Consider the following 450,110-nt stretch of genomic DNA (forward strand, 5'->3'; position numbering starts at 1 on the left):
CCCACATTGGCCTGACCCTCCCTCCTTGCCCCTATAACTTAATAACGCAACGGGCCCGCAAGGGGGGAGATTGGCCGGCAGGCCAGAGGGGGGTGTGAAGGATCGCCAGCCTACGGAATGACGGAAGGCCGTTCAATCCTTCGACTGTTGGATCAGCCCATAGAGATTGGTGCAGCGGGCGCCGGAGCGGCAATAGGCGAAGACCGGGCCGTCGAGTTCGTCGAGCGCTTCGGCCTGATCCCCGACATTCTCGGCCGTAATCTGGCCGCTGATGACGGGGATGTAGCGGAAGGCAAGCCCTGCGGCTTCGACCGCTGCCTTGACGGTGTCGGCAGAAGGCTGGCCGGGCTGTTCGTCATCGGGCCGGTTGCAGATGACGCTCTTGAAGCCGGCTTCCTTGATGGCGGCGACGTCCTCAGGCTGGATCTGGCCCGAAACCGAATAGTCCTCGCTGATTTCGCGGTATTCCATGGCAGCATCCTCGCAAACTGGTCAGGCGGCAGTCTTGCCACTCCCCGACATGGGCGGCAATCCATACCGAAGGAATTCTCTGCCAAATAGACACTGCGTGCCGGAAAATCCAACCGGGCCGATGCGGCCCGGCTGGACAATCCTTCATACTCAGCTGCCGAGAATGGCGCCTTTGATCTGACGGATGTTGTTGTGCATCATGTCGATATAGGTCGCAGCCGGGCCGTCGGGCTGCGACAGCGCATCCGAATAGAGCGTGCCGCCGACCTTGATGCCGGTTTCGCTGGCGATCTGTTCGATCAGGCGCGGGTTGGTGATGTTCTCGACGAAGATCGCAGCCGCCTTGTCCTGCTTCACCTGATTGACCAGTTTGGCGACGTCTGCGGCGGATGGCTCGGAGTCGGTCGAGATGCCTTGCGGGGCGAGGAAGGTCAGGCCATACGCGTGTTCGAAATAGCCGAAGGCGTCATGCGAGGTGATGACGACGCGCTTGCTCTCCGGGATCGAGGCAATCGCAGTTTTCACTTCACCTTCGACCGCGTCGAGCTTCCTCGTGTAGGCGGCGGCATTGGTCTGGTAGCTGACGCAGCCGTCCGCATCCGCCGCGCAGAAAGCCTCGGCGATGTTCTTCACGTAGATCCTGGCGTTGGCGATCGACTGGAAGGCGTGCGGATCGGTGACCGTCTTGCCGCCGCCGGTGCCGGCACCTTCGGCCGCGTCGGCGTCGGCGAATTCAGGCTTGAAATCGATCGGCGTCACGCCCTTGGTCAAGGTAATGATAGACGCCTTGGTGGCGCTGGCATCGACCAGCCGCTGCAGGAAACCTTCGAAATGCAGGCCGTTGACCAGCACGATGTCGGCCTTGGCCATGGCCACAGCATCGGCCGGGCTCGGCTCGTAGACATGGGCGTCGCCATCCGGCCCGACAATGGTGGTGACGTCGATGCGGTCGCCGCCGACATTTTTGGCGAAATCGGCAATGACGGTGAAGCTGGCGACCACTTTCAGCGGTGCCGCCAAGGCCGACGATGCGCCAAAGGCGGTTAATGTTATAACGCTCATAGCCAAGGCGGCATGGATCGATTTCAGCATAGACGGGTCTCCTTCTAGGGGCGGGGATCAGGCCGTTCTGTGACGGTGATGGATGATGCGCGCGCGCAGAATGCCGCGCGTGCCAAACAGGATCGAGGCGAAATAGACGACGCCGGCCGACAGGATGATGGCCGGGCCGGACGGCAGCGACGCGTGATAGGACAAAAGCAGCCCGGCGACGCAGGACGCGAAGCCGATCAGCACCGCCAGCACGCACATCGGCTCGACGCGAACTGTCCAGAAGCGGGCGGCTGCGGCCGGCAGCATCATCAGCCCAACCGACAGAAGCGTGCCGAGTGCCTGGAAGCCGCCGACAAGGTTGAGCACGACAAGGCCGAGGAAGATGAAATGCACCGGACTGCCGAGCCGGCTGACCGAGCGCAGGAACAGCGGGTCGAGGCATTCGGCGACCAGCGCCCGCCAGAAGATCGCGAGGCTGACCAGCGTCACCGCGACGATGCCGCCGATCAGCGTCAGGGCCTCATCGTTGAGCGCCAGCACGGTGCCGAACAGCACGTGCATGAGATCGACGCTGGAACCGCGGATCGACACCATCAGCACGCCGATGGCGAGCGAAATCAGATAGAACGCCGCCATCGAGGCGTCCTCGCGCTGGATGGTGAAGCGCGAGACGGCGCCGGCGCCGAGCGCGACGATGACGCCGGCGATCAGGCCGCCGATGGTCATCGGCAGGATCTCCAGTCCATAGAACAGGAAGCCGGCGGCTGCACCGGGCAGGATGGCGTGCGCCATCGCGTCGCCCGACAGGCTCATGCGTCGCAGCATCAGGAAGACGCCGATAGGGCAGGCGCCGAGCGACAGCATCAGCGAACCGATCAAAGCCCGCTGCATGAAGCCGAAATCGGCGAAGGGCGCGATGACAAGACCGTAAAGCATGTCCATCAGGCAGCCCTCGGTCCGACGCCGTGTTGATGGTCATGGTGATCGTGGCCATGGTGATCGTGACCATGAGCGTCCTCGCCCGGCTCGCACCAGGGTGCATTTTCTTCCCAGGCTTCGTGGAAGCGGCGGGCGCGCAACAGGTTATCAGGCTTCAGCGTTTCCCTGGTTTCGCCCCAGGCGATCGGCTGGCGGGCGAGAAGCAGCGTTTCGGGGAAATTCTGCCGCACCAGGTCCAGATCGTGCACGACAACCATGATGGTGCGTTCCTCGCCATGCCAGTGCTTGATCAGGGCAATGAGGTCGCCGACCGTCTTGGCGTCGACAGCATTGAAGGGTTCGTCGAGCAGGATGAGGTCGGCGTCCTGCAGCAGGACACGCGCAAACAGCGTGCGCTGCAACTGGCCGCCCGACAGCGTGTCGATCGGCCGCTTCTCGAAACCGCCGAGGCCAACCGCCATCAGCGCCTTGCTGACGTCTTCGCGATCTTCCTTGGTGTAGCGGCCAAGCAGGCCGCGCCGTGGCCACAGGCCGAGCGAAACCAGATCCACCACCCGTGCCGGAAAGGAGCGGTCGAGCTCCGATTGCTGCGGCAGATAGGCGGCACGTACACCGGGCGCGCGGATAACCTCGCCGGCCATCGGCTTCAGGACGCCGACAATGCCTTTCATCAGCGTCGATTTGCCGGAGCCATTGGCGCCGACCACAGCGGTCAGCGAGCCCTTGCGGATGGTGCCGTCGAGATGATGGATCGCCGGATGGCTGCCGTAGCCAAGCGTCAGGTCGCGGAATGTCAGGCAGGTATTTGTCATTCTGCGATCCGTAGGCGGCGAAATCCGGCTGCTGGCAGCGGCCGACTGGATATGTGATGTTATTACATTAGTCAACAAGCCAATCCGGCGGAATTGCGGCCGCAGGGTCAACTTGCCGTGTTTGCACATCCATATGCCATTGGCCCAAGGGGATTCGACCTGACGATCTTGCCCGAAGCCGGTCGCGACTCTAAAGAAGCGCAACCGCCACAGGAAGGAACCATCCAATGAGCATTCGTCGCATCGATGTTGGCCCGCGCATGAGCCAGATCGTCATCCATGGCAATACCGTCTATCTGGCTGGTCAGGTTGGCCAGCCAACCGGCAACGTCGCTTCGCAGACCAGGGACATCCTGGCGGCCATCGACGAACTGCTGGCCAAGGCCGGTTCCGACAAGACCAAGATACTGCAGGCGATCATCTGGCTGGCCGACATGAGCACCTTTGCCGAGATGAACGCGGAGTGGGACAAGTGGGTGCCGCAGGGCAACACGCCAGCCCGCGCCACCGGCGAAGCAAAGCTCGCCACCCCGGATTATCTGGTCGAGATTATTATTACCGCGGCGATTTGATCGGCGGCCTTCTACCTCCCCCTTGTGGGGAGGTCGGACCGAAGGTCCGGGTGGGGGTCGGCGCCGCTGCCCTCCGCTATGGCTCCGGGCGTTCGGCGTTCGAAAAGCCAAATCGTTGGCTTTTCGCCAGCCTGCGGCTGGACACGCCTCACCCCTGCGACGGCCTGAACCTTGCCACCAGCGTGTGGCTCTCGGCTGCGTAGGTAAAGCGTACATGGGTGACCGGATGTTCGGCGCTCCATGTCCGTCGCTCTACCACCAGGCATGGCGCGCCGGCTTCGATGTCGAGTGCGGCCGCTATATGCCTGTCGGCGGCGACAGCGCGAATCCGGTGCTCGGCTTCGCTCCACGGCACGCGGCCGATCAGCCATGGCCCTGGCGCTATGGCCAGGAATTCCTCATCGGCTGCTTCAGGCACGGCGGTGAGGTTGATCAGCCGCTGCTCATGCGCGAACGGCCGCTCGCCGGCGAAATGCCCGCATTCTAGCGCCAGAACCGGTCCGGCCAAGCCCAATTCCAGCGAGGCGCGGTCCCCGGCGCTGCTGCGCCTTTTGTGTCGCATCACGCGCTCGTAGCGATAGGGCAGACCGAGCGCTTCGACCTCGATGCGGATATCGTGGATTTCCAGCACCGCCGCTTGCGACTGCGGCCGGCGCACAAAGCTGCCTGAGCGGCGGCGGCGTTCGATCAGCCCGGCCTTGGCAAGCTGTGACAGCGCCTTGTTCACCGTCATGCGCGAGCAATTGTATTGCACGCTCAATTCGTGCTCGAACGGGATGCGATGGCCGGGCGCCCAGGCCCCGGACGTGATCTTCTCGCTAATGTCGGTCAGGATGCGCTGGTGCAGCGAGCCGCCACCTTCCGCTACCACTGTGTCGGCCATGCTCATGCCGAAAGCGCCGTCATCACGCTGCGAAACCGCCCGGCGATGGCCTCTCGCTTCACATGCCTGCCGCCGCTAACCTGTTTGAGCCCATGCACCCAGACGCAGTCGACCTTGCCGCCATTGGCGAAGATCCAGGCGTCGAGAATTGCGTCGCCGGTCTTGCCGGCCAGCGAGGGATTTTTGGGATCGAGCGAGACGAGATCGGCCGAGGCGCCGGCGGCGATCGCGGAAGCACCGGCGCCAAGCGCGACGCTGCCACCGTCGAGTGCGGCGTCGAACAGCGCGCGGCCAGTCGAGCCGCCGGCGACCGCCAGCACATTACGGGCGCGGCGGGCGAGGCGCTGCGAATATTCGAGCTGGCGCAACTCGTCCGGGAGGCCGATGAGCACGTTGGAATCGGAGCCGACCCCGAAGCGGCCGCCATGGTCTCTGAACAGTGGCGCTGCAAAAGTGCCGTCGCCGAGATTGGCCTCGGTGATCGGGCAAAGGCCGGCGATGGCGCCACTCCTGGCCATGGCAACGGTTTCAGCATCGGTCATGTGCGTGGCGTGGATCAGGCACCAGCGCTTGTCGACCTTGGCATGCCCAAGCAGAAATTCGACCGGCCGCGCGCCCGACCAGGCAAGGCAATCCTCGACCTCTTTCACCTGCTCGGCAATGTGGATGTGGATAGGCCCATCCGGTGCTATGGCAGTCACCTCAATCAGTTCTTCCGGTGTCGCGGCGCGCAAACTGTGCGGAGCGACGCCGACGACAGCCTGATTCAGTGCACGAACCGATTCGCGGCATTTCTCAACAAGCCGCGAGAACCGATTCACATCGTTGATGAATCGCCGCTGGCCTTCGTTTGGCACGGCACCGCCGAAAGACGAGTGCGCATAAAACACCGGCAACAGCGTCAGGCCGATGCCCGTCTCGCCGGCCGCGGCCGCAATGCGTTCGGCCATCTCGGCGAGGTTGGCATAGGGTTTTCCATCGCGGTCGTGATGCAGATAGTGAAATTCGCCGACGCGGGAAAAACCGGCCTCCAGCAACTCGACATAGAGCTGCGCTGCAACCGCCTCGACCTGATTGGGCGTCATCGACAGGGCGAAGCGGTACATCACCTCTCGCCAGCTCCAGAAACTGTCGGCGGAGGGGCCGCGAAGCTCGGCAAGGCCGGCCATGCCGCGCTGGAAGGCGTGGCTGTGCAAATTGGGCATGCCGGGCAACAGGATCGCGTGGCGTTCGTCGTCGGCTGTCGCAGCGGCACCAGGCTGAACGGCTGTAATGCGCCCCTCGGCCAGGGTGATCCGCACATTATCGCGCCAGCCATTGGGAAGGAGCGCCTGTTCCGCAAAGATCGCTGCCACTTTTCTCTCCGGTTCTCTGTCTCTCATGCGATGATGGCACTTGCAGTGCGTTTCGATATGTATATACATAATCGTCATCGATTGAAACGGAAAAGATGATGGCTGGACAGAGCAAAAGCCGGGCAGGGGATCTTCGTCTGTGGCGCAATGCGCGGCTCGCGACCATGGCCGCAGGGTCTGCCGGACTTGGCATCGTCGAACACGGCGCGGTCGCTTCGCGTGACGGCCGCATTGTCTATGCCGGCCCCGAGTCGGAGCTGCCCCCAACACTTGCCCAGGGCGTCGAGACGATCGATTGCGAGGGCCGCTGGATCACACCCGGCCTGATCGACTGCCACACCCATCTGGTCCATGCCGGCAACCGCGCCAACGAATTCGAGATGCGGCTGGCCGGCTCCACCTATGAAGAGGTCGCCCGGGCCGGCGGCGGCATTGTCTCCTCGGTCAAGTCGCTGCGCGCCGCCAGCGAAGACGAACTGGTCACTCAATCGCTGCCGCGCCTCGATGCGCTGATCGCCGAAGGCGTGACCACCGTCGAGATCAAGTCCGGCTATGGCCTCGACCTCGAAAACGAGAAGAAGTCGCTGCGTGCCGCCCGCCAACTGGGCGAGCAACGGCCGGTGACGATCCGCACGACCTTCCTCGGCGCTCACGCGCTGCCGCCGGAAGCCAAGGGCGACAAGGACGCTTTTATCGATCTGGTCGCCAATGAGATTCTTCCTTCGGTTGCCGCCGAGGGGCTGGCCGATGCCGTCGACGGTTTCTGCGAGGGCATCGCCTTTTCGCCGGAACAGATGGCGCGCGTCTTCGATGCGGCCAAAGCGGCCGGCCTGCCGGTCAAGCTCCATGCCGACCAGCTGTCCAACCTGCATGGCGCCGAACTCGCCGCCCGCTACGGCGCTCTGTCGGCCGACCATCTCGAATACACCGATGATGCAGGTGCAGCGGCGATGGCCAAGGCCGGAACCGTGGCGACGATCCTGCCCGGCGCCTACTATTTCATCCGCGAAACCAAGAAGCCGCCGATCAGCCTGTTTCGCCAGCACGGCGTCAAGATGGCTGTCGCCACCGACAACAACCCCGGCACCTCGCCGCTGACCTCGCTGCTTCTGACCATGAACATGGCCGCGACCCTGTTCGGCCTGACCGTCGATGAATGTCTTGCCGGCGTCACCCGCGAGGCGGCCCGCGCGCTTGGTTTGCTGGAAGAAACCGGCACGCTTGAGGTCGGAAAGTCCGCCGACCTGGCGATCTGGGACATCGAGCGCCCCGCCGAACTCGTCTACCGCATGGGCTTCAACCCGCTGCATGCCCGCATTTGGAGAGGACAATGACCGAACTGACCCTGAAGCCCGGCAATGCGACGCTGGCGGACTGGCGCGCCATCTATCGTGGCGCCGTGCCCAAGCTGGACAACGCCTGCCGGCCAAAGATCAAGGCGAGCGCCGAGGCCGTCGCCAGGATCGTCGCCAAGGGCGAACCGGTCTATGGCATCAACACCGGTTTTGGCAAACTGGCCAGCGTCCGCATCCCGGCCGAGGATCTCGAGACCTTGCAGCGCAACATCGTTCTGTCGCACGCCGCCGGCGTCGGCGAGCCGATGCCTGTTGCTGTCTGCAGGCTGATGATGGCGCTGAAACTCGCCAGCCTGGCGCAGGGCGCGTCCGGCGTGAGGCCGCAAACCATCGAATTGCTGGAAGCAATGCTGGCCAACGACGTCATCCCGGTGGTGCCGGCGCAGGGTTCGGTCGGCGCCTCCGGGGACCTTGCCCCGCTGTCGCACATGACCGCGGTGATGATCGGCGTCGGCGAATGTTTTACCCCGCATGGCCGTTTCCCGGCCAAGGTCGCCTTCGTCTCACATGGACTGGAGCCGGTGACACTGGGCGCCAAGGAAGGCCTGGCGCTGCTCAACGGCACCCAGTTTTCGACCGCCTATGCGCTGGCCGCCTTGTTCGAGGCCGAAGTGCTCTATCAATCGGCGCTGGTCGCTGGTGCCCTATCGACCGACGCGGCAAAAGGTTCTGACGCCCCCTTCGATCCGCGCATCCATGTGCTGAGAAAGCATCCCGGCCAGATCGAGACGGCCGACGCCCTGCGCAATCTGATGGCCGGCAGCGCCATCCGTGAATCGCATCGGGTTGGCGACGAACGCGTGCAGGATCCCTATTGCCTGCGCTGCCAGCCGCAGGTCATGGGCGCCGCACTCACCGTGCTGCGCCAGGCGGCCGACACGCTGGGCACCGAAGCCAATGGCGTCACCGACAATCCGCTGATCTTCGCCGAGGATGACACCGCGCTTTCCGGCGGCAATTTTCACGCCGAACCGGTGGCCTTCGCCGCCGACATGATCGCGCTCGCGGTCTGCGAGATCGGCTCGCTGTCGGAACGCCGCATTGCCATGCTTGTCGATCCGGCACTTTCGGGCATGCCGGCCTTCCTGACGCCGAAGCCCGGTCTGAACTCCGGCTTCATGATCCCGCAGGTGACGGCGGCGGCTCTCGTCTCGGAAAACAAGCAGAAAGCCTATCCGGCCAGCGTCGATTCGATTCCCACATCGGCCAACCAGGAAGACCATGTTTCGATGGCCGCGCACGGTGCGCGCCGGCTGATCGGCATGGTCGAGAACGCCACCGCGGTGATCGGCATCGAATTGCTGGCTGCGGCGCAAGGCTGCGACTTCCATGCCCCGTTGGCGTCGAGCGATGCCCTTGAGGCAGTGCGCAAGCTGGTCCGGGCCGAAGTGCCGCATCTCGACAATGACCGGCATTTCCACCCCGATATGGAAAAAGCCATCGCCATGGTGCGCAGCGGTGCGGCCATCGAGGCCGCCGGCGGCGTGGCTCTGCCGTCGATTTCCGGAGCGATGTGATGGCAAGCGCGCCCTGGCTGACGGTTACGCCCGGCACAGCCCCGTTGCTGGTGTCGCTACCGCACACCGGCATCGACCTGGCCGGCCTTGAGAATCGGCTGGTCTCGCCCTGGCTCGGCCGCCGCGATTGCGATTGGTGGATCGACAATCTCTATGACTTTGCCGCCGGCCTCGGGGCGACGGTGGTGCACACCGCGATCTCGCGCACCGTCATCGACGTCAACCGCGATCCCTCCGGCGCCTCGCTTTACCCCGGCCAGGCGACGACCGGCCTTTGCCCGACCGAGACTTTCGATGGCGATCCGCTCTATCGCGAGGGCGAAGAACCGGGGCCGTCGGAGATCGACGAGCGTCGCGAGAAATTCTTCGTGCCCTACCATGCCGCCCTGCAGGTCGAGATCGACCGGTTGCGTGGCTTGCACGAAAAGATCGTCCTCTATGACTGCCACTCGATCCGTTCAGTGCTGCCGCGCCTGTTTGAAGGCACGCTGCCGGTTTTCAACCTCGGCACCAATGACGGCAGGAGCGCCGATCCGACGCTGCAGGCGATGGTCGGCCAGATCATGGCCGAAACCGGTGAAACCTCTGTCATCAACGGCCGCTTCAAAGGCGGCTGGATTACACGCCATTTCGGCCAGCCGCAACAAGGCGTGCATGCGCTGCAGATGGAACTTTCCAATCGCGGCTATATGCGCGAGCCCGATGGCAAGGGTACGCCGGACAACTGGCCAGTGCCTTACGATGCCGAGTTTGCCGCACCGATCCGCGCCACGCTGCGGAAAATCCTCGAGACCGCGACATCCTGGGCGCGTGTCTGACATTAGGTCCTTTTATGGAGTGACGCCATGAACAATCCTCGCCACAACATCCGCGAAGTCCGCAGCCCGCGCGGCACCGAAATCAGCGCGCGCTCCTGGCTGACGGAAGCGCCGCTGCGCATGCTGATGAACAATCTCGATCCGGACGTTGCAGAAAATCCCAACGAGCTGGTCGTCTATGGCGGCCTCGGCCGGGCGGCGCGCACCTGGAACGACTTTGACCGCATCGTCGCCTCATTGAGGACGCTGGCCGATGACGAGACTTTGCTGGTGCAGTCAGGCAAGCCGGTCGGCGTCTTCCGCACCCACCCGGACGCGCCGCGTGTGCTGATCGCAAACTCAAATCTGGTGCCGCACTGGGCGAATTGGGAAAAATTCAACGAGCTCGATAAGAAGGGCTTGATGATGTACGGCCAGATGACGGCCGGCTCGTGGATCTACATCGGCACGCAAGGCATCGTGCAGGGCACCTACGAGACCTTCGTCGAGGCCGGCCGCCAGCACTATGGCGGCAATCTCCGGGGAAAATGGATCCTGACCGGCGGTCTCGGCGGCATGGGTGGCGCCCAGCCGCTCGCCGCCGTCATGGCCGGCGCCTGCTGCCTGGCGATCGAATGCAATCCGGACTCGATCGATTTCCGCCTGCGCACCCGCTACGTCGACGAGCGCGCCGACACGCTCGACGAGGCGCTGGAAAAGATCGAACGCTGGACCAAGGCCGGCGAGGCGAAGTCGGTCGGCCTGCTTGGCAATACGGCCGACATCGTGCCGGAGATGTTCAGGCGTGGCATTCGCCCCGATATGGTCACCGACCAGACCTCGGCGCATGATCCCATCAACGGCTACCTGCCGAAGGGCTGGACGATGGCCGAGTGGCGCGAGAAGCGCGTCAGCGACCCCAAGGAAGTCGAGAAGGCAGCCCGCGCCTCCATGCGCGAACATGTCGAGGCGATGGTGGCGTTCTGGAACGCCGGCGTGCCGACGCTCGACTATGGCAACAACATCCGCCAGGTGGCCAAGGAGGAGGGGTTCGAGAACGCTTTCGCCTTCCCCGGTTTCGTGCCGGCCTATATCCGTCCGCTGTTCTGCCGCGGCATCGGCCCCTTTCGATGGGCGGCCCTGTCGGGCGATCCGGAGGATATCTACAAGACCGACGCCAAGGTGCGCGAACTGACGCCCGGCAACACCCATCTGCACAACTGGCTCGACATGGCGCGTGAGCGCATTGCCTTCCAGGGTCTGCCAGCGCGCATCTGCTGGGTTGGCCTCGGCGACCGGCATCGGCTCGGGCTCGCCTTCAACGAAATGGTGGCCAGGGGCGAGTTGAAGGCGCCTGTCGTCATCGGTCGCGATCACCTCGATTCCGGCTCGGTCGCTTCGCCGAACCGCGAAACGGAATCGATGAAGGACGGCTCGGACGCGGTATCCGACTGGCCGCTGCTCAACGCATTGCTCAACACGGCGTCCGGCGCCACCTGGGTGTCGCTGCACCATGGCGGCGGCGTCGGCATGGGTTTCTCGCAGCACGCCGGCATGGTGATCGTCGCCGACGGCACGCGCGAAGCGGCCAGGCGCCTGGAGCGGGTGCTTTGGAACGACCCGGCGACCGGTGTCATGCGCCACGCCGATGCCGGCTACGAGATCGCCGTCGAATGCGCCAAGGAGCACCAGCTCAATTTGCCCGGCATTCTCGGCTGATTGGCTGAGCCGATGCGCATCCTGCGGGCAGCCGAATACCGGTCGATGCCGTGGAAGAACGGCGGCGGCGTGACGACGGAAATCGCCGTCTCGCCCACTGGTGCCGGGCTCGACGATTTCGACTGGCGCGTGTCGATGGCGCGCGTCGAATTGAGCGGTCCTTTCTCGCAATTTGCCGGGATCGATCGCACCCTTGCCGTGCTCGAAGGCGAGGGCATCGTCCTCGAGATCGCCGGCCACCCGCCGACATCCATAAACAGGACGACTGCCCTGTTTTCTTTCCCTGCCGACGTGCAGACCTCGGCCGCGCTGATCGGCGGACCGATCACTGATCTCAATGTCATGACCCGCCGAAGCCGGATGACGCATTCGGTCGAACGCCTGGTGATTTCGGCCCCCGTGGAAATCCGGACTGAAGCCGGCACAACGCTCATCCTGTGCTTGAACGGCGACGTCAGCGTGCCCGCCGCTGAACCGGTTCGCCTCGGACCGCTCGATACGCTGCGGTCCGGTCCGGTCAGCACCGGCCTGCTTGTCCAGCCCGCCCATGAGGCAACGCTGTTCGTGATCCGGATCTGCGCCGTCGCCGGCAACGATTAACGCTTGTTTCCAAACATGATCGCGGTACCGGCGAAATATAGCGTAAGCTGCTGGCGGCATCACGAAAAAGCCTGAATCCTCTCCGCCGATCTGGCTTGGTGGGAAGTAGGGTGCTTGTCTTTGAGTCTTGCTGAGAGATAACGCCCTGTCGCGGTGCGGAAACAAACTTTCGGCAAGTGGGGTTTATGCAACCAATTGCATTTGAACCGGTTTTAGGGCCATTGCCGTGGCGGTGACGCCGCTCAGTGCCCGCTTACGGAATTTTCAATGAATATTCAGACGAATCCTGCCCAAATCGAGAAGACAAGCGCAAGCTTCCCGGCCATTACCGAAGAGCCGATCCGTTCCAATTACCTGCCCGAAGAGCGCCTTCGGCTGCTTGGCGAAAGCCTGGCAAAAGGCGACCTCACGGACCTGTTCGGCCTGACGCCCTTTGATTTTCAGGCCCGTATCCGGGACAGCGCCAAGAAGATTTTGGAAGTTTACCGGTCGACCAATGCTGCGCAGGCGAGGGGCGAGACGATCACGCCGGCGGCACAATGGCTGCTCGACAACAATTACCTGGTCGAAGAGACCATTTTCCAGGTCAAGCGCGACCTGCCGCGCCGGTTCTATCGTCAGTTGCCGACGCTGAAACTGCCTGACAACGGCACTGTGCCGCGCGCGCTGGCGCTGGCCTGGACCTATGTGGCGCATTCGGACAGTTCCGTTTCGGCGACGATGTTCAAGTCCATCGTCCAGGGTTTCCAGTCGGTCGAGCCGCTGAAGATCGGCGAACTCTGGGCGCTGCCTTCGCTGTTGCGCTTCGTCCTGATCGAAAATCTCCGCCGGCTGGCCGTCAGGGTCAATCGCACCCGCCAGATGCGCCAGATCGCCAACGATGTGGCCGACAAGGTCCTGGCCACCGACGACAGCGCCGACCGGCAGTCGATCCTGTCCAACTTCAGCGCCCACGCGCAGGACACCACCTTCGCCACCCAGCTGCTCTATCGCTTGCGCGATGGATCGCAGAATGCCGGCAAGGCTCTGGAATGGCTGGAAGGCGAGCTCGAAAAGACCGGCTCCGATGCCGAGGAAATCATCATTTCCGAACATCACACGCTGTCCAGCGGCAATGTGACGACGGGCAACATCATCCGCGGCCTGCGCCTCATCAACGACGTCGACTGGACGGTGTGGTTCGAAGGCGTCAGCCGCATCGACACCGTGCTGCGCGAGCGCACCGATTTCGCCGCGCTCGACTTCTTCTCGCGCGATCAGTACCGGACCGCGATCGAGGAATTGGCGCGCCGCTCGAACCTTTCGGAATATCGCGTTGCCGAGATGGCCATCGAGTTGGCCGGCCACGCCGCCAGCGATGGTGACGGCGACGCCGTTTTAACCGGGTCCGCCCACACCGATGTCGGCTTCTTTCTCGTCGGCCCACGCCGGCTGGAGCTGGAGAAGGCGATCGGCTATCGGCCCACCATCAGCCAGACAGTCAAGCGTGCCTTCCGCAAGACCGGCTGGCTCGGCATCGTCGTGCCCGTGTTTGCGCTGACGGCGCTGCTTCTCGTTCTGTCCGGCAACGCGCTTGCCAATCTTGGCCTGTCGGTGCCCTCGATCGTCCTCATGCTGGCGCTTTTTGCCGTGCCGGCCAGCGAGGGCGCGCTCGCCTTCTTCAACACGGTCGTATCGCTGTTCCTGAAACCGACGCGCCTCGTCGGCTACGATTACCGGCACGGCGTGCCGCCCGAGGCGCGCACGTTGGTGGTGGTGCCGTCGCTGATCGGCTCGCGCGACGATGTCGAGGAAAACATCCGCAACATCGAGGTGCATCATCTCGCCAACACGGCCGATGAAATCCATTTCGCGCTGCTGTCGGACTGGCCAGACTCGAAGACCGAGATCGATGCGGCGGACACCGAAATCCTCGAATTCGCCCGTGCCGAGATCGCTCGTCTCAACGCCCGCTATCCCTCCGAAGGCGCGCCGCGTTTCTACATCCTGCACCGGCGCCGGCTCTTCAACGCGGCGCAAGGAGCCTGGATGGGCTGGGAGCGCAAGCGCGGCAAGCTGCACGAGCTCGATCTTCTGCTGCGCGGCGACAGCGACACCACGTTCCTGCCGCTCGACGTGCCGCTGCCGGAGAACGTCGTCCATGTGATGACGCTCGATGCCGACACGCGCACCACCCGTGACGCGGTCGCCACCCTCGTGGGCAAGCTCTGCCACCCGCTCAACCGGCCGCATTTCGATGCCAGCAAGCGCGTCGTCACCGCCGGCTACGCGATCCTGCAGCCGCGCATCACCGCGTCGCTGACATCAGGCGACGATGCGTCGTTCTTCCAGCGGGTGTTTTCGGCAAATCGCGGCCTCGACCCTTATGTCTTTGCCGTGTCCGATCTCTATCAGGACGTCTTCGGCGACGGGTCCTTCACCGGCAAGGGCCTCTATCATGTCGACGCCTTCGAGGCCGCGCTGCAGGGCCGCATCGAGGAAAACACCATCCTCAGCCACGATCTGCTGGAAGGCGCGCTGGCGCGCGCGGCGCTGGTCACCGACGTCGAACTGGTCGAGGACTATCCGACCCGATACTCGGTCGACGCCTCGCGCCACCATCGCTGGGCGCGCGGCGACTGGCAGCTGCTCGGCTTCATGCTCGATCCGCGCTCCGGCGTGCCGGCGCTGTCGCGCTGGAAGATGATCGACAATCTGCGCCGCTCGCTGACGCCGATCTTCTGGGTGATGGCGGCGATCGCCGGCTGGACGCTGCTGCCCTTCACGCAGGCCGCGCAATGGCAGGCCCTGCTGATCCTCAGCCTGTTCATGGCGCCGACATTCGACATCGTCAACGCCATCCTGCCCAAGAGCGGCGACCAGACGCCGCGCGGTCATTTCTCGGCCTTGGCACGCGACGTCGCCTTCGGCACCGCCATGGTGGCGCTGAAGATCGTGCTGATGGCGCACAACGCCTGGATGATGGGCGATGCCATCGTGCGCACGCTCTACCGGCTGTTTGTCAGCCGCCAGAACCTTTTGGAATGGCGCACCGCCTCGCAGGCGCACAAGGCGGGCGACAACGATGTCGGTTCCTATTACGGCATGATGTATGGCGCCGTGATCATCGGCTTCGTCGGCCTTGCCATTCCGGTGCTGGCCGATTCGACCGGCGCCTTCGTGGCCTTCTTCTTCGCCCTGTTCTGGATTGGCTCGCCGGCCATCGCCAGCTGGATCAGCCGTTCGGCTGAAACCGAGGATCGGCTGCGCATATCGCAGGCCGACATCCACACGCTGCGCACGGTGGCGCGGCGCACGTGGCACTATTTCGAAAGCTTCGTGACGGCAGAACACCACCATCTGCCGCCCGATAATTTCCAGGAAAGCCCGGCGCCGGTGGTGGCGCCACGCACCTCGCCGACCAATATCGGCGTCTACCTGCTGTCCGTCGTCTCCGCCCGCGACTTCGGCTGGATCAGCCTGTCCGACGCCATCACCCGCATCGACGCCACCATGGCGACGATCGAGGGCATGCCGCGTGAGCGCGGTCACCTCTTCAACTGGTACGACACGACGACACTGAAGCCGCTCTATCCGCTTTACATCTCGGCTGTCGACAGCGGCAATCTCGCTGGCCATCTGGTGGCGGTGGCGGCGGCCTGCGCCGAATGGGCCGAAGCGCCCTCCGTCCATCTCCAGGGCGATTTCGAAGGCATTCTCGACACGGTCACCATCCTCAGCGAAAGCCTCGATGATTTGCCCGACGACCGCCGTCAGTTGCGCCCGCTGCGCCAGCGTCTCGCGGACCGTCTCGACGGCATGCGGCGCGCTGTCGACACCATCAAGGCGCAGCCCGAAATGGCGTCGATCCGCACCATCAACCTGGCTGTGCTGGCCGGCGAGATCCGCAAATTGGCCACCGCCATCCATACCGAGGCTGTGTCGCCCCAGAGCGACGTCATCGTCGACTGGGCGGCAAGGCTGGAAGCCACCTGCGAAGCGCACGTCCATGACGCGCACAGCGACGACAATGCCGTCGAGGCGCTGCGTGCCAAGCTGCTCACCTTGCGCGAGCGCACGCGCCGCTACGCCTTCGAGATGGATTTCTCCTTCCTGATGCGGCCGGAGCGCAAGCTGTTGTCGATCGGTTACCGGGTCGAGGAGCACCAGCTCGACGAAAGCTGCTACGACCTTCTGGCTTCCGAAGCGCGGCTGACCAGCCTGTTCGCCATCGCCAAGGGCGACCTGCCGACCGAGCACTGGTTCCGGCTTGGCCGGCCGATCGTCGAAATCGGTTTCCAGGGCGCCCTGATGTCCTGGTCCGGCTCGATGTTCGAATACCTGATGCCGCCGCTGGTGATGAAGGAGCCGCAGGGCTCGATCCTCAACCAGACCAGCAAGCTGATCATCAAGCGCCAGATCCAGTATGGCCGCCAGAAGAACGTGCCGTGGGGCATTTCGGAGGCCGCCTACAATGCGCGCGACCGCGAACTGACCTACCAATACACAAATTTCGGCGTTCCAGGTCTCGGGCTGAAGCGCGGCCTTGGCCAGAACACGGTGATCGCGCCTTACGCCACCATACTGGCGGCCCAGTTCAATCCGCGTGAAGCCGTGCTGAATCTCGCCCGATTGCGGGAGATCGGGGCGCTCGGCCGCCACGGTTACTACGATGCCGTCGACTTCACGCCGCAGCGCGTGCCGGAAGGCACGGATCATGTCGTCGTCCAGAACTACATGGCCCACCATTCGGGCATGTCGATCGCGGCGGTTGCCGACGCCATCTTCGAAGGTCGCATGCGCGACCGCTTCCACAGCGATCCGGTCATCGAATCGGCTGAACTCTTGCTGCAGGAGAGGGCGCCGCGCGACATCCCGACCGCGACCGTCAGGACCGAGGCCGACGAACGCTCCAAGGACGAGACCGAAGTCGACAGCCCCGACACCCGCATCGTGCTCAATCCGCTGCAGTCGCTGCGGTCGACCAACGTCATGTCAAACGGCCGCTATTCGGTGATGGTCACCGCGACCGGCTCGGGCTACAGCCGCTGGGGCGATCTCTCCGTCACACGCTGGCAGCCGGATCCGACCGAGGACCGGCTCGGCTCCTACATCTTCCTGCGTGACGCAGGCTCAGGTGACTGGTGGTCGGCTACAGCCGAACCGAAGCGCGCCGCCGAGGAAAAGGCGCAGACCTTGTTCTCCGACGACAAGGCGAGCTTCGTCAAATCGGTGGGCACGTTGCGCTCCGAGGTCGAATGCATCGTCATCTCGGAAGGCAATGGCGAGGGCCGTCGGGTCACGCTCTACAATGACGGTCCGTCCGACCGTCACATCGAAGTGACCTCCTTTGCCGAACTGGTGCTCGGCCTGGAGGCGTCCGACAACGCGCATCCGGCCTTCTCGAAGATGTTCGTGGAAACCGAAATCTCTGCGAACAACGCGGCGATCTTCGCCACGCGGCGCAAGCGCGAGACCAGCGAGCCCGATATCGCCATGGTGCATTTCGTCACCGATCCGTCCGGATCGGCGCGCGATGCCGAGGCCGAGACCGACAGGCGCGCCTTCATCGGCCGTGGCCGTACCATCGTCGATGCGGCCGCTTTCGACCCGGGCGCCAGGCTGGGCGGCCATTCAGGCTTTACGCTCGATCCCGTCGCGTCGCTGCGCCGCCAGGTGCGCGTGCCGGCCAACAAGAAGATATCGCTGACCTTCTGGACCGTCGTCGGCGCTGGCCGCACCGAGCTGGACGAAGCCATCGCCCGCCTCGACCATCCGGAGAGCTTTGCCCGCCAGGCCATGCTTGCCTGGACGCGCAGCCAGGTGCAGACCCGCCATATGGGCCTCAGCCTGACCGATGCCGCCAACGTGCAGAAGCTGGCGCGCTACCTGATCTATCCGGATCCGTTCCTGCGTCTTCCCGCAGAATCCATCGCCTCCGGGCTGGGCAAGCAGTCGAGCCTGTGGCCGACAAGCATTTCCGGCGATTTCCCGATCTTCCTGGTCAGGATCGGCGACGTCGCCGATCTTGAAATCGTTGCCCAGGCGCTGCGTTTCCAGGAATATATGCGCACCCGCGGCATGATGATCGACTTCGTCGTCGTCAACGAGCAGGCGTCCTCCTATGTCCAGGACCTGCAACGGGCGGTCGAGACGCTGTGCGAAAACAGCCGCCTGCGCGGCAAGGAGCTCGGACCGCGCCAGCACATTTTCGCGGTGCGCCGCGACCTCATGGACGAGACCACCTACAAGACGCTGCTCGCTGTCGCCCGGGTGGTCCTGCACACGCGCAATGGCACCATCTTCGACCAGATCGAGCGCGCCGAGGCGGCGGCTCTGCAGGCGCGGGACGCTCTGGCAGCATTGCCGATTCCGCGTGAATTGCCGTCGCCGACACCCACGACGCATGCTCCTGCCTCGCAGGCGGTGGCAAATGTCAGCGCCGATGGCAGCGGGCTCAGCCAGTGGAACGGCTTTGGCGGTTTCGACGGCGACGGGCGGCACTATGTCGTGCGCCTGGCCGGCCGGCGCACGACGCCGCAGCCGTGGATCAACGTCGTCTCCAACGCCTCGTTCGGCTTCCATACCTCGGCCGAGGGCGCCGCCTTCACCTGGAGCCGAAACAGCCGCGACTACCAGTTGACGCCGTGGTCGAATGATCCGGTCTCGAACCGGCCGGGCGAGGGCTTCTATATCTACGATCAGGCGAGCGGCAAGGCATTCTCGCCGCTCGCCGCCATGGTGCGCGATCCCTCGATGACCTACGAGGCCTGGCATGGCCAGGGTTTCTCGACCTTCCGCTCGAAGCGCGGACCATTGTCGATGGATCTCACCCATGTCGTCGATCCGGTCGATCCGCTGAAGATCTCACGGCTGCGCATCCAGAATTCCGGCTCGGTGCCGGCGCGGCTGCGTGTCTATGCCTATGCCGAATGGGTGCTCGGCGGGCACCGGTCGCGCACGGCGGCAACCATCGTCCCGTCGCGGGATGCCGCCAGCGGCGCGCTGCTGGCACAAAACCCCTACGGGCTGGATTTCGGCGAGCGCGTTGCTTTCCTCGCGGCCGACGGTGGCGTCCATTCGGTGACAACAGACCGATCGGAGTTCCTGGGCCGGCATGGTTCCAGCGAGCTACCCCAGGCGGTGCTGAGTGGTGCGGCGCTGTCTGGCCGTGTCGAGGCCGGTGACGATCCGTGCGCGGCGATTGCCCGCGATGTCGAGATTCCGGCAGGCGGCGACGTGACGCTGCTCTGGCTGCTCGGCGACGCCGAGTCCGCCGAGGAGGCGAGCGCGCTGGTGCAGGAGCACCGGGTCAAGGATTTCGACCAGCGGCTGGCCGACAATGAGCGCGAATGGCGCGGCTTCCTCGACACCATCCAGGTCGAGACGCCAGACAAGGCGCTCGACGCAATGGTCAATCACTGGCTGCCCTATCAGAGCCTGGCCTGCCGCATCCGTGCCCGCTCCGCCTTCTATCAGGCCAGCGGTGCCTTCGGCTTCCGCGACCAGTTGCAGGATACGCTGGCGCTGCTGGCGCATGACCCGCAACTGGCGCGCGACCAAATCCTCAACGCGGCGCGGCGGCAGTTCCCCGAAGGCGACGTGCAGCACTGGTGGCTGCCGCGCACGGGTGCTGGCGTGCGTACGTTGATCTCCGACGACGTGGTCTGGCTTGCCCACGCCACGGCGCGCTATTTGCTGGTCACCGGCGATGCCACCATCCTGAAGGAGCAATTGGCCTTCATCGATGGACAGCCGCTGGGCGAGGGCGAGCACGATGCCTTCTTCACCCCGGAAATCTCGAAGAAGACAGCGTCGCTCTACGACCATTGCGCGCGTGCGCTCGATCTCGCCATCAAGCGCAGCAGCCCCGCGGGCCTGCCGCTGATCCTCGGCGGCGACTGGAACGACGGCATGAACCGCGTTGGCGAGCAGGGCAAGGGCGAGAGCGTCTGGCTCGGCTGGTTCCTGCTGAAGACGCTGGGCGACTTCGCCCCTGTCGCCAAGGCCGAGGGCGACGCCAAGCGAGCACAGGCCTGGGCAAAGCATGCCGATGTTCTGAAGCGGGCGCTTGAGAGCACCGCATGGGACGGCGAATGGTACCGGCGCGGCAGTTTCGACGACGGCACCCCTTTGGGGTCTCGCAACTCGCAGGAGTGCAAGATCGACTCGATCGCCCAGTCCTGGAGCGTGCTTTCGGGAGAGGGCGATCCGGCACGGTCGACGACCGCGATGGAGCAAGCAACGAAGCTGCTCGTCGACGACAAGCTGAAGATCGTCAAGCTGTTCACGCCGCCCTTCTCGAAGACGGAGAAGGACCCGGGTTACATCAAGAGCTATCCGCCCGGTGTGCGCGAGAATGGCGGCCAGTACACCCATGCCGCCACATGGTTCGTCATCGCGCTTGCCGAGATGGGACAGGTCGACGAGGCCTATCGCTGTTTCTCGATGCTGAACCCCGTCAACCATGCGACCGACGAGGCCACGGCCGAGCACTATCGTGTCGAGCCCTATGTCGTGGCGGCCGATATCTATGCCGGCGACGACAATGCCGGCAACGGCAAGGGCGGCCGTGGGGGCTGGACCTGGTACACCGGCTCTGCCGGCTGGCTCTACAGGGCTGCGGTCGAGGGCATTCTGGGCATCGAACGGCGCGGCAAACGTGTCCAGTTCAAGCCGAAGCTGCCGAGCCACTGGAATGGGTACTCGGCAAATCTCAAAATGCTGGGAGCGGAACTCAGGGTTCGCGTCATCCGCGACAATAAGGCCAAGGCCGTGTCGCTGGAGGTGAATGGGACAAAGACCAAGGTTTCGGCAGTCGAACTGAAGGACGGCGAAGTTGCCGAGGTGGTCATCCGGATCCCGGCTTAATGCAATGTTGCTCAAAAACTATGCGCTCGGGCCTGGGATCCGGGGCGCGACTTTTGCCGCCACGGCGGGATGAGAGGCCGTCCCGCCTGGCGTTGCCGCCTGCCGATTGAAGGACATGCCACCGAGGAGTGCATGAAATCAAAGGCTTGAGGCGTCCGACAGGGGCGCCACGAGCAGTGAGAGTTTGGCCTCCCTTCACCTGGAAGGGCGCCCTGCAGCTTTGTTTCGCTCTATACTTCGCAAAAGGCGATTTCGGCCTTAGTCATCCGCCCGACATTGTTGCTGATTAAAATTGTGGCAGCACGTGCCAACTGCCATGATTTCGCCGCATGCCTGACATTTTACCTGTCTTCTCAAACCGTTAGGTGATCACGGCAGATTTCGGAACGTCGCCATCTTTTGTTCGCTCTAAGGGAACTGAAGGGGTACACGGCCATTGTTTTGCGACGTATCAACCGGTACGAATAAAATGATGCAGTGCACAATAAACAGCGTGGCGGAGTAACTGGGGTGACCCTTCTGCAAATCTACTGGCGAGCTCTCGGTTATCTGGCCGCGGACAGGAAACGCGTTGCGTTGATCTGTTCGGCCAACGTGGCTCTCGCCATCGTAGCGCTTCTCGAGCCAATTATGTTCGGTCGCGTCATCGGCGCCATCTCCGAGCGTGGCTCTGTCTTCACCACGCTGGTCATGTGGGCCGGTCTCGGCGCCTTCAACATCGTTGCTTTCGTCATGGTGGCGCGCGGCGCTGACCGCTTCGCCCATGCTCGGCGCAGCGAAGTGCTGTGCCAGTCCTTCGAGCGTGTGATCACCATGCCGCTCGCCTGGCACCATCAGCACGGCACCTCCAATGCGCTGCACACGATGCTGCGCGCCGTCGAAACCCTGTTCAGCCTTTGGCTCGAATTCATGCGCCAGCATCTGTCCACGGCTGTCGCCCTCGTGCTGCTGGTTCCGACCGCGATCAGCATGGACCTGCGCATGTCGCTGGTGCTGCTTGGCCTCGGGCTGCTTTATGTCGGCATCGGCCGGATGGTCATGCGCCGCACCAAGGCGGGCCAGGCTGCGGTCGAGCGTCACTACCACAAGGTGTTCGCGCATGTGACCGACTCGGTCAGCAACGTTGCGGTGCTGCAGAGCTACAATCGCCTCGGCCACGAGGCCGATACGCTGCGCCGCTACGTCAAGAACCTGCTCGACGCGCAGAACCCCGTGCTCGACTGGTGGGCGCTGGCCAATGCCTTGCACCGTCTGTCATCGGCAATCTCGATGCTGATCGTGTTGTCGATCGGCTCCTATCTCGTCACTCATGGTCAGTTGGGTGTCGGCGACGTCATTGCCTTCACCGGTTTTGCCACGATGCTTATCGCTCGCCTCGACCAGATGTCGGCTTTCGCGAACCAGATTTCGGAGGCCCGTGCCAAACTTGAGGATTTCTACCACCTCGAGGACTCCGCGGCTGATGCCGCCGAGCCGGACGGCTTGCGCGATCTTGCCAACGTCACCGGCCATGTCCGCTTCGAGAATGTCGGCTTTGAGTTCGCCAATTCCGGCCAAGGCATCGACGACGTGTCCTTCGAGGTGCAGGCGGGCCAGACCGTCGCCATCGTAGGCCCGACGGGCGCCGGCAAGACCACGCTCATCAACCTGCTGCAGCGTGTCTTCTCGCCGTCCCATGGCCGTATCCTGATCGACGGCATCGACACCCGCACCGTGACCCGCAAGTCGGTGCGCCATTCGATCGCCACCGTATTCCAGGATGCCGGCCTGCTCAACCGCTCGATCGAGGACAACATCCGTGTTGGCCGCGCCGATGCAAGCAATGACGAGATCCATGCCGCCGCCAATGCGGCTGCCGCACAGGACTTCATCCTGTCCAAGAGCAATGGCTACGACACGGTGGTTGGCGAACGTGGCGGCCAGCTGTCGGGCGGCGAACGTCAGCGCATCGCCATTGCCCGCGCCGTGTTGAAGGACGCACCGATCCTGGTGCTCGACGAGGCGACCAGCGCGCTCGACGTCGAGACCGAGGACCGCGTCAAGGAAGCGATCGACGAGTTGCGCCGCGACCGCACGACCTTCATCATCGCCCACCGCCTGACCACCGTTCGCGACGCCGATCTGGTCGTGTTCATGGACAAGGGCAGGGTGGTCGAGATGGGCGGCTTCACCGAGCTGTCGCTGCGCAATGGCCGCTTTGCCAGCCTGTTGCGCGCCGGCGGCCTGCTCAACGACGAGGAAGTCCGCCGCCTCAGCCGCACCGTACAGCAACAGCAGGAAGCAGCCGCCTGAGCTTCTTTCTCCGACCTCCCCTTGTGGGAGGTCGGACCATAGGTCCAGGTGAGAGTACAGGCACGGCCGCCCCAATTGCGTCTGCGACACCACGCTCGATTGCCCCGAACGCCGCGGCGGTTTATGTAGAAACGCATGAGCGACACGACTTCACGCCTGACCGGCTGGATGGATCTCGCCAACCCGACGCGCTTCGTCGGGCTGGCGGACAAGGTCGTGCCGTGGCTGGCCACGATCGCCACACTCATCCTCGCCGTCGGGCTCTATATGAGCTTCGCCGCGCCTGAGGATTTCCAGCAGGGCATAACCGTCCGCATCATGTACATCCACGTGCCTTTCGCCTGGCTGGCCATGATGTGCTACACGCTGATGGCGGTCTCGGCGCTGGGCACGCTTGTCTGGCGGCACCCGCTGGCAGATGTCGCGCTGAAATCCGCAGCCCCCATCGGCGCCGTCTTCACCGCGCTGGCGCTGATCACCGGTTCGATCTGGGGTAAGCCGATGTGGGGCACCTGGTGGGTCTGGGATGCGCGTCTGACCTCGGTCTTCGTGCTGTTCCTGATGTATCTCGGCATCATCGCGCTGACCCGCGCACTCGACGACGCAAGCCGCGCCGCCTGGGCCGCCGCCATCATCACGCTGGTCGGCTTCATCAACATCCCGATCATCAAATTCTCGGTCGACTGGTGGAACACGCTGCATCAGCCGGCCTCGGTGTTCCGCATGGGCGGCTCGACCATCGATCCCAGCCTGCTATGGCCGCTACTGGTGATGGCGCTCGGCTTCACCGTGCTGTTCTTCGCGCTGCACCTGATGGCGATGCGCACCGAAATCCGCCGCCGCCGGGTGATTGCCACGCGCAGGGTTGCGGCACGGCAGGCCGAGCGGTCCGCCAACTGACGCGCGTCGACTGTAATTTTCGCTTTCGCCAACGTCTATCTCTGAGCAGTGAGTGGGGCGCTGAAGCTGCTGATCTCCCCACTTGAGGGGGAGATGGCCGGCAGGCCAGAGGGGGCGCTGTCCCGCCGGCGTGCTGAAGATACTGCGGCGTTTCGCTGGCCTTGACGATGACCCTCACCCCATCCTTCCCCGCGCCGCCACGGGCAACGTTTCCAGCACCGTGTCGCCGTCGACCAGATTGACCTCGTTGAACAGGTTTGTGACGACGCAGCAATGGTCGGGCACGACACGCACGCGCTCGCCGATGCGCAGCTTGCCGTCGCCCGAAAGCGTGACGGTGCCGTGCTCCTCGCTCAGGCCCGTCACCCGCGCTCCCGACACGCCGAGCAACTCGCCAAAATCGGCGAGACCCAGCGTATCGCTGGACAGCGCCTTGCTCCCGGCATCGAGGATAGCGCGCGTCGCTGTGGGATGGCTGACCACCGTCGACAGCACCGTTAGCGCGCAGTCGTCGAGGCCGCCGACGCCTTTGGCGACCTGATAGCGGTCGAGATAGATGTAGGTGCCTGGACGATACTCCGTGACAACAGATGTATCGCTGGAGCGCCACATATCCGGCGTGCCGCCGCTGGAGATGCGTTCGCAGGCGAGGCCCGACGCGGCAAGTGCCTGCTTGGCCTCGGTGAGCCAGGCTTCGGCCTCCGCTGCCCGCCCGGCGGCCGGGTAGGTCATCAGTCCGCCGAAGGCGAGGCCGCCGGCTCTGTCGATCTGTCTTGCCAGCGCGACCGCTTCATCAGCCGACTGCACGCCGCAGCGGCCCATGCCGGTGTCGCATTCAACCAGCACCTGCAAGCGATGACCGGCATCGGTGAAGGTGGTTGCCAGCCCTTCGAGCGTCTCCATGCTGTCCGCTGTCACCGACAGGGTGACGCGCCCGTGCAGCCCCAGAAGCCGCTCCAGCTTGGCGCGCCCAAGGATGTTGTAGGGAAGAAAAATATCGGTCAGCCCGGCATCCGCCATCACCTCGGCCTCGCCAATCTTCTGGCAGGTGATGCCGACGGCGCCGGCCGCCACCTGCTTCTTCGCCCAGTAGGGCAATTTGTGCGTCTTGATATGCGGCCTGAGCTTCAGCCCGTTCTTGTCGGCATGCGCCTGGGCGCGGGCAATGTTGGCTTCCGCGCGCGTGGTGTCGATCAGGATGGATGGCGTATCGAGATCGTGAACGGTCGGCATCATCTTTCACCCCATGAGGAATCCGCGGGTTTTATGGCCCTGAAAATCCGTGATGTCACGCGGCCAGCGAAGCGGATTTGTGGTCCATGCGCCTAAGCGCAACGCCGGACAGGCGGCGAGATGGATCGACACCGCATCGACGTTCGGCTATGCGATTTGCCAGACAAATCGATACGAAGGGATCATGATCATGAAGCGCTCCGCCATCAACGACATCATCCGCGAAGCCGACGCTTTCATCCGCTCGTTCGGCTACATCATGCCGCCCTTCGCCTATTGGTCGCCGCAGGAGGCGAAGGCGCGTCAGGTCGACTCGTCGGCCGTATTCACCTCGCGGCTTGGCTGGGACATCACCGATTACGGGCAAGAGAAATTCAGGGAACTCGGCCTGTTCCTGTTCACCGTTCGCAACGGCCGCTACGAGGACATGAAGAAGGGCATGGGCATGCTCTATGCCGAAAAGATCATGATCTCGCGCAAGGACCAGCTGTCGCCGATGCACCGCCACAACATCAAGGCCGAGGACATCATCAACCGTGGCGGCGGCAAGCTGGTGCTGGAACTGTTCATGCATGACCGCGACGGCGGCATCGATCCCAAGGCCGAGGTCTCGGTGCCGGTCGACGGAACCATCCACAGGCTGCCTGCGGGTGGGCTCCTGAAGCTCGACCCGGGCCAGAGCGTCACGCTGCTGCCCGGCGTCTGGCATGCCTTCTGGGCCGAGGGCAAGGACGTGCTGATCGGCGAGGTCTCGACCGTCAATGACGATCTCACCGACAATGTGTTTCGCGAACCGATCGGCCGTTTTTCCAACATCGACGAAGACGTTGCCCCGATCCACCTGCTGGTGTCCGACTATGAGAAGTGGCTGGGGTAGGGGGCGCCGCCCCATGCCTTCGGTGACGCCAGCCCCACGATCGAAAGCGGGTTAGCCGGTAGCGCCTACCTACTGCGATCCTTGTTCGACCGATCCTGCCGCTTCGTCCTTGAAGACGACCTTTGTGCCTTTTTGCACTTCGGAGGCGAGGTCTTCGGCATCCCAGTTGGTCAGCCTGATGCAACCATGCGAGAAGGTCTTTCCGATCTTGCCTGGGTCCGGCGCCCCGTGAATGCCATAACTATCGATGGACAAATCGATCCAGACCGATCCCACCGGATTGTTTGGTCCGGCAGCGATCGTGAAGGGGCGCTTGGTCTTCACCCCCTTGAAGGCAAACTCTGGATCGTAGTGATAGGTTGGGTGGCGCACCACGCGTTTGACCTCTGCCTCGCCACTCGGCGCGGGCTTCTCCTGGCTCCCGATCGAGGCGGGGTACGTCGCAAGCACTTTGCCGGAAGGGTCGAGCACGCGAACCTGGCGAGCGCTCTTGTCGACCTCGACGTTCCCAATGTCTTGCGGCGGATCACCTCGGGCGACAGCTGGCACCAGCAGCTTTTGCCCCGCCTTTCTGAAGCCGATGCCGGGATTGAGCCGTTCAAGCAGCTGCTCGCTGATGTGGAAGCGCTCCGCCATCTTTTCCAAGGCATTGTGATAGGCGAGCCGGGGCAGGCGGGCCATCCTCTCCATGCGCGCCGGAATTCGCCTGGTGAACGGTCCACGCACATCCTTGCGCGTCAACTCGTAGGTCTCAAGCGCGGGGCGCGAGGATGTCGCGACCAGCTTGTCCCATGTCTCGCGGGTAAGCTTGCCGTCGGCAGGCAATCCGTTGGCCGCTTGAAACGCACTGACTGCCCGGGTGAAGTTCTCTGCTTGGCGGCCGTCGATCAGGCCTGGCGAGAAGCGTGCACGATCCAGGAGGATTTGCGCCTTCAGCACGGTCACACTGACGCCTTTCGCTTCGCTGCCGTCAAATTGGGCGTTGTTGACGGTGGCCGCGTCCAGTTTTGCCGCCGCCGTTGCATCGCATGCCATGACGAGCATGGCGGCCGCGGCAAGAACGAGCCTGATCATGGAGGTCACACTCCTGTATGAGCACCTGCTTCTATGACGTCGCACGGCCGATCTGGTTCCATTTCCCTGCATCTGAGTCCGGCTGCCGAGTGCCGATGCGCCGCAGCGAACCCGGACCAGGAGCACCCGGCGGTGGCGCGGGTGCATTGTTGATAAGGGTCCGCCATCATCAAGATGGATGGCGACTCTCGTCAGCGCCTGTGTTGGCAATGGGCCAAGGTCCCATTGAGCGCCTGTTTTCATAGGCTCAGTGACCGAGGAGAGCCAGGATGACATTTCCTGCCCAGAAGGACAGAAGACCGGCTCAACCAGCCGAGGATGAGCGCCAGGCACGGCTGGAGAAAACAGCCAGGCTCAAGCAGCTTCGGTCCTATGCTTCCTGGCTTTCGTCTGACCCAAACGCCCAGCTTCACGATGAGATAGACTGCTCCGTGCTGATCGACGAAGGCGTGGAACGACGCGGCATGGAGCCTTGGCTGATCGGCAGGTGACACGACCGGGCGGCGAGGTTTCCACCGCCAACGACGATCGGCCGACAATTTGTTTGGCGAGCCGATCGGCCGCAACAGTGGCGACAGGCTGACTTCGCGTCAGTGACAGCAGCCTTGCTGCGCGCTCGTCCTGCACAGGCAGGACGAGGTGATCGGCACATCCGCCTTGGCCATCGCCGCGGCAAGGCTTGTCTGCAATATCGGCAATTCATCAGTCTCGCCGCGCCGTTTCAGGCATTCTACCAGCCCGTGCAGTGCCCAGACATTGTTCGGATGTTGGGCGCAGCGCTGCACCGTGCCGCTCAGGCCCAGGTCGTCGCGATAGACCTGTTCTGCTTCTTGCGCGTTGCTCTGGTCGAGAAGCAGCGCCGCCAGCGCATGGCGCGGCGGGTGCATCCAGGCCCACGGTTCGGTGTAGGACAAATTGTCGTCAAGCTCGACCGCCTGCCGCAAATGGCCATAGGCCTCGTCATGCCGGCCCTGGTGGTACGCCAGCTCGCCGTCGAGCAGAGCGACACCGACAGCCAGCGAAGCCTGCGCCGGGTTGCTGAGGAAGCGCCGCTCGGGCGCAATACCTTTCAGATGCCGATGGAACTCTTCGCGCTCGCGCTCGGCCTCAGCAAATTGCCCAAGCGTCGCATGCGCGACGCCCTTGGCGTAGTGCTGCATGGCCGCCGTCAGCACATAGAGGCCGGGCTCCGCGGTTACAGGCTCGTCGATGATCTCCTGCCAGCGGCCGAAGCGCACTTGCACATGCGATTTCATCGCATGGTAGCCTTCCACCGTCTGCGTGAGCTTGGGCCGGCCCTGGATGGCGACCACCTCGCGCGTGACCAGGCTGCGCACTCTGTCGGCGGCCCACAGTGCAGGCCGGTACTGGCCCGACAACATGCAGGTAAACATCATCAGGTGCAGATCGTGGCAGCAGCCCAGCAAATAGTAGGTCGGCTCGTCCGCATAGGCCAGATAGAGGTCGTTGGCGCGCACCGCCTTTTCGCTGGCACGTTTGGCTTTCTCATACTCGCCGCACAGCACATAGATGTGCCCCGGCATGTGGTTCATATGTCCGGCATCGGGGCACATCTCGCCGAGCAGATCCGCCGAGCGCATGCCGCGCTCCGGCATGGTGGACATTTCCAGGAGATGAATGTGCAGGTGGACGATCGCCGGATGTTGTGCCGCGCCGGCTTCATCGGCAAGCCGGATCGACCGCTCGCAGACATCGAGCGCCTCGACGACATCGGAATTCGGAGCCGGCGCGCCGGTCTTGAGGTTCCACAGCCGCCGCACCGTGCGCATCATCAGCGCTTCGACCAGCAGTGCCATCACATCATGGTCGTCGGGAAAGTCGCTGTACACAAGCCGCATCGCGGCGGCATAGGCGTCACCCCACCGTTCGAATTCCTCGGGGCTCACCCGGTGCGGCTTCTGGAAGCGGGCGGCCAACGCCTCGATCAGCCGCTTCTCGATTTCGTTGGCGGCAACCGCATTGGCCCGCGCAAGCTGGACATGCTCGAAGCAGCGCTTGGCCGCGCTGCCGGCCTCGGCCTCGCCATGCTCCTTCCAGGTCAGATTGTAGAAAGGTCCGGCGGCATAGGCGATGCCCCAATGAACCATCGGACAGTCAGGATCCGTCTCCAGCGCCTTCTGAAAACACTTGATGCCTTCCTCATGGTTGAAGCCGTAGCACCAGTTGAGGCCGATATCGAACCAACGCTGGGTTTCTGCCGAGCGAGTGGAGATGGGGCGGCGGTAGGTGCCGAGGTCGAAGCGGTCCATGTCTTCCATTCAAGTTTGGGCTGTTGTTCTAGATATTGCCACCACTGCTAGCTGGTCCTTAAGCGGCGCTTCATTTTTGCCAGCCGGCTAGCTCTGGCAGGTCGTCGAGCCAACTTTTTTCCGTCATCAAGACATCGCCGGGCTGCGGGTCAGTGGCGTTTTGAATGAGCCAGTCCATCCACTTCCGATAGGCAGCCGGGTCCAACTGAGGCGGCAACACCTTGGCCTTGGCCAGCATGCGTTTGCGGAAACTCACCTGCCTGCGGAGTTTGGTCGTCGTGAATTTGATGGCCTTGCCCTGGTATTCGACCGTCCAGCGCTCATCGCCATGGCTGGTCAGCCTGTCGATGGCGAAACCGACGTCCACCGGCCTATCCCGCCACGGAAGCTCGATGGCATTCTTCCTCAGATCGAGTGCCCATCGCCTGTAGTCGGTTCCGGCACGCTGGGGCGGCAGCACCCCAGCCTGTTCGAGTATCTTCCTGCGGAAGGTCGGCTGCTTCTTGAGCTGGCCTGTCGTCAGCTCGACGCGATGCCCACGGAATTCGACATGCCATCGGATCCTCCCATTGCCGAAATACTTCACCAGCCTGTCGATGACGAACTCGTCATCGGAGAGCGTCAAGCAGCCCTCCTTGATGCTTTCGAAAATGTACTGGCTGTCAGTGAGCATGACGCGGCATTGTGCTGGAACCTTCATGAAGCTTAGCGAGTAGCACGCGCCGGCGGCAACGATCTTTTTCGCTCCGGGAATCTCGACCGGCTCAATTGCGGGCAACTGCGGGTAGCGCCCGTAAAAGCCCGGTACTGTGCGTAACTGACATAGCGATGCAGATGAAAACGATGCCAAATTGGCGTGCTAAATCATCGGTTTGCTTGTGGGATTTTGGCTGGGGAACCTGGATTCGAACCAGGACTAACGGAGTCAGAGTCCGTGGGTCTACCGTTAACCTATTCCCCAGCAGGCGCGGTCATGAACCGTGCGGGCCGAGCGGGCAAGCCGCTGTGAGCGCTGCCTTGTAGCCGCCAGCGGAAAATAGTCAAGCCTGCTCTGTGGTTCAATGGCAGGTTTCGTCAGGTGATTTCAGACACCACTCTTCAGATGCCGGCGCGCGGCCCCCAGTCCAATCCCGCGCCTCAAGGCTCCGTCCGGCTGAACTGCGAGCGTTCGAAGAACAGCACCACCCCCAGGCCCAGAATCAGCGGGATGATCAGGTAGAACAGCCGGAACACCAGCAGCGCCGCCAGCACGCCGACCGGATCCATGTCCGACAGGCCGGCGAGAAACACCACCTCGAACACGCCGAGCCCGCCCGGCGCATGCGAGATCTGTGCGATCGAGAAGGAGACGAGGAAGACGCCGAGAATGACGAAATAACCGGGATTGTGGGCTGCTGGCAGGGCAAAGAAGATGATCGCGGCGGCGGCCAGCAGTTCGATCGGGCCGATCAGCAACTGCCGGGCGACGATCGGCAGCGCCGGATAGTGGAGCTGAAAGCTGGCGATCTTCAGCGGGCGCAGATGCAGCCAGCTGCCGAAGACATAGGCGGCGACGAGCAGCAGCATCGCGATACCGGCCGCTTCCGACAGGCCATGATGAGCGATGCCGGAAAACCGGTCGAGTACCTCTGGCTCGAACACCAGAACGAGGCCAGAGGCGAGAATCGTCGATAGCACGAAGGTGATCCAGCAGATCGCCACCAGCACGCCGACATCCTGACCGGTCAGGCCTCTGGTGCCGTAGGCGCGATAGCGGATGACGGCGCCGGAAAACACCGAACCGCCAATGTTGTGCGACAGCGCATAGGTCGTGAAGGAGCACAGCGTGACGAACAGCCACGACACGCGCTTGCCGATATGCAGGAGCGCGATGTGGTCGTAGCCGGCAAGCGAGGCATAGGCGATGACCGAACACAGCGCGGCAAGGACCCAACCCCGGGTCGGAATGGCCGTGATACCGTCCCAGACGTCGTCGAGTGAAACGCCGCGCAGTTCGTGCCAGAGCAGCAGCAGCGAGAAGATCACGGCGGCGATGCCGACAACCGGCCAGAAATAGCGTCTCCAGTTCATTGCCTGCCAATTCATTGCCTGACTGCCATGCGTTGCGGGTCCGCTTCCTTTTCCGTGGCTGGTGGGAGGCCGGCTTGCCGGATTCTTCCGCTCATTTCAGAAATGCCTCATCGAAGCCGGCTATTCAACCGCGAACCCTTGTCGCAGCGGCGGCCGGCAAGATTTGTCCGTCGTGAGCGGCCGAAAGAGATGCCGGCAGGCGTAGCGCCGGCATCTGCGGCGTGCGGGTTCATTACGCGGCCGCACCGGAACGGCGGTTTGCGGCCTGCCGGCAAAATTCGGCACGCGGCTCTTGGTGATCGGGCGCGGCGCTGTTAGTCTGGCGGCAACTTAAAACACTGAAGCGCCTGCTGCGTCCATCATAGGTTCGCGCGGCGCCGGAAGGAACGACAGTGGAAGACCACGACACCGGCGCCGGCGCGCCGGAGGTGGGCGTGTCCAGCGCTTCCCAGGGGTCGGCTGGCCCGGGGAACGCAAGCTGGCAGCAACGCCGCCCGACGGAGCTCCGCTCCGCGGACGGGCAGGCGGGCGACGCACCCCACAAAGGCAAGCCCAAGAAGCGGCGCAAGCGAAGGCGCGGGCGCAAGGTTTTTGCGCGCGACGAAGCACGTCCCACGGAGAATCGATCGCCGGCGCCGGGCAAAACCGGTGTCCCGGCGGCGGAGTCCCACAGACCGGCGGAATCGATGGCCTCGCCCGCCGCTGTAGTGCCACGGCCGGAACAGAGCGCCCGTCGGCCGCCGGTCCAGGAGCTTCCGGTGTTTGCGGCTCTTGACCTCGGCACCAACAATTGCCGGCTGCTGGTCGCCGTGCCGACGCGGCATGGCCAGTTCCGCGTCATCGACGCTTTTTCTCGCATCGTCCGGCTGGGCGAGGGGCTCACCGCCAATGGCCGGCTCGGCCAGCCGGCGATGGACCGCGCGGTCGAGGCGCTGAAAATCTGCGGCGACAAATTGCGCAACCGCAAAATCAGGAAAGCCCGGCTGATCGCCACCGAGGCCTGCCGCACGGCCGAAAACGGCGTCGAGTTCATCGACCGTGTCGAACGCGAGGCCGGCCTGAAGCTTGAGATCATCGACCGCCAGACCGAGGCGCGGCTGGCGGTGTCCGGCTGCGGCTCGCTGGTCGAGCGGGACACCCAAGGCGTCGTCCTGTTCGATATTGGCGGTGGTTCGTCGGAAATCGCGCTCATCGATCTCGCTGGCCGCCGTTCGCCAAGGCTGGCCAATCATATCGTGTCGTGGACGTCGCTGCCGGTCGGCGTCGTCTCGCTGGCCGAGCGCTTTGGCGGTCGCACGGTGACGCGCGAGATCTTTGCCGCCATGGTCGACGACGTTGCCGGCCGGCTGGCCAGCTTCGACGGTCGCGATCGGCTGAGCCATCTCAAGGCCAGTCCGAATTTCCATCTGCTGGGTACGTCAGGCACTGTGACGACGCTGGCCGGTGTCCACCTTGAGCTCGAGCGCTATGATCGCCGCCGTGTCGACGGGCTGTGGATGGACCGCGACAGCGTCGATCGCATGGTCGAAAGACTGGTTGGCTGGGATTTCCAGCAGCGCTGCGCCAACCCTTGCATCGGTGCCGATCGCGCCGATCTGGTGCTGGCCGGCTGTGCTATCCTCGAAGCGATCCGCGCCGTGTGGCCGTCCGAGCGGCTGCGAGTCGCCGATCGTGGCCTGCGCGAAGGTATTTTGAGCGAACTGATGGCCGATGATGGCGTCTGGCGCAACGATGGGCGTGGCAGAGCGTGAGCCCGAACCGAAGAAATAAGCAATGACGAAGAAACCGGAAAAACCAGGGTCCGCCAGCATTCGTGTGCTGAAGACGCGGATCAAGAAGAAGAGCGGGCTGAAGGAATCGTCGCGCCGCTGGCTGCAGCGCCACATCAACGATCCCTATGTCCAGCGCTCCAAGGCTGACGGCTATCGCTCGCGCGCGGCCTACAAGCTGATCGAGATCGACGACAAGCATCATCTGCTGAAACCCGGCATGAAGGTGATCGATCTTGGTGCGGCCCCCGGCGGCTGGTGCCAGGTTGCGGCCGCGCGGACGAAATCGACGGCCGACAAGCCGCATGTCATCGGTATCGATTATCTCGAAATGGACGCCGTGCCCGGCGCGCCGGTGCTGTTGATGGATTTCCTCGATCCGCTGGCGCCGCAAAAGCTGGCCGAGGCGTTGGGCGGGGATCCCGATATCGTGCTGTCCGACATGGCGGCACCGACCACCGGCCACAAGCGGACCGACCATATCCGCACCATGCATCTGTGCGAGGTGGCAGCCGATTTCGCGCTGTCGGTGCTGAAGCCGGGCGGGCATTTCCTTGCCAAGACCTTCCAGGGCGGCGCCGAAAACGAACTGCTCTCCATGCTCAAGAAGAACTTCCGCTCCGTGCATCACGTCAAGCCGCCGGCGTCGCGGGATGAATCGGTCGAGCTCTATTTGCTGGCCAAGGATTTTAAAGGGCGAGAGGCCGGTCCGCCAGGCGGATCGGAACGTCCAGTGGACGTTCCGAAGGACTCGAGCGCCCGGAGCCATAGCGAGGGGCCGGAGGACGACGAAACGTAAAGCCAGCCGCATCAATTGCCGGGCGGGCTCACCGTTTCCAGCGTCTTGGGTGTTGTCAGCCGGCCGTGACCGGAGATGGCGTTGCCGGCATCGGGCGCCAGCCGGACGAAGGATAGCGATGCCGCCGCCGACACCGCTGCAACGATGAAGAAGGCAATGTGGAAGTCGTCCAGCGACAGCGGGCCGCCATGGATTGACGTCGATACTTCCAGGATTCCGCCGGCCAGCGCCACGCCGAGCGCGACCGACAACTGCTGGAAGACCGCGGTAATCGGCGTCGCCTTGCTGGTGTCTTCAGCCGAAACCTCGGCATAGGCGAGCGCATTGACGCCAGTGAAGAACATCGAGCGGATGAAGCCGCCGACGAGCAGCATGGCCAGCATCAAGAGATAGGGTGTGTCGGGTGTGAACAGGCCGTTGATGGCGATCGAGGCCGCGGCGACCAGTGAACCGACAACCAGAACGCGGCGGAAGCCAGCGACGCGGAAGATCAGCGCGGTGACGAATTTCATGCCGATGGCGCCGATTGCAGAGACGAAGGTGATCATGCCGGACTGGAACGGCGTCAGCCCAAAGCCGATCTGGAACATCAGCGGCAGCAGGAACGGCACAGCACCAATGCCGATGCGGAACAGCCCGCCACCAAGCACCGAGGAGCGGAACACCTGGTTGTGGAACAATTCGAGCGCCAGCAGCGGGTTTTTGGCGTGGCGCGCATGCAGCAGATAGAGCGCGCCCGATACGAGGCCGACCGCCACGGTGAGGACACCGACGATTGGCGGCAGATAGGGCAAGCTGACCACCGACAGGCCGAACACCACGCCGGATGCCGCCAGCCCGCTCAGCACGAAGCCGATGAAATCAAGTGGTGGGGTCTGCGCGGGTTCGGTCTCCGGCAGGAAACGCGTCGCCAGCCAGATGCCGATCAGCCCGATCGGCACATTGATCAGGAAAATCCAATGCCAGGTGAAGTAGGTGGTGATGAAGCCGCCGACCGGCGGGCCCACCAACGGTCCGACCAGCGCCGGAACGGTCAGCCAGGACATCGCCGCGACGAGTTCGCTTTTCGGTGTCGCGCGCACCAGCACCAGCCGCCCGACCGGCGTCATCATGGCGCCGCCGATGCCTTGCAGGAAGCGCGACACCACGAAAGCCGGCAGCGAACCGGAGAGGGCGCAAGCGATCGACCCGACGATGAAGACCGCGATCGCGGCGCGAAAGATATTCTTGGCGCCGAAACGGTCTGCCATCCAGCCGCTGATCGGAATGAAGATCGCCAGCGATACCAGATAGGCGGTCAGCGCCAGCTTGAGCGCGATCGGGCTGGTGTGGATGTCGACGGCGATCGCCGGCAGCGATGTCGCGATGACGGTCGAATCCATGTTTTCCATGAAAAGGGCGACCGCCAGTATAAGCGGAATGGTGCGGTTCAAGGAACGCGTCCAGACTTGAATGTTGCGTTGCCGGTTGCATGTCGGCCTTGAGGCGGGCGGTTACCATGCCTTCGCCGGCATGTCGCATTAATTTGCTGTCACTTTTGTGCGACCGGCAACCACAGGTCGCATCCTTCGCCGAAAAGTCACCTTTCCGGGAGCGTGAAATCATCGGCTTTTCATCGGCGCTCGGACGTGGTACCAGCCAGCGCCAATCCTGAAAGGGAAGAAACGAGTCGGCGCTGTCCATTCCGGTCCAGCGCTTTTTTGTATTCCCCCACCGCGTTTATATCGAGGGACTGGCCATGGCAAAAATCATCGAAACGTCTACCGGCGCATTGGCGCTGACCTTTGACGACGTGCTGCTGCAGCCCGGCCATTCCGAGGTCATGCCCGGCGAGACCGATGTCCGCACCCGCATCGCCGGTGACATCGACCTCAACGTGCCGATCCTCTCTGCGGCGATGGACACCGTCACCGAGGCGCGGCTCGCCATCGCCATGGCCCAAGCCGGCGGCATTGGCGTCATCCACCGTAATTTCTCGCCGGCCGAACAGGCCGAGCAGGTGCGGCAGGTCAAGAAATTCGAATCCGGCATGGTGGTCAATCCCGTCACCATCGGCCCCGACGCGACGCTCGCCGACGCGCTTGGCCTGATGCGCAGCTATTCGATCTCGGGCATTCCGGTGGTGGAGAACGGCGGCAGCGGCGGCCACAAGATCGGACGGCTGGTCGGTATCCTGACCAATCGCGACGTGCGCTTTGCGTCCGATCCGGCGCAGAAGGTCCATGAGCTGATGACCCGTGACAACCTGATCACAGTCAAGGAGAACGTCGACCAGGACGAGGCCAAGCGGCTTCTGCATCAGCACCGCATCGAAAAGCTGGTGGTCGTCGACAGGCAGGGCAATTGCGTCGGATTGATCACCGTCAAGGACATCGAGAAGTCGCAGCTCAACCCGCACGCCAGCAAGGACTCGCAGGGCCGCTTGCGTGCCGCCGCCGCCACCAGCGTTGGCGATGACGGTTTCGAGCGCGCCGAACGCCTCATCGATGCCGGCGTCGACCTTCTGGTGATCGACACCGCGCATGGCCACTCGCAGCGCGTGCTCGACGCTGTCACGCGGGCGAAAAAACTATCCAACTCGGTCCGCATCCTGGCCGGCAACGTCGCCACCGCCGCGGGCACGCAGGCGCTGATCGACGCCGGGGCGGACGCCGTCAAGGTCGGCATCGGTCCGGGTTCCATCTGCACCACCCGCATCGTTGCCGGCGTCGGCGTGCCGCAGCTTTCCGCCATCATGTCGGCTGTCGAGACGGCGCACAAATCCGGCGTCTCGGTGATCGCCGATGGCGGCATCAAATATTCCGGCGATCTTGCCAAGGCGCTGGCCGCCGGCGCCAGTGCCGCCATGATCGGCTCGCTGCTGGCTGGAACCGACGAAAGCCCTGGCGAGGTCTATCTGCACCAGGGCCGCTCCTTCAAGGCCTATCGGGGCATGGGCTCGGTTGGCGCCATGGCGCGCGGCTCCGCCGATCGCTACTTCCAGGCCGAGGTGCGCGACACGCTGAAACTGGTCCCTGAAGGCATCGAGGGGCAGGTTCCCTACAAAGGACCTGTGTCCGGAGTGTTGCACCAGCTTGCAGGCGGGCTGAAAGCCGCTATGGGTTATGTTGGTGGCCGTGATCTTGCCGATTTCCGCGAGCGCGCCACTTTTGTGCGCATATCCAATGCCGGACTTCGTGAAAGCCACGCCCATGACGTCACGATTACCCGCGAAAGCCCGAATTATCCCGGCGGAGCCTGACCAGTACGGGCTCGGGCGGAACCTGACGGCAACGATCCTGCGGCTATCGCGCCACGCAGGCGCGCTCTGTTTCCTGTCAGGGGTGGTTTTCATCGCCATGACGGCTCTGGAATTCTTCTATTTCCGCCAGTTGAGCGGCGGCTTGCCGTCACTCGACATGCGCATTTTAGGGTTTACGCCGGACGAAGGCATGGCCTGGCTGACGGCGCTCGGCCGGCGCGGCGGCGAGATCATTCTCGTCTGGCATTATCTGACCTTCGATCTGTTGTTCCCGGCGCTGCTGTCGGTCACGCTGGTCAGCCTCATCCTGGCCACCGGCCGGCGATTGAAGGCTTTCCGCGTGCTGCCGGCGCAGCTGCAGTCGATTTTCGCGTTGGTCCTGGTGCTTCCCTACACGCTTGCACATTACGTTCAGAACTTTGCGGTGGCGCGGCTTCTGTCCGATTTCCTGTCGGCCAACCCGGACTCGCTGTCTTTCGCCTCGGCGCTCACCGTCACCAAATTCGCGCTTTTCGCCATACCGGTGATCGTCATTGCCGCCTTCTGGCTGGCGGGCCAGAAACGCCAGGCCTGATGCCGCGCGGAAAGCACAGCCGGGTAGGGGACACTTCGTGAACCAGACCACGATCTTCTGGCCTGTTCTGGCGCATGTGCTGCTGATCTACATCGTCTACTGCGTGCTGGGCCGCCGCAGATACGGCGCAGTCAGGTCAGGCGAGGCGAAACCCGGCCAGTTCAAGGTGCGTTCGAGCGAGCCGGCCTCCAGCGTCACCGTTGCCGCCAATCTCACCAACCAGTTCGAATTGCCGGTGCTGTTCTATGTGCTGTGCCTGACGCTGCACCTGACCAACGGCGTCAACTATCTGACCTTGGCGCTGATGTGGATTTTCGTCGCGTCGCGCTATTTCCATGCCTGGGTTCACCTGACCAGCAACAATCTGCTGCTGCGCAGCCGGTCCTTCTTCGTCAGTGCGGTGATTCTCCTGCTGGGATGGATCTGGTTCGCGCTGCACCTGCTCGGCGTGGTTTGAGCAGACAGTTCTCCCTTCTCCCAGCTTGCGGGAGAAGGAAAGAATGCTCGTCTACAGATCGAACACCGCAATCTTGCGCTTGTCGAACTTGATGCCGATCTCGCCGCGCACCAGCTTGAGCGCGGCCTCGCCGAACACCGCGCGCCGCCAACCCTGCAGGGCCGGTACGTCGGCCTCCTCGCCCTCGGCGGCGATACGGTCGATGTCGTCGCTGGAGGCCAGCACCTTCGAGGCGACGCCTTCCTTTTCGGCGACGATCCGCAGCAGCACCTTCAACAGTTCCGCCGCGGCGCTCGAGCCCTCGGGCGGCTGGAAACTCTTTGGCAATTTCGGCATCTGCTCCTTGGGCAAGGCAAGTGCGGTGTTGACCGCGCCGAGCAGCGCCGTCGCCGTCGACGAGCGCTCCCAGCCCTTCGGTGTCGTGCGCAGCTTGCCAAGGGCTGCCGTGTCGCGCGGCGCCTGCTGCGCCACCTCGTAGATCGCGTCGTCCTTGAGCACGCGGCCGCGCGGGACATCGCGTTCGCGCGCCTCGCGCTCACGCCACGCCGCAACGCCCTGCACGATCGCCAATTCCTGCGGTTTGCGCAGCCGCATCTTCAGCCGCTTCCAGGCGTCCTCGGGATGCGGATCATAGGTTTCGCGTGAGGTCAGCACCTCCATCTCCTCGTTGAGCCAATGGGCGCGGTTTTCCCGCTCCAATTCGGCGCTGAGGTGCTGATAGACCTCGATGAGATGCGTGACGTCGGCCAGCGCGTAGTCGAGTTGCTTGTCGGAAAGCGGCCGGTGGCGCCAGTCGGTGAAGCGCGACGACTTGTCGAGCCGCGCGCCGGTAATGCGCTGCACGAGCTGATCGTAGGAAACACTGTCACCGAAGCCGCAGACCATCGCCGCCACTTGCGTGTCGAACACCGGATGCGGAACCAGATCGCCGAGGTGGACGATGATTTCGATGTCCTGCCGCGCGGCGTGGAAGACTTTGACCACCGCTTCATTGGCCATCAGCCTGAAGAACGGCTTCAAGTCGATATCGGGCGACAGAGGATCGATGAGCGCCGTCACGCCGGGTGCGGCCATCTGGATCAGGCACAGGATCGGCCAAAAGGTCGTTTCCCGAATGAATTCGGTGTCGACGGTGACGAAATCCGACTTTTCGAAAGCGGCGAGAACGGTCTCGAGTTCTTTCTGGGTGGTGATGACGTTCATCAAATCGCTTTTGACAGGAGTAAGGTCTTCCTAGATTTCAGCCGCCGGGGCTTTCGTCAAGCTTTGGCACCGCCATCATCAGGTTCCCGGACCATCGGAATCGTCGTTTCTCCTGGCCAGCCGCGCGAAAACCGTCGAAGTGCGCAGGAGCGCGGTGAAGCGGCCGCGCCTGCCTGCAGGCACGCCAGACCGGGCCTGCATGCGGTAAAGGATGACGGCGATGAAGATCGCATAGACCACCGCGCTGAATACAAACAGGGCGCCCGGTCCGAAATACTGCATTGCCGTCGAGGCGGCAAACGGGCCGCCAATCGCGCCGAAGGAATAGAACAGCATCAGCGCCGCGTTGATCAGCACGAACTCGCCCGTGTCGGCGCGGTCGTTGGAATGCGCCGCCGACAGCGAATAGAGCGGCATGGCGAAACAGCCGAAGATGAAGATGAAGATGAAGTTGAGCGCCGGATTGCTGCCGGCGATGAACACCAGCGCCAGCGCCGAGAACATCGCGCAGCACGTCGTCATCAGCAGCACCCGGCGCCGGTCCCAGCGGTCGGAGAGGTAACCCAGCGGATACTGGATGATGGCGCCGCCGAAAATGCCGACGCTGACGAAGGTGACGACATCGGCGACCGACATGCCGATCTGCTCGGCATAGACCGGCGACAGGGTGCGAAAGGCGCTGTTGGTGACGCCGACGGCGATGCAGCCGAAGCAGCCCAGCGGCGAAATCCGCCAGACGCGCGCCAGGTCGAGCTTGACCTCTTCGGGTGGCGCCGGGTTGGAGCGGTCGCCGAGCGACACCGGCACCAGTGACAAGGTGATCATCATCGACATGATGGCGAAGATGGCGAAACCGCCGGCGCCGAAGACCGGGATCAGGAACTGGGCTGATGTCACCGAACCGATGTCGACCATCCGGTAGATCGCCAGCACGCGTGCCCGGTCGTGATTGCCGACGCCGGAATTCAGCCAGCTTTCGACGATGGTGAACAGCCCGGCGAAGCAGAAGCCGCCGGCAAGGCGCACCGCGCACCACATCACCGGATCGATGACCAGCACCAGAAGCAAGGTGCCGACCGAGGCGATTGCCGCCAGCGCCGAAAACGCCCTGATATGGCCGACCGCCTTCATGATGCGGGTGATGGCCAGGCAGCCGAGCAGGAAGCCGGCGAAGTAGAAGGTGCCCATCAGGCCGATGTCGGAAGCCGAAAACCCTTCCTGCGCGCCGCGCAGCGCGATCAGCGTGCTCTGCAGCCCATTGCCGCCGAGCAAAATGCCGGCGGCGAGAAGGAGCGGGATCATCGGGCGGATGGAGGACATGAAGAGGCGATCACGTGTCGGTGATCCCTTCTTGAACCATCACCCTGGCCAACGCCAGCAGCAATTCCCTGCGCCAACAGGGATGATCGCTGTATTCGCCTGGATTCGTTTCCGCGTTTTGCTTGGTCAGCGCTCAAGGCTGCCGGCGACGTGACTGCCGATCGTCGGGCCACAGGCTGAGCCGCTCGGCTGCTCCCGTTGCGATGCCTATTCCTGCGAGGACTGCCACCAGCCCGACAATCAGGTTTGCGCTTACCTGTTCGCCCAGGAAGACAACACCAAAGATCGATGCCGTCACCGGATTAACCGCAACGGAGACGGCAACCAGTGTCGGCGACGCGCGCTCGAGCGCGAATGCCCAGAGGAAGAAAATGAAGGCGCCGCAAATTATGGCCAGATATGCGCTCGCGATCCACTGAGGTGCGCTGAGAGTGGCAAGTCGCGCGAAGCCTCCGTTCGAAACCACCAGGACCGATAGGCAGACCGCGCCCACGCCCATGCCAAACGCCACGAACGGGATCGGCGCGGTGCGGGATAGAAATGGTCTCGACCAGACGTTGTAGAGCGCCATGCAGAAAGCGGCCGCGACCATGAGAAGATCTCCGCGCCAGGCATCTGGGGGAGCAGTCGTCAGGCTCGTGCCGAGCGCTACGGCCACCCCTGCCATTGCGATCAGGACACCGACGATCTTGCGGATGGTCGGCGGCTCGATCCTCAGAACTGCCGCGGCAAGCATTGTGAGCAGAGGCAGTGTCGAAAGCGCAAGCGCACCTCGCGCGGCCGTTGTGTAGACAAGGGCTCCATTGAAGAGCACCGGAAACAGCCCGAAGAACAGAAGACCCAATGCACCAGTGCCGAGCCAGTCGCTCTTCGGCGGCCACCTGTCTCGTCGCCAGAGAGCTACGGCGGCCAAAACCAGAAAGCCGCCGCCGAACCGGACCGCACCGATAACGAGAGGATCGAGCGTGCCCGCGAGATATCGCGTTGCGCCAACGGCGGTGCCCCCAAAAGCGCTGGAGAGAATCGCGGCGAGCACTCCTGTGATTTCCATGGTTCCTGACCTTGCCAACTCTGAACCACGGATATCGGGCAGGCGGGCCATAAGGAATCGAATAAGCTCAATGAGTTTGATAACATTCCACTATGAGCATCCCGAATCTCGATCCGGACCTTCTGCGGGCCTTCGTCGTCGTTGCCGAGCGCCTCTCGTTTACGCGAGCCGCCGAGCAGCTCAATAGAACGCAGGCGGCCGTCAGCTTGCAGGTGAAACGTCTTGAGGAGCGCATCGAGACCATCTTGTCCCGGCGCTCGACAGCCCGCGTTGAACTCACCGCCGCCGGGGAGGGCTTTCTGATCGATGCCCGCCGCATACTTGCTCTCAATGAGCAGGCGATTGCGCGTGTTTCCGGTCAGCAGGTGGCCGGACAGGTTCGCATCGGGGTCATGGAAGATTATGGCACCAAGATCCTGCCGCGCCTCCTTTCTGGCATCGCCGAGCGATTTCCGTTGGTGCAGGTCGAAATGGAGATCGGTCTCACCGCCCGGCTCCTGAAACGGCTTGGGTCGTCGTTCGACGCCGTCATCGCCATGCACCCGGAAGGCACAACCGAGGGGGATCTGATATGCCGCGAAAGGGCGATTTGGGCAGCGGCGGCGACCCAAGCCGTCGAGGAACTCGATCCGCTGCCCGTCGCTCTGTCGAGCCCCGATTGCCTGTTTCGCTCCTGGGCCATTGAGGCGCTCGACAAGGCAGGGCGGCCATGGCGTTTGGCCTATGTCAGTCCAAGCCTTTCAGCCACGGAGGCAATCGTCGAGCAGGGCCTTGCGATCACCGTGGTCAAAGGCAGCATGCTGGCGCCCGGCCTGCGCGGCATCCATCCCGGCCGATATCTGCCGCCGCTGCCCGGAGCGGAGATCCGCCTTCATCGGGCCGAAACGTCTTCCGCCAGCGCCGTGCTGGTAATCGATCACCTTGCTCATCGCCTCCTTCTATCGGCGCTGGGCTCATAGGGCTATCCGAACTCGGAAGCAGTCGGTCAATCCCGGCTGGAATTTTGCATTTTCCGCGATGCGGCATGGATGACGAACGCTTCAATATCTTCCTTTGAGTAGCCGAGAAGCGTGCCTTCAAGTCTCGCCAGATCGTTCGATGTGAACGCGTCGAAGGCTTCTCCGCTGCGGCACATCCGGGACATCAGTAGGCTGAGCTTGCAGCGCCATTCCTCCGTCGGCAGGCAGTAGCAGCGTTCTTCCACGGACGTTTTGGGGTCAACCCTGGGAAAACTTAAGGATGCGGCCTTCCTCGACAAACGGCCCGAAATCCGCGTCACCGATATCTTCGGCGCTCATGTTCGGCTCGGCCGCGAATGCAGCCATTGGCTTGTCGCCTCGAAGCATCAATTCCAACTCGCGGCCATTGTGTGGTCCGATCCCCTTTGGGCGAGCACGTTCAGGCACAAATCATCTCCAAATCGTGTGATGGCCGTATGGTCGCAAGTAACACTGCCAGCGGCAATGCCCGACGGTCGGCCCTGGCGCGAACTCTGAAGGTCGGACCAAGAGGCAATCGAGTGTCCGCTTGCCTTGACAAATCCGGCCTCCCATGCGCTTTTCGCGCAAATTTCAGGCCGGGCGGTGATGCTTCGGCCCCAGCACCCCGGACTTTACCAATGACAATGCACCGTTACCGCAGCCATACCTGTGCCCAGTTGAGGAAGAGCGACGTCGGCTCGACCGTTCGCCTGTCGGGCTGGGTGCATCGCGTGCGCGATCATGGCGGCCTGCTCTTCATCGACCTGCGCGACAATTATGGCCTGACCCAGATCGTCGCCGATCCGGATTCGCCTGCCTTCAAGGTCGCCGAAACCGTGCGCGGCGAGTGGGTCATTCGGGTCGACGGCGAGGTCAAGGCGCGCTTGCCCGAGACCACCAACGCCAATTTGCCGACCGGCGAGATCGAGATATTCGCCCGCGAGATCGAGGTGCTGTCGGCGGCCAAGGAATTGCCCCTGCCGGTGTTCGGCGAGCCCGACTATCCCGAGGATATCAGGCTGAAATACCGTTTTCTCGACCTGCGCCGCGAGACGCTGCACAAGAACATCATTGCGCGGACAAAAATCATCGCCGAAATGCGCAAGCGCATGGGCGATGTCGGCTTCACCGAATTCTCGACGCCGATCCTGACTGCCTCGTCGCCGGAAGGCGCGCGCGACTTCCTGGTGCCGTCGCGCATCCATCCCGGCACCTTCTACGCGCTGCCGCAGGCGCCGCAGCAATATAAGCAGCTGATCATGGTGTCGGGTTTCGACCGCTATTTCCAGATCGCGCCCTGCTTCCGCGACGAGGACCCGCGCGCCGATCGTCTGCCCGGCGAATTCTACCAACTCGACCTCGAAATGAGCTTCGTCGAGCAGGACGACGTGCTGTCGACCATGGAACCTGTCATGCGCGGGGTCTTCGAGACCTTCGCCAACGGCAAGCCGGTGACGCAGAAATTCCAGCGCATTCCCTATGATGTCGCCATGCGCAAATACGGTTCCGACAAGCCGGACCTGCGCAACCCGATCGAGATGCAGGCCGTTTCCGACCATTTTCGCGATTCCGGCTTCAAGGTGTTCGCCAACATCCTGGCCAACGACCCGAAGGCCGAAGTGTGGGGCATTCCCGCCAAGACCGGCGGCAGCCGCGCCTTCTGCGACCGCATGAATTCCTGGGCGCAGGGCGAGGGCCAGCCGGGGCTGGGCTATATCTTCTGGCGCAAGGAGGGCGACAAGCTCGAAGGCGCCGGCCCGCTCGCCAAGAACATCGGCGAGGAGCGCACCGAGGCGATCCGCCTTCAGCTCGGCCTTGCCGATGGCGACGCCGCCTTCTTCGTTGCAGGCGACCCGAAGAAGTTCGTCTCCTTTGCGGGGGCTGCGCGCACCCGTGCCGGCGAGGAGCTGAACCTGGTCGATCGCGAGCGTTTCGAACTGTGCTGGATCGTCGACTTCCCGTTCTTCGAGTGGAACGAGGAAGAAAAGAAGATCGACTTCGCCCACAACCCGTTCTCAATGCCGCAAGGCGGCATCGATGCGCTGAATGGCGAGGACCTGCTCGGCATCAAGGCGTTCCAGTACGACATGGTCTGCAACGGGTTCGAGATCGCCAGCGGCGGTATCCGCAACCATCTGCCCGAAACCATGGTCAAGGCGTTCGAGACGGTCGGGCTGGATCGCGCCACGGTCGAGGAGCGCTTCGGCGGCCTCTATCGTGCCTTCCAGTATGGCGCGCCGCCGCATGGCGGCATGGCCGCCGGTGTCGACCGCGTCGTCATGCTGCTGCTCGGCGCCAAGAACCTGCGTGAGATCACCATGTTCCCGATGAACCAGCAGGCCTACGATCTGTTGATGAACGCACCGTCGGAAGCGAGCCCGCAGCAGCTTCGCGAGCTGGCGCTGCGCGTTGCCGTGCCCAAGAAGGACGCCTGATCGCGCTTCGGGCGATGCCTTAAAGAACCGCCCGAACCGATTCTTTCGATTCGCTAATCCCGACAAAAAAAGCCCGGCATGCCGGGCTTTTCGCATACTGAGATCGCTTCGATCAGTCTTCGTTGGCCTTGACGGTGACGCCGAGCGTCTTCGGCAGGTCGAGCGGGTTGGACATGGCGCCCGCCATGATCAGTGCGAACGGCACGGATGCCGGCGGCTCGGCCGAGATTTCGAGGCTCTTCGGATCGTCGAGGAATTTGCTGACCGCGGCCGTAACCTGCGCCGTCAGTTCTGGGTTGTTGAGCTGCGCCATGCCGAACGGCACTATCGCCTTGGCCTGGTTGGCGATGTCCTTGCCGGACATGCCTTGCTGCTTGCCGACATAGTCCAGCACCTTGTTGGTCAGCGAATCGTCGTCGAAGCGGATCGAGGCGCTGTTGAACGAAAGCTGCTGCAACAGGCCGAGCATGGCCATGCCTTGCGCCGAATTGTCGGCCCCTTCAGGCTGTGCCGCCATCTTCTTCTGCATTTCCTGCAGCGACTTGATAAATTCCAGCGTGTAGCCGCCGAGATTGAAGGTCATGCCGAGCGTGCCGGCATTCTCGACCGAGATGTCGTATTTCGACAGTTCCATCTTGCCGTCCGTGGGCTGCCAGGTGCCGGCCATTTCGAGATTGCCCGCGATGTTCTGGTAGCCGAGCGCGTTGATGACTTCCTTGGACTTGGGATCGTCCACCAGCGTCAGGTCGGCGTTGAATTTCTCCGTGGTGGCGGTGAATTCCATTGCCTTGCCGTCCGCCGGCGGCGTGATTTCGATGGCAAGCCCGTCCATCGAGAAGGCGGTCTTGTCGGCGACCTTGACGGTCATGTTCGAGAGTTCGGCGGACTTGTACATCATCAGCGAGCCGAGCGGGCCGGTGGCGCCGTCGGCCGGAACTGTCATGTCATGGATGACGAAGGGGCTGAGGTCGAGGGTGACGCCGTCCTTGCTGTGTGTGAAGGCAGCCGTCGATACGGTGGCGATGTCATAGCCGCCATTTGCCTCGGTCACACCTTCGAGTTTGACGTCCCCGATGGGAACTGCTTCCTTCTCCGCCGCCGGTTTGATGGCAACGCCCTGCAGCACCATGCTGGTGTTGTCGCCGGTCACGCCGGTCCAGGTGATGTCGACACCTTGTGCGACAAGCGCGGCCTTCAGCCGGTCGGCCACTGCCGTATCCTGTGCGAGGGCCGCATTCAGCGGCAGCGTGAGCAAGAAGGTCGAAAGGGCTAATTTCCTAAGAGTTGAGCGTTTGATTGTCATCGCAAGGTCCCTGAGAGTGTCCTGAAATTGTTTTTTCAATTATTTGCGCCATCACCATTCCGTGACGAACTGGACCGGAAAAAGGCGTGTCCCGGCACAATGGTCAAAAATCGCGGTGAAAGGCAAACCTGATCCCGCCGTCTTTGCGCAAACCGGTGAATTTGTCATGAAGAGCCGATAGCCGGATATCGTCACGCTTGGCCATAGAACCCGCATGTAACAGCCTGATGTTGGCCGACATCCCCCGCGGTGCGGTTTCATGTTGCAGAAGGGCCGGTATCTCTGTCGGGCTCTTGCCGCGAATCACCCGCTCGGCTAGTCCGAGCCCATGGGAAAAAGGCTTTTGCCGCCTGAAAATGGCGGTGGCGATCATATCGAGCCGGTCGATCTGAAGAAGGCGCTGGAAGAGCGCTATCTCGCCTATGCGCTGTCGACCATCATGCACCGGGCGCTGCCCGACGTGCGCGACGGACTGAAGCCGGTCCATCGCCGCATCATGCACGCCATGCGCCTGCTGCGGCTCAACCCCGACCAGGGCTTTGCCAAATGCGCCCGCATCGTGGGCGAGGTGATGGGCAAGTTCCACCCGCATGGCGACCAGTCGATCTATGACGCGCTGGTGCGGTTGGCGCAGGATTTTTCGATGCGCTATCCCCTGGTCGACGGGCAGGGCAATTTCGGCAACATCGACGGTGATAACGCCGCCGCCATGCGCTACACCGAAGCGCGCATGACCGATGTGGCGACCGAACTGTTGTCCGGCATCACCGAGGATGCCGTCGATTATCGGCCGACCTACAATGAAGAAGACGAGGAGCCGGTGGTTTTGCCCGGCGCCTTTCCGAATCTGCTGGCCAACGGCTCGTCCGGCATCGCGGTGGGCATGGCGACATCGATCCCGCCCCACAACGCCGCGGAGCTTTGCGATGCCGCACTTCACCTGATCGAAAACCGGGACGCGCCGGTGGCGAAGCTGATGGACTTTGTCCAGGGGCCGGATTTCCCGACCGGCGGCATCATCGTCGACAGCCGCGCCTCGATCCTCGAAGCCTACGAAACCGGCCGCGGTGGCTTTCGCGTGCGCTCGAAGTGGTTCCAGGAGGACCAGGGCAGGGGTACCTGGAGCATCGTCGTCACCGAAATTCCCTATGGCGTGCAGAAGGCGCGGCTGATCGAGAAGATCGCCGAGCTGCTGATGGCGCGCAAGCTGCCGCTGCTCGAGGACATCAGGGACGAAAGCGCCGAGGACATCCGCGTCGTGCTGGTGCCGAAGAGCCGTTCGGTCGACCCCGGCATCCTGATGGAATCGCTGTTCAAGCTCACCGAACTCGAAAGCCGCTTCCCGCTCAACATGAATGTGCTGTCGCGCGGTAAGGTGCCCAATGTGCTGTCGCTGAAGGGCGTGCTGCAGGAATGGCTCGAGCATCGCCGCGACGTTTTGGTCCGCCGCTCGAAACACCGCCTCGGTGAGATCGAACGGCGCCTGGAAATCCTTGCCGGTTACCTGATCGCCTACCTCAACATCGACGAGGTGATCAGGATCATCCGCGAGGAGGATGAGCCAAAGCAGGTCATGATGGCCCGTTGGTCGCTCACCGACACCCAGGCCGAAGCCATCCTCAACATGCGGCTGCGCGCTTTGCGCAAGCTGGAAGAATTCGAGATCCGCAAGGAATTCGACGGACTGAGCGCCGAGAAGAAGCAGATCGAGGCACTGCTTGCTTCGAACGAGAAGCAGTGGGCGACGATCAAATGGGAAGTCACCAACATCCGCGACAAGTTCGGTCCGGAGACCGAACTCGGCAAGCGCCGCACCCAGTTCGCCGACGCGCCCGAGCATGATCTGACCGACATCGCACATGCCATGATCGAGCGCGAGCCGGTCACCGTCGTCGTCTCGGAAAAGGGCTGGCTGCGGGCGATGAAGGGGCATCTGGCCGATCTCTCGACGCTGACCTTCAAGGAGGGCGACAGCCTCAAGCTCGCCTTCCATGCCCAGACCACCGACAAGGTGCTGGTCTTCACCACCGGCGGCAAATTCTACACCATCGGCGCCGACCGGCTGCCTGGCGGGCGCGGCCATGGCGAGCCGATCCGCATCATCGTCGACATGGACAATGACCAGGACATCGTCACCGCCTTCGTTCACGACCCAAAGCGCAAGCTGCTGCTGGCCTCGCACGACGCCAACGGTTTCATCGTGCCGGAGGAGGAAGTCGTCGCCAACACCCGCAAGGGCAAGCAGGTGATGAACGTCAAGGCGCCAGACGAAGCCAAGCGCTGCATTCCGGTTACGGGTGATCACCTCGCCATCGTCGGCGAGAATCGCAAGATGCTGGTGTTCGCGCTCTCCGAGATTCCGGAAATGGGCCGCGGCAAGGGCGTGCGGCTGCAGAAATACAAGGACGGCGGCCTTCTCGACCTCAAGCCGTTCACGCTGGAGACCGGCCTATCCTGGCAGGATTCGGCCGACCGCACTTTCATCCGATCGCGTGAGGAACTGACTGAGTGGATCGGCGCTCGCGCCTCAGCCGGACGCATGGTGCCGAAGGGATTCCCGAGGACGGGGAAATTTGGGTAGCGGCAGTTTTCAGGTTTGAAAATCTCAGGCGCTAGCAATCCTTCACACCCCCCTCTGTCCTGCCGGACATCTCCCCCGCAAGGGGGGAGATCGGAAGCTTCGCCCTTTCTGCCCGCTTTCCAATGTTGGCGATTTGCGAAAGCCGACATGACAGCCAATCTCCCTCCTTGCGGGGGAGATGTCCGGCAGGACAGAGGGGGGTGCTGGCCCGCGGCGACGCCAATGGCGCGCGCAACTCCATCACCATTTGGACTATCGTCACGATTGCTGCACTATATCAGTGCATAAGCGGGAAGGGTGTTTGAGAGAGGCAGGCGTTTGAAGGGATCCAGAATCCAGAAACCGGAACGGCAGCAGCGCCTGTTCGGCCTGTCGACGCCGCTCAGGTCCGCCGTCATCCCGCCGCTGTCGGCGGCGCGCTGGCTGCTGGTGCTGATCGTCGCCGCCGGCGTTTATTTCTTCCACGGCTTCCTGTTTCCGGTGCTGGCGGCGCTCGTCATCGCTTTCGCCAGCTGGCCGCTTTACCGCCGCCTGCTTGTCGCGGTCAGTGGCAACCGCACCATCGCCGCGACCTTAGCCATCCTCTTCATCCTCGCCTTCCTGGTGATCCCGATCGCGCTCGCCGGCACCTATGCGATCAACGAGGTCCGCGAATGGGTCGCCTGGGCGATCGAGACCAACCGTCATGGCGCGGTGACACCGCACTGGATCGCCACGCTGCCTGTCGTGGGCGAGTGGCTGAACCAGCAGTGGACGACCAATTTCGGCCATCCGGGCGGCATTGGTGAACTGATCCAGCTGGTCAGCGGCGCCAATATCGGCAGCATCTATCGCGGTGTGCTGGCGGCCGGCGGCAGCGCTTTCGGCCTGCTGTTGACGCTTTTGTTCATGATGATCGCGCTGTTCTTCGCCTATCGCGACGGCGAGCATTTTGCCGGCCAGGTCGACCGTCTCGGCGAGCGCATCCTGCCGACCAGATGGGAGCGGATCTCGCGCGTCGTGCCGGCAACGATCTCGTCGACGGTGACCGGCATGACGGTCATCGCCATCGGCGAAGGCCTGGTGCTGGGCATTGCCTACTGGCTGGCCGGCGTGCCGTCACCGGTAACACTCGGCGCCCTGACCGGCGTCATGGCGCTGATCCCCGGCGGTGCACCGCTGTCCTTCACGCTGGTCTCGATCTACCTCGCCGCCAGCGGGTCGCCGATGGCCGGGCTGGCGCTGTTCATCTGGGGCGCGGTCGAGCTGTTCATCGTCGACAAGACATTGCGCCCGAAGCTCGTCGGCGGGCCGATAAAACTGCCCTTCCTGCCGACTTTTTTCGGCCTGATCGGCGGCGTCAAGACCATGGGGTTTCTCGGCCTGTTCATCGGCCCGGTGCTGATGGCGCTGCTGGTCGCGATCTGGCGCGAATGGCTGCGCGAGGTCGAACTGGCCGACGACATCATCCCCGGCTCGCCAGCCGAAATCGAAGCCGGTCCGCAAATCGAGGCCCTGCCGGAACCTGACGTGGCGAAGAAGGCCAGCGCCTGATTTCAACACACCTCAGACCGGATGTTGCACCGCAAGGTCGCCACGCCGCTTGCGTCCCTCGTGAAGTTGCCACAGCGAATGGGCGACCAGCGTGACGATCAGGATCCCGCCGCCGATCAGGCTGTTGCGCGTCGGTGTTTCGGCAAAGATCATCCACACCCAGACTGGCGCCAGCACGGTTTCAAGCAGGTAGAACATCGCCACTTCAGGGCCCGAAATGTATTTCGGCCCGGTGGCAAGGCAGAAGAACGCTATCGGCATGATGACGGCGCCGTTGAGGATGATCCACCATGGCGCCTCCACCTGAAAGCCGGTCTTGGAGACCATGAACGCCGCCAGCCCTAAAGGCAGGACGACGCCGATCAGTGAGGTAAAGCCCATGTCCTTGCCGCTGGCGCGCGAGATGGTGATGGCGCAGGCGATCAGGAAGGCCGAACACAATGCCATCAGGTCGCCGAACAGATGTCCGGTGCCGACGGAATCGCCGACGATGATGACGACGCCGACAATCATCATGGCCAATGCCGCAAGGGTCAGCGGCCGCGGCCGCTCCTTCAGGAACACCCATGAAAGCAGCGCGGCGAACATGGTTGTGAAGGCCAGGATGAACACCAGGTTGGCGGTCGAGGTGTTGTAGACGCCTGTGATGAACGCAATCGCGCCGAGCCCGTAGATCGCGGCAACGATCAGGCCCGACCAGCCAGGTATCAGCTGCGGCGCATTCTTGCTGAACGAGCGCCAGATGGTCCACATGATCAGTGCCGCGGCCAAGGTGCAGCCGGTGCGCAGCAGCAAGATTGTCCACGCCTCGCCGTGGGCGAGCCGGATCAGCGGGATATCCACGGTCAGCGTCAGCCCGCCAAATGCGGTGAGCAGAAGTCCTTTGGTGTGAGTATCGTGAGATGACATGCAGCGACTTTCACAATGAATTCGGGAGAGGATGGCGGACCGGCGCAATCTCACGCTCTCCGCCAACCAGCGGAAAGACCAGCATCGTCTCGATTGAAAATGTTTAAGCCCGGACTTGGGAAAGACTAATCAGCGCGCGACCGCTTCGTTGGTGTAGCGCTCCCAGCCCTTCGGGCCGAGATGCTCCTGCGGCATGAAGCGCATCTTATAATTCATCTTGCGCGAGCCGTTGACCCAGTAGCCGAGATAGACATGGGGCAGGCCCATCGCCCTGGCGCGGGCGATGTGGTCGAGGATCATGAACGTGCCGAGCGACCGTTCCTCGAAATCGGGATTGAAGTAGGAATAGACCATCGACAGGCCGTCGGCCATCTTGTCGGTGAGCGCCACCGCGATCAGCTCGCCCTGTCCCTTGCCGGTGATGAACGTATCGGGTCCACGCCGCCGATACTCGATCACCTTGGTGTCGACATGGGTATCCTCGACCATCATCGCATAGTCGAGCACCGTCATGTCGGACATGCCGCCACGGCGGTGGCGGGCGTCGAGATAGCTGCGGAACAGGGAATATTGTTCGGTCGAAGGCTCGGCATTGTGCATGTGGCCGACGAGGTCGGAATTGTGCTGCAGCACGCGCTTCATGTTGCGGCTGGCGACGAATTCCTGGGCGAGGATGCGTACCGAAACACAGGCGCGGCAGGTCTCGCAGGCCGGCCTGTAAGCGATATTCTGCGAGCGCCGGAAGCCGCCTTGCGTCAAGAGGTCGTTCATCTCCGCCGCCTTGTCGCCAACCAGGTGCGTGAACACCTTGCGCTCGAACTGGCCGTCGAGATAGGGGCACGGCGATGGCGCGGTCAGGAAGAACTGCGGCGACTGGGTCGGATGCTGCGTCATCGAGCCTTGGAAACACTCCTTCGAATCGCTCTACCTTTGGCGCGGACGGCGAAAAATTCAACAGGATTGTGTGGGCGTGGTCGACTCGACGCCTTCACATTTGTGCTCAATCAGTTGCGACTGCTCTTCAGAGGGCCGTTTCAGCGGTCGGTGCGGCTGACGACCGTGCCAAGCAAAAGATCGTGCAAGGTGCGCTTGCGGTCGGAAAACAGCGTCACCAGCAGGACGAGCGGCGACAGGATGACATTGCCGGCCCAGAACAGCACCGAATGGACGACCGCGGTGAGGCCGTCGATCGGCCTGCCGTCGAGCCGGTCAAGGCGGATGCCCATCATCTTCATGCCCGTGGTGGCCTGGTCGGTGCTGCCCAGCGTGTTCCAGATGTAGAGGATGGCGACGGCCGGTACCAGGATGCCGAACAGCATCCAGCCAAGCCCGAGGGTCAAAAGCCCGAGGAAGAACACCAGAATGGCAAACGGAATGGTAAGCAGCGCGACGATGACATAGTCGATTACGAAAGCCAGAATGCGCTTCGTGCGCACACCGTCATAGGCCCTGACATCGTCGAGCCTGCTGGTGATGATTTCGCCGTCGAGAACGCGCGCGTTCATGTCATTTCCTCGTAACAAGGTCCGACATAGGGTGCGGACCGCTCAGCCATGAAATGGTGAAGGCCCGTGGCGGAATCAAGATCGGGCTTCTTGCGGTGCACTGGCTTCGATCGCGTCGGGTGCAATCTGAACCGGTTGAATTTGCGGCGCGGATAGCATTAGCTTGCTGCGGCGCAGCAAAAGCGCACATGGCAGGGGACGGGGCAATATGGACTACGACATGCTGGTCATCGGCAGCGGCCCTTCCGGTCGCCGGGCCGCGGTGCAGTCGGCCAAGCTCGGCAAGTCGGTGCTGGTGGTCGACCGCGGCCGGCGTCTGGGCGGTGTCTCGGTGCATACCGGCACCATCCCATCGAAAACGCTGCGCGAAACGGTGCTCAATCTTTCCGGCTGGCGTGAGCGCGGCTTCTACGGGCGCGGCTACCGGGTCAAGCAGGATATCTCGGTCGGCGATCTGGTCGAGCGCCTGCACAAGACGCTCGACCATGAGGTCGAGGTGCTGCAGCACCAGTTCATGCGCAACACGGTCAAGAGCGCCCGGGCTGCGGTGAAATTCCTTGGCCCCAACAAGGTCAGCCTGACCACCGACACCGGCGATTACAGCGAGGTCGGTTTTGCCAATGCGCTGATCGCGGTCGGCACCAGGCCGCACCGGCCGCGCGATGTGCCTTTCGACAAGACCCGCGTCTTCGACAGCGACGAGATGCTGGAGCTTGATCGCTTGCCGCGCACGCTGACCGTGATCGGCGCCGGCGTCATCGGTGTCGAATATGCGACGATCTTTTCCGCGCTCGACGTGCCGGTAACCTTGGTCGAGCCGCGCAACTCCATCCTCGATTTCGTCGACCGCGAGATCGTCGACGATTTCATCCACCAGATGCGCGATCGCGGCATGACCATCCGGCTGGGCAGCGCGGTGAAGGAAATCCGCTCCAAGCCGGACGCCGCCGAAGTCGAACTGGCCGATGGCCGCACTATCCGTTCCGAGGTCGTGCTCTACGCCGCCGGTCGCACCGGCAATGTCGGCAGCCTGGGCCTCGATGTGGTCGGTATCGACGCCGATTCCAGGGGCCGTATCAAGGTCGATCCGCATACGTTCCAGACCAGAGTGCCGAACATCTACGCCGCCGGCGACGTCATCGGCTTTCCGAGCCTGGCCTCGACGTCGATGGAGCAGGGCAGGGTGGCCGCCTGCCATGCCTTCGGCGTGCCTTTGCCGCCGCCACCGGAAACATTCCCCTATGGCATCTATGCGGTGCCGGAAATCTCGACGGTTGGCCAGTCCGAGGAACAGGTGCGTGAAAGCGGTGCGGCCTATGAGGTCGGCGTAGCGCGCTTTCGCGAAACCTCGCGCGGCCACATCATGGGCGTCAACACCGGTTTCCTGAAGCTGCTCTTTTCGATCGAAACGCGCCGTCTGCTCGGCGCGCACATCATCGGCGAGGGCGCCACCGAGCTCATCCACATCGGCCAGGCGGTGATCAATCTCGGCGGCACCGTCGACTTCTTCGTCAACAACACCTTCAACTATCCGACGCTCGCCGAAGCCTACAAGATCGCCGGACTGGATGCCTGGAACAGGATGGGACGAGGGTAGGCAGACTGGTCATGCTGGTGAGTCCGTCAGCCTGCCTGCGCCGCCGATCCCGGCAGCCATTGCCTGACGATTGCCGCGTCAGCGCTGCCGAATTCATGACCTGATGGGACAATCCGGGCGTCGATCTCGGCGCCATGCTGGCTGAGCAATGTCACCAGAGCAGGGGCGAAGGGCGAATAGGTGAGATCCGCGGCGCCGGCGATCATCAGCACCCGCACCTTTGACAGATCCGTCGCCGGCACGTCATCGAGCACCGGCATCGGCCGCAGCAGCGCGGCGCGCTCGACAAGGCCCGGATGCAGCAGCATCAGGCTCGAAACCAGATTGGCACCGTTCGAATAGCCGAGGAAAATTGTGCGCGAGAGGTCGAGATGGTGATGTGTGGCCGCGTCGGCGACGAAGCCCGCAAAGGCATCGGTCTCGGTGCGGATGCTGTGCTGTTCGAAGCGCGTCGGCGTGATGCGCCCGAACCAGCGGAAACCATCCTCCTGGACAATGCGGCCACGCACCGTGATCAGCTTGGCCCGCGGTGCGATCTCCCGCGCCAGCGGCACCAATGTCGTCTCGTCGACACCCGATCCATGCAGCAGGAAGAGACATTCGCCGGTTGAATCCGCCGGGCTGTAAAGCCGGTAGCTGAAGGCGAGATCACGCCGCAGCGCACCATCTTGTGAGGTCTCTTCGATCATCGCGCATCCTCTTGATTATATGAGGTTTCGCTCAATTTGCCGGCTTCAAAACGCAATATTTTCAAGCTCCGCGAAAGTTGATTGAACCGGGCGCATTACAGTCCGTTTCTCCGCCGATAACATTCCTTCGGGAGGAATCGAAGCGGTGCGCCGGGGGTCGCATTGCGCGGTATGAACAACCAGCTTTGAGGCCTTTTTGTCGATGACCACCCAGATTTCCCCGGACCGCGATGCGCGTGTCCCGGATCGCACTGAGCGCGACACGCGCATAGACGTGCTCCGTGCTCTCGCTTTGCTGACCATCTATGTCGACCATGTGCCAGGTACCGCCTTCGAGTATCTGACCTACAAGAATTTCGGCTTTTCCGATGCGGCGGAAGTCTTCGTACTGATCTCCGGCATCTCGGTCGCACTTGCCTATGGCAGGAAATTCCAACCTGGAAACCGGCTGCTGGCAACGTTGAAGATGTGGCGCCGCGCCGGTGTCCTCTATGCCGCCCACATCGTCACCACCATGGTGGTGATGGCCATCTTCTGCGCGGCGGCAGTGTTCGTCAGGCGGCCGGAGCTTCTGACGATGATCAACATCGAGCCGTTGATCAAGAATACGCCGCAGGTGCTGATCGGCATCGTGACGCTCGGCCACCAACTCGGCTACAACAACATCCTGCCGGTCTATGCGGTGCTGCTCTTGCTGACGCCGATCTTCCTGCTCTTCGTCAGCTATCGGCCGGTCTTGGCACTGGTCGCATCCGGCGCGCTGTGGCTGGTCGCGGGGATTTACCAGATTGCTCCGCCCAATTATCCCGAGCCAGGCTTCTGGTTTCTCAACCCGCTGTCATGGCAGTTCCTTTTCAACATCGGCCTTGCTGGCACGCTGCATGTGCGTCGCGGTGGCACCATTCCGGTCAATCGCTGGCTGGTTGGCGCGGCCCTGGCTTATACCGTTGTGGCGCTGGTCTGGGTGCACAGCCCGCTCTGGGGGCAGGTCTCCTGGTTTGGCCTGCCTGCGGTGCTGACCGGCTTCGATAAGACGTTCCTGTCGCTGCCGAGGCTTATTCATATATTGGCGGTGAGTTACCTGATCGTGGCATTCCCGGCCATCTCGAACCTGTTTCGCACCGGGCGCGATCATCCGCTTGCCATATTGGGCAAACGATCGCTGCCGGTTTTCATTGCCAGCACGGTGCTCGCGATGGCGGCGCAGGTGCTGAAGCTGATCAATCCGGGCGGATTTGCCTATGACAGCCTGTTGATATCGGCCGGCATCGTCATGCAGTTCGCGCTTGCCTACTATCTCGAATGGCTTTCGGGCCTTGGCTGGTCCGCCAAAAGCAGGCCGGCTCACGCCGCACCGCCCGTCCATGCTGCATCCTTCGCGATGCCGACCATGGCGACAAGAATGGGCCGTTGAGCTTAGGCGGGCGAGGGGCCGGATGAAGCTCGCACCACGAGTTGGACCGGCAGCGATTGCCGGCTGAACGAGCCATCATTTTCAAGGATCGCCTTGACGGCAAGACGGCCCATCTCGGCGATCGGCTGGACGATCGTGGTCAGCGGCGGACTGGAAACCGCTCCTTCCGGAACACCGTCGAAGCCGACGATCGAAACGTCGCCGGGTACCGTGATGCCACGCTGCCGCAGCCAGTCCAATGCATGCAAGGCCATCCTGTCTGACATAGCCAGGATGGCGGTCGGGGTCTCGGCGCCGGCGAAAATATGATCGAGGCCGGCCCACACGCTTTCCTCGTCATTGACGGTTTCGTAGATCGGCACACGCTCGACGTCGATGTCGACGCGTGAGAGTTCCGCGAAATAGCCACGCAGACGGTCGCGCGTCCCGGAATAGAGGGCCTTCTCCATCTGCTCCCTTGTGGTGGGGCCGAAGCCGGAGTCCGCGACGGGCAGGGCAAGCACGGCAAAGCGGCGATGTCCGAGTTCGGTCAGGTGGCGGGCCGCCAGGCCAGCCCCGGCGATGTTGTCGACGCCGATCGCTGCAACGGCGTCGTCGTCGTCCGAATCGAGATCGAGCGCGACAAAGGGGAGTTTGCGTTCACGCGCCAGTTCGACCAGCCTTGAACCGCCATCGACGCAAAAGACGATGAAACCGTCGACCAGCGCACTCTGTATGTTCCAGGCAAGCTGTTCGTTGTTGGCTGCGGAGACCAGCGAAATCCCCGCACCGGTCGCGTCGCAAGCCTGCGAGATGCTGGCCATCATCACCCGGGCAAAGGGGTCGTCGAAGAAATAGGACAGCGGCTCGGCGGTCGCGACACCGATGGCATTGACCTTGCCGGCGCGCAGCAGCCGGCCCTTGGGATCCGGTCCGCCATATCCCATGGCCTCGGCTGCCGCCTTGACCCGCTCGCGGACCTCCTCGCGCACGATCTCCGGACGGGCGAACACGTTGGACGCGGTGCCGTGCGACACGCCGGCCGCCTTGGCGATGTCCGCCAGCCGGACCGGTCTTGTCTTTGCAGAGATAAATGGCGCCATCTTCGTCTCCTGAATTCCTCCCATCTAACACTTTCGTTGGATCGGTTCAAATTTTGACTTGATCGCAGCCTCGCCAAGGCGTATATTTGAATCGATCCAAGTGAGCGATGGTTCTCTGAGTTGGATCGATTCAACATATTCAGGGGAGTTGTGCCATGCATCCCGTCAATTTTCTGTTCGAAGACATTTACCGCAACGACTGGAGCATCTCGTCGAACACCACGACGCAGAAGCGCCGCGGCAATGCCAGCCCATGGGTTCGCGAGTTGCGGTTCCTTGTGGGGCGCAAGCGGAGCTGAGCGGGGTCGGTTTTCGCGCCTGTCGATTGGATCGATTCAAGAATCTAAAGGACGCACATCATGCATCCCGTCAGCTATCTGTTCGAAGACATCTACCGCAACTATTGGGGCATCGCGCCGGCTTCCAAAAGGCCGCAAGAGCGCTGGTCGGCCAAGCTGCGGCGACGCAATCGCGAATTGCTCATCAAGCCCGAGCGTCGGCAAGACTAGCAGCCACGCTTTGACGTTTGATGCCGGCGGGCGCGCCGAGGCGTCAGGGACGCACGCGCACCAGCGCCGAGGCAGCGATCGCCAGCCAGCCGGCAATGAGTAGCGTGCCGCCGATCGGCGCCGACAGCGGGAACAGCCGCGACCCGATGAAATCGCGCGCCAGCAGGTCGCCGCAGAACAGCAGAAGCCCAACCAGCAGGATCAGGCTGCCGATGCGCAGCATCCGGTTCGCGCCAAGCAATCCGGCGGCGAGGAAGACCGGCGCATGCATCAGCAGGAAGGATGCGGCGGTGCCGACGAAGGCGCCGCCCAGATGCGCTGCCGCGGCCGACAGCGCCACGCCGGCGGCGGCGCACCGGCCGCCGGCCNAGATGCGCTGCCGCGGCCGACAGCGCCACGCCGGCGGCGCCGCACAGGCCGCCGGCCAGGGCGAGGATACGGCCGCTGCTATCGGAAGGTCGTTCGGCCGTGCTCATGTCCATGGCTCCGTGATATCAGGGGGATGCCCAATCCCGTCAGGACTTGCCGGCTTTGGCGAGCATGTCCTGCTCGCGGCGCGACTGTGCGAGCCAGTTATACACCGCGCCCCCCGCCATCAAGACGGATGTGCCCAGAAACACCGAGCGCATGCCGAAATGACCACCGGCAAAGCCGCCCAGCAGGGGGCCGGCGACCTGCCCGACATACTGGGCGGAAATCGACAACCCGAGCACATTGCCGCCGACCCCATCGGGAACATTGTGGCGGATCACGCTGGTGATGCAAGGCAAGAGCCCGCCCAGCGCCAGGCCCATCAGGAAACGCAGGCCGACGAGTTGCCAGCTTTGCGTGACGAAGGCCTGCGGGATCAGCAGCAGCGCCGAGACGGCAAGCGCGCCGATGATGACGTTCCAGTGGCCGACGCGGTCGGCGAGCTTGCCGAGGCGCGAGGCCGACAGGATGGCGCCAAGGGCCGCCGCCGACATGACGACGCCCGATATCAGCGTCACGCGGCTTTGGTCCGCAATCAACTGCTGCACATAGACGGTGATGATCGGCTCGATCGACATGGTGGCGAAGCTCAACAGCATGCCGGTCGCCAGCATGGCGACGACAGGCCGCTTGTCGGGGATTTGTGACCAGCCGCCTTTCCGCTTCTGCGTCGCTGCGGCGTCCGCTGTTTTCGGCCGGGGATTCTCCTTGATCAGAAACGTGGTTGCCAGGAACGCCAGGAAGATGACGCCGCCGGAGAGGAGAAAGGTGGCGCGGATGCCGATCAGCGGCGGCAGGGCGCCGCCAACCAGCGGACCGACCAGAGCCCCACCCGTGATACCGGCCGACAGCAGGCCCAGCGCCCAGCCGGAACGCTCCTTGGGTGTTTGCATGGCGACGAGGATGGTCGATCCCGAGGAATAGCCGCCGGCAAACCCAATCAGCAGCCGCAGCAGCACCAGCTGCCAGACCGTCTGCACCATGCCGGTCAGCGACATGCATATGGCCATGCCGAAGCTGGCGCGAACCAGCATCACCTTGCGGCCGTAGCGGTCGCCGAGACGTCCCCAGAGCGGCGCCACCAGCGCCGCCGCGAAGAACGTCGCGCCATAGGCAATCCCCGACCATTGCACGATCGCCGCGTGGCCCTCGGCGCCGAGCTGCTCGATATAGAGCGGCAGGAATGGCAAAAGCAGCGTCATGGCGACAAGCGTCGAAAACGATCCGGCAAAGCACACGAACAGATTGCGCCGCCAGTGAATGTTGTAGGTGCTGTCGGTTGCCGGGGGCGTGCTCTGCTGCTGCATGTCATATGTCCTGTCCCAGCAACTCTTTATCGATGGTTGCTGCGGATACCAAATTGGGATACCAAGATGGTGCCCCTGATGGACGCAAGCTTGACCGCTGTCAATGCGACCGTCTCAAACGTGATCGGAAAAGGCGGCCGGCAAGACGATCGCCAGCAACGATCAAAAAATGGAAAACGACAATGTCGCAGATGCAGAGCGTCGAGAAACAGCTTCGGCAAATGATCCTGGGCCTCGAGATCGGTCCCGGCGAGAAGCTGACCGAGCGCTGGATCGAGAGCCGCTTCGGCGCGTCGCGAACCCCGGTCAGGGCAGCACTGCTGCGGCTTGAGACCGAGGGCCTGGTCGGCAGGGACGGACGTGGCTGGACGGTGTCGCCGATCAATCTGGCTGAACTCGAGCAGATCGCCGTCTACAGGGATGCGGTCGAGGTTGCGGCGCTTCGCCTGACATGCAGCCTGGCGGACCGGAGCGCCGTCGATGTCATCGAGGCGATGCTCGAGTCCTGCGACAACGACACGCCGCGCGAGGAATGGCATCGCGTCGGCATGGATTTTCACATCGAACTGGCGCGTCTGTCGGGCAATGAATTCCTGTTTAGGGCGGTGCGCGATGCCATGACGCGCCTGTCGCGGGCGCGCTGGCTGGAGGTTCGCGACGAAGCGGCCCTTGCCCGCGCCTGGGCTGAACATCGCGCCATTCTGGCGGCCACGCGCCTTGGCGACGCCGATGAAGCCGCGCGCCTGCTCTCGGTCCACATCGTCGGCAGCCGCGACCGGCTGGTGACGTCGCTCGCCAACGATCGGCGCGGTCTTCGCGCCAGAGGCTTTGCCGTCGTTGCTGCTTAAGAGTGGATGAAGGGGCGCAAAGCGGCATCTGGACGTATGCGCACTTTCGCCTCGCTTCGCAGACGCCGATGGCGTAAGGAGCGGCCATGGAAAACAACCGATTTGAAACACCTGTGACTGTGAAGTCAGTCGCGGCGGGAAGCACTCAGCTCTTGCGCACGGCGCGTGAGGCTTCCGACTACCTCCTCAACAGCTGGCCCGGCAAGCGCAGCCCCAAGCATCGCGCGGCCCTGCAGGCCTGCCATGACGCACTCGCCGGCGACAAGCCGGCAATGAACGCCAGGCGCGCCTTCATCGCGGCAGCACGCGAAGTGGACGTGTTCGTCAGCGACAAGGCGCCGGCCTGACACAAGGCGACATCCGGGGCGGCAATCCGAATTGAGGCGCGGCCCGCATCTGCGGGCCGTTTGCCGTCACTTTGCCGTTTCGGTTTCGGCTTCAGTCTCGTCTTCGGGCTTCGAACGTTCCCTCGCTGCAACCTTGGCTGCCAGCTTCTCGGCCTTCTTGGCCGCCTTCTGGCGGTCGCGTTCCTTGCGTTCCTGATCGTAATTTGGTGGTCGCGCCATATCGGCTCCTTTTCACTGCCTCGCGGCTCTGGTCCTGCCTAGGAGCATTAGCCGTCAAACACAACAGCTGAAGCGATAGTGCGTCGATGATGGCCAGGCTTGCAAGATGCGCGTTGCAATGAAGGGGCCAGGCTCATCATTGCGGCGGCCGATACCTATCGCCGTCGATTTGCCGATCAGATGCCGCTTCGGTCAATCACCAGATCGGCGGCGCCAAACCGGTCCTTTGCCGTCAATTGCTGGTGCCAGTAGGGATAGAGCAAGGGCGGCCGGCTCACCACGTCGAGGCGCTCGCGCTCCTCGCCGGAAAGCACCAGGCTTGCCGCCGCGATGTTGTCCCGGAACTGCGTTTCCGTCCTGCCGCCGATCACCAGCGAACTGACGGCCGCCCGGCCAAGCAGCCAGGCCAGCGCCACCTGCGCTGCCGACACGCCGCGCTGCGCGCCGATCTCGACAAGCACATCGACGATCCGCCACAGCCGGTCCTCGTCGCGGATCGGCGGTTCCGACCAGCCTGCAAGCTGGCGGGCGGTGGGGCTGTCGCGGCGGTATTTGCCGGACAGCAATCCGCCGGCAAGCGGGCTCCAGACCAGAACGCCCAATCCCTGGTCGACGGAAATCGGCAGCAGTTCGTACTCCGCTTCGCGCGCTTCCAGCGTGTAGTGGATCTGCTGCGAAACGAAGCGCGGCTGATGATGGCTGTCGCTGACGCCGAGCGCCTTCATCACCTGCCAGCCGGAATAGTTGGAGCAGCCGACATAGCGGATCTTGCCCTGGGCAACCAGCGTATCGAGCGCGGCGATGGTTTCCTCCAGCGGTGTCACGCCATCCCATTCGTGCAGGAAATAGATGTCGATGACGTCTGTCCTGAGCCGCTTCAAGCTCTTCTCGCATTCGCGGATCAGGTGATGGCGCGACAGGCCTTCATCGTTCGGACCTTTGCCGATCCGCATCCGTGCCTTGGAGGCGATCAGCACGTCGCCCTTGCGCTTGCCGCCGAGCGCTTCGCCGATGATTTCTTCGGAAATGCCGTTCGAATAGACGTTGGCAGTGTCGATGACATTGATGCCGGCGTCGATGCAGAGATCGATCATCCGGCGCGCCTCGTCGAGGTCGGTCTTGCCGACAGCCGAAAATGCGCCGGCGCCGCCGAAAGTCATGGTGCCCATGGTCAGCGTCGATACTTTCAGGCCGGAACGGCCGAGAGTGCGGTATTCCATGTCGGTCCTCGCGATTGCATTGAGAAGGGGTTGGGAAGGGCGCCCGAATGTGGCTGCTATTTGTAGGACAATTTGCGCGGTATGTCTCCATGCCAGGGCGGCGGATCGATCATGCCTCGCGGGTTTTTGCAGTGATGGCGATCAGGTCAGGCTGCAATAAAACCGTCATTGCGGGCCTATATTGAAGTCGGCTCAGGCGTTGCCGTTCCGGGCTGTAAGCCGGGAGTTTGGGGCGCCGATCGACAGAGCTTGCAAGTGGAGCAGCCGATAATGACCGAGCTAAAACAGAATTCTGCGGCCAGGGATTGGCTTGAAGCCGAACTCGCCGACACGCTCGACGAAGACTATGAGCTCGAAATGTCGGAGCCGGCGCTGTCGATGGAGATCGCCAAGATCTACAAGAATTCGCATCCGCCTTCGATCGATCGCATGCAATATTTTCGCGACCTGATCAGCCTGCAGTCCGAATTGATCAAGCTGCAGTCCTGGGTCGCCTACCACAAGAAGAAGCTGGTGGTGATCTTCGAGGGACGCGACTCGGCCGGCAAGGGCGGCGTCATCAAGCGCATCACCCAGCGGCTCAATCCGCGCATCTGCCGTGTCGTGGCACTGCCGGCGCCGACCGAGCGCGAAAAGTCGCAATGGTATTTCCAGCGCTATGTCCCGCATCTGCCGGCCGGCGGCGAGATCGTGCTGTTCGACCGCTCATGGTACAACCGCTCGGGCGTCGAGCGGGTGATGGGCTTTGCCCAGCCCGATCAGGTCGAAGAATTCTTTCACGACGTGCCGGAGTTCGAGCGCATGCTGGTCCGCTCGGGCATCACCGTGGTCAAATACTGGTTCTCGATCACCGACGAGGAACAGCAGATGCGCTTCCTGATGCGCATCCATGATCCGATGAAGCAGTGGAAACTGTCGCCGATGGACCTGCAGTCGCGCGTGCGCTGGGAGCAATACACCAAGGCCAAGGAAGAGACCTTCGCCCGCACCAACATCCCGGAAGCGCCCTGGTTCATCGTCGAGGGCAACGACAAGAAGCGCGCGCGGCTGAACTGCATCGACCATCTGCTCAAGCAATTGCCCTACGAGGAGGTGCCGCACGAGGAGATCACGCTGCCGGAGCGCGTCTTCAACCCCGAATACGAACGCCAAGTGCTGCCGCGCGAGCTTTACGTGTCGGAGAAGTATTGAGATAGACGAAGCTGCGATCTCCCCCCCGAGGGGGGGGAGATTGGCTCTCCACCTACGCCCGCTTGATGATGACGTGCGTGGCGAGCGGCGTCGCCACCTGCTCGTTGCAGACATAACCGAGCTTGAGCATGTCCAGGCCGGTAAAAAGGTTCTCGCCCGTGCCCAGCAGCACCGGCGCGATCGCCAGATGCATCTCGTCGATCAGTTTTTCCTGCAGATATTGCCGGATGGTGGCGACGCCGCCGCCGACCCGCACGTCCTTGCCGCCAGCGGCAGCCTTAGCCTGTTCAAGAGCTGAATGGATACCGTCAGTGACGAAGTGGAAAGTGGTGCCGCCCTCCATCGTGATCGGTTCCCGCTTGTGATGGGTGAGCACGAAAACCGGCACATGATAGGGCGGGTTGTCGCCCCACCAGCCCTTCCAGCTGTCGTCAGGCCACTCGCCGCGGATCGGTCCGAACATGTTTCGGCCGAGGATCCAGGCGCCGACATTTTCGAAGCTGCGCGCCGCGAACGCCTCGTTGACGTCGGTGGTGCCGCCATCTTGTCCGAGAACCATCTCACGGAAGGTGCGGGTGTCGACAAACCACTTGTGCAAGGATTCCCCACCGACGCCGAGAGGATTTTGCAGATCCTGATCGGGACCGGCGCCATAGCCGTCGAGCGACAGGGTGAAAGCGTTGACGCGAAGTTTGGACATGCGAGCCTCCTCGATAACCAGTTGTATTTTGCAAGCAGTTGTTTTGTATCAAACTGATTGTGAATTGCAAGCGGTATTTCAAGCGCGAACGAAGCCCAGGCTAGGGGTCAAGCGACCCCCGCTATGGATTCCCCGGCCAGGAGCCGGAAATTGGTAGGGATGTCGAAGCGGATTCGCCGACATTGGTTGCCGCGACCGGTCATCGTCGGAAGAGAAATTACCCCTTGAGCAGCTCCGCCACCTCGGGCGCGAAATAGGTCAAAATGCCGTCGCAGCCGGCGCGCTTGAAGGCGAGCAGCGATTCCAGCATTGCCTTCTCGCCGTCGATCCAGCCATTGGCGCCTGCCGCCTTGATCATCGAATATTCGCCCGACACCTGGTAGGCGAAGGTCGGCATCTGGAACTCGTCTTTCAGCCGCCGGATGATGTCGAGATAGGGCAGGCCGGGCTTGACCATCAGCATGTCGGCGCCCTCGGCAATGTCCTGTTCGGCCTCTCTCACCGCTTCGTCGGAATTGGCATGGTCGATGTAATAGGTCTTCTTGTCGCCCTTGAGCAGGCCGGCGGTGCCCACCGCCTCGCGATAGGGGCCGTAGAAGGCCGAAGCGAATTTGGTCGCATAGGACATGATCGCCACATCCTGGAAACCATTGGCGTCAAGCGCGTCCCGGATGGCGCCGATGCGGCCGTCCATCATGTCGGACGGCGCGATGATGTCGGCACCGGCGGCCGCCTGGATGACAGCAGCGGCGGTCACCTGTTCCACTGTCTCGTCGTTGACGATGATGCCGTCGCGCAGGATGCCGTCATGGCCGTGGCTGGTGAACGGGTCGAGCGCTGCGTCGGTGATGATGCCGATCTCCGGCACCGCATCCTTGATCGCACGGGTGGCGCGGTTGATGACATTGTTGGGATCGAGGATGTGCGAGCCGGTCTGGTCGCGCAGCGAGATGTCGACATTGGGGAAGGTGGCGAGTGCCGGAATGCCGAGTTTTGCCGCGCGCTCGGCCTCCTTGACGGCGAGATCGATCGACAGGCGGAAGACGCCGGGCATGGCGGCGATCGGCTCGCGGACACCCTTGCCCTCGACGACGAAGATCGGCCAGATCAGGTCGTCGACCGTGAGCCGGTTCTCCTGCACGAGACGGCGCGACCAGTCGGCCTTGCGCATGCGGCGCAGACGGCGGCTGCCGGTGATCTCGTCGACGCCGCGCGCGCCGGCGGGCTTTGCGGGGGTGAATTTGTTCATCGCCAATACTCTCGTTCGGGCAGGCTTTTACCACGAGCTCCCGTTGCTGACCAATGCGGCACGATTGTGCCAGCGACGCGGTCGAGGTCTATTCGGGTTGCCCATTGCCTGACAGAATCTGTGCTGCGCCCCTGATGGCGACACGGAAAGCTTCGTCGAAGCCGACACCGCGCACCTGCCAGATGTAGGTCTTGCCGGCCATGGCCAGCCGCCAGTCGGCGATCCAGCCCAGTTCCTTGTCGCTCCAGACAAGGTTGCCGGAAAGCGCCTGGTCGGCACCGGCCTTTTTCGCGATGCTGTCGAGCTTGGTCATCTCGGCGTTGCGAAGTGTCTGATCGTCCAGCCCGGCCTGCGACAGCAGTGCTGCCGTTGGAAAACTCACCTGCATGGCCAGTGGCGCGGCGGCATTGCTGAAGGATTCGCGCATCAGCATGCCGCGCTCGTCATTGGCATCGAGCGCGGCATGCCTTGGGCCGCGTTCGGTCACCAAAAACACCGCCAGCCGTGGCCGCTCGGTCAGCCACGGCCTGCTGTCGAGCGAAGCCAGCACCGGGTCGATGTCAGCCGGCTTGTACTGGCAATAAAGATTATGAGGCCGATCGTACGTGCCCTGATCGTCATGGTTGGGAATGCCTTCCATGCGGTCGCGGTAGCGAAAGCCAGCGACGAAGCTGCCGGCCTTATCACGCAATACCGTCATTTCAGGTTTCGCCGGCAGGCGCTGATCACCGGAAATCCGCACCAGAACCGCGTCGAGACAGCGCTTGAAGCCGGACTGGCGGTTCTTCTCGTACTTGCCGTTGACGATGGTCTGCGAACTGTAGAGGTCTTCCAAAGTCCCCGCCATGACAGGGTGAACAGCCAAGCAGATGCTCAGCCCAATTGCCACCGGCGCAAAGCGTGAAAATCGAGTCATAACCAATCGTCCCGTTCGAAGACCCGCCAGAGCTGCGCTGCAATGAACTCTATCCAGTTTTTCAGTATTGCAGCTCGATTTTTAGTACCGGCTCCTGGTCCGGGCCAGAGCTTGCACCGGTGTGCTCGCCATTGACGCACCCATGCGCCACGCTTTAGCACTTCAGTCCCGGCGGCCGGGGGAGGGATTCTTCACGATGGATTTTGGCGGAGGCGACGAGATCCGCTTCGAACATCTGGGCCGGGCCGGCGTCGTCACCTTGACGCGGCCGCAGGCGCTCAATGCCTTGACGCACCGCATGATCGGGGCGCTCGACGCTGCCCTTTCCGCCTGGGAGACCGACCAGGGCGTCGATGTCGTCGTCGTCAGGGCCGAGGGCAGGGCCTTTTCGGCCGGCGGCGATATCCTGCATGTCTATGAGACAGGCCGGGCGGGAAAACCGCCGGTCGAGTTCTTCGCCGACGAATATCGCCTCAACGCCCGCATAAACAGTTATAGGAAACCTTATGTGGCCCTGATCGACGGCATCGTCATGGGCGGTGGTGTCGGAATCTCCTTCCATGGCTCGCACCGGGTGATGACCGAGAATGCCCAATTTGCCATGCCGGAGGTCGGCATCGGCTTTTTTCCGGATGTTGGCGCCAGCCACCTGCTGCCTGATCTCGGCGGCTCCTTCGGCATGTATCTGGCGCTGACCGGCAATCGCATCCGCTATGGCGATGCGCTGTGGTCGGGGCTGGCCACCCATACCATCAAGGCCGAGGACCAGGCTGGCTTCCTCGACCGCCTGGCGCTGACCGGCGATCCGGAATCGGTGCTGCGCGGCTTCTTCGTGCAGGCAAGGCGAGAAACCGACAGGCCGACGCTGGAGGCGATTGTTCGCCATTTTTCGCAACCGTCCCTGAACCGCGTCATCGACAGCCTCGAGCGTGCGGCCGCCGCCGACGAGTTCGCGGCAAAGACACTGGCGACGATCCGCACCCGCTCGCCGACCAGCCTGCGCGTCGCCTGGCGGCAGATCAGCGCCGGACTGACGCTGTCCATGGAAACCTGCATGAAAATGGAGTTCCGCATCCTCAACCGGATGCTCGCCGGCCATGATTTCTACGAAGGTATCCGCGCCGCCATCATCGACAAGGGCTCGAAGCCGCAATGGCGGCCGGCAAGCCTCGCTGCGGTTAGCGAAGCGGATGTCGACGCCTATTTCGCCCCGCTCGGCGAACGGGAACTCTTGATATGAGCGAGGTGACCTCGAGGCGCGTCGTGCTGCAGCCCTCCGGGGTGGAGGTGATCTTCGCCTGGTTCCAGCGCGTCATATCGGGCTACTGCCTGCTGTTCGGCATTCTCTACTGGATCAGGCTGATCGGCTTTTATCCGGGCACACTGTGGCGTTTCGACCTGATGCCCGTGCACTGGCAGGTCGCGGCGGTGGTGCTCGCCGTGTTCTTCCCCTTTGCCGCTGCCGGCCTGTGGATGCTGGCGTCCTGGGGCCCGGTGATCTGGTTCATTTGCGCGGTGACCGAGACGGTCATGTATGCCGGCTTTCCCGAGCTATTCGGCCATCGCTTGCTGATTGTCGTCTCGCATGCGGCGGTGGCGGTGCTCTACATTGTCTTCCGCGTCGTCATCTACCTGCAGAAGCGCCCGGTCCGCCACTAAGCCCTTGAGCACATTGGCGGCCCGGCTGTCGCCTCGAATGAGCCCCGCAATCGTTGCCGAAATCTTTAGGTTAATTATCCTTGCTCGGGTGACCGTTCGTTAAGCCTCTTGCGAAACCTCTTACCGGTAAGCTCTTGTTAGCCCTAGCGTTTAAGTCGAATTTTATGAGTATTCGATAGTGTCGCGATCAAGGTGAAAAACAAAAAATCACCAGGGCGACAAACGAGAGGCAAAGACAATGATCAATTCGCGTCCGGCGGCGAAGACCGCCAACGTATCCGACGATCGCCGCGAGGCTATCCGTTCCCTGTACATGGAATCGCTGCAGCTTGTTGAGCGGCTGCACCGCCGCCTGCTTGATGTGATCAAGGACGAATTCGACCGCAACGGCCGTTCCGACATCAATGCCATCCAGGCGCTGCTGCTGTTCAATATCGGCAATTCCGAGCTGACCGCCGGCGAGCTGCGCTCGCGTGGCTACTATCTCGGCTCGAACGTCTCCTATAATCTGAAGAAGCTGGTCGATCTCGGCTTCATCAACCACCAGCGCTCGCGCATCGACCGCCGTTCGGTCCGTGTCTCGCTGACGCCGAAGGGCAACGAGGTGGCGGAGGTCGTTGCCGGCCTCTACGAGCGTCATGTCGGCTCGATCGAACAGGTCGGCGGCATCAACACCGACGAGTTCAAGCAGATGAACCGCGCTTTGCAGCGGCTCGACCGCTTCTGGAACGACACCATCGCCTACCGGATGTAAGGCGTCGCATCGGATCCGGCCCGCGCCACAGAAGCGCGGCCGAAATATCGACCTTCAGTCAGGGCCGGTGCCGAGAGGCATCGGCCTTTTCTTTTCCTGATCCCAAAGCCCAAATATCCGGCCAGGTTTGCTTTCGCTGCAGCAGTGCCTAATGTCACGGCCTGGAGGGGCGCGTTATGGGTGAGGGAAAACGCACGAAGATTTGCTCGGTTGCCGCAGTGCTTTTGTTGGTCTCGCAAACGGCTTTTGCCGAGGAATGGTGGAAGGATTCTTTCGCTGGGGAAGGCAGCGAGCCCTGTGACAACAATGACTCGATAGTGACGTTTACCGACAAAGCAATGGAAATGTGGGAGGTCCGCTGCACGTTGGACAAGGTTCAGAAGATCAACCGCCTGGATGTCGTCATCCTGGATATGACGTGTACGGACGGCGAGAGCACAGACAAGAGGCGGGAGCTGCTGCTCAAACTCGAGGACAACAAAGTCCTGCGCTACCCCCAGCATGAGGTGTTGCAACGATGTTCGGAATTGAAGGCGAAGCTAGGTCCGGGCCCAAAGGTTGAAACCTCACACTGAGGGATCGTGAGGATAGGCAGCGCGTCTCGTGGAGCGGCCGAACCGCCGTCTGCTTGACGCGATCAAGGATGCCGATCGATACCGAAAAAGCACGGGCCTTTCATTTCGCTGCGGCGCCCGATGCAAATCGCGGGCCAAGGCCACGTTGCCGCCATATTCCAATGGAACCGAGAGTGGCAGTGATGCTGGTGTGAAGACCATGCGTTCACCCGCAATCTGTATCGCGCCTGGGCGCTGTCACACCAAGGTGATACGGAGCATGGTTGGCTAATTGTTAAGATTGCCAATTTTACAGTGCGGGCGAGATCGCCCGGTGATCAACGCAGCAAGTGATCGAACTGCTACAAATGTCTGGAACGTCCATGAGAACCAGCCGTCGTTTTTTCCTCTCCGGAGCCTCCGCGCTCGCAGCAGCGGTGGTCGCCGGCGGCGCCAATGCGCAAGATGTGATCGGTGATATCCTGAAATCCTCGGCGCGCGGCAATTGGGACGACCAGTTCGACGCCCGCGCCAGCGAGGGCGGCAAGGTGGCCTCGACGCTGCCGATCTTCAGCCCGCAGACCGTCGCCTTCACGGAACAGGCGGTCGGGCAATACCAGAACATTGTCGGGCAGGGTGGCTGGGTCGAGGTTCCCGCGACCAAGAAGCTGCAGCTTGGCGTCGATGATCCCGATGTGGTGCCGTTGCGCAAGCGGCTGATGGTTTCCGGCGACCTGTCGCAGAGCGCCGGCATTTCGACGGCTTTCGATTCTTATGTCGACTCGGCGGTCAAGCGCTTCCAGCTGCGCCACGGTCTGCCTGCCGATGGTGCGCTCGGCAAATACACCTATGCGGCGATGAACGTTTCGGCGCAGATCCGGCTCGGCCAGCTGCAGACCAATCTGCAACGGCTGCGCGAGAAGGCCGGCACGCTGGGCAGCCGCTACGTGCTGGTCGACATTCCGGCAGCGCAGGTCGAAGCGGTCGAGAACGATCGCGTCGTGCTTCGCCACACCGCGATCGTCGGCAAGATCGACCGGCAGACGCCGATCGTCAATTCCAAGATCAATGAGATCATCGTCAATCCATACTGGAACGCGCCCGTCTCGATCGTGCGCAAGGACATCATTCCGCTGATGCGGAAAAATCCCGATTATCTCAAGAACAGCCACATCCGCCTGTTCGCGCCCGATGGCAGCGAAGTCGATCCGATGAATGTGGACTGGTCGACCGACGACGCCGCCAAGTACCGTTTCCGCCAGGATCCCGGCTCGGAAAACGCCATGGCCTCGGTGAAGATCAATTTCCCGAGCCCTGACGGCGTCTACATGCACGACACGCCGCAGCAGAGCCTGTTCGGCAAGATGCTGCGTTTCGATTCCTCGGGCTGCGTGCGCGTGCAGAATGTGCGCGACCTCGTCACCTGGATCCTGCGCGACACGCCCGGCTGGGATCGCCAGCATTTCGAGGCGGCGATCAAGACCGGTGAAAACACGCCGATCCAGGTCACCAATCCGGTGCCGGTCCACTTCCTCTATCTCTCGGCTTGGTCGACCGGTCCGGGCGTGGTGCAGTTCCGCGACGACGTCTACGCGCTTGATGGCAACAACGAACTGCAGATCACGTCTGCGCTGTAAGCATTTGATTCTTATCTAAAAAGGCCGCCTCTCAGGGCGGCCTTTTTATTGATTGGGTGCCGCGGCGTTTTTCACGGGACGGGCGGCTGGACGGATCGGCCGGCTTTGCGCGCATGGTCGGCGGAAAGCCTGGAACCGGACCATGGAAGTCGCCGTCTTCATTCTGGTCGTGCTCGTCTTCGTGGCGCTTTCCGGCGCTCTGGTTCGCCTGGTGCGGGTACCGTTGCCGGTGCTGCAGATTGCGATCGGTGCCGCGCTCGCCTGGCCGGTGCGCGGCATCCATGTCGAGATCAATCCGGAACTGTTTCTGCTGGTGTTCATTCCGCCGCTGCTGTTCGGCGATGCCTATGGCGCGCCGAAGCGTGAATTGATGGCGCTGCGCAGACCGATCCTCGATCTTGCCATAGGGCTCGTCTTCTTCACCATCGTCGGCTTCGGCTACGCCTNTGGCGCTGCGCAGACCGATCCTCGATCTTGCCATAGGGCTCGTCTTCTTCACCATCGTCGGCTTCGGCTACGCCTTGCACTGGCTGGTGCCGAGCATCCCGCTGGTCGTCGCTTTCGCGCTCGCCGCGGTGCTGTCGCCGACCGACGCGGTGGCCGTGTCCTCGATCGTCGACAGAAATGTCGTCCCGGCGCGGCTGATGCACATTCTGGAAGGCGAGTCGCTGCTCAACGATGCGTCGGGGCTGGTCATGTTCCGCTTTGCCGTCGCGGCGGTGCTGACCGGCAGCTTTTCCCTTGCCGCGGCTTCGCTCAGTTTTCTCTATGCCGTGGCGATCGGCATCCTGATCGGCGTGGCGGCGCTGTTCGTTGCCGCCAAGCTGCTGCAACTGCTCAACCGGATCGGCGGCGTGCCGGCCGAGGCGCAGGTGCTGGTGATGGTCCTGCTGCCCTTCATCGCCTATCTCGGCGCCGAGCATGTCGGAGCTTCCGGCATCCTGGCGGCGGTCACCGCCGGCCTGCTCACCGGCGGCTCCGGCGTGTTTCGCTTCCTCGGTGTCTCGGCGCGCATGCAGACGATGTCGCTGTGGACGACGCTTTCCTTCGTTTTCAACGGCGCTCTCTTCATCGTGCTCGGCCTGCAGCTTCCCGACATCATCCGCCATGTGCCGCCGGAACTCATGAGCCTGCACCCGATCATCCAGCCGATCGCGACCGTCATCGCGCTGACGCTGTGCCTGATCGCGTTGCGCTTCCTGTGGATCTGGGTGGGCGATATCGCGGCCGGCATCGCCGCGCGTCTGGGCAAGCGCAAGGTGGAGCCGTTCGGGTTGCGCGTGCGGCTTGCCGGTTCGGTGGCCGGCGTGCGCGGCGCCATTACGCTGGCCGGCATATTGTCGCTGCCGCTCGCCATGCCGGACGGCTCGCCTTTTCCGGCGCGCGACCTGGTCATTTTCCTGGCCGCTGGCGTCATCATCTGTTCGCTGGTCTTCGCCAGCCTCGCTCTGCCGACGATCGCCAGGGGGCTGGTCGAACCGGGCGAGGATGCCGGCGCAGCCGAGGAGCGCCTGGCGCGTGTCGGCGCCGCCAAGGCGGCAATCGCACGCATCGAGAGCATCGCTGGAGTTGGTGACGATGAGGGAGGCGAGGTGCCCGGCGCCAGGCTTGCCGCCGCCGACAGCATCGTCGCCGGCTACCGGCGCCGCATCGCCGCCTCGGACGAAGCCGATGAGGCCCGCGCTGAGGCGCGCGAAGCCGGAAGGCTGGAACTCGAGCTGAGATTTGCGGGCATCGAAGCCGAGCGCGAGGCCGTACGCGCCATGTTTCGCCGGGGCGAGATCAACGACCACACGTCGCAGGCGCTGTTTACCGAGATCACGCTCACCGAGGCCTTGCTGAGAGGCCGCAAGGCGAGGAAATAGCGACCTGAAGGCTTCGCTGGCGCAATCCGGCCAGCAAATTTCGCGCCGCAAACGTGGCGGGGCGAAAACAACTGTGTTAATGGCCCGGCAAATGCAAGTCGCCCAAAAGTGTGCAGCGGTTTTGGGACAACGACTTGCATAAATCGAAAATTGCCCCCGAACCCCGAGGATTTCAGGCCATGGCAACAGCAGCGGCAGTGTCGAACAAATTCGAATCCTTCTTCGAAACCACGCTGGCCGATGCCGATCCGGAGATTTTCGGCGCCATCCGCAACGAACTCGGTCGCCAGCGTCACGAGATCGAGCTGATCGCCTCGGAAAACATTGTTTCCCGCGCGGTGCTTGAGGCGCAGGGCTCGATCATGACCAACAAATATGCCGAGGGCTACCCGGGCAAGCGCTACTATGGCGGCTGCCAGTTCGTCGACGTGGCCGAGGAACTGGCCATCGAGCGCGCCAAGAAGCTGTTCGGCTGCAACTTCGCCAACGTCCAGCCGAATTCCGGCAGCCAGATGAACCAGGCCGTCTTCCTGGCGCTGTTGCAGCCCGGCGACACTTTCATGGGCCTCGACCTCAATTCCGGCGGCCATCTGACCCATGGTTCGCCGGTCAACATGAGCGGCAAATGGTTCAAGGTCGTCTCCTATGGCGTGCGCCAGGACGACCATCTGCTCGATATGGACGCCATCGAGAAGACAGCGCACGAGACCAAGCCGAAGCTGATCCTGGCCGGCGGCACCGCCTATTCCCGCGTTTGGGACTGGAAGCGCTTTCGCGAGATCGCCGATGCGGTCGGCGCCTATCTGATGGTCGACATGGCCCACATCGCCGGCCTCGTCGCCGGCGGCGTGCACCCGTCGCCGCTGCCGCATGCCCATGTCGTGACGACCACGACGCATAAATCGCTGCGCGGCCCGCGCGGCGGCATGATCCTGTGCAATGACGAGGACATCGCCAAGAAGATGAATTCGGCGGTGTTCCCAGGCCTGCAGGGCGGCCCGCTGATGCATGTCATCGCCGCCAAGGCTGTCGCTTTCGGCGAAGCGCTGAAGCCAGGCTTCAAGGTCTATGCCGAGAGCGTTGCCGCCAACGCCAAGGCGTTGGCCTCCAGCCTCAAGGAGACTGGTCTCGACATCGTCTCCGGCGGCACCGACAACCATCTCATGCTGGTCGACCTCAGGCCCAAGAACGCCACCGGCAAGCGCGCCGAGGCGGCGCTGGGCCGCGCCAACATCACCTGCAACAAGAACGGCATTCCGTTCGACCCGGAAAAGCCGTTCGTCACCTCGGGCGTGCGTCTCGGCACCCCGGCCGGCACCACGCGCGGCTTCGGCCAGGCCGAATTCCGCGAGATCGGCAAGCTGATCGCCGAAGTGCTGGACGGTCTCAAGGTTGCGAATTCCGACGAGGGCAATGCCGCTGTCGAAGCAGCGGTCAAGGCCAAGGTCGTGGCGCTGACCGATCGTTTCCCGCTCTATCCCTATCTGGGCTGACGCGATAGGAAGTCTTACGGCCTGCTGCAACGACAAGCGTCGTTGCAGCAGGCCGGGGCGGCCGGCAGGAGCCTTGATGATGCGACCATTTCGTTTCGCCGACCTTGGCGCCGTTGGCGCTCTGGCCGCTTTGATCGCCGTGCCTTTCCCCGGCATCGCCTTGGCGCAAACCGCCTCTGCTCAACCCGCGCCCGCGCAACCCGCACCTCAGGCCGAGCCGGCGGCGCCCGCCCAGCCGGCACCCAAGCTCGAAACTTTCGGCAGATGGTCGACCCTGGTCGACGAGGTCGACACCGGTGAGGATCTGCGCAAGACCTGCGCTGCCTCGACCGCCTTTATCGGCGCGGGCGGCGTGCCCGGTACCTTGACGCTCGTCATCACGAACGGCGATGCACTGCCGCCGGATGCCTACCCGTCCGTAACGATCGCCGTCGACAACAAGGATCTGCCGGCCGGCAAGTCCGTCGCCGCCACCTTCGGCGACGACAAGGGCCGTGTTGCCGCAAAACTCCATTCTGATGGCGCCGTAAACGGCCGGCTCAGCTGGACCGTGGACAACCAGGCCAAGACCAGCCTGGCGCTCCTGCGCGCCATGCGGCGGGCATCGGTGCTTGACGTCTCCTTCGGCGACGCGCCGGTTGGAAGCATATCCATGGACGGCTTCACCAAGGCCTATCGAAGTCTCGGCACATCATGCGGATTTCCGACCGCCGACGTCGCTCCCTGAAGACATCGGTACGCTGTGCGGCCGCCTGGCGAGGCTGGCAATCCTGCTTGCGCCTCGCTATCTCTGTGCGATGAAGGGCGATTGTTGGCGACACTTTGCCATCGCTGCAAAAACCTCTAAGCCTTTCGCTTCACCAGATTCGCCAACCAAAGGCTTCTCCATGCGCTGTCCCTATTGCCAGTCAGAAGATACGCAGGTGAAGGATTCGCGCCCCGCCGAGGATGGCGCGGCGATCCGCAGGCGGCGCGTCTGCCCCGATTGCGGCGGTCGCTTCACCACCTTCGAGCGCGTGCAGTTGCGCGACCTCGTCGTGGTCAAGAAATCGGGCCGCAAAGTACCCTTCGACCGCGACAAGCTGCTGCGTTCGGTGGAGATCGCCGTGCGCAAACGCAATGTCGATCCCGAGCGCATCGACCGCGCGGTGACCGGCATCGTGCGCCAGCTCGAAAGTTCCGGCGAGACTGAGGTTGCTTCGGGAGAAGTCGGCCGGCTGGTCATGGAAGCGCTGAAATCGCTCGACGATGTCGCCTATGTGCGTTTCGCCTCGGTCTACCGCAATTTTCGCGAGGCCAAGGATTTCCACGAACTGCTGGGCGAGCTCAAGGGCGACGAAATCAAGGGTGAAGAGGAAGCCAGCTGAGCATGACTGCAAGCGAACAGGCCGCCCTTGATCGCCGCTTCATGGCGGCGGCACTCAGACTGTCGCGAAAAAATGCCGGGCGCACCGCGACCAACCCCTCCGTCGGCACGCTGATCGTACGCGATGACGGCAATGGCCCGATGATCGTCGGCACCGGCGTCACCGCTGTCGGCGGCCGCCCGCATGCCGAGACCGAGGCCTTGGCCGAGGCCGGCGACCTCGCGCGCGGCGCCACCGCTTACGTCACGCTGGAGCCTTGCGCCCATCACGGCCGCACGCCGCCTTGCGCCAATGCGCTGGTCAATGCCGGTGTCGCACGCGTCGTCGGTGCGGCCAGCGATCCCGATTCGCGCGTATCCGGCAAGGGTTACGCGATCCTGCGTGCCGCCGGTGTCGAGGTGGTCGAGAAGGTGTTGGCCGAGCAAGCCGCCGAGCAGATGGCCGGCTATTTGATCCGATCATTGAGAAAACGCCCGGAAGTGATTCTCAAGCTTGCGCTTTCCAGCGACGGCAAGATCGGCAGGGAAGGCGGTGGGCAGGTGTCGATCACCGGAGATATCGCGCGCCGCGAAGTGTATCTGATGCGGGCCGAGGCGGATGGCATACTGGTTGGTATCGGGACGGCCCTTGAGGATGATCCGGCCCTGACGGTGCGTTTGCCGGGGCTGGAGAACCGTTCGCCTGCCCGCATCGTGCTCGACCGCCAGATCCGGTTGCCGGAGGCCTCGAAGCTGGTTTCGGGCGTCGACCGGGTGCCGCTCTATGTCGCCGCTTGCCTGGAGGCCGATCCGCTGCGGCGGGCAGCACTCGAACGCGCAGGCGTGCGCTTCATCGGCACTGAAACACATGAGGGCGGCATCGCTCTGCCGGAACTGCTCGAGGATCTGGCCGCGCTCGGCATGGGCAGCGTGCTGGTCGAGGGCGGCGCCAAGGTGGCGAGCGCCTTCCTGGCCGATGGGTTGGTCGACCGCGTTGTGCTGTTCCAGGGGCCGGAAGCGATCGGCGACGACGGCATTGCATCGCCGATCGACGCCGACCATATCCCGGCAGGATTTCGCAAACTGCGCGACATGCGTTTCGGCGAAGACAGCTACGCCGAGTGGATAAGAGACCTCTAGGGATCAACACCAATGTTTACCGGAATTGTCACCGATGTCGGCACTGTCGCTTCCGTCGAGCCGCTCAGGGAAGGGGTGGGGCTGCGCATCGACACCGCCTATGATCCGCAGACCATCGCCATCGGCGCCTCGATCTCCTGCGGCGGTGTTTGCCTGACAGTCACTGCCTTGCCCGACAGCGGCTCGAACGCGCGCTGGTTCGAGGTCGAGGCTTGGGAAGAGGCGCTGAGGCTGACGACGGCCTCGGGCTGGAAATCCGGCACCAAGGTCAATCTGGAGCGGGCGCTGAAGATCGGCGACGAACTCGGCGGCCACATCGTTTCGGGCCATGTCGACGGCATGGCCGAAATCGTCGAGCGCAAGGATGAGGGCGACGCCGTGCGCTTCACGCTGGAGGCGCCGCGCGACCTGGCGAAGTTCATCGCGCCCAAGGGCTCCGTCGCGCTCGACGGCACCTCGCTCACCGTCAACAAGGTCGAAGGCACGCGCTTCGACGTGCTTTTGATCCACCATTCGCTGACCGTGACCACCTGGGGCGAGCGCAAGGTCGGCGACCGCGTCAACCTCGAGATCGACACCATGGCCCGCTATGCGGCGCGGCTGGTGGAGGCGACGAAAGAGGGGCTTTGATGACCAAGGACAGGGTGAATTCCACGCAGGAAGACAAGTTGATGCGTGAGGTGCAGGCCGATGTGAACACCGAAGAGCACTCGCAACTCGATCTGTCCGTCAACGACAGCAGAGTCTTCGTTGAAGCCTTGATCAATCCTCGATCGGTGAACGATCGTCTGCGCGATACCGTGCGTGGCTACCGTCACAATACAGGCGTATGAGCACTGGAAACCAATAAGTTCTGCGGACCTTCGGCAACGTGGACAATCTTCCGCTTGCGATGAACCCGGCTTCGGCCTAAGTCACCGGCAACTCCCCGGAGACTTTTATGGCTGGTACATCCCAACACGGCAAAGCCTTCATTCGTCCGAAGGCGAAGGCGCATCTGCTTATTGTCGAAGCGCGCTTTCACGACGACCTTGCCGACGCGCTGCTCGATGGCGCGACAAGCGCGCTCGATGAAGCGGGCGCGACTTATGATGTCGTCACCGTCCCAGGTTCGCTCGAAATCCCCGCGGTGATCACCTTTGCACTGGACGGCGCGACGGAAGGCGGCACACATTATGATGGCTTTGTCGCGCTCGGCACCGTCGTCCGCGGAGACACCTATCATTTCGACATTGTCGCCAATGAATCCAGCCGCGCGCTCATGGATTTGAGCGTGCAGGACTCTGTCTGCATAGGCAATGGCATCCTCACCACCGAGAATGACGCCCAGGCCTGGACTCGCGCCAAGCGCTCGGAAGGCGACAAGGGCGGCTTTGCCGCGCGTGCGGCGCTGACCATGATTGCCCTCAAGGAACAACTGGGAGCGCGATCGTGAGCGAACCCGCTTCGCCCGGCCAGCCCTCGGTGCGCCACGCCAACAAACGCGGCGCTGCCCGTCTGGCCGCCGTGCAGGCGCTCTATCAGATGGATGTCGCCGGCAGTGGCGTCTTCGAGATCACCGCCGAATACGAGGCCTTTCGTCTCGGCAAGGAAGTCGACGGCGCGCTCTACCGCGAGGCCGATGCGCAATGGTTCCGCGCTATTCTGGCGGGTGTCGTCGAGAACCAGAAGACCATCGATCCGATCATCCGCCAGGCGCTGACCGAGGACTGGCCATTGTCGCGGCTCGATTCGACGCTGCGCGCCATCCTGCGCGCCGGCGTCTACGAGCTGATGAAGCGCGAGGATGTCCCCGTCGCCGTCATCGTCTCCGAATATGTCGACATCGCTAAGGCCTTCTACGAGGAAGATGAGCCGAAGCTGGTCAATGCCGTGCTCGACCGTGTGTCTCGCCGGGTGCGTGGCGAGGGGCGCGGCAAGGACGCATCATGACGGCCATCGCCCTCGATGCCAGTCAGGAGGCGCGACGCACGGCGCTGATCCTGGCCGCCTCGCAGGCGATCATCGGCTCGGCGGCCCCCATCGCCATCTCCGTGGGCGCGCTGGCCGGGCAATATCTGCTCGGTCCCGACAAATCATTGGCGACAGCGCCGGTCACCGGCTTCAACATCGGCGTGGCGCTCGGCGCGCTGCCTGCAGCGGCCATCATCCGCAGCATGGGCCAGCGCGGCGGCTTCATGACCGGAACGATCGTCACGGCGCTTGGCGGCCTCGTCGCCACGCTTGCGCTTTTTCAAAGCAGCTTCTGGCTGTTTGCCTTTGGCTTGCTCACGATCGGTGTCGGCGGCGCCTTCGTCCAGCAGTTCCGCTTCGCCGCTGCCGACAACGCACCGCCGGAATTCAAGGCGCGCGCCATCTCCTTCGTGCTGGCCGGCGGCGTCGTCACCGCCATCCTCGGGCCGCAGATCGTCATCTTCACCCGCGAATTGCTTGCGCCGGTCATGTTTGCCGGTTCGTTCGTCTCCATCCTGCCGCTGGCCGCCGTCGGCGCCATCGTCCTGTCGTTCCTGCGGCTGCCGGCGAAAGCATCCGGCAAGGTGGAGATCGCCGACAGCGACGCCAGGCCACTGGCTGAGATCGTCACGCAGCCGCGTTTCGTCGCCGCGCTTTTCTGCGCGGTCGGCAGCTATGCGCTGATGAGCTTCGTCATGACGGGCGCACCGCTGGCCATGGTCGGTTGCGGCCTGTCGGAGAACGACGCGACGCTCGGCATCTCCTGGCACGTCATGGCGATGTTCGCGCCAAGCTTCTTCACCGGCTCGCTGATCCATCGCTTCGGCGCCGAACGCATCGTGGCCACCGGCCTGATCCTGCTCATCGGCTGCGCCATTGTCGCTCTGTCGGGCCTGGCGCTGTGGCAGTTCTGGACGTCGCTGATCCTGCTAGGCCTTGGCTGGAACTTCGGCTTCATTGGCGCGACCGCGATGGTGGCCGCCACCTACCGGCCGTCGGAAAAGGGCAAGGTGCAAGGCTTCCACGACTTCGTCCTGTTCGGCTCCGTCGCCTGCGCCTCGCTGATGTCGGGCATGGTCTACAACGCCTGGGGCTGGGAGATGCTGAACTGGATAGTCTTTCCGGTCACCGTCCTGTGCTTCGTGGCGCTCGGCGCGCTCAAGCTGACGAGCTTGCGCAAAGCCGAAGCCTGATCCATCCGCCGTTTCACCTGACACGGCGCTGTCAGCACGATGTCGGTCGAATTTACCGCTCCGGAACAAAAATATTGCGTCTGTACCTATTGTTATGAAACCGTGTGCCCCGACTGGCCGTTGAAGCCATGCTCATATGCGGTCACCGCGTTTCGGTTCATAGCAAGGGGTTTCACAATGTTTTCAGTCAAGTTTCTGGCCGGCGCGGCATTGGCGCTCGGCATCACGGTGGCTTCCGCCAATGGCCAGGTGGTTGTCTCTTCCAAGATCGACACAGAGGGGGGCGTGCTCGGCAACATCATCCAGCTCGTGCTCAACGCCAACAACATCAAGACATCGGACCGTATCCAGCTCGGTGGTACGCCGGTGGTGCGCAAGGCGATCACCGCCGGCGAGATCGACATCTATCCCGAATATACCGGCAACGCCNGTGGTACGCCGGTGGTGCGCAAGGCGATCACCGCCGGCGAGATCGACATCTATCCCGAATATACCGGCAACGCCGCTTTCTTCTTCGAAAAGGCCGACGACCCGGTCTGGAAAGACGCCGCCAAGGCCTATGAAACGGCCAAGAAGCTCGACTACGACGCCAACAAGATCGTCTGGCTGTCGCCGTCGCCCGCAAACAACACCTGGGCGATCGCGCTGCGCAAGGAAGTCGCCGAGACCAACAAACTCGCCACGCTCACCGACTTCGGCAAATATGTCGCGGGCGGCGGTCAGGTGGTGCTGGCGGCTTCCGCCGAGTTCGTCAATTCGGCGGCTGCGCTGCCGGCTTTCCAGACCACCTATGGCTTCACGCTGAAGCCGGACCAACTGATCACCCTTTCGGGCGGCGACACGGCAGCAACCATCGCAGCGGCCGCCAACCAGACCAACGGCGCCAATGCGGCCATGGTCTACGGCACCGATGGCGGCATCGCACCGTCCGGACTCGTCGTGCTCGACGACGACAAAGGCGTGCAGCCGGTCTACCAGCCGGCGCCGATCATCCGCGAAGCGGTGCTGAAGGAACATCCCGAGATCGAGACGCTGCTGAAGCCGGTCTTCGCCAAGCTCGACCTCGTCACGCTGCAGGAACTGAACGGTCGCGTGCAGGTCGGCGGCGAGCCGGTCAAGGGCGTCGCCGAGGACTTTTTGAAGAAGAACGGGTTTTTGAAGTAGTCAGTGACACCGGTGCAAGGCACCCCCCTCTGGAAGCTGCTGATCTCCCCCCTTGCGGGGGAGATGTCCGGCAGGACAGAGGGGGGTGCTGTCCCGCCGANTCACACCCCCCTCTGGCCTGCCGGCCATCTCCCCCGCAAGGGGGGAGATCGGATATCGCGTCGGTTTTCGCCAATCCCCAAAGAAAGCTGCGCGATGTGGCAAATCGCCCCTCATGAGGGGCAACCATGACTCCCCGCTTCGACAAGCTCGGCGTGGTCATCGCCGCGATATCAGCCTACGCGGCTTTTGCCGCGCCCTTTGCCACGTTCCGTGCCAACCGCATCGTCCCCGGCCAGGCGCGCTCGATTCTCGAGGCGCTGCCGGCAACGACCGGGACGCTGCTGCTCGCCATCATTGTCGCCGCAGCACTCATCGCGCTGTTCAAGACACCACTTGTGCTGCGCCTTGCCGCCAGCGTGATGGCGCTTGCCGCGCTCGCGCTGCTGATCGGTGTCGCCGGAACATTTCTCACGCCGGCGGGCAACACCTTCGCCAGAGTTTCGCCAGCCTCCGGTTTCTGGATTCTGATCTTTGCCTTCACGCTTTTGCTCGCCGACGTGCTGACAAGGCTGAACCTGTCGCCATTGGCGCGGGTTGGCGTGCTTGTGGTCGCGGCTTTGGCGATCGGGCTGCTGTTGATTTCGGGAAGCTGGGACAATCTGTCGATCCTGAAGGAATATTTCAACCGCGCCGACAGTTTCTGGGCGGAGGGCTCCAAGCATGTGACGCTGGCGCTCGGTTCGCTGGCCGCCGCGGTGATCGTCGGCCTGCCGCTCGGCATCCTGTGCCATCGCGTCGAAAATCTGCGGGCCGGGGTTCTCAACGTGCTCAACATCATCCAGACCATTCCCTCGATCGCGCTGTTCGGCCTGCTGATCGCGCCGCTCGGCTGGGTTGCCGCGCATGTGCCGGGGGCTGCCGCGCTCGGTATTCGCGGCATCGGCACCGCTCCCGCCTTCGTCGCGTTGTTCCTTTACTCGCTGCTACCGGTGGTGGCCAACACGGTGGTCGGTCTCGCCGGCGTGCCGCGCGCGGCCAACGACGCGGCGCGCGGCATGGGCATGACCGACAGGCAGCGCCTGTTCGGCATCGAGTTTCCGCTGGCTTTTCCTGTCATCCTCACCGGCATCCGTATCGTTTTGGTGCAGAACATCGGCCTCGCCACCATTGCCGCGCTGATCGGCGGCGGCGGTTTCGGCGTGTTCGTCTTCCAGGGTGTGGGTCAGACGGCAATGGACCTTGTGCTGCTCGGCGCCGTGCCGACGGTCGCGCTCGCCTTTGCCGCCGCCATCATCCTCGATGCGGTGATCGAAATGACCGCCACCAAGCGCAGGGTTGAAACGGCATGATCGAGATCGAAGGCATCACTAAGCGCTATGACGCGACGACCGTGGTCGATGACGTGTCGATGGTCATCGAGCCGCGCACCATCGCCGTCATTGTCGGCACGTCCGGTTCCGGCAAGACGACGCTGCTGCGCATGATCAACCGGCTGGTCGAGCCGACCTCGGGCATCATCAAGCTCGACGGCGCCGACAATCGTTCGCTGCCCGGTTACGAGCTGCGCCGCAGCATCGGCTACGCCATCCAGGGCCACGGCCTGTTTCCACATCGCACGGTGGCACAGAACATTGCCACCGTGCCGGTGCTGCTTGGCTGGGACAAGGACCGTATCAAGGCCCGGGTCGACGAGCTGATGACGCTCTATCAGCTCGATCCCGAAGCCTTCGGGCCGCGCTATCCGCACGAACTGTCCGGCGGCCAGCAGCAGCGCGTCGGCGTTGCCCGCGCACTCGCCGCCGAGCCCAACGTGCTGTTGATGGACGAACCGTTCGGCGCCCTTGACCCGATCATCCGCACCAAGGCGCAGGAGGATCTGCTGGCGATCCAGAAGCGCTTCGGCACCACCATCATTCTCGTCACCCACGACATGGAAGAGGCCGTGCATATGGGCGACAAGATCGCGGTCATGGATGCCGGCAAGCTGGTGCAATACGCCAAGCCAGCCGAGATCCTGGCAAAGCCGGCAAGCGCCTTCGTCGAGACCCTGGTTGGCGCCAGCGAGAGGCCGTTCCGGTTGCTGTCGCTCGGCCGGGTCCGCGATGCCGTGGAGAAGGGCTCCGCCGAAGGCGAGGCGATCCCCGGCGATGCCAGCCAGCGCGACGCGCTGGCCGAATTGCTGTGGTCGGGCCGGCCGGCGCTGCCGGTCTCAGGCACCGACGGCAAGCCGCTTGGCCGCGTGACCATCGACGGGCTGGTGAAGCGCGCGGCGAGGCCGGCATGAAGGCCTGGCTTCCATCGCTGCTCAGGCTAGCCTTGGTGGTGCTGCTCGTTGCCTTCGTCACCAATCCGGGCTGGTTCGAGCCGCTGCTGAAGCCGCTGACCGAAAACAATGCGCCGGTGATCTACAATCAGGGCAGCCTGCTGACACTGACATTGCTGCATTTGCGCACGGTTCTGATCGCCACCGTGGCCGCAACCATCGTCGCGGTGGCGCTTGCCATCCTGGTCACCAGGCCGGCCGGCGCCGAATTCCTGCCGCTATCGCGCAGCCTGGTCAACATCGGCCAGACCTTTCCGCCGGTGGCGGTGCTGGCGCTTGCGGTGCCGGCCGTCGGCTTCGGCGAGAAGCCGACGCTGATCGCCCTGTTTCTCTACGGCCTGTTGCCGATCTTCGAAAATGCGCTGACCGGCCTGACGACGCTGCCGGCCAATGTCGTCGAAGCGGCGCGCGGCGCCGGCATGACCGGTTGGCAAAGGCTCACCAAGGTCGAGCTGCCGCTCAGCGCCCCGATCATTCTCGGCGGCATCAGGCTGTCGGTGGTGATCAGTCTTGCCACCGCGACCATCGGTTCGACCGTGGCAGCCAAAACGCTGGGCGAAGTGATCATCGCCGGGCTGTTGTCCAACAATCTCGCCTTCATCCTGCAGGGCGGCCTGATCGTGGCAGCGCTTGCCGTGCTGATCTATGACGGTCTGTCGGCGATCGAGCGCTACACGGCGCGCCGCATGGGCCGGGAAGCCGAGTAGGGGCGTCCTGCGTCAAGAGGCCAATTTCAATCGATCTAATAGGAGGGTGCTGACGGCAGCCGCCGCCTGGCCCCAACCATTTAGGCGAAAGCCGGGCAAAAACCGAACAATATCTTGACGTTCGCAGCCCTGTTTCGCATACACCGATGCGAAGAGGCGGATTGCGTGCGCGGAATCCGGTCTTTGTCTCAACGGCCCAGGGAGGGGTTCTTTTGGGCCATCAATCGAGGAAAATCCGGCAATGACAATTATTTCCGCCGTCATCGCCTGCGGCCTGCTTTCAATCCTTTACGCCATCTGGGCGACACGTTCGGTCCTTGCGGCCGATCAGGGCAATGCACGCATGCAGGAAATCTCCGCGGCTATCCGCGAGGGCGCACAGGCCTATCTGGCGCGTCAGTACACCACCATCGCCATCGTTGGCGTCGTCGTCCTCGTGCTCGCCTGGTGGCTGCTGTCCATCACCGCCGCGATCGGCTTCCTGATCGGTGCAGTGCTTTCAGGCGCCGCCGGCTTCATCGGCATGCATGTCTCCGTTCGCGCGAATGTTCGTACGGCGCAGGCCGCATCGAACAGCCTCGCTGCCGGCCTCGACATCGCGTTCAAATCGGGCGCCATCACCGGCATGCTGGTTGCTGGCCTGGCCTTGCTCGGCGTTTCGATCTACTACCTCATCCTGACCCACTTCATGGGCCTCCAGCCCAATGATCGCATCGTCATCGACTCGCTGGTCTCGCTCGGCTTCGGCGCATCGCTGATCTCGATCTTCGCCCGTCTCGGCGGCGGCATCTTCACCAAGGGCGCCGACGTCGGCGGCGATCTCGTCGGCAAGGTCGAAGCCGGTATTCCCGAAGACGATCCGCGCAACCCGGCCACCATCGCCGACAATGTCGGCGACAATGTCGGCGACTGCGCCGGCATGGCCGCTGACCTGTTCGAAACCTATGCGGTGACCGTTGTCGCCACCATGGTTCTGGCTGCCATCTTCTTTGGCGGTACCGCCGTTCTGGGTGCAGCCATGCTTTATCCGCTCGCTATCTGCGGCGCCTGCATCCTGACCTCGATCGTCGGCACCTTCTTCGTCAAGCTCGGTTCCAACGGCTCGATCATGGGCGCACTCTACAAGGGCCTGATCGTCACCGGCCTGCTGTCCATCGTCGGCCTCGGCGTCGCCACCCATGTCACCCTCGGCTGGGGCGAGATCGGCACCGTCGCCGGCATGGTCATCACCGGCAAGAACCTGTTCATATGCGGCCTGGTCGGCCTCGTGGTGACCGGTCTCATCGTGGTCATTACCGAATACTACACCGGCACCAACAAGCGCCCGGTCAACTCTATCGCCCAGGCGTCGGTCACCGGTCACGGCACCAACGTCATCCAGGGCCTTGCGGTCTCGCTGGAATCGACGGCGCTGCCCGCGATCGTCATCGTCGGCGGCATCATCTCGACCTATCAGCTTGCCGGCCTCTTCGGCACGGCGATCGCGGTCACGACGATGCTCGGTCTTGCCGGCATCATCGTTGCGCTCGACGCCTTCGGCCCGGTCACCGACAATGCCGGCGGCATTGCCGAAATGGCCGGCCTGCCCAAGGAAGTGCGCCAGTCCACCGACGCGCTCGACGCGGTCGGCAACACCACCAAGGCGGTGACCAAGGGCTATGCCATCGGTTCGGCCGGTCTCGGCGCACTGGTGCTGTTTGCCGCCTACTCGAACGACCTGAAGTTCTTTGCCGCCAATGGCGACAAATATCCCTACTTCCAGGGCATTGGCGAGATCTCCTTCGATCTCTCCAACCCCTACGTCGTCGCTGGCCTGATCTTCGGCGGGCTGATCCCGTATCTGTTCGGCGGCATCGCCATGACGGCCGTCGGCCGCGCGGCGGGCGCCATCGTCGAGGAAGTACGCAAGCAGTTCCGCGAGGATCCGGGCATCATGGCCGGCACCTCGAAGCCGAACTACGCACGCGCGGTCGACCTGCTGACCAAGGCGGCAATCAGGGAAATGATCATCCCGTCGCTGCTGCCGGTGCTGGCGCCGCTCGTCGTCTATTTCGGCGTGCTGCTGATCTCGGGCTCGAAGGCGTCCGCCTTTGCCGCCCTTGGTGCCTCGCTGCTCGGCGTCATCGTCAACGGCCTGTTCGTCGCCATCTCGATGACCTCTGGCGGCGGTGCCTGGGACAACGCCAAGAAGTCCTTCGAAGACGGCTTTGTCGACAAGGACGGCGTCAAGCATCTCAAGGGTTCCGAGGCGCACAAGGCTTCGGTGACCGGCGACACGGTCGGCGATCCCTACAAGGACACCGCTGGCCCGGCCGTCAACCCGGCGATCAAGATCACCAACATCGTCGCGCTCTTGCTGCTGGCCGTGCTCGCGCACGGCTGATCAAAAGCATCCACTCGAAAACAGAACCCGCGGGAGCGATCCCGCGGGTTTTTTGTTGAAGCGATGACAACGTCGACCCTTCAGCGCTTCGCTTCGCCTGGGTCCTCCAGTGCGTGGTGTGCAAGCATCTCATCCAGGCTCGGCTCGCGTTACCTTGGCCACGGCCACACCGGTGACCGATCCCCATAACAAAAACCCGCAGGATCGCTCCCGCGGGTTTTTGGTCGCCTGAGATGATGAGGCTTCCGGAATGAAAGCCGAAAGGAATTAGACGCCGCCGCCCGGAATGCTGGGTGCCAGCTTGCTGGCACCGTTGATGATCTGGCTGAGGAAGTTCTGGTCCTTGCCGCCGGTCGGTGTGGTGCGCGAGATGAAGTCGAACATCTTGCCGTCCTTCATCCCGTAATTGGCGATCTGGGTGACGCGGCCATCGGCGCCGAAATAGACCGCCAGCACATGCTGGTCAATCAGCCGTGGCTTGTCGAAGGCGACGTAGCGCTTGCGCGTCTGCGAAATGTAATAGAAGGCCTCGTTGTCGAAGGTCGCGGTCGTCGACGGCGTGCCGAGCGCCAGAAGCACCTGCTCGCGGCTCGAACCGACCGGCACCAGGTCGATTGCCTGCTGGTCTATGACGTAACCTTGCGTCAGCGTCTCACTTGGGCTGAGGTCGCCGATCATCTTGGAGGTGTGGCAGGCGGACAGTGCCGAAACGATCATCAGCAGCGAGATCGCGCCGGCGGGCCTGGACGAGAAGGTCGACTTGAAATTCAGCGCGCGCAACAACAACTCCATTAGCTGGCCGCAACTTGCGCTGGGCCGCGAAACCGGTAAACCAGCTTGCTTGCCGATGCAACAAGCCCACTTCAACAAACGGTCCCCAGGAGACCATCCCCAATGTTCCAGCGCTTTTTTGGCCGCGAACGCTACGCCAACCGCGCTATCACCGAGGCGCTTTACGCACAAATCGTGGCGGCGGCGCGGCAGACCGTGTTTTATTCCCACTGGAATGTGCCAGACACGCCGCTTGGCCGTTTCGAGATGCTGTCGCTGCACATGTTCCTGTTCCAGCACAGGTTGCGCGGGGAGGGCGGTGCGGCGCAAGAGGTCGCCCAGGTGCTGATCGACGAGTTCTTCCTCGACGTCGACCATTCGTTGCGGGAATTGGGCATTGGCGACGTGGGCGTGCCCAAACGCATGAAAAAGCTGGCAAAGATGTTTTATGGCCGAACCGCTGCCTATGACGATGCCCTGAAAAGAAACGACCATGAAGGGCTGACCGCGGCTCTTGCCCGCAATGTCCGGCCCGACGCGGGCGCCTGGCTGGAAGCATCGCTGCTGGCCAACTATGTTACCGACGCGCGCAGTCATCTGGCCGCGCAGACATCCGAATCGATTGTCTCCGGCACGCTGACCTTTCCCGCCGCCAAGGAGGTTGAACAATGAAGCATGTTGACCCGCAAAGCCCGGTCTCCTTCCGGGCAAACGTTACGCGCCTGCCGCAGAAGGGCCTGCCGCTGGTTATCGAGGCCGATGCCGCGCAGCGTGCGGCACTGGCCGAGGAGCACGGGCTGATTTCGGTCGAATCCTATCGCGCCGAGCTTCTGGTCGCGTCGTGGAAGCGCAATGGCGTGAAGATAAGCGGTCGCGTCGAAGCCGACATCACCCAGGCCTGCATCGTCACGCTCGAGCCTGTCGAGGCGCATATCGACGAACCGGTCGAAGCGCTGCTGCTGCCCGAGGATTCCAAGCTTGGACGGCAGGGTTTCGATGGTGGCGGCGAGATCCTGCTCGACGCGGAAGGCCCTGACAGTCCAGAGACATTTTCCGGTGACACGATCGATGTCGGGGCAATCGCCGAACAGTATTTCGGGCTCGCCATCGACCCCTATCCGCGCAAGCAGGGCGCATCGCTCAACACCGGCAGCGAGAACGAACCGGCGGAGAATGAATTTCAGCAAAAACTGCGATCCTTGCTGGGAAAATCCTGAAAAGCTCGCCCGCGACGGAAAAGTCGGTTGTGCGGCAGCCCAAAACCGTTATTTTCGCCGAACCTTCGCGGTCGCTAAAGCGACCTGCCGCCTAACCGTGAGATAAATACCGCGTGATCAGGATTTCCATCGATGCCATGGGCGGCGATCACGGACCAGCCGTGGTCATTCCAGCGCTCATGACGGTCGCGACCCGTCGTCCCGACATCCGCTTCGTCATCTTCGGGCGTGAGGAGGTCGTGCGCCCGGAGCTTGCCAAATTTCCCAAGCTCGCCGAGATCAGTGAATTCTTCCATTGCGAAATTGCGGTCAGGATGGACGACAAGCCGAGCCAGGCGCTGCGCCACGGCCGCTGGAAGTCATCAATGTGGAAGGCCGTCGAAGCGGTCAAGGCCGGCACGGCCGACGCCTGCATTTCCGCCGGCAACACCGGCGCGCTGATGGCGATGTCGAAATTTTGCCTGCGCACCATGGCCACCATCGATCGCCCGGCGATCGCAGCCCTTTGGCCGACATTGCGCGGCGAAAGCGTGGTGCTGGACGTCGGCGCGACCATTGGGGCCGATGCGCAACAGCTCATTGATTTTGCCATTCTCGGCACCGGCATGGCGCGCTCGGTCTTCGGCATAGCCCGGCCCAGCGTCGGCCTGCTCAATGTCGGCGTCGAGGAGATCAAGGGCCAGGAAGAGGTCAAGGAGGCCGGGCGCATGCTGCGCGAAGCCAACATGGCCTCGATGAACTATCACGGTTTCGTCGAGGGTGACGATATCGGCAAGGGCGTGGTCGACGTCGTCGTCACCGAAGGCTTTGCCGGCAACATCGCGCTGAAGACGGCGGAAGGCACGGTGCGCCAGATCGGTGGCTATCTGCGCGCCGCGATGAGCCGGACTCTGATGGCCAGGATCGGCTATATCTTCGCCAAGGGCGCCTTCGATCGCCTGCGCGAAAAGATGGATGTCGGCCGCTCCAATGGCGGCGTTTTCCTGGGGCTGAGCGGCATCGTCGTCAAAAGCCATGGCGGTGCTGATTCTGACGGGTTCGCCGCCGCGATCGAACTCGGCTATGACATGGTCCGCAACAACCTACTCGACCGCATCGAGGCCGATCTGGACCTGTTTCATGCGCGCAACCCGCGTGCCCTGTCAGCTAGGAAATCCGACGTCGTCACCGACGCAAAGGAATAGGAAAGAACTTTGATCAGATCAGTCGTGCGCGGCACGGGCGCCGCGCTGCCCCGCCGAATCATGAAGAATGCCGATTTCGAAGGCATGGTCGAGACCTCTGACGAGTGGATCGCCCAGCGTACCGGTATTCGCCAGCGACATATCGCTGGTGACGACGAGACCACGGCTTCGCTCGGGGAAGCAGCGGCACGTGCCGCACTTGCCAATGCGGGCCTCACGCCCGCCGACATCGATCTGATCGTGCTGGCGACCTCGACGCCAAACAACACATTCCCGGCCACCGCCGTCGAGATCCAGAACCGGCTCGGCATGCATCACGGCTTTGCCTTCGACCTGCAGGCGGTCTGTTCGGGCTTCGTCTATGCCGTGACCACCGCCGATCTCTACATCCGCGGCGGCCTGGCCAAGCGTGTCCTGGTGATCGGTTCGGAAACATTCTCGCGCATCCTCGACTGGAGCGACCGCTCGACCTGTGTGCTGTTCGGCGACGGCGCCGGCGCCATGATTCTGGAAGCAGGCGAGGGGGCGGGCACGATCGCCGACCATGGCGTTCTGGCGGCCAGCCTGCGCTCCGATGGCACGCACAAGGACAAGCTTTTCGTCGACGGCGGGCCGTCGACCACGGGTACGGTTGGCCATCTCCGGATGGAGGGTCGCGAAGTCTTCAAGCATGCGGTCGGCATGATCACCGACGTCATCGAGGCGACGTTCGCGCAAGCCGGTATCTCGGCCGATGATCTCGACTGGTTCGTGCCCCACCAGGCCAATAAACGAATTATTGACGCTTCCGCCAAGAAGCTCGGGATAGCTGAGCAAAAGGTGGTGGTTACGGTCGATTTGCACGGTAACACCTCGGCTGCTTCCGTGCCGTTGGCGCTGTCGGTGGCCGTCGCCGACGGCCGCATCAAGAAGGGCGATCTCGTCCTCCTGGAAGCGATGGGTGGCGGCTTCACCTGGGGCGCTGTCCTGGTTCGCTGGTAAGTGCCGAACGGTCCAGTTTCGGTCCTTGACCTTGACGGATCAATTACTTAGGCTCTGCCGTTGTTGTGCCGAATTTCATGTTTTGAGCTGATGGGACGGTCGCATGGGGGGAAAGACACTTACGCGCGCCGACCTTGCCGAGGCAGTTTACCGGAAGGTCGGCCTGTCGCGCACTGAATCGGCCGAGCTCGTCGAAGCGGTGCTGGATGAAATCTGCGAAGCCATCGTGCGCGGCGAAACGGTGAAGCTGTCGTCCTTCGCGACATTCCACGTCCGCTCCAAGAACGAACGCATCGGCCGCAATCCCAAGACCGGCGAGGAAGTGCCGATCCTGCCGCGTCGGGTGATGACCTTCAAGTCGTCGAATGTGCTGAAGAGCCGTATCTTGCGCTCCCATCAGAGCGGCAAGGCCAAAAGCAGCAAGTAGTCCATTGCGCGGTTGAAAACTGCCGCCGCCATGACGCCGGGCTTGAATATTGCTTCATAAACCGCTGAAATAAGCCCCGATTCGGCAGGTAGGCCGGATCATCGTCCAGCGTGAGGATTCGCCCATGGACAAGAGCCCCGACGCCTTTCGTACCATCAGCGAGGTCGCCGAAGATCTCGATCTGCCGCAGCATGTGCTGCGTTTCTGGGAAACGCGTTTCAACCAGATCAAGCCGATGAAGCGCGGCGGCGGCCGTCGTTACTACCGGCCGCAGGATGTCGAACTGATCAAGGGCATTCGCCACATGCTCTACGACCAGGGCTACACCATCAAGGGCGTGCAGAAGCTGTTGCGCGAGAACGGCAACCATTTCCTGGTTGCCATCGGCAATGGCGACATGGCCGCCGTCGAGGCGATCTCACAGCGAAGGCAGGCTGACCAAGTGCCGCTGACGCCGGCGGCCCAGCCGCGTGGCATGGACGACGAACTGGTCGGCCAGCCGCGGGTGAAGCCCAGCCGCCGCTTTTTCGGCCTGGGCAAGAGCGACGAGGACGGTCCGGTGCAGCCGGATGCATCGAAACTCTCGCGCGACAACAGGGCCTTGCTACAGGAGGCGCTGTTCGACCTCCTGGAATGCAAGCGCCTGCTTGACCAGGTGCGCTGACCGCAGCCCGACGCGACATCGATAGTTCGAAAACCGGAACCCGTCTTCGGGTGAGGCGTTACGCTTCCTTCTGCAAGTGAAGGAAACATACCATGGCATCATTTTCGACCCTCTCGGACATCGATCTCGACAGGCAGGTCGCGGTTCTCAGCAAGGAACTGGCCAGCTTGAAGAGGGCTGTGGCGAAGCGAGGCGGCGCCTACTACGAGGACGGTCGCGATGCCGCGCTCGACACCTATTCCGATCTTGCCGGGCGCCTGCGCGACGCCATGCCGGCAATCCGCAAACAGGGCAGGGTGATCGAGAGGTCGGCCCGCGACCATCCGGCGGCTGCCGCGGCGGTTGGCCTTGTGGTGCTCGGTCTTGTCGCCAGTCTGCTGTTCAGCCGGCGCTGAATTCTAAAACCCAAATCCCACAGATACGAGCAAGAAGAAGTGACGGCTCGCCCTAAGGTGGTCCGTCATTTTCCTTGCGATCGGCCATGTCTGTTGTCGCTCCGGCATCTGGCGAGGAGCGTGTCGGCATAGAGGCGCCCAGCACCTCTGTGTCGCCGGCGCAGGAATGCGGATTGGTCAAGCCGCCAGGGCCGCCCGATTTCGCCGGTGAACGCCGGATTGGTGGTGGTGCCATAGCCAGCGCCGGGATAGACGACGATCTCACCGGCGTCGCGCATTGGATTTGCGTGAATTGTCGATCCGCGATCGAGCCTCGCGGGGCGGAGTAGCCGGCCTTGGACAGGAAGCCAAGGCCGGTCTTCTCGGTGGCGGTCTGCGGAGCTTAGGCCTTGTTTCCGATCACATGGTGGTGGTGGCGGTGATGATGGTGGTGGCGGACATGGTGGCGATGATGATGGTGGTGACGATGATGCTTTGCCATCGGGGCCGCATCCGCACTCGTCGCACCGATGACGGGCACCGTGAAAGCCAATGCAACTGCGAGCCCGAGGGCCGAGAGGAGGGACTTCTTCATGGATCGTTTCCTTTTGTTTCGCGGGCGCATATGGATCGGGCGATAGCCCTGCCGCCGCGAATGGAATTACGCGCCTGAATTTTTTCGTCAGTATTTCCCGATTGTAGAATTTTGTTTCTGTACTGTTTCTGCCCAATTCAGCCTCCCGCCACCATGCACGGCAAGATCGAGAGGCGGCCATTAGCCGCCTGTTCCACTACATCGGCGGCACGACGCCGTTGTTTCCGACCACGATGCGGCTGGCGCTCAGCGCGCCGTCACTGCCCCGCTCAGCGGTGACGAAGACCGTCGCACCCGGCTTGAGGTCGGTCGGCGTCGCCGGCGCGAAGGTCACGACGGGCGTGGTGTCGGGGATCGAAATCTTCTTGGTCTGGCCATTGTCATAGGTCAGCGTGACCGATCGCCCGCTTATATCGGTAACGTCGGCGACTGTGCCGTTGGTCATCCGGCTGTTTGGCTGCAGGTCCCAGGGACGGTCGCCCTCGCCGGTGCCTTTCAGCGCGGCCGGAAAGACCACGACCTCCAGGGCGCCGCTGCCGCCATCCGCTTTCGAAACGGAGGCAATGCCGAGGAAATCGCCCTGCTTGATGTCCTTTGCCGAGGTGTTGGCGACGCCCGAGATCTTCCAGCCAGCCTTGAGCTTGATCGCGTCGGTACCGCCCTGGCGGGTTTTCACGGTGAGCAGCGTGGGCTCAAAACTGACCACCGTGCCGCGCACACGCAGCGCGTCTGCGGCTTGGGCGGCGTCGGCGCCGGTGAGGGAAAGGCTGGAAATCGTGCCGAGCACGACCATGAATGTCTTCAAGTTCATTGCAAAAATCCTTCCGGGAATGAGCTGGCTGGAACCGGATGGTTTCACGCCAGCGACCCGGAGATAACGAACGAGCGCGGCGAAACTGCCGGCAAAAGGCCGATCCGACCTTCAAAACAACTTGATCGCGACGTGTACGCGAGAGGGCCGCGCCAGGCGCCTGGTTCACGATCCCGTGACGGCCCTTTTGGCTCTTGGCAAATCGCCGGCGAGAGGGCATCTTCCCGACCGTCTCAGGCAACACTCCTCATTTGATCAAACTCTTTCAGTCATGGAGTTGCCAATGCCCCATAATGCGAAAAGCGAACCCCTCTCCGAACCGGCAACCAACGGGAGCGGGCCAGATTACAACACCCTCAGAGCGATGCGGGAGACCCGCGGTTACAGCGTGGAAGAGCTCTCCCTGACATGCGGCCTGGCGGTGGACGAAATTGAAGATATCGAAAGCGGCAGAGTGACCGACCCGTCGAAGCTGCGTCGTATTGTGTCCGCGCTTCACCTCCCCCAGGAGGCTCTGATCACCCCGGCTGCGCCGACGCCGGCGGCGCAAGGTCGATCGCTGGCGTAGATCCGCACCACGCATTCCAGAGAACCCGCCAAGGCCCTTGGCGGGTTTCTTTGTACCTGCCGCAGCGCTTTGCTTCAGCCTGGCACTTGCCGATCTGTCCATCGCACGTGCTTATGCGTGCTGCGGCCCTGGCTGCTGGACCGTAATCCGCCGTCCATAACGTTTTTGAACCGTCGGTTTTTCGATATGAGCCTGGAATCCGTTCGTGCCTTCTTCGCCACCCATGCGCCCGACATCCATGTCACCGTCACGCAGGCGAGTTCGGCGACGGTGGCCCTGGCGGCCGAGGCGCATGACGTGCTGCCGGCACAGATCGCCAAGACGATCTGCCTGCGAGTCGGCGACCGCACCATGCTGGTGGTGACCAGCGGCATCGCCAGGCTGGACAACCGCAAGTTCAAGGACCAGTTCGGCGGCAAGCCGCGCATGCTCGACGCCGCGGAAGTTGTCGAAGCGACCAGCCACCCGGTGGGCGGTGTCTGCCCGTTCGGCTTGCCGGCACCGCTGCCGGTCTATTGCGACGTATCGCTGCGCGAATTCGACGAAGTCGTGCCTGCCGCCGGCGCCACCAATGCGGCGGTGCGGATTCCGCCGCAGCGCATGGTCGAGCTGATTGGGGCTGGTTGGGTTGATGTGTGCCAAGGGTAGCGCCAAGCCGAAGCTCAAGCGGCAGAGCACATGGTTGCCCTGATCCAAGATTTGGCCGGGCTGACCGGGGCATCTGGAGGGGCGGACTTCGGGGACAAGTCCTTGTTCTAAATTGGTCGGAGTGGCCGGATTCGAACCGACGACCCCTTGACCCCCAGTCAAGTGCGCTACCGGGCTGCGCTACACTCCGGACCGCGGAAAGCCATATATATTCAATGGTTGGCGTGCAAGCGCTAAAACGGCGCAGGAGAACAGAAGCCGATCATTGCTGTTCAATACCGTCACAACCGGACAAGAAGTCCCACGAATGTTCGCGAGGCGTTCCGACGCTGCCCATCGCTATTAGCAGGCCGTCGAAACGCTGATCTGTGTCGTCATGTGTCATCGATAACTTTCGAATCCAGAAGTCCCAGGTTGTTCAGCCTCCACCGCATGGAGGACTTGGACACGTTGTAAACCTTGGCCGCCTCTGACACGAACTTATACCAGCCAATATCACGCTTAATGGTGGCTTCGGGGATCAAGATGTTTGCCGCGAAGCTATTGGCCTGACGTTCGTGTACGTCGTCGATTGCACCGTTGTAGAGATTGCTATCGCGCACCGTCCGATATTTGGTGTCGTCATTGACGCCGGCCCCAAGCATCCCTCGGTGGAGAACATAATGCCCGAGTTCGTGAGCTATCGTGAAACGTTGACGGCTATTTGTCTCTCCCGCGGCAGACGAGATTTCGTACCTGCCGTTGGGCAGACGCTTGATTTGGCCCGAAATGCCAAACGGCAGGTCCGCATTCATTTTGAGGCTGACATCCAGTTCCCGGATCGCATCTTCGACGCGGACGGGGACGTCGCCAAGGTATTTATCAAGAACTTCGAGTGCGTTTGGCATCGTACGAATCCAAAATATTGCCTTCCACATCGCCCGCATCTGTAACGTCCGTAAGCCCGAGCCGATCCATTTCGGCCTGAATGGCTGCCAGAGTCTGAGGGTCTTTCAGAACCCCCTTGATGACCGCAAAAGCGTCCTTGCGGATATGCTCATCCACCGACCGCGGCACTTCGCGGACAGCCACATCCCTTGCGGCTTGCTTGGCAGCCCGCTGGACCGAAAAATAGGCTGCGAATCCGATCACAACTAAAGCGACACCGAGTATCGAGAGCGATATCCCGAGAAGCTCCAAAACGCCGACATCGTAAGCGATTTTCAATGCATCAGGATTGGCGATCGCGTCATCAAGCCGATCAGGCGGTATAGTGACGGTGATCAACGACCAATCCGACACTTCGCCCCCGACTCATGTGGTGTCACTTACGTGCATTATCCACAGTTGTGCACAAATGGAAATAGAGGCTTGACGTTTCCATCGTTAGGATCTTCCGAATAATCTCGCCAGTGCTGACGACGACCTCAAAAGTTTCGGCAGCCTTCCAATCTACCATCATCCAGCCCCGGCTGCCTGACGCCATCCATTAGGCGCCCGGTCTACTTGGTTCTTCACGTCACGACGACGGAAGGTGTAGCCAGGGATATTTTCCAAGTGGAATATTGGGCCATAAGGCGAATACCGATAAACGAACCCAACTTGGTCAGTAATCCCATTGACGCTCGTGTAGGTGATTTCCCCGTAAAGATACAAACGGAAGGGAGCCCGCCCTTCTATGTGAATGTCGGACAAGAAAAGCTCATTCAGGATTTTGTTTGTGATAGGACCGCCGCGATCAATAGCTACTGGAGTGAGCGTATCGTCGGCTCCGAGAACTCGTTCAACATAGTTGATTTCTCCGGGATGGTAATGCGGAGTTGCCGGCAAGTTGCAAAGCCGGAGGCTCGCCCGAATCTCGTTTATAATGGCAGGGGTGCGTCCGAAATTTTTGACTGAGTAAGCGGCCTCCGGGATGGGTCGTTGATTGTCGGGCAAGTCGACCCATTCATGTGTTATCGGGACCAGCGGTTCGGTGCCGGTGATGAACAAATGCGGGCGCTCAACGCCAAGCAACGTCTCTTCGGCAATTTCGCTGGATCGAATCGAAGCGTTGGTAGCCTTGCGAGTTTCGTTCAATGTTTGTGTGACCAAGACGATAGCCAATACACTCGCGCCGACGCTGCCAAGCGCAGCGAAGGCTGCGATCCATTGTGCGTACGTATCCTTAGGCGAAGTGTAGATGTCCCAGAGGTCGGTCGCTTCGACTGGCTGATTGTTCCCGCCGGTAGCCTGTTCGGAATTTTGCTGTTGTGCATTGGTGTTGGATGGATTGCGAAACTCTGGAACCGTCCAGGCGACGAACAAAAGCGCAACCCCAAGGCCGATGACTAGGCCAAGTGCAACGTTTGTGAATCTATTGTGCTGAGACACTGAAGTAAAACGCCGCCGTGCATTTGCCCCTAGAGAGCTTATTGCGCACGTTTAGCTCATACTCGTCAACATCAATAAAGAGAGTTAGAGATCCGGTGTGACAGGCCAGTGAAAACCGCAAGGTCACCAACGCTAGGTTCGACTCTCGCACAGGTCGAATTGGTGGCAAAGCGGTCAAAATTGAAATCAGCCTGACGCTAGTTGCGCGACAGCCGCTGGTGCCTGTATTCCAGCGCGATGGCGCCCCAGATCAGGCCGAGCAGCAGATAGACGTGGCGCCAGTGGTCGATGTCGATGAAGGTGCCGAGCCCGATATTGCCGATAAAGGCGACATAGGCGCACAGGAGATAGGGCTGCCACGGCCGGTCGCGCAGCAGGATGCGGAAGCCGGCTGCCATCGTCCATAAGACGAGCGCCAGGAACGACACGAAGCCGAGCCAGCCATAATCCATCAGCATCTTCAGCCAGATGTCGTGGGTGTCTTCACCGAAGATCGTGCCGAAGACCAGCGGGCCGATGCCGAACGGATGCTCCATCGCCATCTGGAAGCCGATGCCGTAGCGGGCGAAGCGGCCGAGGCGGGCGGTGTCGTAGCTCTGTTCGAGATGGGCGCGGTTGGAGAACATCTCCGACACGCCGGGCAGCTGCAGGATGACGATCATGGCGACGACCAGCAGCGCTAATGCTGCAATCGTCATCACCACCACGCGCAGCCGGAACTTGCCGCTGGCGCTCTGCAGGAACAGGCAGCCGGTGAGCAGGACGGCCGAAACGGCGAACATGCCCCAGGCACCGCGCGAGAAGGAAAAGAAGATGCCGGCGGTGATGATCAGCAGTGGTACCGCCAGCAGCGGCATGCGTGTCACCGGTCCGGTCAAAAGCAGATAGAGCAGATAGATGCCGGGCAGCACCAGGAAGGGGCCGAACACGTTCGGGTCCTGGAAGGCGCCGGCGGCGCGGTCGTATTTGGTGAACATCTCCGCGCCCGGAAAGGCATGGAAGTAGCCTGCAATGCCAAGCAGCGAGGTGGCCATGGCCGAAACCACATAGGCAATGAAGATCAATCGGTAGAGGCCCGGCTGTACGGCGGTGATCGATGCGAAGAACACCGCGCTGAAGGCGAGAAACAGCGACACGGCGAGGTAGAGCGGCGTGTTGGCAAGGTCCGCCATCTGCGTCATGGAGATCATGCCGCCGATGTTCATCGTCACGAGCAGCACCAGCAGCGGCGTGGCCGCGCGGGAAATCCTCAAGCCGAAAAGCGCCCAGATGGCGATCAGCCCGGCCATGTAGAGCTCATAGGGCGCCGGCTCGCTGATGACGAAGCCGGACAGCAGAATGCCGAGGAAGACCGCGCCCGAGGAAATCAGCGCGACCAGCTTGGCGTTGACCACCGCGCGCGGCAGATCATGGCTGATCGCGCTCAATAGGCGTTTTCCGTGTTCAAGAGCCGGAGCGGCGTCAGGAACAGGATCCGCAAATCGAACAGCAGCGACCAGTTCTCGATGTAGTAGAGGTCATACTCCGTCCGCATGCGGATCTTTTCGTTGGTGTCCATCTCGCCGCGCCAGCCATTGATCTGCGCCCAGCCGGTGACGCCGGGCTTGACCTTGTGGCGGGCGAAATAGCCGTCGACCACTTCGTTGTAGAGCAAATTATGCGACTGCGCGGCGATGGCGTGCGGACGCGGGCCGACCAGCGACAGCGAACCCAGCAGCGAGTTGAAGAACTGCGGCAGCTCGTCGATCGAGGTCTTGCGGATGAAGCGGCCGACACGGGTGACGCGCGGGTCGTTCTTGGTCACCGTCTGCTTGGCGGTCGGATCGGCCTTGTCCGTATACATCGAACGGAACTTGTAGACCTCGATGATCTCATTGTTGAAACCGTGCCGCTTCTGATGGAACAGCACCGGCCCCTTGCTGTCGAGCTTGATGGCGATGGCGGTCGCCAGCATCACCGGCGAGAACACGACGATGCCGATCAGGCTGAAGACGATGTCGAAGGCGCGCTTGGCGACCGAATCCCAGTCGTTGATCGGCTTGTCGAAGATGTCGAGCATCGGCACCGCGCCGATGTAGGAATAGGCGCGCGGGCGAAATTGCAGCGCGTTGGAATGCGCCGAAAGCCGGATGTCGACCGGCAGCACCCAAAGCTTCTTCAGCAGCTGCAGAACGCGCGATTCGGCGGTCAGCGGCAGCGATACGATCAGCATGTCGATACGGGCGATGCGGGCGAACTCGATCAGTTCCGAAATGGTGCCGAGCTTGGGGTAGCCGGCAACGATGGGCGGCGAGCGCTTGTCGCCGCGATCGTCGAAGATGCCGCAGATGCGGATATCGTTGTAGGGCTGCTTTTCGACCGAGCGGATCAGGATTTCCGCCGCCTTGCCGCCGCCGACGATGACGGCGCGCCGCTCCATGCGGCCATCGCGCGCCCAGGCCCGGATCAGCTTCGACATCACCAGCCTGAGGCCGAAGATGAGAACGAAGCCGACGACGAACCAACTGCCGAACAATAGGCGCGAATAGTCCTGCGACATCTTCATGACGAATGCCGTCAGCGCCATCAGGGCGAAAGTGCCGGCCCAGACGAGCAGCACGCGGCCGAAATTGGCGATGGGCCGCATCAGGGCGACGATCTGGTAGCAGTCGGTGACGTCGAGCAGCACCACGGCAAGGAACGAGCCCGCTGCGATCGTCACCGGATATTGCCAGGCGAGATAGTTGAAGAACCCGACATAGTGGAAATAGACGGCGAGTCCGGACAGGAACAGCAAGCCGAATTCGACCATGCGCAGGACACCGCTGACCATGATCGGCGACATCGTATCGCGCCTGTACTGCGAGGCGACCTGGCGGGCGACATCGTTCATGCCGCTTGGCGTGTCGCCGTCGGCCGGGCCGTCGAATTTACGCACCGCCTCTGCTGAAAAGCGGCGCGCGGGGTCGATCTCGTTCATGAGGGCTTTCCGCAAGCTTCCCCCCGGTCATAGCAAAAGAGAGCTAAGAAACCCTTGAAACAACGCACGGCTTTGGAACGGCTTGGTCCTGCGCCTACCTGTCGAGTGCGGCGAAATAGGCCTTCTCGATGTCGGCGGCCATCACATCGGCGCCGAAGCGTGCCTTGAGGTTGGCGCCATCGGGCATCAGGTCGCGATAGGCGGCCGGGTCGGCCAGCGCCTGGCTCATCCTGTCGGCGAGCTCGATCGCGTCAGGTCGGATCAGGGCAGGGGAACCGGTGTCGAATATCTCCGGAATGCCGCCGACCGCGGTTGCGATCATCGGTTTTCCCGCGGCAAGCGTTTCCAGGACGATATAGGGCATGGCTTCGGCGCGCGAGGGAACGATGATAAGCGCGGCAAGGGCAAAGGCCTCCCTGGCCGGCATCGGCGGTAGGAACCGGACATGGCGCTCGAGCCCGAGGCGTTTCACTTGCCCGTGGTAACGCGGAAGGTCGTCGCCATCGCCAACCATCACCGCGGTCAGCGCGCGGCCGAACCGTGGGCCGGCAAGGGCCAATGCGTCGAGGAAGATGTCCGGTCCCTTCAGGTCGCGCATCATGCCGATATAAAGCAGGTCGGCTGCGTCCGGCGCGGTGATCACCGGCTCGAATTCAGTGGCGCGCAGGCCGTTATAGACGAGGGTGTTGGGAATGGGCGGTTCGCCGACCTTGTGGCGATAGGTCCGCCGCTCATAGTCCGAGACAAACAGCAGAGAGTCGGTGAAGCGAGCCATGAAGCGCTCGAGCGCGAAGAACAGCTTTCCGATGACCGTGTTCTCGTCATAGTGGAGCGAGCCGCCATGCGGCGAATAAAGGCGGGCTACGCGAGACCTTGATACCCGCAACAATGAGCCGAACAGACGGGCATAGGCGCCACCCTTGGCGCCGTGCCCGTGCAGTACGTCCGGCCGCAATTCCTTGATGATCCTGTACGTGCGCCAAGCCGAGGCAAGGTCTCCGGGACCGACGTGGCGCTGCATCGGCGTGCGATGAATGCCGAGCGCCAGCATGTCCTTCATCTGCTCGAACAAATGTTCCTCGAACGCGCCGCCTGTCGTCGAATCGCAGACGATGCCAACGGAATGCCCGGCGGCGACCTGCGCCTCGGCCAGGTCGCGCACATGCCGGAAAATTCCTCCGACGGGTGAGCGAAAGCAATGGACGATCCTGAGCCTGTCCGCCACTTGATATCTGTCAGAACAGACGTTCGCGGACGTAGACCGTATCGCCGGGCAGCAGCGGGTCGGAGGTGACCACGCGGCCGGTCATCACCTTGCCGTTGATGTCGCGGGTGATGTCGACGCTTTCCTGGTTGGCGCGCGGCGTGAAGCCGCCGGCAATGGCGATCGCCTTCTGCACCGTCAGGCCGGGAACATAGGAATATTGGCCGGCGGCACCCACTTCGCCCATGACGAAGATCGGGCGGTAGCGGTCGATCTCGACCGAAACGTCGGGATCGCGCAGATAGCCTTGCCGCAATTTGTCGGCAATCTCCTTTTCCATTTGCTGCGCGGTGTGGCCGCGCGCTGGTACGGCGCCGACAAGCGGGAAGGAGAGATAGCCGGATTGATCGACGCTGTAGGTGTTGGTCAGCCCGTCCTGCTCGAACACGGTCACGCGGACGCGGTCGCCGGCGCCAAGACGGTAGGGCTGATCGAGCACCTCATGGAAGGCGGCCGGCGTCGGCCGGTAGCTGGAACAGCCAGCCAGCATCGATACGGCAAGCAGCGCGCGAAACAGGGAAGCAGTGCTTTTCATGGCCGGACAGGTACCTTCGACTGGTCGCTGCAACGTCGCAGCAACTCTAGGGATCGAGGTCCGTTATCATCCTGTTAGGGTTAATGGCCGGTAAAGGGAGCGGCCGACACGTGGCGCATCGGCAAGAGTTTTTGTGATTTTTGGCGGTTTTGTTTGTCACCCGCCAGTAAACCCTAACGGAAACTTACCGCGATCTTAACGGCTGAGTTACCATAGTTGTTTACGGTGCGTGCTGACCCAGTATCGGAGTAGGGATGCATGTCCGTTCAGTCCGCGGCCGCAGATGTCGATGTCGATCTCAGGCAGCTCTTCGCCAGCCTGGCGAGGAACTGGCTGCGTATAGTCCTCGTCGTCCTGTTGGCAACCGGGCTGGCCTTCGCTTTCGCCTCGCTGGCAACCCGGCACTACAAGGCCGAGACGCAGGTGGAGATCGCGCCGCGCGAATCCATCTACACGCGGCCGGCCAGCAACAACAACGACACCGACAAGCCTATTCTCGACGAACAGGGCGTCGCCACCCAGGTCCAGATCATTTCCTCCAACGAAATCCTCAAGCAGGTCTCGCAAAAGCTCGGTCTGGAAAAACTGCCCGAGTTCAATGAAGCGCTCGACATGTCGGCGCTGAGCCGCGCTCTGGTCCTGGTCGGCCTGAAAAGCGACCCGATGGAAATTCCGACGGAAGAGCGCGTGCTCAAGAAAATGCACGAGAAGCTCAACGTCTATGGCGTCGAGAAGACCCGCATCATTGCCATCGAGTTCTCATCGGAAGATCCCAAGCTCGCGGCCGCCACACCAGACGCGATCGCCGCCGCCTATATAGCGGGGCAAGGGGCGGCCAAGCTCGAATCGAACAGCGCCGCGGCGGACTTCCTGGCGCCGGAAATCGCCGACCTGCAGCGGCAGGTCAAGGATGCCGAGGCGAAGGTCGCCGCTTATCGCGCCCAGTCCGATCTTCTGATGGGTGGCAACAATTCGGTGCTGGCCACCCAGCAGCTTTCAGAACTGTCGAGCGAACTGTCGAAAGTGCGCGCCAACCGCGCCGCTGCGGAAGCGACCGCCGACGGTGTGCGCAGGGCGCTGCAGAATGGCGGTTCGCTGGATGCCGTGCCGGAGGTTCTGTCATCGGACCTGATCCAACGCTTGCGTGAGCGACAGGTCGAATTGCGCTCCAACATCGCCGATCTGTCGACGACACTGCTTGGCAATCATCCGCGCATTCGCGCGCTGAAATCGCAACTGTCCGATCTCGACGCGCAGATCCGCAGCGAGGCCCAGAAGATCATGAAAGGCCTGTTGATGCAGGCCGAGACCGCAAAGGCCCGCGAGAACCAGCTTGTCGCAGACGTCAACACGTTGAAGGCCGCTTCGGCGCAGGCCGGCGAACAGCAGGTCGATCTCGACGCACTGCAGCGCGACGCGACCGCCAAGCGACAGCAACTCGAGCTCTACCTGACCAACTACCGCGAAGCGGCATCGCGCCAGGATCGCAACTATCTGCCGGTCGACGCCCGGATCGCCTCGAAGGCTTCTGTTCCCTCCGAGGCCTATTTCCCGAAGGTCGGGCCGATCGTCGGCGCGGCTTTCGCCGCATCGCTGCTGATCATGGCCATCGTGACGCTTCTGCGGGAGCTGTTTTCAGGCCGCGCGATGCGGCCGGCGAGCGGTTCCCGTTTCGAACGGATCGATGAGGTCGCAATGCCCCGTGTGGCGCAGGCGCCGGTCGCCAAGCCATTTCTCCGCCAGGAGCCTGCCGTTTTGCAGGACCCCGTCGTTCGCCAGGAGCTGCCTGAACCTGCGGATGAAGCAGATGCGGAGCCCTATGCCGCCGCGATGCCGGCCATGGCCGAGGCGCCGGATGTGGTCGCAATGCCCGCAACTGCGGCGACAGAGCAAACGGCTGTCGAGCCCGAACCGGCGCGTTCCACCTTGGGCGAGATCGATATCGAGAAAGCTGCCGAAAAGCTGATCTCCAGCGGTGCGGCGCGCGCCATATTCGTCTCGCCGGAAGGCGACGAGGCGGCTGCATCCGCGATCCTGGTGGCGCGCGAGGTCGCCGACGCCGGGCTGCGCGTGCTGTTGCTGGACCTCACCGCGTCGGGGGCCGCCTCGCGGCCGATGCTGGACAGCGGCCTTTTCCCGGGCATCACCAACCTGCTCGCTTCGGAAGCGCAGTTCAGCGACGTCATCCACGCCGATCTCTACTCGGACTGTCACGTCATTCCCGTCGGAACCGCCGATCCGGTTCGTGCCATGCGTGCCGCCGACCGGCTGCCGATCATCATGCAGTCGCTGACGACAGCCTACGACCTGGTCGTGGTCGAGTGCGGACCGGCCGACGCGCAAGGCATCGGCCGCCTGACCGGCGATGCCACCGAGGTCTTTCTCTCCATGCTGGAGGCCGACGATGAGGTGACGCAGGCTGCGGTCAAGCTGATCGAGAACGGCTACCCCGACCTGACGCTGGTGACGCCGCTCGGCCACGAACCGCCCGGCAATCCGGTGCCGGGACGGCGCACTGCCGCTGCCTGAGGGAGCCGCGGATCGCTTGGCGGAACCGTTCTGCGGTTCGCCCGATCTATCCCAGTTCAAGCGTCGTTACGCCGAACACCCTTTGCAGGTCCAGTTCCGGGGCAGGACCTTTGTACATGCGCGTGGTGGTGAAGGTCGGCGCAAAGCCGGCCGCATCGAGCGCAGTTATGAAGCCGGTGTTATCGGCGGGGACGTCGATGTGCAGCTCGCCGCCCTCACAGGCACCGGCCAGTCCCTCCAGGAGTTGCAAAGCGGTTTCCATGTCGTCGGCAAACAGCGGGCCGATCTTGAAGCCGGATCGACAGCGGCGCGCCACACCAAAGCCGGTGACGCCGCGCGAACCGATCGCCGCCAGTCCATGATGCGGTTCCTGCAGCCATCCCTGCAGGAAGGCCCATCGTGACGCCGGAAAACAATGGGAGTCATAGGCGACGATGTCGGACAGGAGCTGCTTTGTAATCATCCGCAGCCCATCGTCCCTGACCGCCGGGCCTGCCTTGCGCCCGGTGAAGCGGATGGTCTCGTAGGCCGGTGCGAAGCCCTTGCGCCGGTAATTGGCCTGCTGCTCGGCGACGCCGTCAAGGCCGACGGTCCGGCCAACGAGCCTTTTCATGCCGGCGTCCCACACCGTCTTGCCGTAGCCCATGCCGCGCATGTCAGGCCGGGAGATGTAGAGGCCGATGAAACCGAATTCGCTTCCATAGGCCACGGCCGAAATTGCCGCAGCCATGTCGTCGCCGACAAAGGCGCCGATGAAGCCTTCGGGGTCCGCCGCCTGGAGCATCGCCGGGTCTTCAAGACCTGGGTTCCAGCCTTCCGCGGCCGCCCAGTCGACGAGAAGCCCCAGTTCCTGCAGGGACAGTGTGCGGATGATCGGCTTCATGGCGTCAGCTATCTTCTTCCGAGGGCGCTGCCTGACCGGCGGCTTTGCGGCGCAGCACCTTGGTCAGCTTCCAGATCATCGGGCTGTTCTTGACGAAGGCTTTCAGCCGCGCGCCTTGCCGAAGCGTCAGCGCCAGCATGCGGCCCTTCACGGTCAACGGGACCAGCACTTCGAAATGCCGCGTTTCGATATCGCACCACAGCCGCTTGTAAGGCTCATCTCCGACCGAAAAGTCATAGACCTCGAAACCAGTCTCGCAGGCTTCCTGGATGTTGTCGAAGAACAGGAAGTCGCCGGGGCTGGCGTGCCCGAGATCGTCCTCGGCGATCGCTCCGAATTCGCAGATCAGGCGTTTGCCCGAGCGGCTTGAACCGGTGATGGCGCGCAGCTTGCCGGCAACCGCGAGTCCGTGCAGCACGAACGAAGGCTTGTCCTCGGCAAGCGCCTGCATGAACAGCGCGCGGAAGAAGCCGCGTACCTGCGCGTCGCCAAAAACATTGGCGATGCCCATCTTGCGGAAGCGGAGCTCCTTCATCTCGAAGAAGGCGTCGAGCAGCGTGTCCACCTCGTCGGGGGTGCGGGCCTCAATGCGCCGATAGCTGCCTACGGCCTCGAATTTCCGGATCTGCGACCGGTGCTTCTTGCGTTTGCGTTTGCCGCTGGCGCGGGAAAGCAGCGCATCGAAGCCGCCGGCGAGATCGACGGCTAGCGACAGATTGGGGCTGGAAAAATGGTCGAGCGATGCGAGCGGATTGGCGACGCCGTCGAGATCGGGCAGCAACCGCTCGAGCGCGACCAGATCGATGTCCGGGCGTGCCTTGGCGATGGCCGCCAGTACCGATCGGAGGGCCGGTATATCCGCCTTGGCCAGCCAGTTCGGGTCCGCGGCGACGAAGTTGCCGTTGGCGTGGCGCCCACCCATGAAGCGGGCGATCCGGAACAGCCCCTTGGAGGCAACCTCCAGCGCCAGCGAAAAAACCGGTTTGCCCTCGACACTCAGCGTCGCGACAAGCAGGTCCGGTCGTGTCTCGGCCGCCCAATTCTGGACCCAGGCAGCACTCTGCGCCGGCCCAAACAAAGCCGAGCGGCAGAACTCGGCATAGGCCGCGAGTCCGTCCGTGGACGCCACTGAAATCGACAGGTCGGCATGGTCCCGTGGCAAGGCCCGCGACGATGCCTCGGTCGCCGCAAGCCGATTGCCGTCAAATGACGCAGTTGCGTCAACCATACCTCAATCCTTAGGGCGTATTGATCGCGATTTGGGGGTTCGCATAGGCGCATTCCGTGCTTGGATCAGCCTAGGCGCAAAAGGTGAATGAATGATCGACGGCGGGGAGGCAATCCGGAAACTGGCGCTGAACGTCGCCCGCTATACCGGCCTTGCACCGCTGGCCAAGCCGTTCATCGGCGGCATTGGCGCCATCCTGATGCTGCACCGTGTTACCGCGACGCCGGAAAAGCCGGACAGCGTCAACCGGCATCTGAATATCGCGCCCGGCTTCCTTGACGCCATGATCGCCGACATGAAGGCGCATGGCTATGCCTTCGTCTCCATGGACGAAGCGGTGGAGTGCATCAAGGTGGGCGGCAAAGGCGGTCAGTTTGCCACGATCACCGCCGACGATGCCTATCGCGACAACATGGTCGAGGCGCTGCCGGTGCTCGAGAAGCACGGCGCGCCGATCACCATCTATGTCGCGCCCGGGCTGATCAACGGCACAGCCGACCTGTGGTGGGACGTTGTCGAGGACATCGTCAACGCGCGCGATACCCTCACTCTGACGCGGCCGAACGGTCCCCTGACGATCGATTGCTCGACCCCCGCGAAGAAATTGCAGGCCAATGCACGCCTGCACGCCTATCTCACCTCGGAAGTCCGCGAGGAGGACCTGCAGGCCGTGTTGCGTGACCTGGCTCGCGCAAACGGCATCGACGCCGACGGCCCACGCTTGCGCACATTGATGAGCTGGGATGAAATCCGTCGCATCGCCGCGCATCCGCTGGTGACGATCGGCGCCCATACGATCAACCACAGCAACCTGAAGCGGCTCTCCGAAGCCGATGCCCGGCACGAGGTTGGCGCCGTGCGCGCCATGTTGCAGGCCGAACTGGGCGAAATGCCCCGCCATTTCGCTTATCCCTATGGCTATGCCAGCGCCGTCGGCTGCCGCGAAGTGGGCTTTGCCCGCGACGCCGGCTATACCTCCGCCGTGACGACGCGCCACGGCGTGCTGCGCGCCGAGCATGCCGGGTTCCTGCACGCCTTGCCGCGCATCTCCGTCAACGGCCGCTACCAGAGCCTCGCCCACATCCGCACCATGCTGTCGGGCGTGACGACGCCGCTCGCCAACGCCGGCAAGATGGTCGTCACCATCTGACGCTGGCGTTTTCGCCTAGCGCTTGGCTCTCGGCTCCAGCATCAGCCACTTGATGATGCCCATCGCCGGCAGCACCCAGAGCAGGCCGCTGAGCAAGAAAAAAAGGAAATGCACCCACGGACCCGACTCCGACAGCCGGGCGACCGCGAAGATCGATGCGACCAGCGCATAGACGATGACCAGCGCCACCAGCAGAAACATTCCGATCAGCTTTTTCAGACGCAGGGGCATGGTTGGTCTCCTGATCGAGCATGCCGGAATTTGCACAGGCGGCTTGGCAGGCTCAAGGGGTATTGGCCTCGCATATGCCTTGAGGCGAGACTGTGCAACCGGTGAGACGCGGCGCGACGGCGTGCCGCGCCGTATGGTCTTGCCAGCACGGGTGCGATGGTCCACCAATCCGCCAAATCAACCTGCCGGGACAAGATCATGGCTGCCATATCAGCTGCCGCGCCATACGTCGCCCGCGACCGCGACCTGCATAACCGGGCGCTGCTGCGCGGCTGGCTCTATGTGGTGCTTCTGGTGCTGTTTGCGCTGGTGCTGGTCGGCGGCGCCACCAGGCTCACCGATTCCGGCCTGTCGATTACGCAGTGGAAGCCGATCCATGGCGTGATCCCGCCGCTCAACGACGCCGAGTGGCAAGAGGAATTCCAGCTCTATCAGCAGATCCCGCAATATGCCGAGCTCAACAAGGGCATGAGCATCGAGGCCTTCAAGTCGATCTTCTGGTGGGAATGGGCGCACCGCATCCTGGCGCGCAGCGTCGGTCTGGTCTTTGCGTTGCCGCTGCTGGTTTTCTGGGCGACGCGCCGCATCGAGCGCGGCCTGGGCCCGAAACTCGTGGGCATTCTCCTGCTTGGCGGCCTGCAGGGCGCCATCGGCTGGTGGATGGTGGCTTCAGGACTGGTCGACCGTGTGTCCGTGAGCCAGTACCGGCTGGCGACCCACCTGACGCTTGCCGCGCTGATCTTCACCGCCACCATGGTGGTCGCGCGAGGGTTGGCGCCGCATTCCGAGCCTGCCGCCGATAGGTCGACGCAGAGGCTGGCCGGCTTCATCGTGCTGCTGGCGCTGATCCAGATCTATCTCGGCGGCCTGGTCGCCGGGCTCGACGCCGGCCTCAGCTACAACACCTGGCCGCTGATGGATGGCAAGATCATCCCGGGCGATCTGCTGATCCTCGAGCCGGCATGGCGCAACTTCTTCGAGAGCCCGAAGACGGTGCAGTTCGTCCATCGGCTTGGCGCTTACACGGTATTCGTCGTGGCGTTGTGGCACATGATCGCCACGCGCCGGCGGCTGCCTGAAACAACGCATGCGCGCCGCGCGACGCTGCTGTTCTTGGCTGTGCTGGTGCAGGCCTCGATCGGCATCGGCACGCTGCTGATGCATGTGCCGCTGCATATGGCGCTGACCCATCAGGGATTTGCGCTCATCGTCCTGGGGTTTGCAGCCGCCCATTGGCGCGGCACCAAGGGCGCCTATCCCTTGCCGCACGAAATCGCACGCAGGGCCTGACCTCGAACCGATCGGCCAACTACATCCAGAATTCGTTTGTAGATGTCGTCTTCTCGCCATCGAATTCCGCCTGCCGCAACGCCGCGGCGGACGGCGCGGACTGGTCCTGAGCGGCTTTGGCTACCTTGTCGGCGGCCTTGAGCGCATCGAGCCTGGCCTGGGCCACGGCGATATCCTGCTGCACCTGGGCAGCCTTTACCTGATCCGTGATCGCCTTGGCCTGGTCTTCCAGGTCCTGGATCTGCTTTTCGAGCGCGGCCTCCTGGGCTGCATTGCTCGAGGAACTCGACGAGGAATACTGGGCTGCCTGGGAGGAACCCGAAATCGCGCTGACCATGACAAATCCCGAAGTGGAGCCGAGGCCAGTCAGTAGCCCATCGCTGTGAACAAGCGATTACCGCGCCGCAGCCCGCGATCAGAAGCTTGCCCGCACCGCCCGGATCGCCTCGGCGATCGACAATTCGCGGCTCTCCTCGACCTCATTGTCGTCCTCATGATGCCAGGCAGCCGACAGGCAACCATAGGCGATGGCATGATCAAGGACGGCTGGTGGCGTCTGGCCCAGTGTTTTGGCGAAGATCTCGGCCATATGCGCGATCCGCTCCGGATCGAGGCAAAGCTCGTCCCGGTCGAGCGGGTTGTAGAACATGTTCGCGGCGTCGAAGCCGGGGTCGCCGAGAACGCCCTTCGGATCGATCGCCAGCCAGCCGCGCGGCCCGTGCAGGATGTTTTCGTGATGCAGGTCGCCGTGCAGGGGCCTGATATCGTGCGGATTGGCCAGCAGTCGATCGGCGATGATGGCGGCCTCGACATAGAGGCTGTCATGGCCCGAATCGCGGTCGATTGTCGCCTTCTTGAACAGGCTTGAAAACCGTTCCCGGAGCGGCTGAAGCTCGGGCGGGAAGGGGTCTTTCCCCTGTGAAAATAGTTTCGCCATCACCTCGGCCGCGATTTCGGTGGCGGCGTTGTCGCCCTGTTGGTCGAGCACCTGCTCCAACAAGGTCTCACCGGCATATTCGAGCAGCATGCTGTGGCCGTCGCGGCCGAGCAGGCGCACCGCGCCTTCGCCGCGTCGCCAGGCGAGATAATGCTCGCCGCGCAACTCGTCGGCGACGTCGTCGAAAGGCTTGAGCGCCTTGACGATCGCCGGCGAGCCGTCTGCGCGCAAAACCTGATGCGGCTCGAAAAGGTCTCGGCAATGAGTTCGGGTGCGCTGACTTTCCAGCGCGCCGGAAAGGCGGGCGTGTCCATCAGAGGCCGAGCATCAGATCCATGTTCTGCACGGCGGCGCCCGAGGCACCCTTGCCGAGATTGTCGTAGACCGCCAGCAGCAGGGCCTGCGCCCGTTTGTCATTGGCGAAGACATAGACCTTCATCCGGTTGGTGCCGTTGTAGACCTCGGGATCGATCTCCGGCATGCGCTCCGAATGCGCATAGGGCGCCACCTCGACCACGCCGCCCTTGATAGCGGCGAAATGGTCGGCAATCGCCGCATGCAGTTCCGCACCGGTCGGCACATGGTCGAGGCCGCCAAGCTGCAACGGCACGACGGTGATCATGCCTTGCGCGAAATTGCCGACCGCCGGCTGCATGATCGGATCATGCGACAGCCTGGCATAGGCCCTCAATTCCGGCACGTGCTTGTGCTGAAGGGTGAGGCCGTAGGGCAGGAATTCCGAGGCGTCCTCGCCCTTGGCGACATAGTCCTCAATCATCGGCCGTCCGCCGCCCGAATAGCCCGAAATGCCGTTGACGGTGATCGGGAAATCCGCCGGCAGCAGGCCTGATGTGACCAGCGGCCGCAGCGTGGCGATCGGTCCCTGCGGCCAGCAGCCTGGATTGGCGACGCGTTTTGCCGAGGCGATCGCCTTTGCCTGGTCCTTGTCCATCTCGGCGAAACCATACGCCCAGCCTTCCGCCACGCGATGCGCGGTCGACGCATCGATGACTTTGGTGGTGTCGTTGGCGATCAGCGAGACGCTTTCCTTCGCCGCGTCGTCGGGCAGGCACAGGATCGCGACATCGGCGGCGTTGAGGAACTCGGCGCGTGCCGCCGTTTCCTTGCGGCGTTCGGTCGGGATGGAAATGATCTCCAGATCACTGCGCTCGGTAAGCAGCGCCCTGATCTGCAGGCCTGTGGTGCCGTGTTCGCCGTCGATGAAGATTTTCGGTTTCATGGGTTGATCAAATTCCTTGGTATTTCAACACTATATGCCCTGACCTTGAATCACTGCGGCACCATTGTGGTTGCCGTTGTTCAACTCTTCAAGCCGGGCCTTTCGCTCAGCCAGCAGGCCGAGATATTGCATGGCCACCATCGAGCCGGCGATCGCCGTTATATCGGCGTGATCATAGGCCGGCGCAACCTCTACGACATCGGCGCCGACAATATCGATCTGGTTGAGCTGGCGCAGCGTTGACAGGATTTTCGCCGAGGACGGTCCGCCGGCGACCGGCGTGCCGGTTCCCGGCGCATAGGCCGGATCGAGGCAGTCGATGTCGAAGGTGAGATAGGTCTTCTTGCCGCCGGTGCGGTCAACGATGGCGTAGGCGATATCGGACGCCCGCATCTCCTCGATTTCATGGCCATGGAGGATCTTGATGCCGAACGTGTCGGGCGCATGAGTTCGGATGCCGATCTGGATCGAGCGGTCGGGATCGATGATGCCTTCCTTGACGGCACGGCCTACGAAGGATCCGTGATCGATGCGCTTGCCGTCGTCCGGCCAGGTGTCCTGATGGGCGTCGAACTGCACCAAGGCGAGCGGACCATGGATGGCGGCATGCGCCTTGAGCAGCGGCCAGGTGACGAAATGATCGCCGCCGAGCGTCAGCAGGAAGGCGCCCGACTTCAGGATCTTGGCCGCTTCACGTTCGATCGTGCCGGGTGTCTTCTGATGATTGCCCGAATCGAGCAGGCAATCGCCATAGTCGACGACCGCCAGATGCTCGAACAGATCGCGTGAAAACGGATATTGCGGGTCGTTGTCGAGGATCGCCGAGGCACGGCGGATGGCCTGCGGCCCGAAGCGGGCGCCCGGCCGGTTGGTGACGGCGGCATCGAAGGGAATACCCCATACCACAGCATCCGCGCCCTTCACGTCCTTGGTGTATTTGCGCCGCATGAACGACAGCGCGCCGGAATAGGTCGGCTCGAACGCGGCGCCCGTTTTGGAACGGGCGGTGAAGGCGTTGTCGATGTTGTTGTTCGCCATTACGGATCCTCGTTTTTCATCGGGTTGCAACAACTACAGAACCGGCACGGAAGATGCCAGTCACAGCTTGGCGAGACGGAATGGCGCTGCCCGAGTGCCACGGCAAGACAGGATTGTATCATCATGACGCAGACCGCGTTTCTCAACCCCACCCGTGCCGCGGCGTCGACCCACACCGGCACGGTCGCCGGTGAACGCTTCCTGGTGCTCGATTCGTGGCGTGGCATCTGCGCGCTTCTGGTGGCGCTGTTTCACTTTCCGACCGCTTCGACGATTTCGCAAAGCGCCTTCATCGGTTCGTCCTACCTGTTCGTCGATTTCTTCTTCGTCCTTTCCGGCTTCGTCATCGCCAGCAGCTACGGCGATCGGCTGAACCAGCCGGAACAGGTCGCGCGCTTCGCCCTGGTCCGTTTCGGCCGCATCTACCCGCTGCACCTGCTCATGCTTGCCGCCTTTGCCGGCTTCGAGCTGCTGCGGCTGATGCTGCCGCAACTGCATGGAACCGGGGCTGCTCCCTTCACCGGCGGCTTCGATCTCAAGAGTTTGCTTGCCAATCTTCTCCTGCTCCAGGGTGTCGGCTTCGAGGATCAGCTGACCTGGAATGCGCCGAGCTGGAGCATTTCGGCCGAGTTCTTCGCCTATCTCTTGTTTGCCGGCGTGGTCTTCGTCGCCGGCGCGCGCGCCTGGATATGGTTCGTTGCCGCCGCCGTCACCGCACCGCTGTTCCTGCTCGGCTTCTCGACCCATCATATGGATGTGTCCTTCGATTTCGGCTTCATCCGCTGCCTGTATGGCTTCTCGCTCGGCGCCTTGCTGGCCTGGTTTCAGCATGATTCCATTGCAGGGGCGCGACAGGTCCTCGCCAGGAGTGGCCCGCGGATGGCCTGGACCCTTGCCGAGATCGTCATGGTGGCGGTCATCGTGCTTTTCGTCTCGCTGGCGGGCGACAATGATTTTGGCATCGCGGCCCCCCTGGTGTTCGCGCTGGCGCTGTTTCTGTTCGCCCATGAAGGCGGCTGGATCAGCGCCTTGCTGAGAGCCCCGTTCATGCTGACCCTCGGCGCGCTGTCCTACTCGATCTACATGGTCCACGTCTTCGTTCAGGCGCGCATGATCAACGTCGCCGGGCTCGTCGAGCGCAAGCTCGGCCTCGGCCTGATCGGCGACTTCACGCTGCGCGGCCAGCCTGCCACCGGCTTCGGTGCCGGCTGGATGGGAGCGGTGGCAATCGCCGTCATGCTCGCCGCCACCATTGCCGCCTCCTGGATCACTTGGCGCCTCATTGAGATGCCGGCCATGGCGTGGTTCCGCAGGCTCTCAAAACGCATCTGACGCGCACTCCCCGCGAACAACCGCTAGCCGGCTTCGTTCACCTGGATGTCACGAGGGTCGCCTATCCCGATTTCGATCCGGCAAGGAGCGATTCTCGATGCGGACCATCTGGCTGAGCCTTCTGTTTTCCTCGGCACTTGCGGCCTTTTCTGGCCAGTCATTGGCCGGCGAGACCCGCGCCAGGCAGATTCTTGACCGCTTCGAGCACGCCAACCAGTGGCGCGACCACGTCATGGTGGTCGCGCATCGCGCCGGCAGCATGCAGGCGGGCAAGACGCTCTACGCGGAAAATTCGATTGCCGCCGTGGAGGGGGCGATCGCGATGGGCGCAGAAATCGTCGAGGTCGATATCAGGCGCTCGAAGGACGGTGAGTTCGTCGTCATGCATGACAGCTGGCTCGACCGCACCACGACCTGCAAGGGCGAGGTGGTCAAATACACACTGGCCGAACTGAAGACCTGCAGGCTGGTGATCGAGGGCACCGGCGCCGTCACCAATGAGACGGTTTCGACGCTGCGCGAGATGCTCATGGCAACCAGGGACAGGATCCTCATCAACCTCGACAACAAGCTCGACGTCGGCGACCTCTCGGGCATGATCGCGGTGGCTCGCGATCTCGGCTTGGCCGAGCAGGTCATCGTCAAGGAGAATTTGTGGAACCAGGCCAGGATCACCACGGTTAAGGCCGCCATGGCCGCTATCGGCGGCGGCTTCCAGTTCATGCCGATCATCGCCGATGATGCGGTGCGTGATGCCGGCTTCGCCCGGACGGTCGACCATGCCTTTTCGCCGCGCGCGATCGAGCTCATCAACTGGCGGGCAGGCGCCGACACGCTGACCGAAGCCGGCGGGCCGCTGTTCAGCACGCGCATGCGCGCGGCCGCGGTCAGGGGCAACTGGCACATCTGGGCCGACACCTACGCCATCGCCAACAAACCGGGCGGCTTCCTGGCGGGCGGCCGCGGTGACGAACTGGCCATACAGGCCAGCCTGCCGCGCGAAGCCTGGGGTTTCTGGGCCGATCGCGGCGCCACCATCATCCAGACCGACGAGCCGAAGGCGGCCATCGGCTGGCTGGCGGCGAATGGTTTTCGCGTGCCCTATGCGGACGAGGCGCGGCCCGTTGAGCCGGCGAATACGGCCAGTATCAATTAGCAATCCGATGCTGGCGCAGTCACCCCACCTTGGGAACGCCGGCGCCATCACCCCACCCGGCGCTGCGCGCCGACCTCCCCATCGAGGGGAGGTAGGAGGTCGCGGCTATTTTCGATCCGCCGGGGGCCTGCACGACCAGGTAGTAGTCTGGATGTAAAGCGCGGCGCCCCACCTCCCCTTGATGGGGAGGTCGGCGCGAAGCGGGCGGGGTTACTGCCGAGCCCTAAAAAGGCCGTCCGAAGACGGCCTTAGCTTCCATAGCTGCATGCAGGTCCTGCGCCTCAAGCCGCCGTCGCCATCCCATCCAACTCTCCCAGCACATCATCTGAAAGTACCAGTTCGGCAGCCGCGAGGTTCTCCCTGAGATGCCCGACCGACGATGTACCGGGGATCAACAGGATGTTGGGCGCGCGGCGCAGCAGCCAGGCGAGCGCAACCTGCATTGGCGTGGCGCCGAGGCGCGTTGCGACGTCCGACAGGGTGGAGGATTGCAGCGGGTTGAAGCCGCCGAGCGGGAAGAACGGCACATAGGCAATGCCGTCGCGGGCAAGATCGTCGATCAGGGCGTCGTCGCCGCGATGCGCAAGATTGTACTGGTTCTGCACGCAGACGATCTCGGCGATCCCGCGTCCTTGCGCGATCTGGGCCGGCGTCACGTTGCTCAATCCTATGTGCCTGACCAGGCCCTGTTGTTGAAGCTCGGCCAGCACGGTGAGCGGCGCTTCGATCGATCCCTCGGCTGGACCATGGGTATCGAACATGATGCGTAGGTTGACGACGTCGAGCACATCGAGCCCGAGATTGCTGAGATTGTCATGCACCGCCTGGGTCAGCGCTTCGGCAGAAAAGGCCGGCAACCACGATCCATCCGCGCCGCGCCGGGCGCCGGTCTTGGTGACGATGACGAGATCGTCAGGGTAGGGCGCCAGCGCTTCGCGGATCAAAAGGTTGGTGACGTGCGGGCCATAGAAGTCGCTGGTGTCGATATGGTCGATCCCCTGCGCAATCGCCTCGCGCAGCACGGCCAATGCCGCGTCATGGTCCCTAGGCGGTCCGAAAACGCCGGGACCGGCGAGCTGCATGGCGCCGTAGCCGAGCCGCTTCACGGTATGACTGCCGAGCTTAAAGGTGCCGGATTGTTGGATGTTGGACATGATTGATCTCCTTTGAGGAGGCAGAGATAGGCGCTGCCCAACCTCGTGATAATCCGGTACAATCCACACAGGCCGTGCGGAATGGCGAACAATGATGGACCTCAGCGATCTGAACGCCTTCGTGGCGGTGGCGCGCGCCGGCGGTTTTCGCGATGGCGCGCGTGCGAGCGGCGGCAGCGCCTCCGGGTTGAGTGAGGCGGTGCGTCGCCTGGAAGTGCAGCTTGGCGTCAGGTTGTTCAATCGCACGACGCGCAGCGTTGTTCCCACCGAGGCGGGCCTCAGCCTGCTGGAGCGGCTCGGCCCGGCGCTGTCGGAGGTGGAGGCGGCGCTGGACGTGGTGAACGGCTTTCGCGACAGGCCGGCGGGCTCGCTGCGTCTCAATGTGCCGGTCAGCGCCGCGCGGTTGATCTTGCCCGATATCGTGCCGGGTTTCCTCGCCGCCTATCCCGGCATCCGGCTGGAGGTGATCGCCGATGAGAACTTCGTCGATGTGCTGGCGGCCGGGTGCGACGCCGGCATCCGCTATGACGAGCGGCTGGAGCAGGACATGATCGCGGTGCCGATCGGACCGCGCGTGCAGCGCTTCGCCACCGCCGCCAGCCCTGCCTATCTTGCTCGCCATGGGCGACCGCAACACCCGAGCGATCTGCTTGGCCACTCTTGCGTGCGCGGGCGCTTTGCCAGCGGTGCGATGCTGCCCTGGGAGTTCGAGCGCGACGGTGAGGTGGTGCGGGTCGATCCGACAGGGCCGCTGATCGTGCGCATCGGCGGCGCGACCGATCTTGCCGTCGATACGGCCATCGCGGGCACAGGCATCATCGGCCTCTTCGAGGGCTGGCTTCGCCCTTACTTCGAAAGCGGCGCGCTTGAGCCCATTCTCGAACCGTGGTGGCCGAGTTTTCCCGGACCGTTCCTCTATTATCCCGGCCGGCGCCTGGTTCCGGCCCCGCTGCGGGCGTTCATCGACTATATCAAGGGCGGCAAGGCCTGACCTGTTTTGTGACGGCGCCATCACCCCACCGGCACTACGCGCCGACCTGCCCGTCGAGGGGAGGTCGCGCCGCAGGCGCGGATGGGGTGACTGCCGAGCCGCAAACAAAAAGGCCGCCCGGAGGCGGCCTTTCGATGGTCTGAAGCTGCGGAGCGTTTAGCGCTTCGAGAACTGGAACGAACGACGGGCCTTCGCCTTGCCGTACTTCTTGCGCTCGACGACGCGGCTGTCGCGGGTCAGGAAGCCGCCCTTCTTGAGCACGGCGCGCAGCGTCGGCTCGTAGTAGGTCAGCGCCTTGGAGATACCGTGACGCACGGCGCCAGCCTGGCCGGAGAGACCGCCGCCGACAACTGTCGCGACGATGTCGTACTGCCCGGCGCGGTTGGAGGCGATGATCGGCTGGTTGAGGATCATCTGCAGGACCGGACGCGCGAAATAGGTCGCGAATTCCTTGTCGTTGACGATGATCTTGCCGGAACCCGGCTTCACCCAGACGCGCGCAATGGCGTTCTTGCGCTTGCCGGTGGCATAGGCGCGGCCCGACTTGTCGAGCTTCTGGACGTGGACGGGGGCCGCCGGCTGGGTATTGGTGTTGCCGGTGGCGGCGCCCAGTTCTGCGAGCGAGGAAAGCTCAGCCATCTTATGCGACCTTCTTGTTCTTGGCGTTCAGCTTGGCCACGTCGAGCACGACGGGCTGCTGGGCGACATGCGGATGCTCGGCACCTGCATAGACGCGCAGGTTCTTCATCTGGCGACGGCCGAGCGGGCCACGCGGGACCATGCGCTCAACGGCCTTCTCGACGACACGCTCGGGGAAACGACCCTCGAGCAGCTGGCGCGCGGTGCGCTCCTTGATGCCGCCTGGGTGGCCGGTGTGCCAGTAATAGACCTTGTCGGTGAACTTCTTGCCGGTGAACACCACCTTGTCGGCATTGATGACGATGACGTTGTCGCCGTCGTCGACATGCGGGGTGAAGGTCGGCTTGTGCTTGCCGCGAAGATGATTGGCGATGACGGTGGCCAGACGACCGACGACGAGACCTTCGGCGTCGATCAGGATCCACTTCTTCACCACATCCGCAGGCTTCTGCGAAAAGGTTGTCATGTTTTCTGCTCTCGGTTCTGACCTTCACGAGGGAAGGCGTTTCTTGTTGCTTGGATTGTCGGAAGGACGCTGCCCGCCGCCAATAACAAAACGGCGGCCTTTGCGGGCCGCTGCTTCGTGATGGGCTTATAGGCGAGGGTGTTTGTGGCGTCAAGGTGCACGAAACGGTGGATAGCAGGTAAAGTACTGCAAAAACAATAGTTTAGTTAAAAGGTATTATTTTACCACATCGCCATTTCGCTTTGGCGGGATCGAATAGGTGCCGGTGGCGTGCGCCACAGTGTGCCGGTCCGGGCCGGCGACGATGTCGATGTCGAACACCATCAGGCTCTTTCCGAGCTTCAGGATGCGGCAATGGCCATCGATCGGTCCGGCCTCGGCCTTGCGCACGAAATTGATGTCGAGGTTGACGGTAACGGAAAGCGCATCCGGCCCGGCATGGCTGAGCACGCAGACGTAGCCGCCAATGTCGGCCAGCGTGAACAGCGAAGGGCCGGATACGGTGCCGCCCGGACGCAAGTGCCGCTCGCCGGCGTTGAGCCGCACGGTGCAGCCGCCGGGGAACACGTCGATCGCCTCGAAATATTTGAACTGCTCATTGAGCTGCGGATAGACGGTCTCCAGCAGCGCATTGACTTGTTGCGCGGTCAGCACCGGCTTCAAATTGGTTTGGGCGGGCATGTCGGTCTCTCGTTTTTGGCCTACCTGTATGGGCGCGGCGCGGCATTTCTGACAATCTTCGTCCCCTGGTGCAAGCGATCGGTGTTGGACGAAACCTGATCCGGTATTAGATACTCTGGCAGCCCCAGCGGAATCGCGGAGACCTTATCCATGGCCGAAATCCTTGCCATCAAGCCTGCCGCCGTTGAGGGTCCGGTTGTTGCACGACTGGACAAGGGCGTGCTGCGCCTCACACTCGCCAATCCGCCCGCCAACGCCCTGTCGCTGGCGGTGATGGCGGCGCTGACGGCCGAACTCGAGCGCGCCAAGGCCGATAAGGCGGCTCGCGTGATCGTTTTGTCGGCATCCGGCAAGGTGTTCTGCGCCGGCCATGATCTCAAGGAAATGACGGCGCGCCGCACTGACGCCGATCATGGCAAGGCCTTCTTCGCGGAGACGTTTGCCGCTTGTGCGACGCTGATGCAGGCCATCGTGCGCCATCCCTTGCCTGTCATCGCCGAAGTCGACGGCCTGGCCACCGCCGCCGGGCTGCAGCTGGTCGCCAGCTGCGACCTGGCGATCGCTTCGCATGAGGCGACTTTCTGCACGCCGGGCGTCAACATCGGCCTGTTCTGCTCGACGCCGATGGTGGCGCTGTCGCGCAATGTCTCGCGCAAGCATGCGATGGAGATGCTGCTGACCGGCGAGACGATCGATGCGGCGACCGCCAAGGAATTCGGCCTGGTCAACCGTGTCGTGCCGCGCGAATATCTGAATCAGATTGTCACCAAATACGCGCAAACCATTGCTTCCAAATCATCTTTGGTTGTCAAGACCGGCAAGGAGGCTTTTTACGCGCAGGCCGAAATGGGGCTGGCGGACGCCTATGCCTATACGGGCCGGATCATGGTTGAGAACATGCTGGCACGCGACGCGGAGGAGGGCATCGGTGCCTTCATCGGCAAGCGCAAGCCGGAATGGAAGGACGAGTAAGGAGAACGTCATGGAACCGCGCATCTCCATCATCACCATTGCTACCGACGATCTCGACCGTGCGGTGCGCTTCTACGAGGCGATGGGCTTGAAGCGGCATGCCGGTATCACCGACGGTGTCGCCTTCTTCCAGATGGGCGGCGTCATTCTTGGCCTGTTCCCACGTGCCAGCGCAGAAGAGGATTCCGGCATTGCCTTCGCCGCGGCGCCATCGGCGGTCTACCTCGCCTACAACACCCGCTCCGACGCCGAAGTCGACGACGTGCTCGCCAGGGCGCAAAAAGCCGGCGGCCGCATCGTCAAGCCGGCCGGCCGGGCCTTTTGGGGCGGCTGGTACGGCTACTTCGCCGACGCCGACGGGCATGTCTGGGAAGTGGCGCACAATCCGGCCTTTCCGATCGCGGAAGACGGCACGATTTCGCTCCCCGGCTGATGGCCCATCGCAAGCAGCTGACGCGGCTCAAAGCTCCCTACCTCAAGCGTATCCTGCTTGATCCCGCGCGGGTCGAGGATTGGGAAAAATATCCCTGGAACCTGCCGCTGTTTCGCGGCCATGAGTTCGAGCTCGAATTCACCACGCCGATCACCATCATTGTCGGCGAGAACGGCACCGGCAAATCGACGCTGCTCGAGGCGATCGGCGCGTTGGCCGGCTATGATGAGGTCGGCGGCGGCAAGGGCTATCGGCCGGTGGACCATTCCAGCGCCATCGACAAGAGTGGTGCTGCATTGGCCAACACATTCCGCGGTCACTGGCTGCCGAAAGTCACCGCCGGCTGGTTCTTTCGTGCCGAATCCTTCTACTCCGTGGCCCGCTATCTCGATCAGGCAGCGCTGGAGTCTGGCGGGGCGCCGCCGGACTTCCTGTCCTGGTCGCATGGCGAGGGCTTTATCCGATTTTTCGAGGAGCGCTGCCGCAGGCAAGGCATCTACATCCTCGATGAACCCGAGAGCGCACTGTCCCCGACGCGCCAGATCGAACTGCTCAAGATGCTGCGGCGCATGGACCAGTCGGGCACCGCGCAAGTGATCATGGCGACGCATTCGCCGCTGCTGATGGCCTGTCCCGGCGCGCGGCTGTTCCGCATCAGCCGGTTCGGGCTGGAACCCGCCGACTTTCGCGACACGGACCACTTCCGCATGCTGCGCGATTTTAGCAATGACCCGGATGGCTTTCTCGACGAGGCGTTGTATGAGGACGAGGCATGATCCACGATAGTTACGACAACACCTACATCGCCGGCATCCTCAATTCGGTGAAGACCGTCGCCATGGTCGGCGCGTCCGCCAATGATGTGCGGCCAAGCTATTTCGTGCTGAAATATCTGCTGGCCAAGGGCTTTTCGGTGTTCCCGATCAATCCCGGCCAGGCCGGCAAGGAGATACTCGGTCGGATGACCTATGCCAGGCTCGCCGATATTCCGGAGCCGGTCGACATGGTCGACATTTTTCGCGCGCCGGCGGCAGTGCCCGGCATCGTCGACGAGGTGTTGCGGCTCGATCCCCTGCCGAAAGTCATCTGGATGCAGCTTGGCGTGCGCCATGACGAGGCAGCCGCGCGCGCCGAGGCCGCGGGCATCAAGGTGGTGATGAACCGCTGCCCCAAAATCGAATATGGCAAGCTGTCCGGCGAGATCGGCTGGACCGGCGTCAATTCCGGCGTGCTGTCGTCGAAGAAGCCGCTGATGCGCTCTGGCTTCCAGAGTTTTGGCGTCCGCCAGAAATAGGCGAGGGGCGAAAGCGCAAAATTATTCCGGCAAACGCCGTATTTTCCTGCCGCTTGATAGAAGGTCCTGCACGGAAGGGTATTTTCTTCTTTGCATTCGAGGCCGGGCTTCGCCAAGAATGCCCGGCGAATTTCAGAAGGTTTTTCAGGGAGGTTTTCAGTGACCCGCACGCCAGGTTTCAACACGCTCGCCGTCCATGCCGGCGCCAAGCCCGACCCGGCGACCGGCGCTCGCGCCACGCCGATCTACCAGACGACCTCCTTCGTCTTCGACGATGCCGACCATGCCGCCTCACTGTTCGGACTGAAGGCTTTCGGCAACATCTATACCCGCATCATGAACCCCACCCAGGCGGTGCTGGAAGAGCGCATGGCGGCCCTCGAAGGCGGCACGGCGGCTCTTGCGGTCGCCTCCGGCCATGCCGCGCAGGTGATCGTGTTCCACAATCTGATGCAGCCTGGCGACAATTTTGTTGCCGCCAACAAGCTCTATGGCGGTTCGATCAACCAGTTCGGCCATGCCTTCAAGAATTACGGCTGGGAGGTGCGCTGGGCCGACACCAACGACATCTCGACCTTCGAAAGCCAGATCGACGACAGGACCAAGGCTCTCTTCATCGAGAGCCTGGCCAATCCGGGCGGCACCTTCGTCGATATCGAGAAGATCGGCGACATCGCACGCAAGCACGGCCTGCCGTTGATCGTCGACAACACGCTGGCCTCGCCCTACCTGATCCGGCCGATCGAGCATGGTGCCGACATCGTCGTCCATTCGCTGACCAAATTCATCGGCGGTCACGGCAATTCGATCGGCGGCGCCATCGTCGATGGCGGCACCTTCGATTGGTCGAAGTCGGGCAAATATCCGATGCTGTCGGAACCGCGCCCCGAATATGGCGGCCTCGTCCTGCACGAAACCTTCGGCAATTTCGCTTTCGCCATTGCCGCGCGTGTGCTCGGCCTGCGCGATCTCGGCCCGGCGATCTCGCCGTTCAATGCCTTCCTCATCCTGACCGGCCTGGAAACCTTGCCGCTGCGCATGCAGCGCCACTGCGACAACGCCGTGACGGTTGCTGCCTGGCTGTCCAACCACCCCAAGGTTGCCTCGGTGAACTATCCCGGCCTGCCCAGCGACAAGAACAACGCCCTGCAGAAGAAATACTCACCACTTGGCGCCGGCGCCGTGTTCACCTTCGCTCTCAAGGGCGGCTATGACGCCGGCGTCAAATTCGTCGAGGCGCTCGAACTGTTCTCGCACCTGGCCAATGTCGGCGACACCAAGTCGCTGGTCATCCACCCGGCCTCGACCACGCACCGCCAGCTTTCCGACGAGCAGAAGGTCAAGGCCGGCGCAGGACCGGACACGGTGCGGCTTTCGATCGGCATCGAGGACGTCAACGACATCGTCGCCGACCTCGAACAGGCGCTTGCCAAGGTCTGATCTTTTTTACCCTCCTCCTTGTGGGGAGGGTCGGCGCGCAGCGCCGGGGTGGGGGTGAGCCGACGCGAAGCCGGCTCTTTCATGGAGGCAAGTTCTTGTCCGCGCATTACCTGACAATAGCGACTGACGCCGTCGAGCCTGAATCTGGCGCGCCGGCGCCGGACCGGCTGATCTCGGGCGATCCCAAATTCCGCACCTGGAATGTCGAGGAGCGCGACGGCGGCCTCTACGCCGGCATCTGGGAATCGACCCCGGGCAAATGGCGCATCGTCTATGACGAGTGGGAGTTTTGCCACATCCTGTCCGGCGTTTCGGTGATCGCGGAGGACGGTGGGCAAGCGCGCACCGTTCGGGCCGGCGACAGCTTCGTGCTGAGGCCCGGCTTCAAAGGCAGCTGGGAAGTGCTTGAAACGACTCGCAAGGAATATGTGATCAAGCTGTAGACCATGATCCCGAAAAGTGGAGGCCGGTTTTCGGGTAAAGATCATGGTCGAACAACAACAGATGTGCGGATCAAACGATGCGATCGATATCGCTGTCCGAGAATCCGTATCGCGCCATCATCTGTCGGTGCCAGTCGCTGCCCACCAATTCATCGAGGCAAGCATCGATGCGCCGGAGCAGGGCTGAATTGCCTTTGGCGATCGCGAAGGCACCGGCCGACGGCTGCTTTTCAATCGAGGGAACCTCGACAAGTCCAAGCCGCATTTCGGGCCGCCGGGTCAGATAGCCTCGATGCGCCATGGCGACGCTGGCATCGGCGTGCACGACGCCGTTGGCCACTGCGTCCGCCGCATCCGCCTGCGTTGCAAACATCCTGATCTGCCCAGGCGCAATTCCGTTGTGCAGCGCCGTAAGGTGCTGAACCTGATCGTTTATGACACCAATCAACGCTGTTCCGTCCTCGGCAATGGATTGGTAGCCGCGAAAGCCGCACGGATTGTCCACCGCGACCAGCAACCCGTCCTGCAACGCCCATATCGGCCGTGTGAAGTCGACAAGCTGCCTGCGCTCTTCGGAGAAGAACAGGCCGGTCGTCATGGTCCAACGGCCCTCGACCAACCCAGGCAGCAGCTCAGCGAATTCGGTTTCGATCGGCTTAAAGCTCGCCAATCCGAGCATGTCACCGAGCCTGCGCGCAAGCTCGACGTCACAGCCTGAGACCTCGCCCGGTGCGCCGGTGAAGCAGAATGGCGGCTCTTCCAGGAAGGCGAATTTCAACTCGGTCATGTCAGGCAAAGCGTCGCCGTCCTATTTTGCCGGAAACTGGCTGAGGCAGCCCCAGGTTCGCGATCGTCAAAAGCCGACGGCGAGCGTTTCCAGCCCATGGAAGTGGTAAGTGTCGCGGAAGCTTGGGCTTTCGGCAAGATGCAGCTTCGGATGCCGTTCGAACAAGGTTTTCAGCGACACCTGCAATTCGAGCCGGGCGAGCGGCGCGCCGATGCAGAAATGGATACCGGCGCCGAAGGAGACGTTCTTCTGGTCGGCACGGTCGGGCCGGAAAGCGAGGGGATCGGCGAAGGCGCGCGGGTCATGATTGGCCATGCCAAGCAGCAGCCCGATCGTCTGCCCCGGCTGCACGACGATGCCGGGCGAGACTTCGATCTCCTGATAGGCGTAGCGCGTGAACATGTGCAGCGGCGCGTCGAACCGCAGGCATTCCTCGACCGTTGCCGCGGTCGTCTCGGGCGAGCCGAAGAAGCGGCTGACATCGCCCCCTTGCGCAAGGATCGAGCGGACGGCATTGCCGGTCTGGTGCACGGTCGCTTCATGGCCGGCATTGAGCAGCAGGATCGCCGAGGACACCATCTCGTCCTCCGACAGCTTTTGGCCATCCTCCTGCGCCGAGATCAGCAGCGACAAAAGGTCGTCGCCGGGATTCCTGCGTCGTTCGGTGACGTAGCCACGGAGGAAATCCGCAAATTCGCGCGCGGCGCGGTTGGCCGTCTCTTCGATTTCGCGGGTGCGGCCATGCATATACATGGCAACCATCTGGTGCGACCAGTCGAGCAGTTGCGGCCCCATTTCGACCGGCACGCCGAGCATTTCGGCAATGATGGTGATCGGCAAGGGCGCCGCGAAAGCAGGCAACAGGTCGACCGTCTTGCCTGGTTCGAAACGGTCGATCAGGTCGTTGGCCAAGGCCTCGACACGCGGCCGCAGCCTTTCGACCTGGCGCGAGACGAAGGCGCGGTTGACCAGTGTTCTCAGACGCGTGTGCACCGGCGGCTCCAGTTCCAGCATCGAATTGGCTTCGAGCCTGTCGAAGGCCCTGAGATGGCTGCGGTCCTGTCCAATGCCGCGGCTGTCTGGAATGCCGGCCGGGTTCTGGCGGCCGAAGCGGCGGTCGCGCAGCAGCCGGTTGACGTCGTCGAAGCCGCCAAAGCACCAGAAGCCGAATTCTTCCCAGAAGAATGCATTCGATACGCCATGCAGGAAAGCATAGGCATCATAAGGGTTTTGAAAAAAGGCCGGCTCGTGCGGGTCGAGCCGCAGGCGTCGAGTGGCTGGATCAAAGACCAGGGCGGGTGGCGTCAATTTGCTCATGCCAGACCAATAGCGCGGCTTGCCAGCCTGGTTCCAGACCGTATGTTGGCGCCCGCAATCGAATACGTTGAGCCAGCCGACCGGCTGCGGAAAGTCTGATTTGATGAATGTGATCGTTGTCGGCGCGGGCATTGCCGGTCTCTCCACGGCGTGGTCGCTGGTCAAGGCCGGCCACAGCGTTTCGATCGTCGAGCAAGGGCCGATCCCAAACCCGATGGCCGCGTCGGGCGACCATCATCGCATCATCCGCCGCGCTTACCGCGCGGGGACCGGCTATGGCCGGCTGATCACCGAAGCCTACCAGGCCTGGGACGAGATGTGGGCCATCTCGGCGAAAGCCATCTTGATGCGCGCGGATTTGTCTGCGTTTCGCGCGAACCGGGCGACGAGGCCGAGGAATATCGCGAGGGCCTGGAAGAAGGCAATTTTCCGTTCGAATTGCTGGAGCCCGATGCAGCAGTGAAACGCTGGCCGTTTCTCGAAGCCGGCTCGTTTCGCTACGCCTATTTCTCGACCGAAGGCGGCGCCCTGCATTGCCGCAAGATAGCCTCCGGCATGGCAAACTGGCTGCGCGCCAACGGCGCCAATGTCTACGAAAACAGCAAGGTCATCGAAGTCGACGCCGAAGCCGGCCACATCGTGCTCGAAAGCGGCGAGACGATGCAGGCCGACCGTATCGTTGTCGCCGCCGGCGCCTGGGTGCTGAAACTGTTTCCGGAACTGGACGGCGAGCTGAAGACCTATCGAACCGCACTCGCCTATGTCGAACCGCCGGCCGACCTCAAGGCCGCCTGGCGGGTGGCACCGGTTGTCCTCGATGTCGGCGGCGCGATCGACGGCTATGTGATCCCGCCCTCCGGCGGCGCCGGCATGAAATTCGGGTCCGGGCTGCACAGGGTGCCGACCAGCGACGCCGATTGGAACCGTCAGCCGGTGGCGGGCGAGGGCGAGGCGATCCGCAACCTGTTTTCGCCGCCGATCGCGCGCATCGAGGAATACAGGGTGACCGAGGTGGTCACCTGCGCCTACACCTTCACCGAAGATGAGAAGTTCTTCGCTCACGAGCGAGGAAAATGCCTGATCGTCTCGGCCTGCTCCGGCCATGGCTACAAATTCGGCGCTGCGGTCGGCCGGCGCGTTGCGGCCGCGGTGGGCGACGGCGACATCGCCGGCCTGAAGACATGGCTGCGGGCGGAAGTGGCCTGAACGCCGCCAGGTTGAAGACTCACTCAGCGATTGATTTCGTCTGCGGCGGCAATGACTTCGGACACAATCGCCTGCACGTCATCTGGGGTCGTTCGGTGATTGACGAAACACGCGCGCAGCGCGAAATGGCCGTTGATCGTCGCATTCGACAGATACACCCGGCCGCGCGCGATCACGCGGCGCAGGATCGCTTCATTGTTCTTTGAGCGGTGGCGGAAACAGACTGCGCTTAGCGATACGGGTGCAAGCTGTTCCAACTCCGGCTGCGACGCGATTGCCTGCGCCAACATCTGGGCATGGTTGAGATCGCGGGCGATGGCTTCGCGATAGGCACGGCGTCCGTGATACTGCAGCGACATCCAGAGCTTCAGCGCACGGAAGCGTCGAGAGAGTTCGATCGACTCCTCAAAGAACGCAAATGCTTCCGTAGGGTCATCGCTCAGTATCCTGACGTAGTCGTCGCTGTGCGAAAAAGTCTTTCGCGCAATGTCCGGGTGACGATAGAGCAGGCAGCCGCAATCGAGTGGCTGATAGAGCCATTTGTGCGCATCCAGTGACAGCGAATCCGCCGAAGACAACCCTTGGAACTTTTCCGGCGCCGCAAGAGCCGCCAGCCCTCCGTAGGCACCGTCGACGTGCATCCACAGCGCCTCCCTCCGGGCGATGTCTGCAATCTCGGGAAGGGGATCGATCGCACCGGAGATGATGGTGCCGACCGTGGCCACGATGGCGATGGGCATGTTTCCGGCCTCGCGGTCGACGGTGATAGCCGCCTGGAGGGCATCCGTCCGCATCCTGAATTTGTCGTCGACAGGGATCAAACGGAGATTTTTTCTACCGATCCCCAACAGCGCGACGGCCTTTGGAATGGACATGTGCACTTGCTCGGAAGCATAGATCACGCAGGGCCGCACGCCTGTTTCGTTGGCTGGTAGCTTCGCTTCCCGCGCCATCGCCAGGGCCATGAGGTTCGCCGTCGAGCCGCCGCCGCACAGGCTGCCTGTAAATCCGGGGCAACCGACAGCCTCCGCCAACCACCCGATCACGGCGCGTTCGATCGATGTCGCAGCCGGAGCCGACCGCCACGACGTCACATTCTGATTGAGCACCGCAGCCAGCAGCTCCCCCAGCGCGCCGACCGGTTCGCCGGAGCCGACGACATAACCGAAGAATCTGCCGGTTGAAGGCCGCACATGCTCCGCGATCGACTTGAAATCCTGCAAGACTTCCCGTCCGCGGCCGCTCTCCTGCCAAGGCCGCGAGAACAGTTCGGTCGTCTGTTTGCCGCTGGTCGTGGGATACGTCCGACGTTCCTCGAGGGAGGCCCAGTAACCTTTGGCAAGCGCCAAGGCTTCTTCGGCAAGGTCTGACAATTCCTGATTGGAAATTTCCAGGTCGCGCATGCCCTCAGCCCTACGGAGATCCGCTGCGACGCAGGTTACGCTATGCTCGCTAATCCTGGCAATGCCTGGGAATATGCACCCGCCGCCAGCCCGATGAACCTTCGCGAACCAGCACGCGGCGCGCGATGGTCTGGTAGGAGGCGGGAACATCGATGACGCGCCTTTGCTCGGGCTGCACCAGCACCTCCTGGGCGATCCTGTCGTACTGTGCGGGGATGACCACGCGCCGCGTGCGTTCGGGCTGGATCACCACGGTTTTGGCAACACGTTCGTAGCGCGCCTTGTGCCATACCTTGCACAGCACCTTGCGGCCATGGATGACGCGCCATTCCCAGGAGTAGCCGCCGCCATCGACCCGGACCGTGCGGTAGACGGTGCGGGTGACGGCCGGCACGATCTGGTAGGTCACTTGCGCCGGAACGGTCATCACGACGCGCTCGCGCGTGCCATAGATAGGGGCGATATAGTCGACCTGCTGGCCGGGCGGACTGATCATCACGTCTTCATAGACCGTGTCGTAGACGGCCGGACTGCGGACCGGTTCATAACATTCGACGGCGCGGCCGCCGGCCGCCGTCTGCGAAATCGTGCCGAGCATGGTCAGCCCGGCGATGGTGAAGCATGCGGTTTTCCCGGGCATGACACTCCCCCTGTTGAACTCTACGCATAAGTTCAACGTTGAATTGTAGAGGAAGCCGTTTCGGAGAAAAGCGGTTTCGGCGCATTTCGTTAAGTGACGCGGTTAAGAAACTGCTACCTTGCGCGGCCGGCCATGCGGCTCCGGACCCGCGGAAGCATCCGCCGCCGCGAATCCTTGGTCAGAAAGCTTGATTCGACTTACCCAGATGGCTAGGAGGGGTCGGCCTTGCACAAGGATGAGCCGGCATCCTATTTACGGAATAACGATCCAGAACCGATTCTGCCCGATCCGCCAGCATTCCCGGCGCCGGAATCCCACCGCGAGATAAGAGACAACTGATGAAGAACCCCGTCGAAACCTACATGAACCTCGTTCCGATGGTGGTCGAACAGACCAATCGCGGCGAGCGGGCCTACGACATTTTCTCGCGTCTCCTCAAGGAGCGCATCATTTTCATCACCGGTCCGGTCGAGGACGGCATGGCGACGCTGGTCTGCGCGCAGCTTTTGTTCCTCGAAGCCGAGAATCCGAAGAAGGAAATCAACCTCTACATCAATTCGCCGGGCGGCGTCGTCACCTCCGGCATGGCGATCTACGACACCATGCAGTTCATCAAGCCGGCCGTGTCGACGCTCTGCATCGGCCAGGCGGCTTCGATGGGTTCGCTGCTGTTGACCGCCGGCCACAAGGATATGCGCTTTGCCACGCCGAACGCCCGCATCATGGTTCACCAGCCTTCCGGCGGCTTCCAGGGCCAGGCGTCCGACATCGAGCGCCATGCCCTGGATATCATCAAGCTGAAGCGTCGCCTCAACGAGGTCTACGTCAAGCACACCGGCAAGAGCTACGAAGAGATCGAGAAGACGCTCGACCGCGACCATTTCATGACCGCTGACGAAGCCAGGGATTTCGGCCTCATCGACAAGGTCATTTCGTCGCGCGAGCCGCCTGAAGGCGCTGTGGCATAAGGGCTTATTGGCAGTTGGATGGCGGCATCACGCGCTTTTGGTGTGTCTTGCGGCATTTCGGCCACAATTGGCTGTTCCCTCGGGGGACAGGATTGCCTACGTTAAGGCTATGTTGAGTTTCGGCGGCTTAGCTTTATGCGGGGTTGTCGCGAATCATTGCCACGTTTTCTGATTTGTGTTTCGTACGGAATGCGTTGCGGGAGCCGGAACACACTGGCGGCGGCGGATTCCCGCGATAGATAGAGTATGCGCCCTTTCAGCCAGACCATCGGCGGGCGGCCATGAAAGGACATGAAAATGAGCAAGGTCGGCAACAACAGCGGCGATTCCAAGAACACGCTTTACTGCTCGTTTTGCGGCAAAAGCCAGCACGAAGTGCGCAAGCTGATCGCCGGTCCGACGGTCTTCATCTGCGACGAGTGCGTCGAACTCTGCATGGACATCATCCGTGAGGAGAACAAGACCTCGATGGTGAAGTCGCGCGAAGGCGTGCCGACACCGCAGGAGATCCTCAAGGTTCTCGACGATTATGTCATCGGTCAGCCCTATGCCAAGCGCGTGCTGTCGGTGGCGGTCCACAACCACTACAAGCGCCTCGCGCATGCCGGCAAGAACAACGATGTCGAACTGGCAAAGTCCAACATCCTTTTGATCGGCCCGACCGGTTGCGGCAAGACGCTGCTCGCGCAGACGCTGGCCCGCATCATCGACGTGCCCTTCACCATGGCTGATGCGACGACGCTGACCGAAGCCGGCTATGTCGGCGAGGACGTCGAGAACATCATCCTGAAGCTGTTGCAATCGGCCGACTACAATGTCGAGCGGGCCCAGCGCGGCATCGTCTACATCGACGAGATCGACAAGATTTCGCGCAAGTCGGACAATCCCTCGATCACCCGCGACGTGTCGGGCGAGGGCGTGCAGCAGGCGCTTCTGAAGATCATGGAAGGCACCGTCGCCTCGGTGCCGCCGCAAGGCGGCAGGAAGCACCCGCAGCAGGAGTTTCTGCAGGTCGATACGGCCAACATCCTGTTCATCTGCGGCGGCGCCTTCGCCGGGCTGGACAAGATCATCTCGGATCGCGGCCGGAAGACCTCGATCGGCTTCGGCGCGGTCGTCGCTTCGCCGGAGGATCGCCGCACTGGCGATGTCTTCCGCCTGGTCGAGCCCGAGGATCTGTTGAAGTTCGGTCTTATCCCCGAATTTGTCGGCCGTCTGCCGGTTCTGGCGACGCTGGAAGACCTCGACGAACCGGCGCTGATCCAGATCCTGACCGAGCCGAAGAACGCGCTGGTCAAGCAGTATCAGCGGCTGTTCGAGATGGAGAATGTCGACCTGACCTTCCACGAGAACGCTCTTTCGGCGATCGCCAAGCGCGCCATCGAGCGCAAGACCGGCGCGCGCGGCCTGCGTTCGATCATGGAGGCGATCCTGCTCGACACGATGTTCGAGCTTCCCGCGCTCGAAGGCGTGCGCGAAGTGGTGATTTCGGAGGAGGTGGTGACCGGCAGTGCCCGGCCGCTCTACATCTACTCCGAGCAGAAGGAAAAGAAGGGCAATGTCAGCGCCTGACATGAGCCCGCAGCGAAATTCTGGAACGGCGCCGCAAGGCGCCGTTTTGCTGTCGCGCAGGGGTTTTGCGCGGCGTACGGCTTGGCGTCGCAAATGTGTCACTCGCGGACGGGTTGGAAGTGCGGATTTGGACGCGCCCCTTGATCTTTGGGGGTCGTGCATCCAACTAACTGGAGAAGGCCGAGGTGCCCGATTTCTGTGCTGTAAAACTCCCGTCACAAACGGTGGTAGGCGGAACGATCCCCGGTCGTTAATATAAGATTCGCGGTTGGCTGATTGGCAGCCGCGACATGAAAGGTTGGACAATGGCCAAAGTATCCAAGGCACCCAGCGACGGCGTCTTCGCAGTTCTCCCACTGCGCGACATCGTGGTGTTCCCGCACATGATCGTGCCGCTCTTCGTCGGGCGTGAGAAGTCGATCAAGGCGCTGGAAGAGGTGATGGGTCAGGAAAAGCAGATCCTGCTTGCCACCCAGATGAATGCCGCCGACGACGATCCCGAGCCCGATGCCATCTTCGACATCGGCACGCTCGCCAATGTGCTGCAATTGCTCAAGCTGCCCGACGGCACCGTCAAGGTTCTGGTCGAAGGCGCTTCGCGTGCGAAAATCGTCTCGTTCACCGACCGTCCCGACTTCCACGAGGCCCGCGCCGCGGCGCTGGTCGAGCCGGAAGAGGAAGAGGTCGAGGTTGAGGCGCTGGCGCGTTCGGTCGTCACCGACTTCGAGAACTACGTCAAGCTGAACAAGAAGATCTCGCCCGAAGTGGTGGGTGCTGCCAGCCAGATCGACGACTATTCCAAGCTCGCCGACACGGTTGCCTCGCATCTCGCCATCAAGATCCCTGAGAAGCAGGAAATGCTGGCCACGCTCTCGGTCAAGGAGCGGCTGGAAAAGGCTATGGGCTTCATGGAAGCCGAAATCTCCGTCCTGCAGGTGGAGAAGCGCATCCGCTCGCGCGTCAAGCGCCAGATGGAGAAGACGCAGCGCGAATACTACCTCAACGAGCAGATGAAGGCGATCCAGAAGGAACTCGGCGAAGGTGAGGACGGCCGCGACGAGGCCGCCGAGATCGAGGCGCGCATCAAGAAGACCAAGCTCTCCAAGGAGGCCCGCGAAAAGGCGGAAGCCGAGTTGAAGAAGCTCCGGACGATGTCGCCGATGTCGGCTGAATCGACCGTCGTGCGCAACTATCTCGACTGGATCCTGTCGATTCCGTGGGGCAAGAACTCCAAGGTCAAGCAGGACTTGGCTTTTGCGCAGAACGTGCTCGACACCGATCATTTCGGCCTCGACAAGGTCAAGGAGCGCATTGTCGAGTATCTCGCCGTGCAAAGCCGCCAGAAGAAGCTGAAGGGGCCGATCCTGTGCCTCGTCGGCCCTCCCGGCGTCGGCAAGACCTCGCTCGGCAAGTCGATCGCCAAGGCGACCGGTCGCGAATTCATCCGCATGGCGCTTGGCGGCGTGCGTGACGAGGCCGAGATCCGTGGCCACCGGCGCACCTATATCGGCTCGATGCCCGGCAAGGTCATCCAGTCGATGAAGAAGGCCAAGAAGTCCAACCCGCTCTTCCTGCTCGACGAGATCGACAAGATGGGCCAGGACTTCCGTGGCGATCCGTCATCGGCGTTGCTCGAGGTCCTCGATCCGGAACAGAACTCGACGTTCATGGACCATTACCTCGAGGTCGAATACGATCTGTCGAGCGTCATGTTCGTGACGACGGCGAACACGCTGAACATCCCGGCGCCCTTGATGGACCGCATGGAGATCATCCGTATTGCCGGCTACACCGAGGACGAGAAGATCGAGATCGCCAAGCGGCACCTGATGCCGAAGGTGATCCGCGATCATGCGCTGCAGCCGAAGGAGTTTTCCGTCGGTGAGGACGCGATCCGCGCCATCGTCCAGACCTACACCCGTGAAGCGGGCGTCAGGAGCCTGGAGCGCGAGCTGATGAAGCTCGGGCGCAAGGCGGTGACCGAAATCCTGAAGACGAAGAAGAAGACGGTGAGCATCACGGCGGAGAACCTCTCCGATTACCTTGGTGTGCAGCGCTACCGCTTCGGCCAGGTCGAGGCTGACGATCAGGTCGGTGTCGTCACAGGTCTTGCCTGGACGGAAGTCGGCGGCGAACTGCTGACGGTCGAAGGCGTCATGATGCCCGGCAAAGGCCGCATGACGGTGACCGGCAACCTGCGCGACGTGATGAAGGAATCGATTTCGGCGGCGGCCTCCTATGTCCGCTCGCGCGCCGTCGATTTCGGCATCGAGCCGCCGCTGTTCGACAAGCGCGACATCCACGTGCACTTGCCGGAAGGCGCCACGCCGAAGGACGGCCCGTCGGCAGGTGCTGCCATGGCGACAGCCATTGTGTCGGTACTGACGGGTATTCCGGTCCGGGCGGATGTGGCGATGACCGGCGAGATAACGCTTCGCGGCCGCATCTTGCCGATCGGCGGGCTCAAGGAGAAGCTGCTCGCCGCACTGCGCGGCGGCATCAAGAAGGTGCTGATCCCGGAAGACAATGCCAAGGATCTGGCGGAGATTCCGGACAATGTGAAGAACGGCATGGAGATCATTCCGGTCTCACGTGTCGGCGAGGTGTTGCGGCACGCGCTGGTGCGTATGCCGGAGCCGATCGAATGGGTCGAACCGGTCAATCCGCCGGCCGCGACAGACAGTGCCGACGACGCTGGAAAATCCCTGGCGCATTAGAGCTCCGGGCGTCCATCTGGACGCACAAAGGACGCTCTAACGCTCAGACTTGTGCATGGCCCCTGCCGAAAACCGGCTACGGTTTTCAGGGCCATGCATTGGTTTTCGTCAAGGTTGCAGCGCACAAACGGAGAGCCGGGCCTAGCGCCCGGCTTTTTCATGTGAAAAACCCAGCATTTCCGGGCTTTTTCCGTTTTTTTCCTGCCTTTTCGGCTTGGTTGCGGCAACGCTTCTTTCTACAGTCCGTTTCCTGCCGGATGAGTCGATAGTTCCGGTGTTCTCATGGAAGGGAATTTTTATGAACAAGAACGAACTGGTGTCCGCTGTCGCCGACGCCGCGAGCATTTCGAAGGGTGACGCGCAGTCGGCGGTCGATGCGGTATTTTCCACCATCACCGGCGAACTGAAGAAGGGCGGCGATGTCCGGCTTGTCGGCTTTGGCAATTTCACCGTGTCAAAGCGTGCCGCCTCGACCGGCCGCAATCCTCAGACCGGCGCCGAAGTGAAGATCCCGGCGCGTACCGTGCCGAAGTTCTCGGCCGGCAAAGGCCTCAAGGACGCAGTCAACTAAGCGCCTTTTTCTTTTCAGAGACCAGAAAAGCCGGGCTTGCCCGGCTTTTCATTTTCGTGGCCTACGCACGTACACACGACCAGAAAAGCCGGGCTTGCCCGGCTTTTCATTTTTGTGCCAGACGCTGACGCGACGGCGGCCGGCTTATGCGGTCGGCGCTTCAGGGCGCATAAGGCCTTCCTTCTTGAGATCGGCCCAAAGGGCTGCGGGCAGTTTCGCATCGAGCAGCGAGCGATTGCTCTCGACTTCGCTCGGCCGCTGGCCACCGGGGACCACTGAGACGACCGAAGGGTGCAGTAGCGGGAATTGCAGGGCGGCCTCGATCAGCCGCACGCCATGGCGCTTGCAGACGCTCTCGATGCCGGCGACGCGGTCGAGGATGTCCTTCGGCGCTTCGGAGTAGTTGTAGTAGGCGCCGGGCTTCGGTCCGGTCGCCAGGATGCCGGAGTTGTAGGGGCCGCCGAGAACGATGCCGATGCCGCGTGCCTGGCAGAGCGGCAGGAAGGACGTCAGCGCCTCCTGTTCCAAGAGCGTATAGCGACCGGCCAGCAGGAACAGGTCGAAGTCGCCGCGCTCGGCCAGCGTCTGCGCGACCTGCCACTCATTGATGCCGCCACCGAACGCCTTGATCACGCCCTGGTCGCGCAGCGACAGCAAGCCGTAATAGCCCGAGCGCATGAACTCTTCGAGGCGCCGGTCGGAGGCTTCCTTGCTGCCATGGGTGAAGATGTCGACATCGTGCACGAAGAGGATGTCGATCCGGTCGACGCCGAGGCGCTCAAGCGAGGCTTCGAATGAGCGCATGACACCGTCATAGCTGTAGTCGTACACCTCGCGGCGCGACGGCGTGTCGAAGAATTTGCCGATGCCGGTGCGCTCTTCGGGCGGGCAGGCACGCATGATGCGGCCGACCTTGCTCGACAGCACATAGTCGTCGCGCTTCTTGCCGCGCAGGAACGGGTTGAGCCGCGTTTCCGAGAGGCCGAGCCCATAGAGCGGCGCGGTGTCGTAGTAGCGGCAGCCGGTCGCCCAGGCGGCCTCCAGCGTGGCGTTGGCGTCCTCGTCGGAGACGGCACGGTAGAGGTTGCCGAGCGGCGCCGTGCCGAAGCCGAGCTCGGTGAAACTGATGCCGCCATTGCCGATGCGGTCGAAATGCCGTGTCTTCATATGCTGCCGTTTGCCTCGTTTGATTTGTCTGACATGACACTATCATGCCTGTGGTCCGGCAAAAGCATCGCTGCGCGTTGGACACGCATTTTCGCGGTTGCTAGCATGAACGAAATCAAGCTGTTCGTAGCAGCAAGAGCGGCAAATCCCAGGGTAATTTTCAATGGCAGGTTTGCGGTGAGCAACAAGAGCAAAAGCCTGTTCGAGACCGCGCTTGAGGAGCTCGGCGGCGTGCTGGCACGCATCGACGAAAGCCGGATCGACGCCGCCTGCAAAATGCTGGCCGGCGCGCGACAGATCGTCGTCTATGGCTGCGGCCGCGAGGCCTTGCAGGTCAAGGGTTTTGCCATGCGGCTCTACCATTTGGGCCTACCGGTTTCCGTGGTCGCCGACATGAACACACCGCCGCTGGGGCAGGGCGATGTCTTCCTGGTCAGTTCCGGGCCGGGAGAGACCTCGACCGTGCTGACCTTGATGCAGGTCGCGCGCCAAGCAGGTGCAACCAATCTCCTGTTGACCGCCCAGGCCGAAGCCAGCGCGGCAAGGCTTGCCGACTTCACCCTGCTCATTCCCGCGCAGACCATGGCCAACGATCAGGGGGCGCAAAAAACATCGGTCCTGCCGATGGGCTCGGTGTTCGAAGGCGCACTGTTCCTGCTGTTCGAGGTGATGGTGCTGAAGCTCAGGGAATTGATTGGCGCGTCGCCTGAAGCAATGCGCGCCCGCCACACCAACATGGAATAGATCATGCGCTACGAACTGATGCTGCCACACCAGATCCGCAGGGCGATCGCCGAGAATTGGCCGGTCGCTCTGCCGCTTGGCGTGCTCGAATACCATGGCGAGCACATGGCCGTCGGCATGGACACGCTGGCCGTCGTCAAGACGCTGGAACTGTTCGAAAAGGAGAAGGACGTCGTCATCCTGCCATCCTTCTACTACGGCGCGGCAAGCTATGCGGTGGCGCCGCCGGAAGGCAGCGGCTCGGTGCAGGTCGGCGGCAATGCGCTGGCGCCGTTCGGCGAGGAGCTGTTCTACAGCCTGCTGCGCATCGGCTTTCGCAACATCCACGCCATCATCCACCACCAGACCGAGAATTTCGCCGCCGGCATGCCGACCGATCTGGCGTTCAAGACCGCCGGTCGCCAGGCGATCTTCCGCTTTCTCGAAAAGGAACGCGGCGAGGGCTGGTGGGGGTCGCAGGCGATGGCCGACTACTATTCCGGGCACGCCGCGGGTGAAAATTTCTTCAACTGGGTACAGGTTCATCCGCTGATGCCGGCTGACATGAACGGCAAGTACCCGTTCGACCATGCCGGCATCGGCGAGACATCGCTGATGCTGGCGCTATGCCCGGAGGCGGTGGACGCCGGTCACTTCGACGACAACAAGAGCTGGTATACGGCGAGCGCCAAGGACGCTTCGGCTGAGCTTGGGCAGAAGGGTGTGGCTATGATCCTCGATCACCTGCGGATGATTCTGAGGAGCTAGCTACGAGATTGTCGGGCGGCTTTGGTAGTTCGTCATCCTAGGGCGAAGCAGGAGCGAAGCGACGTCGCGGAGACCCTAGGATCCATGCCGTGACCGCAGCCAACGAACGCTGCGGCGCAGGATAGAAGCGGTTCGCAGCGGCCTTTCCTCGCGTCAAAAGTTTCTTCACCGTGGCGGAGCGCCGATGTCACGGCATGGATCCTAGGGTCTGCGCCGCGTCGCTTCGCTCCTTGCTCCGCCCTAGGATGACGAAGTGATGGAGCCTGGCGCCACTCGCCCTACTTCACCGCACCCGCGGTCATGCCCATGATCAGATAGCGCTCCAACGCGATGCCGATGACGGCGAGCGGCGCGATGGCCGCCGTGGCGAGCGCCGCCATCGACCACCAGTTGATGCCTTGCGAGCCGGTCTGGCTTGCCACCATGACCGGGATGGTCTTGGCGTCGGTCGAGGTCAAAAGGGCGGCGAAGAAATACTCGTTCCAGCACAGCACCATCGCCAGGATGAAGGCGGCGACCATGCCCGGCAGCGCGATCGGCATGACGATGCGGAAGAAGGCGCCCCAGATCGACAGCCCGTCGACAAGCGCTGCTTCCTCGAGCTCGACCGGGATCGAGTTGAACTGGTCGCGCATGATCCAGATGACGATCGGCAGCACCATCAGCGTGTAGAGCAGGATCAGCCCGACGCGCGTGTCGAGCAGGCCGACCTCGCGGTAGAGCACCAGGAAGGGCAGTGCGAGCACCACCGGCGGCAGGATCAGCTGCGACAGGAAGAAGAACGAGATGTCCTCGTTCCTGAACCAGGCGAAATGATAGCGATAGCGGGTGAGCCCGTAGGCGGCGAGGCTGCCGATGACGATGGCGAGGCTCGACGCGCCGACCGAGGTAATCACCGAATTCATGAAGCGCTTGAGGAACTCCTCGCGCACCGTCGAGGTCTGGAAGATCGAGTCCGGCGACAGACCGAGCGAGCGCCAGCCCTTCCAGTCCGGCTGGAAGTCGACGAAGGGGATGAGATGGCCCTGGGTGACGTCGACCGCGGTCTTGAACGAGGTCGTGATCGTCCAGTAGATCGGGAACAGGCAGATGAACGCCCAGAAGGCCAGCGCCCCATAGATGAAGACGCGGCTGGCGAGGAAGCTCGCCGGCGAGCGGATCTCTGAGGCGACATATTCGGTGGTCTGAACGCTCATCTCAGCTCAATTCACATTTCGGACAAAACGATTGGCGAATTTCAACAGCCACGTGACGAACACGACGATGATCACCAGATAGGCCATCGCCAGCATGGTTCCGTAGCCGACATTCGAACGGTCGCGATATTCGCGGTAGATGAAGCTCGACACGGAATCGGTGGCGCCGCCCGGGCCGCCCGACGTCACCGTGATGATGATGTCGGCAAGCTTCAGCTTGAAGATGATGCGCAGGATCACCGCCGTCACCGACACCGGCAGCATCAGCGGAAAAGTGACCTGCCAGAAGGTCTGCCACGCACTGGCGCCGTCGACGCGTGCGGCTTCGAGCACCTCGCGCGACATCGCCTGCAGCCCGGCCAGCAGCATGATCATCATGAACGGAATGAAGGTCCAGGCATCCAGTATCATGATCGATATGCGCGCGATGATCGGGTCGGAGAAGAAGGCCGGATTTTCCCAGCCGAGATGGCGCGCCAGCGTTGCGGCCGGTCCGAACCGGTATTCCATCAGCGACTTGCCGATCATCCACGACACGGCGACCGGCGACAGCATCAGCGGCATCAGGAAGACGACGCGGAAGAATTTTCGCGCCCGGATCTGGGCGTTGAGGAGCAGCGCCAGGCCGAAGGCGATGACATATTCGACCGCCACCGCCAGCACATAGAGCACCATGTTGAACAGCGCGTTGCGGTAGTAGGGATCGGCCAGCATCTGCCAGAAATTGTCGAGCCCGTTGAACTTGCGGCCACTGAAGGAACTGAGGTTCCAGTCGGTGAGAGCGATGTAGAATCCGAACAGCGTCGGGAAGATCACCATGGCGATGGTGAACAGCAGCGCCGGCAGCAGGAACAGGGCACGTTGGCCGTCCTCGCCGCGCGTCAGCACCTGGCCGACGCCGATCGCCACGCCCCACAGAACATAGGCATAGACGACGGGGCGCCAGGTCTCGAAGCCGATCGTATCGGCGCTGCCCTTGTAGAGGATTTCCAGCACGATGACCGCCAGCAGGCCAAGCGTCGCAACGGCCATCAGCGCCCAGCCGAGCCGCTTGCGGCCTGGAGAGATCAGATCGGAAGGGCCGGCATCTGCCGGCCACTGGTTCGCGGTCGAAGTCTGGTCAGCCACAAATCTCGCCCGTTTGAAGGCTCTCGAGGAGCCGGAGCCGGTCTAAAGTGGTCCGGCGTTGCCGCCGGACCACGGTTCATAGGCCAGCCTACATGCCGAGCGAAGCTTTGTAGAGCTTGATCTGGTTGTCGCGGCCGATCTGGTCGGTCAGCTTCTCCCAGGCCGCCGCGATGGCGTCGGCGCCTTCCTGCGCCTTCATCTTGCCGGCGAAAGTGTTGGCCAGGATGTCCTCGGCGGCGCTGTAGTACTGGAAGATGCCGGGGATGCGTGGCTCAATTGCAGCGTTCGGATGATTGTAGCTGTCGGATTCCGACTTGAGGTAGGAGGTGATGAACGCCTCGTCGTAGCCGGCCGCCACCCATTCGGGAATGTCGAAATGCGAGTTGCGGTAAGGCTGGAAGCCCGATGGATACATCGCCGTCCAGATCGACAGGTCCTTGCCGCCGAGATGCGCGGCAGCGGACCAGGCCGCCTTCTTCTTCTTTTCGTCGGCATCGACGCGGGCCATGACATAGACGCCCCAGCCGAGATAGGCGCAGTTGGGCGCATAGTTCGGGCCGCTGGCGAGCTTGTCCCAGGCGCCGGTCTTCGCATTGTAGACATCGTCCGAGCCCGGCAGGATCGAGAAGCCGGTGACGTCGCCGACGACGGAAGAGTCGTTGGTCTTGACGTTGGAGCCGACGTCGCCCCACCAGGTGACCATCGAGCCGGTGCCGGCCAGGAACTGCTGGAAGGCGGTCGTGTTCGGATCGGCGTTGATCTGGTCGGCGGGTTCGGACGGCAGCGCGTCGATGACGTCCTGGATGGCGCGCACCCAGGCCGGATTGTTGACGCGCGGCTTCATCGTGTCGGCGTCGAACAGCCAGGCCTTGTCGTCCGGATGCTTGGCATAGGCGCTAGCGCGGCTGCCGAGGAAATAGAAGCCGAAACCACCCCACGCCTTGGGCGCGTCGAGATAGCCAAAGACGTCCTGGTCCTTGAGTTTCTTTCCCTTGAGGAACTTCGTCACCGCCTGGACCTGCTGCCAGGTCTTCGGCACGCCCCATTCACCTTCGCCGCCGCCGTCCTTCCAGGCCTTGGCGAGGTCGGCATCGGTAAACACGTCGGTGCGGTAGTTGAAATTGTGCGCGTCGCCGTCGACGGTCACGCGGTATTGCTTGCCGTCCCAGGTGCCGACCGGCGGCTGCAGATAGGCCACGACGTCCTTCATGTCGATCTGGTCCTTGACCCAATCCGGCATTTCCGAGGTCAGGCCCTTGCCGCAGACATCGCCTTCGAACGGCGCGCCCATCTCGATGATGTCGAAATCGACGGTGCCGGTGGCGATCGACTGCTGCAGGCGGGCGTTGTAGTCGGCCTGCGCCAGGTCGATCCAGTTGATCTTGGCGCCGGTATAGGTCTCCCATGGCTTCAGGAAGCCGCGGAACAGCACATTGTGCAGGTTCTGGTTGTTGAGACCCATGAAGGTCAGCTCGACGCCGGCGAATTCGCCTTCCTTGACGTTGGCCTTGGTCGCCTCGAGGCAGAGTTCACCGACCTTCTGGAAATCGGCGTCCGTCGGCTGGCCTTTGCCGACGCCGGGGATCTGCAGGATTTTGGAGCGCAATTCGCTTGCCGCGGAGGCCGGTCGCGTCAAGGCGCCAAGTCCGGCGCCGGATGCGGCTGCGATCGCGGCCATGCTGGCCGCGCCCTTCAATATGTCGCGCCTTGTGGCGCCGGCACGAACCAGTTTCTCGTAAAGACCCGTTCTCATCGCCTATTTCCTCCCAGAACATCAGTGTGAATAAATCGGCCAACTGTCGGACGCTGGAGCGCCAAGGATGCTCCCCGGTTCGGAAACGAATTAGGCAGGACCCCACCCTGCGTCGATTGAAATTCCCTGCGGATCGGGTACCGACATTTTGACCAGCGCCTGCCACTATTCTCACAACCAAACGCCGTGTCAACGAGAGCGGGTTTTTATCTATAAGAGACCGACTTGCCCTGGCAGGTCGCGTTGGGTAGCTTCTGCGCCTACGGCTAATGGAGCCGATGGGGGAGATATGGCGCAAGTCGCGATCAGCAAGGTGGCCAAGGCCTTTGGAACGGTCAAGGTTCTGCACGAAGTCAGCGTCGATATCGCAGACGGACAGTTCGTGGTGCTGGTTGGCCCTTCGGGTTGCGGCAAGTCCACGTTGCTCAGGATGGTGGCTGGGTTGGAGACCGTCTCCGCCGGCACGATCGCCATCGGCGACCGCGTCGTCAATCATCTGCCGCCGGCCAAGCGCGACATCGCCATGGTGTTCCAGAACTATGCGCTCTATCCGCACAAGACGGTCGAGCAGAACATGGCCTTTGCCCTCAAGCTCAGGAAAACCGATCCGGCCGTGGTCGCCGAGCGGGTCAAGCGCGCCGCCGATATCCTCGACCTCAACCCTTATCTGAAGCGCTATCCCCGCCAGCTTTCCGGCGGCCAGCGCCAGCGCGTGGCCATGGGCCGCGCCATCGTGCGCAATCCGCAAGTGTTCCTGTTCGACGAGCCGCTCTCCAATCTCGACGCCAAGCTGCGCGTGCAGATGCGCACCGAGATCAAGGAGCTGCACCAGCGGCTGAAGACCACTACCATCTACGTCACCCACGACCAGATCGAAGCCATGACCATGGCCGACAAGATCGTCGTCATGCGCGACGGCCGCATCGAGCAGGTCGGCGCGCCGCTCGAACTGTTCGACAGACCGGCCAACCTGTTTGTCGCCGGCTTCATCGGTTCGCCCTCGATGAACCTGCTCAAGGGCGTCATGCGCAAGGGTGCCAGGCCCGGTGTCGACATTGCAGGCACGCTGTTCCCGATTGCACCAGGCAATGCAGCGCAGGATGGCCAGGCTGTCGTCTATGGCGTGCGCCCGGAGCATCTCGAGATCCATCCCGATGGCGTGCCAGCGAAGATTTCGGTGGTCGAGCCGACCGGCTCGGAAACGCTGGTGTTCCTGCGCTTCGGCGACGGCGAGATGGTGGCGCTGTTTCGTGAGCGGCACGACTTCAAGCCCGGCGACACGCTGACCCTGAAGCCCCGGCTCGATCAGATCCACCTTTTCGACGCAGAGACCGGCAAGCGTCTCTGATCCCAACTCACGAGGAATACCATGCTCAAAGGCATCAACCCGCTGCTCAATGCCGACGTGCTGCAGGCATTGCGGGCAATGGGGCATGGCGATGATCTGATCATCGCCGACACCAATTTTCCGTCCGATTCGGTGGCGCGCCAGACGGCGCTCGGCCGCGTGCTGCGCATCGATGCCTCGGCGGCGCAAGTGGTCAAGGCGGTGCTGTCGCTCTACCCGCTCGACACATTCGTCGATGATTCGGCCGCACGCATGGAGATTGTCGGCAAGCCGGACGAGATTCCGCCCGTGCAAAGCGAAGTGCAGAAGGAGGTCGACAACGCCGAGGGCAAGTCGTGGCCGATGATCGCGGTCGAGCGTTATGCTTTCTACGAGCGCGCCAAACAGGCCTATTGCGTGATCCAGACAGGTGAGCGCCGCTTCTACGGCTGCTTCGCCTTCCGCAAGGGCGTCGTGCCGCCGGATGCGGAGTAGCGGCATGGCTTCGGGCAAGCCGGTCGTCATGAAGCCGGTCGTCATCCTGGGTGTGTTCGTCGCCGACACCGCCTACAGGGCGCAGCGGCAGCCGCGCATGGGCGAAACCATCCTCGGCACATCCTTCACGCTGGGGCCGGGCGGCAAGGGCTCGAACCAGGCCGTGGCCGCCGGGAAGCTCGGCGCCGACGTCACCTTCCTCACCCGCCTCGGCGTCGATCCCTTCGCCGACATGGCCAGGCAGACCTGGGCGCAGGCGGGCGTCAAGAATGCCGTCATCGACACGCCGGAAAGCTACACCGGTGCCGCCTACATCTTCGTCGAGGAGACCACCGGCAACAACGCCATCATCGTCAGCCCCGGTGCCGCCATGCTGATCTCGTCAGCCGATATCGAGGCCAATGCCGGGCTGATCGGCGGTGCCGGCGTCTTTGTCACCCAACTCGAACAGCCGATCGAAGCAGCCATGCGGGCGCTGGAGATCGCGCGTGGGGCAGGGGTGACGACGATCCTCAATCCGGCCCCCGCGGCAAAGCTTCCCGACCGCATCTACACGCTCTGCGACTACCTCACACCCAACGAGACCGAGACGGAGGAACTGACCGGGATGAAGGTGTCCTCGGTCGACGAGGCGCGGCGCGCCGCGGACAGCCTGCTCGAAAAGGGGGTCGGCACGGTCATCGTCACGCTCGGCGACAAGGGCGCGCTTTTGCACTCGAAGACCCGCTCGGACCATGTTCCAGCCGTCAGTGCCGGGCCGGTGGCCGAAACCACGGGGGCAGGCGATGCCTTCAATGGCGGGCTTGCCGCAGCACTTTCGAGGGGCGTGGAGCCGCTGCAAGCGGTGCGCTTCGCCTGTGCCGTCGCTGGCATTTCGGTGACCCGGCCAGGGACCGCGCCGTCAATGCCGACGCTTCGGGAGGTCGAGGCGCTGCTGGCTGGGGGATAAGATCGGCTTGGCTGACTGGCCGCTGACGCCGCCTCCGGCCAGTTCTTGAGGCCCTATGGTTTTTTCGAACGCAAGCTTGTGGAGATATTGCGCAGCGGGCCTGTGAAGCGCCAGCTTCTGGACTGATGCAAGGCCGCGACTTGCATCTGGCACGCTTGCAACCTTTGTTCGATCTCGTCCTTCTCGTTCCTGGCATCCGAAGCGGCGCTCTGCAGCCCGACGCTGCTTTGGTGAGCCGCCTCAAGCGCACTGCGCAACCTTGAGATTTCAGAATGCAATGTCGCCTTCTCGGCTTCAGCGCTTGCAAGCATCGGTCGGATCGTCTGCACATCCTCCCAGGCAAGGCGCGCTACCAGATCCCCGACGGCACGGCGCATCTGCTCGCTCCAGGCCCTGGGATCAACGCGCATGAGGCGCGAGTATTCGGATTGTTCCTTGCTGGCGTTCGGTATCCAGACTCGCAAGGCCGAAGGCCACCAGCCGGCTCTGTCGGCGATATCAAGCAGTGTGGCGAGTTGGGATACTGCGGAGTGCCGTGATTTTTTCCATGCGGCGCTGAAATGCAGGACGGTTGGAACGCGGCAATAGGTGAAGGGGTTTCGCGGATTCTCGCGCATGATTCGCCGCCACAATTGCCAGTCCCCGGCCGATGCGACGTCTTCGGGCCAGACATCTCGCGACGGCAGGCAATCGGCCCGATACAGGAAGCAACTGGCGGGTATCGTGTTGCCGACCTCAGTGAACCCCCTGAACTCGTCGGCCAGGTCCAGATTGGTCAGGAAGGGGGCTGCGATGCCATCGGTGGAAACCCACAGCGCCTGACTGTACGCGATGGCAGCTCCAGTTTTGAGGCCATCCGCCAGGATCTCAAAATGATCCGGAAACAGGAGGTCGTCATCGGCGGCAAAGCCAATCAGCTCGCCGCGTGCCTCACGCAGCACGATGTTGCGGTTCGCGTAGCCGAAGTTCGGCGCCTTGGGGAGATCGAAGAAACGAATGCGGCTGTCATGGAAGGCTTCGACCACCTCGGCCGTGCCGGCCGCGCAGCCGTCGCCGACGACCAGCAATTCAAAATCGTCGACGGTCTGGTCCAGCACCGATTGGATAGCCACACCGATGACATCCACGCGCGAGTGCGTCGGCATGAGGATGGAAAAGCGGGGCTTGCTCACCATCCCTTCGCGCTGCCGAAATCATGGGGGATGAGATCGGTATCGATCGGCAGGCGATACTTATCGGGATTTGCGTGATCGTATTGTATCGTTGGGAAGTTGATGGCGACCACGTCGGATGTTCCGATGTTTCGGTCGGCATGCCAGACAAATTTCGGAATATTGACCAGGCGTGGATGATTGCTGGAGAGGTAAACCTTCGAAATCTTGCCGTATGTGCTGGATTCGGGGCGAGGGTCATAAAGGACCAGTTCCATCTCGCCGCTGATCACAAAATAGCGGTCCTCGTGCAGCTTGTGCAGGCCCCACCCTTTCACCAAGCCAGGGCGAATTGTGAACATGTAGGAAAAGACCAGCGGGTCGGCATGCCAACCCCAGCGCGGGTCATAGATCTCCGTGACGCTGCCGCGGTCGTCATTGTGCCGGATGCTGTCGAAAAAGGACATGCCGTCCACAAGAGGCGTGGTGCTTTGCCGCTGCTCGTCCAGAGTCCGTTGATCCTGCTGGGCGGCGGCAAGTGTGGTCTCCAGAAGATTCAGGCTGGTGTGATCGCTCATGAACAAAGTCCCCGCTGTTTGACTGCCTTCAGATCGACCTTCCTCTCACAATTTTCGATGGATGTCCTGATCGAGCTCACAGGTTCGTGCAGCCATGATGACTTTTTCGGGGGCGGTTGGATGGGATCGGAGACAGGGGATGGCCAGACGTGCGGGTGCGCGCCGGCGTGCGACTGACAGGATTTGGGCGGCGCCTTGCTTGCGCCGGTTGACGCGACCAGAGCGCGGCGTCGTCAATGCCGACGTTGCAGAGGCGGTTCCTGGGTCTATGCTTGGGAGATCAAACTCAGATCCGAGACAATCCGAGTTGCCTCATCCAAGATGATTTTTTGACAATCAATGTCGACATTTCTCTGAAGCCAAGGGCTTGATACCCTTGAGAGAAATGGCGCGAGTGACGGGGCTCGAACCCGCGACCTCCGGCGTGACAGGCCGGCACTCTAACCAACTGAGCTACACCCGCGCATGGCGAACACGTGTCAGCCGTGTTCGTCGTTGGGGCGCTGGATAAGGGGTTCGCCACCGGGTGTCAAGCGTGACAGGACAGCATAACAGCAAACAGGAGAAGGTTTTTTGACAGCCGGCGTTTTGTTGGCAAAACCGGCATCCAACCAGGGCGTCCTGCATTCATTTGGCCTTGCGAAGCGGACCCTGACCGCTTAAAGGTCCGGCCCGGAGCGGGCGATTAGCTCAGTTGGTAGAGCGCTTCGTTTACACCGAAGATGTCGGCGGTTCGAGCCCGTCATCGCCCACCATTCCATAGTCCATTCAAACTGTTGCCAGACACGGAACCGAGTCGTCTGGTTCGTGCTGCACTCAAGGCGGCAACAGACGGAAATCATTGCCCTCGGGCAGCAGCTGTCCGCCATCGACAACAATGGTCGTGCCGGTGATGTAGCTGGCATCGTCGGAGGCGAGGAACAGGAAGGCGTTGGCGACGTCGCGCGGGCTGCCGAGGCGGCCGAGCGGAATGGAGTCCTCCATGTTCTTGATGTAAGCCGCGCCGCGATGCAGCTCGATGGCTTCGGTCAGGATGTTGCCGGGCTCGACGCCGTTGACGGTGATGCCGTAGCCGGAGAATTCCAGTGCGGCGGCGCGGATGAAGCCGTTGATGCCGGCCTTGCTGGCCGAATAGTGGCCATGGCCCGGGCTGGTGACATGCGGGCCGGTAATGGACGAGGTGTAGAGCATGCGGCCGAAGCCTTGCGCCTTCATCGGCACCAGGGCCGCGCGGCTGGCATTGAAGGTGCCGCGCAGATTGACCGCCATGACGCGGTCCCAGTCATCAGTGCTGGTGTTCTCGATCAGCTGCCAGGGATAGATGCCGGCATTCTGCACGATGACGTCGAGGCGGCCATGGAGTTTGAGCGCCAGCGCCACGGCGGCCTCGGCGTCGCTCATTTGCGAGATGTCGGTGCGGATGAAGGGGACGCCCAACTCGCCAGCGGTGGCTTGCCCGGCCTCGACCTCGGTGTCGGCGAGCACCAGCCTCGCGCCTTCCTCGGCAAAGCGTAGCGCGATGCCCTTGCCGATGCCGCGGGCGCTGCCGATGATCAGCGCTACCTTGTCTTGTAACCGATTGGTCATGCGAGCCGTCCTGTCATGCGAGTCTTTGGCGAATGGTTTGCTTGAAGGCGTCGAGCAGCACGGCCGCCAGCACCAGCAGGCCGTGGATCACCTGGGTGAAATTGGCCGGCAGGCCCATCAAATTGATCGCCGTGTTGATGGCCGAGAGCAAAAGCACGCCGGCATAGACGCCGGGGAGGGTGCCGACACCGCCTTTCAGGCTGACCCCGCCGATGACGACCGCGGCGAACGCGTTGAACAGCAGGCCGACGCCGAGATTGGCGGTGGCGCCCGAGGTGCGGATCGCCAGCAGCCAGCCGGCAAGGCCGGCAATGGCGCCGGCGAGAACGAAGGCGATGATGAGATTGCGGTTGACGCGGATGCCGGCGCGGAAGGTCGCCGTCTCGTTGCCGCCGATCATCACCAGATGCCGGCCGAACGGCGTCTTGGCCATGATCAGCGAAAAGACGACGAAGCAGCCAACCGCGATCCAGGCGGTCAGCGGCAAGCCGATCAGGCGCTGGATGCCGAACCAGCGGATGGCCGGCGCCAGGTCCTGTGCCGAGCGGCCGCCTGACACGACCAGCACGAGGCCGCGCACCCAGATGTAGGACGCCAAGGTAATGATGAAGGCGCTCATCTTCACCTTGACCACCAGATAGCCGTTGAAGGCGCCGATGAGGCCGCCGACTGCCAGCGCCAGCAGCAGCGAAACCGGAACCATCAGCCATTCGGGATGCAGCTGCACGCCCATGCCGATGCCCGACGAGCAGAACAGGATGCCGACCGCCATGGCGCTGAGCGCTGCGACGGATTCGACCGACAGATCCATGTGGCCGGCGATGATCACCAGCGCCAGGCCGATCGACATGACGCCGAGCACGCTGGAAGCCTCGATGATGTTGGCGAAAATGCCGAGCTGAAAGTAGTTCGGGACGAAGATGGAGAAGACCACCAGCACGAACAGCAGCATGAACCAGACGAGGTTGTCGAGTACGAACTCCAGGGCTTTGCGTGTGCGCGGGTTCATGGGCTGATCCGGTTGGCGCCCCGCGAAATCAACTCGATTTCGTCGGGTTAAGGCGCGGATTCAAATTCGCCACGGCATCCTTTCGGACGCGGCGGTGTGAAGGGGCAGGCTCCGGGCCGTTACGGCCCGGAGCGCTTTCAATGACTATTCGACCGACTTGACGGTGTCCGTCGGCGGCTTCTGGTTGCCCCAGAAGGCCGGATTGTCGACGTTTTCCTTGGTGATGGCGGCACCGGGGATCTTGATGTTCGGACCCCAGGCTTCCTTGGTCACGGTCGATTTCAAGCCGAGCACGTCGTATTCACCGGGCTTGATCTCTTGCTTCTTGACGATCTTGTCCATGAACATGGCGACAGCCGCGGCCTGCGCGTAGAGCGGCTGCTCGATTTCGGCGTTGAGCCAGCCCTTGCGGATCAGGTCGAGGCCGACCGGAGCGCCGTTCGAGCTCATCAGCATGACGTCGCCCGGCTTCTTGCCGGCTGCCTCGAGCGAGGCGACGGCGGCGACCGAAAGGTGCGCGGCATGGCTGAAGATCAGGTCGATGTCGGGGTTTGCCAACATCTGGTCGGCAACGATTGTGCCGGCATTGCTGGCTTCCCATTGCATGGCCGGAAGCGAGATGATCTTGACGTCCGGAAACGCCTTCATCTTCTCCTCGAAGCCCTTCTGGATGTCGAGCGTATAGGGATCGCCGGGATCGCCGAGCACCTGCAGAACCTTGCCCTTCACCGAGCCGTTCTTGGCTTTCAGCAGCTTCTCGGCCTGGTCCGCGGCGACGTAGCCGATCTCGACCGTTCCGGCGACAGAGGTGAAGTCGGATGGCGTCGAGGTGATCTGGCGGTCGAACTCGACCACCGGGATGCCGGCGGCGCGGGCTGCCTCGATCGACGGTTTCAGTGCATTGAAGTCAACTGCCGCCAGGATGATGGCCGCCGGCTTCAGCGCGATGACATCGTTCATCTGCGATTGCTGGGCGTCGGTCTTGTTGTCGGCGTTCAGCGTCTTCATCTCGTAGCCGGTCTGCTTCAGGAACAGTTCCAGCGCGCTCACCGAGCCGGTCTGAAACTCGTCCAGCAGGGTCGGCACCATATAGTAGACGATACCCTTGGACTGGGCGAATGCCGGCGTGAGCGTGGCAAAGGCCAGTGCAAGGATACCGAAGACAGCAAGAAGTATTCGCTTCATGTCGTTCGCTCCTCTTAAGCCGGACCCCTCTTTGTCCCTCAGCCTGTCGGTCCGGCACCGGCAAGCGTCTCACCGGTGATCATGTTGATCACCGCATCGGGACTTGTTTTATTGCGTGCGACATCGCCGGCCACGACGCCTTGGCGGATCACCACGATCCGGTCGGCGACCTGAAAAGCCTGCTGCATGATATGGGTGATGATGACGACGCCGATGCCCTGGTTCGCCACCTGGCGGATCATGTCGAGGCCGCGCCGCGTCTGTTCGACCCCGAGCGCTGCGAACGGTTCGTCTAGCAGCACCAGCTTGCCGCCCCAATGCACGAACCGGTTGAGCTCGATGGCTTGCCGCTGGCCGCCCGAAAGGTGCTCGACATTGGCGCGCAGCGAGGGAATGCGGGTGCCGGCACTGGCCAGCGCCTTTCCGACGACGGCTTCCATGGCGCGCTCGTCGAGCACGGGAATGCCGAAAACCTGTCTGGTGATTTCGCGGCCCATGAAGAAATTGGCGACNTGGCGCGCTCGTCGAGCACGGGAATGCCGAAAACCTGTCTGGTGATTTCGCGGCCCATGAAGAAATTGGCGACCACGTCGACATTGGTGCACAGCGACAGGTCCTGGTAGACGGTCTCGATGCCGGCTGCCTTGGCCTCTGCGGGCGACCGGGCAAGGAACTCCTTGCCCTCGAACAGCATTCGGCCGGAGGTCGGCTCCAGTCCGCCGGCGATAATCTTGACCAGTGTCGATTTGCCGGCGCCGTTGTCGCCCAGCAGCGCCACGACCTCGCCCTTGCCGATCGAGAAGCTGATGCCCTTGAGCGCTTCGATCGCGCCATAGTTCTTGGTGACGTTGTCGAGCACCAGCAGGGGTTCACTCATGCCGCAATCTCCCTGCCTTTGAGAAGGTCGCGCTCGCGTTCGCGTTCGGCCGCGAACATCTGCCCGAAGCGAGGTGACAGCACCCCGGAAACCGCAAGGGCGGCGGCGCCGCGCAGCACGGAATGCTGTCCGCCGCGCGCCACCACAACCCTCGGCGTCGTGCGGTCCTTGCGGGCCGAGACGGAGTTGTGCAGGCCTCCGGCCGAACCAGCCAGCATTTCGAGCAGGTCGGTGGACGCCAGCCCGCCGAGGATGACCGTCTCCGGGTCGAACAGGTTCTCGATGACGGCGACGGCGTTGTGAAAGATCGGTGCGACTTCGGCGACCCAATCCGCCTCGCTGCCGTTCCAGCGCCGGAGCGCCTCGAGCGACAAATATCTTTCGAGGCAGCCGCTGTTGCCGCACGGGCAAGCCTCGCCGCCCGGAATAACGGGAATGTGCCCGATCTCGCCGGCATTTCCCCAGGCGCCGCGCAAGGCGCTGCCGTCATGAATCATGACACCGCCAAGGCCGACGCCGAAATAGAGATAGTAATATTCGGAAAACTGGGCGCCGAGGCCGTAGAGGCGCTCGCCCATGGCGGCTGCTGCCATATCGGTTTCAAAGAAGGCCGGCAATCCGGTGGAGGCCGCCAGCCGTTCGCGCAGCGCTACATCCTTCCAGCCGGTCATGGTGGTCGGCCCCACGAAACTCATGGACTCCACGTCGAATGGGCCGGGCAGGGCCATGCCGACGCCTAGCACCCGTCCGCCAGCCCGTAGTCTGGTCAATTCCACCACCATCGCCCCGATCAGCTCGAAGGCGTGGTCCGGCGTCGCATTTGGCGCCTCGCGGTAGATGCTCTCGATCACGTCGCCGCTCAGATTGATCAAGGCGGCGCTGATACCAAGCGGAGTGATGTGGATGCCGACGGCATAGCCCCCATCGGGGTTGATCCGGAGCGTCGCTGGCGGCAGGCCGCGCCCCTTCGGCTCTTCGCGCAGCGACAGGATGTAGCCCTGATCTTCCAGTTCGCGAACGATGGTCGACACCGTCTGGACGGTGAGGCCGACGCGCCGGGCGATCTCGCCGCGGGCGATCGGTCCATGCAGGCGGATGGACTCAAGCACGATGCGCCGGTTGTACGGCCGCCCGAACTCCTGATTGGTCCCCCGCAGTGCCATGATTGCGCCCCTTAGGAGAGCGCAGCTTTGCATTGCTTATTTATTCAGTCAAATGGAATTCAAAAATAAATTCACGACGAAGTTTTCCAGGGAAGGCCTTCGAGGACGTATTCGGTTCAGGACCTGCTCACACGCCGCCCTGGCTGATTGCCGCCATGTCGAAACCGTTTCAAAGGTGGGCGAACCCCGCGACCGTTGATCCGACAAAGCATGGAGCAAAGATGATCGAATTGCCGTTTGCCCGCGACGAGTACCAACAGCGGCTACGAAAAATCCGCACCGAGATGGCCAAGCGCGGTCTCGAGCTCCTTGTTGTCAACGACGTTGCCAACCAGCATTACATCACCGGCTATGATGGCTGGTCGTTCTATACGCCCCAGGTCGTGCTCGTGCCAATCGAAGAGGTCGAGCCGGTCTGGATCGGGCGCGCCATGGATGCGGCCGGCGGTCTTCTGACAGCCTGGATGAAGCCGGAAAACGTGGTTGGCTTCCCGGAAGACCATGTTCAGCGCGTCGATCGCCATCCGATGGACTGGATCGCAAACTGGATCGTCGCCAGGGGCTGGGGGAGCAGACATATCGGCATCGAACTCGAAGCCTATTATTTCTCCCCCAAGGCGCACGCCCGGCTTGTCGCCGGACTTCCCAACGCAAAATGGCACGATGCCGACCTGCTGGTGAACTGGATCCGCGCGGTCAAATCGGCGCCCGAGATCGCGTATTTGCGCAAGGCATCGACCCTGGCCGAAGCGGCCGTCACGCGGACCTTCGAGGTGATTGCGCCGGGTGTTCGCGAATGCGATGCCATCGCCGCCATCCAGGCGGCGCAGATTGCGGGCAGCCCGGATTTTGCCGGCGACATCACCGCGCTTCCACCGACAATCCTCGGTGGCGAGAATGCCTCGGCGCCGCACATCATGTGGAGCGACAGGCGGTTCGGGGAAAACGAGACGATCGCGCTGGAACTTGCCGGCGTCTGCCGCCGCTATGCCGCCGGCCTCGCCAGGACCATGCAGCTTGGCAAGACGCCGACAAATGTTTCGGACACGGCAAAAGCGGTGATCGAGGGCATGGATGCGGTGCTCGACGCGGTCAGGCCGGGAACATCAGCCGAAGCCGTCGAAGCCGCCTGGCGCAAGGTCATCCAGCGCTACGGACTGAAGAAGGAATCGCGCATCGGCTACTCCATCGGGGTTGCCTATCCGCCGGATTGGGGCGAGCACACGATCAGCCTCAGGCCGGGCGACAAGACCGTGCTTGAACCGGGCAATGTCGTTCATTCCATCCTCGGCATGTGGATGGACGGCTGGGGCATCGAGATCAGCGAGACCATCCTGGTCACCGAAACCGGCCATGAGACCCTGACGAAGTTCCCGCGAGAGATCCATGTCAAATCCTGAGGGTTCGGCCACGGCGGGTGGTGTTGCGAAAACCGTGACGACCGATATCGCCGCCGGAATTCTCGATCGGATGATCGAGGTCCGCCGCCATCTGCACCGCAATCCCGAGCTCTCGAACCAAGAGGCCGGCACGCAGCGTTATCTCAGGCAGATGCTGGTGGATCAGGGGATTGCCGACATTCGCGACGTCGCCGGCTTTGGCCTTGCCGTCGATATTGTCGGCACCGGCAAGCCGTCAAATCGAAAGGTCGCCATTCGCGCCGACATCGATGCCTTGCCGATCGAGGAGGAGTCCGGCGTCGAGTATGCATCGACGAATCCAGGCGTGATGCATGCCTGCGGCCACGACGCCCATGCATCGATGGCTTTCGCGGTCGCCGCGCATCTCCACCAGTCGCGGGACAGTTTTGGCGGTACCGTTCGCCTGATCTTCCAGCCGGCGGAGGAGGACGAACCGTCGGGCGGCAGGCGGGTGGTGGAAGAGGGGCTTCTCGACGATATCGACGCCGCCATCTGCGTCCACGTCGATCCGTACACACCGACCGGCAAGATCGCCGTCGGCTCCGGTCCCTACACTCTGGCCTGCGACACTTTCGATGTGGCCGTCATCGGCTCGGCGTCACACGCGGCAAAACCGCATGAGGGTGTCGATGCGTTGGCCGTGGCTTGCTCCCTGGTGAGCGAATTGCAGAAGATCGTTTCGCGCGAGATCGACCCGTACGATCCGCTGGTGATTTCCGTGACGGCCATCAACGGCGGCAACGCCTACAATGTCACCGCCGGCAAGGTCACGTTGAAAGGCACCATCCGCAGCGGCAGCGATGCAACCCGCGAGCGTGCCTGGCGCCGCATTCGTACGATAGCCGATGGGGTAGCGACCAGCCACGGCGCGCGTGTCGAGGTCGACATCCACAAGGGCGAACCGGGGGTTGTCAACGATGTCGAGATGACTGAACTGATTGCCGCCAGCGCCAAGGCCTGCATCGGTGCCGACAACGTCCTCAACACGCCCGGATGGACGATCGCGGACGACTTTGGCTACTACAGCGAGAAACGTCCTTCGGTCTATTTTCGGCTGGGAATCCGAAACGAGGCGATCGGATCGGTCTTTCCGCTCCATCACGCCCGGTTTCGTGTCGACGAGGCCGCGTTGAAGGTCGGCGCGGCCACCCTGGTTGCGGCAGCGACGGCGTTTCTGTCGATGGAAGCGCCTTAGTCAGCCATCATGATGGTCATCGGCGCATGGGGCAGGAGCCCAGGATCGCTTACAGATACTGGGCGACCTTCTTGCCGACCGTGAGGAAGCGCAAGGGATCGATCGCTTCGCCATTGTGGCGGACTTCGTAGTGCAGATGCGGGCCGGTCGAGCGGCCGCTGCTGCCGGTCTTGCCGATGACGGCGCCGGCGTCCAGTTTCTCGCCGACGGTGACGTCGATCTCGCTGAGATGCCCGTAACGTGTCGCAAAACCATTGCCGTGGTCGACTTCCACCATGCGGCCATAGCCGCCGTTCCAGCCGGCCCTGGTGACGGTGCCGGGCGCGGTGACCTTGGCGGCCATGCCGATCGGCGCCCTGAAATCCATGCCGGAATGCAGTGCCGCGGTGCCGAGGATCGGGTCGGTGCGCACGCCGAACGGGCTGGTGACGGAGTGGCCCGGCGCGGGGTTGGTCAGCGGCAGCTGGCGCGCTTCCTTCTTGAGATGGTCGAGGGCGTCAAGCGCTTCGTCCAACTCCTTGACCTTGCTGTCGAACATCATCGAACTGTCGACCGGAATGAGCGGTCCGCCGACATCGCTGTCGCCCTTGCCGAAGTCACTGTCGACGGGCAGTCCGGCCGCCTCGAGCGCCTGGGTGATGGCATCGGCGCTCTTGTAGGCATTGTCGGCAAGCGTGCTGATGCGGGTCAGTTGATCGCTCTCGATGGATCTCAGCGATTGGTTGATCGAGACGAAGAGCTTGTCGGCACGATCGGCGGCTGAATCGCTGGGCAGCGGATCGGAGCGGGTCGACCACAGCGAGAACGGCCTTGTGTCGCCGGCGCCGGGATCGGCGCTCAGGCTGGCGACCGCATAATTCGTCGCGGGCTCCTTGATGCTGCCGGTCACTTCGGCGCGTTTGTCCGGCTTCGCAACCGCTGCCGGATATTCGGCCGGCGCTGCGCCGACTTCGCTCTCGGCGCGTTCGAGCAGCGGGCCAAGGCGGCCGTGACGCTGGCTCAGCTGGCTCTGCCGTTCAAGCAGTTCGCTGACCTTGGTTTCCATCAGCTGCTGGTCGAGTAACTGCCGGCTGGTGATGCGGTCGACCTGGGCGCGAAGCGCCGAAATTCGATCTTCATAGGCTTGTTGCATGCGCGCTTGGCGCGCCGTGGTGGCGCCGATCAAATCGTCGCGCAGGACGAGATAGGAGGTGGCCATGAGGTAACCTATGGCAATGGCGGCCAGCGCCGAGCCGATAAAGGCCGCCAGCCACGGCCGGATTGTGAAATGCCTGATCTCGTTGCCCCGGGCGATGATGACCGTATGGGGCTCCTTACGCCTGCCGAAGACTGCGGACTGACCGGTTGCGTTCACGGGACCAAGCTTTCGTTTACGACACCACGACAGCTTGACTACACATTATTAAGGTTAACAAAGGCTTGCAGCGCCGACTTGTCCGCAGCGGTTGCCCGCCAGGCGTGCGCAAGGTTGTAAGGGAAACCGGGCCGGCCTCGCCGGTAAAATCTCAAAGCGCACGAACGGCCTCAAGCACCTCTTCCGCATGGCCCTTGACGCGGACCTTGCGCCAAATCCTGGCGATCCGCCCGTCGCGGCCGATCAGGAACGTCGCGCGCTCGACCCCCATATACTTGCGGCCATACATCGATTTCTCGACCCACAGATGGTAGGCCTCGATCACCTTGCGCTCCTCGTCGGCGGCGAGGTCGATGGTCAGATTGTACTTCGACTTGAACTTGTCGTGCTTCTTGACGGGGTCGGGCGACAGGCCGATCACCACGGCGCCGGCCTTCTCGAACTCCGGCTTCAGCTGCGAGAAGCTGATCGCCTCCTGCGTGCAGCTTGTTGTGTCGTCCTGCGGATAGAAATAGAGCACGATGGGCTTGCCGGACGATGCGGCAAGGCTGACTGATCCGCCGCCGTCCCGCGGCAGGTCGAATTGCGGCGCGAGATCGCCTACGTCGAGGTCAGCCATACCGATGCCCTTGTTTGAGGTTACGCGCGAAGCCACACCGATATAGTGTCGGACGGGGATTCGTCCACGATCGAGTTCGTACAACGGAAAATTGCGTGGATCAGGAGCGACCGCAGCACGAGAAGATCCGGTTCAGGCGTGATGAGATCACCGACCTGGGGACCTTTCCGTCCGCCTGCCGTGTGCCGCCGCTCGGTCAGGCGTCGATCGGACGCGGTTTTCGCATCCTGTCGCGACTGTTCGCAGGTCTGGTCGCTTTCGTGCTGCTGGCCGCCATGCTCGTTTATCTGGTTGGCGCCTCCGGCATCGGAGCCGACCGGCTTCGCACCGAGGCGGAAACGGCGCTCGAGAAACTGGCGGGCGTCGATGTCAATGTCGCGGTCGGGCCTGCCCGCATCACGCTCGACGGTTCGAGTTTCATCGCGCTTCAGGTCAGCGACGTCAGCTTGAAGACATCAGACGGCAAGCCGATGGCCGATGCCGGCCGCGTGCGCTTCGGCGTGCGTCTGTTCCCGCTGCTGTGGGGGGATGTGCGGCTGACCAGCGCCAGGATCTCGGATGCCCGCATCGTCGTGGCTGCGATGCCGTCCGGCGGCGACTGGACCGCCGGCCTGCGCAATGCGGACGGCCTCATCGATCCGGAGAAGCTGTCCGCCGCGGTGTTCGGAAACATCAACCACGCACTCGATGCCGTGCGGGAGGATTCGCTGCGCCGGATCGACCTTCGCAATGTCGAATTCGTGCTGCCCGAAACCGGAGCGATCAAGCTCGTCAAGCTCACCGACGCCACCGTCGTGCAGTCAGGCCCGGGCGGCATGCAGTTCTCGTCCACGGCGGACATCGACGGCAGGACGGCTACCGTTGCCGCTTCCGCCTCCCGCGATATCGCGGCGCACCGCGTCACGGCACTGGATGCGAGCGTCGATCTGGCCGATACCGGCGACATGGCGGCCGCTGCCGGCAAGCTGGGAACCGTCGCGCTGAAGCTGACGGGATCGGAAGGGTTCGGCGCGAACGCATCGCGGCTGACGGCCGCTTTGTCGTCGACGGGTTCTGTCCTTGATCTCGGCACGCGAGGACTGCTGCCGGCGGACGTCGATATCAATGCGACGCTGGTTGCGGGCAGCAACAAGATCCAGGTCGACAGATTGCTGCTGAAGACCGGCCGCTCGACATTCGATTTCGCCGGGTCGATCGGGCCGAAGCCGGCAAGCGGAGCGGTGGGTGAAGAACCCTCCTATCGCTACGACCTGACCAGCGACGGGTCGTCGCTTGCGCCTTCGGAGTCGCCCGAGCCGGCGCTCACCTTCCTCGCCCGGATTGCCGGGGTCTACAATACGGTGAGCCACAAACTGGTCGCCGAGCAGATCGCGCTTCGGTCCGCCGGCTCCGGCGAGGTGCTTGGCACCGCCGCCGTGGCGTTCGTCGACGGCAAAGCGCCGGGGATCAATCTGGCGTTCAACATCCACGACATGCAGGTCTCTCACGTCAAGCAGCTGTGGCCGTGGTTTTCGGCGCGCAATGCCCGGCTCTGGGTGCTGGCCAATCTGTTCGGCGGCCGTGTCGTCGACGCCAACCTTCAGTTCCAGGTGGTGCCGGGCCGGCTCGGCAACGGCGTGCCGCTTTCGGCCGATGAGGTGTTCGGCCGCTTCCAGATCGAGGGATCGCGCTTCGACACCGCCGGCCGCATCCCGCCGATACGCGACGCGGTCGGCGTCGTCGGTTTCCACGGCAACGATGTCGATATCTCCCTGTCCTCGGGCACCGTCTACATGCCCAGCGGCCGCACCGTGGCGGCCAGCAACGGCACGCTGACGGTCAAGGCGGCCAACCGCCCGCCGGTCGTCGGCGCGCTCGATATCGACGTCGACGGCGAAGCGTCGGCCGTCGCCGAACTCGCATCCTACGAGCCGATCAACGCCATGCGCCATGTCGGCATCCTGCCGGAAGACCTGTCGGGCAGCGTTACCGGCCACGTCAAGGCGGATATTCCGCTGCAGTCCGGTGTCGACTCCTCGAAGCTCGATTGGCTGGTGTCGCTCGACTACAGCGGCATGTCCTTGGCCAAGCCCTTCGAGGGCCAGATCGTGACGGATGCCGACGGTTCGATCACGGTCGATCCGGAGAAGGCGGTGATCTCCGCCAAGGCATTGCTGAACGGCATTCCGGCCGAACTCGATCTGGTAGAGCCGCTCGCGGATGACGGGCCGGCGCGCAGCCGCAAGGTGGCTCTGGTGCTTGACGACAAGATCCGCGCCGCCGCCATGCCCGGCCTGAAGCCGCTGCTTGCCGGAACGGTAAAGGTGGCGATCGACAAGAACGGCAGCGGCGACCAGAACGTCTCGGCCGATCTGACCAACGCCAGGCTGGACATTCCCTGGGCGGGCTGGAGCAAGGGGGCAGGGGTCCCCGCCAAGGTCACCTTCGTCATGACCAGGTCCGGCGAGACCATGACGCTGTCCGATTTCGACCTCGACGGAAAGACGTTCTCCGTCGACGGCAGCATCGTGCTGGTCAATGGCGCCTTGTCGTCGGCGCGGTTCAGCAAGGTCACCTTGAACAGGGGCGACGACGTTGCCGTGTCGGTGAAGCGGTCCGGCAAGGGCTATGCGGTCGACATGTCGGGCAACGCGCTCGATGCCCGCTCGCTCATCAAGCAGTTCACTTCGGACGTCGACACGGCTACCAAGACCACCGGTTCCGATGCCATTTCCGTCAGCGCCGATGTCGACCGGCTGACCGGTTTCCACGACGAGCAATTGTCCAATCTGAAGCTCGACTACAGCGCGGCCGGCTCGCGGGTGAACGGGCTGAAGGTCAGCGCCACGGCCAGTTCAGGTGCGGCCATATCAATCAGCAACACCACCGGCGCCGGCCGGCGCACGCTCAACATGCAGTCCGCGGACGCCGGCGCCATTCTGAGATTCCTCAACATCTACGAACATATGGAAGGCGGCGTGATCACGCTCGCACTGGCCGGGCCGAGCGACGGATCGCTCAAGGGCAAGGTCGACACCAGCAACTTTTTCGTCGTCAACGAACCGAAACTCGCCTCCATCGTCTCGACCACGCCGGCCGGTGACAACCGCAGCCTCAACCAGGCGGTCAAAGGCAAGCTGGATACGTCGCGGGTGAAGTTCGAACGCGGTTACGCCGAGATCGACAAGGGCAGCGGCTATCTGAAACTGGCCAATGGCGTGCTGCGTGGACCGCGCATCGGGACCACGTTCCAGGGCACGCTCTACGACCAGAACAACAACATGGACATGACCGGCACGTTCATGCCGGTCTATGGCCTCAATCGCATCTTCGGCGAACTGCCCATCGTTGGCGCGCTGCTCGGCAATGGCCGCGACCGTGGCCTGATCGGCGTCACCTATCGGCTCAAGGGCAATGCCAACAAGCCGCTGCTGGACATCAATCCGCTGTCGGTGATCGCGCCTGGAATATTCAGGTCGATCTTCGAGTACCGGTGATCGAGTTCAGGTAGGTCGGACCAGAATGTGTTTTTTCTTTCCCAGAGAAAGTTTTACGATGTTTTCCGGACTCAAATCCTTTGATGTCACCAGGCGGCGCTCGTCGCTCACCGGCTCGTCGTTCAGGCGCACGGCACCGCCCTGCACATGCCGCCGCGCTTCGCCGTTCGATGCCGCCAGTCCGGCAGTGACCAGCAGCGACAGGATACCGACGCCGGTTTCAAGCGCCGTTTTGTCGACCTCGACGGTCGGCAGCGACTCCGCGAGCGCGCCTTCCTCGAAGGTCTTGCGCGCCGTATCGCTGGCTTGCTCGGCGGCTGCACGGCCGTGCAGCAGGGCGGTGATCTCGGTGGCGAGGATCTTCTTGGCCTCATTGATCTCGGATCCGCCGAGCTGTTCGAGCCGCGCCACCTCGTCCAGCGGCAGCGTCGTGTAGAGCTTCAGGAAGCTGGCGACGTCGGCATCCTCGGTGTTGCGCCAGTACTGCCAGAATTCGTAGGGGCTCAGCATCTCCGCATCGAGCCAGACCGCGCCCGAAGCCGACTTGCCCATCTTGGCGCCCGACGAGGTGGTGAGCAGCGGCGTCGTCAGCGCATAGAGCTGCGCATCCTCCATGCGGCGGCCGAGATCGATGCCGTTGATGATATTGCCCCACTGGTCGGAGCCGCCCATCTGCAGGCGGCAGCCGAGACGCTTGTAGAGCTCGACGAAATCATAGGCCTGCAGGATCATGTAGTTGAATTCGAGGAACGACAGCGACTGCTCGCGATCGAGCCGCAACTTGACGGAATCGAACGCCAGCATGCGGTTGACGGAAAAGTGACGGCCGACATCGCGGAGGAAATTGACGTAGTTGATCTCCATCAGCCAGTCGGCGTTGTTGACCATGATGGCGTCGTTCGGACCGCTGCCGAATTTGAGGTAGGGCATGAAGTTGCGGCGGATGCCGGCTAGATTGTCTTCGATGTCCTGCGGGGTCAAAAGCTTGCGCGCCTCGTCCTTGAAGGACGGGTCGCCGATCATCGAGGTGCCGCCGCCCATCAACGCGATCGGCCGATGACCCGTCTGCTGCAGCCAGTGCAGCATCATGATCTGGATCAGCGAGCCGGCGTGCAGGCTCTTGGCGGTGGCGTCGAAGCCGATATAGGCCGTCACCGTCTCCTTGGCGAAGATATTGTCGAGGCCGGCATCATCCGAAGTCTGGTGGATGAAACCGCGCTCGCTCATCGTGCGCAGGAAATCGGATTTGAAGGCGGACATTGTTTCTTTCCCGAAAGCGCCCGGCCGCTGTGGCTCGGATGTGCATGAACGCGGGCGTTTAGCATCCAAGCGCGATCAGCAAAAGTGGTTTCCGGTTTTGCGTCTGATCGCGCGCCAGACAAAGGTCCAGCGATCAGCAAAAGCGGTTTCCTGTTTTGGTGCCCGCGCGGATGGCGTTTGCGAATCCTTGCTTCGTCGTTTGGGCTGGCGTATTGAGGCGCCGCGCAGGGGCAGGGCCTGAGGCGCCGCGACGGGGCCATCCCGCAGATCAGATCCGGAAAGCTCCGCGATGAACAGGAACTATCTCTTTCTCTTTCTGTTCAGCGTGCTGATGACATTCAGCGGACTGGCGAGCCTTCCACCCGTCGACCGGGACGAATCCCGTTTTGTCCAGGCCACCAAGCAGATGGTCGAAACCTCCGACTATGTCGACATCCGTTTTCAGGATGCCTCGCGCTACAAGAAGCCGATCGGCATCTACTGGCTGCAATCGGCGGCCGTGGCGCTGAGCGGCGAGGGGGCGGCGGCGCCGATCTGGGTCTACCGCCTCGTCTCCATGCTTGGCATTGCCTTGGCCGTCGTCGGCATTGCCTGGACAGGCACCAAGCTGTTCGGGGCCAATGCCGGTCTCGCCGCCGGCCTGATAATGGCGGCTATCTTCGCCACAGCCTTCGAGGGCCGTGACGCCAAGACCGACGCCATGCTGCTGGCCTGTTGCGTGGCGGCGCAAGGCGCGCTCGCCCAGATTTATCTGGCATCGCGCCGCAACGAACCGGTGGCCGCCCATTTGCCGTGGATCTTCTGGGCGGCTCAAGGCCTCGGAATCCTTATCAAGGGGCCGGTGGCTCCGCTCCTGTCGGTGCTGACGGTCGCCGCCCTGTTTGCCTTCGAGCGCGACTGGCGCTGGCTCCTGAAGCTGAAGCTCGTGCGCGGTGTCGCTCTGGTGGTGCTCATCGTGTTGCCCTGGGTGGCCCTCATCACCTGGAAGAGCGGCGGCGCCTTTCTCAGTGATGCCGTCGGCAAGGACATGATGGCCAAGGTCGCCTCGGGCGAGGAATCGCACGGCCTGCCGCCGGGCTTCTACATGCTGACCTATTCCTTGTTCATGTGGCCGTTCGGTCTGATCGCGGTCGGCGCCGGGCTGCAGGCCCTCAACCGTCTGCGCGACGATCCGCGGTTGCGTTTCTGCCTGGCCTGGTACATTCCGTTCTGGCTGGTGTTCGAGCTGATCCCGACCAAGCTGCCGCACTATGTCCTGCCGGCCTATCCCGGCATGGCGCTGCTGATCGGCTGGCTGCTGACCTTGCCGCCGCAGGAGGCGAATGCGCCGCTCAGGCGCTGGCANGCTGGCAGGATTGGTTGTGGTGGTCGACCGCATTCGGTCTTGCCGTGGTCAGCCTTGGCCTGGCGGCGGTCTGCGTCGGAGCGCCGATCTACCTCACCGGCACCTTCTCCTGGTGGAGCATTCCGGCCGCCGCGGCAGCACTGGGGGCGGGCTACCTTGCCTTCTCGCGGGAGTTGCAGGTTCCGCTTCCTCGCATCGGCGCCGTCGCGGCTTGCGCGGGCATCACCTATGGGCTGTTGTTCGGCGTCATCGCGCCTTCGCTGAAGCCGATCTGGCTGAGCCCGGCGATCGAGGCGGCGTTCCAGGCCAACAGGCCTTGCGACACCACGGTGCTCGCTTCGGCGGAATATCACGAGCCGAGCCTGGTGTTCCTGGTCGGCACCAAGACCGTCCTGACCGATGTCGATGGCGTCGCCAAGCATCTGCTCGGCGATCCTGCCTGCGCCCTGGCGCTGGCGCAGGTCGGCGACGAGCAGAAACTGAATGGGCTGCTGGCGGCGCAAGGCAAGTCGGCGAACCGCGTTGCCGAGGTCGACGGCCTCAACTATTCATCGGGAGACAAGCTGTCGCTCGGCCTCTATCGTGTAACCCAGTGACGGCTCGCCGATGCCCATGACGGCAACAATGGGGTCGAATTTCCTATGCTGGTGAAATCACGCCCGCCCGTTTCGAGCCTGCTCCTTGGGGTAGGGCGCCGGTCGCTCGACAATTTTCGCGATACGATGCAGATCGCCAAAAGCCGCCTTGCCACCCGTCCGGCCAGATACCCGAACGTTTTGTGGTCGGTCTGGGTGCTGGTCTGGATTTTGCTGACGGCGGCAGCGTTTGTTCGTCTCGACACTCCGGCCGGAATGCTTCACGGCAAGTGGTCGGCGGGATTTGCCCGGACTGCCGACTTTTTCACCCAGTTCGGCCTGGGTGGCTGGTATCTCATTCCGTCGGCGCTTCTGCTTGTCGCCGCGAACCTGACGGATTGGCGAAGCCTCTCCCGGCGCTCGCTGATGCTCCTCTACAACTGGACCTGCCTGGCTTTTCTGGTGCTGTGCGCCACCGGCCTGTCGGGAATCGCCGTCAATGTGCTGAAATATGCGATTGGCCGGGCTCGCCCGCTCTATTACGAGGACTTTGGCGTGCTTACCCTGCACCCCTTCGCTTTCGATGCGCGCTTCGCCGGCTTTCCATCCGGCCATGGTACGACGATGGGCGCAGTGTTCGGGGTCGCTTTGCTGTTGTTTCCGCGGCGCTGGTACATCGCCCTGGCGATCACCGCCTGCATTGCCTCGACCCGTATCTTCGTCGGCGCGCACTATCCCAGCGACACCGTCGCCGGCTTCGGCCTCGGCTGCGGTTTCGCGCTGGCCTGCGGGCTGGTCTTTGCCCGGCTCGGCTTCATCTTCCGGCCGATGCCTTCGGGGCTGCCGATCCGCAAGACAACGTTTCGGCTGATTGGGCGGAGAAGGAAGGCTGCCTGAGCATTCGAAGTTCAGTTGCCGTCCAGCCCGCCATAGGATCTGACCAGGCCGGCCATGCCGGGCGACTGGTGGTCTTCGCTTTCCAGCCCTTGGGCAACGCCGACGCGATCGGCCACAGGCCGGTTCTGGCTGACCTTCCACTTGCCGTGGATTTCGCTGATCTCGATTTCCAGCCCGATAATGCCTTTGATCTGCGACTGGATGAACGGCTCCGGCGCGTCGGTCACTGCCCAGGGCGCTTGGCGAGCGCCTTCCTGCGACGCCGTCAGATCGGCGATCTGCTGCGCCAGCCAATCCTGGTCATCCATCACCTTGACTGTGCCGCGAACTTGCACGATGGCATAATTCCAGGTCGGCACCACCTTGCCGGTCTCGCGCTTGGTCTCGTACCAGGACGGCGTCACATAGGCATCGCTGCCCTGGAAGACGATCAATACCGGTGAAGCCGGATTGTCGGTCAGCAGGCGCCATTGCGGGTTGGCCCGCGCCAGATGGGCGCGCAGCCTGCCGTTAGGCCCGATTTCCGCGTCGAGCAGGAACGGGACAGCGTTGGCGACCGGCCCATCGGACCCGTTGGAAATCAACAGGCCCAGCGGATGCGTCCGGATCAGCCCGTGCAGGATTTCCGGCCGCGTTTCCCTGAAATGAGGAGGCTCGTACATCGCCGTCCGTTCTTTTCTTGTTTATCTCAGCCGCTTCGGACGCGGATCCGACAATTCGCCGGCCAGCCGGCGGTCGAGATAGTCGGCGCATTCCTCGAGCAGCAGGTCGGCATCGTTGGCGAAGAAATGGTTGGCGCCGGGCAACGTCTTTTGCGTGATGGTGATGCCCTTCTGCGTGTGCAGCTTGTCGACCAGGCCCTGCACATCCTTCGGCGGCGCCACCTTGTCGGCATCGCCATGGATGATCAGGCCCGATGACGGGCAGGGCGCCAGGAACGAGAAATCATAGGTGTTGGGCTGCGGCGCGATCGAGATGAAGCCTTCGATCTCCGGCCGGCGCATCAGAAGCTGCATCCCGATCCAGGAGCCGAAGGAGTAGCCGGCGACCCAGCAGCTCTTGGAATCGGGATGCAGCGACTGCACCCAATCCAGCGCCGCGGCGGCATCCGACAACTCGCCGGTGCCGTGGTCGAATTCGCCCTGACTGCGGCCGATGCCGCGGAAATTGAAGCGCAGCGTGGTGAAATCCCGCTTCTGGAACATGTAGAAGAGGTCGTAGACGATCTTGTTGTTCATCGTGCCGCCGAATTGCGGATGCGGGTGCAGGACGATGGCAATCGGCGCGCTTTTTTCCTTGGAAGGCTGATAGCGACCCTCCAGGCGGCCGGCAGGACCGGTGAAAATGACCTCAGGCATAAAATACTCCACTTGGTAATACGAACGCGCGGTGCCTGGAACGTTTCCTCTGGCCTTGACGCAGGGCGAGCGTCTTCTTAGAAGCTAGTTTAGAATTGTTCAAAACTGGGTGGCAAGACATCGAGCCCGGCCACCCGCGCCGCAAGCCGCGTAAATAGGACGGCTCGCCTTGGAATTTCAAGGAAATAACGCCATACGACATCGGAATGGCTTCTGACGGGACTTGACGGACGAAAATGGCCGCAAAACGCGCCTATCTCGATTATAATGCCAGTGCGCCGCTGCTTGCCGCGGCCCGCGAGGCTATGGTCGCGGCGCTTGACGTCGCCGCCAATCCGTCATCGGTTCACGCCGAGGGGCGTGCGGCCCGCCGCCTGATCGAGACCGCCAGGCGTGACGTGGCGGCGCTCGTCAACGCCAAGGCGGAGCATATCGTGTTCACCTCCGGTGCCACGGAAGCCGCCTCGACGCTGCTGTCACCAGACTGGCGGATGGGGCGCGGCACCGTGCGCATGAGCCGGCTTTACGTGTCCGAGGCCGATCATCCCTGCCTGTTGAATGGCGGACACTTCCCGGCAGCGCAGGTTACCCGGATCGGTGTCGACGCCAACGGCATCGCCGATCTCGGCGCCTTGGAGTCGGCGCTCGGCGGTCATGACAAGAGCGAAGGCCTGCCGCTGGTCGCCATCCACGCCGCCAACAACGAAACCGGCGTCATCCAGCCGATCGATCGCATCGCCGGGATTGTCAAGGCGGCGGGCGGTATCCTCATTGTCGACGCCGTGCAGGCCGCCGGGCGTGTTTCGATCGATCTATCAGCTGGTTACGCCGATTATCTGATTCTGTCCTCGCACAAGATCGGTGGCCCCAAGGGCGTCGGCGCCATCGTCGCCGCTTCGGATCTGATGATGCCGAAGCCGTTGATCAATGGCGGCGGCCAGGAGAAGGGCCATCGCGGCGGCACCGAAAACCTCGCTGCCATTGCCGGTTTTGGCGCGGCCGCCCGCGAGGCCCTGGCCGGATTGCTGGCAATGGATGCGGTGCGCCAGCGCCGCGACGAAGTCGAGGCCATCGTCAAATCGCTGGTGCCGGACGCGGAAATCTTCGGAACCGGTGCGCCAAGGCTTGCCAATACGGCATTCTTCGTTATTGCGGGCGTCAAAGCCGAAACCGCGCAGATCGCCTTCGATCTGGCCGGTGTAGCGCTGTCGGCCGGCTCCGCCTGTTCGTCGGGCAAGGTCGGACCGAGCCATGTGCTGAAAGCCATGGGATACGGTGACAGCCTCGGCGCCTTGCGCGTGTCGATCGGGCCTGCGACCGGCGCGGAAGACATCGAGTTGTTTCGCGTTGCGCTGACGGGAATCGCTGCACGCAGGGCGGATAGGAAAAAGGCCGCGTGAGCGGTTGGACAATTTCGGGCCTTTCGGCCTGGTAGAGCCGTGCGTTTCATGCTGGCCGGGTGAATTTCCGGTCGAAGCGCACTATATGAAACTTACGCTGCCGCGAGCGCTTCTTTGGCGTTCAATTTTGGCGGTGCCATAGTTTGAAAACTGTCGGGCCTTGACCCCGGCGTGGATGGAGAACGCATATGCCTGCTGTGCAGGACACGATCGATCGGGTCCGAAAGATCGACGTCGACCAATACAAATACGGATTCCAGACCGAAATCGCGATGGACAAGGCCCCCAAGGGCCTCAGCGAAGACATCATCCGTTTCATTTCGGCCAAGAAGGACGAGCCGTCCTGGATGCTGGAATGGCGTCTGGAAGCGTATCGCCGCTGGCTGACGCTTGACGAGCCGACCTGGGCGCGCGTCCACTATCCGAAGATCGATTTCCAGGACATCTATTTCTATGCGGCGCCCAAGAGCACGCCCGGCCCGACCTCGCTCAGCGATGTCGATCCCGAACTCTTGAAGGTCTACGAAAAGCTCGGCATTCCGCTGCGGGAGCAGGAAATCCTTGCCGGTGTGCAGAAGACCGATGCCTCGGAGCTCGAGGAGGTCAGCGATAACGTCTACAAGTCGGGCCGCGTCGCTGTCGACGCCGTGTTCGATTCCGTCTCGGTCGTCACCACTTTCAAGAAGGAGCTGGCGCAGGCCGGCGTCATTTTCTGTTCGATCTCGGAAGCCATCCGCGAGCATCCGGAGCTGGTGCAGAAGTATCTCGGTTCGGTCGTGCCGACCTCCGACAATTACTACGCGACGCTGAACTCCGCCGTGTTCACCGACGGCTCCTTCGTCTTCGTGCCCAAGGGCGTGCGCTGCCCGATGGAGCTGTCGACTTATTTCCGCATGAACGAGAAGAACACCGGCCAGTTCGAGCGCACATTGATCATCGCCGAGGAGGGGGCTTACGTCTCTTATCTCGAGGGCTGCACGGCGCCGCAGCGCGACGAGAACCAGCTGCATGCCGCGGTGGTCGAGCTGGTGGCGCTCGACGATGCCGAGATCAAGTACTCGACGGTGCAGAACTGGTACCCCGGCGACGCCGAGGGCAAGGGCGGCATCTACAACTTCGTCACCAAGCGCGGCGACTGCCGCGGTGACCGCTCGAAGATCTCGTGGACGCAGGTGGAGACCGGCTCGGCCATCACCTGGAAATATCCGAGCTGCATCCTGCGTGGCGACGATTCCCAAGGCGAATTCTATTCGATCGCCGTGTCGAACGGTTATCAGCAGGTCGATAGCGGCACCAAGATGATCCATCTCGGCAAGAACACGTCGAGCCGCATCATCTCCAAGGGCATCGCCGCCGGCTTCTCGCAGAACACCTATCGCGGCCAGGTCTCGGCGCATCGCAAAGCGACCAACGCCCGCAATTTCACCAACTGCGACAGTCTGCTGATCGGCGACCAGTGCGGCGCGCACACCGTGCCTTACATGGAAGCCAAGAATTCGACGGCGCAGTTCGAGCACGAGGCGACGACGTCGAAGATTTCCGAGGACCAGAAATTCTACGTCATGCAGCGCGGCATCCCGGAAGAGGAAGCGATCGCGCTGATCGTCAACGGATTCGTCAAGGACGTGATCCAGCAATTGCCGATGGAATTCGCCGTCGAGGCGCAGAAGCTGATCGGGATTAGCCTTGAGGGCTCGGTCGGCTGACCGGATATATATTCAGGAAACGAAAAAATGCTTGAAATCAGAAACCTGCACGCCCGCATCGTCGATGACGGCACCGAGATCATCCGTGGCTTGAACCTGACGGTGAAAGCCGGCGAGGTTGCCGCGATCATGGGGCCGAACGGCTCGGGAAAATCGACGCTGTCCTACATCCTCGCCGGCCGCGAGGACTATGAGGTGACCGAAGGCGACATCCTCTACAACGGCCAGTCGATCCTCGAAATGGATCCGGCCGAGCGCGCCACGTCAGGCATTTTCCTCGCCTTCCAGTATCCGATGGAGATACCGGGCGTTGCGACCATGGAATTCCTGAAAGTGGCGATGAACGAGCAGCGCAAGGCACGTGGCGAGGAGCCGCTGAAGATCCCGGAATTCCTGAAGCGCGTGAAGGAAGCCGCCGCCTCGCTCAGCATGGACATGGCGATGCTCAAGCGGCCGCTCAATGTCGGCTTCTCCGGCGGCGAGAAGAAGCGCGCCGAGATCCTGCAGATGAAGCTGCTGGAACCGAAATTGTGCGTGCTCGACGAGACCGATTCCGGCCTCGACATCGATGCGCTGAAGATCGTGTCCGACGGCGTCAACGCGCTGCGGGCGCCGGACCGGGCGTTCCTGGTCATCACCCACTACCAGCGCCTGCTTGAGCACATCGTGCCCGACACCGTGCACGTGCTCTACAAGGGCCAGGTCATCAAGTCAGGCGACAAGTCGCTGGCGCTCGACCTGGAAGCCAATGGCTATGCCGGCGTGATCGGCGAAGCCGCGTGAGATGCCAGAGGGCAAGGTCAAACTAATGAATATGCACGCACAGCCGCAGCGGACACCGGCCGAGACAGCGTTGATCGACGCGTTCGGCGACCGATTGTCGCTGCTGCCGGGCGACGGCGCGGTGATGCTGAAGCGCGACGACGCCATCGAGACGATCAAGCACGGCCTGCCGACGCGGCGCGTCGAATCCTGGCACTATACCGACCTGCGGCGGTTGCTGAATACCGTGCCGGACTTCGACCCGGCCGCCATGGCTAAAGCCATCGCACCGATCGTCGAGGGTTCTGCCGTGGTGTCGATCCTGAACGGCAAGTCCGACGCCAAGGTGCCTGTCCTTGAAGGCGTCACCTTCCAGCGCCTTTCGGAAAAGCTGATCGACGGCAGCATCGCACCGGGGCTCGATCCCTATGGCAGCGACGATGCCATCGGCGCGCTGAACACGGCTTTCGTTGCCGATGGTTATTTCATCGATATTGCCGATGGGACGAAGCTGGAAAAGCCGATCGAACTGCAGAACCTGCAGGCCGGCGGCCAGACGCATGTGCGCCTGCCCGTGCGCGTCGGCGCCGGCGCCAAGGCCGTCATCGTCGAACGGCAGACGGGTGATGGCGCTGCCTTGAGCAGCTCGGTCAGTCAGATCGTGCTCGACGAGGGCGCCGAGGTGACGTGGCTGGTCGTCCAGGAGCAGCCGGAAACGGCGACGCATCTGGCGCAGTTCAAGGCCCATATCGGCAAGAATGCGAAACTGACGCTGTTCGTCATGAACGCCGGCGGCAAGCTCGTGCGCCAGGAGATCATGGTCAGGACGACTGGCGAAGGCGCCGATTTCAAGCTTCGCGGCATCAACCTTTTGGCCGGCGACACCCACACCGACGTGACCATGGTGCTCGACCACGCCGTGCCGCACACGACCTCTACGGAAGTGATCCGCAATGTGGTGACGGGCAAGGCGCGCGGTGTGTTCCAGGGCCGCATCAACGTCCATCAATATGCGCAGAAGACCAACGCCAAGATGGCCTGCAACACGCTGCTTTTGTCGGACGATGGCGAGTTCTCGACCAAGCCGGAGCTTGAAATCTTCGCCGACGACGTGATTTGCGGCCACGGCGCGACGGTCACCGAAATCGACCACGACCATCTGTTCTACCTGATGGCGCGCGGCGTCGACGAGAAAAGCGCGCGGGGGCTGCTCGTGAAGGCCTTCGTCGCGGAGGTGATCGAGGAACTGGAGGACGAAGCGATCGTCGAGGCGCTGGAAGCGCGGCTCGACGACTGGTTCGTGGCACACGGGTGACCTGATGAACGCTCCAGGCAAGATCGGAGATTTCTACGACGTCGAAGCGATCCGCCGCGATTTCCCGATCCTGTCGCGGGAAGTCTATGGCAAGCCGCTGGTCTATCTCGACAATGGCGCCTCGGCACAGAAGCCGCAGGCGGTGCTCGACGCCATCCAGCACGCCTATTCCCAGGAATATGCCAACGTCCATCGCGGCCTGCACTTCCTCTCCAATGCGGCGACCGACGCATATGAAAAGGCGCGGGAAACGGTGCGCCGTTTCCTCAACGCGCCGAGCACCGACAACATCGTCTTCACCTCGAACACGACGTCGGCCATCAATACCGTCGCCTATGGCTATGGCATGCCCAACATCGGCGAGGGCGACGAGATCGTGCTGTCGATCATGGAGCACCACTCTAACATCGTTCCCTGGCATTTCATCCGCGAGCGGCAGGGCGCGAAACTCGTTTGGGTGCCGGTCGACGATCTCGGCGTCTTCCACATCGAGGAATTCGAGAAGCGCCTGACCGACCGCACCAAGCTGGTCGCCATCACGCAGATGTCGAATGCGCTGGGCACGGTGACGCCGATCAAGGAGATCGTGCGCATTGCGCATTCGCGTGGAATTCCCGTGCTGGTCGACGGCAGCCAGAGCGCCGTGCATATGCCGATCGATGTGCAGGATCTCGACTGCGACTTCTTCGTCTTCACCGGCCACAAGGTCTACGGCCCCTCGGGCATCGGCGTGCTCTACGGCAAGAAGGACATTCTCGCTGGCATGCGGCCCTTCATGGGCGGCGGCGAGATGATCGAGGAGGTGACGGAAGACATCGTCACCTACAACGAGCCGCCCCACCGTTTCGAAGCCGGCACGCCGCCGATCGTCCAGGCGATCGGGCTGGGTGCTGCGCTCGACTATATGGAAAAAATCGGCCGCGAGCGCATCGCCGCGCATGAGGAAGATCTCAAGAATTACGCGCATGAGCGGCTGCGCGCCATCAATTCGCTGCGCATCTTCGGCGATGCGCCTGGCAAGGGCGCCATCATCTCGTTTGAACTGCAAGGCATTCATGCGCATGACGTGTCGATGGTGATCGACAGGCAGGGCGTTGCTGTCCGCGCCGGCACCCATTGCGCCCAGCCGCTGTTGAAACGGTTCGGCGTAACCTCCACATGCAGGGCATCGTTCGGCATGTATAATACCAGGGCCGAAGTCGACGCTTTGGCCGAGGCGCTCGAAAAAGCGCGCAAATTCTTCGGATGATGATTTTTTTGGGTGACGACCATGGATGATGCAAGCATCGCTGCCGAGACCATTCCGGAAACCGCGCCCAATGCGCTGGTTTCGGGATCGGCCATTCCAGCCGACGAGCTGGCGCGGCTGACCGACGACATCGTCTCGGCGCTGAAGACCGTCTACGATCCGGAAATCCCAGCCGATATCTACGAGCTCGGCCTGATCTACAAGATCGACATCGAGGACAATCGCTCGGTCAAGATCGACATGACGCTGACCGCTCCGGGCTGCCCGGTCGCCGGCGAAATGCCCGGCTGGGTGGAGAATGCCGTCGGCGCCGTCGAAGGCGTGTCCGGCGTCGAGGTCAACATGACTTTCGACCCGCCATGGTCGGCCGACCGCATGTCGGAAGAGGCGCAGGTGGCGGTGGGTTGGTACTAGCCCGACAGAGGCTGGTGCACTTGCGCCAGGGATAAAACTTCACCATTTTAGGTGAGGAATCATTCGGCAGGCCTTGAACCTGCATGGAATGGAAGGAAAAAGAATGGGACGCTTCGCCGTCATCACGATGACCGAAAAGGCCGCCGACCGGGTGCGCGAGATCGTCGCCACCCGCGACAACGCGCACGGCATCCGCCTCGGCATCAAGAAGGGCGGCTGCGCCGGCATGGAATATACGGTCGATCTGGTGACCGAGCCCAACACCAAGGACGACCATATCGAGCGCGATGGCGCGCATGTCTATGTGGCGCCCGAGGCAGCGCTATTCCTGTTCGGCACCGAGATGGATTTCGAGCAGACGACGCTTCGCACCGGCTTCACATTCCGCAATCCGAATCAGAGTTCGGCCTGCGGCTGCGGTGAGTCCGTCGAGTTGAAGCCGGCGGACCTCAAGGCGCTGGCAGAAGCACGCGCCTCGGCCTGATCTTCCAGCCCCGTAAGCGGCAGGGGTGATCGCATATGACTGGCTTGCGCTCTACGAATACCCCCACCCTTAATCCCTCCCCACAAGGGGGAGGGAGACTCGGTAGGCGCTGATTCCGCAAATCCCCGAGGTTTCGACGCCAAAAGGATGGCGCGCGGCAGCGTTCCCTCCCCCTTGTGGGGAGGGTTAGGGTGGGGGTCCTCTTCGTAAAAACCCATATGCAATCGCCCCGCCGTAAACGAGGTGAAGGACGCTAATCCACCCACATGCCCGTCCGCTTGTGCCAGTCGACGATCGATTCCTCGGGATAGACGTCGAAGACCTTGTCATGCTTGCCAACCTCCGGCTCCACCCAGTTCGCCTTGTATTTCAGCATCAGGTGCACCTTGCTTGGCGGAATGGGTAAATCGCTGTCGACCGCCGAGGCGAAGGGATGCACCAGTTCCGGCCATGTCGGGTCGTAGAGCCAAAGGGCCGCCCCGCATTTCTTGCAGAAATTGCGCTCGCCGGTCGAGATTTCGCAATGCGGATGCTCGTCGTCCTCGATCTCCGCCCGAAAGACGCCGAGGCTGCGCTTGCCCCTGATGTTCAGTGTTTCGTTGTTCGCACCGAGATTGATGGCAAACCCGCCGCCGCCCTGCTGCTTGCGGCAGATCGAGCAGTAGCACAGCATGAATGGCGCCGGCGTGTGGCTCTCCACCTCGAAACGCACGGCATTGCAGCGGCAGGACCCTTTGAGCAGGACGGGCATGGCGGGAAACTCCGATCGACCTCACACAACCTGTCAGCATGATTTTGGTTGCGGCGATGACAAGGCCAAACGCCGGTGACATGATCGCGGCATGGACAATGAACGCATCGCCGAACTGTTCGAGGGCCTCGGCCCTGTCAGCATCCGAAAACTGTTCGGCGGCAAGGGCATCTATTTCGACGGTGTCATCGTCGCCATCGTGCTGCGCGGTGAGTTGATGCTGAAGGCCGACGAGCAAAGCGCGCCCGAGTTCGAGGCCGCCGGCTGCACGCAATGGACCTATACCGGCTCGCGCCACGGCAAGCTGGTCGCCATGCCCTACTGGGGCGTTCCAGATAGCGCGTTTGATGATCCCGACGAGATGGCGGCCTGGGTACGGCGGGCCCATGAGGCGGGGCGGCGGGCGGGGAAGTGATGCCAGCCTTGGGACGGTCGAGGGACAGCACCCCCCTCTGGCCTGCCGGCCATCTCCCCCGCAAGGGGGGAGATTGGCGGTTTCACCGTCTGCCTGCTTTTTTCAACGTTGAAGATTGGCAGAGGCGTTGACGACATTCGATCTCCCCCCTTGCGGGGGAGATGTCCGGCAGGACAGAGGGGGGTGCTGTCCCGCCGACGTTGGCCTACAACGCCTTCGCAATCCGTGCCGCCAGCCGCGCGTTGTTTTCCACCAGCGCGATGTTGGTCTTCAGGCTCCGGCCGCCAGTCAGCTCGAGGATCTTTCCCAGCAGGAACGGCGTCACCGCCTTGCCGGTCACGTTCAGCGCCTCGGCGGCCTTCTGCGCGGCGTCAATATAGCCCGCCATCTCCTCAGCCGGGATTTCATGGTTTTCCGGCACAGGATTGGCGATCAGCATGCCGCCGGCGAGCCCCAGCGCTGCCCTCGTCTGGTAGAAATGCGCGATCTCTTCCGGCTCGTGCAAGGTCAGCGGCGCGCGGAACGGCGACTGTCGCGACCAGAAGGCGGGCATCGTCTCGCAGCCAAGGCCGATCACCGGCACGCCGCGCGTCTCCAGCACCTCCAGCGTCTTTTCGATGTCGAGGATGGCCTTGGCGCCGGCCGAGACGACGATGACCGGGGTGCGCGCCAGCTCGTCGAGATCGGCGGAAATGTCAAAACTCTTTTCGGCGCCCTTGTGCACGCCGCCAATGCCGCCGGTGGCGAACACTTTTATGCCGACCATATGCGCCGCGATCATCGTGGCGGCGACCGTGGTGCCACCGGTGCGCCCTTGCGCCACCGCAAAACCTAGGTCGGCGCGCGACAGCTTCATGGCGTCGCCCGTCATCGCCAGCGATTCGCGCTCGCCGTCCGAAAGCCCGATCTTTATGCGGCCGCCAACCACGGCGATCGTCGCCGGCACGGCGCCGCCATCGGTGATGATCTTTTCGACATCGGCCGCCATGGCGCCATTGTCGGGGTAGGGCATGCCATGGGTGATGATGGTGCTTTCCAGCGCCACCACCGGCCGCCCGGCAGCCAGGGCCTGCGCCACCGGCGCGTGGATGTCGATGAAGGGGCGGGCGGTCTCAGGGGTCATCAGGGTCTCCAATCCGGAATGCGGCGCGTCCGTCGGGACATCAGGCAACATCGTGGCACTATGAATTTGCCGGTCTCATGCCACTTCCCTGGCATCCGGCACAAGAGCCAACGCTTCCGCGAAGCCCGCCGCGGTGAACTCCGGGACGGCGTTGGCGCTTTCGATGGCAAGCGTCGCCCCGGCAATGCCTTCGCGCAGAGCTGCCCGCAGCGGCAGGCCACGCAGCAAGGCAGCAACCGTAGCGCCCGCCAGCGCATCGCCAGCGCCGGTGACGTCAGCGACCTTTCTTGGCGGCGGCGGCAGGATCGAGAAGGCGCTGGCTTCATCGAAGCCCAGCATGGGCTCGCTGCCCGCCGTCACCACGCCGCTGACAAGGCCGCTGCATCGCAACCCGTCGACGACCTCGCGCTCCGTGGCAGTCGCGGCGACGCCGGCCAGCACCATGGCCTCGCGCCGGTTCATGAAGACGAGCGAGAGCTCCTTCAGCACCGGTATCAGCCGCACCACCTTGGCCGGCGAGATGGCAATGGCGAAAATCGGCTTGCCCGCGGCGAGCGCCACCAGCCGTTCCAGCGCCGAAGAGGGCAGATTGGCGTCGCACAGGATCGCATCGGCGCCAGCGATCACCTCCCGCACCTTGGAGCGCCTGATCTGCTTGGGAAACGCCAAATCATAGAGCGCCATGTCGGCAAAGCCGACGATCAGCTCGCCCTCACTGTCGATCAGCGCCGTGTAGCTCGGCGTCGTGCGGTCGAGGAAGACCGCCGACAGGTCGGTAATGCCTGTCTCGGCAATGGCTCGCGAAACGGTGTCGGCAGCGGCATCGCCGCCGCGAACCGACATGAGCGACGCGGAGACGCCGCGCCGCACGGCGCTGCGCAAAGCGTTGAAGACGCCGCCGCCGACATCCTCGCGCATCGTGCCGGGATTGGAGGCAGCCGGCACGTAAGCGCCGGACACCTGGCCGCGCCGGTCGATATGGGCGCCGCCTACGGCCAGTATTTTCGTGGATTTCAGCATGTCGGCGATATGACCTTTGTTATTCCAGCCGCACAAGCGCTAGGCTGCGCGACGGAGCTTCGCATGCAAGGCGGCGATTCGGCAGATCGAAACAACCGAGCCGTCTGGCCCAACGTGTGGTGCATCCCTGATCGAATCCTTGGACAAAAAAAGAACAAATCCCGATATTGTTTGTTTTTCAGATATTTGACCCCTCTTGCCAAATGAGAACAAAAAAGGTACAAATAGGCAGGGATTACGGATTGTCCGGCCTTCATTGACGACCAAGGGGTGATGTATCATGGCTCAGAATTCTTTGCGGCTTGTAGAGGACAAGGCAGTGGACAAATCAAAGGCTCTGGATGCGGCGCTGTCGCAGATCGAGCGGGCTTTCGGCAAGGGCTCGATCATGCGGCTCGGCGCCAACGATCAGGTCGTCGAGATTGAAACGGTGCCGACCGGCTCGCTTGGCCTAGACATCGCGCTTGGTGTTGGTGGCTTGCCGCGCGGTCGCATCATCGAGATCTACGGGCCGGAAAGCTCGGGCAAGACGACGCTGGCGCTGCACACCGTGGCCGAAGCCCAGAAGAAGGGCGGCATCTGCGCCTTTGTCGATGCCGAGCATGCGCTCGATCCGGTCTATGCCCGCAAGCTTGGCGTCGATCTCGAAAACCTTCTGATCTCGCAGCCGGACACCGGTGAGCAGGCGCTGGAAATCTGCGACACGCTGGTGCGCTCCGGCGCCATCGACGTGCTGGTGGTCGATTCGGTCGCGGCGCTGACGCCACGCGCCGAAATCGAAGGCGAGATGGGCGATTCGCTGCCCGGCCTGCAGGCCCGCTTGATGAGCCAGGCGCTGCGCAAGCTGACCGCTTCGATCTCGCGCTCCAACACCATGGTCATCTTCATCAACCAGATCCGCATGAAGATCGGCGTCATGTTTGGTTCGCCCGAGACCACGACGGGCGGCAACGCGCTGAAATTCTACGCTTCGGTGCGTCTTGACATCCGCCGCATCGGCTCGATCAAAGACCGCGACGAGGTTGTCGGCAACCAGACCCGCGTCAAGGTGGTCAAGAACAAGCTGGCGCCGCCCTTCAAGGTGGTCGAATTTGACATCATGTTTGGTGAAGGCGTGTCCAAGACCGGCGAACTGGTCGATCTCGGGGTCAAGGCCGGTATTGTCGAGAAGTCTGGCGCCTGGTTTTCCTATAATTCGCAGCGTCTCGGCCAGGGCCGCGAAAATGCCAAGCTGTTCCTGCGTGACAATCCCGACACGGCACGCGAGATCGAGTTGTCGATCAGGCAGAATGCCGGGCTGATCGCCGAGAAATTCCTCGAGAATGGCGGCCCTGAGCGCGGCGAAGACGACGGTTTCGAGGAAGAATCCGGCGCCATGTAACAGCTTCGTGCGCGATGCCGGCCGGAGTTCGGCCATAATCGCGTTCTATTATCTCAGGCTTATGTAATTGAGTTCCGCGTTATTGCGTTTCGAAACCGCCGGCCCAGTGCCGGCGGTTTCGCGTTTTGGCGGCGAAAACAGGCCGGTTCGAATGGCCGGCAAAGGCCGTGGATTGGACCAATTCCGTGTTTCTGGACAGGGTGAGGCGCGGCGGCTAAAAGGCCAAGTCCTAATCTTCTAAAAACGCAGAGCCCATTTCCGCCGGTTTGCCGGCGGCTCTTCCGAAAAGGCAGCATTCATGAGTGGCGTGAACGAGATCCGGTCGACATTTCTCGACTACTTCCGCAAGGAGGGTCACGAGATCGTCGCGTCGAGCCCGCTGGTGCCGCGCAACGATCCGACACTGATGTTCACCAACGCCGGCATGGTGCAGTTCAAGAATGTCTTCACCGGTTTGGAGAAGCGGCCCTATTCGCGCGCGTCGACCGCCCAGAAGAGCGTGCGCGCCGGCGGCAAGCACAACGATCTCGACAATGTCGGCTACACGGCACGCCATCTGACCTTCTTCGAGATGCTCGGCAATTTCTCCTTCGGCGACTATTTCAAGGAGCGCGCCATCGAGCTTGCCTGGAACCTGATCACCAGGGAGTTCGGGCTGAACAAGGACAAGCTGCTGGTCACCGTCTATCACACGGACGACGAGGCGGCCGGTTTCTGGAAGAAGATCGCCGGGTTTTCCGACGACCGCATCATTCGCATCGCGACATCGGACAATTTCTGGGCGATGGGCGATACCGGACCCTGCGGGCCGTGCTCGGAGATCTTCATCGACCGCGGCGAGCACATCTGGGGTGGTCCTCCCGGCAGCCCGGAGGAAGATGGCGACCGTTTCCTGGAATTCTGGAACCTGGTGTTCATGCAGTATGAACAGGTGACGAAGGAGGAGCGGATCGACCTGCCGCGCCCCTCGATCGACACCGGCATGGGCCTGGAGCGCATGGCGTCCATCCTGCAAGGGGTGGAAAGCGTCTTCGAGACCGATCTGTTCCGCCACCTGATCGACGCCGCCTCGTCCGCGATCGGGCATGGTCCCGACAAGGAGACTGTCGCGTCCTACCGGGTCATTGCCGATCATCTGCGCTCGTCCTCCTTCCTGGTCGCCGATGGCGTGCTGCCTTCGAACGAAGGCCGTGGCTATGTCCTGCGTCGCATCATGCGCCGCGCCATGCGTCATGCGCAGTTGCTCGGTGCCAACGAACCGCTGATGTGGAAGCTGGTGCCGGCGCTGGTGCGCGAAATGGGTCAGGCCTATCCGGAACTGCTGCGCGGCGAACAGTTGATCACCGAGACGCTGAAGCTCGAGGAGACCAGGTTTCGCAAGACGCTGGTGCGCGGCCTCGGCCTGCTTTCGGAGGCGACCGAAACGCTTCATGCCGGCGACATGCTGGACGGCGAGACGGCCTTCAAGCTCTACGACACCTATGGCTTCCCGCTCGATCTGACGCAGGACGCGCTGCGCCAGCGCAGCATCTCTGTCGATCTTGCCGGCTTTACCAATGCGATGGAGCAGCAGAAGGCCGAGGCGCGCAAGCACTGGGCTGGGTCCGGCGACGCGGCGACCGAGACCATCTGGTTCTCCGTGCGCGAGAAGGCCGGCGCCACCGAGTTCCTCGGATATGAGACTGAAGCTGCCGAAGGCATCATCCAGGCGCTGGTCAGGGACGGCAAGACCGTCGACAGCGCCGGCAAGGGTGACGCAGTGGCGATCGTCGTCAACCAGACGCCGTTCTATGCCGAGTCCGGCGGCCAGATGGGCGACACCGGCGTTATTTCAGGCGAGGGCTTCTCGATCGAGGTTTCCGACACGCAGAAGAAGGCCGATGGGCTGTTCGTCCATGTCGGCAAGGTGGCCAGCGGCACGGTCAAGACCGGCGCCGCCGTCGAGCTCAAAGTGGACCATGCGCGCCGCTCCAGGTTGCGCGCCAACCATTCCGCGACGCATCTGATCCACGAGGCTCTGCGCGAGGTGCTGGGCAGCCATGTCGCGCAGAAGGGCTCGCTGGTGGCGCCCGAGCGCCTGCGCTTCGACATCTCGCACAACAAACCCATTTCATCAGAGGACCTCGAAGAGGTCGAGCGCATGGCCAACGAGATCGTCGTGCAGAACAGCCCGGTGTCCACGCGCCTGATGTCGGTCGACGATGCCATTGCCGAAGGCGCCATGGCGCTGTTTGGCGAGAAGTATGGTGACGAAGTGCGCGTCGTGTCCATGGGCACCGGGGTGCACGGCGCCAAGGCCAACCGGCCCTATTCGGTCGAGCTCTGCGGTGGCACGCATGTCCGGGCGACCGGCGATATCGGCCTGGTGCGTGTCGTGTCGGACAGCGCGGTCGCCGCCGGCGTGCGCCGCATCGAGGCGCTGACCGGCGAAGCCGCGCGCAAACATCTCGACGAGCAGGACCGGCGTTTGAAGGCGACGGCGGCCGTGCTCAAGATTTCGCCGGCCGATGTGCCGGCGCGCGTCGAGACGCTGCTCGAAGAGCGCAAGAAGCTCGAGAAGGAATTGACCGAGGCGCGCAAGAAGCTGGCGCTGGGCGGGGGATCGTCAGCCGATGCTCCAGCCGCCAATGAGACGGTCGCCGGTGTCGGCTTCCTCGGCAAGACGGTCTCCGGTGTCTCGCCGAAGGATTTGAAGCCGCTGGCCGATGCCGGCAAGAGCTCGCTCGGCTCCGGCGTCGTCGTCTTCGTCGGCGCCGGCGAAGACAACAAGGCAAGCGTCGTGGTGGCCGTCACCGACGACCTCATCGGCCGCTTCAGCGCCGTCGACCTTGTCCGCGTGGCCTCCGCCGCATTGGGCGGGCAGGGCGGCGGCGGGCGGCCCGACATGGCCCAGGCCGGTGGCCCCGACGCTTCCAAGGCCGATGATGCGATTGCAGCGGTGAGGGCGGCACTCGAAGCGGCGTAGGCAAGTGGGTTGAATTAGAGCAACGGTTGGAGGGCCAGCGCCCCCCTCTGTCCTGCCGGACATCTCCCCCACTTGGGGGGAAGATCGGACGTGGCGTCGGCTTTCGCCAATCTCCCACGTGGAAATAAAACCGCGCCGGAATAGGCGCCTTAGCGGACGCTGCCAATCTCCCCCCAAGTGGGGGAGATGTCCGGCAGGACAGAGGGGGGCGCTGTCCCGCAGGCCTCTCAAAACTTATCGCGGGCTTGTTCAGTCCGCACGAAGCTCGGCCGAGCCGCAATGCGCGCATACCAGTCCTGGATATCCGCGAACCGTGCCAACAGGCCTTGCCCTTCGGCGACATTGAGGAAATAGGCGATGATGGGTGCCGCGTGCAGGTCGGCCAGCGTGAGCTGGTCGCCGAGCAGCCACGGTCCGGGAGCCTTGAGTGAGGTAAGCACCCCGAGCACCGTTTCGGCCTGGCGCAGCCCGCTGGCGATCAGCGCCTCGTCGGGGGCCTCTTTCTCCAGCCGCTCAACGGCAACATCCCAGACCATCGCGCGATAGCCATAGGCGTCGAGCATGCCGATGATCTGGCCCATCCTGGCGCGGCCGCGCGCGTCGGCAGGCTGCAGCGTCGGCCCGTCGAACGCCTCCTCGACATAGCGCGCAATCGCGCTTGTCTCGAAGAGGCGAAACCCGTCATGCTCGAAGGCCGGGATGCGGCCGAACGGATGATGCTCGAAATACCAGGCGGGAACGCCCTCAGCGGCAAAGACATCGACCGGCACAAGCTCGTAGTCGATGCCTTTTTCCGCGAGGACGAGGCGGACGATGCGTAGATAGACGCTGTACTCCGCCCCGTAGACGATGGGCTTGCCCATCTTGCTTACTTGTCAGGCCATCGCCTTCTGCAGGTTCTCGTCGATCTTGTCGAGGAAACCGGTGGTCGAAAGCCAGGGCTGGTCGGGGCCGATCAAGAGCGACAGGTCCTTGGTCATAAAGCCGGACTCGACCGTCTGGATGCAGATTTTTTCCAGCGTTTCGGAGAAACGCTTCAGGTCGGCATTGTCGTCGAGCTTGGCGCGGTGCGCGAGGCCGCGCGTCCAGGCGAAGATCGAGGCGATCGAATTGGTCGAGGTTTCCTCGCCCTTCTGATGCTGGCGATAATGGCGGGTGACGGTGCCATGCGCGGCTTCGGCTTCCACGGTCTTGCCGTCCGGTGTCATCAGCACCGATGTCATCAGGCCGAGCGAGCCGAAACCCTGAGCAACCGTGTCGGACTGCACGTCACCGTCATAGTTCTTGCAGGCCCAGACATAGCCGCCCGACCATTTCAGGGCGGAGGCCACCATGTCGTCGATCAGGCGGTGCTCGTACCACAGCTTCTTCGACTTGAACTCGGCCTCGAATTCAGCCTCGTAGACCTCCTGGAAGATGTCCTTGAAGCGGCCGTCATAGGCCTTGAGGATAGTGTTCTTGGTCGACAGATAGACCGGATAGTTGCGCAGCAGGCCGTAGTTCAGCGAGGCGCGGGCAAACTCGCGGATCGACTCGTCGAGATTGTACATGGCCATGGCGACACCGGCGCCGGGCGCGTCGTACACATCGTGCTCGATCACCTGGCCGTCCTCACCGACGAATTTGATGGTCAGCTTGCCCTTGCCGGGGAAGCGGAAATCGGTGGCGCGGTACTGGTCGCCGAAGGCATGGCGGCCGACGATGATCGGCTTGGTCCAGCCGGGCACCAGGCGCGGCACGTTCTTCATGATGATCGGCTCGCGGAAGATGGTGCCGCCGAGGATGTTGCGGATGGTGCCGTTCGGCGACTTCCACATCTTCTTCAGCTTGAACTCCTCGACGCGCTGTTCGTCGGGCGTGATCGTCGCGCATTTCACGCCGACGCCGTGTTTCTTGATGGCGTTGGCCGAATCGATGGTCACCTGGTCGTTGGTGGCGTCGCGATGCTCGATGCCGAGGTCGTAATATTCAAGCTTGAGGTCGAGATAAGGGTGGATCAGCTTGTCCTTGATGAACTGCCAGATGATGCGGGTCATCTCGTCGCCGTCGAGTTCGACGACCGGGTTCGCCACCTTGATCTTCGCCATGGAAAGAATGCCTCGTTGCTGGGATATGGGACGGCCTTGCCCGCGTGGCGTTGGGCCGGGAGATGTCGCCCGTATATCAAAGCGCTTTTGGCCACGCAAACGGCGATCGGTCACGAATTGGAGGCCAGAGCCGTCGTCATTTGCGAATGCTTCATTTTCCCGGCCGAATATGGCAGGGACGCTGAAATGCCGCAAACAGCAGTTCATTGACAATCATGCCCGTCATCAAAGATCCCGATAGCATTGCAGTCGCCGGCCCGGCGATCATCCTCGTCGAGCCGCAGCTTGGCGAGAACATCGGCATGGTCGCGCGCGCCATGGCCAATTTCGGTCTGTCGGAGCTGCGCCTGGTCAACCCGCGTGATGGTTGGCCGAGCGAGAAGGCACGCGCGGCGGCCAGCCGCGCCGACCATGTCATCGACGCCGTGAGAGTGTTCGACGACCTGGCCTCGGCGCTCGCCGACTTGAATTTTGTCTTCGCAACCACGGCCAGGCAGCGCGACGGCTTCAAATCCGTGCGCGGGCCGGTGGAGGCGGGCAGGATGCTTCGGACCCATCATGCAATGGGACAACGCACTGGCATCCTGTTCGGACGCGAACGCTTCGGCCTCTACAATGACGAGGTCGGCTTGGCCGACGAGATCGTCACTTTCCCGGTCGATCCCGATTTCTCCTCGCTCAACATCGCCCAGGCCGCGCTGCTGATGTCCTATGAATGGATGAAGTCCGGCCTGGAAGATGAGACCAAGACCAATTTCTCCGGCCCGGACATGAAGCCGGCAAGCAAGGAAGAATTGCACGGCCTGTTTGCGTATCTGGAAGGCGCATTGGAAGCGCGCGGCTATTTCCGGCCGGCGCCGAAGAAGCCGAAAATGGTCGACAATCTGCGCGCGGTGCTCACACGCCCCGGCTTTGCCGAACCGGAGCTCAAGGTGCTGCGCGGCATCATCTCGTCGCTCGACAGGTTTTCTCCGGCGATGCCGCGCGGCGACGGGTCCCCTGGCGACGATCCGCGGCGCTTGCCCGCGGCCGCCGCGCGTGCCCGCAAGGCGGAGGCGGCGCGCCTTGCCGACACCGGCAAGGACGATGACATACCGCCGCTTGGCGGAAAAGGAACCGACAATGACTGAGCGGCCGATCCTGATGTTCGATTCGGGCATCGGCGGGCTTACCGTGCTGCGCGAGGCACGCGTGCTGATGCCCGACCGCCGCTTCATCTATGTCGCCGACGACGCTGCGTTTCCCTACGGCGCTTGGGAAGAGCCGGCGCTGAGGGCGCATATACTCGAATTGTTCGGCAAACTGCTGGAGCGCTTTGCGCCGGCCATTTCCGTCATCGCCTGCAACACCGCCTCGACGTTGGTGATCGATGCGTTGCGCGATAGATTTCCCGAGCATCCTTTCGTCGGCATGGTGCCTGCGATCAAGCCGGCGGCGGAACGCACGCGCTCAGGGCTGGTTTCGGTGCTGGCGACGCCTGGCACCGTCAAGCGCCAATACACGCGCGACCTGATCAGCAAATGGGCGCAGAAATGCCATGTCCGCCTGGTCGGCAGCGACAGGCTGGCGGGACTGGCTGAGATCTACATGCGTGAGGGCTTCGTCGATGAAGAAGCCGTGCGCACCGAGATTACGCCGTGCTTCGTCGAACATGATGCGCTGCGTACGGATATCGTCGTGCTCGCCTGCACACACTACCCCTTTCTGGCCAATCGCATGCGCAAGACGGCGCCCTGGCCGGTCGATTGGCTCGACCCCGCTGAAGCGATCGCGCGCCGGGCGCTGTCGCTTCTCGCCGACATCGATCCGAGCGGTCGTGGCGAGATGCTGCCTGAAGGCCCCGACCTTGCCGTCTTCACATCGAAAAGAGCCGATTTTCCGACCCGTCGCCTAATACAGGGCTTCGGGCTGGCGATGTCGTGATTCCGAAGCGGAACATCACGGCAGTCGTTGCGTTTTTCTCCAGATTCTAACGGGAGAAAGAGCCATGCCAGCCACCTCGAAAGCCCAGCAGAAAGCCGCCGGCGCGGCTCTGTCGGCCAAGCGCGGCGAGACCAAGAAGAGCGAACTCCAGGGCGCTTCCAAGGGAATGTACGAATCGATGAGCGAAAAGCAGCTCGAGGAATTCGCCGAGACGAAGCGCAAGGGCCTGCCGGAGAAGAAGTCGAAAGACTAAGGGTTAAGCATCCGGAATCAAAGAGCCCGCGGCCAAGACCGCGGGCTTTGAAATGATATCGGCCGCCTGAGACCGGATAGGAGCCTACCAGCGCCCGCTGCAGCGCTTGATCTTGTAGCGTATGACCTTCTTGTGGCCGTGCCGCCAGATAACCTTCTTCTTGATCACGATGCGGCAAGCCTGGTGATGCCGGTGTCCTTGCCAATGCCTGGCCTCCGCCGGCTCCGGTGTCAGGACCGCCATGGATCCCGCCAACACAGCGGCTCCTGTCAGGGTAAGGAAGAATTTCTTCATGCGAATGTAGCTCCTCTGCTCCGGTCCCTTCCTGATGCCGCTGGCGCAACCTCCCGCCACATCCGGCACTGCACTCAACCCAGAGACGCTATATCGTCGCCATGGCCTACGCCAGCCACAAGCTTGACACCGGTTAAATCTCCGTTTAATCAGCGCCCCAACACCGGGCCGCAATGCCCGGTGGTTTTCTTTATGTGCGCAAGATGCGTGGAAATCCAATTCTACTATCTTGTTTGAACTGACGTGTCCCGTGGGTTTTCCGCCGCGTTGCGTGGGAAAACCCTGTCAGGTCTCGAAAACGGAGGCCAGAGGAGGGCGCGTTTCCTTCACCCGGACCATGAGGTTCCGGGTGTATTGTTTTGAAAAGGGAATGCGATGAGCAAGCGCGAATCCGCGAAGTACAAGATCGACCGCCGTCTCGGCGAAAATATCTGGGGCCGCCCGAAGTCCCCGGTCAACAAGCGTGAATACGGTCCTGGCCAGCATGGCCAGCGCCGCAAGGGCAAGCTTTCCGATTTCGGCCTGCAGCTGCGCGCCAAGCAGAAGCTGAAGGGTCACTATGGCGATGTTTCGGAAAAGCAGTTCCGCAAGGTCTATGAAGAGGCTGACCGCCGCAAGGGCGACACCTCGGAGAACCTGATCGGCCTGCTCGAATCGCGTCTCGACGCGGTCGTCTACCGCGCCAAGTTCGTGCCGACCATTTTCGCCGCCCGTCAGTTCGTCAACCACGGCCACGTCAACGTCAACGGCAAGCGTGTCAATATCGGCTCGTATCGCTGCAAGCCGGGCGATGTCGTCGAAGTGCGCGAAAAGTCCAAGCAGCTGGTCATCGTTCTGGAAGCGGTCGGTCTCGCCGAGCGCGACGTGCCGGACTACATCGAAGCCGATCACAACAAGATGGTCGCGACCTTCTCGCGCATCCCTGGCCTTGCGGACGTTCCGTTCGCCGTGCAGATGGAACCGAACCTGGTCGTCGAATTCTATTCGCGCTAAAACGAGCGCGTTCTGCGATACCAAGCAAAGGCCGCCCGTCGAGGCGGCCTTTTCTTTGTCGGTCATGTCCGCTAATCCGGCGCTCTGGGCCACTGAAAGCGACATGCCATGAACATGCTTCCAGACATCGAACCGATCGCCGACAGCGAAGGCGGCTTCCATCCGCTGTTCGCCGACGTGCCGTCCTCGGTCGAATTCAACAAATTGCGCAAGCGGCTGCTGCGGCTGACCCGGCAGGCGATCGAGGATTTCACGATGGTGAAGCCCGGCCAGCGCTGGCTCGTTGCCCTGTCTGGCGGCAAGGATTCCTACGGCCTGCTCGCGGTGCTGCTCGACCTCAAATGGCGCGGGCTCTTGCCGGTCGATCTTCTGGCCTGCAATCTCGACCAGGGCCAGCCGAATTTCCCCAAACATATCCTGCCGGACTATCTCGACAGATACGCCATCCCGCATCGCATCGAGTATCAGGACACCTATTCCGTCGTCACCGACAAGCTGCCTGCGGGCAGCACCTATTGCTCGCTCTGCTCGCGCCTCAGGCGGGGCCATCTCTACCGCATTGCGCGCGAGGAGGGGTGCTCGGCGCTTGTGCTCGGTCACCATCGTGAGGACATTCTCGAAACCTTCTTCATGAACCTGTTCCATGGCGGCCGTCTCGCCGCCATGCCGCCAAAACTGCTCAGCGACGAGGGCGACGTCATGGTGCTGCGGCCATTGAGCTACTGCGCCGAGGCCGATCTGGAAAAATTCGCCGCCGCCATGCATTTCCCGATCATTCCCTGCGATCTCTGCGGCAGCCAGGAAGGTCTTCAGCGCAACGCCATGAAGGCGATGCTCGAGGACCTGGAAAAGCGCATGCCGGGCCGCAAGGATACGATGCTGCGCGCGCTGTCGAACAGCAGGCCATCGCATCTGCTCGACAGAAAGCTGTTCGACTTCGCTGCGCTCAATGAGACCCTCAGCACAAGGCAAGATATTTCCGATGACATTTGACGACACCGCGATCGACTGGCTGGCCGGCATTCTGGCCGAGGCGGCGCTGACCGAGATCATGCCGCGCTTTCGCCGGCTTGGTGAGGGCGACATCCGCCAGAAGACGTCGGCTGCCGACCTTGTGACCGAAGCCGACGTCAATGCCGAGCGGCTGATCGCCGCGCGGCTGCGCGAGCGCTATCCCCAGGCGATGATCGTCGGCGAGGAGGCCTGTTCCGACAATCCGGCACTGCTCGATGGTCTGGGCGATGCCGATCTGGCCTTCGTCATCGATCCGGTCGACGGCACTTTCAACTTCGCCTCCGGCGTGCCGCTGTTCGGCGTCATGCTGGCGGTCGTGGTCCAGGGCGAGACGGTTGCCGGCATCATCCACGATCCCGTCGGCAAGGACTGGCTGATCAGTGCCAGGGGCGCTGGCAGCCATATCCGGCATGCGCATGGCAGCCTGGAGAAGGTGCATGTCGCGGCACCTGCGCCGATCGCGCAGATGACCGGCTCCGTCTCCTGGCAATATATGGCCGAGCCGGAGCGGTCGCGGCTGGCGCGCAACCAGACGAAGATCCTGTCGCAATTCGCCTATCGCTGCGCCGCGCACGAATACCGCCTGTTGGCGAGCGGCCATGCCCACTTCGTCGTCTACAACAAGCTGATGCCGTGGGATCATCTGGCCGGCGTGCTGATCCATGCCGAGGCCGGCGGCCACGCGGCGCGCTTCGACGGCAGCACCTATCTGCCCTCGCATCTCGGCGGCGGCCTGCTTGTCGCGCCCGATCGCGAAAGCTGGGACGAATTGCGCCGCGAACTCTGGGCGCAATAGGATTAATTGCTGCGTTAGCCGAAGGAGCGATGCTATCTTACGCAAATCCGGAGGCTCTCGAATGAAACCTCGGTTCGCATTTGTCGCCACGGCTCTTGCCGCCGTCTTGTTTGCCAGTTCCCAGGAAGCAACATCGCAAGAGCGCAGCTGTCGCAGTCCCGATCCCGTCGATACGATAAAGGAGATGTCGGACGCGATCTATGCCTGCTGGAAGCCGCCACCCGGAACCGCGGGCATGTCCCTCACGTTGCGGTTCTCGCTTCGCCGCGACGGCACATTGATCGGCAAGCCTCGCGCCACATATTCCGATCTGGGCGCCGATGCCCAGCTCAGCCGGGCCTTCGTGGCCTCAATCCTCAAGGCACTGGATGAAGCTCTGCCATTGCCCTTTTCGCACAGCATGGGTGGAGCAATCGCGGGGCGCATGCTTGCTCCTCGATTCACGGCAGCTCTTGAAGGTGCCTCCTAATGCAAGTCGGTGATGTGCCCTGAAACGGGCGGGTTCTGTGGCTGGAACATCTTGCCGCGCTCGGCGATGAAGATCATCAGCAGCGCCGCGACCGAGACGCTGCAGAAGCCGGCGGCCAGCGGCGTCACCGTGCCGTTGAAGGCCTGGCCGATCAGCGTGCCGAGAATGCCGCCGAGAAACGTCTGCATGAAACCGAGGATCGACGACGCCGTGCCGGCCAGTTGGCCGAGCGGCTCCATGGCCAGCGCGTTGAAGTTCGCGCCGAGCGCACCGAACGGAAGCATGGCGCAGGCAAAGAAGGTGATGAACAGCCAGAGCGGCATCTTCATTTCCAGCGAAACGACCAGCCAGGCAAGGCTGATGACCAGGAACAGCAGCAGCGCGCTCTGCGACAGGCGGCGCATGCCAATACGGCCGACAAGGCGCGAATTCAGAAAGTTGGAGAAGGCGAGCACGCCCGCAACCCCGGCGAAGATGACCGGGAACATCTCGCCGACATGGAAGATGTCCACATAGATCTGCTGCGCCGAAGCGATGAAGCCGAACATGGCGCCGAAGATGAAGGTGCTGGCGAAGGCATAGCAGATCGCAATGCGGTTGGTGAGCACGATGCGAAACCCACCGACAATGGAGTTCACGGTCAGCGGCCGGCGATGTTCGGGATGCAGCGTTTCAGGCAGGCGCAGCAGCGACCAGGCCGAGACGAGGAGCGCACCGACGGCCATGGTGACAAAGATCCAATGCCAGGTCGCAAACAGCATGATGAACTGGCCAATGCCGGGAGCAATGACCGGTATCGCCATGAACACCATGAAGATCAGCGACATCACCTCGGCCATGCGCCGGCCGTCGAACGTATCGCGCACGATCGAGACGGCGATGACGGGGGTGGCGGCCGCACCGATGCCTTGCACGGCCCGGCACAGCAGAAGTGTTTCAAAGCTTGGCGCAATGGCGGCAGCCGCCGCCGCGGCGACATAAATCACCAGCCCGGCGACCAGCGGTGCGCGACGCCCGAAGCGATCCGAGATCGGCCCGAAGAACAACTGTCCGCCGCCGAAGCCCAGAATGTAGGCCGTTATGACGTACTGCCGGTGGTTTTCATTTTCGACGCCGAGCGAGGCGCCGATCTGCTGCAGCGCGGGCAGCATGATATCGATGGCCAGCGAGTTCAGCGCCATCAGCGCCGCGCATAGGGCTATGAACTCCGAGCGCGGAATGGGCAGTTTGCTTGCCGATTGCGGCTCTGGTTTTGACTGGTCCACGGCAAGTCCGATCTTTCAAACGAAAATGCGCCGGCGGGCCGGCGCATTGGCTCGTCTTGGTCCTGGGTTCAGGACATGAAAATTGCCGAGGTGGGCTGCTCCCGGCGCCTTTGTGCATGACCCCGAAAATCAAAATCAACCTTCGGATGGCAATATGCACAAACAGAAATCAGGCGGCGCCTTTGACGCTGACGCCCTTCTCGACGAGGAATGTCTGCAACTCACCGGCCTGGAACATCTCGCGGATGATATCGCAGCCGCCGACGAATTCGCCCTTGACGTAGAGCTGAGGGATCGTCGGCCAGTTGGAATATTCCTTGATGCCCTGGCGCAGTTCAGCCGAGTCCAGAACGTTCACGCCTTTGTAGTCGGCGCCGATATAGTCGAGGATCTGGACGACCTGGCCGGAAAATCCGCATTGCGGGAAACCGGGCGTGCCCTTCATGAAAAGGACGACGTCGTTGCCCTTCACTTCATTGTCGATGTAGTCGTTGATACCGCTCATGGAAAATCCTTTCCCGCCTGTGGGAGTCAGGCTCGAAACATATCCCTTCAAATAAACCCAACGATTGCTCGAAACAAGACGTTAGCCGTGCCGTGGCTGAAATGGCGCAAAGGATGAGCCGTGTTGGGCCAAGCGGTTCTCTCGACACTGATCCGCGTGGTTGCGGTTGTTCCGGTGCGGCTCAGTCAGGAACGCTGGTCTGCAGCGCCAGTGCGTGCAGCACGCCACCCATATTTCCTTTCAGCGCGTCATAGACCATCTGGTGCTGCTGCACGCGGCTTTTCCCTCGAAAGCTCTCGGCCACCACCTCGGCCGCATAATGGTCGCCGTCGCCGGCGAGATCGCGGATCGTCACCTTGGCGTCCGGAATGCCGTCCTTGATCAGTTTTTCGATGTCGTGGGCATCCATTGCCATGGCAAAATCCTGTTTCGAGCGGCCGGCAGCCGGCCATAAGATGAGAGTCGGGCGAGCCTAAAGCCTTTCCGGTCCGGATTGAAGCCGTTCTGTCCCACCAACGGCAAGACGGTTCGATGGCTTCAGAGAAAGACTAGACCGGTGGGCTTGCTTCATTCTCGGCAACGTCCTCGCGTGTCGAGAAAGCACGGCCAAGGCTGAAGGCAAGTACATAGAGCGGCAAGTTGAGCACGAGGCTGACAATGGGAAGATAGCTCGTCATTTGCCAAGCCGGCGAGAAGAACGCCTGGCCGTAGCCGTCGCAGGTCAACGACGAGCCGTACTCCCACAACGCGCCTACGACCACCGCGCTGGCAAAAAGCTTGATGCAGGTGACAATGTGCCTTGCCCGTGCCGGATCCGGCGCCAGGCGGTCCCACAGAACCAGGCAGACGATCGGGACCGCGTAGACGAGATTCTGCGCGATGAGCATGGGGATGGCGCCATTGGCCGCGGCAAGGAACTCCGCGCGCGTTTCCAGCCGCATGCATACCTCGCTTGAGGTTGTCGACAGCAGGAAAAAGACGAACGGTCCCAGGAACCAGAAGAAGAACAACGACGGCCAGAAGACGACTGCAAGCAGCGCCCGGGCAGCCAGTTTCCTGTGATTGATCATGAGTTTCCCGAAAAACCGTTCCCACTTTTCGGGATCATGCTCTCGTCAACTGGCCTGGTCCATGAAGCGGGGGAACCAGCCTTCGTGCGCCGCGGAGAGTTCGCTGACCGGGATTGCCCTGGCGTCGCCAAGCTTCAGCGCGTTGCCCCCGGTCGAGCCGATCCACGGCGCGAAGATGCCGAGTTCGCCCTGCTGCTTGCGAATGGCGTCCCATTCGTCACCATGCGGATCGATCGACAGCGTCAGGAGATAACGGCCCTGATCCTCGCCGAACCAGACCGGGATCGGGTCGGTGCCGACAAGCCCGGGAACGGCGGCGCCGATTCCGGACGCCATCGCCATCTCGGCAAGTGCAACGGCGACACCGCCATCGGAAACGTCGTGCGCCGCCGTGACGATGCCGGAGGCGATGAGCGCTCGCACATGGTCGCCGACGCGTTTTTCGTGATCGAGATCGACCGGCGGCGGCGGGCCATCCGTGCGGCCGTGTACGTCCCTGAAATAGACCGATTGGCCAAGATGCGTTCCCCAGGACGCCGGTGCGCCGACCAGCAGGATCATCTGGCCCTCGGCCGCAAAGCCGATCCGCACCATCTTCGACCAATCGGCGATCAGCCCGACGCCGCCTATGGTCGGGGTTGGCAGGATGCCTTGGCCGTTGGTCTCGTTGTAGAGCGAGACATTGCCGGAGACGATCGGGAATCCGAGCGCACGGCAGGCGTCGCCTATGCCTTTCACCGCGCCGACCAGCTGGCCCATGATCTCAGGCCGTTCCGGGTTGCCGAAATTGAGGTTGTCGGTTGCGGCCAGCGGCAGAGCGCCGGTGGCGGTCAAATTGCGCCAGCATTCGGCCACCGCCTGCTTGCCGCCCTCATAGGGGTCGGCCTCGCAATAGCGCGGCGTCACGTCGGAGGAGAAGGCGAGCGCCTTGGTCGCATGGCCTTCGACCCGGACCACGCCGGCATCGCCGCCTGGAAGCTGCAGCGAATTGCCCTGGATCAACGTGTCATACTGTTCCCACACCCAGCGCCGCGAAGACAGGTCGGGCCCGCCGAGCAGCTTCAGCAGCGCGTCTGCAACGTCGGCTTGCGGAATGTCATTGGCGGCCAGCGGCGCCGGCTTTTTCGGTTCGGTCCACGGCCGATCATATTCCGGAGCCTTGTCGCCAAGATCCTTGATCGGCAGGTTGGCGACCTCGTCGCCCTGGTGCAGAACGCGGAAGCGCAGATCGTCGGTGGTCTTGCCGACGATGGCGAAATCGAGCCCCCATTTGTGGAAGATCGCCTCGGCTTCCTTTTCCTTTTCCGGGCGCAGCACCATCAGCATGCGCTCCTGGCTTTCCGAAAGCATCATTTCGTAGGCGCTCATGCGCTCTTCGCGCACAGGAACCTTGTCGAGATCGAGCTCGATTCCGAGGTCGCCCTTGGCGCCCATTTCGACCGCCGAGCAGGTGAGGCCGGCGGCACCCATGTCCTGGATGGCGATGACGGCGCCCGAGGCCATCAGTTCGAGGCTGGCTTCCAGCAGGCATTTTTCGGTGAAGGGATCGCCGACCTGCACTGTCGGGCGCTTCTCATCGATTTTGTCGTCGAATTCGGCCGAAGCCATGGTGGCGCCGCCGACGCCGTCGCGGCCAGTCTTGGCGCCGAGATAGACGACCGGCAGGCCGACGCCCTTGGCTTCCGACAGGAAGATCGCATCGGTTTTGGCAAGGCCCGCCGCAAAGGCGTTGACCAGGATGTTGCCATTGTAGCGGGCGTCGAAATTGACCTCGCCGCCGACTGTCGGCACGCCGAAGGCGTTGCCATAGCCGCCGACGCCGGAAACCACGCCTGAAACGAGGTGCCGGGTCTTGGGATGGTCAGGCGAGCCGAAGCGCAGCGCATTCATCGCCGCGATCGGCCGCGCGCCCATGGTGAAGACGTCGCGCAATATGCCGCCGACGCCGGTCGCCGCGCCTTGGTAGGGCTCGATATAGGACGGGTGGTTGTGGCTCTCCATCTTGAAGACGACGCAGTCGCCGTCGCCGATGTCGACCACGCCGGCATTCTCGCCCGGCCCCTGGATGACTTGCGGACCGGTGGTCGGCAGCGTGCGCAGCCACTTCTTCGAGGATTTGTAGGAGCAGTGCTCATTCCACATCGCCGAGAAGATGCCGAGTTCGGTGAAGCTCGGCTCGCGCCCGACGAGGTCGAGGATGCGCTGATACTCGTCGGGCTTGAGCCCGTGTGAGGCAATGAGCTCGGGGGTGATCGGCACGGAATTGGAAATGGTCATGGGCGGCGATTTATATCCGGGACGTTGGGATTTTGAGTCCCGTCTTATCGCAAGCCTCGCGGCCGATACACCCATGGATCGACGAAAAACGACGGAAAACCGGACAAAGCCACGCAGTGTCAGGAGAAGCTGTCGTAGCCGGCGCGGCCTTCATCGAGAAGTCGCCGGATCGCCGCGACGCCTTCGGCTATGTCCTCGCGCTGTCTCGGCTGCGAAACGCCAAAGCGGACGCCATGGAAAACCTGCTCGGAGCGGCCGGCCTTGAACTCGTCCTCATCGTCGATCAGCACGCCGTGCTCAAGGCAGGCGTTCTTGAAGGTGCCGGAAAGCCAGGGGTCGGGCAGGGTCAGCCAGACAAAGGGCACCCTGTCATGCGACTTGAATGCGAAGCCGGCCAAAGTCTCGCGCACGATGGCGATGCGGGCGCCGATTTCGGCGATGCTGCGCTTGCGTATCTCATCCGCCTGACCTGACAGCACCAGCCTTGTATTCACCTCCGCCAGCAGGAAGGGCATGCCGCCGGTCATCATCTTGTGAGCGACACGGATGCGGTGGCGGTAGGCGGGCGGGCAAGAAAGCCAGCCGCCGCGTACACCGGCTGCGACCGACTTCGACAGGCCGCCCGCGACAATGGTGCGTTCAGGCGCATACTCGGCCAGCAATGGTGTCGGGTCATCGGTCAGATTGCCATAGAGGTCGTCCTCGATGAGGACTACGTTGTATTCGCGTGCGACATGGGCGATCGCCTCGCGGCGCGCCGCCGACAAGGTGGCCAGCGTCGGATTCTGCGCAGTCGGCATCAGGAAGATCATCTTGGGATGCTTTTGCGCGCAGACGCGCTCGAAATCCTGCGGATCGATGCCTTCCTCGTCCGATGCCACCAGCGCGGTGCGCCTGCCGATCAGGCCGGCACTGCGGGAAATCTGCGAGTAGGTGAGGTGCTCGAAGGCAACATGGTCGCCAGGCATGGTGAGCGCCGCGATTGCCGCCATCACCGCCGCATGGGTGCCGAGCGTGGGAACGATGGTGTCGGCACTCGGACGAAACGAATTGCGCGCCAACCAGCGGGCGCCGGCTTCGTACCAGCGGTCGGGAAAATCCCGCGTGTAGCTTGAAATCTCATGTGGATGGTCCTGCGCCGTGCGCGACAGGACACCGGCGACGATGTCGCCCTGGCCGATATCGGGTGCTGCGGTGCTGTCGAAACGCAGCTTGCCTTTAGGCGCATCGATATAGCGTGTGCCTTCGCCGCCGACGTCCGGAGCCGGAAAATCCGGCTTCGCGCGCTGGCCGAGCACATAGGTTCCACGCCCGACTTCGCCGCTCACCAGCCCACGCTCGCGCAGCAATTGATAGGCCCGGCCGACCGTGCCGACGGTGGTGCCGATGTCGTAGGCGAGGTCGCGTTGCGGCGGCAGCTTTGCGCCGGCATCGATCACCCCCCGGTCGATGTCCGTTTCGATGGAATCCGCAAGCCGCTGATACAGCGGGCCGGAGCCGGTGGTGAGGTCGGGGAGCCAATTTGTCATGGTGACAATTTTCTATATTGCACCCATACATGAGTCAATACATATCAGATGCGTGCCAAAAAGGGTACAATTTGGAATTCTGGTAGAAAGAAAATGAATACAATCGCCACAATCCGTCATTCGAGCGCCGAGTTATCGGGCCAAGCGACACGTCCATCGGACCGGAGCGGCTTTGTCAGCCGTCTGGTGCGTCTGGTCGGATCGCTGGCGAGATGGATCGACAGCCTGCTGGATCGCCGCCGCAGCCGGCTGGCGCTGCTGGAAATGACCGATGATCAGCTCAAGGATATCGGCGTCTCGCGCTGCGATGCCCACCGTGAGGGCATCAGGCCGTTCTGGGACTGAAAGCTAGCGGAGTTTTGATGCCCTGATGCGTGCAATGCCATGGTCCGCAAGGACGGCGACCACGCACAGCACGAGAAAAAGTCCGGTGATGGCCAGCGCCGAGATGGCAACGCTGGGCGCACCGTTCTTGGCGACGTCAAGGAAGGGATAGGGCACCTCGCCGGCAAGCGGTGCCCGTACCAGCGCATAGATCAGATAGGCGACGGGATAGAGCATCCACCAGGAAATGTCGCTCCAGCGCGTCCTGCCGTCAGCGCCCGATATCAACCACCACAGCACGAAGAGCACCGGCGTCACATAATGCAGCAGGACGTCGCAGAGCAGGAACAGCCCCTGCGGCTGCCAGAGTTGTGCCAGGACCGTTGCGTAGATGATGAAGACCAGCGCGATCGAAACCGCAACGCCGGTGCGCATCCGCGCGCCTGCAACGGCCGGCAGCCAGGCATAGAAGGTGGGTGACAGCAGCGACGTGTACACCAGCACCGCGCCGATGTTGGTCAGGATGGTGAAGAAGCTGAAGACGAAAATGATTGAGCCAAGCAGGCTGCGGCCGGCTTCCATCGATGCCGGAATGCTGATGCAGAACTGCAGGATGAGCCCGGCCAGACCGATGACCAGACCCGCGATCTGCAGGAACCGGCCCACGGGCTAGGCCGTCGCGGCGCAGGCCGGATTGCCGGCCTGCCAACGGGCGATGTCCGAGCCGATGCGGGCGCCGAGCGGATCGTTCATCAGCGGTCCGAAGACGTCGACGCGGCTAGAATTGCCTTGCGCTTGCACGACGAGCAAAGGTTTGCCGCCATAGTGCTTGGCCGGCACCAGCAGGAAACGCGGCGTGCCGCTGAACGAATTCAGCTCATTGGCCATCTGGTACGGTTTGAAGGCTGGGTCCTTGCTGGCGATCCAGCATTTGTGGGCAGCGATCGCCACTTGTTCCATGGCCAGCAGCGCAGCACTTTTGCCTGAGGGAACAGGCGTGCTCTTTGGCGTCGACTGGCAGGATGCCAGCACAAAGCCCGCCGCGGCGACCAGCGCGATCGTCTTCGACTTGATCAAGCGGCACCCATCTCAAGCTCGGAAAGAAAAATCTTCAAACCATCGGTCATCTCGCCCCACACCCGCGACAATGCCGGGTGTTGCGAGGCGATCTGCTGGTAGGCGTCGAATTTCGGATAGGCGTCGAGCAGGTCGTGGCGTCCCGTCATAACGCGAAAATTGTTGAAGATGAACCGCGTCGGCGTCAGCCAGGCATCGGCGAAACTAATGTCGTCGCCGAGTGCGAAGGGCCCTTGCGCCATGCGGGCCTCGATCGCCGCCAGTCCATGATGTAGGCGGGCGAACTGGGCGTCGATCTCGGCATTGTTTCGCTTCGGCACGGAATGAAGCTCGAAAAGCTTCATCATCGGTGTCAGCACATCGAGATCGGTGATGCGGGCGAACATACGCACCAGCGCGCGGTCCTTGGAATCGGGCGGCAGCAGCGCCGGTTCCGGGAACCGTTCCTCGAGATATTCGGCGATGACCACCGATTCGACGATGGTTTCGCCCGAGCCGGTGATCAGAACCGGAATCCGGTTCATCGGTGAGATGGCGCGAAACTCTTCCGGGATGGGGAAACCGGGCGGCGGCGCGATGATCTTGAGTGGTACGTCCTTGATGTAGGCCAGTGCCCGCACGATCGACGAGTAGGGCGACAACGGCCGCGAATAGAGTTTCATGACCGTCTCTCTCCCCAATGAACCAGACTTGCTCCAAAGAGACAGGAATGTCCGGCTGTTTTCAAGCTGTTCGCTTCGATATCGTCAGGCGGCGATGCCGAGGGCGCTCTCGAACAGTCCGCGGCCGTCGGTGCCGCCATGGGCTGCTTCGATCAGGTTTTCCGGGTGCGGCATCAGCCCGAGCACATTGCCTTGGCTGTTGACGATGCCGGCAATGTCGTTGATCGAGCCGTTGGGGTTGGTGCCCTCCGCATAGCGGAACACCACCTGGCCTTCGCCTTCGAGACGGGCAAGCGTGTCGGCGTCGGCGAAATAATTGCCGTCATGATGCGCGACCGGCGAGCGGATGATCTGGCCCGGCTGATAGCGGCGGGTGAACATGGTGTTGGCATTGGTGATCTCGAGCTTCACCTGCCGGCAGACGAATTTCAGCGAGGTGTTGCGCATCAAGGCGCCCGGCAACAGGCCGGCCTCGACCAGGATTTGGAAACCATTGCAGACGCCGATGACTGTAACGCCCGCGGCCGCTTTTTCGGCCACTGCCCGCATGACCGGCATGCGCGCAGCGATCGCGCCGCAGCGCAGATAGTCGCCGAAGGAAAAGCCGCCCGGAATGGCGATCAGGTCGACATCGGGGATTTCGGTGTCGGTCTGCCAGACGGTGACTGGCGGTGTTCCCGAAATCTTGGTCAACGCCGCGATCATGTCGCGGTCGCGGTTGAGGCCGGGCAGGAGGACGACGGCTGCTTTCAATTTAGGCAATCTCCACCGCGTAATTCTCAATCACCGTATTCGCCAGCAGCTTGTCGCACATGGCCTTGAGGTCGGCTTCGGCCTTGGCCTTGTCACTTTCGGCCAGTTCGACGTCGAAAACCTTGCCCTGCCGCACCGCGCCGACGCCGCCGAAGCCAAGGCCCGACAATGCGTGTTCTATCGCTTTGCCCTGCGGGTCGAGCACGCCGTTCTTGAGGGTGACGGTAATGCGGGCCTTGATCACGCTGGACATGCTCCTGTTCTGACTATCAGTTCGCAAGCCGCGATCAGTGCGGCTTGCCTTTGAGGCCGTCGGTCGAGGCGACGAGCACCGGGCCGGTCGGGCGCGGCGGCTCGTTCTCGTTCATGATGCCGAGGCGGCGGGCAACTTCCTGGTAGGCCTCGACGAGGCCGCCCATGTCGCGGCGGAAACGATCCTTGTCGAGCTTGTCCTGCGTCGCCACGTCCCACAGGCGGCAGGAATCCGGCGAGATCTCGTCGGCGACGACAATGCGCATCATGTCGCCCTCGAACAGCCGGCCGCATTCGATCTTGAAGTCGACGAGCTGGATGCCGACGCCCATGAACAGGCCGGAGAGGAAGTCGTTGACGCGGATGGCCAGCGCCATGACGTCGTCGATCTCCTGCGGGCTCGCCCAGCCGAACGCAGTGATGTGCTCTTCCGACACCATCGGATCGTCAAGCGCGTCGGCCTTGTAATAGAATTCAATGATCGAGCGCGGCAGAACGGTGCCTTCCTCGATGCCGAGCCGCTTGGACAGCGAACCGGCGGCGACATTGCGCACCACCACTTCGAGCGGAATAATCTCGACTTCCTTGATCAACTGCTCGCGCATGTTCAGCCGGCGGATGAAATGGGTCGGGATCCCCATGCGGTTCAAATGGTTGAAGATGTACTCGGAAATGCGGTTGTTGAGGACGCCCTTGCCGTCGATGACTTCATGCTTCTTCTTGTTGAACGCGGTGGCGTCATCCTTGAAGAACTGGATAAGCGTGCCCGGTTCGGGTCCCTCATAGAGTATCTTGGCCTTGCCTTCATAAATGCGGCGGCGATTTTTCATCTGGATTTTTCTCTGGGGTTCCGGACAGGCGGTATCAGACCATTTCCTGTCCGTCTGCCTGAAATAGTGCGGCTACGGTAGGGTTCAATGCCGGGTCTATCCCAATCACATCGTTTGCTCAATCGGCAAATCCTTCCAATCAACCGCTTTCGGGACTGAAATGTCGCAGCGCAGCATGCGATGAAGCGTATTGACCGGCCCGCGACCTTTTGGTTTGTGCTTTGGCAACGCACATATTCACCGCCAACGAATCGAATTTGACCGGAGGGACGCCATGAGCAGCATGAAAGACCGCGAAGAGGGCTTTGAGCGTAAATTCGCATTCGACGAGGAGCTTCGGTTCAAGGCCTCGGCGCGCCGCAACAAGGCGCTCGGCCTGTGGGCCGCCGAAAAGCTCGGAAAGTCCGGCGCTGATGCCGACGCCTATGCCAAGGAAGTGGTTATCTCCGACATCGAGGAAGCCGGCGACCACGACGTGTTCCGCAAAATCCGCGGGGATTTCGACGCGGCCGGCGTCGAGCAGTCGGACCACCAGATCCGCCGCACCATGGACGAACTGATGGCGCAGGCGATCGAGCAGATCAAGAACACCTGATCCGGGCCATGCGCTGATCCCGGCCATACGCTGGACCAATCGACCGCCCGGCCTATCCGGGCGGTTTTTCTTTGCCTTTGTCACGATTTCCGGCTGAAACTGCCGGAGTTAACAAGGAAAGTACCCATGTCCCTGAAGTCCCGCCTCGCGGCCGACGAAACGTTGTTCACCGCATGGTCCGGCGTGCCGGATGCCTTGACCGTCGAGATCGTCGCCAAGCAGGGCTTTGATGCCGTCACGCTCGACATGCAGCATGGCGGCCATCACGAAGACAGTGTGCTGCGTGGCCTGGTGCCGGTGCTCGCTGCCGGCAAGCCGGCGCTGGTGCGCATTCCTGTTGGCCGTTTCGACATGGCAAGCCGCGCGCTCGATTTCGGCGCCGAGGCGGTCATCGCGCCGATGGTGAATTCGGTTGCCGATGCAAAACTGTTCGCCGCCGCCATGAAATACCCGCCGCTCGGCGAGCGCTCATGGGGGCCGACTTACGCTTTTCCACGCCACGGCAAGGGCGACCAGGCCGAGTGGCTGCGCGACACCAACCAACGCACCATGGCCTTCGCCATGGTCGAGACGCGTCCGGCCCTCGATGCGCTCGACGGCATCCTCGACACGCCCGGCATCGACGGCATCTTCCTCGGCCCATCGGATTTCTCGATCGCCTGGAGCAATGGTGCGACCGTCAATTCGACGCTGGAAAGCATGATGGAGACGGTGGCATCGGTGGCCGAGCGCACCCGCAAGGCCGGCAAACATGCGGCGATCTACGTTGTCGAGCCGGCAATTGCCGGCCGGGTTGTGTCGATGGGCTATCGCCTGCTGGCCATGGGCTCCGAGCATTCGCTGATCGGGCTTGGCGCAAAAACGCTGATCAAGAGCGTCCGCGATTCGATTGGGTCCTGAAGAAACTCAGGGTTTCAAATCCGTCAGGAATTTGGCGAAGGTCATTGAACCTTCGGGCCACGGCCCGAAGCCTGAATCCGCGTTCAGATGACCGGTCTCGCCGGCATCGATGAATAGTGAGCCCCATGCACCGGCAATGTCTTCGGCGACATCGAAGGCGCAGAACGGATCGTTGCGGCTGGCGATCACGATCGAGGGAAAGGGCAGCGGCTCACGCGGGTAGGGACCGAAGGTCATCAGGTGCCTGGGCCTGATCTCGGGATTGGCGACGTCGGGAGGTGCCACGAAGAAGGCCCCGGCGATCGGCTTGCGGAATTGCGGAATGGCTTGCACCGCAGTGGTGACGCCGAGCGAATGCGCGACCAGGACGACCGGCCGCTCGGCCTCGTTGACCGCCTTGGCGACGCTCGCGGTCCAGTCCTCGCGAACCGGCTTCGACCACTCGGCCTGTTCGACGCGGCGCGCCGTCGACAGTTTCGACTGCCAGCGGCTCTGCCAATGGTCGGGGCCGGAATTGGTGTAGCCCGGCACGATGAGGATATCTGCTTCCTTGACCTTCATGGCGCTGAGATAGCGAGCGGCATCGCTTCGTGCAACCGGCGGGAACGCCACTTTTGATCACAATAGTGAACACCATGTTCGCTTCTTCGCGTCTTGTGTGAACGATGCCGATGGACGATCTGTGGTCAGGAAAAGAAACAGCCGTGCGCGGGAACCCTGACTTTGGAACTGACACGACGTACAATGATCGGCGGAGTGGGGCTTCTCGCTTTGGGAGCTTCATCGCAGGCCGGTCGAACGGAGCATTTGATGAGCGAGTTGCCTTTTGCCGCCACCACCCCAGTCAGCGTTGCCCGCGTCGGGCTGAAGGCGCGCGACGCGGAAAGCCTTGCCGCATATTACCGCGAAATTGTCGGTCTGCAGGAGTTGAGCCGTGCCGATGGTTCGATCACGCTGGGCGCCGCCAACCGTCCCTTGTTGGTGCTTGAGCAGGACGCTTCAGCTAAGCCGGATGATCCGCGCAGCGCCGGGCTGTTCCACACCGCCTTCCTGCTGCCCAGCCGCGCCGATCTCGGCCGCTGGATCAACCACGCTATATCGAACAAGATCGCGATCGAGGGCGCTTCCGACCATCTGGTCAGCGAAGCTCTGTACCTGACCGATCCCGAAGGCAATGGCATCGAGATCTATGCCGACCGCCGCCCGCAGGACTGGAAGTGGAATGGCGACAAGATTGCCATGGCAACGGAGCGGCTGAACATTCCGTCCGTCGTTGCCGAAGTGCCTGCGGGTGACGCCGGCTGGCAGGGCGCGCCGGAAAACAGCATCGTCGGCCATGTCCACCTGCGTGTCGGCAGGCCGGAAGACGCCGAAGCCTGGTGGAACCAGGAATTCGGCTTCGACACGGTGGCGAAATATGGCGGCCAGGCGGTGTTCCTGTCTTCGGGCGGCTATCACCACCACATCGGCGCCAACGCCTGGCAGAGTTCAGGCGCAGGCCGCCGCGATCCCTCCCGGTCAGGTCTGGCCTGGGTCGAGATGCGTTCGGACAAGGCATCCACCGAAACCACGCGGGAAGACCCGTGGGGCACGGTGATCCGCACCGTGCCTGGCGCTGCCGGCTAAGCGCCCGCTGCGCTCTTAAACAGAACTGGCGGCGTAACCGGTCAGCAATCCGTGTGCCCAACTGTCGAAGCCGGCCGCCGTCGCGCGGCTGGATGCTTCGGCCCAGTCATAACTGACCGCGTGATGGCTGAACGACCATTCTCCGCGCTTGTGCGTGGCGAGGGCGTAGCGGGCATGCGGGCTGCCGGTCACGGTAAGGCCGGGAAACGCCTGAACACCGACGCTGCCGGGATTTAGGATCGTCTGGCGGTCGGAAAGCCGCACGACGCGCGGCGTATGGGTGTGGCCGCACAAGGTCAGCCCGGCATCGATGCTGCCGAGCTTGTGTCTGATTTCTTTTTGATTGGATGGATAGAAGTGATTGCCGCCGTCTTCCTCGAGCAGGAACGTCTCGTCGTCGCTGGGGCTGCCGTGGCAGAGCAGAATTTCAGGGGCGAGCGTCAGGGCAATCGGCAATGCCAAAAGCCAAGCCAATGACGTCTGGGAGAGGCAATGGTGGGTAAAGGCATCGACGTCTTCCAGCCCGGAAGCCGGCGGCTCGATCAGCACACGGTCGTGATTGCCGCGCACGGTCGGCCAGTTCTGTGCAATCAAATATTGCGCGGTTTCTTCCGGCCATAGCGGCCCGGAGAGACAATCACCCAGATTGACGATGATGTCGGGAGAATTGTCCTTGATCCGCGCATGAACCGCTTCAAGCGCGCGCAGATTCCCGTGAATGTCGGAAAGGACAGCCAGTCGCATGGAAATCCTATCCGAACACCCGCTTGAAGATCGTGTCGACATGCTTGGTGTGATAGCCCAAGTCGAATTTCTCGCGGATATCGACCTCTGGCAGCGCTGCGGTCACTTCCTTGTCGGCGAGCAGTTCTTCAAGGAAATCAGCGCCTTGCTCCCATACCCTCATAGCGTTGCGCTGCACCAGCCGGTAGGAGTCTTCGCGCGACAGGCCGGCCTGCGTCAGTGCCAGCATGACGCGCTGCGAATGCACGAGACCGCGGAACTTGTTCATGTTCTTCAGCATGTTGTCGGGGTAGATAAGCAGCTTGTCGATGACGCCGGTCAGCCGTGACAGTGCGAAATCAAGCGTCACCGTGGCGTCCGGCCCGATCATGCGCTCGACCGAGGAGTGCGAGATGTCGCGCTCGTGCCAGAGTGCCACATTCTCCATCGCCGGCAGCGCCATGGAGCGCACCATGCGGGCAAGCCCGGTGAGGTTTTCGGTCAGCACCGGGTTGCGCTTGTGCGGCATGGCCGACGAGCCTTTCTGGCCCGGCGAAAAATACTCTTCCGCCTCCAGCACCTCGGTGCGCTGCAGATGCCGGATCTCGATCGACAGCCGCTCGACCGAGGAGGCGATGACGCCGAGCGTGGCAAAGAACATCGCATGGCGGTCGCGCGGGATCACTTGCGTCGACACCGGCTCGGGCTTCAGGCCGAGCTTCGCCGCGACATGCTCCTCGACATAGGGATCGATGTTGGCGAAGGTGCCGACTGCGCCCGAAATGGCGCAGGTGGCAATGTCTTCCCTGGCATGAACCAGACGCTCGCGGCACCGCGAGAACTCGGCATAGGCCTGCGCCAGCTTGACGCCGAAGGTGGTCGGCTCGGCATGGATGCCGTGGCTGCGGCCAATGGTGACGGTGTCCTTGTGCTCGAAGGCACGGCGCTTCAGCGCTGCAAGCAGGCCGTCGATGTCAGCGAGCAGAATGTCGCTGGCGCGGGTAAGCTGTACGGCAAAGCAGGTGTCGAGAACGTCCGACGAGGTCATGCCCTGGTGGATGAAGCGGGCGTCCGGGCCGACGAATTCGGCAAGATGGGTCAGGAAGGCGATGACGTCATGCTTGGTGACGCGCTCGATCTCGTCGATCGCCTCGACATCGAATTTTGCAGCACTGCCCTTTTCCCAGATGGTTTTGGCCGCTTGCCTTGGGATGACGCCGAGTTCGGCCAGCGCGTCGCACGCATAGGCTTCGATCTCGAACCAGATGCGAAACCGGGTTTCGGGCGACCAGATGGCGACCATTTCCGGCCGGGAATAGCGAGGGATCATCGGTCAGTCCTGACGTATCGAGAAGTTTGCCCGCGTCCTAACAGAGGCGAGCAAAATGCTCAACGCTGCTGGCGCGCAAACCAGACGCCCGCGGCAAACAACGCGACGAAACCAAGCGGAAAATAAAGCCGGACGCCCAGGACCAAGAACTGATAGAGCGCAATCAACGTCGTGAAGACGAACTGGAGGGCCCAGGTGTGGGTGAAAGCAGGGGCATGCCACTCGGCATAGTAGGAGCGGTACTGCAGCGCAAACAGCCCGCCGGTCAGACCGACCGTTGCGGCGGCGAGGCACACGAACGCCGCCGCGAAGGCGACTTCCCAACGCCTTCCCTGCGAGACCAGCCGCGCCGCAAACAGACCAACCGGAAAGGCCAGCGCAGCTCCCGCTGCGAACAGCACGGTGACAATGCGGATTTTCGCCGGTGTCTCCCAGTCGTCCAGAAACAGGGTGACGAGCGCACTGGCGCCCATCGTTAACGCCCACAACAAGGCGCCATAAAACGCAGTGCGCGGCGTCGGTATAGCGCGGCGAAGGCGGTTCAGCGAACGATCGCGCGGGGCGGGTGGGACAAGCGGTGTCACAGGCGGCCGGTGACCGCGATCCAGCGAAAGTCCGGGCCTTCAAAGCCGTATTGGCGCACCGCGATCAGCACGGCATAGGCGCTGAGACTGTCCATCGAAAAGGTCTGGACAGCGCCGATGCGGTAGCCGTTCGGGCAACCCCGGCTTTTCGGTATCGCCTTGTCCTCGTGCAGCAGCTTGGTGGTGCCGCCGTCTTGCGCCTCGATGCGCAGCAGCCGGAAGCCGTTGATCTCGCCCTGGCTCTCGCAGCCCTCGGTGTTGTTCATGCCGATCTCGTCGAGCCGGAACTCGAGCGGTGGGTCGACCGGCGAAAAGATCGGGCGCGGGTTGACTGCCATCCGGTGCGGATCGGCCGAAAGTTCGGTCACCGGGTTGAAACCGGCGGTGATGCCGCGATTGGCGTCCAACTCGGCCTGACTGACAATGGCTTCGCCTTTTTGCCGGGCCTGAAGGCGCGCCGCATCCAGTTTGGCATTCTCGTCCTCAAGCCGGACCCGGATCGGCGTGCCCTTGAGAAAGCTGTCGGTGCTGGTGTCGATGTAGTAGCGGTTGGCATAGGGAAAGCCCGATCCATCCTGCACGCCATATTCCTCGAAAGCAAAGACGCTGCCGTCCTTGGTGAAGCCGAGGATTTCAAGTTCGGCGACATCGCCGGCATGAGCCGCGATCGAGGTGGCAAACTGTGCAAGCAGGCCAACGGCAAACAGAAAGAGCATTCGCATCGGTCTTCACCCCCGTGATCGTCTCAATCCCCTAGCACGCCGAAATCAAAACGTCGTGCGGTGCGAAAGCCGATGCATCCAATCGGCCCGTCATTTGTTATGGTCGGCAGTCCCAATGGAGAACCACCATGACCGACACCAGCAAAATTCGCGAGCATATGGAAGTCGTCGGCGCCGACGGCGTGCATGTCGGCACTGTCGACGAGGTCGATGGCCAGCGCATCAAGCTGACCAAGGCCGATAGCGGCGAGGGCGCTCACAAGGGCCATCATCACTATATTCCCCTGAGCCTGATTGCCGAAGTCGACGGGAAGAAGGTCTGGCTGTCGGCGAATTCCGATGTTGCGGTGACGTTCGAGGAAGAAAAGTCCGATCGGGTCTGATTGATCGCTTCACCTCAGGCGTGACGACCAGACCGGAAACAGATCGTTTTCGGCAGGCGTTGCCGCATAGACGCCGCGACTGATGGCGCGCGCCATGGTGGCGCCGGCGGCGGCGTAGAGATCGATTGCCGCATCGGCGGAGAGTTCGATACCGCTCGTGCCGGTCGCCAGCGCGAACACAAGATCGCCATCGGCCGGTGTGTGCGTCGGCCATATGGCGCGCACGAACCCGTCATGCGCCGATATCGCCAGGCGCTTGGCGGCAGCTTTTGTGAGCACCGCATCGGTGGCAATGACGGCGATGGTGGTGTTGCCGCCGGTCTCCATCTGCCTGCCAACATGCTTGTCGCGGTGTTTCAAAAGAATCCGTTTCGCATCGTCCGGCATCGGCGTGGGGTAACCAAGCCCGCCGAATTCGCCGCCGATCTCGAACGGTGCTGCCCAGAAATGGCGGGTTCGGCTGACGGTTACCGAGCCCGTCGGATTGACGGCGGCCAGCGCGCCGATGGTGACGCCGCTATCCAGCAGCGTCGAGGCGGAGCCGAGGCCGCCCTTTAGCCCCGAGGTCAGCGCACCGGTGCCGGCACCGATCGTGCCGAGTTGGAAATCGGCGGTGGCGGTTTGCGCCGCCTCATAGCCAAGCTCACGGTAGGGCGGATAACGGCCCCAATCCTTGTCGCCGCCATTGCGCAGGTCGAACAGGATCGCCGACGGCACGATCGGCACACGAAAGCCACCGACTTCAAGGCCGATGCCGCGTTCGCGCAACGCCGCCTGCACGCCGGACGCCGCGTCGAGGCCGAAAGCCGAACCGCCTGAAAGCACGACGGCGTGCACCACATCGACCGAATTGTGCGGTTCGAGCAGGTCTGTCTCGCGCGTGCCCGGCGCGCCGCCCAGGATCTGAACGCCAGCCACCGTCGGCGCATCGCAAAGCACGGTCGTCACCCCGGATTTCAGCCTGGCGTCGGACGCATTGCCGACGCGCAGGCCGGCAACGTCGGTGATCAGGTTGCGTGGGCCGGTGCGAAACATCAGTTGCTTTCCAAGGGCGCAAAGCGCGTGCCGTCGAAACGGAAGACGCGGTAGGGGCTCTGGCTGAGGTCGCCTTTTGCATCAAAGCGGATCGGCCCGATCGCCGTGGTGAAATCCTGCCCGGTCAGGGCTTCAGCCAATGGCTTGCCCGAGCTTTCGGACAAGCTTGATGCCGCCTTGGCGATTTCGACCGCGGCGTAGGCGGGCAGCGCATAGCCGTCGGGCACGATCTTCCTAGCGTCAAATGCCGCCAGCACTTTTGGATCGGCGACATCGGCCCATTCAGGCGGTGCGATCATCAGCGTGCCCACGGCATAGGGCACGTCGCCCGGCGGTGTGCGGAGATTTTCGCCGCCGGCAAAGACGATGCCAGCCTGAAGCTGTGCGGCATCGCGGCCCATGATGGCGATGTCGTCGCCGTCGCCGCCAGCAAAGACATGCGTCGCGCCGGCCTTCTTCAGCCGGCCGATCATGCCGATCTGGTTGTCGAGCTGTGGCCGGAACGTGTCTGTGAATACCGGCCTCAGCGCTGCCTGTTCGGCCGCTGCCCGCAACGTCTCGGCGATCTCACGGCCGTAGATGGTGCCGTCGTCGATAATGGCGAACAGCTCGTTCTGCCACAGATGGGTGAGGGCAGAAGCGACGGTGTTGCGCTCATCGTCGCCGCGTAGTCCGAGGCGATAGACCGGCCAGCCAGTCTTGGCGCGGCGGTCGGTCAGGCTTTCGGTCCGCACGCCAACGGTGATGACCGGAATGCCGGCGTCCTTCAGGATCGGCATCGCCGCCTCGATCGCCTCGGTGCAGAGGAAGCCGACCACGATATTGACCTTGGCGGCGGCAAATTCCCTGGCCGCGGCAGCGCCGCCATCGGCGGTGCAGGCATCATCCACCGTCTTGAGTTCGATGCCGTTCGCCTCGGCGGCCAGACCGGTGCCGGCCTCGATCTGCTTGCCGAGAATGGCCGATGGTCCCGACAGGGGCGCTGAGACGCCGACGAGCAGCGTCTGGGCATCCGCGGCACTGGCCAGAAACAGCCAGAACAGCGCCGCTATTGTTCTTGTCCTGGGTCGCATTCGAGCGATGGGTCCCTCCGTGCCGGCTCTATGCTCCCGGCACTATTACCGCCAAGACCTAAAGGCTGCCCGGCCTTGGTGCAACACGCGAATTTCGGGATATGGCTCAGGCACTTCGCTTGTGGCGGGCTATGTCTGGCCATATATGTCGGTAGGATCCTGACCATGGAAAATTTACGGTGCTGAAGAAGAACGACATTGGGCCGCAGGCCTATCGCGATGCGATGAGCCACTTTGCCGGCCACGTCCATGTGGTCACCACCGACGGGCCGGCCGGCAAGCGCGGCACGACGGTGATCGCCGCCTGTTCGGTGTCGGACACGCCGCCGACCATCCTGGTCTGTCTCAACCGCGAAAATGCCAAGAATGAGCTGTTCGTGAAAAACGGCAGGTTTGCCCTAAACACGCTGGCCTCGCACCAGGAGCCACTGTCGGTCGGCTTTTCCGGCATCACCGGCCTGCCGGTCGAGGAACGTTTCGCGCTTGGCGAATGGGATGTGATCTCTACCGGCGTACCGACGCTGAAAGGCGCGCTCGCCGTGTTCGACTGCGAATTGATCGACACCAAGGATCTGGCCACCCATCGTGTGCTTTTTGGCAAGGTGACAGGTCTGCGTATGGGCGATAATTTGCGGCCGCTGATTTACCACGCCCGCGGCTACCACGTACTGGAAAGCGGAGCGGCGGCGTTCACGGAGAAAGAATGACCGAGCTGAAACCGCGCGCCGCGCCACGGACGATCGACGAGACGCTCGATCTCCTGACCGGTGCGGACTATGTGGCGGACCGGTCGCTGGCGACCGTGCTGTTCCTGTCGTTGCGTATGAAGCGGCCGCTGTTCCTCGAGGGCGAGGCCGGCGTCGGCAAGACCGAGATCGCCAAGGTGTTGGCACAGGCGCTCGGTCGCCGGCTGATCCGCCTGCAGTGCTATGAAGGCCTCGACGTTTCGTCCGCCGTCTATGAGTGGAACTACGCCGCGCAGATGATCGAGATCCGCATGGAGGAGGCGGCCGGCAAGGTCGAGCGCTCCGCCATGGAGCGCAACGTCTTTTCCGAAAAATACCTGATCCGCCGCCCGGTGCTCGATGCGCTGACCGGAAAGACGGGCGCTGCCCCGGTTTTCCTGATCGATGAGCTCGACCGTACCGACGAGGCGTTTGAAGCCTTCCTGCTCGAAATCCTGTCCGACTTCCAGGTGACGGTGCCCGAACTCGGCACCATCAAGGCGGAAGAACCACCGATCGTCATCATCACCACCAATCGCACCCGCGAAATCCACGATGCGCTGAAGCGGCGCTGCCTTTATCACTGGGTCGACTATCCCAATGCCGAGCGCGAGCTGGAGATCGTGCGCCGCAAGGTGCCGCAGGCCAACCAGCGGCTTTCGGCCGAAGTGGTCTCCTTCATCCAGAAGCTGCGCCAGATCGAATTGTTCAAGGTGCCGGGCGTCGCCGAAACCATCGACTGGGCCGGCGCGCTGACCGAGCTCGACAAGGTGGCGCTCGATCCTGAAACCGTCTCCGACACGATCGGCGTGCTGTTGAAATACCAGGACGACATTGCCCGCATCGAACAGGGCGAAGGCCGGCGCATCCTCAACGAGGTGAAGGCCGAGCTTTCGGCGGCGGAGTAGGCGATGTCGCGCCCCGAGCCAAAAGAGGCCATGCCGCACGGGCGGATCGCCGACAACATCGTCTATTTTGCCCGCACCTTGCGCAAGGCCGGCATGCGGGTCGGCCCGGCTTCGGTCAAGGACGCAATCGAAGCGGTGCTCGCCGCCGGCATCGGCTCGCGCGACGATTTCTACTGGACGCTGCACGCCGTGCTGGTGTCCAGGCATGAGGACCACGCCATTTTCGACCAAGCCTTCCGGCTGTTCTGGAAGTCGCGCGAACTGATCGAAAAGATGCTGGCTATGTTTTCGCCGGTGGCACCCGACAACAGGGAAAAGCAGAAGCCACGCGCCGCTGAAAACCGGGTCAGCCAGGCGATGTTCGAGGGCCACCAGAAGAACCAGCCGCCACAGGAAATTCCCGAGATCGAGGTCGACGCCCGCTTCACCTCTTCCGGCAACGAGGTGCTGCGGGCCAAGGATTTTGCCCAGATGAATACCGCCGAGATGGCCGACGCCAAGAAGGCGATCGCGCAGCTGCGGCTGCCTTTCGACATGGTGCGCACCCGGCGCTTCAAGGCCGATGCGCATGGCCGCCGTATCGATCCGCGCGCCATGATGCGTTCGGCCGCGCGCACCGGCGGCGAACTGATCCTGCCGAAATTCCGCTCAGCCCGCGAGGTTCACCCGCCGCTGGTGGTGCTGGCCGACATTTCCGGCTCGATGAGCCAGTACACACGCATCTTCCTGCATTTCCTGCATGCGCTGACCGAAAAACGCCGGCGCGTGCACACGTTCGTTTTTGGCACAAGGCTCACCAATCTGACCCGGCAGATGCGCCATCGCGACCCGGATGCAGCCCTTGCCGACTGTTCGGCGGCGGTCAGGGACTGGTCGGGCGGCACCCGCATCGGCGACACGCTGGCCGAGTTCAACCTGATATGGTCGCGCCGCGTGCTGGGGCAGGGCGCGGTCGTGCTTCTGATCACAGATGGGCTGGAGCGCGACGATGTCGCCGGCCTGTCTGAAGAAATGGAGCGCCTGCACAAATCCTGCCGGCGTCTGATCTGGCTGAATCCGTTGCTGCGCTTCGACGGCTTTCAGGCGCGCGCCCGCGGCGTCAAGACGATGCTGCCGCACGTCGACGAGTTCCGCTCGGTGCACAATCTCGACGCGCTCGCCGATCTTTGCGCGTCGCTGGATAAGAAGTCGGCAGAATCCGTCGATCCGCGCCGATGGCTGGAAGCTGGCGCGAGGCACGCCGCATAGCCATATCTTTCCCATCCGGAAAACAGATCCCGAGAAAAACAGACTTCTGGAGAAACGGTCATGGAAAACAGCATTTATCTGGATGAGGCCCGCGACCCGCTGATCATTGCGGAGGGCTGGATGAAGGACGGCAAGGACGTGGCCATCGCGACAGTGGTCGAGACCTGGGGTTCGGCGCCCCGACCTGTAGGCAGCCATCTGGTCATCGACGCCGACGGCAATTTCCACGGCTCCGTCTCGGGCGGCTGCGTCGAAGGCGCTGTGGTCAGCGAGGCCATCGACGTCATCGACAGCGGCAAGGCCAGGATGCTGGAGTTCGGTGTTGCCGATGAGACCGCATGGCAGGTCGGCCTGTCCTGTGGCGGCCGCATCAAGGTGTATGTGGAAAGACTGGGCTAGAGCATGCCCAAAAGTGGGGCCCGGTTTTTGGACAAGATCATGCTCGGACAAGAGATTTCCTGATGGATCCCTACGCCTTAAAAACTTTGAACGCCGAACGACGCGCTCGCCGAGCGGCGATCCTTGTCACCGATCTCGGTGACGGCCGCGACAGGATCGTGCGCGAGGGCGATCAGGTCGCCGGCGATCTTGGCGCCGCGATCGCCAGGGCGTTTCGCACAGGCAATTCCGGTTCGGTCGAAGCCGAGGGGCGGAATTTCTTTCTCAACGCGCATCTGCCGCAGCCGCGTCTGGTCGTGATTGGCGCTGTCCATATCAGCCAGGCGCTGGCGCCGATGGCGAAGATCGCCGGCTATCCCGTGGAGATCATCGACCCCCGCACCGCTTTCGCCACGCCGGACCGCTTTCCCGAGGTGGCGCTTCATGCCGAATGGCCGGAGGATGTGCTGAAGCGCCAGCCGCTCGACAGCTACACCGCACTTGCCGCCGTAACCCATGACCCGAAGGTCGATGATTTCGCGCTGAAGGCCGCGCTCGACGCCAATTGTTTCTATGTCGGGGCGCTCGGTAGCAGGAAGACGCATGCCAAGCGGGTCGAACGCCTGCTGGCGCTGGGCGCGAGCGCCGATCAGATCGCCCGTATCCATGCGCCGATCGGGCTCGACATCGGTGCTGCCAGCCCGGGAGAGATCGCCGTTGCGGTGTTGGCCCAGGCGATCCACGCCTTCCGCTCGCGCGGTCTCGATGCCTCCGCATCGGCTCCAAAATCGAAATCGATTTTGGAAAAGCACGATGCGTAGATTCAAAGTAGTAGAGCGTCCTTTGCGCGTCCAAAAGGACGCGCGGCGCTCTACGGGCGCTGCGGCGTGAAATTCGGCCCGATCCCTATCGAGGCGGCGGAAGGCGCGGTGCTGGCGCACTCCACCACCGCTGGTGAACGCCGCTTCCGCAAGGCGCACAGGCTCAGCGCCGAAGATGTGGCGCTGCTGCGGGCCGCCGGCATTTCGCAGGTCGTTGCAGCCGTGCTGGCTGAGGACGACCTCGGCGAGGATGCCGCCGCGCAGGAAATAGCTGAGAGCATGACCTTTCGCGGGATCGAGGCCAAGCCTGCCGCGACCGGGCGGGTCAACCTCCATGCCAAGGCGCCGGGCATCTTCACGGTCGATGCCGCTGTCATCGACGCCATCAACGCCATCGATCCGGCCATCACCATCGCCACGCTGGCGCAGCATGCGCCGGTGGAGAAAGGCCAGATGGTCGCGACCGTGAAGATCATCCCCTTCGCGGTCAGTTCAGCGCTGGTCGGCGCCGCGACGAAAATCTGCGCCGGTGGTGAGATATTTGCCGTCAATGCCTACCGGCCCGTGCGTGTCGGCGTCATCCAGACGGTTCTGCCGGGCATCAAGCCAAGTGTGCTCGACAAGACGCTGCGCGTCACCGAAGCGCGGCTGGCGCGCACGGGCGGCAGGCTGACTGCGGAGCGCCGCACGCCGCATGAGATCGCACCGGTGGCGGAGGCCGCGGTCTCCCTGGCGCGCGACAACGACATGGTGGTGATCTTCGGCGCTTCGGCGATGAGCGATTTTGCCGATGTCATTCCCGCCGCGATCGAGAGGGCGGGTGGTATAGTCATCCGCGCGGGCATGCCGGTCGATCCCGGCAATCTGCTGGTGCTCGGCACACTCGATGGCAAGCGCGTCATCGGCGCGCCTGGCTGCGCCCGCAGCCCCAAGGAGAACGGTTTCGACTGGGTGCTGGACCGTTTGATCGCCGGTATCGACGTGACCGCCAGGGATATTGCCGGCATGGGGGTCGGCGGGCTGCTGATGGAAATCCCGACACGGCCGCAGCCGCGCGAACCGCTGCCGGCGAGAAGCCAGGTCAAGGTCGGCATCGTGCTGCTGGCGGCTGGCCGCTCAAGCCGCATGGGCGGGCCGAACAAGCTGCTGGCGCTGTTCGACGGCAAGCCGCTGGTGCGCCGCACCGCTGAGCGGGCGCTTGGCTCGAAGGCGTCCGGCACTGTCGTCGTCACCGGCCACCAGCGCGATCGGGTGCGCTCGGCACTGGCGGGCCTCGACGTGACCTTCGCCGACAATCCCGATTTTGCCGAGGGCCTGTCCACCTCGCTGAAGGCCGGCATTGGCTATCTGCCCGAGGATTCCGCCGGCGTGATGATCGTTCTCGGTGACATGCCGGGTATCGCGTCCGACGACCTCGACAGATTGATCGATGCTTTCCGCAAGGCCGGCGGCAATGCGGTGGTCCGCGCTTCGCATGACGGCAAGCGTGGCAATCCGGTACTGTTGCCGCGTTCGCTGTTTCCGGCGATCGCCCATCTGGAGGGTGACACGGGCGCTCGCCATCTGGTCGAGACTGAAGGGCTCGATGTCATCGATGTCGAGATCGGCGCGGCGGCGTCAGTCGATGTCGACACACGCGAGGCGCTGGAAGGCGCTGGCGGCGTGCTGCAGGATTGACAAACCCAAGCCGAATTACGCATGCCTTGGACATGTCTATTCATACCGTCGCACCCCCCTCTGCCCTGCCGGGCATCTCCCCCTCAAGGGGGGAGATTGGCAGCTTTGACGGCAGCTCACGTCCTGAAACCTTGGAAATTGGCGAAAACCGAAAGCGCATCCAATCTCCCCCCTTGAGGGGGAGATGGCCGGCAGGCCAGAGGGGGGCGTGCCGCGCGTTCCTCACGGCAATGCTTTTCTTGGTTTCTTCAGCCACCCACGCTGCCGCTCTCGAACTAAAACCCTTCAAGGACGATCTCTTCGCCTATCCGGCCACGCTGTCGTCCGACACCAATGGCGCCTATACCGTCATCGATTACCGCGAGCTACGCGACATCAACCAGCGTGACCAGGTGCCCGAGCGGCGGGTGAACGCCCAATATACCGACGCCAGCGTGCGCAAGGTGCAGCAGGATCTGTTGCTGAAGACCGATGCCGGCGATGTCAGGCATGTCGCCGTCGGCAAGACCGAGGGCGCCGGCATCATCGTGCTTTACCTGCACGGGCAGGGCGGCAGCCGCAAGCAGGGTGTCGACGACTTCACTTTCGGCGGCAATTTCAACCGGCTCAAGAACCTGATGGCCAGCAATGGCGGCCTCTATCTCAGTCCTGATTTCCCCGATTTCGGCGATACGGGAGCGGCGCAGGTGGCGGCGCTGATCGGTCATTATGCCGAACAGTCGCCCGGCGCGAAGATCTTCGTCGCCTGCGGCTCGATGGGCGGCGCGCTGTGCTGGGAGCTGGCCGCGCGCAAGGACACGGGCGGACGCATCAATGGTCTGCTGCTGCTCGGTTCGCTGTGGGATGAGAGCTTTTTCACCAGCCCGGCCTTCAAGCGCCGCGTGCCGGTCTTCTTCGGCCAGGGCAGCCACGACGTGGTCTACCCCGTGGCAAAGCAGGAGGCGTTCTTTCGCTCGATCCTGGCCAAATCGAAGACCTATCCGACCCGCTTCGTCCGTTTCGAGACCGGCACCCATGGTACGCCGATTCGCATGACCGACTGGCGCGGCACACTCAACTGGATGCTGTCGAAGGCGCCCTGATCGATCAGCCTGCAAGCTCGTGTGAGGCTCAGGGCGCGGTGTTGTAGTCGACGACAGTCTCGGGGTTTTGCTCCCCGTCATAGGACGCATCGACGTCGTACTGGACCAGCGAGAAATTGCCGTTGCGAAACAGGTACGTCCCCGCGTCGGACGCATCGCCGATGCCGCGCCACTTGTTGAACGTGGTGATCGTGTGGGCGGCTTCGTCATAGTCGGAATTGACTGCCCAGCCGGACGTCTGGAAACCGACGATGGTCATGCCCAGCAATTTGCCGTTGCTGTCATTGTTCTCGTAGCGGATATCCATTTTGGGTTCGGCGAACTGCAATTGCTGCACGCCCGATGTCTCGTCGGTCATGTAGTAGACCGAGCTTTCATTGTAGGCGGCGGCCGAGCAGGAAAAATGGAACAGTCGCGTTTCCTTGTCGGGATCGCCGGGCTGCGCATCCTTGTCCTTGTATTTGATCGAAAAAACGGTCGGATCATTGGCGAGGAACTGCTTGTCGCACTGGTCGCCATAGGTTGCCAGAAAGGCCTTCTTGGCCTGCTCCAGTGCGGTGTCTTTCTTTGGCGGTGGCGGGCCATCGCCGCAGCTTGGCGGCAGCGCCTCCTCGAAATCGGCAGTGGAGGGCTTCAGTGCCCCTTTCTCGATGTGGATCGGATCGAAGGGTGGCTCCACTTGTGTCTGGGCATTCACCTGGCGCAGCGTGTAGCACCCGGCAAAGACCTTTTTGCCGCCGCTCTTGTCGGTGGCGCGGACGGCGACGGGGACGTTGTAGAAAATGCTGCCGGCCGCACCTTCGTCGGAAACAGCCCCGGTCTCGACCTCGACCTTGTCGGTGCCATCAAAACCCTTGACGAAACTGTCGAAATCCTTTGCCGGCTTTGTATCGCCGAAATAACCCCAGGCGCGGGCGAATTCGTGCCGGCTGATGGCGCTGTAGAGCGAACGCACAACCGCATCGGCGCTAGACCGGTCGTCGACATAGGGCGTTTCGGGGGCATCGTCGGCCGCCAATAGCGTCTGGCCGATCGGGACAAGGGAGAGAAAGGCAGTCGCTGCGAAAAGGGCGCGTCTCATCGGGAACCTCCGCTCGATGGGGAGATTCTACTCTGGCGATTGCGGCAACGTGGTGACGCAGGCTCGGCGGTCTTGAAGAATCGCGCGCGAAGGCGCTACGTCGCGTCCGCCGGCGTTCGGCCGGGCAGGAGATTTGACGTGACGATATCGATGTATGAGGCCTCCGTGCCTGTGTTTTCAGCCAGGCTGAAAGCGCTTTCCAATGTGCTGGCGACCGCCGAACAGAATGCGCTTGATCGCAAGATCGATCCGCAGGTGTTTTTGACCTCTCGGCTGGCGCCCGACATGTACGCACTGACCCGGCAGGTGCAGATCGCTACCGATCACGCCAAGGGCGCGCCGTCGCGGCTCGCCGGGCGTGAGGTGCCGAAATATGAGGACAACGAGGCGAGTTTTGCCGATGTCCAGGCGCGCGTCACCAAGACCCTGGACCTTCTGGAGACCTTTTCGGCCGCCGAGTTCGACGGTTCGGATGACAAGGTCATCGAACTGAAGCTTGGCCAGCGCGAGATTTCGATGCCCGGCACGCAGTATCTGCTGCATGTGGCCATGCCCAATTTCTATTTCCACCTGACCACCGCTTACGACATCCTTCGCCACAATGGCGTGCCGCTGGGCAAGGCGACATTCCTGGGAGCGCGCTAGAGGATTAGGGTCTTCGAGATGTCCCGGACTGATCCGGGACATCTGGCGACTCCGATGACAGTCAGCGAATGGACATTTCGCGGGCGATGCGGGGGAAGTCGGCCGGCTTGATACCGATGTCGGCGCGGTCGGCATTGCTCATCGAATGAAGCAGCGCGAGCGCCGAGCGGTATCTCAGATGTTCCTGCGGCCGAGGCCGGGCGAACATTTCAGTGAAGAAACCCATGATTCAAGCCCCAAATTGGTCCTCCACGCCAGCCAATATAGGTGAATCGTGACAATTGTGCAGTGCAGCATTTGCATACCTGCCATGTCTTGGCGAATTTTTGCCTTGGCGAATCTTTCGCCATTTTCTGCAACCCGGTGAAACTTTTGGCCGACGCGCACCGTAGCCTCGAATGCTGGCTACATGGCCGGTTTTTCCTCGCCACTCCTGGCGAATTCCGGACTGCGTGAAAATGCAGTCCGGCTTTTGTTTTTGGGATTGCGGTGGGTCAAGCGGTAGACGAGGCGAAGGCTAAATTCGTTAAGATCGGTGCCATGCATTTTTAACGAGCCGGTTCTATGCTTTGATACCCGAATGGTCGGGCGAGGGGGAGGCTGACATCGCTACTGGCGCCAAGCGGGATTTCGCTTCGTTGCTCGACGACCTCTTCATCGCCCCCGACAAGAATGGCGAGGGCGAAGAGGCCGGCGCTCGTCCATCCATCCCGTTCGACTATCTTTCGGTGGCCGATGAACTCCATTCCGGCCGCATCAAGGTTTCCGCTGCCGAATATCGCGAGGCGGGCGCGGATCTGGCGACGGAATTCGCCGCCTTGCTCGATCATGCCAAGCTGGCTCTCGCCGGCGAAGAGCCAAAGCCCGAGGAAAAGCTGCCGCCGATCGATCCCGAAGCCATCGCCATGGAACTCGGCCTCAATCAGCCCAAGCAGGTCGCCGATTTCGGTCGCATGCGCCGCAGCTTTGCCTTTGCCAACCATCCCGACCGTGTCGCTCCGCATCTGCGCCAGCGCGCCATGATCCGCATGCAAGTGGCCAACATGCTGATCGACGAGGCCAAGCGCCGTGCATTGGCAGGTGCTCGCCGCTAACCCGGCTGGTTCACGCAAAAGTCGCTCTGGCGAGGCTTGGAGAGCGGCTCTGCTTTGCCTATAGATGCGGCTTCCTCCGCGCAGTCGCGCCAGCCTTCCTCCGGAGCCGAATTCCATGCACAAGCGTCGTCTCGGTCGGACCGATCTTCTTGTTACCCAGATCTGCCTGGGCTCCATGACCTGGGGCCAGCAGAACACCGAGGCCGAAGGCCACGCCCAGATGGACCTGGCGTTCTCGCGCGGCGTCAATTTCATCGATACCGCCGAGCTCTACCCGATCCCGCCCAAGGCGGAGACGCAAGGGTGGACCGAAAAGATCATCGGCAGCTGGATGAAAGCCAAGGGCAACCGCGACAAGGTAATCCTTGCCTCGAAGGTCGTCGGCCGCACGGCCAACAGCTGGTTTCGCGGCGACAGGCCGTCGCAACTGGTGCGCGCCGATATCTTTGACGCCATCGACAAGTCGCTGGCCAAGCTCGGCACCGACTATATCGACCTCTATCAGATCCACTGGCCGGAGCGGGATATCCCCTGGGGCGCCAACCCGACGCGCGTCGGCGCCGTGTCGCCGCGCGCCGATTCCGTCGGCGCACCGGCCGACGAAACGCCGGTCGCCGAGACGCTTGCCGTGTTCGACGAACTGGTGAAGGCAGGAAAGATACGCCATTTCGGCCTGTCGAACGAGAGTTCCTGGGGCGTGATGCGGTTCCTTGCCGAAGCCGACAAGGACATCGGCCCGCGCGTCGCGTCGATCCAGAACGCCTACAATCTCGTCAACCGCACCTTCGAGGTGAACCTCGCCGAGGTCTGCGAGCGCGAGCAAGTGTCGCTGCTGCCCTATTCGCCGCTGGCACAGGGATACCTGACTGGCAAATACGACCATGGCGCGCGGCCTCAGGGCTCGCGCACGCAGCTATTCAACCGCGGCCAGCGCTACGAGACGCCAGGTGCTGCCGAAGCACAACTTGAATACAATGAGCTGGCGCGCTCCATTGACCTGGAGCCGGCACTGTTTGCCAATGCCTATGTCTCAAGCCGGCCGTTCGTAACCTCCAACATCGTCGGCGCAACGACGCTTTCGCAGCTCGACATGGCGCTGTCTTCCGTCGATGTCGTCTGGACCGAAGAAATGCAGAAGGCGGTGGATGCGATCCATCAGCGGGTCGGTAATCCCTGTCCTTGAACGGGGATTGGCCGCTGGCCGAATCCAATGATTACAATGGGAGAAGGGCAACAATGAATTTTCCGATCGAGCTGGTCCGCGAAAGATTTCCCGCTCTCTCCCTGACCGACAAGGGCCGTCGCCGCATCTATCTCGACAATCCGGCCGGCACGCAGGTGCCGCAAGTCGTCGCAGACGCCGTGTCGCGCTGTCTTTTGACCACCAACGCCAACCTTGGCGGCTATTTCGAAACGACGATTGCCGCGCAGGCCGTCGTCGATGAGGCGCATCGGGCAATGGCCGATTTCCTTGGTGCGGCGAGCCCGGAAGAAATCATCATCGGCGCCAACATGACGACGCTGACCTATCACATGTCGCGCACGCTCGGCCGCACGATGAAGCCCGGCGACGAGATCATCCTCACCCGCATGGACCATGAGGGCAATGTGTCGCCCTGGCTGCAGCTGGCCGAGGATCTCGGCCTCGTCGTGCGCTGGCTGCCGTTCGACGAAAAGAGCTGGCAGGTCGAAGAGGCGACGCTCGCCGGGTTGCTATCCGACAGGACCCGGCTGGTCGCGTTGAACTATGCCAGCAACCTGACTGGTTCCATCAACCGGGTGAAGGCGCTGAGCGCCATCGCCAGGAACGCCGGCGCGCTGGTCTATGTCGATGCCGTGCAGTTCGCCCCGCACGGCCTGATCGACGTTCAGGAGCTCGGCTGCGATTTCTTGATCTGTTCGGTCTACAAATTCTTCGGCCCGCATATGGGCATTTTGTGGGGCCAGCATGATGTCATCGATGATCTGAAACCCTACAAGTGCCGCTGTTCATCCAACGGCCTGCCGGAGCGGTTCGAGCTGGGCACGCCGCAGATCGAACTGATGGCCGGCCTCACGGCCGCGGTCGATTACTTCGCCGACCTTGGCGCGGCAGCGGGCGAGGGTGGATCGCGAAGGCAGAAGATCGCCAAGGCGTTCGCGGTGTCGATCGCCTATGAAAACCCGCTGGCGCAACAGCTGATCGACGGTCTGTCCGATATCGAGGGTCTGACCATCCACGGCATCACCGATCCGAAGCGGATTGGCGAGCGCGTGCCGACGGTGTCCTTCACCGTCGACGGCATCGTGCCGGAGACGATCGTACGGCAGATGAACGCCGAGAACATCTTCCTGTGGTCGGGGCACAACTATGCCTGGGAGATCGTCCATCAACTCGGCATCCCGGCCGAGTATGGCGTCGTGCGCATCGGCATCGCTCACTACAACACATCTGCCGAAATCGACGAGACGCTGGAGAGCGTGCACCGGGTCATCGCCATGCTCAGGCAGCAGCGCTCCTGACACTGGCTTGAGTACTCACCGCATCTTGCCGCCGAAGCCGGTGAGGAACGCGGTGAGATTGTCGCCGAGTTCGTCGCAGAGGTAGCCGCCCTCCTGGACGATGACCGTCGGCAGGTCGAGCTTTGCGATGGCCTCGCCGATGCGCGAGAAACCCGGCGTCGTCACCGAAAGTCCGCCGAACGGATCGCCCTCGAACGCATCGAGCCCGAGCGCCACGACCAGCACGTCGGGCGAAAAGGCACGGATGCGCTGGAACGCTACCTCGAGCGCTTCGAGAAACGCCGCGTCGGCGGATTTGCGTGGCAGCGGCAGGTTGAAATTGTAGCCGAGGCCTGGCCCTTCGCCGCGCTCGTCGGCATGGCCCCAGAAGAACGGGTAGAAACGCACGGGATCGGCATGCAGCGAGACGGTCAGCACATCCGGTCGTGCATAGAAGATGCCTTGCGTGCCGTTGCCGTGATGCAGGTCGACATCGAGGATCGCCACCCGTGCGGCCTGTTTACGCAGAGCCTGTGCGGCGACGGCCGAATTGTTGATGAAACAGAAGCCGCCGGCGACATCGGCAAAGGCGTGGTGACCGGGCGGGCGGCATAGCGCGTAGGCGGCCGGTACGCCTGACATCACCGCCTCGGCCGCATCGACCGCGCTCCAGACGCTCCACAGCGCGCTTTGCCAAGTCTCGCCCGAGATCGGGCAAGCAGTATCGGCCATGTGGTAGCCGGCCTGCCCGACTGCCGAGGCCGGGTAGGAGCCGTTGCGCGCGATCGGATGGATGTTGGGGATCACTTCGGCCGAAGCGCCCTCGATGCGCTGCCAGCGCGCGTAGATATGCTCGAGGAAATCCAGATATTCGGGCGTATGCACAGCCGCGACCGGGCCGAGCCCATGATCCCGAGACCGCTCGATCGTGCAACCGGCGGATAATGCGCCGGCTAACAATCTTTCGACGCGCTCCGGCTTTTCCGGATTGGGCTGCGCCGCACCGCTTGACAGAAAGGCCTTGGGGTCGTGACGCTTCTGTTCCTCGGCGTAGAAGGCTTTCATTCCTGCTCCTCATTCTCGGCCGTGTCGGCGAAGGCAAAGAAGGCATCGCCGATGATCTTCTGGGTCTGTTCGTAGCTCGACCAGGCGATGCCCAGCCTTTCATAAAAGGCCTTGGCGCCCTCATTGTCGGTGTCGACGGATAGCCTCAGATACACGCCGCCTTCTTTCCGGCACTGCGCCGCAACGTGCCGCAGCAGCCGCTCGCCGATCTTGCGGCCACGAAAACGATCCTCGACATAGAGGTCTTGCACATAGACGCCAGGCCGCCCCATCCAGGTCGAAAAGATCGGGAAATGCAGGCAGAGCCCGGCAAATTCGCCGCCGACTTCGGCGATCAGGGTGGAGAAGGATGGCTTTTCACCAAAGCCGTAAGTTCTGAGATCGTCCGGTGTCGAAATGATCTCCTCGGGCGCGCCGATATGGGTGCCGAGTTTCAGGATCGCCGCGTGGATCGTTTCGACGTCGTCGAGAGTGCCGAGTCGAAGGAGGATATTGGGCGGGGGGACAATCATCGGAGGTTCGGTGCCCAGGCACCCCCCTCTGTCCTGCCGGACATCTCCCCCGCAAGGGGGGAGATTGGCAGTTTTGATACTACCGCCCATCCTGCAACGTTGGAAGTTAGCGAAAGCCGAAATGACATCCGATCTCCCCCCTTGCGGGGGAGATGTCCGGCAGGACAGAGGGGGGTGCGAAGGAACGCAATCATTTCAGATTGTCTCCCTTTCAAACGCCAGCATCTCAAAACGCCACCCGGTCGCCGCCCTTGAGCGCCAGCATGTCGCGCGCTTCGGTGGGGGTTGCAACCTCCAGCGACAGCCCATCGAGAATGCCACGGATGCGGCGCACCTGATCGGCATTGGATTTCGCCAGCTGGCGGCCGTCATAGAGACTGTCCTCCAGCCCGACGCGGACATTGCCGCCCATGGCCGCGGCGATCGAGATCAGCGGCATCTGCTGGCGGCCGGCGGCCAGCACCGAGAACTGGTAGCTGTCGCCGAACAATTTGTCGGCGATCCGCTTCATGTGGACGAGATTGTCCGGGTCAGCGCCGATGCCGCCCAGAATGCCCAGCACGAACTGGATGAACAATGGGCCAGACACCAGCCCCCGGTCGCGGAAATGCGCCAATGAGTAGAGATGGCCGACATCGTAGCATTCGAATTCGAAGCGCGTGCCGCAGCCCTTGCCCAGTCTTTCCAGCACCCCTTCCATGTCGGCGAAGGTGTTCTTGAAGATCGTGTCGCGGGTGGCTTCCAGCAGCTTCGGTTCCCACTCGTGCTGCCATTCCCTCGGCTTGTCGAGCATCGGGAACAGCGCGAAATTCATCGAACCCATGTTGAGCGAGCACATTTCGGGTTCGGCTCTGAGCGGTGCCGCCAGCCGCTGGTCCAGGGTCATCAGCGACGAGCCGCCGGTGGTGATGTTGATCACTGCATCGGTCGCCTGTTTGATGCGCGGCAGGAACTGCATGTAGACGTCCGGATCGGCGGTCGGGCGGCCGTCACTCGGATCGCGGGCGTGCAGATGCAGAATCGAGGCACCGGCTTCGGCCGCCGCGATCGCCTCCGCTGCGATCTGGTCCGGCGTCACCGGCAGATAGGGCGACATCGACGGCGTGTGCACCGAGCCGGTGACAGCGCAGGTGACGATGACTTTTCTAGGCGCCATCTTTGTCGCCTCAGCCTTCGACCGGTAGGTCGAGTTCGGAGGCCAGAACGTCCAGCGAGTCGCCGATGATGGAGACGATCTCGCCGACCTGCTCCCTGGTGACGATCATCGGCGGCGCGACCATGAAATTGTCGCCGTCGACGCCGCCCTTGACCCTGCGGCCATAGATGATCAGCCCGCGCTCATAGGCGAGGTCGAGCAGCCGTTGCGTGGCTTTCTTGGTCTGGTCGATCGGCCTCAGCGTCTCGGGATCGGCAACCATCTGGGCGCCGGTGAGCAGGCCCTTGCCACGCATATCGGCGATGAACGGAAACCGCTTGGCCAGCCCCTTCAGCCCGTCCATCAGCACGTCGCCCATGGCGGCCGCATTGGCGATCAGGTCGAGCCGGTCCATTTCACCGAGCACGGCAAGCCCGGCGGCGCAGGCCAGCGGATTGCCAGCATAGGTGTGGCCGTGCTGGAAGCCGCCGGAGTCAAGCAGCGGCTGCACCAGCCGCATCGGGGCGGCGAGCGCGCCAAGCGGCGCATAGCCCGAACCCAGCCCCTTCGACAGCGCAACGATGTCGGGCTTGCAGTTCCAGTGGTCGCCGCCGAGGAATTTGCCGGTGCGGCCGGCGCCGCTCATCACTTCATCGTGGATGAGCAGGATGCCGTAGCGGTCGCAGATCTCGCGGATGCGCGGATAGTAGCTGTCGGGCGCCACCAGCGCTGCGGTCGCAGCGCCACCGATCGGTTCCATGATGAAGGCGACCACGCTCTCCGGCCCTTCGGCCAGGATCTTCTCCTCCAGCATGTCGGCATAGCGGATGCCGCGCTGTTCCATCGAAAGATTGTCGCGGTCGTGCCAGGCGTTCGGCGCCGGCACGGTCGGCATCACCCGCATCATCGGCTCGAAAGTTTCGGCCAGCGCATCGTCGCCGGTAATCGACAGCGAACCCAGCGTGCCGCCATGATAGGAGGGGAAGCGCGTGATCACCTTCCAGCGGCTGGCCTGGCCGGCGGCGACAGCCCATTGCCGCGCCAGCTTGATGCAGGATTCCGTCGCCTCCGAGCCGCCCGAGACGAAGAAGATACGGTCCATGCCTTCCGGCAGCTTGCCGGCCAGCTCACGTGCCAGTTCTTCGGCCGGCTCGTTCTCGAAATGCAGCCGATAGGCGAAGGTGGCGCGGTCCATCTGCCGCTTCATGGCATCCAGCACGTTGCGGTTGGAATGGCCGATATTGGCGACCATCGGGCCGCTCGAGCCGTCGATAAAGCGGCGGCCGTCCTGCGTCCACATATAGATGCCCTCGGCACGGTCGATCAGCGGCCGGCGCAGGCTGGACAGATAGAACAGATGCGAGTCTCGCCGGACTTCGGTTTCTTCAACGGCGGATTGGATTTTCGACATATCAGGGCTTTCCGAGGTAACGATCGAGGACATTTTTTGTGACGCGTTCGACCATCGGGTCCTGTCTTAGCAGGCCGGCGACCCATTCGCAGCTTCCGGCGTGGAACACCTCGCCCTTGCCGCGCGGGAAATTGACGATCATGCCATTGCCGCGTTTGACCTTTTCCAGATTGGCGTCGCTCGCCTCTCCGAACAGTGTTTCGGCGGTGAAGCGACCGTCTTCGTCGGTGAGGAACTGATCCTCGATCGGAATGTCGGCGCTTTCCTCGACCTGGGATGCCATGCCGACCGCGAGAACCTGCAGGCCGTCTGGCGCGCCGCTGGTCGCTGTGGGGTAGGGCAGGCCGCCGCGTATCTCGAAGTCGAGCCCATCGACTTCATAGCCATAGACATGGCTGTCGGAGCCCAGCAGGTCACCATAATAGATGCCGGTGCCGGCAAAGGCCCAGTGCTCCGGCCGGTAGACCGGAAAGCCACGCACGCCGCGCGGCGCGCAACCGCCCCAACCGGTATAAACCCCGCGCGTGGCGTTGAGCCCGAAGGTCGCCGAACCCGGCCGGCCGATTTCCGGCGCTTCCCAGGAGTTGGTGGCGCGGGTGATGTCGCCGCCTGGGAGATAGGCGGGGTCTTCGGCACGCGCGCGATATTTGTAGCAGACCTGCCGGCGGGCCTCGTCTTCCAGCCGCGTCTGCCACATGAAATTGCCGGCAAAGCGCGCCGCATGGCCGCCGCGCTCGACATAGGCGTCGACGGCATCGCGCATTTCCCAGGTCCAGTATTCGTCATGGCCGACGAAGACGGCACAGTCGTAGCCGTCGAGAATTTCGGACGAAAAATGCAGATCGTGCTGGCTGATGAGATCGACGCCATAGCCGGCCTGTTCGGCGAAGCGGAAGAAATGGCTGTCATAGCTGGCCCAGCCCGAAGAGGCGTATTTCTTCGAATGGCCTGTGGCGAGCGCCCATTCCATATGCGGATAGCGGGGAATCGTCTTGGGTGGCACGGCGACTTCCAGCGGCACGCGCGGCGCGTCTTTCGGCAGCACGACGAAGCCGCGGCACCAGGGGCGTTGCGTCGACACGATGGGCGAATACTGGTTGCGATCCGGCCCGGTGATGCCCTGGTAGTGGTTGGAGCCGCCCCAGGTGTTGTAGGCCAGCCATGTGCCTGTCGCAGCCACCTGCAGCACACGGCCGGGTTTACGGCCCGGCTGCGGGCTGACGATGAAAAGATGATGGGATTGGATCGGTTTGCCGTCGCGGCCGTCGGCGGTCAGCGTGACCCGATAGGCGCCGGACGGCCAGTCCGCCCCGACGCGAAATTCGAAGGATACGTCCCAGCCGCAGCCTTCAACCGAACACTGGTCAGGTGTGTCCTGCCGGCGTGCCGCGATGCCCGATTTTTCGAATGCTTTGGTCTCGCTGCCGCCATCCCGGGTGATTGTCATGCCGAAGTTCGGAGCTGTCGAACTGACATGCAACGCCACCGTTTCGCCGGCGCGATAGGAAAAGCGGTCGCTGTAGCACCAGATCTCGCCGCGCTCGCCATCCATCCCCGGCCATTCGTAGTAATGGCCACGCACCGCGTGGCGGCGCTGCTCCGGCGTCAGTCCGAAATCGGGGAATTCGGTCGGCAGATGGGTCATGAACACCTGAAAGGTCGAAGGCCGCCATTTCGGCGATCTGCTGTCGTTGCGTCAAATGGAAACGATCGGACCAGCATTCGTTAGCCGCACCCTTGGCCGCCTCCATCAAACGGACTATCTCAGGGCAGGCGGCGTTTCCGCCACGGGGGTCGGAATGCTCAGAGTGCAAAAGGTCAAAGTCGACGAGATCTACGTGCCGACAGCGCGCAAGAAGACGCTGCATCCCGAGACCNATGCTGAGAGTGCAAAAGGTCAAGGTCGATGACATCTACGTGCCGACGGCGCGCAAGAAGACGCTGCATCCCGAAACGGTCCGGCACCTGGCCGAAGACATACTGGAAAACGGCATGAAGACGCCGATCCAGGTCCGCCATGACGGCAAACGCCACATCCTCGTCGAAGGCCTGCACCGGCTGGAAGCGGCAAAGTGGCTCGGGGAGACCGAAATCGAGGCTTATCTGGTGCAAGCCAAGCGCCACTGACACTTCCTTCGTTCCCCACGGACCGACGCGGAGCAGGGACGTCATCGCAAAATTTTCGTGGACGATGTCGGTTTGCGGTTCATCGGCTCGTCCTTGGGACGGAAGCCAGATCAAACGCAGGACGCCCTTATGACCACCAAGCTCGACACCGCCCCCACCAACGACCGTGAAGTGGTTCTTGCCCGCATCATCGATGCGCCGCGTGAGAACGTCTATCGCTGCTGGACCGATCCGAAACTGATCACGCGCTGGTTCTCGCCAAAGCCGTGGACGACGCCGCGCGCCGAGATGGATGTGCGCACCGGCGGCTCGAGCCTTGTCGTCATGGCTAGCCCGGACGGTAACGAATTCCCCAACCCGGGAATCTTCCTCGAAGTCGTTCCCGGCAGGAAGATCGTCTTCACCGACGCCTACACAGAGGCTTGGCAGCCTTCGGAAAAGCCGTTCATGACCGTCGTGCTGACCTTCGAGGACGAGGGCAACGGCAAGACGCGCTACATCGCTCGGGTCAGGCACTGGAGCGTCGCCGACCGCGAACAGCATGAGAAGATGGGTTTCCACGAGGGTTGGGGACAGTGCGCCGACCAGCTCGAAGAACTCGCCAAAACGCTTTGATCCGCATGACGCTCTGATACCGGCAGGACGAGAGGAGATCGATATGTCCAAAACCCTGTTTTTCGCCATTTTTGCTTCGGCCGCAGCACTGCTTGCCTGCCCGGTCACCACCAATGCGGAGGAGACAAAACCCGCCATGACGACTGAGACGAACGCACTGCCGAAGCCGGAAAAGTCTGGCCTGCTGCCGATCGACGGCCTGAATTATTATTATGCCATCTATGGCAAGGGCGAGCCGCTGCTTCTGCTGCATGGCGGTCTCGGCACCACGGATATGTTCGCGCCGATCCTGCCGAAACTTGCCGAAAACCGCACCGTCATCGGCGTCGACCTGCAGGGTCACGGTCGCACCGCGCTGGGTGACCGACCATTCACCGTGGAAGCGATGGGCGACGACATGGCCGCCATCGTCAAGGCGCTCGGTTACGACCAGGTCGATGTCATGGGCTATTCGCTGGGCGGCGGCGTCGCCTTCCGCATGGCCGGCCAGCATCCCGAAGCGGTGCGCCGCCTCGTCCTGGTATCGACCGGCTACGCCCCGGACGGCTTCTATGACGAGATGCGTCCCCAGCAGGCACAGGTGAGCGCGGCTGCGGCTGAGTTCATGAAGGACACGCCGATGTACAAATCCTACGTCGCGGTGGCGCCGCATCCGGAGGAGTTCCCGAAGCTCCTCGATGCGCTGGGCGGCTTCATGCGTCAGAACCGCGATTACTCGGCCGACGTCGCCAAGCTGAAGATGCCTGTCATGCTGGTCTATGGCGACAGCGATATGTACAAGCCCGAGCACGAGATCAAGTTTTATCAGATGCTCGGCGGCGGGCTGAAGGACGCCGGCTGGATGCGCGAGAACCTGTCGCAGAACCGCCTGGCGATCCTGCCCAACCGCACCCACTACGACACTTTCTTCGCCCCCGAACTCACGGCCGCCGCGCTGCCGTTCCTCAACGGCCAGACCAAGGTCAAAACCTGGGACGAGGTCGTCGGCGAAACGGAGTGAACGCCAAGGCCGCCGGTTGTTGGCTGGCAGCCGGCGGATCGTCATGCGGCCGCCATGACGGCTTTCGGCGTCATGACTTCAGCCCCACTCGCATCAGCATAAGCGATGACGTTGCATCAAAGCTTTTCAATTGACCCAATCGGCCGCGCCGATACCTTGCGCGCCTATTCTCCCCCACCAGTGGATCGATCCGGACAATGGCAAGATATGACGGCGGATGCCTGTGCAAGGCGGTGCGCTACCGCGCGGACGCGGCCCCCATCAACGAACGCGTCTGCCACTGCCGGGTTTGCCAGAAGGCGATCGGCGCCGCCTTCAACGCACGCGTCCTGTTTCGCATCGACGACGTGACGATCGACGGGCCGCTGGCGACCATAAACTCTTCGCCGGATCTCAAGCGCGGCTTTTGCCCGAGCTGCGGCACGACGATGTTTTCCCGGCGTGATTCCGCTGATATCATCGGCATCACCACCGGTTCGCTCGACGATCCCACGGTTTTCAAGCCGCAAATGCATATTTTCACCGCCTCGAAGCAGCCCTGGGTGGTGCTCGATGACAGCCTGCCGAAATACGAAGGCGCCCCTCCGCCAGGCTAATTTTCCCCTTTCCCTTTGTTGTGGAAGAAGGTGGATCGACGCGCTACGCCAGCGAGAAGGAAGAACGCAACCATGGCCAAAATTTAATCCAAATCGACACGAGATAGCCGGCAAAGCGTCATTGGCGGGCCATCATTGTCTCCCTATTTATGGGTCGCGGGTACGGCATTCGAGGAGACGACGGATGAACGACAGCATCAGCACCCTGGACGAGCTTTTGAGCGATCCGATGGTCCTGCTTGTGATGGAGCGCGATCGTGTGCGCCCCGAACAGGTGCGCATGCTGCTCGAACGGGCTCGCCGGCCTTCGACCGATGAGCCCGAAGTGCCGCCGGCGCACGTGATCGCCAGGACATGCCAGAAACTCTGGCTCTGCCCGTAGTCGCTTTGCGATTTTCCCTGTGTATCTCAAGCCGGCTCCAAGGTGGGCCGGTTTTCGAACGGCGTGCACTTCGGCACGCCAGCTTACAAATCCGTAAATTGATTATCCGGCCCATGACGATAAGGCTTGTCGGGGATTGACCGGTGGTCGGTCCACGCAACTCTGATCTCTCATGCACGGAATTCGATTTTGGCCGACATCTGCACACAAGGCCTGGACACGGGCTTCGTCGGGCTGGGGTTCGCCAAGGTGGCGTTCCTCGGCGTGGTGCAAGGCATCACCGAACTGTTGCCGATTTCCTCGACCGCCCATATGCGCATCGTGCCGGCCGTGCTCGGCTGGCAGGATCCTGGCTCCGCCTTCTCCGCCGCCATGCAACTCGCGGCTCTTGCCGCGGTGGTCAGCTATTTCTGGAGTGATGTCAGGAATATCCTGTTTGGTTCGTTCGACGCTCTGGCGCGACGCGATTTCGCCGACCGGCATTTCAAGCTGGCGCTCTGGATCGTGCTGGCGACGATCCCGATCGTCATCGCCGGCGTGGCGCTGTCGGGCGTGCTCAACGCCTGCAATTCGCCGCTACGCAGCCTAACGGTGATCGGCTGGGCCTGCATCGCAATGGCGATCTTGCTGGCGCTGGCCGAGATCTTTGCCCGTCACCGGCGCAGCATGGGCGGTGCGTCGCTGACCGATGCGCTGCTCGTCGGTGTTGCCCAAATCGGCGCGCTTGTCCCCGGCGTCTCGCGCTCGGGCTCGACCCTGACGGCGGCACTGGGGCTCGGCTTCAAGCGGGCCGAGGCGGCGCGCTTCTCGTTCCTGCTCGGGTTGCCGGCGATTGCACTCGCCGGCCTTAAGGAACTCTGGGAACTGCACAAGGTCCATCTCGACGCCCATGGGTGGTCGGTCCTTGCCGTCGGGCTGGTCGTCGCCTCGATCTCCGCCTTCTTCGCCATATGGGGGCTGATGCACGTGCTGGAGCGTTTCTCGGCCTGGCCGTTCGTCATTTATCGCGGCCTGCTCGGTGTCGTCCTGCTGCTGGGCGTGGCGATGGGATGGCTCGTCTAAGGCAAGTTCCACAGTATCGCTTGAAACGGGCTATATCCGTACCGGACCTCGAACTTCGATTCCGGTACGCACATGGATTTTTTGACCCTCCTGCAATCACTGCCGTTGCTGCTGGCGTTGGCCAAGGGCGCACTGCCGTCGGTGGCGGCATTTGGCCAGTGGGCCGCTTCACTGCCGCCATGCCGGGACTTCACCTTCGAGGCGACCAGCTATCTCGTTTGCGAGGTCGATCCGAAACGATACCAGCTCGAGCTGTTCTGGAAGGATGCGGCGGGCAAGCCGTTTCAGTCGCTGCACAATCTGCATGCCGCGCAACAGGCGATCGGGCGCACGATGGTGTTCGGCATCAATGCCGGCATGTATCACCCTAACCTCGCGCCGGTCGGCCTCTATGTCGAGCGTGGCCAGGAGATGGCCTCGGTGAAAACGGGATCGGGAAGCGGCAATTTTTCCCTGCAGCCGAACGGCATTTTCTACCTGCGCGACGGCAAGGCCGCGGTTCGTGCCACTCGGGAATTCGTGAAAAGGCGCCCGACCGTCGACTATGCGACGCAATCGGGGCCGATGCTGGTGATCGACGGCAAGCTGCATCCAAAATTCCAGGCTGACGGCACTTCGCGGAAAACCCGCGACGGTGTCGGGGTGCGAAAGGACGGCGTCGCGGTCTTTGCGATTTCGAACGGCACAGTGACCTTCCATGCCTTCGCCCGGCTTTTCCGCGACGCGCTTGGCTGCGACAACGCGCTGTTCCTCGACGGCACGATATCAAGCTTGTTTGCGCCTGCCATCGGCCGCAAAGACGACTACTGGAATCTCGGGCCGATGATCGGCGTTTTCAGGAAATCCTAGCCGGTTTTCCACCGCGCTTACCCACACGCGGTATGGGCGAAAAAAATTGATTCAAACTTTATTGGTAATTTCTCATTCATAACTGATCCGGTTTGTCCGTCGGCTGTCGTTTTGCCCTCGGTCTGTTGTGTTTTGAGTACAGGTCCAGATGCGGATTCCGGGCGTCGTCAGTTTTTTGATCGCATCGCTATGCCTTGCCGGCTGCTCTTCAACGGCCGGCGTCGACGCGCTGGATTTGCAGAAACCGTCCAACGAGACCACCAGTTCCGTGATTCGGCCGCCGGCACCGATCGCCGCTGCTCCGGCGGCAAGGGGCAACAGGGCGGCAAGGGCCGAATTGGCCCCCATGTCTGACAACGGTCCGAGGCGCCCGTTTGGTTTGGCGGAGGAGGAAGAGACGGGGGTGTTTGCCGCACCTGATGTGCCTGATCCCCAAGTGCCTGATGTCGGCGGGTTGCCGGTCGAGCCGGCAGCCTTGGTGTCGCCGCCCAAGCTGTTGACCCGCGCGGCACCGGCCATGCTTGCCGGGCCGCTCACCCGTTACGGTTTTCGTGATGCCAAGCCTATCAATTTCGGCAAGGCTTCGCCTCGCCGCCTTGCAGTGCACGGCGTCGACGTCTCGCGTTGGCAAGGCAACGTGAATTGGGACAAGCTGCGCGCCCAGGGCGCCAACTTCGCCTACATCAAGGCGACCGACGGTGGCGACCACCTCGATCCGATGTTCATGAAAAACTGGCGCAACGCCGACGCCGCCGGCTTGAAGCGCGGCGCCTATCATTTCTTCTACTGGTGCCGCACGGCCGGCGAGCAGGCGGACTGGTTCATCCGCAACGTGCCCAGGGTCGAAGGCGCACTGCCGCCGGTGATAGACGTCGAGTGGAACGGCGAGTCCAGCTGCAAGCGCCGGCCGTCGCGCGAAAAGGTGCTGGAAAAGATGCAGGTGTTCATGGACAAGCTGGAGCGCCATTACGGCCAGCGTCCCATCATCTACACCGCGCCCGATTTCTACCGCGACAATCTCAGGGGCGAATTCCTCGACTATCCGTTCTGGCTGCGTGCCGTGGCCCAGCATCCGTCAAAGGTCTATCCCGGCCGCAAATGGCTCTTCTGGCAGTATTCCGGCTCCGGCCTGTCGCACGGCGTCACCGGCCGTATAGACCTCAATGTCTTCCATGGCGACGAACGGCAATGGCGCGCCTGGGCCGGCGGCCGGCAGACGGTAGCCGACGCCAACTGAGACAGTCGTCAGTCCCGGCGCGCTTCGCTCTGCCTGATGCCCGCGGTCTGGGCAAGCGCGATATCGGACTGCTCGATGGACACGCTTCCGCCGGCAGCATTCGCTGAGGAAAGTGTCCGGCTCTTTGACCGACATGGACGCATGGGAGGAAAAGATGGGTGTGTCATCGGAGGCTCTGGCGCAGAGCCGTCAAACGATCAGCGCCTACGAGGATTATGCCGAACAATATGATGCCACCGTGCGCCATGTTCCCAACGAGAGGGAGCAGGCATCGCTGAAGCGCCTGGTGGCAATCGCTGGCACAGGCGGCCGGATTTTGGAAGTCGGGTCCGGAGCCGGATATGACGCGGATTTTCTGGAGACTTTGGGTGTCAAAGTCCGGCGCACCGACGCAACCAAGCGGTTTCTGGAACTGCAGGCCGCGCGTGGCAAGCATGGCGAGTTGCTCGATCTCATCACCGATGATCTCGGCGGCCCCTACGACGCAGTCCTGGCCCTCTGCGTCCTCATCCATGTGCCTCGCGACGAGACCGACCAGGTACTTGCCAAGATAGCCGGGTCGCTGCGGCCGGGCGGCGCCTTCCTCGTCTCGATGCGCAATGGCGACGGCGAGACATCAGGCGAATATCACATGGTCTACTGGCGCAGGGACGACTTCGCGGCCCGTCTCGAAGGCGCCGGGCTCGTCCTCATCAGGGAGGATTTCAACGTCGGCCGCAATAGCGAAGAATGGAACACGTTCCTGGCCGTCAAGCCTGCATGACCCGCCGAACGCTGTCGCTGTTTGCGCTGCTCAGCCTTTTCAGATTTCGCGAATAAGCAAGACATTGCCGCAGCCTTGCTGTCTATGTGAAGTTCCTGCACTCCTGGGGGAGACGAGTTGGAACTCAAGATCATGCTTGTCGGCTTTGCCTGCGTGGTCGCGGGCGCGCTGTCGTTCATCACCTTCGTGAAATGGCGAGAGGTGAAAGCGCTCAGCCGCTGGTTGCCGGCCCCGGGAAAGATCATTTCCTCGCGCGTCGAGGCACGTGAAGTGAGAAACTCGGGCGTTGGCTCGGACAGCAGCGATACCACCGAAATGCGCAATTTTCCGGCGATCACCTTCGAATACAAGGTCGGCGGCAAGAAATTTCAAAGCTCGCGCTACAGCGTGAAGGAGAATTTGGGGAATTTCGAAGTCGCTGAAACCCTTGCCCAGTTTCCCCGCGGCGCGGAGGTGACTGTCTTCTACAATCCGGCCGATCCGAGCAAAGCGGTGATCGAGCGCACACTGCCGGACGGCGCCTTCAAGTTCATGGTCCAACTTTCGGCAGGATTGGTGATCGGGGCGGTTGTGCTGGTGTTTTCCGTCGGCGGTGTTCTGGAAGCGATTGGGCCGCATTTGCCCAAGCCGCAGAATCTCGGTGCCGCGGCGTTGCTGCTTTTTATGGGCTTGTTCATCCTGAGCATGGGTTTCGCCCAGAAAGCGTTAGCCGAGCAGGCGGCAAAATGGCCGATCGTCGCTGGCCGCATCGACACTTCAGGTCTGCAGGCGCTCCGAAACCATTCAGGCTATGGCCGCTGGCGCACCGTCTCCAAATCCCGCATCGTCTACTCCTATGGCGTCGCCGGCCAGCGCTACAGCGCCGATCGTGTGACCTTCGGCGCCACCGTGACCGCCTCGCTGCCCGGCCTCGTCGGCGGCCAGGCACGGCAATATGTCGAAGGTAGCAAGGTCGACGTTCACTATGACCCCGTCAACCCCGGCTCAGCGGTGCTCGAATGCCGGGTCCGGGGGCTTGGGCTGCTATGGATCTGCTCGGCAGGCTTTCTCGGCGGCGCCGCCTTTCTGCTCGGGCTGGTATGACACTGGTCAGGCGGATTCGGTCATGGCGCCGATCCGCCGGTAGACGAATGGTTCTTCTCTCGAAGGGGCTGTGGCAATGCGCTTGGCTTCGTCGACCAGCATTGCCATGCGAGCATGGATCGGCGATTTCGCGCAAGCCGGGTCCGTTGCAGCGGCATCGCCGGCGATCGCCATCGCCTGGCAGCGGCAGCCGCCCCAGTCGATCTCGCGCCGCTCACAGCCGCGACAGGGTTCCTGCATCCAGTCCGTGCCGCGAAAGGCATTGAACCCCGGTGAATCGGCCCAGATCGAGGACAGCCTGCGTGGTTCGAAACGCTCGAAGCTGAGAGACGGGATCGTCTGTGCGGCATGACAGGGCAGTACGGTGCCGTCAGGCGTCACCATGAAGGCGTCACGCGCCCAGCCGCCCATGCACGGCTTGGGATAGATCGCAAAATAGTCCGGCGTCACAAAATCGATGTTGATGATGCCGGCCAACCGCTCCTGTGCCTCCGCGACGATCTCCGCCTGCCTGTCGACCGCTTCACGCTCGGGCATCAGTTGATCGCGATTGGTCAACGCCCAGCCGGCATACTGCACATTGGCGATCTCAAGCCTCTCCGCGCCCAGCGAAAGGGCGAGATCGATGAATTCCGGCACTTCCTCGATGTTATGGCGATGGATCGGTGCGTTGATGGTAAGAGGCAGACCGGCAGCGCGCGCGCGGCGTGCCGTCTCCAGCTTCTTTTCGTGGGCGCCCTTGTGGTTGCCGATGCGATCGGTGGTCGCCGGCCGCGCGCCTTGAAAGCTCAGTTGCAGATGGTCGAGACCGGCTTCGGCAAATGCCTCGATACGGCCCTCGACGATGCCAACGCCCGCGGTAATCAGATTGGTGTAGACGCCGCGCCCCGCAAGCCCGGCGATCAATTGCTCGAGGTCGCGGCGCAGTGTCGGCTCGCCGCCGGACAGATGCACCTGGAGCACTCCGAGATCGGCGGCCTCCGAGAACAGAGCGAGCCAGGTCTCTGTGTCGAGTTCGCGATTGGCCTTCAGCAGTTCGAGCGGATTGGAGCAATAAGGACATTGCAGCGGGCAGCGATGCGTCAGTTCCGCCAGCATGCCGATTGGCGGGAGGAGGGGCGTGCTCATAGCCTCACCAGCAGCTTATCCGACCATTCCTGCAGGAAGGCGATGACGTCAGTCGCCACGGCCTCCTGCTCGGCCTCGTAATCCGCGGCAAGGCCGGCAATGATGTCGCCGACCGTGGACCGTCCATCGCAGCGGCGCAATATGTCGAGACTGATATCGTTCGGCCAGAATATCTTTTCCGGTGACAGTACGGCGAATGCCTGCCGCACGGAATCGTACTGTATGCGCGCGTGCTTCGGCAGCGAAGGCACCGATCGCAACGACACCACGGCTCTTTCGCGCAGCGCCATCATTGGGCTGCCTCGGGCTGGAAGGCGCCAGGCGGTATGCTGCCCTGCTCGCCATAAGCGTGTTGAAGCGCATCAAGCATGGCCCAGAGTATATCGCATTTGAACACCAGTGCATCGATTGCCTGCTGCTGGCGCTCCGCCGTATCGGCATGGCTGAGCACGTAGGCGAGGGCGAAGCCGGCGTCACGCGAGGCTTGTTCGGGCCTTTGCCTGAAATAGGCCAGCGTATCCTCGGTGATGTAGTCGTATTTGGCCAGCATTGCCGGCACCCGCTCACCGATGATGAGTGGCGAGAACATCTCGGTCAGCGACGACGCGACCGCCTCGAACAGCGTCCGGTTTGTACAAAAGGAAAGGTAAGCGCCCACCGCGAAGCGCGTCGCCGGCAGCGCCAGCCTTTCGCTCTTCACGGCCTCGGCGTCCAGGCCGAGCGAAGTTGCCAGATGCAGCCAGCGCGCGATGCCGCCGCTCCAGCCGTCCTCGCCGTCATGATCCTCGATCCGCTTGCGCCAAGCGGCGCGAAACGCCGGATCCTCGGCATGCACGAGGATCATGGCATCCTTGCGCGGGATGACCGCCTGATAGCAATAGCGGTTCAGCGCCCAGGCCTTCATCTCGGCCTTTGACAACGCGCCGCTGGTCATCCTGTGGTGAAAGGGATGGCGATTGTGATAGCGCTCGGCGCCAACCTGCCTCAATACGGCTTCGAGAGCGCTCGTGGAGAGTCCGCCTTTGGCTGCATCGCGGAAGTCGCTCAAAATTCCATCTCCATACCGTCGTTTGCGATTTCCCAGCCTGCCGCCTTGACCGCCGCGTGCTCGGCGGAATTCTCGTCAAGGATGGGGTTGGTGTTGTTGATGTGGACGAAGACACGGCGGCTAACCTTCACATCGGCCAAGCCTGCGATCGAACCCAGTTCTCCCGAGATCGCCAGATGCCCCATGCGCGCGCCGGTTTTCTGACCGACGCCGGCGACGATCATCTCGTCGTCGGTATACACCGTGCCGTCGAACAAAAGACAGGCGGCATCGGTGAGACGCGCGCGTAAGCGCGCATCGATGCGCGCGCAGCCTGGGATATAGAAGACGGAGCCGCGGCTGCCGATGCCGGCAATTCGGACTCCGATCGTGTCACCTGCGTCGGAGCTGAAATTGGCATCCGGACGGTCTCTATCCTCCAGATAGAGTGCTATCTTCCCGGGCACGGGAAAGGGCTCGATCATTACGCCGGTATCGCGGCCTTCTGCGTCGCAGATGGCCAATTCTTTCGCCGGCGGCAGGATGCGCCGCGGCACAAGCGCTGGATCGAGAACGTTGAAAATCGAATTCGCCTCCAGCGTCGCCAGAACCTGCGCCGTTGCATAGATGGCGAAAGGCTGCCGTTCGCGCAGGCTGAGCAGTCCGGCGATATGATCGACATCGGCATTGGTCAGCACCACCGCGCGAATAGGCGTCGAGCGCAGCGGCGCATCGCCCGCAGGCTGCAGTTCAGGTGTTGCAGCGATTTGTTGGCGAATGTCGGGCGAGGCATTGAAAAGAACCCAGCCGAACCCGTCCGCAGAGGCGGCGACACTTGACTGGGTTCGTGAATGTACGCCGGCCATGCCGGTGCGAGCCGCACGACTCAGACGGTAGTTGCAGTTCCATTGCGGAAAGCCGCCGCCCGCCGCCGATCCGATGATCTTCAAATGCATGAAAATGCCCGCGCGGCGGCTTCTCTGACCTGCAGGCAATTTGCAGTCACAAAAAACGCTTCGCACGCTTTGCGTGCGTCAAAATCTTTCACGAAAATCCCATGCGGCGAGGGGATGCGCGCCCCTGTCGCCAGGGACGCGCACCTCTGCGGCCTACTTCTTGGGAGTAATTTCAGCAGGCAGATACCGTGAAATTTCGAAGCCAGCGGCAACCTGACACATGGTCGGTTTTTTCCAGTTCTTCTTCATGACATTTCTCCTCTTATACCAGCCCGAAGGGACCGATCCTGTCGTTAGCCAACCATTGCAGGGCACCGACGCAATGGCTCGTCCATCAAGTCTCAAAATGGACAAATGAAACAATAGGTTTTGAAAAATTGAAAACAAACTATCGAGAATAATTGCAGTCCTTACTTCAATTGTTCATTGTGTAGGGTTTCTTCTCCTCCAGTGGAAGGTTTGCATCTTCCCACCCATCGGCGCCGAGCGGATACCAGATTACTGAACTGTAGCCCCACTCGACGGCCCGTTTCGCCGCATTCCACGACATCCAGCAATTCGTCATGCAGTAGAACAGAATCGCGCGCGACTTGTCCGTCCCGGCCTTGGCCGCGAGGCCTTGGCGAAAATAGCTGGCGGTCTCCTGCGAAATAGCGCCGTATCCCACATTGGCCAGCCATATGCTGCCTGGAATGTCCTTTCTGACCTTGTCCCTCCATATGGTTCCTGCCGGCAAATTGGTCGGTTTGGGCGTGTCCGGCATCACGTCGAAGAAGATCGCCTTTTTCGCTCGCCACAGCGCTTCCGCTTCCACCGTTGTCACCACCCTCGCGCCTTGCAGCGTCCGCGGCACCGGCGCCCGATAGTCGTCCATCCGGAAACCGCTGGGTTCGACGACATCGCCAGCCCATGTCGGCTCGGTCAGACCCAGAAGGCTCGCGGCGACCAGCAAGAAAATAGTCTCCCTTCCATTCATTGGGTAATCAGGTTGTCGTGTTCGTCGATCAGCGGCACGTTGTAGCTCAGCAGGATCCTGGTGATCTCAGCCTGGTTTTCCCTGATCACCCGGTTGAGCGTCCGCTTCCATTCCTGGTCGGACGGACGTACGCCCATGGTGATGCGGTAAGACATGCGCGAGCCGGTTTTTTCCTTCACCAGTGGAACGATCGTCACATCAGCTCCGAGTTCCCTTGCATAGTAACCTGCCATCGGTCCCCACAGCACCGCCGCATCGATCCTGTGTGCCAGCATGTCCTTGATCATGACCTCTCCCATGGATGGGGTGACGCGCGTATCCACCGCAAGCGGATAGATCTTGGCGGTCCGCAGAAGCTTGTTGGCGGCCATGTTGGCGGTTGGCGGCGTGCTTTCAACGACGCCGATCGTCTTGCCCGTGAGTCTGGGATCCTCGATCGTTTCCACACCTTCCATATCGTGGCTTTTTGGATGCACCAGCACATAGGCGGAGCGATAGTAGGCGTTGGTGTTCTGCACCAGCTCATCGCCTTGGGCATAGCCCATGATGATGTCGCATCGGTTGGCCCCCAACGTATTGCGCACGAAGCCGGTGATCGTGGGAAACCAGGTGTAGGAGACGGACTTGCGCCCGGTTTTCGCGGCAACCAGCTCGGCCAGCTTGTTTTCGAAGCCTTCGCCGCTCTTGTCGGTGAAGGGCATATTCGAGGGATCGGCGCAGACGCGCAGAATGTCGGGATCGACCAGTTCTCCCGCCGCGCCAAGACCGGCGCTTTGCGCATGCGCGTTCGACGGCAGCAAGGCGAGTGTGCCGAGGATCGGCAGAACGACGCGCAGCTTCAATGCATCGCGGCCAATCATGTCATCCACCCATGCAGGATGCTTCGGCATCCTTCGCCGCCTGGGCCTTGTCTTCGTGCTTGGGCGGCCGTCCGCGGGGGGCCGCGCCATCTGCGCGCGCGCGCAGGTAGACGTAGAGGTCGTCCATGTAGCAATAGACATTCTTGTTGTCGCCAAAGGCAGGCATGACGTTTTCCTTGCCGCCGCCGACATTCTTGCGGCCTTCGGCGACGATCGAGAGGAATGTGGCGTAATCCATGGTTTTCAGGCTGTTGACCAAAGCCGGCGCATAGCTCGAACCTGTCGCGTCCTGTCCGTGGCAGACATGGCAATCGGAGTGATACCGGCGGTAGCCGCTGAACGTGTACCAATCGACGGTTCCGTTTTCGATCTTGTAGGTCGGATTTCCATCCGCATCCATATACTTGCCGCCTTCTTCCTTTACCGCCTTGGCTTTTTCCATGCTGTCGTCGGCCTGGGCGACGCCTGAGCTTGCCAGAGGCAGCAGAGCCAGGACCAAAGCCGAAATTACAATGCGAACGGACATTCAAACGCTTCCTTCATTTGCCAATGGACACGGTTTTGCTGTCGCGACCGGCATTGATCGGTGTTTTTGGGTGCGTAACCGAATCGAGAGCCCGGACATGGCTTCCGGATGATCCGGGCTCTCGTTCTTCAAGCCTTTGGTCTCACAAGACCCGAGGCGTGCTCAAGGTTCCCGGCGCATCAATCCGGGAGACCGAAGACGGTGAGCTGACCGCCCAGCGTTGTGTAGTCGGCAAGTGCCGCGTAGCCGCCGACGGCACCAAGACCAGCGGTGCCAACGACCGCCGCCTCGTCGCCTTGGGCACGGCCCTGATCGACGGCGCCATGCCAGGCAGCGGCGTTATCAGGCGAAAGCAGGCCGCCTGCCAGGCCGATACCTGCCCAGCCACCGACGCCGGACAGAACGGCGATGTACTGCTTGCCGCCCTGCTCGTAGGTCGTGATGTTGCCGATGATGCCGGACGGGGTCTTGAACTTGTAGAGTTCCTTGCCGTCCTTATCGACCGCCTTGATGTAGCCTTCGAGTGTACCGTAGAAGACGACGTCGCCATCTGTCGCCAACGCACCCGACCACACCGAGAACTGCTCGGGCTTCGACCAGACGATCTCACCCTTGGCCGCATCCCAGGCAATGAAGTTGCCCATGTTGCCGTCGCCGCCAGGTGCGGGATACATCGACACGGTGGCGCCAACATAAGGCTGACCGGCGGTGTAGCTCACCTTGTAAGGCTCATAGTCCATGCAGACATGGTTGGTCGGGACATAGAACAGCCCGGTCTTCGGCGAATAGGCCGCCGGCTGCTGGTCCTTCGTTCCAAGCGCTGCCGGGCAGATGCCCGTCGAGTTGGTGTCTTCGCCGTTCTGCTGGGTCGAATATTTCGCCACGACCTGCGGGCGACCATATTGTTCGCTCTTGGGGTCCATGACGACTTCCGTCGCCCAGTTCACGGCCGGATCGTATTTCTTGGCGACGAGAAGGTCGCCGGTGGCGCGATCCATGGTGTAGGCGAAACCATTGCGATCGAAATGCACCAGCACGTCGTGCTTGGCGCCGTTGACCTCCATGCCATCGACGAGGATCATCTCGTTGATGCCGTCATAGTCCCATTCGTCATGCGGGGTCATCTGGTAGAGCCATTTGGCAACACCGGTATCCGCATCGCGGGCCATGATCGTCATCGACCAGCGATTGTCGCCGGGGCGTTGTACCGGGTTCCACGTCGAGGGATTGCCGGTGCCATAGTAGACCAGGTTCAGCTTGGGATCATAGGAATACCATCCCCATGTCGTGCCGCCGCCTGTCTTCCACTGCTCGCCTTCCCAGGTGTTCGTGCCGGAATCCTTGCCCACCGGCTTGCCGAGATGCGTGGTCTTCTCAGGATCGAGCAGGGTGTCTGCGTCCGGACCTTCCGAATAGGCTTTCCAGGCGAGTTTGCCATCTTTCAGATTGTAGGCGGCCAGCCAGCCGCGAACGCCGAATTCGGCGCCGGATACGCCGATGAGCACCTTGTCCTTGACGACGACGGGAGCAGCCGTGCCGGATTCGCCCTTGCCGCCATCGGTCTGGTCGCCGTTCTTGACCGACCAGACGACCTTGCCGGTCTTCGCGTCGAGGGCGACGACGGTGGTGTCGGCCTGATTGAGAATGATCTTGCCGTCACCATAGGCAACGCCGCGATTGACCGTATCGCAACACATGATCGGAATGACGTTGGGATCCTGCTTGGGTTCGTATTTCCAGAGGATCTTCCCGTCATTCTTGAGATCGAGCGCAAAGACATTGTTCGGGAAAGGCGTGTGAACATACATCACATCGCCGATGATAAGCGGTCCACCCTCGTGGCCTCGTAGCACGCCGGTGGAAAAGGTCCACTTGACCTGCAGGTTCTTCACATTGTCCGCAGTAATCTGGTTGAGTTTGGAATAGCGGGTGTTGGCGTAGTCACCCGTCTGCATTGCCCAGTTCTTCGAATCCGAAGCCAGCTTTGCAAGGTCCTCGTTAGCCGACGCCGTAAAGGCCGCGCCGAGCGACAGAAACGCCGCAGTGGTTAGAATATAGGTAGCTTTCGTAAATACACGCATCCGAATTCCTCCCGAGGTTCATAGTGATGAATCATTTGCTGAGCCCACAAGGGCTTGCCCAAGCGATTCACGGGGGGGAAATATTTCCGGCAGCGTGTCACGACCTAAGCCAGATGTGCAGAGGGCACCGTTACTGCCCACCTCACCTTGGCCTACGAAAGACTGTCGCCGCTCCCTAATGACGGTGACGCCCTTGAAGCCGGAAACAGAGTGAGGCTATGTCATCGCAAAACGCTAGGCAAGCAAAAAAGCCTGGGTGTTTTTTTGCACCGCAATATCGTAAATGATGCGGCGCAATATAAGGAAATAAGTAGGGTAGTATTTGTTAGATGAAGTATTTCTGATTGAGAAATAACGGTGGGCCGGATAAAATTTGATTATTTTTTGAGTTTTACATTTCACCTAAGTGTGGATTTTATTTGGAGGTATTCACTTCGATGTCTCGGCATGGCCATGTACGTGCCCCGTTGGGAAACGATAGTGAGCCAAGCATGAGATGATCGTTGGAGTTGGAGCGTGGACCGGGGCATGGGGCCCCCATGCGGAACCACCGTCGACCAGCACTGCATTCCTCCTTTGGTCGTATACGGAAGCCATGGGCGCTTGACTGACTCTGCGGCACGTTGCCAACTGCCACGGTGATCCCGACTGGGCGCATCACGCCCAGGCCAACCGGAGGTTTTCCCGTGATCAGATATGTTGGATTTTCGACTTTGCCGCTGCTTCTTGCCGCGCCGCTGGCCTTCGCAAACCCGGCGGGCGCCGCGGGAGATTACCCGACAGCAACGATTGCCGATTACGTGCTCGGCTGCATGCAGACGAACGGCCAGACACGTCAGGCGCTGGAAAGCTGTTCCTGCTCGATCGACGTCATCGCCTCGATCCTTCCCTACGACCACTATGAGAGAGCCGAGACTTTCAAGAGCATGTCTTTGACCACAGGGGAAAACGCGGGGCTGTTTCGCGAGAGCGCACCGGCGAAGGCAGCCCGTACCGAATTGAAGCGCGCGCAGTCGGAAGCCGACGTGCGCTGCTTTTAGAACCTGCTCAAATCCGCAAGCCGGATGGAGTTCCATCCTTTGTCTGGACAGTACCTTCCCGAAACAAGCTCCACTTTCGGGGTCAAGCTGGCAAGCACCCGGCAGTCCGGCACAGGATATCGAGACTTCAGAGTCCCGCTGTCTCCAGCGGCCACTGATTGCGAAATGTCTTGCCATCCGTATCGATCGCTTCAACCTGGATTTCGCCGTTGCCGTGCACGGTGAAATCAAATCGGAAATTGGGGTCTTCCGAAATCGATATTCCACCTTCCATGGAGAGGATCGGCTGGCCGGCTTGGGAGATCGACAGTTTCTGGACAAAATGCGCCGGTATGAAATACTGGGTCAGCGGATCCCGCTGCAGCCCCGAATTGTTAGGGTGCCGGATCATCAACTGCAGTTCCTCGGTCTTGGTCATCGTCTCTTTGGGCGGGAACTGGCGCAGCTTCATCTGACCCATCGTCGCGTTGGCCTCGTCCTGGTTCTTGACCGCAGGGGCGGAGCATCCGCCTGACGCCTTGACGAAGGTCTGCGCCATATGGAGTTGGCCGCCCTGCGTCTCAGCGATGGCCCGCAGATAGGAATAGTCGTTGACGCGCACGCGCGTCGACAGATGCGTCACGCCGGCATCCTTGCCGAGCTGGAACGTTGCCGCCACCGGTGCAGGGTTGGCATCGATGATCAAGGTAACGGATTTGATGCCGTCCGGCGCCTTGGCTGGATCGAGATAGATGTCGACGGGCACGATGGCGGCATCCTGCGCCCGCTTCGGCGCTTCGATCCTGACGACGCCGGTATCGACCAGAATTGCCCGATCGCCGAACACGTCGCCCTTCAAATCCTGCCAGATCCTATCCGAGGACGCGGTTGTTTGCTGTGCGCTGGCGGTTCCCGAGGAGCCGAGCAGCGTGCCGATGGCCAAGATGATCGCGACGAAAACGAATGCGAGCGGCAAAGCGAGCTGCCGGCTCGAGTAAGCGTGATTTTGCATTTCGATGCCTCCACCAATGCAAGAGAGGTGGTGCCCAGGCTGGCGTTGAGGATAAGCCTTTGGCGACGCCTTGGCAAATCGCCGTGCCTTACAGCTGCCTGGCGCATGTCGGTGTCGTCTATTCCCATTCGAGTTCGGCAAATGCGGCCGTTGCGTTGCGCTCGTTGTAGTCGTCGAACAGGTGCCAATTATCCCGTTCGCTTTCGCCAGCGGTTTTGACTGCTTCGCGCAGCGGCGTTCCGTCGGCGATCGCCTTGCGGATATCGCGCGCCAGAACCTCGAAATAGCGTCGCTCCCCCGCCAGCGCCTGTGGCCAGTCGGCCGTTACAGGACCATGACCTGGAACGACGCGCGCGGCGTCGATCGCGGTGAGCGCATCCATCTGGCGGAGCCATCCAAGCAGTGATCCGTCGAGCGTCGGCAAGGAGCCCATAAACACGACATCGCCGGCAAAGAGCGTTCTGGTCGCGGGATCGAACACGGTCAGGTCGTTGTCGGTGTGCGCCGCCTTCCATGCCCGCAGTTCGATCATGCGCCCGCCGAGGTCGAGTTGCAGGCGATCGTCGACCAGCATGGTCGGCGACACGATCTCGATCCCCTCCATCAGCGCCTCGCCAAGCTGTTCGCGATAGTTGTGCAGATAGAACGCGCCACGCGCCTCGAGAGCACGCGGCAGATTACGGTGACCGACGATGGTCGCGCCGATCTTCCGGAATGCCGCATTGCCGAAGATATGGTCGGGATGCATGTGGGTGTTGACCAGGAAGCGAACCGGCTTTGCTGTCAGCTTTCCGATCGCGGCGAGAAAGGCGTGCGCCTCGATGAGGCTGCCACCGCTGTCGATGACGGCAACCGCATCGGTGCCGATGACGGCGCCCAGATTGCAGATCGCACCGTCGTTGGCGGCGGTCATCAACTCATCCGCGCCCTGGAAGGCGAAGACGCCGTCGGCGATTTGTCTGACCGAGAACCGAGAACTGCCACCTGCGGCCAGAACGGCTCGTCCGAGGCAGCATGGCAGCAAGGCGGCGCTGGCGGCGGTGCAGGCGAAGCCACTCACAAGCCTGCGTCTTAGCAGATCAACCGACATGAAGGCCTCCGATATGCATTTCGCCTGCTGGCAATCAGGTGACGTCCGGAAATCTATGATGGAACGACCGCAGAAGGTCGCTCATCACCTGCGAATTGCGATGTTGCCGTGGCAGCCGTACGTCGAACACGCCGAGCACATGGGTTGGCCGCGGCGCGAGCACGATGATGCGGTCCGACAGCATCAGTGCCTCGCGTAGATTGTGCGTCACCATCAAGGCGGTCGTTGGCCGTGCCGACCACACGGTCAAAAGCAGATGCCGAAGCCGCTCGGCGGTCTGTTCGTCGAGCGAGACAAAGGGTTCGTCCAGGAAAAGCACCGCCGGCTCGGTGGCGAAAGCCCTGGCAAGTGCTGCCCTGCGCGCAAGGCCGAGCGACAGTTCGGCAGGATAGAGCGAGCGCATGCCGGCGAGGCCGAGCGTGTCGAACAGCCTGTCGAGATTTTTCGCTCTCAAGCTTTTCGGCAACGCCAGCCTGACATTCTGCTCCACCGTTCGCCACGGCAGCAGGGTCGGTTCCTGGAATACGGCGGCGATGCGGTTCGAACCTCCTTGCGGCAACTGGAAGGAGCCGGAAAAGTCTTTGTCCAAGCCAAGCAGGATACGCAGCGTCGTGGTTTTGCCGCAGCCCGACGGTCCCAGCAAGCAGGCGAATTCGCCTTGCCGGACCTCGAAGGAAAGGTCCTGAAGCGCCGTGATCGAGACGCCTCGCGCGGACCTGAAGGTCTTTTCGGCGATGTCGACCTTAAGCGGGACGACGGCGCCAACGGGTTGCATGTCGTTCAACGGGCTGCACCAGGAGAAGTTCAATGACAAGCATCACCGCCACGAAAGCCAGCGTGTAGGCAAGAATGGCGGCGACATCGAAGAGCTGGAAATAGAGATGGATCTGGAAGCCGACACCGTTCGAGCGGCCGAGCAACTCGACGACCAGGACGATCTTCCAGATGAGGGCGATGCCGGATCGCGATGCGGCGGCAAGATAGGGCTGCAATTGCGGCAGCAGGATATGGCGGATGCGTTCAAGGCGGCCGAAGCGATAGACGGTGGCCATTTCGGCGTAACTTGGATCAAGCGCCCTGGCGCCTTCGCGCATCGTCACCACGACATTCGGGATCTTGTTCACCGCCACCGCGCCGATCGCCGCCACCTCGTTGAGGCCGAACCAGATATAGCCGAGGACGATGACCACCAGCGCCGGGATGTTGAGGAACAGGATCACCCACGGGTTGAAAAAACGGTCGACGCGACGATGGCTGCCGAGCAAAACGCCGATGACGGATCCGATGATCATTGCGACGATATATGCCGCGGCGACCCGGCCGAGGGTCACGCCGAGATGGTAAAAAAGGTCGCCGCTCGCAGCCTCCCTGAGAAGCACCTGCCAGACCTGCCCAGGTCCTGGAAAGGCACGGCTTGGCCAGACACTTGCCGCAAGGTTCCATAGCAGGCAAAGCCCGAGCAGGGAGACCGCTACGGTCAGCGCGGGCATGAGTGCCGTCGCCAGATTGCGTCGGCCGGACATGGTCGGCGGGGCATCACGCGCGCCGTCGGTTCCCAATGCGGTCATTTCTCGGGGTCCTGCCAGAACGTGCCGGGCGCCATTTCCGGCGCGCTGCCGACAAGCTTCGCGCCGCCGATCGCCGCAAGCACATGGTATAGCCTCCCGGCGTCGGCCGCTTCCTCGGCGATCGACCGGCTGGGAATGCCCTGGCGGTAGCGATCGCGCAGTTTTTCCAGTTCCTTGCCTTCCGCGCGAATGATCGGCGCCAGGCGCAGCCATTCGTCATCGGATCTGGCCAGCAAGTCCTTGGCTTGCGCGGACGCCCTCACGAAACCCCTGACGGCATCGGGGTTCTCGTTGGCCCATTGGTCATGGAAGACGTAACCGAGCGCCGAAACGGGTCCCAGAGCCCCGAGCGTCTTTGCCGCGTCATTCACGCCGATCAATCGACGGAAGCCATTGGCCTCGAGACGCGCGCAAAAATGCCAGAAATTCAGCACTGCATCGAGTTCGCCCTGTATCGCCTTTTCCGAAATCAGTGGCGGCGCGCCAAAGACGATGTCGCTGGTTGCCGACAGGTCGACGCCGAGATCGCGTCTGGTCAGCGCTTGTATCAGCAGCCAACTCTTGTCGAGCGGGCCGCCGGCGACGCCGATCTTCTTGTCCTTGAGATCGGCGACCGTCCGGATCGGCGAATCCTCCTTCACCATGATCGCACCCACCGCGGTCGAATAGGGGGTCAATGTGAGGTCGCCGCCTTCGGAGCGCTGGCGCGAGACCCACAGCCAGTCGGAGACGATCATATCGATCGCGCCAGCCAGCATCGCGACGTTGGTTGCATCCTCGCCGGCGAAGTCGATGATCTCCAGACCGATCCCGTTCGCGGCATCGAATTTGTGCTGCCTTAGCGTATCGAGTTCCCAACTCACGGTTCCAAACTTCAGCACACCGAGGCGAATCCTGGCTGCCGCAACGCCCGGCCTGGTAGCAAGAACAGCGGCTGTCCCGAGAACCGCCAGACGCAACGTCATGCGCCGTGAAACCATCATGACACCTCCTCCCCAGGGTTCCGCGCTGCCAAATCAAATGGCTCGTTCCTTGTTTGGAAATGCGCATTTCCAGCGCATGACCTTGAGGGTCGGGTGTTCTTGGGACCATTTCGCGATTTCGCTGGGGGCAAGGATCATGCATTGGAACAGAGTGCCGCGGCTCTCGAAATAGAGATGTTCGTCTCGGCAATTGCTCGGATTGGCGCTGAGGCAAACCGTCAATATGAGATCGACCATGTCCATTCAGCACCTCTTGCGCGTTCCCAAACGCTCATCCCGGCGAGCTCAGCCCAACCAGAAGCGAGGGCAAAATCACCGTTTGCCGGATTTCCCGAGGTGCCAATGGAGAAACCGGAGTGAGGTCAAGCTACGCGCTCGCCGGATCACCGTCAACAAAGACGAATGGACGGGTCTGTTGAGCACCCAGGCCTCTAAACCTTTGTACGATTGACTTTCACAACATGCCAATTAGCTTCTGAATCACGCGGCGCGGCTCCACGGGAGAAGCGGATATTCCACACCACCGCGTAAGGCGCATGCCGACGGATCAAAGGATCGGCATGCGCAAATCGTCCAGGGCACCCAGACGATCAATGAGGAAATGCCATGCGCGCAATCGCATTTTTCGCAGTCATGTCCGTTGTGCCCTTCATCGCGAGCCAATCCCAGGCACAGGATGCGGCGGCTGGTGAGAAGGTCTTCGCCAAATGCAAGGTCTGCCACGTCGCCGACCAGGACAAGAACAAGGTCGGCCCGTCGTTGAACGGCGTCATAGGCCGAACGGCTGGAACACACCCGGGGTTCAGCTATTCTCAGGCGATGGTCGCGGCTGGCAAATCCGGCGTCAAATGGGATGAGCCCTCACTGAAGACCTATCTTCACGATCCCAAGGCCATGGTCAAAGGAACGAAGATGGCGTTTGTCGGCCTCAAGCAGGACGAAGACATCGCCAATGTCATTGCCTATCTGAAGCAATTCTCGAAATAGAGCGCAGCCGGCCGTTCGAATTTGCGTTCGGCCGGCGGACGCCTCAATCACGCATCGGCTTGCAGCCTCTGCATTGCCGAAGGCAGATCGAAAAGGCTGTCGCAAACAAGGTCGGCGCCAAGCTCTTCCACCGGAATGTGGCTGTAGCCGCCGCGCAACAGAATGACGGGCATGCCGGCGGCGCGTGCGGCGCCCAGGTCGGCGCCACTGTCTCCGACCAGCAGCGCGTCACCGGCGTCGACCCCAAGCTGTGCCAACGCCAGCAGCAGGGCATCGGGCGCCGGTTTCAGGAATGTCACCGCGTCTCCGCCAACGATGGCGCCGAAATATTCCGTCAATCCGAAATGAAGCAGGATTTCGCGGGTCGCCAACTGCGGTTTGTTGGTTACCACCCCCATGCTTACCCCGCCCAAATGAAAGTGGGTGAGAGCCTCCCTGACGCCAGGCATCAGCCTTGTCAGGCCGGTCAGATGCCGGCGGTAGATAGGCGCCATGACGCGGTTGGCCTCATCGAGAGCGTTACCGAGCAGTGGCGCTCCCGACGCCGCGAAGGCTCGCTCGATCAATTTCCTGACGCCGCCGCCGATCATGGCCGTGACCTGATCCAGGCGCAGCGGCGGCAGATCGCGGCTGGCCAGCAATTCGTTGACTGCGGCCGCTATGTCCGGCGCCGAGTCGACCAGCGTGCCGTCGAGGTCGAACAGGATCGCCTTCGGCGATCGAAGCGGCCTACCTGCGCCGACGTTCATGCGGCATCCTTCCACTTGATCGAGCAGCCGATCGAGGCGATCTGGTCCAGCGGCCCGTCGCCGGTTCGGGCAACCTGCTTCATCGCCTCGAACAGATCGCGTCTCAGCCCGGGCGCTCCGGCTTCTCGTCGCGAGGCGTCCAGCCGACCGCGATATTGCAGTCCCAACTCGCTGTTGAACCCGAAGAAATCGGGAGTGCACACGGCTGCGTAATCGCGCGCCACAGTTTGGTGCTGGTCGTGCAGGTAAGGGAAGCTGAAGCCGCTCGTCGTGGCGAATAGCTTCATTTGGTCGAAGGAATCCTCCGGGTAGGCATCGGCATCGTTTGAGTTGATCGCGACAAAGCCGATACCTTCGGCCTTGAGGTCGTTGGCATCGCGCACGATACGTGAAATCACCGCCTTCACATAAGGGCAGTGATTGCAGATGAAGGCCACGACCAGGCCGTTCGGGCCGGCCTGGCTGAAGATCGAATGCGACCTGCCGTCGACGTCAGGCAAAACGGCATCGATGGCGCGCCAGCCGAAATCGCAGACAGGGGGGACGGCCGCCATGCTTGCCTCCGATGGAATGGTTTACGCGGCTTTCCGGATCGCACCGTCGGCCGCCTGTCGGATGGTTCCAATGTTGGCGCGATAGGCCGCCTCGGTGCCCCCCTTGAACACGGCCGACCCGGCGACCAGCACATTGGCGCCGGCTGCAGTGACCAGCGGGGCGGTTTCGGCCGTGACGCCGCCATCGATTTCGATGTCAATCGGGCGGTGGCCAACCAGTGCCTTGATTCGCCTGATCTTCTCGATGACCGCGGAAATGAAGGCCTGGCCGCCAAAGCCTGGATTGACCGTCATCAGAAGCACCAGGTCGAGCCTGTCGAGCACATATTCGATGGCGCTCTCCGGCGTCGAAGGATTCAGCGATACGCCGGCCTTCTTGCCGAGATTTTTGATCGCCTGCAGGGAACGATCGAGATGCGGCCCGGCCTCGGCGTGCACCGTGATGATGTCGCAGCCGGCGTCGGCGAAGGCGGCCAGATAGGGGTCGGCCGGCGCGATCATCAGATGGCAGTCGAAGACTTTGTCCGTTCGGTCGCGGATCGCCTTGATCACCGGCGGACCGAAGGTGATGTTGGGTACGAAATGCCCGTCCATCACGTCGAGATGGATCCAGTCGGCACCCGCCCGCACGACAGCTTCGACCTCGTCGCCGAGCCGCGAGAAATCCGCGGAAAGCACGGAGGGTGCGATGATTGTCCTGGTGACCATGGTCGTCGTCTCCAATCCTGTCTGCGCTGTTGGTCTCTGCGCCAGCCGGCTTCATCCCGTCAGCGCATCTTCGTCTCCGGTTCGCCTTCGAGTTTCCCTTCCGCGAACACGCGGCTGCCGCGGATGTCGGATTCCTCGATGGTGACAAGATCGGCCTTGGTCAACACCCTGCTGCGCGATGCGAAAAGCCGGTTGGCCTGCCGCAGCCGTGCCCGATCGAGCCCATTGCGGACCGAACGCGCGTTGGAGAAATGCGGCAGCCTCATGCGGATCGGAAGATACTCTTCGAGCGCACGGGATGCCGCCTCGCTGAGGCGATAATTCTGCTCCGCGAGCATAATCTCGGCGATTGATTTCAGTTCGCTGACACCATAGTCGGGGAAATCGAGATGGTGGGCGATGCGCGAACGCATACCGGGATTGCTGTCGAAGAAGCGGTCCATCTTGTTCTTGTAGCCGGCAAGGATCACAACCAGATCGTCACGGTTGTTCTCCATGCACTGCAGCAGGATTTCGATCGATTCCTGGCCGTAGTCGCGTTCGTTCTCGGGCTTGTAGAGATAGTACGCCTCGTCGATGAAAAGCACGCCGCCCATGGCACGCTTGATCACCTCGCGGGTCTTGGGCGCGGTGTGGCCCACATACTGGCCAACAAGATCGTCGCGCGTCACGGCGACCATGTGGCCTTCGCGGACATAGCCCAGACGATGCAGGATTTCGGCCATCCTCAGCGCCACGGTGGTCTTTCCGGTGCCGGGATTTCCCGTAAAGTTCATGTGCAGCGTCGGGGCGCCCGAGGTCAGCCCGAACTTGCGGCGAAGCCGGTCGACCAGGAGGAGAGCGGCGATCTCGCGGATGCGGGTCTTGACCGGCTTCAGGCCAACGAGTTCACGGTCGAGCTTGTCCATCACCTCGTCGATGTTGGAGGCCTCGAACTCGGCCTGCAGATCAACCGTCGCGTCCTGTGCGGCAGCGTCCTTGGTCATCGCGTTCAGCATGGTTCAGCTAGCTCCGCTCGCCCTCGGGCCTGTCGGTCGCATAAGGCACGATCGAATAACCCTGGCTGCGGCCGTCGCGCTCCTGGCGCAGCAGCCGGAACCCGGCTTCGCTGGGCGGCCGGTTGACAATGAACGACATGCGCGGCGCTTCCCAGCCCTTGGTCGAATCGAAGGCGGTTACCCGCACATACATGTTCGGACAGGCTTTCCGGCAAGCATTGACCTCGAGCAGTATGCCCGCCGGATCTTTCAAATCGAACATCGGGTTGCCGTACATTTCCCAGTAGGTGTTTCGCGGATGCGGATCGTCCGTGTACTCGACGCTGACCGCCCAATGGTTCTTCAGCGCGTATTTGATCTGCGCCGAAATCTGCTCATCGGTCAGGTCTGGCAGGAACGAGAACTGTCCCTGCGTGACCTTGTTTCCCGGATTGGTCATCATGACGATGGTTCCTTTCGTCTAGAAGCTGGGCGTTGCGGTTGGCACGAAGTCGGCCGTGTCGGTCGATTCGTAGTTGAAGGTGACGTCCTTCCAGGTCTCCAGGGCAGCCTTCAGCGGCGTGCACCATCTGGCCGCCTGTTCGAGGATCTTGGTCCCTTCGCGCAAATAATCGCGCCCCTCGTTGCGGGCCAGGATCATCGCTTCCAGGGCGACGCGATTGGCCGTCGCGCCTGCCTGGATGCCGTCCGGATGGCCGATTGTGCCGCCGCCGAACTGCAGGATGACGTCCTCGCCGAGATAGTGGATCAACTGATGCATCTGGCCGGCATGGATGCCGCCCGAGGCGACGGGCATCACCTTGTTGAGCGAGGCCCATTCTTGATCGAAGAACAGCCCGGTTTCGAGGTTCTGCGGCGTGCGCTCCTCACGCAGCGTGTCATAAAATCCCTTGATCATGAGCGGGTCGCCTTCCAGCTTGCCGACCACCGTGCCGGCATGGATGTGGTCGACGCCGGCCATGCGCATCCATTTGCAGATGACGCGGAAATTCATGCCGTGGTTCTTCTGGCGCGAATAGGTCGAGTTGCCGGCACGGTGCAGGTGCAGGATCATGTCGTTGCGGCGCGCCCACTTGGCCATCGACTGGATCGCCGTGTAGCCGATGACGAGGTCGATCATGACGATGCAGGAACCAAGCTGCTTGGCGAATTCGGCGCGCTCGTACATCTCCTCCATCGTGCCGGCGGTGACGTTAAGATAATGGCCTTTGACCTCGCCGGTGGCGGCCGACGCCTTGTTCACGGCCTCCATGCAGTAGAGGAAGCGGTCGCGCCAGTGCATGAAGGGCTGCGAGTTGATGTTCTCGTCGTCCTTGACGAAGTCGAGGCCGCCCTTCAGCGCTTCGTAAACGACGCGCCCATAATTGCGGCCCGAGAGGCCGAGCTTCGGCTTCGTCGTAGCGCCGAGCAGCGGCCGGCCGAACTTGTCGAGCCGCTCACGCTCCACCACGATGCCTGTCGCCGGCCCCTGGAAGGTTTTGAGGTACGCGACCGGGATACGCATGTCTTCCAGCCGCAGCGCCTTGACTGCCTTGAAGCCGAACACATTGCCGATGATCGATGCGGTCAAATTGGCGATCGAGCCCGGCTCGAACAGGTCGAGGTCGTAGGCGATGTAGGCGAAGTACTGTTGCTCGGTCTTGGTTCCGGGACCGGTGTTCGGCACCGGCTCGGATCTGAACGCCTTGGCGCGGTAGAGCTCGCAAGCGGTCAGCCGGTCGGTCCACACCACGGTCCACGTCGCGGTGGAGGATTCGCCGGCGATGGCGGCCGCCGCCTCCTCGTGGTCGACACCGGGTTGCGGCGTGATCCGGAACATGGCGATCAGATCGGTTTCCTTGGGCCTGTAGTCAGGCTCCCAATAGCCCATCTTCTTGTAGGGGATGACCCCTGACTTGTAGCGTTCCTTGCCTTCCTTGAGCGTCCCCACTGGCAGTATGTCGATCTTGTTCATGACAGGTCTCCTGTTTGTTGCTCAGGCGGCTTTCGCGGTTGCGATATGGGGGTCGAGTTTTCCCGCGGCGTAACGTTTCGCCATCTCGTCCATGGCGATGACCTTGATCTTCGAGGCGTTGGACGCCGTACCGAAGCGCTCGAAGCGGTCCCGGCAAAGGTCGCGCAAGGCATCCATGGCGGGTTTCAGGAATTTGCGGGGATCGAACTCGCGCGGGTCTTCCGTCGCGACGCGGCGGAACTGCCCGGCCATGGCCATGCGGCAATCGGTGTCGATGTTGACCTTGCGCACGCCGTAGCGGATGCCGCGCTCGATCTCCTCGACCGGAACGCCAAAGGTCTGGGGCATCTCGCCGCCGTATCTGTTGATGATGTCCTGCAGCTCCTGCGGCACCGAGGAAGAGCCGTGCATGACCAGATGCGTGTTGGGCAGCTTCTCGTGGATCGCCTCGATCACCTGCATGGCCAGGATGTCGCCGTCCGGCTTGCGGGTGAATTTGTAGGCGCCGTGCGAGGTGCCGCAGGCAATCGCCAGCGCGTCGACCTGGGTTGCAGTCACAAAATCGACCGCCTGATCTGGATCGGTCAAGAGTTGGTCGTGAGAGAGCGCGCCCTCGGCGCCGTGGCCATCCTCCGCCTCGCTTTGGCCGGTTTCCAGCGAGCCGAGCACGCCCAGTTCGCCTTCGACGGAAGCGCCGACCCAATGCGCCATGCGTGCGACGCGTTCGGTTATGGCGACGTTGTAGTCGTAGCTTGCCGGCGTCTTGGCGTCCGCCATCAAGGATCCGTCCATCATCACCGAGGTGAAGCCGTGGCGGATCGCGGAAAGGCAGGTGGCCTCGCTGTTGCCGTGGTCTTGATGGATGCATAGCGGGATGGCCGGGTGGATTTCGGTCAGCGCCTCCATCATCTTGGCCAGCATGATGTCGTTGGCATAGGACCGGGCGCCACGTGAAGCCTGGATGATGACTGGCGCGTCGCAGGCCTTGGCCGCCTCCATGATGGCGAGGCCCTGTTCCATGTTGTTGATGTTGAATGCCGGAACGCCGTAGCCGTGCTCGGCGGCATGGTCGAGAAGCTGGCGAAGGGTGATGCGAGCCATTGTGAATCCTCCTAGATGATGAGCTTCAGCGCCGCTGCAGCAACCGCTTCGGACGTTATGTTGAAATGCCGGTAGAGGTCGGGGGCAGGGGCGCTGGCGCCGAAGCCGGTCATGCCGACGAAAGCGCCGGTCTCGCCGATCCAGCGGTCCCAGCCCAGCCGGGCTGCCGCTTCGACCGCGACGCGCGGCGCCGAGCCGAGGACGGCCTTGCGGGTGGCGCTTTCCTGCTCCTCGAAAAGCTCCCAGCACGGCATCGACACGACGGCGGCGGCGACGCCATGCTCGGTCTCCAGCCTTTCGGCGGCAGCAACCGCGATCTCGACCTCCGAGCCGGTGGCGATCAGGGTGACGGCGCGGTGCTTTGCCGGCTCGCGCAGGATGTAAGCGCCCTGGCAGGAGCGGTTCTCGTCGCTGTGCGACCGACGCAGCATCGGCAGGTTCTGGCGCGACAGCACCAGGACGCTAGGCCGATCCTTGCTCTTTAGCGCGAGTTCCCAGCACTCCGCCGTTTCGATGACATCCGCCGGGCGGAAGACGTTGAGATTAGGCGTGGCACGCAGCATCGCAAGGTGCTCGACCGGCTGGTGCGTCGGGCCGTCCTCGCCGAGGCCGATGGAATCGTGTGTCATCACATAGATGACGCGCTGGCCCATGAGCGCCGAGAGCCGCATCGCGCCGCGCGCATAATCGGCGAAGCACAGGAACGTACCGCCATAGGGCACGAAACCGCCATGCAGCGCGATGCCGTTCATGGCGGCCGCCATGCCGTGTTCACGAATGCCGTAGTGAATGTAGCGGCCGGCATAATCACCCGGCGCAATGCGGTTCATGCCCTTGGTGATCGTCAGATTTGAATGCGTCAGATCGGCCGAGCCGCCGACGGTCAATTCCGTTGCGCCGTTGATGACCTCGAGCGCCATTTCGGAGGCTTTTCGCGTCGCCACCTTGGTTGCCTTCTCGACATGTTCGCGACGAAAGGCGTCGAGCGCTTTGAAGACGGTGTCGGGCAGTTCGGCGGCGACGGCGCTCTCGAAAGCCTCGCGCCGCGGCGAGGCGGCAAGCCGCTGCTCCCAGGCGCGCCGCATCGCTTCGCCGCGACCGGCAATCTCGCGCCAGGCGAAAAGGATATCATCCGGCACATCGAACGGCGCGTGGGCCCAGCCGATGTTTTCGCGTGTCGCGGCGATCTCTGCTTCACCCAGCGGTGCGCCGTGCGTCTTCTCCGAACCGCCGAGATTGGGGGCACCCATGCCGATCACTGTGCGGCAGGCAATCAGCGATGGCCGATCCGACCGCCGCGCCGACTCGATTGCCGCGGCGACTGCCTCCATGTCGTGGCCGGCGACGCTTTGGACATCCCAGCCGGCGGCCTTGAAGCGCGCCGGCTGGTCCATCGACGTGGAGAGGGAGGTCGGCCCGTCAATGGAAATCGCATTGTCGTCCCAGAAGACGATCAGGCGGGAAAGCTTCAGGTGACCAGCGAGGTCTATCGCCTCGTGACTGATGCCCTCCTGAAGGCAGCCGTCGCCCGCAATCACATAGGTATGATGATCGACCAGATCGGTACCGTAGCGGGCGGCAAGCATACGTTCCGCCAGCGCCATGCCGACCGCCGTGGAAATGCCCTGTCCCAGCGGTCCGGTGGTGGTCTCCACGCCAAGCGCATGGCCGTATTCCGGATGCCCGGCGGTGCGGCTGCCCAACTGCCGAAATCGCTGCAATTCCTCGACCTGCATGTCCTCATAGCCGAGCAAATGATGCAGCGCGTATTGCAGCATCGAGCCGTGGCCGGCTGAAAGCACAAAACGGTCACGGTCGGGCCAGTCCGGCCTCGACGGATCGATGTTGATGAAGCGGTTGAACAGCACCGTTGCGACATCGGCCATGCCCATCGGCATGCCTGGGTGACCCGAATTCGCCTTTTGGACGCTGTCCATCGCCAGCGCGCGAATGGCGTTCGCCATGTCGCGCTCCGAGACGGGAGCGGTTGTGGTGACGGGCTTCAGTGCTGTTTGGCTGGTCATTGCATCCTCCTCACGACACACGGCTCTTGCGTTCAGTCAATTGCAGGATGAGCGGCGTCAGGATCAGCTGCATGGCAAGATCGAGCTTGTTGCCTGGCACCACTATGGAATTTGGCCGCGACATGAACGAGTCGTGGATCATCGACAGCAGATACGGAAAATCGATGCCGCGCGGATTGGCGAAGCGGATAACCAGCATCGATTCGTCCGGCGTCGGGATCCAGCGCGCGATGAACGGGTTGGACGTGTCGACGATCGGCACGCGCTGGAAGTTGATGGCGGTCTGCGAGAATTGCGGGACAATGTAGCGGACATAGTCGGGCATCCGGCGCAGGATCACGTCCATCACCGCCTCGGTGGAATAGCCGCGTGTCGAACGGTCGCGATGGATCTTCTGGATCCATTCGAGATTGATGACCGGCACGACGCCGATCTTGAGATCCGCATGCTTGGCCAAATCGATCGTGTCGGTGACGACACAGCCGTGCAGCCCCTCGTAGAAGAGCAGGTCGCTGGGAGCGAATTCGCGCCATTCGGTAAAGGTTCCCGGTGGCGTGCCGTGCTGCTTTTCCTCTTCCTCATCATGAATGTAGGTGCGGGTCTTGCCGGTTCCGCGGCGGCCATATTCCGTGAACACCTCTTCGAGAATTCCGAGTTCGTTGGCCGCGGCATTGAAATGGGTGAAGTTCGGGTTGCCGGCCTTTTCCTCCTCGGCCACCTTTCCCTTCATCGCCGCGCGGTCGTAGCGGTGGAATGCGTCGCCTTCGATGAAAGCGGCCTCGATGTTCTCGCGCCGGAAAATCAGATCGAAGATGCGCTTAACCGAGGTCGTGCCCGCGCCCGACGACCCGGTGATGGTGATGATGGGGTGCTTGGCTGACATGGTGCTGCTCAGGCTCTGAACAGGCCGCGGCGGCTGAACAGCGGCGCACGCTCACCGATGTTGCTCGGCTCTGTGTGGTAGCGGGTGATGCGCGCGACTTCCCGCGCCGACCCGAAGATCATCGGCACGCGCTGATGCAGGCTCTCGGGTTCGATTTCCAGGATTCGGTTGATCGCATCGGTGGCGGCACCACCAGCCTGTTCTATGAGATAGGCGATCGGGTTGGCCTCGTAGACGAGGCGCAGCCGTCCCTGACCATAGCCCTTGCGCCGATCGCCGGGGTAGAGAAAGACGCCGCCGCGCATCAATATTCGGTAACAGTCTGCAACCAGAGAGGCGATCCAGCGCATGTTGAAATCCTTCTCGCGCGGTCCTTCGGTGCCCTCCAGGCAGTCGTCGACATAGAGCCGCACGGCCTCGTCCCAGTGCCGGTAGTTGGCGGCGTTGATGGCGAACTCCTGAGTGCGTTGCGGAATGATCCGGCTTTCATAGGCCTGGACGAAGGTGCCGAGCCTTGTCGAGAAGACGAAGACATGCGTGCCGCTGCCGAGCGACAGGACGAGTGCCAGCTGCGGCCCATAGATGAAGAAACCGGCGCCTAGCTGGTTCACGCCCGCCTGCAGGAAAGAGGCGGCCGGATCAGCGTCCGGCGCGCCAGTTGCGGTCAGGAGCGAGAAGATCGTTCCGATCGACACGTTGGTGTCGATGTTGGAAGAGCCGTCGAGCGGGTCGATCGCAATGGCGAGTGGCGCTTGCCTGTCGAGCAGGACTGGCTGCTCCAGTTCCTCGGAGGCGTAAAGCGCGACTGGTGCGCGGCGCATGGCGTCGAGGAAGATGTCGTCGGAGAAGACGTCGAGATCCTTCTGGACGTCGCCATCGGCATTGGCGCCACGGGTTTCCGCAAAGGCGGCGCCGAGCACCCCTTGATTGATGGTGTTGCGGACCTTGATGGCGGCCTGTGTCAACTGACGGACGGTCGTCACAACTGCCGAGCGGAATTCGTCAGGCTGGCCGAGATAGGAGTTCAGAAAAGCGTCGAGCGTTGCCGCTGGCATCGTAACCTCCCGGTCCGGCCGCATCTCCTCGGAGCGGCTGGACTGGAGGAATGGAAACAAACGTGGAGAGATAAGTAAAATTCAATAACTTTACTTAGCCAGTAAAAATAATTTAGTATGCGGCATGAGGAACCTCACGATCAAGCATTTCAAGACCGTCCAGGCAATCATCAAGTGCGGAAAAATTGTCAGCGCAGCCAAGATGTTAGGCCTGTCTCCTCCAGCGCTGACAATCCAGTTGCGGCAAGTGGAGGAAGAATTCCAGCTGGCTCTGTTCGACCGAACGTCGGACGGCATGCGTCCCACTGCCGCAGGTCGGGCTTTCGTCGAGACAGCACAGGTTATCGAGGAGCATCTCGGTTTGCTCGAAGACAAGATGGATGCCATCAAGGGCGTACGCACCGGCAGCTTGAGGCTCGGCGTCGTTTCCACCGCCAAATATTTCGCGCCGCGGCTGATGGCTGCGTTCATGAAGGACCATCCCGACATCGACATGCGGCTTGCCATCGGAAACCGTGCCCAGACGATCGAAAACCTCCGAAACCACGACATCGATATCGCGCTGATGGGGCGCCCGGCGAAAGAGGTTCCGGTGCGTGCTTCGGTCTTCGGCGATCACCCGCTGGTCATCATCGCGCCGCCCGACCATCCGTTGGTCGCGGCGCGCGATATCTCCAAGGAGCGCATCGCCGAGGAGCATTTCCTTATTCGCGAGCCCGGCTCCGGAACCCGCATCTCGTTGGAAATATTCCTGAGCGACGTGCCTGGGCGCATCGACGACCTCGGTGTCGAGATGGCCTCGAACGAAACGATCAAGCAGGCGGTGATGGCTGGTCTGGGCATCGCCTTCATCTCTGCCCACACCATCGCTGCGGAAACCGAAGCAGGCCGGCTCGTCATCCTCGACGTTGTCGGCATGCCGATCCGCCGGCAATGGTTCTCGGTGATGCGGACCGATCACGCAATCTCGCCGGCCATGGCCACGTTCAACGATTTCCTGATGCGCAAGGGCGCGATGTATCTGCCCCTTTTCGGAAAGCTGTATCCAGACAAGGCGGGATGACATTTTACGAACGCAACGGATGAAAGTCCGGTGGAGAACGCCCGCGATCGTTGGTGTTATATAAGCGATATGTTATGTTGCAGTGCGAAAGAGCGGGGGCCACGTCCTTTCACATCCGTAAGCGATCCGTATGTGCAACCCCTGCAGACTGTTCGGAAATCTCCCGGGTAGGGTTCGGGAATTCGATGGGGAAAAGGGGTAATGCTTTACACACTCGTTATGATGGTCTGCCTGACGGATGTACCGCGGACCTGCGAACAACGCGAACAAATGGTAGACGGTCTGGCGATGAATCCCGGGACTGCCTTCATGCAGGCGCAGCCGCTGGTGGCTCGGTGGATCGAGACGCATCCCGGTTATTTCGTGCAGCGCTGGCGTGTGCTGCCTGGCAGGGGGTCATGAGGCAGGCGCCAAGGTCTATTTCTTCACGACGAGCGTTTCCGAGACGGTCTTCGACAACTGGTAAAGCCGCTGCTCGATTATCGTGGGCACATCGCAGACATAAGTCAGCGACTGGACCCGTTCGGTGAAAATTCGCGTCGCGAAATTCAGCTGGTCGGTTCGCCGTTCGACTTCGTCCGGATCCGCATCGGCCTTGGCGCGCAGCGCGTCGACTTCGGATGCTTCCTTGCGCAACTGTGCCGCCATTTCGAGCTGTTTGTGCGCATAGCGGGAGATGCCGGAGATCACGTGCGAACGCTCGGCGTCCATATGGTCGAACATTCCCTGCACCAGCATCGTCATTTTTGGTGCGACCTGCTCGGCCGACAGGGAAGTCGCGAAATCCTTGATCTCTTTCTGGGCTTCGGCAATCGGCGTCCGCCGGGCCGCCACCGCCTCGACAAGCGCCGACACACGGGCATCCTTCGCCCAATCTTTCGCGGTCGCAGGAAGCTCCGGCCCATTCCAGATCTGGCCAAGCGAGAGCTGTGGCACCTTACGCTGCATGCAGGGCCAGTCGGGATCGGTGTTTGCCGCGCCGGCGCTCCCCATCGAGGCAAGCGTGGCGACCAGAACCAGAGTGTGAGCAAGCCTCATTCGCGCCATCAGGCGTTTCCTCCCATGTCCTGTTTGCGGATCAACAAACCGCGCGAAGGATCGTATGCGATGATGGCGCCGCCCAGAAACAGCAGCGTGCAGCCGGCGACGACGCCCAGCGACAGCCATTCGATCTGTCCGTAGAAGGCAAAGCGGATCAGTTCGACGGCATAGGTGAACGGGTTGCAGAGGCAGATCTTGTAGAGCAGCGGGCTCGCCTCCTGGATGCGCCACAAGGGATAGAGCGCCGGAGACGCGAAATAGCCGGGAAAGATGACGAAGTTCATGATGCCGGCGAAGTTTTCGAGCTGCTTGATCAGCGAAGACAAGAGCATACCGAGCGCGCAAAGCATCATGCCCGACAGGAACAGTGCCGGCAGCACGTAGAGGTAGCCGAGTGGCGGCGCCTTGACGCCCCACAACCAGGCAACGATCAGGAACGCGTAGACCTGCACGATCGATACGGCCACACCGGCCAGCATCTTCGACACCAGCAGGAACCAGCGCGGAAACGGGCTGACCAGCAGGATGCGCATGTTGCCCATCTCGCGGTCGTAGACCATCGACAGCGAAGACTGCATGCCGGAAAACAGCAGGATCATGCCGCAAAGGCCCGGTGTGATATAGACCTCGTAGAGCACATAGGTCTTGTAGGGCGGGATGATCGACACGCCGAGCACCTGGCGAAAGCCGGCGGCGAAGATGAACAGCCAGACGAGCGGCCGGACCAGCGAGGAAATGAAGCGTTCGCGCTGGTGCAGGAAGCGCAGGCACTCGCGCAGGACGACGCCTTTCAGGCAAATGAGATAGTGGCGCAGGCCGAATGGCTCAGACCGCACCGGCATGATGCCGGCGACCTTTCCAGGCATCGCAGGAGCGCTCATGGCGACGTCTCCGCCATGCCCGCCGCATCGACGCGGCTGAGCTTCGAAAAGGTTTCGCGAATCGAATTTCCACCGTTCGCACGGGTCACATCCGACACCTTGCCGCTCGCGACCAGATCACCCAGCCGCAGTATGACAACATGGTCGGCGTCTTCGACTTCGTCGATCAGATGCGTGGCCCAGAGCACGCCGATGCCCTCTGCCTGGACGAGCTTGCGGATGGTGGCGAGGATGCCCGCGCGGGATTCGATGTCGAGGCCGACGGTCGCCTCGTCAAGCAGGAGCAGGGAAGGTCGGTGAAGCAGCGCCCTGGCGATTTCGATGCGTCGCATCTGACCGCCGGAGAGGCTGCGTGCCTTGTCGTGCTGGCGGCCCTGCATGTCGACCGTTTCAAGCAGCGCGGCAATGCGCTGGCGAGCTTCGCGTCCGCCAATGCCATGCAGCGAGGCGTGGTAGGAGAGATTCTGGTAGACGCTGAGGTCGAGGTCGAGCGTGCGTGCCTGGAACACGATGCCGACCCGTCTGAGTGCTTCGCCGGACGCGCGGCGAATGTCATGGCCGAAGATGCGGATCGATCCGTGACGCGTGTCGTAGAGGTGGCTTATCAGTGAGAACAGCGTTGTCTTGCCGGCCCCGTTGAGGCCGAGCAGAACGGTGAAAGTCGCCGGCGCGATCGAGAAGGAGACGTCGTTGAGCGCCCGCTTCTGGCCATAGGAATGGCTGACGGCACCGACATCGAGCGCCGCCACCTCGTCTCCCGGTCCGCTTGTCCTCATATGCTGCATGCCGGGTCGCTCCTTCAGGACGCGTTGGCTATATGGCGCCCTGATCGCCTTTGTCTCACTTGATCGTAATCTTGCCCTTCAGTCCCTTGTCGGCGAGGTCGGGAACCGACCAGGTGTATTCGCCCGGGCGAACGGTATGGAACTGCACCTGGATCGTTCCCGCATCGTCGAATTCCAGCCAGGCCGGTCCGCCGTCCATATGCACTTCCAAATCGTTGATGACGATCTGGTCCATCCAGACATTGCGGAAGAGGTCGGTCACGAACTTGTATTCGAAACCGCCCTTGGAGGTGATCTTCCAGCGATAGCCCTGGCCGGCGATCAGCTCGAAGTCCTTCTGATTGACGGCATAGGTGGAATCGGCCGAACCGATAATCAATTCCGGCAGGTTCTTGCTGGCACGCGACGGTTTTGGTGTTGCGTCGTCGGCGCTTGCTCCGATCGGAGCAAGGACAAATCCGGCGAGTGCGGCGAAGAAAAACCTGCGGCAAAGTTTCATGTCTTGAGCCTCCCGATGATCAATGTCTGCTATTTGGGCGAAATGACCACACCCCAGGGCTGCTGGCCCACGGTGAGCGATTGGACCGGCTCGTCGGTGGCCGTGTCGATGAAGGTGATATCGTTGGAATTGCCATTAGTGGTGATTAGCGTTTTCTGGTCGGGCGTGAAGGCCAGATGCCAGACGCGCTGGCCGACGAGGATGTATTTCTCCACCTCGTAGGTATCGGTATTGATCACCGCGACATGGTTCGCCGGGCCGAGCGCGACATAGGCTTTCTTGCCATCGGCACTGATGGCGATGCCTACCGGCTGGATGGTTTCGGCCCGCAGTCCCTGAATCGCGAACTGGATCTTCTTCACCACTTCGCGTTTGGCGTTGTCGATGACGCTGACGGTGCCGCCAACCTCGGCGCTGACCCAGACCTGCGTGCCGTCGGGCTTGAAGTCGGCGAAGCGCGGGCGCGTGTCGACCAGCACGTTGTCGGTCACCTCATGCGTGCCGGTGTCGATGAAATGCGCCATGCTGGTGGTTTCCGAGGTGTTGACCATGGTCTTGCCATCGGGGCTGACACCCATGCCTTCCGGTTCCACGCCGACCGGAATCTCGGCCAGGACTTGCTTGCTTTCGACGTCGATGGCGGTGACGAGATTATCGTCCTCATTGGCGACATAAAGCGTCTTGCCGTCCGGCGAGAGCACGAACAATTCGGGATCGGGGCCGGATGGCAGCGTACCGACGATTTCAAGCGTCGCGGTATCGATGATCTGGACCGTATCGTCATCGCTGGCGCATAGGTAGACGAATTTGCCGTCATGCGAGATGGTGATGCCGCGAGGTCTCTGGCCGACTTCAACTGTCTTCACCACCTGCATCGTCGCCGTGTCGACGACGGTCATCGTGTTGTCCTTCTCGTTGGAAACGTAGGCCGTATAGGCCGATGCCGGACTGGCCGTCAGGCCGGCCGCGAGAATGGCGAATGCGCAAGCTCGTTTCTGCACGCAAATTCCTCCCGATTGACTCTACTTGAGAGCGCATTTCGTTTCCGGCTGATCGACACCGAGCGTGTCGAGTTCGGAGACCTGGTGAAGATAGCCCTCTTGTGGCGATGTCGAGACGACGGACTTGGTGTCGCCAAGCAGGATCGGCTGGCGAAGCTGGAGGTTCCATTTGCGGAAGGTCAGCTTCTGCCCCTTGAAAGCAGCAACCGAAAAATCGTCAGAGCGCATGTAGTCGCTGATCTTTTTCGCATCGTCGCCCTTGGTGCGCGTGGTGGCCTCGCCGACGGCACGCACCGCCGTCCAGGCCGACATGTCCTTGGAGAGCATCCGCCGGCTCGTCGTCTTCAGGAAGCGGCTCTGCATCTGGATGCCGCCCCATTGTTCGCTGGCGGGATGCCACGACGATGCAACCAGACCGGCCGTGCCGGCGACCAGCCGCGGCGTCCAGGTGCGATAGGGCACGTAGGTCCCGAAAACCTCGCTTTCGTCGGCGACAAGCACCACGTCATGCTCCGGGAGATCTTGCGTGAACACGGAAATCTGCTGCTGTATCTGCGTGGCGCCGGTGTCGGTGCGCCTGGCTGTGCCGGTATCCTTGAATTCCTTCTCGGCGACGATCTGGCCGCCGAAGCGGGTTGCCGCGCGGCGCAACGCATCGGCGTAGAGATGATCCTGCTTATGCGATCCATAGAGCAGCACCCAATTCGGCCACTTCTAGATCGGAAGAGCACACGTCTGAACTCCNTGTCGTCGGTGGCGCCGACGTTGAAGATCAGCACGCCTTTTTCGCGGGCGATGTCGGCGATCGACAGCAATTGTTTGGCTGAAAGATCGGCGACCACATAGCGGTCGCCCTTGGCGATCATGTCCTCGAACGCCCGAACCGCGTCGCCTTCGGGTTTGATCTCGGTCACGTCCAGGCTGAATTTCTGGTTGGTGAACTTTCCCGTCGTGTTGTTGTCGCCGATCGCCACCTCGGCGCCGGCGACACCTTCGTCGCGCGGCGGCAGGTCGAGCATGGAAAGCGTCAATTGCGGCGCGTAGGCGCGCAAATAGCCTATCTTGATTTCAGTTGTCTTTTTTTCCGGCTTCGCCACCGTTTCCTGGCCTGCCGCATCGGAAACGTTGACGGTCAGGGAAAAAAAGCACAAAAAGGCAGCGAGAGTGCCTGGCACCGCGCTCGTCATCGATAGTAATTACCCATTCTTGCGCAAAGGTTCGACTGTTGCCGGACCCGCGCCAAGTCAAGGTGCCCATGATCAACTTAGCCGACCCGCAAAATTTATCAAACCCTATCGGACGACTTTTCGCGCCTGCCAGAACGGTGCGGAAAGTCGCCAGCGTCGATTCGCGTGGCAACACCGACGAGACGTGGCGCAGGGGCATCGACCGCCTTTATAAAAACGTCTTGTCCTCCAAACTGGAGAAACTGTTCAAATGACCAGAATGCTGGCAAGCGTCACCGGCATCGAAGAGGCGGAGATCGCTCTTTCTGGAGGTGTCGATATCGTCGACCTGAAGGACCCGAAGGCGGGAGCCCTGGGCGCGGTGTCCACGGAAACCATGCGCCGAACCATTTCGTTCATCGCTGGTCGGGCTCCGGTCAGCGCGGTCTGCGGCGACCTGCCGATGGAGCCCGAAACGATCCGCATCAAGGCCGAAGAGATCGCGGCGACCGGCGTCGACTATGTGAAGATCGGATTTTTCCCTTCGGCAAATATCTCTGCCTGCGTAGAAGCGCTCGAACCGCTCGCTGCACGAACGAAGCTGATTGCCGTGCTGTTTGCCGATCTGGCGCCGGAGTTCGAGCTTCTGCCGATGTTCGCCAGGCATCGCTTCCATGGCGTGATGGTCGATACCGCGCAAAAGGGGAAGGGCCGGCTGCTCGATCATCTGCCGCCGGAGCGTATTCCGGGATTCGTCGATCGCACGAAATCGCTCGGTCTGATGGCAGGCCTGAGTGGATCGTTGGAAGCTCCGGATATTCCGCGCCTATTGCCTTTCGCTCCGGATTTTCTCGGCTTTCGGGGGGCGCTGTGTGGCCATTCCGGTCGCACGAGTTCGATCAGCGCCGAGGCGGTCTCGCAGATTCGAGAGTTGATCCCGACGGAATCCGGGACCGGCGGTCAATTGAGTATCGACTATCGCCTGTTGGCGGCGAGAGGCTATTCGCCGGACACCGACCCGACACTGGGCACGGACAGGACTTTTGTGCGGGATTTTGTTCTGCCGGTCCAGATCGGCGCCTACAGCTTCGAGCATGGCCATACTCAAAAAGTGCGCTTTGATGTGACCGCCGACGTGCTGCAAATCACCGACCATCCCGAGGACATGCGCCATGTATTCTCTTATGACATCATCATGGACGGCATTCGCACCATCGTCGCGCGAGGCCATATCCAGCTCAGCGAGGCTTTGGCCGAGCAGGTGGCAGCGCACGTCCTGGAGAACCAGCGGGTCGTGCGCGTTACGGTAAGGGTGGAAAAGCTCGAGCTCGGTCCTGGCGGTGTCGGCGTCGAGATCGAACGCAAGCGCCAATCGGCGGGACGCGGCGCTGCCTCCGGCACCGCTGGCCGAGAAGACCGAAGCGTTGTCTTCCGGCCGCGCCAGGAACGCCCCGAAATGCTCCGACGGGCCATCGTCAAGCTTGGCGGCAGCACGGCCCACGCGGCGGAGATGAAGAGCTGGATCGCAGCGCTGGCGGGTTCCCGGCTGCCGATCGTCATCGTGCCCGGCGGCGGGCTCTTTGCCGATCATGTGCGTGAGACGCAGACACGCATGGATTTTTCCGACACCGCCGCACATGCCATGGCGATCCTGGCCATGGAACAGTTCGGCCATGTCATCCTCGACCGGGACGAAAGGCTGACGCCGGCACGGTCGCTGGATGAGATCGGGCGAGCGTTGGAGGCGGGGAAGGTTCCGGTGTGGCTGCCGTCGTCACTGGCACTGCCGGCGCTGGATGTTCCGGCCTCCTGGGACATTACCTCCGATTCTCTGGCCGCCTGGCTTGCCGGTAAGCTTGGCGCAAACGCGCTGTTGCTTATCAAGCAGACCGGTGCATTCTTCGACAGCGATACCGCTGACAGCCTGAGGACCCGAGGCATTGTCGACCCAGGCTTTGCCGCCATGCTGCCTGACGGCGTCGATTTCCATCTCGCCGGTCCGAAGGATGCTGCCGAGGCCGGCGCGATGCTCGTGTTGGGCAAGCTGCCCGGCATCAGGATCGTGGCTTCTACAGGGTCGTCGGCAAAGAAGGCGGGATAGCCGATGGTGAAGCTGCATGTGCCGCGCTGGGCGTGGGTTTTGACGGGTTCCGGGCATTTTTTTACGGAGAGCTTCGCACTTGTTCGCCAACTCGAACATTGCGATGTCTTCGTGTCGAAGGCCGCCAACGAAGTGCTGCGCATGTACAAGCTCAAACTTGATTTCCCGGAGACGACGCGCGTGCTGCACGACAAGACCGCGAGCGCGATCCCGGTCGGCGAATTCTACCACGGTGTCTATCACACGGTCGTGGTGGCGCCGGCCACGTCCAACACGGTCGCCAAATGCGTGCATGGCATTTCCGACACGCTCGCCACCAATGTCTTTGCCCAAGCGGGAAAGTGCCGTGTGCCAGCCATCGTCTTTGCTTGCGACACCGCACCGGAACTCGAAACCCAGGCACCGCACGGGCTGGTCAAGGTCTATCCGCGCAGGATCGATCTGGAAAATACCGAGCAGTTGAAGAGTTTCGAGCGGACCCAGGTGGTCGAGTCGCTCGCTGATCTCGAAGCCTCGCTCACACGGCGACAGGCCGAACTCGCAAGCGATGGCTGAGCGGCTGGTTTTTCTTACCGGCCATCTGGCCAAGGCGCGGCTGGANGCTGGAACGGCTGCTGGCCGGGCTGGGCAGAACCGAATTCGCGTGGGAAATCGTCGACGTCGGCGTCAAGGTCGCCGCGCTGATGAGCGAGGACATTGTGAAGCGTCGGCTCACTCTGACAGGAGACGCCGACCGCGTCATCCTACCCGGACGCTATCGGGGAAACATCGAGCACCTGTCGGAGCATTTCGGCGTGCCTTTTGTGCGCGGCCCCGACGAGATCGCCGACCTTCCGGCCTTCCTTGGCCGGGCGGGCAAACCGCCGGATCTGACGCGTCACGATATGCGCATCTTCGCCGAGATCGTCGATGCGCCGATGCTGTCGGTCGAGGCACTGATGGCGAGGGCCTCGATGCTAGCTGCGGCCGGCGCCGATGTCATCGATCTGGGCTGCCTGCCGGAGACGCCGTTTCCATTGCTGGCGGAGGCTGTGCGAGCGCTCAAGGCACGGGGATTTATGGTCAGCGTCGATTCGGCCAGCGTGGACGAACTGACGATCGGGGCACGCGCCGGCGCGGACTATCTTCTCAGCCTCGATGAGAACACGCTGCCGTTGATCTTCGATCATAGGGCTACGGCAGTGTTGATACCTTCCACGCCTGGCGATCTGGATTCGCTCGGCCGGGCCATCGAAGCCGCGCAAAAGGCCGGTATCGCCTTCATTGCCGATCCCGTGCTCGACCCGATCCATTTCGGCTTCGCCGTTTCACTCGGGCGCTTCATCGAGGCGCGGCGCCGCTGGCCGGACGTCGAATTGCTGATGGGCACCGGCAATCTCACCGAATTGACCGACGCGGACAGTTCTGGTGTTACGGCCGTTCTAGCGGGACTCTGCTCGGAACTCCGGATCCGAAACGTGCTGGCGGTGCATGTCAGCCCACACACGGTGCGGACGATCGAGGAGCACGATATCGCCCGCCGCGTCATGTTGGCTGCTTGCACGGACGGCGCCTTGCCGCGCGGCTATCACCCAGGCCTGTTGCAGGTCCACGATCGCAAGCCTTTCACAGCCTCAACCGACGATATCGAGGCATTGGCGGTCCAGGTGCGCGATGCCAACTTCCGGATCGCGGTAGCGGAGGACGGCATCCATGTTTTCAATAGCAAAGGGCATGCAGTTGCCACGGATGCGTTCGAACTTTTTGCCGGGCTGGACGTCAACGCCGATGGCGCACACGCTTTTTACCTCGGCGCGGAACTGATGAAGGCCGAGATCGCGTGGCGCCTCGGCAAGCGTTATGTGCAGGACGAGCCGCTCGCATGGGGCGTTGCCGCGCCGGCTCCCGAAACCGACCGTACCCGTCTTGCCGAGCCGGGCAAGACGCTCCGCGCAAGGAAAGAGCGCTAGGACCATGCCCTACATCCGCGAATCGATCATCACGACGGTCAACAAGGCAGGCAACGTCCACATCGCGCCGATCGGCATCATTGCCGAGAATGACGGCTGGGTGATTGCGCCGTTCCGGCCGTCGGTCACGCTCGACAATCTCGCCGAAGTGCCGTTCGCCATCGCCAATTATACCGACGACGTGCGTGTCTTTGCCGGCTGCCTGACAGGCCGCAAGCATTGGCCAATCGTTCCGGTTGACGGGTTTCCGGTGCCGAGGCTCGAGGCGGCGCTGGCGTATTCGGGGCTCCAAGTCCAGGCAGTCGATGACAATGGCGTGCGCCCCCGCCATTTCTGCCGCGTGGTGCGGGAGGAAGCGCTTGCGCCGTTCACCGGCCTCAACCGAGCCAAGGCGGCGGTGCTTGAGCTGGCCATCCTGGTCAGCCGGCTCGGCATGCTGCCGCGCGACAAGATCGAGGCGGAAATCGCCTACCTTTCGATCGCCATCGAAAAGACAGCAGGCGACGGTGAAAAGGAAGCCTGGGGCTGGCTGATGCAGCGTGTCAGCGATCACTTGACCGCCAAAAGTTCCGGTAGCGAGGACGCGCGAGCATAGGCGCGGGCGCCGCAACCTGCTTACGAAGGATATCCCGCCAAAAGCGCCACCGCGGACGCGGGTGCCGCGCTGCTCGCTTGCCCGCGAATGGTGTCATCAGCGGGGATGATGTCGGCGAAATCAATGTAACTGCGTTCCATGCGTTCTGCCAGTCGCCTGATCTGCCAGCGGCCGATTCCGGCGCCGACGATCGGGACATCCCGAGGCAGGGTTCCGGCAACCAGCGACGCTGCATCGTGCACTTTGCGCAGTTGCTGCTCGCTGAACCAGCGCGCGACTTCACCCCATTCCGGCGGGGTAAGGTCAGTGGCGTCGCGCCCGACCATGCGCGCCAGCCGCGCGATCGAGCCATCCACGGTCTTTTCCTTGCCGTCGGCGGGAGGGTGCCTGTCGTCGTCCTCGTCGAGCACGCCCAGGATGCGGTGAGCGTCGGCGATTGAGGCGAAATACTCGTTCATCAGCGGCGTTAGCCTGCCACGGACGGGAGCCGACGAGGCTACGCCGAACAGGAATGTTCTGGTAAAGCCGGTATAGACCAATTCGCCGGTTAGAAGCCGTCCGGCGTCGGTGTAGCCGTCATTGGCCACGGCGCCGTTCTTGATGGCGATGATATCGGTGGTGGTGGAGCCCATGTCGACGAACAGGGCATCGCCGGCAAGTTTTGCCACCAATAAGGCTGTCGCGTGCCAATTGGCGGAAGCCACATCGGCGCCTAGCTGCGCTGCCCGCTCGACCCCGACGAAACCGGATGGTCCGGCATAGACCAGCTTTTTGTCTGTGGGGAAATGGGTGGAAATCTGACCCAGCAGAGCCGCTACGCCGACATCGCGAGACGGAAAGATGTCCGACAGTTCGCCTGTCATGGTGAATGCGTTGAGATCCGCACCCGCGTAGATCGGAGCCGTTTCGTCGAGGGCTGAAGCCAGCTTGTGCAGCCCTTGCCAGAGCGGCGTTGCGATCGTTACCGCCTCGACGATGCGACCGTCTTGTGCGCGGGTCACCTTCAGATGTGCGCCGCCAATGTCGAAACCGGCAATGATGCCCTTTCTTTTTTCCACGCTTCAAGCTTTCATGACGGGGGCAATTGGTCGGTGAAAAAAGCGTTGCGTATCATTCCGGTTCTCGACCTGAAAGACGGCGTGGTGGTTCGCGCCCAGCAGGGAAAACGCGATCGCTACAGGCCGATCGTTACGCCGCTCAGCCGAAGCCCTGATGTCGTCGCGGTCGCTGAAGGACTGCGTGGGCTTTATCCTTTTTCGACCTTCTACATCGCGGATCTGGACGCTATCGAAGGCGGTGTGCCAAACAGCGACGCACTCGCCCGGCTGAGGACGATGGCGGAGCCGCCGGAACTTTGGGTCGATGCCGGTGTGGCCGACGAAAAGACACTTTTGGCGGCGCTTGCCGAACGCTCGCTGTCTCCTGTTTTGGGCTCTGAATCGCAGCGGGACGACATGTTGCTGCGGCGTTTTCGCGATCATCCCGATCTCATCCTGTCCCTTGATTTCGTCGGCGATAGTTTTTGCGGACCGCGTTCTCTTCTCGATGAGCCCGAGCTTTGGCCGCAAAAGGTGATTGTCATGACGCTGGCCAAGGTCGGTGCGGCCGCCGGTCCCGACTTCGGGCGGTTGCAGGAGGTCAAGGCCAAGGCCGGAAATCGCGCCGTCATCGCGGCCGGCGGCGTCCGCAATGAGACCGACATCAGCGCCTTGTCCGCGATGGGTGTCGCCGCGGCGCTGGTCGCAACCTCATTGCACAACGCTACGCTCACCCCCGGCCGCCTCGCGTCACTCGGCGCCTGACAATCGTCGCTCGTCAACTCCCGAAGGGCGAGCGCCCTTCGGGAGTTGACGTTTCAAAAGCCCAGAACCTTTTTCAGCCGGCGCAACAGACCATCCGTCTCAGAAGAGGGTTTTTCCTGTGCGGGGCTGTCTCTTGTCTAGGCTGCGAACGGATGCTTGACCTTGTCGCGCTGGGCAGTTGCTTCGGCGGCGGTCGGCGTTCCTGCAACGGCGCGCTGGATAGCTTCCTTCGTCGCCTCGTAATTGTATTTCTGGATCTTGGCGTCGTCCGCCGCGTCCCAATGGATGAATACCCCGACGCAGATGAACACGTCGTCCGCTTCGTTGGCCGGAATGGTCCCGTCCGCAACGCTGTCCTGCACGGCCTTTGCCACGGCGTGCTGCGCCGGGCCGAACATCTGGACCGCCTGCTTGGCGCCCTTGATCGTGACCTTGTTGAACATCACGGTGTTGGGTTTGCATTGAAGATTGGGCGCGATCACCGCCAAAAGCGAAGTAAAGCCGTCCTTGTTGTTGGTAAGCGCGTTGCAGAATGCCGTTTCGACCGCGCTCCCCCGCGGGCCGATGAGCAGGTCGACATGCGCGACTTCGTTGCCGTCTCCCACCAGCGATTCACCGACCATAACCTTTGAGATTTTTGCCATGCCAATTTCCTCCAAGACACAATTATGATGTCCACGGACGCTGCAACCGAGCAGGCGCTCGATGGACAGCTATCCTTGTTGGCAGCGTCCGGATTTGCCCGGACCGGTTGGCTAGATAGCCGCGGAAGCACAGCTTCCGCTTTTGGAAGTCAAGCACCAACGCCGCGATTATGCAAGGTGAGGGCGAGGGTGTGGACTAAAAGAGTAGCCACGGTGAGGTCGGCCGAGGTGCCGGGATTGATGTTGTCGGTCTTTAACCGACGGTCGAACTCCATGAGCAGGCGAATGCGCGACGGTTCGTCGCCCTCGGCGTGGAGCGCCGCCTGGACGGCAACGGCTTCCTGCCGCGCCTGATTTGCGACGTCAACGCCGTGCTTGCGCATCACATGGCTGTCGGGGAAGCCGGCGAGAAACGCCATGTAGACGAATGCCGTCGGCCACATGCCGGTTTCTCCACGTGCCAACGCTCCATCCAGCGCGGCGAGCCCGACCCCGAACACGTCGCCGAAACAGCTGCCGTACTGGCGGGCGATCATGTCGCGGTCGGCGGCCTCCCGCATCGCGTCCAGCAAATGGATCTTCGGCTCCTGCCGCACGTCGTTGGCGGCTTCTCCGAGGCCGCCTGGCGCGGCCGTGACGATCGCCTCGAATACCGCCTTGGTATCCTGCACGCTCAAAGCCCGAAGCAGCGAGTCGAGATTGTCCTGCAGTCTGTCACCGCCCATTTCGGCGGCGCATATCAGTGGCCCTGTCAGAAGGATGATTCCGAGATTGGTATTGGTTGCGACCGCCAGTCGTGTCGCGCGCACTGCCTCCAGCATGCGCTGTCCGACCGGCAGACGAGGATCGGTTAGCGGCCCGGAAGAAACCTCCGCACTCATCATGAACTGGGCGGCGGACATTCCGTGTCCGTCGGCGAACAGATGGACGTTGCCCGGTTTGAGGGCTTCGATCTCCATCCTGCAGGCATCCTTGTAGCTGGCCCGGAGGCGTTCACGCGATAGCGCCATCCTAGCGGCCTCACGAATTCGCAGGCGCGGCGAAACGGTAGGGCCGCGGCGCGGCGGCCGCTTCGGCGCGGTCGGCCAGGAGTTTCAGCAAGGCATCGGCGATTGCTTCGGCGATGTTCACGGCGACCACCGATTGCAATCCCGACCAGGCGGGCATGCTGTTCACTTCGAGTATGAACAGATTGCCGTCGTCAGCCCGCACGATGTCCACGCCGGCAAAATCCGCGCCGACCGCGGCTGACGCTGCGACAGCCAGCGAGGCCAGTTCCGCCTTGCCATGTTCGGAAACCTGTTCCGGCACGCCGCCCCGGTTGACGTTCGTGATCCAGTCGTCGCTGATGCGGCTCATCATCGCCACGGTCTCGCCGGCGCAGACAAAGACGCGAAAATCCCGGAAAGGCGGACCGGCACGCGACACATATTGCTGAAGGTAGTAGACGCTGTTCACCTCTTCTGCGGCCGGCAGGTCCGAGAGCGCGCGGATCAGCTTTATCCCGCGGCCTTGCGCGCCGAACAATGGTTTCAGCACCAGCGGTCCCCGCGGAAGCTCTTGCGCCGCGATCTCCTCGGCGACGGCAAGTCCTTCTATGGCAAAGGTGCGTGGCGTAGGCAGGCCGGCATTTTTCAAGAGGAATGTCGTCATCGACTTGTCGACGCAGCGCTCGATCGCCTGCGCGGAGTTCCATACGGGAACCGACAGTCTGCTTAACGCGTGCAGCACGCCGAGGCGCCGGGTAATCGCTTCGAACGATCCGGCGGCGATCGAACGGACGAGCACGGCGTCGGGCAGCGTGCCGCCGAAGCCAGGGATCGAAAGCCCGCTCGGGCTGCTGGTGTCGAATGCGATCGCCGCCAGCGGCACGGCTGCAACGGCGGCGCCTCGCCGACCAAGCCCTGCCGCCAGGCCGTTCGAGCCGGTGTCCACTTTGTCGCTGACGATCAGGATGCGAGGGATCATGTGGCGCCTCGGGTGCGGGAACCTCGGAGGCGCGAGCGATTCCGCGCCCCAATGGCCGCGTCCGCGACGGGGCTGCACGAAATGCAGTCGTCGGGCAGGCGAATGACGGACGAATCCCTTTGCACCGCCATCCTCTTAGCCGAGACTTCGTTCGAGCATCTTCAGATCACGCCGACCGGCGCGAAACGTATCGCCGGTTTCGATCGCTGTCACGATCACTTCGGCCGGACTGAACAGCAGCGGGTCGATGGCATAGAAATCGCCCTTGAACCGCGCGAAGATCTCGGCGAAGGGTTGGCCATAGTCCCGTGAGGCGCTGCTTGGGAGTTTTTCCGCGAGTTTGCCAGCTTCTTTCGCCGATCCTTTCACGAAGAGCTGGACGCTGCCGCCATAGATGATGGCATCGTTGGTTCGGCCCATGGCGGTCAGGAAATCCGGATGGGGGGCGGGGATCGGAGCCGTTCCGATGCCATCGACAACGTTCTCCAGCGGGAATTTGAGATCGTTGATCTTGTGCAGGGCAACCTCGAGCGCGCGCGCAACGATCTGCACGCCGCCGGCAAGGCTTTGTGTCGGCGCATAGAGGAAGGTGAGCTTTTCCGTCGCCAGTCCAGTTGCCTTGCCCACTTTCTCAACGATCGCGCGGGGAGGCGGTTCGGCCGTCTCCAGGATAAGCACCGCAGACGATGCGATGTCGCGATAGGAAAGTGTTTCGAACAGGGGTTCGACCCGGGCGAGCGCCCGCGCCGGCCCAGATCCCATGGCGAAATAGTCCTGGCCAGATAGATTCCAGCCCGCATATTGGCTGCCCAGGCAGGCTAGCACCGGCTGCGAAGAGCGCGCTTCGACGGTGAACGGCCATTGCTGTGACGCGCGATCCATGAACACCGAAACGCTGCCGAGACCGCCCATCGCGGCCTCAGCCATGCGCAGCCCGGCTTCGACGCTGCCGACGGTCTTGGCGCCGGCATCGATCAGGCGCTCGCCCAATGGCCCCGTGGAGACGACGATACGAAGGCGTTCGGCGTCGCCGATCATGCCGTCAACGATGCGCTGTGCATTGTCGTTCAGGAATGCCGAACCGTCTTTCATGTCCGGTCTCCTTCCCATTGGAGTTGCAATTGACTGGCTTGTCCCTTGATGAGCCGCTTGGTCGATTGGACGCTCGGACCGCGCGCGAAGACCGTGCAGACAGGGTCGCCGGCAATCAGACGGGTGCCAGCCGACTGCTGGTCCGCTGTCCATTCAGGCCAGGCGATCGACGGAAAGTGAGTGATTGGCGTCGCGGCGTAAGTCACCATCGACGCCATCGAATCGACGAAGCGCGGCAAGCGGAAGACCTGACCCGTCGCGGCGCGCAGATGCGCTTCGATCAATGGCGCTTCGATATCGTCGAAAATGTCGAGGGTGGCGCCTGGCCTCGGATTGATCTCGATGAACTTGTAGCCATCCGGCCCGCGGATGAGATCGGCGCTGCACAATCCAACCAGGCCGGCGCGCCACGTCAGACTTGAGAGCCAACCGCCGATGAGCGCCGCCTGTCTGCGATCGAAGCGTCTCAACCGCACGGCGCCGCCGTAGCGATAGGGCGCTGTCGGGGAGGGGGACGTCCACTGTTGGCTGAAGCCCACGATGTGCGCGGTTTGCCCGTTGCCGACGAACAGGGCCGAGATGCTGCGTCCGGCAACGAAGCGCTGGAAATAGCGGCCGGCGGTCGGGCTTTCTCCGGCTGCTCGTCTGACGTGCCCGCCGCCGGCGCCGCCCGCGGTCTTGATCACCCAGTTCTCCGGATCAGGCGGCTGGTCCCATCGCAATTGCGGATGCGGGATGCCGAGTTCGGCGCAATCATCAGCCAGCAACTGCGGATCCTTGATCCTGCGGATCGCGCCGCCGCCATTGCCTGCGAGCGGAAAGTGTCGCGCGATCTTGTCCACGGTCTCAGGCATCCGCTCAAACCCAGAGCCCAGGATAATGGTGACCGGGAGGTCGTCGCCAGCCAATCGCCGAAGCGTGTCGATGATGCGCTCGCCATCGACGCCCCCCTGCAGGTCGCCCGGCAATATCGTCGCGCGTTCTGCGAGTGCGACGGTGTCCGTATCGCAAAAGAAATCGGCGACCAGCGGACGATAGCCGGCGCGACGCGCGGCGGCGGCCAGCGCCCGGCCTGAAATTGCCGCGATCAAAAGAGATCCGGCGTTACTTGGCAATTTCGCGTGCAAGGGAAAACGCTTCCTGAAAATCGAGCGTGATCGTCTTTTCGGATTCGATCATTCTTTTGAAGAGACCGAATTCGACCTTATATTTGACATTGCCGATGGCAAGCGGACCAATGCCGACAGCTTTTGCCGTTTCGAGTGGATCACCATTGGCATTGACGGCCAATCCTTCGATGCCGGCCGGGGGAACAGCATTGACGTCGGCCGCAATAAGCAGGTCATTGCCTTTCAATTGGGCTTTGGAGACCACTTGGACGCCGGCTTTAGCGCAAGCCAGGATAATTTCGTTTGCCTCGACCAGCTTTGTCTTGCGGGCGTCGCTCGATCCGTCAGCGGCATCGACGATGATGTTGAATCTGCTTTCGATCTCGGCCGCGATCTGCTTGACCCTTTCGATGCCGTCATGGCCGACAAGTGTGACCCGTGCACCTTCCTCTGCCGCGATGACGGCGGTGCAGAAGCCGACGACGCCGGTGGCGCCGAAAACAGCCACCCTCGTATCCCTGAGCCCACGCTGGAATTTCTTCTCCAGCGCCTTTTCGACCTTGGCCACCATCGCCGCGGCCGTGGTGAACGAGCCGGCCGGATCGGCAAATACCGAAACCTGGAAAGGCGGAACCATCGCCTTCTTCGCGGCGTCGAACATGTCGAGCGCCAACGAGGCATCCTTCCCGGCGATGAAGATGCCGGTGTCGACACCCGCATCCGGCGGGCGCGAAAAGATCGCGTCCTGGACCAGGCCTGTCACTTCGGCGAGGCTTACATCGACATAGGGGACGACGGCGTCGAAACCTGCGTCGAGCGCCATATTCACGTCGAAGGGGCTCATCTGCTTCAACGGTGTCAGCATGTGCAGGATGTGTTTGCGGGCCATTTCTTGCCTTTCTGCCTGAAACGGGAGCGTCAGCTGCCGACGAGATTCAGCCTGGTTGAGCTGATCTTCGCGCCGGAGTTCCTGCCCTTGACGATCTTGATCTCAAGGCCGTCTCCAACTTTCGTCTTCCGAACCGCGTCGACGAACTTGAGTGCGGCGTCATGCGATGGCGCGAAGGCAAAGCCTGTCGGCCCCCAGGAACTCTGGCCGATGCCGACGGCGCCTGCTTCATTGAGACGGTGGGCCGCCATCTCGACCCCCTTCGAGGTGAACACGCCGCCCTGCGCCGGGGCGAAATGGCTGCCGATCAGCATCTGTATCGCGGTGACGGCGGCGCCGAATGCCGGAAGGTCCCGCTCGACCAGAGCCGGCATAATGCCCATCAGCACCCTCCGGCAGATCTCCCCGCTGCCTGCCGTTGGGAATGGCGGCAGCGAACGAAACGCCGCGACCTCGGCAGCGCCATGCAGTCCATGCCCGGAATGGTCGAGGATGAGGATGACGCGCCACTCTTCCGGAAACGGCAGCCGCGCGACGACCGGAGGCGTTCCGCCGCGGTCGTTCTTGCCGGCGTCGACTATGACGCCGCCGTCTTCGAAACTTGCGATGCCGATGCCGGATCGGCCGCCCCGCTCGAGCAGGCTGGCGTCGCCGACGATATCCAGAGGCAAATTATGGAGAGTGCGCAATGCCGAGGCGACGGCAAGGGCGATCTGCGTGCCGGACCCCAGACCCGCATGACTGGGGATCGACTGCTCGACCACCAGATGGTGCTGGCCGCGAATGCCGAGATGCTTGCAGAGCGTCGACAGATGCTCGCTGGCGCGGGTGCTCTCGGAGTCTTCGACGATGGTCTCGCCGGACCGCGACAGGGTGACGACGGTTTCGGGTTCGCTCAATGGAAGCCCGATGCTGCCGAACCGCCGTCCGGCATCGCCATTGAGATCAAGGAAGCCAAGGTGCAGGCGAGCGGGCACTCGTATGGTAACAGAATTCGACATCTGCCCCCCGATGGGTGCATCATGGATGCATCATGGAAGTTTAGGTGCCCGGTACCATGATAACTGTTTTCGTCGATGGGGCAAGCCAAAGAGAATGCATCACGTGTTTGCCGGCTCCGGCGCATAGACAGACCGAGCAATTCGCGGAGGTCGAGATGAACGAGACAGTCAAGGAAAAGGTCTATTCGGAAGCCGAGATCGCCGATCGGCTTGAGAAGGAGCTGCCGAAATGGCGTTACGAAAACGGCTGGATCCGGCGCAAATACAAGACCCACAGCTGGAAATCGACGCTCATGGTCATCAACACGGTTGGCCATCTCGCCGAGGCGGCGTGGCACCATCCCGATATCACCGCCTCCTATGCCTGGGTCGAGGTGCGCCTGACGAACCACGCGGCGAAAGGCATTACCGACAAGGATTTCGAGTTGGCGAAAAAGATCGAGGATGTTGTTCAGTGGCAGCCGGCCAAGGAAGGCGGGGCGCTGGAAGGCACTCCGCTGACCGATCAACGCTTCGCTTACGTCAAATATGACTAAGCAGGGTCGGAATTTGTTGACGCGTATGAAAACATTCGCTGATCCGCTGCAAGGTGGGGTTCACGGCCAATCTAGTTTCGTCTAGGATCGGGCCGGCACCAGAAAGTAGTTTAGCGAATGGCGGTTGCTTGGATCGGCAACCGGGAAGCGCTGATTGAGCACGCGGCTGCGCATGCCGCGTCGCTATTGTCGTCAAGTCGGTGCCCGGTTTTCAGCTTTGATACGGATATAGACGGCACCAGGGCGGCGATCGCGCTGGCCGAGCGGGCTGGCGCGGCATACGACCATGCCGATGGCGCGGCACTTGCCCGAGAGACCGCGCTTTTTACGGACAAGGGGGCAATGACCGTCGCCCCCGGAGAGACGCGCCGGCGTGCCGATGTCGTGGTGATCGTGGGCGAGCTCCCGCGGATCCATCATGGTCTTGTTGGCGAACTCGCTGGGACGGTTCCCGACCTCTCGACCGGGAACCAGCGCGAGTTCTTCGTGGTAGGCCCAAACGGGATGTCCGTGCCGCCGCTGAACGGCGGCCGCAAGGCAACGCAACTTTCCTGTGGCCAATCCAGCCTCGCCGCCACGCTGGCGGCACTGAGGGCACAGTACAAAGGGCAGCGTACATCGCAACCGGTGTCGAATTTCAATGATTTCGCCAAAGCTCTGGCGGCCGCGCATTTTCCCGTGTTCCTGTTTTCGGGCCATGCCGCCGAAGGCTTGGCATTGGAGATGCTGCAAGGACTGATCGCCGATCTCAATCGCAAATCGCGCGCATCCGGCCTTCATCTGCCGGCGAACGAAAACGGCTGGGGAAGCACGCTCGCCTCGGCCTGGATGACAGGTTTTCCGCTGCGCACCGGCTTTGCGCGCGGCTTCCCGGAATTCGATCCCTGGCGCTGCGATGTGGCGCGCATGATCGCTGCCGGCGAAGCCGACCTGCACCTGCGGATCTCCGCCACAACGGCTCAACCGAAGGAAAAAAAGCGCCGCATCGCGCTGATTGCGTTGACGAAAACGCAAGAGCCGGTTGCCGGCGCCGCGGTCACCATCGCCATCGGCGAGGCTGGGGTCGATCACGATGCGGTTGTCTACTCCAGCCGCACGGGCTCGCTCAGGTCGATCGATGCGCAAGCGGCCTCGCAATTGCCCTCCGCCGCGACGATCATCCGCCTGATCGCTACCCATGCTTTCGCCGAGGCACCGCCATGCTGACGAAAATCGCCAGCGGCGACATCATCGATCCCGTCAACGGCCGTCTCGGCAAGGGCGACCTCTGGATCAAGGACGACAAGATCGTTCCGGCGCCGGCGGGAGGGGCGGCCGATCGGATCATCGAAGCCAGCGGCTGCATCGTGATGGCTGGCGCCATCGACATCCACTCCCACATCGGCGGCGGCAATGTGAACACCGCGCGGCTGCTCTTGCCCGAACAGCATGCCGCCCATCAGGTGAGGCCAGCAACGACGCCGCTTTCCAATGCCGGCTGGTCGACGTTCCAGACGGGCTGCCTCTACGCAAAGATGGGCTTTACGACGGTCGTCGAGCCGGCGATGTCGCCGGGAGCGGCGCTTCACACGCATCTCGAACTGGCTGACATCCCGATCATCGACAAAGCGACCCTTGCCATTCTCGGCAATGACGATTTCCTGTTGTCGATGATCCGCGACGACGCCCCCCGAACGATGATCGAGGACTATGTCGCCTGGACGGTCGCTTCGACGCGAGCGCTTGGGGTCAAGGTGATCAACGCCGGTGCGGCGGCCGCCTTCAAGGAGAACGTCCGCACCTTCTCGCTGGACGATGTCGTGCCTTCCTATGGCGTCAGTTCGCGCAAGATCGTCAAGACGCTGCAGGCCGCCGTCGACAGTCTTGGCCTGCCGCATCCCCTGCATGTCCATTGCAACAATCTGGGCAGCCCCGGATCGGCGGATACGGCGGCTGCGACGATTGCAGCGGCGGATGGGCTGCCGCTGCATCTCGCCCACCTCCAGTTCTATGGCTATGGCACGGAAGGAAAACGCGGGTTTTCTTCCGCCGCCGCACGGCTTGCCGAACTGGTCAACGCGACGCCGGAAGTCACCATCGATATCGGCCAGGTCATGTTCGGCCAGACGGTCACGGTGTCCTCCGACGTCATGCGGCAGTTTTCGGCGCGTGGCAGCGCGCACCCGAAAAAGACCGTCATTCATGATGGTGACGGCAATGGCGGCGGCATCGTGCCCTACAGCTATGGCAAGGACTTCTACGGCACGATGCAGTGGGCGATCGGGCTCGAGCTTTTTCTCCTGATCGACGATCCCTGGCGCGTGTTCTTCACCACCGATCACCCCAACGGTGCACCTTTTACCGCTTATCCGGCGCTGTTCGAACTGCTGATGAGCCGGGAAGCGCGCACCGAAATGACCGCTGGACTGTCATCATCCGCCCTGGCGCTCTCTACCCTGGCCGCAATCGACCGCGAATACACGTTTGAGGAAATCGCCATCATGACGCGCGCGGCGCCAGCCAAGCTGCTCGGCTTGACGGATCGAGGCCATCTCGGCGCCGGCGCAACAGCAGACATCGCTATCTATCGCAGGGACCGCAGTATCGCGAAAATGCTCGGACGGGCGGCGTATGTTTTCAAGGATGGCGATCTCGTCGTGCAAGACGGGGAAATCATCCATTACCGCTGGGGCAAGGCATTGAGGCTCAAGCCCCCTGTCGACAAGGCAATGGTGCGACGGCTCGAGGACTATCACCAGCAGCGCTACGGCCTGTCGCTGGACTGGTTCAATTTTCCGGATTCCGCGATTGCGCGCGAACAGCCATTCGGCGAGGTGCCATGCCGAACATGAGCGTCAATGGGATGACGATCGACGATACCTTCGCGGAAGCCTTCGGCATGCGCGCAACCGCCATCGTCATCACCGCGCCGAGCCGGAAATGGGCTCGCCAGGCGGCGATCACGATGACCGGCTTCGCCACCTCGGTGATCGGTTGCGGCTGCGAAGCGGCAATCGATCTCGACCTGCCGCCGTCGGCCACACCGGATGGCCGGCCGGGCTGCCGCGTCATGATTTTCGCGATGGGAACGGACGAATTGCAGAAACAACTGCTCAATCGTGTCGGCCAGTGCGTTTTGACCTCGCCGGGTTCCGCCTGCTTTGCCGGGCTGCAGGGCAGCGCCGAGCTCAAGCTCGGTTCGGCGCTGCGTTATTTCGGCGACGGCTGGCAAATCTCCAAGAAGATCGGCGACAGGCATTTTTGGCGTATTCCCGTCATGGATGGCGAGTTCCTGTGCGAAGCAACGACCGGACTGACGAAGGAAGCTGTCGGTGGCGGCAATTTCTTTGTCATGGCGCAAAGCAGCGCCAACGCTTTGGCCGCTGCCGAGGCCGCGGTCGCTGCGATCGGCATGGTGCCTGGCGCCATCGTGCCGTTTCCGGGCGGCATTGCCCGTTCGGGTTCCAAGATAGGTGGCAAATACAAAGGCATGATCGCCTCGGCCAACGAAGCCTACGCGCCGACGCTGCGCGGCGTCGTCGCGAGTGAACTCGGTCCCGACATCAACGCCGTCCTGGAAATCGTCATCGATGGTGAAACCAATGATGCAGTTGCCGCCGCGATGAAGGCCGGCATCAAGGCTGTCATAGAGCTCGGACCGAAAAGAGGCGCGGTTCGCATCAGCGCCGGCAATTACGGCGGCAAGCTCGGAAAATTCATCTACTCGCTGAAGAATATGCTGCCATGAAGGGGCTGACCTTCACCCTGGTTGCCGAGCCGCCGGAGCGCCTTGACCTGTCGCCGCTGACGCCGGAGCGGCTGGCCGGGATCGAAACGCGCGACGTCGAAACAATCCAGATCGGCATGTCGAAGCAGGGATCGAAGGTGGGCGACATTTTTCGCGTCGCCGGCAGCGATCCGACAAACATCGTGTTCGAGGGCGGAAGCACGCGCCTTGACCTTGTGGCGCAAGGCATGCGGGGTGGGTCGGTTCGCCTCGTTGGCAATGCCGGCGCCCAGGCCGGGCGCGCCATGCGCGGTGGCAAGCTGACGATCGAAGGCAATGCGGGTCCATACGCCGGCTCCGGCATGCGCGGCGGCAGGCTTGAGATAACAGGCAATGCCGGCGACCACCTCGGTGCGCCGCTCGTGGGGGAACTGGCCGGCATGAACGGCGGTGTGTTGATCGTCAGGGGCAAGGCGGGCGCCTTCGCGGCGGACCGCATGCGGCGCGGCCTGATCGCGGTGCTGAAAGGCTCCGGCGACCTTGCCGGCAGCCGCATGATCGCCGGCACGCTGGTGGTGGCCGGTGGCACCGGCGAGATGCCCGGCTATTTGATGCGTCGCGGTTCGATCCTTCTCGATCGCGCGCCGGCACGCATGTCGCCGAGCTTCGTCGAATGCGGCGCGCCCGAGAGCGTTTTCGCCGCCATCATCGATCGTCATCTGATCGCCGACGGCATTTTGAAACGGCCGCTTCTGGGGAGCGCACCGCGCAAATATGGCGGGGATAACGCAGTGCTCGGAATGGGCGAGGTTCTTTTTTCGCGCTGAGATCCGTCGACACAAGAACCATAGGATGGCAGGACGCAAGTGCTGCCGCTGGTTGGCAGTAGGGGGCGACCGTCATCCGACCCGCAACGTGGAGAACACATGAAAATCATCTCTCAAACGAAAGCCCATGGCGGCGTGCAGGGCGTCTATTCCCATTTGTCGACGAGTTGCCGTTGCGACATGATTTTTGCCGTTTTCATACCTCCGCAGGCGCGGGAGGCGCCTTGTCCCGTTGTGTGGTATCTCTCAGGCCTGACGTGCACCCACGCCAATGTAATGGACAAGGGCGAGTACAGGCGCATGGCCGCCGAGCTTGGCCTGATCGTCGTCTGTCCCGACACCAGCCCGCGCGGGGCCGACATTCCGGATGAAAAAGACAACTGGCAGTTCGGCTCCGGCGCCGGCTTCTATCTCGATGCGACGCAAGAACCTTATGCGAAGAACTATCGTATGTATTCCTATGTCACCGAGGAGTTGCCAGCTCTCATCGCGGCTGAATTTCCAGCCGATATGGCGCGCCAGGCTATCTCCGGCCATTCGATGGGCGGGCATGGCGCGCTGACGATTGCCTTGAAGAATCCGCAGCGTTTCAAGAGCTGCTCGGCGTTTGCCCCGATCGCCCAGCCAAGCACCGCCGGCTGGTCGAGACCGGCTTTTGAGAAGTATCTCGGCGACGATGAGGCCTCGTGGCGAACCTGCGACGCGACGTCGCTCATCGAGGACGGATACCGTTTCCCCGAATTTTTGGTGGATCAGGGAACGTCGGACGGATTTCTTGACGACGGGCTGATGCCTTGGCTGCTTGAGACGGCCTGCGCCAAAGCAGGTATTCCGCTGAAGCTGCGGATGCAGGATGGATACGATCACTCGTATCTTTTCATCTCCAGCTTCATGGACGACCATCTGAGATGGCATGCTGAGAGGCTTTGATCTGGGCAGGCCGAAGGCATGGCCAGATGCAAACAAGTTATCGACTCCGACGCCTTACACCGAGGGCGCCGCGCCTGCCGCCGTCAAACGCTACACATTCAGCCCCGACGCCGCCCACGCGAAAGAACTGAAAGCAGTAGCCGACCTCAATGAGATCCCCGAGCCGCCCTGCGGCGAAATGCCTGACGGCATCCAGTATTTCGAGGTGCCCACGGGTGAGGGGCGCAAGGTGCTGTTCGTGCGGATAGGGCAGGACGAGCAGACGCTGGAGGTGTTGCCGTAGAGATAGCAGGCGGGATCAGAGCCTGATCCGATTGAGTGAATTGCCTTCTACGCCTCTACGTATTCCGCGAGGCTGACACCCTTGGGCACATCCAGCCCATCGGCTCGCAAACCTTCGATGTGCAAGCGTATTGCATCGCGAATCTCGGTTTCCACTTCAGGCACAGTGGCACCTGTCGCGATGCAGCCGGGTAGGTCCGGCACATAGGCAGAGAAATTACTTCCTGCTTTTTCAATCACCACCGCGTAACGCATGTCATCACTCCTTCAAACCTGACTGCTTGAGGATGCTGTTCAGTGTTCCCTGTGCAACCTCTTCAGACGGCTTGCCAGCCACGGTGACGCGGCCGGCTTTGACTTCATGCTTATATTGGCGATGGCTGCCCTTGGTTGCAACCAGATACCAGCCGTCGGCCTCCAGCAGGCGAATGATCTCGCGAACTGTAAGCCGAGGTGGCACTAGACCTCAGCTGCACCCGCTCGTCGAGCCGCACGTATCGCACTTCTCACAAGTCCCATTCCGCACCATGGTAAAATTCTGGCACTCGGAGCAGGAATTTCCGGTGTAGCCCTGGAGCAGCGATTTGGCGCGGCGGTCGTTGGCGAGTTTCTTCGCCTCGGCCGCCTCAACGGCCGCGGCGTCGGTGAACAATCCCGCGGTGGCGTCGGATGCAGCCGCTTCCTCGAAGGCGATGTCCTCGGCCAGTTCCTTCGCCCGCTCCTCATAGTCGCGCTTGTAGGCGACCGCTTCGTCGCTGGCCGGTTTCAGGGCCAGCACGTTGGAGCCGGAGAAGGCGGTCGGCACTGAGCGGGCAGGGGCGCCCGAGGGGGCCGCAAAGCCTTTCGGATCGTTGCCGCTGACACGCGATACCAGCTTTACCGGCGAGGCGCCACGGGTCAGGCCCTTGGAGACCGCATCGGTCTTGCCTTCGCTGATGCCGCGGCCAAGTGCGGTGTTGGAAAAGTCCGACTGGTCAACATGGGCGAGGTCGTTGCGGCCGAGATAGGAGATCGCCAGCTCGCGGAACACGTAGTCGAGGATCGACGTCGCGCTCTTGATGGCGTCATTGCCCTGCACCATGCCGGCCGGCTCGAACTTGGTGAAGGTGAAGGCGTGCACATATTCGTCGAGCGGCACGCCATATTGCAGGCCGAGCGAGATGGCGATGGCGAAGTTGTTGAGAAGGCCACGCAAGGTCGCGCCTTCCTTGTTCATGTCGATGAAGATCTCGCCGAGACGGCCATCGTCATATTCGCCGGTGCGCAGGAAGATGGTGTTGCCACCGATCTTGGCCTTCTGCGTGTAACCCTTGCGGCGGCCGGGCAGCTTTTCCTGCTCGCGCGACACGCGCTCGATGATGCGTTCGACGATCCGCTCGGTGATCTGCGCCGCGCGCGCCGCCGCAGGTGCGGCGAGCAGCTGCTCGACGGCATCATCCTCGTCGTCCTCGCCATCGGCGAGCAGCGAGGAATTGAGCGGCTGCGACAGCTTCGAGCCGTCGCGGTAGAGCGCGTTGGCCTTCAGCGCCAGCTTCCACGACAGCATGTAGGCGCCCTTGGCGTCTTCCACCGTCGCATCGTTGGGCATGTTGATGGTCTTCGAGATGGCGCCGGAAATGAAGGGCTGTGCCGCCGCCATCATCTGGATGTGGCTGTTGATGGACAGCGAGCGCTTGCCGATCTTGCCGCACGGGCTGGCGCAATCGAACACCGCCAGGTGTTCGGCCTTGAGGAACGGTGCGCCTTCCAGCGTCATCGCACCACAGACATGGATGTTGGCGGCCTCGATGTCTTTGCGGGAGAAGCCGAGCGCCGGCAGGATCTCGAACGAGAAGTCGTTGAGCTGCTCGTCGGTGAACCCGAACGTCTCCTTCACCCAGTCGGCGCCGAGCGTCCACTGGTTGAAGACGAACTTGATGTCGAAGGCCGATTTCAAGGCTGCGTTGAGCGCGGCGATCTTGTCGTCGGTGAAGCCCTTGGCCTTGAGCGCGCCGGGGTTGATGGCGGGCGCCTGGTTGAGGTTGCCGTGGCCAACCGCATAGGCCTCCATCTCGGCGATCTGGGCTTCGGAGTAGCCGAGCGTGCGCAGCGCTTCCGGCACGGCGCGGTTGATGATTTTGAAATAGCCGCCGCCGGCGAGTTTCTTGAACTTCACCAGCGCGAAGTCGGGCTCGATGCCGGTGGTGTCGCAATCCATGACCAGGCCGATCGTGCCGGTCGGCGCGATCACGGTCGCCTGCGCGTTGCGGTAGCCGTGCTCCTCGCCGAGCTCGATGGCGCGGTCCCAGGCGGCCTTGGCGTGGGTCGCAAGGTCCTGCTGCTTCAGGTCGGAAGCGACCAGCGGCACCGGGTTGACGGCGAGCTTCTCGTAGCCCTGCTTCTCGCCATAGGCGGCACGGCGATGGTTGCGCATGACGCGCAGCATGTTTTGCGCATTGCGGTCGTAGTCGGCGAAGGCGCCGAGCTCGCCGGCCATCTCGGCCGAGGTGGCATAGGCCATGCCGGTCATGATCGCGGTGAGTGCGGCGCAGATCGCGCGGCCTTCATCGGAGTCGTAGGGAATGCCCGACGTCATCAGCAGGCCGCCGATATTGGCATAGCCGAGGCCGAGCGTGCGGTATTCGTAGGACTGCTTGGCGATCTCCTTCGACGGGAACTGCGCCATCATGACCGAGATTTCGAGCACTATGGTCCACAGCCGCACCGTGTGCTCGTAAGCGGCGATGTCGATCGTGCCGTCGGCGTTGCGGTAGGGCAGCAGATTGATCGAGGCGAGGTTGCAGGCCGTGTCGTCGAGGAACATGTACTCCGAGCACGGGTTCGACGCCCGGATCGCACCGGCCGATGCGCAGGTGTGCCAGTCGTTCATCGTCGTGTTGAAATGCAGGCCCGGATCGGCCGATGCCCAGGCGGCGTAACCGATCTTTTCCCAGAGATCCCTGGCCTTCAGCGTTTTCATCACCTTGCCGTCCTTGCGGGCGGTCAGGTGCCAGTCGGCATCGTCCTCGACGGCGCGCAGGAAATTGTCCTTCAGCGACACCGAATTGTTGGAGTTCTGGCCCGAAACCGTGAGGTAGGCATCCGAATCCCAGTCGGTGTCGTAGGTCTTGAACGACATCGAGCTATAGCCCTGCTTGGCGAACTGGATGACGCGGTAGATGTAGTTCTCCGGCACGGCGGATTTCTTGGCCGCCTTGATCTCGCGCTTCAGCGCGGAGTTGATCGACGGGTCGAAGCAGTCGTCGCCATTGCCTTCGCAGTTGACGCAGGCCTTCATGATCGCTTCGAGATGCTTCTTGACGATCTTCGAGCCGGTCACCAGCGAGGCGACCTTCTGCTCTTCATTGACCTTCCAGTCGATGAATTCCTCGATATCGGGGTGGTCGGCGTCGACAATGACCATTTTGGCGGCGCGGCGCGTGGTGCCGCCCGACTTGATGGCGCCCGCCGCACGGTCGCCGATCTTGAGGAAGCTCATCAGGCCCGACGAGCGGCCGCCGCCGGACAGTTTTTCGCCTTCGCCGCGCAGCAGCGAGAAGTTGGAGCCGGTGCCGGAGCCGTATTTGAACAGGCGCGCTTCACGCACCCACAGGTCCATGATGCCGCCCTCGTTGACGAGGTCGTCCTGTACGCCCTGGATGAAGCAGGCATGCGGCTGCGGATGCTCGTAGGAGGATTTCGACTTGGTCAGCTTGCCGGTGAACGGGTCGACATAGAAGTGGCCCTGGCTCGGGCCGTCAATGCCATAGGCCCAGTGCAGGCCGGTGTTGAACCATTGCGGCGAGTTCGGCGCGACGCGCTGGGTGGCCAGCATGTAGGCAAGCTCGTCGCGGAAGGCGCGCGCGTCTTCCTCCGACCCCTTGAAGTAGCCGCCTTTCCAGCCCCAGTAAGTCCAGGTGCCGGCAAGCCGGTCGAAGACCTGGCGGGCGTCGATCTCGGAACCGTAGCGCTCGGCTTCCGGCAGCTTCGCCAGTTCCGCCTCATCGGCGACGGAGCGCCAGAGGAAGGAGGGGACGTCGTTCTCCTCGATCTTCTTAAGGCGTGCGGGGACACCGGCCTTGCGGAAATATTTCTGCGCCAGGATATCGGCTGCAACCTGGGAGAACTGCGCCGGCACGTCGATATTGTCCAAGCGGAACACCACCGAACCATCCGGATTCTTGATCTCCGAAAGCGCCTTGCGGAATTCGATCTCCGCATAGGCAGATTGTCCTGGCTTGGTGAAACGACGCTCGATGCGCATTGGTCCGGTCCCTTTTGTCTATATATAGCGCTTTTCCCAAGGGATTTCTGCCCCCGATGCGAAACGCGCATGTCCGCCGTCTGCCGGGCGTTCGAAACGACCGGCTCTCCATTTTCGCGGTCTCCGCCGGCCCTGCTGGTCAAACTCCTTGCGAAGTATCTGTCCAACGCGCCGACGAACCCGCGGGTCCCTCAAAACTGATTTTTTCCGATTCCCTCGATCGAGGGAAATTCACACTATCTAGCGTCGAACCTACCTGCAAACACTAAATATAGTATTAACAGACAATTTATTCAAGCCCGACAATTGTCCCTATCGTCCCAACCGCCCCACAATCCCAACGCTTCCGCCGGCCTCGTAAACAGGCGGAAATGCGAGCAAAAACGCACATAGTCCGGGAAAAAAGACCGGGCTCAGAACTTTCCGGTCGCACTCTCAACAGGAGCACATGGCCTATAAAAGGCGACTCGTTTTGCGCCGTCAAGGATTCGTTTGCGTAGCTTTTGTGACCCCAACATCTTGTGTGTCACATATGTGGATAACGGGGATAGAATGCAGGCGCGGATCACGATTTTCCGCGCGCAAGCTTGCCCGGGCGTCAGCCGTAATGCAGCCGGGGTTTTGGCTCGGTGCCGGTGAACTGCACCCCGATACGGTCGTTGCGTCGCCAGCGGACCTCGCAACGATAGGCAATGCCGTCGAGCGGCACATAGAGAAGGAAGCGATCTGGGACCCGGGCTTCGAGCGGTATCTTCAGTTCGGCGCCGCCGTCGTGCTGATTGCGCAGCGTGCAGCCCACTTCCGAATTCGAAATTCCGGTGATGATCGACCCGCCCTTGAGCACGCGCGGACGACGCTCGCGCTGGGGCTCGTCGGACTCGTTTGGAATTGGATTTGCGGGATTCGCCATCGATCAAAAATACCAGAGCTGCCGAATCCTATCCTTGATTCCTTAGCAAAGCATTCATGTCGATACGCGGCAACGCATGTCCAGCCCTTGCAAGCCAGTCCCGTTTTGCAAAGAGCGCGGTGTGGCCGCCCGTCAGGAGAAGCTGTGCGGGTCGGCGCAGAAATAGGCGATGATCTGGCAAAGGTCGGGTTCGTTGACCATGCGCACCGCTTCGCTTGCGCGGACCCATTTGCGGGTGCGTGAGTGTTTTTCCTTCCAGCGGTCCGCGACTTTGTCGACATGCAGCGGAAACACCAGGACCTCGCACGGCACTTCTTCGCCGGAAGCCAGTACCTTGGCGTAGAAGTAACGGCCGGCTTCAAGATGAGAGACACGACCGCGCAGCCCGGCCTCCTCGCCGGCTTCGCGCGCCGCGGCCTCGCAGAGCGGCTCCCTGGCCTCGGGCCAGCCCTTGGGCAACACCCATCGACCCGTATCGCGGCTGGTGATCAGCATGATCTCGACGCCGTCTCCCGTGTCGCGCCAAGGCAGGGCGGCAACCTGCAGGCGGCACGGCGCCGTGCCGAAGAGCCGTCGGACCCTTTCGGCCAGATGATTGTGTGTCGTTGGCCTCGTCAACATCGAAGAAGCTAGCCCCAGCCTCCGGAATCGTTTGCCGTCTCACGAATCTTACGGCTAATTGTCGGCAATAAAAGTAAAAAATTTCATTCGCCTGGCCGATTTCCGCCGATAGACGTCGATTTCACAAAATATCCGGCCCTGCCGGACCTGTTTGCGAAAGCAAATCATCCCCAGTGCAAGCTGCCGGTCTGTAACAGGCAGGTAGTTCGAATCAGCCCGCGTGGTCGTCGGCGATCGGCTTCTGGTAGGTGAAGCCCATGTCCCACGGGAAATAGATCCAGGTGTCCTGGCTGACTTCGGTGACGAAAGTATCGACCAGCGGCCGGCCTTTCGGCTTGGCATAGACGGTGGCGAAATGCGCCTTGGGCATCATCGCGCGCACGATGCCCGCCGTCTTGCCGGTGTCGGTCAGGTCGTCGATGATCAGCACGCCGGCGCCGTCTTCGGCGAGCAGGGCAGGAGTGATCTCCTTGAGGACCTGCAGCTGCCCCTGGCTGGTATAGTCGTGATAGGAGGCGACGCAGACCGTCTCGATGACGCGGATGCCGAGTTCACGCGAGATGATCGCCGCGGGGACCAGCCCGCCTCGCGTGATGCAGACGATCGNTGGAACTGGTCCCAGGAGACCGGAAAGGCTTTTTCGGGAAGGGACATGTCGCGCACTCCACAGCACGCGGGGATCGCGCGCAGGAAAACAGGGGAATGCGCGCGGAATTAGCTGGAAAGCCCCCATCTTGGCAAGAGTAAGGGCCTTGGCAAAGGCAAGGGCCAGCGATCGCTGTGGACCTACCGCGACAGGAAGGCTGCCACCGGCGCGGTGCGCAGCACGCTGCGCGTCACGCCGCCGAACAGAAGCTGACGCAGCCATGAGTGGCTGTAGGCGCCGAGCACCAGCAGATCGGCGCCGGTTTCCGCGATCCTGGTCTGGATGATGTCATCGACCGAACTGCCGCCCGACTGCTGCACCGAGACGCTGACGGTGGCGCCGTGGCGCGATAGCGCCGACGCGATTTCGGCGCCGGCGGCCTCCGGGCTGTCGTCGAGCGTTTCAGGAGGGTCGATAACCAATATGTCGGTCTTCTCGGCTTCGATGATGAAGGGCAGCGCGTCGAAGGCGGCGCGTGCCGCTTCCTTGCTTCCGTTCCAGGCGAGCAAGACGCGTTTGAAGGTGGTGATCAGCGGACCCTCGTGCGGCACCACCAGCACCGGCCGGCCGGCATCGTAGACCAGCGTGTCTACGTCCGCACTGGAATCGCCGCCCGTTTCGCGCTGCGCCGCTATGATCAGGTCGGCGGCCCGCACGCTCGAAATCCCGGTCAGCGCGCTGTCACCCGAAAAGCTTTCCAGGCTTCGCCACTCGAAGGAAAGACCGGAATCCTCGATATGCCTGAGAAACAGTGTCCTCAACTTCTCGGCCCGTTCCCGGTTCATATCTGCCGAAACCTGCAGGAATTCGGTGTCGGGAAAGCCTGTGGCGGAGGTGTAGGGCACGGGAAGCGTTTCGGCGTGGATGCCGACCAGATGGCTCTGAAACCGGGTGGCGAGCGGAATGGCGCAGTCGAGCACGCGCTCGGCGTCCTGCTCGTTCTGCAGAATGGCGACGATGGTTTTGAATCGCATGACAATCCCTCAGTTTACGAGCTGGCGAACTCGTGCCGGGGAAACGTTGCAGCGTCGTGCTTTGTTCCGGGCTGGACCCGATCAGCCGGGATTGTTGGCGAAGCCGGCGACCATCGCCTCGACATCGGCGCGCGCCGCGTCCAGCGCCTCCTGGCTGCGGGCACGCACGACCAGTTCGGTCCAGAACTTGCCGTCGCCATATTTCGGGTAGGAGCCGATGATCGTATCGGGATGCGCTTTCTGGATATCGCCCAGCGGCCCGCCGATGAGGCCTTCGCCGAACGGGCAGGGCACGGTCGCCGACAGCATCTTCGTGCCGGCCTTCAGCGTCGGCACGACATTGTCGAGCATGGCCTGGAAAATCGATGGCACACCGGCCATGACGTGGACGTTGCCGATGCGGAAGCCAGGCGCGACCGACACCGGATTGTCGATGAGATCGGCGCCGCGCGGCATCCGTGCCATGCGCTTGCGGGCCTGCGTGTATTCGATGCCGCGCGCGGCATAGCTCGCCTCCAGCATCGCATAGGCCTTGGCATCGTATTCGCAAGGCACGCCAAAAGCCTTGGAAATGGAATCGGCCGTGATGTCGTCATGCGTCGGGCCGATGCCGCCGGTGGTGAACACATAGGTGTAGCGGGCGCGCACGGCGTTCACCGCGGCGATGATCTCGTCTTCCTCGTCAGGGACGATGCGCACTTCCTTCAGGTCGATGCCGATCGCCGTCATGATGTCGGCGAGATGGCCGATGTTCTTGTCCTTGGTGCGGCCGGACAGAATCTCATCGCCGATGACGAGCATGGCGGCGGTCACGATTTCAGGCATGGAAGGCTCCGGCAAGGCGAGTGGCCTGGGAAGGCGAGTGGTCTGAGATAGCGCGGCGCGACGGTGGCCGCAATGTCATCTTCGCGCCGCCACGGCGAGCCGATGAGGTCAAGGATCTAGGTTCGAACTGGTCGAGGGAATAGGGCACATGCCGCAATTCGTGATCCCGGAGCGAACCGCCGCATTCATCGAGCGCATCGCCGGCCGGGCTTTGCTGGTCAGGGCCTCACCTCAGCTTCACGACAATTTCAAGGAACCATTCGGCTGACTACCGGGTTTTATGAGTGTCGCACCAAGGCGGCTAAGATACGGAGTGATTCAATGGTTACAAAAATTCTCGCAGCATCTGTTCTGACGATCGGTCTCGCAACATCGGCGATGGCGCAGTCACTGGACGACAGGTATTCCAACAATCGTGATTGGTGGCTGTTCGGCGACAACGACCAGACAACTGTCGACCCCTATACCACGGGAAGCATCCGTGACGGCTCCGGGTTGAACACCCAAGGCAATACCGGCGCAATAGGCCCATGTGCCCACAACACGCCCGGCCCGGACGCCAACGCAGGGCAAAACGTCAACGATCAGTATTGCGGCAAATAGCCAGAACGCGATTTCCGAAAAGCGCACACTGATTTTCTGGAAAGCAATGTTCGAGGGCTAGTCCGCAAGGACAGCCGCTGGCCGCTGGCGCGTCCTTTCTCCGGACGGCGCTGCGGTCGGCGCCCTGTCGGACCGCTCAACATCAAGCGCTATACCGAATTAATCTGAGACTTCTGTCTGCGGCCGGTCGCGGCCGTCGGCCAATTCTTCGTGCCATTTGCCTTCGGCGTCCTCATACTGGATGCCGTCGGTCGCTCCGGCGACCTGCTGCTCGGCCGAGGCGATTTCGGCTGCGCGCAACGCGTCCTGATGCGTGGGAAACGTCTCGGAAAAGGTCGCTCCGACCTTGTAGGCCCAGCCGCCGTCATGCTCGACGATCTTGTAAGTCAGCTTCGCCATGGAAAACCTCCGGTTGAAAGGTCCGTCTGCTCAATGCAGCCGGTCGTCGGGCAGTCTGTCGTCGGGCACCAGCACTTCCGATTCCTTGGCGGCTTCAATCAGCGCCCGGCGCGCATCTGCTGTCGAACGATAACCTTCCAGCACTTTGAGGCAAGTGTCGAGGGCATCACGATGGCGCGGGCCGCGATTGAGCGGCCACACCGTCATCAGGCACTCCGCGGCCTCCTGGGCGCTGCGGATGTGGCGATATTTGCCGACGTGGCCAAGTTCGACGACGACCGGCACTTCAAAAGGTTTGTTGTCCATCATGGCCGCAACGCAAAGCAGCCAAATTGGTTGCAACCATGGCCGTCAGCCTGCGCCCAAACGTCTCAGAGGCTGTTTGAAGGTTCTACACCTGCGGTCAGCGCCGCAACCGGCAAGCATGCCCTGAACAGTTTCCTCCCACGCCCGGCCACGCCCGCCGCAGCCTCGTCCCACCCAACAGCTTGCGGACGGAATAGCTGCGAAGCACCGTCAAGCTGTCTGGAGACAGGAGGGCGCGTGTCGGGAGCGCGGACCGTTCAGCCTACTGCCTTCATCCAGTGCTGCATCGTGGTCACCGAACGGGCAAGTTGTGGCGCCGGGTGGATTGTCTCGCTGAATGTCGCCGCCGCACGCCATCCCCAGCGCGGATCAGCCAGGAAGGCCCGCGCCAGCGCCACCATGTCGGCGCGGCCCTCGGTGAGGATCGCTTCGGCCTGCTTGGGGTCGTCGATCAGGCCGACGGCGCGGGTCGGAATATCAGCGCCCTTGCGCACCGCCTCCGCCAGATGCACCTGATAGCCGGGGCCGGCGGGCAATTTCTGCAACGGCGAATTGCCGCCGCTCGAGCAGCAGAGATAGGCAACGCCTTCGTCCTTGAGCGCTTTGGCCACTTCGATCGCGTCCGCCACATCGAAGCCGCCGTCGACCCAATCCTTCACCGACAGCCTTGCGCCGAGCATCAGCTTTGGCACCGCCTTGCGCACCGCCTTGGCGATTTCGACGGCAAGACGCATGCGGTTTTCCAGCGAGCCACCCCAGCGGTCCGAGCGCTGGTTGGACAAGGGCGACAGGAACTGGAAGATCAAATAGCCATGCGCGGCGTGCAGTTCGATGAAATCGAAGCCGGCGCGTTCGGCTCGCCTTGCGGCCTCGGCGAAGCGTTCGATGAGCTGCAGGATCTCCTGGTCCTCCAACGCGTGCGGCACGTTCCAACCTGTGTCGTAGGGGATGGCCGAGGCGGAAACGGTCTGCCAGGGATCCTCGTTTGGCTGCAGTGGCCCGCCGCCTTCCCACGGCTTGCGGTTCGAAGCCTTGCGGCCGGCATGGGCGAGTTGGGAGCCGAATTTCGTGCCGGGTGCGGCGACGCGTCGTGCGGCGTCCAGTGCGCGGCGGGCGGCGGCTTCATTGTCTTCGGAATAAAGGCCGAGGCAGCCATGGGTAATACGCCCGCGCCGCTCGACATCGGTCATCTCGACTGTGACCATGCCGGCGCCGGACATTGCGAGATTCATCCAGTGATGGAGATGCCAGTCACTGGCCGAGCCGTCGTCGGCGGAATACTGGCACATCGGCGCGACGGCGATGCGGTTGGGGAAGGTGAGGCCGTCGAGGGTGATCGACTGGAAAAGCGACGCTGTCATGAGAAACTCCGGGAGGGTTCGCAGCTATTTAGGCGACCGATGGCGCCTGCGCCAGACACGAGGCGGTGAAAGGGGTTCTGGACCAATCACTGACGGGATTGCCGAAATGCCGGTTCGCGGATAGGCCTCGGCAATGCATGGCGCCCAAAAGTGGCCCCGGTTTGGGAGAACGACACGCATAAAACAGGAGCATAAAGCGCGACGCGCTTTTGCATGGAGACCACGATGGAAGATCGTATTCGCGTCCGTTCGGAGGAAATCCTCTCCGACGACTGGGCCGTCCTGAAGAAGACCGTTCTCGACTACCGTCGGCGCGACGGTCAGTGGGAGACGCAAATCCGCCAGACCTATGATCGCGGCGATGGCGCGGTGATCCTGCCTTACGACCCCTTGCGTTCGACCGTGCTTCTGGTGCGCCAGTTCCGCTATCCCGCCTATGTCACCGGCCACCGCGAGCCGCTGATCGAGGCCTGTGCCGGCCTGTTGGACGAAAACGATCCCGAAACCTGCATCCGCAAGGAGGCGGAGGAAGAACTCGGCTACCGGCTGCAGAACGTCGAGCGGCTGTTTTCGCCCTATATGAGCCCCGGCAGCGTCACCGAACGTCTCTGGTTTTTCATCGCCCGTTATTCGCCCGCCGACCGCATCTCGGCCGGCGGCGGGGCGCAAGAAGAGGGCGAGGACATCGAGGTCCTGGAAATGCCGCTCGACGAGGCCCTGGCCGGCATCGCCGATGGCCGTATCCTCGACGCCAAGACCATTATCCTGATCCAGCATCTGAAGCTCAATCCGATCGCTGACTGAACGGTATTGGGCTTCGGGGAAACTCCTTCGTCTAACGAGCTTCGGGTGGCCCGCCACCCGAAGCTCGAAGAGCGAAGGGTGGTGCGGATGAAGGGACTCGAACCCCCACGCCTTTCGGCACTGGAACCTAAATCCAGGGCGTCTACCAGTTCCGCCACATCCGCATGGACCGGCAATCCCATGTAGCCATCATTCTGTCAATGTCGGAGACAAGATGTGGGTCAGGGACAAGATGTGGGTCAGGCCCGAATGCTGGTTGTTCGCCGGAATGCGAAGACTGTTGAAAATTGGCCTCGCCTGTGACAAAAGGCGTGTCAAATGTGACGGGACGCGACGATCCGCTTCTGCAGAATGTGATAAGAAGTAGGAAAAACAAGAACTTATTCACATTTTGGAACGCAGTTTGGGAGAGTTTGAGCCGGGTTTTCGGTCAAATCGCCAGGTTCCGTACCAAAAGCCATTCCCGGCAAGAATATACCGGCAGGCTGTGAACGGCAGAGGCCGTGGCAGTCTCATTGGTGAAAACAAAGGTTTTACGATGCAGGTCACCGAAACGCTCAACTCCGGTCTCAAGCGAGAGATCAAGATCACCGTGCCGGCCGGTGACATGGAAGCCAAGCTGATGGCGCGGCTTTCGGATGCCCGCAACAAGGTCCGCATCAACGGCTTCCGTCCCGGCAAGGTGCCGGTGCAGCACCTGCGCAAGGTCTACGGCAAGTCGTTCATGGCCGAAGTGGTCAACGAAATCCTCAACGATTCGACCCGTTCGATCATTACCGGGCGTGGTGAAAAGGCTGCCATGCAGCCCGAAGTCATCATGACCGAGGACGAGAAGGAAGCCGAGAAGATCCTGGCCGGCGGCGCTGACTTCGAATTCCGCCTCAACTACGAGATCATTCCGGCGATCGAGATCAAAGACTTTTCCGACATCAAGGTGACACGCCAGGTGTTCGACGTGCCTGATGCCGAGATCGACGAGCAGGTCCAGCGTGTTGCCGAATCGGCGCGCAGCTATGAGCCGAAGACCGGCAAGGCCGCCAATGGCGACCGCGTCACCATCGACTATGTCGGCAAGATCGACGGCGAGGCCTTCAATGGCGGCGCCGGCACCGATCAGCCGCTGGTTCTGGGCTCGAAGGAGTTCATCCCCGGCTTCGAGGATCAGCTGGTCGGCGCCAAGGCCGGTGACGAAAAGCAGGTCACCGTGACTTTCCCGGAAAACTACCAGGCCGCGCATCTGGCCGGCAAGGAAGCGACCTTCGACGTCACCGTCAAGGAAGTGTCCCAGCCCGGCGCGCTGGAAATCAACGACGAGACCGCCAAGAACCTCGGCCTGGAGTCGCTGGAGCGCCTGCGCGACGTCGTACGCGGCCAGATCGAGAACCAGTTCGGCGCTATGACGCGCCAGAAGGTCAAGCGCCAGCTGCTCGACCAGCTCGACGCGGCCTATTCGTTCGAGGCGCCATCGAAGCTCGTCGACGCCGAGTTCAACAACATCTGGGCGCAGGTCAATCGTGATCTGGAAGCAGCCGGACGCACCTTCGCCGACGAAGAGACGACGGAAGAAGAGGCGCGTGCCGAGTATCTGCGGCTTGCCGAGCGCCGCGTGCGCCTTGGCTTGGTGCTGGCTGAAATTGGCGAGAAGGCCGGCGTCACCGTATCGGACGAAGAGCTGCAGCGCGGCCTGTTCGAGCAGGTGCGCCGCTATCCGGGCAACCAGCAGCAGGAAGTCTTCGAGTTCTACCGCAACAATCCGGAAGCGTTGAACACGCTGCGGGCGCCGATGTTCGAGGAGAAGGTGGTCGACCATCTGCTCGGTCAGATTTCGGTCACCGACGTCAAGGTCAGCAAGGAAGAGCTGATGGCCGACGACGAAGAGGACGAGACCGCCGTCAAGGCGAAGCCGGCGAAGAAAGCCGCCGCCAAGAAGGCCGACGCCAAGAAGGCCGACGACGCGGAAGAGCCCAAGAAGAAGGCTGCGCCGAAGAAGAAGGCCGCCGAATAACACCAGCGCTCCGCTGAAACAGGAAGGCCGCCGTCGAGGCGGCCTTTTTCGTTGCCAAACTGCAACAGCCGCCATGCTTCGCACGCGACGGCCTGTGGCGACCAAGCTTTGATCATTATCTGCGCTTCTATTGCAAGCCGCTTGGTTGTTGGAGGGCGTGTTGAGACTGTTCGTCGAATTGGGACACGCTTCGGCAATCGCGCTGATGCTTGTCTCGGTCTGCGGCATTGCCCAGGCCGGCACGGTGCCTGACAACTGGCGGTTCGGCACGAGTGAAGACGGCCTCGTCACGGCCTCGCTCTATGCCACCAACAAGCTGATCACCGGCGGCGGTGCCTTGAGCTACAGCCCGATCCTGACGATTGCCTGCCGGGTAAACGGCGAGCCGCATTGGACTGAATGGCTGCAACTGAACGACGCTGTTTCGGCCAGCCGCAAGATCACCATGTCGATCACGGTCGATCAGGAGAGCAAGTTCGATGAAAGCTGGTCGGTCGGGCCGCGCGGCCGGATGCTGGTGCGCGATGGAGCCGACGGCATCAGGCGCCTTGTCGCCGCGAACCGGCTCCAGCTTTCCTGGCGGTTCGGGCTGCTGGCGGGGCGCGGCGAGGCCGATTTCGACCTCGCCGGGTTCGGCGAAGCGGTCAACCAGGTAGCCGGCAGCTGCAACACCGATCCGCCGTGAACGGACCGCAACGGGCACGGCTTGCTGCACAGGCGTTCAGCTCAAATCACGTGCGCAAGCTCGCCGGGTGTCAGAACGCGACGACGTCACCAGGCAGGGGCGCAACCATGCCTGCAGTGCGGCAAAGATCGATCACTTGCCGCATGGCGGGAACTCGAGGGCGTGCCGCCGCCGGTCGATGACCAGAAGCTGCGGCTCCTGTCGAAGGGCCATGGCCCCTATGCTGCGTTGTCGCACTGCCAATCGTCTGCCCGCTAGCGGCACCATTTTTCGACGGCAATTGCAATTGCCTTGGTGCAATCGACGAGATCGCGCACCGAAACGCGTTCGTTCGGCTGATGCGCCTGCGCGGGGTCGCCGGGACCGAAATTGACGGTCGGGGTGTTGCCGAGGCCGGTCGGCAGGCCGATGTCGCTGTGCGCGCCAAAGCCACTCAGGACCGGCGAGAGATTGGCTTCTTTGACGGCCTCCTGGAAGACGCCGACAAAGGGATTGTCCGCTGGGATCTCGGCGCAGTCGGCGTCGAGAATCCATTCGACGCGGGCAGGGCGCTGGCGAAGATAAGGGTCTGCCTGGCAGACATTGGCTATGTGCTCTTCGATTTCGCGTTTGACGTTGCCGCCCAATTTGAACTCGTCATGCTCGCTCGGCAGATATTGAGCGTCGATGATGATCTCGCCGCGCCCTGCCATGGAGGACGGATGTTCGCCGGCGCTCATCTGGGTGACGATGATCTGGTTGGGCAGGTCCATCAACGGATGGTTCTTTCTGGGATCGAACATCCAGCGCCGGTTGAGGATGTCGATGCCGTCGAGGATCTGCCGGCAAAGCTGGACGGCATCGACCGGGCCGCTCGAATACCAGGCATTGGGCGTCAGCTCCGCATGCCCGCCTATGCCGTCAATGATGATCTTCCCCCACAGAATGCCGTGACAGAGCGGTGCGATCCTGTTCGCGGTCGGTTCGGTCATGATGCCGGCGTCGGCGTGAAAGCCGCGATCGACCATGGCCAGCGACCCCATGCCGCCGATTTCCTCATCGACCACGGTGGTGAAGACGACGTCTCCGGACAGGGGAATGTCGAGTCCCCTCAGGATCTCGACGGCCATCAGCATGCAGGCGACGCCGCCTTTCATGTCGACCGTACCACGGCCGTGTAGAAAACCGTCCTTGAGGACGGGCTGGAACGGGTCGGTCGTCCAGTGACCGGCGGCGCCGGGCGGGACGACATCGATATGGCCGGTCAGCATGATGGAGCGACCGCAGCCCGTGCCCTTCAAGACGCCGCCGAGATTGGGCCGGCCTTCGAACGTCCTGCCTTTGTTGGCGCCGGCCCGCCCCTTGTATTTTTCGTAGAGTGCTGGGCCGTCCGGGTCCCATAGATCGGTCGAGAAGCCTAGCGCCTCGATCCGCTTTTGCAGATAGAGCTGGCAATCACGCTCGCCGGGGCCGGCCTCCTTTGGATCGGATTTCACGATCGAGGGGAAGGCGACGAGATCGCTCAGCGTTTGGACGATACGGTCAGCGCTTGCTTCGACGCGCGCGGCAATGATCTCTTCCATGGACGGCATCATGATCTCCAACGTTGGGAAAGTCGGTCGGCGAGAAGGACGAAAACCAGAAGGGCGCCGACAATCCCCACCTGCCAAACCGTGTTGATGTTCAATTGCAGAAGGCCGGTCTTCAGCGTGACCAGCAGCAGGACGGCCGCGAACACGCCGCCGACGCCGCCACGCCCGCCGGTGATGGCGATGCCGCCGAGCATGGCCGCAGTCAGCGATTCGAGTTCGAGGTTCTGGCCGATATTGGGCCTGCCGCTGCCGAGCCAGGCGATCGAGACGAGTCCCGCGGCGCCGGCGAGCGCGCCACTCAAGGCGTAGAGGACCAAGCGAACGCGATCGACCGGAATACCGACCAGCCTGGCCGAGCGTTCGTTGAAGCCCATGGCGTAGATCCAGCGCCCCCACGCTGTCGAGAGCAGCACCAAACCGGCTAGCGCAAAGCAGGGGATGGCAAGGGTGAGAAAGGGCAGGGGAATGCCCATGACGACGCCGCGCCCCCACACAAGCAGCCAGGAGGGCACGCCGGCTTGGGCCGCGCCGCCGGTAATGGCAAGTGCAGCGCCGGAATAGACGAAGAAGGTGCCGAGCGTCGCGATGAAGGGGAGAAGCGCGAGCCCGTTCACCAGCCATCCGTTCAAGGCACCGAGCATCGCGCCGGCCAGGATGCAGACGGCGGGCAGCAGGACCGGCGGCAATCCCAGCTTGAGGCAAAGCATCGCGACGATGGCGGACAGCGAGACCGCGCCGCCGACCGAGAGGTCGATGCCGGCGCCACCGGCCATGATGACCAATCCCTGCCCAAGGCCGACCAGGGCCAGGATCGTCGAGAACTGAAGAATGGTGGTGACAGTGCCGAGATGGAAGACAGACGGCTTGAGCGCCAGCAGGCCGAAAATGACGATCAGCCAAAGCGTACAGAGCAAAGCCAGGGTAAGGGCCGGGCCCTGCAGGTTGCGGAACGTTTTCATGCGCGGGCTCGTTGAAATCTGCCGAGCGGCAATCGGTTGCAAACAGCTTCGAAGCCAAGCACGCCGATGATGAGAACGCCGGTGACGACAGGCTGCCAAAGGGAGGGGACACCGATCAGCAGCAGACCGTTTTGCAGGATTCTAAGCAGAAGCACGCCGAGCACGGTGCCGATCAGGCTGCATCTGCCGCCCAATATGCTGGTGCCGCCAAGAATGACCGCGGCAATGGCGTCGAGCGCCAGCGTGCTGCCGATCGTCATCTCCACATTGCGATAGGTGGCGACATAGAACGTGGCGGCAATGCCAGTCAGCACACCGCTGATGGCGAAGGTCATGAAGCGGATCTTGATCACTGGGATGCCAGAAAGCCGCGCTTTTTCCTCCGAATTGCCGATCGCCAGCAGATGCAGCCCATAAGGGGTTCGCCGCAGCGCCAGCCAGACGGCCAGATAGGCAGCGGCAATCACCAGGGCAGGGACGGGGACGCCGAGCACGCTGGTTGCAAGAAGATCTGTAAGGCTCGAGGGCAGGCCCGAAAGCCATTGCCCTCCGAGAAGTACGAAGACGGCGGTGCGGTAGACACCGAGCAGGCCGAGTGTACCGACAATTGCCGGAACGCGGCCGAGGACAACGACGGCGGCGGTCACGCATCCCAGCACCGCACCGACCAAAGGACCCGCAATGAGCGCCAGCAGCGGATTGCCGCCGGCGCCGAGCACGCGCCCAATGGCGATCGCCGCCAGACCCATGACGATGCCGATCGAGACATCGATGCCGCCCATGGCGAGCAGCAGGGTCATGCCAAGGCCGATCAGCAGCAACTCGACACTGTTGCGCAAGACCGTGGCTGCATTGCCTGATGTCGCGTAGTGCGGCGATGCGACAGAAAAGATGACGATCGCCAGCAAACAGGCGACAAGCAGAGACCACTCCCGCCCGCTCATGGAGAAGACACCGTTTCCAAACTGCCGCACCACGTTCATCTCAGGCTCAGAAGTTGAACTTGTCGACATTGTCCTTGGTGAAGACAGCCGGCGGCCCGAGAAGCAAAATGCCCTTGGCGGCATCATAGGTGACGGGCTTTTCCAGGCCGGCGACCTTGTTTTCCGCCTCGAAGCTCTTGCCGTCGATCAGCTGTTTGCCGGCCCAAACCGTGAGATAGCCGAGTTGCTCGGGATCCCAGAGCACGGTGAAGCCGAAGGCTCCGCTCTTCAGGTAGGACCGTGCCGTGTTCGGGCTGCAATAGCCGGCACCGATGACCGAGCCGATCTTGCCTGCGGTTTCGATGGCCTGGGCTACGCCCGGGCATGTCGAGGAGGCGACGGCGATGATGGCCTTGATGTCCGGGTTGGCCGCCATCAGATCGCCTGATATTTGCGCGGCGCGTTCGGCGGTGCCGCCGGCGAATTGCGGCGCGAGCAGCTTCAGCTTCGGATATTTGGCGGTGGCTTGCTTCTGCATGAAGCCGATCCAGGCGTTGAGATTGGACGCCGTTGCCTCGCCGGAGATGATGCCGATGGTTGCGTCCTCGCCGACGCGCTTGACGAGTTCGTCGACAATGGTTGTGCCGAGGCCTTCGTCGGTCGCCTGCGCCACATAGACGGCGCGGCCGCTGTCGGGCGCGTCGCTGTCACTGGTGAACAGCTTGATGCCTTTCGCCTTGGCGCTCTCGACCACGGGTGCGATGCTGGAGGCATCGAGGACGCTGACCGAGATCGCCTCGACGCCCTGATCGATCAGGTTCTGGACGATCTGCAACTGGTCGACCGGATTGGTGTCGACGGGACCGGAATAGATGAAATCGACGCCCAGGTCCTTGGCGGCGCGATTACCGCCGGCTTCCATGGCGTTGAAGTAAGGGATGCCGATCAATTGCGGAACGAAGGCGACCTTGTGTTTGTCCGCGGCATGCGCCGCGGTTGCAATGGCGAGTGACAGTGCGGAAGCGGCGAGCACTTTCTTGAGCTGTGAAAGCATTGTGTTTGAACCTCTCTGGAAATGACGTGCGTTTCAGTTTGTTTTTTCAAGCGCCCGCACGTCGGGATGAGCGCCTGTTATGAGCGAAACGACTTCCTCGTGATCGGTATCGGCGGCCAGCCGTTCGGCCACCTTGCGGCCGCGCCGGAACACCACGATGCGGTCGGCGACCTCGAAGACCTCGGAAATGTTGTGGCTGATGAGCACAACGGCACAGCCGCGCGCGGCAAGCCGCCGTGTCAGTGCCAGGACCTTGCGCGTTTCGGCAACGGCAAGGGCCGCGGTCGGCTCATCCATGATGACCAGCCTGGCATTCAGATTGAGCGCCCGGCAGATTGCGACGGCCTGACGTTGGCCGCCCGACAGGCTGCCTACGGGCGCTTCTGGATCGGAAATATGAGCATCGAGCTCCTTCAGCAGGCCGTCGACGCGCTGGCGCATTTCTTTGCGCTTCAGGAACGGAATGCCCAAAATGGAGCGTTTCAATTCACGGCCGAGAAAGACGTTTTCTGCGATCGACAGGTTCTCCGAAAGCGCCAGTTCCTGAAAGATCGTCGCGATCCCCGATGCCGCGGCATCCTTGGGCGAGTGAAAGGCGACCGGATTGCCCTCGATCACAAGCTCCCCACCACTGGGCGGATGAGCGCCTGCCAGGATCTTGATGAAGGTCGATTTGCCGGCGCCATTATCGCCGAGAAGCGCCAGCACCTCGCCGGAGCGGATCTCCAGATCGACATTTGCCAGCGCGGTCAGAGCGCCGAAGCGCTTGGCGATGTTTCTGGCGACAAGAAAGGGCTCTGTCATGACGGGTTCCCCGACGATTGCGGATCGGCTAGGCGTTGCTGACCCAGCGCAGCACGTTGGTCCAAAGCCTCGCGTAGCCAGGCCATTCGACAAAACTGTTCGGCAGCCAGTGAGGACCGATGTCCGACGTCCAGACCAGCGTACGCCCTTCGCCATGGCGCCCGGTGACCAGCAGGGGATGACCGCCCTGGTCCTGCGGCAGCCGCGCCAGGACCTCGACATCGTCGCGATCACGGGCGATGACCTCGTTGGCACCGAGCAGCAGCGGCCATTCGCCCTCGATGCCGGCAAAAAGCGGGTGGTCTCTGGAACCAGTGATCTCAGGACGAAAGCCCTCCGGAATTTCGAGCCGGTCATCATTGGGAAGGCAGGTCACCGGCAGCGCCTCCTCGACCGCCGTGCGATGCCAGCGCGCCTTGCCGTCAATGCCCTGGAAGCTGAAATAGCCGCCGATCATGATCAGGCCGCCGCCGGCCAGCGTCCAGTCGCGCAGGAGCTTGAGCCGGTTGGGAACCGTTTTGCCGTGCAGCCAGACATCGGGGTGGAGCAGGAGCGAATTCGCGCCAATGTCGGACAGGATGATCGCCCTGTATTGCGACAGCCCTTCCATGGTGAAAGGCAGCTTCTCGACGGCCTCGTGGGCGGGCATGTAGTCGAGATCGAATTCGCTGCCCTTCAAAGCGTCCACCAGGGGTGTTGCGCCCAGGTGAAAGGTGACGCTGCCGAACTGGTCGAACCCCTTGTAGTGGGTCGCCGAACTCACCCAGCTTTCGCCGACAAGAAGGACTTTTGTTTTCGCCATGATCATACTCTCCTGATTTCGTCGGTTGATGCGGTTTTCCGCGCCAGGTCGAACGTCGATAAGCCATTGTTTTAACTGGCTATCACGGCATTGTTCGCCAGGGCCGCAGCCTTCAGCGTGGCAAAGTCTGCGATGTAACCCTGCGCGCCTTCGACCGTTGTCGTCAGGCTCGCCCCGATTGCCGCATAGCGCGCGGCGTCGCCCAGCGACGCGCCATGCAGCCAAAGGGCAAGGAAGATGCCGGCAAAGCTGTCGCCGGCGCCCGTCGCGTCGACGCGATTGACCGGCAGCGCCGGCACCTCGATCTGCGGACCGCCATTCGCCGGAAAAACGACGGCGCCGAACTCGCCGAGGGTGAGCACGACCGTTCCCCGTTGTTTGATGCGTGACAGCATCAGCCGCACCTCTTCGATCGTCGTCGCCATGCGGCTGCGAAAGTCGAAGATCTCCCGTATCATCACATCGTTGATGAAGGTCAGATCGATCTGTTTGACCATCTGCGAGAAGGTTTCCGGCGTGCGGACGCTTTTGGGAAGACCGGCCGAATGCAGGCTCACCTTCCAGCCCGCCTGATGAAAGCGCGCGATGGACGCGGTCATCGTCTCGTAGTGAAAGCCTTCGATATGAAGGCAGGCCGAACGTTGCTCGGGCTGGATATCCAGATTGGCTGTCAGGTCGACCTCGCCAAGCTCGAACGGTTCGCTGATGATCGTCCGGCTGCCGTTGCGCTCGATGATCACGATCGCCTGGGAGAGGCGGTTGTTGGGCGTGTTGCGGATCGGCAAGGCGTGGACCCCCAATTTCGAAAGCGCGCCGAGCGCCCAATCGCTCTCTGGATCCTGGCCGACCGCTGTCGCCAGCTCAACGTCCAGCGCGTAGGGAGCTCCGATGCCGGCGGCGGCAACCGCGAGATTGGCCGCGGGGCCACCCAACGCCTTGTCGATGTGGCTGGCGGTGATCCGGTCGTCGCGATGCGGCAGCACGTCGACGCGGCACAGGAAGTCGACACTCACCCTACCGGCGACCAGAAGTCTTGGCAGATGGTCGAGATTCTTTGGCCTGCGTGGTGCGCGGCCCGGCAGTGAGCGCGCAAAGGAGCTCGGCCGATACATCAGCGCGGCAACCGCCTTCTCGATGCGGTCGCGCGTGCCTTCCCTCAGGCTGGCCGTTCCATTGATGAAGTTCGACACCGTGCCGATGGAGACACCGGCGGTTCGTGCGACATCCGCTATGGTCGGGCGCTTGCGTTGCAATGGCGGAGTTCCAATTGAAGCGTTTCAAAACGGTAGCAGCGAAAATGCGATGCCTCAACGGAATTATCTTCTAAAAATCAAAGAGAGAATTCTTATAGATTGGAAGATTAATCCAGAAATAGAGCGGATACTGGGCTCCTCTTTCCAAGATTGAACAATTTTCAAATTTTTTGGCAAAAGATTGTGCAAGCGAATTTCCTGCACTTCATTCGATCGCCCGGGCTTGATCGGACGGTCGTGGCATGCCCCCGGCCCGTCAGATCAGCAACAGGCCCTTCATGCTGGCGTATCCCTTGCGCCCGATGATGATGTGGTCGTGCACCGCGATGCCCAGCCGCTTGCCCGCCTCGATGATCTCCTTCGTCATTTCGATATCGGCTCGTGAGGGTGTGGGGTCGCCTGACGGGTGATTGTGGACCAGGATGATGGCGGTGGCCGAGAGTTCGAGGGCGCGCCTGACCACCTCGCGCGGGTAGACGGGCGTATGGTCGACGGTGCCTGTCTGCTGAACCTCGTCGGCGATCAGCGCGTTCTTCTTGTCGAGGAACAGGATGCGGAACTGCTCGCGCGCCTCGAAGGCCATGACCGACCGGCAATAGGCAAGAAGCTGTGTCCAGGACGAGAGGACTTCGCGACTCTGCACCTCTCCGCGCGCCATGCGCTGCGCGGTTGCCGCGACGATCTTGAGATCGAGCGCCACCGCAGGGCCAATGCCCTTGACTTCCTGCAGGAGGCCAACCGGCGCCCCGAGCACTTCGGCCAGCGTGCCGAAGCGTGCCAGCAGCGCCTTGGCCGCCGGTTTGGTGTCGGCACGAGGGATCAGGCGAAAGAGCAGAAGTTCCAGAAGTTCGTAATCGGGCAGGGCATCCGGACCCGCCAGGGCAAAGCGCTCGCGCAAGCGGTCGCGATGGCCGAGGTAATGCGGCTTTTCGTCGAGCGTCGCCTTGGCTTTCGCCGCAGGCCGCATCGGCGCTTCGGAGAAGAAACTCCGCTCGTCGTCGTCGCTTGTGTTCCCCATACACCGCCTACATTGCTCCAGCGCAGACATTAGAGCTGTTCTGGCCTGGATTGAAACAGTTCTGTTCCCCGATCGCGAGACGATCCACGGCAGATCGTGGCAGCTCCCGCTGTCAGTCTATGGCTTCCCTATACGGCAAGATGAAACCACGATTGCGCAACAAAACTTAACATCACTTAACGCATGCGGCCACTTTCACCTGACATGTTGGCGCCATCGGAGGCTCGTGGCCTCGCTATACTGGAGCGCGCATGTTCGCCAAAATTGACTCTGGACTATTTGCCGGCCGGGCATCTCTCGCGGCCATGGCAATCCTGTTTTCAACGCATTCGGAGGGCGCGCTGGCGGCAGACGCCATTGCGGTGAATTCCGATGATTTTACCCTGCCGCCCGAGCCTTCCCGTTTCGCGCGCTTCGAACAGAAACTGTCCGACTGGCATGTCGTGCTCGGCGGCGGCGCCATCATCGTCCCCAAATACGAGGGCAGCGATGAGCTCAAGATCATGCCGGTGCCTTTCGTCACGGCGACATTCCTCGACACGGTGACGATCGACCCGACAGGTGCCAACATCGCCGTCTATGAACAAGGACCGTTCGCATTCAGCGCTCGGCTTGGCTATGAGATGGGCCGCAAGGAAGACGACTCCGACCATCTGCGCGGCTTGGGGGACGTCGACATGGGCGCGACGGTCGGCGTGAAGGCGGCGGCGAAGTTCGGTCCGGCCGAAATATTCGCGCAACTGGACAAGACCATCGGCGGCAGCGATGGCCTGGAGGGCAGGGTAGGGATCGAGGTGACCCGGCCTCTGTCTCAATCGTTGATGATCGGCGCCAGCGCGTCCGCCGTCTTCGCCGACGAAAATTACATGCAGGCCTATTTTGGTGTCACGCCCGAACAATCGGCTCGCTCGGGGCTGGCGCGCTATGATGCCGGCGCCGGTTTGAAGCGCGCCGATTTTTCGATTTCCGCCACATATATGCTCGACGAGAACTGGATGGTGCGCGGCGAAGCGGGGGTCGGTGTTCTCTTGGGTGACGCTGCCGACAGCCCAGTTGTCGTCGAAAAGATCCAGCCTTCAGGGATGCTTCTCGTCGGATATCGGTTCTGACGCCTACCCTGGCACCAAATGCAGGCTAGACAAACTCCGGAATGGCACAGCAACGGCACCAAAGCGATTTGAGCGCCGAATCCAGGTCGGCAAGGCAAGGTTCGCGCATCCTCATTGTCGAAGACGATCTTGAGATCGCACGCATGCTGGGCGAGACTCTCACCGACAACGGCATGATCGTGGAAATTGCCGAGAGCGGCGTCCAGATGAATGCCGCGCTTCGCAACCAGAAATTCGATCTCATCGTGCTCGATGTCATGCTGCCGGGCGAAAACGGTCTCAACATCTGTCGCCGTCTTCGTGCCGGAACCAACATTCCGATCCTGATGCTGACCGCGCTCGGTGAGGAAATCGACCGCATCTTCGGGCTGGAAATCGGCGCGGACGACTATGTGACGAAACCGTTCAGCGCGCGCGAACTGACGGCCAGGATACGGGCGCTGCTGCGCCGTACAGCCTATACTCCAGACGAGCGGGACTGGTCGAAGGTGCTTCGTTTCAACGGCTGGCGCCTCGATCCCATACGACGGCAATTGCATGACCCCAACAATGCGCGGGTTACGACCACGACGCATGAATTCGACCTGTTGCTTGCGTTTTGTCGCAATGCAGGCCGGGTTCTCTCGCGCGAGGAACTTCTGGGCGTAACCCATGCCGGGCTCGCGGGGCCGATCGAGCGTAGCGTCGATGTCCATATCAGTCGAATCCGCAGGAAGATCGAAAAGGATGCGCGCGATCCGGTGCTTTTGAGGACCGTTCGGTTGGGTGGCTACATCTTCACCGCGACGGTGGAGGAAGCATGAGGGGTTTCATCCGCCGTTTCTTGCCACAGTCCGTGCGTGGGCAGTTTGTGGCAATCATTTTCATCGCGGTGATCGTGATCATGTTCGTCGGTTCGGTCGTCGAGATTTTCATAGAGAACGTCGACCTTCCCGCCGCGGAAGATAACGCAAGGCGTGCGGCCGTTGTTGCTGCCTTGTTGCAAGAAACGCCGGCGGAGGCGCGTGGGGCAATTCTGGCGACAGCAAAGCGGGCCGGCTTTGATTTCGAAATATTGCCCAAGGACCAGATACGCGGCATTCCCCAGTCCTATCTGCAATGGCGAAGTGTTGAATGGCTTTTGCGTATCGACAGGGGGACGGTGGATGGACGCTGGCTAAGGATCGGCGGCCGATACGCGTTTGTCATCGACTTGGACCAGCAGGACGTCCTGGCCCATTTCGGCATGCCCGATTCCTGGCTGACATCGGGCCTCGTCCGTGCCTCGTTCTACAGGTTCATGGCTTTCGTCGCCTTGCCCGTGCTGATCTGGCTGTTTGCGGTTTGGGCCGTGACGGATCCATTGAAGCGCATCTCGGCAGCAGTCGGTTCGGCCGAGATCGAGAATGGCGAACAGCTCTTCGTCGAACACGGTTCCATTGAAATGGTGGGCTTGGCGCGCGCCCTGAACAGGATGAGGACGCGCATCCGCACGATGATCGAAAATCGCACGCGCATGTTGCGCAGCGTCAGTCATGATCTGCGCACGCCGTTGACGCGGCTGCGGCTTCGCGCCGAGCGTATGGATGATGGCCCAATCCGAACCGCAATCCTGTCCGATGTCCAGCACATCGAAATCTTGATCGACGAGACCCTGACCTATCTGCGCAACGATGTTTCGACGGAGAAGCTGCAGCGCGCCGACATTGCCAGCGTTCTGCAAACCGTCTGCGCCGAATTCTCCGATGTCGGATTTCCTGTCTCATATTCCGGGCCGGACCGGCTCCTGGGCTGGTGCAAGCCCAATGCATTGGCGCGTGCGATCGCCAATCTCTGCGACAACGGGGTCAAATTCGCTGGCAACGTCACGGTCGCATTGACGGCGACCGGCACGGCGGCGCGCATCACGGTAGGGGACGACGGGCCGGGTATTCCGATGACGGTACGTGCTCGTGTTTTCGAACCATTCTTCAAGGAAGATGCGTCGCGCGGCATTGCATCGAAGCATGGCTTCGGTCTGGGCCTCTCGATCGTTGCCGACATCGTCCAGGGTCACGGCGGCAGGATCGAATTGGAGGACAACCAGCCCAGCGGACTGGTCGTCACCATCGACCTGCCGAATGCCGCGGATTTGCAGTCGGCATAGACGGCCTCCTGCCGGGTAGATGCGCTCTAAGCCGGCAGGCCGGGGCGATCGAGCTTTTGGAGCGACAGCGTGAAAATCTCGCACCCTGTGTCGGTCACGCCGATCGTGTGCTCGTACTGCGCCGACAGCGAGCGGTCGCGCGTCACCGCGGTCCAGCCGTCCGACAGAACCTTCACATGCGGCCTGCCCAGATTGATCATCGGCTCGATGGTGAAGATCATGCCTGGCCGCATCTCGACGCCTTCATTGGCGCTGCCGTAATGCAGGATGTTCGGCGCGTCATGGAAAAGCTGGCCGACGCCGTGGCCGCAGAAGTCGCGCACCACCGAGCAGCGCTCGCCTTCGGCAAAGGTCTGGATGGCGGCGCCGATGGCGCCGGTGCGGGCTCCCGGCCTGACCGCCGCAATGCCGCGCATCAGGCATTCATGCGTGACTTCGAGCAGCCGCTCGGCGGCGCGCTTGATCGTGCCGACCGGATACATGCGCGAAGAATCGCCGTGCCAGCCGTCGAGGATGTAGGTGACGTCGATGTTGACGATGTCACCATCCTTGAGCGGCTTGTTGTCGGGAATGCCATGGCAGACGACATGGTTGATCGAGGTGCAGGACGATTTCGTGTAGCCGCGATAGTTGAGCGTCGCCGGCAGCGCGCCGTGGTCCATGCCGAATTCGAAGACGAAGCGGTCTATTGCTTCGGTGGTGACGCCGGGCTGGACCATCGGCACCAGCTCGTCGAGGCAGCGTGCGGTGAGATCGCATGCCTTGCGCATGCCGGCAAAGCCGTCCTCGCCATAGAGGCGGATCTGGCCGGTATTTCTGAGCGGGGCCGTGGCGGCGTCGAGATAGGTGACCATTTTGTCCGTGTAGCGGGTAGGGCTCTGCAGGAGAGCCAGCGTGAAAATTTCCCCAGATTTGGCACTTGAGGGCAAAAGGTTCAAGGAAGAACTGTCTGATGCGGCCGCGCGCTTCCGGATATTTGCCTCGCATGGGCGATGTCTTGCCGGTTTTTGCCCGGTTTGCTTCCCTTTCTGGCCATGGTGCGTTAGGGCGGGTGATGTTTTCGAGATCGCGTCCCTTCGCGGCGGCCAGGCAAACCGGATGGCCTGAAGCGCCGCTGACGGCAGCGTGCTCATGCCTGATGGGCATGGTGCTGCTGGCGATGCTGTGCTTCGGCCTGCCGGCGGCGTCAGGCTTTGCGGGGTCTGCGCCAAGCGGTGCCAGTGTCGGTGTCGAGCGGTCGGGCGAGGTGGCGGCGCTGCTGCGTGTCACCGGCAAGGCGCAAGCGCTGGAAGTTCGTGCCGGCCGTCCGCTCCTGGTCAAGTTCGCCGGCGGCCATCCCGCGCTTCCGGTCCCCGACGCTGTTTTTCTTTGGGCCGAACGGACATCGCAAAGAGCGATGGTTTCGGGATATGGGGCCGCTCCGGTTCCCGGGGCGAGCACCAATCAGCCGCGCGCACCGCCGACCATCACGGCCTGAGCGGTCCAGGACCGTACCCTTTACCTCATTCGTTATTCCTGTTGCGTCGTGATCGTGCGGCGGCTGTCGGCCGCGCAGCGGTCGCGCGGCGCGTCATTTCCGGATTATTTCAATGCAACAACGCATCAAGACTTTCAAAACCCTGTCGCGCGCGGCCTCGGCTGCCATGTTCCTCTCCGTCCAGGCGCTCATCTGCATCGGAACCGTCTATTGGGCGGTTGCCGAGACGCTCGGCCTGTCGGCGATGGCGGCCCTTGTTCTCGGCGGCATCTTCGCCGTGCCGACGGTATTTGTACTGATCACCGCCATTCGCATGGCCTTCGACGCGGAGACGGATTCGGCGAACCAGTGAGCATATGGCACCCAGGACAGATCTCGGATGCGCGATTTCTTTGGCGCGATGTGGCGGCCCGCGACCCAAGTGACGACACATTTCTGAGCCAAAAGCCGGTCAAAGCAACTTTTGACGACGAACGGCGTTGCCTCGGCGACGCCGTTCGGGAGACAGGAAATGGATAGACTGCAATTCGAGGTGCCGGTGCGCATAGCGCCTGGATCCGGTCTGCCAGTCGAGGAGATCTATGGCGTCGAACAGGCGCTCGATTTTCTCCAGGACTGGCCTGCGCGCCGTCAGGGCCCGATCTATCAGAAAGCGTTCAACGCCTGCTTTGGCGCCACGGTGGAGGTGGTCAAGACCGAGGATGCCTGCCGGGCGTTCATGGCGTTTTGCCGCGCCAGTGGACTGATGGCCAGGGATATGATGACGCCGCGCAAGCGCGGCGGTGAGGCGAGGGCGTTCCAGGCGTAAGGCCGTCGCCCGTTTCGCCTGGCTCGATTGGCACGCCAACGAACGCGGTTGAACGCCCATGAGGATCTCGCACGCGCCTGCGCGGGTCTCGTCCGCGATGACTGCACCAGGATGCACCATCGTCGGCGCCGTTAAGCTTCCGTTTCCATCTTCCCGGCTATGCCATTGCTTGTTGGCAGTGGTTGATTCGTTGCATCAGTCTCATGGTTCGGAAGATGTCTCCAGAAAAAGTTCGTGCATTCCCGATCGACCGTCAGGTATTCTTGGTTCGAGAGGTTGCTGCCAAGCTCGGCAATCTGCATGGCGAGACCGCCACCTCCTTCTGGAGGGCCAAAGCGTCGGAGTTGCTCGATCTTGTGGTCGGATCCGGCAGGGACAGAACGGCAGCCAGCGATGAAGTGCGCAGGTTTTTCCTGGCCGTGCAGCGAGAGATGTTGGCTGATACGGTCGCGGAGTCGATGCCAATTCTTTCCGCTTGAAGCAAATCCTGAACCTCCATCCTCCACACATGCATCAGTAATTTGTAAATACGCTTACTCCGGTGTGTTTTTCGGAGACCCGGTCGTTGTTCGCGCGGTCTCGGCTGCGAATCCGGCAATTTCCCGCCGGCCTTGAGGGGCGGCCCACTCTGAGACATCGATGCGCTTGCGCGTTGGTCAGCCAGCGAAACACTTCTTTTTTGAAGCCAATGGACCACTGCTCAAAAATGCAACGAACTTTTTAGCCATTCGTTCATCTATGCGTGCTTTCTAATTTAAACCATGGCCTTGAGTAGCTTCACCCGTGTTCGGCTTGTAATGGACGCCATGCGCCGCAGCACGGGCGCGAATGTCGCTACGATTTTTGCCTTGACCTTGCCGGTCGTTGTCGGCGCTGCGGGCTTCGGCGTCGAGACCTCCTATTGGTACTACAACAGCCTGAGATTGCAGGCGACGGCCGATGCAGCCGCTTATGCCGGTGCGCTCGAACAGATCTCGGGTTCCGACAAGCCGACGATCGTCGCGGCCGCGACCCAGTCCGCGGCGTCGAACGGACTGGGCTCGGGCACGATCGTCGTCAATACGCCCCCAGCGTCCGGACCGAATACGGCAAAAAAAGCGGTCGAGGTGATCGTAGGCCAGAAGCTCGACCGGATGTTCACCCTGATCTTTACACAGGAAAAGGTTCCCGAACAGGCGAGGGCGGTGGCCGTCATTACCGATGCCTCGAGTGCCTGCATGCTCGCGCTCGATCCATCCGCTTCGCAGGCAGTGCTGTTTTCCGGCAGTACCAGCGTTAAGCTCAGCGGCTGCTCGGTCATGTCCAATTCGATCGCCTCGGACGCCATCAAGCTTCAGGGCTCGGCCGGTCTGCAGGCCGATTGCCTGATATCGGCGGGCGGTGTCTCTCTCAGCAATCCCGTCAGGACCGTCTGCGCGGCCCCGATCACCCAGGCACTGCCTGCCGGCGATCCCTTTGTCGACCTGCCGGCCCCGGTGGCCGGGACCACCTGCCAGAACGACAACAAGGCGACGCTCGGTCCAGGCACCTATTGCAGCGGCATGAACCTAAAGGGCAATGTCACGCTTTCGCCCGGCGTCTATGTCGTCCAGGGCAGTTTCAAGATAAACGCCAATGCGGCCATCACTGGCAGCGGGGTGACCATCTTCATGTCGGGCAGCTCGACTGTCAGCATGAATGGCAATGCGTCCGTGAACCTCAGCGCGGCGACTTCGGGCACCTACTCAGGCGTTCTGTTCTACGGCGACAGGACCGGCATGAGTGCATCCAGCACATTCAACGGCACGGCGGACTCGCTTTTGACCGGGGCGATCTATTTCCCCAAGCAGCAAGTGAACTATCTTGGCAACTTCTCGGGCAAGGGCGGCTGCACCAGGGTCGTCGCCAATACGATTCAATGGTCCGGTAATTCAACCATCAATCAGGATTGCTCAAGCCTCGGAGTGCCCAACATTCCAGCCGCGCGGTCCGTGGCACTTTCCGAGTAGCCCCGTGGGGCGCCGATCGATGCCGAACCTTGGCGATGATTCGGGCGTTGCGGCGGTCGAGTTCGCGATGGTGCTGCCCATTCTGTGCCTGGTGCTGCTTGGTATTCTGGACGGCTGGTCCTACGTAACGAGTTCACTGTCGATGCGCGCCGGTGTGAAGACCGCCGCGAACCTGGTCATGAGCGGATCGACCGATGATGCGGCGACCCAAGCTCTTGCCATTGCGAGCTGGGAAAATCGGCCGGAGGACGGTCAGGTCACGCTAAGCCGCATCCGTATGTGCGGGGCGACGGTGGTCGACGTGTCCACCATGTGCAGTGGGCCGAAGGTGCCGGCGGTCTATGTCCAGATACAGGCATCGGGCACCTGGGTGCCGCCAATTGCCTTCGGCCCATTTGCCACTTCCACTGTAATCGGTCACCAGGAGATGATCCGTGTCCGCTAGGGTAAGCGCGTTCCGGCAGGATCGATCGGGCGGGGCCGGGCTGGAGTTCGCGCTAATCGCCCCCTTCCTCGTCATGCTGCTGTTCGGGATCTTCGCTTTTGGCTGGTCGATGCACTCGGTCTCCAGTGTTCGCTATACGCTGGAGACGTCAGCGCGCTCGCTGCAGCTTAAGAACACGCTGACCCAGGCCGACATTCAATCGATCGCCACGCAGAAATTGCAGGCCTTGGGGTTTAAGGACGTGAACGTCACCATCGCCATCGACCCGGTGAGCGGCGGCTTCCGCATGGCGCATCTGACCGCGGCCTATGCCTTCGTCATCGACTTTCCCTACTTCAGTTCCTTCCCCATCAACTACGCGACAACCGTTACCGTGCCGCTGCTTGGCAGCGGCTAGGCTGTGGCCTGATAGCTTCGCGTGCTGGGGCTCTGCTTACTTGTACGCCTTGAGCGCGATTAGACCACCGAGAATGGTTATCGCCATCAGGATCAGCGCCCACGACACGACGTTATGCGACAGACGCCTCCGGCGGCCGCGCAGGGTCCGGTCCCGCTAGCGTTTGGCCTGATCAGCCCCTGTGTTTTGTCGATCCACATCCTTCCCCACGAGCAGAATGCGACTCATGCCGGCTGGTGTCCAGATCGGCACCGGTTTTGGCGGTCGCGCTGCAAGCCTGGCTCTCAGCCTGCTTTTGATGGCAAGGGGCTAGATAATATATTCATTAGTGCTAATATTGAGATGACGTTACGTCATGTCGGACCATCTATCGGGTGCAATAAAGGGGGTTCCAATGAGAGTGGCTGTATTTTGCGCGGCTGTGGTTTTCGCTGCGACTGGTGTCGCTGATGCCAAGGAAAAGAAGGTGGCGGTCAGTGATGCCGCCGCCTTGTGTTCCACCAACCCGTCAGCCAAGAAGCCCGTTCCAAATCTGGACTGCGGTGTCACCGGAACCGCCAAATCGCAAGATAGCGGCGCAAAGGCAGAGCCGCGCCTCGGATACGACTCCAACCCGTGGATTGTAACAGGCTTTTGACTTCGCATGGCGAATGCCGGTTGAAGCGCTGAAGAGAGTCGTCTTGACCGACGGGCGCCGCCCCCTGGGAGTGGAACGCAAGGGTCGGGCGCCGTTGAGAAGAAGGATGCGCAAATGGCCGCCTATCTGATCGCGGATGTAGACATAAAGGACGCTGCCGTGTTCGAGGAATACCGGCGGGATGTGCCGGCCACCGAGGAGCGTTATGGTGGGAAATATCTAGGTCGTGGCGGTGCGACCAAGGTTTTGGAAGGTGATTGGGAGCCACACCGTTTGGTTATTATCGAATTTCCCGACATGACGTCATTGATGGGCTGGTACAATTCGCCGGAATACGCGCGCCTTATCGAAATCCGTAAGCGTTGCGCCAACACCAGGATAATTGCGCTTGAGGGGATCGCAACACCCACTGTTTGACAGTGGTGACTCGGCTCCGCCTTCATCAGGCAGAATCCGGCTTTTGCCCGAATCCGCACACCGCGAAGTCAGCTGTTTAAAGCCGGGAAACCAGGCAATAAATACGGGCTTACCACCACTGCGGGGCTTTCTCATCATCGCAGTGCCGAGAACCCAACTCGACCGTGCAATTGAAAAGCCCGCCACGGGGGCGACCTGCGGCGGGCTCTTGGAGCGGCTACATCCCTGAGGAATCGACCACTTTGTAGCAGGATTATGACCCGTGTGACCGCGTTAGCCTATGGTGTGATCGCGGAAGACAGGTCTTCGTTGAAGATAACGGTAGAGAGCTTCCCAGTGGCGGGCCATAGGGCAATCCCAGGTGCGGACCTCTGGATTGCCCATTTTTCTTGGAACCGTCGTGCCGCAGCGAAGTTCGGTACCAAAGGGACATTCCGAAATGGAGTTGATCATGAAACAGGTTCTTTTCGCTTCAGCCATTATGGCACTGTCAACTGGCCTCGCATTTGCGCAATCGACCGACACGACCACAGGCGGATCGTCGACCTCGACAACCAAGACCATGCCGAGCACTACGACCGATCAGGGCACGGATTCGACCACCACGAGTGGAACGAACTCGAACTCCGCCAAGGACTGCGCTCCGGGTCAACAAACTGGTAAGATCGGAAGAGCACNCAGGGCACGGATTCGACCACCACGAGTGGAACGAACTCGAACTCCGCCAAGGACTGCGCTCCGGGTCAACAAACTGGCAGCGCCAAGCAGGCCGCCCCAGGTCAACAGGACACCGATGCTAACTCGGCTGCTCCTGGTCAGATGAAAAAGACCACGGAAGGCTGCTGACCTGCCTTTGGACTGTCCCAGGTTGATGCATAGCGGTCGATTCTCAGGATGTAGCCGCTTTCGAAAAGCCTGTCGTGCTAGGCCGCCAAGGCGGGTTCGCCTCGCTGAAGGACTTCTGGGAGGTCCAATGAGGATGCGCCTAGACACCCTTTCAGCCGCCATTTATGTTAGACATCTCTAAAGTGCAGATGAGCCGCTCGGCTTTAGAGTGCGCCAAGGGCCTGCATTCGAGCTCTAACTTGTTGTGCTTTTTCATCCGGGGGGACACCAGTATGACAAGCGAACGTCAGCACGAGCAGATGGGCGTTATCACAGCTTCAGAAACTCGGTCCCGAGACGCTTCAAGATCGAATTCGCGCAGAGGTTTATGCAAGCGCAAGCGTGGTGGTCGGCCGATATGAGGTGGGTGCCTGGTCGCGACGAATGTAAGCACCATGATCATGCCTATGCCTTCTACGTCGCTTTCCTCGCCGAGCCGCCGCTTGATGTCACGGGCGGCGCTCGTGCGGGATATCGGCCCTCCAGCATTCAGCCCACGATGACCTGAAAGCCGGCCCATCGCCTCCTGACAGTCAATCTCAGGGTCACTCGCGCTCATGGTGCGTTGATCATGCGTTTCCTTCCACAGTGCTGTCCTCGTCCAATGCATGCGGAACCGGCAGATACGCATTAGCGACAGCCAATCGCCCACTATCGTTCGGATGGTCCGCCCTCCTGAGCCCCATTTCTTCCGCCACGCCCGACAGGGGCTCTTGGACCCTCGGGTCAAGCGCTGGGTTACGTTTCGGAGCATCAGGGCCGCTCGTAGGAGCATTACCAGAAGGTCCGCGCGGGAAAGGTCGGCGGGCGGGTTCTTTGTTAAAATCGCCCGGCAGCCCGAAAAAAGTTTTCCAGACCGGTGCGGATTTGTTCCCAACCCCACTACTGCTGCTCGGGCATTTCAGTATTTTCCTGAGGGTCTTTTTTCACGCCTGGGCTGGGTGACGTGTCCGCTGGCGCATTACCGCCCTGGTTTTGCTCAGGAGCACGCTTGAACGGTGCCGTCTGCCAAGAGCCGTTCGATAAAGGCGTGAGTACAAAGAATGCTATCAGGCCTAGAAAAAGGACGGCGATAACCGCCACGCCCCACGCCATGAGTCTTCGCGTGCCACGCTGTTCTTGCCTGCGAGATAGATTGTCCGCCATTGCTCCGGCCTTTCGTGACGTGGCGCTGGTGAGCAACGCGCCTTCCCGAACTCGGTTCCGCCCGTCGTCCGACATCAGGCTTCGCCTTGAGGCGGCTTCCCGTCGCAGTGACGGTCTGCGGTTTCTGCTTTCTGCTCCGGGGGTGGCGTCTCCGCTCGAATCACCGGTTCCAGGTCGTTGGGAAAATTGGGCGCGTCGACTGGCAGTTTCGGCAGCAAATCTTTTTCGTCCGGTGATAGCGACGGAAGTATCTCTGCCACCTCGGCCAGGATGTCGTTTACGATCCCGTTCATTGCGTGCCTGCTGCGAAAATATCTCCTCTCGAACTTCGCTATTGCATCAAAGTTCCGGCCCATAAGGATGCTTCGTCATTCAGTGGCACGGGACAGGACCGGTGAATTGGCCAATGTTCGAACCCTGCTGGTGATCTGATTTCCATCCAAGGTTTGGCCCGCTGCCGAACTGTGGGGGCTTTTTTATGTATTAGCGGAACCTGATATGTCGAGGCGGGTTGGAAATGGCGGCAGCGTCCCCCGCTGCCGGGCCGAGGCTCCAAGCCCCGGCCGGGTCCGCCTCTGCCCGCCAGTGGGGGCGGACCCACTGGAACACGCTCCGAAAGGAGGTTTGGATCGCGCTCGGTTCCCCTGGCGGAGCAGAACATCGGAAGGCCGTCACTGCTCCCTCAGGGCGACAAAATTGATGGGAACATTTTAGCAAACTGTAAATTGAAGGTTCTTCTGCAGGAGGCCAAACTGTCCCAGCGGAGCGTCGACAAAGACCGGTTGGAGCGCGCAGACCGTGAGGCAAAGATTGCTAACGCGGCCGAGAGAGAGGCGCGAGATACAAAAACTGCCCGACTTCGAGAACAACGCCTTGCTGCCGAAGCCAAGGCTTCACAAATCAAGAAAGGTCGATCCGGGTGCTAGGTCGCTTTAGCCGCTGATGCTCGCGCTCGATGCTCGGCTGCTTGATCGGGCCGACTACGGTCGCTTGCCAGCCCGATGGCGATGAGGAATATAATCCTTCCGTTGCGGCGATCCCCTCAAACGGAGTTCGCACAAATGGCCCGATCGAAACCTTCCAAGCAGTTATCACAGGTTGAAATCGAGCGCTTTCTGGTGGCAGCGGAAGCGCTGCACCTGAGCATCGTCAAGCCGTTCATATCGCCGCTCTGCGACCACTACAGACAGACACGCGTCTTACATGAGGTGCTTTTGAAAGCCGTGCGGGATGTGACCGGAAGGGAAGTCGAGTTCATCCGGTGGAACACTACTGGGCCGGTGCTACCCACTTAAGGCCTGACGTGTCGGTTAGTCCTTCTAGCAGCTTGCGCGACTCTGCGATTGTGCGGCGCGTCTCCGCGATGGCCGAAAGCATGTTGTCTGCCTCAGCGACCGCATGTCGCTGGCGTCGGTGCGCCGCCATAATGAATAGCTCTAAGGCGATGTCCTCATCCATCGGGCAGCTCACGCACCCACTCGAACGTGACCTTCACGGTGAATAGCGGCTTGCTGGTGTGGTCGCGGACACGGATGGCAACTTTCCTGAAAGTTTCCGGCATCTGGTCTTTGGCTATTTCGAGTAACGCTGTTGCTGCCTCATCTTCAGCGGCTTTCCGGCTTTTAAGCTCGGTGCCTTCAGGGTCGGGAAACACTTCGCCATCGTCCGTTAGATCAAAGAAGAAGCGGGCCATATGGCCTTAATTCCTAACCCCGAAACTACTTGCTGGTTATCCAGTCCACCAAGCCAACTTCGATCTGCTCGCACCCGACATATTCGCGGACCAAGCATGAGGACATTGACGCGCTGCTCTGGTCGTTCCTACCGGAAGAAGTATTGGAAGAGGCGGTCAACGCTTCGGAAGGCGGCGCAGCCTGAACTGTCGCGTTTGGCCCGCTACCTCACGGTGGCGGGCTTTTCTCAGTCACGTTGATTCGGTTTGTGCGCGAACGTCCGCTGAAATTCGCTGCGCTTATTCGACGCTTATGTGACGAATGGGGTACAGATTCGGCTAAGTCGTTGAAAGATCTGGTACGCCCAAGGGGAATCGAACCCCTGTTACCGCCGTGAAAGGGCGGTGTCCTAACCGCTAGACGATGGGCGCGCTCAGACGAAGCGGCTTATACTGGCGTTGTGCGCAACCGGCAACCCGTCAGGTGCCACCTTGGACAACTTTTTTCCGGGCCTGCCAAATCAACGATTTCCCGAAGTTGGCGAGCTTGACGATTAGCGGGGACGCCGCATCGCTCTGCTCCGGAATGATGAAGTTGGGAAGGCTTCGGCCAATCCGATATTCGGGATGCCCAACGGAACGATCTTGGCCGCCAGCCGATCTCAGATCCGCGCTAGCCGTCACCGCCGCTGCGCCGGCGGCAGCGCCAGTTCCAGTCGCGCTCGGGGCCGACGTCGACGTGAACCGATTCTGTGTGGCAGTAGGTGCCGACGCCGCCGCGGCCGGGCATGCTTCTGATGTAGCTCGCCAGTTCCCATTTCGAAACGCCGGGCACCTGGATGTCGGCGGCGGCGCAATACATGTGCAGCGAATTTTTGGCGCCGTTGGCGCGCCGGTTGCGGGCCGGGTCGCGATAGCCTGACGTCACCGTCATCTTGCGGCCGTAGTGGCCTTCGATCGTCTTCAGCACACGCACCAGCGACGGCTTCAGGCAGGCCACGTCGACGCTCTCGTTCTGCTTGAGCAGCCCGTTGGGCGCCAACCGGGCCATGCCGGCGGCTGACGCAACCTGATAGGAGCCGCCGATTGGCCCCTCATCCTCGTTGAGGTCGACGTCGCTTTCGTCATCGAGGCCGGACTTGCGCTTGATCTCGAACAGGGCCGTTTGGCGCACGCCGGGCAGGGCATCGCTGCCAGTGACGTGGCCGGTATCGCCGCCGAGCGAAGCCAGCTGCACCGGCTTGGCCGTGGAACTGGCCGAGGCAAGCGTGATGATCGGCTTTGCCGCTGCTGGCGCCGCTTTTGCCTGCGCCGGGGGCTGCTCGCCCGTCCGGGCGTTGCTGATGATGGGGGCTGGTGTCGCCGAGGCTGGCGTTGCGCCAAACATCGAGGCGAGGAAGCCTTTCTTCTTTGGTGCTTCGGCCTGCGGCATCTCGCCAGCTGTCACATAGACCGGGTTGTTCATGGCCGGAACGGCAGCGGGCTTCGGCGCCGCCACGTCGCCGTCGACCGCGGCAATCTGCTGGGCGACCGCGTCGGTTTGGCGCGCGGTCTGTGCCTGCTGCGTCAGCGATTGCGGCGTGTTTCCAACGATGGTTTCGGCGCCCGCCGGCGTGGTCAGCGGAAAGGCAGCTCCCGGTTTGGACATAGGCACGTAGGCGACTTTTTCAGGCAGCGCCGTATCGCTTGCCGTCATCACCGTCGTCTGCTCGGTCGTGATATCAGACGAATCGGAGGCGATCGCCTTGCCGCTGGAGGCCGCGTTTATGTCCGATGCGGTGGCATTGTAACCGGGCATTCCGACCGACATTGTCGGGTCGCCAGCCGAAGTGCAGGAGGCCAGAAGCAAGGAGCAGAGCGCTGCCACAATGGCGCGGCGTTCTCCCTTTGCGAGGCTCCATCCTGCTGATTTCAAAGTCAAATTCCCCCTCGATGTCCGGTCGGTATATCCTTGGCGCCACACGCATGCGTCGATGCCAGGGTGACCTTTGTCTCCGATCCGGAAACGAGACCTGTGTCAAATCCGCAAGCCTGAAAGTATTTTTGCGGTGATTGCCGAATTACGGCCGCTTGATGGTTGACGACACCATTTCGCCCGCTTTTGGCGGTCCGTCAACTCACCACACATTACAGTCCGTTACACACGTACTTTCACATAGGTGCCGGGAGCATCACCCAAGGTTTTCATATGCTTGCCCGGTTTGCGGGCAGGCACGCGCGTGTTGTCCTTGGCCTCTATCCAGTCTTGCCAGTGCGGCCACCAGGATCCTGGATGGTCGGTGGCATTGGCTATCCACTGGCTAAAGTCGCCCGTCGGCATACCCCCGGTCCAATACTGGTATTTGTTGGATGCCGGCGGATTGACGACACCGGCGATATGGCCCGATCCGGCCATCACATACTCGACTGTGCCGCCGAAATATTTCGAGCCGAGGAACACCGAAAGCGCCGGCGCGATGTGATCTTCCTTGGAGGCGAGGTTGTAGACCGGGATGGTGATGTCGCCGAGCGAGACCGTATGGCCCGCCAGTTCCATCGTGCCTTGCGAAAGGTTGTTCTCGAGATAGCAGTTGCGCAGGTAGAAAGAGTGATTGGCCGCCGCCATGCGGGTGGAATCTGCATTCCAGTAGAGCAGGTCGAAGGGCAGGGGATCCTTGCCGCGCATGTAGTTGTTGACGACATAGGGCCAGATCAGGTCGCCTGAGCGCAGCATGTTGAAGGCGGTCGCCATCTTGGTGCCGTCGAGATAGCCTTTTTCGCTCATCGACTTTTCCACAGCGGCGACCTGTTCTTCGTCGACGAACACTTTCAGGTCGCCGGCATGGGTGAAGTCGACCTGCGTGGTGAAGAACGTAGCCGATTTTATGCGGTCGTCGCCCTCTTGCGCCATCAGCGCCAGTGCCGCCGCCAAAAGCGTGCCGCCGACGCAATAGCCGATCGCGTTGACGTCGCGTTCGCCGGTGGCCTTCTCGACCGTGTCGAGGCCATATTGCAGACCCTCGCGGATATAGGCTTCCCAGCTCTTGGTGCCGTGGCGCTCGTCCGGATTGATCCAGGAGATGACGAACACGGTGTGGCCCTGTTCAACCGCCCAGCGAATGAAGGATTTCTGCGGGTTCAGATCGAGGATGTAGAATTTGTTGATCCATGGCGGGCAGATCAGCAGGGGCCGCTTGAGCACCGTCTCGGTGGCCGGGTCGTACTGGATGATTTCGGCGACGTCGCTGCGGCCGACCACCTTGCCGGGAGTGGTGGCGATGTTCCTGCCGATCTCGAAGGGGGAGTAGTCGGCCTGCCGCAGCTTCAGGTCGCCCTTGCCGGCGGCGATGTCCTCGGCCAGCATCTTCATGCCGCGCACCAGGTTTTCGCCGTTCGAGGCGACGGTTTCACGGAACAGTTCCGGATTGGTCAGGATGAAATTCGACGGCGAGATGGCGTTGGACACCTGCTTGACGTAAAAGCCGGCCTTGTGGCGGGTGTGCTCGTCCAGACCTTCGGCGTGCTCGACCAGATCGGCCGCCCAGCGCGAGGTGACGAGATAGGCCTGCTTGAGGAAATCGAAGAAGGCATTGCGGCCCCATTCCGGGTCGAGGAAGCGCTTGTCCCCGCGCTCCGGCTTGACCGCGTCCTCGGTGTCTTGCGCGGCGTTGCTGGTGCGCTGAATGGCGTTGGCCCAGACCGTCATATAGCCGGAGAACAACCGCGTCTGCGCTTCCAGCGCGCGCTGCGGATCGGCAAGCCAGTATTCGCTGAGCTTGGAAAAGGTCTTCACCATATCGACAACGGGCTCGGCGACATGGTCGCGCACGTCGCCTTTTTCGCGCGGCTCAGCCCAGGCGGAAGCTGCCTTGCCGGCCTGCTCGATCATGCGCGCCATGTTCAGGGCGAAGCGTTCCGGGTCCTTCACCAGATATTGCTCGACGGTCGAAGGCTCGTCATCTTCCGCTTTGCCCGAATCGGGTGTTTTGGACATGGTTGGCGGGGTTCCTCCCGAGGCCTTTTCTTGACATATTAACATGGGACATCCGACCGGGCCAATCTCGCTCTACCTCGGCTGCCAGGGAAACAATATGACGATTAATATTGGCGAGACTGTTTTTTTCGGTGCCGGACGTTTTTGCCGCATCGGCGTGGCGATCGTCCTCATCGGGATTGCCGGGTGCTCGAGCACCAACACGAATGGCCCGACGCCTGTCGCTGCGGGTGCGGGGCCGAAGGATACCGGCACCTTTCCGAACCTGAACATCAAGCCGCAAGTGGCGGCGTCGCAGTTCACCGAAGCCGAGAAGAACGCCAAGCTCGCGCAATTGAAGGCGGATGAGAATGCGCAGGCGGCAAAGGGCGGCGGCCCGAAGGTCGCCAACCAGGCGGCGCTGACGGATCTGGCCAAGAAGCATGGCGACGAAACGCTGAGGCAGATCGAAGCCAAATGCGACCCCACCCTCGACCCTACCTGCAAATAAGTATATAGCGCGCGCCCAACACCCCTTCGCTGTCTGGAACTGCCATGGAAGAATTTCACAAGGTTCGCCGGCTTCCGCCTTACGTGTTCGAGCAGGTCAACCGGCTGAAGGCCAGCGCCCGATCGCGTGGCGCCGACATCATCGACCTCGGCATGGGCAATCCGGACCTGCCGACGCCCAAGGCTATCGTCGACAAATTGTGCGAGGTCGTGCGCGACCCGCGCACGCATCGCTATTCCTCGTCGCGTGGCATTCCGGGCCTGCGTCGCGCCCAGGCCGCCTACTATGGCAGGCGCTTCGGCGTGAAGCTCAACCCCGACACGCAAGTGGTGGCCACGCTTGGCTCCAAGGAAGGCTTCGCCAACATGGCGCAGGCGATCACGGCGCCCGGCGACGTGATCCTGTGCCCGAACCCGACCTATCCGATCCATGCCTTCGGCTTCATCATGTCGGGTGGCGTCATCCGCTCGCTGCAGGTGGAGCCGGACGACGGCTTCATCCCGGCGCTCGAGCGCGGGGTCAAACATTCGATCCCGAAGCCGCTGGCGCTGATCCTCAACTATCCGTCGAACCCGACGGCGCTGGTCGCCTCGCTCGATTTCTACAAGGATGTGGTCGCCTTCGCCAAGAAGAACGACATCATCATCCTGTCCGACCTTGCCTATTCGGAGATCTATTTCGACGGCAATCCGCCGCCTTCGGTGCTGCAGGTGCCTGGCGCGATCGACGTTTGCGTCGAATTCACCTCCATGTCGAAGACCTTCTCCATGCCCGGTTGGCGGATGGGCTTTGCCGTCGGCAACGAGCGGCTGATCTCGGCGCTGACGCGGGTGAAATCCTACCTCGATTACGGCGCCTTCACGCCGATCCAGGTGGCGGCGGCACACGCGCTCAACGGCGACGGCGCCGACATCGCCGAGGTGCGCGATATCTATCACAAGCGCCGCGACGTGATGGTCGATGCCTTCGGCCGCGCTGGCTGGACCATTCCGGCACCGGCGGCATCGATGTTCGCCTGGGCGCCAATCCCGGAGCCGTTCCGACATCTCGGCTCGCTCGAATTCTCCAAGCTGCTCATCGAACATGCCGACGTGGCCGTGGCGCCGGGTGTTGGCTTCGGCGAGCATGGCGACGAATTCGTGCGCGTCGCTCTGGTCGAGAACGAGCACAGGATCCGGCAGGCGGCGCGCAACATCAAGCGCTTCTTGTCGACCAGCGCCAAGCAGCCCAACAATGTCGTGCCGCTCTCCGCTCATCGGTAAGCTTGCCGCAGACGATTTCGATCGAATTTTGAGGGACGTCGCCGGATATGGCTGAAGCATTGCGTGTTGGAATTGCCGGCCTCGGCACCGTTGGCGCGTCGGTGGCGCGCGTGCTGCGCGACAAGGCGGTGGAACTGACCCGCCAGTGCGGCCGCGACGTCATCGTCACCGCCATCTCGGCGCGTGACCCGAAGCGCGATCGCGGCGTCGATCTCAGCTCGGCAGAGTGGTTCGACGATCCGGTCAAGATGGCGCAGACCGCCGAAATCGACGTGTTCGTCGAACTGATCGGCGGCGACGAGGGTCCGTCGCGCTCATCGGTGAAAGCGGCACTCGAAGCCGGCCGTCATGTCGTCACTGCCAACAAGGCGCTGCTGGCCAAGCATGGCGTTGCGCTGGCCGAAATCGCCGAGAAGAAGGGCGTGCTGCTCAACTACGAGGCGGCAGTGGCGGGCGGCATTCCCGTCATCAAGACCATGCGCGAGGCGATGGCCGGCAATTCGGTCACCCGCGTGTTCGGCATCCTCAACGGCACCTGCAACTACATCCTGACGCGCATGGAGGCCGAGGGCATCTCGTTTGATGCTTGCCTGAAGGACGCGCAGCGGCTGGGCTATGCCGAAGCCGATCCGACCTTCGACATCGAGGGCCACGACACCGCGCACAAGCTGTCGATCCTGACCAGCCTTGCCTTTGGCACCAGGATCGCCGCCAATGACATCTACATGGAGGGCATCTCCAACATCACCCAGGCCGACATCCGCGCGGCCGCCGATCTTGGCTACCGGATCAAGTTGCTGGGTGTCGCCCAGCGCACCGAGAGCGGCATCGAGCAGCGCGTGCATCCGACGATGGTGCCGACCGCATCGGTCATCGCGCAGGTGCATGGCGTCACCAATGCGGTGGCGATCGAGACCGACATTCTGGGCGAACTGCTGCTATCAGGCCCCGGTGCCGGCGGCAACGCCACCGCCTCGGCCGTCATCGGCGACATCGCCGACATCGCCAAGAGCCGGCCAGGATTCCAGCATGGTCCGGTCTTCGGACGGCCGGCGAAGGAGCTGAAACCCTACAAGAAGGCGCAGATGCGCAGCCATGCCGGCGGCTACTTCATCCGGCTGACCGTGCATGACCGCATCGGTGTGTTCGCGGCAATAGCCAAGCGCATGGCCGACAGCGATATTTCGCTGGAATCGATCGTCCAGCACGCGGTCAACGGCGAAGCGGCGGCACAAAAAACGGTGATCCTCGTCACCCACGAGACGACCGAGGCCGCTGTGCGCAAGGCCGTCGACGGCATCACCAAGGATGGCCATCTGACCGACAAGCCGCAGGTCATCCGCATCGAGCGGGCAGGGTAGCTTTTGCCCGATAGGCCCTGCGGGACAGGAATCCCGCAGGCATTGAGGTCCGGTCTGGTGGGGACAGCCGCCACACGGGAACGAATTGGTGTCGTCGCCGTTCTCTTGGTCAGCAACCAGAGGAACCGCTTCATGGCCGATGCCAACAAGTCCGACACCCCTAATATCGACGACATCCAGAAGACGCTGGAAAAGCAGATTGCCGATTTGCGCAAGGAGATCACCAAGATCAACAAGAGCATTTCGGCGCGGGGCGCGGAAATGCTCGATGACGCCAGCGAACAGGCGTCCGAGTTGTACGACACGGCCGCGAGCCGCGCTTCGCGTACGGCGCAACAACTGCGCAGCCAGGCTCAGTCCGTCTCGGAAGTAGCGCGCGAAAACCCCGGTACGACGACTGCCCTGGTCGGCGTGATCGGTTTGCTCGGCTTTATGGCCGGTTTCGCCATAGGTCAGTCGACGAACGATACGTCGCGCCGCTGGTATTGACCACGGCGCGATAGGGCCGGGTTTGCCGGCTCGTTTCCTTGTTTCAGCACATCATTTTTAAGGAGGGCACTGTGGCTTCATCCGCCTTGATTAGCATCCTGATCACATTCCTCGTCATCATCCTCGTTCTCTATCTTGTTCAGCGCCTGCCGCTCGACGGCCGGATGAGGCAGATCGTGCAGGTTATCGTCCTCATAATCGGCATCATTTCGCTGCTCAAATATCTTGCGGTTTTCTAGCGCCAAAGAGGTCTAACTTTCGCTTTTCAAGGCCGGCCCGGTTCATTGCGGCCGGCTGGCCTTGTTTCAAAAATGCGGTTTAATCGATTGATATTGCTGACTATTCGATAAAATCTTCCGCAGGTCTTGCCGTTGTCATGCTCGTTTGACAAAACAGGCCCGCCTCCGGCGGGGGCCGCATTGCCAACGAGGAAATCACCAGATGAATGTGGCCCAGAACATCGTCGCCGGCCTTGACCGGATACTCACCATGGAACTGGTGCGCGTCACCGAACGAGCCGCCGTCGCGGCCGCCAGGCTGCGCGGGCGCGGCGACGAAAAGGCGGCCGACCAGGTAGCCGTGGATGCCATGCGCCAGGAGCTCAACCGGCTTTCCATCAAGGGCACGGTGGTGATCGGCGAAGGCGAACGGGATGAGGCGCCGATGCTCTACATCGGCGAGGAAGTCGGCACTGGCAAAGGTCCGGCCGTCGATATCGCGCTCGATCCGCTCGAAGGCACGACGATTTGCGCCAAGAACCTGCCCAATGCACTCGCGGTCATCGCGATCGCCGAAAAGGGCAGCCTGCTGTTCGCGCCGGACGTCTACATGGACAAGATCGCCATCGGTCCGGGCTATGCGGACGGCGTCATCGACATCGACGCCTCGGCGGCTGAGAACATCGCCAGCCTCGCTCGGGCCAAGGGCGTCGCTGTATCGGAAATCACCACCTGCATTCTCGACCGGCCGCGCCATGCCAAGCTGATCGATGCCGTGCGCGCCACGGGGGCCGCGATCCGGCTGATCGGCGATGGCGATGTCGCCGGCGTCATCCACACCACGGACCCGGAAGAAACCGGCATCGATATTTATCTGGGCACTGGCGGAGCACCCGAGGGCGTGCTGGCCGCTGCCGCGCTGCGCTGCACCGGCGGCCAGATGCAGGGCAGACTGATCCTCGACACGGCGGAAAAGGTTGCTCGCGCGGCAAAGATGGGTATTTCCAATCCGAAACGGGTCTATCGGACGGAGGACATGGCGCGCGGCGATGTGTTGTTCGCGGCCACCGGTGTCACCGACGGCAACATGCTGGCTGGCGTCAAGTTCGGCCACAATTACATCACCACCCACACGATCGTGCTGCGCTCGTCGTCGCGGACGGTGCGCGAGATCAAGGCCCGCCATCAGGATCTGGATAAGTTCTGACGCTCGCTTGCGAAGCCGCCTTGCAATTGTTAGCCATTCGGGCGCATCCGATGATGGCTGCAGGGATTTGACGATGAAACCGTTCGACTGGCATGCGGATCCGATTTCGCGTGCCACCGCCATCACAAAGTCCTATCGCAACACCCAGAATGTGCGTCGCTTTCTCATCCGGGAATGCGGCAACGCATTCATGTTCGACCGGCCTTTCATGGCCTGGCTCAAGGACGGTGTGGAAAAGACGATGGGCGATGCGGCCGACGAATGGCTTAGGCGACAGGCTGAAAAGCGGAAAGCGCAGTTTTCTTGACCTATTCCGGGACGGCGCACACCCGTGAATCGCATGGCTTTGCCCGCCTTTGGCCTATAGAGCGTCGCGTGAACGTGACGCGCTTGAAATTGTTGCCAATGCGGGTCGTGGCCTCAAAACCGCTGCGCACTTATGGGCGGCATGCATTGTCGTGCGGCCAACGATGAGTTGGCAAAGCGTATGACCGGCGAAAAACGCCTCTTCCTCGATGTCAGGCAGTCGGTATCAGGGGTTTCCTGGGAACATCGGCTGACAGAACGCCAGGACATGATTGCGCTCGCCATCGCGCAAGGCCATGGCGTGCCCGACATCGTCGCGCGGGTGCTTGCCGGCCGTGGTGTCACCGCCGAACAAACCGAGCGGTTTCTCGACCCGACGATCCGCGATCTTCTGCCGGATCCGGCATCGCTGACCGACATGGACAGGGCGGCGGCCCGCATCGCCGCCGCAGTGATGGCCAGGGAAAAGGTGGCGATCTTCGGCGACTATGATGTCGACGGCGCCGCCTCGTCGGCGTTGCTGAAGCGGTTCCTCACGCATTTCTCGGTGCCGTCGGAAATCTACATCCCGGACCGTATTTTCGAGGGCTATGGCCCCAACCCCGACGCCATGCGCGAACTTGTTTCGCGTGGTGCGACACTGATCGTCACTGTCGATTGCGGCACCAACAGCGCCGTTTCCATCGATGCCGCCAACGAGGCCGGGGCCGACGTCGTGGTGCTCGACCACCACCAGGTCGGCGGTGCCTTGCCGGCGGCAATCGCTGTCGTCAATCCCAATCGCGACGACGACCTTTCCGGGCAGGGCCATCTCTGTGCCGCCGGCGTGGTCTTCCTCGCCCTTGTGCAGACGGCCAGGATCCTGCGTAGCCGCATGCCCGATGCTACGCCGCCAGACCTGCTTTCGCTGCTCGATATCGTGGCATTGGCCACTGTTTGTGACGTGGTGCCACTGACCGGCGTCAACCGTGCCTTCGTGGTCAAGGGGCTGCAGATGGCGCGCCAGCAGAAGAATGAAGGGCTGGCGGCACTGGCACGGGTGTCGCGCATCGGCGAGCCGATCAGCACTTTCCATCTGGCCTATCTGATCGGTCCGCGCATCAATGCCGGCGGACGCATCGGCGATGCCGCACTTGGCAGCCGGTTGCTTGCGACCGACGACCCGGTGGAGGCGCGCACCATTGCCGAGACGCTCGACCGGCTCAACCAGGAACGGCAGTTGATGGAGCAGGAGATGCTCGCGGCGGCGCGCGCCGAGGCCGATGCAGAGCTTGCCGGCGGCAATGGCCCGGCTATCGTCGTCACCGCCAGCAACAGCTGGCATCCGGGTATTGTCGGCCTGCTCGCTTCGCGATTGAAGGACCACGCCCGCCGGCCGGCCTTCGCCATCGCCTTCAACACTGTGGGCATCGGCACCGGTTCGGGCCGCTCGGTCTCGGGTTTCGACCTCGGCCGGCTGGTGCGCGAGGCGGCCGTTGCGGGGCTGATCGTCAAGGGCGGCGGCCATGGCATGGCGGCGGGCATCACCGTCGAGCGGGCGAAGCTTGGTGAGCTCAGGGCGTTTTTCGAAGAGCGGGCGGCAGCCGACGTGTTCCGCCTGCAGGGCGAGGAAAGCCTGGCCATAGACGGTGCGCTTGCCGCTGAAGGCGCGACGCTCAGCCTGCTCGATGCGCTGGAGAAGGCCGGACCCTTCGGTGCCGGGCACGCTGCCCCCGTTTTCGCGCTGCCGCGCCACCGACTAGCCGATGCGCGGCCGGTCGGCACCAACCACATCCGCGTGGAGCTGCAATCGGAAAGCGGCGGCCGCATCCAGGCGATCGCCTTTCGCGCCGTCGATACCGCGCTTGGCGAATTTCTGTTCAAGAACCGGGGCAAGACGATCCACGTCGCCGGTTCGCTGTCGGGAAATTACTGGAACGGCAACCGCACCGTGCAGTTTCGCATCACCGATGCGGCGCGTGCGTAGGTTTTGATCAGGCGAGAACGGTCTGCAGCCGGGTCAACTCGCCGATCTGGGCCATCGTCGCCTGATAGCCGATGTTGATCGCCTCGTCGGCGCGGTGGAACTCGGTCAGGCCGATATGGCTGAGCTTCGGCTGCAGCGACATATCGGGCGGGTCGCCGGCAAGCCTGGCACGCGAAATGCGGTCCTGGATGATGTTGAAGGCCTCGACCATGACGCCGGTAATGCCGAGCCGCGTCTGATGCGACTGGTGCTCGGCGTCGACCTTGCCGGGCCTTGGTGCGTCCTTTTCGATGACCAGTTCGCCGGCGCTGTGTTTTATCACCGCGGCACGGCCGAACAGATCATAGTGAAGGTTGACCGCCACGACGAGCGGCTGCTCGTAGGCGCGGCAGACCGAAACCGGTACGGGGTTGACCAGCGCGCCGTCGACCAGCACGCGGCCATTGCAATTCACCGGCTCGAACACGCCGGGAAGCGCATAGGAGGCGCGCATGGCGGTGATCAATGAGCCGCTCGACAGCCAGATTTCGTGGCCGGTGCGGATTTCGGAGGTGACCGCCACGAACGGCTTGGCAAGGTCCTCGAAACGAATGCCGGCCATGTGCTCGCGCAGCCTTGCATCGAGCTTCATGCCGCCGAACAGGCCGCTGCCGCGCAAATTGAGATCGAGCAGGCCGAAGATGCGGCGCTTGGTCAGGCTGCGGGCGAATTCTTCCAGTTCGTCCAGTTTGCCGGCGAGATAGCAGCCGCCGACCAGCGCGCCGATCGAGGTGCCGGCGATCATCGATACTTCGATGCCGGCTTCGTCGAGCGCGCGCAGCACGCCTATATGCGCCCAGCCGCGGGCGCACCCGCCACCTAAGGCGAGCGAAATGCCTGTTTTCTTCTGGGAGTTCGTTTCGGACGCGCCGCCTGACGAGGACAGGCCGTTGGCCTCCCTGACATCTGGTCTGTTACGCAATGACGCCCACTCGAGCATCATGATCTCCCTTGTCCCACGGCTACTATACGAGCGGGCCGTATCGAAATGATGAATCCGTGTGGTCGGTGTCAGGCAGAAGGTTCAAGCTAGTGGTTTCCGATACGTTTTTTCCGCATCGAACAGCGGCTTGCTGCCGTCGTCGGCAAGCGTCCCCTTGCCATCGATCAGCCCCACCGTCCGATAAAAGCATGAACGCCGGCCAGTGTGACAGGTTGCGTCGTGGCCCAATACTTTGACGCGCAACCATATGGCATCCTGGTCACAATCCGTGAGCATCTCGACGACATGCTGAAAATTGCCTGATGTTTCGCCCTTTTTCCAAAGTTCGTCGCGCGAGCGCGACCAGTAGTGGGCTATGCCGGTCTCCAGTGTCAGTGCCAGTGCTTGCGCATTCATATGCGCAACCATCAACAGCATGCCGTCCGCGGCGTCTGTCACGATGACCGTGACCAGCCCGGCTGCATCGAAGCGCGGCGAAAACACCGCGCCTTCCTCAAGCGCTTTCTTGTCCGACGGAGCTTTTGGAAATTCCAGTGCCGACATCGCCGGTCCATTTTCCTCTTTGACCATGATCTTGTCCGAAAACCGGTCTCCACTTTTCGGGATCATGGTCTGATGGCCGGCGAGGGCCGATCAGACCCCGCCGCCGCGCACCATGGTGACGAAACGGACCTGCTCTTCGGGCGTGTCCTTGAAAACGCCGGTGAAGGTCGAGGTCAGCGTGGTTGAACCCTGCTTGCGGATGCCGCGCATGGCCATGCACATGTGCTCGGCCTCGATCATGACGGCGACGCCGCGCGGATTGAGCACGTCCTGGATGACGCCGGCGATCTGCGCCGTCAGCGCCTCCTGGGTCTGCAGGCGGTGGGCGAAGATATCGACGACGCGGGCGATCTTAGACAGGCCGACAACCTTGCCGTCCGGAAGATAGCCGACATGCGCCTTGCCGATGATCGGCACCATATGGTGCTCGCAATGTGAATGGAATGTTATGTCCTTGACGATGACCAGATCATCGTAGCCGGCGACCTCCTCGAAGGTGCGGCCGAGCTCGTCGGCCGGGCACATGTCGTAGCCACCGAACATTTCGCGGTAGGCCTTTGCCACCCGCTTCGGCGTGTCGACCAGCCCCTCGCGGTCCGGATTGTCGCCGGTCCAGCGCAAAAGCGTGCGCACGGCGGCTTCGACTTCGGCTTCGCTCGGCCGGTCGGTGACCGGCTTTTCCATATAGGCTGACTGTGGCATGAGCTTCTTGATGACGGCATCCATAAAGGCGTCTCCCGTAGTCCCTCTCGGCGGAGGAACGAGTTGAACGGACCACGACCTTTCGGTGTCGGAAACTCGCCCCGTTTCCAGCCCCGTAAGCGGCGTGAACTTCCCGGCAAGGACATTGGCTTTCGTCTTCTTGTCGATACCGGACTGCCACCATTATATAAGGTCATAGCGAGCGAAAGGAAGACACGACAGCGGCAATCGCTGTTCGCTTGGCGGCGACGGATTGGAAAATAATGATAAACGAGGTCTACAACGCGAAAATTCTCGGTTTTGCCGGGAACATTGGCCGCATCGGCCGGCTCGATCATCCTGACGCAACCGCCAAGGCGCACTCCAAGCTATGCGGTTCCACGGTCACCGTCGACCTCAAGATGCAGGACGGCGTGGTCACGGACTTTGCCCATGATGTGAAGGCCTGCGCGCTCGGCCAGGCGTCGTCATCGATCATGGCGCAACATGTCGTCGGCGCGAGCGCCGAGGAATTGCGCGCGGTGCGCGACACCATGCTGAAGATGCTCAAGGAAGATGGCGCCCCGCCGGACGGTCGCTTCGCGGACCTCAGATATCTGGAGCCGGTGCGCGATTACAAGGCCCGTCATGCCTCGACCATGCTGACTTTCGACGCCGTGGTCGACGCCATCGGCCAGATCGAGAAGCGCGCCGAAGCCTGAGGGCCGGCAACCGACCGTTTACAATGCACGTCTGCTTTCGGCAAATTCGCCGCGTACCCAGTCCGCGAACGCGGCGGCCGGCTCCGACAGATCGCGCAAGCTTCTGGCCACCAGCCAATAGGCGCCGGATGCGACGTCGATGTCGAACGGTTTGACCAGCGCGCCGGACGCGACTTCTCCGCCGATCTGCAAGAGATCGCCCAGTGCAACGCCATGTCCGAGCAAGGCGGCCTGCTTTGAAAGCGACGCATCCGCCAGCATCGGCCCGCGCGCCGGCACGGCGTCGGCGGGCACGCCGGCCGCTTCGAACCAGCGCGCCCAGCCCTGGCGGTTCTCCTCGTGCAAAAGCGTGTAGCGACCAAGATCGATCGGCTTCTCGAGGGCGGGGCCCGAGGCAAGCAGCGCCGGCGACAGAACAGGTGAGTCGACTGTCGAAGCAAGTTGCTCGGCTTCGCTGCGCGGCCACGCGGTGGCATGTGCGCTGAAGCGCAAGGCAAGCTCCGGCTGATCGCTGCGGAACTCGATCAGCCTTGGATCGACCTCGAGCGAGATGTCGATGTCAGGCCGCAATTGGCGAAACCGGTTGAGCCGTGGCACCAGCCACACGGATGCAAGCGACGGCTCGACACTGACACGGACCACGGACTGCGCCGGTGTCGCCACCAGTTCTCCAAGCAAGGTGTCGATAGCGTCGAAACTTCTGACAAGCTGATCCAGCAGACGCCGTCCGGTGTCGGTCAGTTCGACACGGCGATGGTGACGTTCGAACAAGGGTTGGCGCAGGAAGATTTCGAGTTCCCGGATCTGCCGGCTGATCGCCGCCTGTGAGACGAAAAGCTCCTCGGCGGCCCGGCTGAAGCTCAGATGCCGGCCCGCCGCCTCGAAGCTCCTCAATGCCGTCAGCGGCAGGCGCCCACGCTTCATTTCGCATAACCCAGGATTATCCGAAGTGGAAATTATACTCGTTTGAAGGCGAAGGCCAGCGGCCGTCTAATCGCATCAAAGGAGACCGACCATGATCCAGTTGCTGAGCATCTTTGGCGATGTCATGCGGATCGCAACGTTTCAATGGCGTGACAGAAGACAGCATGAAAAGCGTTACGAAGAGCCGACCAGTCGTGGCCGGTGGGTGGCTTCGGCTGACTGGCAGCCGTTTCGTCGTTTCCGTCCGTGACGGTGGGCGCGGGGATTGCGTTCTCTAGTAGAAGCCCACATCTATCGCGTGGGAAACGCGAAACGGAGACTGTGGTGCGCGACCAGCATGGGCATGCGCATATCGCCCGGCCGCCGAAACGCGGCCGTAACTGGCCCGGTCCATGGCGCAAGACGCCGGGCCGTCTCCTCGGCACGTCGCTCGTGCGCCTCTACCAGCTGACATTGTCGGGCTTTGTCGGCAATTCCTGCCGGCATCTGCCGACCTGTTCGGAATATGCCCATGAGGCGATCGCCCGCCATGGCCTGTGGGCGGGCGGTTGGATGGGATTTTTCCGGATGCTGCGCTGCGGGCCATTCGGCACGCATGGCATAGACCTCGTGCCGGAGGTGCTGGAGGATCGTTATGTCTGGTTCACGCCATGGCGGTACTGGCGGATCGGCAGCAAGCGCGGCGAAGCGCAGGGGTGATCGCGTCAGTCAGGTCCCGCCGGCTCTGCCCGTTTACGATCCGGTAGGGTTAACAACAGCCTGCACAAAGACTGCGCATTTGAGACAAAATCGAGACAAGAGACCTCGCTAAGCCGCTCGCGAACCCCCTTCTGGAGCGAGCAGAAAATGCGCAATTTCGACCGTCTTCCCTTCATCTTTGCCGGGATACTGTTCCTGCTCGCCTGGCTGCTGGGATTTCCGCTGCGCGCGCAATCGGCGCCGCTGGGGGACGTGCAGTGCACGGTGATCGCCGATGCGGCGAGCGGCAAGGCGCTCTACGAGGACGGGGTGTGCGACGAGCGGTTCAGCCCGGCTTCGACGTTCAAGGTGCCGTTGTCGCTGATCGGCTATGACAGCGGGATCCTGAGCGACGAGCACACGCCGAGCTGGGATTACAAGCCTGAATTCAACGCGGTGAAGCGGGATCAGAAGACCGTCGATCCGGTGGTCTGGGAGCGGGATTCGATCCTGTGGTTTTCCCGGGAAATCACCCGCCGGCTTGGGTCTGGGAGTTTTGCCGGTTATGTCTCGAAATTCGACTACGGCAACGCCGATGTTTCCGGCAATCCCGGCAAGAATGATGGTTTGACCAAGTCCTGGGTGAATTCCTCGCTCAAGATCACGCCGGTCGAGCAGGTCGAATTCCTGCGCAAGCTGCTGGCCCGCAAGCTGCCTGTCTCGGCCAGGGCTTACGACATGACATCAGCCATCATCCCGACCTTCCAGGCCGGAGGCTGGACGGTGCAAGGCAAGACCGGAAGCACCAGGCTGCGCAACGACGTCGACAAGGTTCAGGACAAGCGTTCGCTCGGCTGGTTCGTCGGCTGGGCGCAAAAGGATGGCCGCCAGATCGTCTTTGCGCGGCTTGTCGTCGACACCAACCGCACCGACATGCCCAAGGGCCTCAAGACCCGCGCCGCGTTCCTGAAGGACCTGCCGCTCCTCATCAAATGAACGCTGACATTTGAGCCGGGCTTTACGGAGGCGGAATCTGTCCATAAAAGACAGCCGCTGCCGGACGCATCCGGCTTTTCCCTATGCATATCGTAACCCAAAACCGCCATACACTTTTGGGCGACATGCATTTCAACCACCCGCGCTCGTTTGCGGGACTGGATAGGAGATATATATGCTGAATTCCGTTTCCCTGACATTTCCCGATGGCTCCGTCCGCGAATACGACGCGGCGATGACCGGTGCCGGCCTCGCCGAATCGATCTCGAAATCGCTGGCCAAGAAGGCGGTCGCCTATGCGATCGACGGCACCGTTCGCGATCTCAGCGATCCGCTCGGCAAGTCCGGCAAGGTCGAGATCGTCACCCGCGACGACCCGCGCGCGCTGGAGCTGATCCGCCACGACGCGGCCCATGTGCTGGCAGAAGCCGTGCAGGAATTGTGGCCGGGAACGCAGGTGACCATCGGGCCGGTGATCGAGAACGGGTTCTACTACGACTTCGCCCGTAACGAGCCGTTCACGCCTGACGATTTTCCGGTGATCGAGAAGAAGATGCGCGAGATCATCGCGCGCAACAAGCCGTTCACCAGGGAAGTGTGGTCGCGCGACAGGGCGAAAAAAGTCTTTGCCGACAAGGGCGAGCGCTACAAGCTGGAGCTGATCGACGCCATTCCTGAGGATCAGAATCTCAAGATCTATGCGCAGGGCGACTGGTTCGACCTCTGCCGTGGCCCGCACATGGCCTCGACCGGGCAGATCGGCAATGCCTTCAAACTCATGAAGGTGGCCGGCGCCTATTGGCGCGGGGATTCGAACAACCCGATGCTGACCCGCATCTACGGCACGGCCTGGGCCGACCAGGCGCAGCTCGAAGCCTACCAGATGATGCTGGAGGAGGCCGAGAAGCGCGACCATAGGAAGATCGGCCGCGAGATGGACCTGTTCCATTTCCAGGAAGAGGGACCGGGCGTCGTCTTCTGGCATGCCAAGGGCTGGAAGATGTTCCAGAACTTGGTCAACTACATGCGCCGCCGCCTCGACGAGCAGGGCTATCAGGAGGTCAACGCGCCGCAGGTGCTCGACAAGAGCCTGTGGGAGACGTCAGGCCATTGGGGCTGGTATCGCGACGCCATGTTCAAGGTGACGGTCGCCGGCGACGACACCGATGACGACCGGGTCTTCGCGTTGAAGCCGATGAACTGTCCGGGCCATGTGCAGATTTTCAAGCATGGGTTGAAGTCCTATCGCGATCTACCCGTGAAGCTTGCGGAATTCGGCAATGTGCATCGCTACGAGCCGTCGGGCGCGCTGCACGGGCTGATGCGTGTGCGCGGCTTCACGCAGGACGATGCGCACATCTTCTGCACCGAGGAGCAGCTGGCCGCAGAGTGCCTGCGCATCAACGATTTGATCCTGTCGACCTATGCTGATTTCGGTTTTGACGAAATCAGCGTCAAGCTTTCGACGCGGCCCGACAAACGCGTCGGCACCGACGAAGCCTGGGATCACGCCGAAGCAATCATGGGCAGCGTGCTGGAGACGATCAGGACACGATCCGGCAATCGCATCAAGACCTCGATCAATCCGGGCGAAGGCGCCTTCTACGGACCGAAATTCGAATATGTGCTCAAGGATGCTATCGGCCGCGAATGGCAGTGCGGCACGACGCAGGTCGACTTCAACCTGCCGGAACGGTTCGGCGCCTTCTATATCGGCTCCGATTCCGAGAAGAAGCAGCCTGTGATGGTGCACCGCGCCATCTGCGGTTCGATGGAGCGCTTCCTCGGCATCCTGATCGAGAACTATTCCGGCCATTTCCCGCTGTGGTTCGCGCCGCTGCAGGTGGTGGTGGCGACGATCACCTCGGATGCCGACGGCTATGCGACCGAAGTGGTGGCAAAGCTGAAGGCCGCCGGGCTGTTGGCGGAAGCGGATTTGCGCAACGAGAAGATCAACTACAAGGTCCGCGAACACTCGCTGGCCAAGGTTCCGGTCATCCTCGTCTGCGGCAAGCGCGAGGCGGAAGAGCAGACGGTCAACATGCGCCGGCTGGGCTCACGCGACCAGGAATCGCTTGGCCTTGACCAGGCGATCGCGCAATTGACCGAAGAAGCCGTCACGCCCGACCGCAGGCGCAAACGCGCTGCCTGATCGGCATAGTTTTTCGGCCAAATGGCGGTGGAGCGATCCACCGCCATTTTCATATCCTTGTCACGCCGACCTTGTAACGAACCCCTATGCTCAAGCTGAAATCGCGCGAACGACCCTTTCCCGAGCTTTCCTATGCCAATCCGCGCCAGCCGGCGCTGACGCGCTGGTTCATCCATTCGATCGAAGGCCTGTCGGGCCGCGACCGCTACACCGCGCTTTACGATTTTTGGCGCCGTCAGGTCGTGCCGACCGGCGAGCGTGTGTTCAGCCGCATGCTCGACCTGATCGACGTCCGCGTGCGGACGGCAGATCAGTGGCCGCCAGCGCAATTGCCTGATACGCCGCTGGTGATCGTCGCCAATCATCCGTTCGGCATCGGTGACGGCATTGCCGTGCTGTCGCTGGCCGAGCAGCTCGGACGGCCGTTCCGGGTGATGATCCACAAGGACCTGCTCAAGATCCGCGAGATGGAGCCCTACTCGCTGCCGATCGACTTTTCCGAGACCAAGGACGCGCTGAAGAACAACATGGCCGTGCGCCATGAAGCGGTGCGGCTGCTGAAGGAGGGCGTCACCATCGTGGTGTTTCCGGCCGGCGGTGTCGCCACCGCGCCAAAAGGTTTTGGCCGGGCGCGCGACCTGCCGTGGAAGATGTTTCCGGCCCGTCTCGTCCAGGAGGCCAAAGCGTCGGTCATCCCGATGCATTTTTCCGGGCAGAACGGCAGGCTGTTCCATCTGGTCAGCGGCCCGATGAACATGGCTGAGAGCGACGGCCGGGTGGCGAAATTCATCGGCAAGGCCTCGGTGACATTGCGCACGTCGCTGCTCATCCACGAATTCGCGCGGTTGTCCGGCAAGGCGATCGACGTGCGTGTCGGCAAGATGCTGAGCTGGAGCGAACTGGAGCCATTGCGCGACCGCAAGGCGTTGCTCGACCGCCTTTATCGCGGCGTGTTCGACCTTGCGCCAGTCGTGAGGCGCCGCCGGATTCCGTTCCTGCCGGCGCGGACCAAGCTGGCTGCTTGAGGCAACAAACGTCCGGCTCACGAGGGGCCGAGACTCGACCGTCCGTTCAGAAAATAGTATGACACTGTAACGTTGCGGTGCTATAAGGAGGCAAGAAACGAACTTGCCATGAGAACCAGCAAACCAATCACCGTGACCCTCGGCCGCCAGCAGAGCAGCGTCGACGCACGTCTGGCCTCGGGCGCCTACGATTCCGCCAGCGAAGTCATGCGCGCGGCGCTACGCGCCCTCGATCGCGAGGAGCAGATCATCACCGCTGTTATGCACGCCAAGGTCCAGGAAGCCCTTGACGACCCGCGTCCGGACATCCCGGCAGAAGACGTCTTCAAAGCGTTGCGCGCCCATCATGCGGACCGCATGAAGGCCTCTAAGCGTGACGCATAAGGTCGTCTTCAGGCCAGCGGCTCAAGCCGACCTCTTCGCCATCTACAATTACATCGAAAACGACAGCGGGAATCGGCGTGCCGGCGACTATGTCAACCGCATAGAGGCCGCGTGTATGGCGCTGTCCACCTTCCCGGAGCGCGGGACCGTGCGCGACGCTGTTGGCCCCGGCGTCCGCATCGTCGGTTTTGAACGCCGCGTATCTATCGTTTTCCGGGTCAACGGTGACACCGTGGTCATCCTGCGTGTGCTCTACGGCGGACAGGATTATCCGGCCAGTTCAGAGGATGAAGCAGACACCTGATTCCTCTGGTAGGGATTGCGAACTGCAGTCTGGTCTAATCAGCACCTTCTTCGGGATCCATCGCCGCGGCCTCGGTGGCCAGAACCTCGATTTCCTGGTTCTGCCCGGCCACGACCGTAAAATCCTTCTGATAGATGCGGTCGCGGTTCTTGGCGATGATGGTGTAGTCGCCCTCGGCCAGCACCATAGAGGCGAAGGCGCCGACGGTTTCCTTGATCGGATCGCCGGACTCATTGAGCAGCGACCAGGACGTATCGGCGATCGCCTCGCCACCGGTCTCACGCACCAGCTTCATCGTGATCTCGGCGGCGTGGTGCTCGACGGTGGCTTCGGTCAGCTTGCCGGCCTCGACGCGGATGTCGGAGCGGATGACCGCGTTGACCGCGCCATAGGTCGAGACGACATGGTAGATGCCGGCGTTGAGCCGCACGACACTGTTGGGCTCGACATCGGGAATGATCAGCGCGCGGTCGCCATTGGCCTCGGCGGTGCCCTCGTAGATCGAAAAGCGCAGCTTCTTCGGTGGAATGCGCACGCCGCCGGACAGCACGGCGTCGAGCTTGAGGCCGCCGGCGTCGAGCACGAGGCTTTCGCGCTTGGCGTCCTTGCCGACAGTGATGCGCTTGGTGGCGCCGGCCCGGCCGTAGGAGGCGTGAACCAGATAGCTGCCAGGCTCGAGCTGGAAGACGGCGGTGCCGCCATGGGAGGAGGCGACCATCGGCAATTTGCCGTTGACGGCTTCGGGCTTGAAAACCCGCCAGACGATGCCGCGCGTGATGTCGGAACCCTTGTCGGTCAACTGGGCGGACAATGTGATGGCGCCGCCGCCGCTTAGTGCCAGTGACGTCTCGCCTTTCGGCGTCGCGTAGCTCGAAATTCCCGGAAGCTTCAGGTCGCTGACACCGTCGACGTTCTGCGCCATGGCGTACGAAACCGGCGCCATGAACAGCAGGGCGCCGAGCCAGATCAGGAAAAGACGGACAGTCCCCTCAAACATGCCTTGCGTTGAAGCCCANCATGAACAGCAGGGCGCCGAGCCAGATCAGGAAAAGACGGACAGTCCCCTCAAACATGCCTTGCGTTGAAGCCCATGGCGGTGGCAATTTCAAGGCTTAAGAGTCCGATACGACTCTTCCGTCCGGCGTATCCCGCGCCAATGCCCGAGCCGCCCGAATTCCCGATGGTGCGCTTCAGCTCAAAACAGAATGTTCAGGAGACTTGCGCCCATGGCGTCGCCGATCATCGATTTCCTGCTGACCCGAAACTCCGCTCCGATCCCCGATCTGAAGCAGCCGGCGCCGAGCGATGCGGAGATCGCGACGATGATCACTGCTGCCTCGCGGGTGCCCGACCATGGCCGATTGGAGCCCTGGCGCTTCATCGTCTACCGTGGCGACGCCCGCGTCGAGATCGGCAGGCAACTGGCAGCGCTTGCAGAGCAGCGGGAGGGCCCATTGCCGGAAGGCCGCCGCAATCAGGAACTGGCGCGGTTCTCACGCGCGCCGCTGGTGATCGGCGTCGTATCTGTCCCCCGGGAGAATCCAAAAATCCCGCAATGGGAAATGTTCCTGTCGGGCGGCATGGCGGCGATGAACCTGATGATAGCAGCGAATGCGCTGGGCTATGGCACCAACATGATCAGCAACTGGTATTCGGATGTACCGGAGGGCAGGGCGCTGCTGGGGCTGGCGCCGCAGGAGCGCGTCGTCGGCTTCATCCATATCGGCTCCTATGCCGGCCCGGCGCCGGAGCGGCCGCGGCCCGATCCGGCAAAGCTTTACGGCGACTATTCGGGGCCGTGGGCGGGCTGAATGTTCTACGAACCCTCAAAGGGCCACGGCCTGCCGCACGATCCATCGAAGGCGATCGTGGCGCCGCGTCCGATCGGCTGGATTTCGACGCTGAACGGGGCAGGCGAGGTCAATCTCGCGCCATACTCCTTCTTCAATGCCGTCTCGACGCGACCGTTCATCGTCTGGTTTTCCTCGGAAGGCGAGAAGGACAGCGCCTCCTTCGCGCAGGAAACCGGCGAGTTCGTCCCCGTTGATGAGAGTTTGGACCGCATTNCCTCCTTCGCGCAGGAAACCGGCGAGTTCGTCGCCAATCTCGTCAGCCGCGATCTCGCGGAGAAGATGAACCGCACATCGGTCAACGCACCGCGCGGCGTCAACGAGTTCGTCTATGCCGATCTTGCCATGGCGCCGTCGCGCCTGGTCGGGCCGCCGCGCGTGGCGGCAGCGCCAGCTGCGCTCGAATGCAGGGTGACGGAAGTTTTTCGGCCAAAGGCGCTGGACGGATCGCCGACGAGTGCTGTGATTGTTGCCGGTGAAGTGGTCGGCGTGCACATCGACGACGCCTTCCTGACAGACGGCCTGTTCGACATCACCAAGGCCGGCAATGTCGCTCGTCTCGGCTATATGGACTATGCCAGCGTCGACGAGGTGTTTTCGATGCGCCGGCCGCGCTGGGACAAGGACTAGATATCAGGCTTGGCCAGCGCCTTGCCGGCACTCTTTCGCTGCCTGGCCGTCATGACGGTGCGCACATAGCCGGGCTCGCCGATCCGGATGCTTCCATCGGGCAGACCCAGTATGCGGTCGAGAGCGATCTCGTAGAGCCTGACGCGTTTCTCCAGGGCCTCGATCGCGATCTCCATGTCGGCGTCGCTGCCCCCGGCAATTGCCTTGGCAACGACGTCATGCGTGGCCATGCCGAACTGCATGACGATGTCGGCGACACCTTCCGGATCGAAGGTCCTGAAAGTGGTGTCTTCGATCCCTTGCCTGATGATCTTGACCAGCAGAGGTGAAAACGACGCGCTGGCGGCCAGATTGATACGGTGGAAAAGCACCAGATTCTCAGGCCGAAACATCGTCTCGAAAAGAGTCCAAGCTTCCGGCGCGGTCTCGATCTTGGCCCGCCGCGACTGGCTGAGCAGGCCATTCAGGCGGTCAAGCGGGTCTAGGCCCGGATCGTCGATTATGTCTTGCACGCCAGCCAGTGCCTGTCTTGCAAAGCGATCGGCCAAGGCTTCCAGAAGAGCCTCCTTGGAGGGGAAGTAGTGATAGAAGGCGCCCTTGGAGACGCCGGCGGACGCAATCACGTCGTTGAGGCTCGCTTTGTCATAGCCCTGCGTCAGAAAAAGCGTCTGGGCATGGTCCAGAAGTTCTTCTCGCCTGAACTCTGGATGCTTGATGACACGGGGCATGATGAACCTTCTGCACAGCTCGCTTGAATTACAGACCGTCGGTCGGTATGGTAGACCGATGGTCTAAAATTGCCAGCGCAAGTGAGCGGATATCATGAAAGGCCGATCATGATCGCGAAATTGGTCCTTCAAACATTCGTCTGGTTTGGCGCCATGGGCGCCTTGCTCTTCCTGTCGGCCGGCACGCTGCACTGGCCGGGGGCCTGGGTCTATCTGGTGGGGATGGTGGGGCTCAGTCTCACCTTGGGCGTGGCGCTGGCAAGGCGCGATCCCGGCCTGATGAATGAGCGGCTGAGTTCTCCCATCCAGAAGAATCAGGACACGGCCGACAAGGTCCTGCTGTCCATACTACTGTTCGCCATCTTTGGTTCGCAGATATTCATGGGGTTCGACGTCCGTTTCGGCTGGTCCGTGGTTCCCGTCTGGGTGCAGGTGGTCGGCGCGCTCGTCCTGCTGCTCGGAATCTGGATCTGCTATCTGACGATGCTGGAGAACAGTTTCGCGGCGCCCGTGGTGAGGATCCAGGATGAACGCGGACAACATGTGATCTCCACGGGGCCTTACAGCTACGTCCGCCATCCGATGTACGCCGGCGCCATCCTCTTCTTCGCCGGCACGGCACTTCTGCTTGGTTCCTGGTGGGGGCTGGCGTCGGTACTCGTGATCGTCGTTCTCCTGGCCATCCGCACCTTCATTGAAGAGAAGACGCTTCGCACCGGCCTGCGCGGCTATGACGACTATGTGGCCCGGGTCCGTTACCGCTTGATCCCGTTGGTTTGGTAGCAGGCGCTCAGGCGGAAACACCTGCCGCCTTTGCCCGCGCCAGAAGCCGCTCGGCTAGCCGCAGGTGCGGGCGGTCGAACATCCTGCCGTCGATGCTGACGACGCCGGGACTTCCCGCTGCCGCGAACGCGGCAACGATTGCCGCCGATTGTCTCACGGCGTCGACCGACGGCGTGAAGGCGGCGTTGATGACCGGCACCTGATCGGGGTGGATCGCCATCTTGCCGGTGAAGCCATCGCGCTCGGCCTCGGTGCATTCCGCTTCGAAGGCCGCCATGTCGCGAAAATTCGGGAAGACGGTGTCGATCGCCTCGACCTCCGCCGCACCGGCGGCAAGTATGGTCATGGTGCGAGCGTGACGGAACACGTCCGTGTAGCGGCCATGCTCGTCGCGGGCGCTGCGCGCGCCGATCGTCGCCGACAGGTCTTCAGCGCCCCAGGTGAGGCCGGCAAGCCGCGCGCTTGTCCCGGCATAGGTCGCAGCCGCCAGCACGCCTGCCGGCGTTTCTGTGATGATCGGCAGGATCTTGATCGCGCCGTCGGCCAAGCCGTTTTCGGCCTCGCGCACCCTGAGCTTTGCCGACAGGTGCTGCACATCCTGGCCGCTGTTCGACTTGGGCAGCATGATGCCGTCGGGTTTCGCTGGAACCAGTGCGGCGAGATCGTCGTCCGTCAGCGCGGTCGACAGGTCGTTGACCCTGACATAGATGGCTGAACCGGTTTGCGCCCTGCGTTCCAGGATGAAGCGCGCCGCCACCTCGCGTGCCAGCGCCTTGTTGTGCGATGCCACGGAATCCTCGAGGTCGACGATGACCACGTCGGCGCCGACACCAAAACCCTTTTCCAGTTTCCTCTGGGAATCGCCAGGGATGAACAGCAGCGAACGCATGCGTCAGATCGCCTTCTTCAGCATCATCGCTTGCCTGGTGCATTTGGCGACGAGATCGCCATGCTGGTTGTAGGCGCGATGCTCGAATTCGACGATGCCGCGATCGGGTTTCGACCTGGACTCGCGCACCGAGATGACTGTCGTCTCAACGCGAATGGTGTCGCCATGGAAGACCGGATGCGGAAACACGGTCTCCTTCATGCCGAGATTGGCGACCGTAGTGCCGACTGTGATGTCATTGACCGAAATGCCGATCATCAGGCCGAGCGTGAACAGCGAGTTGACCAGCGGCTTGCCCCATTCGCTCTTGGCGGCGAAATCGAAGTCGATGTGCAGCGGCTGCGGGTTCAGCGTCATTACCGAAAACAGCATGTTGTCGCTTTCGGTAACGGTCTTGCGCAGCGTGTGCTGGAAGACATGGCCGACAACGAACTCTTCGAGATAAAGCCCGGCCATTTCTTCTCCCCAGGTGCTTGACGGTGATAGGCGCTGCAAATCAGGCTCGCAAGCCAGTTAATGAACATGGTGAACGGTTCGTAAACCAATTCTGCCTACGGTCGTCAGTGGGTCAGAAGCTTCTGACAAGGGGCGTAAGCAGGCGGGCATGGTTGTTGTTTCGCATTTCCTGAAATGGATCTACACGGCCAGGGTGTCGGAGCGCGCCGCGGCGGCGAGCGCTCTGGCCCGGGCCTATATCAATTCCGAATTGCCTTTCGAGGACCGTTGCGCCGCCGAGGCGGCGCTGACGCTGTTGCTCGACGATGCGTCGTCGAAGGTGCGGCTGGCGATGGCCGAGGCGCTGTCGATGAGCCACCACGCGCCAATGCAGATCATCAGCGTGCTGGCCTCCGACCAGCCGGAAGTCGCCGGCGTGGTGTTGGCGCGCTCGCCGCTGCTCACCGACGCCGACCTGATCAACCGCGTGGCTTCAAGTCCGAAGGCGACACAGAAATTGATCGCCGACCGGCCACTCGTCTCGATGGCGCTGTCGGCGGCCATCGCCGAGATCGGCGAGGCGGACGCCTGCGCCGTGCTGCTCGCCAACAGCGGCGCCGACATCGCCTCGCTCAGCTTCCGCCGCATGGCCGAACGGCATGGGCACCTGCCGCTGGTGCGCGAGGCGCTGATATCGGATATCAGGCTGCCGGCCGACTGCCGGCATATGCTGCTCGTCAAGCTTGGCGAAATGTTGAAAACGTCGCCACTGGTGATGGCGATGATGGGCGCGGCGCGAGCCGACCGCGTCATGCGCGACGCCTGCGTCAAGGCTTCGGTGACGCTGATCGAAGGCACGCGCCAGGAAGAACATGCGGCCCTGATCGAGCATCTCAGGCTGCGTGGCGACCTTACCGCGAGCTTTCTGATCCGCACCATCGCGCATGGCAAGGTCGATTTCTTCGGCTCGGCGCTGGTCGCGCTCAGCCAGCAGTCCGAACAAAGGGTAAGGGCGCTGCTGGCCGGCGGGCACGACGTGGCCTTGCAGGCGCTGTTCCGCAGCGCCGGACTCGCCGCAGTCACCCATGCCATCATCCTGCGTGCGCTGAAGATCTGGCGCGAGGTTGCCAACGGCAAGCGCGTCGCCGGTGTGCAGGAGGTCAGCTGGCTGATGCTCAAGGAAGTGGGTGGGCAATCCGCCGAAGGCGATCTTGCCGCCTTGATCAAGTCGATCCATCTCGATGCGCTGCGCGAGAACGCGCGAGGCCACGCGCTGGCGATAGCGGCAGCTTAACCTTTATCCCTCGCGAAAAAGTCCGGGAAATCCTCAATCGCGGCGGCGATGATGCGCAGCGATGCTGCGATTTGAAGCAATTCGCTGGTGCCGTTTCGCTCGGCGATGTTCGCTGCGTACTGCCGGGCGACGGCGACGGTCGAGGTCTGCGGATCGCTGGGGGCGCGGAAAAGCAGTTCGCGCGCCAGTCCCCTCAGGAAGTTGGCGATCGAAAGCGCGGTCTCGGATGGAATGGCATGGCTTTGGCTTGCATCGCGCAGCCGAAGGACCTCCAGGCCGACGGTGACGGCGGCGACTCCGCCGCCCAGAACCGCATCGCCCTTCTGACCGGCATTCTGCACCAGCGGCATCAGCTGGTTGATGCGGTCGTAGGCGAGGCTCTCGAAGGCCGAACGTCTCGGCACGCGCTCATGCAGGCAAAGCCGCGCCAGATCCTCGCGCATGGCGCGCACGATGCGGTTGGCCGCGAGCCACGGATCGGCGGGCAGCACGACGATGAAGACACCGATCGCCAGCAGGATGCCGACCAGGATCGACGCCGAACCGGCGAAGAAGGGTCCGGGATCGTAGGTCATCGCCTGGTGCGGGCTCAGGAAGGCAAGGAAGTTGATGGCGAAGGCCGTCGCCACGCCGACATAGCGTGGATTGGCCATGGCCAGCGCCGTCGGTACAAGGATGGGCACGACAAACAGCATGAACCAGCCGAAGCCGGGCAGGGCAGGCAATGCGATCTGGCCGACGAGAAAGGCAAACGGCAGCGCCAGAAGCGTTCCCTTGAAGAAACCCCAGGCGACCTGCACAGGGTCGGGGCGAGCAGCAAACAGGCTCGATACGACAGCAACGAGAATGACCGTACCGGCCGCTTCCGACCATTTCGTCGTCAGCCAGAAGGCCGCGACCAGCAGCGTGGCAAGGGCAGCACGCAAGGCGTTACGCGATGCGCCGGCGTAATCGCGATGCACCACCAGCGCAGGCTGCCTGCTGCCCCGGGCCGGACGTGTGGCAGGCGCGCGCAAGGCGTCGAGGCCGCGCAGCACCTGCTTGAGCGCATCGGCGAAATCGGCGGCGATGGTCAGGCGGGTGATAGTGCCGACCCTGTCGTTGCCCTGGTCGGTCGAGGTATCGGGCATTTGCCGGGCGTTTCCGGCAATCGCATCGAGCCGAGCCATCCACAGCGCCGTATCGTCCAGCGCGCCGGGCTTGGTCGCCAGCTCGCTGACCAGCGATTGTAATTCCGAGCGCACCGGAATGAGCGCCGCATTCTTCGGGGCGGCGTGCGAATGCAGCGCGCGTGCCGCCGAGAGCGCGGAGAGCAGCTGTCCGATGGTGCGCCGGACTGGATGGGCGCGCGGCGCGAAGCTTGGCGCTTCGAGCCTGGCATAGGCGCGCATCTCGCCGAGCGTCTGGGCATCAGTGATCAGCTTTCGGTGCAGCGCGGACAGCGTTGCCGGGTCGCCGCCGGAGAACGCACCGCCGGCATAGGTGGCAAGATCAAGGATGCAGCGTTTCAGGCGCGAGACGATGGCGTCGCTGGCCAGTTTTGGCAGGATCAGGCGGCTGGTCAGGCCGGCGCAGACAATGCCAAGCACGATCTCGGCACAGCGCGCGACCGCGAGGTCGACGACGAGATGCGGCTGTCCGAAAGCGGGCAGGCCGATGATCATTGCGGTGTAGCCCGCGAGGGCGGCGCCATAGGCTTCCGGATTGCGCAGCAGCGACGAGACGAAGGTGCAGATGCCGATCCAGACGGCAAGCACCGTTACCAGCACCCAGGGGTTGGTGCCGCAAACGGTGGTGATGCCGATCGCGGCGATGCCGCCGACCAGCGTGCCGAGCAGCCGGTAGAAGCCCTTCGCCAGTACCATGCCGGCAACCGGCTGGGCGACGATGAACACCGTCATCATGGCCCATTGCGGATGGTCGAGCTTCAGCGCATAGGCGGCTAGCAGAGCGATCAGGCCAGCCGAAACAGTGCGCAGCGAGAAAATCCAGTCCGAACGCGTCGGTTGCGTCAAGCCGGCTAAACTCGTCTCGAAATAGCCTTTCAGCCGCGCCCAGGTCACATGCTCGTCTCCGCAACTGGAGCCTTGTTATGGACCGGCTGGTGGCTAGATATCCAGCACTTCCGTCTCGGCGAATTCGGCGCGTTCCTGGATGAAGCGGAAGCGGGCCTCCGGCTTGGTGCCCATCAATGCATCGACGGCGTCCTTGGTCGCCGCCTCGGCGTCGATCACATCGATCCGAAGCAGCGTGCGCTTCCTCGGATCCATGGTGGTTTCCTTGAGTTGGGCCGCCATCATCTCGCCCAGACCCTTGAAGCGGCCAAGCTCGACCTTGCCGCGCCCGGTAAATTCGGTGCGCATAAGCTCGTCCTTGTGCGCGTCATCCCGGGCATAGGCGACCTTGCCGCCTTGCCTGATCGAGTAAAGCGGCGGTACCGCCAGATAGAGGTGGCCACCACGCACCAGTGCCGGCATCTCCTGGTAGAAGAAGGTGATCAGCAGCGAGGCGATGTGGGCGCCGTCGACGTCGGCGTCGGTCATGATGATCACGCGATCGTAGCGCAAATCCTCGTCGCGGTATTTCGACCGCGTGCCGCAGCCGAGCGCCTGGATCAGGTCCGAGATCTGCTGGTTGCCGGCAAGCTTGTCGTTGCCGGCGCTGGCAACGTTGAGGATTTTTCCGCGCAATGGCAACACCGCTTGGCTGGCGCGATCGCGCGCCTGCTTGGCCGAGCCGCCGGCCGAGTCGCCTTCGACGATGAACAGTTCAGCGCCGGCCGCGGCATTCTGCGTACAGTCGGCGAGCTTGCCCGGCAGCCGCAATTTGCGCACCGCGCTCTTGCGCGACACTTCCTTTTCCTGGCGCCGGCGTACCCGCTCGTCGGCGCGTGCGATCACCCATTCGAGCAGCTTCGAGGCTTCCTGCGGGTTGTCGGCCAGCCAATGGTCGAACGGGTCGCGGATCGCGGTCTCGACGATGCGGATCGCCTCGATCGTCGCCAGCCTGTCCTTGGTCTGGCCGACGAATTCCGGCTCGCGGATGAACACCGACAGCATGCCCGCCGCCGAGATCATGACGTCTTCCGAGGTGACGATCGAGGCGCGCTTGTTGCCGACGAGATCGGCATAGGCGCGCAGGCCCCGCGTCAGCACGTTGCGGAAGCCGGCCTCGTGTGTGCCGCCTTCGCCGGTCGGGATGGTGTTGCAGTAGGAATTGATGAAGCCGTCGCCGCCGAACCAGGTCACCGCCCATTCCAGCGACCCATGGCCGCCTTGTTTCTCGCTCTTGCCGGCGAAGATTTCGCGCGTCACCTGGAAGTCGTCGCCGAGCGATGCCTTGAGATAGTCCTTCAGGCCGCCGGGAAAATGGAATTCCGCCTTGGCCGGTGTCTGGTCCTTTTCCTTGATCAGCGACGGATCGCAGGTCCAGCGGATCTCGACACCACCGAACAGATAGGCTTTCGAGCGCGTCATGCGGTAGAGCCGCGCCGGTTCGAACGCCGCGCCCTTGCCGAAAATCTGCTCGTCGGGGTGGAAGCGGATCTTTGTGCCGCGCCGGTTGTGGACCTCGCCCAACTGTTCCAGCCCGGTCACGGGAACGCCGCGCGAGAATTTTTGCCGATAGAGTTGCCGTCCCCGCGCGACCTCGACCTCGAGATGGTCCGACAGCGCGTTGACCACGGACACGCCGACGCCATGCAGGCCGCCTGATGTCTCGTAAACCTTGGAGTCGAACTTGCCGCCCGAATGCAGCGTCGTCATGATCACTTCAAGCGCCGGCTTCTTGAACTTCGGGTGCGGATCGATCGGGATGCCGCGGCCATTGTCGGTCACGGCGAGATAGCCATCGGCCGAGAGCTCGACATCGATGAAGGTGGCATGGCCGGCCACCGCTTCGTCCATCGAATTGTCGATGACCTCGGCGAACAGATGGTGCATCGCCTTGTCGTCGGTGCCGCCGATATACATGCCTGGCCGTCGGCGCACCGGCTCCAGCCCTTCCAGCACCTCGATGTCGGCGGCGCTATAGCCCTCGCTGCCGTCCTTGGTCGAGGCAGGACGCTTGGTGGCTTGCACCACCAGTGGATCCGCAGGGCGCGCTGGCGCGCGAACCGGCTGCGGCTTGTTGTCGTCATTGCCGAAAAGATCGTCCATGCCTGCCATAGAGTCCGATGCTGCGAATCACCTCGCGATACTGCCACGCTTTTCAGCGCCAAGCGACCGAGGTTCCTGTTCCGTTCGGGGATATGGCCCCTCTTACTCCAAAACCATTCGATAACCAAGCCGGCGGAAATAGGTCCGATACCGCGGTGCAGGATTCCTGATTCTTTAACAATGCCGCCTAGGGTTAAGCCCAACAAAACAAGAAACTGCGGGCATCAGGGGTTTCGGCGTGAGGGGCAAGGCCATATCGATGATCGGCATCGCCGCCGTTTTCGGGGCGATCTCGATCTTTGCCGCGGATTTCTGGGTCAAAAGCCAGGCCAAGGCCGATTCCGAAGAGAAGACGTCGTCTATTCCGGCAGCTGTCGTGCCGAAGGTCGAGTTCAAGACCATCGTGGTGGCGAATGCCCCATTGCGCTACGGCATGGCGCTCGACCGCGCGCAGCTCAGCGAAATCCCGTGGTCGCAAGAGGCCGTGCCGCAGGGCGCCTTCACCACCATCAATGCGGTGCTTGCCGATGGCAGCCGCGTGGTGCTGTCGCCGATCGAGGTCAACGAGCCGGTACTGCTGACCAAGCTGTCCGGTCCGAACGGCCGCGCGACACTCTCCAACATGATGACGCCCGGAATGCGGGCGGTCACCATCCGCACCGACGAGATAGCAGGTGTCGGCGGCTTCGTCACACCGGGCGACCGCGTTGATGTCGTGCTGACGCGCGATGCCGGCGAAATTCAGGAAGTGGCCAAGAATGCACAGGGTGCGGCCGGATCGACGGTCACCTCCGAGATTGTCGTTGCCGATGCCAAGGTGCTGAGCGTCGGGCAAGGTGCCGACGAGCGCCAGACGACGCCGCAGATTTCCAATTCGGTGACCATCGAGGTGACGACCGACGGCGCGCAGAAAGTGGCGCTGGCCCGCACTGTCGGTACGCTGTCGCTGTCGCTGCGCTCGGCCAGCGAAGGCGGCGACGGCAAGGGCGGCGTCACCACCATCTCTTCGTTCGGTGGATCGGCCGCCTCGAACGTGCAGGCCGCTGCCGGCTCGCTGTTCGATGCCGTGGTGAAAGAGCCGGAGAAGCCGAAGTTCAAGACGGTCATCGTAACGCGCGGCACAAAGGCCGAGGAATACCAGGTTCCTTCGCGGGACCAGAAATAAGCCAGTGGGGACTGGGTGAGGGACGGGACAATGTTCGGGCTGTTCACATATCGGGTCATGGGGCGGTTGCGCGTTTTGCGTGCGGCGGCTGTCGCGTCTTCGCTGGCTGCTGCCGCGATGCTGGCCTTCGGCGCCTCGGCGAGGGCTGACAACGAGATCGTCTATGTGTCGTCGACCAAGAATGCGTCAATCAAGGTCGCCAAGGGCAAGCCGAAGACGATCATGACCAGTGCCGCCTTCTACCAGATCGTCATCGGCGATCCGGAGATCGCCAACGTCAATCCGCTGACCGACAAATCCTTCTATGTGCTCGGCAACAATCTCGGCACCACCGGCATTGCCCTGTTCGATGAGAAAAAGCAGCTTGTCGGCACTGTCGACATCGAGGTGACGCTCGACACCGACCAACTGGCCAGCACCATTCGCGCCAGCGTGCCGGATGCCAGGATCACGGTCGGATCGGCCAATGGCCGGGTCGTGCTGTCGGGCGAGGCGGATGACGCGGTCGCCGCCGAAAAGGCAAACAAGATCGCGACGCGCTTTTCCGGTGCCGAGGAGGTGATCAACTCGGTCAATATCTCGTCGTCGCAGCAGGTCCAGCTCAACGTCCGCTTTGTCGAGATCAACCGCCAGGCGGGCCAGGATCTCGGCGCCAAATACGCCGCCAATTTCGCCTATGGCATGGGTGGCCGCGACGTCACGCTGCCGGCCGGATCGATACAGGGCGCGGGAACAGGCGAGATCATCGGCAAGCTGCTGTCGAATGGCGTCTCCATCGATATCGCCATCAAAGCGCTGGAAGAGCGCGGCTTGGCGCGGCGGCTGGCCGAGCCGAACCTGATCGCCCGTTCCGGCCAGACGGCGAGCTTCCTCGCCGGCGGCGAATTCCCGATCCCGGTCTCCGAGGACAACGGCAAGATCTCAGTCAGCTACAAGAAGTACGGCGTCAGCCTGGATTTCACGCCGACGGTTCTGAAGGACGGGCTGGTCAGCCTGGATATCGCGCCGGAAGTCTCCTCGATCGACGCGTCAGCCTCCTACAATATCGGCAGCATTTCGGTGCCCGGTTTCATCGTGCGCCGTGCCAGGACATCGGTCGACCTTAAGAACGGCCAGAGCTTCATGATCGCCGGATTGCTGCAGTCGCAGAACGACATCACCACCTCGCGCATTCCCGGCCTCGGCAAGATGCCGGTGCTTGGAGCGCTGTTCTCGTCGAAATCCTATCAGCGGCGCGAGACCGACCTCGTCATCGTCGTCACGCCCTATCTGGTCAAGCCGGTCGATCCGTCGAAGAAGCTCGTCGAGCCGACAGATGGCACGCAGCCGGCCAGCAACGCCGATTATTTTCTCAACAACACCGAGGAAGTGAAGGGCGCCGATACCGGTCGCACCGTGGCGCTGGCAGACGGCCGCGTCACTCAACCTGCAGCGGCCGCTTCGGCTGGGCATTTCCTCGACCTGCCGAAGGATTGAAGCCATGCGTCTGGTCTTTGGATCGAGCGTCGCCTTGCTGCTGGCCGGCTTTACCGCTGGCTGCACCAGCGACGACTATGTGCGCAGCGAAGGGCCGACGGCCGGCGCCGGAAATGCGCAGGCCGCCAACACCGTCATGCAGATGGTCGATCCCTGGGAATACGGGGTCCAGAACACCAGGCTCCTGGTGCCGGCCCAACGAGGCAGTGCCGCGGCCGTAACACCCGATCAGGCGGCCGGTGCCAAGGCGTCGCAGTCCAGCACGACCAATTGATCCCACGGGCAACTGATCCAACGGTCGATCGAACTGACAGGCTGACAGAATGGCAAACGGCATCAAGACCAGGAAGATCCTGCTCGTATCGACCGACAGGACGTTTGCGCAGGACACGCGCACCGCGTTTTCCGCCTCCGAGATCATACAGCTCTCGACAGTGGAGAAGAACGTTACCGAGTTGCGCGGCGAGATCCAGGAAGCCGACTTCGGCGCCATCATCGTCGACATGGATGCGGCAAGGCTGGAGGAGGTCGAGTCGCTGCAGCGCATCATGCGCCGGCTGGAGGACAAGGTTCCTGTCGTCGTCGTCACCCAGGAGTTCAACGCGGCCGCGGTGCGTATTCTCGTGCAGCTCAAGGTCGCGGATTTCCTGGTCAAGCCGATCACCACCGCCGATCTGGTGCGCTCCGTGGTGAGGGCGCTGCAGGGACCCGGTCGGGAGGAAAACAGCGAGTCGCAGATCTACACCTTCATGCCTGCCGCGGGCGGCGTCGGCACCACGACGCTGGCGCTGCAGACCGCCTTTCAGCTGCATCACTCGGTGACGCGCGGCGCGTCGACCTGCGTCGTCGATCTCAATTTCCAGCAGGGCGCCTGTGCCGAATATCTCGACCTCGAACCGCGTTTCGACATCACCGAGATCGAGAACCAGCCCGAGCGTCTCGACCGCCAACTGCTCGACGTGATGCTGTCCAAGCATGCCAGCGGGCTGTGCGTGCTGGCGGCACCGGCGCATCCGGCAGAGATGCGCTCGTTCAAGACCGATGTCGTGGTGCGCATGCTGGACCTCGTTTCGGCCTATTTCGACAATGTCGTCATCGACATGCCACGCACCTGGTTTCCATGGACGGAAACCGTGCTGCTCGGTTCCAACAAGCTCTACATCGTCGCGGAAATGACGGTGCCGTGCCTGCGCCACACGCAGCGGCTGATCCAGGCGGTCTACGAGACTGCCGGCAAGGAAGTGAAGCCGAACGTTATCGTCAATCGTTTCGAACAGAAGATGTTCGATAACGGCATCAAGCAGGCGGACGTCCAGGAAATTCTCGGCGAGCATTTCGTCGGCGGCATCGCCAACAACTACCGGCTGGTGCGCGAAGCGGTCGATCGCGGAGTGCCGCTGCACGAGATCGATCCCAACGCCAATGTCGTCAACGACCTGAAGAAGATCATCCTGCCGGAAGAAGCGGTCCCAACCCGCGCGAAATCGCGCTCGCTGTTTGGTATGGGCCGTGGATTGCTGAAGAGGAAAGCCGGATGACCAGCCGCTTCTCCGCCCTGCAGAACCGAGATGCGCGTCCGCAGCAGCGCGCGCCTGAGACGACGCCGGTCGCCCATCATGCCGTCGTCATTCCGACCAGCCGAAAGGCTTTGCCGGCAAAGCCGGACACTGCGCCGGCAAAGAATGCCAACAAGGTGCTCGATGCGCGCGTGCGTATCCACAGGCTGCTGCTCGAAGAGATCAATCTTGTCGCGCTGGAGCGTTTGCCGAAGGAAGAGATGCGCCGGCAAGTGCATGATTTCGTGTCGGAAAAGACCAAGCAGGAGCGGATGGCGATCAACACCGTCGAGCTCGACGCACTGGTCGACGACATCGTCGACGAGATGGTCGGCCTCGGTCCGCTCGAGCCGCTGCTCAAGGACCCCGACATCAACGACATCCTGATCAACGGCCACATGAACTGCTTTGTCGAAAAGAAGGGCAAGCTGCAGCCGGTACACATTCCGTTCAAGGATGAGGCGCATCTCCTGCGCATCGTCAACAAGATCGTCGCCGCGGTCGGTCGCCGCGTCGACGAATCGCAGCCGATGGTCGATGCCCGCATGCTGGACGGCTCGCGCTTCAACGCGGCCATCCGCCCGGTTGCGGTCGATGGGCCGCTGGTGTCGATCCGCAAGTTCTCCAAGAACAAGCTCGGTCTGCACAAACTGGTCGAATTCGGCGCCATCACCCAGAACATGGCCGAAGTGCTGGCGGCGGCCGTGCATGCCCGCAAGACGACGATCATTTCGGGCGGCACCGGCACCGGCAAGACGACCATGCTCAATGCGCTGTCGGCCTTCATTCCGGAAGACGAGCGGCTGATCACCATCGAGGACGCGGCCGAACTCCAGCTGCAGCAGCCGCATGTCGCGCGCATGGAGACGCGGCCAGCCAACATCGAAGGCCATGGCGAGCTGAAGCAGCGCGACCTGGTCAAGAACGCACTGCGCATGCGCCCCGACCGCGTCATTCTCGGCGAGTGCCGCGGCGAGGAGGCTTTCGACATGCTGCAGGCGATGAACACCGGCCACGAAGGGTCGATGGCGACCATTCATGCCAACACGCCTCGCGACGCCATTTCGCGGCTCGAGCAGATGCTTGGCATGACCGGCATGCCGATGACGGTACAGTCGATCCGCAGCCAGATCGCCAGCGCGCTCGACCTGATCGTTCAGCTGACGCGCCTGTCCGACGGCAAGCGCAAGGTGACCAGTGTCGCCGAGGTGACCGGCATGGAAGGAGATGTCATCCAGATGCAGGAGATCTTCCGCTTCGTGCGCACCGGCATGGAGGCCGACGGCAGGATTCTGGGGCACTACGAGGCGACCGGCATCCGGCCGCGCTTCCTTGAGGATCTGCGCGCTATGGGCATCGAGTTTCCTGGACGATATTTCGAACCCGGCCGGCCGCAGGAGTAGCCAAGTGTTCGATGGAATGAGCGCGATCTATGTCGTTTATGCCGCGGCCGCGCTGACCGGCATCCTGATCGCCGAGGCCTGCTACCTGCTTTACGCCGGTCGCAGCGACAAACGCACCGCCATCAACCGGCGCATGAAACTGCAGGAAAGCAAGATCACCCAAGAGCAGGTGCTTGTCCAACTGCGCAAGGAACGCGGCCTCGATGCAGGCACGCCGCTGTTTTCGCTGGATCGGTTCCGCGCTTTGCGAACCCAGTCGGGCATGATCATGCCGCTGTCGAAATTCCTGATGATCACCTGCGGCGTGGCGATGGCGATGACCCTGGTCGCCATCTGGTACGGCTTGCCGCCGCTGATGGGGCTTGTGCTGTTTGTGGTGCTTGTGCCGGTGCTGCCAGTGATCACGCTGCGCTTCAAGCGCAAGCGCCGGGTGAAGCGGTTCGGCATGCAGTTGCCGGAGGCGCTGGAACTGATCACGCGTGGCCTAAAGGCCGGCCATCCGGTGCCGGTGGCGATCGCCATGGTCGCGCGCGAGATGCCCGACCCGATCGGCACCGAGTTCGGCGTCATCGCCGACGAGGTGACCTATGGCTCCGATCTGGTTTCGGCGTTGAACTCGCTGTTCGACCGGGTCGGCCAGGAGGATCTGCCGCTGTTCGTCACCGCTGTCTCGATCCAGACCAGTTCGGGCGGCAATCTGCGCGAGATCCTTGACGGCCTGGCGACGACGATCCGCGAGCGCGGCAAACTGCGCCGCAAGGTGCGCGCAATTGCGACAGAAGGCCGGATGTCGGCCTACATACTGACGGCGGTGCCGGCGTTGCTGTTCACCGCTATCATGGCGCTGATGCCGGGCTTCTACAGCGACGTCTGGGGCGAGGCGAAAACCTGGTACCTGCTCGGTGGGTCTATCACCTGGCTGATGCTGGGCAATCTGATGATGTTCAAGATGTCGAATTTCAAGTTCTGACATGCAGGGCTTCATCGAATTCCTCGCCTCGCTTGCACCGATCTCGTTGATGCCGGTGGCCATCCTGCTGCTGGCGGCGGGTGCTGCCGCTGTTGCCTGGCCTGTTGTCATGGCGAAGGGCGACCGCAACGAGGTCATGCGCCGGCTCAGGGTCGACAACGGTCCCGTGGCCGCCAAACCAGAGCCGGTGCAGAAGAAGAATACCGGCGTCGTGCGCGAGAAGGCGGTGAAGCGGGCGCAAGAATTCTACGCCAGGAGCGATCCGGAAAATGTCGCCCGGCTGCGCATGAAGCTCATCCAGGCGGGCTACATGGAGCCGCGTGCTGTCGGCACGTTCTTCCTGATCCGGTTCAGCGCGATGATCGGCACGGCAATCGGTGTGTTTGTGCTCAACCGGTGGATGGCCAGCCCGGACGCGACGATGGCCAGTCGCTGGACATTCGTCATCCTGTCGGGAGCGGCCGGCTATTTCCTGCCCGGCCTGGTGTTGAGCCAGAAAGTGCGGGAGCGCAGGCGTGAGTACCGCAACGGCTTTCCCGATTTCATGGACCTGATGATTGTCTGCTCGGATGCCGGCATGAGCATGGAGGCGGGCATAGAGCGCGTCTCCAAGGAACTCGCCAAGACCTATCCCGCGCTCAGCCAGAACCTGCAGCTGGTGTCGCTGGAGCTGAGGGCCGGGCGCAGCCTCGACGATGCGCTGAAGGCGCTCGCCGACCGCCTCAGCCTGGACGAGGTGCGTTCCTTCGCCACATTGCTGCAGCAGTCCAAGGAACTCGGCACCAGCCTGTCGGGGGCGCTGCGCGTTTTCTCCGACGACATGCGCCATAAGCGTATGTCGTTGGCCGAGGAAAAGGCGCACGCTTTGCCGGCCAAGATGTCGGTGCCGGTTGTTGTGTGCATCCTGCCGGTGGTGCTGATGATCGCGGCCATTCCAGTCATCGTCAAAATGACGGCGCACTAGCGAGCGCTTCACAAAAGCCCTAGCAAGGGGCTGACAACCATTGTTCTGACCGAACCCGGCTTTGCAGGTGAGAAGTCCATGCTGCTGCGCACTCTCTTGCTCGGCCTTGCCGCGGCCAGCCTGTCGCCCGCCTGGGCCGTGGCCGACGATTGCGGCGATGCCGCCGCCTTGGTGCAGCAGGCCTATCCCAAAGCTCGAAAGAACGCCGACGGCACCTCGTTCACGCTCGAACCCCACACCAGCATCGCCCTGACATTCGCGTATGGCGATCCGCCGGGGCTGGTTTGCAAGATTTGGCCCGCCCATGACGACCTGCTGTTGGTCGCAGTGCCGCTGATGGAGGGGTCCCAACCCAGCGACTACGCGCATGCCGGCGATATCGAGCTTTTGATTGTCGACAGGAAGAGCCGGCAGGTGCGCCAGCGCTTGCTCCAGCCCGGGCTGATGAATGATGATGCCATCGCCATCCGCAAGGTCGAACTTGATACCGGCCGCTATGCGCTGGCGCCCGATGTTACTGCCTTTGGCCTGCGCATCGAAATGGCGAACAATTCGCTGCCTAATCCCTTCAGTGAAACCGACCTGCGGCTCTATGCCGTCGATGGCGATTCCCTGAGGATGGTGCTCGATGGCCTGGTCGTGGGCGGCAATGGCGGCGAGGGCGATACCAATTGCGCCGGATACTTTCATACTAGTCGGGTTAGCCTGGCGATGAGCCCGGCCAAACATCATGGCTACCACGACATAACGGTGGTCGAGCAAATGGATACTGACAATCCGTTGCCCGACAAGGATGGCGAGTGCCAGTCCCATCCCGGCAAGTCCGTGAGCCAAACCTACCGGCTGCGCTATGATGGCAGCCGGTATACGGCTCCTGCGGGGCTCAAAGCCCTGGAGCCGTGAGGACGCCGCTGGCTGCGACTGAAGCAGCGTGGCCTGGTGGTTAATGGCTGGTGTGCCCGAAACCAAATTTTGGTGACGTTTCGGCACCAAAGTTTAAGCGTCGCTGATATAATGTGTTTCCTGAAGAACGACCCGGCAAATCGGGCGATGAGGCAGGGGCATGCGTCACAGTAACTTCACGGCAATGGCCGCGATTTCGGCCGTCTTGATGATGTCTGGCTGTACAACGGGCGGCGTCGACACCACCAAGACCACCGCCATCCAACCGGCGGCAAAGGACATCGACACCTCCGATCTGGCGCAAGGCAAGGCGCAGTTTCGCGACGCCAATTACGGCCTCGCCGAAAAGCACTTCCGCAAGGCCGTCGAGTTGAAGGCCGACAATGCGGAGGCCTGGATGGGGCTCGCTGCTTCCTATGATGAACTCGGCCGCTTCGACTTCGCCGACCGTGCCTACGGCCAGCTTTTGAAAGTCGCCGGCCGCAAGCCGCAGATCGTCAACAACATGGGCTATTCGCAACTGCTGCGCGGCAATCGCAAGAAGGCCAAGGCGCTGCTGCTCGAAGCGAAGGCCGGCATGGCCGATCCCACCGTCGTCAACGCCAACCTCGCTCTCTTGAACAAGGGTTGACCTCGCGTCGTCCAAGGGTCCGGTTTCGGGACACATGGCATCGAACGTTTTGTAAACCCTATCCGTAGGTTGCATCGATAGATCGGCTGAAAACCCATATCTGAGGGCTGCCGCTGACCTTAGAGTGCAGCGCAACCGCCGACGCTCGAGAGGCCCTTGCCCGATATGCTGGACTTCAGTTCGCTCCTGCTCGCAGCTGCGCTGTCGGGCATCTGCCTCAGCGTCACCATGTTTGCGATCTGGTTCACCGCGCCCAAGGCAGGCTTCGTGCTGACGGTGGCGTGCGGCATTCTGGTGCTCGTCGCGCATGTGATCCTGTTCTGGCGATACACCAAGGATCCCGATCCGCTGCTCTGTCAGATCGTGCTTGCGCTGCTCAGCCTGGGGTTCCTGATCCTCTGCGTGTCGGCCATGCAATATCTGGGCGTGCCCGGCCACAGACGCGCCGTTGCACCGGCGCTTGCCGCCATGGCTGTCTGTGCGGCAGTGACCTTCCTGGGGCTTGACGGTGTCGGCTTCATCGTCACCTACGCCACGGTGACGGTGCTTCTGTCGGCGATCGGCGCCATGTTTTGGATCAATGGCAGTCACGATCGCCGGATCCTGCTGGTGGTTTCGTTTCTGAGCGGCACCTGCGCTGTGTCGTTTGCGCTTTGTGGCGTGGTTCTGCTGACCAAGGGGCAATGGACGCTCGCGGTCGCGCCCGACAACTGGGCCGAACGACTGAATTCCGTCGTGGCGGTGGCTTGCATGACCGGGCTCGGCGCATTGACGCTCTCCCTCCACCATCTGCAGGCGCAGATCGAGCTGAAGGCCGAGACCATGACCGACCCGCTGACGGGGTTGATGAACCGGCGGGCGTTGACGTCGCTCTACGGCGAGCGGAGTTTCGGTCCGTTCATGTCCGTCGTCATGTTCGACCTCGACCACTTCAAGCGGACGAACGATGTCTATGGCCATCCGGTCGGGGACCAGGTCTTGTGCCGCTTCGCCGCGGTCATCAAGAAATATGCCAGGACCGGCGTCGACGCTTTTCGCCTGGGCGGCGAGGAATTCGCCGTCGTCATGTCGCGAATGACGGAAGAGAAGGCCCATGATCTCGCCAGCAAGATCTGTGTGGCCTTCGGCACCGAGATCGTCGCCACCCAACTCGGCAAGTTGCGCAGCACGGTCAGCGGCGGCATCGGCTTTGGCGAGGCAAGCGGCAGCAGCCTCGATGAGGTGCTGACCGAGGCCGATGCGGCGCTCTATGCCGCCAAGCGCGCCGGGCGAAACTGCGTCATCAGCCGTAAAAGGACAGGCAAGGCCGAACCTATCAAGCCGGCCTTGCGCTCCGCGTAATTATTCCGCCGCACCCAGATAGTCCGACAGTGGCGGGCAGGAGCAGACCAGGTTGCGGTCGCCGGCGACATTGTCGATGCGTGACACCGGTGGCCAGTATTTGGCTGCCGTGTCGGCGTCGCCGGCGGGATAGGCCGCCTCCAGGCGCGAGTAGGGATGCGTCCACTGGCCGGCCAGCACCTCGGCGGCGGTGTGCGGCGCGTTGACCAGCGGATTGTCGGCCAAAGGCCATTCGCCCCTGGCGACTTTCGCTGCCTCGCCTGCGATGGCGATCATCGCCTCGCAGAAGCGGTCGAGTTCCCGCTTGGGCTCGGATTCGGTCGGCTCCACCATCAGCGTGCCGGCGACCGGGAAGGACATGGTCGGCGCGTGGAAGCCGTAGTCGATCAGCCGTTTGGCGACATCGTCGACACTGATGCCGGCGCTGTCCTTGAGCACGCGGGTGTCGAGGATGCATTCATGCGCGATGCGATCGTGCCTGCCCTTGTAGAGAAGCGGGAAATGCGGCGCGAGCCGTGTCGCCACGTAGTTGGCCGAGATGATGGCGGTCTCCGTCGCCTGCTTCAGTCCGGCGGCGCCCATCATGCGGATATACATCCAGGTGATCGGCAGGATCGAGGCACTGCCGAATGGTGCGGCCGACACGGCGTGCGCCGAACCTTCGGTGACATGTCCCGGCAGATAGGGCTGCAGATGCGCCTTTACGCCGATCGGGCCGATGCCCGGGCCACCGCCGCCATGCGGAATGCAGAAGGTCTTGTGCAGGTTCATATGACAGACATCGGCGCCGATATCGGCGGGCCGCGCCAAGGCGACCAGCGCGTTGAGATTGGCGCCATCGAAATAGACCTGGCCGCCATGCTCGTGGATAAGGGCGCAGAGGTGGCGTGCACCTTCCTCGTAGACGCCATGCGTCGAGGGGTAGGTGAACATCAGTGCCGCGAGATTCTTGGAATGCTCGTTGGCCTTGGCTCTCATGTCGTCCATGTCGATATTGCCGTCCTCCAGGCAGCGCACAACGACAACGCTCATCCCGGCCATCGCAGCACTTGCCGGATTGGTGCCATGAGCGGAGGAGGGGATCAGGCAGACGGTGCGATGACCTTCGCCGCGTGAGCGATGATAGGCGCGGATTGCAAGCAGGCCGGCATACTCGCCCTGGCTGCCGGCATTGGGCTGCAGGCTGACGGCGTCGAAGCCGGTGATCTCCGACAGCCATCCTTCCAGTTCGCCGATCATGGCGCGATAGCCGGCCGAATGGCTTGCCGGCGCGAAGGGATGCAAATTGGCGATTTCAGGCCAGCTTACCGGCATCATTTCCGCCGCCGCGTTGAGCTTCATGGTGCAGGATCCCAGCGGGATCATGCTGCGGTCGAGCGCCAGATCCTTGTCGGCCAGCCGGCGCAGCAAGCGCATCATGTCGGTTTCCGACTTGTTCTCATGGAACACAGGCTGGGTCAGGAACTCCTTGCCGCGCGGCTTGCCAGGTACGGTGCTGTCGGCCGACGGAGAGGCCTTGGCGCCGAACAGGGCGGCGATCGCATCGAGATCGGCATCGGTCGAGGTCTCATCGAAGCTGATGCCGACATGGTCGGCATCGATGACGCGCAGCAGCCGGCCGGTCTTTTCAGCCGCAGTGGCGATCTGCGCCGCCTTGCCCTTGGTCTCCACCGTCACCGTGTCGAAACGGCTGGCGCCGATCACCGACACGCCTGCCGCTTCGAGGCCGCTTGCCAGACGATTGGCCAGCGTGTGGATGCGCCCGGCAATCGCCTGCAGCCCGGCGGGGCCGTGCCAGATCGCATAAGCCGTCGCCATGTTGGCAAGCAGCGCCTGTGCGGTGCAGATGTTGGAGGTCGCCTTGTCGCGGCGGATATGCTGTTCGCGTGTCTGTAAGGCAAGCCGGTAGCCGGGCCGGCCTTTGCTATCGGTGGATTGGCCGACCAGGCGGCCAGGCATCAGCCGCGTCAACTTGTCGGAGACGGCGCAATAGGCGGCGTGCGGCCCGCCAAAGCCCATCGGCACGCCAAAACGCTGCATCGGGCCGACGGCAATGTCGGCGCCAAGCTTGGCCGGCGCATCGGTCAGCGCCAGGCCGAGCGGATCGGCAATGAAGACGACGATGGCGCCGGTCGCACGCGCCTTGTCGATCGCCGCCTTGTGGTCGCCATAGACGCCAAACGTATCCGGCCAGGAGACGAGCAAAGCGGCGGTGTTGTCGTCGATCGTCTCGCCATCGATCTCGATGCCGAGCGGCTCGGCGCGGGTGCGCACCACGTCCAGCGTCTGCGGATGCGGCGTGCCGGCAAATGCGATCTTGGTGCGCTTGTCGCGGTGGTGGCGCAAGGCGATGCCGACGGCTTCGGCCACGGCGGTTGCTTCATCCAGCAGCGAGGCCGAGGCCACCGGCAGGCCGGTCAATTCGGTGACCAGCGTCTGGAAATTGAACAGCATTTCGAGCCGGCCCTGGCTGATCTCGGCCTGATAGGGCGTGTAGGCGGTGTACCAGGCCGGGTTCTCGAACAAATTGCGCTGGATGACCGGCGGCACATGGACGCCGTGATAGCCGGCGCCGATGAAGCTCTTCAGCACCGTATTCTTGGCCATGATCGCCGACAATTCGGCCAGCGCTTCCGCTTCGCTGGCCGGTGCGGGCAGGGTCAGCGGCAAGTCGAGGCGGATCGACTGCGGCACGGCCTGGCTGATCAGCGTCTCGACGGACGGAACGCCGATCACGGCAAGCATGGCTCTGACATCGTTGACGCTCGGACCGATATGGCGAGCCGAGAAGGGAGTGAGTGCTGCGGTCATGTCAATACGTCCTGATATCAACCGATATGGGCTTTGTAGGCGGCCTCATCCATGAGACCGGCGAGCTGGCTTTCGTCGGCAAGCTTCATCTTCCACAGCCAGCCGGCCCCTGTTGCGGCCGAGTTGACCAGTGACGGATCCGACGACAGCGTGCCGTTGGCCTCGGTGATCTCGCCATCGACCGGTGCATAGACATCGGATGCCGCCTTGACGGATTCGACCACGACGGCGGTGTCCCCCTTGGTCAATTTCTTTCCGGTCTCCGGCAGTTCGACGAAGACGAGGTCGCCGAGCTGCTCCTGCGCGTAATCGGTGATGCCGACCGTGGCGACGCCGCCCTCGACGCGGAGCCACTCGTGATCTGATGTGAAATAGGTCGTTGCCATTGAGGTCATCCTTTGCGGTAGCGATGCGGTGTGAAGGGCAGGGAACTGATATCGACTGGGATTTTCATGCCGCGCACGTCGGCGAAGACCCGCGTTCCCGGCTTTGCCAGAGGTGTCGAGACATAGCCCATGGCGACCGGATGGCCGGCCGAGGGGCCGAAGCCGCCCGATGTGACCTGGCCGGCCGGATTGCCGTCGGCGTCGAAGAGCGCGGCACCGCCACGCACCGGCCGGCGACCTTCCGGCTTAAGCCCGACCCGCTTTTGCGCGGGGCCTCGTTCCACGGCGGCGCGGAGCGCATCGGCGCCGATGAAAGCGCCGGAAGCGCGGATGTCCTTTGGAATTGCCCACATCAACGCAGCGCTGGCCGGATCGGTCTCCGGCGTGATGTCCTGGCCATGCAGGCACAGCCCTGCCTCCAGCCGCAGACTGTCGCGGGCGGCCAGGCCGATCCACAGCACGCGTTCATCGCCGAGCAGCTTCGCGACGAGGTCGCGCGCATCGGCTTCCGACAGGCCGATCTCGAAACCGTCCTCGCCGGTATAGCCCGACCGGCTCATGAACCAGTTCTTGCGCGGTTCGACACCATGCATGAACAGCAGCGAGCCGGTCTCGATGCCGGCGCGCGAAAGGGCGGCCCAGGCTTCAGGACCCTGGATGGCCAGGAAGACGCGGTCGAGCGGCTCGACCCTGGCGTCGAAATCCGCGGCAAGTGCACGCAAATGCTTTTCGTCGGCGACGGCGTTGCCTGCGTTGGCGACCACCATGAACCTGCTATCGCCAAGTCTGGTGACGATCAGGTCGTCCAGAATGCCGCCTGCCTCGTTGAGGAAAAATGACAGTTTGGACTGTGAGATTTGGAGTGCGCCTGCATCCAAGGGGCAAGCGCGGTTGAGCAGCGCAACCGCCTCCGGCCCGCTGACTTCGAACAGCTTCATATGCGAGATGTCGAACAGGCCGGCCTGTTCGCGGGTGTGAAGATGTTCCTTCATGACGCCCGCCGGATAGGTCAGCGGCATCGACCAGCCGGCAAAAGCGCCAAAACGCGCACCGGCGGCCACATGGATGTCTTCGAGGGGTAGGTGTCTTGTATCGTCGCCCGTCATGTCGTCTCCAGAGTCGCACGCAATCGGCCGCGAATGGCGACCAGTCCGTGCCCCTCTGTCTGAAGCCTGAGAGACTCGCGCAGCCGGAGCTCTGTCAGCGGCGCTTACACCTTCGGCGCGGGGGCAAGCCCCGACTTTCCAGAGTGTCTTTCCCGTCTACGGTTCTTTTGCCTGAGAGATTTCGGGCGATTTCCCCTTCGGCGACAGCTCTCGCTGTTCTCTCCCGCAAACAGGTAGGACTCAGACCCTGAGTCCTCGACGCGCCATCCATAGCTCGCGCGCGACGGCTTGTCACCTGTCAGCGACATCTAAAGCGCGTGCATGCCATTCTTCAAAACCGCGGCACGTTTTTGGGCGACATGCGTTGGCCGACAAGTCTTCGCTAACCACGCCGTTTGCCGGTTTTTCAAGACACTGCTGATATGTTGGCTTGTATGACGCTTGGGGCCGGCGCTTGGCGACGGCGGACGGGGACGACAATGGGCGAATTGATCATGAGCGCGCCGGTGGCCGGGCTGACCTCGAAAAGCCGCATCGCCGCGGAGGACGTGGCGATGTTGCGCCATGAAGTGTTCGGCGATGGCGTCGTGACGCGCGGCGAGGCCGAGGCGCTGTTCGCGCTCGATGCAACGGCGAAGGACAAATGCCAGGAATGGCCGCCCTTCTTCGTCGAGGCGGTTACCGACTATATCGTCCACCAGGAAAAGCCGTCGGGCTATATCTCGCAAGACAATGCCGACTGGCTGATCCGCACGATCTCGCGCGATGGTATGGTCGACAGCCGGACCGAGCTCGAATTGCTGGTGCACGTGCTGGAACAGGCGAAATCGTCGCCGAGCCAGCTTTGCGTCTATGCGCTGGAGCAGGTGGCGCATGCCGTCATTGACGGCAAGGGGCCGCTGATGCTCGGCGGCGCGCTGGCTCCCGGCCTCATCGCACAGGCGGAGGTCGAGCTGCTGCGCCGGATCCTCCGTGCCCATGGCGGCGACGGCAACATCGCCATCACGCGCGCCGAGGCCGAGGTGCTGTTCAAGATCAACGAGTGCACTGCTCAAGGGCACAACGATCCGTCCTGGAACGAGCTGTTCGTCAAGGCGATCGCCAATTTCGTCATGTGCTCGGCCGGCTACGAAGCACCGACGCGCGATGTGGCGCTGCGCCGCGATGCCTTCCTCGAACATGCCGATCCGGAAATCGGCGGCTTCTTCAGCCGCATGATCTCTGGCGGCCTTGCCGGCATCATGGAAGCCTATCGGTCTCCAGGCGACATCGAGGCCGAGTGGGAAGCCAGGAACAGGGCGGCCGAGGCCCTGGCCCGCCGCGCCGAGACGATCGATGCCGGCGAAGCCGGCTGGCTGATCGAACATATCGGCGTCGACAGGCCTCTTTACGAGAACGAACGCGCGCTGTTGACCCTGATCAAGCACGCCTCACCGGAAATCCATCCGGCGCTGAGGCCGCTGCTCGACAAGGTTGCCTGAGCGGTAGGGGTTGCCTCGGTCAAAGCCGGGGTTGCCCGATTAGATCTGGTCGACGTCGATGTATATCCTTGCCAAGCCTTCCCTGACGGTCGACATGGCATCGGCGACGCTGATGGCGATGTGGTCGTGCATGAGCCTTGCGGCCCTGTCGGCATCGCGGGCTACCATGGCTCGGGCGATTTCGCTGTGTTCGGTGTAGGTCGTCGACAATCGCCGGTGCTTCTCCACTTCGATCGTGCGAACGAAATGGATGCGCGTGTTGATGCCTTCGAGCATGCGCGCCAGTTCGGGATTACCTGACAGCCTGGCGATGCGGATGTGAAATTCCTCGTCCCTGGCGGTCAGTTCGGCGCTGGAAAATGAGTCGGCGCGCGCCATGGTGAGCGTCCACCAGTCGACGAGCGCGGCAAGCTCCTCATCTGTCGCGCGCTGGATCGCCAGCCTGACGGAGCGCTCCTCGAGCACCGCCCGCACGTCGGAAAGATTGACGATCTCGTCTACATCGAAGCCCCGGCAAAAGAAGCCGCGATTGGTCTGGAAAGTGATGAGTTCTTCTGTGACCAACCGCTGGAGCGCCTCCCGGATCGGGCTGCGGCTGACATTCAGCCTGGCGGCAAGCGCCACTTCGTTGATGCGCTCGTTCGGCTTGAAGCGATAGTCCATCGCCATGCGACGGATTTCTTCATAGACACGCGGGCCGGTCTTGATCGGCTTGGAGGGCAGGGCCGCGCTGTTGCCCTGGTTGGTTTGCCTGGTGGGTCGGAGCATGGCGTCGGTCAAGCCTTTGCGGCGCTTGGTTCGGCGAACCGCGCCCGTGTGGGAAGGATGTCATCGAGGGCGATTGGTGCCGCCCGGCCGGCGATCAGATCGGCGACGATGCGGGCCGATCCATGTGCCATGGTCCACCCGATATGACCGTGGCCGGTGTTCAGCCAGAGATTTTTGATGTTGCGCAGGCCGAGGATCGGCAGGTTGTCGGGCGTCATGGGCCTCAGGCAGGCCCGCATCTCGGCGCGATCATAGGCGATGCCGCGCGGGAACAAGTCCTGCGTGACGCGCTTCATGAACGCGAAATCCGAAGGCTTGTGGCTGCGATCATAGCCTGCGAATTCCGCGGTGGCGGTCACGCGGATGCGATCGCCCATCGGCGTGATGGCGACGAGGTTGTGCTCATCGATGACAGGGAGTTTTGGAGCCAGCGCCCGATCGATGATGGGAATGGTCATGGAATATCCCTTGACCGGATAGATCGGCAGACCAAGGCCGATCTTGCGGGCGAGGACGGGGCTCTCGGCGCCGAGACTCAGAACGTAGGTGTCGGCCAGAAACTCTCCCTTGTCGGTGACGACCTTGGTGATCGTTTCCTTTCTGCGTTCGATCCCCACGATCCTGGTCCCTGTCAGGATCTTGCCGCCCCTATTTTCGACGATGGCCGCCAGCGCGCGCGTGAACTTGGCGGCGTCGCCGGTTTCGTCGGTCGGACACAATACGCCGCCGGCAATGTTGTCGCGCGACGAAGCCAGCGCCGGCTCGCGGTCAACGATTTCCTGCGCGTCTACGATGCGGATCTCCTGGCCGTCGGCTTCCAGCAGGCGCATGTTGGCGACGCCCTTGTCGAGCGCCTGATGGCTGCGGTGGAAATAAAGAATGCCGTCCGACGTCCTGTCGTACGGGATCGCCTCTTCCCTGACGACCGCCTGCAGGACCGATTGGGAATGGACCGCAAGCCGATGTTTGAGCAGAGTGTTGCGACGTGCTTTGGCGGCCGTGCATTGCATGAGGAAGCGCAACGACCAGCTGTAGAGATGCGGGTCGGTGGAGAGCTTGAAACGAAGCGCCTGGTCTTTCAGGAACAGTGACTTCAGCAGGGTTTTTGGCGCGGCCGGCGATGACCAGACGAAGGAATGGCCGGGCGCGATCATGCCGGCATTTGCCCAGCTTGCCCCTTCGGCCACCTGTGATGCCTGCTCGAGAACGGTGACCGTGTGGCCGTCCTTCTGCAACTGATAGGCCGTGGTGATCCCGACAACGCCGCCGCCCAAGATCAATACGCGCATCGCTGTCCCGAATGGTTGTCGTTTCTATTGTCGACAATTCAATAGGAAGACGCTGGTCATTGTCAACGGCGCGTGGGTCGACGATCGATTCACCGTTCAGACAGGGCGAACCCCGGCATTTCTCGGTTCCCAAAATTCGAACGGAGCTCTTGACACGTTTGGCAAAGTTGTCGTTTCTATTGTCGACAATTCTGATTGGCATCAGGAAGGGGACTGTGCCATGGACGCCCCGCTTAGCCGCGCCGACGACACGCTTGTCCTCGACAAGGAACACATTCCCTTCACGACCGACGACGGCATCGGCACCCGCGCCAATCTCGGCCTGCTCGTCCTTCGGACCGACCAGACCATCGAGGATGAATTCCGCTATGCGCTGCCCGCGCGCGCCATCGCGCTGTACGAGGCGCGGCTCTACAGCGATGTCGAGATCACGCCTGAAAACCTGATGAAGATGTCGGCCGTCATCCCGGGAACGGTCGGGCTCTTGCCGGACGTCAAGTTCGATGTGATCGGCTTTGCCTGCACTTCGGGAGCGCTGGTTATCGGCGAGGACAAGGTCGCCGAACGCGTTCACGAGGTGCTGCCGGGCGTGCAAGTGACCAACCCGGTGACGGCGGCGCGGGCGGCGCTGAAGGCCCTGGGCGTTTCGCGGATCGCGTTGCTCACCCCTTATTTGGCAAAAATCAATCATTCCCTGCGGGCATCGCTGATGGCGCGGGGGATGGATATTCCGGTCATGGGCTCCTTCAACGAGGCGGACGACAATGTCGTTGCACGCATCACGCCGGCGTCGGTCAAGCAGGCCATCTTGGAAATCGGTGCGTCGAGCGACTGTGAGGCGGTGTTCGTTTCCTGCACCAGCATGCGCGTTGCCCGCATCATCGAGGAGGTCGAGAAGGAACTGGGGAAACCGGTAACCTCGAGCAATCACGCCCTTGCCTGGCACATGCTGCGGCTCGGCGGCATTGGTGAGCAGATTGCCGAAAAGGGCGAACTGTTTCGCCGCTCGCTAGGCTAGCATCTTCAGAGCCGGATTTGCGGTGTGCAGCTCAGATCCCGCCGTACCAGTCGTAGCCATTGTCTTCCCAATAGCCGCCGCGACCGCCGCCGACTGTGGCGAAGCCATCGACCAACTCGATCTTGTAGAGATATTTCGGCATCTTGTAGCCGAGCTGGCGCTCGACGCGAACCCGCAGCGGCGCGCCGTTCTCGACCGGCAGCGGCTTGCCGTTCAGGCCATAGGCGAGGATCGTCTGCGGGTGACGGGCATCGATCAGGTCGATGCTGCCGTAATATTTGATGTCGCCCGACAGGCTGCGGTCGATCGTGTCGAGGCAATGGAACATGACATAGCGCGCCTGTGGTTTGACCACCGCCTGGTCCAGCACCAGCGACAGCGGGGTGCCGGTCCATTTGGCTATGCAGCTCCAGCCTTCGACGCAGTCATGGCGGGTGATCTGGGTGCGGCTCGGCATGTTCTGAAGCTGCTCGCGGCTGAGCGACAGCGGCTTTTCGACGAGACCCGTCACTTCCAGACGCCAGTCGGCGAAATTGTTGGCGAGCAGGCCTTTGTAAACATCGTCATCGGGAGCGGTGACACCGTTCGGCCGCTGCGGCTGGCGTATGTCGGCCTCGGTGAATTCCGGCGCCAGCGCGTCACGTCCGGCAAGCAGGCGCTGTGCCCGGTATGTCAGGTCATTGGCGTTTTCGAGAAAACTGCGCAGGCCGCTGCCAACACCTAGCTGACTGTCGAAGGCGTCGCAGCCCGACAGCATGATGCCGGAGACGCCAAGGCTGGCACCGGTCAGGAATTTGCGGCGGCTGATCTGGAATTTTGCCATGTCAGGCATTCCTCTCGACGGGTTTGTCGTCCTGTGCGGGAGGATCGGTGCGATACCAGCCGGTGATGATCGAGCGCAGTTCGTTGATCGGGCCGGCGGCCAGGATCATCAGGATATGGACGACGAAGAAGGCGACCAGCAGCACCATGACGGTGAAATGGATGGTGCGTGCCGTCTGCCGGCCACCGAGCAGATCGTTGAGGAACGGCAGCACCGAATTCATGCTCGGCGACATCGCCAGGCCGGTGATGATCATCAGCGGCAACAGCACGAACAGCACGCCGCTATAGGCCATCTTCTGCAGCGTGTTGTATTCGCGCGCGTGGTGGAATTTGAGCTTGGCATGGTCGACGATGTCTTGCGGCAATCGCTTCAAATCGTCGAGGCGTGGCGCGAGATCGCGCCGCAGATGGCCGTTCACGATGCTGGCGACAAACCAGACGATCAACGTCGTGGTCAGTATCCAGGCAAAGAAGAAATGGATGACGCGCGCGGTGCCGAGATCATAGTAGGACGGGATGGTCGCCCAGGATGGAAAGGCGCGGGATGTCTCCTGGCCGGCCGGACCCGACCAGCCGAGCACGCCAGTCGTGTCGAAGCGCTTGCCGAAGATTTCCGTGTAGCCGCGCGGACCCGCGTCGGAATTCTCAGCGCCGATGGCGAAGATGGTGTTGTTGTAGTCAAAGCCCGATTCTTTGCCGATATAGAGCTGCGGACGGGCATTGAAGATCTGCAGGCCTGACAGCAGCATGAAGAACAAGGAGATGGCCCAGAGCCAATGCGTCAACCGCGTCCAGCGAGACTGCCGGTAGATCAGCGTTTTGTCGTTCGACGCAGAAGCGCCTGGATCGGCGGCGGATTGGCTTCTGGCAACGGATTCCATCGTCTTTCGTCTCCCGGCCTCGCGGCATGGCCTGCGCGTTCATTGTCCTCCTGATACGTCGCGATCCAAACCGATGTTTCATCCGATCACGGATTTATTACGGACCGCCCAGGCTGACGGCGAGATTGACGGCAGCGGCGACGATGACCGTGTTGAAGAAAAACGACAGGATGGAATGGACAAGCACGACACGACGCATATGCGTTGTCGAGATGTTGGTATCGGCAGTCTGTGCGGTCATGCCGATCACCGTCGAGAAGTACAGGAAATCCCAGCCCTCCGGCCGTTTGTCGCCCGGAAACAGCAGTCCGCCGACCGGGATTTTCTTCCTGGTCTCGGCATCCACCGCATCGCCGTCCATCCAGTAGACATGGGCATAATGGAGCGCTGCCATGGCATGGATGGTGAACCAGCCGAGCGGGATCGACAGCAGCGCGAAGGTGAGCTCGACGGGATGGCTTCTGTCCTTCTGATTGATCAGCAGGAACAATGAGATAACGGCAACGCCGACGACGACAAGCGTCACGGCGAAGATGACCAGCACAGGCTGGTCCGTGGCACGCGCATTCCTGCTCAGATACCTGCCGGTGAACTTCGGCATCTGGGCGACGACGAGAATGACATAGGCGGCAAAGAACGCGTTGGCGCCGATCGAATAGGCAAGCGGGGCGTGCAGCAGCAACGCCACGAGAAGCGCAAAAACGCCAACGCAGGCCGACACAGCGAACAGCATGTGGCGCTGAATGGGAGACTTCACCGGGGTTTCGGCAGCCATGTCGGTTCCAACCTTGGATGGCGCTCGGTTTCTAGTCTGGTGTGGCGGATTTGAGCGCCCGCCGCAAGATGCGGTCGAGTTCGCCCAGAAACCGCGACCGGTCTTGTGGCGCGAAGCTGGCATTGTAGCCCTTGCTTTCGCCGGTCTCGCGCAGATGCTGCTTCAGGTCACGCATCGCCATCGCCATGCCGATCGTTTCCGGAGTGAAGGGGCGCCCCGTTGGCCCAAGCACATGGGCGCCGAGCGCCACCGCGCGGGCGGCCAGCGGAATGTCCGCGGTGATCACAATGTCGTTGGTGCGTGCATTGTCGACGATCCAGTCGTCGGCGGCATCAGCGCCCTTGGAGACCACGACATTGCGGATCATCGGATCGCGCGATGGCCGCAGGCCGCCATTGGAGACGTAGGTGACAACGACGCCATGCCGGTCGGCCACTTTTTCGACCTCGGCCTTGACCGGGCAGGCGTCTGCATCGACGAGAATGGCGGGGAGTTCGCTCATGCTTGGGTGGTGCCGTCTTCGACCACGATCTCGGCTNCTCGGCTTCCTTGTCGACCATATGTTCGCGCATCAGCATTTCGGCTTCTTTCACCGCTCTCTTCACATACGGGCCTCGGGCGCTGAATGTGATCTCGTCAATGCATCTATCGATTTCGCCGAGGTCGATGCTGACGCGTTTGTTGTCGCGAAATGTTCGCCAGAGGTCTTCGCCGAAATTGCGAATGCGGTGGATACCTGACGCTTGCCCGTCGCGAAATTTGATGCGGATTATGACCATGCCTTTGCAAGCTTTCGAACGGCTGGTGCGGGCCGGACCAGGAAGGTCCAGCCCGCAATCGTTCAGGCCGGCAGCGCTCCGGACTTCTTCGCCGTCCAGGTGGCGATGTAATCCATCAGGCCGGGGTTGAGGCAGTCATAGGGCTCCAGCCCGATTGTCTTCAGCTGCGAACGGATGCCGTCCATCCCCTTCGGATCGACACCGGACTCGATGATCGATGAGACAAAGGCGGTAAAGCCCGGCGGCGACCAACCGTCCTCTTCGAAGCGTTCGGGATGGATGAAGGACAGGCCCTTGAACGGATGGTCGCGCTCGACCGGCCCGTGCATGTGGACACCGCAGCCGGTGCAGGCATGGCGCTGGATCAGCGCTGAGGGGTCGACCACCTTCAGCTTGTCGCCGTTTTCGGTGACGGTGACGTCGCCGGTGCCGGCCACGGCAACGACTGAGAACACCGCGCCTTCCGGCTTCCAGCATTTGGTGCAGCCGCAGGCGTGATTGTGGGCGATCTGGCCTTTGACCTTCACCTTCACCGGCTTGCTGGTGCAGGCGCAGACCAGCGTGCCGCCGGCAAAGCTTGCGCTTTCCTTCGGCAAGCCATTGTCGATTTTCGGATGCAGTTTCTCCGCCATTCTTTTCTCCTCCCAGTTGTGAACCACAGGGGTCGCTGGCCGTTGGTCGGCGGTTTGTGGTCTTCCTCAGTAAACGACGACGCTTCTGATCGATTTGCCCTCATGCATCAGGTCGAACCCCTTGTTGATGTCCTCGAGCTTCAGCGTGTGGGTGATCATCGGATCGATCTGGATCTTGCCGTCCATGTACCAGTCGACGATCTTGGGCACGTCGGTGCGGCCGCGCGCGCCGCCGAAGGCGGTTCCCATCCAGGTGCGGCCGGTGACCAGTTGGAACGGCCTTGTCGAAATCTCCTGTCCGGCGCCGGCGACGCCGATGACGACCGACTTGCCCCAGCCGCGATGCGAGGCTTCCAGCGCCTGGCGCATCACCTTGGTGCTGCCGGTGCAGTCGAATGTGTAGTCGGCGCCGCCGATCTGGTCGGCGCCACGCTTGGTCATGTTGACGAGGTGGGGCACGACATCGCCGTCGATCTCCTTCGGATTGACGAAATGCGTCATGCCGAACCGCTCGCCCCACTCCTTCTTGTCGTTGTTCAAATCGACGCCGATGATCATGTCGGCGCCGGCAAGTTTCAGGCCCTGGATCACGTTGAGGCCGATGCCGCCGAGGCCGAAGACGACGGCGGTGGCGCCGATCTCGACCTTGGCGGTGTTGATCACAGCGCCGATGCCGGTGGNATGCCGGTGGTGACGCCGCAGCCGATGTAGCAGATCTTGTCGAAGGGGGCGTCGGGGTTGACCTTGGCCAGCGCGATCTCGGGCAGCACGGTGAAATTGGAGAAAGTCGAGCAGCCCATATAGTGAAAGACCTTGTCCTTGCCGATCGAGAAGCGCGATGAACCATCGGGCATCAGGCCCTGGCCCTGGGTGGCGCGGATGGCCGTGCACAGATTGGTCTTTCGCGACAGGCAGGAATGGCACTGGCGACATTCGGGCGTATAGAGCGGGATGACGTGGTCGCCCTTCTTGAGCGAGGTGACGCCCTTGCCGATATCGACGACGACGCCGGCGCCCTCATGGCCGAGGATGGCTGGAAACAGGCCTTCCGGATCGGCGCCAGACAGCGTGAATTCGTCGGTGTGGCAAATGCCGGTCGCCTTGATCTCGACCAGCACCTCGCCCTCGCGTGGGCCGTCGAGATCGACCTCCATGATCTCCAGCGGCTTTCCGGCGGCGACAGCGACAGCGGCGCGGGTTTTCATGGGGCAGTTCCTCCAATGCGAATTTTTTTCCAAGGTTTCAGGTTTTATCGACACGATCAACCGGAACCTGGTGCCAGGACTGGTCCACAGCGGTGAATTGGAATCGCAGATCGATTGGAAGGCAGTGAATTGCATGGTCGGCTTGACCCTGCAAGCACAGGCCATAAAAGGAACGGCCGACCCGAGGGGATGACATTTCGCATGTTCACGAAAATCCTGATCGCCAATCGCGGCGAAATTGCCTGCCGCGTCATCAAGACGGCGCGCAAGATGGGTATCGCCACGGTTGCCGTCTATTCCGATGCCGATCGCGATGCCGTGCATGTCGAGAGGGCCGACGAGGCGGTGCATATCGGGCCTTCGCCAGCCGCGCTGAGCTATCTCGTCCCGGAAAAGATCATCGCCGCCTGCAAGGAAACGGGAGCCCAGGCCGTGCATCCCGGCTACGGATTCCTGTCCGAGCGGGCGGCTTTCTGCGAAGCGCTGGAAGCGGAAGGCATCATTTTCATCGGCCCGAAGCCCAAGGCGATCAAGGCGATGGGCGATAAGATCGAATCGAAGAAGTTCGCCAACGCCGCCAAGGTTTCCACCGTGCCCGGCTGGCTCGGCGTCATCGAGAATGCCGACCATGCCGAAAAGATCGCCGGCGAGATCGGTTATCCCGTGATGATCAAGGCTTCGGCCGGCGGCGGCGGCAAGGGCATGCGCATCGCCTGGAGCGAGGCCGAAGTGCGCGACGGCTTCGACCGCGCGCGCTCGGAAGCCAAGAGCTCGTTCGGCGACGATCGTCTCTTCATCGAGAAATTCATCGTCGATCCGCGCCATATCGAAATCCAGGTGCTGGCCGACGCGCATGGCAACGCGCTCTATCTCGGCGAGCGCGAATGCTCGATCCAGCGACGCAACCAGAAGGTCGCCGAAGAGGCGCCGTCGCCCTTCCTGGACGCCGCGACACGCAAGGCCATGGGCGAGCAGTCGGTGGCGCTGGCCAAGGCCGTCGATTACCAGAGCGCCGGCACGGTCGAATTCATCGTCGACAAGGACAAGAACTTCTATTTCCTTGAAATGAATACACGATTGCAGGTCGAGCATCCGGTGACGGAGCTCGTCACCAGCATCGATCTGGTCGAGCAGATGATCCGCGTCGCCGCCGGCGAAAAGCTTGGCCTGAAGCAAAGCGACATCAAGCTGAACGGCTGGGCGGTGGAAAGCCGGCTCTATGCCGAAGACCCTTACCGCAACTTCCTGCCTTCGATCGGCCGACTGACGCGCTACCGGCCGCCTGAGGAAGGACAATTCGGCGATGTCGTCATCCGCAACGACACCGGCGTCACCGAAGGCTCCGAAATCTCGATGTTCTACGATCCGATGCTCGCCAAGCTGTGCACCTGGGCGCCGACGCGTCTGGAGGCCATCGATGCCATGTCGGAAGCGCTCGACAGCTTCGTCGTCGACGGTATCGAGCACAACATTCCGTTCCTGGCCGCCTTGATGCAGCATCCGCGTTGGCGGGAAGGGCGGATATCGACCGCTTTTATATCGGAGGAATATCCCGACGGCTTCGCGCCGGTCGTACCGAACGACGATGAGAAGGCCGTGCTGGCGTCGATCGCGACCGCGGTGGAACTGCTGCGCCGTGACCGGCTCGACCGGCTGGGCGGGCGGCTGGCGCCGCATTCGGGAGCTCTGAAGCGCGACTGGGTGGTAAAGATCGGCGATGACTATCTGTCGGCGTCGATTATCGAGGGCATGATTTCCATTCCGATGGAAATCGATCTGTCGATCGAGGGCGGCAGGGCGTTGACCGTTGCATCAGACTGGCGGCCGGGCGATCTGATCTGGCGCGGCACGGTAGGCAAGCGCAAGGTTACGGCCCAGGTCAGGCCGGTTGCCAACGGCTTTCGCATAGCCTGGAAAGGCATGTCGGTGACCGCGCGCGCCATGCTGCCGCGCACCGCCGAGCTGGAAAGGCTGATGCCCGAAAAGGTGGCGCCGGACACGTCGAACCTGCTGCTTTGCCCGATGCCTGGCCTTGTCGTGTCAATTGCCGTTGCCGAAGGCCAGGAGGTCAAGGCCGGCGAGACATTGGCGGTGGTCGAAGCGATGAAGATGGAAAACGTGCTGCGTGCTGAACGCGACCTTGTCGTCTCCAAACTCAACGCCAAGCCAGGCGACAGCTTGGCCGTGGATGCGGTGATCATGGAGTTTGCGTAAGGCTGGCCGGGCCGGCAGCCTGTGATCAGCAGCGGTTTGTGCTGGACTGGCATCGCGCGGTCCCGGACAATACATCTCCATCGACTCAAGGACCTTCACACAGCACCATGGCCGACGAAAAACTTCCCCGCGATCCCCTGAAGCGCGAAGCAGCGATTGCTGCGGCGCGGCCCGAGGCCCCGGCGCGGCCCTTCGTCCATCTGCGCGTGCATTCGGCCTATTCGCTGCTGGAAGGCGCCTTGCAGATCGGCAAGGTGGTGGCTCACGCGGTCAAGGACGAAGCCCCGGCCATCGCCGTCACCGACACCAACAATCTGTTCGGCGCACTGGAATTCGCGCAGAAGGCGGTGAAGGACGGCATCCAGCCGATCATCGGCTGTCAGACGGCGCTCGCCTTTTCCGGCGAAAACAGCGATGGCCAGCGCGACCGCAGGCGGCAGGGCCCGGATATGCGGCCGGTGGTCCTGCTCGCCGCGACCGAAGCCGGCTATTCCAATCTGGTCAGGCTGGTTAGCCGCGTCTACCTCGAAACGCCGCCGGGCGAAGCCGTGCACCTGACCACCGAAATGATGGACGGCTATTGTGACGGATTGATCTGCCTCAGCGGTGGGCCGCGCGGACCGATCGGCACCGCGCTCAAGGAAGATCGCCGCGACCTGGCCGAAGCCCGGCTTTTGACCCTCAAGGAGATGTTCGGCGACCGGCTCTATGTCGAGTTGGACCGGGTTTCCGGTTATGACCGCGTGATCGAAAAATCCTCGATCGATCTGGCGTATGCCCATGAACTGCCCCTGGTCGCCACCAACGAGGCGTTCTTTTCCTCTCGTGACGACTATGACGCACATGACGCGCTGATCGCCATCGCCGAGGGATCGGTCGTCGCCGCCGACAATCGTCGCCGGCTGTCGCCGGACAATTTCCTGCGCAGCCAGGCCGATATGGCGCGGCTCTTTGCCGATCTGCCGGAGGCGATCGACAACACTGTCGAGATCGCGCTGCGCTGCTCCTACTATCCCAGGAATCGCAATCCGATCCTGCCGCGCTTCACCGGCGGCGATGTCGCCGACAATGACGCCGCGGTGCAAGCGGAAGCCGACGAACTGGCCCGCCAGGCGCATGAGGGGCTCGACGCGCGCCTCGCCATGCATGGCCCAACCGCCGGCTATACGGTCGAGCAATACCGCGAGCGGTTGAACTTCGAGCTTGGCATCATCACCAAGATGAAGTTTCCCGGCTACTTCCTGATCGTTGCCGACTTCATCAAATGGGCGAAGGCTCAGGGCATTCCGGTCGGGCCGGGCCGCGGTTCGGGCGCAGGCTCGCTGGTCGCCTATTCGACGACCATCACCGACATCGATCCGCTGCGCTTCTCGCTTCTGTTCGAGCGCTTCCTCAATCCCGATCGCGTGTCGATGCCCGACTTCGACATCGACTTCTGCCAGGATCGACGTGAGGAGGTCATCCGCTACGTCCAGCAGAAATACGGTCGCGACCAGGTCGGCCAGATCATCACCTTCGGTACGCTGCAGGCTCGCGCCGTGCTGCGCGACGTTGGCCGTGTGCTGCAGATGCCCTATGGCCAGGTCGACAAGCTCTCCAAGATGGTGCCACAGAACCCGGCCAATCCGGTCAAGCTCGCTGACGCCATCGCCAACGAGCCGCGCTTTGCCGAAGAGGCCGAGAGGGAGCCGATCGTCCAGACGCTGCTCGATATGGCGCAGAAGCTGGAAGGCCTTTACCGCCATGCCTCGACGCACGCCGCCGGCATCGTCATCGGCGACCGGCCGCTGTCGGAACTGGTGCCGATGTACCGCGATCCGCGCTCGGACATGCCCGTCACCCAGTTCAACATGAAATATGTCGAGCAGGCCGGACTGGTGAAGTTCGACTTCCTCGGCCTGAAGACGCTGACCGTGCTGGAGACGGCGGTGAAGCTGATCCGCCGGCGCGGCATCGAGATCGATCTGGCGACGATCCCGCTCGACGATCCCGACACCTACGCCATGCTGTCGCGCGGTGAAGTGGTCGGCGTGTTCCAGGTGGAAAGCGCCGGCATGCGCAAGGCGTTGATCGGCATGCGGCCCGACTGCATCGAGGACATCATCGCGCTGGTCGCGCTCTACCGCCCCGGTCCGATGGAGAACATTCCGACCTACAACGCCAGAAAGCATGGCGAGGAGGAGATGGCGTCGATCCATCCCAAGATCGACCATCTGGTGAAGGAGACGCAAGGCGTCATCGTCTACCAGGAACAGGTGATGCAGATCGCGCAGGAGCTGTCCGGCTACTCGCTCGGCGAAGCCGATCTGCTGCGCCGCGCCATGGGCAAGAAGATCCGCGCCGAGATGGACAAGCAGCGCGAGCGCTTCGTCTCCGGCGCTGTCGAGCGTGGCGTCGGCAAGCCGCAAGCCGACTTCATTTTCGACCTGCTGGCCAAGTTCGCCGACTATGGTTTCAACAAATCGCATGCCGCCGCCTACGCGGTGGTTTCATACCAGACCGCCTATCTCAAGGCGCATTATCCGGTCGAGTTCCTGGCGGCGTCGATGACGCTCGACATGGGCAACACCGACAAGCTCGCCGATTTCCGCCAGGACGCGCTACGCCTCGGCATAGAGGTTCTGGCGCCGTCGGTGACATCGAGCTTTCGCCCCTTCGAGGTCGGTGAGAACCGCATCTACTATTCGCTGGCGGCGCTCAAAGGCGTCGGCGACGCGGCGGTCGAACACATCGTTGCCCAACGTGGGGAAAGGCCGTTCAAGAACCTTGCTGATTTCTGCGAGCGGGTCGATCCCAAGATTGTCGGCAAGCGCGTCTTCGAAAGCCTGATCATGGCCGGTGCGCTCGATTGCTTCGGCCACGACCGCGCGTCGATGATGGCGGGCGTGGAGCGCATGATGGGACTGGCGTCGCTGGCGCAGCAGAATGCGGTTTCCGGCCAGCACGACATCTTCGGCGCTTCGCTCGGCGCCCAGTCGCAGGCACTCAATCTGCCGGCGACAGAGCCGTGGCTCGCCGCCGACCGGCTGCACCGTGAATTCCAGGTGGTCGGCTTCTATCTCTCGGCGCACCCGCTCGACGAGTACAAGGCGGCCCTGCAGAAGATGCGGGTTCAGACGTGGGCCGAGTTTTCGGCGGCCGTCAAACGCGGTGCCGCCGCCGGCCGTCTGGCCGGCACGGTGACGTCCAAGCAGGAGCGCAAGACGCGCACCGGCAACAAGATGGGCGTTATCGCCTTTTCTGACACATCCGGCCAGTACGAAGCCGTGCTGTTTTCCGAAGGACTGGCGCAATATCGCGATCTGCTCGAGGCCGGCCGCTCCGTGGTCATCACCGTTGCCGCCGAGGACAGGCCGGAAGGCGTCAATCTGCGCATCAACTCAGTGCAGTCGCTGGAGGACGAGGCAAGCCGTATCCAGAAGGCACTTCGCATTTTCGTGCGCAACGCCTCGCCGATCAACACGCTGGCCGGCCAACTGACCGTCAGGGGCGAAGGCCAGGTCAGCTTCGTGCTGATCAAGGAAGAGGGCGAGGGGGAAATCGAGATCGAGCTGCCGAACCGCTACCGGATTTCGCCGCAGATCGCCTCGGCGATGCGCGCGGTGCCGGGCGTGGTCGAAGTGGAGTTGGTGTGACCCCCGCTCTTTCTCGCGCGCGGCAATCAGCCGGGCGGTCGCTGCCGCGAACGCCAGCGCAGTCAGCATGAAGCCGGCACAGAGGAACGGGTCGCAGACGGTTTCAACCTTGGCGCGGCTGCGTGACAGGCTGCGCAGGCTCTATCATGGGCGCACGCCGGCCGCTTTCCGGTTCCAACTGGTGGCCGTCGTCATCGACCTCGCCATCATCGCTTTCTTCATCGCGACGCCGGTTCTTCAGGACAAGCCGTCATTCCTCTGGCTCGACTATTCGGCGGCCGCGCTTGTCGCCGCGGACCTGGTCGCCCGGCTGCTTGCCTCCAAAAACATGCTGCGGCTGATGAAGCAGCCGACGTCGTGGGTCGATGTCTTCATCCTTTTGACGCTGCTGATGCCGACGGCGTTCGCCAATCTCGCCTTCCTGCGCATCCTGCGGCTGTGGTCGCTGTCGCGCAGCGGTTCGCTCTGGCGGCATCTGGAGATGCGCGGCCTGCGGCCGTGGCGCGAGGCCAGCCACGCGGTCATCAACCTCTTGACCTTCCTGTTTGTCATCACCGGCTTCGTCTACACGTTCTTCTTCCGCACTGGCGCCGGCCTGGAGAACTATATCGACGCGCTTTATTTCACCGTTCGCCACGGTGACGACGACCGGCTTCGGCGACATCGTGCTGCCGGGCATGGCCGGCAAGCTGACGGCAATCGTCACCATGATCATCGGCATATCGCTGTTTGTCAGACTGGCTCAGGCGATCTTCCGGCCAGCCAAGGTTTTGTTTCCCTGTCCGCAGTGCGGCTTGCGGCGGCACGAGCCGGACGCCGTGCATTGCAAAGCCTGCGGCCATCTCCTCAACATACCCGACGAAGGGAACTGACGGCCGGCGGAACTACGACGCCGCCACTTCGGCCGGCTTCATTGGCCTGCGCTGAAGATTGAGCAGATTGCCCATCAGGATCAGCAGCGCGCCACCGGCGGTGAAGGCGTCGATCTGCTCGCTATAGAGCAGCCAGCCAATCAGTGCCGATAGCGGCACGCGCAGGAAATCCATCGGCGAGACGATGGTCGCGTCGGCATGACCAAGCGCACGGGCCATGCAGAAATGCGACGACATGCCGGTGAAGGCGATCAGCATGATCCATGGCCACAGCTCCAGTGGCGGGTTGCGCCACGTATAAAGCGCCGGGATGAGACCGACCACCGATTGGATAACCAGCATCCAGAAGATGATGCGCACGACGCTGTCCGTCCGGGTCAGCGACTTGATCGTGACCACCGAGATGCCGAAGCAGGCCGCGGCACCCAGCACGACGAGATGTCCAGGATCGACCGAGCCGACACCGGGGCGCACGATGATCACCACGCCGATCAGCCCCAGCCCGATCGCTGCCAGCTTGGCTCGGTTCAGCCTTTCGCCAAGAAAAATCACCGCCAGGATAGCTGTCCAGATCGGCGTGGTGAATTCGATCGAGATCAGCACGGCCAGCGGGATCAAAGTGAGGGCGTAGAGCCAGGCCGCCTGGCCCGTGTAGTGGATGACGTTGCGGGCGATGTGGGCAATGGGGCGCCGCGTGCGCATGGCTTGAAAGCCGCCACTCGTCATCACCAGCGGCAGAAGGATGAAGAAGCCGATCACAGAGCGCAACTCCAGCACCTGGAAGACGTTGAGCTCCGCTGTCGTGGCTCGGCCGGCGACCGTCATCCCAAGGAAGGAAGCGATCGACAGCGCCATCCAGAACGCGGCCTTGGGGATCGAGGGTGTGGGTGCCATTCGCGCTATGTCGCAGCCCAGGACTTCTGCCGCAATCGCTACGCAAGGCATTCTTCTGGGCCAGTCGCGACTGCTGGATGTTGTGAAACAGTCATGTGGCGGGCGGAACCTGAAACGGCAAGTGGCGTTGAGTCCCGATGGTCAGCCGTGCTGGCGGACCGTCCCGCCTTTTTGAAGATCGACAGGGAGAGCTTCGATGAGATTCTTCGCGCAATTCGCGCTTGCCGGCGGTTTACTGGTTGCGGCAGGCGCGGCACATGCCGACGAGACGCAATTTCTCCAGTCGTTCAAGGGCAATTTCGCCGGCAAGGGTATCGTCAAGGTCACCACCGATGCGCCGACCGTGAACGTGTCCTGCACGTTCAGCTCGAACGCGACATCGACCTCCCTGTCGCTCGACGGCAATTGCCGGGGGCTTGTCGTGGTCACGCGTGCCATCAGCGCGGATCTGAAGGCCAGCGGCGCCAAATACAGCGGCATCTATGTCGGCTCTCGCACGGGACCGGCACAGCTCAACGGCAGCCGTTCGGGCAACGCGATCAACCTGGGCATTCGCTGGGCCAAGGAGGTCAATGGCGACCGAAGGGCGCAGATGAAGGTCGAGAAACGCGGCGAGAACGGCATGCGGCTGACCGTCATCGACACCGACCCGAAAACCGGCAAGAGCGTGGTGACGAGCAGGATAGATCTGCAGCGCACCTAATCCTCGAGCGGCTCCGGCGGATGGGCGTCGCGGCCCTTGCCGAATGTGTAGCCGGTTTCCACCGCCTTGCGGCCGAACTTGTCGCGCAGGGCATCGATGGCGCCTTCGGCCATGGCGCGCTTGCGCGATTGGATGTCGACCAGATCGGGCGGGTCGGCCTTGTCGTCGTCCGAAAGGTCGCTGACGCCGATGCCTAGCAGCCGATATTTCGTGCCGTCGGTTTCCTTGCGCAGAAGCTCCACCCCGGTCTGAAAGATGCGGTCGGCGAGCCGGGTCGGATCGCCGAGCTGGCGATTGCGCGTGCGCAGCTTGAAATCCTGGCTCTTCAGTTTCAGCACCACGGTGCGCCCGGCAATGCCTGACTTTTTCAGCCGTGCCGAGACCTTTTCCGAAAGACCCCTGAGAACCGCGATCAGTTCCTCCAGCGACGCGATGTCGGTGTCGAAGGTGGTTTCGGCCGATACGCTCTTGACATCCTGGTCGGGATCGACGCGGCGGACGTCCTCGCCGCGCGAAAGGTGGTAGAGCCGGTCGCCCATCGTGCCGTAGCGGCGCATCAGGTCGCCGCGATCCATCTGCTGCAACTGGCCGATAGTGCGGATGCCGTCACGCTCCAGCGTGGCGTTGAATGCCTTTCCGACACCCCAGATCATGGTCACCGGCTGCGCCGCCAGGAAGCCGACTGCCTCGGCCTCGCCGATGACCGAGAAACCGCGCGGCTTGCGAAAATCAGACGCAATCTTGGCAAGGAACTTGCAATAGGACAGGCCGGCCGAAACGGTGATGCCGATCTCCTTCTCGACGGCCTGCGCGAAGCGCGCCAGCACCACAGCAGGCGGCAGGCCGTGCAGTCGTTCGGTGCCGGCGAGGTCGAGAAACGCCTCGTCGATCGACAGCGGCTCGACCAGCGGTGTCAGCGCTTGCATCATGGCGCGCACTTCGCGGCCGACGCGCACGTATTTTTCCATGTTGGGGCTGATGACGACCGCCTCCGGGCAGGCTTCGAGCGCCTTGAACATCGGCATGGCCGAGCGGACGCCCTGGATGCGGGCGATGTAACAGGCGGTGGAGACGACGCCGCGCTTGCCGCCGCCGATGATCAGCGGCTTGTCCTTGAGCGCCGGATTGTCGCGCTTTTCGATCGCCGCATAGAAGGCGTCGCAATCGATATGGGCCAGATGCAGCCGGTAAAGCTCGGGATGACGCACAAGCCGGGGGCTGCCGCAGCGCTCGCAGCGGCGCGTCGGGCTGCGCTGAAACATCAGGCAGTCGCGGCAAAAACCGTGATCGGGATTGTTGACAGGGGCCGCCATCGCTGCGAACATAAAGAGAACAGAAGCAATGGTACGACAGTGCAAGGCCAGCGACAAGGCTGGCCTGGGGAGAACGCATGAGCACGACCATAGCGCCGCTTGCGCCCGAGCTTTGGGCTGAATTCGAGGACCTCTTCGGCAAGCAAGGCGCCTGCTACGGCTGCTGGTGCACGCATTTCCGGCTGGCGCCGGCGATGCGCCGCGAGAGCAGCCGGGAACGCAACAAGGACCACATCAAGGCGCGTATCGAAGCCGGCCCGCCGCCCGGACTGCTGGCATTCGAGGATGGCCAGGCGGTTGGCTGGATGCAGATCGGACCGCGCGCCGACGTGCCCGAATGGAACAATCAGGGCAGGGGGTCGGCACCGGTCGATCCTGCCGACGCGGGGGATGCGGCCGTTTGGGCGATCTCCTGCTTCTTCATCCGCGCCAAGGCGCGCGGCAGGGGCATCACGCATCGCCTCGTCGAAGGCGGCATAGGTTTCGCCCGCCAGAATGGGGCCCGGCTGCTCGAGGCGTGCCCGATGGACCTGTCTCGCGATTCGCGCTCGATCGGCCTGTTCGTCGGTTCGTCACGGGTCTTCGAGAAGGCGGGTTTCGAGCGGCTGGTGGAACGCAAGGCCGGTCGCCCGCTGATGCGGCTGGTGCTTTGATCGAGATGGTCTGCCCGGATGCCGTTGTCGATCTCACCTTGCGGTTGCAGCGGTAATTTCATACCAGACGGACAAAGTCTTTCTTCTAGGTCAAACGGAGAATTCGCGTGAACCGTGCCCTGCCATTCGTGTTCCTTCTTGCGTTGAGTGCCCCTGCTTTCAGCCAGACCGCCGACAGTCAGGGTGCGAAGCAATTGTCCGACGACTTGTCCCGCTATGTCGGCAAGCAGGCCATCGACAAAGGCATTTTGAAGGTTTCGCTCGAAGGTGGCGCCTACAAGATCGTGTTCGATTTCAAGGCACTTGCCGCATCATTTCCGGACCAGAAACTGCTGAAGTTCGACTTCGCGCCCTATGCCTTGATGGTCAAGCCGCGCAGCGACGGGTCCTGGGATGTCTCCATGGATTTCTCCCAAACCGCCTCCTTCGAGTTCAACGGACCCGAGGGGCTGCAAAGCACTCAGTTTTCGATCAAGGACGGCAAGGGCTCGGGCGTCTACGATCCAAATCTGGCGGCCTTCACCAGCGGCACCAGCTCGATGGCCGGCATGACGATGGCATCGAAGGATGCCAAGCAGCACATGGAAGCCAGCACGGGCGCCGGCATCGCGACCGTTGCCGCGACCAAGTCGGCGACCGGGGGCGTCGATTTCACAACCTCGCAGAAGGTGTCGAGTTTTGTCGAAGCGATCAATTTCGATGACCCCGAGAGCGGGCTGAAATTCCCGGTCACCGTCAGGTCGCCTGAACTGTCGGTCGAAGCCAGCGGCAAGGGCGTGCGGACCAAGCCATTGCTCGATCTCCTGGCATTTGCGGTGGCCAACGAGGACGAGGCGACGCTGAAGGACAACCAGGCGCAGCTCAAATCGCTTCTGCTCGCCGCCTTGCCGCTTTGGCAGCGTATCGACGGGACCTACGGTTTCAAGGATTTTGCGGTGGAAAGCCCGGTCGGCAATTTCGGCGCCACCCAGCTCAGCACCGTGTTCGGCACCGATGGCGTCGCCCAGAACGGCACGATCACGTACGGCATCAAGGCATCGGGGCTGACCGTGCCGACCCAGCTTCTGCCGAGCTGGAGCGTGGGGTTGTTGCCCACCGATGTCGATTTGAACTTTGGCGGCGCCAATATCGATCTCGACAGCATGGCGAAGAAGGCGATCGAAGCCTTTGATCTCAATAAGAATCCACCGCTGTCGGCCGAATTCGGCGAGCAGCTTAAAGTCGACTTCATGGCCAGGATGCCGAAGGTCGTGCTTGGCCACAGCACCGTGAAGAACAAGGACACGGAGATCGCGCTGGAAGGCGAGATGACATTCCTAGGCGAAAAGCCCGAAGGAAGCGTAACCGTCGATGTCGCCGGCTTCGACAAGCTTGTCGAAGGCCTGCAGGAAGCGGCAAAGTCGGAACCGGAGGTTGGCCAATACGTGCCAGTCGCTCTCATGGCGAAGGGCTTTGGCAAGACGCTGCCCGATGGCCGGCTGGAATGGATCGTCAATGCCAAGGCCGATGGCTCGGTCACCGTCAATGGCGTCATGCTGAAGCCCGCCGATCCGGCCGTGGACGACAGCTTGGATGATGGTGACGGCGCCGATGACAGCGGAGACGACAGCGGCGGCGCAGGTGCGAACTGAACCCCTGAAGCTGGAGTTCAGAGCCCCAGCGCGCTTGCGATCTTGGGCGCTGCCTCGTGCCAGTCCTGGACGACGACCACATCGTCCGTCACCGGCGGCAGGAATGCGCGCAGCGAATTGTCGGCCATCAGGTGGAACAGTTCGGCGTCGGCGACCGATTCCCGTACCGACGCCAGATTGTGCGGCTGATCGTCGACGAAAACCACCGGTCGGCCGGCCCTGCCGCGAAGCTTGGCCACTGCCGGTCCTTTGGCCATTTCAGTGGTCAGAAGCGGGTAGCTCAGCCCAAGCGCGTCGAGATGGACGCGACGCACGGCACGGTGCTTGTGCGGCATGGCCGTCAGCAAGATGATTTCCGCGCGGTCGCCAAACCCTGCCAGGGCTTCTGCAGCGCCGTCAGTAATGTTTTGCCAATCGGCTTGCGCGTCAAAGAAATCGGCCAGCAGTGCCGTGACTTCGGGCTGTTCGATCAGGCGGCCGCTAGCGGTCTCTGCTATGTTGCCGGTCAGCCGAAACGAGGCCAGCGTCAGGCCATAGCCGCGCGCCTTGAGGAAATTCGGAAACGGCCGGATGAATTCGAGCACGACATCGTCGACATCGAGGACAAGCAAGGGTCGGTCGTCGGCTACCAGTTCTTCAATCTGGCGCGCGGTTTCCGGATCATCGCTCATATGGAATGCTCGTGGTTGTCGTCGCCCAGCGGCAGCGACCGCAGCGCCTTGCCGACAGCAGCCGGCGGCGTGCCGGTTTCCTCGGCAAAGCGCATCAGCGTCGGCTCGTGGGCAAGAATGAACTGCAGCACACCGGCCATGAATCCCGGTTCGCTGGCGGCTTTGCGGATTGAATGCGCCTCTATGCCGGTGATCGCCAGAAAGCGCGGCAGCAGCTCCGGATCGGAGGCGACGAAGCCCAGGGCCTTCACGGCAATCGATTCCGCTTCTTCACGCATTGACGCTGCGTTTTCCATCACTACCTTCGGTGCGTGGAATGAGTCTCTCCCGCAATAATGGCAAGAGTTGCTGGCGGCAAGCGGTTAGAGCGGCGCCCGAGGTGGAATCCAAACAGCTTTTCGCACGGTGGATTTCCGTTTCGTCAATCATATTGCCGTAAAGTGAAGCAGGGTTTGGTGCGTTCAGACATGGGCGCATGACGGTCGCCTTCGAAGCGGAAGGGCAGCCGGGACGGGAAATCGATGCCGAAGAAGGTTATGATCGTCGAGGACAATGAGCTCAATATGAAGCTCTTTCGGGACCTCATCGAGGCAAGCGGTTACGAGACCGTGCGCACCCGCAACGGTCTGGAAGCGCTCGATCTGGCGCGCCAGCACCGGCCGGATCTGATCCTGATGGATATCCAATTGCCTGAAGTGTCGGGGCTTGAAGTGACCAAATGGCTGAAGGAAGACGACGAGCTGCACGTCATCCCGGTCATTGCGGTGACCGCCTTCGCCATGAAGGGTGACGAGGAACGTATCCGCCAGGGCGGCTGCGAGGCTTATATTTCGAAGCCGATCTCGGTGCCGCGTTTCATCGAAACCATCAAATCCTATCTGGGCGATGCGTGATGTGCCCTTTCAGCCGAGCCGGAGCCTTGTGAAATGACTGCGCGGATCCTCGTCGTCGACGACATCCCTGCCAATGTGCGGCTGCTGGAAGTCCGGCTGCTGGCCGAATATTTCGAAGTGCTGACCGCCACCAACGGGCCGGATGCGATCGAGACCTGCGAGAACGGCAAGGTCGATGTCGTGCTGCTCGACGTGATGATGCCGGACATGGACGGCTTCGAGGTCTGTCGGCGGCTGAAGAGCGATCCGGCGACATCGCACATTCCGGTGGTGATGATCACCGCGCTCGACCAGGTTTCCGACCGCGTCCGCGGGCTCGAGGCCGGCGCCGACGACTTCCTGACCAAGCCGGTCAACGACCTGCAGCTTATGACGCGCGTCAAGAGCCTGGTTCGCCTGAAGTCGCTGACCGACGAGTTGCGGCTGCGCGCCTCGACGACGCGCAACATCGGCATCGAGGAGTTGCTCAGCCGTAATTTCGCATCCGAGGACACGACGCCCAAAGTGCTTTTGATCGACGAACGCAAATCATCCGTCGAGCGCATCCAGAAGATGCTGCGCGACCGGGCCGATCTCGACGTCACACATGATCCGCATGCCGGTTTCTTCCAGGCCGCCGAGACGTCCTATGAATGCGTGATGATCTCGACCGCGTTCGCCGATTTCGATCCGCTGAGGCTCTGTTCGCAGTTGCGCTCGCTCGATCGCACCCGTTTCGTGCCGATCATCCTGCTGGCGGAGGAGGGCGAGGAGGAACGCATCATCCGCGGCCTTGAACTCGGCATCAATGATTATCTGATGCGGCCGATCGACCAGCAGGAGTTGACGGCGCGGCTGCGCACCCAGGTGCGCCGCAAGCGCTACAACGACCAGCTGCGCGCCAGCGTCACCCAGACCATCGAAATGGCGGTGACCGACGGCCTGACGGGGCTGCACAACCGCCGCTATCTAGACAGCCATCTGCAGACGCTGTTCGATCGCGCGGTGGCGCGGCGCCGGCCGCTGTCGGTGATGATCACCGACCTCGACCGCTTCAAGGCGATCAACGACGCGCACGGTCATGACGGGGGCGACGAGGTTCTGCGGGAATTCGCACGACGGCTGCGCAAGAATGTCAGGGGTATCGACCTTGCCTGCCGTTTTGGCGGGGAGGAGTTCGTCGTGGTGATGCCGGACACCGAGGGCGCGGTGGCCGAGAAGGTAGCCGAGCGCATTCGCGCCGAAATCGCCCAGGCGGCTTTCGCCATCGGGCAGGACGGCAAGGCGATCGAAGTCACGGTCAGCGTCGGCGTGTCGTCGGTGCTGAAGGGGGTGGACACGGTCGCGGCGCTGATGAAGCGTGCCGATCTCGCGCTCTACGAAGCCAAAAGCGGCGGCCGAAATCGCGTCGTCGCCAAGGCGGCGTAGCGATCCAGCCCCGATTATCCTGTCAACCTGACAGGGTTACCCGTTTACCTTAATCCAAGCGATTCGCGAGCCTTGGTTAAGAAACTGTTGATTTTCATAAACTCTTGCGCAACTGTGCAGGCCTAGACGAAGCCGGCACGAGGATAGAAAGCCGGCTCCGATCCTGGGAATACCCCATGATGCTCAGGTCCGCCGCATCTCCTGGGTCCGTGGGGTCGGCCGGCCGGCGCTGGCACATAGTGGCCTCCTCGTACCGCTGCCAAACGCCGACCGGCCCCCTTTTCTCCGAAAGAACATTAGAACTCCGTGCCAAAGCACGGAGGAATCTGCGTTTTTGCACGTGAAATCGGAATACCCGTTTTAGCCGTTCCTACACAGTTTCGCTGTGAGGGCAGCCAACGATGAGGGGGAAGAGCACCCCTTCCATTTCATACATATGGCGCGCAAGAGGCTTGCGGCAAGACCCGGCTCCTCCCGTAAAACCGCGACCCAAGCCAGGGTGCGGAAAACGGGAGTTACGATAATGATTTCAGATCATGCGGTTGTGATCGCCGGGGGTGGTCCGACGGGATTGATGCTGGCGGGCGAACTGGCGTTGGCAGGCGTCGACGTTGCCATTGTCGAAAGGCGGCCGGATCAGAAGCTTGCCGGCCTGCGCGCGGGCGGCCTGCATGCGCGCACCCTTGAGGTGCTCGACCAGCGCGGAATTGCGGATCGGTTCCTCTCGGAGGGCCAAGTGAGCCCGGCCGTGGGTTTTCACATGATCCGCCTGGACATCAGCGACTTCCGAACCCGGCACAATTATCTGCTGGCACTGCGGCAAAACCACATCGAGCACATCCTGGCCGACTGGGTCGGCGAGTTGAAGGTACCGATCTATCGCGGACACGAGGTTACGAGGTTTACGCAGGACGACAGCGGCGTCGACGTCGAACTGTCCACCGGTCACCGCCTGAGGGCCGCATATCTGGTCGGCTGCGACGGAGGCCGCAGCACCATTCGCAAGGCGACCGGTATCGAGTTCGCCGGATGGGATCCGACGATGAGCTGGATGATTGCCGAGGTCGAAATGTCGGAAGAACCGGCATGGGGCTTCCGCAGCAACGCCTCCGGAATTCATGCCCTGGGCAAGATCGAGGGCGGCAAGAAGGTTGGCGTCGTGCTGACGGAACCATGCCTGGAGGCGCGCGGCGACCCGACCCTGCGCGAGCTCAGCGAGGCGCTGACTGCCATCTACGGCACCGACTTCGGGGTCCACAGCCCGACCTGGCTCTCCCGCTTCACCGACATGACGCGCCAGGCTGCCGCATATCGCGACAGGCGCGTGCTGCTGGCGGGTGATGCCGCGCACATCCATCCGCCGATGGGTGGGCAGGGCCTCAATATCGGCGTGCAGGATGCGGTGAACCTTGGATGGAAGCTGGCCCAAGTCATCAAGGGGATATCGCCGGAAAGCCTGCTCGACAGCTATCACGCCGAGCGTCATCCGGTTGCCGCCCGCGTGTTGCGCAATACGATGGCGCAGGTCGCGCTTCGCCGCACGGATGACCGCAGCAAGGCCTTGGCCGACACTGTTGCCGAGTTGCTCGGCATGGATGAAGCCCGCAAGAAAATCGCCGCGGAGATGTCTGGTTTGGGTGTCCATTACGATCTTGGCGAGGGGCATCCACTGCTTGGGCGGCGAATGCCCGATCTCGATCTGACCACCGCCGGCGGGCCGTTGCGGGTCTTCACCTTGCTGCACGACGCGCGGCCCGTGCTGCTCAACTTCGGTGAGCCCGGCAGGCTGATCTCGCGCCCTGGGCTGATCGGGTCCGGCAGATCGACGCCGGTTACGCCGGTATCTGGGACCTCCCGGTGCTCGGGAGGGTCGCCGCGCCCGGCGCCGTCTTGATCCGGCCCGATGGTTATGTGGCTTGGGCCGGGGCGGGAACCCAACAGGGGCTGGTGGACGCGCTGACCACCTGGTTCGGGTCGCCTGCTGCCTCAGATTAGCAGATACGATCGAAGCGCGATCGCGCGACCGCCTTGAAAGTATTGCGTCGCTCCCTCCGACAGGGCTCCTGACAGCTGGTTGACAGGAGTTTTCTTCTGTGCAGAAATTGGTTGGACCATTGGACCACTTGGAGGAAATGTGGACCAGAACAGCCTGCCACCCATCCAGACCTCGGCTCGCGACGACGCCGTGTTGAAGGCGTTGGTGGGATTTGTTCGCGCCGAAGCCCTGCAGCCGGGTGAGAGACTTCCAACCGAACGCATTCTGGCCGAGCGGCTGAAGGTCAGCCGCAACACCGTGCGCGAGGCACTGACGCGCTGGGAAGGGCTCGGCCTCGTCGAGAGGCGCCAGGGCAGCGGCACCTATCTCAAGGCGGCTGTTTCACACGATATGCTGCACATGCCGCTGACGCTGGCGGGCGGCAATGATTTCACCAGCCTGATGCAGACGATGGAGATCCGCCGCGCACTGGAGGCGGAGGCCGCAGCTCTTTGCGCCGAACGCGCCAGCCAGGCAGATATCGCCGAAATCGCACGCAAGCTCGACATCATGGAGCAGGCGTTCCGCACACGCGACGGCATGTCGTCGGAAGAGGATTGGGAGTTCCACCAGGCGATCTACCGGGCCTCGGGTAATCCGCTGTTCGAGCAGATCATCGCCGCCATGTACGAGTTGTTCCACCGCTTCTGGGAGCATCCGCTCGGCGTGCGCGACTTCGGCCACGCCAGCTTTCCCTATCACCGCACCATCTACGAACGCATCGCCGCGCGCGACCCGCAAGGCGCACGCGCCGAGGCGCTCAAGCTGATCGCCACCGTCGAAGACGATCTCAAGCGCGGTGCGGCCAAACTCAAACTTTCGAGCCAGACATGAACGAGCATCCAACAGGTTTCGATCACGACTATCTTGCCGAGGCCGCGACACTCTTGGCGCATGACGAACCGTTCCCTGGCGGCGCGGTGGTGCCGCCGATCTACCAGACCTCGCTGTTCACCTTCGCCAATTATGCCGAGATGGCCGATACCTTTGCCGGGAAACGAAAGCAGCCGATCTATTCGCGTGGCGACAATCCGACGGTGATGGAGTTCGAGGCGCGCGTGGCAGCGCTTGAGGGCGCAGAAGCTGCACGCGGCTTTTCCAGCGGCATGGCGGCGATCAGCGCCACGGTGCTTGCGTTCGTTGGGGCAGGCGAGCGCATCGTGGCGGTGCGCAATTGCTATGGCGATGCCTACCGGCTGTTCGAGCGGCTGTTGCCTCGGCTCAACATCAAGGTCGACTATGTCGACGGCTCCGACCCGGATGCGGTCGCGGCGGCACTTCCCGGCGCCAAGCTGCTCTACCTGGAAAGCCCGACCTCGATGATGTTCGAGCTGCAGGACATCGCGCATCTGACACGGCTGGCCAAGGAACAGGGCATCGTCACCACCATCGACAATTCCTGGGCGACGCCGGTGTTCCAGAAGCCGATCGCGCATGGCGTCGACCTGGTGCTGCATTCGGCCTCGAAATACCTTGGCGGCCACAGCGACACCGTCGCTGGCGTCGTCGCGGGTTCGGCCGCTCATATCAAGCACATCAACGAGCAGACCTATTCCTATCTCGGCGGCAAGCTGTCGCCATTCGAAGCCTGGCTGTTGCTGCGCGGCTTGCGCACGCTGCCGCTGCGCCTGCCGCACCACATGAAGAGCGGCCTGACCATCGCCGAACGGCTGAAGGCGCATGCCAATGTCGAGCGCGTCAACCATCCTGTCTATTCGAACCATCCGGGCAAGGCGACACTGGCCGGCTATGCCGGTCTGTTCTCCTTCGAGGTGACGGACGAGATCGACATCCCCGTCTTCGTCGATGCGATGAAATATTTCCGCATCGGCGTCAGCTGGGGCGGGCATGAAAGCCTGGTCGTGCCGGCCAAGGCGTCGCTGGAGCAGACGCCTGGCCTGAATTCGATGGCGCGCTTCGGCGTCAGCCCCCGAACCATCCGCTTCAATGTCGGATTGGAGAGTGTCGAAGACCTGTGGGCGGATGTCGCCCAAGCCTTCGAAAAAGCCAGAAAATAACAAGCGGGTTCAAAATGGGAGTCTTGAACATGAAAAAACTGACCGTCATGCTTGCCACCGTTGCGGGACTGGCGATTTCCGCCGGAAATGCCGTGGCCGATTCGACCCTGAAAATGGTCGAAGTCATCACCAGCCCGCCACGCACCGAGTTCCTGAAAAAGCAGATCGCCGAGTTCGAAACAGCCAATCCGGGCATCAAGGTCGAGCTGATCTCGCTGCCCTGGGGCCAGGCCTTCGAGAAATTCCTGACCATGGTGCAGGCCGGCGATACGCCCGACATCGTCGAAATGCCGGAACGCTGGATGGGCCTCTATGCCAACAACGCCCAACTCGAGGATCTTGGCCCCTATATGGCCAAATGGGACGACGCCAAAACGCTGGGCGACCGCGCCAAGCAGTTCGGCTCGACCGTCAACAACACCCAGTTCATGATCCCTTACGGCTACTATGTGAACGCGCTGTTCTGGAACAAGAAACTGTTCAAGGAAGCCGGCCTCGATGGTCCGCCGGCGACGCTCGATGATTTCATCGCCGACGCCAAGAAAATCTCTGCGTTGCCGGGCAAATATGGCTACTGCCTGCGCGGCGGGCCGGGCGCTTTCAACGGCATGCACATGTTCATGAACATTGCCGCCGGCAAGGGCGGCTACTTCAACGAGGATGGCACCTCGACCATCAACGAAGAAGGCTCGGTCAAGGGCCTGCAGATGCTGGCCGACATGTACAAGGACGGACTGGCGCCGAAGGATGCGGTGAGCTGGGGTTTCAACGAAACGGTCACCGGCTTCTATTCCGGCACCTGTGCCATGCTCAACCAGGATCCGGACGCGCTGCTCGGCATCGCCGACAAGATGAGCGCCGACGACTTCGCCGTGGCGCCTTTGCCGGTCGGGCCGAGCGGCAAGTCCTATCCGACGCTGGGTTATGCCGGCTGGGCGATGTTTGCCAACTCGCAGCACAAGGACGACGCCTGGAAGCTGATGGCGACGCTGCTGTCGCCGAAGGACAATCTGCAATGGGCCAAGGAAGTCGGCGTCGTCCCGATCCACAACGGCGCCGACCAGGATCCCCATTTCAAGACCGAGCAGTTCAAGGGCTGGTTCACGGAGCTGAGCGACAGCTCCAAATATGAAATGGTGACGCCGCCGACACATCTGGAAAACCTTGGCAACTTCGTCGACCAGGTGGCGATCAAGAATTTTCAGGAAGTGCTGCTTGGCCAGAAGACGGCCAAGGACGTCGCCGACCAGTGGGCTGCCTTCCTGACTAAGGAACAGCAGGATTGGCTGGCGAAGAACAAGAAGTAGCTCTTCTTTCCTTCTCCCCGTTCACGGGGAGCAGGTGTCACGAAATGACGGATGAGGGCAGCACTAGCTTCTGCCAGGTTAGCGCTGCCCCTCATCTGTCTACGGCATCTTCTCCCAGTTTCACGGGGAGAAGGACGCTCTCCGCCAGCCGACGTTCCAGGAGTGACCCCTAAACCAATGACCTATGCCGTGTCCGAAATACGATCCGCCGGCCAGCCGCGCCGCAAGCGGTTATCCCACGCCGCAATCGAGCCATGGCTCTATCTCAGCCCGGCGATCATCCTGCTGGTCGTGGTGCTTCTGGTGCCGCTGGTCATCGGCATCAGCTACTCCTTCCGCAAATTCTCGGCGTTCAAGTCCGAATATGTCGGGCTTGGGCAGTATCAGGCGATGCTGTCGGATCAGGTGCTGGGGCAGGCGCTGGTCAACACGTTGTGGTGGACCGTCGCCAGTCTGTTTTTCCAGTTCTTCCTTGGCCTCGGCCTGGCGCTGCTGCTCGACAAGCCATTTCGCGGCCGCAAGGCCGTGCAAGCCCTGGTGTTCCTGCCCTGGGCGGTGCCGTCCTTCTTGTCGGGCCTGACCTGGGCCTGGCTGTTCAATCCCATCATCGGCCCATTGCCGCACTGGTTGTTTGCGTTGGGGCTGAAAGCCCAGCCGACCAATGTGCTTTCCGATCCCTCAACCGCCATGTGGGGGCCGATCGTCGCCAACATCTGGTTCGGCATTCCGTTCTTCGCCATCACGCTCTTGGCGGCGCTGAAATCCATTCCGTCGGAACTGCATGAGGCAGCGGCCATCGACGGCGCTTCGCCTTGGCAGCGCTTCACCAAGGTGACGCTGCCGTTTCTGGCGCCGACCATCGCCATCACCGTGATGTTGCGCACCATCTGGATCGCCACCTTCGCCGACCTGATCTTTGTCATGACGGAGGGCGGGCCAGCCGGCTCGACCAACACGGTGCCGGTCTACATCTATGTCAGCGCCTTCAAATCGCTGGACAAGGGCTATGCCTCGGCGGTGGCGGTGCTACTTCTCGTCCTGCTCATTGCTTATGCGATTGCGCTGATCGGTATCCGCCGCACCCTGGTGAGGCACGTCTGATGATCGCAGGACGCTCAACCTCGCAGCGCTTCTTCGGCGGCATCGGCCTCTACGCGGCAATCGCGGCTTACGTGCTCTTTGCCTTGTTCCCGATCTACTGGACGCTAAAAATCTCGGTCACGCCGGAGCGGCTTCTCTATTCCGAAGGCATCACCTTCTGGCCGTCGCACATGACGCTGCAGAATTTCGTCACCGTGCTCGAGACGACCGATTTCCCGCGGTATTTCCTCAACAGCGTCATCGTCTCGGTCTCGACGGCGGCACTGGTGACGATCATCGCCACGCTCGCCGGCTATTCCATGTCGCGCTTCACCTTTCGCGGCAAGGCAGCACTGGCGCTGATGTTGCTTTTGACCCAGACCTTTCCGCTGGTGATGGTCATTCCGCCGATCTACCGCGTGATGGGGCAGATCGGCCTGATCAACAGCCTGACCGGGCTGATCATCATCTACACCGCCTTCAACACGGCCTTTGCCACCTTCCTGATGCAGTCGTTCTTCGACGGCATTCCGAAGGATCTGGAGGAAGCGGCGATGATCGACGGCTGCACCCGCGCGCAGGCGATGCGCAAGGTGATCGTGCCGCTGACGCTGCCAGGCATGGGCGCGACGCTCGGCTTCGTCTTCACTGCAGCCTGGAGCGAGCTATTGTTCGCGCTGATGCTGATTTCCAGTGACGACCAGAAGACCTTCGCTGTCGGCCTGCTCACCTTCATCGGCAAGTTCGCCGTCGATTGGGGGCAGATGATGGCGGCGTCCATCCTGGCGCTGATCCCGGTCTGCATCTTCTTCGCCTTCCTGCAACGCTATCTCGTCACCGGCCTCACCGCCGGCGCCGTCAAAGGATAGATCGATGGCCTCTGTTACGCTCGAAAAGGTCCGCAAGGACTATGGCGCCGTCCGCGTCCTGCACGCGGTCGACCTTGAAATCGCCGATGGCGAGTTCGTCGTCCTGGTCGGCCCGTCAGGCTGCGGCAAGTCCACGCTTTTGCGCATGATCGCCGGGCTGGAGGAGGCTTCCGGCGGCGAGATCCGCATCGGCGAGCGGCTGGTCAATGACGTGGCACCCAAGGACCGTGACATCGCCATGGTGTTCCAGTCCTACGCGCTTTATCCGCACATGGACGTGTCGAAGAACATGGGCTTCAGCCTGCTGCTGAAGAAGGCGGAGAAAACGACGATCGAGACCAGGGTGGACGGCGCCGCCAAGCGGCTCGGGCTCGACACATTCCTGCAGCGCCTGCCGCGGCAACTGTCTGGCGGCCAGCGCCAGCGCGTCGCCATGGGCCGGGCGATCGTGCGCGACCCCAAGGTCTTCCTGTTCGACGAGCCGCTGTCGAACCTCGACGCCAAGCTGCGCGTCCATATGCGCGCCGAAATCAAGGCGCTGCACCAGCAACTGAAGACGACATCGGTTTATGTTACACACGACCAGATCGAGGCCATGACCATGGCCGACCGGATCGTCGTCATGCATGACGGGCTGATCCAGCAGGTCGGCGCGCCGCTCGATCTCTATGATCGGCCGGCCAACATGTTCGTCGCCGGTTTCATCGGCTCACCCGGCATGAATTTCCTGCCGGCGACGGTTCGCAAGGGCGTTACCCCGCAGGCCGTGCTGACCGATGGCCAGGCGCTGAGGCTGCCGGAAGGCCTGCCGCTCAAGGATGGCGACGCAATCACCGTCGGTTTGCGGCCTGAGCATATCAAATTGGCGGACGACGGCGCGTTGAAGGGCGAGGTGGGGGTGGTCGAGCCGCTCGGGCTTTCGACGCAGTTCTACGTCAAGCTGGCCAGCCAGCAGCTTTGCGTCTTTGCCATGGGCCGTGCCGGCGTGAAGCCCGGCGACGAGGTACGGTTGGCGGCCGAACCACACCAGCTGCATCTATTCGATCCGAAGAGCGGTGAGCGCATCGGCTGAGGGGACTCAGCCAGGGCGGATGCGGGCAGCCGGATCAGGCCGCTATCGGGCGGGAATACACGGTAACGCTACATTTCAATTGGATAAAATAGCGGAACGTCCAAGAGACATTTCCGGAACCTAACAGGACCAGTCGGACCTTTGCGTGTAGGGCACAAGACCTTAGTCCCGCCGTCTTCTCAAAAAACGGAGGTTATTTCGCCACGAACTAGGCCGCCGTCGGAGCTAGTCAACACCGACGGCGGCACCTGCAATATGGGTGAGTGGGTTGTGTGCGGCTATGGTGTGATCGCGGAAGGGTGATTGTAAATCGCTAACCGCGAGGGCTTCTTTTAGACAGCGGCGAGCTGTCCAACGGGTTCTCAGCCGACTTGGCCGATCGCCGCTCCTTCAGCCACAGGGACTTCTTTCTCCTTGCCAGGTTCTCGTCTCGAACGCTGTCTTCGGCGGTCACTCCGCCATGCATCGCGGCAATCACGTAGTCGGCTCTGTTGGTTCGAAAGTCGCCTTTTTGTACGGACATCGTTTTCTCCCAGTGCGAGGCATTTCCCCCCTTTTTGCCTGACGCTGAAACTAACTGCCTATCCGTGGTGCAAGTCTACCAATCGGCGATTGTATTAAAACGATACACTCAGCAGGTATGGTGATGGCGCGATCGCACGAGAGGAGCCCATGCCGGCGGGGCTTCTTCATTGACCCGGTTGTGATCCTTGCGGGGGTGCCGCGGCGGGAGGGGCCGGAGCCTGCGGTGCGGGTTCCGTGGAAGGCGGGGCGGGGCTGTCAGGCTGAGGTGCAGGCTGTGCGGCCTCTTCCTCAGTCAGAACCTGGTCAGTCCTGGCCTTGATCTCATCGGCCGTCTGCTGGCTTATCAGCCCGTGGCTGACGGCGAAACCAGCAGCCAGAGCGACAAGGGCTGCAATGATTGCAGCTTTCAACTTCTTCGACATCCATAGGCGCCTTGTTCGTGACACCCAACCCACGGCCAAGGGTGCCGCAACCATGGCGAAGGGTCAATCCTTTGGCTGGAGTCTCTGCTCGGATGCAACGAAATCAATTGGCTACAAACGAAAAACGCCGCCCATTGGGCGGCGTTTCGGCATTGCAGCGGGAAACCCAGATTACTTGATCTTGGTTTCCTTGAATTCGACGTGCTTCTTGGCGACCGGGTCGTACTTGCGGAACGACAGCTTGTCGGTCTTGGTGCGGCTGTTCTTGCTGGTCACGTAGAAGAAACCGGTGTCGGCGGTCGACAGAAGCTTGATCTTGATGTTTGCGGCTTTAGCCATGATATCAGTCCGTTTGTTCGTGGGGTTTTGGCCGCTGGAGCACGGGGAAACACCCGGACGCGGGAAACTTAGCGCGACACATAAAGAACGCGCCCGGAAAGTCAAGCCCGGCAAGCCTCGTGCGATCCGCCTGAGCCTGCTGGTGAACGGAAATCATGCGGTTTCTGTCGCCGGTGCAGCAACCTTCTTCCAGTCTCCGGTCGTGTTCCACCAGCGATTCGGATTGGCGCGGTCGTCCAGCCCCTTGGAACGGCTGGCGAGAATCGGTTGAATGCGGATCACCGGTTCCTGATAGGAATGTGCTTGGAAAATCGCCTCGACGACACGAGCGGCCAGCGCCTGATCGTCCGGCAGTTCGAAGGAAACCTCGACCGTGCCGGGCCGCCGCCTCAATTCGGTTTCGGCGCCGGCGGCCGCACCGTCAAGCGGCCTATAGCGTTCGATGCCGTGCGCCGACTGATAGGCATTGCGGTCATACTTGCCCATGGCCAGCGGCGCAATCGCCACCACGGCATCCATGATGCGGTCGACGTCGGCGGCCGGAGCCTGGAACGTTACGAGCAGAAGCAGTGTCATTCGTAGCGATGTGGTTTCAAAGCCGCTGTCGATCATGGAAATGTCCTCGAGTGTTTTGGGACACCTTTTTAGCCCTGTGCTCCTGACACGGTTCTGTCAGCAGCCTGTCACCGTGCCGTGCCAAATGCAGGGCTGGCCGCAGTCGCGCTACAGCAGGATCTTGCGAACCAACCTGACGGCGACCAAAGCGATATAGGCCGCGAAGAACAGGCCGAGCGACCAGCCGAAGCCGGACGGGCCGAACGCATCCATGCCGATGCCGATCGCCTGCGGGCCGAGCACCATGCCGACGCCGTAGCACAGCACGAAGGCGGCGTTGGCCGACGCCAGTTCATGGCCGGAAAGCTGCGAGCCGAGATGGGCGAGGCCGATCGTGTACATGGCAGCGACGACGCCGCCCCAGACGAACAGAAGCGCGGCCATCAGATGCCAATTCTGGGCGAAGAAGGGCATGAAGACGGTGCCGATAAGACCGACCGTGGCGCAGGCAATCAGCAGGTAGCGGCGATCGCTGACGCGGTCGCTGATCATGCCGATCGGGATCTGCAACAACACATTGCCGAGGCCGATCATGGTCAGGAGAAGTGCTGCATCGGCTTCGGAATAGCCGATTCGGCTGCCATAGATCGGGAACAGCGCAAAGCCGCCGGTTTCCACCGCGCCGAACACCAGCACGGCAGCGGTCGCCGACGGCACCAGCCAGATGTAGCGCAGGAAATTGCTGGTTTCGCCATCCGAGGCGATCGACGGGCTCTCGTTGCGTGCTGCCAGCACGGGTATGGCCGCCAGCGTCACCAACGCGATGATGACGCCGAACGGCCTGAAGCCGGAACTGCCGAGATGGGCGAACAGCCATGGTCCGGCGGCAAAGCCGAGCGACAGGACAGTGGCATAAATGCCCAGGACAAGGCCGCGTCGGTGCGGCGGCGCCGAGGTGCTGATCCAGAATTCGGACAGGATGAACAGCACCGTCAGCGCAATGTGCAGCACGATGCGCAGCGGAAACCACATCCAGAAATCGGGTGCGAAATGAAAGCCGACAAAGGCCAGCGCGCCGGCGGCGATCATGGCGATCATTGTCCAGGCAACGCCGAAGCGCATGGCGAGCGGGGTCGCCAGCGGCGCTCCGGCGATCGAGGCGAGGCCGGCGACGGCGGTGTTGAGGCCGATCATCGAAGCCGAATGGCCGCGCGTTTCGAGGATGACGCTGAGCAATGGCATGCCAAGGCCGATGGCGATGCCGACGACGCTGATCGACGAGATCGCCGCCACCATCGGCAGCCAGTGTACGCGTTCGTCGCCCTGTGGTTGAGTATCGACCGTCATGGGATGCTGAATACTCTGCCTGTTTGATCTTACGCAATTCCGGGCGGAAAACCGCGTCACACTTTTCCTGGAATTGCTCTAGAGAAGTTCGCGGGTGAAGCGGCTGCGGACAAGCCGGTAGAAGGGCACGGGGCCGCCTGGACGCAACAGCGGGTCATGGGCGAGGCGCTTTTCCAGCTCGCCCAGGATCATTCGGGTGATGTCGGGTATGTCGGCTTCCCTGGCCTTGGCAAGCGGCAGCCAGACCAGCTCTTCCAGTTCGTTGGTCGGACCGCCACCGGGCAGTTCGACCGCGACGTCATCACGCCAGGCGCTGAAGAAGCGGGTGTCGAAGCGGCGCACCCGGTTGGGCGGCGTGATCGCGCGCGCGACGAAGCGCAGCATGTCCAGCGAGGGTTGCACGCCGTGTTCGGCAAAACCCTGCCAGTCGGACCTGGAGGTTGCGAAGGCACCCTTGCGGCCGATCAGCAGCCCGGCTTCCTCATAGGTTTCGCGGATGGCCGACAGGGCGATGGCGCGGGCTCGTGCGGCGCTTGTGCGCCCTGGCCCGGCGATCAGCCTGGCTTCCTGCTCCGGATGCAGGGCGGCGACGACCGGTATGCGGCTGTCGGCCGGATCGGTGCGGCCGCCGGGAAAGACGAACTTGCCCGGCATGAAGGCGTGGCCGGCATGACGGCGACCCATCAGAACCAGCACGTCATCGTCCTTGCGGTCGAGCAGGATGAGGGTTGCCGCGTCGCGCGGGCGGATTGGCCGGTCGCTATGAGCGACCATGCTCCGCTCGATCTTGTCGACTTCCGCCTTGGTCATACCGTCCATGCGCAGGACCTAGCGGAAACTTCTGGCAAGCGAAAGTGGCCTTTCACGGTCGGTATGTTGCGCCAGGCAGCATTCCTGGCTGCGGCCTAGGCTCCGGGATGCGGCTCGATCACGTCGTGCTCGCCGCCGAAGCCGTGCATATAGAAGGCCCATTGCAGTCCGATGACAGCACCCTTGATCGGCTGCAGCAGCGCAACCGACAAAAGGATGGTCAGCGGCACCCAGATGGCGATGTGCTGCCATGTGGACAGCGTCGACGTCGCCTCAACGCCCATGAAGGCGCCCAGCACGATATGGCCGACGATGACGATGACGAGATAGGCGGGCAGGTCGTCGGCCCGGTGGTGATGCAATTCCTCGCCACAGACACTGCATGTGTCGACGGTCTTGGTGAAAGCGCGAAACAGCTTGCCTTCGCCGCAATGCGGGCAGCGGCCGAGCAGGCCGCGCTTCATCGCCGTCCACAGCGGGCGCGTGGTCCGGCCCGAGTGATGTTCTCCGCCGAAAACCTGTTCTTCCATGGCTGTTGTCATCATCGTCTCCTGCCGCGCGAACCCGGTCGCGATTGCGACGCGCGGGCGCGGCCCTTGGCCTTGTGAAACGACCGTTTGGAGCCCGGCAGAGGCTTCGGGTCGGTCAACATCTCGAAGCGCATCGCCCCGGCCATCGGCGCCACCTCGATGAGTCGGACCTCGACACGGTCCGCGAGCTGATAACCTTTGCCCGAGCGTTCTCCGAACAGGGAGCGGGCCGTTTCATCGTATATATAGTAATCGCCGCCCAGAGTTGACACCGGGATGAAACCATCCGCGCCGTACTGCGGCAATTGGACAAATAGTCCTGACTTGGTGACGCCGGAGATGCGGGCATCGAACCGGTCGTCGACGCGTTCGGCGAGATAGCTGGCGATCAGACGGTCGACCGTGTCCCGCTCGGCCGCCATTGCGCGGCGTTCCGTGCCGGAAATCAGCACGGCGACATCTTCGAGCCGTGCCGCTTCGTCCTGCGTCAGTCCGCCCGGACCCAATCCGAGTGCGGCAATTAGTCCGCGATGCACGATCAAATCGGCATAGCGGCGGATCGGTGAGGTGAAATGGGCGTAGCGGCGGAGGTTGAGACCGAAATGGCCGATGTTCTTTGGCGAGTATTCGGCTTGGCTCTGCGAGCGCAGAACCACTTCGTTGACCAGGCCTTCATTGTCGGCGCCGCGCACGCGCTCCAAAATGCCGTTGAACTGGCTTGGCTGCATCTGCGCGCCGCGCGCAAGTGACAGGCCCAATGTCTGCAGGAACTCGCGCAGCGATTCCTGTTTGGCCAGCGATGGCGCGTCATGGACGCGATAGACCAGTTCCTGTTTCTTCGCCTCGAGCGTTTCGGCCGCCGCGACATTGGCCTGGATCATGAATTCTTCGATGAGCTTGTGGGCATCGAGCCGGTCCGGCACGATGACGCGATCGACGGTGCCGTCCGGCTTTAGCACGATCTTGCGCTCCGGCAGGTCGAGTTCGAGCGGCTGGCGGCCATCGCGGCCGCGCTTCAGGATCGCATAGGCGTCCCACAGTGGCTTCAGCACGGTTTTGAGGATAGGGCCTGTCTTGTCGTCCGGCGCGCCCTCGATCGCCGCCTGAGCCTGCTGGTAGGCGAGCTTTGCCGCCGACTTCATCATGACGCGATGGAAGGAGTGCCTGAGCTTGCGGCCCTCGGCCGAAAAAACCATGCGCACTGCCAATGCCGGCCGGTCCTGGCCCTCGCGCAGCGAGCAGAGATCGTTGGAGATGCGCTCGGGCAGCATCGGCACGACGCGATCCGGGAAATACACCGAATTGCCGCGCTTCAGCGCTTCGCGGTCGAGTGCCGTGCCGTAGCGCACATAGGCGGCGACGTCGGCGATGGCGACAGTGGCGACCACGCCGCCCGGGTTCTTCTCGTCGAGATCCGGCGTGGCGAAGACGGCGTCGTCATGATCCTTGGCGTCGGCCGGATCGATGGTGATCAACGGCAGGTCGCGCCAATCCTCGCGGTGATCCAGCGTCGCGGGTTTGACCGCTTCGGATTCTGCGATGACGTCGGCCGGGAAGATATGCGGAATGTCGTGTGCGTGGATGGCGATCATCGAGACCGCCTTTTCGCTGGTCAGCGAACCCAGCACGTTGAGCACCTTGGCTCTCGGCAGCCCATAGCGGGAAGCCCGCGCGGGCTCGACCTCGACCAGGTCGCCGTTCTTGGCGCCGTTCTGGAATTCCTTGTCGACGATCAGTTCGGGCTGGCGCCGTTCCACCGGCTCGATGCGGAAGGTGCCGTCCTGCAAGATGCGAAAGACACCGAGCACGGCATCGGTGCGTTTTTCGAAAATCTTCACCACCCGCCCGGTGTAGGCGGGGCCGCCCAGGGCAACGTTCGTCTCGTCGGCCGGAAAGGTCTTGGCCAGCACGCGGTCGCCAATGCCGGGCGCCGGTCCACTGCCACTGCGCGACAGGCGGATGGAAACGATGGGCGGCGGTCCATTGGCCGTGTGTTCGGTAGGACGCGCCAAGAGCACGCCATCGGCATCACGGTCAAAAATATCGAGGACCGTGACATGGGGCAGGGCGCCGACGCGGGCCAACCCCTTGCGCTCCTTGGTAAGGACGCCTTCGTCCTGCAAGTCGCGCAAAATGTCCTTCAGCCAGATGCGATCGTCGCCGCGCAGCGCGAACGCCTTTGCGATGTCGCGTTTGCCGGCGCGATCGGGATTTTCGGCGATGTAGCGCAGGATTTCGTCACGCGACGGCCGGTAGTCGTCCTTGACCTTGGCCCTGGTGTCGGCGGTGCGCGGATCGCCGTGGGTTCTGCCGGTGATCTTGCGCGCCACGCTGCCCTATCCTTTTTTCTTCGCGGCCGGCTTCTTCGCAGCCGGCTTCTTGGCGGCTACTTTCTTGGTTGCCGGGGCCTTGGCCGCCGCTGCCTTGCGGAACGGCTTCTTGCCGCCGCCGCCCTTGGCTTCCTTCTCGGCAATCAGCGCCAGCGCGTCCTCGATGGTCACCGACTGTGGATCCCTGCCCTTGGGCAGGGTGGCGTTGACCTTGCCGAAATTCACGTAAGGTCCGTATTTGCCGTCGCGCACGACGATCTTGCCGCCGCCATCGGGATGGTCGCCAAGCTCCTTGAGCGCAGCGGCAGTGCCGCCATTGCGTCCGCCCTTGCCCTTCAACTGCTTCTCGGCGATCACCGACACGGCGCGGTTGAGGCCGATCGAGAACACGTCCTCGATGCTCTCGAGATTGGCATAGGTGCCGTCATGCAGCACGAACGGACCGTAGCGGCCGAGCCCGGCCGAGATCATCTTGGCCGTTTCCGGATGCTGGCCGACATCGCGGGGTAGCGACAGCAGCGCCAGCGCCTTTTCGTGATCGATCGATTCTGCCGTCCAGCCCTTGGGCAGGCTGGAGCGCTTGGCTTCCTTGCCGTCGCCGCGCTGCAGGTAGGGGCCGAAGCGGCCGCTCCGCAGCGTGATTTCCTCTGACGTGTAGGGATCCTTACCGATGACCTTGGTGCCGTCCTCGCCGCCGCCATTCTCGCCATTCGGATTGGCGGCGTCGCCGAGCTGGCGGGTGAAGGAGCATTCGGGATAGTTGGAGCAACCGACGAAGGCGCCGAACTTGCCGAGTTTCAGCGACAGATTGCCGGTGCCGCATTTCGGGCAGATGCGCGGGTTCGAACCGTCTTCGCGCGCGGGAAACACCAGCGGCGCCAGTTCCTCATTGAGCGCGTCGAGCACGTCGGTGACGCGCAGTTCCTTGATGTCGGCGACGGCACCGGAAAAATCCTTCCAGAAATCGCGCAGCACGTCCTTCCAGGCGAGCTTGCCGTCCGAGATCTCGTCGAGCTTTTCCTCGAGGGACGCGGTGAAGTCGTACTCGACATAGCGCTTGAAGAAGCTTTCGAGGAAGGCCGACAGCAGCCGGCCCTTGGCCTGCGGCACCAGCCGGCGCTTGTCGATGGTGACATAGTCGCGGTCTTCGAGCGTCTTCAGGATCGCCGTATAGGTGGAAGGCCGACCGATGCCGAGTTCTTCCAGCTTCTTGATCAGCGACGCCTCGGAATAGCGCGGCGGCGGCTCGGTGGTGTGCTGGGTGGCATTGATCGCCTGGCGGGCAAGCTGCTCGCCGGCGCGGATTTCGGGCAGGCGACGATTTTCCTCGTCTTCCGTATCGTCGTCCTTCTGGTCGGTGTAGGCGGCAATGAAGCCGTCGAAGCGAACGACCGAGCCGACGGCGCGAAGCTCGGCGGTGCGCGATCCATTGACCGCTTCGATCTCGGCGGTGGTGCGCTCGATCTCGGCCGACTGCATCTGGCTGGCGATGGCGCGCTTCCAGATCAGCTCATAGAGCCGCATCTGGTCGGAATCGAGATATTGCCTGACCGATGCCGGCGTGCGCATGAAATCCGTCGGGCGGATCGCCTCGTGCGCTTCCTGGGCGTTCTTGGCCTTGGCCGTATACTGGCGCGGCTTTTCCGGCAGGTATTTTGCGCCGAATTCCTTGGTAATGGCGTCGCGTGCGGCGTCGATCGCCTCGGGTGCCATCTGCACGCCGTCGGTTCGCATATAGGTGATGAGACCTGTGGTCTCGCCGCCGATCTCCATGCCTTCATAGAGGCGTTGCGCCACCTGCATGGTGCGGCTGGCCGAGAAGCCGAGACCTGACGAAGCGGCCTGCTGCAGGGTCGAAGTGGTGAAGGGCGGGCCGGGATTGCGCTTGGTCGGCTTGGCTTCCACCGACACCGCCTTGAAGGTTGCGCCATCAAGCATCGACTTGATGTCGTCGGCCTGCGCCTTGTTGGAAATGTCGAGCTTTTGCAGCTTCTTGCGGTCGAAGGCGGTCAGCCGCGCTTCAAAATTCTCGTTGCGCGGCGTGCCCAGCAGGGCGGCGATCTGCCAGTATTCCTCGCGGATGAAGCGCTCGATCTCGGATTCGCGGTCGCAGACGAGACGCAACGCAACCGACTGGACGCGGCCGGCCGAGCGGGCGCCCGGCAGCTTGCGCCACAGCACCGGCGACAGCGTGAAGCCGACGAGATAATCCAGCGCCCGGCGGGCGAGGTAGGCATCGACCAGCGGTGCATCGATCTGGCGCGGATTGGCCATCGCCTCCAGCACCGACGATTTGGTGATGGCGTTGAAGACGACGCGGCTGACCGGCTTGTCCTTCAGCGCGCGCTTCTGCTTCAGCACTTCCAGCACATGCCAGGAAATCGCTTCGCCTTCGCGATCCGGATCGGTGGCGAGGATCAGGCCGTCGGCGTCCTTGACCGCCTTGGCGATGTCGGCGAGGCGTTTGCCAGAGGCGGTGTCGACCGCCCAGGACATGGCGAAATCCTCATCCGGACGCACCGAGCCATCCTTGGCCGGCAAATCCCTGACATGGCCGAACGAGGCCAGAACCTTGTAGTTCTTGCCGAGGTATTTGTTGATTGTCTTCGCCTTGGCCGGCGATTCGACGACGACGACGTCCATGAGGTCTCATATCAGCTGTGGTGCGGCAGAAGAATTCCGCTGCGCGCGACGAAATCTCGTTCTATTTGTCGCTCACATGGCCGCGCTTTTGCATCCGGTCAAGGGGAAGCGCCCAAATTGCGGGCCGGTCCGCAGCAATACACTCTAAGAGTGTATGGAGAAAATCACAGAATTTTGGGAAAGGGAGATGTGGTGCCGAGCCGGCGAAAACGACCTGGTTTCACTTTTCCACCGAGTCGCGGAGTGACGGCCGGGAATAGCGTCGGTTCGACGCCAGAACGGCTGATTGATGCTGGCCGCCGGCGGCATGAAGCGATGCCCGGCGACCAGTCAGCAGGCGGGACTGGGATAGAGTGGCTTAGTCGGCCTTGACGATGTGCCAGACTTCGCCGACGCCGTCGCCGGTCACGTCGCCGGGCTTCTTGTCCTTTATGAAGGTGTAGACCGGCTTGCCGTCATAGGCCCACATCTTGGTGCCGTCGGTGCGGTCGACAACGGTCCATTCGTCATCCGCCTTGGCGCCGGCTTCGGCCTTCAGCGGCGGCCAGTTGGTGGCGCATTTGTCATAGCAGTTGGTCTTGCCCTTCTCGTCCTTGTCATAGGTATAGAGCGTCATGCCGTTGGCATCGGTGTAGATCTTGGTGCCAGCGACTTCCGCTTCCTTCCACGCTTCGGCGGCGAAGGATNGGTGTAGATCTTGGTGCCATTGACCTCGGCTTCCTTCCACGCGTCGGCGGCGAAGGATGCGGCTGTGCTGAGTAGAAGCGCTGCCAGTCCTGCGGTTATGGTTTTCATGGAAATCTCCCTGACTGATATCTGGAGACGCGCGGGAAATCGCGGCCTCACAGCATCAACGCCTGCGGGCTGTGGTTTCTTCCTGGCAAGTGCGTCGGGCAATGGATGATCTTGCCAACACAATGGTGATTGGTGGACAAGGCTGCGCGTCGCTATATCGGCGTCACGGCATTGGAGTTCTTGGAAATGGCATTGGACATCGGCTATGTCAGCGCGATCGGGGCGGGAGCTATCTCGTTCCTGTCGCCTTGCGTGCTGCCGCTGGTGCCGCCTTATCTCTGTTATATGGCCGGCGTGTCGGTCGACGATTTCCGCGGCAATGCCGGTGCGACAGCGCGTGAAGGCGCACGCGGCGCGCTGCTCTTTTCCTCGATCGCCTTCGTGCTCGGCTTCTCGACCGTCTTTGTCGCGCTGGGCGCCGGCGCCTCGACCATCGGCCGGCTGCTGCGCGTCTGGCAGGAGCCGCTGGCAATGGGCGCCGGTGTGCTGATCATCCTGATGGGCCTGAATTTCCTCGGCATCCTGCGCATTCCGCTGCTGTCGCGCGAGGCGCGCTTCCAGTCGCAGGGCAAGCCGGCAAGTGCCGTCGCGGCCTATGTCATGGGACTGGCCTTCGCCTTCGGCTGGACGCCCTGCATCGGCCCGGTGCTGGGGCCGATCCTGACGCTGGCAGGTGGCCGCGAAACGGTGGGCGAGGGCGCGCTGCTGCTCGCCGCCTATTCGCTCGGGCTGGGCATCCCATTCCTGATCGCCGCACTGTTTTCCGGCGCCTTCATGCGCTTCCTCGGCAAATTCCGCGTCCATCTCGGCCGCGTCGAAAAAGCGATCGGCGCGCTGCTGGTCGTCGCCGGGGTGTTTTTCCTCACTGGTGGCGTGCAGACGGTGTCGTATTGGCTGCTGGAGAATTTTCCGGTGCTGGGGCGGCTGGGGTAGGTTTGATCTAAATTTGGATGCGGCTCACCGCAACGCGGTCACGAGCTACCGTGGGATCGCTGAGAACTCGCTCGATCCAAGAATGGGTATCCGGACTTGGAAAAGCGATCTTGCCAATCGCCGTGGTGTCATTTTGCCAAATTTCTTCGCGCATTAATCCTCGATCTTTCAGCTCCTTCAGGCATTCAAGCGTTGCCATGGCAATGGGCGCAAATCGCACTATCTTTTCGATATCGAATCCTGCCTCCCGAATGTCGCGAGCCAAAGTTACAACCGCGAAATGTGATGCTGTTTCGGCTTCGCTGTATCCGCTCTCGAGAGACAGTAGCGCGACACCTGCTCCGTAGGGGGTGATGTCAACGCCAAGATACCTTGCAAAGTTCTCTACACTACCAAGCCTTGAATTTTTCTGGTCGGCGCTCGAAACAATTTCTCGCGAGATATTCGACTGCTTTTTTGAAAACGGCCACATGTGAATTATCCCCGAGACGATTAGAAAATTTAACATGATCTAACAGCACCGGCTATCGCTTTGCTTTTGCTTAGGGCGACGCGGATGCCTACGGCAACGCGGATCGAATCCTGAACGCCTCCGCTCCCACCTCACCGGAATTTAACCGCATTGGTGAAGCATGGCGCCACTGCTAGCATGCTTTGATTCCCAACCCTTTCATATGGTTGTCGTTCCATGAGCCAGAGATCCTGCCTGTCCGTCATCCTTGCCGCCGGCGAAGGCACGCGCATGAAGAGCGTGCTGCCGAAGGTGCTGCACCAGATCGCCGGCCTGCCGATGGTCGCCCATGTGGTGAAGGCAGCCGAAGCCGCTGGTGCCGGCAGCCAGGCGCTGGTGATCGGCCATGGGGCCGAAGAGATGCGCAAGGCGGCGGCGAAATTCGCTCCAAAGGCCGAGACCTTCGTGCAGGACAAGCGCCTCGGCACCGCGCATGCCGTGCTCGCCGCGCGCGATGCGATATCAAAGGGTTATGACGATATCCTGGTGATGTTCGGCGACACGCCGCTGATCGACGCCGATGCGCTGACCGTGGCGCGGCTGAAACTGGCGGAAGGTGCGGCCGTCGTGGTGGTTGGCTTCCGTCCGCCCAGCCCGACGGGCTATGGCCGGCTGATCGAAAAGGACGGCAAGCTGGTCGCCATCCGCGAGGAAAAGGATTGCTCCGAGGAGGAGAAAAAAATCGGCTTCTGCAATGCCGGGATGATGGCGGTAGCCGGCGCTCACGCGCTGACGCTGCTCGATCAGGTCGACAACAAGAATGCCAAAGGCGAGTATTACCTCACCGACATTGTCGAGATCGCCGGCGCGCGAGGCCTCGATGTCGTCGCCACCGAAGCCAGCTTCGAGAGCGCGCTCGGCATCAACAATCGCGCCGAACTGGCGCAGGCCGAGGGCATCTGGCAGGCGCGCCGCCGCCATGAGGCAATGCTGTCGGGCGTGACGCTGATCGCGCCGGAGACCGTGTACTTCTCGCACGACACCGAGATCGGCGCTGACACCATCGTCGAGCCCAATGTCTGGTTCGGCCCGGGCGTGAAAATCGCCACGGGCGCCAAGATCCATGCCTTCAGCCATATCGAGGGCGCCACCATTGCGTCCAATTGCGATGTCGGGCCGTACGCGCGGCTGCGGCCGGGCGCGGATCTCCGAAACAAGGCCAAGGTCGGTAATTTCTGCGAGGTCAAGCAGGCGGTTATCGAGGAGGGCGCCAAGGTCAACCATCTGACCTATATCGGCGATGCCCGCGTCGGCGCGGGTGCCAATATCGGCGCCGGCACCATCACATGCAATTACGACGGCTATTCGAAATTCTTCACGGACATCGGCGAGGGCGCGTTCATTGGCTCCAATTCGTCGCTGGTGGCGCCTGTCACCATCGGCAAGGGCGGCTACATCGCCTCGGGCAGCGTGATCACCGAAAGCGTGCCCGACGACGCGCTGGCCTTCGGCCGCGCCCGCCAGAAGACGATTCCAGGCAAGGGCAAGGAATTGCGCGAGCGCTTTGCTTCGGCGGCGGCGGCGAAGAAAAAGGCTGCTGGATAACGGGCGTTAGCCGGAAGTCTTCGCGTCCTTGCCGAAAGCGGCTGTGACTTCGATCTTGCCGACGATCGCCTTGTTGAATTCAGGGAGATCTTCGGCCGGAATCCAGTATTCCAGATGCGCCTTGCTGCCAGCGTGCTCGACCCGGTAGCGGTCGAGAAAGCTCTTGAGAACGTCGAACCGGGTGACGAACCCCGAGCCGCTGGCCGGCACGTTCCAGTCGCGTGCGATCTGCACCGCATAGGCTTCGGTCGTCACGGGATAGAAAATGGGCTGCTCGGGCAGGCGCGGCGGAAACGCCTGCATCCCCGAGGCCTGGATCAGTTTCAGTTCCCTGGGGCCGACAGGGCGCCAGAGGGTTACGGTGGGCTTGCTCTCGCTCATGGCAGGGCTATTAGCGAGATATCTCTCTGGTGAAAACCATCGTCTGAAAACCGAAGCCTGACAAACCGAACGATTGCAGTAACCGGATTGCAAGGCGGCCTGTCATGGTGCATCGACAGAATGAGCGTTCCGTTATACGGGACGAAATGCAATGTGACTTTCCACGGCAGGCCGGCCATCCCTAAATAGCGCTGGTTTTCCGGGGAATCGGGGGCTTTCTGCATGTGCGGTATCGTTGGAATCGTCGGCCACTCGCAGGTTGCGCCGCTCATCGTCGATGCGTTGAAGCGGTTGGAGTACCGCGGCTATGACTCGGCCGGCGTCGCCACCATCGAGCGTGGCGAACTCGCCCGCCGCCGCGCCGAAGGCAAGCTGATCAACCTGGAGCGCCGGCTCAAGGACGAGCCGCTCGACGGCACGATCGGCATCGGTCACACACGCTGGGCGACGCATGGCGTGCCCAACGAGACCAATGCGCACCCGCATTTTTCCGATGGCGTCGCCATCGTCCACAACGGCATCATCGAGAATTTCGCCGAACTGCGCGCCGAGCTGATCCGCGACGGCTATTCTTTTTCGTCGCAGACCGACACCGAGGTCGTGGCGCATCTGGTGGCGCGCGAACTCGCCAGGGGGCTGAAGCCGGTTGATGCCGCGCACCAGGCGCTGAAGCGGCTGGAAGGCGCTTTCGCGCTGGCCATCATGTTCAAGGGCGATGAAGACCTGATCGTCGGCGCGCGCAACGGTCCGCCGCTGGCTGTCGGCCATGGCGATGGCGAGATGTTTCTGGGTTCAGACGCCATCGCGCTCGCCCCGTTCACCAATTCGATCACCTATCTCGAAGATGGCGACTGGGCGGTGGTGCGCCGCGACGGCGTCACCATCTTCGACATCGACGGCACAAAGGTCGACCGCAAGCGCCAGCAGTCCCTCTCGACCAGTTTCATGGTCGACAAGGGCAATAGACGCCACTTCATGGAGAAGGAAATCCATGAACAGCCCGAGGTGATCTCGCACACGCTGGCGAATTATCTGGATTTTGTCGGCGGCGTCTCCAAGCCGCTCGACCTGCCTTTCGATTTCGCCAAAATCGACCGGCTGGCGATTTCGGCCTGCGGCACCGCCTATCTCGCCGGCCTGATTGGCAAGTACTGGTTCGAGCGCTACGCGCGACTGCCGGTCGATATCGATGTCGCTTCGGAATTCCGTTACCGCGAAATGCCGCTGTCGAAGAACGATGCCGCCTTCTTCATCTCGCAATCGGGCGAGACCGCCGACACGCTGGCCTCGCTGCGCTACTGCCGCAAGGCGGGGATGAAGATCGGCGCCGTCGTCAATGTGCGCGAATCGACCATGGCGCGCGAATCCGACGTCGTGCTGCCGACGCTCGCCGGGCCGGAAATCGGCGTCGCCTCCACCAAGGCGTTCACCTGCCAGTTGTCGGTGCTGGCATCGCTTGCCGTGCGGGCTGGCGTGGCGCGCGGTACGATCTCGAAGGAGCAGGAAAAGACCTTTGTGCGCGAGCTTTCGGAAGCACCGCGCTATGCCAATCAGGTGCTGAAGCTCGACCATCAGATCGAAAAGACCGCGCGCGACCTCGCTCACTATAAGAACGTGCTCTATCTCGGCCGCGACACCAATTTCCCGCTGGCCATGGAAGGCGCGCTAAAGCTCAAGGAAATCTCCTATATCCACGCCGAAGGCTATGCAGCCGGCGAACTGAAGCACGGCCCGATCGCACTGATCGACGAGAACATGCCGGTCATCGTCATCGCGCCGCACGACCGCATTTTCGAAAAAACCGTGTCGAACATGCAGGAAGTGGCGGCGCGCGGCGGCAAGATCATCCTGATCACCGACAGCAAGGGTGCGGCACTGACGAGCGTCAAGACGATGGAGACGATCGTGCTGCCGGACGTGCCGGAAATCATCTCGCCGATCATCTACGCGCTGCCGATCCAGATGCTCGCCTATTTCACCGCCGTCTTTATGGGCACCGACGTCGACCAGCCGCGCAATCTGGCGAAATCGGTGACGGTGGAGTAGGCCTCATCCTTTCGTCATCCACGGGCGGAGCGGGAGCGAAGCTCCTGCGCAGACCCGAGGATCCATTCCGGGACGGTATGGCGGATCAAAGCGGTGCAGAACTTGGCGCTACCACCCAGTCCCGCGGAAAAGCTCGAACCACTCCGGATTGACCTTTTCGATCAATTCAATCTTCCACTGACGCGGCCAACGTTTCAGCGACTTCTCGCGCTGGATCGCATCGGATCGTTTGTGACGCCAATATAGATGGTGCCGCGTTTCCGGCTCGCAGTTAAATAGACATAGCCCGTCATGAACGAAGTATAGCGACGAAGGATTCGCCGACCATCTTGAGGGGTTGCGTTCTTCGGCCGACGTCACGGAATGGATCCTCGGGTCTGCGCCGCGTCGCTTCGCTCCTTGCTCCGCCCGTGGATGACGAAGGGGAGGGATGTTTCGGCTAATCGCGAACGTATGCTGCTTCCGTTTGGATTGCTTCGCTGGAAGCGGCGGCATAATCGGCTCTTTAAAAACTTCGCAGTTCCAAAGCTTCGTCCGGTTCACTAATGTTGCGCTGCAACCCGCGCCTCCGGTGAATCATGTCCGACGCTCCCAAGACTTCCGGCGTGACCCGGCTGAGGAACTATTTCCTCACGGGCTTCATTGTCTGCGCGCCGCTGGCGATCACCGCCTACATTGCATGGTCTTTCATCGGCTGGGTCGATTCCTGGGTGAAACCCTATATTCCGGCCCGCTACAGCCCTGACACCTATTTGTCGTTTCCGGTGCCGGGGTTCGGGCTGATCGTCGCGTTGATCCTGATCACGCTGATAGGCTTCCTGACGGCCAACATAGTCGGCCGCGCCATCGTCAATTTCGGCGAGCGCCTGCTTGGCCGCATGCCGCTGGTGCGCGGCATCTATGGCTCGCTGAAGCAGATTTTCGAGACCGTGCTGTCGAACAAGGGTGACATGTTCCGCCAGGTCGGGCTGGTCGAATATCCGCGCAAGGGTGTGTGGTCGCTGGTGTTCGTCGCCAGCGAGAAGGAAACCGAGATCAACCAAAAGCTCGACCAGGAAGGCGATCCGCTGATTGCCGTGTTCATGCCGTGCACGCCGAACCCGACCACCGGATTCCTGATGTATGTGCCGAAGTCGGACATCGTGCTGCTCGACATGACGATCGAGGACGGCGCCAAGCTGATCGTCTCGGCCGGGCTGGTGGCGCCCGAGGTCAAGCAAATGGTTGTCGTGAATGGCGAGCCGATCGAGGGGATGCTCGCCAACCCGTCGGTTGCCGCCCTGGCTCAGCCGGCGCGCAGGAGCCGCACGGCCTCGTCGCGGCCGAACAAATAAAGCAGCAGGCGCAACGCCTCGCCACGCTGCGATTGCAGCTCCGGGTCGCGCGACAGGATCAGCCTGGCATCGTCGCGGGCGGCCTCCAGAAGATCGGCATGCGCCTCGATGCGCGCCACCTGGAAACCCGGCGTGCCGGACTGGCGGGTGCCAAGCAATTCGCCTTCGCCGCGCAGCTTCAGGTCCTCCTCGGCGATCAGGAACCCGTCCTCGGTCTCGCGCATCACCGACAGCCGGCGTTTCGCGGTCTCGCCGAGCGGGTCCTTGTAGAGCAGCACGCAGGAGGAGGGCTTGTCGCCACGCCCGACCCGGCCGCGCAACTGATGCAATTGGGCGAGGCCGAAGCGCTCGGCGTGCTCGATGACCATGACGGTGGCGTCCGGTACGTCGACGCCGACCTCGATGACCGTGGTGGCGATCAGGATGCGTGTCTCGCCCTGCTTGAAGGCGCGCATCGCCTCGTCCTTGTCGGCACCTTTCATGCGGCCGTGAACGAGCCCGATACGGTCGCCGAACAATGGTTTCAGCGAGGCGAAGCGGTCCTCGGCCGACATCAGCTTGATTTCTTCGGATTCCTCGACCAGCGGACAGATCCAGTAGATCTTCTGGCCGCCGGCCACCGCCTCGACCATGCGGCCGATCAGTTCATCGAGCCGCTCCAGCGGCAGAGTAACGGTACGGATCGGCTGGCGGCCGGCCGGTTTTTCCGTCAGTTTCGACACGTCCATGTCGCCGAAAGCGGTCAGCACCAGCGTGCGCGGGATGGGAGTGGCCGTCATCACCAGCATGTCGGGCGCATCGCCCTTGGCGGTGATGGCGAGCCGTTGATGGACGCCGAAACGGTGCTGCTCGTCGATCACGGCAAAGACCAGGTCGTGGAACATGACCGTCTCCTGGAACAGCGCATGGGTGCCGACGACGATGTCGATCTCGCCGCTTGCCAGGCCGGCCAGCGTATCAGCGCGTTCGCGGCCCTTCTCGCGGCCCGTGAGGATGGCGATGCGCAGCCCGACCTTGGCGGCAAGCGGCGTGATGGTCGCCAGATGCTGGCGCGCCAGGATTTCGGTCGGTGCCATCAAGGCCGCCTGGCCGCCAGCCTCGACAGCCCGCGCCATGGCCAACAGCGCGACGACCGTCTTGCCGGAGCCGACATCGCCCTGCAGAAGCCGCAGCATGCGCTCGGGATCGGCGAGGTCGGCATTGATTTCGGCCAGCGCGAACTCCTGGCTCGGTGTCAGCGAATAGGGCAGTGCGGCTCGCAGTTTTTCGACGATGCGGCCGTCGCCGACCAGAGGGCGGCCGGACAGGCGGCGGACTTTTGCCCGCACCAGCGCCAGCGAGACCTGGCCCGCCAGCAGCTCATCATAGGCGAGGCGCCGCCAGGCAGCGCCATCGACGGAGACATCGATCGGGTCGGCCGGATTGTGGATGCGGGCAAGCGCGCCGGCAAAGGAGGGAGACGTGTGGCGGCGCATGAAAGCGCCGTCCTGCCATTCGGGAAATTCGGGCACACGCGCCAGCGCCTGGCCGATCGCCCGGCGCAGCACCTTGCCCGAGAGCCCGGCTGTCAGGGGATAGACCGGTTCGACCAGCGGCAGGTTTTCCGCCTCGCTGGCGAGCGCGATGTGGTCGGGGTGGACCATGCTCGGGCGGCCGTTGAACCATTCCATGCGGCCGGAGACCACGACATGCTCGCCCTCGGGCATCGCCTTTTCGAGATAGGAAGCGTGAGCATGGAAGAAGGTCAGCGCGATCTCGCCGGTGTCGTCATGGGCGAAGACCCGGTAAGGCACCGACCTGTTGCCGCGCGGCGGCGGCTGGTGGCGGTCGATGCGCACCTCCAGCGTCACGATCTGGCCCTCCGCGGATCCTGCGATGCCCGGCCGGCTGCGCCGGTCGATGACGGTGTGCGGCAGCACGAACAGAAGGTCGCCCGCGCGGGCGACGCGATCACCCAGATCGGCGGCGACGACTTTCTCGATCAGCGCGCCGACTTTCGGTCCGACGCCGGCAAGCGAGGTGATCGGGACAAACAAGGGATCGAGGATGGAAGGTCTCATCTGAGAGAAACCATGCGGTGTCTGCGCTCACCCCCCTCTGGCCTGCCGGCCATCTCCCCCTCAAGGGGGGCGATTAGCAGTTCTGACCTCGCCCGCCTTGCGCAGTTGGAAATTGGCGAAAGCAGTCGTGCCATACGATCTCCCTCCTTGAGGGGGAGATGTCCGGCAGGACAGAGGGGGGTGCTAGCGCCGATACTGTCAGGAATGTTCGTCACACCGAGATGTTAGACGCCAACCGGGCCGTTGCAAGGCTGACAGCCCCTTCTATCCACGCTATATGCGCCCGCAGCAAGCAAGGATGCGGCACGATGACCGGAACGACGAGATCAAGCGAGGGGCTCGACGTCCGCCGCCGCAAGCTTCTGTTTCGCTCCTGGCATCGCGGCATGCGCGAGATGGACCTTATCCTCGGCACCTTCGCCGACGCTGAGATCGGCGCCTTGACCGGCGACGAAATCGACCAATATGAGAGGCTCCTCGACATTCCCGATACCGAATTCCTGCCCATGGTCACCGGCGAACGCCCGGTTCCGGCCGATATCGATTGTGCCGTCCTGCAAAAGATCCTGGCTTTCCGCCAGTCCATGACATTTTGAACAACGACAGTCTGAACGACGTGATTTCATGAGCCTCATTCCCACCATCGGTCTGCCGAAAGGCCGCGCCGGCCAGTTCATCGTCGACGGCGTCGCCGACGGCTACGAAGCCTTTGCGCTGGTGCAGGCGGCACTCGAGATCGCGCCCGACAAGCCGGTTCTGTTCGTCGCACGCGACGGTCAGCGCCTGCCGGCGATCATCGAGGCGCTGTCTTTCGCGGCCCCCGGCCTGCCGGTGCTGGAACTGCCGGCCTGGGATTGCTTGCCCTACGACCGCGTCTCGCCCGGCTCGGATGCGGCCGCCAAGCGCCTCGATGCACTGACCGCCATGATCGCGCTGGCGAAGAAGCCGCACCGCGCCGTCATCCTCACCACCGCCAACGCGCTGCTGCAGCGCATTCCGCCGGCGGATCTCGTCGAGGCACAGACCTTCCACGCCAGGCCCGGCAACCAGATCGACATGAACGTACTGGTGTCGCGACTGGAAACGTCCGGTTTCGAGCGCGTGCCGACCGTGCGCGGTATCGGTGAATTCGCGGTGCGGGGCGGCATTCTCGACCTGTTCGCCCCCGGCTGGACCGAAGCGCTCAGGCTCGATTTCTTCGGCGACACGCTGGAATCGATCCGTGTCTTCGATGCCGCCACGCAGCGCACCACCGGTCAACGCAAGTCGATGGCGCTGCAGGCGATGAGCGAGGTGGCGCTGACGGCGGAAACCATCAGCCGTTTCCGCCGCTCCTATATCGAAGCCTTTGGCGCTCCACAGCGCGATGACGGGCTCTATGCAGCAGTCAGCGAAGGCAGGCGGTTTGCCGGCATGGAACACTGGCTGCCGTTTTTCTATGAGCGGCTGGAGACGGTGTTCGACTATCTGCCTGACACGCCTGTCATCTTCGACCATCTGGCGCATGAGGCGCTGGCCGAGCGCCACACGCTGATCCTCGACCATTACGAGGCGCGCAAGAAGCAGGCGGACGGTGCCTTGAAGGACGCCGTGCCCTACAAGCCGGTCGCACCGGACCTGCTCTATCTCTCCCCGGAAAACCTGATTGCCTCGCTAGGGCCGCGTGAAGCGATCGACTTCACGCCGTTTGACGCGCCTGACGCCGGCGCGAAAAAGGTTTTTCATGCCGGTTCGCGCCCTGGCCGCAGCTTTGTCGAGGAACGCGCCGATCCGAACGCCAACGTGTTCGATGTCGTCGTCAAACACATCGCTGACGAGCGCGCAGCGCGCCGCCGCATTGTCATTGCCGGCTGGACCGAAGGCTCGCTCGACCGGCTTGGCCAGATCCTTGCCGAACACCATCTCGGCAACCTCAAGCAGGTGGCGACGCTGGCGGAAGCCGAAAAGCTCGAACCGGGTCAGGCGGCCTTGGCCGTGCTGCCGCTCGAATCCGGCTTCGAGACCGAAAAACTGGTCGTCGTCGCCGAACAGGACATTTTGGGCGACCGGCTGATCCGGCGCTCGAAACGCAAGAAGCGTCCCTCGGATTTCATTGCCGAGGCCTCGGCGCTGTCGGCCGGCGACATTGTCGTCCACGCCGACCACGGCATTGGCCGCTTCATAGGCCTGCGCACCATCGAAGCGGTCGGCGCACCGCATGACTGCCTGGAAATCCACTATGCCGGCGACGACCGGCTGTTCCTGCCGGTGGAAAACATCGAACTCCTGTCGCGCTACGGTTCTGATACGGCCGAGGCGACGCTGGACAAGCTTGGCGGCGGCGCCTGGCAATCGCGCAAGGCGCGGCTGAAGAAACGTCTGCTCGACATGGCCGGTCAATTGATCCGCATCGCCGCCGAGCGGCAGATGCGCTCCGCACCGCCACTGGTGCCGGCAGAAGGCCTCTATGGCGAGTTCGCCGCGCGGTTCCCCTATGAGGAAACCGACGACCAGCAGACAGCGATCGACTCGGTACGGGACGACCTTGGCGCCGGCAAGCCGATGGACCGGCTGATTTGCGGCGATGTCGGCTTCGGCAAGACCGAAGTGGCGCTGCGCGCCGCCTTCATCGCGGCGATGGAAGGCTTTCAGGTGGCGGTTGTGGTGCCGACGACATTGTTGTCGCGCCAGCATTTCAAGACCTTTTCGCAGCGTTTCTCCGGCCTGCCGATCCGTGTCGGCCAGGCGTCGCGGCTAGTCGGCGCCAAGGAACTGGCCGAGACCAAGAAAGGTATCGCCGAGGGCCAGGTCGACATCGTCATCGGTACGCATGCGCTGCTCGGTTCCGCAATCTCGTTCAAGAACCTTGGCCTGCTGATCATCGACGAAGAGCAGCATTTTGGCGTCAAGCACAAGGAGCGGCTGAAGGATTTGAAGACCGACGTGCACGTGCTGACGCTGTCGGCGACGCCGATCCCGCGCACGCTGCAACTGGCGTTGACCGGGGTGCGCGAACTGTCGCTGATCGCCACGCCGCCGGTCGACCGCATGGCGGTGCGCACCTTCATCTCGCCCTTCGATCCGCTGGTCATCCGCGAGACGCTGCTGCGCGAGCGCTATCGTGGCGGCCATTCCTTCTATGTGGTGCCGCGCATCAGCGATCTCTCGGAAATCCATGATTTCCTAAAGGAATCCGTGCCGGAGTTGAAGGTGGCGGTGGCACATGGCCAGATGCCGCCGGGCGAACTCGACGACATCATGAATGCCTTCTATGACGGCCAGTACGACGTGCTGTTATCGACGACCATCGTCGAATCCGGTCTCGACATCCCGACCGCCAACACGCTGATCATCCATCGGGCCGACATGTTCGGCCTGTCGCAGCTTTACCAGTTACGCGGTCGCGTCGGTCGCTCGAAGGTGCGCGCCTATGCGTTGTTCACGCTGCCGGCCAACCGCAAGCTCACCGACACCGCCGAGCGCCGGCTGAAGGTGCTGCAATCGCTGGATACGCTGGGCGCCGGCTTCCAGCTCGCCAGCCACGACCTCGACATCCGTGGCGCCGGCAATCTTCTGGGCGAAGAGCAGTCCGGCCACATCAAGGAGGTCGGCTTCGAGCTCTACCAGCAGATGCTGGAAGAGGCTGTCGCCGAGGTGAAGGATTCCGGCGAGGTCCAGGATGGCGGCTGGTCGCCGCAGATTGCCGTCGGCACGGCGGTGATGATCCCGGAAAGCTATGTTCCGGACCTGCAGCTCAGGCTGGCGCTTTATCGCCGTCTCGGCGATCTCGAGAACACCGAGGAAATCGACGCTTTCGGCGCCGAGCTGATCGACCGCTTCGGCCCGCTGCCGGAAGAGGTCAAGCATCTGCTCAAGATCGTCTTCATCAAGGCGCTTTGTCGCAAGGCCAATGTCGAGAAGCTCGACGCCGGGCCGAAGGGCGTCGTCATCCATTTCCGCAAGCGCGAATTCTCCAACCCGGTCGGGCTCGTCCGGTTCATCGGCGAGCAGGGCTCGCTGGCCAAGATCCGGCCGGACCACAGCGTCGTCTTCGTGCGCGATTGGCCAACCCCCGAGAAGCGATTGGCGGGCTCGGCGGTGGTCATGACGCAGTTGGCGCGGCTGGTGGAGAAGGCGGCATAGCCCGCCCCGGACCATTCGCCAGCGCTTGAATTCCGGTCTAGAATACGAAAACGGCTTCGTGTATGGAGCCGCCATCCCATATAGGGGCTGGAGTGGGGGCGAGGGTGCTCGCCGGAAAGAGTGTTGGTGCAGCGATGACGAAATGGTCGCCGAATTCGTGGAGAGCAAAGCCGATCAAGCAGGTTCCTGCCTATCCGGACCTTGCCGCGCTGAAGAACACGGAGGCCCAGCTCGCAACCTTTCCGCCGCTGGTTTTTGCCGGTGAGGCGCGCAAGCTGAAGAAGCAGCTCGCTTCTGTCGCCGCCGGTGACGCATTCCTCCTGCAGGGCGGCGATTGCGCCGAGAGCTTCGCCGAGCATGGCGCGGACAACATCCGCGACTTCTTCCGCGTCTTCCTGCAGATGTCGGTGGTGCTCACCTTCGCTGGCGCGCAGCCGGTGGTGAAGGTCGGCCGCGTTGCCGGCCAGTTTGCCAAGCCGCGATCGTCCGACAACGAGACCAAGGGTGAGGTGACGCTGCCCAGCTATCGCGGCGATATCATCAACGGCATCGAATTCGACCCCAAGTCGCGCATTCCGGACCCCGCTCGCCAGGAGATGGCGTATCGCCAGTCGGCGGCGACGCTCAACCTTTTGCGCGCCTTCGCGCAAGGCGGCTATGCCAGCCTGGAGAATGTGCACCGCTGGATGCTCGGCTTCGTGTCCGACAGTCCGCAGGGCGAGAAATACGAGTCTCTTGCCAACCGCATCACCGAGACGATGGACTTCATGAAGGCCGTCGGCATCACCTCGGAAACCAACTACGCGCTGCGCGAGACCGATTTCTACACCAGCCACGAGGCGCTGCTGCTCGGCTATGAGGAGGCACTGACGCGTGTCGATTCGACCTCCGGCGACTGGTACGCCACCTCGGGTCACATGATCTGGATCGGAGACCGCACCCGCCAGCCCGACCATGCGCATGTCGAATATTGCCGTGGCATCAAGAACCCGCTCGGCCTGAAATGCGGTCCGTCGCTGACGCCGGACGGCTTGCTGGAGCTGATCGACCTGCTCAATCCCGAGAACGAGCCCGGCCGGCTGACGCTGATCGCCCGCTTCGGTTCCGACAAGGTCGCCGACCATCTGCCGAAGCTGGTGCGCGCGGTGCAGAAGGAAGGCCGCTCCGTGGTGTGGTCGTCGGATCCGATGCACGGCAACACGATCGAGGCCGCCGGCTACAAGACGCGGCCGTTCGACCGCATTCTGAAGGAGGTGCAGACCTTCTTCGAGGTGCACCGCGCCGAAGGCACGCATCCGGGCGGCATCCATGTCGAGATGACCGGCAAGAACGTCACCGAATGCACCGGTGGCGCGCGCGCCATCACCGCCGAGGAGTTGCAGGACCGCTACCACACCCATTGCGATCCGCGTCTTAACGCCGACCAGGCGATCGAACTGGCGTTCCTGGTCTCGGATCTGTTGAAGAAGAGCCACCCGGTGCAGCACAAGCAGGTTGCCAACGGCTGATTTTCGCGCAGTCCGAATAAGATCCACGAAAGGGCGTCCGAGAAATCGGGCGCCTTTTATGTCTGCGCTAGTCCAGTGTTCCCGGCACCAGCGGGCAGGGACTGTCAGTCCTTCTTGTAGAGCAGCCAGCTCTTGCCGGCCCGGGGGCCTGCCATCGTCGAGTGCCTGGTGACGCGGTTGCGGCCGCTGACCTTCGAGCGATAGAGCGCCCGGTCGGCCTTGGTGTAGAGATCTTCGGGTCCTTCGGCTTCGGACGCCATGCAGATACCCATCGAGACGGTAACGGTGCCGTAATTCGTACCGGTCTGGCTGCTGGTGAACGGCGTCTGCGCGATCAGGGCACGAATACGCTCCGCGACGTCATAGGTGGCGTCCTCGCTGGCGCCCTCGATGATCAGCGCGAACTCCTCGCCGCCGGTGCGGGCGACGAACATGTCGCCGCGAATGCTGGTCTGGAAAATATCGGCGATGCTCTGGATGATCTTGTCGCCGACCGGGTGGCCATAGCGGTCGTTGATATCCTTGAAGCGGTCGATGTCGACAAGAACCAGGGCGTTGAACAGGATACCCCTGTTGCTGTTGTAGATCCTGGTGATCTCCTTGTCGAAGGCGCGCCGATTCCAGATATGGGTCAACGGATCGGTGTCGGCCAGCCGCTTATACTCCTCAAGCTTCGACTTGACGCTCTCGAGTTCGGCCGTCTTGTCGCTGAGCGTCGAGGCCACCTGCCGGCCGTGATCGATCGTCGAATTGGTGGCAACCGCCATGGCGTTGGCGATCTTCTGCAGGAGATCCTGAGAGAGAAGGCTGCGGCCGCTGAGGCCGCTCGATGTCTCATCGAGGATCCTGCCGTATTTCTCGATGTGGCTGCGCTCGCTCCGCAGCAACGAAGCAACCTCCTCGAGCTCCCTGGCGATGACGTCTCTGGCATGCTCGACGATGCCCGGACCATGGTTGTGGGCAAAGAAAGTGCGCCCGATCTGGTCCAGTTCATCTTGTGTCGGCCGGCTGCTCAGCGAAACGACGGCGAGGCTGAGTTCGCGATTGGTGCCGCTCAGCGCCTCGTAGAAAATCTCGTAGTTGCGCGGCAGGCTGAGCACGCCCAGCTGGCGCATTGTGGCAACGACACTGGCCGCGATGTCGGTGCTTCGTTCGGTCGGAAGAGCTGCCGGCTGCATTTTTGATTCTTCCCCTCGGATTCCGCTGTAGAATTCGCGGGTTCCCTTTGTCGCCGACCTGGGGAATGCGACCGACTCCAGAACAACTTGCAAAGGGATGCGTCCCCACCCACGACCTTCGCTTGCCATGACCATAAATGCGCCAGCGCTAAAGTTTCCTTAATTTGCCGAGATTCCACAGTTTTTCTCTACCTGCGGCTGTAAAAGCTTAAATTTGCGCACCCAATAATCGAAAACGACGCCAGTTTGGTGGCTTTGAATCCGAAATTCGCGCATCGCGCTCTTGAAAATGAAACCGAATTTCGGATTCACCACGCCAGTACATGTCGCATTTGCTTGCGTGTGGTCGTCGCAAAGCTGGAATCCTGACGACGATGCTGAGGCAGAGTTTTCCTCGAGGAGGTCGAAATGAGCGACAATCACACGGGATCGTGTCTGTGCGGAGCGGTTCGCTTCAAAACGCACGGAGCGCTGCGTGGCGTCGTCTATTGTCATTGCTCGCAATGCCGCAAGCAGAGCGGACATTTCTATGCCGCGACCAATGTTGCCAACGCCGACATTGTGATCGAGGGCACGGAAAGTATCACCTGGTACGAAGCCTCTACCTTCGCCAGGCGTGGGTTCTGCAAGGCATGCGGATCGGTGCTGTTCTGGAAGCCGCGAGACCAGGACTACGTTTCAGTCATGGCGGGATCGTTCGACAAGCCGACAGGTCTTGAGGGGGAATGCCATATCTTCGTCGGTGACAAGGGTGACTACTATTCGATCGACGACGGGCTGCCGCAGTTTGAAAAGTCGACACCGTCCATACCGGTTGCTGAATGAATCTTGGACAAGTCACCTTATTCCATTGATCTGGCCAGCCATTGCATTATCCCGTGCCGGTGATTCGCAAAGGGGTTTGGCATGCAGCGGCTGATCGATGCTTATTTCAATTCGGTGCGGGCGTTTCGCAAGCTGGCCACCAGCGAGAAGGCTTTCCAGCAGGAGCTGATGCTGCTGGCGCTTGCCTTGCCGCTCGGCTGGTTCGTTTCGATCTCGTGGCGCGGTTATGCTTTGCTGATCGGCGCCGTGCTGCTCTTGATCATGGTCGAAGTGCTGAACACCGGCATCGAGGCGGCATGCGACGCTTTCAGCCGCGAGTTCAATGTCGATATCCAGTTGGCCAAGGATTGCGGTTCGCTGGCGGTGCTGATTTCGGTGCTCATCGTCGCCGGCGTCTGGGGTATCGCCATTATCGAGCGGATTACGGGACTACCGATCTAGCCTTTCGATGCCTACATGCCAGTCACCAAAGGAGACTGTCATGTCCGAAGCCACGAGCTTTCTGCTTCTTGAGCGTGCTGGCCTGCCAGACGATCTNGTCTCGGTCTCGTGGCGCGGCTACGCGCTGTTGATCGGCGCGGTGCTGCTGCTCATCATGGTCGAAGTGCTCAACACCGGCATCGAGGCAGCCTGCGATGCCTTCAGTCGCGAGTTCAACGTCGACATCCAGCTCGCCAAGGACTGCGGCTCGCTGGCGGTGCTGATTTCGGTTATTATCGTCGCCGGCGTCTGGGGAATCGCCCTCATCGAGCGCATCACGGGACTACCGATCTGATCTGAACGCTCCCATATGTTAGTCACCAAAGGAGACTGACGTCGTGGAAGCCAATTTTCTGCTGCTTGAAAGAGCCGGCCTGCCGGAAGACCTGCGCTGGCTGGCGGAAAAATATCCGCGCGAGACATGGCAGGGCCACGCCAACATCCACGGCATGGCAAACATGTGGCTGCAGCGGCACGACATGTTCCGCGAACTTGGCGGCATGCTGGCCAACGGTATTGGGGACTACCGTGAGGGACGGCTGACGGCGCCTGATTTCGCGCGCTGGTTCGCGCCGCGCCTCGATCATTTTCTTGGGCATCTCGACGGTCACCACAATGTCGAGGATTATCAATATTTTCCGGTCCTCGCCAAGGCCGAGCCCCGTTTGAAGCGCGGCTTCGAGATTCTCGATGCCGACCATCACACCATTCATGAAGGGCTGGAGCGCAATGCCGAGGCGGCCAACGCGTTCATCAAGACGCTTCAGGAGAGCGAAGACAGACAGCGCTTCGCCGCCGACGCCTATGCCGACGAAAACAGCCGGCTGATCGCCATGCTGACAAGGCATCTTGCCGACGAGGAAGACCTGATCATCCCGCTTATCCTCGATCGGGGGGATCAGGCGCTCGGCGTGGATTGACGATCAGCCCTCCCTGGCGCGTTCCTTCCTGGCGATGTGACGGGCGACGAGCCATGCCAGAACGGCCACGGTCAGGCCGATGCCAAGCCCGATCAGCAACCGTTCGTGATGCATCAACGCCTGGCCGATGACGTGCTCGGCTCCCAGTCCAAAGACATAACCGATCGTGCCGAACAGTACCGCCCAGACCGCCGATGAAAGCGCGTTGAGGATGACGAAGCGCGGCGCGGCAATGTTGGAAAGCCCGGCTGCAATGCCGCCGACGAGGCGCATGCCGTAGATATAGCGGTTGGACAGCACGAAAATGTCGGGATGGGTGTTGAGCAGCCGAAAGGCGCGGCGGAAGCCGGGCCGTTTGCGCAATCTGACGACATAGGGATGGTCGGCGAAGCTTCGTCCGAGGATGAAGAAGAAAGTATCGCCGACGAAGGCGCCGAGCGCGGCCGCAAGAACCGCGTGCCACAGGACGAAGACCTGCTGGTGGGCGAAGAAGCCGCCAAGGATGGCGGCACTTTCGCCCTCCGCGACGCAACCGATAAAGACCGCGAGCAGCCCGTATTGTTCGATGAAATGATGGATTGCGTCGGTCATGAAGCCGACTGCTGCGAAGACAGCCTTTCGTCGATCCGCTTGACCATTTCGGTCAGCTGCACGATCTCGTCGCGCATACCGAGAATCTGGCCGTGGCGCAGTTCATCCAGCTTTTCATGCAGCGCCATGATCTCGATCTCGGCTTTCAGGTTGACCTCGTAATCGTGGGCGGCGTCGATGCGGTCGCGTTCGGTCTGGCGGTTCTGCGCCATCATGATCACCGGCGCCTGCAAGGCGGCGACCATCGACAGAACGAGATTGAGGAAGATGAACGGGTAGGGATCGAAGGCGTCACGCGACAGCAGCCAGACATTGCCTGATGTCCACAGGATCAGAAAGGCGATGAAGGTCAGGATGAAGGACCATGACCCACCGATGCGGGCGATCGTGTCGGCGAGCCGGTCGCCGAAGGTCTGGTGGAAGGCGACGGCCTTGTTGGTGTCGCGCGAGATGGTGGTCCGTTCGAGCGTCGATTGCAGCACCCGGCTTTCGAGCTGGCTGAGGCCGTCCGGCCGCCGCTTGAGCCAGCGGTTCGCCAGGTCGTCGATCGTCTTGTTCATGGCCATCTCCAGGGTCTTTGGCTTGCCGTAAGAGGTAGAGGCTGCCGGCTCACACGGGAAGTGTTAGATTGATTCCAGTTGCCGAGGGACCAATGGCCGATTTCAAGAAAATTCGCGCACGCGCCGCAAAACGCAAGGGCGGCGAAGAGGAACTGACGTCGCTGCTGGGTCCGGCGCCTGACAATGCCGCCGTGGCTGACATCGCCGATGACCGCATTCTCTCTGTTATGGCCGAACGCGTCTTCGCCGCTGGTTTCGTCTGGCGGGTCATCGAGCAGAAATGGCCAGGCTTCGAAGAGGCGTTCCTGCGCTTCGAGCCGAAGCGGCTGTTGTTCCAGCCCGATGATTTCTGGCACGATCTGACGGCCGACCAGCGCATCGTGCGCAACCCGCAGAAGATCAGATCCGTGCGCGACAACGCTGCCTTCGTCGAGCGCGTGTCGAAGGAATATGGCGGTTTCGGCCAATTCCTCGCCAACTGGCCGGCTGACGACCAGGTCGGGCTGATGGCCTGGCTCGGCAAGCATGGCAGCCGGCTGGGCGGCAATACGGGCCAGTATTTCCTGCGCTGGCTGGGTTGGGATGCGTTCGTCATCTCGGGCGATATGGCCGCGGCGTTGCGCGACGCCGGCCTAGACATCGCCGAAAGCCCGACTTCGAAGAAGGACCTGGACAAGATCCAGAGGCAAATCAACCAATGGGCAGCGGAGACGCATCTGCCGCGCCGGCATATTTCACGCATCCTGGCGATGTCGATCGGCGAGAACCATTCGCCGCAAGCGCTGCGCGAATATATGGGCGACGACTGATACCTGGTCGTATCGCCACGATTGAAGTACGTTGATCGGTCCGTACACGATTGACGTATGTCAATCGGTCCGAATTGGTCCAAACGAACGCCATTGCCCGGGCAATTTTGCCGCGCTAAGTCAGCAGGCATGACCAAGAAGCTCGACATCCTGCGCATCGCCGTCGCCCAGCTCAATCCGACTGTCGGCGATATATCAGGCAATCTCGCCAAAGCCCGCGAGGCGAGGGCGGATGCCGCGCGTCAAGGCGCCGATCTCGTGCTCTATACCGAGCTTTTCCTCGCCGGCTACCCGCCGGAGGATCTGGTGCTGAAGCCGGCCTTTTTGAAAGCCTGCGAAAAGGCGGCACAGGATTTTGCCGCCGACACCGCGGACGGAGGTCCCGGCGTCATCATCGGCACGCCGTTGAAGCGCAAGAGCGGCACGCACAATTCGATCGTCTTCGCCGATGGCGGCAAGATCATCGCGGAACGTTACAAGCTCGATCTGCCTAACTACGGCGAGTTCGACGAGAAGCGCGTCTTCCAGGCCGGACCCGAGATCCAGGGGCCGGTCAATTTCCGCGGCGTGCGCATCGGAGTTCCGATCTGCGAGGACATCTGGGGCGATGTCGATATCTGCGAGTCGCTGGCCGAAAGCGGGGCGGAAATCCTGCTGGTGCCGAACGGCTCGCCCTACTACCGCGCCAAGATCGATGTCCGCCACCAGGTCGTCATCCGCCAGGTCATCGAATGCGGGCTGCCGATGATCTATGCCAACCAGCTTGGCGGCCAGGACGAGCTGATCTTCGACGGCGCCTCGTTTGCCATTGGCGCCGACAAGACGCTTGCCTTCCAGATGAGCCAGTTCGAGGAAGCGGTCGACGTCACTACATGGAAACGCCAGGGCGATCACTGGGTCTGTTCCGAAGGGCCGATGTCGAAAATTCCGGACCGGGAGGAGGCCGACTATCGCGCCTGCATGCTAGGCCTGCGGGACTACGTCAACAAGAACGGCTTCAAGAATGTGGTGCTTGGTCTGTCCGGCGGCATCGATTCGGCGATCTGCGCGGCGCTCGCCGTCGATGCGCTCGGCGAGGAACGCCTGCGCGCGGTGATGATGCCCTACCGCTACACCTCGAAGGACTCGCTGAAAGATGCCGAGGATTGCGCCCGGGCGCTCGGCTGCCGCTACGACATCGTGCCGATCTTCGAGCCGGTCGAAGGGTTTCTGCACGCGCTGACGCAGATGTTCGAAGGCACTAAGGAAGGCATCACCGAAGAGAATCTGCAGAGCCGCGCGCGCGGCACCATCCTGATGGCGATCTCCAACAAGTTCGGCTCGATGGTCGTCACCACCGGCAACAAGAGCGAGATGTCGGTCGGCTACGCTACGCTCTATGGCGACATGAATGGCGGCTTCAATCCGATCAAGGATCTCTACAAGATGCAGGTCTACGCGCTGTCGCGCTGGCGCAACAGCCACGTGCCGCCGGGCGCGCTTGGCCCCTCGGGCGAGGTGATCCCGAAAAACATCATCGACAAGGCGCCATCGGCGGAATTGCGCGAGAACCAGACCGACCAGGATTCGCTGCCGCCCTATCCGGTGCTGGACGATATTCTCGAATGCCTGGTTGAGAACGAGATGGGTGTCGACGATATCGTCGCGCGCGGCCATGACCGGGCGACAGCGACGCGCATCGAGCACCTGCTCTACATCGCAGAATACAAGCGACGGCAGGCGGCGCCGGGCGTGAAGATCACCAAAAAGAATTTTGGCCGCGACCGCCGCTATCCCATCACCAATCGTTTCAGGGATCGCAGCTAAGTACCGAAAGCGCGCGGCGGTGCGGCCGGAGACAGCTATGCCCGATTGTGAAATCAGCTTCGACATGTCACGGATCGATTTCCGTGCGACATCGGACCTGTTGATGGCAAGCTATTGGGGCGCCGGACGCACTGACGAAGTCCATCGCCGCGCCTTTGCCAATTCACTGTGCGTCGGTGCCTATGTCGATGGCAAGCAAGTCGGCTTCGGCCGCGCGATCACCGACCGCACGGTATTCGCCTATCTCGCCGATATCATCGTCTGGCCGGAGAACCGCGGGCAGGGCATAGGCAGCCGGCTCGTCCAGGCCCTGATCGACCATCCGGAGGTCAGGACCGTTTTCCATTGGAGCCTGTCGACCAGCGATGCCCATGGCATGTATGAAAAGCTCGGGTTCAAGCCATCAACCGATGGCCGCTACATGCGCTTCGATCGCGTTTCTGAATGAGGCGCGGCTTGCCCGCCATTGTTGCAAAATAATCGCAGTGGTTGGACCAGATACGCTTTTGGCGTCAGCCCGTCTTGGCGATGCATCGGAGCGTCTCTATAAGGACCCCTCCGCAATTGTCTTGCGGGAGGTCCGAATGGCAGTATTTCACATGGTAATGCGAGGCCGCGAAGCCTAGGTCTCATCCGGCGCTCAGCGAAGGTTTGCCCTTCGTGCTGATGCCGGATCGAGCACAGGCTTATGCCGATGCCGGTCGCCGCCCGATTATGGGCGAGACGCCAAATATGCCACTCCGCTTTCCGGGCACTCATTGGCCCCTTGCGCGGCTTCTTCAATTTTCGACCTACTGGGATCGGGCTCGTTTGTGCCCGAATGACATCATGGCTCGTTTTAAGATCGATTTGCGCGCGAGCGCCTTTCGCAGCGTTCTTGGCTTCACGCTCACCCATTGGCGGCGCCAGCCCTGGCGGCTCTCGCTCATCATGGGCAGCTTCCTGCTGTCGACGCTGGCCGATGTGCTGACGCCGCTCTACTCCGGCCGGCTGGTCGACGCCGTCGCCAGCAGCGCCGGCGCCGACGCGATTGCCTGGAATGCCGCGATGACGGCGTTCTCGATGCTGATGGCGTTGGCGCTGGCCGGCGTCGTCTTGCGCAATCTTGCGTTCATGGGGATCGTCGAGTTGACGTTGAAGATGATGGCCGACATCGCCGCCGATGCTTTCCATCGCGTCCAGCGCTTTTCCACCGACTGGCATGCCAACAGCTTTGCCGGTTCGACCGTTCGCAAGGTGACGCGCGGCATGTGGGCGCTCGACCTGCTCAACGACACCATCCTCATCGCGCTGCTGCCGTCGGTCGTCATGCTGGTCGGCTCGACGTTGCTGCTCGGCTGGTTCTGGCCGTTGATGGGTGCGGTCGTTGCTGCCGGTTCGGTGCTGTTCATCACGGTGACGGCGCTGCTGTCGCTTGGCTATGTCGCGCCGGCGGCAAGGCTCGCCAACACCTGGGATACCCGCCTCGGCGGCTCGCTGGCCGACGCGGTCAGCTGCAACGCCGTCGTCAAGGGCTTTGGCGCCGAGGAGCGCGAAGAACGCCGACTGGCCAAGGTCGTCGCCAAATGGCGTGCGCGCACACGGCGCACCTGGGTGCGCGGTACCATCAACGGCACCACGCAAGGGGTGCTGCTGCTGGTCATGCGCGCCGCGGTGATCGGCCTGGCGCTGATGCTGTGGTCGTGGGGGCAGGCGAGCGCCGGCGACGTTGCCTTCGTGCTGACCTCGCTTTTCGTGCTGCAGGGCTATCTCAGGGATATCGGCACGCATATCCGCAATCTGCAGCGCTCCATCAACGATATGGAAGAGCTGGTCGATTTCCAGTCCGAACCGCTCGGCATCGAGGACCGGCCAGGTGCCGAGCCGATCCGGATCACCGAAGGACGGATCAGCTTTGACAACGTCACCTTTCACTATGGCCATCACCGATCGGCGCTTTACCGCGACTTTTCGGTCGATATCGCGCCGGGTGAGCGCGTCGGGCTGGTCGGCCATTCGGGGTCGGGCAAGACCACCTTCGTCAAGCTTATCCAGCGGCTCTATGACGTGAATGCGGGGCAAATCCTGGTCGACGGCCAGGACATCTCGCAGGTGGCGCAAGCCTCGTTGCGCGGGCAGATCGCCATCGTTCAGCAGGAGCCGATCCTGTTCCACCGGTCGCTGGCCGAAAACATCGCCTATGCCAGGCCGAGTGCGACGCAGGAGGAGATCGAGCATGCCGCGAAGCTGGCGAGTGCGCATGACTTCATCACCAACCTGCCGAAGGGCTACGGCACGCTGGTCGGCGAGCGCGGCGTGAAACTGTCGGGCGGCGAGCGTCAGCGCGTGGCGATCGCGCGCGCCTTTCTTGCCGATGCTCGCATCCTGATCCTCGACGAGGCGACATCGAGCCTCGATTCGGAATCGGAGGTTCTGATTCAGCAGGCGATGGAGCGGCTGATGGTCGGCCGCACGACGCTGGTCATCGCGCACCGGCTTTCGACGGTGCGGGCGCTGGACCGGCTGCTGGTCTTCGATCGCGGCAACATCGTCGAGGAAGGCTCGCATGACGAACTGATCCGGCTGAAAGGCGGCATCTACCGTCGCCTGTTCGAACGCCAGGCGTTGGAACTGACCAAGGGACTTGTGAGCTGAATTGAGGCGGCCTGCAGCTTCGGCCGGAGGCCGCTTCTGTCCGGCACGGTCAGCCCAGCGGGCTGGACCAGGGCATGCGATCGCAGGGCCGCGGCCAACCCGCCGATCAGCGCCGTGATGCTGGCCGACTTGATTTGCCTGTGAAGTCCTGTCCGGATAGTAAGTCTTGAGACCTCTGTTCATCATACCGACCGAGATACGTTGTTTCTACCATTGGTTGATATATATCCGATGGAGAGCAACCTACGGACGTTCTTCACGATGCATCTTTCTGCGAATGCCGAGGAAAAGTTGGCTGCGCCGTCAGTGCTGGAATCTCAGCATGGCTCGGTTCGTCCGCTGGCTGCCGAAGATCTCGAGCGCGTCGCCGCACTCTTCCTGACGAAGTTTCGCCGCCGCCGCCGCCACCTCCTCGATCGCGCGATCGCCGAGACGGCCGCGTATATGAGAGAGATTTATCTCGACCCTGCCGGCCAGTCCGGGGAAAGCAACGCTCTTGTCCAGATCAATCGGCACGGTCGTCTGGGTGGGTTCCTCGGCGTTCTGAAAGCCCGCTACGAGCTCAATGGAGCGGCATTGAATGCGGCGATCATCGGGCCGCTCATGGCCGACCCCGGCACCGATGACGGCTCGGCCGGACCCCAATTGCTGCGTGCCTTGCATCAAGGCGAATTCGATCTGCAACTGACCGATTCGGCCAACCGGACATCCTTGGCCTTCGCGCGCCCGATGAAGTACCAACTCCTTCCGGTGCATTGTCTGGGATGGACATATGTTTTCCGGCCGGCGGCGATGGCCGCCTCCGCACTGCACCGTAAATGGCCTGGCCTGCCTCGCCTTGTACTCGATCCATGCGCGAGAGCATTCGATGCTCTCGCGAAGAAAAGGTTCGAGCCCCCCGTCCTCCATTCATCGTCACATCGCACCCACCGTGAGCCGATCGATGCCGTGCAATTTGCCGAGAAGCTGCCGACTCTCCTGTCTGGTTACGCTCTTCGGCCGAGTTGGAAGGATGGGGAACTGCCACGGCTGCTTGCGCTGGCGGCCGAGAAGCGGGCCGACGGCCCCCTTCATTTCGGTGGGATCTACGACGAAACGGGCAAAATGCTCGGTTGTCATGCCTTCTATGGTCAGGCCGGCGGCATGGCGAACCTGTTGCAGATCCAGGCATCCGCACCGCACTGGGGCGCGACTCTGGATGCGCTTGTCGCCGCCGCATGGGAGATGGGCTGCGTGGGCATCACCGGACAGACGCAGACCAGATTCATACCTCAACTCTTTGGCTACAAGAATGTCTTCTTCCGCTATGCCGGGGGAACGATGGTCCGCTCGCGCATCGCCGAGGTCACGGAAGCGGTCCGCTCCGGCGACATTTTTATCGGTGGATTGGTGGGCGACCGCTGGACCCGCCTCAGTTCCGATGATTTCGGCCGCTGATCGCCTTCAACCGGTCGTCGGCCCCAGCGGCTGGCTACGCTTGGGTCACAAAGGCCGCCTCCGGACTGCGCGCCTCCTGAGGCGTCCACCGCCCGGTCTTTTCATTCCAGCCGCCATGTTCTATGTCTGCCGGGCAACGCGGGGGCGCGTCTTGTCAACCACAAAAGCATCCGGTACGCCCCGTTCATGACAGTTACCGTTCGTTTCGCCCCGTCGCCGACCGGCCGCATTCATATCGGCAATGCGCGCACGGCCCTGTTCAACTGGCTGTTCGCCATGAACAACAAGGGCCGATTCATCCAGCGCTTCGACGACACCGACATTGCGCGCTCGAAGCAGGAGTTTTCCGACGCCATCCTCTATGACCTGCATTGGCTGGGCATTTTTCCCGACGCCACCGAGTACCAGTCGCGGCGCTTCGAAGTCTATGACGCGGCGGTCGAGAGGCTGAAGACGGCAGGCGTTCTCTATGCCTGCTACGAAACGCCGGAGGAACTCGATCTCAGGCGCAAGGTGCGCCGCACGCGCGGCCTGCCGCCGGTCTATGGCCGCGAGGCGCTGACACTGACGCAAGAGCAGATCGACGAGTACCAGGCCGATGGCCGCCGGCCGCACTGGCGGTTTCTCCTCCCCAATTTCTCAGGCGATCCACAACAGCCGGAACGCACCGAAATCCACTGGAACGACCTGGTACGCGGTGAGGAAACCGTCGATCTGGCCTCGCTTTCCGACCCGGTCCTGGTGCGCGAGGACGGCACCTATCTCTATACGCTGCCTTCCGTGGTCGACGACATTGAGATGGGCGTCAGCCATGTCATCCGCGGCGACGATCATGTCACCAACACCGGCGTGCAGATCGCCCTGTTCCAGGCTCTGGATGCCGAGCCGCCAGTGTTCGGCCACCATAATCTCCTGACCACCGCATCGGGCGAGGGCTTGTCTAAGCGCACCGGCGCGCTCTCCATCGAGAGCCTGCGCGAGGACGGCATCGAGCCGATGGCCGTCGCATCATTGGCCGTTCTGGTAGGCACTTCGGAGAATGTCGCAGCGATGCCGACGATGGGCGAACTCGCCGAACGCTTCGATCCGGCGGCGACATCGAAATCCGCGGCCAAGTTCGATCCGGACGAGCTGTTCGTACTCAACCGGTCGCTGCTGCACCACATGCCGTTCGCCGAGGCACAAGACCGTCTGATCGTGCTCGGCGTCTCCGGCGAGCAGGCCGAACCGTTCTGGCTGGCGGTGCGCGGCAATCTCGACAGGCTGGCCGATGCGGTCAATTGGTGGCGCATCCTGCGCGAAGGGCCTCAGGAGACGCCGGAATTTTCCGATGAGGACCGCGACTTTCTTCGACAGGCGTTCGACCTGTTGCCGGAGGAACCCTGGACCGCGACGATCTGGAAGGACTGGACGGGCAAGATCAGGGAAGCGACCGGCCGCAAGGGCAAGGCGTTGTTCATGCCGCTCAGAACAGCCCTTACCGGACTGCCTTCGGGGCCGGAGCTTGCAGATCTATTGCCGCTGATGGGTCGGGAAGGAACGTTGGCCCGACGACCCTGACCTTCCGCTGTTCCGGCGGCAAGGCTGATATCGGCGACGTCACCGGCTTGGCGGAAACCCGCTTGATCGTCTCGCGGTCGAGCCCGCCTTCCTGATTGGCCAGCGTTTCGGGATCGGCACCTGGATCCGGTTTGGAGATCGGCACCGGAATGAACGGTGCGGAGTCCGTCTCGGGTTGCAACTGTTCCGGATTCGGCGGGTTGCCGGCGATGATCTGAAAACCCTGCGCGGCGGCGTTGCAGCCGCAAGCCGGCGGCCGCGACATATCGGGCTGCTTGTAGAGATAGGCGGTCGGCAATTCACTGTAGGGCCGGCCGGTGATAGATGACGTCATCGAGGCCGAATCGTCGCCCATGCCGCGCGAGTAGAAAACCTGCATTTCGGTGCCGGGGCAGCTCGATTCGCAATTCTTCTGGTCACGTTCGAAATCGCCAGCCGAGGCTGAGTTCGACATCGGGAAGAAGTAACCGTCGCAGGTGCGCACACAGGAGGTGTGGAACTCACCGCCGACGCTCGGAAAATCGGGTATGCCGGGCTGGTTGAGCACCCGGCGGACATTGCGCTCCTCGCCTGGATCGTCGGGCGGGCTAGGCTCATCAAGCATATCGAGTTGCTGGCTGTTGCCGCCAAAAAGCTGATTGAACAGGTTTGCGCTGCCGCCGTCGCGGTTGGCTTCCTGCAAAGGCGTCCGCCGAGGCGCTACGATGTCGTCGCGGCAGCCATTGGCGTCAAGCGCCGCCAGGATGCGTCCGCGGTCGCGGCGAGAGCCGCCGCCGGCCAGCCGCTCGCGCTTGTTCTGCAAGGCGTCGAGATTGGCATTCATGCGGTCGATCGTGGCGTTGAGTCCGGCGCATTGATTGAGGTTGCGACCAAACAGCGAAAAACCGCACCCGGCCCGGCTCGCCTGGCTGCGAGCCTTCGAAATCTGTTCATGCTGCCTGGCAATTGCGGAATCGTATTTCCGGATCAGCGCCGGACCGCCACCGCCGCCGCGCGAGGACGCGGCAAGATCGGCTTCCAGCTGGCGGCAGACCCGCGAAGCAGCCTGTGGCTCGGCCACCCCCCAGGTTGCAGACAACAGGAGGCCAAGCAGCACGGCAGCATGCGCCTGCTTCCACCCTCCGCTTGCCATCCGCCCAAACTCCGCCTGCCAAATCCCGACTGTTAGCCCCGCAAGGCTACCGTGTTCGCGGTTAACTGCAGTTTACCGCGAAATCCGTGTTCAGCCCAGATTGACGACCGCCTGTGCCTTGTGGGCGGCTTCGACCACGGCAAGCGCCGTCATGTTGACGACGCCGCGCGAGGTGACGGACGGCGTTAATATATGCGCCGGCATGTCGGTGCCGAGCAGGATCGGCCCGACGTGTAGCGCATCCGTCATGGTTCTGAGCGCCGTCAGCGTGATGTTGGCCGAATCGAGGTTGGGGAACACCAGCAAATTGGCTTCGCCCTTCAGCCTCGAATGGGGATACACGCGCTGGCGCAGGTGCTCCGACAGAGCAGTGTCCGCATGCATCTCGCCATCGCATTCAAGGTCAGGCGCGATGCGCGCCAGGATCGCCGCTGCTTGCCGCATCTTCAGGGCACTGGGCGAATCGCGCGAGCCGAAATCGGAATGCGACAAGAGCGCTGCCTTAGGCTCGATGCCGAAGCGCTGGATTTCTTCCGCCGCCAGCACGGTCATTTCGGCGATTTCTTCCGCCGTCGGGTCGACGGAGACGTGGGTGTCGGTCAGGAAGATGATGCCGCGCTGCGAGATCAGCATGGAAAGCGTCGACAGGTCGTGGTCCTTGATGCCGGCGCGGGGGCCGATGATCAAGGTGACGTTGCGCAGATGCCGCTCGAAGCGGCCTTCGAGGCCGCAGACCATGGCATCGGCATCGCCGCGCTTCAGCGCAATCGCTGCGATTACCGTGTTGTCGGTGCGCACCATGGTGCGCGCGGCCTCCGTCGTCACGCCACGCCGGCCGGCGAGTTCGATCAAAAGGTCGACATAATGGCGGTAGCGCGGATCGTCTTCCGGGTTGATCAGGCCGAAATCGACACCGGGCTTGATGCGCAAGCCGTAGCGCTTCAGGCGCACCTCGATGACGTGCGGGCGGCCGATCAGGATCGGCTCGGCGATGCCTTCCTCGAGCACCACCTGGGCGGCGCGCAACACGCGCTCATCCTCGCCGTCGGCATAGATGACGCGCTTGGCGCTCGATGCCTTGGCGGAGGAGAACACCGGCTTCATCACCAGGCCGGAGCGGAAGACGAAGCGGTTCAGCTTGTCGATATAGGCGGCGAAGTCGGTGATCGGCCTTGTCGCGACGCCGGTGTCGCAGGCTGCCTTGGCGACCGCGGGCGCTATGCGCAGGATCAGGCGCGGATCGAACGGCGAAGGAATCAGGAATTCAGGGCCGAAGATCGGCGTCTCGCCGGAATAGGCGCGGGCAGCGACGTCCGAAGGTTCCTCGCGGGCAAGGGCTGCGATGGCGCGGACCGCCGCCATCTTCATCTCCTCGTTGATAGCGCTGGCACCACAGTCGAGCGCGCCGCGAAAAATGTAAGGAAAACAAAGTACGTTGTTGACCTGATTGGGAAAATCGGAACGGCCTGTGCAGATCATCGCATCGGGGCGGGCGGCGCGTGCCGCCTCCGGCATGATCTCCGGATTGGGGTTGGCCAGCGCCAGGATCAGCGGCTTCGGTGCCATGTGCTGGAGCAGTTCCGGCTTCAGCACGCCTGCCGCCGACAAGCCGAGGAAGACATCGGCGCCCGATATGACGTCGGCCAGCGTGCGCGCCTCGGTGTCCTTCACATAAGGGTCTTTCCAGCGGTCCATCTCGTCGGTCCGCCCTTTGTAGGCAACGCCGAAACGGTCGGTGACCCAGATGTTTTCGACCTTGGCGCCGAGCGAGACCAGCAGGTTGAGACAAGCAAGGGCGGCAGCCCCGGCGCCGGAGGTGACGATCTTGATTTCAGATATGGTTTTTCCGGCGAATTCCAGCCCGTTGAGCACGGCGGCGGCGACGATGATGGCGGTGCCGTGCTGGTCGTCGTGAAACACCGGTATCTTCATGCGCGCCTTCAGCTGTTCCTCGACCTCGAAGCATTCCGGTGCCTTGATGTCCTCGAGGTTGATGCCGCCGAAGGTCGGCTCCAGCGCCGAGATCGTCTCGACCATGCGCTCAATACCGGGCGCGTCGATCTCTATGTCGAAGACATCGATGCCGGCGAACTTCTTGAACAGGACGGCCTTGCCTTCCATGACCGGTTTGGAGGCCAGCGGGCCGATATTGCCGAGGCCGAGAACGGCCGATCCGTTGGTGACGACGCCGACCAGATTGGCGCGCGCGGTATAATCGGCGGCGGTCGCCGGGTCGTCGCGGATTTCCAGGCAAGGGGCGGCGACGCCAGGCGAATAGGCGAGCGCGAGGTCGCGCTGATTGCCGAGCGGCTTGGTCGCCTGTATCTCGAGTTTTCCCGGCCTTGGGTGCTTGTGGAAGTAGAGGGCGGCTTCGTCGAGGTCCGAACGTGCCGTCTTTTTGCTCTCGCCTTCCATGCGGCCGCTCCCTCGAATTCTGGCTGGAGATTCCCTTTTAGCATGCAGCCGTGGTTTTTCGCGACGCTAATTGACGCGCCGAGAGCTTTACCCGGCGGCGCGTCGAAAGCCACAATTAATCAGATGCTTATCTTGATTTTCTGACAGACGATTCCTGCAGTTTCACGGACAAGTTGATCAGAATGCGCTGACGTAGAGACCACCATCGACCGGTATGTTCTGCCCGGTCAGATAGCCGGCATGGACCGAGCACAGGAAGGCGCAGATCTGGCCGAATTCCTCCGGCGTACCGAGCCGCTTGGCCGGAACGTCGGCGCTGATGCGGGTCTTGCGCGCGGCTGCGGCCTCAGGGCTTTCGACACTGCCGGCTTCATGCGGGCCGCGCAGCCGGTCGGTGTCGAGCTTGCCCGGCAAAAGACTGTTGATGGTCACGTTGCGGTCGATCACCGTTCTGGCCACGCCGGCAAGAAACGAGGTCAGGCCGGCGCGCGCGCCGGACGAGAGATCAAGGCCGGGAATGGGCACATAGACCGACAGCGAGGTGATGTTGACGATGCGGCCGAAGCCGCGCGCCGCCATGCCGTCGAGGACAGCCTGGACCAGCTCGATCGGCGTCACCATGTTCTGGGTAACGCCTTCGAGGATCTTTTCGCGATCAAGCGTACGGAAATCGCGAAGCGGCGGGCCGCCATTGTTGTTGACGAGGATGTCCGGCTCGGGGCAAGCTGCGAGCAGCGCCTTCTGCACCTCCGGCTTCGAAACGTCGCCAACGACTTCCGTCACCGTGACGCCATAGCGCTCGCGCAACTCAGCGGCGGTTTTCGCCACCAGTTCGGCGTTGCGCCCGTTGACCACGACATCGCAGCCGGCCTCGGCCAGCGCCATGGCGCAACCGAGCCCAAGTCCCTTGCTCGAAGCGCAGACGATGGCCTTCTTTCCGCGGATACCAAGATCCATGACGATTTCTCCTGTGATTTGGCCGGCAGGCTAGTCCTTCGGCTGGACCAATCGCAACCGTCATACGGTTGTTGCATGAATCGGGGCATAGGCTCGCGAAAGCAACGGTGAAATCGCGATGTCCGGCCAAGAGCCCCGCACTTTCCGCAGCATGTTCATTTCCGACGTCCATCTGGGCTCGAAGGCGGCCAAGGCCGAGTTCCTGATCGATTTCCTTCGATATCACGATGCCGATATCATCTATCTGGTGGGCGACATCGTCGACGGCTGGCGGCTGCGACGGAGCTGGCATTGGCCGCAAAGCCACAATGACGTCGTGCAGAAACTGCTGCGCAAGGCGCGCAAGGGCGCCAACATCACCTACATCGCTGGCAACCATGACGAGTTCGCCCGCCAGTTCCAGGGCGTGCATTTCGGCGGCATCGTCGTCGCCGACAGCGCCATCCACGAGACCGCCGACGGCAAGCGCCTGCTCGTCATCCATGGCGACCAGTTCGACACCGTCGTCCACAATGCGCGCTGGCTCGCCTATCTCGGCGACCATGCCTATGACGCGGCCATGCTGGTCAATCGCGTGGTGACGCGGCTGCGGCAACTGCTCGGCCTGCCGTATTGGTCGTTTTCGTCCTGGGCCAAGCACAACGTCAAGAAGGCGGTGAACTTCATCGGCTCGTTCCAGACCATGCTTGCGGACGAGGCGCGCCGCTCGCATGTCGACGGCGTCATCTGCGGCCACATCCATCATGCCGTCATCGAGAATTTTGGCGATGTCCAGTACATCAACACCGGCGACTGGGTGGAAAGTTGTACGGCCGTGGTCGAGCATTTTGACGGCCGCATGGAAATTCTGACCTGGGCGCAGGTGCTGCCCGAAGCGCCGGACGAGCCCTTTATCCCGTTGCTCATCGAAGATCGGGTAGGGCAGGCGGCATAGTCCGAAGTCTTTTCGGGCTTCGGAATCAATCAATTAGTCCAACCGGTTTCGTCCGATTTTCGTCCATGTTAAGGGATCGACACGCGTTGCCGTCCGGTCGAATACAGCGCGATTGGATCGATTCATGGCCCTGCCGCAGCTCTCGTCCGAACAACTCGTCAAGCCGCGCCATTTCGAACTGCGCATGAGCCTGATCTTCGCGACGCTGTACGTGCCGCTCGGAACGCATTTGCCTTATTTTCCACTGTGGCTGCAGGCCAAGGGTTTTCACGCCGAGCAGATCGCCGTCATTCTGGCGGCGCCGATGTTCCTGCGCGTGGTGACGACGCCGTTACTGACCGCGCTGGCCGACCGTGCCAGGGACCGCGCCGATGTCTATGTCGCGCTGATGGCTGCATCACTGCTCTTGTCGGCAGGCTATTTCCTGCCGCCGACCTATGCGATGGTGCTGGCGGTCTCATTGGCGCTGACCATTGTCTGGACGCCGCATTCGCCGATCGCCGATTCGCTGGCGCTTTCGGGTGTCCGCCGCTTCGGTTCGAACTACACAAGCATGCGCAAATGGGGCTCGATCTCCTATCTCTGCGCCAATGTCGCCGGCGGCTTCATTCTGTCGGCAACCGGTTCGCAGGCCGTTCCGGTTGTCATTCTGGCGGCGTTTGCCGCGGCCCTTGCCGCCGGCCTGCTGGCGCCGCGTCTAGGCCGTCCGCGGCGCGCCTCACCGCTGTCGGCCGCCGACATCCAGCATTCGGCGCCGAAGCTTCTCAACCCGTATTTCCTGTATTTTTCCGTCGGCGTCGGCGTCATCACCGCCAGCCACGCATTCCTCTACGGTTTCGTCTCCATCTATTGGAAATCGATCGGCATCAGTGATTCGGTTGTCGGTCTCTTATGGGCTTGGGGTGTGGTGTCGGAAGTCTGCATGTTCATGATGTTCACCCGCTTTTTTGACCGGTTCTCCGTCGTGTCGATCATGGTGATGGCGGGGATCGGCTCCATCGTGCGCTGGATCGCCTTTCCGCTGGTCTGGCCGCTCGGCCTCGGCATTCCCGGTTTCTTCGGTGTCCAGTCGCTGCACTCGGTCTCGGTGGCGCTTGGGCTGATCGGCCTGCAGAAGATGATCGGCGAAACCGTCTCCGAGGAGCGGACAGGTGCCGCGCAAGGCATTGCCTATTTCTCCAACGGCTTCTTCATGGCGGTGGTGACGCTGGCGTCCGGCCCGCTCTACGACCGTCTCGGCGTGGACGGCTTCTTTGCCATGATCCCGATCGCCTTGATCGGGCTGGTGCTCATCGGGCTTGCTGCGCGCTCAGCCCCACAGCGCCACATCGGGCGGTGACACCAGCGATCCCTGGTAGATAAGGCCCGGTACCCGGTCGCGGGCAAGCAGCAGCGGACCGTCGAGGTCGACGAAATCGGCATGCTGGGCAAGCAGCACCGCTGGCGCCATCGCCAGTGACGTGCCGACCATGCAGCCGACCATCACGCCGAAACCGAGTTCGCGGGCGCGATCGCGCAGCACCAGTGCCGCAGTCAGGCCTCCCGACTTGTCGAGCTTGATGTTGACGGCATCGTAGAGACCGACAAGCGCTTCGAGATTCTCAGCCTCATGCACGCTTTCATCGGCGCAGATCGGCACGGGATGGGCGATATGGCGCAGGATCTCGTCACGACCGGCCGGCAGCGGCTGTTCGATCAGCGCGATGCCTTGTTCGGCGGCAAAGGCGAGGTTCGCAACGATGTTGTCGTCGCTCCAGCCCTCATTGGCGTCGAGGATGATGCGGCTGTCTGGCGCTGCCTGCCTGACCGCGCGGATGCGGGCAATGTCGTTGTCGCCACCGATCTTGACCTTGAGCAGCGGCCGCGCGGCATTGGCGCGGGCCTGCGCCGCCATCGCCTCCGGCTCGCCCAGCGACAGCGTGTAGGCGGTTTCGAGCGCCTGCAAGGGAAGAGCACCTATCGCGACTGCTACCGAGGTTCCGCTGAGCTTTGCCTCCAGATCCCACAGGGCGCAGTCTATGGCGTTGCGGGCGGCTCCGGCCGGCATAGCATCGAGCAAGGCTGTCCGGCTGATGCCAGCGGCGATTCGGCCGCGCATGGCCTCGATCGCGTCGCGCACGCCCTCCATGGTCTCGCCATAGCGCTTGTAGGGGACACATTCGCCGCGGCCGAAGTGGCCGCCGTCGCCGATCGTGCAGGAGATCACCTCGGCTTCGGTCTTGGAACCGCGCGAAATGGTGAAGGTTCCGGCGATGGGAAAACGCTCGGCCTCGACCGAAATGACACGCGCCATATTTTTCTGCTCCTGCTATGCGACAACCGTTGTCGGCAAATCGACAGGTCAGACCCGTCAGGCTAAACAGGACGCCATGTTGACCATCGGCAAGCGCGACGCAAGCGGCACGACCGCAGGGGAGGCTGACCACGAACCGCGCGTGGCGATCGGCGAGGAGGATGGCGTTCTTGGCTGCGCTTTCTCCGGAATCTGGACCACAAGGACCGTCGCGCTCATCGACGCCGACATGCGCAAGATCGAAAAGCGAAGCGGCTTCAAAACCTTGGCGCTCGATGTTTCCAAGATCGAGAAGATGGACACCGCCGGCGCCTGGCTGATCGACCGGCTGGTCAGCGCCTTCGAGAAGAAGGGCGTCGAGATCCAGATGCAAGGCCAGAGCGAGATCGCTTCGATCCTGCTCGAAGCTGTCGGCGAGGCCGTGCGGCGCGAACCCGAATCCGGCCCGGCGCGACCGCCCAACATCGTTATTCGCGCGCTGGAGGCGGTTGGCCGCCGGGTCTACGAGATGCGCGACGATTTTCTCGCCTCGATGAACATCCTCGGCGCCACCATCCGTGGCGCGCAGATGAAGCTCGGCCGTGGCCATGCCGTCAACCCGGCGGCGATTTTCAACCAGATCGACCGCATGGGCGTCGGCGCCATTCCGGTGGTGGTGCTGATGTCGGCGATCGTCGGCGCCATCGTTGCCCAGCAAGGCGCCTATCAGCTCAGCTATTTCGGCGCCGATATCTTCGTCGTCGACCTGGTCGGTGTGCTGATCCTGCGCGAACTCGGCGTGCTGATGACGGCAATCATGATCGCCGGCCGCTCCGGCAGCGCGATCACCGCCGAGATCGGCTCGATGAAGATGCGCGAGGAGGTCGACGCGCTGAAAGTCATCGGGCTCAACCCGATCGGCGTCCTGGTCTTTCCGCGGCTCGTGGCGCTGGTCATCGCCTTGCCGTGCCTGACCATCATCGCCAATTTCGCCGCACTCGGCGGCGGCATACTGGCTGCCTGGCTCTATTCCGACATCCCGCCCGCCGCCTTCATCGACCGGCTGCGCGTCGCCATCGATCTCAGCACCATCTTTGCCGGCCTGATCAAGGCGCCGTTCATGGCCATGATCATCGGCACGATTGCCTCGGTCGAAGGCATGAAGGTCGGCGGCAGCGCCGAATCGCTCGGCCAGCATGTTACCGCTTCGGTTGTGAAGTCGATCTTCGTCGTCATCATCCTCGACGGACTTTTCGCCATGTTCTACGCAGCGATCGAGTTCTGAGATGAAGCTGCGAAACAGGAAAAGGGCAGGCGCATTGGCTGATGACGCGGGTGAGGGCGACATCGTGCTATCCGCGCACGACATCAGCGTGTCCTTCGCCGACAAGCTTATCCTCGACAGACTGTCGCTCGACATAAGGCGCGGCGAAATCCTTGGATTTGTCGGCGCCTCGGGTGCCGGTAAATCCGTTCTGCTGCGCACCATTCTCGGCCTGACGCGCAAGCAGTCGGGTACGATCAAGCTGTTCGGCGTCGATATCGAGAAAGCTGATGATGCCGAGCGTCTGCGCATCGACATGCGGCTTGGCGTGCTGTTCCAGCACGGCGCGCTGTTCTCGGCGCTGACAGTGCTGGAAAACGTCCAGGTGCCGATGCGCGAATATCTCGACCTGCCGCGAAAGCTGATGGACGAACTGGCGATGCTCAAGATCGAGCTGGTCGGGCTGCCGCCCGATGCAGCGCAGAAATTCCCGTCCGAACTGTCCGGCGGCATGATCAAGCGCGCCGCGCTGGCCCGGGCGCTCGCGCTCGATCCCGACATCGTCTTCCTCGACGAGCCGACATCGGGCCTCGATCCGATCAGCGCGGCGGAGTTCGACGAACTGGTGGTCAAGCTGCGCGATACTATGGATCTGACCGTCTACATGGTGACGCACGATCTCGACACGCTGTTCACCGCTTGCGACCGGGTGGCCGTGCTCGGCAAGAAGAAAGTGCTGGTCGAAGGCACCATAGACGACATGCTGAAGAGCGAGGAACCGTGGGTAAAGTCCTATTTCCGCGGAAAACGCGCCCGGCAACTTGATCTTGCGGCGCGCGCATAGCCATAAGTGGGACAATGGAAACCAGAGCCAACTACGTCATTGTCGGCATCTTCACGCTGGCCGCGATCCTGGCGGCGTTTGCCTTCGTCTACTGGACGGCGGCCATCGGCGACAGGGGCGAGACGACGTTGCTGCGCGTGCGCATTCCGGGCTCGGCATCCGGGCTTGGCCGCGGCAGTTTCGTGCTGTTCAACGGCGTCAAGGTCGGCGACGTCAAGCGCGTCTATATCGACGTCGACAATCCGACGGTTGCCATCGCCGATACCGAGATCGACCGCATGACGCCGATCACCAAATCGACGCAAGCCGATATCGGGCTTGCCGGCCTGACCGGGCAGGCCAACATCGAGCTCAAGGGCGCCGACCCCAAGGAAGTGAAACTCCTCGACCAAGCGGAAAAGGAAGGCAAGGTCGCCGAGATCGTCGCCAACCCGTCGGCGGTGACCAACCTCTTGCAGACGGCGCAGAATATCTTCACCCGCGCCGACAAGGTGCTGACCGAGCTCGAAGGCTTCACCAGGGACGTTCGCGGGCCGCTGACGCAGACCGTCCAGAATGTCCAGACCTTCTCCGATGCGCTGGCCAAGAATTCGGATGGCATCGACAAGTTCCTGTCCGCCGCCAGCACGCTGGCGGATGAGCTTAAAGGCGTTTCCGGCAAACTCGACGGCACGCTGAAAGCAGCCGAAGGCCTTCTCAACGCCGTCGACAAGGACAAGATCAAGAGCATCGTCGCCAATGTCGACGCGGTAACCGGTAACCTCAAGGAGACGTCGAAGCAGCTCGACGGCGTGATCAAGAACGTCGATACGGCCGTGGGGTCGGTCAACGATTTTACCAAACGGACGCAAGGCACGCTGGCCAAGGTCGACAACGTGCTCGACGGTATCGATCCCGCACAAGTGCGCTCGGCGCTCGCCAACATTCAAAAGGCCAGTGAGAGCGCCGACAAGGCCGCCGCCGACATCGCTGAGGTGACCCACAAGTTCGCCAACCGGGCCGACGACATCGACCAGACGATCAAGGATGCAAAGCAGCTCGCGCAACGGCTCAACGATGCCTCGGTGCGCGTCGATGGCATTCTTGCCAAGGTCGATACCTTGCTCGGGTCGGGCCAGGCCGACGGCGTGATGGCGGATGCCCGGGCGACGCTGAAGTCGTTCAAGCAGGTTGCCGACACGCTGAATGCCCGCCTTGGCGTCATCACCGACAATCTGGCGCGCTTCTCGGGACAGGGGCTTTCGAATGTCGAGGCTTTGGTGCAGGACAGCCGCCGTTCGATCAGCCGCATCGAAGAGGCGGTGACCGATCTCAGCCGCAATCCGCAGCGCATCCTTTCGGGTGGCGACGGCGAGGTTCGGCAATTCGATGGCAGGGCGCGGCGTTGACTTCGGCGACGGCGCGCCCCAGAAACATGAGCCGCGAAAACGGGTCGATCTTACGATCCGGGGACAACGGGGATCGCGCGTGAAGTCTGTGTGGGTGAAAACGGGCGGGTTGACTTCGGCTGCGGCACTGCTTGCCTTGACGTTGGCCGGCTGCGCGGCGTTGGGCGGCAAGCCCGCGCCGCTCGATACGTTCGAGTTGTCGGCGCCTTCGGTCGACGCGCATGGCCACAGCCGCCGGCAGATCCTGATCGCGCAGCCGTCGGCGCTCAAGGCGCTGGACAGCCAGAACATCGTCATCAAGCCGTCGGATCGCTCGATCCAGTATCTCAAGGGCGCGCAATGGGCCGACCGGCTGCCGCTGATCGTGCAGGCGCGGCTGGCCGAGACGTTCCAGCGCTCGGGCAGCTTTGCCGGCGTCGGCAAGCCGGGCGAGGGCCTGGCGATCGACTATCAGGTGATCGTCGAAATCCGGTCCTTCGAGGTGCGCGTCGAAGGCGGCGAGCATGCCGAGGTCGACCTGTTCGTGCGCATCCTGAACGATCGCAACGGCGAGGTCCGTGCCTCCAAGAGCTTCACCGCAGCCGCACCCGTCTCGGGCAGCGGCAATCCTGCCTATGTCAGCGCGCTCGACAAGGCGTTCGGCGACGCCGCCGGGCAGATCGTGAGCTGGACGGATTCGGTGATCTGAGCGCGGGGGCGCCGGAATCCCACAAAGCTTCATCCCTCCAGGCTTCTCTACCTACAAGCGGTCGAAGATTTTCGGGCGGAGCTTTCCGGTCTTCATCAGGTGCTGCAGGGTATAGGTGACGGACAGCGCGTCATCGAGCGCGTCGTGCCCCTGCAATGGCGGGTGTTCGACGCCGTAGTAATCGGCGAGCTTGTTGCTCGGCGTTCTCGCCAGATCCTCGATCGGCATTCCGGCCGCGATCAGCAGCTTGACGGCATTGTCAAACCGGGTGGCCGGGACCGGAGGCTGAATGCCCGCGACATAGCAACTGATGGCGATCATGTTCAATTCGTCCTTGCCCCAGGACCAGAATCGCGACCCTCCGGAAAAACGATCGACGTCGGCGAGCGCATCTCCTAGCGCCACGCCTTCGGTCTCCAGATCTTCCTCGGTGATGCCGGTCAGTTTGGTGAAGAACGGATCGAGGGCGTATCTCTGACCAAACCGGTCGACCGGTCTGATATAGGCTTTGTGTGTGCCGAGCAGGGGGAAGTCGCCTTCAAGTCCAAGCCTGACCGCACCGATCTGCGCGATCACCGGGTCGGGGTCGTGTGCCGCGCACCAGAATCGGCGTTGCGAGCCCTCCAGGCAAAGAAACTCGCAGTCGAATATGATTGCCGTCTTCACGATCACACCCTTCGAGCGTCAGGCAGCGGGTATTGTCGGTGGACTTCAGTGCGTCGGAAATCCGACTTGGGCAAGTCCCGAACGCGTCGATCGGCTTGCAAACGTGCTGCGGGCAGGTTCGGCGCGTGCCGGAGGTTCAGCGCAGTCACGGGCGGGACCATGGCCCCGCCTGTTCAATTCCTGTCTCAATGCAGGCGGCCGCTCGCATGGGCCAGCATGGTGTAGACCTTGCCGGTGTCCGACGTCAGGTAGGTCTGCGCCATGATGTTGTCACGGTCGTTGCGCGAGACATCCTTGAGCAGCTTCTCGAAATCGTCGCAGTAGCGGTCGACGGCGGCGCGGAACTCGGCCTCGGCCTGATACTTGCGACGAATCTCGTCGAACGTCTGCTGTCCCTTCAGCGTGTAGAGCCGCCGCGTGAACACGTCACGCTCGCCGCGTCGGTAGCGGTTCCACAGCTCGATCGAAGCATCGTGGTCGATGGCACGTGCGATATCGACGGAGAGCGAGTTCAGCGATTCCACGACATGCAGGGGCGAGCGCTGGGCAGGGGTAGCGCGCTGCGCTTCCACGGGGGCCGTAGGGCCTGCCGACCTGAGGTCCTCATCGTTCGATGCCGCGGTAAGCAGATCGCGCACCCATCCGCCCTGAGGCGTGCGGGCGCTGGCATCGCCGCGCGGACGCGGTGCCGCCTCGCCAGGACGCTCAAGGTCGAGCGTGCCTCGCAATGCAGGGCCGCCCAAGGGCGCCTGAGGCGTGCGCAGGTCCGGCTGCGGTGCCGGTGC

Annotated in this window: 434 protein-coding genes, 6 tRNA genes, 10 pseudogenes and 1 riboswitch; of the genes and pseudogenes, 233 read left to right on the plus strand and 217 right to left on the minus strand. The window is 62.4% G+C overall.

From position 1 onward, the window contains the following. Positions 1-132: 132 nt before the first annotated feature. The 4 genes from X735_RS157035 to aztA form a co-directional block, all read right to left on the minus strand. Positions 133-471, minus strand: a complete 339-nt coding sequence (locus tag X735_RS157035; RefSeq protein ID WP_023810166.1) for a TIGR01244 family sulfur transferase — start codon at positions 469-471, stop codon at positions 133-135. A 150-nt stretch (positions 472-621) separates the two neighbouring features. Then, positions 622-1,563 carry a zinc ABC transporter substrate-binding protein AztC gene (gene aztC / locus X735_RS157030; protein WP_023810167.1) on the minus strand — a complete coding sequence of 314 codons (942 nt, stop codon included), beginning with the start codon at positions 1,561-1,563 and terminating at the stop codon, positions 622-624. 27 nt (positions 1,564-1,590) lie between these two features. Beyond that, complete coding sequence (aztB, locus tag X735_RS157025; protein ID WP_031212890.1) at positions 1,591-2,466, minus strand: zinc ABC transporter permease AztB; 876 nt, start codon at positions 2,464-2,466, stop codon at positions 1,591-1,593. Next, complete coding sequence (gene aztA, locus X735_RS157020) at positions 2,466-3,275, minus strand: zinc ABC transporter ATP-binding protein AztA (RefSeq protein WP_023810169.1); 810 nt, start codon at positions 3,273-3,275, stop codon at positions 2,466-2,468. Before aztA ends, aztB begins: the two co-directional genes overlap by 1 nt. A 227-nt stretch (positions 3,276-3,502) precedes the next feature. Between aztA and X735_RS157015 the strand changes: the two genes are divergently transcribed. Beyond that, positions 3,503-3,847 (plus strand): RidA family protein, encoded by a 345-nt coding sequence (locus X735_RS157015; protein WP_023810170.1) that lies wholly within the window; start codon positions 3,503-3,505, stop codon positions 3,845-3,847. A gap of 148 nt (positions 3,848-3,995) precedes the next feature. Here the strand turns inward: X735_RS157015 and hutC are convergent, their stop codons facing one another. Together hutC and X735_RS157005 are read right to left on the minus strand one after the other, a co-directional pair. After that, positions 3,996-4,736 carry a histidine utilization repressor gene (hutC, locus tag X735_RS157010; protein WP_023810171.1) on the minus strand — a complete coding sequence of 247 codons (741 nt, stop codon included), beginning with the start codon at positions 4,734-4,736 and terminating at the stop codon, positions 3,996-3,998. Then, positions 4,733-6,085, minus strand: a complete 1,353-nt coding sequence (locus X735_RS157005) for a formimidoylglutamate deiminase (protein ID WP_023810172.1) — start codon at positions 6,083-6,085, stop codon at positions 4,733-4,735. The genes hutC and X735_RS157005 overlap by 4 nt, the downstream gene beginning before the upstream one ends. Before the next feature lie 98 nt (positions 6,086-6,183). Here X735_RS157005 and hutI point away from each other — a divergent pair, with 98 nt between their 5' ends. The 8 genes from hutI to X735_RS156965 all read left to right on the plus strand — a co-directional run bounded on the left by hutI (position 6,184) and on the right by X735_RS156965 (position 24,115). After that, the gene (hutI, locus tag X735_RS157000; RefSeq protein WP_023810173.1) at positions 6,184-7,419 is read left to right on the plus strand and encodes an imidazolonepropionase; all 1,236 of its coding nucleotides are present in this window, start codon (positions 6,184-6,186) and stop codon (positions 7,417-7,419) included. Next, complete coding sequence (gene hutH, locus X735_RS156995; RefSeq protein ID WP_023810174.1) at positions 7,416-8,957, plus strand: histidine ammonia-lyase; 1,542 nt, start codon at positions 7,416-7,418, stop codon at positions 8,955-8,957. The genes hutI and hutH overlap by 4 nt, the downstream gene beginning before the upstream one ends. Beyond that, positions 8,957-9,775, plus strand: a complete 819-nt coding sequence (gene hutG / locus X735_RS156990) for an N-formylglutamate deformylase (protein WP_023810175.1) — start codon at positions 8,957-8,959, stop codon at positions 9,773-9,775. Before hutH ends, hutG begins: the two co-directional genes overlap by 1 nt. A 27-nt stretch (positions 9,776-9,802) precedes the next feature. Next, a complete protein-coding gene (hutU, locus tag X735_RS156985; protein WP_023810176.1) occupies positions 9,803-11,473 on the plus strand; it encodes a urocanate hydratase in 1,671 nt (556 codons plus the stop codon). A 12-nt stretch (positions 11,474-11,485) separates the two neighbouring features. Then, positions 11,486-12,073, plus strand: a complete 588-nt coding sequence (locus tag X735_RS156980; protein WP_023810177.1) for a HutD family protein — start codon at positions 11,486-11,488, stop codon at positions 12,071-12,073. A 267-nt stretch (positions 12,074-12,340) separates the two neighbouring features. Next, a complete protein-coding gene (locus tag X735_RS156975; RefSeq protein ID WP_023810178.1) occupies positions 12,341-20,923 on the plus strand; it encodes a glucoamylase family protein in 8,583 nt (2,860 codons plus the stop codon). Positions 20,924-21,433: 510 nt separating this feature from the next. Then, the gene (locus tag X735_RS156970) at positions 21,434-23,215 is read left to right on the plus strand and encodes a glucan ABC transporter ATP-binding protein/ permease (RefSeq protein ID WP_023810179.1); all 1,782 of its coding nucleotides are present in this window, start codon (positions 21,434-21,436) and stop codon (positions 23,213-23,215) included. A gap of 135 nt (positions 23,216-23,350) precedes the next feature. Continuing rightward, positions 23,351-24,115 (plus strand): heme ABC transporter permease, encoded by a 765-nt coding sequence (locus X735_RS156965; RefSeq protein ID WP_023810180.1) that lies wholly within the window; start codon positions 23,351-23,353, stop codon positions 24,113-24,115. A 174-nt stretch (positions 24,116-24,289) separates the two neighbouring features. Here the strand turns inward: X735_RS156965 and X735_RS156960 are convergent, their stop codons facing one another. Further along, positions 24,290-25,348: a D-TA family PLP-dependent enzyme gene (locus X735_RS156960; RefSeq protein ID WP_023810181.1), complete on the minus strand. Its 1,059-nt coding sequence runs from the start codon at positions 25,346-25,348 to the stop codon at positions 24,290-24,292. Positions 25,349-25,538: 190 nt separating this feature from the next. Between X735_RS156960 and X735_RS156955 the strand changes: the two genes are divergently transcribed. Further along, positions 25,539-26,225, plus strand: a complete 687-nt coding sequence (locus X735_RS156955; protein ID WP_013532294.1) for a D-lyxose/D-mannose family sugar isomerase — start codon at positions 25,539-25,541, stop codon at positions 26,223-26,225. Between the two features lie 69 nt (positions 26,226-26,294). Here the strand turns inward: X735_RS156955 and X735_RS156950 are convergent, their stop codons facing one another. Continuing rightward, positions 26,295-27,542 carry a L,D-transpeptidase gene (locus X735_RS156950; protein ID WP_245273168.1) on the minus strand — a complete coding sequence of 416 codons (1,248 nt, stop codon included), beginning with the start codon at positions 27,540-27,542 and terminating at the stop codon, positions 26,295-26,297. 26 nt (positions 27,543-27,568) lie between these two features. Between X735_RS156950 and X735_RS156945 the strand changes: the two genes are divergently transcribed. Beyond that, positions 27,569-27,790: a hypothetical protein gene (locus X735_RS156945; protein WP_023810183.1), complete on the plus strand. Its 222-nt coding sequence runs from the start codon at positions 27,569-27,571 to the stop codon at positions 27,788-27,790. A gap of 99 nt (positions 27,791-27,889) precedes the next feature. Here X735_RS156945 and X735_RS156940 read toward each other — a convergent pair whose 3' ends face one another. The 4 genes from X735_RS156940 to X735_RS156925 all read right to left on the minus strand — a co-directional run bounded on the left by X735_RS156940 (position 27,890) and on the right by X735_RS156925 (position 31,639). Beyond that, complete coding sequence (locus X735_RS156940; RefSeq protein ID WP_023810184.1) at positions 27,890-29,569, minus strand: hypothetical protein; 1,680 nt, start codon at positions 29,567-29,569, stop codon at positions 27,890-27,892. 70 nt (positions 29,570-29,639) lie between these two features. Continuing rightward, positions 29,640-30,242, minus strand: coding sequence for a hypothetical protein (locus X735_RS156935; protein WP_023810185.1), 603 nt, complete (start codon positions 30,240-30,242; stop codon positions 29,640-29,642). 214 nt (positions 30,243-30,456) lie between these two features. Beyond that, positions 30,457-30,530: transfer RNA gene (locus tag X735_RS156930), tRNA-Gln, on the minus strand. 176 nt (positions 30,531-30,706) lie between these two features. Continuing rightward, positions 30,707-31,639: a lysylphosphatidylglycerol synthase domain-containing protein gene (locus X735_RS156925; protein ID WP_023810186.1), complete on the minus strand. Its 933-nt coding sequence runs from the start codon at positions 31,637-31,639 to the stop codon at positions 30,707-30,709. Positions 31,640-32,031: 392 nt separating this feature from the next. Here X735_RS156925 and X735_RS156920 point away from each other — a divergent pair, with 392 nt between their 5' ends. Continuing rightward, a complete protein-coding gene (locus X735_RS156920; protein ID WP_023810187.1) occupies positions 32,032-33,390 on the plus strand; it encodes a Ppx/GppA phosphatase family protein in 1,359 nt (452 codons plus the stop codon). Between the two features lie 22 nt (positions 33,391-33,412). Then, entirely contained in the window at positions 33,413-34,207 is a 795-nt protein-coding gene (locus X735_RS156915) for an RlmE family RNA methyltransferase (RefSeq protein ID WP_023810188.1), read from the plus strand. Between the two features lie 11 nt (positions 34,208-34,218). On the opposite strand, the gene X735_RS156910 is transcribed toward X735_RS156915, so the two are convergent. Beyond that, entirely contained in the window at positions 34,219-35,640 is a 1,422-nt protein-coding gene (locus X735_RS156910; RefSeq protein WP_023810189.1) for an MFS transporter, read from the minus strand. Positions 35,641-35,945: 305 nt separating this feature from the next. On the opposite strand from X735_RS156910, the gene guaB reads away from it, so the two are divergent. Genes guaB through X735_RS156895 form a run of 3 tightly spaced genes read left to right on the plus strand, consistent with a single transcriptional unit; the run spans position 35,946 to position 38,479 of the window. Further along, complete coding sequence (gene guaB, locus X735_RS156905; protein ID WP_023810190.1) at positions 35,946-37,448, plus strand: IMP dehydrogenase; 1,503 nt, start codon at positions 35,946-35,948, stop codon at positions 37,446-37,448. After that, positions 37,399-38,022, plus strand: a complete 624-nt coding sequence (locus tag X735_RS156900) for a hypothetical protein (protein WP_081734813.1) — start codon at positions 37,399-37,401, stop codon at positions 38,020-38,022. The genes guaB and X735_RS156900 overlap by 50 nt, the downstream gene beginning before the upstream one ends. Before the next feature lie 37 nt (positions 38,023-38,059). Further along, on the plus strand, positions 38,060-38,479 hold the full coding sequence (locus X735_RS156895; protein WP_023810192.1) for an MAPEG family protein: 420 nt from the start codon (positions 38,060-38,062) through the stop codon (positions 38,477-38,479). Between the two features lie 51 nt (positions 38,480-38,530). On the opposite strand, the gene rnd is transcribed toward X735_RS156895, so the two are convergent. The 3 genes from rnd to X735_RS156880 form a co-directional block, all read right to left on the minus strand. Continuing rightward, positions 38,531-39,682 carry a ribonuclease D gene (rnd, locus tag X735_RS156890; RefSeq protein ID WP_023810193.1) on the minus strand — a complete coding sequence of 384 codons (1,152 nt, stop codon included), beginning with the start codon at positions 39,680-39,682 and terminating at the stop codon, positions 38,531-38,533. A gap of 78 nt (positions 39,683-39,760) precedes the next feature. Then, complete coding sequence (locus X735_RS156885; RefSeq protein WP_023810194.1) at positions 39,761-41,002, minus strand: MFS transporter; 1,242 nt, start codon at positions 41,000-41,002, stop codon at positions 39,761-39,763. Between the two features lie 133 nt (positions 41,003-41,135). Next, entirely contained in the window at positions 41,136-42,053 is a 918-nt protein-coding gene (locus X735_RS156880) for a DMT family transporter (RefSeq protein WP_023810195.1), read from the minus strand. Positions 42,054-42,145: 92 nt separating this feature from the next. On the opposite strand from X735_RS156880, the gene X735_RS156875 reads away from it, so the two are divergent. Next, positions 42,146-43,012 (plus strand): LysR substrate-binding domain-containing protein, encoded by an 867-nt coding sequence (locus X735_RS156875; RefSeq protein WP_023810196.1) that lies wholly within the window; start codon positions 42,146-42,148, stop codon positions 43,010-43,012. 26 nt (positions 43,013-43,038) lie between these two features. Here X735_RS156875 and X735_RS1000000169730 read toward each other — a convergent pair whose 3' ends face one another. Continuing rightward, complete coding sequence (locus tag X735_RS1000000169730; RefSeq protein ID WP_031212909.1) at positions 43,039-43,257, minus strand: hypothetical protein; 219 nt, start codon at positions 43,255-43,257, stop codon at positions 43,039-43,041. 420 nt (positions 43,258-43,677) lie between these two features. Here X735_RS1000000169730 and aspS point away from each other — a divergent pair, with 420 nt between their 5' ends. Beyond that, a complete protein-coding gene (aspS, locus tag X735_RS156870) occupies positions 43,678-45,468 on the plus strand; it encodes an aspartate--tRNA ligase (RefSeq protein WP_023810199.1) in 1,791 nt (596 codons plus the stop codon). Between the two features lie 112 nt (positions 45,469-45,580). Here aspS and X735_RS156865 read toward each other — a convergent pair whose 3' ends face one another. Together X735_RS156865 and X735_RS1000000169265 are read right to left on the minus strand one after the other, a co-directional pair. Continuing rightward, positions 45,581-46,771: a hypothetical protein gene (locus X735_RS156865; protein ID WP_023810200.1), complete on the minus strand. Its 1,191-nt coding sequence runs from the start codon at positions 46,769-46,771 to the stop codon at positions 45,581-45,583. 103 nt (positions 46,772-46,874) lie between these two features. Beyond that, entirely contained in the window at positions 46,875-47,144 is a 270-nt protein-coding gene (locus X735_RS1000000169265) for a hypothetical protein (protein WP_164893083.1), read from the minus strand. Here X735_RS1000000169265 and parC point away from each other — a divergent pair. Both parC and X735_RS156855 read left to right on the plus strand, forming a co-directional pair. Next, positions 47,100-49,352, plus strand: coding sequence for a DNA topoisomerase IV subunit A (gene parC / locus X735_RS156860; protein ID WP_023810202.1), 2,253 nt, complete (start codon positions 47,100-47,102; stop codon positions 49,350-49,352). The genes X735_RS1000000169265 and parC overlap by 45 nt on opposite strands. Positions 49,353-49,670: 318 nt before the next feature. Next, positions 49,671-50,885 (plus strand): AI-2E family transporter, encoded by a 1,215-nt coding sequence (locus tag X735_RS156855; protein WP_023810203.1) that lies wholly within the window; start codon positions 49,671-49,673, stop codon positions 50,883-50,885. A 12-nt stretch (positions 50,886-50,897) separates the two neighbouring features. Here the strand turns inward: X735_RS156855 and X735_RS156850 are convergent, their stop codons facing one another. The 3 genes from X735_RS156850 to X735_RS156840 all read right to left on the minus strand — a co-directional run bounded on the left by X735_RS156850 (position 50,898) and on the right by X735_RS156840 (position 53,299). Further along, complete coding sequence (locus X735_RS156850) at positions 50,898-51,794, minus strand: DMT family transporter (protein WP_023810204.1); 897 nt, start codon at positions 51,792-51,794, stop codon at positions 50,898-50,900. Positions 51,795-51,923: 129 nt separating this feature from the next. Continuing rightward, entirely contained in the window at positions 51,924-52,688 is a 765-nt protein-coding gene (locus X735_RS156845; protein ID WP_023810205.1) for an arginyltransferase, read from the minus strand. 140 nt (positions 52,689-52,828) lie between these two features. After that, positions 52,829-53,299, minus strand: coding sequence for an RDD family protein (locus X735_RS156840; RefSeq protein WP_023810206.1), 471 nt, complete (start codon positions 53,297-53,299; stop codon positions 52,829-52,831). A gap of 208 nt (positions 53,300-53,507) precedes the next feature. Here X735_RS156840 and sthA point away from each other — a divergent pair, with 208 nt between their 5' ends. Beyond that, positions 53,508-54,896: a Si-specific NAD(P)(+) transhydrogenase gene (gene sthA / locus X735_RS156835; RefSeq protein WP_023810207.1), complete on the plus strand. Its 1,389-nt coding sequence runs from the start codon at positions 53,508-53,510 to the stop codon at positions 54,894-54,896. Positions 54,897-54,922: 26 nt separating this feature from the next. Here sthA and X735_RS156830 read toward each other — a convergent pair whose 3' ends face one another. Next, positions 54,923-55,585: an alpha/beta hydrolase gene (locus X735_RS156830; protein WP_023810208.1), complete on the minus strand. Its 663-nt coding sequence runs from the start codon at positions 55,583-55,585 to the stop codon at positions 54,923-54,925. 202 nt (positions 55,586-55,787) lie between these two features. Between X735_RS156830 and X735_RS156825 the strand changes: the two genes are divergently transcribed. Then, positions 55,788-56,999, plus strand: a complete 1,212-nt coding sequence (locus tag X735_RS156825; RefSeq protein WP_023810209.1) for an OpgC family protein — start codon at positions 55,788-55,790, stop codon at positions 56,997-56,999. A gap of 2 nt (positions 57,000-57,001) precedes the next feature. Here X735_RS156825 and X735_RS156820 read toward each other — a convergent pair whose 3' ends face one another. Further along, positions 57,002-58,081 (minus strand): substrate-binding domain-containing protein, encoded by a 1,080-nt coding sequence (locus X735_RS156820; RefSeq protein WP_023810210.1) that lies wholly within the window; start codon positions 58,079-58,081, stop codon positions 57,002-57,004. A gap of 155 nt (positions 58,082-58,236) precedes the next feature. Between X735_RS156820 and X735_RS1000000167270 the strand changes: the two genes are divergently transcribed. After that, positions 58,237-58,380 (plus strand): hypothetical protein, encoded by a 144-nt coding sequence (locus X735_RS1000000167270; RefSeq protein WP_023810211.1) that lies wholly within the window; start codon positions 58,237-58,239, stop codon positions 58,378-58,380. 60 nt (positions 58,381-58,440) lie between these two features. Next, the gene (locus X735_RS1000000167275) at positions 58,441-58,590 is read left to right on the plus strand and encodes a hypothetical protein (RefSeq protein WP_023810212.1); all 150 of its coding nucleotides are present in this window, start codon (positions 58,441-58,443) and stop codon (positions 58,588-58,590) included. A gap of 43 nt (positions 58,591-58,633) precedes the next feature. On the opposite strand, the gene X735_RS156815 is transcribed toward X735_RS1000000167275, so the two are convergent. Beyond that, positions 58,634-58,930: a DUF423 domain-containing protein gene (locus X735_RS156815; RefSeq protein WP_245273169.1), complete on the minus strand. Its 297-nt coding sequence runs from the start codon at positions 58,928-58,930 to the stop codon at positions 58,634-58,636. Positions 58,931-59,105: 175 nt separating this feature from the next. After that, complete coding sequence (locus tag X735_RS156810) at positions 59,106-60,368, minus strand: multidrug efflux MFS transporter (RefSeq protein ID WP_023810214.1); 1,263 nt, start codon at positions 60,366-60,368, stop codon at positions 59,106-59,108. Positions 60,369-60,550: 182 nt separating this feature from the next. Here X735_RS156810 and X735_RS156805 point away from each other — a divergent pair, with 182 nt between their 5' ends. Together X735_RS156805 and X735_RS156800 are read left to right on the plus strand one after the other, a co-directional pair. Next, positions 60,551-61,216, plus strand: coding sequence for a GntR family transcriptional regulator (locus tag X735_RS156805; RefSeq protein WP_023810215.1), 666 nt, complete (start codon positions 60,551-60,553; stop codon positions 61,214-61,216). 113 nt (positions 61,217-61,329) lie between these two features. Continuing rightward, positions 61,330-61,563: a DUF982 domain-containing protein gene (locus X735_RS156800; RefSeq protein WP_244506945.1), complete on the plus strand. Its 234-nt coding sequence runs from the start codon at positions 61,330-61,332 to the stop codon at positions 61,561-61,563. 66 nt (positions 61,564-61,629) lie between these two features. On the opposite strand, the gene X735_RS1000000167280 is transcribed toward X735_RS156800, so the two are convergent. Continuing rightward, positions 61,630-61,782, minus strand: a complete 153-nt coding sequence (locus tag X735_RS1000000167280) for a hypothetical protein (protein WP_013532262.1) — start codon at positions 61,780-61,782, stop codon at positions 61,630-61,632. Positions 61,783-61,958: 176 nt separating this feature from the next. Further along, positions 61,959-63,002 (minus strand): aldo/keto reductase, encoded by a 1,044-nt coding sequence (locus tag X735_RS156795; protein WP_023810216.1) that lies wholly within the window; start codon positions 63,000-63,002, stop codon positions 61,959-61,961. A 270-nt stretch (positions 63,003-63,272) separates the two neighbouring features. On the opposite strand from X735_RS156795, the gene ppk2 reads away from it, so the two are divergent. Continuing rightward, a complete protein-coding gene (gene ppk2, locus X735_RS156790; RefSeq protein ID WP_023810217.1) occupies positions 63,273-64,193 on the plus strand; it encodes a polyphosphate kinase 2 in 921 nt (306 codons plus the stop codon). Between the two features lie 52 nt (positions 64,194-64,245). Here the strand turns inward: ppk2 and X735_RS156785 are convergent, their stop codons facing one another. The 3 genes from X735_RS156785 to X735_RS156775 all read right to left on the minus strand — a co-directional run bounded on the left by X735_RS156785 (position 64,246) and on the right by X735_RS156775 (position 67,007). Further along, positions 64,246-64,893, minus strand: a complete 648-nt coding sequence (locus tag X735_RS156785; protein ID WP_023810218.1) for a dihydrofolate reductase family protein — start codon at positions 64,891-64,893, stop codon at positions 64,246-64,248. 217 nt (positions 64,894-65,110) lie between these two features. Then, on the minus strand, positions 65,111-66,142 hold the full coding sequence (gene hemB, locus X735_RS156780) for a porphobilinogen synthase (RefSeq protein WP_023810219.1): 1,032 nt from the start codon (positions 66,140-66,142) through the stop codon (positions 65,111-65,113). Between the two features lie 88 nt (positions 66,143-66,230). After that, positions 66,231-67,007, minus strand: coding sequence for a DUF2066 domain-containing protein (locus X735_RS156775; RefSeq protein ID WP_245273170.1), 777 nt, complete (start codon positions 67,005-67,007; stop codon positions 66,231-66,233). Positions 67,008-67,254: 247 nt separating this feature from the next. Between X735_RS156775 and X735_RS156770 the strand changes: the two genes are divergently transcribed. The 20 genes and pseudogenes from X735_RS156770 to X735_RS156680 all read left to right on the plus strand — a co-directional run bounded on the left by X735_RS156770 (position 67,255) and on the right by X735_RS156680 (position 87,270). After that, the gene (locus X735_RS156770) at positions 67,255-68,298 is read left to right on the plus strand and encodes an enoyl-CoA hydratase/isomerase family protein (RefSeq protein ID WP_023810221.1); all 1,044 of its coding nucleotides are present in this window, start codon (positions 67,255-67,257) and stop codon (positions 68,296-68,298) included. After that, positions 68,295-68,717 (plus strand): DUF6163 family protein, encoded by a 423-nt coding sequence (locus X735_RS156765; protein ID WP_023810222.1) that lies wholly within the window; start codon positions 68,295-68,297, stop codon positions 68,715-68,717. The genes X735_RS156770 and X735_RS156765 overlap by 4 nt, the downstream gene beginning before the upstream one ends. Before the next feature lie 238 nt (positions 68,718-68,955). Further along, entirely contained in the window at positions 68,956-69,471 is a 516-nt protein-coding gene (locus X735_RS156760) for a winged helix DNA-binding protein (protein WP_008875359.1), read from the plus strand. Between the two features lie 176 nt (positions 69,472-69,647). Further along, positions 69,648-70,046 carry a hypothetical protein gene (locus X735_RS156755; protein ID WP_023810223.1) on the plus strand — a complete coding sequence of 133 codons (399 nt, stop codon included), beginning with the start codon at positions 69,648-69,650 and terminating at the stop codon, positions 70,044-70,046. A gap of 362 nt (positions 70,047-70,408) precedes the next feature. Next, on the plus strand, positions 70,409-71,662 hold the full coding sequence (locus tag X735_RS156750; RefSeq protein ID WP_023810224.1) for a L,D-transpeptidase family protein: 1,254 nt from the start codon (positions 70,409-70,411) through the stop codon (positions 71,660-71,662). 142 nt (positions 71,663-71,804) lie between these two features. Beyond that, positions 71,805-73,527, plus strand: a pseudogene (locus X735_RS01000000165690) (Na+/H+ antiporter). Between the two features lie 179 nt (positions 73,528-73,706). After that, positions 73,707-75,020 carry a serine hydroxymethyltransferase gene (gene glyA, locus X735_RS156745; protein WP_023810225.1) on the plus strand — a complete coding sequence of 438 codons (1,314 nt, stop codon included), beginning with the start codon at positions 73,707-73,709 and terminating at the stop codon, positions 75,018-75,020. A gap of 76 nt (positions 75,021-75,096) precedes the next feature. Next, positions 75,097-75,747 carry a hypothetical protein gene (locus tag X735_RS156740; protein ID WP_032909003.1) on the plus strand — a complete coding sequence of 217 codons (651 nt, stop codon included), beginning with the start codon at positions 75,097-75,099 and terminating at the stop codon, positions 75,745-75,747. 160 nt (positions 75,748-75,907) lie between these two features. Continuing rightward, complete coding sequence (nrdR, locus tag X735_RS156735; protein WP_023810227.1) at positions 75,908-76,387, plus strand: transcriptional regulator NrdR; 480 nt, start codon at positions 75,908-75,910, stop codon at positions 76,385-76,387. Between the two features lie 2 nt (positions 76,388-76,389). Continuing rightward, a complete protein-coding gene (gene ribD / locus X735_RS156730; RefSeq protein ID WP_023810228.1) occupies positions 76,390-77,505 on the plus strand; it encodes a bifunctional diaminohydroxyphosphoribosylaminopyrimidine deaminase/5-amino-6-(5-phosphoribosylamino)uracil reductase RibD in 1,116 nt (371 codons plus the stop codon). 12 nt (positions 77,506-77,517) lie between these two features. Beyond that, the gene (locus tag X735_RS156725) at positions 77,518-78,135 is read left to right on the plus strand and encodes a riboflavin synthase (protein ID WP_023810229.1); all 618 of its coding nucleotides are present in this window, start codon (positions 77,518-77,520) and stop codon (positions 78,133-78,135) included. Next, positions 78,135-78,338 (plus strand): DUF1778 domain-containing protein, encoded by a 204-nt coding sequence (locus tag X735_RS156720; RefSeq protein ID WP_023810230.1) that lies wholly within the window; start codon positions 78,135-78,137, stop codon positions 78,336-78,338. The genes X735_RS156725 and X735_RS156720 overlap by 1 nt, the downstream gene beginning before the upstream one ends. Positions 78,339-78,445: 107 nt before the next feature. After that, a complete protein-coding gene (gene ribH / locus X735_RS156715) occupies positions 78,446-78,940 on the plus strand; it encodes a 6,7-dimethyl-8-ribityllumazine synthase (protein ID WP_013532245.1) in 495 nt (164 codons plus the stop codon). Next, entirely contained in the window at positions 78,937-79,437 is a 501-nt protein-coding gene (gene nusB, locus X735_RS156710; protein ID WP_023810231.1) for a transcription antitermination factor NusB, read from the plus strand. The genes ribH and nusB overlap by 4 nt, the downstream gene beginning before the upstream one ends. Beyond that, positions 79,434-80,651 carry an MFS transporter gene (locus X735_RS156705; protein ID WP_023810232.1) on the plus strand — a complete coding sequence of 406 codons (1,218 nt, stop codon included), beginning with the start codon at positions 79,434-79,436 and terminating at the stop codon, positions 80,649-80,651. The genes nusB and X735_RS156705 overlap by 4 nt, the downstream gene beginning before the upstream one ends. Before the next feature lie 177 nt (positions 80,652-80,828). Then, a complete protein-coding gene (locus X735_RS156700; protein WP_023810233.1) occupies positions 80,829-81,815 on the plus strand; it encodes an ABC transporter substrate-binding protein in 987 nt (328 codons plus the stop codon). A gap of 227 nt (positions 81,816-82,042) precedes the next feature. Then, positions 82,043-83,206 (plus strand): ABC transporter permease, encoded by a 1,164-nt coding sequence (locus X735_RS156695; RefSeq protein ID WP_023810234.1) that lies wholly within the window; start codon positions 82,043-82,045, stop codon positions 83,204-83,206. Next, a complete protein-coding gene (locus X735_RS156690) occupies positions 83,203-84,141 on the plus strand; it encodes an ABC transporter ATP-binding protein (RefSeq protein ID WP_023810235.1) in 939 nt (312 codons plus the stop codon). The genes X735_RS156695 and X735_RS156690 overlap by 4 nt, the downstream gene beginning before the upstream one ends. After that, positions 84,138-84,887 carry an ABC transporter permease gene (locus tag X735_RS156685; protein ID WP_023810236.1) on the plus strand — a complete coding sequence of 250 codons (750 nt, stop codon included), beginning with the start codon at positions 84,138-84,140 and terminating at the stop codon, positions 84,885-84,887. The genes X735_RS156690 and X735_RS156685 overlap by 4 nt, the downstream gene beginning before the upstream one ends. Before the next feature lie 241 nt (positions 84,888-85,128). Next, on the plus strand, positions 85,129-87,270 hold the full coding sequence (locus X735_RS156680; RefSeq protein WP_023810237.1) for a sodium-translocating pyrophosphatase: 2,142 nt from the start codon (positions 85,129-85,131) through the stop codon (positions 87,268-87,270). 267 nt (positions 87,271-87,537) lie between these two features. Here X735_RS156680 and X735_RS156675 read toward each other — a convergent pair whose 3' ends face one another. After that, the gene (locus X735_RS156675; RefSeq protein WP_023810238.1) at positions 87,538-88,050 is read right to left on the minus strand and encodes an outer membrane protein assembly factor BamE; all 513 of its coding nucleotides are present in this window, start codon (positions 88,048-88,050) and stop codon (positions 87,538-87,540) included. A gap of 114 nt (positions 88,051-88,164) precedes the next feature. Here X735_RS156675 and X735_RS156670 point away from each other — a divergent pair, with 114 nt between their 5' ends. The 8 genes from X735_RS156670 (at position 88,165) to X735_RS1000000169270 (ending at position 93,561) form a co-directional block, all read left to right on the plus strand. Continuing rightward, entirely contained in the window at positions 88,165-88,713 is a 549-nt protein-coding gene (locus X735_RS156670) for a ubiquinol-cytochrome C chaperone family protein (protein ID WP_023810239.1), read from the plus strand. Next, positions 88,710-89,258, plus strand: coding sequence for a DUF177 domain-containing protein (locus X735_RS156665; RefSeq protein ID WP_023810240.1), 549 nt, complete (start codon positions 88,710-88,712; stop codon positions 89,256-89,258). The genes X735_RS156670 and X735_RS156665 overlap by 4 nt, the downstream gene beginning before the upstream one ends. A 113-nt stretch (positions 89,259-89,371) precedes the next feature. Then, the gene (gene plsX / locus X735_RS156660; protein WP_023810241.1) at positions 89,372-90,442 is read left to right on the plus strand and encodes a phosphate acyltransferase PlsX; all 1,071 of its coding nucleotides are present in this window, start codon (positions 89,372-89,374) and stop codon (positions 90,440-90,442) included. A gap of 9 nt (positions 90,443-90,451) precedes the next feature. After that, positions 90,452-91,423 (plus strand): beta-ketoacyl-ACP synthase III, encoded by a 972-nt coding sequence (locus tag X735_RS156655; protein WP_023810242.1) that lies wholly within the window; start codon positions 90,452-90,454, stop codon positions 91,421-91,423. 103 nt (positions 91,424-91,526) lie between these two features. Beyond that, entirely contained in the window at positions 91,527-91,850 is a 324-nt protein-coding gene (locus X735_RS156650; protein ID WP_023810243.1) for an integration host factor subunit alpha, read from the plus strand. Positions 91,851-91,974: 124 nt separating this feature from the next. Next, positions 91,975-92,514, plus strand: coding sequence for a MerR family transcriptional regulator (locus tag X735_RS156645; protein ID WP_023810244.1), 540 nt, complete (start codon positions 91,975-91,977; stop codon positions 92,512-92,514). Between the two features lie 92 nt (positions 92,515-92,606). After that, positions 92,607-92,909, plus strand: a complete 303-nt coding sequence (locus X735_RS156640) for a hypothetical protein (protein ID WP_023810245.1) — start codon at positions 92,607-92,609, stop codon at positions 92,907-92,909. A 277-nt stretch (positions 92,910-93,186) separates the two neighbouring features. Continuing rightward, positions 93,187-93,561: a hypothetical protein gene (locus tag X735_RS1000000169270; RefSeq protein WP_196815315.1), complete on the plus strand. Its 375-nt coding sequence runs from the start codon at positions 93,187-93,189 to the stop codon at positions 93,559-93,561. Between the two features lie 118 nt (positions 93,562-93,679). On the opposite strand, the gene X735_RS156630 is transcribed toward X735_RS1000000169270, so the two are convergent. Beyond that, positions 93,680-94,294 (minus strand): hypothetical protein, encoded by a 615-nt coding sequence (locus X735_RS156630; RefSeq protein WP_023810248.1) that lies wholly within the window; start codon positions 94,292-94,294, stop codon positions 93,680-93,682. 283 nt (positions 94,295-94,577) lie between these two features. Between X735_RS156630 and X735_RS156625 the strand changes: the two genes are divergently transcribed. Then, the gene (locus X735_RS156625) at positions 94,578-94,862 is read left to right on the plus strand and encodes a helix-turn-helix transcriptional regulator (RefSeq protein WP_023810249.1); all 285 of its coding nucleotides are present in this window, start codon (positions 94,578-94,580) and stop codon (positions 94,860-94,862) included. A gap of 186 nt (positions 94,863-95,048) precedes the next feature. Beyond that, positions 95,049-95,510: a YbaK/EbsC family protein gene (locus tag X735_RS156620; RefSeq protein WP_023810250.1), complete on the plus strand. Its 462-nt coding sequence runs from the start codon at positions 95,049-95,051 to the stop codon at positions 95,508-95,510. A gap of 113 nt (positions 95,511-95,623) precedes the next feature. On the opposite strand, the gene X735_RS156615 is transcribed toward X735_RS156620, so the two are convergent. From X735_RS156615 to X735_RS156580, 8 genes are all read right to left on the minus strand, one after another. Further along, a tRNA-Pro gene (locus tag X735_RS156615) sits at positions 95,624-95,700 on the minus strand. Positions 95,701-95,884: 184 nt separating this feature from the next. Further along, positions 95,885-96,397: an ImmA/IrrE family metallo-endopeptidase gene (locus X735_RS156610; RefSeq protein WP_023810251.1), complete on the minus strand. Its 513-nt coding sequence runs from the start codon at positions 96,395-96,397 to the stop codon at positions 95,885-95,887. Then, on the minus strand, positions 96,372-96,776 hold the full coding sequence (locus X735_RS1000000168695) for a hypothetical protein (protein ID WP_023810252.1): 405 nt from the start codon (positions 96,774-96,776) through the stop codon (positions 96,372-96,374). The genes X735_RS156610 and X735_RS1000000168695 overlap by 26 nt, the downstream gene beginning before the upstream one ends. 171 nt (positions 96,777-96,947) lie before the next feature. Then, complete coding sequence (locus tag X735_RS156600) at positions 96,948-97,796, minus strand: hypothetical protein (protein ID WP_155930567.1); 849 nt, start codon at positions 97,794-97,796, stop codon at positions 96,948-96,950. Positions 97,797-98,059: 263 nt separating this feature from the next. After that, the gene (locus X735_RS156595) at positions 98,060-99,289 is read right to left on the minus strand and encodes an O-antigen ligase family protein (RefSeq protein WP_023810255.1); all 1,230 of its coding nucleotides are present in this window, start codon (positions 99,287-99,289) and stop codon (positions 98,060-98,062) included. Further along, positions 99,286-100,821 (minus strand): undecaprenyl-phosphate glucose phosphotransferase, encoded by a 1,536-nt coding sequence (locus X735_RS156590; protein WP_023810256.1) that lies wholly within the window; start codon positions 100,819-100,821, stop codon positions 99,286-99,288. The genes X735_RS156595 and X735_RS156590 overlap by 4 nt, the downstream gene beginning before the upstream one ends. A 94-nt stretch (positions 100,822-100,915) precedes the next feature. Then, complete coding sequence (locus X735_RS156585) at positions 100,916-102,046, minus strand: glycosyltransferase (protein ID WP_023810257.1); 1,131 nt, start codon at positions 102,044-102,046, stop codon at positions 100,916-100,918. A 10-nt stretch (positions 102,047-102,056) separates the two neighbouring features. After that, positions 102,057-102,620 (minus strand): polysaccharide biosynthesis/export family protein, encoded by a 564-nt coding sequence (locus X735_RS156580; RefSeq protein ID WP_023810258.1) that lies wholly within the window; start codon positions 102,618-102,620, stop codon positions 102,057-102,059. Between the two features lie 258 nt (positions 102,621-102,878). On the opposite strand from X735_RS156580, the gene X735_RS156575 reads away from it, so the two are divergent. Beyond that, on the plus strand, positions 102,879-105,149 hold the full coding sequence (locus X735_RS156575; protein WP_023810259.1) for an exopolysaccharide transport family protein: 2,271 nt from the start codon (positions 102,879-102,881) through the stop codon (positions 105,147-105,149). Between the two features lie 46 nt (positions 105,150-105,195). On the opposite strand, the gene X735_RS156570 is transcribed toward X735_RS156575, so the two are convergent. Beyond that, on the minus strand, positions 105,196-106,032 hold the full coding sequence (locus X735_RS156570) for a GNAT family N-acetyltransferase (protein WP_023810260.1): 837 nt from the start codon (positions 106,030-106,032) through the stop codon (positions 105,196-105,198). 4 nt (positions 106,033-106,036) lie between these two features. Further along, positions 106,037-107,260: a GNAT family N-acetyltransferase gene (locus X735_RS156565; RefSeq protein WP_023810261.1), complete on the minus strand. Its 1,224-nt coding sequence runs from the start codon at positions 107,258-107,260 to the stop codon at positions 106,037-106,039. A gap of 91 nt (positions 107,261-107,351) precedes the next feature. On the opposite strand from X735_RS156565, the gene X735_RS156560 reads away from it, so the two are divergent. Further along, positions 107,352-108,410 (plus strand): polysaccharide deacetylase family protein, encoded by a 1,059-nt coding sequence (locus X735_RS156560; RefSeq protein ID WP_023810262.1) that lies wholly within the window; start codon positions 107,352-107,354, stop codon positions 108,408-108,410. Between the two features lie 15 nt (positions 108,411-108,425). Here the strand turns inward: X735_RS156560 and X735_RS156555 are convergent, their stop codons facing one another. Continuing rightward, entirely contained in the window at positions 108,426-108,641 is a 216-nt protein-coding gene (locus X735_RS156555; RefSeq protein ID WP_023810263.1) for a DUF2842 domain-containing protein, read from the minus strand. Between the two features lie 198 nt (positions 108,642-108,839). On the opposite strand from X735_RS156555, the gene X735_RS156550 reads away from it, so the two are divergent. Continuing rightward, positions 108,840-109,931, plus strand: coding sequence for a COX15/CtaA family protein (locus X735_RS156550; RefSeq protein WP_023810264.1), 1,092 nt, complete (start codon positions 108,840-108,842; stop codon positions 109,929-109,931). A 19-nt stretch (positions 109,932-109,950) separates the two neighbouring features. Here the strand turns inward: X735_RS156550 and X735_RS20910 are convergent, their stop codons facing one another. The 4 genes and pseudogenes from X735_RS20910 to speB form a co-directional block, all read right to left on the minus strand. Then, positions 109,951-110,268, minus strand: a complete 318-nt coding sequence (locus tag X735_RS20910) for a hypothetical protein (protein ID WP_023810265.1) — start codon at positions 110,266-110,268, stop codon at positions 109,951-109,953. 78 nt (positions 110,269-110,346) lie between these two features. Continuing rightward, positions 110,347-111,185 (minus strand): annotated as a pseudogene (locus tag X735_RS01000000165695) (aminoglycoside phosphotransferase family protein). After that, a complete protein-coding gene (gene argC / locus X735_RS156545) occupies positions 111,182-112,108 on the minus strand; it encodes an N-acetyl-gamma-glutamyl-phosphate reductase (protein WP_023810266.1) in 927 nt (308 codons plus the stop codon). The pseudogene X735_RS01000000165695 and the gene argC overlap by 4 nt, the downstream one beginning before the upstream one ends. A 30-nt stretch (positions 112,109-112,138) precedes the next feature. Continuing rightward, positions 112,139-113,146, minus strand: coding sequence for an agmatinase (gene speB, locus X735_RS156540; RefSeq protein ID WP_023810267.1), 1,008 nt, complete (start codon positions 113,144-113,146; stop codon positions 112,139-112,141). A gap of 123 nt (positions 113,147-113,269) precedes the next feature. Here speB and X735_RS156535 point away from each other — a divergent pair, with 123 nt between their 5' ends. Together X735_RS156535 and X735_RS156530 are read left to right on the plus strand one after the other, a co-directional pair. Then, a complete protein-coding gene (locus X735_RS156535) occupies positions 113,270-114,478 on the plus strand; it encodes an acyltransferase (protein WP_023810268.1) in 1,209 nt (402 codons plus the stop codon). 97 nt (positions 114,479-114,575) lie between these two features. After that, a complete protein-coding gene (locus tag X735_RS156530; protein ID WP_023810269.1) occupies positions 114,576-115,634 on the plus strand; it encodes a glycerophosphodiester phosphodiesterase family protein in 1,059 nt (352 codons plus the stop codon). A gap of 281 nt (positions 115,635-115,915) precedes the next feature. Here the strand turns inward: X735_RS156530 and X735_RS156525 are convergent, their stop codons facing one another. Beyond that, complete coding sequence (locus X735_RS156525; RefSeq protein ID WP_023810270.1) at positions 115,916-116,788, minus strand: aldo/keto reductase family oxidoreductase; 873 nt, start codon at positions 116,786-116,788, stop codon at positions 115,916-115,918. 91 nt (positions 116,789-116,879) lie between these two features. On the opposite strand from X735_RS156525, the gene X735_RS156520 reads away from it, so the two are divergent. Then, positions 116,880-117,779 carry a LysR family transcriptional regulator gene (locus X735_RS156520; RefSeq protein ID WP_023810271.1) on the plus strand — a complete coding sequence of 300 codons (900 nt, stop codon included), beginning with the start codon at positions 116,880-116,882 and terminating at the stop codon, positions 117,777-117,779. A gap of 156 nt (positions 117,780-117,935) precedes the next feature. Here the strand turns inward: X735_RS156520 and rpsI are convergent, their stop codons facing one another. From rpsI to X735_RS156505, 3 genes are all read right to left on the minus strand, one after another. Then, positions 117,936-118,418, minus strand: a complete 483-nt coding sequence (gene rpsI / locus X735_RS156515) for a 30S ribosomal protein S9 (RefSeq protein WP_023810272.1) — start codon at positions 118,416-118,418, stop codon at positions 117,936-117,938. Position 118,419: 1 nt separating this feature from the next. Next, positions 118,420-118,884 (minus strand): 50S ribosomal protein L13, encoded by a 465-nt coding sequence (gene rplM / locus X735_RS156510; RefSeq protein ID WP_013532205.1) that lies wholly within the window; start codon positions 118,882-118,884, stop codon positions 118,420-118,422. A 216-nt stretch (positions 118,885-119,100) separates the two neighbouring features. After that, a complete protein-coding gene (locus X735_RS156505; protein WP_023810273.1) occupies positions 119,101-119,565 on the minus strand; it encodes a PaaI family thioesterase in 465 nt (154 codons plus the stop codon). Positions 119,566-119,715: 150 nt separating this feature from the next. Between X735_RS156505 and X735_RS156500 the strand changes: the two genes are divergently transcribed. The 6 genes from X735_RS156500 (at position 119,716) to X735_RS156475 (ending at position 124,147) form a co-directional block, all read left to right on the plus strand. Further along, the gene (locus X735_RS156500) at positions 119,716-120,537 is read left to right on the plus strand and encodes an enoyl-CoA hydratase (RefSeq protein ID WP_023810275.1); all 822 of its coding nucleotides are present in this window, start codon (positions 119,716-119,718) and stop codon (positions 120,535-120,537) included. 10 nt (positions 120,538-120,547) lie between these two features. Then, positions 120,548-120,970 (plus strand): VOC family protein, encoded by a 423-nt coding sequence (locus X735_RS156495; protein ID WP_023810276.1) that lies wholly within the window; start codon positions 120,548-120,550, stop codon positions 120,968-120,970. After that, the gene (locus tag X735_RS156490; RefSeq protein ID WP_023810277.1) at positions 120,970-121,746 is read left to right on the plus strand and encodes an AAA family ATPase; all 777 of its coding nucleotides are present in this window, start codon (positions 120,970-120,972) and stop codon (positions 121,744-121,746) included. The genes X735_RS156495 and X735_RS156490 overlap by 1 nt, the downstream gene beginning before the upstream one ends. Beyond that, positions 121,743-122,264, plus strand: coding sequence for a CoA-binding protein (locus tag X735_RS156485; protein WP_023810278.1), 522 nt, complete (start codon positions 121,743-121,745; stop codon positions 122,262-122,264). Before X735_RS156490 ends, X735_RS156485 begins: the two co-directional genes overlap by 4 nt. Before the next feature lie 159 nt (positions 122,265-122,423). Then, positions 122,424-123,704, plus strand: a complete 1,281-nt coding sequence (locus X735_RS156480) for an O-acetylhomoserine aminocarboxypropyltransferase (RefSeq protein WP_023810279.1) — start codon at positions 122,424-122,426, stop codon at positions 123,702-123,704. Between the two features lie 95 nt (positions 123,705-123,799). Continuing rightward, on the plus strand, positions 123,800-124,147 hold the full coding sequence (locus X735_RS156475) for a cupin domain-containing protein (protein ID WP_023810280.1): 348 nt from the start codon (positions 123,800-123,802) through the stop codon (positions 124,145-124,147). A gap of 70 nt (positions 124,148-124,217) precedes the next feature. On the opposite strand, the gene X735_RS156470 is transcribed toward X735_RS156475, so the two are convergent. After that, complete coding sequence (locus X735_RS156470) at positions 124,218-124,934, minus strand: transporter substrate-binding domain-containing protein (protein WP_031212921.1); 717 nt, start codon at positions 124,932-124,934, stop codon at positions 124,218-124,220. A 66-nt stretch (positions 124,935-125,000) separates the two neighbouring features. Next, positions 125,001-126,251, minus strand: a complete 1,251-nt coding sequence (locus X735_RS156465) for a cytochrome P450 (protein ID WP_023810282.1) — start codon at positions 126,249-126,251, stop codon at positions 125,001-125,003. A gap of 103 nt (positions 126,252-126,354) precedes the next feature. On the opposite strand from X735_RS156465, the pseudogene X735_RS01000000165700 reads away from it, so the two are divergent. After that, a pseudogene (locus tag X735_RS01000000165700) lies at positions 126,355-127,457 on the plus strand (FAD-dependent oxidoreductase). Positions 127,458-127,480: 23 nt separating this feature from the next. On the opposite strand, the gene X735_RS156460 reads toward X735_RS01000000165700, so the two are convergent. Together X735_RS156460 and X735_RS156455 are read right to left on the minus strand one after the other, a co-directional pair. Beyond that, on the minus strand, positions 127,481-128,860 hold the full coding sequence (locus X735_RS156460; protein WP_023810283.1) for a pyridoxal-dependent decarboxylase: 1,380 nt from the start codon (positions 128,858-128,860) through the stop codon (positions 127,481-127,483). Between the two features lie 49 nt (positions 128,861-128,909). Then, entirely contained in the window at positions 128,910-129,500 is a 591-nt protein-coding gene (locus X735_RS156455; protein WP_023810284.1) for a hypothetical protein, read from the minus strand. A gap of 338 nt (positions 129,501-129,838) precedes the next feature. On the opposite strand from X735_RS156455, the gene X735_RS156450 reads away from it, so the two are divergent. From X735_RS156450 to hupB, 4 genes are all read left to right on the plus strand, one after another. Then, positions 129,839-130,468 (plus strand): ATP-dependent Clp protease proteolytic subunit, encoded by a 630-nt coding sequence (locus X735_RS156450; protein ID WP_023810285.1) that lies wholly within the window; start codon positions 129,839-129,841, stop codon positions 130,466-130,468. A 297-nt stretch (positions 130,469-130,765) separates the two neighbouring features. Further along, positions 130,766-132,040 (plus strand): ATP-dependent Clp protease ATP-binding subunit ClpX, encoded by a 1,275-nt coding sequence (clpX, locus tag X735_RS156445; protein ID WP_013532190.1) that lies wholly within the window; start codon positions 130,766-130,768, stop codon positions 132,038-132,040. Positions 132,041-132,345: 305 nt separating this feature from the next. After that, positions 132,346-134,757, plus strand: coding sequence for an endopeptidase La (gene lon, locus X735_RS156440; protein ID WP_023810286.1), 2,412 nt, complete (start codon positions 132,346-132,348; stop codon positions 134,755-134,757). A gap of 298 nt (positions 134,758-135,055) precedes the next feature. Next, a complete protein-coding gene (gene hupB / locus X735_RS156435; protein ID WP_023810287.1) occupies positions 135,056-135,328 on the plus strand; it encodes a DNA-binding protein HupB in 273 nt (90 codons plus the stop codon). Positions 135,329-135,472: 144 nt separating this feature from the next. On the opposite strand, the gene X735_RS156430 is transcribed toward hupB, so the two are convergent. Next, positions 135,473-136,495 carry an aldo/keto reductase gene (locus X735_RS156430; RefSeq protein WP_023810288.1) on the minus strand — a complete coding sequence of 341 codons (1,023 nt, stop codon included), beginning with the start codon at positions 136,493-136,495 and terminating at the stop codon, positions 135,473-135,475. A 177-nt stretch (positions 136,496-136,672) separates the two neighbouring features. Between X735_RS156430 and X735_RS156425 the strand changes: the two genes are divergently transcribed. Then, positions 136,673-137,239: an SIS domain-containing protein gene (locus tag X735_RS156425; protein WP_023810289.1), complete on the plus strand. Its 567-nt coding sequence runs from the start codon at positions 136,673-136,675 to the stop codon at positions 137,237-137,239. A gap of 3 nt (positions 137,240-137,242) precedes the next feature. Continuing rightward, positions 137,243-137,986 carry a creatininase family protein gene (locus X735_RS156420; RefSeq protein ID WP_023810290.1) on the plus strand — a complete coding sequence of 248 codons (744 nt, stop codon included), beginning with the start codon at positions 137,243-137,245 and terminating at the stop codon, positions 137,984-137,986. A 278-nt stretch (positions 137,987-138,264) separates the two neighbouring features. Here the strand turns inward: X735_RS156420 and X735_RS156415 are convergent, their stop codons facing one another. The 3 genes from X735_RS156415 to X735_RS156405 form a co-directional block, all read right to left on the minus strand. After that, positions 138,265-139,182: a carbohydrate ABC transporter permease gene (locus tag X735_RS156415; RefSeq protein WP_023810291.1), complete on the minus strand. Its 918-nt coding sequence runs from the start codon at positions 139,180-139,182 to the stop codon at positions 138,265-138,267. 6 nt (positions 139,183-139,188) lie between these two features. After that, the gene (locus X735_RS156410) at positions 139,189-140,310 is read right to left on the minus strand and encodes a sugar ABC transporter permease (RefSeq protein ID WP_023810292.1); all 1,122 of its coding nucleotides are present in this window, start codon (positions 140,308-140,310) and stop codon (positions 139,189-139,191) included. 88 nt (positions 140,311-140,398) lie between these two features. Further along, the gene (locus X735_RS156405) at positions 140,399-142,063 is read right to left on the minus strand and encodes a sugar ABC transporter substrate-binding protein (protein WP_023810293.1); all 1,665 of its coding nucleotides are present in this window, start codon (positions 142,061-142,063) and stop codon (positions 140,399-140,401) included. Positions 142,064-142,352: 289 nt separating this feature from the next. On the opposite strand from X735_RS156405, the gene ugpC (X735_RS156400) reads away from it, so the two are divergent. Genes ugpC (X735_RS156400) through rbsK form a run of 3 tightly spaced genes read left to right on the plus strand, consistent with a single transcriptional unit; the run spans position 142,353 to position 144,834 of the window. Beyond that, entirely contained in the window at positions 142,353-143,411 is a 1,059-nt protein-coding gene (gene ugpC / locus X735_RS156400) for a sn-glycerol-3-phosphate ABC transporter ATP-binding protein UgpC (protein ID WP_023810294.1), read from the plus strand. A gap of 21 nt (positions 143,412-143,432) precedes the next feature. Beyond that, positions 143,433-143,885, plus strand: coding sequence for an RbsD/FucU family protein (locus tag X735_RS156395; RefSeq protein ID WP_023810295.1), 453 nt, complete (start codon positions 143,433-143,435; stop codon positions 143,883-143,885). A gap of 4 nt (positions 143,886-143,889) precedes the next feature. Further along, the gene (gene rbsK / locus X735_RS156390; RefSeq protein WP_023810296.1) at positions 143,890-144,834 is read left to right on the plus strand and encodes a ribokinase; all 945 of its coding nucleotides are present in this window, start codon (positions 143,890-143,892) and stop codon (positions 144,832-144,834) included. A 53-nt stretch (positions 144,835-144,887) separates the two neighbouring features. Here rbsK and X735_RS156385 read toward each other — a convergent pair whose 3' ends face one another. The 3 genes from X735_RS156385 to X735_RS156375 all read right to left on the minus strand — a co-directional run bounded on the left by X735_RS156385 (position 144,888) and on the right by X735_RS156375 (position 147,026). Beyond that, positions 144,888-146,009, minus strand: coding sequence for a glycosyltransferase family 2 protein (locus X735_RS156385; RefSeq protein ID WP_023810297.1), 1,122 nt, complete (start codon positions 146,007-146,009; stop codon positions 144,888-144,890). Beyond that, positions 146,003-146,563, minus strand: coding sequence for a dTDP-4-dehydrorhamnose 3,5-epimerase family protein (locus tag X735_RS156380; protein WP_023810298.1), 561 nt, complete (start codon positions 146,561-146,563; stop codon positions 146,003-146,005). The genes X735_RS156385 and X735_RS156380 overlap by 7 nt, the downstream gene beginning before the upstream one ends. A gap of 386 nt (positions 146,564-146,949) precedes the next feature. Further along, positions 146,950-147,026: transfer RNA gene (locus tag X735_RS156375), tRNA-Asp, on the minus strand. Positions 147,027-147,242: 216 nt separating this feature from the next. Here X735_RS156375 and X735_RS156370 point away from each other — a divergent pair. Further along, positions 147,243-147,318, plus strand: a tRNA-Val gene (locus tag X735_RS156370). A gap of 61 nt (positions 147,319-147,379) precedes the next feature. On the opposite strand, the gene X735_RS156365 is transcribed toward X735_RS156370, so the two are convergent. From X735_RS156365 to X735_RS156350, 5 genes and pseudogenes are all read right to left on the minus strand, one after another. Beyond that, positions 147,380-148,150, minus strand: a complete 771-nt coding sequence (locus X735_RS156365; protein ID WP_023810299.1) for an SDR family NAD(P)-dependent oxidoreductase — start codon at positions 148,148-148,150, stop codon at positions 147,380-147,382. 13 nt (positions 148,151-148,163) lie between these two features. Continuing rightward, a complete protein-coding gene (locus X735_RS156360) occupies positions 148,164-149,159 on the minus strand; it encodes an ABC transporter permease (protein WP_023810300.1) in 996 nt (331 codons plus the stop codon). Between the two features lie 144 nt (positions 149,160-149,303). Further along, positions 149,304-150,344, minus strand: a complete 1,041-nt coding sequence (locus X735_RS156355; RefSeq protein ID WP_013532176.1) for a sugar ABC transporter substrate-binding protein — start codon at positions 150,342-150,344, stop codon at positions 149,304-149,306. Between the two features lie 38 nt (positions 150,345-150,382). Continuing rightward, a pseudogene (locus X735_RS01000000165705) lies at positions 150,383-151,221 on the minus strand (ATP-binding cassette domain-containing protein). Beyond that, a complete protein-coding gene (locus X735_RS156350; protein ID WP_023810301.1) occupies positions 151,218-152,384 on the minus strand; it encodes an ROK family transcriptional regulator in 1,167 nt (388 codons plus the stop codon). The pseudogene X735_RS01000000165705 and the gene X735_RS156350 overlap by 4 nt, the downstream one beginning before the upstream one ends. Before the next feature lie 221 nt (positions 152,385-152,605). Here X735_RS156350 and X735_RS156345 point away from each other — a divergent pair, with 221 nt between their 5' ends. Beyond that, positions 152,606-153,784 (plus strand): M24 family metallopeptidase, encoded by a 1,179-nt coding sequence (locus X735_RS156345; protein WP_023810302.1) that lies wholly within the window; start codon positions 152,606-152,608, stop codon positions 153,782-153,784. Further along, the gene (locus tag X735_RS156340; RefSeq protein WP_031212928.1) at positions 153,771-155,000 is read left to right on the plus strand and encodes an amidohydrolase; all 1,230 of its coding nucleotides are present in this window, start codon (positions 153,771-153,773) and stop codon (positions 154,998-155,000) included. The genes X735_RS156345 and X735_RS156340 overlap by 14 nt, the downstream gene beginning before the upstream one ends. 49 nt (positions 155,001-155,049) lie before the next feature. On the opposite strand, the gene X735_RS156335 is transcribed toward X735_RS156340, so the two are convergent. After that, the gene (locus X735_RS156335) at positions 155,050-156,354 is read right to left on the minus strand and encodes a M23 family metallopeptidase (protein WP_023810304.1); all 1,305 of its coding nucleotides are present in this window, start codon (positions 156,352-156,354) and stop codon (positions 155,050-155,052) included. Positions 156,355-156,505: 151 nt separating this feature from the next. Further along, a complete protein-coding gene (locus X735_RS156330; protein WP_023810305.1) occupies positions 156,506-156,973 on the minus strand; it encodes a peroxiredoxin in 468 nt (155 codons plus the stop codon). A gap of 95 nt (positions 156,974-157,068) precedes the next feature. Between X735_RS156330 and X735_RS156325 the strand changes: the two genes are divergently transcribed. Then, the gene (locus X735_RS156325) at positions 157,069-160,449 is read left to right on the plus strand and encodes a DUF3971 domain-containing protein (RefSeq protein WP_023810306.1); all 3,381 of its coding nucleotides are present in this window, start codon (positions 157,069-157,071) and stop codon (positions 160,447-160,449) included. A 6-nt stretch (positions 160,450-160,455) separates the two neighbouring features. Here X735_RS156325 and tyrS read toward each other — a convergent pair whose 3' ends face one another. Next, positions 160,456-161,709, minus strand: coding sequence for a tyrosine--tRNA ligase (tyrS, locus tag X735_RS156320; RefSeq protein WP_023810307.1), 1,254 nt, complete (start codon positions 161,707-161,709; stop codon positions 160,456-160,458). Here tyrS and X735_RS1000000168700 point away from each other — a divergent pair. From X735_RS1000000168700 to X735_RS156315, 3 genes and pseudogenes are all read left to right on the plus strand, one after another. Then, positions 161,696-161,950 carry a hypothetical protein gene (locus X735_RS1000000168700; protein WP_155930568.1) on the plus strand — a complete coding sequence of 85 codons (255 nt, stop codon included), beginning with the start codon at positions 161,696-161,698 and terminating at the stop codon, positions 161,948-161,950. The two genes, tyrS and X735_RS1000000168700, sit on opposite strands and share 14 nt — an antisense overlap. A 48-nt stretch (positions 161,951-161,998) precedes the next feature. After that, a pseudogene (locus X735_RS01000000165710) lies at positions 161,999-163,650 on the plus strand (glycosyltransferase family 39 protein). Positions 163,651-163,695: 45 nt separating this feature from the next. Continuing rightward, entirely contained in the window at positions 163,696-164,526 is an 831-nt protein-coding gene (locus tag X735_RS156315; RefSeq protein ID WP_023810308.1) for a phosphatase PAP2 family protein, read from the plus strand. An 11-nt stretch (positions 164,527-164,537) separates the two neighbouring features. Here the strand turns inward: X735_RS156315 and X735_RS156310 are convergent, their stop codons facing one another. Continuing rightward, positions 164,538-165,188: an FMN-binding negative transcriptional regulator gene (locus X735_RS156310; protein ID WP_023810309.1), complete on the minus strand. Its 651-nt coding sequence runs from the start codon at positions 165,186-165,188 to the stop codon at positions 164,538-164,540. A 21-nt stretch (positions 165,189-165,209) separates the two neighbouring features. Then, on the minus strand, positions 165,210-165,884 hold the full coding sequence (locus X735_RS156305) for an alpha/beta hydrolase (RefSeq protein ID WP_023669128.1): 675 nt from the start codon (positions 165,882-165,884) through the stop codon (positions 165,210-165,212). Between the two features lie 236 nt (positions 165,885-166,120). Here X735_RS156305 and X735_RS156300 point away from each other — a divergent pair, with 236 nt between their 5' ends. The 7 genes from X735_RS156300 (at position 166,121) to sufA (ending at position 173,214) form a co-directional block, all read left to right on the plus strand. Beyond that, positions 166,121-167,284, plus strand: coding sequence for a cysteine desulfurase family protein (locus tag X735_RS156300; RefSeq protein WP_023810310.1), 1,164 nt, complete (start codon positions 166,121-166,123; stop codon positions 167,282-167,284). Positions 167,285-167,472: 188 nt separating this feature from the next. After that, positions 167,473-168,990, plus strand: coding sequence for a Fe-S cluster assembly protein SufB (gene sufB / locus X735_RS156295; RefSeq protein WP_023810311.1), 1,518 nt, complete (start codon positions 167,473-167,475; stop codon positions 168,988-168,990). A gap of 27 nt (positions 168,991-169,017) precedes the next feature. Next, positions 169,018-169,773, plus strand: a complete 756-nt coding sequence (gene sufC, locus X735_RS156290; RefSeq protein ID WP_023810312.1) for a Fe-S cluster assembly ATPase SufC — start codon at positions 169,018-169,020, stop codon at positions 169,771-169,773. 25 nt (positions 169,774-169,798) lie between these two features. Next, a complete protein-coding gene (gene sufD, locus X735_RS156285; RefSeq protein ID WP_023810313.1) occupies positions 169,799-171,067 on the plus strand; it encodes a Fe-S cluster assembly protein SufD in 1,269 nt (422 codons plus the stop codon). Positions 171,068-171,071: 4 nt separating this feature from the next. Next, on the plus strand, positions 171,072-172,316 hold the full coding sequence (locus X735_RS156280) for a cysteine desulfurase (RefSeq protein WP_023810314.1): 1,245 nt from the start codon (positions 171,072-171,074) through the stop codon (positions 172,314-172,316). A gap of 21 nt (positions 172,317-172,337) precedes the next feature. Beyond that, entirely contained in the window at positions 172,338-172,730 is a 393-nt protein-coding gene (locus X735_RS156275) for an SUF system Fe-S cluster assembly protein (protein WP_023810315.1), read from the plus strand. 103 nt (positions 172,731-172,833) lie between these two features. Beyond that, a complete protein-coding gene (gene sufA, locus X735_RS156270; RefSeq protein WP_023810316.1) occupies positions 172,834-173,214 on the plus strand; it encodes a Fe-S cluster assembly scaffold SufA in 381 nt (126 codons plus the stop codon). Between the two features lie 253 nt (positions 173,215-173,467). Here sufA and X735_RS156265 read toward each other — a convergent pair whose 3' ends face one another. Then, complete coding sequence (locus X735_RS156265) at positions 173,468-173,965, minus strand: GFA family protein (RefSeq protein WP_023810317.1); 498 nt, start codon at positions 173,963-173,965, stop codon at positions 173,468-173,470. A 91-nt stretch (positions 173,966-174,056) separates the two neighbouring features. On the opposite strand from X735_RS156265, the gene X735_RS156260 reads away from it, so the two are divergent. Beyond that, positions 174,057-174,380: a TfoX/Sxy family protein gene (locus X735_RS156260; protein ID WP_023810318.1), complete on the plus strand. Its 324-nt coding sequence runs from the start codon at positions 174,057-174,059 to the stop codon at positions 174,378-174,380. Between the two features lie 205 nt (positions 174,381-174,585). On the opposite strand, the gene X735_RS156255 is transcribed toward X735_RS156260, so the two are convergent. After that, a complete protein-coding gene (locus tag X735_RS156255; RefSeq protein WP_023810319.1) occupies positions 174,586-175,503 on the minus strand; it encodes a pseudouridine-5'-phosphate glycosidase in 918 nt (305 codons plus the stop codon). 75 nt (positions 175,504-175,578) lie between these two features. Continuing rightward, positions 175,579-176,523: a carbohydrate kinase family protein gene (locus tag X735_RS156250; RefSeq protein ID WP_023810320.1), complete on the minus strand. Its 945-nt coding sequence runs from the start codon at positions 176,521-176,523 to the stop codon at positions 175,579-175,581. A gap of 280 nt (positions 176,524-176,803) precedes the next feature. On the opposite strand from X735_RS156250, the gene recA reads away from it, so the two are divergent. Both recA and alaS read left to right on the plus strand, forming a co-directional pair. Beyond that, positions 176,804-177,904, plus strand: a complete 1,101-nt coding sequence (gene recA, locus X735_RS156245) for a recombinase RecA (RefSeq protein ID WP_023810321.1) — start codon at positions 176,804-176,806, stop codon at positions 177,902-177,904. A 298-nt stretch (positions 177,905-178,202) separates the two neighbouring features. Next, positions 178,203-180,869 carry an alanine--tRNA ligase gene (gene alaS, locus X735_RS156240; protein ID WP_023810323.1) on the plus strand — a complete coding sequence of 889 codons (2,667 nt, stop codon included), beginning with the start codon at positions 178,203-178,205 and terminating at the stop codon, positions 180,867-180,869. Between the two features lie 227 nt (positions 180,870-181,096). On the opposite strand, the gene X735_RS156235 is transcribed toward alaS, so the two are convergent. Together X735_RS156235 and X735_RS156230 are read right to left on the minus strand one after the other, a co-directional pair. Further along, positions 181,097-181,732, minus strand: coding sequence for a glutathione S-transferase family protein (locus X735_RS156235; protein ID WP_023810324.1), 636 nt, complete (start codon positions 181,730-181,732; stop codon positions 181,097-181,099). 12 nt (positions 181,733-181,744) lie between these two features. Next, the gene (locus X735_RS156230; protein WP_023810325.1) at positions 181,745-182,956 is read right to left on the minus strand and encodes an NADP-dependent isocitrate dehydrogenase; all 1,212 of its coding nucleotides are present in this window, start codon (positions 182,954-182,956) and stop codon (positions 181,745-181,747) included. A gap of 215 nt (positions 182,957-183,171) precedes the next feature. Here X735_RS156230 and X735_RS156225 point away from each other — a divergent pair, with 215 nt between their 5' ends. The 3 genes from X735_RS156225 to X735_RS156215 all read left to right on the plus strand — a co-directional run bounded on the left by X735_RS156225 (position 183,172) and on the right by X735_RS156215 (position 185,132). Further along, a complete protein-coding gene (locus X735_RS156225) occupies positions 183,172-184,086 on the plus strand; it encodes an RNA methyltransferase (RefSeq protein ID WP_023810326.1) in 915 nt (304 codons plus the stop codon). Beyond that, the gene (gene murI, locus X735_RS156220) at positions 184,079-184,879 is read left to right on the plus strand and encodes a glutamate racemase (protein WP_023810327.1); all 801 of its coding nucleotides are present in this window, start codon (positions 184,079-184,081) and stop codon (positions 184,877-184,879) included. Before X735_RS156225 ends, murI begins: the two co-directional genes overlap by 8 nt. 64 nt (positions 184,880-184,943) lie before the next feature. Continuing rightward, entirely contained in the window at positions 184,944-185,132 is a 189-nt protein-coding gene (locus X735_RS156215) for a DUF3008 family protein (protein ID WP_023810328.1), read from the plus strand. Between the two features lie 84 nt (positions 185,133-185,216). Here the strand turns inward: X735_RS156215 and X735_RS156210 are convergent, their stop codons facing one another. Next, a complete protein-coding gene (locus X735_RS156210; RefSeq protein ID WP_023810329.1) occupies positions 185,217-185,426 on the minus strand; it encodes a hypothetical protein in 210 nt (69 codons plus the stop codon). A gap of 375 nt (positions 185,427-185,801) precedes the next feature. On the opposite strand from X735_RS156210, the gene rpsD reads away from it, so the two are divergent. The 4 genes from rpsD (at position 185,802) to X735_RS156190 (ending at position 188,698) form a co-directional block, all read left to right on the plus strand. Further along, positions 185,802-186,419 (plus strand): 30S ribosomal protein S4, encoded by a 618-nt coding sequence (gene rpsD, locus X735_RS156205; protein WP_023759539.1) that lies wholly within the window; start codon positions 185,802-185,804, stop codon positions 186,417-186,419. A gap of 108 nt (positions 186,420-186,527) precedes the next feature. After that, complete coding sequence (gene ttcA / locus X735_RS156200) at positions 186,528-187,412, plus strand: tRNA 2-thiocytidine(32) synthetase TtcA (protein WP_023810330.1); 885 nt, start codon at positions 186,528-186,530, stop codon at positions 187,410-187,412. Then, positions 187,402-188,229 (plus strand): inositol monophosphatase family protein, encoded by an 828-nt coding sequence (locus X735_RS156195; protein WP_023810331.1) that lies wholly within the window; start codon positions 187,402-187,404, stop codon positions 188,227-188,229. Before ttcA ends, X735_RS156195 begins: the two co-directional genes overlap by 11 nt. Before the next feature lie 61 nt (positions 188,230-188,290). Beyond that, positions 188,291-188,698: a hypothetical protein gene (locus X735_RS156190; RefSeq protein ID WP_023810332.1), complete on the plus strand. Its 408-nt coding sequence runs from the start codon at positions 188,291-188,293 to the stop codon at positions 188,696-188,698. Here the strand turns inward: X735_RS156190 and X735_RS156185 are convergent. From X735_RS156185 to X735_RS156160, 6 genes are all read right to left on the minus strand, one after another. Beyond that, positions 188,695-189,879: a multidrug effflux MFS transporter gene (locus X735_RS156185; protein ID WP_245273193.1), complete on the minus strand. Its 1,185-nt coding sequence runs from the start codon at positions 189,877-189,879 to the stop codon at positions 188,695-188,697. The genes X735_RS156190 and X735_RS156185 overlap by 4 nt on opposite strands. 253 nt (positions 189,880-190,132) lie before the next feature. Then, positions 190,133-190,468 carry a Grx4 family monothiol glutaredoxin gene (grxD, locus tag X735_RS156180; protein ID WP_006332883.1) on the minus strand — a complete coding sequence of 112 codons (336 nt, stop codon included), beginning with the start codon at positions 190,466-190,468 and terminating at the stop codon, positions 190,133-190,135. Between the two features lie 181 nt (positions 190,469-190,649). After that, a complete protein-coding gene (locus tag X735_RS156175; RefSeq protein WP_010909092.1) occupies positions 190,650-190,883 on the minus strand; it encodes a BolA family transcriptional regulator in 234 nt (77 codons plus the stop codon). A 133-nt stretch (positions 190,884-191,016) separates the two neighbouring features. Beyond that, positions 191,017-191,538 carry a hypothetical protein gene (locus X735_RS156170; RefSeq protein ID WP_031212939.1) on the minus strand — a complete coding sequence of 174 codons (522 nt, stop codon included), beginning with the start codon at positions 191,536-191,538 and terminating at the stop codon, positions 191,017-191,019. A 45-nt stretch (positions 191,539-191,583) separates the two neighbouring features. Continuing rightward, positions 191,584-193,815 carry a phosphoribosylformylglycinamidine synthase subunit PurL gene (gene purL / locus X735_RS156165; RefSeq protein ID WP_023810335.1) on the minus strand — a complete coding sequence of 744 codons (2,232 nt, stop codon included), beginning with the start codon at positions 193,813-193,815 and terminating at the stop codon, positions 191,584-191,586. Between the two features lie 119 nt (positions 193,816-193,934). Continuing rightward, positions 193,935-195,344, minus strand: a complete 1,410-nt coding sequence (locus tag X735_RS156160) for a PLP-dependent aminotransferase family protein (RefSeq protein WP_023810336.1) — start codon at positions 195,342-195,344, stop codon at positions 193,935-193,937. Between the two features lie 93 nt (positions 195,345-195,437). Here X735_RS156160 and X735_RS156155 point away from each other — a divergent pair, with 93 nt between their 5' ends. Next, positions 195,438-195,689, plus strand: a complete 252-nt coding sequence (locus X735_RS156155; RefSeq protein WP_023810337.1) for a DUF1127 domain-containing protein — start codon at positions 195,438-195,440, stop codon at positions 195,687-195,689. A gap of 3 nt (positions 195,690-195,692) precedes the next feature. On the opposite strand, the gene X735_RS156150 is transcribed toward X735_RS156155, so the two are convergent. The 6 genes from X735_RS156150 to purC all read right to left on the minus strand — a co-directional run bounded on the left by X735_RS156150 (position 195,693) and on the right by purC (position 199,242). Continuing rightward, positions 195,693-196,334 (minus strand): Pr6Pr family membrane protein, encoded by a 642-nt coding sequence (locus tag X735_RS156150; RefSeq protein ID WP_023810338.1) that lies wholly within the window; start codon positions 196,332-196,334, stop codon positions 195,693-195,695. Between the two features lie 3 nt (positions 196,335-196,337). Next, positions 196,338-196,745: a hypothetical protein gene (locus tag X735_RS156145; protein ID WP_023810339.1), complete on the minus strand. Its 408-nt coding sequence runs from the start codon at positions 196,743-196,745 to the stop codon at positions 196,338-196,340. Further along, on the minus strand, positions 196,742-197,407 hold the full coding sequence (locus X735_RS156140; RefSeq protein WP_023810340.1) for a glutathione S-transferase family protein: 666 nt from the start codon (positions 197,405-197,407) through the stop codon (positions 196,742-196,744). Before X735_RS156140 ends, X735_RS156145 begins: the two co-directional genes overlap by 4 nt. An 84-nt stretch (positions 197,408-197,491) precedes the next feature. Then, complete coding sequence (purQ, locus tag X735_RS156135; protein WP_023810341.1) at positions 197,492-198,160, minus strand: phosphoribosylformylglycinamidine synthase subunit PurQ; 669 nt, start codon at positions 198,158-198,160, stop codon at positions 197,492-197,494. 1 nt (position 198,161) lies between these two features. After that, positions 198,162-198,404, minus strand: coding sequence for a phosphoribosylformylglycinamidine synthase subunit PurS (purS, locus tag X735_RS156130; protein WP_023810342.1), 243 nt, complete (start codon positions 198,402-198,404; stop codon positions 198,162-198,164). 43 nt (positions 198,405-198,447) lie between these two features. Further along, on the minus strand, positions 198,448-199,242 hold the full coding sequence (purC, locus tag X735_RS156125) for a phosphoribosylaminoimidazolesuccinocarboxamide synthase (RefSeq protein WP_013532127.1): 795 nt from the start codon (positions 199,240-199,242) through the stop codon (positions 198,448-198,450). Positions 199,243-199,516: 274 nt separating this feature from the next. Here purC and X735_RS156120 point away from each other — a divergent pair, with 274 nt between their 5' ends. Together X735_RS156120 and X735_RS156115 are read left to right on the plus strand one after the other, a co-directional pair. After that, on the plus strand, positions 199,517-199,837 hold the full coding sequence (locus X735_RS156120; RefSeq protein ID WP_013532126.1) for a DUF1476 domain-containing protein: 321 nt from the start codon (positions 199,517-199,519) through the stop codon (positions 199,835-199,837). A 126-nt stretch (positions 199,838-199,963) separates the two neighbouring features. After that, entirely contained in the window at positions 199,964-200,737 is a 774-nt protein-coding gene (locus X735_RS156115; protein WP_023810343.1) for an HpcH/HpaI aldolase/citrate lyase family protein, read from the plus strand. 6 nt (positions 200,738-200,743) lie between these two features. On the opposite strand, the gene X735_RS156110 is transcribed toward X735_RS156115, so the two are convergent. Next, a complete protein-coding gene (locus X735_RS156110) occupies positions 200,744-201,298 on the minus strand; it encodes an alpha/beta hydrolase (RefSeq protein WP_023810344.1) in 555 nt (184 codons plus the stop codon). A gap of 249 nt (positions 201,299-201,547) precedes the next feature. On the opposite strand from X735_RS156110, the gene X735_RS156105 reads away from it, so the two are divergent. Further along, positions 201,548-202,363 (plus strand): VOC family protein, encoded by an 816-nt coding sequence (locus X735_RS156105; protein ID WP_023810345.1) that lies wholly within the window; start codon positions 201,548-201,550, stop codon positions 202,361-202,363. Between the two features lie 15 nt (positions 202,364-202,378). Here X735_RS156105 and X735_RS156100 read toward each other — a convergent pair whose 3' ends face one another. The 4 genes from X735_RS156100 to X735_RS156085 form a co-directional block, all read right to left on the minus strand. Further along, a complete protein-coding gene (locus X735_RS156100) occupies positions 202,379-203,107 on the minus strand; it encodes a metallophosphoesterase family protein (protein WP_023810346.1) in 729 nt (242 codons plus the stop codon). A gap of 7 nt (positions 203,108-203,114) precedes the next feature. Next, positions 203,115-204,416: an adenylosuccinate lyase gene (gene purB / locus X735_RS156095; RefSeq protein ID WP_023810347.1), complete on the minus strand. Its 1,302-nt coding sequence runs from the start codon at positions 204,414-204,416 to the stop codon at positions 203,115-203,117. 59 nt (positions 204,417-204,475) lie between these two features. Then, complete coding sequence (locus X735_RS156090; protein WP_081734809.1) at positions 204,476-204,889, minus strand: hypothetical protein; 414 nt, start codon at positions 204,887-204,889, stop codon at positions 204,476-204,478. Positions 204,890-204,996: 107 nt separating this feature from the next. Further along, a complete protein-coding gene (locus X735_RS156085; protein ID WP_023810349.1) occupies positions 204,997-205,722 on the minus strand; it encodes a DUF2259 domain-containing protein in 726 nt (241 codons plus the stop codon). Between the two features lie 128 nt (positions 205,723-205,850). Here X735_RS156085 and X735_RS156080 point away from each other — a divergent pair, with 128 nt between their 5' ends. Continuing rightward, positions 205,851-206,105 (plus strand): DUF2171 domain-containing protein, encoded by a 255-nt coding sequence (locus X735_RS156080; protein ID WP_023810350.1) that lies wholly within the window; start codon positions 205,851-205,853, stop codon positions 206,103-206,105. Between the two features lie 9 nt (positions 206,106-206,114). Here the strand turns inward: X735_RS156080 and X735_RS156075 are convergent, their stop codons facing one another. Then, a complete protein-coding gene (locus X735_RS156075; RefSeq protein ID WP_023810351.1) occupies positions 206,115-207,140 on the minus strand; it encodes a P1 family peptidase in 1,026 nt (341 codons plus the stop codon). Then, positions 207,140-208,213 carry a branched-chain amino acid ABC transporter substrate-binding protein gene (locus X735_RS156070; RefSeq protein WP_023810352.1) on the minus strand — a complete coding sequence of 358 codons (1,074 nt, stop codon included), beginning with the start codon at positions 208,211-208,213 and terminating at the stop codon, positions 207,140-207,142. Before X735_RS156070 ends, X735_RS156075 begins: the two co-directional genes overlap by 1 nt. Positions 208,214-208,392: 179 nt before the next feature. Between X735_RS156070 and X735_RS156065 the strand changes: the two genes are divergently transcribed. The 7 genes from X735_RS156065 to X735_RS156035 all read left to right on the plus strand — a co-directional run bounded on the left by X735_RS156065 (position 208,393) and on the right by X735_RS156035 (position 215,052). Next, positions 208,393-208,920 carry a flavin reductase gene (locus X735_RS156065; protein WP_023810353.1) on the plus strand — a complete coding sequence of 176 codons (528 nt, stop codon included), beginning with the start codon at positions 208,393-208,395 and terminating at the stop codon, positions 208,918-208,920. Continuing rightward, the gene (locus X735_RS156060; RefSeq protein ID WP_023810354.1) at positions 208,917-209,846 is read left to right on the plus strand and encodes a MoxR family ATPase; all 930 of its coding nucleotides are present in this window, start codon (positions 208,917-208,919) and stop codon (positions 209,844-209,846) included. The genes X735_RS156065 and X735_RS156060 overlap by 4 nt, the downstream gene beginning before the upstream one ends. A 3-nt stretch (positions 209,847-209,849) precedes the next feature. Continuing rightward, entirely contained in the window at positions 209,850-211,094 is a 1,245-nt protein-coding gene (locus tag X735_RS156055; RefSeq protein WP_023810355.1) for a VWA domain-containing protein, read from the plus strand. Between the two features lie 60 nt (positions 211,095-211,154). Next, positions 211,155-211,493: an XdhC family protein gene (locus X735_RS156050; RefSeq protein WP_013532112.1), complete on the plus strand. Its 339-nt coding sequence runs from the start codon at positions 211,155-211,157 to the stop codon at positions 211,491-211,493. A 62-nt stretch (positions 211,494-211,555) separates the two neighbouring features. After that, positions 211,556-212,293 carry an XdhC family protein gene (locus X735_RS156045; RefSeq protein WP_023810356.1) on the plus strand — a complete coding sequence of 246 codons (738 nt, stop codon included), beginning with the start codon at positions 211,556-211,558 and terminating at the stop codon, positions 212,291-212,293. A 66-nt stretch (positions 212,294-212,359) separates the two neighbouring features. Continuing rightward, the gene (locus X735_RS156040) at positions 212,360-213,970 is read left to right on the plus strand and encodes a molybdopterin-binding/glycosyltransferase family 2 protein (protein ID WP_023810357.1); all 1,611 of its coding nucleotides are present in this window, start codon (positions 212,360-212,362) and stop codon (positions 213,968-213,970) included. A gap of 230 nt (positions 213,971-214,200) precedes the next feature. Next, positions 214,201-215,052, plus strand: coding sequence for an alpha/beta fold hydrolase (locus tag X735_RS156035; protein WP_023810358.1), 852 nt, complete (start codon positions 214,201-214,203; stop codon positions 215,050-215,052). A 28-nt stretch (positions 215,053-215,080) separates the two neighbouring features. Here X735_RS156035 and X735_RS156030 read toward each other — a convergent pair whose 3' ends face one another. Continuing rightward, positions 215,081-216,133, minus strand: coding sequence for a DUF1176 domain-containing protein (locus X735_RS156030; RefSeq protein ID WP_023810359.1), 1,053 nt, complete (start codon positions 216,131-216,133; stop codon positions 215,081-215,083). Positions 216,134-216,271: 138 nt separating this feature from the next. Here X735_RS156030 and X735_RS156025 point away from each other — a divergent pair, with 138 nt between their 5' ends. Further along, positions 216,272-216,778, plus strand: a complete 507-nt coding sequence (locus X735_RS156025) for a DUF1993 family protein (protein WP_023810360.1) — start codon at positions 216,272-216,274, stop codon at positions 216,776-216,778. Between the two features lie 61 nt (positions 216,779-216,839). On the opposite strand, the gene X735_RS1000000167300 is transcribed toward X735_RS156025, so the two are convergent. Further along, on the minus strand, positions 216,840-217,004 hold the full coding sequence (locus tag X735_RS1000000167300) for a hypothetical protein (protein WP_023810361.1): 165 nt from the start codon (positions 217,002-217,004) through the stop codon (positions 216,840-216,842). Positions 217,005-217,416: 412 nt separating this feature from the next. On the opposite strand from X735_RS1000000167300, the gene X735_RS156020 reads away from it, so the two are divergent. The 3 genes from X735_RS156020 (at position 217,417) to X735_RS156010 (ending at position 220,374) form a co-directional block, all read left to right on the plus strand. After that, positions 217,417-217,872, plus strand: coding sequence for a hypothetical protein (locus tag X735_RS156020; protein WP_023810362.1), 456 nt, complete (start codon positions 217,417-217,419; stop codon positions 217,870-217,872). A 115-nt stretch (positions 217,873-217,987) separates the two neighbouring features. Continuing rightward, complete coding sequence (locus X735_RS156015; RefSeq protein ID WP_023810363.1) at positions 217,988-219,055, plus strand: aldo/keto reductase; 1,068 nt, start codon at positions 217,988-217,990, stop codon at positions 219,053-219,055. 53 nt (positions 219,056-219,108) lie between these two features. Then, complete coding sequence (locus X735_RS156010) at positions 219,109-220,374, plus strand: cysteine desulfurase-like protein (protein ID WP_023810364.1); 1,266 nt, start codon at positions 219,109-219,111, stop codon at positions 220,372-220,374. A 15-nt stretch (positions 220,375-220,389) separates the two neighbouring features. Here X735_RS156010 and X735_RS156005 read toward each other — a convergent pair whose 3' ends face one another. The 5 genes from X735_RS156005 to X735_RS155985 all read right to left on the minus strand — a co-directional run bounded on the left by X735_RS156005 (position 220,390) and on the right by X735_RS155985 (position 226,121). Beyond that, positions 220,390-221,418, minus strand: a complete 1,029-nt coding sequence (locus tag X735_RS156005; RefSeq protein ID WP_023810365.1) for a histone deacetylase family protein — start codon at positions 221,416-221,418, stop codon at positions 220,390-220,392. Further along, positions 221,415-221,930: a GNAT family N-acetyltransferase gene (locus X735_RS156000; RefSeq protein WP_031212950.1), complete on the minus strand. Its 516-nt coding sequence runs from the start codon at positions 221,928-221,930 to the stop codon at positions 221,415-221,417. Before X735_RS156000 ends, X735_RS156005 begins: the two co-directional genes overlap by 4 nt. Positions 221,931-222,156: 226 nt before the next feature. Continuing rightward, positions 222,157-223,086, minus strand: a complete 930-nt coding sequence (locus X735_RS155995; protein ID WP_023810367.1) for a 3-keto-5-aminohexanoate cleavage protein — start codon at positions 223,084-223,086, stop codon at positions 222,157-222,159. Between the two features lie 10 nt (positions 223,087-223,096). Beyond that, positions 223,097-224,476 (minus strand): aspartate aminotransferase family protein, encoded by a 1,380-nt coding sequence (locus tag X735_RS155990; RefSeq protein WP_023810368.1) that lies wholly within the window; start codon positions 224,474-224,476, stop codon positions 223,097-223,099. 1 nt (position 224,477) lies between these two features. Beyond that, positions 224,478-226,121: a N,N-dimethylformamidase beta subunit family domain-containing protein gene (locus tag X735_RS155985; RefSeq protein ID WP_023810369.1), complete on the minus strand. Its 1,644-nt coding sequence runs from the start codon at positions 226,119-226,121 to the stop codon at positions 224,478-224,480. A 233-nt stretch (positions 226,122-226,354) separates the two neighbouring features. Here X735_RS155985 and X735_RS155980 point away from each other — a divergent pair, with 233 nt between their 5' ends. The 10 genes from X735_RS155980 (at position 226,355) to X735_RS155935 (ending at position 234,190) form a co-directional block, all read left to right on the plus strand. Next, positions 226,355-226,603 carry a ParB N-terminal domain-containing protein gene (locus X735_RS155980; protein ID WP_023810370.1) on the plus strand — a complete coding sequence of 83 codons (249 nt, stop codon included), beginning with the start codon at positions 226,355-226,357 and terminating at the stop codon, positions 226,601-226,603. 129 nt (positions 226,604-226,732) lie between these two features. Next, positions 226,733-227,218, plus strand: coding sequence for an SRPBCC family protein (locus X735_RS155975; RefSeq protein ID WP_023810371.1), 486 nt, complete (start codon positions 226,733-226,735; stop codon positions 227,216-227,218). Positions 227,219-227,261: 43 nt separating this feature from the next. Further along, a complete protein-coding gene (locus X735_RS155970) occupies positions 227,262-228,218 on the plus strand; it encodes an alpha/beta hydrolase (RefSeq protein ID WP_023810372.1) in 957 nt (318 codons plus the stop codon). Positions 228,219-228,415: 197 nt separating this feature from the next. Continuing rightward, entirely contained in the window at positions 228,416-228,814 is a 399-nt protein-coding gene (locus X735_RS155965) for a GFA family protein (RefSeq protein ID WP_023810373.1), read from the plus strand. 184 nt (positions 228,815-228,998) lie between these two features. Continuing rightward, positions 228,999-229,196, plus strand: coding sequence for a hypothetical protein (locus X735_RS155960; RefSeq protein WP_013532087.1), 198 nt, complete (start codon positions 228,999-229,001; stop codon positions 229,194-229,196). A gap of 189 nt (positions 229,197-229,385) precedes the next feature. Next, positions 229,386-230,258, plus strand: coding sequence for an undecaprenyl-diphosphate phosphatase (locus X735_RS155955; RefSeq protein WP_023810374.1), 873 nt, complete (start codon positions 229,386-229,388; stop codon positions 230,256-230,258). A gap of 72 nt (positions 230,259-230,330) precedes the next feature. Next, entirely contained in the window at positions 230,331-231,107 is a 777-nt protein-coding gene (locus X735_RS155950; RefSeq protein ID WP_023810375.1) for a phosphodiester glycosidase family protein, read from the plus strand. Positions 231,108-231,255: 148 nt separating this feature from the next. Next, positions 231,256-232,344 carry a GH25 family lysozyme gene (locus X735_RS155945; RefSeq protein ID WP_023810376.1) on the plus strand — a complete coding sequence of 363 codons (1,089 nt, stop codon included), beginning with the start codon at positions 231,256-231,258 and terminating at the stop codon, positions 232,342-232,344. Between the two features lie 154 nt (positions 232,345-232,498). After that, on the plus strand, positions 232,499-233,107 hold the full coding sequence (locus tag X735_RS155940) for a class I SAM-dependent methyltransferase (protein ID WP_023810377.1): 609 nt from the start codon (positions 232,499-232,501) through the stop codon (positions 233,105-233,107). A 117-nt stretch (positions 233,108-233,224) separates the two neighbouring features. Then, positions 233,225-234,190 carry a DUF3592 domain-containing protein gene (locus X735_RS155935; protein WP_245273178.1) on the plus strand — a complete coding sequence of 322 codons (966 nt, stop codon included), beginning with the start codon at positions 233,225-233,227 and terminating at the stop codon, positions 234,188-234,190. A 6-nt stretch (positions 234,191-234,196) separates the two neighbouring features. On the opposite strand, the gene pqqE is transcribed toward X735_RS155935, so the two are convergent. From pqqE to X735_RS155895, 8 genes are all read right to left on the minus strand, one after another. Beyond that, positions 234,197-235,318 (minus strand): pyrroloquinoline quinone biosynthesis protein PqqE, encoded by a 1,122-nt coding sequence (gene pqqE / locus X735_RS155930; RefSeq protein WP_023810379.1) that lies wholly within the window; start codon positions 235,316-235,318, stop codon positions 234,197-234,199. Continuing rightward, positions 235,315-235,611, minus strand: a complete 297-nt coding sequence (gene pqqD / locus X735_RS155925; protein WP_023810380.1) for a pyrroloquinoline quinone biosynthesis peptide chaperone PqqD — start codon at positions 235,609-235,611, stop codon at positions 235,315-235,317. Before pqqD ends, pqqE begins: the two co-directional genes overlap by 4 nt. Further along, positions 235,608-236,366, minus strand: a complete 759-nt coding sequence (gene pqqC / locus X735_RS155920; protein ID WP_023810381.1) for a pyrroloquinoline-quinone synthase PqqC — start codon at positions 236,364-236,366, stop codon at positions 235,608-235,610. The genes pqqD and pqqC overlap by 4 nt, the downstream gene beginning before the upstream one ends. Next, positions 236,363-237,301 carry a pyrroloquinoline quinone biosynthesis protein PqqB gene (gene pqqB / locus X735_RS155915; protein ID WP_023810382.1) on the minus strand — a complete coding sequence of 313 codons (939 nt, stop codon included), beginning with the start codon at positions 237,299-237,301 and terminating at the stop codon, positions 236,363-236,365. The genes pqqC and pqqB overlap by 4 nt, the downstream gene beginning before the upstream one ends. Positions 237,302-237,716: 415 nt before the next feature. After that, positions 237,717-238,277, minus strand: coding sequence for a PQQ-dependent catabolism-associated CXXCW motif protein (locus X735_RS155910; RefSeq protein WP_023810384.1), 561 nt, complete (start codon positions 238,275-238,277; stop codon positions 237,717-237,719). Then, on the minus strand, positions 238,274-239,167 hold the full coding sequence (locus X735_RS155905; RefSeq protein ID WP_031212956.1) for a quinoprotein dehydrogenase-associated putative ABC transporter substrate-binding protein: 894 nt from the start codon (positions 239,165-239,167) through the stop codon (positions 238,274-238,276). The genes X735_RS155910 and X735_RS155905 overlap by 4 nt, the downstream gene beginning before the upstream one ends. After that, positions 239,139-239,663: a c-type cytochrome, methanol metabolism-related gene (locus tag X735_RS155900; protein ID WP_023810386.1), complete on the minus strand. Its 525-nt coding sequence runs from the start codon at positions 239,661-239,663 to the stop codon at positions 239,139-239,141. The genes X735_RS155905 and X735_RS155900 overlap by 29 nt, the downstream gene beginning before the upstream one ends. A 179-nt stretch (positions 239,664-239,842) precedes the next feature. Next, a complete protein-coding gene (locus X735_RS155895; protein ID WP_023810387.1) occupies positions 239,843-241,744 on the minus strand; it encodes a methanol/ethanol family PQQ-dependent dehydrogenase in 1,902 nt (633 codons plus the stop codon). A 686-nt stretch (positions 241,745-242,430) separates the two neighbouring features. Between X735_RS155895 and X735_RS155890 the strand changes: the two genes are divergently transcribed. Next, a complete protein-coding gene (locus X735_RS155890) occupies positions 242,431-242,784 on the plus strand; it encodes a hypothetical protein (RefSeq protein WP_023810388.1) in 354 nt (117 codons plus the stop codon). Positions 242,785-242,911: 127 nt separating this feature from the next. Here X735_RS155890 and X735_RS155885 read toward each other — a convergent pair whose 3' ends face one another. The 6 genes from X735_RS155885 to X735_RS155860 form a co-directional block, all read right to left on the minus strand. Continuing rightward, positions 242,912-243,775: a quinoprotein dehydrogenase-associated SoxYZ-like carrier gene (locus X735_RS155885; protein WP_023810389.1), complete on the minus strand. Its 864-nt coding sequence runs from the start codon at positions 243,773-243,775 to the stop codon at positions 242,912-242,914. Between the two features lie 118 nt (positions 243,776-243,893). Next, a complete protein-coding gene (locus X735_RS155880; protein WP_023810390.1) occupies positions 243,894-244,865 on the minus strand; it encodes a quinoprotein relay system zinc metallohydrolase 2 in 972 nt (323 codons plus the stop codon). 34 nt (positions 244,866-244,899) lie between these two features. Continuing rightward, positions 244,900-245,640 (minus strand): ATP-binding cassette domain-containing protein, encoded by a 741-nt coding sequence (locus X735_RS155875; RefSeq protein ID WP_023810391.1) that lies wholly within the window; start codon positions 245,638-245,640, stop codon positions 244,900-244,902. Next, on the minus strand, positions 245,609-246,433 hold the full coding sequence (locus tag X735_RS155870; protein ID WP_031212962.1) for an ABC transporter permease: 825 nt from the start codon (positions 246,431-246,433) through the stop codon (positions 245,609-245,611). The genes X735_RS155875 and X735_RS155870 overlap by 32 nt, the downstream gene beginning before the upstream one ends. After that, complete coding sequence (locus X735_RS155865) at positions 246,430-247,416, minus strand: ABC transporter substrate-binding protein (protein WP_023810393.1); 987 nt, start codon at positions 247,414-247,416, stop codon at positions 246,430-246,432. The genes X735_RS155870 and X735_RS155865 overlap by 4 nt, the downstream gene beginning before the upstream one ends. A gap of 33 nt (positions 247,417-247,449) precedes the next feature. Continuing rightward, on the minus strand, positions 247,450-247,659 hold the full coding sequence (locus X735_RS155860) for a hypothetical protein (RefSeq protein WP_023810394.1): 210 nt from the start codon (positions 247,657-247,659) through the stop codon (positions 247,450-247,452). 363 nt (positions 247,660-248,022) lie between these two features. On the opposite strand from X735_RS155860, the gene X735_RS155855 reads away from it, so the two are divergent. Further along, the gene (locus tag X735_RS155855) at positions 248,023-248,403 is read left to right on the plus strand and encodes a cytochrome c family protein (protein WP_023810395.1); all 381 of its coding nucleotides are present in this window, start codon (positions 248,023-248,025) and stop codon (positions 248,401-248,403) included. A 47-nt stretch (positions 248,404-248,450) separates the two neighbouring features. On the opposite strand, the gene gph is transcribed toward X735_RS155855, so the two are convergent. Genes gph through X735_RS155805 form a run of 10 tightly spaced genes read right to left on the minus strand, consistent with a single transcriptional unit; the run spans position 248,451 to position 258,429 of the window. Continuing rightward, on the minus strand, positions 248,451-249,152 hold the full coding sequence (gph, locus tag X735_RS155850) for a phosphoglycolate phosphatase (protein ID WP_023810396.1): 702 nt from the start codon (positions 249,150-249,152) through the stop codon (positions 248,451-248,453). Beyond that, a complete protein-coding gene (locus tag X735_RS155845) occupies positions 249,149-249,706 on the minus strand; it encodes a thioredoxin family protein (RefSeq protein ID WP_023810397.1) in 558 nt (185 codons plus the stop codon). Before X735_RS155845 ends, gph begins: the two co-directional genes overlap by 4 nt. Before the next feature lie 21 nt (positions 249,707-249,727). Continuing rightward, positions 249,728-250,414, minus strand: a complete 687-nt coding sequence (gene rpe / locus X735_RS155840) for a ribulose-phosphate 3-epimerase (RefSeq protein WP_023810398.1) — start codon at positions 250,412-250,414, stop codon at positions 249,728-249,730. Between the two features lie 59 nt (positions 250,415-250,473). Further along, positions 250,474-251,412 carry a CbbX protein gene (gene cbbX, locus X735_RS155835; RefSeq protein ID WP_023810399.1) on the minus strand — a complete coding sequence of 313 codons (939 nt, stop codon included), beginning with the start codon at positions 251,410-251,412 and terminating at the stop codon, positions 250,474-250,476. A gap of 7 nt (positions 251,413-251,419) precedes the next feature. After that, on the minus strand, positions 251,420-251,854 hold the full coding sequence (locus X735_RS155830) for a ribulose bisphosphate carboxylase small subunit (RefSeq protein ID WP_023810400.1): 435 nt from the start codon (positions 251,852-251,854) through the stop codon (positions 251,420-251,422). Positions 251,855-251,872: 18 nt separating this feature from the next. Continuing rightward, positions 251,873-253,366 (minus strand): ribulose-bisphosphate carboxylase large subunit, encoded by a 1,494-nt coding sequence (locus X735_RS155825; protein ID WP_023810401.1) that lies wholly within the window; start codon positions 253,364-253,366, stop codon positions 251,873-251,875. Positions 253,367-253,387: 21 nt separating this feature from the next. Further along, a complete protein-coding gene (fba, locus tag X735_RS155820) occupies positions 253,388-254,467 on the minus strand; it encodes a class II fructose-bisphosphate aldolase (RefSeq protein ID WP_023810402.1) in 1,080 nt (359 codons plus the stop codon). Positions 254,468-254,478: 11 nt separating this feature from the next. Continuing rightward, positions 254,479-256,491, minus strand: coding sequence for a transketolase (tkt, locus tag X735_RS155815; RefSeq protein WP_023810403.1), 2,013 nt, complete (start codon positions 256,489-256,491; stop codon positions 254,479-254,481). Between the two features lie 10 nt (positions 256,492-256,501). Continuing rightward, the gene (locus tag X735_RS155810; RefSeq protein WP_023810404.1) at positions 256,502-257,374 is read right to left on the minus strand and encodes a phosphoribulokinase; all 873 of its coding nucleotides are present in this window, start codon (positions 257,372-257,374) and stop codon (positions 256,502-256,504) included. An 8-nt stretch (positions 257,375-257,382) separates the two neighbouring features. Then, positions 257,383-258,429 (minus strand): class 1 fructose-bisphosphatase, encoded by a 1,047-nt coding sequence (locus X735_RS155805; RefSeq protein ID WP_023810405.1) that lies wholly within the window; start codon positions 258,427-258,429, stop codon positions 257,383-257,385. A 124-nt stretch (positions 258,430-258,553) separates the two neighbouring features. Between X735_RS155805 and X735_RS155800 the strand changes: the two genes are divergently transcribed. Together X735_RS155800 and X735_RS155795 are read left to right on the plus strand one after the other, a co-directional pair. Continuing rightward, positions 258,554-259,492 carry a LysR family transcriptional regulator gene (locus tag X735_RS155800; protein ID WP_023810406.1) on the plus strand — a complete coding sequence of 313 codons (939 nt, stop codon included), beginning with the start codon at positions 258,554-258,556 and terminating at the stop codon, positions 259,490-259,492. A 201-nt stretch (positions 259,493-259,693) separates the two neighbouring features. After that, positions 259,694-259,894, plus strand: a complete 201-nt coding sequence (locus tag X735_RS155795) for a hypothetical protein (RefSeq protein ID WP_023810407.1) — start codon at positions 259,694-259,696, stop codon at positions 259,892-259,894. A 15-nt stretch (positions 259,895-259,909) separates the two neighbouring features. On the opposite strand, the gene X735_RS155790 is transcribed toward X735_RS155795, so the two are convergent. The 6 genes from X735_RS155790 to X735_RS1000000169740 are packed head-to-tail and all read right to left on the minus strand — an operon-like array spanning position 259,910 to position 264,398. Beyond that, positions 259,910-260,539, minus strand: a complete 630-nt coding sequence (locus X735_RS155790; RefSeq protein ID WP_023810408.1) for a hypothetical protein — start codon at positions 260,537-260,539, stop codon at positions 259,910-259,912. Then, positions 260,539-261,375, minus strand: a complete 837-nt coding sequence (locus X735_RS155785) for an ABC transporter permease (protein WP_050592673.1) — start codon at positions 261,373-261,375, stop codon at positions 260,539-260,541. The genes X735_RS155790 and X735_RS155785 overlap by 1 nt, the downstream gene beginning before the upstream one ends. Before the next feature lie 35 nt (positions 261,376-261,410). Beyond that, positions 261,411-262,199: an ATP-binding cassette domain-containing protein gene (locus tag X735_RS155780; RefSeq protein WP_031212965.1), complete on the minus strand. Its 789-nt coding sequence runs from the start codon at positions 262,197-262,199 to the stop codon at positions 261,411-261,413. A 55-nt stretch (positions 262,200-262,254) separates the two neighbouring features. Beyond that, positions 262,255-262,698: a hypothetical protein gene (locus X735_RS155775; protein WP_023810411.1), complete on the minus strand. Its 444-nt coding sequence runs from the start codon at positions 262,696-262,698 to the stop codon at positions 262,255-262,257. A gap of 29 nt (positions 262,699-262,727) precedes the next feature. Beyond that, positions 262,728-263,699: a YVTN family beta-propeller repeat protein gene (locus X735_RS155770; RefSeq protein WP_023810412.1), complete on the minus strand. Its 972-nt coding sequence runs from the start codon at positions 263,697-263,699 to the stop codon at positions 262,728-262,730. Between the two features lie 21 nt (positions 263,700-263,720). Beyond that, on the minus strand, positions 263,721-264,398 hold the full coding sequence (locus X735_RS1000000169740; protein ID WP_245273180.1) for a hypothetical protein: 678 nt from the start codon (positions 264,396-264,398) through the stop codon (positions 263,721-263,723). Positions 264,399-265,136: 738 nt separating this feature from the next. Between X735_RS1000000169740 and X735_RS1000000169745 the strand changes: the two genes are divergently transcribed. The 4 genes and pseudogenes from X735_RS1000000169745 to X735_RS155760 all read left to right on the plus strand — a co-directional run bounded on the left by X735_RS1000000169745 (position 265,137) and on the right by X735_RS155760 (position 269,510). Continuing rightward, positions 265,137-266,966 (plus strand): (5-formylfuran-3-yl)methyl phosphate synthase, encoded by a 1,830-nt coding sequence (locus X735_RS1000000169745; RefSeq protein ID WP_023810414.1) that lies wholly within the window; start codon positions 265,137-265,139, stop codon positions 266,964-266,966. Between the two features lie 3 nt (positions 266,967-266,969). Continuing rightward, positions 266,970-267,521: a flavoprotein gene (locus X735_RS155765; protein ID WP_023810415.1), complete on the plus strand. Its 552-nt coding sequence runs from the start codon at positions 266,970-266,972 to the stop codon at positions 267,519-267,521. Next, a pseudogene (locus tag X735_RS01000000165720) lies at positions 267,514-268,915 on the plus strand (DUF6513 domain-containing protein). The gene X735_RS155765 and the pseudogene X735_RS01000000165720 overlap by 8 nt, the downstream one beginning before the upstream one ends. Positions 268,916-268,919: 4 nt before the next feature. Next, complete coding sequence (locus X735_RS155760; protein ID WP_023810416.1) at positions 268,920-269,510, plus strand: DUF447 domain-containing protein; 591 nt, start codon at positions 268,920-268,922, stop codon at positions 269,508-269,510. A 20-nt stretch (positions 269,511-269,530) separates the two neighbouring features. On the opposite strand, the gene X735_RS155755 is transcribed toward X735_RS155760, so the two are convergent. Next, positions 269,531-270,568 carry a hydantoinase/oxoprolinase family protein gene (locus tag X735_RS155755; protein WP_023810417.1) on the minus strand — a complete coding sequence of 346 codons (1,038 nt, stop codon included), beginning with the start codon at positions 270,566-270,568 and terminating at the stop codon, positions 269,531-269,533. 33 nt (positions 270,569-270,601) lie between these two features. On the opposite strand from X735_RS155755, the gene X735_RS155750 reads away from it, so the two are divergent. Then, the gene (locus X735_RS155750) at positions 270,602-271,312 is read left to right on the plus strand and encodes a HisA/HisF-related TIM barrel protein (protein ID WP_031212969.1); all 711 of its coding nucleotides are present in this window, start codon (positions 270,602-270,604) and stop codon (positions 271,310-271,312) included. A 137-nt stretch (positions 271,313-271,449) separates the two neighbouring features. On the opposite strand, the gene fae is transcribed toward X735_RS155750, so the two are convergent. From fae to X735_RS155715, 7 genes are all read right to left on the minus strand, one after another. After that, a complete protein-coding gene (gene fae / locus X735_RS155745) occupies positions 271,450-271,956 on the minus strand; it encodes a formaldehyde-activating enzyme (RefSeq protein WP_013532036.1) in 507 nt (168 codons plus the stop codon). A 149-nt stretch (positions 271,957-272,105) separates the two neighbouring features. Next, complete coding sequence (locus tag X735_RS155740) at positions 272,106-272,966, minus strand: triphosphoribosyl-dephospho-CoA synthase (RefSeq protein ID WP_023810419.1); 861 nt, start codon at positions 272,964-272,966, stop codon at positions 272,106-272,108. 10 nt (positions 272,967-272,976) lie between these two features. Then, on the minus strand, positions 272,977-273,924 hold the full coding sequence (locus X735_RS155735; RefSeq protein ID WP_023810420.1) for a RimK family alpha-L-glutamate ligase: 948 nt from the start codon (positions 273,922-273,924) through the stop codon (positions 272,977-272,979). A gap of 135 nt (positions 273,925-274,059) precedes the next feature. Beyond that, positions 274,060-275,016, minus strand: a complete 957-nt coding sequence (gene mch / locus X735_RS155730; RefSeq protein WP_023810421.1) for a methenyltetrahydromethanopterin cyclohydrolase — start codon at positions 275,014-275,016, stop codon at positions 274,060-274,062. Continuing rightward, the gene (locus X735_RS155725) at positions 275,013-276,107 is read right to left on the minus strand and encodes an ATP-grasp domain-containing protein (RefSeq protein ID WP_050592668.1); all 1,095 of its coding nucleotides are present in this window, start codon (positions 276,105-276,107) and stop codon (positions 275,013-275,015) included. The genes mch and X735_RS155725 overlap by 4 nt, the downstream gene beginning before the upstream one ends. A gap of 13 nt (positions 276,108-276,120) precedes the next feature. Then, a complete protein-coding gene (locus tag X735_RS155720; RefSeq protein ID WP_023810423.1) occupies positions 276,121-277,014 on the minus strand; it encodes an NAD(P)-dependent methylenetetrahydromethanopterin dehydrogenase in 894 nt (297 codons plus the stop codon). Positions 277,015-277,043: 29 nt separating this feature from the next. Continuing rightward, positions 277,044-278,015: a beta-ribofuranosylaminobenzene 5'-phosphate synthase family protein gene (locus X735_RS155715; protein ID WP_023810424.1), complete on the minus strand. Its 972-nt coding sequence runs from the start codon at positions 278,013-278,015 to the stop codon at positions 277,044-277,046. Between the two features lie 155 nt (positions 278,016-278,170). Between X735_RS155715 and X735_RS155710 the strand changes: the two genes are divergently transcribed. The 7 genes from X735_RS155710 to X735_RS01000000165725 all read left to right on the plus strand — a co-directional run bounded on the left by X735_RS155710 (position 278,171) and on the right by X735_RS01000000165725 (position 284,297). Beyond that, positions 278,171-278,551, plus strand: coding sequence for a 4a-hydroxytetrahydrobiopterin dehydratase (locus X735_RS155710; RefSeq protein ID WP_013532029.1), 381 nt, complete (start codon positions 278,171-278,173; stop codon positions 278,549-278,551). Between the two features lie 117 nt (positions 278,552-278,668). Further along, positions 278,669-279,757, plus strand: coding sequence for a tungsten-containing formylmethanofuran dehydrogenase subunit B (locus X735_RS155705; RefSeq protein ID WP_023810425.1), 1,089 nt, complete (start codon positions 278,669-278,671; stop codon positions 279,755-279,757). Beyond that, positions 279,751-281,382: a formylmethanofuran dehydrogenase subunit A gene (locus X735_RS155700; RefSeq protein ID WP_023810426.1), complete on the plus strand. Its 1,632-nt coding sequence runs from the start codon at positions 279,751-279,753 to the stop codon at positions 281,380-281,382. The genes X735_RS155705 and X735_RS155700 overlap by 7 nt, the downstream gene beginning before the upstream one ends. Next, positions 281,370-282,278 carry a formylmethanofuran--tetrahydromethanopterin N-formyltransferase gene (fhcD, locus tag X735_RS155695; RefSeq protein ID WP_023810427.1) on the plus strand — a complete coding sequence of 303 codons (909 nt, stop codon included), beginning with the start codon at positions 281,370-281,372 and terminating at the stop codon, positions 282,276-282,278. Before X735_RS155700 ends, fhcD begins: the two co-directional genes overlap by 13 nt. Further along, positions 282,275-283,084 (plus strand): formylmethanofuran dehydrogenase subunit C, encoded by an 810-nt coding sequence (locus tag X735_RS155690; RefSeq protein ID WP_023810428.1) that lies wholly within the window; start codon positions 282,275-282,277, stop codon positions 283,082-283,084. The genes fhcD and X735_RS155690 overlap by 4 nt, the downstream gene beginning before the upstream one ends. A 99-nt stretch (positions 283,085-283,183) precedes the next feature. Further along, the gene (gene fghA, locus X735_RS155685; protein WP_023810429.1) at positions 283,184-284,014 is read left to right on the plus strand and encodes an S-formylglutathione hydrolase; all 831 of its coding nucleotides are present in this window, start codon (positions 283,184-283,186) and stop codon (positions 284,012-284,014) included. Then, positions 283,998-284,297, plus strand: a complete 300-nt coding sequence (locus X735_RS01000000165725) for a hypothetical protein (RefSeq protein ID WP_023810430.1) — start codon at positions 283,998-284,000, stop codon at positions 284,295-284,297. Before fghA ends, X735_RS01000000165725 begins: the two co-directional genes overlap by 17 nt. A gap of 47 nt (positions 284,298-284,344) precedes the next feature. On the opposite strand, the gene X735_RS155680 is transcribed toward X735_RS01000000165725, so the two are convergent. The 8 genes from X735_RS155680 to X735_RS155655 form a co-directional block, all read right to left on the minus strand. Continuing rightward, positions 284,345-284,551, minus strand: coding sequence for a type II toxin-antitoxin system HicB family antitoxin (locus X735_RS155680; RefSeq protein WP_023810431.1), 207 nt, complete (start codon positions 284,549-284,551; stop codon positions 284,345-284,347). Positions 284,552-284,555: 4 nt separating this feature from the next. Beyond that, positions 284,556-284,756, minus strand: coding sequence for a type II toxin-antitoxin system HicA family toxin (locus tag X735_RS1000000167315; protein WP_023810432.1), 201 nt, complete (start codon positions 284,754-284,756; stop codon positions 284,556-284,558). A 6-nt stretch (positions 284,757-284,762) separates the two neighbouring features. Beyond that, on the minus strand, positions 284,763-288,539 hold the full coding sequence (locus X735_RS155675; protein ID WP_023810433.1) for a vitamin B12-dependent ribonucleotide reductase: 3,777 nt from the start codon (positions 288,537-288,539) through the stop codon (positions 284,763-284,765). Between the two features lie 598 nt (positions 288,540-289,137). Beyond that, entirely contained in the window at positions 289,138-289,449 is a 312-nt protein-coding gene (locus X735_RS155670) for a PilZ domain-containing protein (protein WP_023810434.1), read from the minus strand. Positions 289,450-289,581: 132 nt separating this feature from the next. Then, the gene (locus X735_RS155665; RefSeq protein ID WP_023810435.1) at positions 289,582-290,070 is read right to left on the minus strand and encodes an NUDIX hydrolase; all 489 of its coding nucleotides are present in this window, start codon (positions 290,068-290,070) and stop codon (positions 289,582-289,584) included. 211 nt (positions 290,071-290,281) lie between these two features. Continuing rightward, positions 290,282-290,743, minus strand: a complete 462-nt coding sequence (gpt, locus tag X735_RS01000000165730; protein WP_245273182.1) for a xanthine phosphoribosyltransferase — start codon at positions 290,741-290,743, stop codon at positions 290,282-290,284. A 113-nt stretch (positions 290,744-290,856) separates the two neighbouring features. Then, complete coding sequence (locus X735_RS155660) at positions 290,857-291,690, minus strand: universal stress protein (RefSeq protein ID WP_023810436.1); 834 nt, start codon at positions 291,688-291,690, stop codon at positions 290,857-290,859. A gap of 81 nt (positions 291,691-291,771) precedes the next feature. Further along, positions 291,772-292,515, minus strand: coding sequence for a competence/damage-inducible protein A (locus tag X735_RS155655; protein WP_023810437.1), 744 nt, complete (start codon positions 292,513-292,515; stop codon positions 291,772-291,774). A 321-nt stretch (positions 292,516-292,836) separates the two neighbouring features. Here X735_RS155655 and X735_RS1000000167320 point away from each other — a divergent pair, with 321 nt between their 5' ends. Beyond that, entirely contained in the window at positions 292,837-293,118 is a 282-nt protein-coding gene (locus tag X735_RS1000000167320) for a hypothetical protein (RefSeq protein ID WP_023810439.1), read from the plus strand. 159 nt (positions 293,119-293,277) lie between these two features. Here the strand turns inward: X735_RS1000000167320 and X735_RS155650 are convergent, their stop codons facing one another. From X735_RS155650 to X735_RS155640, 3 genes are all read right to left on the minus strand, one after another. Next, on the minus strand, positions 293,278-293,517 hold the full coding sequence (locus tag X735_RS155650) for a DUF2188 domain-containing protein (protein ID WP_013532013.1): 240 nt from the start codon (positions 293,515-293,517) through the stop codon (positions 293,278-293,280). A 30-nt stretch (positions 293,518-293,547) separates the two neighbouring features. Further along, on the minus strand, positions 293,548-293,826 hold the full coding sequence (locus tag X735_RS155645; RefSeq protein WP_013532012.1) for a DUF982 domain-containing protein: 279 nt from the start codon (positions 293,824-293,826) through the stop codon (positions 293,548-293,550). A 254-nt stretch (positions 293,827-294,080) separates the two neighbouring features. Continuing rightward, the gene (locus X735_RS155640) at positions 294,081-295,184 is read right to left on the minus strand and encodes an NADH:flavin oxidoreductase/NADH oxidase (protein WP_023810441.1); all 1,104 of its coding nucleotides are present in this window, start codon (positions 295,182-295,184) and stop codon (positions 294,081-294,083) included. A 225-nt stretch (positions 295,185-295,409) separates the two neighbouring features. Between X735_RS155640 and X735_RS155635 the strand changes: the two genes are divergently transcribed. Next, entirely contained in the window at positions 295,410-295,988 is a 579-nt protein-coding gene (locus X735_RS155635) for an NUDIX domain-containing protein (RefSeq protein WP_023810442.1), read from the plus strand. A 79-nt stretch (positions 295,989-296,067) separates the two neighbouring features. Here the strand turns inward: X735_RS155635 and X735_RS155630 are convergent. Next, positions 296,068-296,152, minus strand: a tRNA-Leu gene (locus X735_RS155630). 374 nt (positions 296,153-296,526) lie between these two features. Between X735_RS155630 and tig the strand changes: the two genes are divergently transcribed. Then, positions 296,527-297,993, plus strand: coding sequence for a trigger factor (gene tig / locus X735_RS155625; RefSeq protein ID WP_023810443.1), 1,467 nt, complete (start codon positions 296,527-296,529; stop codon positions 297,991-297,993). Positions 297,994-298,153: 160 nt separating this feature from the next. After that, positions 298,154-298,678 (plus strand): hypothetical protein, encoded by a 525-nt coding sequence (locus X735_RS155620; protein ID WP_023810444.1) that lies wholly within the window; start codon positions 298,154-298,156, stop codon positions 298,676-298,678. 254 nt (positions 298,679-298,932) lie between these two features. On the opposite strand, the gene X735_RS155615 is transcribed toward X735_RS155620, so the two are convergent. The 8 genes from X735_RS155615 to radC form a co-directional block, all read right to left on the minus strand. Beyond that, positions 298,933-300,252: an ArgE/DapE family deacylase gene (locus X735_RS155615; protein WP_245273184.1), complete on the minus strand. Its 1,320-nt coding sequence runs from the start codon at positions 300,250-300,252 to the stop codon at positions 298,933-298,935. Beyond that, the gene (locus tag X735_RS155610; protein WP_023810446.1) at positions 300,249-301,208 is read right to left on the minus strand and encodes an ABC transporter permease; all 960 of its coding nucleotides are present in this window, start codon (positions 301,206-301,208) and stop codon (positions 300,249-300,251) included. The genes X735_RS155615 and X735_RS155610 overlap by 4 nt, the downstream gene beginning before the upstream one ends. After that, positions 301,205-302,152, minus strand: coding sequence for an ABC transporter permease (locus X735_RS155605; RefSeq protein ID WP_023810447.1), 948 nt, complete (start codon positions 302,150-302,152; stop codon positions 301,205-301,207). Before X735_RS155605 ends, X735_RS155610 begins: the two co-directional genes overlap by 4 nt. Positions 302,153-302,198: 46 nt before the next feature. Continuing rightward, positions 302,199-303,185 carry an autoinducer 2 ABC transporter substrate-binding protein gene (locus X735_RS155600; protein WP_023810448.1) on the minus strand — a complete coding sequence of 329 codons (987 nt, stop codon included), beginning with the start codon at positions 303,183-303,185 and terminating at the stop codon, positions 302,199-302,201. Between the two features lie 33 nt (positions 303,186-303,218). Then, the gene (locus tag X735_RS155595; RefSeq protein ID WP_023810449.1) at positions 303,219-303,989 is read right to left on the minus strand and encodes an ATP-binding cassette domain-containing protein; all 771 of its coding nucleotides are present in this window, start codon (positions 303,987-303,989) and stop codon (positions 303,219-303,221) included. Positions 303,990-304,017: 28 nt separating this feature from the next. Beyond that, the gene (locus tag X735_RS155590; protein WP_023810450.1) at positions 304,018-304,791 is read right to left on the minus strand and encodes a glutamine amidotransferase; all 774 of its coding nucleotides are present in this window, start codon (positions 304,789-304,791) and stop codon (positions 304,018-304,020) included. A 71-nt stretch (positions 304,792-304,862) separates the two neighbouring features. Beyond that, positions 304,863-306,044 (minus strand): PfkB family carbohydrate kinase, encoded by a 1,182-nt coding sequence (locus X735_RS155585; protein ID WP_023810451.1) that lies wholly within the window; start codon positions 306,042-306,044, stop codon positions 304,863-304,865. A gap of 256 nt (positions 306,045-306,300) precedes the next feature. Next, on the minus strand, positions 306,301-307,062 hold the full coding sequence (radC, locus tag X735_RS155580; protein ID WP_023810452.1) for a DNA repair protein RadC: 762 nt from the start codon (positions 307,060-307,062) through the stop codon (positions 306,301-306,303). Positions 307,063-307,313: 251 nt separating this feature from the next. Here radC and X735_RS155575 point away from each other — a divergent pair, with 251 nt between their 5' ends. Genes X735_RS155575 through X735_RS155565 form a run of 3 tightly spaced genes read left to right on the plus strand, consistent with a single transcriptional unit; the run spans position 307,314 to position 310,296 of the window. Next, a complete protein-coding gene (locus X735_RS155575; protein ID WP_023810453.1) occupies positions 307,314-308,171 on the plus strand; it encodes a MipA/OmpV family protein in 858 nt (285 codons plus the stop codon). 41 nt (positions 308,172-308,212) lie between these two features. Then, positions 308,213-308,974: a response regulator transcription factor gene (locus X735_RS155570; RefSeq protein WP_031212976.1), complete on the plus strand. Its 762-nt coding sequence runs from the start codon at positions 308,213-308,215 to the stop codon at positions 308,972-308,974. After that, the gene (locus X735_RS155565) at positions 308,971-310,296 is read left to right on the plus strand and encodes a HAMP domain-containing sensor histidine kinase (RefSeq protein WP_023810455.1); all 1,326 of its coding nucleotides are present in this window, start codon (positions 308,971-308,973) and stop codon (positions 310,294-310,296) included. The genes X735_RS155570 and X735_RS155565 overlap by 4 nt, the downstream gene beginning before the upstream one ends. Before the next feature lie 26 nt (positions 310,297-310,322). On the opposite strand, the gene map is transcribed toward X735_RS155565, so the two are convergent. Then, positions 310,323-311,150: a type I methionyl aminopeptidase gene (gene map / locus X735_RS155560; RefSeq protein ID WP_023810456.1), complete on the minus strand. Its 828-nt coding sequence runs from the start codon at positions 311,148-311,150 to the stop codon at positions 310,323-310,325. A gap of 200 nt (positions 311,151-311,350) precedes the next feature. On the opposite strand from map, the gene X735_RS155555 reads away from it, so the two are divergent. From X735_RS155555 to X735_RS155520, 9 genes are all read left to right on the plus strand, one after another. Beyond that, complete coding sequence (locus X735_RS155555) at positions 311,351-311,773, plus strand: hypothetical protein (protein WP_023810457.1); 423 nt, start codon at positions 311,351-311,353, stop codon at positions 311,771-311,773. A gap of 112 nt (positions 311,774-311,885) precedes the next feature. Next, on the plus strand, positions 311,886-312,125 hold the full coding sequence (locus tag X735_RS155550) for a hypothetical protein (RefSeq protein WP_023810458.1): 240 nt from the start codon (positions 311,886-311,888) through the stop codon (positions 312,123-312,125). A 159-nt stretch (positions 312,126-312,284) separates the two neighbouring features. Then, the gene (locus X735_RS155545; RefSeq protein WP_023810459.1) at positions 312,285-312,581 is read left to right on the plus strand and encodes a DUF982 domain-containing protein; all 297 of its coding nucleotides are present in this window, start codon (positions 312,285-312,287) and stop codon (positions 312,579-312,581) included. A 215-nt stretch (positions 312,582-312,796) separates the two neighbouring features. After that, a complete protein-coding gene (locus X735_RS155540) occupies positions 312,797-313,060 on the plus strand; it encodes a DUF6074 family protein (RefSeq protein ID WP_023810460.1) in 264 nt (87 codons plus the stop codon). Between the two features lie 282 nt (positions 313,061-313,342). Continuing rightward, complete coding sequence (locus X735_RS155535; protein ID WP_023810461.1) at positions 313,343-314,569, plus strand: pilus assembly protein TadG-related protein; 1,227 nt, start codon at positions 313,343-313,345, stop codon at positions 314,567-314,569. Positions 314,570-314,588: 19 nt separating this feature from the next. Then, the gene (locus X735_RS155530) at positions 314,589-315,014 is read left to right on the plus strand and encodes a TadE/TadG family type IV pilus assembly protein (RefSeq protein WP_050592670.1); all 426 of its coding nucleotides are present in this window, start codon (positions 314,589-314,591) and stop codon (positions 315,012-315,014) included. Further along, complete coding sequence (locus X735_RS155525) at positions 315,004-315,411, plus strand: TadE/TadG family type IV pilus assembly protein (protein WP_023810463.1); 408 nt, start codon at positions 315,004-315,006, stop codon at positions 315,409-315,411. Before X735_RS155530 ends, X735_RS155525 begins: the two co-directional genes overlap by 11 nt. Before the next feature lie 394 nt (positions 315,412-315,805). Next, entirely contained in the window at positions 315,806-316,048 is a 243-nt protein-coding gene (locus tag X735_RS1000000167330) for a hypothetical protein (protein ID WP_081734816.1), read from the plus strand. A gap of 114 nt (positions 316,049-316,162) precedes the next feature. Then, complete coding sequence (locus tag X735_RS155520; protein WP_023810464.1) at positions 316,163-316,465, plus strand: DUF1330 domain-containing protein; 303 nt, start codon at positions 316,163-316,165, stop codon at positions 316,463-316,465. Positions 316,466-318,232: 1,767 nt separating this feature from the next. On the opposite strand, the gene X735_RS0134000 is transcribed toward X735_RS155520, so the two are convergent. Next, positions 318,233-318,532, minus strand: a complete 300-nt coding sequence (locus X735_RS0134000) for a hypothetical protein (protein WP_245273186.1) — start codon at positions 318,530-318,532, stop codon at positions 318,233-318,235. Between the two features lie 38 nt (positions 318,533-318,570). Then, positions 318,571-318,789 carry a hypothetical protein gene (locus tag X735_RS155515; protein WP_155930570.1) on the minus strand — a complete coding sequence of 73 codons (219 nt, stop codon included), beginning with the start codon at positions 318,787-318,789 and terminating at the stop codon, positions 318,571-318,573. Positions 318,790-319,557: 768 nt separating this feature from the next. Here X735_RS155515 and X735_RS0134005 point away from each other — a divergent pair. Then, positions 319,558-319,791, plus strand: a complete 234-nt coding sequence (locus X735_RS0134005) for a hypothetical protein (protein ID WP_031212982.1) — start codon at positions 319,558-319,560, stop codon at positions 319,789-319,791. A gap of 155 nt (positions 319,792-319,946) precedes the next feature. Here the strand turns inward: X735_RS0134005 and X735_RS155505 are convergent, their stop codons facing one another. The 4 genes from X735_RS155505 to phaC form a co-directional block, all read right to left on the minus strand. Further along, entirely contained in the window at positions 319,947-320,189 is a 243-nt protein-coding gene (locus X735_RS155505) for a hypothetical protein (protein WP_023810468.1), read from the minus strand. Positions 320,190-320,525: 336 nt separating this feature from the next. After that, a tRNA-Glu gene (locus X735_RS155500) sits at positions 320,526-320,600 on the minus strand. Between the two features lie 241 nt (positions 320,601-320,841). Further along, a complete protein-coding gene (locus tag X735_RS155495) occupies positions 320,842-322,089 on the minus strand; it encodes a YcbK family protein (protein WP_023810470.1) in 1,248 nt (415 codons plus the stop codon). A 216-nt stretch (positions 322,090-322,305) separates the two neighbouring features. Continuing rightward, positions 322,306-324,141, minus strand: coding sequence for a class I poly(R)-hydroxyalkanoic acid synthase (gene phaC, locus X735_RS155490; protein WP_023810471.1), 1,836 nt, complete (start codon positions 324,139-324,141; stop codon positions 322,306-322,308). A 97-nt stretch (positions 324,142-324,238) separates the two neighbouring features. Here phaC and X735_RS155485 point away from each other — a divergent pair, with 97 nt between their 5' ends. The 8 genes from X735_RS155485 (at position 324,239) to recJ (ending at position 331,440) form a co-directional block, all read left to right on the plus strand. After that, positions 324,239-324,631, plus strand: a complete 393-nt coding sequence (locus X735_RS155485) for a hypothetical protein (protein ID WP_023810472.1) — start codon at positions 324,239-324,241, stop codon at positions 324,629-324,631. A gap of 44 nt (positions 324,632-324,675) precedes the next feature. Further along, positions 324,676-325,893, plus strand: a complete 1,218-nt coding sequence (locus X735_RS155480; RefSeq protein WP_023810473.1) for an LL-diaminopimelate aminotransferase — start codon at positions 324,676-324,678, stop codon at positions 325,891-325,893. Positions 325,894-325,940: 47 nt separating this feature from the next. Then, a complete protein-coding gene (locus X735_RS155475; RefSeq protein WP_023810474.1) occupies positions 325,941-327,254 on the plus strand; it encodes a homoserine dehydrogenase in 1,314 nt (437 codons plus the stop codon). 132 nt (positions 327,255-327,386) lie between these two features. Next, positions 327,387-327,743, plus strand: a complete 357-nt coding sequence (locus tag X735_RS155470; RefSeq protein WP_023810475.1) for a hypothetical protein — start codon at positions 327,387-327,389, stop codon at positions 327,741-327,743. 71 nt (positions 327,744-327,814) lie between these two features. Next, the gene (locus X735_RS1000000167335) at positions 327,815-327,982 is read left to right on the plus strand and encodes a Thivi_2564 family membrane protein (RefSeq protein WP_023810476.1); all 168 of its coding nucleotides are present in this window, start codon (positions 327,815-327,817) and stop codon (positions 327,980-327,982) included. A 202-nt stretch (positions 327,983-328,184) separates the two neighbouring features. After that, on the plus strand, positions 328,185-329,168 hold the full coding sequence (glpX, locus tag X735_RS155465) for a class II fructose-bisphosphatase (RefSeq protein WP_023810477.1): 984 nt from the start codon (positions 328,185-328,187) through the stop codon (positions 329,166-329,168). A gap of 73 nt (positions 329,169-329,241) precedes the next feature. Next, positions 329,242-329,475 carry a DUF6434 domain-containing protein gene (locus X735_RS155460; protein WP_023810478.1) on the plus strand — a complete coding sequence of 78 codons (234 nt, stop codon included), beginning with the start codon at positions 329,242-329,244 and terminating at the stop codon, positions 329,473-329,475. Positions 329,476-329,655: 180 nt separating this feature from the next. Beyond that, positions 329,656-331,440, plus strand: coding sequence for a single-stranded-DNA-specific exonuclease RecJ (gene recJ, locus X735_RS155455; RefSeq protein ID WP_023810479.1), 1,785 nt, complete (start codon positions 329,656-329,658; stop codon positions 331,438-331,440). A gap of 7 nt (positions 331,441-331,447) precedes the next feature. Here the strand turns inward: recJ and X735_RS155450 are convergent, their stop codons facing one another. From X735_RS155450 to folE, 3 genes are all read right to left on the minus strand, one after another. Continuing rightward, a complete protein-coding gene (locus X735_RS155450; RefSeq protein WP_196815316.1) occupies positions 331,448-332,422 on the minus strand; it encodes a patatin family protein in 975 nt (324 codons plus the stop codon). An 81-nt stretch (positions 332,423-332,503) separates the two neighbouring features. Then, positions 332,504-332,965 carry a phosphoribosyl-AMP cyclohydrolase gene (hisI, locus tag X735_RS155445; protein ID WP_023810481.1) on the minus strand — a complete coding sequence of 154 codons (462 nt, stop codon included), beginning with the start codon at positions 332,963-332,965 and terminating at the stop codon, positions 332,504-332,506. Positions 332,966-333,055: 90 nt separating this feature from the next. After that, positions 333,056-333,691: a GTP cyclohydrolase I FolE gene (gene folE, locus X735_RS155440; protein ID WP_023810482.1), complete on the minus strand. Its 636-nt coding sequence runs from the start codon at positions 333,689-333,691 to the stop codon at positions 333,056-333,058. Positions 333,692-333,930: 239 nt separating this feature from the next. Here folE and X735_RS155435 point away from each other — a divergent pair, with 239 nt between their 5' ends. Next, complete coding sequence (locus tag X735_RS155435; protein ID WP_023810483.1) at positions 333,931-334,368, plus strand: iron-sulfur cluster assembly scaffold protein; 438 nt, start codon at positions 333,931-333,933, stop codon at positions 334,366-334,368. A gap of 18 nt (positions 334,369-334,386) precedes the next feature. Here the strand turns inward: X735_RS155435 and X735_RS155430 are convergent, their stop codons facing one another. Continuing rightward, complete coding sequence (locus X735_RS155430; protein ID WP_023810484.1) at positions 334,387-335,292, minus strand: LysR substrate-binding domain-containing protein; 906 nt, start codon at positions 335,290-335,292, stop codon at positions 334,387-334,389. Positions 335,293-335,383: 91 nt separating this feature from the next. Here X735_RS155430 and X735_RS1000000167340 point away from each other — a divergent pair, with 91 nt between their 5' ends. From X735_RS1000000167340 to X735_RS155400, 7 genes are all read left to right on the plus strand, one after another. Then, positions 335,384-335,542, plus strand: a complete 159-nt coding sequence (locus X735_RS1000000167340) for a hypothetical protein (RefSeq protein ID WP_081734812.1) — start codon at positions 335,384-335,386, stop codon at positions 335,540-335,542. Positions 335,543-335,616: 74 nt separating this feature from the next. Next, positions 335,617-335,991 (plus strand): membrane protein insertion efficiency factor YidD, encoded by a 375-nt coding sequence (gene yidD / locus X735_RS155425; RefSeq protein ID WP_023810485.1) that lies wholly within the window; start codon positions 335,617-335,619, stop codon positions 335,989-335,991. Between the two features lie 147 nt (positions 335,992-336,138). Beyond that, positions 336,139-336,966, plus strand: a complete 828-nt coding sequence (blaOXA, locus tag X735_RS155420) for a class D beta-lactamase (RefSeq protein ID WP_023810486.1) — start codon at positions 336,139-336,141, stop codon at positions 336,964-336,966. Between the two features lie 175 nt (positions 336,967-337,141). After that, positions 337,142-339,118 (plus strand): threonine--tRNA ligase, encoded by a 1,977-nt coding sequence (gene thrS, locus X735_RS155415; protein ID WP_023810487.1) that lies wholly within the window; start codon positions 337,142-337,144, stop codon positions 339,116-339,118. 86 nt (positions 339,119-339,204) lie between these two features. Continuing rightward, the gene (locus tag X735_RS155410) at positions 339,205-340,143 is read left to right on the plus strand and encodes a GNAT family N-acetyltransferase (protein ID WP_023810488.1); all 939 of its coding nucleotides are present in this window, start codon (positions 339,205-339,207) and stop codon (positions 340,141-340,143) included. A 108-nt stretch (positions 340,144-340,251) separates the two neighbouring features. Beyond that, on the plus strand, positions 340,252-340,527 hold the full coding sequence (locus X735_RS155405) for a type II toxin-antitoxin system ParD family antitoxin (protein ID WP_023810489.1): 276 nt from the start codon (positions 340,252-340,254) through the stop codon (positions 340,525-340,527). Beyond that, the gene (locus X735_RS155400) at positions 340,517-340,831 is read left to right on the plus strand and encodes a type II toxin-antitoxin system RelE/ParE family toxin (RefSeq protein ID WP_023810490.1); all 315 of its coding nucleotides are present in this window, start codon (positions 340,517-340,519) and stop codon (positions 340,829-340,831) included. The genes X735_RS155405 and X735_RS155400 overlap by 11 nt, the downstream gene beginning before the upstream one ends. 34 nt (positions 340,832-340,865) lie before the next feature. On the opposite strand, the gene X735_RS155395 is transcribed toward X735_RS155400, so the two are convergent. Continuing rightward, complete coding sequence (locus X735_RS155395) at positions 340,866-341,828, minus strand: hypothetical protein (protein WP_023810491.1); 963 nt, start codon at positions 341,826-341,828, stop codon at positions 340,866-340,868. Between the two features lie 229 nt (positions 341,829-342,057). Here X735_RS155395 and X735_RS155390 point away from each other — a divergent pair, with 229 nt between their 5' ends. Beyond that, a complete protein-coding gene (locus X735_RS155390) occupies positions 342,058-342,642 on the plus strand; it encodes a nitroreductase (RefSeq protein ID WP_023810492.1) in 585 nt (194 codons plus the stop codon). Then, positions 342,643-343,311: a flavin reductase family protein gene (locus X735_RS155385; protein ID WP_023810493.1), complete on the plus strand. Its 669-nt coding sequence runs from the start codon at positions 342,643-342,645 to the stop codon at positions 343,309-343,311. On the opposite strand, the gene X735_RS155380 is transcribed toward X735_RS155385, so the two are convergent. Next, positions 343,308-344,039 (minus strand): TetR/AcrR family transcriptional regulator, encoded by a 732-nt coding sequence (locus X735_RS155380; protein WP_023810494.1) that lies wholly within the window; start codon positions 344,037-344,039, stop codon positions 343,308-343,310. The genes X735_RS155385 and X735_RS155380 overlap by 4 nt on opposite strands. A 108-nt stretch (positions 344,040-344,147) precedes the next feature. Between X735_RS155380 and X735_RS155375 the strand changes: the two genes are divergently transcribed. After that, positions 344,148-344,822, plus strand: coding sequence for an isoprenylcysteine carboxylmethyltransferase family protein (locus tag X735_RS155375; RefSeq protein WP_023810495.1), 675 nt, complete (start codon positions 344,148-344,150; stop codon positions 344,820-344,822). A 7-nt stretch (positions 344,823-344,829) separates the two neighbouring features. Here the strand turns inward: X735_RS155375 and X735_RS155370 are convergent, their stop codons facing one another. Further along, the gene (locus X735_RS155370; protein WP_023810496.1) at positions 344,830-345,711 is read right to left on the minus strand and encodes a CoA ester lyase; all 882 of its coding nucleotides are present in this window, start codon (positions 345,709-345,711) and stop codon (positions 344,830-344,832) included. Between the two features lie 3 nt (positions 345,712-345,714). Beyond that, positions 345,715-346,167: a MaoC family dehydratase gene (locus X735_RS155365; RefSeq protein WP_023810497.1), complete on the minus strand. Its 453-nt coding sequence runs from the start codon at positions 346,165-346,167 to the stop codon at positions 345,715-345,717. A gap of 148 nt (positions 346,168-346,315) precedes the next feature. Between X735_RS155365 and X735_RS155360 the strand changes: the two genes are divergently transcribed. Further along, positions 346,316-347,440 (plus strand): DUF2336 domain-containing protein, encoded by a 1,125-nt coding sequence (locus tag X735_RS155360; RefSeq protein ID WP_023810498.1) that lies wholly within the window; start codon positions 346,316-346,318, stop codon positions 347,438-347,440. Here the strand turns inward: X735_RS155360 and X735_RS155355 are convergent. Then, the gene (locus X735_RS155355) at positions 347,437-349,503 is read right to left on the minus strand and encodes an FUSC family protein (RefSeq protein ID WP_023810499.1); all 2,067 of its coding nucleotides are present in this window, start codon (positions 349,501-349,503) and stop codon (positions 347,437-347,439) included. The genes X735_RS155360 and X735_RS155355 overlap by 4 nt on opposite strands. Before the next feature lie 45 nt (positions 349,504-349,548). Continuing rightward, entirely contained in the window at positions 349,549-351,606 is a 2,058-nt protein-coding gene (parE, locus tag X735_RS155350) for a DNA topoisomerase IV subunit B (RefSeq protein WP_023810500.1), read from the minus strand. A gap of 229 nt (positions 351,607-351,835) precedes the next feature. On the opposite strand from parE, the gene cpaB reads away from it, so the two are divergent. The 10 genes from cpaB (at position 351,836) to X735_RS155300 (ending at position 362,006) form a co-directional block, all read left to right on the plus strand. Beyond that, complete coding sequence (gene cpaB, locus X735_RS155345; protein ID WP_245273189.1) at positions 351,836-352,762, plus strand: Flp pilus assembly protein CpaB; 927 nt, start codon at positions 351,836-351,838, stop codon at positions 352,760-352,762. A gap of 30 nt (positions 352,763-352,792) precedes the next feature. Next, complete coding sequence (locus X735_RS155340; protein ID WP_023810502.1) at positions 352,793-354,238, plus strand: type II and III secretion system protein family protein; 1,446 nt, start codon at positions 352,793-352,795, stop codon at positions 354,236-354,238. Positions 354,239-354,242: 4 nt separating this feature from the next. Beyond that, entirely contained in the window at positions 354,243-354,512 is a 270-nt protein-coding gene (locus X735_RS155335) for a hypothetical protein (protein WP_023810503.1), read from the plus strand. Between the two features lie 49 nt (positions 354,513-354,561). Beyond that, positions 354,562-355,776, plus strand: coding sequence for a response regulator (locus X735_RS155330; protein ID WP_023810504.1), 1,215 nt, complete (start codon positions 354,562-354,564; stop codon positions 355,774-355,776). Next, complete coding sequence (locus X735_RS155325; RefSeq protein WP_023810505.1) at positions 355,773-357,197, plus strand: CpaF family protein; 1,425 nt, start codon at positions 355,773-355,775, stop codon at positions 357,195-357,197. Before X735_RS155330 ends, X735_RS155325 begins: the two co-directional genes overlap by 4 nt. A gap of 4 nt (positions 357,198-357,201) precedes the next feature. Then, positions 357,202-358,167, plus strand: a complete 966-nt coding sequence (locus X735_RS155320; RefSeq protein WP_023810506.1) for a type II secretion system F family protein — start codon at positions 357,202-357,204, stop codon at positions 358,165-358,167. 1 nt (position 358,168) lies between these two features. Beyond that, complete coding sequence (locus X735_RS155315) at positions 358,169-359,131, plus strand: type II secretion system F family protein (RefSeq protein ID WP_023810507.1); 963 nt, start codon at positions 358,169-358,171, stop codon at positions 359,129-359,131. Positions 359,132-359,209: 78 nt separating this feature from the next. Next, the gene (locus tag X735_RS155310; protein ID WP_023810508.1) at positions 359,210-360,034 is read left to right on the plus strand and encodes a hypothetical protein; all 825 of its coding nucleotides are present in this window, start codon (positions 359,210-359,212) and stop codon (positions 360,032-360,034) included. A gap of 160 nt (positions 360,035-360,194) precedes the next feature. Further along, on the plus strand, positions 360,195-360,665 hold the full coding sequence (locus X735_RS155305) for a hypothetical protein (RefSeq protein WP_023810509.1): 471 nt from the start codon (positions 360,195-360,197) through the stop codon (positions 360,663-360,665). A gap of 165 nt (positions 360,666-360,830) precedes the next feature. Continuing rightward, a complete protein-coding gene (locus tag X735_RS155300; protein ID WP_023810510.1) occupies positions 360,831-362,006 on the plus strand; it encodes a GGDEF domain-containing protein in 1,176 nt (391 codons plus the stop codon). Here X735_RS155300 and gcvP read toward each other — a convergent pair whose 3' ends face one another. The 3 genes from gcvP to gcvT are packed head-to-tail and all read right to left on the minus strand — an operon-like array spanning position 362,007 to position 366,309. Further along, entirely contained in the window at positions 362,007-364,817 is a 2,811-nt protein-coding gene (gene gcvP, locus X735_RS155295; protein WP_023810511.1) for an aminomethyl-transferring glycine dehydrogenase, read from the minus strand. A gap of 17 nt (positions 364,818-364,834) precedes the next feature. Next, on the minus strand, positions 364,835-365,203 hold the full coding sequence (gene gcvH / locus X735_RS155290) for a glycine cleavage system protein GcvH (protein ID WP_023810512.1): 369 nt from the start codon (positions 365,201-365,203) through the stop codon (positions 364,835-364,837). A gap of 5 nt (positions 365,204-365,208) precedes the next feature. Continuing rightward, complete coding sequence (gcvT, locus tag X735_RS155285) at positions 365,209-366,309, minus strand: glycine cleavage system aminomethyltransferase GcvT (RefSeq protein ID WP_023810513.1); 1,101 nt, start codon at positions 366,307-366,309, stop codon at positions 365,209-365,211. 149 nt (positions 366,310-366,458) lie between these two features. Beyond that, positions 366,459-366,545, minus strand: a riboswitch (glycine riboswitch). A gap of 243 nt (positions 366,546-366,788) precedes the next feature. On the opposite strand from gcvT, the gene X735_RS155280 reads away from it, so the two are divergent. Beyond that, complete coding sequence (locus X735_RS155280) at positions 366,789-367,790, plus strand: hypothetical protein (protein ID WP_023810514.1); 1,002 nt, start codon at positions 366,789-366,791, stop codon at positions 367,788-367,790. 39 nt (positions 367,791-367,829) lie between these two features. Here X735_RS155280 and X735_RS155275 read toward each other — a convergent pair whose 3' ends face one another. Both X735_RS155275 and X735_RS155270 read right to left on the minus strand, forming a co-directional pair. Next, positions 367,830-368,558, minus strand: a complete 729-nt coding sequence (locus tag X735_RS155275) for a GntR family transcriptional regulator (RefSeq protein ID WP_023810515.1) — start codon at positions 368,556-368,558, stop codon at positions 367,830-367,832. Between the two features lie 8 nt (positions 368,559-368,566). Then, positions 368,567-369,847, minus strand: coding sequence for a D-amino acid dehydrogenase (locus tag X735_RS155270; protein ID WP_023810516.1), 1,281 nt, complete (start codon positions 369,845-369,847; stop codon positions 368,567-368,569). A 220-nt stretch (positions 369,848-370,067) separates the two neighbouring features. Between X735_RS155270 and X735_RS155265 the strand changes: the two genes are divergently transcribed. Then, the gene (locus X735_RS155265) at positions 370,068-370,865 is read left to right on the plus strand and encodes an aspartate/glutamate racemase family protein (RefSeq protein ID WP_023810517.1); all 798 of its coding nucleotides are present in this window, start codon (positions 370,068-370,070) and stop codon (positions 370,863-370,865) included. A 31-nt stretch (positions 370,866-370,896) separates the two neighbouring features. Here X735_RS155265 and X735_RS155260 read toward each other — a convergent pair whose 3' ends face one another. The 6 genes and pseudogenes from X735_RS155260 to X735_RS01000000165735 form a co-directional block, all read right to left on the minus strand. Next, positions 370,897-371,688 carry a molybdopterin-binding protein gene (locus X735_RS155260; protein WP_023810518.1) on the minus strand — a complete coding sequence of 264 codons (792 nt, stop codon included), beginning with the start codon at positions 371,686-371,688 and terminating at the stop codon, positions 370,897-370,899. 1 nt (position 371,689) lies between these two features. Next, positions 371,690-372,571 (minus strand): cytochrome b/b6 domain-containing protein, encoded by an 882-nt coding sequence (locus tag X735_RS155255; RefSeq protein ID WP_023810519.1) that lies wholly within the window; start codon positions 372,569-372,571, stop codon positions 371,690-371,692. A gap of 97 nt (positions 372,572-372,668) precedes the next feature. After that, on the minus strand, positions 372,669-373,346 hold the full coding sequence (locus tag X735_RS155250) for a DUF1345 domain-containing protein (RefSeq protein WP_023810520.1): 678 nt from the start codon (positions 373,344-373,346) through the stop codon (positions 372,669-372,671). A gap of 31 nt (positions 373,347-373,377) precedes the next feature. Then, positions 373,378-373,848 (minus strand): YaiI/YqxD family protein, encoded by a 471-nt coding sequence (locus X735_RS155245; RefSeq protein WP_023810521.1) that lies wholly within the window; start codon positions 373,846-373,848, stop codon positions 373,378-373,380. Positions 373,849-374,187: 339 nt separating this feature from the next. Continuing rightward, complete coding sequence (gene gfa / locus X735_RS155235) at positions 374,188-374,757, minus strand: S-(hydroxymethyl)glutathione synthase (RefSeq protein ID WP_023810523.1); 570 nt, start codon at positions 374,755-374,757, stop codon at positions 374,188-374,190. Between the two features lie 66 nt (positions 374,758-374,823). After that, positions 374,824-375,962 (minus strand): annotated as a pseudogene (locus X735_RS01000000165735) (S-(hydroxymethyl)glutathione dehydrogenase/class III alcohol dehydrogenase). On the opposite strand from X735_RS01000000165735, the gene X735_RS155230 reads away from it, so the two are divergent. The 4 genes and pseudogenes from X735_RS155230 (at position 375,961) to X735_RS01000000165740 (ending at position 382,683) form a co-directional block, all read left to right on the plus strand. Then, positions 375,961-376,155, plus strand: a complete 195-nt coding sequence (locus tag X735_RS155230; protein WP_023810524.1) for a hypothetical protein — start codon at positions 375,961-375,963, stop codon at positions 376,153-376,155. The pseudogene X735_RS01000000165735 and the gene X735_RS155230 overlap by 2 nt on opposite strands. 8 nt (positions 376,156-376,163) lie before the next feature. Then, positions 376,164-378,176, plus strand: coding sequence for an acetyl/propionyl/methylcrotonyl-CoA carboxylase subunit alpha (locus X735_RS155225; protein ID WP_023810525.1), 2,013 nt, complete (start codon positions 376,164-376,166; stop codon positions 378,174-378,176). Positions 378,177-378,283: 107 nt separating this feature from the next. Continuing rightward, positions 378,284-381,811 carry a DNA polymerase III subunit alpha gene (gene dnaE / locus X735_RS155220; protein ID WP_023810526.1) on the plus strand — a complete coding sequence of 1,176 codons (3,528 nt, stop codon included), beginning with the start codon at positions 378,284-378,286 and terminating at the stop codon, positions 381,809-381,811. Between the two features lie 67 nt (positions 381,812-381,878). Further along, positions 381,879-382,683 (plus strand): annotated as a pseudogene (locus X735_RS01000000165740) (potassium channel family protein). Between the two features lie 12 nt (positions 382,684-382,695). Here X735_RS01000000165740 and X735_RS155215 read toward each other — a convergent pair. After that, a complete protein-coding gene (locus X735_RS155215; RefSeq protein WP_023810527.1) occupies positions 382,696-383,577 on the minus strand; it encodes a DMT family transporter in 882 nt (293 codons plus the stop codon). Between the two features lie 196 nt (positions 383,578-383,773). Between X735_RS155215 and X735_RS155210 the strand changes: the two genes are divergently transcribed. Next, complete coding sequence (locus tag X735_RS155210; RefSeq protein ID WP_023810528.1) at positions 383,774-384,280, plus strand: hypothetical protein; 507 nt, start codon at positions 383,774-383,776, stop codon at positions 384,278-384,280. On the opposite strand, the gene X735_RS155205 is transcribed toward X735_RS155210, so the two are convergent. Beyond that, positions 384,277-385,605, minus strand: coding sequence for a DNA polymerase IV (locus tag X735_RS155205; RefSeq protein WP_023810529.1), 1,329 nt, complete (start codon positions 385,603-385,605; stop codon positions 384,277-384,279). The genes X735_RS155210 and X735_RS155205 overlap by 4 nt on opposite strands. Positions 385,606-385,670: 65 nt before the next feature. On the opposite strand from X735_RS155205, the gene X735_RS155200 reads away from it, so the two are divergent. Both X735_RS155200 and X735_RS155195 read left to right on the plus strand, forming a co-directional pair. After that, a complete protein-coding gene (locus X735_RS155200; protein WP_023810530.1) occupies positions 385,671-386,246 on the plus strand; it encodes a GNAT family N-acetyltransferase in 576 nt (191 codons plus the stop codon). Positions 386,247-386,353: 107 nt separating this feature from the next. Beyond that, positions 386,354-387,877 carry a hypothetical protein gene (locus X735_RS155195; RefSeq protein WP_023810531.1) on the plus strand — a complete coding sequence of 508 codons (1,524 nt, stop codon included), beginning with the start codon at positions 386,354-386,356 and terminating at the stop codon, positions 387,875-387,877. A 17-nt stretch (positions 387,878-387,894) separates the two neighbouring features. Here X735_RS155195 and X735_RS155190 read toward each other — a convergent pair whose 3' ends face one another. Both X735_RS155190 and X735_RS155185 read right to left on the minus strand, forming a co-directional pair. After that, a complete protein-coding gene (locus tag X735_RS155190; RefSeq protein WP_023810532.1) occupies positions 387,895-388,548 on the minus strand; it encodes a hypothetical protein in 654 nt (217 codons plus the stop codon). Next, complete coding sequence (locus X735_RS155185) at positions 388,545-388,844, minus strand: DUF3572 domain-containing protein (protein ID WP_023810533.1); 300 nt, start codon at positions 388,842-388,844, stop codon at positions 388,545-388,547. Before X735_RS155185 ends, X735_RS155190 begins: the two co-directional genes overlap by 4 nt. Before the next feature lie 225 nt (positions 388,845-389,069). On the opposite strand from X735_RS155185, the gene X735_RS155180 reads away from it, so the two are divergent. From X735_RS155180 to ugpC (X735_RS155145), 9 genes and pseudogenes are all read left to right on the plus strand, one after another. Further along, a complete protein-coding gene (locus tag X735_RS155180; RefSeq protein ID WP_013531932.1) occupies positions 389,070-389,441 on the plus strand; it encodes a response regulator in 372 nt (123 codons plus the stop codon). A gap of 33 nt (positions 389,442-389,474) precedes the next feature. Then, complete coding sequence (locus X735_RS155175; RefSeq protein WP_023810534.1) at positions 389,475-390,848, plus strand: PleD family two-component system response regulator; 1,374 nt, start codon at positions 389,475-389,477, stop codon at positions 390,846-390,848. A gap of 523 nt (positions 390,849-391,371) precedes the next feature. Further along, positions 391,372-392,843 (plus strand): annotated as a pseudogene (locus X735_RS01000000165745) (FAD-dependent monooxygenase). A gap of 139 nt (positions 392,844-392,982) precedes the next feature. Next, positions 392,983-393,717 (plus strand): FadR/GntR family transcriptional regulator, encoded by a 735-nt coding sequence (locus X735_RS155170; protein ID WP_023810535.1) that lies wholly within the window; start codon positions 392,983-392,985, stop codon positions 393,715-393,717. Further along, positions 393,714-394,901, plus strand: coding sequence for a PLP-dependent transferase (locus X735_RS155165; protein ID WP_023810536.1), 1,188 nt, complete (start codon positions 393,714-393,716; stop codon positions 394,899-394,901). Before X735_RS155170 ends, X735_RS155165 begins: the two co-directional genes overlap by 4 nt. A gap of 29 nt (positions 394,902-394,930) precedes the next feature. After that, positions 394,931-396,208 (plus strand): sugar ABC transporter substrate-binding protein, encoded by a 1,278-nt coding sequence (locus X735_RS155160; protein WP_023810537.1) that lies wholly within the window; start codon positions 394,931-394,933, stop codon positions 396,206-396,208. Positions 396,209-396,385: 177 nt separating this feature from the next. Then, positions 396,386-397,309: a sugar ABC transporter permease gene (locus tag X735_RS155155; RefSeq protein ID WP_023810538.1), complete on the plus strand. Its 924-nt coding sequence runs from the start codon at positions 396,386-396,388 to the stop codon at positions 397,307-397,309. Then, a complete protein-coding gene (locus X735_RS155150) occupies positions 397,309-398,157 on the plus strand; it encodes a carbohydrate ABC transporter permease (protein ID WP_023810539.1) in 849 nt (282 codons plus the stop codon). Before X735_RS155155 ends, X735_RS155150 begins: the two co-directional genes overlap by 1 nt. A gap of 4 nt (positions 398,158-398,161) precedes the next feature. Next, positions 398,162-399,229, plus strand: a complete 1,068-nt coding sequence (gene ugpC / locus X735_RS155145; protein WP_023810540.1) for a sn-glycerol-3-phosphate ABC transporter ATP-binding protein UgpC — start codon at positions 398,162-398,164, stop codon at positions 399,227-399,229. Positions 399,230-399,542: 313 nt separating this feature from the next. On the opposite strand, the gene X735_RS1000000167350 is transcribed toward ugpC (X735_RS155145), so the two are convergent. From X735_RS1000000167350 to X735_RS155100, 9 genes are all read right to left on the minus strand, one after another. Beyond that, a complete protein-coding gene (locus X735_RS1000000167350) occupies positions 399,543-399,752 on the minus strand; it encodes a hypothetical protein (protein WP_013531922.1) in 210 nt (69 codons plus the stop codon). Positions 399,753-400,347: 595 nt separating this feature from the next. Further along, positions 400,348-400,515: a 50S ribosomal protein L33 gene (rpmG, locus tag X735_RS155135; protein WP_006201775.1), complete on the minus strand. Its 168-nt coding sequence runs from the start codon at positions 400,513-400,515 to the stop codon at positions 400,348-400,350. Positions 400,516-400,668: 153 nt separating this feature from the next. After that, positions 400,669-401,127 (minus strand): hypothetical protein, encoded by a 459-nt coding sequence (locus X735_RS155130; RefSeq protein ID WP_023810542.1) that lies wholly within the window; start codon positions 401,125-401,127, stop codon positions 400,669-400,671. Between the two features lie 111 nt (positions 401,128-401,238). Further along, positions 401,239-402,417, minus strand: a complete 1,179-nt coding sequence (locus tag X735_RS155125) for an MFS transporter (protein ID WP_023810543.1) — start codon at positions 402,415-402,417, stop codon at positions 401,239-401,241. 78 nt (positions 402,418-402,495) lie between these two features. Continuing rightward, positions 402,496-403,236: an NUDIX domain-containing protein gene (locus X735_RS155120; protein ID WP_023810544.1), complete on the minus strand. Its 741-nt coding sequence runs from the start codon at positions 403,234-403,236 to the stop codon at positions 402,496-402,498. Positions 403,237-403,322: 86 nt separating this feature from the next. Next, a complete protein-coding gene (locus tag X735_RS155115; protein ID WP_023810545.1) occupies positions 403,323-403,757 on the minus strand; it encodes a DUF983 domain-containing protein in 435 nt (144 codons plus the stop codon). A gap of 11 nt (positions 403,758-403,768) precedes the next feature. After that, positions 403,769-406,087 (minus strand): ribonuclease R, encoded by a 2,319-nt coding sequence (gene rnr / locus X735_RS155110; RefSeq protein ID WP_023810546.1) that lies wholly within the window; start codon positions 406,085-406,087, stop codon positions 403,769-403,771. A 6-nt stretch (positions 406,088-406,093) separates the two neighbouring features. Then, entirely contained in the window at positions 406,094-408,730 is a 2,637-nt protein-coding gene (topA, locus tag X735_RS155105) for a type I DNA topoisomerase (protein ID WP_023810547.1), read from the minus strand. 358 nt (positions 408,731-409,088) lie between these two features. Beyond that, positions 409,089-409,457 (minus strand): hypothetical protein, encoded by a 369-nt coding sequence (locus X735_RS155100; RefSeq protein ID WP_050592671.1) that lies wholly within the window; start codon positions 409,455-409,457, stop codon positions 409,089-409,091. Positions 409,458-409,711: 254 nt separating this feature from the next. On the opposite strand from X735_RS155100, the gene X735_RS155095 reads away from it, so the two are divergent. Continuing rightward, positions 409,712-410,458, plus strand: coding sequence for a cytochrome c biogenesis CcdA family protein (locus X735_RS155095; RefSeq protein ID WP_023810549.1), 747 nt, complete (start codon positions 409,712-409,714; stop codon positions 410,456-410,458). Between the two features lie 7 nt (positions 410,459-410,465). On the opposite strand, the gene X735_RS155090 is transcribed toward X735_RS155095, so the two are convergent. After that, on the minus strand, positions 410,466-410,930 hold the full coding sequence (locus tag X735_RS155090; RefSeq protein WP_023810550.1) for a hypothetical protein: 465 nt from the start codon (positions 410,928-410,930) through the stop codon (positions 410,466-410,468). Positions 410,931-411,146: 216 nt separating this feature from the next. Between X735_RS155090 and glmU the strand changes: the two genes are divergently transcribed. Continuing rightward, positions 411,147-412,514: a bifunctional UDP-N-acetylglucosamine diphosphorylase/glucosamine-1-phosphate N-acetyltransferase GlmU gene (gene glmU, locus X735_RS155085; protein ID WP_023810551.1), complete on the plus strand. Its 1,368-nt coding sequence runs from the start codon at positions 411,147-411,149 to the stop codon at positions 412,512-412,514. A gap of 6 nt (positions 412,515-412,520) precedes the next feature. Here the strand turns inward: glmU and X735_RS155080 are convergent, their stop codons facing one another. Continuing rightward, positions 412,521-412,895 (minus strand): hypothetical protein, encoded by a 375-nt coding sequence (locus tag X735_RS155080; protein ID WP_023810552.1) that lies wholly within the window; start codon positions 412,893-412,895, stop codon positions 412,521-412,523. A 222-nt stretch (positions 412,896-413,117) separates the two neighbouring features. Between X735_RS155080 and glmS the strand changes: the two genes are divergently transcribed. Further along, the gene (gene glmS, locus X735_RS155075; protein WP_023810553.1) at positions 413,118-414,941 is read left to right on the plus strand and encodes a glutamine--fructose-6-phosphate transaminase (isomerizing); all 1,824 of its coding nucleotides are present in this window, start codon (positions 413,118-413,120) and stop codon (positions 414,939-414,941) included. A gap of 108 nt (positions 414,942-415,049) precedes the next feature. On the opposite strand, the pseudogene X735_RS1000000169750 reads toward glmS, so the two are convergent. Beyond that, positions 415,050-415,234: pseudogene (locus tag X735_RS1000000169750) on the minus strand (hypothetical protein). Between the two features lie 285 nt (positions 415,235-415,519). Between X735_RS1000000169750 and X735_RS155070 the strand changes: the two are divergent. Next, positions 415,520-416,275 carry a DUF502 domain-containing protein gene (locus X735_RS155070; RefSeq protein ID WP_027036784.1) on the plus strand — a complete coding sequence of 252 codons (756 nt, stop codon included), beginning with the start codon at positions 415,520-415,522 and terminating at the stop codon, positions 416,273-416,275. Here X735_RS155070 and recG read toward each other — a convergent pair. Continuing rightward, positions 416,227-418,335, minus strand: coding sequence for an ATP-dependent DNA helicase RecG (recG, locus tag X735_RS155065; protein ID WP_023810555.1), 2,109 nt, complete (start codon positions 418,333-418,335; stop codon positions 416,227-416,229). The two genes, X735_RS155070 and recG, sit on opposite strands and share 49 nt — an antisense overlap. 308 nt (positions 418,336-418,643) lie before the next feature. On the opposite strand from recG, the gene X735_RS155060 reads away from it, so the two are divergent. From X735_RS155060 to X735_RS155050, 3 genes are all read left to right on the plus strand, one after another. Beyond that, entirely contained in the window at positions 418,644-418,931 is a 288-nt protein-coding gene (locus tag X735_RS155060) for a succinate dehydrogenase assembly factor 2 (RefSeq protein ID WP_023810556.1), read from the plus strand. A 28-nt stretch (positions 418,932-418,959) separates the two neighbouring features. Then, positions 418,960-422,457, plus strand: coding sequence for a transcription-repair coupling factor (gene mfd, locus X735_RS155055; protein ID WP_023810557.1), 3,498 nt, complete (start codon positions 418,960-418,962; stop codon positions 422,455-422,457). 134 nt (positions 422,458-422,591) lie between these two features. Further along, a complete protein-coding gene (locus X735_RS155050) occupies positions 422,592-423,965 on the plus strand; it encodes a 3-deoxy-7-phosphoheptulonate synthase class II (RefSeq protein ID WP_013531905.1) in 1,374 nt (457 codons plus the stop codon). A gap of 104 nt (positions 423,966-424,069) precedes the next feature. Here the strand turns inward: X735_RS155050 and X735_RS155045 are convergent, their stop codons facing one another. Next, the gene (locus tag X735_RS155045) at positions 424,070-425,143 is read right to left on the minus strand and encodes a diguanylate cyclase (protein ID WP_023810558.1); all 1,074 of its coding nucleotides are present in this window, start codon (positions 425,141-425,143) and stop codon (positions 424,070-424,072) included. Positions 425,144-425,551: 408 nt separating this feature from the next. Between X735_RS155045 and X735_RS155040 the strand changes: the two genes are divergently transcribed. The 4 genes from X735_RS155040 to X735_RS155025 all read left to right on the plus strand — a co-directional run bounded on the left by X735_RS155040 (position 425,552) and on the right by X735_RS155025 (position 427,368). Continuing rightward, positions 425,552-425,968: a GFA family protein gene (locus tag X735_RS155040; protein WP_023810559.1), complete on the plus strand. Its 417-nt coding sequence runs from the start codon at positions 425,552-425,554 to the stop codon at positions 425,966-425,968. 81 nt (positions 425,969-426,049) lie between these two features. After that, positions 426,050-426,409 carry a diacylglycerol kinase gene (locus X735_RS155035; protein ID WP_023810560.1) on the plus strand — a complete coding sequence of 120 codons (360 nt, stop codon included), beginning with the start codon at positions 426,050-426,052 and terminating at the stop codon, positions 426,407-426,409. Between the two features lie 40 nt (positions 426,410-426,449). Then, positions 426,450-426,743: a diacylglycerol kinase gene (locus X735_RS155030; protein WP_023810561.1), complete on the plus strand. Its 294-nt coding sequence runs from the start codon at positions 426,450-426,452 to the stop codon at positions 426,741-426,743. A 43-nt stretch (positions 426,744-426,786) separates the two neighbouring features. Next, positions 426,787-427,368: a hemerythrin domain-containing protein gene (locus X735_RS155025; protein WP_023810562.1), complete on the plus strand. Its 582-nt coding sequence runs from the start codon at positions 426,787-426,789 to the stop codon at positions 427,366-427,368. A 3-nt stretch (positions 427,369-427,371) separates the two neighbouring features. Here X735_RS155025 and X735_RS155020 read toward each other — a convergent pair whose 3' ends face one another. Both X735_RS155020 and X735_RS155015 read right to left on the minus strand, forming a co-directional pair. After that, entirely contained in the window at positions 427,372-427,959 is a 588-nt protein-coding gene (locus X735_RS155020; RefSeq protein WP_023810563.1) for a DedA family protein, read from the minus strand. Then, the gene (locus tag X735_RS155015; protein ID WP_023810564.1) at positions 427,956-428,519 is read right to left on the minus strand and encodes a DUF1003 domain-containing protein; all 564 of its coding nucleotides are present in this window, start codon (positions 428,517-428,519) and stop codon (positions 427,956-427,958) included. The genes X735_RS155020 and X735_RS155015 overlap by 4 nt, the downstream gene beginning before the upstream one ends. Positions 428,520-428,611: 92 nt before the next feature. On the opposite strand from X735_RS155015, the gene X735_RS155010 reads away from it, so the two are divergent. The 6 genes from X735_RS155010 (at position 428,612) to gltX (ending at position 436,765) form a co-directional block, all read left to right on the plus strand. Further along, positions 428,612-429,328, plus strand: a complete 717-nt coding sequence (locus tag X735_RS155010; RefSeq protein ID WP_023810565.1) for a DNA-3-methyladenine glycosylase I — start codon at positions 428,612-428,614, stop codon at positions 429,326-429,328. A 129-nt stretch (positions 429,329-429,457) separates the two neighbouring features. After that, entirely contained in the window at positions 429,458-431,134 is a 1,677-nt protein-coding gene (locus tag X735_RS155005) for an NAD+ synthase (RefSeq protein ID WP_023810566.1), read from the plus strand. Positions 431,135-431,171: 37 nt separating this feature from the next. Continuing rightward, positions 431,172-431,582, plus strand: a complete 411-nt coding sequence (locus X735_RS155000) for a GNAT family N-acetyltransferase (protein ID WP_023810567.1) — start codon at positions 431,172-431,174, stop codon at positions 431,580-431,582. Between the two features lie 380 nt (positions 431,583-431,962). Then, positions 431,963-433,768 (plus strand): ABC transporter ATP-binding protein, encoded by a 1,806-nt coding sequence (locus X735_RS154995; RefSeq protein WP_023810568.1) that lies wholly within the window; start codon positions 431,963-431,965, stop codon positions 433,766-433,768. 231 nt (positions 433,769-433,999) lie between these two features. Continuing rightward, complete coding sequence (locus X735_RS154990) at positions 434,000-435,205, plus strand: hypothetical protein (RefSeq protein WP_245273191.1); 1,206 nt, start codon at positions 434,000-434,002, stop codon at positions 435,203-435,205. A 186-nt stretch (positions 435,206-435,391) separates the two neighbouring features. Next, positions 435,392-436,765: a glutamate--tRNA ligase gene (gene gltX, locus X735_RS154985; RefSeq protein ID WP_023810570.1), complete on the plus strand. Its 1,374-nt coding sequence runs from the start codon at positions 435,392-435,394 to the stop codon at positions 436,763-436,765. Here the strand turns inward: gltX and X735_RS154980 are convergent. The 3 genes from X735_RS154980 to X735_RS154970 form a co-directional block, all read right to left on the minus strand. Continuing rightward, complete coding sequence (locus X735_RS154980) at positions 436,683-437,897, minus strand: DUF2865 domain-containing protein (protein WP_023810571.1); 1,215 nt, start codon at positions 437,895-437,897, stop codon at positions 436,683-436,685. The genes gltX and X735_RS154980 overlap by 83 nt on opposite strands. Before the next feature lie 90 nt (positions 437,898-437,987). Further along, complete coding sequence (locus tag X735_RS154975; protein ID WP_023810572.1) at positions 437,988-440,312, minus strand: NADP-dependent malic enzyme; 2,325 nt, start codon at positions 440,310-440,312, stop codon at positions 437,988-437,990. Positions 440,313-440,489: 177 nt separating this feature from the next. Next, entirely contained in the window at positions 440,490-441,269 is a 780-nt protein-coding gene (locus X735_RS154970) for an SDR family oxidoreductase (RefSeq protein WP_023810574.1), read from the minus strand. Positions 441,270-441,387: 118 nt separating this feature from the next. Here X735_RS154970 and X735_RS154965 point away from each other — a divergent pair, with 118 nt between their 5' ends. Beyond that, positions 441,388-442,203 carry a UDP-2,3-diacylglucosamine diphosphatase gene (locus tag X735_RS154965; RefSeq protein ID WP_023810575.1) on the plus strand — a complete coding sequence of 272 codons (816 nt, stop codon included), beginning with the start codon at positions 441,388-441,390 and terminating at the stop codon, positions 442,201-442,203. Positions 442,204-442,327: 124 nt separating this feature from the next. After that, the gene (locus X735_RS154960; RefSeq protein WP_023810576.1) at positions 442,328-443,542 is read left to right on the plus strand and encodes an MFS transporter; all 1,215 of its coding nucleotides are present in this window, start codon (positions 442,328-442,330) and stop codon (positions 443,540-443,542) included. Here X735_RS154960 and dgcA read toward each other — a convergent pair. Beyond that, positions 443,513-444,496 carry an N-acetyl-D-Glu racemase DgcA gene (dgcA, locus tag X735_RS154955; protein ID WP_023810577.1) on the minus strand — a complete coding sequence of 328 codons (984 nt, stop codon included), beginning with the start codon at positions 444,494-444,496 and terminating at the stop codon, positions 443,513-443,515. The two genes, X735_RS154960 and dgcA, sit on opposite strands and share 30 nt — an antisense overlap. A 76-nt stretch (positions 444,497-444,572) precedes the next feature. Here dgcA and X735_RS154950 point away from each other — a divergent pair, with 76 nt between their 5' ends. Genes X735_RS154950 through X735_RS154935 form a run of 4 tightly spaced genes read left to right on the plus strand, consistent with a single transcriptional unit; the run spans position 444,573 to position 448,659 of the window. Beyond that, entirely contained in the window at positions 444,573-445,760 is a 1,188-nt protein-coding gene (locus tag X735_RS154950; RefSeq protein WP_023810578.1) for an ABC transporter permease, read from the plus strand. Position 445,761: 1 nt separating this feature from the next. Next, positions 445,762-446,583, plus strand: coding sequence for an ABC transporter ATP-binding protein (locus X735_RS154945; RefSeq protein ID WP_013531884.1), 822 nt, complete (start codon positions 445,762-445,764; stop codon positions 446,581-446,583). Positions 446,584-446,597: 14 nt separating this feature from the next. Further along, positions 446,598-447,971, plus strand: a complete 1,374-nt coding sequence (locus X735_RS154940; protein WP_023810579.1) for an MlaD family protein — start codon at positions 446,598-446,600, stop codon at positions 447,969-447,971. Next, positions 447,952-448,659 carry an ABC-type transport auxiliary lipoprotein family protein gene (locus X735_RS154935; RefSeq protein WP_032909020.1) on the plus strand — a complete coding sequence of 236 codons (708 nt, stop codon included), beginning with the start codon at positions 447,952-447,954 and terminating at the stop codon, positions 448,657-448,659. Before X735_RS154940 ends, X735_RS154935 begins: the two co-directional genes overlap by 20 nt. A gap of 51 nt (positions 448,660-448,710) precedes the next feature. On the opposite strand, the gene X735_RS154930 is transcribed toward X735_RS154935, so the two are convergent. Further along, entirely contained in the window at positions 448,711-449,325 is a 615-nt protein-coding gene (locus X735_RS154930; RefSeq protein WP_023810581.1) for a 3'-5' exonuclease, read from the minus strand. Between the two features lie 185 nt (positions 449,326-449,510). Further along, positions 449,511-450,110, minus strand: a 600-nt coding sequence (locus tag X735_RS0134030; protein ID WP_155930572.1) for a hypothetical protein, incomplete at its 5' end; no start/stop codon positions are given.

It is taken from the genome of Mesorhizobium sp. L2C084A000, assembly GCF_000502875.1.
Taxonomy (GTDB): Bacteria; Pseudomonadota; Alphaproteobacteria; order Rhizobiales; family Rhizobiaceae; genus Mesorhizobium.

What these genes read in the sequence shown, in the direction of transcription:
- X735_RS154990 (WP_245273191.1), top strand. Translation starts at nt 434,000, where the DNA reads ATGGAGAGCAACCTACGGACGTTCTTCACGATGCATCTTTCTGCGAAT.
- radC (WP_023810452.1), bottom strand. Translation starts at nt 307,062, where the DNA reads ATGGGGAACACAAGCGACGACGACGAGCGGAGTTTCTTCTCCGAAGCG.
- hutI (WP_023810173.1), top strand. Translation starts at nt 6,184, where the DNA reads ATGGCTGGACAGAGCAAAAGCCGGGCAGGGGATCTTCGTCTGTGGCGC.
- X735_RS156570 (WP_023810260.1), bottom strand. Translation starts at nt 106,032, where the DNA reads ATGAAGCCGATCATCCGCACACTGTCCCTGCAGGAACTGGGGCTTCTC.
- rpe (WP_023810398.1), bottom strand. Translation starts at nt 250,414, where the DNA reads ATGGTCACCAGGACAATCATCGCACCCTCCGTGCTTTCCGCGGATTTC.
- X735_RS155780 (WP_031212965.1), bottom strand. Translation starts at nt 262,199, where the DNA reads ATGCAGCATATGAGGACAAGCGGACCGGGAGACGAGGTGGCGGCGCTC.
- X735_RS156880 (WP_023810195.1), bottom strand. Translation starts at nt 42,053, where the DNA reads ATGGAAATCACAGGAGTGCTCGCCGCGATTCTCTCCAGCGCTTTTGGG.
- X735_RS156405 (WP_023810293.1), bottom strand. Translation starts at nt 142,063, where the DNA reads ATGAGAACGGGTCTTTACGAGAAACTGGTTCGTGCCGGCGCCACAAGG.
- X735_RS156825 (WP_023810209.1), top strand. Translation starts at nt 55,788, where the DNA reads ATGACCACCCAGATTTCCCCGGACCGCGATGCGCGTGTCCCGGATCGC.
- X735_RS1000000167280 (WP_013532262.1), bottom strand. Translation starts at nt 61,782, where the DNA reads ATGGCGCGACCACCAAATTACGATCAGGAACGCAAGGAACGCGACCGC.
- X735_RS156645 (WP_023810244.1), top strand. Translation starts at nt 91,975, where the DNA reads ATGGACAAGAGCCCCGACGCCTTTCGTACCATCAGCGAGGTCGCCGAA.
- X735_RS156465 (WP_023810282.1), bottom strand. Translation starts at nt 126,251, where the DNA reads ATGAGCAAATTGACGCCACCCGCCCTGGTCTTTGATCCAGCCACTCGA.
- X735_RS155370 (WP_023810496.1), bottom strand. Translation starts at nt 345,711, where the DNA reads ATGCGTTCGCTGCTGTTCATCCCTGGCGATTCCCAGAGGAAACTGGAA.
- X735_RS155315 (WP_023810507.1), top strand. Translation starts at nt 358,169, where the DNA reads ATGCAGGGCTTCATCGAATTCCTCGCCTCGCTTGCACCGATCTCGTTG.
- X735_RS156365 (WP_023810299.1), bottom strand. Translation starts at nt 148,150, where the DNA reads ATGACCAATCGGTTACAAGACAAGGTAGCGCTGATCATCGGCAGCGCC.
- X735_RS155690 (WP_023810428.1), top strand. Translation starts at nt 282,275, where the DNA reads ATGAAGGGGCTGACCTTCACCCTGGTTGCCGAGCCGCCGGAGCGCCTT.
- X735_RS156740 (WP_032909003.1), top strand. Translation starts at nt 75,097, where the DNA reads ATGATGCGACCATTTCGTTTCGCCGACCTTGGCGCCGTTGGCGCTCTG.
- glmS (WP_023810553.1), top strand. Translation starts at nt 413,118, where the DNA reads ATGTGCGGTATCGTTGGAATCGTCGGCCACTCGCAGGTTGCGCCGCTC.
- X735_RS155940 (WP_023810377.1), top strand. Translation starts at nt 232,499, where the DNA reads ATGGGTGTGTCATCGGAGGCTCTGGCGCAGAGCCGTCAAACGATCAGC.
- X735_RS154935 (WP_032909020.1), top strand. Translation starts at nt 447,952, where the DNA reads ATGGCAGGGCGCGGCGTTGACTTCGGCGACGGCGCGCCCCAGAAACAT.
- X735_RS156885 (WP_023810194.1), bottom strand. Translation starts at nt 41,002, where the DNA reads ATGTCCTCCATCCGCCCGATGATCCCGCTCCTTCTCGCCGCCGGCATT.
- X735_RS155985 (WP_023810369.1), bottom strand. Translation starts at nt 226,121, where the DNA reads ATGACCCATCTGCCGACCGAATTCCCCGATTTCGGACTGACGCCGGAG.
- X735_RS156620 (WP_023810250.1), top strand. Translation starts at nt 95,049, where the DNA reads ATGAGCCTGGAATCCGTTCGTGCCTTCTTCGCCACCCATGCGCCCGAC.
- X735_RS155875 (WP_023810391.1), bottom strand. Translation starts at nt 245,640, where the DNA reads ATGCAACCCGTTGGCGCCGTCGTCCCGCTTAAGGTCGACATCGCCGAA.
- cbbX (WP_023810399.1), bottom strand. Translation starts at nt 251,412, where the DNA reads ATGCTGAACGCGATGACCAAGGACGCTGCCGCACAGGACGCGACGGTT.
- X735_RS155910 (WP_023810384.1), bottom strand. Translation starts at nt 238,277, where the DNA reads ATGAATGGAAGGGAGACTATTTTCTTGCTGGTCGCCGCGAGCCTTCTG.
- X735_RS156665 (WP_023810240.1), top strand. Translation starts at nt 88,710, where the DNA reads ATGAAGCATGTTGACCCGCAAAGCCCGGTCTCCTTCCGGGCAAACGTT.
- rplM (WP_013532205.1), bottom strand. Translation starts at nt 118,884, where the DNA reads ATGACAACCTTTTCGCAGAAGCCTGCGGATGTGGTGAAGAAGTGGATC.
- X735_RS155825 (WP_023810401.1), bottom strand. Translation starts at nt 253,366, where the DNA reads ATGAACAAGATCGACATACTGCCAGTGGGGACGCTCAAGGAAGGCAAG.
- X735_RS155300 (WP_023810510.1), top strand. Translation starts at nt 360,831, where the DNA reads ATGCTGGACTTCAGTTCGCTCCTGCTCGCAGCTGCGCTGTCGGGCATC.
- X735_RS155250 (WP_023810520.1), bottom strand. Translation starts at nt 373,346, where the DNA reads ATGGCTGCCGAAACCCCGGTGAAGTCTCCCATTCAGCGCCACATGCTG.
- hutU (WP_023810176.1), top strand. Translation starts at nt 9,803, where the DNA reads ATGAACAATCCTCGCCACAACATCCGCGAAGTCCGCAGCCCGCGCGGC.
- X735_RS156265 (WP_023810317.1), bottom strand. Translation starts at nt 173,965, where the DNA reads ATGCCCGTCCTGCTCAAAGGGTCCTGCCGCTGCAATGCCGTGCGTTTC.
- X735_RS156030 (WP_023810359.1), bottom strand. Translation starts at nt 216,133, where the DNA reads ATGAGACGCGCCCTTTTCGCAGCGACTGCCTTTCTCTCCCTTGTCCCG.
- X735_RS155275 (WP_023810515.1), bottom strand. Translation starts at nt 368,558, where the DNA reads ATGCTCCGACCCACCAGGCAAACCAACCAGGGCAACAGCGCGGCCCTG.
- X735_RS156640 (WP_023810245.1), top strand. Translation starts at nt 92,607, where the DNA reads ATGGCATCATTTTCGACCCTCTCGGACATCGATCTCGACAGGCAGGTC.
- hutG (WP_023810175.1), top strand. Translation starts at nt 8,957, where the DNA reads ATGGCAAGCGCGCCCTGGCTGACGGTTACGCCCGGCACAGCCCCGTTG.
- X735_RS155805 (WP_023810405.1), bottom strand. Translation starts at nt 258,429, where the DNA reads ATGCCAGCGGCAACGCTCGACGCTTTTCTGAACTCCTATCTCGGCCAG.
- X735_RS155635 (WP_023810442.1), top strand. Translation starts at nt 295,410, where the DNA reads ATGGAAGATCGTATTCGCGTCCGTTCGGAGGAAATCCTCTCCGACGAC.
- X735_RS155365 (WP_023810497.1), bottom strand. Translation starts at nt 346,167, where the DNA reads ATGGCCGGGCTTTATCTCGAAGAGTTCGTTGTCGGCCATGTCTTCCAG.
- X735_RS156250 (WP_023810320.1), bottom strand. Translation starts at nt 176,523, where the DNA reads ATGCTGAAATCCACGAAAATACTGGCCGTAGGCGGCGCCCATATCGAC.
- X735_RS156000 (WP_031212950.1), bottom strand. Translation starts at nt 221,930, where the DNA reads ATGATTGTCCCCCCGCCCAATATCCTCCTTCGACTCGGCACTCTCGAC.
- recJ (WP_023810479.1), top strand. Translation starts at nt 329,656, where the DNA reads ATGACCGGCGAAAAACGCCTCTTCCTCGATGTCAGGCAGTCGGTATCA.
- X735_RS156235 (WP_023810324.1), bottom strand. Translation starts at nt 181,732, where the DNA reads ATGGGCAAGCCCATCGTCTACGGGGCGGAGTACAGCGTCTATCTACGC.
- nrdR (WP_023810227.1), top strand. Translation starts at nt 75,908, where the DNA reads ATGCGCTGTCCCTATTGCCAGTCAGAAGATACGCAGGTGAAGGATTCG.
- X735_RS156215 (WP_023810328.1), top strand. Translation starts at nt 184,944, where the DNA reads ATGCCAGCCACCTCGAAAGCCCAGCAGAAAGCCGCCGGCGCGGCTCTG.
- X735_RS155375 (WP_023810495.1), top strand. Translation starts at nt 344,148, where the DNA reads ATGATCGCGAAATTGGTCCTTCAAACATTCGTCTGGTTTGGCGCCATG.
- X735_RS155120 (WP_023810544.1), bottom strand. Translation starts at nt 403,236, where the DNA reads ATGGACGGTATGACCAAGGCGGAAGTCGACAAGATCGAGCGGAGCATG.
- X735_RS155310 (WP_023810508.1), top strand. Translation starts at nt 359,210, where the DNA reads ATGCTGCTGCGCACTCTCTTGCTCGGCCTTGCCGCGGCCAGCCTGTCG.
- gltX (WP_023810570.1), top strand. Translation starts at nt 435,392, where the DNA reads ATGACAGTTACCGTTCGTTTCGCCCCGTCGCCGACCGGCCGCATTCAT.
- glyA (WP_023810225.1), top strand. Translation starts at nt 73,707, where the DNA reads ATGGCAACAGCAGCGGCAGTGTCGAACAAATTCGAATCCTTCTTCGAA.
- X735_RS155040 (WP_023810559.1), top strand. Translation starts at nt 425,552, where the DNA reads ATGAGCGACAATCACACGGGATCGTGTCTGTGCGGAGCGGTTCGCTTC.
- X735_RS156055 (WP_023810355.1), top strand. Translation starts at nt 209,850, where the DNA reads ATGTCGCGCCCCGAGCCAAAAGAGGCCATGCCGCACGGGCGGATCGCC.
- X735_RS155880 (WP_023810390.1), bottom strand. Translation starts at nt 244,865, where the DNA reads ATGTCGGTTGATCTGCTAAGACGCAGGCTTGTGAGTGGCTTCGCCTGC.
- X735_RS156560 (WP_023810262.1), top strand. Translation starts at nt 107,352, where the DNA reads ATGATCGACGGCGGGGAGGCAATCCGGAAACTGGCGCTGAACGTCGCC.
- X735_RS155450 (WP_196815316.1), bottom strand. Translation starts at nt 332,422, where the DNA reads ATGATGCTCGAGTGGGCGTCATTGCGTAACAGACCAGATGTCAGGGAG.
- X735_RS155675 (WP_023810433.1), bottom strand. Translation starts at nt 288,539, where the DNA reads ATGCGCATCGAGCGTCGTTTCACCAAGCCAGGACAATCTGCCTATGCG.
- X735_RS154980 (WP_023810571.1), bottom strand. Translation starts at nt 437,897, where the DNA reads ATGGCAAGCGGAGGGTGGAAGCAGGCGCATGCTGCCGTGCTGCTTGGC.
- hupB (WP_023810287.1), top strand. Translation starts at nt 135,056, where the DNA reads ATGAACAAGAACGAACTGGTGTCCGCTGTCGCCGACGCCGCGAGCATT.
- X735_RS156340 (WP_031212928.1), top strand. Translation starts at nt 153,771, where the DNA reads ATGTCAAATCCTGAGGGTTCGGCCACGGCGGGTGGTGTTGCGAAAACC.
- X735_RS155045 (WP_023810558.1), bottom strand. Translation starts at nt 425,143, where the DNA reads ATGCAGCCGGCAGCTCTTCCGACCGAACGAAGCACCGACATCGCGGCC.
- X735_RS155060 (WP_023810556.1), top strand. Translation starts at nt 418,644, where the DNA reads ATGACCGGAACGACGAGATCAAGCGAGGGGCTCGACGTCCGCCGCCGC.
- X735_RS155230 (WP_023810524.1), top strand. Translation starts at nt 375,961, where the DNA reads ATGGGGCAGTTCCTCCAATGCGAATTTTTTTCCAAGGTTTCAGGTTTT.
- X735_RS157015 (WP_023810170.1), top strand. Translation starts at nt 3,503, where the DNA reads ATGAGCATTCGTCGCATCGATGTTGGCCCGCGCATGAGCCAGATCGTC.
- fae (WP_013532036.1), bottom strand. Translation starts at nt 271,956, where the DNA reads ATGGCAAAAATCTCAAAGGTTATGGTCGGTGAATCGCTGGTGGGAGAC.
- X735_RS156830 (WP_023810208.1), bottom strand. Translation starts at nt 55,585, where the DNA reads ATGATCGAAGAGACCTCACAAGATGGTGCGCTGCGGCGTGATCTCGCC.
- ttcA (WP_023810330.1), top strand. Translation starts at nt 186,528, where the DNA reads ATGAACATGCTTCCAGACATCGAACCGATCGCCGACAGCGAAGGCGGC.
- thrS (WP_023810487.1), top strand. Translation starts at nt 337,142, where the DNA reads ATGCTGAATTCCGTTTCCCTGACATTTCCCGATGGCTCCGTCCGCGAA.
- X735_RS155830 (WP_023810400.1), bottom strand. Translation starts at nt 251,854, where the DNA reads ATGATGACCAATCCGGGAAACAAGGTCACGCAGGGACAGTTCTCGTTC.
- X735_RS154995 (WP_023810568.1), top strand. Translation starts at nt 431,963, where the DNA reads ATGGCTCGTTTTAAGATCGATTTGCGCGCGAGCGCCTTTCGCAGCGTT.
- X735_RS155050 (WP_013531905.1), top strand. Translation starts at nt 422,592, where the DNA reads ATGACGAAATGGTCGCCGAATTCGTGGAGAGCAAAGCCGATCAAGCAG.
- X735_RS155015 (WP_023810564.1), bottom strand. Translation starts at nt 428,519, where the DNA reads ATGAACAAGACGATCGACGACCTGGCGAACCGCTGGCTCAAGCGGCGG.
- guaB (WP_023810190.1), top strand. Translation starts at nt 35,946, where the DNA reads ATGGCAAAAATCATCGAAACGTCTACCGGCGCATTGGCGCTGACCTTT.
- rpmG (WP_006201775.1), bottom strand. Translation starts at nt 400,515, where the DNA reads ATGGCTAAAGCCGCAAACATCAAGATCAAGCTTCTGTCGACCGCCGAC.
- X735_RS156050 (WP_013532112.1), top strand. Translation starts at nt 211,155, where the DNA reads ATGGAAAACAGCATTTATCTGGATGAGGCCCGCGACCCGCTGATCATT.
- X735_RS155095 (WP_023810549.1), top strand. Translation starts at nt 409,712, where the DNA reads ATGGCATTGGACATCGGCTATGTCAGCGCGATCGGGGCGGGAGCTATC.
- X735_RS155540 (WP_023810460.1), top strand. Translation starts at nt 312,797, where the DNA reads ATGTCTCCAGAAAAAGTTCGTGCATTCCCGATCGACCGTCAGGTATTC.
- X735_RS155080 (WP_023810552.1), bottom strand. Translation starts at nt 412,895, where the DNA reads ATGAGCGAGAGCAAGCCCACCGTAACCCTCTGGCGCCCTGTCGGCCCC.
- phaC (WP_023810471.1), bottom strand. Translation starts at nt 324,141, where the DNA reads ATGTCCAAAACACCCGATTCGGGCAAAGCGGAAGATGACGAGCCTTCG.
- X735_RS155765 (WP_023810415.1), top strand. Translation starts at nt 266,970, where the DNA reads ATGGTGAAGCTGCATGTGCCGCGCTGGGCGTGGGTTTTGACGGGTTCC.
- X735_RS155380 (WP_023810494.1), bottom strand. Translation starts at nt 344,039, where the DNA reads ATGCCCCGTGTCATCAAGCATCCAGAGTTCAGGCGAGAAGAACTTCTG.
- dnaE (WP_023810526.1), top strand. Translation starts at nt 378,284, where the DNA reads ATGGCCGACGAAAAACTTCCCCGCGATCCCCTGAAGCGCGAAGCAGCG.
- X735_RS155395 (WP_023810491.1), bottom strand. Translation starts at nt 341,828, where the DNA reads ATGTTTGAGGGGACTGTCCGTCTTTTCCTGATCTGGCTCGGCGCCCTG.
- X735_RS156100 (WP_023810346.1), bottom strand. Translation starts at nt 203,107, where the DNA reads ATGCGACTGGCTGTCCTTTCCGACATTCACGGGAATCTGCGCGCGCTT.
- X735_RS155715 (WP_023810424.1), bottom strand. Translation starts at nt 278,015, where the DNA reads ATGTCGAATTCTGTTACCATACGAGTGCCCGCTCGCCTGCACCTTGGC.
- X735_RS155160 (WP_023810537.1), top strand. Translation starts at nt 394,931, where the DNA reads ATGAAAAAACTGACCGTCATGCTTGCCACCGTTGCGGGACTGGCGATT.
- X735_RS154970 (WP_023810574.1), bottom strand. Translation starts at nt 441,269, where the DNA reads ATGGATCTTGGTATCCGCGGAAAGAAGGCCATCGTCTGCGCTTCGAGC.
- X735_RS155360 (WP_023810498.1), top strand. Translation starts at nt 346,316, where the DNA reads ATGGTTGTTGTTTCGCATTTCCTGAAATGGATCTACACGGCCAGGGTG.
- X735_RS156765 (WP_023810222.1), top strand. Translation starts at nt 68,295, where the DNA reads ATGAGCGAGGTGACCTCGAGGCGCGTCGTGCTGCAGCCCTCCGGGGTG.
- X735_RS155000 (WP_023810567.1), top strand. Translation starts at nt 431,172, where the DNA reads ATGCCCGATTGTGAAATCAGCTTCGACATGTCACGGATCGATTTCCGT.
- X735_RS156820 (WP_023810210.1), bottom strand. Translation starts at nt 58,081, where the DNA reads ATGGCGCCATTTATCTCTGCAAAGACAAGACCGGTCCGGCTGGCGGAC.
- recA (WP_023810321.1), top strand. Translation starts at nt 176,804, where the DNA reads ATGGCTCAGAATTCTTTGCGGCTTGTAGAGGACAAGGCAGTGGACAAA.
- X735_RS156110 (WP_023810344.1), bottom strand. Translation starts at nt 201,298, where the DNA reads ATGAAGGTCAAGGAAGCAGATATCCTCATCGTGCCGGGCTACACCAAT.
- X735_RS156470 (WP_031212921.1), bottom strand. Translation starts at nt 124,934, where the DNA reads ATGACCGAGTTGAAATTCGCCTTCCTGGAAGAGCCGCCATTCTGCTTC.
- X735_RS156680 (WP_023810237.1), top strand. Translation starts at nt 85,129, where the DNA reads ATGACAATTATTTCCGCCGTCATCGCCTGCGGCCTGCTTTCAATCCTT.
- X735_RS155330 (WP_023810504.1), top strand. Translation starts at nt 354,562, where the DNA reads ATGGCAAACGGCATCAAGACCAGGAAGATCCTGCTCGTATCGACCGAC.
- X735_RS154965 (WP_023810575.1), top strand. Translation starts at nt 441,388, where the DNA reads ATGTCCGGCCAAGAGCCCCGCACTTTCCGCAGCATGTTCATTTCCGAC.
- aztA (WP_023810169.1), bottom strand. Translation starts at nt 3,275, where the DNA reads ATGACAAATACCTGCCTGACATTCCGCGACCTGACGCTTGGCTACGGC.
- X735_RS155260 (WP_023810518.1), bottom strand. Translation starts at nt 371,688, where the DNA reads ATGGCAAAATTCCAGATCAGCCGCCGCAAATTCCTGACCGGTGCCAGC.
- X735_RS156015 (WP_023810363.1), top strand. Translation starts at nt 217,988, where the DNA reads ATGCACAAGCGTCGTCTCGGTCGGACCGATCTTCTTGTTACCCAGATC.
- clpX (WP_013532190.1), top strand. Translation starts at nt 130,766, where the DNA reads ATGAGCAAGGTCGGCAACAACAGCGGCGATTCCAAGAACACGCTTTAC.
- X735_RS155480 (WP_023810473.1), top strand. Translation starts at nt 324,676, where the DNA reads ATGGAAGAATTTCACAAGGTTCGCCGGCTTCCGCCTTACGTGTTCGAG.
- X735_RS155185 (WP_023810533.1), bottom strand. Translation starts at nt 388,844, where the DNA reads ATGGAAAACGCAGCGTCAATGCGTGAAGAAGCGGAATCGATTGCCGTG.
- X735_RS154940 (WP_023810579.1), top strand. Translation starts at nt 446,598, where the DNA reads ATGGAAACCAGAGCCAACTACGTCATTGTCGGCATCTTCACGCTGGCC.
- sthA (WP_023810207.1), top strand. Translation starts at nt 53,508, where the DNA reads ATGGACTACGACATGCTGGTCATCGGCAGCGGCCCTTCCGGTCGCCGG.
- X735_RS156380 (WP_023810298.1), bottom strand. Translation starts at nt 146,563, where the DNA reads ATGAGCGATCACACCAGCCTGAATCTTCTGGAGACCACACTTGCCGCC.
- X735_RS155760 (WP_023810416.1), top strand. Translation starts at nt 268,920, where the DNA reads ATGCCCTACATCCGCGAATCGATCATCACGACGGTCAACAAGGCAGGC.
- X735_RS156485 (WP_023810278.1), top strand. Translation starts at nt 121,743, where the DNA reads ATGATCCACGATAGTTACGACAACACCTACATCGCCGGCATCCTCAAT.
- X735_RS155305 (WP_023810509.1), top strand. Translation starts at nt 360,195, where the DNA reads ATGCGTCACAGTAACTTCACGGCAATGGCCGCGATTTCGGCCGTCTTG.
- recG (WP_023810555.1), bottom strand. Translation starts at nt 418,335, where the DNA reads ATGAGACCTTCCATCCTCGATCCCTTGTTTGTCCCGATCACCTCGCTT.
- X735_RS156805 (WP_023810215.1), top strand. Translation starts at nt 60,551, where the DNA reads ATGTCGCAGATGCAGAGCGTCGAGAAACAGCTTCGGCAAATGATCCTG.
- X735_RS156850 (WP_023810204.1), bottom strand. Translation starts at nt 51,794, where the DNA reads ATGTCATCTCACGATACTCACACCAAAGGACTTCTGCTCACCGCATTT.
- X735_RS154950 (WP_023810578.1), top strand. Translation starts at nt 444,573, where the DNA reads ATGTTGACCATCGGCAAGCGCGACGCAAGCGGCACGACCGCAGGGGAG.
- alaS (WP_023810323.1), top strand. Translation starts at nt 178,203, where the DNA reads ATGAGTGGCGTGAACGAGATCCGGTCGACATTTCTCGACTACTTCCGC.
- rbsK (WP_023810296.1), top strand. Translation starts at nt 143,890, where the DNA reads ATGGCTTCGGGCAAGCCGGTCGTCATGAAGCCGGTCGTCATCCTGGGT.
- ugpC (WP_023810540.1), top strand. Translation starts at nt 398,162, where the DNA reads ATGGCCTCTGTTACGCTCGAAAAGGTCCGCAAGGACTATGGCGCCGTC.
- X735_RS156330 (WP_023810305.1), bottom strand. Translation starts at nt 156,973, where the DNA reads ATGGCTGACCTCGACGTAGGCGATCTCGCGCCGCAATTCGACCTGCCG.
- X735_RS156695 (WP_023810234.1), top strand. Translation starts at nt 82,043, where the DNA reads ATGACTCCCCGCTTCGACAAGCTCGGCGTGGTCATCGCCGCGATATCA.
- X735_RS155270 (WP_023810516.1), bottom strand. Translation starts at nt 369,847, where the DNA reads ATGCGCGTATTGATCTTGGGCGGCGGCGTTGTCGGGATCACCACGGCC.
- X735_RS155005 (WP_023810566.1), top strand. Translation starts at nt 429,458, where the DNA reads ATGACCAAGAAGCTCGACATCCTGCGCATCGCCGTCGCCCAGCTCAAT.
- hisI (WP_023810481.1), bottom strand. Translation starts at nt 332,965, where the DNA reads ATGTCGGCACTGGAATTTCCAAAAGCTCCGTCGGACAAGAAAGCGCTT.
- X735_RS156580 (WP_023810258.1), bottom strand. Translation starts at nt 102,620, where the DNA reads ATGAAAAGCACTGCTTCCCTGTTTCGCGCGCTGCTTGCCGTATCGATG.
- ppk2 (WP_023810217.1), top strand. Translation starts at nt 63,273, where the DNA reads ATGACCGAGCTAAAACAGAATTCTGCGGCCAGGGATTGGCTTGAAGCC.
- X735_RS155405 (WP_023810489.1), top strand. Translation starts at nt 340,252, where the DNA reads ATGAGAACCAGCAAACCAATCACCGTGACCCTCGGCCGCCAGCAGAGC.
- X735_RS155090 (WP_023810550.1), bottom strand. Translation starts at nt 410,930, where the DNA reads ATGTGGCCGTTTTCAAAAAAGCAGTCGAATATCTCGCGAGAAATTGTT.
- X735_RS155900 (WP_023810386.1), bottom strand. Translation starts at nt 239,663, where the DNA reads ATGTCCGTTCGCATTGTAATTTCGGCTTTGGTCCTGGCTCTGCTGCCT.
- X735_RS156760 (WP_008875359.1), top strand. Translation starts at nt 68,956, where the DNA reads ATGATCAATTCGCGTCCGGCGGCGAAGACCGCCAACGTATCCGACGAT.
- X735_RS155950 (WP_023810375.1), top strand. Translation starts at nt 230,331, where the DNA reads ATGGATTTTTTGACCCTCCTGCAATCACTGCCGTTGCTGCTGGCGTTG.
- X735_RS1000000169265 (WP_164893083.1), bottom strand. Translation starts at nt 47,144, where the DNA reads ATGATCGCCACCGCCATTTTCAGGCGGCAAAAGCCTTTTTCCCATGGG.
- X735_RS155545 (WP_023810459.1), top strand. Translation starts at nt 312,285, where the DNA reads ATGGATAGACTGCAATTCGAGGTGCCGGTGCGCATAGCGCCTGGATCC.
- X735_RS1000000167350 (WP_013531922.1), bottom strand. Translation starts at nt 399,752, where the DNA reads ATGTCCGTACAAAAAGGCGACTTTCGAACCAACAGAGCCGACTACGTG.
- gfa (WP_023810523.1), bottom strand. Translation starts at nt 374,757, where the DNA reads ATGGCGGAGAAACTGCATCCGAAAATCGACAATGGCTTGCCGAAGGAA.
- X735_RS155885 (WP_023810389.1), bottom strand. Translation starts at nt 243,775, where the DNA reads ATGCAAAATCACGCTTACTCGAGCCGGCAGCTCGCTTTGCCGCTCGCA.
- X735_RS156300 (WP_023810310.1), top strand. Translation starts at nt 166,121, where the DNA reads ATGGCCGCAAAACGCGCCTATCTCGATTATAATGCCAGTGCGCCGCTG.
- X735_RS155655 (WP_023810437.1), bottom strand. Translation starts at nt 292,515, where the DNA reads ATGCCTGAAATCGTGACCGCCGCCATGCTCGTCATCGGCGATGAGATT.
- fhcD (WP_023810427.1), top strand. Translation starts at nt 281,370, where the DNA reads ATGCCGAACATGAGCGTCAATGGGATGACGATCGACGATACCTTCGCG.
- X735_RS155610 (WP_023810446.1), bottom strand. Translation starts at nt 301,208, where the DNA reads ATGAAAACGTTCCGCAACCTGCAGGGCCCGGCCCTTACCCTGGCTTTG.
- X735_RS156305 (WP_023669128.1), bottom strand. Translation starts at nt 165,884, where the DNA reads ATGCCTGAGGTCATTTTCACCGGTCCTGCCGGCCGCCTGGAGGGTCGC.
- X735_RS156010 (WP_023810364.1), top strand. Translation starts at nt 219,109, where the DNA reads ATGAATTTTCCGATCGAGCTGGTCCGCGAAAGATTTCCCGCTCTCTCC.
- X735_RS156530 (WP_023810269.1), top strand. Translation starts at nt 114,576, where the DNA reads ATGCGGACCATCTGGCTGAGCCTTCTGTTTTCCTCGGCACTTGCGGCC.
- X735_RS155125 (WP_023810543.1), bottom strand. Translation starts at nt 402,417, where the DNA reads ATGACGGTCGATACTCAACCACAGGGCGACGAACGCGTACACTGGCTG.
- tig (WP_023810443.1), top strand. Translation starts at nt 296,527, where the DNA reads ATGCAGGTCACCGAAACGCTCAACTCCGGTCTCAAGCGAGAGATCAAG.
- X735_RS155895 (WP_023810387.1), bottom strand. Translation starts at nt 241,744, where the DNA reads ATGCGTGTATTTACGAAAGCTACCTATATTCTAACCACTGCGGCGTTT.
- X735_RS156965 (WP_023810180.1), top strand. Translation starts at nt 23,351, where the DNA reads ATGAGCGACACGACTTCACGCCTGACCGGCTGGATGGATCTCGCCAAC.
- tyrS (WP_023810307.1), bottom strand. Translation starts at nt 161,709, where the DNA reads ATGTCCGCCTTCAAATCCGATTTCCTGCGCACGATGAGCGAGCGCGGT.
- X735_RS156810 (WP_023810214.1), bottom strand. Translation starts at nt 60,368, where the DNA reads ATGCAGCAGCAGAGCACGCCCCCGGCAACCGACAGCACCTACAACATT.
- dgcA (WP_023810577.1), bottom strand. Translation starts at nt 444,496, where the DNA reads ATGGCGCGTGTCATTTCGGTCGAGGCCGAGCGTTTTCCCATCGCCGGA.
- X735_RS155965 (WP_023810373.1), top strand. Translation starts at nt 228,416, where the DNA reads ATGGCAAGATATGACGGCGGATGCCTGTGCAAGGCGGTGCGCTACCGC.
- X735_RS155605 (WP_023810447.1), bottom strand. Translation starts at nt 302,152, where the DNA reads ATGAGCGGGCGGGAGTGGTCTCTGCTTGTCGCCTGTTTGCTGGCGATC.
- X735_RS155335 (WP_023810503.1), top strand. Translation starts at nt 354,243, where the DNA reads ATGCGTCTGGTCTTTGGATCGAGCGTCGCCTTGCTGCTGGCCGGCTTT.
- X735_RS156075 (WP_023810351.1), bottom strand. Translation starts at nt 207,140, where the DNA reads ATGTTTCGCACCGGCCCACGCAACCTGATCACCGACGTTGCCGGCCTG.
- X735_RS155150 (WP_023810539.1), top strand. Translation starts at nt 397,309, where the DNA reads ATGATCGCAGGACGCTCAACCTCGCAGCGCTTCTTCGGCGGCATCGGC.
- grxD (WP_006332883.1), bottom strand. Translation starts at nt 190,468, where the DNA reads ATGAGCGGTATCAACGACTACATCGACAATGAAGTGAAGGGCAACGAC.
- X735_RS155550 (WP_023810458.1), top strand. Translation starts at nt 311,886, where the DNA reads ATGCAACAACGCATCAAGACTTTCAAAACCCTGTCGCGCGCGGCCTCG.
- X735_RS157035 (WP_023810166.1), bottom strand. Translation starts at nt 471, where the DNA reads ATGGAATACCGCGAAATCAGCGAGGACTATTCGGTTTCGGGCCAGATC.
- pqqE (WP_023810379.1), bottom strand. Translation starts at nt 235,318, where the DNA reads ATGAGCACGCCCCTCCTCCCGCCAATCGGCATGCTGGCGGAACTGACG.
- aztB (WP_031212890.1), bottom strand. Translation starts at nt 2,466, where the DNA reads ATGGACATGCTTTACGGTCTTGTCATCGCGCCCTTCGCCGATTTCGGC.
- X735_RS155190 (WP_023810532.1), bottom strand. Translation starts at nt 388,548, where the DNA reads ATGAGCGATGATCCGGAAACCGCGCGCCAGATTGAAGAACTGGTAGCC.
- X735_RS156755 (WP_023810223.1), top strand. Translation starts at nt 69,648, where the DNA reads ATGGGTGAGGGAAAACGCACGAAGATTTGCTCGGTTGCCGCAGTGCTT.
- rpsD (WP_023759539.1), top strand. Translation starts at nt 185,802, where the DNA reads ATGAGCAAGCGCGAATCCGCGAAGTACAAGATCGACCGCCGTCTCGGC.
- hutH (WP_023810174.1), top strand. Translation starts at nt 7,416, where the DNA reads ATGACCGAACTGACCCTGAAGCCCGGCAATGCGACGCTGGCGGACTGG.
- X735_RS155670 (WP_023810434.1), bottom strand. Translation starts at nt 289,449, where the DNA reads ATGGCGAATCCCGCAAATCCAATTCCAAACGAGTCCGACGAGCCCCAG.
- X735_RS155800 (WP_023810406.1), top strand. Translation starts at nt 258,554, where the DNA reads ATGAGGAACCTCACGATCAAGCATTTCAAGACCGTCCAGGCAATCATC.
- X735_RS155570 (WP_031212976.1), top strand. Translation starts at nt 308,213, where the DNA reads ATGGCACAGCAACGGCACCAAAGCGATTTGAGCGCCGAATCCAGGTCG.
- X735_RS155470 (WP_023810475.1), top strand. Translation starts at nt 327,387, where the DNA reads ATGGCCGATGCCAACAAGTCCGACACCCCTAATATCGACGACATCCAG.
- X735_RS155475 (WP_023810474.1), top strand. Translation starts at nt 325,941, where the DNA reads ATGGCTGAAGCATTGCGTGTTGGAATTGCCGGCCTCGGCACCGTTGGC.
- gph (WP_023810396.1), bottom strand. Translation starts at nt 249,152, where the DNA reads ATGAACGTCGGCGCAGGTAGGCCGCTTCGATCGCCGAAGGCGATCCTG.
- X735_RS156185 (WP_245273193.1), bottom strand. Translation starts at nt 189,879, where the DNA reads ATGGCGCTGAACTCGCTGGCCATCGATATCATGCTGCCCGCGCTGCAG.
- X735_RS1000000169745 (WP_023810414.1), top strand. Translation starts at nt 265,137, where the DNA reads ATGACCAGAATGCTGGCAAGCGTCACCGGCATCGAAGAGGCGGAGATC.
- tkt (WP_023810403.1), bottom strand. Translation starts at nt 256,491, where the DNA reads ATGACCAGCCAAACAGCACTGAAGCCCGTCACCACAACCGCTCCCGTC.
- X735_RS156455 (WP_023810284.1), bottom strand. Translation starts at nt 129,500, where the DNA reads ATGCCCGGGAAAACCGCATGCTTCACCATCGCCGGGCTGACCATGCTC.
- fghA (WP_023810429.1), top strand. Translation starts at nt 283,184, where the DNA reads ATGAAAATCATCTCTCAAACGAAAGCCCATGGCGGCGTGCAGGGCGTC.
- X735_RS156310 (WP_023810309.1), bottom strand. Translation starts at nt 165,188, where the DNA reads ATGTACGAGCCTCCTCATTTCAGGGAAACGCGGCCGGAAATCCTGCAC.
- X735_RS155855 (WP_023810395.1), top strand. Translation starts at nt 248,023, where the DNA reads ATGCGCGCAATCGCATTTTTCGCAGTCATGTCCGTTGTGCCCTTCATC.
- X735_RS156385 (WP_023810297.1), bottom strand. Translation starts at nt 146,009, where the DNA reads ATGGTGAGCAAGCCCCGCTTTTCCATCCTCATGCCGACGCACTCGCGC.
- X735_RS156460 (WP_023810283.1), bottom strand. Translation starts at nt 128,860, where the DNA reads ATGCGCGACCTGGAAATTTCCAATCAGGAATTGTCAGACCTTGCCGAA.
- X735_RS156960 (WP_023810181.1), bottom strand. Translation starts at nt 25,348, where the DNA reads ATGCCGACCGTTCACGATCTCGATACGCCATCCATCCTGATCGACACC.
- X735_RS155595 (WP_023810449.1), bottom strand. Translation starts at nt 303,989, where the DNA reads ATGACAGAGCCCTTTCTTGTCGCCAGAAACATCGCCAAGCGCTTCGGC.
- X735_RS156360 (WP_023810300.1), bottom strand. Translation starts at nt 149,159, where the DNA reads ATGAACCCGCGCACACGCAAAGCCCTGGAGTTCGTACTCGACAACCTC.
- X735_RS155255 (WP_023810519.1), bottom strand. Translation starts at nt 372,571, where the DNA reads ATGGAATCCGTTGCCAGAAGCCAATCCGCCGCCGATCCAGGCGCTTCT.
- pqqD (WP_023810380.1), bottom strand. Translation starts at nt 235,611, where the DNA reads ATGATGGCGCTGCGCGAAAGAGCCGTGGTGTCGTTGCGATCGGTGCCT.
- pqqB (WP_023810382.1), bottom strand. Translation starts at nt 237,301, where the DNA reads ATGCATTTGAAGATCATCGGATCGGCGGCGGGCGGCGGCTTTCCGCAA.
- X735_RS155970 (WP_023810372.1), top strand. Translation starts at nt 227,262, where the DNA reads ATGTCCAAAACCCTGTTTTTCGCCATTTTTGCTTCGGCCGCAGCACTG.
- X735_RS156535 (WP_023810268.1), top strand. Translation starts at nt 113,270, where the DNA reads ATGACGCAGACCGCGTTTCTCAACCCCACCCGTGCCGCGGCGTCGACC.
- X735_RS156120 (WP_013532126.1), top strand. Translation starts at nt 199,517, where the DNA reads ATGAGCAGCATGAAAGACCGCGAAGAGGGCTTTGAGCGTAAATTCGCA.
- X735_RS156685 (WP_023810236.1), top strand. Translation starts at nt 84,138, where the DNA reads ATGAAGGCCTGGCTTCCATCGCTGCTCAGGCTAGCCTTGGTGGTGCTG.
- X735_RS156345 (WP_023810302.1), top strand. Translation starts at nt 152,606, where the DNA reads ATGATCGAATTGCCGTTTGCCCGCGACGAGTACCAACAGCGGCTACGA.
- X735_RS155555 (WP_023810457.1), top strand. Translation starts at nt 311,351, where the DNA reads ATGTTTTCGAGATCGCGTCCCTTCGCGGCGGCCAGGCAAACCGGATGG.
- X735_RS155325 (WP_023810505.1), top strand. Translation starts at nt 355,773, where the DNA reads ATGACCAGCCGCTTCTCCGCCCTGCAGAACCGAGATGCGCGTCCGCAG.
- X735_RS156450 (WP_023810285.1), top strand. Translation starts at nt 129,839, where the DNA reads ATGAAGAACCCCGTCGAAACCTACATGAACCTCGTTCCGATGGTGGTC.
- X735_RS155710 (WP_013532029.1), top strand. Translation starts at nt 278,171, where the DNA reads ATGAACGAGACAGTCAAGGAAAAGGTCTATTCGGAAGCCGAGATCGCC.
- X735_RS155035 (WP_023810560.1), top strand. Translation starts at nt 426,050, where the DNA reads ATGCAGCGGCTGATCGATGCTTATTTCAATTCGGTGCGGGCGTTTCGC.
- X735_RS156420 (WP_023810290.1), top strand. Translation starts at nt 137,243, where the DNA reads ATGCGCTACGAACTGATGCTGCCACACCAGATCCGCAGGGCGATCGCC.
- X735_RS156975 (WP_023810178.1), top strand. Translation starts at nt 12,341, where the DNA reads ATGAATATTCAGACGAATCCTGCCCAAATCGAGAAGACAAGCGCAAGC.
- X735_RS155485 (WP_023810472.1), top strand. Translation starts at nt 324,239, where the DNA reads ATGACGATTAATATTGGCGAGACTGTTTTTTTCGGTGCCGGACGTTTT.
- X735_RS155175 (WP_023810534.1), top strand. Translation starts at nt 389,475, where the DNA reads ATGACTGCGCGGATCCTCGTCGTCGACGACATCCCTGCCAATGTGCGG.
- X735_RS155975 (WP_023810371.1), top strand. Translation starts at nt 226,733, where the DNA reads ATGACCACCAAGCTCGACACCGCCCCCACCAACGACCGTGAAGTGGTT.
- X735_RS156280 (WP_023810314.1), top strand. Translation starts at nt 171,072, where the DNA reads ATGAACGCTCCAGGCAAGATCGGAGATTTCTACGACGTCGAAGCGATC.
- X735_RS156705 (WP_023810232.1), top strand. Translation starts at nt 79,434, where the DNA reads ATGACGGCCATCGCCCTCGATGCCAGTCAGGAGGCGCGACGCACGGCG.
- X735_RS1000000167340 (WP_081734812.1), top strand. Translation starts at nt 335,384, where the DNA reads ATGATCCAGTTGCTGAGCATCTTTGGCGATGTCATGCGGATCGCAACG.
- X735_RS155115 (WP_023810545.1), bottom strand. Translation starts at nt 403,757, where the DNA reads ATGGAAGAACAGGTTTTCGGCGGAGAACATCACTCGGGCCGGACCACG.
- X735_RS155010 (WP_023810565.1), top strand. Translation starts at nt 428,612, where the DNA reads ATGGCCGATTTCAAGAAAATTCGCGCACGCGCCGCAAAACGCAAGGGC.
- X735_RS156900 (WP_081734813.1), top strand. Translation starts at nt 37,399, where the DNA reads ATGACGTCACGATTACCCGCGAAAGCCCGAATTATCCCGGCGGAGCCT.
- X735_RS156565 (WP_023810261.1), bottom strand. Translation starts at nt 107,260, where the DNA reads ATGGTTGACGCAACTGCGTCATTTGACGGCAATCGGCTTGCGGCGACC.
- X735_RS155390 (WP_023810492.1), top strand. Translation starts at nt 342,058, where the DNA reads ATGGCGTCGCCGATCATCGATTTCCTGCTGACCCGAAACTCCGCTCCG.
- X735_RS155700 (WP_023810426.1), top strand. Translation starts at nt 279,751, where the DNA reads ATGCTGACGAAAATCGCCAGCGGCGACATCATCGATCCCGTCAACGGC.
- X735_RS155215 (WP_023810527.1), bottom strand. Translation starts at nt 383,577, where the DNA reads ATGGCACCCACACCCTCGATCCCCAAGGCCGCGTTCTGGATGGCGCTG.
- mch (WP_023810421.1), bottom strand. Translation starts at nt 275,016, where the DNA reads ATGAAAGACGGTTCGGCATTCCTGAACGACAATGCACAGCGCATCGTT.
- X735_RS155225 (WP_023810525.1), top strand. Translation starts at nt 376,164, where the DNA reads ATGTTCACGAAAATCCTGATCGCCAATCGCGGCGAAATTGCCTGCCGC.
- sufB (WP_023810311.1), top strand. Translation starts at nt 167,473, where the DNA reads ATGCCTGCTGTGCAGGACACGATCGATCGGGTCCGAAAGATCGACGTC.
- X735_RS156140 (WP_023810340.1), bottom strand. Translation starts at nt 197,407, where the DNA reads ATGAAACTCTATTCGCGGCCGTTGTCGCCCTACTCGTCGATCGTGCGG.
- X735_RS155860 (WP_023810394.1), bottom strand. Translation starts at nt 247,659, where the DNA reads ATGGACATGGTCGATCTCATATTGACGGTTTGCCTCAGCGCCAATCCG.
- X735_RS155785 (WP_050592673.1), bottom strand. Translation starts at nt 261,375, where the DNA reads ATGCCGGTGCGGTCTGAGCCATTCGGCCTGCGCCACTATCTCATTTGC.
- X735_RS156115 (WP_023810343.1), top strand. Translation starts at nt 199,964, where the DNA reads ATGTCCCTGAAGTCCCGCCTCGCGGCCGACGAAACGTTGTTCACCGCA.
- X735_RS155790 (WP_023810408.1), bottom strand. Translation starts at nt 260,539, where the DNA reads ATGGCGCGAATGAGGCTTGCTCACACTCTGGTTCTGGTCGCCACGCTT.
- X735_RS156490 (WP_023810277.1), top strand. Translation starts at nt 120,970, where the DNA reads ATGGCCCATCGCAAGCAGCTGACGCGGCTCAAAGCTCCCTACCTCAAG.
- argC (WP_023810266.1), bottom strand. Translation starts at nt 112,108, where the DNA reads ATGAAACCGAAAATCTTCATCGACGGCGAACACGGCACCACAGGCCTG.
- X735_RS156785 (WP_023810218.1), bottom strand. Translation starts at nt 64,893, where the DNA reads ATGTCCAAACTTCGCGTCAACGCTTTCACCCTGTCGCTCGACGGCTAT.
- X735_RS156575 (WP_023810259.1), top strand. Translation starts at nt 102,879, where the DNA reads ATGTCCGTTCAGTCCGCGGCCGCAGATGTCGATGTCGATCTCAGGCAG.
- X735_RS155535 (WP_023810461.1), top strand. Translation starts at nt 313,343, where the DNA reads ATGGCCTTGAGTAGCTTCACCCGTGTTCGGCTTGTAATGGACGCCATG.
- X735_RS156550 (WP_023810264.1), top strand. Translation starts at nt 108,840, where the DNA reads ATGGCTGCCATATCAGCTGCCGCGCCATACGTCGCCCGCGACCGCGAC.
- ribD (WP_023810228.1), top strand. Translation starts at nt 76,390, where the DNA reads ATGACTGCAAGCGAACAGGCCGCCCTTGATCGCCGCTTCATGGCGGCG.
- topA (WP_023810547.1), bottom strand. Translation starts at nt 408,730, where the DNA reads ATGGACGTCGTCGTCGTCGAATCGCCGGCCAAGGCGAAGACAATCAAC.
- X735_RS155720 (WP_023810423.1), bottom strand. Translation starts at nt 277,014, where the DNA reads ATGGCCCGCAAACACATCCTGCACATGCTGACACCGTTGAAGCAGATG.
- X735_RS155155 (WP_023810538.1), top strand. Translation starts at nt 396,386, where the DNA reads ATGACCTATGCCGTGTCCGAAATACGATCCGCCGGCCAGCCGCGCCGC.
- X735_RS156840 (WP_023810206.1), bottom strand. Translation starts at nt 53,299, where the DNA reads ATGAACGCGCGCGTTCTCGACGGCGAAATCATCACCAGCAGGCTCGAC.
- X735_RS155665 (WP_023810435.1), bottom strand. Translation starts at nt 290,070, where the DNA reads ATGTTGACGAGGCCAACGACACACAATCATCTGGCCGAAAGGGTCCGA.
- X735_RS155640 (WP_023810441.1), bottom strand. Translation starts at nt 295,184, where the DNA reads ATGACAGCGTCGCTTTTCCAGTCGATCACCCTCGACGGCCTCACCTTC.
- X735_RS155740 (WP_023810419.1), bottom strand. Translation starts at nt 272,966, where the DNA reads ATGGCGCTATCGCGTGAACGCCTCCGGGCCAGCTACAAGGATGCCTGC.
- X735_RS1000000167330 (WP_081734816.1), top strand. Translation starts at nt 315,806, where the DNA reads ATGAGAGTGGCTGTATTTTGCGCGGCTGTGGTTTTCGCTGCGACTGGT.
- X735_RS155245 (WP_023810521.1), bottom strand. Translation starts at nt 373,848, where the DNA reads ATGAGCGAACTCCCCGCCATTCTCGTCGATGCAGACGCCTGCCCGGTC.
- X735_RS156080 (WP_023810350.1), top strand. Translation starts at nt 205,851, where the DNA reads ATGACCGACACCAGCAAAATTCGCGAGCATATGGAAGTCGTCGGCGCC.
- X735_RS156045 (WP_023810356.1), top strand. Translation starts at nt 211,556, where the DNA reads ATGGATCCCTACGCCTTAAAAACTTTGAACGCCGAACGACGCGCTCGC.
- X735_RS155280 (WP_023810514.1), top strand. Translation starts at nt 366,789, where the DNA reads ATGGGCGAATTGATCATGAGCGCGCCGGTGGCCGGGCTGACCTCGAAA.
- X735_RS156980 (WP_023810177.1), top strand. Translation starts at nt 11,486, where the DNA reads ATGCGCATCCTGCGGGCAGCCGAATACCGGTCGATGCCGTGGAAGAAC.
- folE (WP_023810482.1), bottom strand. Translation starts at nt 333,691, where the DNA reads ATGGATGCCGTCATCAAGAAGCTCATGCCACAGTCAGCCTATATGGAA.
- X735_RS155460 (WP_023810478.1), top strand. Translation starts at nt 329,242, where the DNA reads ATGAAACCGTTCGACTGGCATGCGGATCCGATTTCGCGTGCCACCGCC.
- X735_RS156170 (WP_031212939.1), bottom strand. Translation starts at nt 191,538, where the DNA reads ATGATCAATCACAGGAAACTGGCTGCCCGGGCGCTGCTTGCAGTCGTC.
- ribH (WP_013532245.1), top strand. Translation starts at nt 78,446, where the DNA reads ATGGCTGGTACATCCCAACACGGCAAAGCCTTCATTCGTCCGAAGGCG.
- X735_RS156945 (WP_023810183.1), top strand. Translation starts at nt 27,569, where the DNA reads ATGACATTTCCTGCCCAGAAGGACAGAAGACCGGCTCAACCAGCCGAG.
- X735_RS156430 (WP_023810288.1), bottom strand. Translation starts at nt 136,495, where the DNA reads ATGAAGACACGGCATTTCGACCGCATCGGCAATGGCGGCATCAGTTTC.
- X735_RS156520 (WP_023810271.1), top strand. Translation starts at nt 116,880, where the DNA reads ATGATGGACCTCAGCGATCTGAACGCCTTCGTGGCGGTGGCGCGCGCC.
- X735_RS156525 (WP_023810270.1), bottom strand. Translation starts at nt 116,788, where the DNA reads ATGTCCAACATCCAACAATCCGGCACCTTTAAGCTCGGCAGTCATACC.
- X735_RS155775 (WP_023810411.1), bottom strand. Translation starts at nt 262,698, where the DNA reads ATGAAACTTTGCCGCAGGTTTTTCTTCGCCGCACTCGCCGGATTTGTC.
- X735_RS156255 (WP_023810319.1), bottom strand. Translation starts at nt 175,503, where the DNA reads ATGACCCCTGAGACCGCCCGCCCCTTCATCGACATCCACGCGCCGGTG.
- X735_RS154960 (WP_023810576.1), top strand. Translation starts at nt 442,328, where the DNA reads ATGGCCCTGCCGCAGCTCTCGTCCGAACAACTCGTCAAGCCGCGCCAT.
- X735_RS155410 (WP_023810488.1), top strand. Translation starts at nt 339,205, where the DNA reads ATGCTCAAGCTGAAATCGCGCGAACGACCCTTTCCCGAGCTTTCCTAT.
- gcvP (WP_023810511.1), bottom strand. Translation starts at nt 364,817, where the DNA reads ATGACCGCAGCACTCACTCCCTTCTCGGCTCGCCATATCGGTCCGAGC.
- gcvH (WP_023810512.1), bottom strand. Translation starts at nt 365,203, where the DNA reads ATGGCAACGACCTATTTCACATCAGATCACGAGTGGCTCCGCGTCGAG.
- hutC (WP_023810171.1), bottom strand. Translation starts at nt 4,736, where the DNA reads ATGAGCATGGCCGACACAGTGGTAGCGGAAGGTGGCGGCTCGCTGCAC.
- X735_RS155530 (WP_050592670.1), top strand. Translation starts at nt 314,589, where the DNA reads ATGCCGAACCTTGGCGATGATTCGGGCGTTGCGGCGGTCGAGTTCGCG.
- hemB (WP_023810219.1), bottom strand. Translation starts at nt 66,142, where the DNA reads ATGAACAAATTCACCCCCGCAAAGCCCGCCGGCGCGCGCGGCGTCGAC.
- X735_RS156195 (WP_023810331.1), top strand. Translation starts at nt 187,402, where the DNA reads ATGACATTTGACGACACCGCGATCGACTGGCTGGCCGGCATTCTGGCC.
- X735_RS156795 (WP_023810216.1), bottom strand. Translation starts at nt 63,002, where the DNA reads ATGGAATACCGCACTCTCGGCCGTTCCGGCCTGAAAGTATCGACGCTG.
- X735_RS155020 (WP_023810563.1), bottom strand. Translation starts at nt 427,959, where the DNA reads ATGACCGACGCAATCCATCATTTCATCGAACAATACGGGCTGCTCGCG.
- X735_RS1000000167275 (WP_023810212.1), top strand. Translation starts at nt 58,441, where the DNA reads ATGCATCCCGTCAGCTATCTGTTCGAAGACATCTACCGCAACTATTGG.
- X735_RS155210 (WP_023810528.1), top strand. Translation starts at nt 383,774, where the DNA reads ATGAGATTCTTCGCGCAATTCGCGCTTGCCGGCGGTTTACTGGTTGCG.
- X735_RS156225 (WP_023810326.1), top strand. Translation starts at nt 183,172, where the DNA reads ATGCCCGTCATCAAAGATCCCGATAGCATTGCAGTCGCCGGCCCGGCG.
- X735_RS155590 (WP_023810450.1), bottom strand. Translation starts at nt 304,791, where the DNA reads ATGGCGAAAACAAAAGTCCTTCTTGTCGGCGAAAGCTGGGTGAGTTCG.
- X735_RS156505 (WP_023810273.1), bottom strand. Translation starts at nt 119,565, where the DNA reads ATGCCCGCCCAAACCAATTTGAAGCCGGTGCTGACCGCGCAACAAGTC.
- X735_RS156955 (WP_013532294.1), top strand. Translation starts at nt 25,539, where the DNA reads ATGAAGCGCTCCGCCATCAACGACATCATCCGCGAAGCCGACGCTTTC.
- X735_RS156350 (WP_023810301.1), bottom strand. Translation starts at nt 152,384, where the DNA reads ATGGCACTGCGGGGGACCAATCAGGAGTTCGGGCGGCCGTACAACCGG.
- X735_RS155505 (WP_023810468.1), bottom strand. Translation starts at nt 320,189, where the DNA reads ATGGCCCGCTTCTTCTTTGATCTAACGGACGATGGCGAAGTGTTTCCC.
- X735_RS156950 (WP_245273168.1), bottom strand. Translation starts at nt 27,542, where the DNA reads ATGAAAACAGGCGCTCAATGGGACCTTGGCCCATTGCCAACACAGGCG.
- X735_RS155870 (WP_031212962.1), bottom strand. Translation starts at nt 246,433, where the DNA reads ATGACCGCATTGGGAACCGACGGCGCGCGTGATGCCCCGCCGACCATG.
- glpX (WP_023810477.1), top strand. Translation starts at nt 328,185, where the DNA reads ATGAATGTGGCCCAGAACATCGTCGCCGGCCTTGACCGGATACTCACC.
- X735_RS156160 (WP_023810336.1), bottom strand. Translation starts at nt 195,344, where the DNA reads ATGACAAATTGGCTCCCCGACCTCACCACCGGCTCCGGCCCGCTGTAT.
- X735_RS156060 (WP_023810354.1), top strand. Translation starts at nt 208,917, where the DNA reads ATGACCGAGCTGAAACCGCGCGCCGCGCCACGGACGATCGACGAGACG.
- X735_RS1000000167320 (WP_023810439.1), top strand. Translation starts at nt 292,837, where the DNA reads ATGGTTACAAAAATTCTCGCAGCATCTGTTCTGACGATCGGTCTCGCA.
- sufC (WP_023810312.1), top strand. Translation starts at nt 169,018, where the DNA reads ATGCTTGAAATCAGAAACCTGCACGCCCGCATCGTCGATGACGGCACC.
- X735_RS156155 (WP_023810337.1), top strand. Translation starts at nt 195,438, where the DNA reads ATGAATACAATCGCCACAATCCGTCATTCGAGCGCCGAGTTATCGGGC.
- parC (WP_023810202.1), top strand. Translation starts at nt 47,100, where the DNA reads ATGGGAAAAAGGCTTTTGCCGCCTGAAAATGGCGGTGGCGATCATATC.
- X735_RS156590 (WP_023810256.1), bottom strand. Translation starts at nt 100,821, where the DNA reads ATGAACGAGATCGACCCCGCGCGCCGCTTTTCAGCAGAGGCGGTGCGT.
- purC (WP_013532127.1), bottom strand. Translation starts at nt 199,242, where the DNA reads ATGAAAAATCGCCGCCGCATTTATGAAGGCAAGGCCAAGATACTCTAT.
- X735_RS155165 (WP_023810536.1), top strand. Translation starts at nt 393,714, where the DNA reads ATGAACGAGCATCCAACAGGTTTCGATCACGACTATCTTGCCGAGGCC.
- X735_RS155945 (WP_023810376.1), top strand. Translation starts at nt 231,256, where the DNA reads ATGCGGATTCCGGGCGTCGTCAGTTTTTTGATCGCATCGCTATGCCTT.
- X735_RS155200 (WP_023810530.1), top strand. Translation starts at nt 385,671, where the DNA reads ATGAGCACGACCATAGCGCCGCTTGCGCCCGAGCTTTGGGCTGAATTC.
- X735_RS155995 (WP_023810367.1), bottom strand. Translation starts at nt 223,086, where the DNA reads ATGGCGCCTAGAAAAGTCATCGTCACCTGCGCTGTCACCGGCTCGGTG.
- X735_RS156355 (WP_013532176.1), bottom strand. Translation starts at nt 150,344, where the DNA reads ATGAAGCGAATACTTCTTGCTGTCTTCGGTATCCTTGCACTGGCCTTT.
- X735_RS01000000165725 (WP_023810430.1), top strand. Translation starts at nt 283,998, where the DNA reads ATGCTGAGAGGCTTTGATCTGGGCAGGCCGAAGGCATGGCCAGATGCA.
- X735_RS1000000167270 (WP_023810211.1), top strand. Translation starts at nt 58,237, where the DNA reads ATGCATCCCGTCAATTTTCTGTTCGAAGACATTTACCGCAACGACTGG.
- X735_RS155795 (WP_023810407.1), top strand. Translation starts at nt 259,694, where the DNA reads ATGCTTTACACACTCGTTATGATGGTCTGCCTGACGGATGTACCGCGG.
- X735_RS156845 (WP_023810205.1), bottom strand. Translation starts at nt 52,688, where the DNA reads ATGACGCAGCATCCGACCCAGTCGCCGCAGTTCTTCCTGACCGCGCCA.
- X735_RS156190 (WP_023810332.1), top strand. Translation starts at nt 188,291, where the DNA reads ATGAAACCTCGGTTCGCATTTGTCGCCACGGCTCTTGCCGCCGTCTTG.
- X735_RS156085 (WP_023810349.1), bottom strand. Translation starts at nt 205,722, where the DNA reads ATGCGAATGCTCTTTCTGTTTGCCGTTGGCCTGCTTGCACAGTTTGCC.
- X735_RS155130 (WP_023810542.1), bottom strand. Translation starts at nt 401,127, where the DNA reads ATGATCGACAGCGGCTTTGAAACCACATCGCTACGAATGACACTGCTT.
- X735_RS156625 (WP_023810249.1), top strand. Translation starts at nt 94,578, where the DNA reads ATGCCCCATAATGCGAAAAGCGAACCCCTCTCCGAACCGGCAACCAAC.
- X735_RS156260 (WP_023810318.1), top strand. Translation starts at nt 174,057, where the DNA reads ATGGACAATGAACGCATCGCCGAACTGTTCGAGGGCCTCGGCCCTGTC.
- X735_RS154945 (WP_013531884.1), top strand. Translation starts at nt 445,762, where the DNA reads ATGAAGCTGCGAAACAGGAAAAGGGCAGGCGCATTGGCTGATGACGCG.
- X735_RS155205 (WP_023810529.1), bottom strand. Translation starts at nt 385,605, where the DNA reads ATGTTCGCAGCGATGGCGGCCCCTGTCAACAATCCCGATCACGGTTTT.
- X735_RS155645 (WP_013532012.1), bottom strand. Translation starts at nt 293,826, where the DNA reads ATGATGGACAACAAACCTTTTGAAGTGCCGGTCGTCGTCGAACTTGGC.
- X735_RS1000000167300 (WP_023810361.1), bottom strand. Translation starts at nt 217,004, where the DNA reads ATGGGTTTCTTCACTGAAATGTTCGCCCGGCCTCGGCCGCAGGAACAT.
- X735_RS155735 (WP_023810420.1), bottom strand. Translation starts at nt 273,924, where the DNA reads ATGATCCCTCGCATCCTGATCGTCAGCGACAAAGTGGACACCGGCTCG.
- X735_RS0134005 (WP_031212982.1), top strand. Translation starts at nt 319,558, where the DNA reads ATGGCCCGATCGAAACCTTCCAAGCAGTTATCACAGGTTGAAATCGAG.
- murI (WP_023810327.1), top strand. Translation starts at nt 184,079, where the DNA reads ATGACTGAGCGGCCGATCCTGATGTTCGATTCGGGCATCGGCGGGCTT.
- X735_RS155070 (WP_027036784.1), top strand. Translation starts at nt 415,520, where the DNA reads ATGTCCGACGCTCCCAAGACTTCCGGCGTGACCCGGCTGAGGAACTAT.
- X735_RS156610 (WP_023810251.1), bottom strand. Translation starts at nt 96,397, where the DNA reads ATGCCAAACGCACTCGAAGTTCTTGATAAATACCTTGGCGACGTCCCC.
- X735_RS155430 (WP_023810484.1), bottom strand. Translation starts at nt 335,292, where the DNA reads ATGAAGCGTGGGCGCCTGCCGCTGACGGCATTGAGGAGCTTCGAGGCG.
- fba (WP_023810402.1), bottom strand. Translation starts at nt 254,467, where the DNA reads ATGGCTCGCATCACCCTTCGCCAGCTTCTCGACCATGCCGCCGAGCAC.
- X735_RS155520 (WP_023810464.1), top strand. Translation starts at nt 316,163, where the DNA reads ATGGCCGCCTATCTGATCGCGGATGTAGACATAAAGGACGCTGCCGTG.
- X735_RS155680 (WP_023810431.1), bottom strand. Translation starts at nt 284,551, where the DNA reads ATGCGTTACGCGGTGGTGATTGAAAAAGCAGGAAGTAATTTCTCTGCC.
- rpsI (WP_023810272.1), bottom strand. Translation starts at nt 118,418, where the DNA reads ATGGCTGAGCTTTCCTCGCTCGCAGAACTGGGCGCCGCCACCGGCAAC.
- X735_RS156555 (WP_023810263.1), bottom strand. Translation starts at nt 108,641, where the DNA reads ATGCCCCTGCGTCTGAAAAAGCTGATCGGAATGTTTCTGCTGGTGGCG.
- blaOXA (WP_023810486.1), top strand. Translation starts at nt 336,139, where the DNA reads ATGCGCAATTTCGACCGTCTTCCCTTCATCTTTGCCGGGATACTGTTC.
- X735_RS155435 (WP_023810483.1), top strand. Translation starts at nt 333,931, where the DNA reads ATGATAAACGAGGTCTACAACGCGAAAATTCTCGGTTTTGCCGGGAAC.
- sufD (WP_023810313.1), top strand. Translation starts at nt 169,799, where the DNA reads ATGAATATGCACGCACAGCCGCAGCGGACACCGGCCGAGACAGCGTTG.
- purB (WP_023810347.1), bottom strand. Translation starts at nt 204,416, where the DNA reads ATGATCCCTCGCTATTCCCGGCCGGAAATGGTCGCCATCTGGTCGCCC.
- X735_RS155865 (WP_023810393.1), bottom strand. Translation starts at nt 247,416, where the DNA reads ATGATGGTTTCACGGCGCATGACGTTGCGTCTGGCGGTTCTCGGGACA.
- map (WP_023810456.1), bottom strand. Translation starts at nt 311,150, where the DNA reads ATGGTCACCTATCTCGACGCCGCCACGGCCCCGCTCAGAAATACCGGC.
- X735_RS156070 (WP_023810352.1), bottom strand. Translation starts at nt 208,213, where the DNA reads ATGCGACCCAGGACAAGAACAATAGCGGCGCTGTTCTGGCTGTTTCTG.
- X735_RS156630 (WP_023810248.1), bottom strand. Translation starts at nt 94,294, where the DNA reads ATGAACTTGAAGACATTCATGGTCGTGCTCGGCACGATTTCCAGCCTT.
- rnd (WP_023810193.1), bottom strand. Translation starts at nt 39,682, where the DNA reads ATGAACGTCATCACCACCCAGAAAGAACTCGAGACCGTTCTCGCCGCT.
- X735_RS156875 (WP_023810196.1), top strand. Translation starts at nt 42,146, where the DNA reads ATGAGCATCCCGAATCTCGATCCGGACCTTCTGCGGGCCTTCGTCGTC.
- X735_RS155515 (WP_155930570.1), bottom strand. Translation starts at nt 318,789, where the DNA reads ATGAACGGGATCGTAAACGACATCCTGGCCGAGGTGGCAGAGATACTT.
- sufA (WP_023810316.1), top strand. Translation starts at nt 172,834, where the DNA reads ATGGGACGCTTCGCCGTCATCACGATGACCGAAAAGGCCGCCGACCGG.
- aztC (WP_023810167.1), bottom strand. Translation starts at nt 1,563, where the DNA reads ATGCTGAAATCGATCCATGCCGCCTTGGCTATGAGCGTTATAACATTA.
- X735_RS156230 (WP_023810325.1), bottom strand. Translation starts at nt 182,956, where the DNA reads ATGGCGAAGATCAAGGTGGCGAACCCGGTCGTCGAACTCGACGGCGAC.
- X735_RS155575 (WP_023810453.1), top strand. Translation starts at nt 307,314, where the DNA reads ATGTTCGCCAAAATTGACTCTGGACTATTTGCCGGCCGGGCATCTCTC.
- X735_RS155960 (WP_013532087.1), top strand. Translation starts at nt 228,999, where the DNA reads ATGAACGACAGCATCAGCACCCTGGACGAGCTTTTGAGCGATCCGATG.
- X735_RS155340 (WP_023810502.1), top strand. Translation starts at nt 352,793, where the DNA reads ATGTTCGGGCTGTTCACATATCGGGTCATGGGGCGGTTGCGCGTTTTG.
- X735_RS156495 (WP_023810276.1), top strand. Translation starts at nt 120,548, where the DNA reads ATGGAACCGCGCATCTCCATCATCACCATTGCTACCGACGATCTCGAC.
- X735_RS156650 (WP_023810243.1), top strand. Translation starts at nt 91,527, where the DNA reads ATGGGGGGAAAGACACTTACGCGCGCCGACCTTGCCGAGGCAGTTTAC.
- X735_RS155845 (WP_023810397.1), bottom strand. Translation starts at nt 249,706, where the DNA reads ATGGCGGCCGTCCCCCCTGTCTGCGATTTCGGCTGGCGCGCCATCGAT.
- X735_RS20910 (WP_023810265.1), bottom strand. Translation starts at nt 110,268, where the DNA reads ATGGTCAGCGCGATTTCGGGTTCCTCCCAGGCAGCCCAGTATTCCTCG.
- X735_RS156415 (WP_023810291.1), bottom strand. Translation starts at nt 139,182, where the DNA reads ATGAGCGTTCAGACCACCGAATATGTCGCCTCAGAGATCCGCTCGCCG.
- purL (WP_023810335.1), bottom strand. Translation starts at nt 193,815, where the DNA reads ATGACCATTTCCAATTCCGTGCCGATCACCCCCGAGCTCATTGCCTCA.
- X735_RS156750 (WP_023810224.1), top strand. Translation starts at nt 70,409, where the DNA reads ATGAGAACCAGCCGTCGTTTTTTCCTCTCCGGAGCCTCCGCGCTCGCA.
- X735_RS156500 (WP_023810275.1), top strand. Translation starts at nt 119,716, where the DNA reads ATGGCCGAAATCCTTGCCATCAAGCCTGCCGCCGTTGAGGGTCCGGTT.
- X735_RS154975 (WP_023810572.1), bottom strand. Translation starts at nt 440,312, where the DNA reads ATGGAAGGCGAGAGCAAAAAGACGGCACGTTCGGACCTCGACGAAGCC.
- X735_RS155980 (WP_023810370.1), top strand. Translation starts at nt 226,355, where the DNA reads ATGCTGAGAGTGCAAAAGGTCAAGGTCGATGACATCTACGTGCCGACG.
- lon (WP_023810286.1), top strand. Translation starts at nt 132,346, where the DNA reads ATGGCCAAAGTATCCAAGGCACCCAGCGACGGCGTCTTCGCAGTTCTC.
- aspS (WP_023810199.1), top strand. Translation starts at nt 43,678, where the DNA reads ATGCACCGTTACCGCAGCCATACCTGTGCCCAGTTGAGGAAGAGCGAC.
- parE (WP_023810500.1), bottom strand. Translation starts at nt 351,606, where the DNA reads ATGGCAGGCATGGACGATCTTTTCGGCAATGACGACAACAAGCCGCAG.
- X735_RS156275 (WP_023810315.1), top strand. Translation starts at nt 172,338, where the DNA reads ATGGATGATGCAAGCATCGCTGCCGAGACCATTCCGGAAACCGCGCCC.
- X735_RS156725 (WP_023810229.1), top strand. Translation starts at nt 77,518, where the DNA reads ATGTTTACCGGAATTGTCACCGATGTCGGCACTGTCGCTTCCGTCGAG.
- ugpC (WP_023810294.1), top strand. Translation starts at nt 142,353, where the DNA reads ATGGCGCAAGTCGCGATCAGCAAGGTGGCCAAGGCCTTTGGAACGGTC.
- X735_RS156940 (WP_023810184.1), bottom strand. Translation starts at nt 29,569, where the DNA reads ATGGACCGCTTCGACCTCGGCACCTACCGCCGCCCCATCTCCACTCGC.
- X735_RS156925 (WP_023810186.1), bottom strand. Translation starts at nt 31,639, where the DNA reads ATGAACTGGAGACGCTATTTCTGGCCGGTTGTCGGCATCGCCGCCGTG.
- X735_RS155990 (WP_023810368.1), bottom strand. Translation starts at nt 224,476, where the DNA reads ATGTCGAAAATCCAATCCGCCGTTGAAGAAACCGAAGTCCGGCGAGAC.
- X735_RS155705 (WP_023810425.1), top strand. Translation starts at nt 278,669, where the DNA reads ATGGCGGTTGCTTGGATCGGCAACCGGGAAGCGCTGATTGAGCACGCG.
- X735_RS156670 (WP_023810239.1), top strand. Translation starts at nt 88,165, where the DNA reads ATGTTCCAGCGCTTTTTTGGCCGCGAACGCTACGCCAACCGCGCTATC.
- X735_RS155615 (WP_245273184.1), bottom strand. Translation starts at nt 300,252, where the DNA reads ATGATGCCGTCCATGGAAGAGATCATTGCCGCGCGCGTCGAAGCAAGC.
- X735_RS155265 (WP_023810517.1), top strand. Translation starts at nt 370,068, where the DNA reads ATGGACGCCCCGCTTAGCCGCGCCGACGACACGCTTGTCCTCGACAAG.
- X735_RS155650 (WP_013532013.1), bottom strand. Translation starts at nt 293,517, where the DNA reads ATGGCGAAGCTGACTTACAAGATCGTCGAGCATGACGGCGGCTGGGCC.
- X735_RS156105 (WP_023810345.1), top strand. Translation starts at nt 201,548, where the DNA reads ATGAGCGAGTTGCCTTTTGCCGCCACCACCCCAGTCAGCGTTGCCCGC.
- X735_RS156395 (WP_023810295.1), top strand. Translation starts at nt 143,433, where the DNA reads ATGCTCAAAGGCATCAACCCGCTGCTCAATGCCGACGTGCTGCAGGCA.
- X735_RS156210 (WP_023810329.1), bottom strand. Translation starts at nt 185,426, where the DNA reads ATGAAGAAATTCTTCCTTACCCTGACAGGAGCCGCTGTGTTGGCGGGA.
- X735_RS156005 (WP_023810365.1), bottom strand. Translation starts at nt 221,418, where the DNA reads ATGAAAGCCTTCTACGCCGAGGAACAGAAGCGTCACGACCCCAAGGCC.
- X735_RS156720 (WP_023810230.1), top strand. Translation starts at nt 78,135, where the DNA reads ATGACCAAGGACAGGGTGAATTCCACGCAGGAAGACAAGTTGATGCGT.
- X735_RS156690 (WP_023810235.1), top strand. Translation starts at nt 83,203, where the DNA reads ATGATCGAGATCGAAGGCATCACTAAGCGCTATGACGCGACGACCGTG.
- X735_RS156770 (WP_023810221.1), top strand. Translation starts at nt 67,255, where the DNA reads ATGGATTTTGGCGGAGGCGACGAGATCCGCTTCGAACATCTGGGCCGG.
- X735_RS155180 (WP_013531932.1), top strand. Translation starts at nt 389,070, where the DNA reads ATGCCGAAGAAGGTTATGATCGTCGAGGACAATGAGCTCAATATGAAG.
- X735_RS155810 (WP_023810404.1), bottom strand. Translation starts at nt 257,374, where the DNA reads ATGTCAGCCAAGCACCCCATCATCACCATCACCGGGTCGTCGGGCGCG.
- X735_RS156935 (WP_023810185.1), bottom strand. Translation starts at nt 30,242, where the DNA reads ATGCTCACTGACAGCCAGTACATTTTCGAAAGCATCAAGGAGGGCTGC.
- speB (WP_023810267.1), bottom strand. Translation starts at nt 113,146, where the DNA reads ATGGCGAACAACAACATCGACAACGCCTTCACCGCCCGTTCCAAAACG.
- X735_RS156865 (WP_023810200.1), bottom strand. Translation starts at nt 46,771, where the DNA reads ATGACAATCAAACGCTCAACTCTTAGGAAATTAGCCCTTTCGACCTTC.
- X735_RS156175 (WP_010909092.1), bottom strand. Translation starts at nt 190,883, where the DNA reads ATGGCAATGGATGCCCACGACATCGAAAAACTGATCAAGGACGGCATT.
- mfd (WP_023810557.1), top strand. Translation starts at nt 418,960, where the DNA reads ATGAGCCTCATTCCCACCATCGGTCTGCCGAAAGGCCGCGCCGGCCAG.
- glmU (WP_023810551.1), top strand. Translation starts at nt 411,147, where the DNA reads ATGAGCCAGAGATCCTGCCTGTCCGTCATCCTTGCCGCCGGCGAAGGC.
- gcvT (WP_023810513.1), bottom strand. Translation starts at nt 366,309, where the DNA reads ATGACGGGCGACGATACAAGACACCTACCCCTCGAAGACATCCATGTG.
- X735_RS156090 (WP_081734809.1), bottom strand. Translation starts at nt 204,889, where the DNA reads ATGGGCGCCAGTGCGCTCGTCACCCTGTTTCTGGACGACTGGGAGACA.
- X735_RS155905 (WP_031212956.1), bottom strand. Translation starts at nt 239,167, where the DNA reads ATGCCGAAGCATCCTGCATGGGTGGATGACATGATTGGCCGCGATGCA.
- X735_RS156035 (WP_023810358.1), top strand. Translation starts at nt 214,201, where the DNA reads ATGCTTTTCTTGGTTTCTTCAGCCACCCACGCTGCCGCTCTCGAACTA.
- X735_RS155600 (WP_023810448.1), bottom strand. Translation starts at nt 303,185, where the DNA reads ATGCTTTCACAGCTCAAGAAAGTGCTCGCCGCTTCCGCACTGTCACTC.
- X735_RS155660 (WP_023810436.1), bottom strand. Translation starts at nt 291,690, where the DNA reads ATGCGATTCAAAACCATCGTCGCCATTCTGCAGAACGAGCAGGACGCC.
- X735_RS156915 (WP_023810188.1), top strand. Translation starts at nt 33,413, where the DNA reads ATGACGAAGAAACCGGAAAAACCAGGGTCCGCCAGCATTCGTGTGCTG.
- X735_RS156315 (WP_023810308.1), top strand. Translation starts at nt 163,696, where the DNA reads ATGCTGGTGAAATCACGCCCGCCCGTTTCGAGCCTGCTCCTTGGGGTA.
- X735_RS155565 (WP_023810455.1), top strand. Translation starts at nt 308,971, where the DNA reads ATGAGGGGTTTCATCCGCCGTTTCTTGCCACAGTCCGTGCGTGGGCAG.